Origin of the sequence: Propionibacterium freudenreichii subsp. freudenreichii (assembly GCF_000940845.1) — a bacterium.
GTDB classification, from domain to species: Bacteria; Actinomycetota; Actinomycetes; order Propionibacteriales; family Propionibacteriaceae; genus Propionibacterium; species Propionibacterium freudenreichii.
Map to the genome: position 1 here is coordinate 1,895,312 of NZ_CP010341.1, position 461,373 is coordinate 2,356,684.

The 461,373-nt window shown below is 67.8% G+C and carries 385 protein-coding genes, 6 tRNA genes, 3 rRNA genes, 11 pseudogenes, 2 riboswitches and 2 other annotated features (1 of these 409 running past the window's edge); of the genes and pseudogenes, 185 read left to right on the forward strand and 220 right to left on the reverse strand.

What is annotated here, in order from left to right; genetic code table 11:
• Positions 1–192 precede the first annotated feature (192 nt).
• Positions 193–1,185, forward strand: a complete 993-nt coding sequence (locus tag RM25_RS12330; protein ID WP_080774528.1) for a toll/interleukin-1 receptor domain-containing protein — start codon at positions 193–195, stop codon at positions 1,183–1,185.
• 1,353 nt (positions 1,186–2,538) lie between these two features.
• Here the strand turns inward: RM25_RS12330 and RM25_RS08295 are convergent.
• From RM25_RS08295 to RM25_RS08305, 3 genes are all read right to left on the reverse strand, one after another.
• Positions 2,539–3,318, reverse strand: a complete 780-nt coding sequence (locus RM25_RS08295; RefSeq protein WP_013161640.1) for a hypothetical protein — start codon at positions 3,316–3,318, stop codon at positions 2,539–2,541.
• A 162-nt stretch (positions 3,319–3,480) separates the two neighbouring features.
• Complete coding sequence (locus tag RM25_RS08300) at positions 3,481–4,140, reverse strand: response regulator (RefSeq protein ID WP_013161641.1); 660 nt, start codon at positions 4,138–4,140, stop codon at positions 3,481–3,483.
• Positions 4,137–5,261 carry a sensor histidine kinase gene (locus RM25_RS08305; protein ID WP_052809167.1) on the reverse strand — a complete coding sequence of 375 codons (1,125 nt, stop codon included), beginning with the start codon at positions 5,259–5,261 and terminating at the stop codon, positions 4,137–4,139. Before RM25_RS08305 ends, RM25_RS08300 begins: the two co-directional genes overlap by 4 nt.
• Before the next feature lie 213 nt (positions 5,262–5,474).
• Between RM25_RS08305 and RM25_RS08310 the strand changes: the two genes are divergently transcribed.
• Together RM25_RS08310 and RM25_RS12985 are read left to right on the forward strand one after the other, a co-directional pair.
• Positions 5,475–6,038: a hypothetical protein gene (locus tag RM25_RS08310; RefSeq protein ID WP_013161643.1), complete on the forward strand. Its 564-nt coding sequence runs from the start codon at positions 5,475–5,477 to the stop codon at positions 6,036–6,038.
• Positions 6,039–6,288: 250 nt separating this feature from the next.
• Positions 6,289–6,636 (forward strand): hypothetical protein, encoded by a 348-nt coding sequence (locus tag RM25_RS12985; RefSeq protein WP_230579893.1) that lies wholly within the window; start codon positions 6,289–6,291, stop codon positions 6,634–6,636.
• A gap of 2 nt (positions 6,637–6,638) precedes the next feature.
• Here the strand turns inward: RM25_RS12985 and RM25_RS13255 are convergent, their stop codons facing one another.
• Positions 6,639–6,761: a hypothetical protein gene (locus RM25_RS13255; protein WP_013161645.1), complete on the reverse strand. Its 123-nt coding sequence runs from the start codon at positions 6,759–6,761 to the stop codon at positions 6,639–6,641.
• Between the two features lie 26 nt (positions 6,762–6,787).
• Here RM25_RS13255 and RM25_RS13545 point away from each other — a divergent pair, with 26 nt between their 5' ends.
• Positions 6,788–7,132 carry a helix-turn-helix domain-containing protein gene (locus RM25_RS13545; RefSeq protein WP_080516130.1) on the forward strand — a complete coding sequence of 115 codons (345 nt, stop codon included), beginning with the start codon at positions 6,788–6,790 and terminating at the stop codon, positions 7,130–7,132.
• 404 nt (positions 7,133–7,536) lie between these two features.
• On the opposite strand, the gene RM25_RS08325 is transcribed toward RM25_RS13545, so the two are convergent.
• From RM25_RS08325 to RM25_RS08345, 5 genes are all read right to left on the reverse strand, one after another.
• Positions 7,537–7,956 (reverse strand): MerR family transcriptional regulator, encoded by a 420-nt coding sequence (locus tag RM25_RS08325; RefSeq protein WP_013161647.1) that lies wholly within the window; start codon positions 7,954–7,956, stop codon positions 7,537–7,539.
• A 1-nt stretch (position 7,957) separates the two neighbouring features.
• On the reverse strand, positions 7,958–9,055 hold the full coding sequence (locus RM25_RS08330) for a DnaJ C-terminal domain-containing protein (protein WP_013161648.1): 1,098 nt from the start codon (positions 9,053–9,055) through the stop codon (positions 7,958–7,960).
• Positions 9,052–9,621 carry a nucleotide exchange factor GrpE gene (grpE, locus tag RM25_RS08335; protein ID WP_013161649.1) on the reverse strand — a complete coding sequence of 190 codons (570 nt, stop codon included), beginning with the start codon at positions 9,619–9,621 and terminating at the stop codon, positions 9,052–9,054. Before grpE ends, RM25_RS08330 begins: the two co-directional genes overlap by 4 nt.
• Positions 9,622–9,781: 160 nt before the next feature.
• A complete protein-coding gene (gene dnaK / locus RM25_RS08340) occupies positions 9,782–11,611 on the reverse strand; it encodes a molecular chaperone DnaK (protein WP_013161650.1) in 1,830 nt (609 codons plus the stop codon).
• Positions 11,612–11,990: 379 nt separating this feature from the next.
• Complete coding sequence (locus RM25_RS08345; RefSeq protein WP_196485146.1) at positions 11,991–12,875, reverse strand: S1C family serine protease; 885 nt, start codon at positions 12,873–12,875, stop codon at positions 11,991–11,993.
• A 34-nt stretch (positions 12,876–12,909) separates the two neighbouring features.
• Between RM25_RS08345 and RM25_RS12990 the strand changes: the two genes are divergently transcribed.
• A complete protein-coding gene (locus tag RM25_RS12990) occupies positions 12,910–13,128 on the forward strand; it encodes a hypothetical protein (protein WP_013161653.1) in 219 nt (72 codons plus the stop codon).
• Between the two features lie 16 nt (positions 13,129–13,144).
• Here the strand turns inward: RM25_RS12990 and RM25_RS08355 are convergent, their stop codons facing one another.
• The 3 genes from RM25_RS08355 to RM25_RS08365 all read right to left on the reverse strand — a co-directional run bounded on the left by RM25_RS08355 (position 13,145) and on the right by RM25_RS08365 (position 15,450).
• Positions 13,145–13,666, reverse strand: a complete 522-nt coding sequence (locus RM25_RS08355) for a DUF308 domain-containing protein (protein WP_013161654.1) — start codon at positions 13,664–13,666, stop codon at positions 13,145–13,147.
• 222 nt (positions 13,667–13,888) lie between these two features.
• Complete coding sequence (locus RM25_RS08360) at positions 13,889–14,554, reverse strand: response regulator (RefSeq protein WP_013161655.1); 666 nt, start codon at positions 14,552–14,554, stop codon at positions 13,889–13,891.
• Positions 14,551–15,450, reverse strand: a complete 900-nt coding sequence (locus RM25_RS08365; RefSeq protein WP_157761762.1) for a sensor histidine kinase — start codon at positions 15,448–15,450, stop codon at positions 14,551–14,553. The genes RM25_RS08360 and RM25_RS08365 overlap by 4 nt, the downstream gene beginning before the upstream one ends.
• A 165-nt stretch (positions 15,451–15,615) precedes the next feature.
• Between RM25_RS08365 and RM25_RS08370 the strand changes: the two genes are divergently transcribed.
• Positions 15,616–16,617, forward strand: a complete 1,002-nt coding sequence (locus RM25_RS08370; protein WP_044636823.1) for an IS481-like element ISPfr17 family transposase — start codon at positions 15,616–15,618, stop codon at positions 16,615–16,617.
• Positions 16,618–16,696: 79 nt separating this feature from the next.
• Here RM25_RS08370 and RM25_RS08375 read toward each other — a convergent pair whose 3' ends face one another.
• Positions 16,697–17,464: an adenine nucleotide alpha hydrolase family protein gene (locus RM25_RS08375; protein ID WP_013161657.1), complete on the reverse strand. Its 768-nt coding sequence runs from the start codon at positions 17,462–17,464 to the stop codon at positions 16,697–16,699.
• Between the two features lie 366 nt (positions 17,465–17,830).
• Between RM25_RS08375 and clpB (RM25_RS08380) the strand changes: the two genes are divergently transcribed.
• Positions 17,831–20,413 carry an ATP-dependent chaperone ClpB gene (gene clpB / locus RM25_RS08380; protein ID WP_013161658.1) on the forward strand — a complete coding sequence of 861 codons (2,583 nt, stop codon included), beginning with the start codon at positions 17,831–17,833 and terminating at the stop codon, positions 20,411–20,413.
• A gap of 68 nt (positions 20,414–20,481) precedes the next feature.
• Here the strand turns inward: clpB (RM25_RS08380) and RM25_RS08385 are convergent, their stop codons facing one another.
• Entirely contained in the window at positions 20,482–21,216 is a 735-nt protein-coding gene (locus RM25_RS08385) for a hypothetical protein (RefSeq protein WP_013161659.1), read from the reverse strand.
• Positions 21,217–21,320: 104 nt separating this feature from the next.
• Positions 21,321–21,746: a thioredoxin gene (gene trxA, locus RM25_RS08390; RefSeq protein WP_013161660.1), complete on the reverse strand. Its 426-nt coding sequence runs from the start codon at positions 21,744–21,746 to the stop codon at positions 21,321–21,323.
• A gap of 422 nt (positions 21,747–22,168) precedes the next feature.
• On the opposite strand from trxA (RM25_RS08390), the pseudogene RM25_RS08395 reads away from it, so the two are divergent.
• Positions 22,169–23,499 (forward strand): annotated as a pseudogene (locus RM25_RS08395) (ISL3-like element ISPfr3 family transposase).
• A gap of 349 nt (positions 23,500–23,848) precedes the next feature.
• Here the strand turns inward: RM25_RS08395 and RM25_RS08400 are convergent.
• Positions 23,849–24,220, reverse strand: coding sequence for a hypothetical protein (locus RM25_RS08400; RefSeq protein ID WP_044636303.1), 372 nt, complete (start codon positions 24,218–24,220; stop codon positions 23,849–23,851).
• A gap of 196 nt (positions 24,221–24,416) precedes the next feature.
• Here RM25_RS08400 and RM25_RS12995 point away from each other — a divergent pair, with 196 nt between their 5' ends.
• Both RM25_RS12995 and RM25_RS08410 read left to right on the forward strand, forming a co-directional pair.
• Complete coding sequence (locus tag RM25_RS12995) at positions 24,417–26,582, forward strand: DNA-processing protein DprA (protein ID WP_197703702.1); 2,166 nt, start codon at positions 24,417–24,419, stop codon at positions 26,580–26,582.
• A 3-nt stretch (positions 26,583–26,585) separates the two neighbouring features.
• Entirely contained in the window at positions 26,586–28,055 is a 1,470-nt protein-coding gene (locus RM25_RS08410; RefSeq protein ID WP_044636304.1) for a PrgI family protein, read from the forward strand.
• Between the two features lie 3 nt (positions 28,056–28,058).
• Here RM25_RS08410 and RM25_RS08415 read toward each other — a convergent pair whose 3' ends face one another.
• Positions 28,059–29,753: a hypothetical protein gene (locus RM25_RS08415; protein ID WP_044636826.1), complete on the reverse strand. Its 1,695-nt coding sequence runs from the start codon at positions 29,751–29,753 to the stop codon at positions 28,059–28,061.
• Between the two features lie 136 nt (positions 29,754–29,889).
• Here RM25_RS08415 and RM25_RS08420 point away from each other — a divergent pair, with 136 nt between their 5' ends.
• Together RM25_RS08420 and RM25_RS08425 are read left to right on the forward strand one after the other, a co-directional pair.
• The gene (locus tag RM25_RS08420) at positions 29,890–30,717 is read left to right on the forward strand and encodes a hypothetical protein (protein ID WP_044636305.1); all 828 of its coding nucleotides are present in this window, start codon (positions 29,890–29,892) and stop codon (positions 30,715–30,717) included.
• On the forward strand, positions 30,714–32,213 hold the full coding sequence (locus RM25_RS08425; RefSeq protein WP_044636306.1) for a VirB4 family type IV secretion system protein: 1,500 nt from the start codon (positions 30,714–30,716) through the stop codon (positions 32,211–32,213). The genes RM25_RS08420 and RM25_RS08425 overlap by 4 nt, the downstream gene beginning before the upstream one ends.
• On the opposite strand, the gene RM25_RS08430 is transcribed toward RM25_RS08425, so the two are convergent.
• Positions 32,201–32,989 carry a helix-turn-helix domain-containing protein gene (locus tag RM25_RS08430; protein WP_311318736.1) on the reverse strand — a complete coding sequence of 263 codons (789 nt, stop codon included), beginning with the start codon at positions 32,987–32,989 and terminating at the stop codon, positions 32,201–32,203. The two genes, RM25_RS08425 and RM25_RS08430, sit on opposite strands and share 13 nt — an antisense overlap.
• Before the next feature lie 239 nt (positions 32,990–33,228).
• On the opposite strand from RM25_RS08430, the gene RM25_RS08435 reads away from it, so the two are divergent.
• From RM25_RS08435 to RM25_RS13260, 7 genes and pseudogenes are all read left to right on the forward strand, one after another.
• Positions 33,229–34,074 (forward strand): aldo/keto reductase, encoded by an 846-nt coding sequence (locus RM25_RS08435; protein ID WP_232004102.1) that lies wholly within the window; start codon positions 33,229–33,231, stop codon positions 34,072–34,074.
• A 224-nt stretch (positions 34,075–34,298) separates the two neighbouring features.
• Positions 34,299–34,850 (forward strand): hypothetical protein, encoded by a 552-nt coding sequence (locus RM25_RS08440; RefSeq protein ID WP_044636308.1) that lies wholly within the window; start codon positions 34,299–34,301, stop codon positions 34,848–34,850.
• Entirely contained in the window at positions 34,847–36,625 is a 1,779-nt protein-coding gene (locus tag RM25_RS08445; RefSeq protein ID WP_044636309.1) for a type IV secretory system conjugative DNA transfer family protein, read from the forward strand. The genes RM25_RS08440 and RM25_RS08445 overlap by 4 nt, the downstream gene beginning before the upstream one ends.
• A gap of 84 nt (positions 36,626–36,709) precedes the next feature.
• Positions 36,710–37,150, forward strand: a complete 441-nt coding sequence (locus RM25_RS08450; protein WP_044636310.1) for a single-stranded DNA-binding protein — start codon at positions 36,710–36,712, stop codon at positions 37,148–37,150.
• 19 nt (positions 37,151–37,169) lie between these two features.
• Positions 37,170–37,727, forward strand: coding sequence for a hypothetical protein (locus tag RM25_RS08455; protein ID WP_044636311.1), 558 nt, complete (start codon positions 37,170–37,172; stop codon positions 37,725–37,727).
• Positions 37,728–37,731: 4 nt separating this feature from the next.
• Positions 37,732–37,959: a hypothetical protein gene (locus RM25_RS08460; protein ID WP_044636312.1), complete on the forward strand. Its 228-nt coding sequence runs from the start codon at positions 37,732–37,734 to the stop codon at positions 37,957–37,959.
• A gap of 236 nt (positions 37,960–38,195) precedes the next feature.
• Positions 38,196–39,182, forward strand: a pseudogene (locus RM25_RS13260) (recombinase family protein); the annotation flags it as partial.
• A 613-nt stretch (positions 39,183–39,795) separates the two neighbouring features.
• On the opposite strand, the gene RM25_RS08475 reads toward RM25_RS13260, so the two are convergent.
• The 4 genes from RM25_RS08475 to RM25_RS08490 all read right to left on the reverse strand — a co-directional run bounded on the left by RM25_RS08475 (position 39,796) and on the right by RM25_RS08490 (position 42,822).
• A tRNA-Ala gene (locus tag RM25_RS08475) sits at positions 39,796–39,868 on the reverse strand.
• A 75-nt stretch (positions 39,869–39,943) separates the two neighbouring features.
• Positions 39,944–40,747 carry a hypothetical protein gene (locus tag RM25_RS08480; RefSeq protein ID WP_036941773.1) on the reverse strand — a complete coding sequence of 268 codons (804 nt, stop codon included), beginning with the start codon at positions 40,745–40,747 and terminating at the stop codon, positions 39,944–39,946.
• 74 nt (positions 40,748–40,821) lie between these two features.
• Positions 40,822–41,532 (reverse strand): GNAT family N-acetyltransferase, encoded by a 711-nt coding sequence (locus tag RM25_RS08485; protein ID WP_013161663.1) that lies wholly within the window; start codon positions 41,530–41,532, stop codon positions 40,822–40,824.
• 3 nt (positions 41,533–41,535) lie between these two features.
• Positions 41,536–42,822, reverse strand: coding sequence for a molybdopterin molybdotransferase MoeA (locus RM25_RS08490; protein WP_044636315.1), 1,287 nt, complete (start codon positions 42,820–42,822; stop codon positions 41,536–41,538).
• 14 nt (positions 42,823–42,836) lie between these two features.
• Here RM25_RS08490 and RM25_RS08495 point away from each other — a divergent pair, with 14 nt between their 5' ends.
• From RM25_RS08495 to mscL, 4 genes and pseudogenes are all read left to right on the forward strand, one after another.
• A complete protein-coding gene (locus RM25_RS08495) occupies positions 42,837–43,550 on the forward strand; it encodes a 5-formyltetrahydrofolate cyclo-ligase (protein ID WP_052809168.1) in 714 nt (237 codons plus the stop codon).
• 155 nt (positions 43,551–43,705) lie between these two features.
• Positions 43,706–44,014, forward strand: a pseudogene (locus tag RM25_RS13425) (FmdB family zinc ribbon protein); the annotation flags it as partial.
• Between the two features lie 204 nt (positions 44,015–44,218).
• On the forward strand, positions 44,219–44,854 hold the full coding sequence (locus RM25_RS11960; RefSeq protein WP_060759107.1) for an SAF domain-containing protein: 636 nt from the start codon (positions 44,219–44,221) through the stop codon (positions 44,852–44,854).
• A gap of 92 nt (positions 44,855–44,946) precedes the next feature.
• A pseudogene (gene mscL / locus RM25_RS08510) lies at positions 44,947–45,303 on the forward strand (large conductance mechanosensitive channel protein MscL); the annotation flags it as partial.
• 140 nt (positions 45,304–45,443) lie between these two features.
• Here the strand turns inward: mscL and RM25_RS08515 are convergent.
• Positions 45,444–45,740: a hypothetical protein gene (locus RM25_RS08515; protein WP_143828489.1), complete on the reverse strand. Its 297-nt coding sequence runs from the start codon at positions 45,738–45,740 to the stop codon at positions 45,444–45,446.
• Between the two features lie 106 nt (positions 45,741–45,846).
• Positions 45,847–47,220 carry a UTP--glucose-1-phosphate uridylyltransferase gene (locus RM25_RS08520; protein WP_036941782.1) on the reverse strand — a complete coding sequence of 458 codons (1,374 nt, stop codon included), beginning with the start codon at positions 47,218–47,220 and terminating at the stop codon, positions 45,847–45,849.
• Between the two features lie 402 nt (positions 47,221–47,622).
• On the opposite strand from RM25_RS08520, the gene RM25_RS08525 reads away from it, so the two are divergent.
• Positions 47,623–47,698: transfer RNA gene (locus RM25_RS08525), tRNA-Arg, on the forward strand.
• Between the two features lie 96 nt (positions 47,699–47,794).
• Positions 47,795–48,127 (forward strand): hypothetical protein, encoded by a 333-nt coding sequence (locus tag RM25_RS08530; RefSeq protein ID WP_013161672.1) that lies wholly within the window; start codon positions 47,795–47,797, stop codon positions 48,125–48,127.
• A 144-nt stretch (positions 48,128–48,271) separates the two neighbouring features.
• On the opposite strand, the gene RM25_RS08535 is transcribed toward RM25_RS08530, so the two are convergent.
• Positions 48,272–48,892: a hydrolase gene (locus tag RM25_RS08535; protein WP_013161673.1), complete on the reverse strand. Its 621-nt coding sequence runs from the start codon at positions 48,890–48,892 to the stop codon at positions 48,272–48,274.
• Complete coding sequence (locus RM25_RS08540; protein ID WP_044636316.1) at positions 48,889–49,698, reverse strand: alpha/beta hydrolase fold domain-containing protein; 810 nt, start codon at positions 49,696–49,698, stop codon at positions 48,889–48,891. Before RM25_RS08540 ends, RM25_RS08535 begins: the two co-directional genes overlap by 4 nt.
• A gap of 152 nt (positions 49,699–49,850) precedes the next feature.
• On the opposite strand from RM25_RS08540, the gene RM25_RS08545 reads away from it, so the two are divergent.
• A complete protein-coding gene (locus RM25_RS08545; RefSeq protein WP_044636317.1) occupies positions 49,851–50,210 on the forward strand; it encodes a hypothetical protein in 360 nt (119 codons plus the stop codon).
• 137 nt (positions 50,211–50,347) lie between these two features.
• Here the strand turns inward: RM25_RS08545 and trxA (RM25_RS08550) are convergent, their stop codons facing one another.
• Positions 50,348–50,683, reverse strand: coding sequence for a thioredoxin (trxA, locus tag RM25_RS08550; RefSeq protein WP_013161677.1), 336 nt, complete (start codon positions 50,681–50,683; stop codon positions 50,348–50,350).
• 115 nt (positions 50,684–50,798) lie between these two features.
• Complete coding sequence (locus RM25_RS08555) at positions 50,799–51,476, reverse strand: metal-dependent transcriptional regulator (protein ID WP_013161678.1); 678 nt, start codon at positions 51,474–51,476, stop codon at positions 50,799–50,801.
• 176 nt (positions 51,477–51,652) lie between these two features.
• Here RM25_RS08555 and serC point away from each other — a divergent pair, with 176 nt between their 5' ends.
• Positions 51,653–52,774 carry a phosphoserine transaminase gene (serC, locus tag RM25_RS08560; protein ID WP_013161679.1) on the forward strand — a complete coding sequence of 374 codons (1,122 nt, stop codon included), beginning with the start codon at positions 51,653–51,655 and terminating at the stop codon, positions 52,772–52,774.
• A 42-nt stretch (positions 52,775–52,816) separates the two neighbouring features.
• Here serC and RM25_RS08565 read toward each other — a convergent pair whose 3' ends face one another.
• Both RM25_RS08565 and RM25_RS08570 read right to left on the reverse strand, forming a co-directional pair.
• Complete coding sequence (locus RM25_RS08565; RefSeq protein WP_036941785.1) at positions 52,817–53,203, reverse strand: hypothetical protein; 387 nt, start codon at positions 53,201–53,203, stop codon at positions 52,817–52,819.
• A 161-nt stretch (positions 53,204–53,364) separates the two neighbouring features.
• On the reverse strand, positions 53,365–54,780 hold the full coding sequence (locus tag RM25_RS08570; protein WP_196488138.1) for an NCS2 family permease: 1,416 nt from the start codon (positions 54,778–54,780) through the stop codon (positions 53,365–53,367).
• A gap of 192 nt (positions 54,781–54,972) precedes the next feature.
• Between RM25_RS08570 and RM25_RS08575 the strand changes: the two genes are divergently transcribed.
• A complete protein-coding gene (locus tag RM25_RS08575) occupies positions 54,973–55,314 on the forward strand; it encodes a hypothetical protein (protein WP_013161682.1) in 342 nt (113 codons plus the stop codon).
• Between the two features lie 77 nt (positions 55,315–55,391).
• Here the strand turns inward: RM25_RS08575 and RM25_RS08580 are convergent, their stop codons facing one another.
• Positions 55,392–56,171: a DUF3027 domain-containing protein gene (locus RM25_RS08580; protein WP_013161683.1), complete on the reverse strand. Its 780-nt coding sequence runs from the start codon at positions 56,169–56,171 to the stop codon at positions 55,392–55,394.
• 3 nt (positions 56,172–56,174) lie between these two features.
• Positions 56,175–56,561, reverse strand: a complete 387-nt coding sequence (locus RM25_RS12620; RefSeq protein WP_013161684.1) for a cold-shock protein — start codon at positions 56,559–56,561, stop codon at positions 56,175–56,177.
• Between the two features lie 253 nt (positions 56,562–56,814).
• Here RM25_RS12620 and RM25_RS08590 point away from each other — a divergent pair, with 253 nt between their 5' ends.
• The 3 genes from RM25_RS08590 (at position 56,815) to RM25_RS08600 (ending at position 61,886) form a co-directional block, all read left to right on the forward strand.
• A complete protein-coding gene (locus RM25_RS08590) occupies positions 56,815–57,816 on the forward strand; it encodes a hypothetical protein (RefSeq protein ID WP_013161685.1) in 1,002 nt (333 codons plus the stop codon).
• Positions 57,813–60,134: a helicase-associated domain-containing protein gene (locus tag RM25_RS08595; protein WP_044636319.1), complete on the forward strand. Its 2,322-nt coding sequence runs from the start codon at positions 57,813–57,815 to the stop codon at positions 60,132–60,134. The genes RM25_RS08590 and RM25_RS08595 overlap by 4 nt, the downstream gene beginning before the upstream one ends.
• A gap of 72 nt (positions 60,135–60,206) precedes the next feature.
• The gene (locus RM25_RS08600) at positions 60,207–61,886 is read left to right on the forward strand and encodes a DNA repair helicase XPB (RefSeq protein ID WP_044636320.1); all 1,680 of its coding nucleotides are present in this window, start codon (positions 60,207–60,209) and stop codon (positions 61,884–61,886) included.
• Positions 61,887–62,048: 162 nt separating this feature from the next.
• Here the strand turns inward: RM25_RS08600 and RM25_RS13000 are convergent, their stop codons facing one another.
• The 11 genes from RM25_RS13000 to RM25_RS08660 form a co-directional block, all read right to left on the reverse strand.
• Positions 62,049–62,948 (reverse strand): S-layer homology domain-containing protein, encoded by a 900-nt coding sequence (locus RM25_RS13000; RefSeq protein ID WP_196482686.1) that lies wholly within the window; start codon positions 62,946–62,948, stop codon positions 62,049–62,051.
• Between the two features lie 24 nt (positions 62,949–62,972).
• Positions 62,973–63,926 (reverse strand): hypothetical protein, encoded by a 954-nt coding sequence (locus tag RM25_RS11970; protein ID WP_013161687.1) that lies wholly within the window; start codon positions 63,924–63,926, stop codon positions 62,973–62,975.
• Positions 63,927–64,323: 397 nt separating this feature from the next.
• Positions 64,324–65,706 (reverse strand): S-layer homology domain-containing protein, encoded by a 1,383-nt coding sequence (locus RM25_RS13005; RefSeq protein WP_013161689.1) that lies wholly within the window; start codon positions 65,704–65,706, stop codon positions 64,324–64,326.
• Positions 65,707–66,354: 648 nt separating this feature from the next.
• Complete coding sequence (locus RM25_RS11980; protein WP_052809171.1) at positions 66,355–67,890, reverse strand: S-layer homology domain-containing protein; 1,536 nt, start codon at positions 67,888–67,890, stop codon at positions 66,355–66,357.
• Positions 67,887–69,037 (reverse strand): IS3-like element ISPfr10 family transposase gene (locus RM25_RS08625; RefSeq protein ID WP_144406058.1). Its coding sequence is split into 2 segments (ribosomal slippage): positions 67,887–68,767 and positions 68,767–69,037, totalling 1,152 coding nucleotides; the frame shifts between segments, so codons are not numbered across the junction. Before RM25_RS08625 ends, RM25_RS11980 begins: the two co-directional genes overlap by 4 nt.
• A 797-nt stretch (positions 69,038–69,834) precedes the next feature.
• The gene (locus tag RM25_RS08635) at positions 69,835–70,395 is read right to left on the reverse strand and encodes an NUDIX hydrolase (protein WP_013161692.1); all 561 of its coding nucleotides are present in this window, start codon (positions 70,393–70,395) and stop codon (positions 69,835–69,837) included.
• A gap of 240 nt (positions 70,396–70,635) precedes the next feature.
• Positions 70,636–70,752 (reverse strand): 5S ribosomal RNA (gene rrf, locus RM25_RS08640).
• A gap of 142 nt (positions 70,753–70,894) precedes the next feature.
• Positions 70,895–74,022: ribosomal RNA gene (locus tag RM25_RS08645) — 23S ribosomal RNA — on the reverse strand.
• Between the two features lie 339 nt (positions 74,023–74,361).
• Positions 74,362–75,880: ribosomal RNA gene (locus RM25_RS08650) — 16S ribosomal RNA — on the reverse strand.
• The 16S, 23S and 5S rRNA genes sit together here, the layout of an rRNA operon.
• Positions 75,881–77,178: 1,298 nt before the next feature.
• Positions 77,179–78,801, reverse strand: a complete 1,623-nt coding sequence (groL, locus tag RM25_RS08655; RefSeq protein ID WP_013161693.1) for a chaperonin GroEL — start codon at positions 78,799–78,801, stop codon at positions 77,179–77,181.
• A gap of 343 nt (positions 78,802–79,144) precedes the next feature.
• The gene (locus RM25_RS08660) at positions 79,145–79,426 is read right to left on the reverse strand and encodes a DUF3263 domain-containing protein (protein WP_013161694.1); all 282 of its coding nucleotides are present in this window, start codon (positions 79,424–79,426) and stop codon (positions 79,145–79,147) included.
• 218 nt (positions 79,427–79,644) lie between these two features.
• On the opposite strand from RM25_RS08660, the gene manA reads away from it, so the two are divergent.
• The 3 genes from manA (at position 79,645) to RM25_RS08675 (ending at position 83,663) form a co-directional block, all read left to right on the forward strand.
• Positions 79,645–80,844: a mannose-6-phosphate isomerase, class I gene (manA, locus tag RM25_RS08665; protein WP_013161695.1), complete on the forward strand. Its 1,200-nt coding sequence runs from the start codon at positions 79,645–79,647 to the stop codon at positions 80,842–80,844.
• Positions 80,845–80,977: 133 nt separating this feature from the next.
• Positions 80,978–81,053, forward strand: a tRNA-Thr gene (locus RM25_RS08670).
• A gap of 279 nt (positions 81,054–81,332) precedes the next feature.
• Positions 81,333–83,663: an MMPL family transporter gene (locus tag RM25_RS08675; RefSeq protein WP_013161696.1), complete on the forward strand. Its 2,331-nt coding sequence runs from the start codon at positions 81,333–81,335 to the stop codon at positions 83,661–83,663.
• Between the two features lie 120 nt (positions 83,664–83,783).
• On the opposite strand, the gene RM25_RS08680 is transcribed toward RM25_RS08675, so the two are convergent.
• On the reverse strand, positions 83,784–85,925 hold the full coding sequence (locus tag RM25_RS08680) for a potassium channel family protein (RefSeq protein WP_013161697.1): 2,142 nt from the start codon (positions 85,923–85,925) through the stop codon (positions 83,784–83,786).
• Positions 85,926–85,931: 6 nt separating this feature from the next.
• Entirely contained in the window at positions 85,932–86,315 is a 384-nt protein-coding gene (locus RM25_RS08685) for a DUF6394 family protein (RefSeq protein ID WP_013161698.1), read from the reverse strand.
• Between the two features lie 84 nt (positions 86,316–86,399).
• Here RM25_RS08685 and RM25_RS08690 point away from each other — a divergent pair, with 84 nt between their 5' ends.
• The gene (locus RM25_RS08690) at positions 86,400–86,909 is read left to right on the forward strand and encodes an O-acetyl-ADP-ribose deacetylase (RefSeq protein WP_013161699.1); all 510 of its coding nucleotides are present in this window, start codon (positions 86,400–86,402) and stop codon (positions 86,907–86,909) included.
• 24 nt (positions 86,910–86,933) lie between these two features.
• On the opposite strand, the gene RM25_RS08695 is transcribed toward RM25_RS08690, so the two are convergent.
• The gene (locus RM25_RS08695) at positions 86,934–87,944 is read right to left on the reverse strand and encodes a DedA family protein (protein WP_144406059.1); all 1,011 of its coding nucleotides are present in this window, start codon (positions 87,942–87,944) and stop codon (positions 86,934–86,936) included.
• 72 nt (positions 87,945–88,016) lie between these two features.
• Positions 88,017–89,291, reverse strand: a complete 1,275-nt coding sequence (locus tag RM25_RS08700) for a M20 metallopeptidase family protein (protein WP_196485172.1) — start codon at positions 89,289–89,291, stop codon at positions 88,017–88,019.
• Positions 89,292–89,445: 154 nt separating this feature from the next.
• Here RM25_RS08700 and RM25_RS08705 point away from each other — a divergent pair, with 154 nt between their 5' ends.
• The 4 genes from RM25_RS08705 to RM25_RS08720 all read left to right on the forward strand — a co-directional run bounded on the left by RM25_RS08705 (position 89,446) and on the right by RM25_RS08720 (position 95,152).
• Positions 89,446–90,858 (forward strand): L-serine ammonia-lyase, encoded by a 1,413-nt coding sequence (locus tag RM25_RS08705; protein WP_013161702.1) that lies wholly within the window; start codon positions 89,446–89,448, stop codon positions 90,856–90,858.
• 227 nt (positions 90,859–91,085) lie between these two features.
• Positions 91,086–92,183 (forward strand): ABC transporter ATP-binding protein, encoded by a 1,098-nt coding sequence (locus RM25_RS08710; protein WP_013161703.1) that lies wholly within the window; start codon positions 91,086–91,088, stop codon positions 92,181–92,183.
• A gap of 285 nt (positions 92,184–92,468) precedes the next feature.
• Complete coding sequence (gene metB, locus RM25_RS08715; protein WP_044636321.1) at positions 92,469–93,656, forward strand: cystathionine gamma-synthase; 1,188 nt, start codon at positions 92,469–92,471, stop codon at positions 93,654–93,656.
• A 113-nt stretch (positions 93,657–93,769) separates the two neighbouring features.
• Positions 93,770–95,152, forward strand: a complete 1,383-nt coding sequence (locus tag RM25_RS08720) for a DUF4032 domain-containing protein (RefSeq protein ID WP_013161705.1) — start codon at positions 93,770–93,772, stop codon at positions 95,150–95,152.
• Between the two features lie 56 nt (positions 95,153–95,208).
• Here the strand turns inward: RM25_RS08720 and RM25_RS08725 are convergent, their stop codons facing one another.
• The 5 genes from RM25_RS08725 to RM25_RS08745 all read right to left on the reverse strand — a co-directional run bounded on the left by RM25_RS08725 (position 95,209) and on the right by RM25_RS08745 (position 100,602).
• Positions 95,209–95,610 (reverse strand): hypothetical protein, encoded by a 402-nt coding sequence (locus RM25_RS08725; RefSeq protein ID WP_013161706.1) that lies wholly within the window; start codon positions 95,608–95,610, stop codon positions 95,209–95,211.
• A 241-nt stretch (positions 95,611–95,851) separates the two neighbouring features.
• Positions 95,852–96,508, reverse strand: a complete 657-nt coding sequence (locus tag RM25_RS08730) for a LutC/YkgG family protein (protein ID WP_013161708.1) — start codon at positions 96,506–96,508, stop codon at positions 95,852–95,854.
• Positions 96,509–96,513: 5 nt separating this feature from the next.
• A complete protein-coding gene (locus RM25_RS08735) occupies positions 96,514–98,052 on the reverse strand; it encodes a lactate utilization protein B (RefSeq protein ID WP_036942067.1) in 1,539 nt (512 codons plus the stop codon).
• Positions 98,049–98,858, reverse strand: a complete 810-nt coding sequence (locus RM25_RS08740; RefSeq protein ID WP_013161710.1) for a (Fe-S)-binding protein — start codon at positions 98,856–98,858, stop codon at positions 98,049–98,051. The genes RM25_RS08735 and RM25_RS08740 overlap by 4 nt, the downstream gene beginning before the upstream one ends.
• 40 nt (positions 98,859–98,898) lie before the next feature.
• The gene (locus tag RM25_RS08745) at positions 98,899–100,602 is read right to left on the reverse strand and encodes an L-lactate permease (RefSeq protein ID WP_044636322.1); all 1,704 of its coding nucleotides are present in this window, start codon (positions 100,600–100,602) and stop codon (positions 98,899–98,901) included.
• Positions 100,603–101,037: 435 nt separating this feature from the next.
• Here RM25_RS08745 and RM25_RS08750 point away from each other — a divergent pair, with 435 nt between their 5' ends.
• The 7 genes from RM25_RS08750 (at position 101,038) to RM25_RS08780 (ending at position 110,765) form a co-directional block, all read left to right on the forward strand.
• Positions 101,038–102,108 (forward strand): FadR/GntR family transcriptional regulator, encoded by a 1,071-nt coding sequence (locus tag RM25_RS08750; RefSeq protein ID WP_013161712.1) that lies wholly within the window; start codon positions 101,038–101,040, stop codon positions 102,106–102,108.
• Positions 102,109–102,234: 126 nt separating this feature from the next.
• Positions 102,235–103,638 carry a cysteine--tRNA ligase gene (cysS, locus tag RM25_RS08755; RefSeq protein ID WP_013161713.1) on the forward strand — a complete coding sequence of 468 codons (1,404 nt, stop codon included), beginning with the start codon at positions 102,235–102,237 and terminating at the stop codon, positions 103,636–103,638.
• On the forward strand, positions 103,638–104,561 hold the full coding sequence (gene rlmB, locus RM25_RS08760) for a 23S rRNA (guanosine(2251)-2'-O)-methyltransferase RlmB (RefSeq protein WP_044636323.1): 924 nt from the start codon (positions 103,638–103,640) through the stop codon (positions 104,559–104,561). The genes cysS and rlmB overlap by 1 nt, the downstream gene beginning before the upstream one ends.
• A 212-nt stretch (positions 104,562–104,773) precedes the next feature.
• Positions 104,774–106,276 carry an amino acid permease gene (locus tag RM25_RS08765; RefSeq protein ID WP_080774531.1) on the forward strand — a complete coding sequence of 501 codons (1,503 nt, stop codon included), beginning with the start codon at positions 104,774–104,776 and terminating at the stop codon, positions 106,274–106,276.
• A 318-nt stretch (positions 106,277–106,594) separates the two neighbouring features.
• On the forward strand, positions 106,595–108,085 hold the full coding sequence (locus RM25_RS08770; protein WP_044636324.1) for an amino acid permease: 1,491 nt from the start codon (positions 106,595–106,597) through the stop codon (positions 108,083–108,085).
• Positions 108,086–108,095: 10 nt separating this feature from the next.
• Positions 108,096–109,097: an asparaginase gene (locus RM25_RS08775; protein WP_036942079.1), complete on the forward strand. Its 1,002-nt coding sequence runs from the start codon at positions 108,096–108,098 to the stop codon at positions 109,095–109,097.
• 219 nt (positions 109,098–109,316) lie between these two features.
• On the forward strand, positions 109,317–110,765 hold the full coding sequence (locus tag RM25_RS08780) for a glycine hydroxymethyltransferase (protein ID WP_044636325.1): 1,449 nt from the start codon (positions 109,317–109,319) through the stop codon (positions 110,763–110,765).
• 204 nt (positions 110,766–110,969) lie between these two features.
• Here the strand turns inward: RM25_RS08780 and ispF are convergent, their stop codons facing one another.
• From ispF to RM25_RS08810, 6 genes are all read right to left on the reverse strand, one after another.
• Positions 110,970–111,461, reverse strand: a complete 492-nt coding sequence (ispF, locus tag RM25_RS08785) for a 2-C-methyl-D-erythritol 2,4-cyclodiphosphate synthase (RefSeq protein ID WP_044636326.1) — start codon at positions 111,459–111,461, stop codon at positions 110,970–110,972.
• A gap of 5 nt (positions 111,462–111,466) precedes the next feature.
• Complete coding sequence (gene ispD / locus RM25_RS08790) at positions 111,467–112,177, reverse strand: 2-C-methyl-D-erythritol 4-phosphate cytidylyltransferase (RefSeq protein ID WP_196488142.1); 711 nt, start codon at positions 112,175–112,177, stop codon at positions 111,467–111,469.
• Between the two features lie 117 nt (positions 112,178–112,294).
• Positions 112,295–112,780 carry a CarD family transcriptional regulator gene (locus RM25_RS08795; RefSeq protein WP_013161722.1) on the reverse strand — a complete coding sequence of 162 codons (486 nt, stop codon included), beginning with the start codon at positions 112,778–112,780 and terminating at the stop codon, positions 112,295–112,297.
• 188 nt (positions 112,781–112,968) lie between these two features.
• Complete coding sequence (locus tag RM25_RS08800; RefSeq protein ID WP_026138135.1) at positions 112,969–114,294, reverse strand: ISL3-like element ISPfr2 family transposase; 1,326 nt, start codon at positions 114,292–114,294, stop codon at positions 112,969–112,971.
• Positions 114,295–114,388: 94 nt separating this feature from the next.
• The gene (locus tag RM25_RS08805; RefSeq protein ID WP_044636328.1) at positions 114,389–115,045 is read right to left on the reverse strand and encodes a response regulator transcription factor; all 657 of its coding nucleotides are present in this window, start codon (positions 115,043–115,045) and stop codon (positions 114,389–114,391) included.
• A 5-nt stretch (positions 115,046–115,050) separates the two neighbouring features.
• Complete coding sequence (locus RM25_RS08810; RefSeq protein ID WP_063493795.1) at positions 115,051–116,220, reverse strand: sensor histidine kinase; 1,170 nt, start codon at positions 116,218–116,220, stop codon at positions 115,051–115,053.
• A 312-nt stretch (positions 116,221–116,532) separates the two neighbouring features.
• Here RM25_RS08810 and phoU point away from each other — a divergent pair, with 312 nt between their 5' ends.
• Complete coding sequence (gene phoU / locus RM25_RS08815) at positions 116,533–117,210, forward strand: phosphate signaling complex protein PhoU (protein ID WP_013161725.1); 678 nt, start codon at positions 116,533–116,535, stop codon at positions 117,208–117,210.
• 199 nt (positions 117,211–117,409) lie between these two features.
• On the opposite strand, the gene RM25_RS08820 is transcribed toward phoU, so the two are convergent.
• Entirely contained in the window at positions 117,410–118,159 is a 750-nt protein-coding gene (locus RM25_RS08820) for a phosphoglyceromutase (protein ID WP_044636836.1), read from the reverse strand.
• Between the two features lie 330 nt (positions 118,160–118,489).
• Here RM25_RS08820 and RM25_RS11985 point away from each other — a divergent pair, with 330 nt between their 5' ends.
• Both RM25_RS11985 and RM25_RS08830 read left to right on the forward strand, forming a co-directional pair.
• Positions 118,490–119,221 (forward strand): TetR/AcrR family transcriptional regulator, encoded by a 732-nt coding sequence (locus tag RM25_RS11985; protein WP_013161727.1) that lies wholly within the window; start codon positions 118,490–118,492, stop codon positions 119,219–119,221.
• A 90-nt stretch (positions 119,222–119,311) separates the two neighbouring features.
• On the forward strand, positions 119,312–120,055 hold the full coding sequence (locus RM25_RS08830; protein ID WP_013161728.1) for an SDR family oxidoreductase: 744 nt from the start codon (positions 119,312–119,314) through the stop codon (positions 120,053–120,055).
• Between the two features lie 130 nt (positions 120,056–120,185).
• On the opposite strand, the gene RM25_RS08835 is transcribed toward RM25_RS08830, so the two are convergent.
• The 6 genes from RM25_RS08835 to RM25_RS08860 form a co-directional block, all read right to left on the reverse strand.
• The gene (locus RM25_RS08835) at positions 120,186–120,557 is read right to left on the reverse strand and encodes a biotin/lipoyl-containing protein (protein ID WP_013161729.1); all 372 of its coding nucleotides are present in this window, start codon (positions 120,555–120,557) and stop codon (positions 120,186–120,188) included.
• 16 nt (positions 120,558–120,573) lie between these two features.
• Positions 120,574–120,822 carry a hypothetical protein gene (locus RM25_RS08840; protein ID WP_013161730.1) on the reverse strand — a complete coding sequence of 83 codons (249 nt, stop codon included), beginning with the start codon at positions 120,820–120,822 and terminating at the stop codon, positions 120,574–120,576.
• A gap of 15 nt (positions 120,823–120,837) precedes the next feature.
• Positions 120,838–122,412, reverse strand: a complete 1,575-nt coding sequence (locus tag RM25_RS08845; protein ID WP_044636329.1) for an acyl-CoA carboxylase subunit beta — start codon at positions 122,410–122,412, stop codon at positions 120,838–120,840.
• Positions 122,413–122,427: 15 nt separating this feature from the next.
• Positions 122,428–123,945 (reverse strand): methylmalonyl-CoA carboxytransferase subunit 5S, encoded by a 1,518-nt coding sequence (locus RM25_RS08850; protein ID WP_044636330.1) that lies wholly within the window; start codon positions 123,943–123,945, stop codon positions 122,428–122,430.
• A 268-nt stretch (positions 123,946–124,213) separates the two neighbouring features.
• Positions 124,214–125,539: a glutamate-1-semialdehyde 2,1-aminomutase gene (gene hemL, locus RM25_RS08855; protein ID WP_044636331.1), complete on the reverse strand. Its 1,326-nt coding sequence runs from the start codon at positions 125,537–125,539 to the stop codon at positions 124,214–124,216.
• A 57-nt stretch (positions 125,540–125,596) separates the two neighbouring features.
• Positions 125,597–126,316 (reverse strand): TetR/AcrR family transcriptional regulator, encoded by a 720-nt coding sequence (locus tag RM25_RS08860; RefSeq protein WP_144406060.1) that lies wholly within the window; start codon positions 126,314–126,316, stop codon positions 125,597–125,599.
• 108 nt (positions 126,317–126,424) lie between these two features.
• On the opposite strand from RM25_RS08860, the gene RM25_RS08865 reads away from it, so the two are divergent.
• Positions 126,425–127,888: an MDR family MFS transporter gene (locus RM25_RS08865; RefSeq protein ID WP_013161735.1), complete on the forward strand. Its 1,464-nt coding sequence runs from the start codon at positions 126,425–126,427 to the stop codon at positions 127,886–127,888.
• Positions 127,889–127,916: 28 nt separating this feature from the next.
• Here RM25_RS08865 and hemB read toward each other — a convergent pair whose 3' ends face one another.
• The 8 genes and pseudogenes from hemB to RM25_RS08900 all read right to left on the reverse strand — a co-directional run bounded on the left by hemB (position 127,917) and on the right by RM25_RS08900 (position 136,880).
• Positions 127,917–128,915 (reverse strand): porphobilinogen synthase, encoded by a 999-nt coding sequence (hemB, locus tag RM25_RS08870; RefSeq protein WP_044636333.1) that lies wholly within the window; start codon positions 128,913–128,915, stop codon positions 127,917–127,919.
• Between the two features lie 122 nt (positions 128,916–129,037).
• Positions 129,038–130,096, reverse strand: a complete 1,059-nt coding sequence (hemH, locus tag RM25_RS08875; protein ID WP_044636334.1) for a ferrochelatase — start codon at positions 130,094–130,096, stop codon at positions 129,038–129,040.
• Complete coding sequence (hemG, locus tag RM25_RS08880; RefSeq protein ID WP_044636335.1) at positions 130,093–131,676, reverse strand: protoporphyrinogen oxidase; 1,584 nt, start codon at positions 131,674–131,676, stop codon at positions 130,093–130,095. The genes hemH and hemG overlap by 4 nt, the downstream gene beginning before the upstream one ends.
• A gap of 3 nt (positions 131,677–131,679) precedes the next feature.
• Positions 131,680–132,801, reverse strand: coding sequence for a TIGR04053 family radical SAM/SPASM domain-containing protein (locus RM25_RS08885; RefSeq protein WP_044636336.1), 1,122 nt, complete (start codon positions 132,799–132,801; stop codon positions 131,680–131,682).
• Position 132,802: 1 nt separating this feature from the next.
• Positions 132,803–133,873, reverse strand: a complete 1,071-nt coding sequence (gene hemE / locus RM25_RS13270) for a uroporphyrinogen decarboxylase (RefSeq protein WP_257009061.1) — start codon at positions 133,871–133,873, stop codon at positions 132,803–132,805.
• Positions 133,874–133,963: 90 nt separating this feature from the next.
• Positions 133,964–134,701, reverse strand: a pseudogene (locus tag RM25_RS13275) (uroporphyrinogen-III synthase); the annotation flags it as partial.
• Entirely contained in the window at positions 134,698–135,630 is a 933-nt protein-coding gene (gene hemC, locus RM25_RS08895; protein ID WP_044636337.1) for a hydroxymethylbilane synthase, read from the reverse strand. The pseudogene RM25_RS13275 and the gene hemC, both read right to left, overlap by 4 nt.
• Entirely contained in the window at positions 135,627–136,880 is a 1,254-nt protein-coding gene (locus RM25_RS08900) for a glutamyl-tRNA reductase (protein ID WP_044636338.1), read from the reverse strand. The genes hemC and RM25_RS08900 overlap by 4 nt, the downstream gene beginning before the upstream one ends.
• A 208-nt stretch (positions 136,881–137,088) precedes the next feature.
• Between RM25_RS08900 and asnB the strand changes: the two genes are divergently transcribed.
• Positions 137,089–138,999 (forward strand): asparagine synthase (glutamine-hydrolyzing), encoded by a 1,911-nt coding sequence (gene asnB, locus RM25_RS08905; protein ID WP_044636339.1) that lies wholly within the window; start codon positions 137,089–137,091, stop codon positions 138,997–138,999.
• A 132-nt stretch (positions 139,000–139,131) separates the two neighbouring features.
• Positions 139,132–140,973: a dihydroxy-acid dehydratase gene (gene ilvD / locus RM25_RS08910; protein ID WP_013161744.1), complete on the forward strand. Its 1,842-nt coding sequence runs from the start codon at positions 139,132–139,134 to the stop codon at positions 140,971–140,973.
• A gap of 327 nt (positions 140,974–141,300) precedes the next feature.
• On the opposite strand, the gene RM25_RS08915 is transcribed toward ilvD, so the two are convergent.
• From RM25_RS08915 to RM25_RS08940, 6 genes are all read right to left on the reverse strand, one after another.
• A complete protein-coding gene (locus tag RM25_RS08915) occupies positions 141,301–141,909 on the reverse strand; it encodes a LysE/ArgO family amino acid transporter (protein ID WP_044636340.1) in 609 nt (202 codons plus the stop codon).
• Positions 141,910–142,155: 246 nt separating this feature from the next.
• On the reverse strand, positions 142,156–143,079 hold the full coding sequence (gene iolE / locus RM25_RS08920) for a myo-inosose-2 dehydratase (RefSeq protein WP_044636341.1): 924 nt from the start codon (positions 143,077–143,079) through the stop codon (positions 142,156–142,158).
• Positions 143,080–143,253: 174 nt separating this feature from the next.
• Positions 143,254–143,601 carry a hypothetical protein gene (locus tag RM25_RS08925; protein WP_013161747.1) on the reverse strand — a complete coding sequence of 116 codons (348 nt, stop codon included), beginning with the start codon at positions 143,599–143,601 and terminating at the stop codon, positions 143,254–143,256.
• 143 nt (positions 143,602–143,744) lie between these two features.
• Entirely contained in the window at positions 143,745–144,734 is a 990-nt protein-coding gene (gene iolG, locus RM25_RS08930; RefSeq protein WP_013161748.1) for an inositol 2-dehydrogenase, read from the reverse strand.
• Positions 144,735–145,047: 313 nt separating this feature from the next.
• Positions 145,048–146,124, reverse strand: a complete 1,077-nt coding sequence (locus RM25_RS08935) for a transaldolase family protein (RefSeq protein ID WP_013161749.1) — start codon at positions 146,122–146,124, stop codon at positions 145,048–145,050.
• A gap of 193 nt (positions 146,125–146,317) precedes the next feature.
• Positions 146,318–147,070, reverse strand: a complete 753-nt coding sequence (locus RM25_RS08940) for a GntR family transcriptional regulator (protein WP_013161750.1) — start codon at positions 147,068–147,070, stop codon at positions 146,318–146,320.
• A gap of 273 nt (positions 147,071–147,343) precedes the next feature.
• On the opposite strand from RM25_RS08940, the gene iolC reads away from it, so the two are divergent.
• From iolC to RM25_RS08980, 8 genes are all read left to right on the forward strand, one after another.
• Complete coding sequence (iolC, locus tag RM25_RS08945) at positions 147,344–148,333, forward strand: 5-dehydro-2-deoxygluconokinase (RefSeq protein ID WP_013161751.1); 990 nt, start codon at positions 147,344–147,346, stop codon at positions 148,331–148,333.
• Between the two features lie 2 nt (positions 148,334–148,335).
• The gene (locus RM25_RS08950) at positions 148,336–149,205 is read left to right on the forward strand and encodes a Cgl0159 family (beta/alpha)8-fold protein (protein WP_013161752.1); all 870 of its coding nucleotides are present in this window, start codon (positions 148,336–148,338) and stop codon (positions 149,203–149,205) included.
• Positions 149,202–150,074, forward strand: coding sequence for a 5-deoxy-glucuronate isomerase (iolB, locus tag RM25_RS08955; protein WP_044636343.1), 873 nt, complete (start codon positions 149,202–149,204; stop codon positions 150,072–150,074). The genes RM25_RS08950 and iolB overlap by 4 nt, the downstream gene beginning before the upstream one ends.
• Positions 150,075–150,173: 99 nt before the next feature.
• Entirely contained in the window at positions 150,174–152,081 is a 1,908-nt protein-coding gene (gene iolD / locus RM25_RS08960; protein WP_044636344.1) for a 3D-(3,5/4)-trihydroxycyclohexane-1,2-dione acylhydrolase (decyclizing), read from the forward strand.
• A 265-nt stretch (positions 152,082–152,346) separates the two neighbouring features.
• A complete protein-coding gene (locus tag RM25_RS08965; protein WP_013161755.1) occupies positions 152,347–153,852 on the forward strand; it encodes a CoA-acylating methylmalonate-semialdehyde dehydrogenase in 1,506 nt (501 codons plus the stop codon).
• Positions 153,853–154,189: 337 nt separating this feature from the next.
• Positions 154,190–155,788 carry an MFS transporter gene (locus RM25_RS08970; protein WP_044636345.1) on the forward strand — a complete coding sequence of 533 codons (1,599 nt, stop codon included), beginning with the start codon at positions 154,190–154,192 and terminating at the stop codon, positions 155,786–155,788.
• 182 nt (positions 155,789–155,970) lie between these two features.
• Positions 155,971–157,263, forward strand: coding sequence for an MFS transporter (locus RM25_RS08975; protein ID WP_044636346.1), 1,293 nt, complete (start codon positions 155,971–155,973; stop codon positions 157,261–157,263).
• 125 nt (positions 157,264–157,388) lie between these two features.
• Positions 157,389–158,537, forward strand: a complete 1,149-nt coding sequence (locus tag RM25_RS08980; RefSeq protein ID WP_044636347.1) for a zinc-binding dehydrogenase — start codon at positions 157,389–157,391, stop codon at positions 158,535–158,537.
• Between the two features lie 299 nt (positions 158,538–158,836).
• On the opposite strand, the gene RM25_RS08985 is transcribed toward RM25_RS08980, so the two are convergent.
• The 4 genes from RM25_RS08985 to RM25_RS09000 all read right to left on the reverse strand — a co-directional run bounded on the left by RM25_RS08985 (position 158,837) and on the right by RM25_RS09000 (position 161,980).
• On the reverse strand, positions 158,837–159,112 hold the full coding sequence (locus RM25_RS08985) for a hypothetical protein (protein WP_013161759.1): 276 nt from the start codon (positions 159,110–159,112) through the stop codon (positions 158,837–158,839).
• A 253-nt stretch (positions 159,113–159,365) separates the two neighbouring features.
• Positions 159,366–160,388 carry a class II fructose-bisphosphate aldolase gene (gene fbaA / locus RM25_RS08990; RefSeq protein WP_013161760.1) on the reverse strand — a complete coding sequence of 341 codons (1,023 nt, stop codon included), beginning with the start codon at positions 160,386–160,388 and terminating at the stop codon, positions 159,366–159,368.
• A gap of 228 nt (positions 160,389–160,616) precedes the next feature.
• On the reverse strand, positions 160,617–161,252 hold the full coding sequence (locus RM25_RS08995; RefSeq protein WP_013161761.1) for a hypothetical protein: 636 nt from the start codon (positions 161,250–161,252) through the stop codon (positions 160,617–160,619).
• Positions 161,249–161,980 carry a TrmH family RNA methyltransferase gene (locus RM25_RS09000; protein ID WP_112317771.1) on the reverse strand — a complete coding sequence of 244 codons (732 nt, stop codon included), beginning with the start codon at positions 161,978–161,980 and terminating at the stop codon, positions 161,249–161,251. Before RM25_RS09000 ends, RM25_RS08995 begins: the two co-directional genes overlap by 4 nt.
• Before the next feature lie 69 nt (positions 161,981–162,049).
• Here RM25_RS09000 and RM25_RS09005 point away from each other — a divergent pair, with 69 nt between their 5' ends.
• The gene (locus RM25_RS09005) at positions 162,050–162,760 is read left to right on the forward strand and encodes a DedA family protein (RefSeq protein WP_230579906.1); all 711 of its coding nucleotides are present in this window, start codon (positions 162,050–162,052) and stop codon (positions 162,758–162,760) included.
• A 207-nt stretch (positions 162,761–162,967) separates the two neighbouring features.
• Here the strand turns inward: RM25_RS09005 and RM25_RS09010 are convergent, their stop codons facing one another.
• The 4 genes from RM25_RS09010 to RM25_RS09025 all read right to left on the reverse strand — a co-directional run bounded on the left by RM25_RS09010 (position 162,968) and on the right by RM25_RS09025 (position 166,359).
• Positions 162,968–163,837 carry a LemA family protein gene (locus tag RM25_RS09010; RefSeq protein WP_080774533.1) on the reverse strand — a complete coding sequence of 290 codons (870 nt, stop codon included), beginning with the start codon at positions 163,835–163,837 and terminating at the stop codon, positions 162,968–162,970.
• 269 nt (positions 163,838–164,106) lie between these two features.
• Positions 164,107–164,664 carry an orotate phosphoribosyltransferase gene (gene pyrE / locus RM25_RS09015; RefSeq protein ID WP_013161765.1) on the reverse strand — a complete coding sequence of 186 codons (558 nt, stop codon included), beginning with the start codon at positions 164,662–164,664 and terminating at the stop codon, positions 164,107–164,109.
• A 79-nt stretch (positions 164,665–164,743) separates the two neighbouring features.
• Entirely contained in the window at positions 164,744–165,352 is a 609-nt protein-coding gene (locus tag RM25_RS09020) for a class E sortase (protein WP_044636348.1), read from the reverse strand.
• Positions 165,353–165,555: 203 nt separating this feature from the next.
• On the reverse strand, positions 165,556–166,359 hold the full coding sequence (locus RM25_RS09025) for a spermidine synthase (RefSeq protein ID WP_044636839.1): 804 nt from the start codon (positions 166,357–166,359) through the stop codon (positions 165,556–165,558).
• A 373-nt stretch (positions 166,360–166,732) separates the two neighbouring features.
• On the opposite strand from RM25_RS09025, the gene RM25_RS09030 reads away from it, so the two are divergent.
• Positions 166,733–168,679: an OPT family oligopeptide transporter gene (locus RM25_RS09030; protein ID WP_196482670.1), complete on the forward strand. Its 1,947-nt coding sequence runs from the start codon at positions 166,733–166,735 to the stop codon at positions 168,677–168,679.
• A gap of 120 nt (positions 168,680–168,799) precedes the next feature.
• On the opposite strand, the gene clpB (RM25_RS09035) is transcribed toward RM25_RS09030, so the two are convergent.
• The 6 genes from clpB (RM25_RS09035) to RM25_RS09060 all read right to left on the reverse strand — a co-directional run bounded on the left by clpB (RM25_RS09035) (position 168,800) and on the right by RM25_RS09060 (position 178,843).
• The gene (clpB, locus tag RM25_RS09035; protein ID WP_044636349.1) at positions 168,800–171,400 is read right to left on the reverse strand and encodes an ATP-dependent chaperone ClpB; all 2,601 of its coding nucleotides are present in this window, start codon (positions 171,398–171,400) and stop codon (positions 168,800–168,802) included.
• Positions 171,401–171,757: 357 nt separating this feature from the next.
• Positions 171,758–173,125, reverse strand: coding sequence for an aspartate aminotransferase family protein (locus tag RM25_RS09040; protein WP_013161771.1), 1,368 nt, complete (start codon positions 173,123–173,125; stop codon positions 171,758–171,760).
• A gap of 141 nt (positions 173,126–173,266) precedes the next feature.
• Positions 173,267–174,922, reverse strand: a complete 1,656-nt coding sequence (locus tag RM25_RS09045) for an APC family permease (RefSeq protein ID WP_013161772.1) — start codon at positions 174,920–174,922, stop codon at positions 173,267–173,269.
• Between the two features lie 534 nt (positions 174,923–175,456).
• The gene (locus tag RM25_RS09050; protein WP_036942123.1) at positions 175,457–176,752 is read right to left on the reverse strand and encodes an adenylosuccinate synthase; all 1,296 of its coding nucleotides are present in this window, start codon (positions 176,750–176,752) and stop codon (positions 175,457–175,459) included.
• 184 nt (positions 176,753–176,936) lie between these two features.
• The gene (locus RM25_RS09055; protein ID WP_129931260.1) at positions 176,937–177,134 is read right to left on the reverse strand and encodes a hypothetical protein; all 198 of its coding nucleotides are present in this window, start codon (positions 177,132–177,134) and stop codon (positions 176,937–176,939) included.
• Positions 177,135–177,346: 212 nt separating this feature from the next.
• The gene (locus RM25_RS09060) at positions 177,347–178,843 is read right to left on the reverse strand and encodes an aldehyde dehydrogenase family protein (RefSeq protein WP_013161775.1); all 1,497 of its coding nucleotides are present in this window, start codon (positions 178,841–178,843) and stop codon (positions 177,347–177,349) included.
• Between the two features lie 418 nt (positions 178,844–179,261).
• Here RM25_RS09060 and RM25_RS09065 point away from each other — a divergent pair, with 418 nt between their 5' ends.
• Entirely contained in the window at positions 179,262–180,275 is a 1,014-nt protein-coding gene (locus tag RM25_RS09065) for a nucleoside hydrolase (protein ID WP_013161776.1), read from the forward strand.
• Between the two features lie 123 nt (positions 180,276–180,398).
• Here the strand turns inward: RM25_RS09065 and RM25_RS09070 are convergent, their stop codons facing one another.
• On the reverse strand, positions 180,399–181,079 hold the full coding sequence (locus tag RM25_RS09070) for a queuosine precursor transporter (RefSeq protein ID WP_080516134.1): 681 nt from the start codon (positions 181,077–181,079) through the stop codon (positions 180,399–180,401).
• A 277-nt stretch (positions 181,080–181,356) separates the two neighbouring features.
• Between RM25_RS09070 and RM25_RS09075 the strand changes: the two genes are divergently transcribed.
• The 6 genes from RM25_RS09075 to RM25_RS09105 all read left to right on the forward strand — a co-directional run bounded on the left by RM25_RS09075 (position 181,357) and on the right by RM25_RS09105 (position 187,721).
• Positions 181,357–181,911: a methylated-DNA--[protein]-cysteine S-methyltransferase gene (locus RM25_RS09075; RefSeq protein ID WP_036942127.1), complete on the forward strand. Its 555-nt coding sequence runs from the start codon at positions 181,357–181,359 to the stop codon at positions 181,909–181,911.
• Entirely contained in the window at positions 181,908–182,543 is a 636-nt protein-coding gene (locus RM25_RS09080) for a methylated-DNA--[protein]-cysteine S-methyltransferase (protein WP_080516135.1), read from the forward strand. The genes RM25_RS09075 and RM25_RS09080 overlap by 4 nt, the downstream gene beginning before the upstream one ends.
• 206 nt (positions 182,544–182,749) lie before the next feature.
• Positions 182,750–184,270, forward strand: coding sequence for a multicopper oxidase family protein (locus tag RM25_RS09085; protein ID WP_036942129.1), 1,521 nt, complete (start codon positions 182,750–182,752; stop codon positions 184,268–184,270).
• A 425-nt stretch (positions 184,271–184,695) separates the two neighbouring features.
• Positions 184,696–185,960, forward strand: a protein-coding gene (locus tag RM25_RS09095) for an IS3-like element ISPfr12 family transposase (protein WP_230579935.1) whose coding sequence is annotated in 2 segments (ribosomal slippage) — positions 184,696–184,999 and positions 184,999–185,960 — 1,266 coding nt in all. Because the reading frame shifts where the segments join, the coding sequence is not laid out codon by codon here.
• Positions 184,995–185,129 (forward strand) — a sequence feature (AL1L pseudoknot). It overlaps the preceding gene by 135 nt.
• Before the next feature lie 49 nt (positions 185,961–186,009).
• Positions 186,010–186,189 carry a hypothetical protein gene (locus tag RM25_RS09100; RefSeq protein WP_013161779.1) on the forward strand — a complete coding sequence of 60 codons (180 nt, stop codon included), beginning with the start codon at positions 186,010–186,012 and terminating at the stop codon, positions 186,187–186,189.
• Entirely contained in the window at positions 186,186–187,721 is a 1,536-nt protein-coding gene (locus RM25_RS09105) for a glycosyltransferase family 2 protein (protein ID WP_044636350.1), read from the forward strand. The genes RM25_RS09100 and RM25_RS09105 overlap by 4 nt, the downstream gene beginning before the upstream one ends.
• A gap of 117 nt (positions 187,722–187,838) precedes the next feature.
• Here RM25_RS09105 and RM25_RS09110 read toward each other — a convergent pair.
• From RM25_RS09110 to RM25_RS09120, 3 genes are all read right to left on the reverse strand, one after another.
• Positions 187,839–187,912 (reverse strand) — tRNA-Pro (locus RM25_RS09110).
• A gap of 150 nt (positions 187,913–188,062) precedes the next feature.
• Complete coding sequence (locus RM25_RS09115; RefSeq protein WP_165363489.1) at positions 188,063–188,968, reverse strand: metallophosphoesterase; 906 nt, start codon at positions 188,966–188,968, stop codon at positions 188,063–188,065.
• Between the two features lie 62 nt (positions 188,969–189,030).
• Positions 189,031–191,238, reverse strand: coding sequence for a transglycosylase domain-containing protein (locus tag RM25_RS09120; protein ID WP_013161782.1), 2,208 nt, complete (start codon positions 191,236–191,238; stop codon positions 189,031–189,033).
• Positions 191,239–191,431: 193 nt separating this feature from the next.
• On the opposite strand from RM25_RS09120, the pseudogene RM25_RS13430 reads away from it, so the two are divergent.
• From RM25_RS13430 to RM25_RS09150, 6 genes and pseudogenes are all read left to right on the forward strand, one after another.
• Positions 191,432–191,728, forward strand: a pseudogene (locus RM25_RS13430) (WhiB family transcriptional regulator); the annotation flags it as partial.
• A gap of 76 nt (positions 191,729–191,804) precedes the next feature.
• The gene (locus RM25_RS09130) at positions 191,805–191,996 is read left to right on the forward strand and encodes a Sp36 family protein (RefSeq protein WP_044636352.1); all 192 of its coding nucleotides are present in this window, start codon (positions 191,805–191,807) and stop codon (positions 191,994–191,996) included.
• Positions 191,993–192,448, forward strand: a complete 456-nt coding sequence (locus RM25_RS09135) for a RidA family protein (RefSeq protein WP_036942145.1) — start codon at positions 191,993–191,995, stop codon at positions 192,446–192,448. The genes RM25_RS09130 and RM25_RS09135 overlap by 4 nt, the downstream gene beginning before the upstream one ends.
• A 25-nt stretch (positions 192,449–192,473) precedes the next feature.
• Positions 192,474–193,208: an endonuclease III gene (gene nth / locus RM25_RS09140; RefSeq protein ID WP_044636841.1), complete on the forward strand. Its 735-nt coding sequence runs from the start codon at positions 192,474–192,476 to the stop codon at positions 193,206–193,208.
• Positions 193,209–193,293: 85 nt separating this feature from the next.
• The gene (locus RM25_RS09145) at positions 193,294–193,992 is read left to right on the forward strand and encodes an NUDIX hydrolase (protein ID WP_052809175.1); all 699 of its coding nucleotides are present in this window, start codon (positions 193,294–193,296) and stop codon (positions 193,990–193,992) included.
• 38 nt (positions 193,993–194,030) lie between these two features.
• Positions 194,031–194,384 (forward strand): RNA-binding S4 domain-containing protein, encoded by a 354-nt coding sequence (locus tag RM25_RS09150; RefSeq protein ID WP_013161788.1) that lies wholly within the window; start codon positions 194,031–194,033, stop codon positions 194,382–194,384.
• A 103-nt stretch (positions 194,385–194,487) separates the two neighbouring features.
• On the opposite strand, the gene ptsP is transcribed toward RM25_RS09150, so the two are convergent.
• A complete protein-coding gene (gene ptsP / locus RM25_RS09155) occupies positions 194,488–196,233 on the reverse strand; it encodes a phosphoenolpyruvate--protein phosphotransferase (RefSeq protein ID WP_257009020.1) in 1,746 nt (581 codons plus the stop codon).
• A gap of 238 nt (positions 196,234–196,471) precedes the next feature.
• Here ptsP and RM25_RS09160 point away from each other — a divergent pair, with 238 nt between their 5' ends.
• The 3 genes from RM25_RS09160 (at position 196,472) to RM25_RS09170 (ending at position 200,846) form a co-directional block, all read left to right on the forward strand.
• Entirely contained in the window at positions 196,472–196,738 is a 267-nt protein-coding gene (locus RM25_RS09160) for an HPr family phosphocarrier protein (RefSeq protein ID WP_013161790.1), read from the forward strand.
• Between the two features lie 113 nt (positions 196,739–196,851).
• Positions 196,852–199,497 carry a copper-transporting P-type ATPase gene (locus RM25_RS09165; protein ID WP_044636354.1) on the forward strand — a complete coding sequence of 882 codons (2,646 nt, stop codon included), beginning with the start codon at positions 196,852–196,854 and terminating at the stop codon, positions 199,495–199,497.
• Positions 199,498–199,628: 131 nt separating this feature from the next.
• A complete protein-coding gene (locus RM25_RS09170; protein WP_044636355.1) occupies positions 199,629–200,846 on the forward strand; it encodes a mannosyltransferase family protein in 1,218 nt (405 codons plus the stop codon).
• Positions 200,847–200,884: 38 nt separating this feature from the next.
• On the opposite strand, the gene RM25_RS09175 is transcribed toward RM25_RS09170, so the two are convergent.
• Positions 200,885–201,922 (reverse strand): hypothetical protein, encoded by a 1,038-nt coding sequence (locus RM25_RS09175; RefSeq protein ID WP_158487053.1) that lies wholly within the window; start codon positions 201,920–201,922, stop codon positions 200,885–200,887.
• A gap of 95 nt (positions 201,923–202,017) precedes the next feature.
• The gene (locus RM25_RS11990; protein WP_129931451.1) at positions 202,018–202,410 is read right to left on the reverse strand and encodes a hypothetical protein; all 393 of its coding nucleotides are present in this window, start codon (positions 202,408–202,410) and stop codon (positions 202,018–202,020) included.
• 221 nt (positions 202,411–202,631) lie between these two features.
• Here RM25_RS11990 and RM25_RS09180 point away from each other — a divergent pair.
• A pseudogene (locus RM25_RS09180) lies at positions 202,632–203,940 on the forward strand (ISL3-like element ISPfr8 family transposase).
• A 204-nt stretch (positions 203,941–204,144) separates the two neighbouring features.
• Here the strand turns inward: RM25_RS09180 and RM25_RS09185 are convergent.
• Positions 204,145–204,339 (reverse strand): hypothetical protein, encoded by a 195-nt coding sequence (locus RM25_RS09185; RefSeq protein WP_144406061.1) that lies wholly within the window; start codon positions 204,337–204,339, stop codon positions 204,145–204,147.
• 375 nt (positions 204,340–204,714) lie between these two features.
• Between RM25_RS09185 and RM25_RS09190 the strand changes: the two genes are divergently transcribed.
• The 9 genes from RM25_RS09190 (at position 204,715) to RM25_RS11995 (ending at position 216,497) form a co-directional block, all read left to right on the forward strand.
• Positions 204,715–206,451: a glycoside hydrolase family 2 protein gene (locus tag RM25_RS09190; protein WP_048735400.1), complete on the forward strand. Its 1,737-nt coding sequence runs from the start codon at positions 204,715–204,717 to the stop codon at positions 206,449–206,451.
• Between the two features lie 137 nt (positions 206,452–206,588).
• A complete protein-coding gene (trxA, locus tag RM25_RS09195; protein WP_013161797.1) occupies positions 206,589–207,017 on the forward strand; it encodes a thioredoxin in 429 nt (142 codons plus the stop codon).
• A gap of 170 nt (positions 207,018–207,187) precedes the next feature.
• Positions 207,188–207,904, forward strand: a complete 717-nt coding sequence (locus tag RM25_RS09200) for an FHA domain-containing protein (RefSeq protein ID WP_044636357.1) — start codon at positions 207,188–207,190, stop codon at positions 207,902–207,904.
• 2 nt (positions 207,905–207,906) lie between these two features.
• Positions 207,907–208,380, forward strand: coding sequence for an FHA domain-containing protein FhaB/FipA (locus tag RM25_RS09205; protein ID WP_013161799.1), 474 nt, complete (start codon positions 207,907–207,909; stop codon positions 208,378–208,380).
• 98 nt (positions 208,381–208,478) lie between these two features.
• The gene (locus tag RM25_RS09210) at positions 208,479–209,918 is read left to right on the forward strand and encodes a PP2C family protein-serine/threonine phosphatase (RefSeq protein WP_048735396.1); all 1,440 of its coding nucleotides are present in this window, start codon (positions 208,479–208,481) and stop codon (positions 209,916–209,918) included.
• Positions 209,915–211,303, forward strand: a complete 1,389-nt coding sequence (locus tag RM25_RS09215; RefSeq protein ID WP_036943234.1) for an FtsW/RodA/SpoVE family cell cycle protein — start codon at positions 209,915–209,917, stop codon at positions 211,301–211,303. Before RM25_RS09210 ends, RM25_RS09215 begins: the two co-directional genes overlap by 4 nt.
• Positions 211,300–212,724, forward strand: a complete 1,425-nt coding sequence (locus tag RM25_RS09220) for a peptidoglycan D,D-transpeptidase FtsI family protein (protein ID WP_013161802.1) — start codon at positions 211,300–211,302, stop codon at positions 212,722–212,724. The genes RM25_RS09215 and RM25_RS09220 overlap by 4 nt, the downstream gene beginning before the upstream one ends.
• A gap of 91 nt (positions 212,725–212,815) precedes the next feature.
• Positions 212,816–214,600, forward strand: a complete 1,785-nt coding sequence (gene pknB, locus RM25_RS09225; RefSeq protein ID WP_044636358.1) for a Stk1 family PASTA domain-containing Ser/Thr kinase — start codon at positions 212,816–212,818, stop codon at positions 214,598–214,600.
• Positions 214,601–214,724: 124 nt separating this feature from the next.
• Positions 214,725–216,497, forward strand: a complete 1,773-nt coding sequence (locus RM25_RS11995) for a serine/threonine-protein kinase (RefSeq protein WP_013161804.1) — start codon at positions 214,725–214,727, stop codon at positions 216,495–216,497.
• Between the two features lie 216 nt (positions 216,498–216,713).
• On the opposite strand, the gene galK is transcribed toward RM25_RS11995, so the two are convergent.
• The 4 genes from galK to RM25_RS09250 form a co-directional block, all read right to left on the reverse strand.
• A complete protein-coding gene (galK, locus tag RM25_RS09235) occupies positions 216,714–217,862 on the reverse strand; it encodes a galactokinase (protein ID WP_080774600.1) in 1,149 nt (382 codons plus the stop codon).
• A 189-nt stretch (positions 217,863–218,051) separates the two neighbouring features.
• Positions 218,052–218,624 (reverse strand): NifU family protein, encoded by a 573-nt coding sequence (locus RM25_RS09240; protein ID WP_013161806.1) that lies wholly within the window; start codon positions 218,622–218,624, stop codon positions 218,052–218,054.
• Between the two features lie 201 nt (positions 218,625–218,825).
• Positions 218,826–220,712 carry a ferrous iron transporter B gene (gene feoB, locus RM25_RS09245; RefSeq protein WP_036943342.1) on the reverse strand — a complete coding sequence of 629 codons (1,887 nt, stop codon included), beginning with the start codon at positions 220,710–220,712 and terminating at the stop codon, positions 218,826–218,828.
• A 256-nt stretch (positions 220,713–220,968) separates the two neighbouring features.
• Positions 220,969–221,259, reverse strand: a complete 291-nt coding sequence (locus tag RM25_RS09250; RefSeq protein WP_036943338.1) for a FeoA family protein — start codon at positions 221,257–221,259, stop codon at positions 220,969–220,971.
• Positions 221,260–221,691: 432 nt separating this feature from the next.
• Here RM25_RS09250 and RM25_RS09255 point away from each other — a divergent pair, with 432 nt between their 5' ends.
• Positions 221,692–222,291: a LytR C-terminal domain-containing protein gene (locus RM25_RS09255; RefSeq protein ID WP_080713614.1), complete on the forward strand. Its 600-nt coding sequence runs from the start codon at positions 221,692–221,694 to the stop codon at positions 222,289–222,291.
• Positions 222,292–222,372: 81 nt separating this feature from the next.
• Here the strand turns inward: RM25_RS09255 and RM25_RS09260 are convergent, their stop codons facing one another.
• From RM25_RS09260 to RM25_RS09280, 5 genes are all read right to left on the reverse strand, one after another.
• Positions 222,373–223,953, reverse strand: a complete 1,581-nt coding sequence (locus RM25_RS09260; protein ID WP_044636361.1) for a potassium/proton antiporter — start codon at positions 223,951–223,953, stop codon at positions 222,373–222,375.
• Between the two features lie 15 nt (positions 223,954–223,968).
• Positions 223,969–225,873, reverse strand: coding sequence for a hypothetical protein (locus RM25_RS12000; protein ID WP_052809177.1), 1,905 nt, complete (start codon positions 225,871–225,873; stop codon positions 223,969–223,971).
• 330 nt (positions 225,874–226,203) lie between these two features.
• Positions 226,204–226,291: transfer RNA gene (locus RM25_RS09270), tRNA-Ser, on the reverse strand.
• 57 nt (positions 226,292–226,348) lie between these two features.
• Positions 226,349–226,801, reverse strand: a complete 453-nt coding sequence (gene tadA / locus RM25_RS09275; RefSeq protein WP_414102691.1) for a tRNA adenosine(34) deaminase TadA — start codon at positions 226,799–226,801, stop codon at positions 226,349–226,351.
• A 50-nt stretch (positions 226,802–226,851) separates the two neighbouring features.
• A complete protein-coding gene (locus RM25_RS09280) occupies positions 226,852–227,580 on the reverse strand; it encodes a tRNA adenosine deaminase-associated protein (RefSeq protein WP_013161813.1) in 729 nt (242 codons plus the stop codon).
• A gap of 203 nt (positions 227,581–227,783) precedes the next feature.
• Here RM25_RS09280 and upp point away from each other — a divergent pair, with 203 nt between their 5' ends.
• The gene (gene upp, locus RM25_RS09285) at positions 227,784–228,410 is read left to right on the forward strand and encodes a uracil phosphoribosyltransferase (protein ID WP_171035519.1); all 627 of its coding nucleotides are present in this window, start codon (positions 227,784–227,786) and stop codon (positions 228,408–228,410) included.
• Here upp and RM25_RS09290 read toward each other — a convergent pair.
• The 4 genes from RM25_RS09290 to RM25_RS09310 all read right to left on the reverse strand — a co-directional run bounded on the left by RM25_RS09290 (position 228,353) and on the right by RM25_RS09310 (position 235,074).
• The gene (locus RM25_RS09290; protein WP_013161815.1) at positions 228,353–229,279 is read right to left on the reverse strand and encodes a class C sortase; all 927 of its coding nucleotides are present in this window, start codon (positions 229,277–229,279) and stop codon (positions 228,353–228,355) included. The genes upp and RM25_RS09290 overlap by 58 nt on opposite strands.
• Before the next feature lie 1,405 nt (positions 229,280–230,684).
• Positions 230,685–231,161 carry a SpaA isopeptide-forming pilin-related protein gene (locus tag RM25_RS09300; protein ID WP_041704255.1) on the reverse strand — a complete coding sequence of 159 codons (477 nt, stop codon included), beginning with the start codon at positions 231,159–231,161 and terminating at the stop codon, positions 230,685–230,687.
• Positions 231,050–232,183, reverse strand: a complete 1,134-nt coding sequence (locus RM25_RS09305; RefSeq protein WP_157761757.1) for a SpaH/EbpB family LPXTG-anchored major pilin — start codon at positions 232,181–232,183, stop codon at positions 231,050–231,052. The genes RM25_RS09300 and RM25_RS09305 overlap by 112 nt, the downstream gene beginning before the upstream one ends.
• Before the next feature lie 2 nt (positions 232,184–232,185).
• Entirely contained in the window at positions 232,186–235,074 is a 2,889-nt protein-coding gene (locus RM25_RS09310) for an MSCRAMM family protein (protein ID WP_144406062.1), read from the reverse strand.
• Positions 235,075–235,898: 824 nt separating this feature from the next.
• Here RM25_RS09310 and RM25_RS09315 point away from each other — a divergent pair.
• Positions 235,899–236,933, forward strand: a complete 1,035-nt coding sequence (locus RM25_RS09315) for an IS30 family transposase (RefSeq protein WP_044635816.1) — start codon at positions 235,899–235,901, stop codon at positions 236,931–236,933.
• Positions 236,934–237,225: 292 nt separating this feature from the next.
• Positions 237,226–239,109, forward strand: coding sequence for a translational GTPase TypA (typA, locus tag RM25_RS09320; protein ID WP_013161819.1), 1,884 nt, complete (start codon positions 237,226–237,228; stop codon positions 239,107–239,109).
• An 89-nt stretch (positions 239,110–239,198) separates the two neighbouring features.
• Here typA and ygfZ read toward each other — a convergent pair whose 3' ends face one another.
• From ygfZ to RM25_RS12780, 3 genes are all read right to left on the reverse strand, one after another.
• Positions 239,199–240,248: a CAF17-like 4Fe-4S cluster assembly/insertion protein YgfZ gene (ygfZ, locus tag RM25_RS09325; RefSeq protein ID WP_044636364.1), complete on the reverse strand. Its 1,050-nt coding sequence runs from the start codon at positions 240,246–240,248 to the stop codon at positions 239,199–239,201.
• A gap of 175 nt (positions 240,249–240,423) precedes the next feature.
• Positions 240,424–240,927, reverse strand: a complete 504-nt coding sequence (locus RM25_RS09330; protein WP_013161821.1) for a heme-binding beta-barrel domain-containing protein — start codon at positions 240,925–240,927, stop codon at positions 240,424–240,426.
• Positions 240,928–240,943: 16 nt separating this feature from the next.
• Entirely contained in the window at positions 240,944–241,105 is a 162-nt protein-coding gene (locus RM25_RS12780) for a hypothetical protein (RefSeq protein WP_013161822.1), read from the reverse strand.
• Between the two features lie 134 nt (positions 241,106–241,239).
• Between RM25_RS12780 and dtd the strand changes: the two genes are divergently transcribed.
• Together dtd and RM25_RS09340 are read left to right on the forward strand one after the other, a co-directional pair.
• Positions 241,240–241,671, forward strand: coding sequence for a D-aminoacyl-tRNA deacylase (dtd, locus tag RM25_RS09335; protein WP_013161824.1), 432 nt, complete (start codon positions 241,240–241,242; stop codon positions 241,669–241,671).
• Positions 241,672–241,835: 164 nt separating this feature from the next.
• The gene (locus tag RM25_RS09340) at positions 241,836–242,495 is read left to right on the forward strand and encodes a response regulator transcription factor (RefSeq protein ID WP_044636365.1); all 660 of its coding nucleotides are present in this window, start codon (positions 241,836–241,838) and stop codon (positions 242,493–242,495) included.
• A 175-nt stretch (positions 242,496–242,670) separates the two neighbouring features.
• Here the strand turns inward: RM25_RS09340 and RM25_RS09345 are convergent, their stop codons facing one another.
• A complete protein-coding gene (locus RM25_RS09345; protein ID WP_144406063.1) occupies positions 242,671–243,150 on the reverse strand; it encodes a hypothetical protein in 480 nt (159 codons plus the stop codon).
• Positions 243,151–243,803: 653 nt separating this feature from the next.
• Here RM25_RS09345 and RM25_RS09350 point away from each other — a divergent pair.
• From RM25_RS09350 to RM25_RS09360, 3 genes are all read left to right on the forward strand, one after another.
• Positions 243,804–244,883, forward strand: coding sequence for an inositol-3-phosphate synthase (locus RM25_RS09350; protein ID WP_044636367.1), 1,080 nt, complete (start codon positions 243,804–243,806; stop codon positions 244,881–244,883).
• Between the two features lie 272 nt (positions 244,884–245,155).
• Positions 245,156–246,100, forward strand: a complete 945-nt coding sequence (locus tag RM25_RS09355) for an NAD(P)-dependent oxidoreductase (protein WP_080774536.1) — start codon at positions 245,156–245,158, stop codon at positions 246,098–246,100.
• Positions 246,101–246,258: 158 nt separating this feature from the next.
• Positions 246,259–246,984 (forward strand): carboxymuconolactone decarboxylase family protein, encoded by a 726-nt coding sequence (locus tag RM25_RS09360; RefSeq protein ID WP_044636368.1) that lies wholly within the window; start codon positions 246,259–246,261, stop codon positions 246,982–246,984.
• A 31-nt stretch (positions 246,985–247,015) separates the two neighbouring features.
• On the opposite strand, the gene RM25_RS09365 is transcribed toward RM25_RS09360, so the two are convergent.
• On the reverse strand, positions 247,016–247,912 hold the full coding sequence (locus RM25_RS09365) for an NAD-dependent epimerase/dehydratase family protein (RefSeq protein WP_311318738.1): 897 nt from the start codon (positions 247,910–247,912) through the stop codon (positions 247,016–247,018).
• A 355-nt stretch (positions 247,913–248,267) separates the two neighbouring features.
• Between RM25_RS09365 and mshD the strand changes: the two genes are divergently transcribed.
• The 7 genes from mshD (at position 248,268) to pstB (ending at position 256,467) form a co-directional block, all read left to right on the forward strand.
• Positions 248,268–249,194, forward strand: coding sequence for a mycothiol synthase (gene mshD / locus RM25_RS09370; RefSeq protein ID WP_157761755.1), 927 nt, complete (start codon positions 248,268–248,270; stop codon positions 249,192–249,194).
• Positions 249,191–251,380 (forward strand): RNA degradosome polyphosphate kinase, encoded by a 2,190-nt coding sequence (locus RM25_RS09375; protein ID WP_044636370.1) that lies wholly within the window; start codon positions 249,191–249,193, stop codon positions 251,378–251,380. The genes mshD and RM25_RS09375 overlap by 4 nt, the downstream gene beginning before the upstream one ends.
• Positions 251,377–252,267 carry an NUDIX hydrolase gene (locus RM25_RS09380; protein WP_044636371.1) on the forward strand — a complete coding sequence of 297 codons (891 nt, stop codon included), beginning with the start codon at positions 251,377–251,379 and terminating at the stop codon, positions 252,265–252,267. The genes RM25_RS09375 and RM25_RS09380 overlap by 4 nt, the downstream gene beginning before the upstream one ends.
• A gap of 193 nt (positions 252,268–252,460) precedes the next feature.
• On the forward strand, positions 252,461–253,549 hold the full coding sequence (pstS, locus tag RM25_RS09385) for a phosphate ABC transporter substrate-binding protein PstS (RefSeq protein WP_044636372.1): 1,089 nt from the start codon (positions 252,461–252,463) through the stop codon (positions 253,547–253,549).
• Positions 253,546–254,526 carry a phosphate ABC transporter permease subunit PstC gene (gene pstC / locus RM25_RS09390; protein WP_171035516.1) on the forward strand — a complete coding sequence of 327 codons (981 nt, stop codon included), beginning with the start codon at positions 253,546–253,548 and terminating at the stop codon, positions 254,524–254,526. The genes pstS and pstC overlap by 4 nt, the downstream gene beginning before the upstream one ends.
• A complete protein-coding gene (gene pstA / locus RM25_RS09395; RefSeq protein ID WP_052809178.1) occupies positions 254,523–255,683 on the forward strand; it encodes a phosphate ABC transporter permease PstA in 1,161 nt (386 codons plus the stop codon). Before pstC ends, pstA begins: the two co-directional genes overlap by 4 nt.
• Before the next feature lie 4 nt (positions 255,684–255,687).
• Positions 255,688–256,467: a phosphate ABC transporter ATP-binding protein PstB gene (pstB, locus tag RM25_RS09400; protein WP_044636373.1), complete on the forward strand. Its 780-nt coding sequence runs from the start codon at positions 255,688–255,690 to the stop codon at positions 256,465–256,467.
• Here pstB and RM25_RS09405 read toward each other — a convergent pair whose 3' ends face one another.
• A complete protein-coding gene (locus RM25_RS09405; protein ID WP_044636374.1) occupies positions 256,468–256,899 on the reverse strand; it encodes an arsenate reductase ArsC in 432 nt (143 codons plus the stop codon).
• Positions 256,899–257,273, reverse strand: coding sequence for an ArsR/SmtB family transcription factor (locus tag RM25_RS09410; protein WP_044636845.1), 375 nt, complete (start codon positions 257,271–257,273; stop codon positions 256,899–256,901). The genes RM25_RS09405 and RM25_RS09410 overlap by 1 nt, the downstream gene beginning before the upstream one ends.
• Before the next feature lie 96 nt (positions 257,274–257,369).
• Between RM25_RS09410 and arsD the strand changes: the two genes are divergently transcribed.
• Positions 257,370–257,837 carry an arsenite efflux transporter metallochaperone ArsD gene (gene arsD, locus RM25_RS09415; protein WP_013161840.1) on the forward strand — a complete coding sequence of 156 codons (468 nt, stop codon included), beginning with the start codon at positions 257,370–257,372 and terminating at the stop codon, positions 257,835–257,837.
• Positions 257,834–259,609 (forward strand): arsenical pump-driving ATPase, encoded by a 1,776-nt coding sequence (gene arsA, locus RM25_RS09420; protein ID WP_311318737.1) that lies wholly within the window; start codon positions 257,834–257,836, stop codon positions 259,607–259,609. The genes arsD and arsA overlap by 4 nt, the downstream gene beginning before the upstream one ends.
• Positions 259,610–259,691: 82 nt before the next feature.
• Here arsA and RM25_RS09425 read toward each other — a convergent pair whose 3' ends face one another.
• From RM25_RS09425 to RM25_RS09465, 10 genes are all read right to left on the reverse strand, one after another.
• Positions 259,692–260,921, reverse strand: coding sequence for a glycoside hydrolase family 3 N-terminal domain-containing protein (locus RM25_RS09425; RefSeq protein ID WP_144406064.1), 1,230 nt, complete (start codon positions 260,919–260,921; stop codon positions 259,692–259,694).
• A gap of 53 nt (positions 260,922–260,974) precedes the next feature.
• Entirely contained in the window at positions 260,975–262,495 is a 1,521-nt protein-coding gene (locus RM25_RS09430; RefSeq protein WP_013161843.1) for a mycothione reductase, read from the reverse strand.
• A gap of 115 nt (positions 262,496–262,610) precedes the next feature.
• The gene (locus RM25_RS09435; protein ID WP_080516205.1) at positions 262,611–263,240 is read right to left on the reverse strand and encodes a histidine phosphatase family protein; all 630 of its coding nucleotides are present in this window, start codon (positions 263,238–263,240) and stop codon (positions 262,611–262,613) included.
• Between the two features lie 84 nt (positions 263,241–263,324).
• Positions 263,325–264,941 carry a bifunctional uroporphyrinogen-III C-methyltransferase/uroporphyrinogen-III synthase gene (locus RM25_RS09440; RefSeq protein ID WP_013161845.1) on the reverse strand — a complete coding sequence of 539 codons (1,617 nt, stop codon included), beginning with the start codon at positions 264,939–264,941 and terminating at the stop codon, positions 263,325–263,327.
• Positions 264,942–265,058: 117 nt separating this feature from the next.
• A complete protein-coding gene (locus RM25_RS12365; protein ID WP_013161846.1) occupies positions 265,059–265,160 on the reverse strand; it encodes a 30S ribosomal protein bS22 in 102 nt (33 codons plus the stop codon).
• Positions 265,161–265,429: 269 nt separating this feature from the next.
• Positions 265,430–266,290, reverse strand: a complete 861-nt coding sequence (gene proC / locus RM25_RS09445; RefSeq protein WP_044636375.1) for a pyrroline-5-carboxylate reductase — start codon at positions 266,288–266,290, stop codon at positions 265,430–265,432.
• A 3-nt stretch (positions 266,291–266,293) separates the two neighbouring features.
• Positions 266,294–267,328 (reverse strand): aspartate-semialdehyde dehydrogenase, encoded by a 1,035-nt coding sequence (locus tag RM25_RS09450; RefSeq protein WP_044636376.1) that lies wholly within the window; start codon positions 267,326–267,328, stop codon positions 266,294–266,296.
• Between the two features lie 91 nt (positions 267,329–267,419).
• Entirely contained in the window at positions 267,420–268,115 is a 696-nt protein-coding gene (locus RM25_RS09455) for a TMEM175 family protein (RefSeq protein ID WP_052809180.1), read from the reverse strand.
• A 158-nt stretch (positions 268,116–268,273) separates the two neighbouring features.
• Complete coding sequence (locus RM25_RS09460) at positions 268,274–269,116, reverse strand: CPBP family intramembrane glutamic endopeptidase (protein ID WP_421957927.1); 843 nt, start codon at positions 269,114–269,116, stop codon at positions 268,274–268,276.
• A gap of 37 nt (positions 269,117–269,153) precedes the next feature.
• Positions 269,154–270,005 carry a sugar phosphate isomerase/epimerase family protein gene (locus RM25_RS09465; protein ID WP_013161851.1) on the reverse strand — a complete coding sequence of 284 codons (852 nt, stop codon included), beginning with the start codon at positions 270,003–270,005 and terminating at the stop codon, positions 269,154–269,156.
• 236 nt (positions 270,006–270,241) lie between these two features.
• On the opposite strand from RM25_RS09465, the gene RM25_RS09470 reads away from it, so the two are divergent.
• From RM25_RS09470 to RM25_RS09515, 10 genes are all read left to right on the forward strand, one after another.
• A complete protein-coding gene (locus RM25_RS09470) occupies positions 270,242–270,880 on the forward strand; it encodes a VOC family protein (protein WP_013161852.1) in 639 nt (212 codons plus the stop codon).
• 115 nt (positions 270,881–270,995) lie between these two features.
• Complete coding sequence (gene radA / locus RM25_RS09475; RefSeq protein WP_044636377.1) at positions 270,996–272,390, forward strand: DNA repair protein RadA; 1,395 nt, start codon at positions 270,996–270,998, stop codon at positions 272,388–272,390.
• Between the two features lie 37 nt (positions 272,391–272,427).
• Positions 272,428–273,498, forward strand: a complete 1,071-nt coding sequence (gene disA / locus RM25_RS09480) for a DNA integrity scanning diadenylate cyclase DisA (protein WP_048733616.1) — start codon at positions 272,428–272,430, stop codon at positions 273,496–273,498.
• A 62-nt stretch (positions 273,499–273,560) separates the two neighbouring features.
• Positions 273,561–274,442 carry an HhH-GPD family protein gene (locus RM25_RS09485; RefSeq protein WP_375710171.1) on the forward strand — a complete coding sequence of 294 codons (882 nt, stop codon included), beginning with the start codon at positions 273,561–273,563 and terminating at the stop codon, positions 274,440–274,442.
• Between the two features lie 231 nt (positions 274,443–274,673).
• Positions 274,674–275,309 carry an ECF transporter S component gene (locus RM25_RS09490; protein ID WP_196485097.1) on the forward strand — a complete coding sequence of 212 codons (636 nt, stop codon included), beginning with the start codon at positions 274,674–274,676 and terminating at the stop codon, positions 275,307–275,309.
• A 25-nt stretch (positions 275,310–275,334) separates the two neighbouring features.
• Positions 275,335–277,005, forward strand: coding sequence for an ABC transporter ATP-binding protein (locus tag RM25_RS09495; protein ID WP_036943204.1), 1,671 nt, complete (start codon positions 275,335–275,337; stop codon positions 277,003–277,005).
• A complete protein-coding gene (locus RM25_RS09500) occupies positions 277,002–277,829 on the forward strand; it encodes an energy-coupling factor transporter transmembrane component T family protein (protein WP_080774538.1) in 828 nt (275 codons plus the stop codon). The genes RM25_RS09495 and RM25_RS09500 overlap by 4 nt, the downstream gene beginning before the upstream one ends.
• 10 nt (positions 277,830–277,839) lie before the next feature.
• Positions 277,840–278,421, forward strand: a complete 582-nt coding sequence (locus RM25_RS09505; RefSeq protein ID WP_044636380.1) for a nucleoside/nucleotide kinase family protein — start codon at positions 277,840–277,842, stop codon at positions 278,419–278,421.
• 153 nt (positions 278,422–278,574) lie between these two features.
• Positions 278,575–279,330 (forward strand): type I 3-dehydroquinate dehydratase, encoded by a 756-nt coding sequence (aroD, locus tag RM25_RS09510; RefSeq protein ID WP_044636381.1) that lies wholly within the window; start codon positions 278,575–278,577, stop codon positions 279,328–279,330.
• Positions 279,327–280,013 carry a DUF4328 domain-containing protein gene (locus RM25_RS09515; protein WP_044636382.1) on the forward strand — a complete coding sequence of 229 codons (687 nt, stop codon included), beginning with the start codon at positions 279,327–279,329 and terminating at the stop codon, positions 280,011–280,013. The genes aroD and RM25_RS09515 overlap by 4 nt, the downstream gene beginning before the upstream one ends.
• A gap of 150 nt (positions 280,014–280,163) precedes the next feature.
• On the opposite strand, the gene RM25_RS09520 is transcribed toward RM25_RS09515, so the two are convergent.
• Together RM25_RS09520 and RM25_RS09525 are read right to left on the reverse strand one after the other, a co-directional pair.
• The gene (locus tag RM25_RS09520; RefSeq protein WP_044636383.1) at positions 280,164–282,740 is read right to left on the reverse strand and encodes an ATP-dependent Clp protease ATP-binding subunit; all 2,577 of its coding nucleotides are present in this window, start codon (positions 282,738–282,740) and stop codon (positions 280,164–280,166) included.
• A gap of 863 nt (positions 282,741–283,603) precedes the next feature.
• On the reverse strand, positions 283,604–283,924 hold the full coding sequence (locus tag RM25_RS09525) for a histone-like nucleoid-structuring protein Lsr2 (RefSeq protein ID WP_013161863.1): 321 nt from the start codon (positions 283,922–283,924) through the stop codon (positions 283,604–283,606).
• A 355-nt stretch (positions 283,925–284,279) separates the two neighbouring features.
• On the opposite strand from RM25_RS09525, the gene RM25_RS12785 reads away from it, so the two are divergent.
• Entirely contained in the window at positions 284,280–284,453 is a 174-nt protein-coding gene (locus RM25_RS12785; protein WP_155405102.1) for a hypothetical protein, read from the forward strand.
• An 80-nt stretch (positions 284,454–284,533) separates the two neighbouring features.
• Here RM25_RS12785 and folK read toward each other — a convergent pair whose 3' ends face one another.
• From folK to dacB, 11 genes are all read right to left on the reverse strand, one after another.
• Positions 284,534–285,079, reverse strand: a complete 546-nt coding sequence (gene folK / locus RM25_RS09530; protein ID WP_044636384.1) for a 2-amino-4-hydroxy-6-hydroxymethyldihydropteridine diphosphokinase — start codon at positions 285,077–285,079, stop codon at positions 284,534–284,536.
• Positions 285,076–285,432, reverse strand: coding sequence for a dihydroneopterin aldolase (gene folB, locus RM25_RS09535; protein ID WP_036943198.1), 357 nt, complete (start codon positions 285,430–285,432; stop codon positions 285,076–285,078). Before folB ends, folK begins: the two co-directional genes overlap by 4 nt.
• A 164-nt stretch (positions 285,433–285,596) precedes the next feature.
• Positions 285,597–286,463, reverse strand: a complete 867-nt coding sequence (folP, locus tag RM25_RS09540) for a dihydropteroate synthase (RefSeq protein WP_013161866.1) — start codon at positions 286,461–286,463, stop codon at positions 285,597–285,599.
• Between the two features lie 103 nt (positions 286,464–286,566).
• Positions 286,567–287,034, reverse strand: a complete 468-nt coding sequence (locus RM25_RS09545; protein WP_080713610.1) for a GntR family transcriptional regulator — start codon at positions 287,032–287,034, stop codon at positions 286,567–286,569.
• A 10-nt stretch (positions 287,035–287,044) separates the two neighbouring features.
• Positions 287,045–287,620 (reverse strand): GTP cyclohydrolase I FolE, encoded by a 576-nt coding sequence (folE, locus tag RM25_RS09550; protein WP_255753335.1) that lies wholly within the window; start codon positions 287,618–287,620, stop codon positions 287,045–287,047.
• A 152-nt stretch (positions 287,621–287,772) separates the two neighbouring features.
• The gene (locus RM25_RS13370) at positions 287,773–290,250 is read right to left on the reverse strand and encodes an AAA family ATPase (protein ID WP_080774539.1); all 2,478 of its coding nucleotides are present in this window, start codon (positions 290,248–290,250) and stop codon (positions 287,773–287,775) included.
• A 71-nt stretch (positions 290,251–290,321) separates the two neighbouring features.
• Positions 290,322–290,873, reverse strand: a complete 552-nt coding sequence (hpt, locus tag RM25_RS09560) for a hypoxanthine phosphoribosyltransferase (RefSeq protein ID WP_013161870.1) — start codon at positions 290,871–290,873, stop codon at positions 290,322–290,324.
• A 166-nt stretch (positions 290,874–291,039) separates the two neighbouring features.
• Positions 291,040–292,029, reverse strand: a complete 990-nt coding sequence (gene tilS, locus RM25_RS09565; RefSeq protein WP_044636386.1) for a tRNA lysidine(34) synthetase TilS — start codon at positions 292,027–292,029, stop codon at positions 291,040–291,042.
• Positions 292,029–292,937 carry a zinc-dependent metalloprotease gene (locus RM25_RS09570; protein WP_052809181.1) on the reverse strand — a complete coding sequence of 303 codons (909 nt, stop codon included), beginning with the start codon at positions 292,935–292,937 and terminating at the stop codon, positions 292,029–292,031. The genes tilS and RM25_RS09570 overlap by 1 nt, the downstream gene beginning before the upstream one ends.
• Positions 292,889–293,119, reverse strand: coding sequence for a hypothetical protein (locus tag RM25_RS13290; protein ID WP_052809182.1), 231 nt, complete (start codon positions 293,117–293,119; stop codon positions 292,889–292,891). The genes RM25_RS09570 and RM25_RS13290 overlap by 49 nt, the downstream gene beginning before the upstream one ends.
• Positions 293,120–293,280: 161 nt before the next feature.
• Complete coding sequence (dacB, locus tag RM25_RS09575; RefSeq protein ID WP_044636387.1) at positions 293,281–294,651, reverse strand: D-alanyl-D-alanine carboxypeptidase/D-alanyl-D-alanine endopeptidase; 1,371 nt, start codon at positions 294,649–294,651, stop codon at positions 293,281–293,283.
• Positions 294,652–294,769: 118 nt separating this feature from the next.
• Here dacB and RM25_RS09580 point away from each other — a divergent pair, with 118 nt between their 5' ends.
• From RM25_RS09580 to RM25_RS09610, 7 genes are all read left to right on the forward strand, one after another.
• A complete protein-coding gene (locus RM25_RS09580) occupies positions 294,770–295,270 on the forward strand; it encodes an inorganic diphosphatase (protein WP_044636854.1) in 501 nt (166 codons plus the stop codon).
• A gap of 149 nt (positions 295,271–295,419) precedes the next feature.
• Positions 295,420–296,676, forward strand: a complete 1,257-nt coding sequence (locus tag RM25_RS09585; RefSeq protein ID WP_052809183.1) for a TRM11 family methyltransferase — start codon at positions 295,420–295,422, stop codon at positions 296,674–296,676.
• A gap of 1 nt (position 296,677) precedes the next feature.
• A complete protein-coding gene (locus RM25_RS09590) occupies positions 296,678–297,220 on the forward strand; it encodes a SixA phosphatase family protein (protein ID WP_013161876.1) in 543 nt (180 codons plus the stop codon).
• A gap of 3 nt (positions 297,221–297,223) precedes the next feature.
• Positions 297,224–298,126, forward strand: a complete 903-nt coding sequence (locus tag RM25_RS09595; protein ID WP_013161877.1) for a magnesium transporter CorA family protein — start codon at positions 297,224–297,226, stop codon at positions 298,124–298,126.
• A gap of 156 nt (positions 298,127–298,282) precedes the next feature.
• Positions 298,283–299,347, forward strand: a complete 1,065-nt coding sequence (locus RM25_RS09600; protein ID WP_013161878.1) for a hypothetical protein — start codon at positions 298,283–298,285, stop codon at positions 299,345–299,347.
• A gap of 161 nt (positions 299,348–299,508) precedes the next feature.
• The gene (locus RM25_RS09605) at positions 299,509–300,870 is read left to right on the forward strand and encodes an ammonium transporter (RefSeq protein ID WP_044636388.1); all 1,362 of its coding nucleotides are present in this window, start codon (positions 299,509–299,511) and stop codon (positions 300,868–300,870) included.
• Positions 300,867–301,205: a P-II family nitrogen regulator gene (locus RM25_RS09610; protein ID WP_013161880.1), complete on the forward strand. Its 339-nt coding sequence runs from the start codon at positions 300,867–300,869 to the stop codon at positions 301,203–301,205. The genes RM25_RS09605 and RM25_RS09610 overlap by 4 nt, the downstream gene beginning before the upstream one ends.
• A gap of 809 nt (positions 301,206–302,014) precedes the next feature.
• Here RM25_RS09610 and RM25_RS09615 read toward each other — a convergent pair.
• Together RM25_RS09615 and RM25_RS09620 are read right to left on the reverse strand one after the other, a co-directional pair.
• Positions 302,015–303,352, reverse strand: coding sequence for a flavin monoamine oxidase family protein (locus RM25_RS09615; RefSeq protein WP_052809184.1), 1,338 nt, complete (start codon positions 303,350–303,352; stop codon positions 302,015–302,017).
• Between the two features lie 193 nt (positions 303,353–303,545).
• Positions 303,546–304,997, reverse strand: coding sequence for an amino acid permease (locus tag RM25_RS09620; RefSeq protein WP_013161883.1), 1,452 nt, complete (start codon positions 304,995–304,997; stop codon positions 303,546–303,548).
• A gap of 263 nt (positions 304,998–305,260) precedes the next feature.
• Between RM25_RS09620 and RM25_RS09625 the strand changes: the two genes are divergently transcribed.
• Entirely contained in the window at positions 305,261–306,775 is a 1,515-nt protein-coding gene (locus RM25_RS09625) for an ABC transporter permease (RefSeq protein WP_013161884.1), read from the forward strand.
• The gene (locus RM25_RS09630; RefSeq protein ID WP_013161885.1) at positions 306,775–307,617 is read left to right on the forward strand and encodes an ABC transporter ATP-binding protein; all 843 of its coding nucleotides are present in this window, start codon (positions 306,775–306,777) and stop codon (positions 307,615–307,617) included. Before RM25_RS09625 ends, RM25_RS09630 begins: the two co-directional genes overlap by 1 nt.
• A gap of 162 nt (positions 307,618–307,779) precedes the next feature.
• Here RM25_RS09630 and RM25_RS09635 read toward each other — a convergent pair.
• From RM25_RS09635 to RM25_RS09670, 8 genes are all read right to left on the reverse strand, one after another.
• Positions 307,780–307,852 (reverse strand) — tRNA-Thr (locus RM25_RS09635).
• A gap of 72 nt (positions 307,853–307,924) precedes the next feature.
• Positions 307,925–308,974 carry a PSP1 domain-containing protein gene (locus RM25_RS09640; RefSeq protein ID WP_013161887.1) on the reverse strand — a complete coding sequence of 350 codons (1,050 nt, stop codon included), beginning with the start codon at positions 308,972–308,974 and terminating at the stop codon, positions 307,925–307,927.
• A 129-nt stretch (positions 308,975–309,103) separates the two neighbouring features.
• Entirely contained in the window at positions 309,104–310,816 is a 1,713-nt protein-coding gene (locus RM25_RS12010) for a DoxX family membrane protein (RefSeq protein WP_052809185.1), read from the reverse strand.
• Positions 310,817–310,963: 147 nt separating this feature from the next.
• Entirely contained in the window at positions 310,964–312,277 is a 1,314-nt protein-coding gene (locus tag RM25_RS09650; RefSeq protein WP_036940603.1) for a DNA polymerase III subunit delta', read from the reverse strand.
• A gap of 311 nt (positions 312,278–312,588) precedes the next feature.
• Entirely contained in the window at positions 312,589–313,227 is a 639-nt protein-coding gene (gene tmk / locus RM25_RS09655) for a dTMP kinase (protein ID WP_013161890.1), read from the reverse strand.
• Complete coding sequence (locus RM25_RS09660; protein WP_044636390.1) at positions 313,224–314,669, reverse strand: hypothetical protein; 1,446 nt, start codon at positions 314,667–314,669, stop codon at positions 313,224–313,226. Before RM25_RS09660 ends, tmk begins: the two co-directional genes overlap by 4 nt.
• A 43-nt stretch (positions 314,670–314,712) precedes the next feature.
• The gene (gene topA / locus RM25_RS09665; protein WP_044636391.1) at positions 314,713–317,508 is read right to left on the reverse strand and encodes a type I DNA topoisomerase; all 2,796 of its coding nucleotides are present in this window, start codon (positions 317,506–317,508) and stop codon (positions 314,713–314,715) included.
• Positions 317,509–317,915: 407 nt separating this feature from the next.
• Entirely contained in the window at positions 317,916–319,433 is a 1,518-nt protein-coding gene (locus RM25_RS09670) for a methyltransferase (protein WP_051733963.1), read from the reverse strand.
• Positions 319,434–319,682: 249 nt separating this feature from the next.
• Between RM25_RS09670 and RM25_RS09680 the strand changes: the two genes are divergently transcribed.
• Positions 319,683–322,145, forward strand: coding sequence for a DEAD/DEAH box helicase (locus tag RM25_RS09680; RefSeq protein WP_044636392.1), 2,463 nt, complete (start codon positions 319,683–319,685; stop codon positions 322,143–322,145).
• Here RM25_RS09680 and RM25_RS09685 read toward each other — a convergent pair.
• The 5 genes from RM25_RS09685 to RM25_RS13570 all read right to left on the reverse strand — a co-directional run bounded on the left by RM25_RS09685 (position 322,142) and on the right by RM25_RS13570 (position 328,459).
• Positions 322,142–323,146, reverse strand: a complete 1,005-nt coding sequence (locus tag RM25_RS09685) for a dimethyl sulfoxide reductase anchor subunit family protein (RefSeq protein ID WP_013161895.1) — start codon at positions 323,144–323,146, stop codon at positions 322,142–322,144. The two genes, RM25_RS09680 and RM25_RS09685, sit on opposite strands and share 4 nt — an antisense overlap.
• Positions 323,146–323,790, reverse strand: coding sequence for a DMSO/selenate family reductase complex B subunit (locus tag RM25_RS09690; protein ID WP_013161896.1), 645 nt, complete (start codon positions 323,788–323,790; stop codon positions 323,146–323,148). Before RM25_RS09690 ends, RM25_RS09685 begins: the two co-directional genes overlap by 1 nt.
• 13 nt (positions 323,791–323,803) lie before the next feature.
• A complete protein-coding gene (locus RM25_RS09695) occupies positions 323,804–326,425 on the reverse strand; it encodes a DMSO/selenate family reductase complex A subunit (RefSeq protein ID WP_230640177.1) in 2,622 nt (873 codons plus the stop codon).
• Between the two features lie 115 nt (positions 326,426–326,540).
• Positions 326,541–327,752, reverse strand: coding sequence for a 4Fe-4S dicluster domain-containing protein (locus RM25_RS09700; RefSeq protein ID WP_044636393.1), 1,212 nt, complete (start codon positions 327,750–327,752; stop codon positions 326,541–326,543).
• 215 nt (positions 327,753–327,967) lie between these two features.
• Positions 327,968–328,459: a TorD/DmsD family molecular chaperone gene (locus RM25_RS13570; RefSeq protein WP_052809186.1), complete on the reverse strand. Its 492-nt coding sequence runs from the start codon at positions 328,457–328,459 to the stop codon at positions 327,968–327,970.
• A 516-nt stretch (positions 328,460–328,975) separates the two neighbouring features.
• On the opposite strand from RM25_RS13570, the gene RM25_RS09710 reads away from it, so the two are divergent.
• On the forward strand, positions 328,976–329,212 hold the full coding sequence (locus tag RM25_RS09710) for a DUF6457 domain-containing protein (RefSeq protein ID WP_044636858.1): 237 nt from the start codon (positions 328,976–328,978) through the stop codon (positions 329,210–329,212).
• Between the two features lie 161 nt (positions 329,213–329,373).
• Here the strand turns inward: RM25_RS09710 and RM25_RS12790 are convergent, their stop codons facing one another.
• From RM25_RS12790 to RM25_RS09725, 3 genes are all read right to left on the reverse strand, one after another.
• On the reverse strand, positions 329,374–329,871 hold the full coding sequence (locus tag RM25_RS12790; protein WP_311317193.1) for an Rv3654c family TadE-like protein: 498 nt from the start codon (positions 329,869–329,871) through the stop codon (positions 329,374–329,376).
• Positions 329,868–330,326 carry a TadE family type IV pilus minor pilin gene (locus tag RM25_RS09720; protein WP_013161902.1) on the reverse strand — a complete coding sequence of 153 codons (459 nt, stop codon included), beginning with the start codon at positions 330,324–330,326 and terminating at the stop codon, positions 329,868–329,870. Before RM25_RS09720 ends, RM25_RS12790 begins: the two co-directional genes overlap by 4 nt.
• 130 nt (positions 330,327–330,456) lie before the next feature.
• Entirely contained in the window at positions 330,457–330,768 is a 312-nt protein-coding gene (locus RM25_RS09725) for a DUF4244 domain-containing protein (RefSeq protein WP_013161903.1), read from the reverse strand.
• Between the two features lie 158 nt (positions 330,769–330,926).
• On the opposite strand from RM25_RS09725, the gene RM25_RS09730 reads away from it, so the two are divergent.
• Entirely contained in the window at positions 330,927–331,532 is a 606-nt protein-coding gene (locus tag RM25_RS09730) for a pentapeptide repeat-containing protein (RefSeq protein ID WP_036940518.1), read from the forward strand.
• Between the two features lie 132 nt (positions 331,533–331,664).
• On the opposite strand, the gene RM25_RS09735 is transcribed toward RM25_RS09730, so the two are convergent.
• Genes RM25_RS09735 through ssd form a run of 4 tightly spaced genes read right to left on the reverse strand, consistent with a single transcriptional unit; the run spans position 331,665 to position 335,956 of the window.
• Positions 331,665–332,408, reverse strand: coding sequence for a type II secretion system F family protein (locus tag RM25_RS09735; RefSeq protein ID WP_044636395.1), 744 nt, complete (start codon positions 332,406–332,408; stop codon positions 331,665–331,667).
• The gene (locus tag RM25_RS09740; protein ID WP_013161906.1) at positions 332,405–333,202 is read right to left on the reverse strand and encodes a type II secretion system F family protein; all 798 of its coding nucleotides are present in this window, start codon (positions 333,200–333,202) and stop codon (positions 332,405–332,407) included. The genes RM25_RS09735 and RM25_RS09740 overlap by 4 nt, the downstream gene beginning before the upstream one ends.
• The gene (locus RM25_RS09745) at positions 333,199–334,350 is read right to left on the reverse strand and encodes a TadA family conjugal transfer-associated ATPase (protein ID WP_013161907.1); all 1,152 of its coding nucleotides are present in this window, start codon (positions 334,348–334,350) and stop codon (positions 333,199–333,201) included. The genes RM25_RS09740 and RM25_RS09745 overlap by 4 nt, the downstream gene beginning before the upstream one ends.
• Positions 334,337–335,956: a septum site-determining protein Ssd gene (ssd, locus tag RM25_RS12795; RefSeq protein ID WP_080774544.1), complete on the reverse strand. Its 1,620-nt coding sequence runs from the start codon at positions 335,954–335,956 to the stop codon at positions 334,337–334,339. Before ssd ends, RM25_RS09745 begins: the two co-directional genes overlap by 14 nt.
• Here ssd and RM25_RS09755 point away from each other — a divergent pair.
• From RM25_RS09755 to RM25_RS09770, 4 genes are all read left to right on the forward strand, one after another.
• Positions 335,955–336,704: a class I SAM-dependent methyltransferase gene (locus RM25_RS09755; RefSeq protein ID WP_013161909.1), complete on the forward strand. Its 750-nt coding sequence runs from the start codon at positions 335,955–335,957 to the stop codon at positions 336,702–336,704. The two genes, ssd and RM25_RS09755, sit on opposite strands and share 2 nt — an antisense overlap.
• Before the next feature lie 303 nt (positions 336,705–337,007).
• A complete protein-coding gene (nhaA, locus tag RM25_RS09760; RefSeq protein ID WP_052809187.1) occupies positions 337,008–338,231 on the forward strand; it encodes a Na+/H+ antiporter NhaA in 1,224 nt (407 codons plus the stop codon).
• A 334-nt stretch (positions 338,232–338,565) separates the two neighbouring features.
• Positions 338,566–339,039, forward strand: coding sequence for a phage holin family protein (locus RM25_RS09765; protein WP_013161911.1), 474 nt, complete (start codon positions 338,566–338,568; stop codon positions 339,037–339,039).
• Between the two features lie 115 nt (positions 339,040–339,154).
• Entirely contained in the window at positions 339,155–339,382 is a 228-nt protein-coding gene (locus RM25_RS09770; RefSeq protein WP_013161912.1) for a hypothetical protein, read from the forward strand.
• A gap of 115 nt (positions 339,383–339,497) precedes the next feature.
• Here RM25_RS09770 and RM25_RS12015 read toward each other — a convergent pair whose 3' ends face one another.
• The 4 genes from RM25_RS12015 to RM25_RS13295 form a co-directional block, all read right to left on the reverse strand.
• Positions 339,498–340,259 carry a hypothetical protein gene (locus tag RM25_RS12015; protein ID WP_013161913.1) on the reverse strand — a complete coding sequence of 254 codons (762 nt, stop codon included), beginning with the start codon at positions 340,257–340,259 and terminating at the stop codon, positions 339,498–339,500.
• Positions 340,260–340,425: 166 nt separating this feature from the next.
• Positions 340,426–342,981 (reverse strand): heavy metal translocating P-type ATPase, encoded by a 2,556-nt coding sequence (locus tag RM25_RS09780; protein WP_052809188.1) that lies wholly within the window; start codon positions 342,979–342,981, stop codon positions 340,426–340,428.
• Positions 342,982–343,090: 109 nt separating this feature from the next.
• A complete protein-coding gene (locus RM25_RS09785; RefSeq protein WP_013161915.1) occupies positions 343,091–343,303 on the reverse strand; it encodes a heavy-metal-associated domain-containing protein in 213 nt (70 codons plus the stop codon).
• A gap of 134 nt (positions 343,304–343,437) precedes the next feature.
• Positions 343,438–343,767 carry a metal-sensitive transcriptional regulator gene (locus tag RM25_RS13295; RefSeq protein WP_036940579.1) on the reverse strand — a complete coding sequence of 110 codons (330 nt, stop codon included), beginning with the start codon at positions 343,765–343,767 and terminating at the stop codon, positions 343,438–343,440.
• Positions 343,768–344,770: 1,003 nt separating this feature from the next.
• Between RM25_RS13295 and dnaB the strand changes: the two genes are divergently transcribed.
• Positions 344,771–346,111, forward strand: a complete 1,341-nt coding sequence (gene dnaB / locus RM25_RS09795) for a replicative DNA helicase (protein WP_370695567.1) — start codon at positions 344,771–344,773, stop codon at positions 346,109–346,111.
• Positions 346,112–346,239: 128 nt separating this feature from the next.
• Here the strand turns inward: dnaB and RM25_RS12020 are convergent, their stop codons facing one another.
• Positions 346,240–346,770 (reverse strand): MarR family winged helix-turn-helix transcriptional regulator, encoded by a 531-nt coding sequence (locus RM25_RS12020; protein WP_013161918.1) that lies wholly within the window; start codon positions 346,768–346,770, stop codon positions 346,240–346,242.
• A 104-nt stretch (positions 346,771–346,874) separates the two neighbouring features.
• Between RM25_RS12020 and RM25_RS09805 the strand changes: the two genes are divergently transcribed.
• Positions 346,875–348,320 (forward strand): DHA2 family efflux MFS transporter permease subunit, encoded by a 1,446-nt coding sequence (locus RM25_RS09805; RefSeq protein WP_158487057.1) that lies wholly within the window; start codon positions 346,875–346,877, stop codon positions 348,318–348,320.
• Between the two features lie 31 nt (positions 348,321–348,351).
• On the opposite strand, the gene RM25_RS09810 is transcribed toward RM25_RS09805, so the two are convergent.
• On the reverse strand, positions 348,352–349,464 hold the full coding sequence (locus tag RM25_RS09810) for an NADH:flavin oxidoreductase/NADH oxidase (protein ID WP_013161920.1): 1,113 nt from the start codon (positions 349,462–349,464) through the stop codon (positions 348,352–348,354).
• 154 nt (positions 349,465–349,618) lie between these two features.
• Here RM25_RS09810 and RM25_RS09815 point away from each other — a divergent pair, with 154 nt between their 5' ends.
• Positions 349,619–350,437: a class I SAM-dependent methyltransferase gene (locus RM25_RS09815; protein ID WP_044636398.1), complete on the forward strand. Its 819-nt coding sequence runs from the start codon at positions 349,619–349,621 to the stop codon at positions 350,435–350,437.
• An 82-nt stretch (positions 350,438–350,519) separates the two neighbouring features.
• On the opposite strand, the gene RM25_RS09820 is transcribed toward RM25_RS09815, so the two are convergent.
• Positions 350,520–351,089 (reverse strand): hypothetical protein, encoded by a 570-nt coding sequence (locus RM25_RS09820; RefSeq protein ID WP_013161922.1) that lies wholly within the window; start codon positions 351,087–351,089, stop codon positions 350,520–350,522.
• Positions 351,090–351,317: 228 nt separating this feature from the next.
• On the opposite strand from RM25_RS09820, the gene RM25_RS13300 reads away from it, so the two are divergent.
• The 3 genes from RM25_RS13300 to RM25_RS09835 all read left to right on the forward strand — a co-directional run bounded on the left by RM25_RS13300 (position 351,318) and on the right by RM25_RS09835 (position 353,361).
• Entirely contained in the window at positions 351,318–351,476 is a 159-nt protein-coding gene (locus RM25_RS13300) for a hypothetical protein (protein WP_013161923.1), read from the forward strand.
• 131 nt (positions 351,477–351,607) lie between these two features.
• A complete protein-coding gene (locus RM25_RS09830) occupies positions 351,608–351,940 on the forward strand; it encodes a ribbon-helix-helix protein, CopG family (protein ID WP_036940510.1) in 333 nt (110 codons plus the stop codon).
• A 188-nt stretch (positions 351,941–352,128) separates the two neighbouring features.
• A complete protein-coding gene (locus tag RM25_RS09835) occupies positions 352,129–353,361 on the forward strand; it encodes a DNA glycosylase AlkZ-like family protein (protein ID WP_013161925.1) in 1,233 nt (410 codons plus the stop codon).
• A gap of 126 nt (positions 353,362–353,487) precedes the next feature.
• Here the strand turns inward: RM25_RS09835 and thiC are convergent, their stop codons facing one another.
• The gene (thiC, locus tag RM25_RS09840; RefSeq protein ID WP_044636399.1) at positions 353,488–355,380 is read right to left on the reverse strand and encodes a phosphomethylpyrimidine synthase ThiC; all 1,893 of its coding nucleotides are present in this window, start codon (positions 355,378–355,380) and stop codon (positions 353,488–353,490) included.
• Positions 355,378–355,487, reverse strand: a riboswitch (TPP riboswitch). It overlaps the preceding gene by 3 nt.
• 230 nt (positions 355,488–355,717) lie before the next feature.
• Here thiC and RM25_RS09845 point away from each other — a divergent pair.
• Positions 355,718–357,397, forward strand: coding sequence for a sodium:solute symporter family protein (locus tag RM25_RS09845; RefSeq protein WP_036940506.1), 1,680 nt, complete (start codon positions 355,718–355,720; stop codon positions 357,395–357,397).
• Between the two features lie 21 nt (positions 357,398–357,418).
• Positions 357,419–357,844, forward strand: a complete 426-nt coding sequence (locus RM25_RS09850) for a hypothetical protein (RefSeq protein WP_196488111.1) — start codon at positions 357,419–357,421, stop codon at positions 357,842–357,844.
• A 104-nt stretch (positions 357,845–357,948) separates the two neighbouring features.
• Here the strand turns inward: RM25_RS09850 and RM25_RS09855 are convergent, their stop codons facing one another.
• Positions 357,949–358,626 carry a metal-dependent transcriptional regulator gene (locus RM25_RS09855; RefSeq protein WP_044636400.1) on the reverse strand — a complete coding sequence of 226 codons (678 nt, stop codon included), beginning with the start codon at positions 358,624–358,626 and terminating at the stop codon, positions 357,949–357,951.
• A 233-nt stretch (positions 358,627–358,859) separates the two neighbouring features.
• Here RM25_RS09855 and RM25_RS09860 point away from each other — a divergent pair, with 233 nt between their 5' ends.
• Positions 358,860–360,263 (forward strand): Nramp family divalent metal transporter, encoded by a 1,404-nt coding sequence (locus tag RM25_RS09860; protein WP_230579863.1) that lies wholly within the window; start codon positions 358,860–358,862, stop codon positions 360,261–360,263.
• Between the two features lie 208 nt (positions 360,264–360,471).
• Here the strand turns inward: RM25_RS09860 and RM25_RS12630 are convergent, their stop codons facing one another.
• Entirely contained in the window at positions 360,472–360,717 is a 246-nt protein-coding gene (locus RM25_RS12630; protein ID WP_138427950.1) for a hypothetical protein, read from the reverse strand.
• Between the two features lie 559 nt (positions 360,718–361,276).
• On the opposite strand from RM25_RS12630, the gene RM25_RS09865 reads away from it, so the two are divergent.
• Positions 361,277–362,113, forward strand: coding sequence for a hypothetical protein (locus RM25_RS09865; protein WP_048733661.1), 837 nt, complete (start codon positions 361,277–361,279; stop codon positions 362,111–362,113).
• A 21-nt stretch (positions 362,114–362,134) separates the two neighbouring features.
• On the opposite strand, the gene RM25_RS09870 is transcribed toward RM25_RS09865, so the two are convergent.
• From RM25_RS09870 to RM25_RS09900, 7 genes and pseudogenes are all read right to left on the reverse strand, one after another.
• Positions 362,135–362,998, reverse strand: coding sequence for a tetratricopeptide repeat protein (locus RM25_RS09870; protein ID WP_138427951.1), 864 nt, complete (start codon positions 362,996–362,998; stop codon positions 362,135–362,137).
• Positions 362,995–364,002, reverse strand: coding sequence for a vWA domain-containing protein (locus RM25_RS09875; RefSeq protein WP_048733664.1), 1,008 nt, complete (start codon positions 364,000–364,002; stop codon positions 362,995–362,997). Before RM25_RS09875 ends, RM25_RS09870 begins: the two co-directional genes overlap by 4 nt.
• Positions 363,999–365,009: a VWA domain-containing protein gene (locus RM25_RS09880; protein WP_048733666.1), complete on the reverse strand. Its 1,011-nt coding sequence runs from the start codon at positions 365,007–365,009 to the stop codon at positions 363,999–364,001. The genes RM25_RS09875 and RM25_RS09880 overlap by 4 nt, the downstream gene beginning before the upstream one ends.
• The gene (locus RM25_RS09885; protein WP_044636401.1) at positions 365,000–365,620 is read right to left on the reverse strand and encodes a hypothetical protein; all 621 of its coding nucleotides are present in this window, start codon (positions 365,618–365,620) and stop codon (positions 365,000–365,002) included. The genes RM25_RS09880 and RM25_RS09885 overlap by 10 nt, the downstream gene beginning before the upstream one ends.
• Entirely contained in the window at positions 365,604–366,665 is a 1,062-nt protein-coding gene (locus RM25_RS13010) for a DUF58 domain-containing protein (RefSeq protein ID WP_044636402.1), read from the reverse strand. Before RM25_RS13010 ends, RM25_RS09885 begins: the two co-directional genes overlap by 17 nt.
• A gap of 4 nt (positions 366,666–366,669) precedes the next feature.
• On the reverse strand, positions 366,670–366,972 hold the full coding sequence (locus RM25_RS09895) for a MoxR family ATPase (RefSeq protein WP_044636403.1): 303 nt from the start codon (positions 366,970–366,972) through the stop codon (positions 366,670–366,672).
• Positions 366,914–368,222: pseudogene (locus RM25_RS09900) on the reverse strand (ISL3-like element ISPfr8 family transposase). The gene RM25_RS09895 and the pseudogene RM25_RS09900 overlap by 59 nt, the downstream one beginning before the upstream one ends.
• Positions 368,223–368,496: 274 nt before the next feature.
• Here RM25_RS09900 and RM25_RS09905 point away from each other — a divergent pair.
• The gene (locus RM25_RS09905) at positions 368,497–369,663 is read left to right on the forward strand and encodes a DNA-methyltransferase (protein ID WP_048733857.1); all 1,167 of its coding nucleotides are present in this window, start codon (positions 368,497–368,499) and stop codon (positions 369,661–369,663) included.
• Here the strand turns inward: RM25_RS09905 and RM25_RS09910 are convergent.
• From RM25_RS09910 to RM25_RS13015, 3 genes are read right to left on the reverse strand one after another with little or no spacing between them, the layout of a single operon-like run.
• Complete coding sequence (locus RM25_RS09910; protein ID WP_044636404.1) at positions 369,634–371,034, reverse strand: McrC family protein; 1,401 nt, start codon at positions 371,032–371,034, stop codon at positions 369,634–369,636. The two genes, RM25_RS09905 and RM25_RS09910, sit on opposite strands and share 30 nt — an antisense overlap.
• Positions 371,031–372,002, reverse strand: a complete 972-nt coding sequence (locus RM25_RS09915; RefSeq protein WP_048733859.1) for an McrB family protein — start codon at positions 372,000–372,002, stop codon at positions 371,031–371,033. Before RM25_RS09915 ends, RM25_RS09910 begins: the two co-directional genes overlap by 4 nt.
• Positions 371,995–372,708, reverse strand: coding sequence for a hypothetical protein (locus RM25_RS13015; protein ID WP_196488151.1), 714 nt, complete (start codon positions 372,706–372,708; stop codon positions 371,995–371,997). The genes RM25_RS09915 and RM25_RS13015 overlap by 8 nt, the downstream gene beginning before the upstream one ends.
• Positions 372,709–372,896: 188 nt before the next feature.
• Here RM25_RS13015 and RM25_RS09925 point away from each other — a divergent pair, with 188 nt between their 5' ends.
• The 6 genes from RM25_RS09925 to RM25_RS09950 all read left to right on the forward strand — a co-directional run bounded on the left by RM25_RS09925 (position 372,897) and on the right by RM25_RS09950 (position 378,259).
• Positions 372,897–373,187 carry a type II toxin-antitoxin system death-on-curing family toxin gene (locus RM25_RS09925; RefSeq protein ID WP_413540869.1) on the forward strand — a complete coding sequence of 97 codons (291 nt, stop codon included), beginning with the start codon at positions 372,897–372,899 and terminating at the stop codon, positions 373,185–373,187.
• 58 nt (positions 373,188–373,245) lie between these two features.
• A protein-coding gene (locus RM25_RS09935; protein ID WP_413540870.1) for an IS3 family transposase occupies positions 373,246–374,492 on the forward strand; the annotation gives its coding sequence in 2 pieces (ribosomal slippage) (positions 373,246–373,561 and positions 373,561–374,492; 1,248 coding nt in all).
• A gap of 153 nt (positions 374,493–374,645) precedes the next feature.
• Complete coding sequence (locus RM25_RS09940) at positions 374,646–375,068, forward strand: DUF3841 domain-containing protein (protein ID WP_044636406.1); 423 nt, start codon at positions 374,646–374,648, stop codon at positions 375,066–375,068.
• Positions 375,069–375,173: 105 nt separating this feature from the next.
• Entirely contained in the window at positions 375,174–376,274 is a 1,101-nt protein-coding gene (locus tag RM25_RS09945) for a DUF4236 domain-containing protein (protein ID WP_144406066.1), read from the forward strand.
• A 615-nt stretch (positions 376,275–376,889) separates the two neighbouring features.
• Positions 376,890–377,144 carry an anion permease gene (locus RM25_RS13305; protein ID WP_257009063.1) on the forward strand — a complete coding sequence of 85 codons (255 nt, stop codon included), beginning with the start codon at positions 376,890–376,892 and terminating at the stop codon, positions 377,142–377,144.
• Positions 377,051–378,259 carry a DASS family sodium-coupled anion symporter gene (locus RM25_RS09950; RefSeq protein WP_257009027.1) on the forward strand — a complete coding sequence of 403 codons (1,209 nt, stop codon included), beginning with the start codon at positions 377,051–377,053 and terminating at the stop codon, positions 378,257–378,259. Before RM25_RS13305 ends, RM25_RS09950 begins: the two co-directional genes overlap by 94 nt.
• 156 nt (positions 378,260–378,415) lie before the next feature.
• On the opposite strand, the gene ribH is transcribed toward RM25_RS09950, so the two are convergent.
• From ribH to ribD, 4 genes are all read right to left on the reverse strand, one after another.
• Positions 378,416–378,883: a 6,7-dimethyl-8-ribityllumazine synthase gene (gene ribH / locus RM25_RS09955; RefSeq protein ID WP_036943453.1), complete on the reverse strand. Its 468-nt coding sequence runs from the start codon at positions 378,881–378,883 to the stop codon at positions 378,416–378,418.
• Positions 378,880–380,349 carry a 3,4-dihydroxy-2-butanone-4-phosphate synthase gene (gene ribB, locus RM25_RS12025; RefSeq protein WP_013161981.1) on the reverse strand — a complete coding sequence of 490 codons (1,470 nt, stop codon included), beginning with the start codon at positions 380,347–380,349 and terminating at the stop codon, positions 378,880–378,882. The genes ribH and ribB overlap by 4 nt, the downstream gene beginning before the upstream one ends.
• Positions 380,346–381,008: a riboflavin synthase gene (locus RM25_RS09965; protein ID WP_013161982.1), complete on the reverse strand. Its 663-nt coding sequence runs from the start codon at positions 381,006–381,008 to the stop codon at positions 380,346–380,348. Before RM25_RS09965 ends, ribB begins: the two co-directional genes overlap by 4 nt.
• A gap of 89 nt (positions 381,009–381,097) precedes the next feature.
• A complete protein-coding gene (ribD, locus tag RM25_RS09970; RefSeq protein WP_052809189.1) occupies positions 381,098–382,342 on the reverse strand; it encodes a bifunctional diaminohydroxyphosphoribosylaminopyrimidine deaminase/5-amino-6-(5-phosphoribosylamino)uracil reductase RibD in 1,245 nt (414 codons plus the stop codon).
• Between the two features lie 117 nt (positions 382,343–382,459).
• A riboswitch (FMN riboswitch) is annotated at positions 382,460–382,594 on the reverse strand.
• Between the two features lie 148 nt (positions 382,595–382,742).
• Here ribD and RM25_RS09975 point away from each other — a divergent pair.
• The 5 genes from RM25_RS09975 to RM25_RS12385 all read left to right on the forward strand — a co-directional run bounded on the left by RM25_RS09975 (position 382,743) and on the right by RM25_RS12385 (position 386,720).
• Positions 382,743–383,102 carry a hypothetical protein gene (locus RM25_RS09975; RefSeq protein WP_036943446.1) on the forward strand — a complete coding sequence of 120 codons (360 nt, stop codon included), beginning with the start codon at positions 382,743–382,745 and terminating at the stop codon, positions 383,100–383,102.
• 57 nt (positions 383,103–383,159) lie between these two features.
• Entirely contained in the window at positions 383,160–383,642 is a 483-nt protein-coding gene (locus tag RM25_RS12030; protein ID WP_048734264.1) for a PTS lactose/cellobiose transporter subunit IIA, read from the forward strand.
• A gap of 70 nt (positions 383,643–383,712) precedes the next feature.
• Positions 383,713–385,668: a 4-alpha-glucanotransferase gene (gene malQ, locus RM25_RS09985; RefSeq protein WP_048734267.1), complete on the forward strand. Its 1,956-nt coding sequence runs from the start codon at positions 383,713–383,715 to the stop codon at positions 385,666–385,668.
• A 132-nt stretch (positions 385,669–385,800) separates the two neighbouring features.
• Positions 385,801–385,980, forward strand: coding sequence for a type IV toxin-antitoxin system AbiEi family antitoxin domain-containing protein (locus tag RM25_RS09990; protein WP_013161987.1), 180 nt, complete (start codon positions 385,801–385,803; stop codon positions 385,978–385,980).
• Between the two features lie 356 nt (positions 385,981–386,336).
• Positions 386,337–386,720: an endonuclease domain-containing protein gene (locus RM25_RS12385; RefSeq protein WP_080516153.1), complete on the forward strand. Its 384-nt coding sequence runs from the start codon at positions 386,337–386,339 to the stop codon at positions 386,718–386,720.
• 207 nt (positions 386,721–386,927) lie between these two features.
• Here RM25_RS12385 and pntB read toward each other — a convergent pair whose 3' ends face one another.
• Entirely contained in the window at positions 386,928–388,340 is a 1,413-nt protein-coding gene (gene pntB / locus RM25_RS10000; protein ID WP_013161989.1) for a Re/Si-specific NAD(P)(+) transhydrogenase subunit beta, read from the reverse strand.
• 6 nt (positions 388,341–388,346) lie between these two features.
• On the reverse strand, positions 388,347–389,900 hold the full coding sequence (locus tag RM25_RS10005; protein WP_013161990.1) for a Re/Si-specific NAD(P)(+) transhydrogenase subunit alpha: 1,554 nt from the start codon (positions 389,898–389,900) through the stop codon (positions 388,347–388,349).
• An 868-nt stretch (positions 389,901–390,768) separates the two neighbouring features.
• On the opposite strand from RM25_RS10005, the gene RM25_RS10010 reads away from it, so the two are divergent.
• From RM25_RS10010 to RM25_RS10020, 3 genes are all read left to right on the forward strand, one after another.
• The gene (locus RM25_RS10010; protein ID WP_048735524.1) at positions 390,769–391,293 is read left to right on the forward strand and encodes a MarR family winged helix-turn-helix transcriptional regulator; all 525 of its coding nucleotides are present in this window, start codon (positions 390,769–390,771) and stop codon (positions 391,291–391,293) included.
• 217 nt (positions 391,294–391,510) lie between these two features.
• Complete coding sequence (locus tag RM25_RS10015) at positions 391,511–392,566, forward strand: daunorubicin resistance protein DrrA family ABC transporter ATP-binding protein (protein WP_044636410.1); 1,056 nt, start codon at positions 391,511–391,513, stop codon at positions 392,564–392,566.
• The gene (locus tag RM25_RS10020; protein ID WP_013161993.1) at positions 392,563–393,393 is read left to right on the forward strand and encodes an ABC transporter permease; all 831 of its coding nucleotides are present in this window, start codon (positions 392,563–392,565) and stop codon (positions 393,391–393,393) included. Before RM25_RS10015 ends, RM25_RS10020 begins: the two co-directional genes overlap by 4 nt.
• A 313-nt stretch (positions 393,394–393,706) precedes the next feature.
• Here the strand turns inward: RM25_RS10020 and RM25_RS10025 are convergent, their stop codons facing one another.
• The 4 genes from RM25_RS10025 to RM25_RS10040 are packed head-to-tail and all read right to left on the reverse strand — an operon-like array spanning position 393,707 to position 397,692.
• Positions 393,707–394,759 (reverse strand): sulfate/molybdate ABC transporter ATP-binding protein, encoded by a 1,053-nt coding sequence (locus tag RM25_RS10025; RefSeq protein WP_044636411.1) that lies wholly within the window; start codon positions 394,757–394,759, stop codon positions 393,707–393,709.
• A complete protein-coding gene (locus RM25_RS10030) occupies positions 394,756–395,544 on the reverse strand; it encodes a sulfate ABC transporter permease (protein WP_044636412.1) in 789 nt (262 codons plus the stop codon). Before RM25_RS10030 ends, RM25_RS10025 begins: the two co-directional genes overlap by 4 nt.
• Before the next feature lie 10 nt (positions 395,545–395,554).
• Positions 395,555–396,589, reverse strand: a complete 1,035-nt coding sequence (gene cysT / locus RM25_RS10035) for a sulfate ABC transporter permease subunit CysT (RefSeq protein WP_080774548.1) — start codon at positions 396,587–396,589, stop codon at positions 395,555–395,557.
• Entirely contained in the window at positions 396,586–397,692 is a 1,107-nt protein-coding gene (locus tag RM25_RS10040) for a sulfate ABC transporter substrate-binding protein (RefSeq protein ID WP_230954673.1), read from the reverse strand. The genes cysT and RM25_RS10040 overlap by 4 nt, the downstream gene beginning before the upstream one ends.
• Positions 397,693–398,479: 787 nt before the next feature.
• Between RM25_RS10040 and RM25_RS10045 the strand changes: the two genes are divergently transcribed.
• Genes RM25_RS10045 through RM25_RS10060 form a run of 4 tightly spaced genes read left to right on the forward strand, consistent with a single transcriptional unit; the run spans position 398,480 to position 403,477 of the window.
• Entirely contained in the window at positions 398,480–400,285 is a 1,806-nt protein-coding gene (locus RM25_RS10045) for a nitrite/sulfite reductase (RefSeq protein ID WP_230579943.1), read from the forward strand.
• Entirely contained in the window at positions 400,282–401,031 is a 750-nt protein-coding gene (locus RM25_RS10050; protein WP_044636414.1) for a phosphoadenylyl-sulfate reductase, read from the forward strand. Before RM25_RS10045 ends, RM25_RS10050 begins: the two co-directional genes overlap by 4 nt.
• Before the next feature lie 26 nt (positions 401,032–401,057).
• Entirely contained in the window at positions 401,058–402,125 is a 1,068-nt protein-coding gene (gene cysD, locus RM25_RS10055) for a sulfate adenylyltransferase subunit CysD (protein WP_144406067.1), read from the forward strand.
• A 2-nt stretch (positions 402,126–402,127) separates the two neighbouring features.
• On the forward strand, positions 402,128–403,477 hold the full coding sequence (locus RM25_RS10060) for a sulfate adenylyltransferase subunit 1 (RefSeq protein WP_013162001.1): 1,350 nt from the start codon (positions 402,128–402,130) through the stop codon (positions 403,475–403,477).
• Positions 403,478–403,809: 332 nt separating this feature from the next.
• On the opposite strand, the gene rpiB is transcribed toward RM25_RS10060, so the two are convergent.
• The 4 genes from rpiB to RM25_RS10080 form a co-directional block, all read right to left on the reverse strand.
• Positions 403,810–404,292 carry a ribose 5-phosphate isomerase B gene (gene rpiB, locus RM25_RS10065; protein WP_013162002.1) on the reverse strand — a complete coding sequence of 161 codons (483 nt, stop codon included), beginning with the start codon at positions 404,290–404,292 and terminating at the stop codon, positions 403,810–403,812.
• Positions 404,293–404,626: 334 nt separating this feature from the next.
• Complete coding sequence (locus RM25_RS10070; protein WP_044636415.1) at positions 404,627–405,307, reverse strand: class I SAM-dependent methyltransferase; 681 nt, start codon at positions 405,305–405,307, stop codon at positions 404,627–404,629.
• A gap of 10 nt (positions 405,308–405,317) precedes the next feature.
• The gene (locus RM25_RS10075) at positions 405,318–406,061 is read right to left on the reverse strand and encodes a VIT1/CCC1 transporter family protein (protein WP_044636875.1); all 744 of its coding nucleotides are present in this window, start codon (positions 406,059–406,061) and stop codon (positions 405,318–405,320) included.
• A gap of 209 nt (positions 406,062–406,270) precedes the next feature.
• Complete coding sequence (locus tag RM25_RS10080) at positions 406,271–407,272, reverse strand: IS481-like element ISPfr17 family transposase (protein WP_044636876.1); 1,002 nt, start codon at positions 407,270–407,272, stop codon at positions 406,271–406,273.
• Between the two features lie 552 nt (positions 407,273–407,824).
• On the opposite strand from RM25_RS10080, the gene RM25_RS10085 reads away from it, so the two are divergent.
• Positions 407,825–409,414, forward strand: a complete 1,590-nt coding sequence (locus RM25_RS10085; protein ID WP_158487059.1) for an FAD-dependent oxidoreductase — start codon at positions 407,825–407,827, stop codon at positions 409,412–409,414.
• Positions 409,415–409,464: 50 nt separating this feature from the next.
• Here the strand turns inward: RM25_RS10085 and RM25_RS10090 are convergent, their stop codons facing one another.
• The 3 genes from RM25_RS10090 to modA form a co-directional block, all read right to left on the reverse strand.
• Complete coding sequence (locus RM25_RS10090; protein ID WP_044636417.1) at positions 409,465–413,841, reverse strand: acyl-CoA dehydratase activase-related protein; 4,377 nt, start codon at positions 413,839–413,841, stop codon at positions 409,465–409,467.
• A gap of 192 nt (positions 413,842–414,033) precedes the next feature.
• Positions 414,034–416,118, reverse strand: a complete 2,085-nt coding sequence (locus RM25_RS10095) for an ABC transporter permease (RefSeq protein WP_044636418.1) — start codon at positions 416,116–416,118, stop codon at positions 414,034–414,036.
• A 32-nt stretch (positions 416,119–416,150) separates the two neighbouring features.
• Positions 416,151–416,927 (reverse strand): molybdate ABC transporter substrate-binding protein, encoded by a 777-nt coding sequence (modA, locus tag RM25_RS10100; protein WP_044636419.1) that lies wholly within the window; start codon positions 416,925–416,927, stop codon positions 416,151–416,153.
• 219 nt (positions 416,928–417,146) lie between these two features.
• Here modA and RM25_RS10105 point away from each other — a divergent pair, with 219 nt between their 5' ends.
• Positions 417,147–417,653 carry a MogA/MoaB family molybdenum cofactor biosynthesis protein gene (locus RM25_RS10105; RefSeq protein WP_044636420.1) on the forward strand — a complete coding sequence of 169 codons (507 nt, stop codon included), beginning with the start codon at positions 417,147–417,149 and terminating at the stop codon, positions 417,651–417,653.
• A gap of 372 nt (positions 417,654–418,025) precedes the next feature.
• Here the strand turns inward: RM25_RS10105 and mobA are convergent, their stop codons facing one another.
• Complete coding sequence (gene mobA / locus RM25_RS10110) at positions 418,026–418,658, reverse strand: molybdenum cofactor guanylyltransferase (protein WP_044636877.1); 633 nt, start codon at positions 418,656–418,658, stop codon at positions 418,026–418,028.
• A gap of 140 nt (positions 418,659–418,798) precedes the next feature.
• On the opposite strand from mobA, the gene RM25_RS13310 reads away from it, so the two are divergent.
• From RM25_RS13310 to moaC, 13 genes and pseudogenes are all read left to right on the forward strand, one after another.
• Complete coding sequence (locus tag RM25_RS13310) at positions 418,799–419,974, forward strand: radical SAM protein (RefSeq protein WP_052809190.1); 1,176 nt, start codon at positions 418,799–418,801, stop codon at positions 419,972–419,974.
• Between the two features lie 143 nt (positions 419,975–420,117).
• A complete protein-coding gene (locus RM25_RS10120) occupies positions 420,118–421,476 on the forward strand; it encodes a nitrate/nitrite transporter (RefSeq protein ID WP_172952148.1) in 1,359 nt (452 codons plus the stop codon).
• A 138-nt stretch (positions 421,477–421,614) separates the two neighbouring features.
• A pseudogene (locus RM25_RS10125) lies at positions 421,615–424,965 on the forward strand (nitrate reductase subunit alpha); the annotation flags it as partial.
• 93 nt (positions 424,966–425,058) lie between these two features.
• On the forward strand, positions 425,059–426,366 hold the full coding sequence (locus RM25_RS10130; RefSeq protein WP_044635864.1) for an ISL3-like element ISPfr1 family transposase: 1,308 nt from the start codon (positions 425,059–425,061) through the stop codon (positions 426,364–426,366).
• A gap of 7 nt (positions 426,367–426,373) precedes the next feature.
• Positions 426,374–426,760: pseudogene (locus RM25_RS10135) on the forward strand (molybdopterin dinucleotide binding domain-containing protein); the annotation flags it as partial.
• Entirely contained in the window at positions 426,760–428,271 is a 1,512-nt protein-coding gene (narH, locus tag RM25_RS10140) for a nitrate reductase subunit beta (protein WP_044636422.1), read from the forward strand. The pseudogene RM25_RS10135 and the gene narH, both read left to right, overlap by 1 nt.
• Positions 428,272–428,351: 80 nt before the next feature.
• Positions 428,352–428,903: pseudogene (narJ, locus tag RM25_RS10145) on the forward strand (nitrate reductase molybdenum cofactor assembly chaperone); the annotation flags it as partial.
• Positions 428,904–429,100: 197 nt separating this feature from the next.
• Positions 429,101–429,820, forward strand: a complete 720-nt coding sequence (gene narI / locus RM25_RS10150; protein WP_036943471.1) for a respiratory nitrate reductase subunit gamma — start codon at positions 429,101–429,103, stop codon at positions 429,818–429,820.
• A 128-nt stretch (positions 429,821–429,948) separates the two neighbouring features.
• Positions 429,949–431,064 (forward strand): MoaD/ThiS family protein, encoded by a 1,116-nt coding sequence (locus RM25_RS10155; RefSeq protein WP_055346827.1) that lies wholly within the window; start codon positions 429,949–429,951, stop codon positions 431,062–431,064.
• A 101-nt stretch (positions 431,065–431,165) separates the two neighbouring features.
• Positions 431,166–431,585, forward strand: coding sequence for a molybdenum cofactor biosynthesis protein MoaE (locus RM25_RS10160; RefSeq protein ID WP_013162009.1), 420 nt, complete (start codon positions 431,166–431,168; stop codon positions 431,583–431,585).
• Positions 431,585–432,460 (forward strand): HesA/MoeB/ThiF family protein, encoded by an 876-nt coding sequence (locus RM25_RS10165; protein WP_036943402.1) that lies wholly within the window; start codon positions 431,585–431,587, stop codon positions 432,458–432,460. The genes RM25_RS10160 and RM25_RS10165 overlap by 1 nt, the downstream gene beginning before the upstream one ends.
• Positions 432,457–433,983 (forward strand): molybdopterin molybdotransferase MoeA, encoded by a 1,527-nt coding sequence (locus RM25_RS10170; RefSeq protein WP_230954671.1) that lies wholly within the window; start codon positions 432,457–432,459, stop codon positions 433,981–433,983. Before RM25_RS10165 ends, RM25_RS10170 begins: the two co-directional genes overlap by 4 nt.
• On the forward strand, positions 433,976–434,524 hold the full coding sequence (gene moaC / locus RM25_RS10175) for a cyclic pyranopterin monophosphate synthase MoaC (protein ID WP_257009029.1): 549 nt from the start codon (positions 433,976–433,978) through the stop codon (positions 434,522–434,524). Before RM25_RS10170 ends, moaC begins: the two co-directional genes overlap by 8 nt.
• A gap of 54 nt (positions 434,525–434,578) precedes the next feature.
• On the opposite strand, the gene RM25_RS10180 is transcribed toward moaC, so the two are convergent.
• Positions 434,579–435,163 (reverse strand): MogA/MoaB family molybdenum cofactor biosynthesis protein, encoded by a 585-nt coding sequence (locus RM25_RS10180; protein ID WP_230954672.1) that lies wholly within the window; start codon positions 435,161–435,163, stop codon positions 434,579–434,581.
• Between the two features lie 3 nt (positions 435,164–435,166).
• Complete coding sequence (locus RM25_RS10185) at positions 435,167–435,616, reverse strand: HIT family protein (RefSeq protein WP_013162015.1); 450 nt, start codon at positions 435,614–435,616, stop codon at positions 435,167–435,169.
• A gap of 185 nt (positions 435,617–435,801) precedes the next feature.
• Between RM25_RS10185 and RM25_RS10195 the strand changes: the two genes are divergently transcribed.
• Positions 435,802–437,066, forward strand: a protein-coding gene (locus RM25_RS10195; RefSeq protein ID WP_230579935.1) for an IS3-like element ISPfr12 family transposase whose coding sequence is annotated in 2 segments (ribosomal slippage) — positions 435,802–436,105 and positions 436,105–437,066 — 1,266 coding nt in all. Because the reading frame shifts where the segments join, the coding sequence is not laid out codon by codon here.
• Positions 436,101–436,235: a sequence feature (AL1L pseudoknot), on the forward strand. It overlaps the preceding gene by 135 nt.
• A gap of 281 nt (positions 437,067–437,347) precedes the next feature.
• On the opposite strand, the gene RM25_RS10200 is transcribed toward RM25_RS10195, so the two are convergent.
• From RM25_RS10200 to RM25_RS10245, 10 genes are all read right to left on the reverse strand, one after another.
• Positions 437,348–438,124 (reverse strand): aspartate/glutamate racemase family protein, encoded by a 777-nt coding sequence (locus tag RM25_RS10200; protein ID WP_013162016.1) that lies wholly within the window; start codon positions 438,122–438,124, stop codon positions 437,348–437,350.
• Positions 438,121–439,374, reverse strand: coding sequence for an NAD(P)/FAD-dependent oxidoreductase (locus RM25_RS10205; protein ID WP_080774553.1), 1,254 nt, complete (start codon positions 439,372–439,374; stop codon positions 438,121–438,123). The genes RM25_RS10200 and RM25_RS10205 overlap by 4 nt, the downstream gene beginning before the upstream one ends.
• Complete coding sequence (locus RM25_RS10210) at positions 439,371–439,754, reverse strand: RidA family protein (RefSeq protein WP_013162018.1); 384 nt, start codon at positions 439,752–439,754, stop codon at positions 439,371–439,373. The genes RM25_RS10205 and RM25_RS10210 overlap by 4 nt, the downstream gene beginning before the upstream one ends.
• A 7-nt stretch (positions 439,755–439,761) precedes the next feature.
• Complete coding sequence (locus RM25_RS10215) at positions 439,762–440,565, reverse strand: amino acid ABC transporter ATP-binding protein (RefSeq protein WP_013162019.1); 804 nt, start codon at positions 440,563–440,565, stop codon at positions 439,762–439,764.
• 69 nt (positions 440,566–440,634) lie between these two features.
• Positions 440,635–441,495 carry a substrate-binding periplasmic protein gene (locus RM25_RS10220; protein WP_013162020.1) on the reverse strand — a complete coding sequence of 287 codons (861 nt, stop codon included), beginning with the start codon at positions 441,493–441,495 and terminating at the stop codon, positions 440,635–440,637.
• Between the two features lie 66 nt (positions 441,496–441,561).
• The gene (locus tag RM25_RS10225) at positions 441,562–442,218 is read right to left on the reverse strand and encodes an amino acid ABC transporter permease (RefSeq protein ID WP_044636424.1); all 657 of its coding nucleotides are present in this window, start codon (positions 442,216–442,218) and stop codon (positions 441,562–441,564) included.
• Entirely contained in the window at positions 442,215–442,853 is a 639-nt protein-coding gene (locus RM25_RS10230; RefSeq protein ID WP_013162022.1) for an amino acid ABC transporter permease, read from the reverse strand. Before RM25_RS10230 ends, RM25_RS10225 begins: the two co-directional genes overlap by 4 nt.
• A gap of 116 nt (positions 442,854–442,969) precedes the next feature.
• Positions 442,970–444,016: a zinc-binding dehydrogenase gene (locus RM25_RS10235; protein WP_013162023.1), complete on the reverse strand. Its 1,047-nt coding sequence runs from the start codon at positions 444,014–444,016 to the stop codon at positions 442,970–442,972.
• 3 nt (positions 444,017–444,019) lie between these two features.
• Complete coding sequence (locus tag RM25_RS10240) at positions 444,020–445,099, reverse strand: C-terminal binding protein (protein ID WP_013162024.1); 1,080 nt, start codon at positions 445,097–445,099, stop codon at positions 444,020–444,022.
• Positions 445,096–446,430, reverse strand: a complete 1,335-nt coding sequence (locus tag RM25_RS10245) for an aspartate aminotransferase family protein (RefSeq protein ID WP_013162025.1) — start codon at positions 446,428–446,430, stop codon at positions 445,096–445,098. The genes RM25_RS10240 and RM25_RS10245 overlap by 4 nt, the downstream gene beginning before the upstream one ends.
• A gap of 179 nt (positions 446,431–446,609) precedes the next feature.
• Between RM25_RS10245 and RM25_RS10250 the strand changes: the two genes are divergently transcribed.
• Entirely contained in the window at positions 446,610–448,106 is a 1,497-nt protein-coding gene (locus tag RM25_RS10250) for a PucR family transcriptional regulator (protein ID WP_044636425.1), read from the forward strand.
• Positions 448,107–448,608: 502 nt separating this feature from the next.
• Positions 448,609–448,737, forward strand: coding sequence for a hypothetical protein (locus RM25_RS13315; RefSeq protein ID WP_013162027.1), 129 nt, complete (start codon positions 448,609–448,611; stop codon positions 448,735–448,737).
• Between the two features lie 86 nt (positions 448,738–448,823).
• Here RM25_RS13315 and RM25_RS10255 read toward each other — a convergent pair whose 3' ends face one another.
• Positions 448,824–450,707 (reverse strand): hypothetical protein, encoded by a 1,884-nt coding sequence (locus RM25_RS10255; protein WP_044636426.1) that lies wholly within the window; start codon positions 450,705–450,707, stop codon positions 448,824–448,826.
• A 373-nt stretch (positions 450,708–451,080) separates the two neighbouring features.
• Between RM25_RS10255 and RM25_RS10260 the strand changes: the two genes are divergently transcribed.
• The 5 genes from RM25_RS10260 (at position 451,081) to RM25_RS10280 (ending at position 456,856) form a co-directional block, all read left to right on the forward strand.
• Positions 451,081–452,490, forward strand: a complete 1,410-nt coding sequence (locus RM25_RS10260; RefSeq protein WP_013162030.1) for a sensor histidine kinase — start codon at positions 451,081–451,083, stop codon at positions 452,488–452,490.
• A 33-nt stretch (positions 452,491–452,523) separates the two neighbouring features.
• Positions 452,524–453,186, forward strand: coding sequence for a response regulator (locus tag RM25_RS10265; RefSeq protein ID WP_013162031.1), 663 nt, complete (start codon positions 452,524–452,526; stop codon positions 453,184–453,186).
• A gap of 353 nt (positions 453,187–453,539) precedes the next feature.
• Positions 453,540–454,505 carry an RNA polymerase sigma factor gene (locus tag RM25_RS10270; protein WP_013162033.1) on the forward strand — a complete coding sequence of 322 codons (966 nt, stop codon included), beginning with the start codon at positions 453,540–453,542 and terminating at the stop codon, positions 454,503–454,505.
• A 420-nt stretch (positions 454,506–454,925) separates the two neighbouring features.
• Complete coding sequence (locus RM25_RS10275) at positions 454,926–456,266, forward strand: MFS transporter (RefSeq protein ID WP_060759140.1); 1,341 nt, start codon at positions 454,926–454,928, stop codon at positions 456,264–456,266.
• Positions 456,266–456,856 carry a MarC family protein gene (locus RM25_RS10280; protein WP_013162037.1) on the forward strand — a complete coding sequence of 197 codons (591 nt, stop codon included), beginning with the start codon at positions 456,266–456,268 and terminating at the stop codon, positions 456,854–456,856. Before RM25_RS10275 ends, RM25_RS10280 begins: the two co-directional genes overlap by 1 nt.
• Before the next feature lie 10 nt (positions 456,857–456,866).
• Here RM25_RS10280 and RM25_RS12040 read toward each other — a convergent pair whose 3' ends face one another.
• The 3 genes from RM25_RS12040 to RM25_RS12045 all read right to left on the reverse strand — a co-directional run.
• Complete coding sequence (locus tag RM25_RS12040) at positions 456,867–460,577, reverse strand: LysM peptidoglycan-binding domain-containing protein (RefSeq protein ID WP_080774554.1); 3,711 nt, start codon at positions 460,575–460,577, stop codon at positions 456,867–456,869.
• The gene (locus RM25_RS10290; RefSeq protein WP_044636429.1) at positions 460,574–460,972 is read right to left on the reverse strand and encodes a hypothetical protein; all 399 of its coding nucleotides are present in this window, start codon (positions 460,970–460,972) and stop codon (positions 460,574–460,576) included. The genes RM25_RS12040 and RM25_RS10290 overlap by 4 nt, the downstream gene beginning before the upstream one ends.
• 224 nt (positions 460,973–461,196) lie before the next feature.
• Positions 461,197–461,373, reverse strand: the final stretch of a protein-coding gene (locus tag RM25_RS12045; RefSeq protein ID WP_052809193.1) for a TadE/TadG family type IV pilus assembly protein. The gene runs 180 nt beyond the window's last position; the window shows 177 of its 357 coding nt (coding positions 181–357); the start codon falls outside the window, past its right edge — the gene reads right to left on this strand; the stop codon is at positions 461,197–461,199.

Genomic DNA, 461,373 nt, shown 5'->3' on the forward strand with positions numbered 1-461,373 from the left:
CTGACAAACTGGCCCCAAGCGGAAGCAGTTCAACAACTTCGGTCGGTCGCCACTATTCCCCCCATACCGCCCCTGCAAGGAAGAGCGCATAGAGCATGTGCCGGCAGGCGTTACCACCGTCTTGGCGACAAGGTGGACCGAGAATCCCTTCACGCGGCTCCATGGGAATGCGCAATCTGAGAGAATGGCCAAGTGAGCCAACAGTCCAGTCGGGTTGCACCCCGCGTCTTCATGTCGTACTCCCATGACGACAAAGAACACCGAGACTGGGTGTTGGCACTTGCAACGCGCCTGCGCGCCGATGGAGTAGATGTGTGTCTGGATCGTTGGGACGTCACGCTCGGCGGGAATTTGGCTCACTTCATGGAAAAGGCAGCTAATGCCTCGTACCGAGTAGTGGCTGTAATTTCTGCGAGCTATGCCAGAAAAGCTGACGAGCGCAAAGGTGGAACAGGCGTAGAAGCGCAGATGCTCTCCACCAGACTCTACGAATCAATGCACTCCGATCAAGTCATACCAATTATTCGTAATAATCCTACAGCCCCACCCCTTCTCCCCGCATTCCTAGGTGGGAGACTATGGCTTGATTTCAGAGATGACCAAGCCATGGAAGCGGCGTATGAACGCCTAATACGCGACATCCACAACGCCCCTGTGGATATCGTCCCCACCCTAGGGCCAAACCCTTTTGAGGGAAAGAGCGACATCGAAGCTAGGCTTGAGATCCGCAACTCTCCACTCCGCTGGCACAGCCCAGGACTCACAGGTGACGTAGAATTCATCTATTCCCAGAATAGTGGAATGTACACGATTGGCACAGGGTCGTGCCAATTCACCCTGGAACTTTCACCGCGAGGAACTTCCAGTGTGTACGCCTACCGTGACCCCCTTGACATCAAGCACGTCGCGATGATCGAGAAGGGTGAAAGTCGCCGCCCACTGTTAACCGATGTCTCCCAATTCGACACCAGCAGCCGCGCCGTTGGCGCTGGGATCGACGACGCTATCGTCCTCCACAACAAGAATGACTACTGGGCGATCGTCATAATCACAGCCATATTTGAACGACAGAAGCTAAATCCGGAGAAGGTCATTCAATTTCGGTATACCATTCAATCGAACAGAACGGCGAACCTTCATGATGCAGTGCCAGATAATCAATCTCAAGACGGTGGGAAACTCTGATCTAGCGACTTACGTCGTACATCTCCCGAGCAACAGACCACCATATGAACTTCACATAACGAGAGGTATTTTTGCGAACTACAGTTGGCATTCAGCTGAATCAACGGACCGCAATCTGCGTCATCGGTCGTCACCGTCTTAGCACGAATCCATCCCCGGCCAAGACCCGCGCTGACAACCCCTTCACCGAAAGACGACGCACCAGGCTATCACCGATTTGATTCGAGACCGCTTCGATCGCGAGGCGCAACCCTTATGACCAAGTGTGGTTCAGAAGGACGTTGTTTATGCGTTGCCAAACTCTGGATCGCCGATAGCTTACTCGTCGCGCTCAGCATATTGTCGATAGTGATCCCAAGGAATTACCGCGGTTGACCGGGTCGTTACAATTTCATAAGCCCGCACGGGGCCGGCTGAACTTCGACCCCGCCGATCCGACCGGAAGTCTCTGATTGTGGTGGCTCCGGCTCCATTGTCCCGGATTCGACGTTGACAAGACGCGAGCAGCTAATCATGGCGCAGTACGGATAGGTGTAGCAAGACCACCAACCACCATCGGAAGTGTGGCCGTTCTTCTTCACGTTCCGGTGCGTGCTGTGGCCGGAAACCGGACGATGCTTCGGTCCGAGCGGCTATCCGAGGCCCTGGGCCTCCACGTCGAGCCTCAGGGGAAATCCCGCGCATTCAACCGCCGCGTCATGGCCCGCAGATCAAGTCGGTGCATGTAGACGGCCCACCTCGCGACCCATGCACCATGGCGGTGGCTTGCGCCCGAATGGCCTAGCCTTCCTCACCCAGAACGGTGGTGGGAACGATCCGGGAGCCCCTCACACAGAAGCCGGATGTCCCACTTCGTCACACTCGCCCGGATCCCCATGCCTCGGGTGCAACATAGGTAATTGGAGCCAACCCGAGGCGTGAACGTGGGACTCGGGCCAGCGATGCCGCTGAGGCGCCGGGAGTACATCAGCGCGGATCAGAACGCACTGACTCTCTTTCAAGATCAGGTGATTCGTCGCCATCTGTCCTGCATCACTCCCCACGCAGTCCCCCTCATCGCCAACACATGACGACAACTTCTTGTGCCCCACAACGCCTAGCCGATGGCCATGAGGCAGACCACGGCAACCAGCAGGAGCAGGATGACAATCGTCACGGACACAACGAGTCCGGAACTTCCGGGTTGCCTGGTCCCACCATCCCGGAAGGGTGGACCCGTGGGCGATGAGTTCATCCCGGGCATCATTCCGAGATCCGGCCTGATCGGGCCCCGCTTGCCCTGATCCGTTTGCATGTCCCGATCCATCACAGCCCCCCTCCAAGAAAGAAGACCCCTGCTGACCTGCCGGCCGATCATGCCGCCGGTGACCCCGAGCCGCCGATGGTGCGGGGCCGTCTTCGCACTCTAGGAGCATTGGGCACGAAATTCGCGGGTTGGGAATCAGGCCCCAATAAATCCCGCTTCGAAAGGCGGGCATGCCGCACCACCATGTAAACGCCCACCGAGACCGCCGATAACCCCATACCGATGCCGAACCACCCGTTGTACCGGGAAGGATCCCCGCCCTCACCAGCAAAGGAGAGCAACGCAGTCTGTGTGATCACCAACAGCACGAGCGATGCCGCCAGGTTGCTGAGCTTGATGGCCTCCATCAGGGGATTACGTCGTCGACCTGACGACAACAGGCCGTGGACGGCCATCGCCAACTCCGTGAACGTGATCGTGGCGATGGCGATTGCCTGGACGCGGCTGTAATTGCCACTACTACTCGAGCCAAGCGCCAATGGAAGGCAGGAGACCGCAAAGGCAGCAGAGAACACGATGACCAGCACCCCAATCACCTGATATGCGCGCGGCAGCACGCAAGCGCTGGCTGAACCCGCTCCCCATGCAGCCCTGATCACCACGACCTTCATCGCGGCCAGGCCAAGTGTGAACAGGACATTTGCCGCCATGAAGGCGGAGAATCCCGTGAACAATACGACGCCCTTCGCGCCCGCCATCGCCAGGTGCCCCGGCACCGCGAGCACACTGAAGTAGAGATAGCGAAGATTGGCGTCACCCATTCCCCTGCGAATCTTCGCCAGGCCGTCGCGCACGGGGAGGTTCGACGGCGGATCTTCGGACTGCATGGCGCATCGCCTCCTGCTGGGGTGGACATCTGGCGGCCTGATCGACCACACACACCACCATCACAGCGGGGAGCCGCGGCCGCGTCCTCCCAACGCAGCTGGATCACTACTGCATCCGCCGTAGTACAGGCCAAATCCAACTGGCGCGCCGAACCGTCCTCCTCAGGGTCGGATACCGGCCTGGACGGCCAAGGAGACCAGCTGGGCCCTGTCCCGAGCGCCAACCTTTGCCATCGCTCGATTGACATGCGTCTTGGCGGTGAACGGTGAGATGAAGACGCGTCGACCAATCTCCGCATTGTCGAGGCCCTCGACCACCAGGCGAACGACCTCGAGCTCACGCGGCGTGAGGCCCTCGAACAGTTTCGCCTTGTCGGGGTCCGGCGGCACCGCATGGGGATCGCTGACGTGGCTGACCAGAGCGCCGATTGCATTGTCCGACAGGGCGTGGGCACCGGCTGCAACCCTTCGGATTCCCTCCGCCAACTCGTCGGGTCCAGCGCCCTTGCCAAGAAAGCCGTTCGCGCCGGCGCGCATGGCGGCAAGCACGTTCTCGTCCTGATCAAAAGTGGTCAGCACCAGAATGCGGGGGCCCTCGGGTCCACGGGCCTCGCGGATCCGGCGCACCGCTTCCACCCCGTCCATGCCGGGCATATTCAGGTCCATGAGAATCACGTCCACCTGCACGCTGTCCAGGCGCCGCACGGCCGTGAACCCATCACCCGCCTCGGCAACCACGTCCAACCCGGGATAGGCATCAATGATCACCCGTAATCCCTTGCGGATCATTTCCTGGTCATCCACCAGCATCACCGTGGTCATCGTGCCTCCCGACCGTCGGCAGGAATCGTGGCAACGATCCAGAAAAGACGATCGTCTGCGCGTGTCCGCAAACTACCGCCGACCGATTCCACTCGCTCCCGCATTCCAATCAACCCGTTTCCACCGCCCGGTCCCGGGGACGACGTGCTGCGACGCATGTTCGCCACCTCGATGAACACAAGGCCCTCCCCATTCTGGGATATCTCCAACGACACCGGGCCGACCCCATGCTTGTGTGCATTGGTCAGCGCCTCCTGCACCACCCGATAGACGGCGACACTGGACTGACCGGACAGCGCAATACCGAAACTCCCGAGGTTCGCATTCACGACCATGCCCGCCTGACGATAGGACTCCACCAGGTCGCCCACCACCGCGTGGCTCGGCGTCGCCTGCGGGCGCTCCCCCGCGTCGTCCACACGAAGGACGGCCAGGATCTGCTGGGTCTCCCGCAACACGGCCTGCACTGCCGCCCGGGCGGCGACCAGGTCACCACGCAGCGCCCGGGGATCGCTCAGATGAACCTCGGCGGCACCCAGGTGCATGTTAACCACCGCGATCTGATGGCCGACTCCGTCATGGAGGTCCCGGGCGATGCGCAGCCGCTCCTGGGCCACTCCCCGCTCGACGGCGGCCTGACGGCCCTGCTCGGCCTCCCTCATCCGCGCCTCGGCCTCGACGCGGTACCGGTAGTTTCCCCGCAGCGCGCTCGCGATGGCTGCGCAGACGGCTGCCGCAAACGCCGAGACGGACGAGCTGGTGTCGTAGCGCACGTCGATCGTGCCGGCCTCCCACCCCACCGCCACGAAATTGGCGACACCGATGACCACACCGACCACCCATGCGGACAGGCCGCGCAGCACGAACCAGAAGGCGGCAAGGCAGGCCATCGACCAGATGCCGGTCGCCTGACGGTCCACGAGGACCGCGATCATCGGGGCCAGGGCCACCAGCCCCAATCCCACGTAGCCCCACGAGCGCCCGAAGCGTCCCAGGAGGATTCCTGCGGTCATCGCCACGGCGGGCACGTACTGGATCACCGGCGCCCGACTGACCGCCACGGTGACCACCTCGACGCCCACTGCCACCATCAGGATGACCTGGACCGTGATCTGTGCCACGCGCGGAAGCGCGCGCCATCTGGGCCCGGTCGTGGCAATGGCCGGGCGTGCCGTGGATGTCATGGTTCCCATCCTCCCCGCATGGCAGCGATCACGCGTACTGCACATGGACTACTTCGATGGGTCCGCGGGGACGATGTGCGCACCCGGCGTGGCGTCGAAGCTTGATTCATGTCAGCCGAGCCAGCAGAACCGACCACGAGGGAGAACCCCATGACCGTCCAGAATGCGCCCGCAACAGATGAGTACACGGCCTATGAGTACGCCACCGTGCGCGTGCCCCACACCTTTGAGCCGCTGTTCCGTGACACCTACCCCGGCTTCGGCTGGACGGTGGAAAATCCCCGCGCGACGACTTCCGTCGCCTCCGTTCCCCTGGGCCGCACCCAGCGATCCGAGACCGTGACACTCCAGCTCAAGAGGGATCGCAACCTCAAGAATCGTGACATGGTGCGCGCGCTGCAGGAGGAGGCCGACACGGCCCTCACGACGATCATCTCGCTCGAGAGGTCCAAGACCTCACGAGCGATGGTCGTGGCCGTCACCATCGGCATCGTGGGATCGGCATTCCTGGCTGGTTCGGTCTTCGCGATGAATGCCGGACTGGCCGTGCTGTCCGTCGCGCTCGGGGCACTGGGCCTGTTCGGTTGGGTCGGCGGGGGCATCTCGTACCGCCAGGTGAAGCGCCGCCGGGCACGCCACGTGGACCCGCTCATCGAGAACGCGCTGGACACCCTGCATGAGGCCAGCCGCCGAGCAGCCCATCTCCTGCGATGAATGCTGATGCGTGCGTCGATACCGGGCCCAAACCGGATCCTTGCCCGTGACAGATGAAGGGGTCCCCGCACGACGCGGGGACCCCTTCATCTGCTTCTCACTGGTGGACCTCCGTAGAGAGTTTGAGAACCCCTGCCCACACCTGAAAACCCTGTCTTTGCGCAGGTCACGGGGCTTCTACGACCACGACCATCGCTCCTCGGAGCCTACCGTTTCCGACTCCAGGGGTCGAGTGGTGCGATCACTTGGGATGGCTCAAACCCTGCTACGGCCCGAGCAGGTCGACGATCTGGTGGCGCAGTACCGCGAGGGCGCGACGCTCGTGGAGTTGGCATCCGTGTTCGGAGTGAACCGCCGCACGGTCGCCACCCACCTCACCCGTCGGGAGGTCACCATCCGCCGCGGACGGTTCGATCCTTCCCGCATCCACGAAGCAGCCGACCTCTACCTCAGCGGGTTGACGCTGGTAGAGGTCGGCATGAGAGTCGGGGCGGGGCCTCAGGCGATCCGGCAAGCGCTCGCTTCGCACGGTGTCGTGATCCGGCCTGGCGGGCGTCGTGGTTCTCGCATCACAGCGCTCGCTGCCGTGGGCGGTTGAGCCTAGACGCGAAGAGCTGGCTCACGCGGGCTTGCCTCGACGAGCGAGTAGTGGCGCTGGTGGCGACGGATCGCGGCCTCGCGCAGGCGCGCGCGGATGAGCAGGACGACGCTCACGGGTCCCATGATGATGAACTTCAGTGCGTTCCAGCATGCCCAGAGGACGACGAGGTGGAGCCAGCCGGGGCCGTCAGCTCACACGTCGGCGTGTTCAGGAGATGGCTCGTCTGCTACGGGATACCCGCCTATCGGTTCTTGAAATCTCCAGACAGGTCGGTTGGCGAGATCGGGGTCATGCGTCTGAGCAGTTCAAGCGATTCGCGGGGATCACCCCTACTCAGTACCGTGTCGAGCAACGCAAGACGGCTGAGCGGCACTGCCTCTGGTGCGGTCAACCCGTTCCGAGTAAGGAAGTAGCAACTGGCGTCAAGGATCATCGTGCGCAACAGGATGCACACTTCAACAATGACGGGCAGTTTCAACAGTCACAGACGTGAGTAGGCAAGAGTACGGGTTTGCGGGATCAAGAGCACGACCGGCGACGTAACCAAGCAGGAACGACGCGGGCTCCCCACGACAGGGTCAGGTTCGTTGGGGTTCCTTACCCGACGCGAGCGTCACGTTTCCGACTCGCGCTGCCATCGGGACGCTGAACCGTCCACCAACTACCAACTCACGCGGCCGGAGGACGCTGCGAAGGCGGGCACATGAGGCTCTGTCGTGAGGTTGGCCGCCGGTGATACGGGCTCTGTGGTGAACGGCCCTGGGTTACTACGAATGAGGCCTTCGAGGCCGGTCGCACAGTTGAGTATCGAAGTTGTGAAATTCGGCCGGCAGGCACAACACGACATTGCACGTCACACGGAGTAGTGGCTGTGGCGCGCTGTGCCAGCCGGGCTGATTAGCGCTGCAGGCGCCGACGCCCCGTCATCGTCTGACGGCCGGGCCATGCCCTGCCATCGCTGCCCGTGGTGAACACTCGCCCACTGGGGGTGGGTACGGTCCGGTCCAAGACCTCCCACAGCTCGGTCACCATCTGATCCAAGCGTTGGCGGGTCTGCTCGATCTGGTCTTGCAACGCGAAGAGCTGTCGGACTTCGTCGAGGTCCATCCCGGCGCGCTGAACCAGGTTCCGCGCTTGGCGCAGCCGCACAAGGTCGTGCTGGTCGTAGCTCGCTTGGCCGGCGGCGCTGCGGCGTGGGCTCACGATGCCGGCGCGCTCGAAGGCTTCGAGCGTGCGGCGGTGCAGACCGGTCAGGAGCACCACCTGGCTGGTGGTGAACACCACACCGTCATGAACGCTGTTGTCGGTGGTGGTCATCTCAGTTCCTCCCAAGGATCGAAGCGCGGGGGTTGGTCTGGCCTACGGCGCGGGCGAAGTCGCGCATTGCCTGCCTGGCCCGGTCGTTGAGCGACGTCGGCATGACGACCTCGACGGTGACTAGCAGGTCGCCGGTTCCCGCCTTGGTGGTGACGCCCTTGCCTCGCACACGCAGGGTGCGCCGGTTCGGGGTGCATTCGGGGATACGCACCTTCACTCGTCCGCCTTCGAGGGTGGGCACCTCGATATCGGCGCCCAGGATGAGTTCGTCGACGGTGACCGGCACGGACAGGGTAAGATCTCGCCCCTTGCGGCCGAACAGTGGGTGCGGGGTGACATGAACGCGGACCAGCAGGTCGCCCGCCGGACCGCCGTTTAGGCCGGCCGAGCCCTTGCCCTTGATTCTGATGGTCTGGCCGTCGTCGACGCTTGCCGGGATGCGCACCTTCATGGTCTTGGCTTGGCGTACCCGCCCGGTGCCGTGGCAGGAGCCGCATACCTGTGGCGGGTTTCCCGAGGTGATGCCAGCGCCGCCGCAAGCTGTGCACGCCACCTCAGAGACCAGCTGCATCGAAACGGTGGTGCCCTTGACAGCTTCGAGGAAGCCGATGGTCACCTCCCCCTCGATGTCAGCGCCCTTCCGAGGGCCGCTGGGCCGCCGAGCACCGCTGAAGCCAGCACCGCCTTGGCCGAACAAGCCGCCCAGGATGTCCTCATAACCCGCACCTTGGCCAAAGAGGTCCTCGGCAGACCCACCAGTCGAATAGCTGTAGGTGTAGGGGCCACCGGCGGGGTTTCCATAGGCGTACTGGCCACCGGCTCCCGGAAATCCTGCGCCGCGGCCGTAGCGGAAGCCGCCATTGGCGACCATCTCGCGAATCTCGTCGTACTCTCGTCGCGAGTCGGGGTTGGACAGGACAGAGTTTGCCTCCGAGATTTCCTTGAACCGGGCCTCAGCAGCAGCGTCGCCGGGGTGCTGGTCGGGATGGTTCTGACGAGCGAGCTTACGGAAGGCCTTCTTGATGTCCTTGGCTGTAGCGTCCTTCGACACGCCCAGGACCTTGTAAAAGTCCTTGTCAACCCAATCCTGTGCGCTCATCGCTCCTCATCTCCGTGCGTACTGGACTCGGTGGCGGGCTGTTGTGTGTCCGGCTCGCTGACTGCGACGCGGGCAGGGCGGAGGACCTTGTCGTGAATGCGGTGACCTGGCTGCATCACTTGCGAGACACAAGTCTTGGTGGCGCCAGACATCGGCAGCTGCATCAATGCCTCATGCAGGGTGGGGTCGAATTGGTCTCCGACCTGGCCGTAACTGCTCAGGCCGTGCCGAGCAGCCACTGCGGAGATCTGGTCGGCAAGCATCTTGAAGGGGCCATCCAGCTCGCCGTGCTGGTCGGCCAGCTGGATCGCATCCAAGGCGGGCAGAAGGTCCGTGAGAATCTGTTCCTTTCCCGCGCGGCGCGCCAGGTCCCGGTCACGGTCGACTCGTCGCTTGTAATTGATGTACTCGGCTTGCAGCCGCTGCAGGTCCTCAGTACGTTCCGCCAAGCGGCTCTCCAGCTGCGCGACCTGATCACGCAACGCTTCGAGCTGCGCTTCAGGAGCAAGCACCTCGTCGGCCGCTGGCTGCGGAGTGGGCGTGGTGGTCACGTCGTCTGTGCTCATGCTTCCTCCTGTGGGTGATTGTCGTGGCAGCACCTGACAGGCAGGGCCACCGTGGATGGGCTCAGGACCACGCGAAGCGCTCGCAGCGCGGGCCGCTACGGGCCGATCGCGTGGTGATCGCCGGAATGGGTGGGGTCGCAAGGCGACCCCACCGGGCGCATCACTTGTCGTCGACGATCTCCGCGTCGACCACGTCATCGTCGGAGGATGTCTCCTGCTCACTCGGCGATGCCGGTCCCTGAGCCTGTGCCTGGCTTGCTGCATAGACCGCCTGCCCCATCACTGAGGTCTTTTCGTTCAGCTCCTCCATCAGAGCCTTCACCTGGTCATCGTTGCCGGTGCCCTTCAGGGCCTCCTTCAACTTGTCCAGGGCCTCCACGACGGGTGCCTTGACATCGTCGCCGATGGTCGCGGCGTTGTCGGCGAGTAGTTGCTCAGTGCGGAACGCCAGGGCATCGGCCTGATTTCGCATCTCGACGGCCTCACGACGCTTCTTGTCCTCCTCGGCGTGCGCCTCGGCGTCCTTCACCATCCGGTCGATGTCGTCCTTGCCAAGCGCCGAGCCGCCGGTGACGGTCATCGACTGCTCCTTGCCCGTGGCCTTGTCCTTGGCGGACACGTGCACGATGCCGTTGGCGTCGATGTCGAACGTGACCTCGACCTGCGGAACCCCGCGCGGGGCAGGCATCAGACCGGTCAGCTCGAAGTTGCCCAGCGGCTTGTTGTCGCGGGCGAACTCACGTTCACCCTGGTACACCTGCACCATGACCGACGGCTGGTTGTCCTCGGCCGTCGTGAAGATCTCGGACCGCTTGGTCGGAATCGTCGTGTTGCGCTCGATGATCTTCGTCATCACGCCGCCCTTGGTTTCGATCCCAAGGGACAGCGGGGTGACGTCGAGCAGCAGGACGTCCTTGACCTCGCCCTTGAGGACACCAGCCTGGAGCGCAGCGCCCATGGCCACGACCTCGTCAGGGTTTACACCCTTGTGTGGTTCCTTGCCCGACAACTCCTTGACCAGGTCGACGACGGCCGGCATACGGGTGGAACCGCCCACGAGAATGACCTCGTCGATCTTATCCAACGAGGTGTGGGCGTCCTTGATGACGGCCTGGAACGGAGTCTTGCAGCGGTCCAGCAGATCCTTCGTCATGCGCTGGAACTCGGCGCGCGTCAGCTTGGCGTCCAGGTGCAGCGGCCCTGCGGCGCCGGCCGTGATGTACGGCAAGTTGATCTGGGTCTCCTGCGCCGAGCTCAACTCGATCTTGGCGCGCTCGGCGGCCTCCTGCAGACGTTGCATGGCCATCTTGTCCGCGCTCAGGTCGATACCGTTGGCGTTCTTGAACTGCGTCACCAGCCAATCGACAATCCGCTGATCCCAGTCGTCGCCGCCCAGACGGTTGTCGCCGTTCGTGGCCTTGACTTCGAAGACACCGTCGGAGATGTCCAACAGCGAAACGTCGAACGTGCCACCGCCGAGGTCGAAGACGAGGACGCTCTGCTCCTTGTCGCCCTTGTCGAGGCCGTACGCCAACGCCGCCGCGGTGGGCTCGTTGATGATGCGGTCGACGGTCAGACCCGCAATTTCGCCGGCCTCCTTGGTGGCTTGTCGCTGAGCATCGTTGAAGTACGCCGGCACAGTGATGACCGCGTTCGTGACGGGCTCACCCAGGTAAGCTTCGGCGTCCCGCTTCAGCTTCTGCAGGACGCGGGCGCTAATCTCCTGCGGCGTGTACTTCTTGCCGTCGATGTTGACTGACCAATCGGTGCCCATATGGCGCTTGACCGAGCGGATGGTGCGATCGACGTTCGTGACGGCCTGGCGCTTGGCGACTTCGCCGACGAGTACCTCTCCACCCTTGGCGAACGCGACTACCGACGGCGTCGTGCGGGAGCCTTCGGCGTTGGGGATGACGGTGGGCTCGCTGCCTTCGAGGACGGCGACGCAAGAGTTGGTGGTGCCGAGATCGATACCGACTGAACGTGCCATGGTTGTTCTCCTCCTTTGTTGCGAACTATGAAAGATCATCGAGAAGCACTGGCGTGACCGGTGCGCTCTCACGTCATCTACTGTTCCCGACTTCGGGGTTCTAGTCGATGGGTGGCGACACCCAAAGTGGCCGAGATGATCCCCACTGCCTCACTATGCCTCCTTGGGCGAGTAAGCGGGGCGATCAGAGCCCTGAAGAAACCACGAACAGCGAAGCTGCTCCGCACGGGCAAGGACCGCGTCCGGAGGTGGAAGACTGCGGTTGGGTTGGAAGACGAGTTCGCCGCCGCCGGCCTTGAATGGCTGGGCATCAACGACCTTCGGGTCGTGAGCGAGCACCGACGCCGTGCCCGACGCGCGGGGTCGGAACCTCGCGGAGTCAGTCGCTGGCAAGCGTCGCGGACACCGTCAGCTCCCTGCCGTCGCGCACCACCAGCAGGTTCACCGATTTCCCGACGGGAAGTCCCCTCACATGCCCTACCAAGGACAATGCCGAGGTGGTTGCAACACCGTCGATGCTGATGATGTGGTCTCCGACCTGTAGACCTGACTTGTGGGCCGGGCTACCGACAACCACCGAGGCGACCATGGCACTTCGGATCTGCTGCGTCCCCCGTGCTGCGATGCCGTCTGCCACGGAGATCCCCAGCTGGGCGTGATGGGCTCTGCCGTCACGGATGAGCTGCTGGGCCACCATGGACACCTCGTCGGACGGAATCGCGAACCCGATGCCGATACTGCCGCTGCCAGGCCCCAATGTTGCGATGGATGAGTTGATGCCGATCAGTTCGCCACAGCCATTGACAAGAGCACCACCCGAATTGCCCGGGTTGATCGGTGCTGAGGTCTGGATCGCGTTGGTCACTGTCGCGACGCTGGGCCCTGTACCCTGCTCGGAGGCAGTCACTGGACGGTTGAGGGCGCTGACGATGCCGGTGGTCACAGTCCCTGACAGTCCCAGCGGATTGCCCACGGCCATCACCGGCTGCCCGGTGCGCACTTGGGCCGAATTGGCAATCGGGATCGGGGTGAGCTTCGTGTCCAGCAGCGTGAGCACGGCCAGATCAGTGATCGGATCACGACCGGCGATGGTGACCGGCTGGACGCTGTTGTCGGACAGGGTGACCGACACGTCGCTATCAGTGGCATCACCCACCACATGGGCATTCGTGACGATGTGGTGCTCGTCAACTGCCACCCCCGAGCCCTCGCCCACCGGGTGGCCGCCGCTGGAGACCTCCACGGACACCACGGACGGGCTCACCTTCTCAGCAAGTGTCGTCCAGGACGGATCGTCGATGCTGCACGAGGTAACAGAGCTGTTCCCCGAGGTCGGACTTGTCAGGGGGCTGTTGGACGCCACTGGTGCTGGCGTCTTCGGCGCGGTGGCACTACAGGAAGTGAGCGGAATCAGTGCGGTCATCGCAATGGCTGCTGCCACAGTCCGCGCGGGAAGGCTGTTTCTCATCATGGCGAGACTCCTAGAAGAGACCGAGTTGTGGTTGGACGGGTCGTAGGCGTTTGCTTGGTCGGTCAGCTGTTCTTGGCCGCACGCCACACGGCGATGGCCGCTGCAACTTGGGACATGCCGAGAACCAGCAGCGACATGCCGGCCCAGAGCCCGATGGTGATGATCGCAGCGGCGTGGTTGAAGATGAACCAGATGCCTGCCAAGACCAGCAACACGCCAGCCAGGACGTACAGCCAGCGACGCCGAGCAGTTTTCTCGGTCATCAGGCCCAAGCCACACATGATGGTCCATAGGCCAACGGCGGCAGCGATGAACGACAAGGTGAGACCAGGCAGGAGGACGATGAGTAGGGCTAGTGCGACGCCCAGGGCCCCCACTCCGCCTCGCAGCCAACGCAGGACGCCGTAACAGCGCCATGCGCCGATCATCGCCGAAATTGACTCGACGAGCAGAAAGGCGCCGCAGAACATCACCAGGGATTGCAGGGTTAGCCCTGGCCACCAGATGAGCATGAAACCGAGCAGGATCAGCAGTGCTGCACCAAACAGCTCGATCAGGGCCAGTGTGCGAAAAGTCTTGGACATGGAAAACCTCCGAGGGTCACTCAGGACAGGGATCGCGACAAGAAGGCCCGCGCAAAGCAGGCCAACCGCCGATGATGGTCAGCGAGGCCCGGCACATGGCCATGAACCCAGCACGTCCCATTCCAGCACTGACCACGGCCGATCACCATCGGTGCTAACACCCACAACGGACTGACCACATATGCACAAGCTGGGGATAGCTGCCGTGCCGCTGTGTCCGGTTCAGGGCTCGATGAGTCCGACGCGGATGGCGTAGCGGGTCAGTTCGAGGCGATCCTTCATCCCGAGCTTCTCCAGCAAGTTGGCGCGGTGCCGTTCGACGGTCTTGGGGCTGATGAACAGCATCTCGGCGATTTCTTTGCCGGAGTGGCCCTCGGCGATGAGCTTGAGGATCTCCTCTTCGCGGGGGGTCAGGAGCCGGTCGCCTTCGTTGGCTTGGCCGCGCTGGACGTACTCGCGGATGATGGTGGACATGGCACCTGGGTAGAGGAAAGGCTCGCCTCGCACGGCTGCGCGGCACGCGTGGAGCAGGTCCCGGTCTGCCATGGACTTGTGCACATAGCCGGCTGCACCGGCCTTGAGGGCCTCGAACAGGTACTGCTCGTTGTCATGCATACTCAGGATCAGCATTGGGGTAGGCAGCTTGCGCTGGGACACTTCGCGGGCAACTTGCAGCCCGGTCATGCGGGGCATGGTGATGTCGAGAATAGCGAGGTCGATGTCGCCGTGGTTGATGCGATCCAGTGCTTGGGCTCCATCAGCCGCTTCGGCTACGACGGTGAAGTCGGGTTGGGGGTCGAGCATCATTTTCATGCCTTGGCGCAGCAGAGTGTGGTCATCGGCCAGCAGCACGCGAGAGATTCGGGTTGTCGGCGTGTGCATGGTCATTCCTTTGGGAGAGTGTCGAGGTTGATGCGCAGTTCGATGCGTGTGCCACCGTCGGGATTGTCGGCGACGTTCAAGTTTGCGTTGATGGATCGCGCGCGATCTCGCATGCCCGCCATGCCGGTGCCGGGTATAGCCTCACCAAGGCCCTTGCCGTTGTCTGTTACGACCAGTTGGACGAGGTTCTCCCGGTGGGTGAGAGACAGGGTCACCACACTGGCACCGGAGTGTTTCGCACAGTTGGTCAGAGCTTCCTGAGCAACCCGGTAAACCACCAGCTGCGCAGCCCAGCCCAGGTCGGGGACGGGGTTGATCTCGCGGCGCACGGCCATACCGGTGGCCTCGGCGTGAGCTGTGGCCAAAGACGTGAGCGCACTGACCAGGCCGATGTCGGCCAACACGCTGGGGCGCAGGTGGGCGGCCAGTTGCCTGACGGTTTGCAGGCTGGTCCGAACGGCATCCTGCGCCATGGCAATCTTCTGCTGGCTATGCGGGTCATCTTGAGCGGACTGCAACAAGAGCAGTGCGTAAGTGAGGGTCTGTCCGACGTCATCATGGAGCTCACGGGATAAGCGAGCACGCTCCAACTCCTGACCCTCGATCAGAGCCGAAACCGTCGCACGACGTTGCGCGCGCAGGCGTTCGACGAGGGCATTGTGGGCCAGCACGATGCCGTCCAGCTCGGGCAGACCGGGCGCCGTCTCGATGCGGCGCCCCGCATCGAGGTTTGTCGTGGCCTCAACGTCTTGGGCGACGCGGATGAGTGGGGATAGCCCATGCTTGATGATGCGCCAACTGATGAGGGACAAGACAATCACTCCAGTGATGACCCAGGCGATCTGCCCGGGAGTGGGTGGATAACTCATCGTGATCGGGGTAGCGATCAGGATAGTGGTCATCACTACGAAGGCACCCACGCCCATGGCCCAGATACGTCTTTGTAAACTCACCGAATGCCCCTCTCTAGGTGTACTTCCCCGGGAGGTTGTGAACGGGTGAGGTAGCGAAGACCTCCGGGCAGGATGTGGGTTACCACACTCACTCTCCTGACCACGGAGGTCTTCGTGACTCACGCTAACGCACCCTTGACACCGGAAGGGCGTCGTCGTCTTGCTGTTCTCGTCGTGGAACAGGGCTGGTCGTTGCGGCGGGCGGCGGAACGGTTCCAGTGCTCGCCCGCGACGGTGAAGCGGTGGGCCGACAGGTACCGGGCAGGGCTGCCGTTGATCGACCGTAGTTCGAGGCCCACCTCGTCACCGAACCGGCTTTCGCGTAAGACGGAGCATCGGATCGTCGCGTTGCGGTTCACTCGCCGGTGGGGTCCGCACCGGATCGCGTATCACCTGCGGTTGCACCGTTCCACGGTCGGTCGGGTGCTCGCCCGATACAAGATGCCGAAGCTGATCAACATCGACCAGGCCACCGGGCTGCCGGTTCGCCGCCCGAAGCCGAAACGGTACGAGGTCGCCGCGCCGGGCCAGCTCGTGCACGTAGATATCAAGAAACAAGGCCGGATCCCCGACGGCGGCGGGTGGCGTGCCCACGGTCGCGGATCCATGCAGGACCGTCACGCGGGAGTGGCCCGCGACAAGGCAGCCCGTGCCGGGGCAGCCGGCTCTCGCGGCTACCGGTATCTGCACCACGCCGTGGACGACCACTCCCGGATCGCGTACTCAGAGATCCTTGACGACGAGCGCAAAGAGACCGCAGCGGGGTTCTGGACCCGCGCGAACGCGTTCTTCGCAGGCCTGGGCGTCACAGTCACCGCGGTGATGACCGACAACGGTTCCTGCTACCGGTCAGGCGCCTTCGCTGACGCGCTCGGCGACGAGGTGAAGCACAAGTGGACCCGGCCATACCGGCCGCAGACCAACGGCAAGGTCGAGCGGTTCAACCGGACCCTCGCCGTCGAGTGGGCCTACGCGAAGCCCTACGCCAGCGAAGCCGAGCGCGCCGCAGCCTACGAGACCTGGCTCCATCACTACAATCACCACAGACCCCACACCGGGATCGGCGGCCAGACTCCCTCAGCCCGCGTTCACAACGTCACGGGGAAGTACATCTAGGGGTGAGCCGCTTCCCGAGGCATCGCCACCTGCTCTGGGGACCTTGCCAAGCGCTGTATCGGGAGTCTGTTCGGTCAGTCTATCGGGTAGCGGATCCGTCAGCCTGACCGGCTTCGACGGTGTTGGCCACCACCGCAACCGGCGAGGTGGACAACCGGAGCAACAGCCGGTTCTCAGAGCGCTCTCGTTCGGTAGAGCGTCTGGCGTGTTGGCTGCCCACGACAGTCAGGCTCGCTTCCGATGCCTTCGCGAGCAACGCGTCAGTGAGCTCGTGGGCTGAGACCTCCACATCAAAGGTCTCGGGGAGGTCGCTACCTAGGACCCGGGTGAGGACCTGCACGGTCTGGAGACGCGCCCGGTCGGGGCCTTGTCCCTTGTCGTCGACAATGACCTTCAGCCGGGCCCCGGTGCGCCCCGCGACGGATACGGCGAAACGAATGCTGGCAGGGCTTGGGCGCTCGGCGTCGAGGCCTAACACAAGAGGGCGGTCCAAGGTGTTCCAGGTGGTGTAGGGGAGCACCACCACCGGACCGGCAGCCTCCTGGAGCACGGCTTCGGCCGCGGCGTCCACAATCGGGAGGACGGTCGAGCCCTGACCACGGGACGCCATGACGACCATGGCCGCGGTGCGACTCGCCTGAACCAATGCTGGGGCCAGCGTTGATTCGACACACATCAATGTGCCGCCTTCGCCCAACATTTCCCGCACATCGGGCGCCATCCCTTGGGTGTAAACAATGCCCAAGGGCCAGTGTCCGGCACGAGCGATGTCCCGGGCCCACACGGCGGCAGCGATCGAGGTCGAAGAACCGTCGACGCCGACCACGACATGGTCGGTGAAGTCCATGGTGATTTCCTCCTGCGATTCCTCGCGCGATGCGAACGGATGGACGAGGTGAGGGTCAGCCTCTGTTCCTTCCGGGCCATACAGTCCTTCCTGTCCATGCAGCAAGGATCGCCGACGAGGACGGCCCAAATCCATAGATCTGGACGCACATGGGCGTCGTCCCCCACTGCAGTGAGGGCCAACCCCCAAATCTGCCGAAGCGCTTGACCCGGAGCCGCACCGATGCCCACCATCGAAGTGCGTCAGGTTTTCCTGCTGGGTCTGCCGGTACAGCCGCTGACGGCCCGCCGAGAGCCCTGGCGCCACAGCCTGGCAGCGGCCCGCCCCGCGCGGGCGCAAACCAGTCCCGATCCGAAGGAGAAGCACATGGACACCGAGAAGCTCACCACGATGAGCCGGGACGCGGTCTCGGCCGCCGTCCGCAACGCATTGGCGGCCGGCAATCCCTCGGTCGAGCCCGCTCACCTACTGCATGCCTTGCTGATGGTCCCCGAGAACTCAGTGGGGCCACTACTGGAATCTGTTGGTGTCGACCCGGCCCAGATTGACCAGCGCGCCCAGGCTGCCATCAGCAAGCTGCCCTCCAGCCAAGGCAGCTCGGTAGCCCAACCGCAACTGTCCGGTTCCTTCGCGCGGGTACTCGCCGACGCGGAGATTCGCGCCGACAAGCTGGGCGACTCCTACGTCTCCACCGAGCACCTGCTCATTGCGCTGACGTCCATCCCGTCTGAGGCACAGACGATCCTGGTCGGTGCAGGGGCGACCACAGAGAAACTGGAAGAAGCCTTCGCAGGCGCACGGGGCGATCGCCGTGTCACCAGCCCCGAGGCCGAAGGCGGCGAGTCCGCCCTCAGCAAATACTCCGTCGACCTCACCGAGCGCGCCCGCGAGGGCAAGCTGGATCCGGTGATCGGCCGCGACCAGGAGATCCGCCGCGTTATGCAGGTCCTCGCCCGGCGCACCAAGAACAACCCAGTCCTCATTGGCGAGCCCGGCGTCGGCAAGACAGCCGTCGTCGAGGGCCTCGCGCAGCGCGTGATCGCCGGTGACGTGCCCGACTCGCTGAGGGGTCGCCGCGTCGTCAGCCTCGACCTCAGTTCCATGGTGGCCGGGGCCAAGTACCGCGGCGAATTCGAGGAACGACTCAAGGCCGTGCTGAAGGAGATCAAGGAGGCCGAAGGCCAGATCATCACCTTCATCGACGAGCTGCACACGGTCGTCGGCGCCGGCGCCAGTGGCGAAGGTGCCATGGATGCGGGCAACATGCTCAAGCCGATGCTGGCCCGCGGCGAGTTGCGCATGATTGGCGCCACGACGCTGGATGAGTACCGCGAGCGCATCGAGAAGGATCCGGCGCTGGAGCGTCGCTTCCAGCAGGTGTATGTGGGCGAGCCATCGGTGGAGGACACCATCGCCATCCTGCGCGGTTTGCGCGAGCGCTATGAGGCGCATCACAAGGTGCGCATTACCGATGGCGCTCTCGTTGCTGCCGCATCGCTGAGCCATCGCTACATCACCAACCGACGGCTGCCCGACAAGGCCATCGACTTGATCGATGAGGCTGCCAGCCGACTCCGCATGGAGATCGACTCCAGTCCTGAAGAGATCGATGCGCTGCGGCGACAAGTGGACCGGCTGAAGATGGAGCAGTTCGCCATCAAGAAGGAGACCGACGCTGCCAGCAAGGCGCGCCTGGCACGGCTGGAACAAGAACTGGCGGATGCTGAGGAGAAGCTGCGGCTCCTGGAGAGCCGCTGGGCTCAGGAGAAAGCCGCACTCAACCGAATCGGAGAGCTGAAGACCCAGATCGATCAGCTCCGGATCGAGGCAGAAAAGGCCCAGCGTGTCGGCGACCTGGCTACAGCAGCCGAGATTGCCTACGGGCGGATTCCGGCGCTGGAACGCGAATTGGAGCAGGCCAAGCAGGCAGAGAACGAAGAGAAGGCCAGTCGCATGGTCGCCGACGAAGTGACCACAGAGGACATTGCTGAGGTGGTCAGCGCCTGGACCGGCATCCCTGTCGGCAAGATGCTCCAAGGCGAATCCGACAAGCTCCTCCACATGGAGGAACACATCGGCAAGCGCCTCATCGGGCAGAAGCGAGCAGTCAAAGCCGTTGCCGATGCTGTCCGGCGCAGCCGCGCTGGCATCAGCGATCCGAACCGGCCCACCGGCAGCTTCCTTTTCCTGGGTCCCACCGGCGTCGGCAAGACCGAACTGGCCAAGAGCTTGGCCGACTTCCTGTTCGACGACGAGACCGCGATGATCCGCATCGACATGTCGGAGTACTCCGAGAAGCACTCGGTCAGCCGCCTCGTCGGTGCCCCCCCGGGCTACGTCGGCTACGAAGAGGGAGGCCAGCTCACCGAAGCCGTACGGCGCCGCCCGTACAGCGTGGTGCTGCTCGACGAGGTAGAGAAGGCACACCCAGACCTGTTCAACATCCTGTTGCAGGTGCTCGACGACGGCCGCCTGACCGACGGCCAGGGGCGCACCGTCGACTTCCGCAACACGATCTTGATCATGACCTCGAACCTGGGCAGCCAGTTCCTCGCCGACACGAGTCTGGACACCAAGGCCAAGCATGAGGCCGTGATGGGCGTGGTACGGAGCGCCTTCCGCCCAGAATTCCTGAACCGGCTGGACGAAATCGTGATGTTCGACCCGCTGACCTTGGAGGACCTGACCCACATCGTCGACGCCAACCTCCGCAAGATCAACGCCCGCCTCGCGGAGCGCCGAATCGTGATCGACGTCACTGACCGGGGCAAGGAATGGCTCGCCCGCAACGGCTTCGACCCCGTCTATGGCGCTCGACCGCTGCGCCGGCTGGTGCAGTCCACCATCGAGAACCAGCTCGCCATAAAGCTCCTCGCCGGCGAGATCATCGATGGTGCTGTGGTCACGTTCGACGTCGATCCCGACACCGACCAGCTGCGCATCGGCTGAGCCCAAAAGCGAGGCCGGGGTCTCCTCACTTGGGACCCCGGCCTCGTGCTGTCCTGCTGCGTTGAGCCTCAGCCACCGGTGCTGTCCGCTGCAACCGCCCTCAGTGCCCGTCGCAGCTGATCGATGCAGATCACCCGCTCGCTAACAAACAGTTCCCGGTCATCAGCCACCCGGCGGACGGTGACCTCCGTGCGCTGAATCTCCAAGATATGGGTGACTCCACGAGCCGCCAACTCCAAGTGTGAATCCTCGAACTCGCCAAGATCCACCGCTACCACCTGGTTTCGATGGGTCAGCACCAGACCCTGAATCGCACGCACCGCGCCCGATCCCGAGCCGCCGTCCAAGCTTCCATGGCCAGTCTTCGACAAGCTGAACCCCTCAAGACTCGCCGCCTCCTCCAGATAGGCCCGAGCCCGATCCCGGAAGTCCAGGGCATCACTGGCCAGCTCACGCATCTCATCTGATCCGTCGCAGGCAATCTCCTCCAGCTGCTGCGCGGACATCTCATCCAAAACCGCCTGAACCTCCAAGCGCTGCTCCGTGGTGAACTTCGCGCTATGCCCCGCAACATTGAACTCATCTGGCATCCGCCCATACATCGCCAACAGGTACCCGATCGCGCTCAGCGCTACAAAGGAAACAGTCCCGAGGCCGTCGCTGCCCTTGAACCACTCAAGAGCCGACGCGAAGGCCAGAGGCACGCTCGACACGCCCACAAGCAACAACCGTTGAGGCAAGGACCAAATCGCGTGGGCCCGCTCGGGCGTCCCGGTGGTCTTGGAATCTGGTCGACTCGCCATGGTAGAAGGCTACCGGCCCCACGGTGTTGTCGGCTCCACTGTCTGGGCACCCGATACTTATCCCGGCCCATTGCTCAAAAGGCCAGAGGACTTAACCTCACGGATCACGCCAGGTACGGCTCAATCCAGCGCTGCAAAGCCCCCCACGGCATGGCACCGGCCTGCTGCGCCACGACCTGCCCGTCCCGCAGCAGGACCAACGTCGGGATAGATTGAACACCAAACGCAGCCTGGGTGGCAGGCGACTGGTCCACGTTGACCTTCACGAGCTTCAACCGCCCCGCATACTGCACCGCTAGCTTCTCCAAGATCGGCGACAACTGCTTACACGGGCCGCACCACGGCGCCCACAGATCCACCAACACTGGCAGCCTCGACGAATCGCTGATACGGCCGAAATCCGTGTCCTCAGCCTCAACGATCCACGGCAACGATGCCCGACACTTGGCGCATCGCGGCAGACCGGCCGCCACCGCAGGGACCCGATTACGCGCTCCACAACCCGGGCAAGCGCTGATGCGAGAGTTCATACTTTCCTCCTCGGCTCACGTTCGGGGCCGGCCATGCACAGGCCGACTCCCACTTCAAGGATGCCCGCCCGCATCTCGTAAGACCATGGACCTCAGCACCGGTGCAGGGATACCCCACCGCAGTTGGGGGTCAACACCCAGCTGGGCATATCCCCTGGGCAACGACCCATTCCTTCCAGCGCGTGGAGACAAGGACGTCAGAGACTGGCACTTCTCGCAGACGCCGTTCCCCGTGTCAAGAACGTCCCACCGTACTGAGTTTCAGGAACCAGTGTCCTCCGATCGAGTTCGTCGGAATTGGGCTCTTCCCAGATGAGGGTGTAGCGCACGTCGCGCGGCGGGCCGGCGCGTCGGTGGCCGGATAGAGGTCGAGGTCTCCCGAGGATGAGAGCTCCTACACACTCAGCCCGAAAGACCTCGACGTGCACGACGCTACCGTCGGCGGGCGCGCTGATGCGTTCGCCAGCCCCGACCTGACTGCCTTCTGCCGCCTCGACGAACTCGGCCTCGTTGTCACCGGGCAGCGACTCGAGCCGGATCGTGCCGTATTGGCCTGCCAGGTGGTCGAGCCCGACCAGTGGTGCCGGCGCTGCGGCTGCGAAGGGAGACCACGTGACACCGTGGTCCGACGGCTTACCCACGAACCACTGGGCTGGCGGCCCACGACGCTGGAGGTCGTCGTGCGCCGTTACCGCTGCAGCGGCTGCGGGTATGTGTGGCGCCAGGACACCACCGCCGCGGCCGAGCCCCGGGCCAAGTTGTCTCGGCGCGCTCTGCGGTGGGCGCTGGAAGGGATCGTGGTCCAGCACCTGACCGTGGCTCGGGTCGCCGAGGGGCTCGGGGTGGCCTGGGACACCGCCAACGACGCCGTTCTGGCCGAGGGCAAGCGGGTGCTGATCGACGAGGAGCACCGCTTCGAGGGGGTGAAGGTCGTCGGGGTCGATGAGCACGTGTGGAGGCACACCCGTCGCGGCGACAGGTACGTCACCGTGATCATCGACCTCACCCCAGTGCGAGATGGCACCGGCCCGGCACGGCTGCTGGACATGGTCGAAGGACGCTCCAAGCAGGCGTTCAAGACCTGGCTGGCCGACCGCCCGCAGGAGTGGCGCGACGGCGTGGAGGTGGTCGCGATGGACGGCTTCACCGGGTTCAAGACCGCCGCCGTCGAGGAACTGCCCGACGTGGTGACCGTGCTAGATCCCTTCCACGTCACGCGCCTCGCTGGCGAGGCGCTCGATGAGTGCCGACGGCGAGTTCAGCAGGCCATCTGTGGGCACCGCGGCCGCAAGGGCGACCCGCTCTATGCCGCCCGCCGGACCCTGTCCACCGGCGCCGACCTGCTCAACGACAAGCAGAAGGACCGACTGGACACCCTGTTCGCCGACGACGCCCACGTCGAGGTCGAGGTCACCTGGAGCGTCTACCAGCGCATGATCGCCGCCTACCGCCACGAGAACCGGCGCCACGGCCGCGAGCTGATGGCCCGGCTCATCGACTCGATCAGCACCGGCGTCCCCAAGGCCCTGGTCGAGATCACCAAGCTCGGCAGGACGCTGAAGAAGCGCGCCGCCGACGTCCTGGCCTACTTCGACCGGCCCAGCACCTCCAACGGGCCCACCGAGGCGATCAACGGCAGGCTCGAGCACCTGCGCGGCTCGGCGCGGGGGTTCCGCAACCTGACCAACTACATCGCCAGATCCCTGCTCGAGACCGGCGGGTTCAGACCCGACTACACCCTGGATTCGGATGAGCCCTCAAACCCTTCTGCGCCGCGAACAGGTCGACGATCTGGTGTCGGAGTATCGGTCGGGAGCGACGCTTGTGGAGCTGGCGGCGCGGTTCCGCGTGAACCGCCGAACTGTGGCCGCCCATTTGGTTCGTCGGGAGGTTCCGATCCGACGCGGGAGCTTCGACCCTTCCCGCATCCATGAAGCAGCCGACCTCTACCTCAGCGGACTGACGCTGGCAGAGGTCGGCGTAAAGGTTGGGGCGGGGCCTCAGGCTGTCCGACGGGCTCTCGCATCGCATGGCATCGTGATCCGGCCTGGCGGTGGGCGCCGGTCGCGAGTCTCCTCGTCCCTGGCCGCAGTCGGCTAATTCTACGCGTGCAGAACCGAGACGCGAGTATCTGCGTCGGCGGACGCCTCGCGGCGCTGATGGCGACGGATCGCAGCCTCGTGCAGGCGCACACGGACGAGCAGAACAATGCTCACGGGTCCGATGATGACGAACTTGAGTGCGTTCCAGCACGCCCACAACACGATGAGGTGCAGCCAGCCGGGTCCGCCGTCGGCGACCGTGGCCGAGCAGGTGTAAGCGATCAGGAAGTACGGGAGAGCAACCAGCATCGCGGGCAGCCCCCACTTGAGTCCGCGTCGGGTGCGGATGGCTGCGAGCAGTCGGTTGCTCGGCATGTAGCGATGCAGGTAGTCGCGGGTGCGAACGCTGAGCGTCCAGATGAAGCGGAACATGACCGGCCTCTCGTCACACGTGTTTCTCCGTCGAGGAGGCAGAACGTGTGTGAGTGCCCGAAGGCCGTCCCGGAGGACCCGCAATATGAGGAGAACCTGCCTCATCCTCCACTTTACGCCGGGGTCGGCGTTCACGGAACCCTCCGGTTTCCGCGTCGCCGCGCGTACCTCTCTGTGCGAGCGAGAGGAGCCGACGATGGCGAACCTGAGCCAGGTAGCACAGGGCGAGCGCACGGCACGAATGGCGCTGTCGATGATCGTCGAACCAGACGACGCCGTGACAGGCCGTCTCCTGGGCGAGGTGGGAGCGGTTGAGGTGCTCCGGCTCGCCGAGCGTGACGATGGCGTGCCGGGCCTCGGCACCGTTGACGCACGGGTCTGGCGCGCCCAGTTCGAGCGTCCGGACGCTCAGACACACTCCCAGCGCATCGTCGAAGCCCAGCGCATGGGTATCGGAGTGTTGATCCCTGGCGACCAAGATTGGCCGTCCGCGCTCGACGATCTTGGTGATCGGCGACCATACGTCCTGTGGACTCGTGGCGCTTCCTCGTTCCTGGCGCGACCGCTCCGCGAGTTTGTCACGATCACCGGCGCCAGGGCCGCGACGTCCTACGGCGAGCACGTGGCCGGAGAACTGGCTTCCGACCTCGCCAACGCTGAGCGGGTCGTGGTTGCGGGCGGTGCGTACGGCATCGAAGGAGCTGCCCATCGAGCGGCCCTGGCATCCGGTGGCGACACGATCGCGGTCATGGCGAACGGCGTTGATCGCCCCTACCCGATGGGTCACCGCGAGCTACTTGAGCGAGTGGCGGACCTCGGCCTCATGGTCAGCGAGGTTCCACCCGGTGCCGTGCCTACGCGCCACCGCTTCCTCGCTCGGGCGCGGCTGATGGCCGCGCTCTCCGCAGCAACCGTCGTAGTTGAGGCTGGCGTCCGCTCTGGATCGATGGCCGTCGCACGGCGCGCGCACGAGCTCGGCCGCGCCGTAGGTGCTGTTCCCGGTCCGGTGAGCAGCGCAACGAGTGTTGGTCCGCATCAGCTCCTGCGAGACCGCATCGCTTCCTTGGTGGCGGCCCCGTTCGACTGGCTCGCCCAGGCGATGGGTGCCGCCGCCGGGTGGCTGTTCGACGCGGTCTGGTCGGTGTTCGACACCACCACGCTGGTGGATGTCACCAAGCCCGGCTACGTCGCCGTCTACAACCTGCTGTTCGGCATCGCGGTCTTCGTGATGCTGATCTTCTTCTGCCTCCAACTCATCACCGGCCTGATCCGCCGAGACCCCACCGCGCTCACCCGTGCCGCGCTCGGGCTGGCGAAGTCTGTCCTCGGTTCGTTCGTGGTCATCACGCTCACGGCGCTGTTGTTGGAAGTCGTCGATCAGCTGTGCATCGGGGTCGTGCAGGCTGCCGGGGAGACTACCGAATCGATGGGCGACAAGATCGCCCTCCTCGCAGCGGGACTGGTCGGCATCAACATCGCTGCGCCCGGGGTCGGGGGGATCATCACCATCTTCATGGCCGGCCTCGCCATCACCGCTGCCGCGATCGTGTGGCTCTCGCTGCTGGTGAGGAAGGCGCTGCTGCTGGTCGCGGTGGTGTTCGCTCCGCTCGCGTTCAGCGGTGCATCCTGGGACGCCTCGCGTGGGTGGATCGGGAAGTGGGCGATGTTCGTCGTCGCCCTGATCTGCTCCAAGCTCGTCCTGGTCGTCATGTTCCTCGTGGCGATCACCCAAGTTTCCGCACCCATCGACGCGGACTTGGCGTCGGTCAGTGATCCCATCGCGGGGATCGTGCTGATGGCGATGGCCGCGTTCGCCCCGTATCTGACCTACAAGTTCATCGCGTTCGTCGGGTTCGACATGTACCACGCGATCGGCTCCGAACAGGACGCCAAGAGCGCCCTCAACCGCCCGATCCCGGTTCCGCCCAAGCCGCAAGGCGGCGCAGACCCGAAGAAGGTTCTCGACGGCAGCAGTGGCGGAGGGAACGCAGGTGGAAGCTCTGGCGGAGGGGGTGGGAGCAGCGCGCCACCGCCGCCGAAGACCCCGGCGCCGACACCCGCGGCGAGCGGCGGAGGCGCGGCAGGCGGAGGCGGAGCAGCCGCTGCCGGTCCCGTGGCCGCAGGCATGGTGGTTGGGGCGAGTGTCGCCAAGGGCGCCGCCACCGCCGGCCCCAAGGCCGGGACGGCGCTGGGAGCCCAGGGCGAGCACGCCGCCGACGCAGCAGCCCAGACACCACCACCGCCCGCAGCATCAACGGCGGAACCGCCGCCGAGCCCCGCGCCGCGCCCGCCAGGCGCTGACCCGTCACCGCCACCGCCGAAGCAGCCCCCGCCGCCTGCCCCACGCCCACCGAAGGAGTAGACGATGAGCAGCACGAACAACGACCGGCAGACTGCGGGCGAGCTGGTGCCGGTGAAGTTCTCCCGCCTCACCCGACGCGGTGTCCTTCTCGGGCTGTCGCTGACCCAGCTCATCGCCCTCGCCATTGGTGGAGCGACGTTGATCGGCGCGTTCTATGCCGGCGGCGGGATGCTGCTGGCCTACACCGCACCGGTCTGGGTACTCGCCGCCGCACTGACCTGGATACCCATCGCGGGCCGACCGAACGTGGAATGGCTACCTATCGCCTGCTGGTGGCTGTGGCGCACCACCGGCGGGCAACTGCTGTACCGGCGCCGGATCGTGGTGCCTCGCCCCGTCGGGACGCTCGCTCTGCCTGGTGACATGGCGCGGCTGCGTGAGTACACCGACCCTGACACGGGCGCTGGGATGATCCACGACCCGCACGCCGCCACCCTGACGGTGGTGTGTGAGGTCACGCATCCCGCGTTCGTGCTCCTCGATCCTGGCGAGCAGGAACGCCGCGTCACATCCTGGGGCCGAGTCCTCGCGACCGTGTGCCGGTCCGGGCGCATCGCGACCCTGCAAGTTCTCGAACGCACCCTCCCAGACTCCGGCACCGGCCTGGCCGAATGGTGGGCCGCTCACGGCACCCCGGACGGGTCATGGGCCGCCGACACCTACGCCGAGTTGATTGAGCGTGCCGGTCCCGCCGGTGAGCGCCACGCCACCACGCTCTCGCTGTCGCTGGACATGCGAGCCAGTGCCCGGCAGATCAGAACCGCCGGTGGCGGGATACGCGGTGCAGCCGCCGTCCTGCGGCAAGAAATGAGCACCCTGGTCGCTGCGCTCCGCTCCGCCGACCTGTCACCCTCGGGATGGCTCACCGCAGGGCAGATCGCGGTCATGCTGCGCTCGGCCTACGACCCGGCGATCGCCGCGACACTGGAACGTCACGGCCGGCTCGGCCAGTCGCTCGCGACAGCGGGACCAGTTGCAGTCACCGAGACCTGGGGCCGGTTGCGCACCGACTCCGCTCACCATGCGGTGCTCTGGGTCAGCGAGTGGCCGCGGTCGCTGGTGTATCCGGGGTTCTTGTCGCCGGTGCTGCTGTCCACCGGCATCCAGCGCTCGTTCTCTCTGATCTGCACCCCGATGCGCTCCGACCAGGCCGCCCGCGACATCCGCAAGAAGAAGGTCGAGCACATCTCCGACCAAGCCCAGCGCGCGAAGATCGGCCAGATCGAAGACGCCTCCCAGACCGCCGAGTACCACGACGTGCTCCAGCAGGAAGCCGACCTCACCGCCGGGCACGGCATCCTGCGCTACTCCGGCCTCATCGCCGTCTCCGCACCCACTATCGAAGAACTCGACGCCGCAGTCGCCGCCATCGAACAGGCCGCGATCCAGGCCTCCTGCGAGACCCGACTCCTCGTCGGACAGCAAGCCGCCGCCTTCACCGCCGCAGCGCTCCCGCTCTGTCGCAGGGTGTAGAGGCTATGCGGACGGCAACTCAGCAGCAGAGGCAATGGCAGCCCGAGCTTCGGTGCGACCAGAAGCGCCATCTGCGATCACAGTCACCAGGGCATCGATGCTCTCGTGGTCGGCGTCAGCAGGGAACATCCACTGGACGTCACTTCGTTCTGTAGTGACGCCGATGGTTGGCCGCACTCGCTCTCCGTGATTCGTTCTCGGACGCACGTACTTCACCTCATCGAGTGGGTACGTGGTGCCGAGCTCGCCACGACGTAGAAGCGCCTTCGGTGTCGCGGTGACGATTCGACGGTCTGTCACCGCGACAAAGGTGCTGGACGTGAGCATTTCGGCCATCGCGCCGGCCCTTCCGGGGGCGAGCGCGTCCCAGGCCGTATCGACACGCTTGGCCAGGAGCACTGGCACCACTCCTGCGAGGTTGTGTGCGCCGGTCTCGTACGGGAATGCAATGCTGCGGAGTTGTTCACCGTCTTCCAGGAACCACCGAAGCACGTGCAGATAGGGATCAAGATCGAGCCCTTCGGGTGCGCACACTGTGGACGGCACTGCTGGCATCTCGACTGCTGGCTGGAGCATGTCGGCCAGGGGCTCGATGGCTTCGAGGAGCTGCTTGCACGTGAGCTGAGACGCCTTTGCATCTTTCCGCTTCTTCGTGAGAGGCACGGTAGCGCGACCGGGGAGCTCGGCGATGATCCGCAACTCACGCACGAGTGACTCGGTCAACGAGCGGATTTCGGAGAGCGACTCGTTGATCTCGGCGGGAGTGTTCCGGGCGATCCGGTCGAAGAGCTGCGCTTCGCTCTCGTCATTGGTGCTTCGTGTTCTGGCGAGGGCAGCCCGGACCGCCTGGTACTCCGCGTGGGTCTTCAGCGAGCTGAGCAACGCGTAGGTATCGAAGACGATTGCTTCGGCGTTGGATTCGAGGTACTGGCGGCGAGCGCGACCCTCCACCTTCCCGAGTTCCTGGACGTGGCCTGCCACGTTCTTTCGGTACAGCTTCAGTTGCTTGCGGATGTTGGGGCCGCTGGGAGCGATGGGCTCCCAGACAGAGTCTGTGATGGCGTCGAGTTCGCGGGTCTCCTTGACCGCCTCATCGACGGACTCGGCCAGTCCTTCAAGCTCCGCCCATTGCTCGTTTCGGATGGCTTTGAGCGTCTGCGTCGTGAGCTGGATGTTGGTACGAACGAGGCCGGATATCTCGCCGAGCTGCATTTGGAGCGCGATCATGGCGACGGCCGGGCCGATGGCTGCGATCGCTGTAGCGGCTGTCATCGAAGCGGGGATGAAACGCGCCTGGGCGACCAGTTCGCCGTTCTTGAAGATCGCCCCGAGCTTGGCGCCGTCCTTTGCTGCCATCTGTCCGCCGCTCTTCAGCAGGGACAGCGTGGCGTCGTTGACGCGGAAGAGGCCTTGCGCGCTCGATACAGCTTCCGCAACGTTTCCGACGATGGTGCCTGCGTTGCCGAGGGAGCCAAGGGCGGTGGAGAGCTGGGCGCGGTCAAAGGAAGGCACCATGTCGAGGCTGATGAGTTCAAGACCGTCGGGGACTTCGCCGAATACGACTGCGACACCTGGTGTCACCTCGACGAGGATCGTGGACGTTGCGAGTTCAAGCGCGTCGGACCTGATCTGACCATCTTCTTTGGCCTGCCCGCCAATAGCCTCGTCGCTACCGGACTCGCCGCGCGCGTCGTCCATGTGGGCTCTCCTTCTCGCCGGTGACTGCCTCGTGCCTCCCTCCGACGCCTCCATCAAGTATGTCACAGCCACCTCCGACAGCCCCGGGTGCTTCACAGCGCACCTCCTCATCACACGACTCCCGAGGAGGCCGACCATGCCCACGTTCTTCGATTCGACTGCTGACGCTGCTGAGGCGTCCGAGGCTTTGCGGGGGTTGGCTCATGCGAGCCGTGCGTTCGATCAGCCTGCGCAGATGTACGGGGTGATCGGCGATCTGTCGTCGGGGATGCGGTCGCTGCGGCAGGTGCTCGATCAGATCGCCGATGTTCACGAGCGCAAGGCCGCGCACGCGTTCAATGACGACGGCAACCACGAGGCCGGAGTGCGGGATGCGTTGGCTGCTGCGGAGGAGTTGCACCTGGCGGCGAGCCTCGTAGATCGGGCCTACGACCGGATCGCCGAGGGTTTCATCGCGGCCGGCCGGATCGCATGGCATCCTGACCCCGCCGTCGAGGAGGCCGCACCGTCCAGGTGGGTCAACGTGGTGTTCCTCCAGGGTGATGAGGCCGACAGGCCGTTGCGCATCCTCGGCGAGCTGGGGCATGTCGACGCGGTGGACTTCCTCGCGCAGTGGGACTACGGAGATGAGACCACGCAGGCTGCGCTGGAGAACGGGTACGTCTACGACGAGCCCGGCGATGCCACCAACGACCAGGTGGCGATCTCCGGCGACTACGCGCTGGTCGTCAACCCGCACCTCGGCTACGTCTCGCTGCTGCGCCGCTACACCGAACCCGGTGCCGAGGCTCAGGAAGCCGAGCAGGCCGGGCCGTCCCCGATGCGGGACGGCCCGGAGTTGCTGGTGTCGTACTCGTCGCCAGGCGCACCGAAGCGGACGGATGCTCCTTCGAAGCGGGAGGGGTCGTGGTTTGAGCCGGCGAAGATCGCTGCGGTGAAGCAGGCGCGAGGGCTGGGGCTGTGACCCAGGATTGGGAGCGGCTGCACACCGCCGTTCTGGTGGCACCGTCGAAGGAACGGCGGAAGCTCCGTAAGCAGCGCCGTCGGGCAGAGGCACGGCTCCATGCCGAGCAGCGCAAGTCCGCGCTTGCGGCCGCGAAGGCGAAGGCTGAGCAGGAGCGGGCCGAGCGGCGCGCCACGGTCTACCTGCCGAAGGCCGGCGAGGCGGGTGCCGCGCGGTTGCGGACGCCGGGCCGGTTTCATCTGACGCGGCATCAGGACACGTCGGCGACGTTGGCGGGTGCGTATCCGTTCGTCGCCGAGGGTGGTCTCGGTGCGGATGGGGTGTTCGTGGGGCAGGACCTGTATTCGGGTGGGAGTTTCGTCTACGACCCGTGGGTGCTGTACGCGCGCGGGATCATCACCGCACCGAACGTGGTGGTGGCCGGGATCGTCGGCTCGGGGAAGTCGAGCCTCGCGAAGTCGCTGCACACGAGGTCGTTGCCGTTCGGGCGGCGCGTGTATGTTCCCGGCGATCCGAAGGGCGAGCACACCGCGGTCGCCAACGCTGTCGGCGGACGCGCGATCGTGCTCGGCCACGGCCTCAACACCCGCCTGAACCCACTCGATGAAGGTCACCGGCCCAGCGGCCTGTCGGATGAGCAGTGGGCCTCCACGGTTGCGGCGCGGCGGCGTGACCTGATCGGCGCACTGGCCGAGACGGTGCTCGCGCGCGGGTTGTCGCCGTTGGAGCACACCGCGATCGACATCGCCCTGACCCAGACGGTGCGGGAGAACGACGTGCCGATCCTGCCGATGGTCGTCGATCACATTCTCGCCCCGAGCTCGGATGCCGACGGCCGGTTGGCCGAGGACGGCAGGCTCGTCGGTCACGCGCTGCGCCGTCTCGTCGCGGGCGACTTGGCCGGATTGTTCGATGGGCCTTCGACGGTCGCGTTTGATCCGTCGTTGCCGATGATCTCGCTCGATCTCTCGCGGGTCACCGAGAACTCGACCCTGATTTCGGTGTTGATGACGTGCTCGTCGGCGTGGATGGAGTCCGCGTTGCTCGATCCGAACGGTGGGCAGCGGTGGGTGATCTACGACGAGGCGTGGCGGCTCATGTCCCACCCGGCGCTGTTGCGGCGGATGGATGCGCACTGGCGACTCGCGCGGCATTACGGGATCGCGAACATGCTGATCTTCCACAAGCTCACCGATCTCGACAACGTGGGCGACCAGGGCTCCGCTATGCGTTCGCTGGCCAACTCGCTGCTGGCGAATGCAGAGACGAGGATCGTGTACCGGCAGGAGTCCGACCAGCTCGGGCCGACCGCGAAGGCTCTCGGGCTGACCGGGACCGAGCAGCAGCTCTTGCCGAACCTCGGCGTCGGACAAGGCCTGTGGCGGATCAAGGCCAGGAGCTTCGTCTGCCAACACCAACTCCACCCCGACGAACTCGCCCTATTCGACACCAGCAGCCGTGCAGCCGGGAGAAGCCCGCGAGTCTATGACATGTGAGCCGCTGGCTGCCGGTCGGCGACCCAGCTGCGCAGCATGTCTAGAGCGTCCGCGGACGGGGTGCCGGGCTCTGGCAGATAGGTCGTGATCGAAAGGCCTGGCGTGGATTGGATCGCGAGCACGTCATAGCCGATGGTCAACTCGCCGACGACAGGATGGTTCAGGCGTTTCGTGCCGCTGGTGTGCGTGCGGACGGTGTGCGCACCCCACCAGGTGCGGAACTGGTCGCTGTGCGTCGAGAGTTCCCCAACAAGGCTCATCAGGGCGCGGTCGGCGGGGTCGTGCCCGGCAAGCAGGCGCAAGGCCGAGACGGATTCGCGGGCGCTTTTCTCCCAGTCGGGGTAGAACTCCTGCGACCGCGGATCGAGGAACAGATACCTTGTGTGGTTCAACGGCGGAGCGTTCTCCGGGAACAGGTGCGGGAACAGGGCCCGACCCAGCGCGTTCGATGCGGCCGGGTCGCCGAGCCGGGTAAGGGAGATCGCGGGTACATCTCGCATCGCGTCCAGCATCCGCGCGATTCGCTCCGATACCCGTGGTGCAGGCTTGACGCGCCCTGGCCTGCGGGGGCCGGTCGCGGTGCGGGCGAGATCGAGCAGGTGCGTTGTCTCCACGTCGTCCAGGTGGAGGGCCCGGGCGAGGGCGTAGAGGACGGACTCGGAGACCCCGGCGAGGTTCCCACGCTCCATGCGCGTGTAGTACGCGGTGGAGACCCCAGCGAGTTGAGCGACCTCCTCGCGGCGCAGGCCCGGAACCCGGCGTTCTCCGCCGAAAATCGTCGCCCGGCCTGCTCTGGGGTCAGGCGGGCACGCAACGCGGTGAGGAACTGCTGCACCTCCCGCTTATTGTCCATACCCTCAAGGTTACGACCGCACGCTGTGGGGCTGGGAGTCATGGCCGGTATCTCCCAGCCCCTGGTGGCGTGGGTGATAACAGCAGTGTCTCCCGCACCCGGCCGCCTGGTGCCTAGCGTGGACGTATGGCTACTCCCACGATCACTTTGAATAATCGCGTCATGTTGCCCGCGCTCGGGTTCGGGGTCTTCCAGACCCCGCCCGATGAGACCGCGACCGCGGTGACGGAGGCGCTGCGCGTCGGCTACCGGCACATCGACACGGCCGCCGCCTATGGCAACGAGAACGGTGTCGGCGATGCGCTTCGCGCGTCGGGCCTTGCCCGTGATGAGGTGTTCGTGGAGACGAAGCTGTGGATCAGCGACTACGGCTACGACGCAGCCTTGCACGGGTTCGAGAAGTCCGCCGCGAAGCTCGGCGTCGACCAGATCGACCTGCTCCTGCTTCACCAACCCCTGACCGAGAGCTTCGACCGCACCCTTGACGCCTACCGCGCGTTGGAGCAGCTCTACGCCGACGGCAAGGTGCGTGCGATCGGGGTCTCCAACTTCATGCCCGACAAGCTCACCCGCCTCCTGACGGAGACGGACGTGGTACCTGCGGTGAACCAGATCGAGGTGCACCCCTACTTCCAACAGCACGAGCTGCAAGCCCTGCACGCCGAACACGGCATCCTCACCCAGGCATGGTCGCCGATCGGAGGTATCACGATCTACGGCGGCGGGCAGCAGAGCACCCTGGATAACGAAACCATCGGCGAGATCGCGCGGGTTCACGGGAAGTCCCCGGCACAGGTGATGCTGCGCTGGCATGCGCAGGAGAGCCGTTCGGCGATCCCGAAGTCGGTCAAGCCTCACCGGATCGCAGAGAACTTCGACATCTTCGACTTCGAGCTAAGCGCGGAAGAACTGGCGGCGATTGACGCCCTGGACACCGGGGTGCGCAGCGGCCCCGACCCGGACTCGATCACGATGGAGAACTACGGGATGCCCATCCCCGAAGCCTGATCCTTCGTCGGCGTTGGACTTGACGTTTGCAGGGTCGGGGTAGGCAGGCCAGAGACTGGGGCTCGGCCCCTGTTGTTTCGGCAGCGGTCTCGGAAAGCCAGCGCCGTCGGAGGTCCTGCGGCCTCTTAGGGCGCACCCCGTAGGGCGCGTGCACACCTGCCAGACATGAGCCTGCACCCAGACCATGACTCCAGCGACCTCACCCCACTCCGGGCTATCGGCCGATGAACCTCACCGGCCCGCGCCGATCCACCCCTACCGACGACGAGGCGACTGCTCCCGTCGAGCTGCCGCACGTCCTCGTCACCGTCGCCGAAGACGGCACACTCACCGCGATGGTAGATGGAGCACCGTTCCCGTCGCCGGACGGGACCGCGTGGACGCGGGCGACGTTCGGGCCGCTCATGGATGCGATCACCAAGGATCGCACCATCGCGGTCCGTGTCGAGGTGCGCGAGAGCGACGGTAGCGTCTTCACCGACATCCTCCGCACCCGCAAGCCTCGACGCGCAGTGGCACCGTCCGAGAACTCGGTGCCGGAAACTCGTCGGAGTCGTCACGCCCGACGGGTGCCGCGCTTGTCTGAGGTCACGGCTCACGGGTTCGTGCCTGGCGAGGATGTCGCCGTCGCGACGATCGTCTCCCATACCGACGCCACCGGAACCGGGGAGGCACGTGCGCTCATCGACCTCGACGACCTGCCCGCCGGAACATCGCACGAGGTGATCCTGTTCGGGCGTATCTCGGGCACGCTCGCGGTGCGGCGGCTGATATGAACCAGCGGCAGGCCGGGGGCATGGGCGACGAACTCACCAACGCCGCCCTCGTTGGCCTGGTCGGCATGTTCGGGATCGCTCTCGTCCTCCGTGCCGCTGGCAGCGTCGCCGCGTTCCTCACCGGCACACCGCAGCCCGACGTCGGCGCAGCGGCGGCGCTCGCCGTGCTGTTCAACCCCGGCGACCCGGCGACCGCGCTCGGTGCCGACGGACTCAACCCGGTGGTTTACTGGCTCGTCAGCGCGGCACTGCTCGGCGGACTCGCCGCCGGGATCGTTTGGGTCTGGATGGTCCTGCGCCGACACACGCGGAAGACAGAGACCGACCCGCACCGACTCGCCGGGATCGCGACCAGCCACGAGGTCAAGACCGTGGCATCCGCGAAAGCGCTGCTTCACCGCGCGGCCATGCTGCGGCCCTCATGGGAGTCGCCAGCACCACAAGATGTCGGCTACCTCCTGGGTGCCAGTCGCGGGACGAAGGTCTGGGCATCGGTCGAAGACTCGATCCTGCTGATCGGCCCGCCCCGCTCCGGCAAGGGCCTGCACGTCGTCATCAACGCGATCCTCGACGCACCCGGCGCGGTCGTCACCACCAGCACGCGGCCCGACAACCTCACCGCGACCCTCCGCGCCCGACGCCGCAAGGGCGGACCGGTCTCCGTATTCGACCCTCAACACCTCGCCGAAGGCATCCCCGCCGGGCTGCGCTGGTCACCCATTCGCGGCTGCGACGATCCGCTGACCGCGATGATCCGCGCCAACGGCCTCGCCTCCGCCACAGGACTCTCCGCGGGAGGGGTCGAGTCAGGCGGGTTCTGGGAAGGCAAAACCCGCACCGCACTCCAAAGCCTGCTGCACGCCGCAGCGCTCGACGGCCGCCCGCCCGCCGAGCTGTTCAGGTGGACCCTCGATCCCAGCGCCGCATCCGAGGCCGTCGCGATCCTCAACTCCCACCCGAACGCCGCGATGGGCTGGGACGACTCCCTGGCCGCGATGATCGACGCCGACCCCAAGACCCGCGACAGCATCTGGCAAGGTGTCTCCCTCGCGCTCGCCGCACTCGCCGACCCACGAGTGCTCGATGCGGTCACACCAGGCCCGCATGAGCACTTCGACCCCGAGACCTTCCTCACCGAACAAGGCACCCTCTACCTGCTCGCCACCGGTGCCGGTGCAGGAGCCTCCGCATCGCTGGTCGCGGCATTCGTCGAAGACCTCATCGAAACCGCCCGCAGGCTCGCCGCCCGCTCACCCGGAGCGCGACTCGACCCGCCAGTGCTGCTCGCGCTCGACGAGATCGGAAACCTCGCACCACTGCCGTCACTGCCGACGCTCATGGCCGAAGGCGGTGGCACCGGGATCACGACCATGCCGGTCTTGCAGTCCCTCGCACAGGCTCGCGACCGATGGAGTGAACACCAGGCCGGCGCGATCTGGGACGCCAGCATCGTCAAGATCATCCTCGGCGGCGCGTCGAACAGCCGCGACCTTCAAGACCTCTCCACCCTCATCGGTGAGCGTGACGAGTACACCGACAGCGTGACCCTCGGCGACCACGGCACCCGCTCGAACCAACGCTCGATCCGCCGCGTCCCGATCCTGCCTCCAGACCGCATCCGCACCCTGCCATTCGGCACCGGCATCACGATGCTGCGCTCCGCGCCACCCATCGTCACCGACCTGCGGGCCTGGCCGACACGGTCTGACGACGCGCAGCTCCGCAGCGATCGCGACGAACTCGAAGCGCTGCTGCGCCACCGCCCCGCCTCCTGACGACTGGCGCTTGGGCGCCAAAGCGCACCTGCCTGACAGAGCGACCCACACGCAGTTGGTCGCCCGAGTCAGGAGGAGGCCATCATGGCCATTCACACGCAGGAATCGCTGTCAGGCTTCATCGCGTCGGAGCCGTTGCTCACCGAGACGGCCAAGGGAGACGCCAGGTTCTTCGCCCGTATCGGCAAGGAGCATTTCCGCCGCGAGGACGACGGCTCTTTCACGCAGACCGAGACGACCTACCACCACTTGGTGATGTTCGGGCGTTCCGCTGAGCATGCGCACGCGAACTTCGCGCAGGGCGACAACTTCGTCGCCGAGGGCTACACGCGGCCGGTCAGCTACGAGCGCAACGGTCAGGCGATCGAGGGCGAGGAGTTCGTTGCCAAGAAGATCGGCCATGACGCCGCGCGAACCCGCTACGAGGTGGACCGCACGCCGCGCAATGGAGTCGGCCGGGACGCAGCGGCGTACGAGCCGACGCAGCGAGCAGCGACCGCGGCGCACGCCCCGGTCTCCATGTGAGTTCGGGAGCGACAGCACCATGAACGATCAGCATGAGATGGATGAGCCGGACGTCTTCGACGGGCCGCCCCGTGTCACCAACGCGGACATGCCCGAGCCGCCTCACCCCGTGAACTGGAACCTGCTGACGGCGCACGAGCTGGAGCAGGAATGGCTCGCGCTGAACCGGTGGGTTGATTGGCTGCGTCGCACCTACGGCCTCACCGTCGCGGTGGTGCCGCCGTTCTGGCATCACCACCCGGAGATGGTTTGGGAGCTGTCGGCGCTGCACCTGCATTGGCTCGGTGCCTACGACCCCGAGCAGAACGCCTCCGCGCCGCTCGGCTGGCACCGCGACTTCGCCGACGCACGAGAGCGCCTTCGCTATTGGGTCACCGCCTGCGGTACTCGTGGAGACCGAGACCGCCCGACCCGGCAAGCTGCTTGGCCTGGTGAGGACCCGGCGCCGACGATCCAGGACTTCACCTTCACCGACCGCGACACCGAATTCGTCGAGTTCGTCATCGCGCAAGTCCGCAAGCGCCAGGAGGCCGAAGACGAGTTCTACGCCAGCCTGGACGACGACGAAGCGCCGTAGACCGATGAGCCGCTACGCCAAGAAGACCGATCGACGCCCGTATGAGGAGCGGTCGTTCTCCGTACGTGCCATCCACCGCGAACGCGCCGACCTGCACAAGCTCGCCGAGGTTCTCATCCGGCTGACGTTGCAGGAGACCGGCGAGAGCCGCGCGGCCCGCGCGGCCGATCGGGTCCCCGACACCTACCGGGCGCCGACGAATGTCCTGGCCGCCCCAGAAGCCGCCCGGTAGAATCAACCGTGCAAGCCTCGCGATGCGGGGTGTTGTGGCCTAAACCTCGCCGCTCGGCGGGCAACACGCACCGAGACCATCGGGTCTCGCCCTACAGCCTTCATCGGCTGCTCTCACGATCAACACCCCTCCCACGAACAGTTGGGAGCGCGAGGGTCGAACCGCGTGAGAGTGAGCCCCCGATGACCACCATTGCCGATGATCCGGCTGTCAGCCTCATCGACCCGCCCAAGACAATGGCTGCCGCCGTGTCGTACCTGCGGGTCTCGACCCGCGAGCAGGCCGAGAAGGGCGGGACCGACGAGGGCTTCTCGATCCCGGCCCGGCGCGAAGCGACCCGGCGCAAGGCCGAACAGCTCGGTGCCGGCATCGTTGAGGAGTTCGTCGACGCGGGAGCCTCAGCCAAGTCGTCCGACCGGCCCGAGCTGATGCGGATGATCCAGTACGTCAAGGCCAACAAGGTCGCGTACTGCATCGTTCACAAGGTCGACCGGCTCGCCAGGAACCGCGCCGACGACGTGAGCATCCACCTCGCACTCCAACAGTGCGGGGTCATGCTTGTGTCCGCGTCGGAGAACATCGACGAGACCCCTTCCGGGATGCTGCTGCACGGCATCATGTCCACCATCGCCGAGTTCTACTCTCGGAACCTCGCCACCGAGGTCGCCAAGGGCATGACCCAGAAGGCCATCGGTGGCGGCACGAACGGGCGCGCGCCCATCGGCTATCTGAACGTCCGCAAGCGCGACGAGCTCGGGCGTGAAGTCCGCACCATCGAGCTCGATCCTGAGCGGGCGCCGATGATCGAGTGGGCGTTCAAGGCGTACGCCTCAGGTAACTGGAGCGTGAGCCAGCTCCACGACGAACTCACCTCGCGGGGGCTGCGCAGCCTGCCGACGCCGAAGCGGCCGGCGAAGCCGTTGGCGGTGTCTACCATCCATCGGCTCCTGACCAACCCGTACTACAAGGGCGATGTCATCTACCGAGGCACCCGCTACAAGGGCAACCACCCGGCGCTCGTGCCTGCCGAGGTCTGGTACCAGGTCCAGTCCGTGCTCACCGCGCACCAGTGCGCCGTCGAGGCGACCCAAGTCCACGGCCACTACCTCAAAGGCACCGTCCACTGCGGCCAGTGCGGGTCCCGGCTCATCGTCTCGAACGCGAAGAACCGGCACGGCAACGTCTACTGCTACTTCGTGTGCTCGGGTCGGCACTCCAAGCGCACCGACTGCACGCGCCAGGCGATGCTCATCGAAGACGTCGAGAAGCTCGTCGAGGACTACTACACCCGCGTCCAGTTCACGCCCGCCCAGCAAGACGCCCTCGCAGGGATGCTCCACCACGAGTTCGACCGACTCATGGCCGCCGAAACCGAAGCACTGGAACGACTCACCACCAACCGCGACCGGCTCGAAAGCGAGCAAGACCGCCTCATGCAAGCGCACTACGCCGACGCGATCCCGCTCTCCGTGCTCAAGCGCGAGCAAGACCGCATCGTCGCCGAACTCGATCAGGTGACCCGCCGTATCGACGCCCACTTCGGTGACTACGCCGACGCTCGCGCCCACCTCGACGACGCCCTCGGCCTGCTCGCCAACTGCGCTGACATCTACACTCGCTGCGACGACACCAACCGGCGGCTATGCAACCAGGCGTTCTTCACAAAGGTCTACATCGACGAGGACAACGAGCTGCGCGTCGAGCACAACCGGCCCTTCGAAATGCTCCTCGATCCGCAGGTCAACGCCAACGCGCTGACCTGGGCCGCAGACGTGAACAAGGCCCGAACCTCTGCCAACGTTTCCATTGGCAAGGGTTCGAGCCTTGTGCGTGCGGTGGAGCTAGGGGGATTCGAACCCCCGACCTTCTCATTGCGAACGAGACGCGCTACCAACTGCGCCATAGCCCCAGATCATCGAGCCCAACGAGCTCTTTGAGCGGGAACCATCCTAGCACCTCACGGCGACTGGACCCCACTCGATTCCTACTCCCCGACCGCCCTGGGCAGATCGCCCTCGTCGCCACCGTGATCATGGCGACCGTCCTGCGCGGCCCGGATGTCAGTTGTGTCGTCGACATCCTCGGGACGCTCGGCGGTCACCGGCATCTTCGGTTGCGCCGGCGGATCAGCCGTCATCGTCAGATCGATGGTGCGCACCGAACGCGGCACCAACGGCTTCGACACGTAGGTGGGCGGCGTGACCGCAATCGGCTCCCACAGGTCACCGATCGTGGAGTCCACCGGCAGGTTCAGCGGAATCGAGATCTCGGTGTTCTCATCATGCACATGGGTGAGGTCCACCTCACAGACGGTGACTGTGTCCTCGGCCCAGTCCTGATCGGCGGCTTCCAGCTGGTCGGCGATCATTGCGTTGACGGTGTGCACGCTGATGCGGCTGAGCACCACGAACACGGCCAGCACGCCCACACCCACCAGGGCAAGCCACCAAGGGGCGGGGGTGATCACCGAGACCACCACGCCGGCCACCATCACCAACAGGCTGCCCAGGAAACCGGTACGACGGCGCCGCATCGCAATCTGGGCGGCCCGACGCGTCTGGAACAACACCGAGTCGCGCTGCAGCGGCGTGGAGATCTGCAGGCTCGGATCGGTGGGCTCCGCGAAGTCATCCTGTCCGCCACGGCGCACCAGGTGCATCGGGCTGGCCAAGGCGTCGCGCGCCGCGCTCAACGTGGGGGAGATACTGACCTCTTTGTGCAACAGGAACCGCGGCACGAGATAGGCCAACCAACCGGCGACGATCGCCAGCCAGATAAGCCCAGTCATTCCCACGAGCCCAACGGTATGGGCAATGGGCCCGCGCCTCTCAACGCAACGCCGCAGGCACGCAAACTGCCTGCTCAATCCACAGCATCGCCGGCCGCTTTCGCCGGGTTCGTCGCGGCGTCCTGCACCCGCTGCTCCACCAGTGCACGCACCAGTCCCCCGGCCGGGCATTCCTCGCTGGTCATCACGAACACCAGGTGGTCGCGCCAGTCACCGTCAATGTGCAGGTAACGGGGCCGCAGGCCCTCCCGGCGATACCCGAGCTTGTCGACCACGCGCAGGCTGCGTTGGTTCTCCGGACGGATGCAGATCTCCAGGCGGTGCAACTCGAGCACCTCAAAGCAGTAGTCGGTGGCGATCGCCGCAGCCAGCGGCACCAGGCCGCGGCCCGCATGGCCCTCGTCGATCCAGTAGCCGATCGAGGCGAAACGGCCCGCCCCGTAGACGATGTCGGCAACCGTCAGCTGGCCGACGATCGGGGCGCGCCTCCTGCGACGTGCCTCCCCGCCGCCTGCCGCCCCGGGGTCCAGGGTCAGCAGCCACGACAACTGCGTGGCAGCACGTCCCCGGGCGCGCTGTTCGGCCACCATGCGCCCGAAGGTCAGCGACCGCGGCACGCCCTGCGGCGGCACCGTGGTGTCCCAGGGGCCGGTCCACTCACGGTTCCGGGCTCTCAGTTGACGCAATTCGGCCGCGTCCCGCCGTTCGATCGGACGCAGCGCGAGCGGGCCGAAGCGCAGTGTCAGGGGCCAACGGTGTGCCCGGGGCAGGTCCAGGTCGACCATGGTTCAGTCGCGATCGAGCAGCCAGCAGGTGACCACGGCGCCGGCGGCGATCGTGCCGAGCTCGGCCGGCAACACGATCAGGGCGTCGGCATCCACCAGGGTGGTGAGGCTGCCCTGGGCAAAGTCCAGGGGCGTCACCGACCATTGTTGGGCGTCGCGGGTGATCACACCGGCAACCACCTGCATCAGTCCCGCCTCGCCGGAGACGTCCATCGTCAACCGGCAGTCGGCGCTGGACAGCGCCATGTCACGCGCACCCATCAGGGTGCGGATCAAGGGGTGTGCGAACAGCTCGAAGGCCACATAGGCCGCCAATGGATCGGCCGGCAGCATGACCACCGGCACCTCGTCTTGGCCAATGATCCCGAAGCCCTGCAGGCCGCCGGGCTCCATGGCAACCTCGGCAAAATCGGTCTGCCCGAGGGATTTCAGGCTGCGCCCCACCAAGCTGTCCCGTCCGCCGGCCGTGCCACCGCAGATCACCATCAGATCGGCCCGGATGAGCTGGTCAGAGACCACTTCGGCCACGTCATCGGGCGTGGTTCCGGCCACGGATTCGCGCCACACCTGGGCGCCATCGGCCTTGGCTGCGGCCGCGACCATGTGCGACGCGGCGTCGCGGCGTCGTTCCGCCATGGAGGCGGGCGCGTCGTCGGCCAATTGCTCCCCCACGGCCAGCACGACGATCCGCGGGCGAGGGCGGCAGAAGACCTTGTCGAAGCCGGCGCCGGCGAGCAGGCCGATCGCCCGGGCGTCCAGCTGCTTGCCGGCATGGATCAGCACCTCGCCCATGGCTGCATCGATGCCGGTGGGACGGACGTGTTCTCCGGTCACCACCGGCGCCAGCAACGAGAGCTCCTGACCCTCGCGGCGCACCTGCGCCAGCGGCAGCACCGCATCGGCACCGGGCGGCATGGGCTGACCGGCATAGACGGGAACCGCCGAGCCGACCTTCTGCACATCGCCACGCACGCTCAGCTGCACACGCGTGCCCACTGCGGCGTCGCGCACATCGAGCGCAATCACCGCATAGCCGTCGCTCTCGGCCTCGGGCAACGGGGGCAGGTCACCGTCGGCCACGAGGTCCTCGCACAGCGACAGTCCCCAGGCGTCGAGCAGGCGCATGCCGAAGGGCATCAGCGGCTGCACCTTCGACAGCAGGAAGTCACGGTGCGCCGAAACCGACCGCAATCCATTGGCCTGCGGTGCGGGCGCACCGGGCAACGTGGGGTCGGGTTCTGGCTCCGGTTCGGCGGCGACCGGCGCCTGCTTGCGTCCAAAGAGGGCCATATTGCCTACGATAGGTGCATGTCTGGGCCCAACACCGCGGGACGCACCGCGCCCGATGCAGGCGGGCAGAGCACGCCCCCGCCGCGGGCGGGCCGAACGCGCCCCCCACCGAGGGCGGCCAGAACACAAAGGCGCAGCTGCGTCGCCTCGCGCGCCGCCGCCGGGCCGACCGCACTGCCGACGAACGCCGCGAGGCCACCCGTGAACTCACCGGGCGCGTGCTCGACCTGGCCCGTGGCCGCATTCCGAACGACGCGGTGATCGCCAGCTACCTGTCGCTGCCCGATGAGCCGGACACCCATCCCCTGGTCGATTCCTTCCTCGAGGCCGGCTACCGGGTGATGGTGCCCTATATGACCGGCGGACCGGCCGCCGACGACATCGACTGGGCCTGGTACACCACCGGCTCGGAGCTGTCCCCCGGCGTCCTGGGCATCGATCGACCCCGGGGCGAGCCGCTGGGCGCCCCTGCGCTCAGCCGGGCGAGCGTGGTGATCCTGCCGGGACTTGCCGGCGGACGCGACGGCTCACGCCTGGGCATGGGTGCCGGCTGGTACGACCGTGCGCTGGCACACACCCGCCCGGGCACCCTGCTGTGGCTGCTGTTGTTCGATGACGAGGTCACCGACACCCTGCCCCAGGAACCCCACGACCATGCCGTGGGCGTGATCATCACCCCCCATCACACGATCGTGACCGCCGACAACGGCAACCGCCCGGCCGTGTGAACGCACCCCGGCAGCCACCTGCCGACCCCGACGTCCGGCACGGCGCCGCCGTGGACCATCTCGGGAATAGCGCACCTGATTCGGGTGTTACGTGGATCGCACTTAGAATTGCCGGGGCCCCGCAGCAACGCGAGGCCATGAGGACGAGAGACGCGATGCCGACCTACGAATACACCTGCACCGATTGTGGACACGACCTGGAGGTCTTCCAGAAGTTCTCTGACGACCCGTTGACCGTCTGCCCCGACTGCAACGGCCACCTGCGCAAGGTCTTCAGCCCCGTGGGCGTAGTCTTCAAGGGATCGGGGTTCTACGCCACCGATAACCGCACCTCGGGAGCCTCGACGGCACCGGGCTCGTCGCTGCACGACACCGAAAGCGCCCACGGCGCCGATTCCTCGCAGGCTTCGGAGTCTGCCACCCACACGTCCGGGGACGCCTCGACCGGCAGCAGCACCGCCTCCGGAGCCACCACGAGTGGCTCGACGTCGACGTCCGGGTCCACGACGCCCACCGCATCGACTGCCGCAGCCGGCTCCGGCACGCAGGCCAAGGTGGCCTGACCGCACCAGCACCCCCGTTCCACAGTTCTGCCCGCCTTCCCTGCGGAGGGCGGGCAGAACTGTGGATAACCGCTTGACCACCCGGTGTGCACACACGGTGTGGGTGTGACTCCTCCCGCTTGGCTCAATTCCCTCGTTCGTGCCGTCCGCTGGCATCGCCGCGGCCTCGGCCTCATCGCAGCGGCCATCTGCGTGGTGGCCGTGCTCACCGCACTGGATCCCTCGGCCTCCTCCTCACACACCGTGGTGATCGCGAGTCGTCCGCTGGCCGCAGGCGTGGCCGTGGGCGCCGACGACGTCACCACCCTGCAGGTTCCAGCCGAGGTCGCCACCTCGGCCACACTGGCCGACCCCGGGGCTGCGATCGGCCAGGTGGTCGCCGTGCCCCGGCCGGCCGGCACGGTGCTCACCAGCTCAGATTTCGTGGGCAAGGGGCTGGTGGCCGACTCAGACGGGCTCACCCTGGTGCCGTTCCGCATTGAGGACAAGGGCGTGGCGGGTGTACTGGGCGTCGGCAACCAGATCAGCGTCGTGGGCGCCAACCCGGGCGCCGACACCCGGGTGATTGCCAGCCGGGTGCGGATCGCGGCCCTCCCCAGCCCGGGTTCCTCGGGCGCGCTGGATGACAGCTCATCGTCGAGCGGGGCGCTGGTCATCGTGGCGGCAGACTCCCGCACCGCACGGGAGCTGGCAGCCGCCGCCTCCGAATACACGCTGAGCGTGGTGTTGGAAAGCGATTGACCGGGCTCCCGCGAACCCGCCGACGATGCCCTCCAGGGGGTGCCGTAGCGTGAAGACCTCCACCGATCCCCTCGAGTGACATGGAGGACAATGTGAAGGGCTTCAAGAACTTCATCATGCGCGGCAGCCTCATCGATACCGCTGTCGCCTTCATCATCGGCGCCGCCTTCGGCGCGGTGGTCACCAGCTTCACCCAGATCGTGCTTGACCTGCTGGGCAAGCTCGGCGGCACCCCGAACTTCAGCAGTTGGGCTCCCGGAGGGGTGCACGTCGGCACCTTCCTCACTGCGCTGATCTCATTCCTCATCCTGGCGGCAGTGGTCTACTTCGCGATCGTGGTGCCGATCAACAAGATGCGTGAATTGCGCCATCCTGATGCCGAGAAGACCCAGACCGAGGCCGAGATCCTCACGGAGATCCGCGACCTGCTGGCACGCAATGAGGCACAGGGCATCGAGCGGGTCAACGACCTCGCGGCGTCCAACAGTCCTTCCCTGGAGGGCCGGACGCAGGCACGCCGTTCAAGCGACGGTTGAGGCATCGGCATCGACGGGGCTGCCAGCTGATCCACCCCACTCGCCTCTACGGATCAGCCAGCTGATCCGTAGTGCGGCGGCAGATCAGCCATGAGCCGGCGGGTCTCGGCATCAAGGGGTTGGGAGGCGTCGCGCACCCCTGCGTCGCGGCTGTCCAGGTTGAGCGCGACCACCACCTCGGACACCCAGGCATGGAAGCGTGCGAACCCGCCGGGAGCGGGGACGCCGATCGGCAGGGCCATGGGCCAGCCCTGCCCGTCATGATGGCGCTGGTCGCGCAGCGCAGCCAGTCGCTGCGGGGTCCAGCCATGGTCGCGCAGCACCGCCAGTAGCTGCCCCGGCTCACTCACCTCGGGACGTGCACCGCCGAGATAGTGCCCGGTCAACGCGAAACTGGCGCACTGCGCCAGATCCGGAGCGGATCCGTCAACGGTCGAGTCATCCGACGGGGCGGGACTAGTCACCCTGCAACAGCTCCCCGTCGGGCACCGTGCCGCCATCCGGGCCCAGGTCAACTGTCCCGCGCACACGCACGCCGGTACCGAAGTGCCAGTCGCCCTCGACGGTCAACGACGTGGCCTCCACCATCCCCAGCGGGGCGGGGATGCGCTCGTCGAAGTCGTCGACGAACTTGTAGTCAGCACCCAGGTCAACACCCGGAATGCGCTCGACCCGGGCGTGCAGCCGGCCGTCATCACCGATCGAGTAGACATCGGAGCGCAGCAACAGCAGCTCGTTGGTCTTCTTCACCGGCACGAAGCGATCACGACCCACCAGCAGCACGCGCGCGTCATCGAACACCTCCACCGCAGCACCCATGGCGCTCTCCACCTGGATCACGGCCGGGCTGCTCGGGTCGGTGGGGTCCACCGTCTTCTCATTGCGGATGAGGGGTAGGCCCATCACCCCGTGTCGCTCATCGAGCTTCTGCTTGAGGGCCACCAGGTCCCACCACAGGTTGTTGGCGTGGAAGTAGCGGTGCACATGCTCGTCGGTGAAGTACTTCATGTCCTCGGGTGCGGTCTGGGCCGTGTCCCGAAGGATCACCCGACCGTCGGACTTGCGGATCGCCAGGTGCCCGCCCTTCTTGTCGTTCACCGTGCGCACGCACACCTCGGAGCACCAGTCGCCGCCGGTGGACGCGAACCAACCGGCGATCCTCGCGTCGGGGGCCGCCCCCAGGTTGTCGGAGTTGGACACCGCCGCATAGCGATATCCCTTGTCGATCAGCGTGGACAGCAGGCCCGAGTCGTACAGCGCGGCGTAGATGTCACCATGGCCCGGCGGACACCACTCCAGCTCGGGGTCAGCGGGCCAGTCGACCGGAGAGAGGTCGTCGGCCCGCAGCTTGGGTTCCTTGCTCTGCAGGAAGTCCAGGGGCAGGCCATCCACCGCCAGGTCGGGATATTCGGCAAGGGCCGCCATCGTGTCGTCATGGGTACTGAAGGAGTCCATCAGCAGCAGCGGCAGCTTGACGCCCCATTGCTGGCGGGTGGCGCGCACCTGCTGCACCACGATGTCGAGGAAGCTCTTGCCGTCGCGCACCTGCAGCAGGGACTTTGCATGGGCCAGCCCCATCGACGTGCCGAGCCCCCCGTTGAGCTTGATGAACACCGTCTTCGACAAGGCGTCACGGGCCTGCTGGTCGGTAACCACCACATCGGCCAGGCTTGGGGGGTTCTCGATGGGCCGGATACTGCTCTCGGGGATGATGCCGGTGGCACCGGTTTCCAACTGCTTGTAGTAGTCGCTGAACACCTCGATGGCGGTGCGTCCGACGCCGGCGGACGCCATCTTGTCCCGCGCCTGCTGAAGACCTTGCTCGCTCATGGGCTCAGCCTAGCGAGCGGCTGCGGGTGGCACGGGAGCCGTCAACCAACGTCGGATCGGGTGCCACGCTGCACCACTGACCAACCCCGGACAGATAGGAAGGTGACGTTCCGTCGAGGAGCCGAAGCTGTCTGCCCACCCCCAGGAGACCTACAACGGCGAAACGTCACCTTCAACTACCATTTTAGAGCATCTTTCACTGGGTGTAGCACCTCAGGGTCCATCTCTGAGAGGAATTCTCAGATGGTTACGTAAACTCGTACGCCGATTCCGCCCCCGCCCACGCAAGTGGCGTGAAACCAGCCGAAAGACGCGTGATCTTGTTGCACACAACGTCGGCTGCCGCTGCAGCCAGCCGAGCGCTGGCAGCGTCGTCACCGCAGCGGCTAACCTAGGTGCTCTGGCCCCGTAGCTCAGGGGATAGAGCAGTGGTTTCCTAAACCATGTGTCGGAGGTTCGAATCCTCTCGGGGCCGCCAGCATCGTCGCCCGGCCCACTCCGGCGTTGTCACCTGCCCTGAATAGTGTGGAGTCACCACCCCATCAGGAAGACCCACCAGCAAGGAGACAGGGCAATGAACCGAGAAGACAAGGCCATCGGCTGGCACCTCAACCTGGCCATCCGGGTGAATCCGCCCCTGGCCGACGACAACGAGCTCCTCGACCTGATCGAACGGCTGGCGCGCCAACACACGGCGGCCAGCATCTCCCCTGACCACAAGACGATCACCATCGCCTCCACCGTCTATTCACCCGATGTCATGACCGCCATCGTGGGCGCGGTGCCGGCCGTGCTGGTTGCCCTGGAACAGGGTGGCTACGACGGCCGGGTGGTGCATGTGGACGCCATGGATGAGCAGGCCTTCATGGCCAAGCAGTCTGAGCTGACCGACCCGTCGGCGAGCTGAGCCATGCGTCCGCACGACCTGCGGACATGACAAGGCGGCGCCGCAGGCGCCGACCCCACACAGGGGATCGATCGTCCCGCGACGCCGCTCGATGCCACGGTGGTTGCGCGCTTCAGCCGTGCGCAGCACCACCCGGCGGGTGTCTCATTCCAGCTTCAGGAAGATGCCGGCCTCGATGAGGTCCTCGACGAATCCGCCCGCGGTATCGGTGCGGTTCCAGTCACGCTGCAGCTCGCAGGCGAGCTGGGCAATGCTGATCAGCTGTGCCCCGGCCTGCTCCACGCGGCGCAGGGCCGTCTGAAGGGCCTCCACCGAGGTGCCGCCCACGGCGTCCACCACCGGATAGACCTCATAGCCCTCACGGATCGCGTCGAGGGTGGGGAAGGTGAGGCAGGCCTCGGTCCACAGGGCCGCGATGATCAGCTTCTTGCGGCCGGTCGCCTCCACGGCCTTCTTGAAGTCGGCGTCCTCCCAGGCGTTGATCGCGGTGCGGTCATAGGAAGGCACCCCGGGCAGCAGCTCCTTGAGCTGGGGGATGGTGTCCTTGTTGCGGCCATTGGCCACGTTCACGGTGGACAGCACCACGGGCACCTTGTAGGTCTGAATGATCTTCGTGGTCACGGCGATGTTGTCGATCAACTTCGCCCGGTCCATCGAGTTGATCGAGTCCACCTGTGTGGGCTGGTAGTCGATCAACACGAACGCCGAGTTCTCCGGGGTCAGCAGTTCATCCGAGACAGGGTCGCGACGGGTTGCACTAGTCATGATTCAGGTCGTCCTTCATCCAATAGGTAGTGGTTGAGAAACTGCACTGTCTGGTCGTAGACGTCATCCAAGTAGCCCTTGGCATGACGTGAGCCACTGAGGAACTGGGCCACAACCGGCACATCGTTGCGCACCATTGCCTCAGTGAAAGTCAGCACCCCGCTGGTGGGGACGAACTCGTTCAGGGAGTTCGCCAGGTACACCGGGCCGGTCTTCGGCGAGACGCGGTGCACCGGCGTCCCCTCGGTCAGGCGGTCGGTGCGCTCGTGGAAGTAGTTCATGATGAACCACTTGTAGAAGGCGTCGTTGGCGCCGCCCTGGTTGATGCCCGAGCTCGCTCCGGCGAAGTTCTGCGGGTTGTCGGGGGCCGGGACGACGTCGGCATGCTTGGTCAGCCAGTCATCGATGTCGAGGATCCCCGACAGGGACACGGCCGGGATGCCGTACTTGATCGCCAGCTCGACGCTCATGTTCCCACCGGCCGACGAGCCGACGGCCCCGATGCGGTGACGATCGAAGGTCAGGTCGCTGGCCTGCAGCCACTGCCAGACATGGTCCATGTCCTCCAGCGGCGCCGGGTAGTAGCCATCGGGTACATCGTGGTACTCCGGCACGACCACCAGATAGCCCTCGGCGGCGAGGCGTGAGGCCCAATCGGCGTCCTTGTCCTTGCTCCCCCGGAACCATCCGCCGCCATGGATATCGATCACCGCCGCCCCATTGGCATGGTCGGGATCGTGGTACACATCAAGCTTCGATACGCCGTCAGAAGAATAGGCGATATCGGTGGTCGTGGAGATGCTCACTGGGAAAAGCCTCGCTTTGATGAACTGACAACCTGATGATCACAGAATACGCGCGACGACAAGGGGAAACGCCTTGAATCGGTGAGCTACTGTGCTGTTCACACCAACAACTCTGACAACCGCGCGGAGTTGCGATCAGCAAGGAGACACAGATGCTTGATGTCGAGGATTCGCTGCGCCGGGTGGCGACCACGGTCGACCACCATTACCAGCACATCGCCAACCGCCATGAGTTCATGCGTGCATGGGCGGTGCAGTTCGAGCTCGCCTATACCGACTTCCGGGTGATCCAGCTGGCCCTCCAGCTTGACGGCAAGGAGCACGAGCTGCTCGAGCGCTTCACCGCCACCTACGACGACGTCTACGAGTACGAGTACGCGTTCGCTGCTGGTGGACTCGAGGGATTCGATGCGAAGTTCTCCGGACGCCTCGACTCGTACAAGTCCGACGTCGACCTGCTGCTCGGCACCATCTCCGAGATCCAGTCCCTGGACCGCCATCCCCAGTCGTGAGAACGACTCTGGCTGGCACAGCGTGAGAACGACTCTGGACAGCACAGCGTGACGACGAAAGAACCGGTCACCACCTGCAGGTGGTGACCGGTTCTTTGTATGAGTCCTGGGAGCCGGTTGGGCGGCTCTGAGGGGGATCAGGCGTTGGCGGGCTCGAAGTCACGCACCTGCGAGATCAGCGCATCAAGCGCCTGCCGGTTCAGCAGTCCGGCATTGCGGTAGATCAGCTTGCCGTCCTTGAACGCCATCAGCGTCGGGATCGCCTGGATCTCCAGCGATGCGGCGAGCTGCTGCTGCGCCTCGGTATCGACCTTGCCGAAGGTGATGTCGTCATTGGCGTCACTGGCAGCGTCAAAGATGGGCGAGAAACGCTGACACGGGCCACACCAATCGGCCCAGAAGTCAACGAGCACAATGCCCTTCTGCAGGGCGGTCTGCTCGAAGTTGTCGGTGGTCAACTCAACGGTAGCCATAATGTCCTTTCAAAGTCCGGGTGCCCGCGCAATGCACCGGGCGACAATTGGGGAACGCCGCGGTGGGGTCGAAGTATTCCCCGTGATCCGGGGCTCCCCTTCGGCCCAGCGCTGACTAAAGGGCGCTCACACGCAGCGACGGCGCGTACTTCTCGGGCACGTGCAGGGCTTTTCCGCCCTCGCTCGCCACGACATAGTCCTCGCCGTCGCGCGACAGGTCAACGGTGGCACCGGGATGGATCCCGGCGGCATCGACCGCCTCGAGGAAGTCCATGTCACTTTGTGCGTACTCATCGATGAGCACGAAGCGTGCCTTGCCCAGGCCCTTCTGCTCGGCCTCGAGCAGGTCGACGCCGTAGTCCTCCAGCGAGGAGGCCTCCGGTGCATCGGGATGCGGGATCGGCGTGCCATAGGGGGTCGAGACGGGCGTGCCCAGCATCTCGCACAACCGGTTGGCCACTTCCTCGCTCATCACGTGTTCCCAGCGACAGGCCTCGTCGTGGGCCGAGGCATAGTCCATGCCCAGCCCATTGACGATGAAACACTCAGCCAACCGGTGACGGCGCATGACGGCGCGTCCCTCGTTGTAGCCGGTGTCGGACAGCTCGATGGTGCGACCGTGACTCAGGCCCAACAGGCCGTCACGTTCCATGCGTGCCACGGTCTGGGAGACCGTCGGGCCGGCCTGGTGCAGACGCTCCACGATCCGCGCCCGACGCGGCTCAACCCCTGACTCCAGAAGCTCATAAATGGTGCGCAGATACATCTGCGTGGTGTCGATGAGTTCACTCATTGCGCGCTCTCCGTCCTCCCGCCCACAGAACCTATGAGCACCCCGGTTACACCAATTATTCCCCGCCGCACCAAGCCGCGCTCGGGGCGGGCCATACCGGCGGGTCCCCCAACCGTGCCACACCGGCCCACTGGACCGTGCTGCAGCCGCTCCGCTGACAGTGAAACAATCCGCAGGTGACTGATCTGCGTATCCCCACCGACCTGCTCCCCCGCGACGGACGCTTCGGATCCGGCCCCGCCAAGGTTCGACCCGAGGCAATGGCCGCCCTGGCGCAGAGTCCGCTGATGGGCACCTCCCACCGCAAGCCGCCGGTGAAGTCGTTGGTCGCCCACATCCAGGAGCAACTGGCCGCGCTCTACTCCCTGCCCGACGACTACCGCGTGGTGCTCGGCGACGGCGGGGCCTCGCTGTTCTGGGACCTGGCCTGCGTCAGCCTGGTGCGACGCCACAGCTCGCACGGGGTCTACGGCGAGTTCAGCCGCAAGTGCGCCGCGGCCGTGTCACGCACCCCGTGGCTCGACAAGCCGACGATCGTCGAGGCCAACTACGGCTCCGGGGCCTTCCCCGCCACCGACGAGCATGCCGACCTGTATGCGTGGGCACAGAACGAGACCTCCACCGGGGTTGCCATGCCCGTGCAGCGCCCCGCCGGCATCGCCGACGACGCCCTGGTGATGATCGACGCCACCAGCGCGGCGGGCGGGCTCGCCGCCGACGTGCGGCAGGCGGACGCCCTCTACTTCGCACCGCAGAAGAACTTCAGCTCCGACGGTGGGCTGTGGCTCGCCCTGTGTTCCCCGGCCGCCCTGGAACGCGCCGCCGAGCTCACCGCGGCTCCCGATGGACGCTGGGTGCCCGATGTGTTGAACCTGACCCTCGCTGCCGACAACTCCGCCAAGCACCAGACCCTGAACACCCCGGCCATCGCCACCCTGGTGCTGCTGGGCAACCAGCTGGACTGGATGATGGACAACGGCGGCATGGACTTCGTGGCCGGCCGCACGACCGATTCGGCCCGGCGCCTCTACGACTGGGTCGAGGCCCACGAGGTCGCCCGTCCGTTCGTGGCAGACCCTGCGCTGCGCTCCAATGTGGTGGGCACCGTGGTCTTCGACGAGCGCGTCGACGCCCCGCAGCTGTGCAAGGTGCTGCGCGCCAACGGCATCGTCGACATTGAGCCCTACCGCAAGCTCGGCACCGACCAGATCCGCGTCGGCATGTTCGCCTCGGTTGATCCCGACGACGTCTCGGCGCTGCTCGCCTGCATCGATTGGGTGCTGGAGCGCATCATCTGAGCCCGACCGGCCGGGTGATTCCCCGGCCAGCGGGGCAGGACGCTATTCCGCCTGCTCGGGGGCGTTCTCGCGTCGTGAGCGGATGAAGACGAAGACCGCAGCGAGCGCCGCGAGCACGCCGGTGGCGATGAGCGCCATGAACGTCTTGGTGCGGCCCGGGCCCTTGCCGGACGACGTGGCGCCTGCCGTGGCGCTGGCGGTGGCCAGGGGCCGTGCAGTCGCCGTGGTTCCCACGGTGGCCGGCGAGGTGGCCGGCGATGACGTCGAGGGCACGGCCGTGGTGGTCGAGGCGACCCCGGGAGTGGCCCCGGCCGTGGGGGGCGTGGCGGCCAGCACCCCGACGACGAGCAGTAGGGCGGTCACCAGCACGGCGATCGGAACCCTGCCGAAACGCGCTGCTTGACCGGGCCGCCGGCTCTGCGCCGTCATCGCATCATCCTCACCATCCGTCGTCGCATCACTCCGCGACGGGCTGTCCACTGTCGATGACTCTAGGCCACGCACCCGCGATGGCGCCGCGCCCGCCACGATGGAACACCGGGCCCCCGCCAGTGCGGGAGCCCGGTGTCGTCCATCAGGAACGGGACCGATCAGGTGCCGGCGATCCACTTGGTGATCACGCCCTGGCCGAAGTAGATGACGAACAGCGCGCTCACCACCCACATCAACGCATGCACGTGACGGGCCTTGCCCTGGAACACCTTCAGCAGCACGAAGATCACGAAGCCTGCGCCGATACCGGCGGTGATCGAATAGGCGAAGGGCATGAACACGATGGTGAAGAACGCGGGAATCGCGTCCACCAGGTGGTTCCAATTGATCTCGGACACCTGCTGCATCATGAGGAAGCCGACCAGGACCAGCACCGGGGCCACGGCCTCGGCCGGCACCATATTGGTCAGGGGCGACAGGAACACGGCCAACAGGAACGCCAGGCCGGTGACCACCGAGGCAAAGCCGGTGCGGGCGCCCTCCGCAACGCCTGCGGTGGACTCGATATACGAGGTGTTCGACGAGGTGGACGCCAGGCCACCGGCGAGTGCGGCGATCGAGTCGACCAGCAGGATCTCGCGCAGTCGCGGCGGCTCGCCCTCGGAGTTGAGCAGCTGCCCCTCCGAGCCCACGGCCACCACGGTGCCGACGGTGTCGAAGAAGTCGGCCAGCAGCAGGGAGAACACCAGCATCACGGTGGTGAGGATGCTGGCCGCGGTGAAGTGGCCCTCACCGTTGGCGAAGGCACCGATGATGTCCACCCGGCCGAGCAGGCCCAGGTCGGGAAGCTTGAACGCCGCCAGTCCGGGCCAGCTGGGCACATTGAGCGCCCATCCCGCCGGGTTGGTGGTGTCGTCCGACAACGTGGCCGGCACCTTGACGACGGCCTGCACGATCATGGCGAGCACGGTGGTGGCGATGATGGCGATGAGCATCGAGCCGCGCTTCTTGCGCACGTACAGGAACAGCAGCACGAGCAGGCCGATCACGAAGATCAGCACCGGCCAGGTGCTCAGCGAGCCGTTGAGGCCCAGCTGTACCGGCGTCCCGGAACCGGGCGTGATCACATGGGCGTCGACCAGGCCCACGAAGGTGACGAACAGGCCGATGCCCACCGAGATCGCCACGCGCAATTCCTTGGGCACCGCCCGAAAAACCGCCTCGCGGAAGCCCGTCAGCACCAGGGCCGTGATGATGATGCCCTCCACGGCGATCATCCCCATGGCACGCGGCCATGTGGTGGTGGGGGCGATCACATAGGCGATCATGGCGTTGAGCCCGAGTCCGGCGGCCAGGCCGATCGGGAAGCGTCCGACGATGCCCATCAGGATCGTCATCAGGCCCGCAACGAGGGCCGTGGCAGCGGCCACCATCGCGATGGAATGGCCCACCGCCGCCTGGTCCACCACCTGGTGTGCGGCATCCAGGTACTTCGGCGCCCCGCTGACGAGCTCACCGCGTGAATCAACGGCGGTGCCGATGATCAGCGGGTTGAGGGCCAGGATGTACGCCATCGTGAAGAAGGTGACCAACCCGCCGCGCACTTCGCGTGAGGCGGATGAGCCGCGGGCCGTGATGGAGAACCACCGGTTGAAGGACGACAATTTTGCGCTGTCGTCGGCGCTTGCCACAGGGGTTTCCCCAGGGGATTGCGAGACCATGGGCGACACCCTATAGGCGTTTCACAGGTGCTCTAGCATGTGCTCATGGCCCCAGCATCGAATCCAGCGAATGGCACCGGATCCCACACGTCGGACGCCGAGATCTCCGACAAGGAGCGCTTCTTCGTGCAGGCACCCGTCGCTCCCCTGCGCGAGGACGGGCTCATCGCCTTCACCATCGGCACGGTGGTGTTCATCGTGTTGGCGATTGCGGCATATTTCTGGCGGGTACCGCTGGGCGACGCCGGCCTGGGCTGGTGGTTCTGGGTGGCAGTGAGCGGCGCGGTGATCGGGGTGCTGGCCATCAGCTACGGCATCCTGCGACGCCGGCGCATGGGCCAGACCCGCACCACCGCCTCGGATGCGGCCGCCAAGAAGCTGCCGTAGCAGCACAAGGGCCGCGCGGAATGATCCGCACGGCCCTTGGGACAGCCACTGGGGCGGGTCATCCGCCCCGGCATGAATCAGTCGAACAGCGACTGCTCGATGCTGATCGTGTCGTACACCGGCTCGGGCAGTTCGATGCCACGCTCGTCGGCCACCACATCGGAGTGTCCACCGCAGCCGTGGTCGACGCTGACGACCTTGCCGTCGCGCGGGGCGAAGGAGTTGGTGCACACCCCGAACTCCACCCCCAGCGATCCGGACAGCCGCTGGAAGTAGCCGCAGGTGAGGCAATAGGCCGGCGCATGTTCGGTTGAGGGATTGTCGGGACCCGCCGCACCCTCGATCCAGCGCTGCGCGGCCTCGCTGCGTCCCTCGTGCGACAGCACGCGCTCACGGCCCAGGCCGAGGTCCGCGACGATGGCACGGGTCTCCGACCATTCAGCCGGATCATCATCGGCAGCCATCTCGCCGCCGGTGAATCCCGGCTCGAGGCGGGGATCATTGTCGGGCGTGGGCAGCAGTGAACCCGGCGTCACATCGCCGGGGCGCACGCGCTGCGACCACGGAACCCATTGCGGGGTGGGTAGTGCACCCTCGCCGGGCAGTAACACCACCTCGTCGACGGTGGCGGTGCGGGCGCGCGGCGGACGCGTCAGCGTGACGGCCCAGTGCCAACCCACATAGCCCGGATGCGGGCAGGCGAAGAAGTGCGTGAGCACCCGGTCGCCCTCCATCCGGAAGCCGAGATGCTCACCCACGCCGAAGTCACCGGCCTGGTGTTCAGCGGCTGTCTGGGCAACCTCGATTGCCGCTGACAACACCGTGTCCGGTTTGAGAGCCGCTTTCACCGTGGCCATAGATCACTTCTCCAATTCATCGGCGACGCCGCGCAGCATGGCGGCGATCTTTGAGGCCTGACCCGAGCTGGGGTACCGGCGACGACGGTAGCCGTTCGACAACCCGTCGAGCATCTTGATCAAATCCTCCATCATCGCCGCCAGGTCCTCCGGCTTGCGACGGGTGGCCTTTGACAGCGACGGCGGCGGATCGATCAGCTCAACCGACAGCGCCTGCTCACCGCGCCGGCCATCGACGATGCCGAACTCAACCCGCTGACCCCGCTTGACGGAGGTCACCCCGTCGGGCAGCACATTGGCGCGGAAATAGACCTCTCCATCGCCCTCGTCCTTGGTGATGAATCCGAAACCCTTATCGGGGTCGAAGAAACGCACCCTGCCGCTTGGCATCTGCACCCTCACACTGCTCGGGGATCGCTGGGCGATCCGACGTATATCGTTCTGAACCGCTGTTGACGATCCGCGTGGCCCTGACCACTTCATCGGTGACCGGGAGTTCCCCCGGAGCCTTCCGGACGACCTGACCTGCCCGGACGACCGGCGCCGGGGCCGTCTTCCAAGCCTACCGGCGCCCGCAAGATCGTCCTAGTCGACCGGGACGACCATCCCCGGACGGATGGGCACCGACTCATACACTTGGGCCATGACCTCCCGGACGCGCGTGATGACCACTCTCACCACCGAGGACGCGCCCGCTGCCGTGCCCGACGGCTTCGCCGCGCCGGTGGCCGCACCCTTGGATGCCGGCAGCCCGACACCCCGGGTGGAAGTTGCCGCGGCGATCGCACCGCCCGCCACGGTGGAGGAACCCGCCGACCCCGGCCCCGCCCTGGACGCCGTGGAACCCGCCACCGAGGCCCCGCGCGACCCGACCACGCCCTTCGCGGCCGGCGATTCCCTGTTCCCCACCAGTACGGGCCACGACGATCCCCATCGGCCGATCCGACTTGATGCGGCTCTGGCGCCGGGTGGCGCCAACAACCCACCCGATCCCTCAACGATGGTCGCCGCACCACATGATGCCCCGCCGCCGAACCCGGCGGCACGTTTCGACTCGTCCCATGTCGCGGGCGGCACCGCCGGGGCGCAGCCCACCGGCCGCCCGGGTCAGGCGCAGGCCCCACAGGGCCAGTTCAGGCCCGGCCAGTTCCCGCCGCCGGGATTCCAGGGCGGCCAGCCGAGCCCCTACCACGCGCCCAACCATCCGCAGGGCCCCGCCGGCGCCCCCTATCCGGGGGCCCCTTATCCGGGAGCGCCCTATCCGGGACCACAGGGTTCGGCACCCCGCCCGCCCCAGCCGACCACCATGTCGAAGGCCCTCGGTTCGGGGGGCGTCCTCATGGTGAGCGCCCTTGCACTCGGCCTGTTCGTCGGAGCGCTGTCGCTGACCTGCCTGTTCGTGGCGTGGATCTGCGCGATGAGCATCCAGGTGGGCCGCAAGTGGCTGCAGTTCTGCTTCCTGGCGGGGTTCGGGCTGCTCGGCTTCAATTTCTTCCTGGCGATTTCGCAGCAGGTCTTCTCCCCCTTTGACATCACGCTGGGGCTGGCCCGCTGGGTCTGCCTGGCGATGATTCCCGCCACATTGTTCTGCGTCTGGCGCGGCCTCCATCATCCGGACGCCCCGTCGGGGGGAGCCTCCCGGTGAGCGCCTCGTCGCGTTCGCTTGCCGACGCGATCAGGGCCTTCGACGCCCAACAGTTGGCTGTCCTGTTGCGTGCCCGGCCCGATCTGACGCAGCCCCGCCCGCTCGACCTGTCCGAGTTGATCGAACGCCTTTCGGCCCGCGCGTCCACCCTGCGGGCCCTTGACCGCCTCGACGCCTGGCACTTGCTGGTGGCGCAGGCGGTTGCCGCCTGGGAGGGTGGCGGCGATCCGGTGGACGACAAGCAGCTGGCCGCAGCAATGGGCCTGCCGGACGATGTCGCCGCCGTGGACCGGGCCCTTGATGGGCTGCGACAACTGGGTCTGGCGTGGGGCAGCCCCGTGCACCTGACCCAGGCCGCGCGCGCGGCCTTCGGCGAGCACCCGGGCGGGCTCGCGGCGGTATCCCCCACCCCGCTTGCTCCGGCCACGATCGACGAGGCCCTCCGGGCGGTCGGCGAGGCGGGGCGCGCCGTGCTCGATCGGCTGGTCTGGGGGCCGCCGACGGGCACCGTGCAGCGCGCCGACCGGGCCGTCACTCGGGAATCGGCCGAATCCACCATGGATCTCCTCCTGGCGTGGGGGCTGTTGCGTCCGATCGGCCCCGATCAGGTGTTGCTGCCCCGTGAGGTGGCGCTGCGGCTGCGCGGCGGCCGGCTGGTGCGCCAACCCGTGCCCACGCAGGTGCCCGCCTGGCAGGCCCCCACCTCGGCCACCGGGGCTTCCCTGCCGGCAAGCCTGGTCGACCGGGCCGCCATCGGCTCGGCCCAGGAGCTCACCAGCCACGTGGTGGCGGTGCTCGACGACATTGCCGCCCGCACCCCACGGGCGCTGGCCACCGGCGGCGTACCGAAGCGCGAGATGGGCACCTTCACCCGCTTGGTCGACGATGCCCGGTTGGCCGAGTTCGTCATCGGAATCACGCGCGGCGCGGGACTGTTCACCACCCGCGGCGGCCTGCTGATGCCCACGACCGGCCTGGACGACTTCCTCGACCTCGACGCCTTCGCACGGTGGCTGCTGGTGCGTGACGCCTGGCGCTCCCTGACATGGTGGCCCGCGGACCTCGACGCCGCCGGGCGCGCACCGGCAGAGGAGATGACGGGCTCGTCGGCCAGCTCCCGGGCCGCCAGTCAACGGGCTGCCGGCCAGCGGCCCACCGGCCAGCCGGAGTCGGGGGCCCATGGCGACGCACCCACCCATCCGGGCCTGCCCACCTCGGCGGCATTGCGTGAGGCAGCGTGGGACGAGCTCGTCGCCGCCACCCGCGGTACTGCCGTTGTCGCCGACTCGCTGGCCGAGAGATTGTCGTGGCGCCATCCGGCGTGGTTGGGAGTCGATTGGCCCGGCGTCGCCCGCCAACTGGTCCGCGAGGCCGAATGGCTGGGCCTGATGGCCTTCGGTCGCACCACCGGCCTGCTCGATGCCACCCGGAGCACGCCCGATCCGGGCTTCACCGCCTACGGCGACCGCTTCGTGCTGCAATCCGATCTCACGGCGGTGGCCCCTGCGCCGCTCGACCATGACACGGCGGCGCTGATCGGCGTCATGGCCAACCGGGAGTCCCATGGCGCGGCTGCGACCTACCGCTTCACGCCTGCCTCGCTCGAGAGGGCGCTGGACGCCGGGTGGAGCGTACAGGACATCTCCGAATGGCTCACGACCCACAATGAATCGGGTGCCGACGCCGGGCTGCCCGCCCCGCTCACCTCATTGCTCGACGACGTGGCACGCCAACACGGCAAGGTGCGGGTGATGACCCTGGGCGCCGTGGTGCAGTTGGACGATCCCGCCACCGAGGCCTCCCTGCTCGCTGATCCACGGGCCGAGGACCTGGGCCTCATCGCCCTGGCACCGGGCGTGCTCGGCGCTGCCGCCGAACCGGCCGAGCTGGTGGCGTTCCTGCGTCAACGTGGCCTGGCGCCCGTCGCGCAGAGCAGCCAGGGCGTGCAGATCACCACTCCCCCGTCGAGGCGCGCCCCGGCACCGGCCCGTCCGGTCGCCCCACCACCGGTGGACGCCGATGCGCTCGCCGCGGCCCTGCTGCGACGCGAATCCACCGGCCTGTCGCCCGAGCAGATCGTGCAGGCCCTCACCCGGGCCTACCGCGACGACCTGTGGGTGGGGGTCGACTGGGCCGACGACAACGGCGCCACGCATTCCCACACGATGCGCGTCCTGTCCATGGGATCCGGGGTGGTCAACCTGGTGCGCCGCGCCGCCGGACGGCTCAGCCTGCCCGTGACGCGCATCATCGCAGTCGACATTCCGGCGTCCGCCGACGCCCCCTCCGATGCGGGGAAAGCCCCGTCGGACACGTGAGTCTGCCGCCCGGTGTCAGCCCGGGGCGGGCCCGGCGCTGACATTTGGCCACGGCGGGGATACTGGTGGGCGATGACTCACGACGGACCCCTGATTGTCCAATCCGACCGCACCCTCCTGCTCGAGGTCGACCACCCGCAGGCCGACGAATGCCGCGCGGCGATCGCGCCCTTCGCCGAGCTCGAGCGCGCCCCCGAACACGTCCACACCTACCGGCTCACGCCCCTGGGCCTGTGGAATGCCCGTGCTGCCGGCCACGATGCCGAGCAGGTGGTGCACGCCCTGCTGAGCTATTCGCGTTACCCGGTGCCCTCCGGGCTGTTGATGGACATTGCCGAGACGATGGAACGCTACGGCATCCTGCGCATCGACAAGGACCCGGCCCATGGCCTGGTGCTCACCTCCACCGACGCCGCCGTGATGACCCAGGTGCGACGCAGCGCCAAGACCAAGGGACTGCTCGGCGAGGCGGTCGATGACGCCACCGTGCTCATCCATCCCTCCGAGCGGGGGCACCTCAAGCAGGTGCTGCTGAAGCTGGGCTGGCCGGCCGAGGACGTGGCCGGCTATGTCGATGGCGAGGCGCACCAGATCGACCTTGACCTGGACGACTGGCAGTTGCGGCCCTATCAGGAATTGGCGGCCGAGTCGTTCTGGGAGGGCGGCTCGGGCGTCGTCGTGCTGCCGTGCGGCTCGGGCAAGACGATCGTCGGTGCGGCGGCGATGGCGAAGGCCCATGCCACCACGCTGATCCTGGTGACCAACACGGTGGCGGCCCGCCAGTGGCGCGACGAGTTGTTGGCCCGCACCACGCTGACCCCCGATGAGATCGGCGAATACTCGGGCGCCAAGAAGCAGATCCGTCCGGTGACGATCGCCACCTATCAGGTGATCACCACCAAGCGCGATGGCGTACACCCCCACCTGGAGCTGTTCAGCGCCCGTGACTGGGGCCTGGTGATCTATGACGAGGTGCACCTGTTGCCGGCACCGGTGTTCCGGATGACCGCGGACCTGCAGGCTCGACGCCGCCTCGGCCTCACCGCAACGCTGGTGCGCGAAGACGGCCACGAGGCCGATGTGTTCAGCCTGATCGGACCCAAGCGCTATGACGCCGCCTGGAAGCAGATGGAGGAGCAGGGCTGGATCGCGCCGGCGGACTGCGTCGAGGTGCGCGTGGACCTCAGCGAGGACGAGAAGATGGCCTATGCAATGTCCGAACCGACCGAGCGGCATCGCTTCGCGTCCACCGCGGCGTCGAAGATGCCGGTGATCTCGTCGCTGGTCAAGGCATATCGGGGAACTCCCACGCTGGTGATCGGCCAATATGTCGATCAGCTGGAGGAAGTGGCCCGTGAACTCGACTGCCCCATCATCACCGGATCGACGCCGAATCGGCAGCGCGAGAAGATCTTCGCTGATTTCCGTTCGGGAGACCTCGACCTCCTGGTGGTGAGCAAGGTCGCCAATTTCTCGGTGGACCTTCCCGTGGCACAGGTGGCCATTGAGATCTCCGGGACATTCGGGTCGCGCCAGGAAGAGGCACAGCGCCTCGGCCGCCTGTTGCGCCCCAAGCAGCGACTGAGCGGCCATGACGCCGATGGCGATAATACGGCGCATTTCTATTCGGTTGTGGCCCGCGACACGGTGGACGCCGATTTCGCCCAGCACCGGCAGCGGTTCCTGGCCGAGCAGGGCTATTCGTACCGCATCATCGATGGCGCCGAGGTGGGCACCGACGCCGCCCGCTGAGGCGGGTTGGCCGCACGACGCCCGATGACGCCGCACGGGGGCATGACCTGCTCCTGCGGGGCCCGAACAGACGAAGGTGGTGACCGGGAGGACTTCCCGGCCACCACCTTCTTGCCATGCTGGTTTCCTGTCGCGCTGGGTGGTTGCCCAGCGGTGTGGGTGTTACTTCGTGGGGTTCTCCATGCGATACAAGAACGCGGCCATCGCATCACGCGCAATCGCGGTCACCGGACGATAGGTGCCATCAGGCCAACCCGTCGACAGACCCTGCGACTGCATCCAGGCCATCTCCTTGTAGAACAACTGACTCGTCACCACATCAGAGAACGGCGAAGAACCGGGAGCCTGATAGGCCGGACTCCCGTTGTACCGGTACATGAACGCAGCCATCGCATCACGATTCACATTGTCCAACGGACGATAGGTGCCATCAGGCCAACCCGTCGCAATGCCCTTCGAACTCAACCAGCACATCTCCTTGTAATACATCGTCGAAGGAGTGATATCCCGGAACGGCGACACCGCAGGAGCCTGATAGCCGGTATCACCCGAGATCCGGTACATGAACGCCGCAAACGCATCACGATGGATACCATCCAACGGCATGTACAAACGCGAACCATCAGCCTGCACCCAACCAGTCGAATAACCAGACGTCCCCATCCAATTGATCTCAGTGAAGAACTGGTTGTTCAACGGCACATCCGCAAAGAACTGCGTCACGGCCTTGTCGGTCACTGTGAGCGTGACCACCGAGGATGTCTCGGACTTGTCGCCGCTCTTCACGACCACCTGGTACTGGGAACCGTTCAGTTCCTTGGTGGCCTGGCTCACAGACAGGGTGGCCTTCGTGGCACCGGCAACATCCTGCCACGTGCCGTCGTTGCCCTTGGCCTGCCACTGGTAGGTGAGGTTGTCACCCGCAGCGGTCACGGTGAAGCTGGCAGGTGAGCCCTCCTGCACCGTCACCGACTTCGGCTGTGCAGTGATCAGCTCTGCCGCCTCGGCGACGGTCAGAATCGCAGTCTTCGAGGTCTCCTGACCCTTGTTCTTGTCGGTCACGACCACCTGGTACTTCGAGCCGTCCTACTCGGCGGTCACCTTGGGGACCACCAGCGTGGCGCTCGTGGCACCTTCAACGTTCTGCCACTTGCCCTCTGCATCCTGCTTCTGCCACTGGAAGGTCAGGCCGGCACCGCCGTCGATGGTCTTCACGGTGAAGGTGGCATCGGTGCCAGGTGCTGCCGTCACAGGCTGCGGCTGGGCTGTGATCAGTTCGGCCGCGGCCTGAATGGTGAAGGACTGGCTGAACTGGGCGCTCTTGCCGGCCTTGTTGGTCAGCTTCACGGTCACCGTGTGGTTGCCAGCAGTCAGGCCCTCACCCAGCGACCAGCTAGCAGTCTTGTCGTCCTTGATCTCGGGTCCGTCATTCCATTCCTTGGCCCCATCAAGCTGCCACTGCGCAGTGTCGGTTGCGTCATCAGCGACGAAGGACGCTGTGGCACTGGCTCCGGCCACGGCCACCTTCAGGTTGGACAGCACTGGTCCGGGGTTCAGCTCATTGGCGGTCTTCGAGGGGCCGGCCTGGTTGAAGTAGCCATTCGTGTACGAGAAAGCCACGGTCTGGCCCGGCGTCACGTCGATGAAACCCAGCCCGACTCGGGTATCCACGAGCTTCCACGCGCCACTGGCACCGTCAACCGTGAAGTAGCGCCAACCCTTGAACAAATCGGAGCTCTTGGGATAGTCATTGATCGTCGTGGGGCCGGCTTCCAGCGGCCGCCACTCGTTCTGCGTGTAGCCCGCCGCGGGGAGCAGCTTGCTCGAGTTCACCGTGCCGACATCCACCGCGCACCTCTGCTGGATCGGGGTGCCGTCATGGTTGTCGACCACGACAGTGATGCTGTTTGCGGACTCAGCATCGGTGCAGGCACCGCCATGGGGGCCGGTGGCGGCGCTGGCGGGCTGCAACCCGGCAAACGCCGTGAGGGACAGGGTGGCGGCAGCTCCCGCTGCAACCACTCTCTTGCGAGTGAGCATGTGTTTCCTCTCATGTGGGGTGCAAAAACACAAATTTTGCGAAACTGTTGCGAAACGACAGGGTTCGCATGGTGATTCGAGCCCCGTGTGGATACGAAACGTCCGGCCGGGTCTGCTGGCCGCCATCGGTGGTGACCACCGGGCTCATGGCGATGCTCTGCAATCCAGCCGATTTGAGGCTAACACAGCCCTCTGACAGGAATACAGGCGCTCACTCGAATTCGGTGCGGATCCCCGCCGACCCATCGGGTCGATTTGTTGCGGGATTGTGCATGTCACGCCACCGAATTTGACAACTCACTGAGCACGACAACGCACGGGACACAACAACCCATGGGATGACGGTGTGGCGGTGGCAATCCTCCTGCCACCGCCACACCGTCATCGGGATCGTGGTTCAGTTCTTCATGCGGTAGATGAACGCGGCCATCGCGTCGCGTGCCACCGGGGTGACCGGACGGTAGGTGCCGTCGGGCCAGCCGGTGGAGATCCCCTTGTCAGACAGCCAGGCCATCTCCTTGTAGAACTGCTGGCCCGTGGTCACGTCACGGAACGGCGAGGTCGTGGGCGCCGTGAAGTCGGGGCTGGCGTTGAACCGGTAGAGGAAGGCGGCCATCGCGTCGCGATTCACGTCGTCGAGCGGACGGAAGGTGCCATCGTCATAGCCGGTGGCGATCCCCTTCGACTGGAGCCAGCAGATCTCCTTGTAGTACTCATCGCTGGGCGCCATGTCGCTGAACGGTGACGTGGTGGGTGCCGTGTAGTCGGGGCTGCCCGCCAGCCGGTACATGAACGCGGCGAAGGCGTCGCGGTGGATCGATTCCAGGGGACGGTATTCGTGTCCCCCGGCGACCTGCCAGCCGGTGGCATAGCCGGAGGTGCCCATCCAGTTGATCTGCGTGTAGTACATGTTGTCGCCGGGAACGTCGACGAAGTACTGACTCTGGGGATGTGCCCACACGTACAGCGTCACCACGTCGGAATCAGCGGTGCCATAGTCATTGGTCGCCTGCACCCGGTACTTGCCCTGGTCCATCGCCATCGTGGCGTTGGTGACGGTCAGGGTCGCCTGGTCTCCACCATCAACATTGACCCAGTGGCCCTGGCCATCCATACGCTGCCACTGGTAGGTGGGATCGGGGTAGCCGGTCGCCTTGGCGGTGAAGCTGGCGTCCTGGCCCACCGAGGTGGTCGGTGAGAAGGGCTGCTGGGTGATCGTCGGGGCACCGAACACCTTGAACTGGGTGCCATCGTGGCTCTCCCAGGTGTTGGTGTTGTTGTTGGCCAGGTCCCAGATGCGGATGTAGAGCGTGTGGACGCCGGGCGTCAGGTCCTTGATCGTCCAGGTGCGCAGATTGTCCGGTCCGCTGATGAAGGGCAGGTCGAACCAGGCACCGTTGTCGTCGAGCTTCCAGATGCCGCGCGATTGTGGGTCGTCGGTCTTGAAGCTCGCAGTGGTGCTGGTGGAGCCCGCCTTGACATCGGCCACCGTGACATCGGTGACGGCCGGTGGGGTGACGTCGGAGAAGGTGGGCCCGATGCCCGGCGCCTTCTGCTCGCCGGTCTTCACATATGACCAGCCCTCCACCGGGGCATGGGTGGAGTTGCTGATGTCTGACTGCGTCCAGTTGGCCCCGGCGATGCCGGTGTAGTGCAGCCATGTGTATCCGGTCTGCGCGCCGTGGGGGAACCCGTTGATGCTCGTGGGCGCGTCAGTGCCCCCGGTGGATGACGGATTGAACCCGGCACGGTAGAGCACCTGCAGCGCGCCCTGACCCATCCTGCTGGTCGACGGCCACCGGGACGGCCCCGTTGGACAGCTCGTAGGTGGTGCAGGGGCCGTCATGGCCCTTGACCGTGTCGGCGCCTGCCGACGCCGTGACGCCCAGTGAGCTGATCACCAGGGTGGCTGCGGCGGCCGTGGCCACCGTGATTCTGCGAACGGACAACTTGTTTCCCTTCCTGAGTGGATACCAAGCACGCGAACCAGCGGGGGGCTGTTTCAGCCGTCTGTGTGTGGACCACGACCCGGTGAAATCAAGTGACCCTTGGCAATCCCTCGCCCAGCACTGCGCTTCCGCGCGGCACCTGGGCGCTGATCACAGCCTCCGGTCGTGGGCAGGTTAACACAGCGCAATCACAGGACGTGATTATGCGCGGCGATTGTGGATAACACCGCGACAATGCAACATATGTTGATTTTCCTCGACGTGGCGCAAAACTCGACATCCAGTGACTGCGGACCACAACTCCCCCGGCCGCCCCACGCGCGCCGCGCTGGCCCCACGACACGGGCGGCGAAGAGACGCGAGCAGACACAAACCCGGTGGGCAAACAACACGGTAGGCCCGGAACATGTGTTCCGGGCCTACCGTGTTGTTCAGGCCGAAGACTCCTCGCTCACGAAGTGCCTTCAGTTTTCAGTTGTTCAGTTGCCCTGCAGGCGGTAGATGAAGGCAGCCATGGCGTCGCGCGCGACCGGGGTCACGGGACGGTAGGTGCCGTCTTCCCAACCAGTGGAGATGCCCTCATCGGACAGCCAGGCCATTTCCTTGTAGAACTGCTGGCTGGTGGCCACATCGTTGAACGGCGAGGTCGCCGGAGCGGTGTAGGCCGGGTTGCCCTTGAAGCGGTACATGAAGGCAGCCATGGCATCGCGGTTCACGTTGTCCAGGGGACGGAAGGTTCCGTCACCGTAACCGGTGGTGATACCGGTCGAGGCCAGCCAGGAGATCTCCTTGTAGAACTGGTTGGAGGTCGCCACATCGGAGAACGGCGAGGTAGCAGGTGGCGTGTAGGCCGGGCTACCGGCCAGACGGTACATGAACGCTGCCATCGCATCACGGTGGATCGAATCCAGCGGACGGTACTCCTTGGTGCCATCAGGCAGCACCCAACCAGTCGAAATACCCTCGCCGGCGAGCCACTCGATCTCCTTGAAGAACTCGTTGCCCTTGGGGACGTCCACGAAGGTCGCGGTCGCAACCGGCACCTCAGCAACAGTCAACTTCGCCGAGCTGGAGTACAAGGAGGCTTCCTTGCCCTGGGAATCGGCACCGGTGACGACCACGCGGTAGAGCGTGCCGTCCTGGTCCTCGGTCACCTGACGCACGGTGTAGCTCGACTTCGTGGCACCGGTGACGTCGGCCCACTCGCCGGTCACCTTGTCCTGGGACTGCCACTGGTAAGCAACCGCGGCGCCATCCACACCGGTTCCCGTGGTCTTCACGGTGAACACGGCATTGCCGCCGGGGGCAGCCGTCACATCAGTAGGCTGCTGGGCAATCGCCACCGGGCCAGCAACAACGGCCTGCTCGGTGGGCTTGCTGGTGGTCACCAGGCCGTCGGCATTGGTGACGCGGTAGGTCGCCGTGTCGATGCCCGAAGCGGCATTCGCCTGGCTCCACTTGTAGGTCCAAGCACTGGTTCCGTCCCACACGCCAGCCTTCGGCACTGCGGTCCAAGTGCCCTCTTCGTCGCCATTGTCGAGCTTGTACTCAACCTTGGTCGGCTGGTCAGTCGACGTTGCACTCGACTGAGCCGTCACGGAGAAGTCGAGGCCAACGGCGGTCGAACCCCTGGGGACGCTCTTGTCCAGGGATCCGGCGACCACCACAGGGGCGGCGGTCTTCCACGTCGACAGGTCAACGGCAGGTCCCTTGGCCGGCCCGCTACCGGTGTTGTCGCCATAGACCAGGCCGAGCACGGAGGCAGTCACCGAAGCAGGTGCAGCCTTCAGCTGGCTCCACTCCTTGGTACCGGGCTCACCGGTGAAGGCCAACCAGCCCTCGCCGTCCACTGCCTTGGCGGGCAGGCCCTGGACCGTCGTGGCCGGGAAGGCCGTTGTGTCGGCCGAGAAACCCGCATCCGTCAACAGCTGGCTGACATCGCGAGTGACGTCATCCTTACCGGACAGGTTCACTGCGCACTTGGTCTGGATGCCCTTGTGGGCCGCCCCCTTCATTCGGTCCGGTCGCTCTGTGAGTCGTCGGTTTCGATTTGATGGGTGCACTGCCGAGCGTACTCGGCCGGGGGTAGGTAGCCGAGCGATGAGTGCCGACGCTGATGGTTGTACTCGGTCTTCCAGTCGCCGATCACGACCTGAGCGTGCAGCAGTGAGTAGAAGCTGTTGATGTTGAGGCACTCGTCGCGGAGGCGGCTGTTGAACGATTCGACGTATCCGTTGTGCCAGGGCGAGCCGGGCGGAATGTAGAACAGGCCGGTGCGGGTACCCGCCCAGTCGGCCATCGCGTCGCTGATGAACTCGGGCCCGTTGTCGCTGCGGAGCACACCCGGTGCACCGCGGACGGCGACGAGCTCTTCGAGGTGGGCGGTGAGCCGGTCGGCGGTGATCGACCGCTCCACGAGCCCGCCGATGCATTCGCGGGTGTGCTCGTCGACGATGGAGCAGATCTTGATCGGGCAGCCCCGCTCGTCGGCGTCGAACTGGAAGTCCACCGCCCATACGAGGTTCGGTGCGACCGCCGCCGGGGCGTCGACGGTCGAGGATCCGACACGCTTGCGGCGTCGCCGCTGCGGGACGCGGAGGCCTTCGGCTCGCCAGAGGCGTTGGATCTTCTTGTGGTTGACCGCCCAGCCCTCACCCCGGGCGTCGTGATACGCCCGCCGGTACCCGTAGCGGGGATGCTTCTTCGCCCACGCGCGCAGCCAGTCTCGCAACGCGCGATCAGGGTCGGCGACCGTGTCGCCCTTGAGCGGGCGACGGTACGCGGACCTGCTCAGCCCGGCCAGACGGCACGCCATCCGCTCGCTCACCTGCAGTGTCCTGATCAGGTGCGAGACGGCGGCGCGGCGCCTGCCCGGGCCTAGAAGTTTCCCTCGGCCAGCTCCTTGAGCGCAGCCTTCTCCAGCTCCGCTTCGGCCAGCAACCGCTTGAGCGTGGCGTTCTGCTTCTCCAGCTCCCTGAGGCGCTTCGCGTCGTCGGCCTTCAGTCCGCCGTACTGGTTACGCCACCGGTAACACGTCTGCTCGGATATCCCAAGCTCCCGACACACCGCGGCGATGTCGCTGCCGTCGGCGAGCATCCTGTCGGCCTGCCCGAGCTTGCGGACGACCTGCTCCGGGGTGTGACGCTTCCTGCTGTTCGACATGATCTGACCAGTCTCCCTGCCCGCAACCACGGGCGACAGGACGACTCCCAGAACCACCGGACCTAAAAAACGGGGTCAGCCCACTTGGCCTTGTCGACGGAGGTGAAGTCAACCACCACTGACTTGGAGCCGGGCGCATCAGCTGAGGTGCAGTACCCCTCGTGAGTGGACGCCACCTCCTTGGCATTCGCAGGCGCCATGCCCGCAAACGTCGTCACAAACATGGCGGCCGCAGCACCTGTGGCCACCGCAATCCTACGAACAGACAACTTGTTTCCTTTCAAGCCTGGACAAGGGTGCACGGCCGACCTTCAAGAGCTCTGCCGGGATGTTCGAACACCCATGTCCTCTGGGAAAATTCATGGCCTTCGATGGGTTCCCTAGGATTGGCGACGCACTATGCCGAGGCAAGAGCATCATCAATCGAACTACCCGTCCAGCCGCTAGAACAGTAACAGAGCCACTGCTCCTTCGCGGTGACTACTGAGGACTGTTTCCCCTAGTCAGAGCCATCTTCAAAGAGGCTTCGAAGAGTCCTGTCAAGCACTTGGGGACTATTGGTGTTATCGGTGGCATAGAACGCTGTTATCCGTGCGGCGCGCCGCTCAAACGGCCCCCGAATCGGCCTTCACGCACAAATCACACAGTTATCGGGGCCCGTGATTCCGCTCGAAGACGAGCATGGTGCCTGCGTGTCGTCCACATGGTGGATAACCGAACAGCTCCATTCCCAGAGCCGGAACCCCCGGCCTGCCCGGCAGGTGTACCCGCCTCGGCCCGGCGTGTGGACCTCGGGGCTACTGGGACCGCTGCGCGTCGGTGAGGGGAACGGTCGACTCCTCGACAACGCCCATGTCAAAGTAGATGCCCGGCCGGTACTTCCACAGCTGCACGAGCTGCTTCGGCCACACCGTGACCGTCGCCAGTTCCTCTCGCGTGAACCACCGCGTGGCCTGGAGGGTGATCTTCTCCTCCTCCGTGTAGCCACTGGAGCTTGTCCGGAAGGGCTCGGTCCGCACGATATAGAACTGCTCGTGCTGGATCAGGACCTGATCCGAGTAACCATGGCGCACGGTGCGATCACCAATGGGCCCCTCGAGGTCCTTCTCGGTGATCACAAGGCCCGTCTCCTCCTGGAGTTCGCGCACGGCCGCCTGTTCATAGGTCTCGCCGGGCCCGACGCCACCACCCGGGGTGACCCACCAGACGACACCCGGCTTACCGGGATCGCTGTCCTCCTCGAGGAGGACCTTGTCGTCGGCAATCACCAGGACGCGACTGGCGGTGCGGTGCCGAATGGGTCGCTGCTCCGCAGGAACGGTCACGAAGCTGCGGGGATGCTCGTCTTCCAATGCCATGGGGCAAGGCTATCCGCATGGCCATGCTCGCTCGGTAGGCGAACCCCGCAGGAGGGTCCGGGGCACGTGAACGCTCCCAGGACGCAAAAAACCCGGGACAAGACCTCGTATGAGGTGTCCCGGGAAAACAAACAGTGGACGCAACGCTTGCACCGTGTTGACGGCACCGCATTGATTGCACGCTGAAGAGGTGCTGAATGTAGTAACTCCCTCCCACCATCGGGTGGGAGGGAGTTGAAAGTCCGGCGGCTTCCTAGTCTCCCACAGGCTCCCGCCTGCAGTACCATCGGCGTAGAAAGGCTTAACTTCCGGGTTCGGAATGGGACCGGGTGTTTCCCTCTCGCTATGGCCACCGAAACAACTATCGGCTTACTACGTGTACAACCCCCCACACCAACCCCAACAGGGCGGCATGAACAGGAGGTTCCCGACCGTATACCGGGAACGACACAGTGGACGCGAACAAAACTCTTCACAACAATCTACAAGAATTAAAGTGTGGGACAAGCCCTCGGCCACTTAGTATCGGTCAGCTCCACATGTCACCATGCTTCCACATCCGACCTATCACCCGGTGGTCTACCGGGGGCCTTACCACATTAACTGTGCAGGAACCCTCATCTTGAAGCGTGCTTCCCACTTAGATGCTTTCAGCGGTTATCACTCCCCAACGTAGCCAACCAGCCATGCTCCTGGTGGAACAACTGGCACACCAGAGGTTGGTCCGTCCCGGTCCTTGCGTACTAAGGACAGCCCTTCTCAAGATTCCTACGCGCGCAGCGGATAGGGACCGAACTGTCTCACGACGTTCTTAACCCAGCTCGCGTGCCGCTTTAATGGGCGAACAGCCCAACCCTTGGGACCGACTCCAGCCCCAGGATGCGACGAGCCGACATCGAGGTGCCAAACCATTCCGTCGCTGTGAGCGCTCGGGAAAGATCAGCCTGTTATCCCCGGGGTACCTTTTATCCGTTGAGTTCTGGCGATTCCACAATCCACCAGAAGATCACTAGTCCCGACTTTCGTCCCTGCTCGACATGTCTGTCTCACAGTCAAGCTCCCTTGTGCACTTACACTCAACACCTGATTACCAACCAGGCTGAGGGAACCTTTGGGCGCCTCCGTTACCTTTTGGGAGGCGACCGCCCCAGTCAAACTACCCATCAGGCACTGTCCCTGATCCGGATCACGGACCTAGGTTAGATAACCAGAACGACCAGAGTGGTATTTCAACAATGACTCCACAATCACTAGCGTGACCGCTTCAAAGTCTCCCACCTATCCTACACAAGTCGTACCGATCACCAATACCAAACTATAGTAAAGGTCCCGGGGTCTTTCCGTCCTGCTGCGCGTAACGAGCATCTTTACTCGTAATGCAATTTCGCCGAGTTCATGGTGGAGACAGCGCCCAAGTCGTTACTCCATTCGTGCAGGTCGGAACTTACCCGACAAGGAATTTCGCTACCTTAGGATGGTTATAGTTACCACCGCCGTTTACTGGGGCTTAAGTTCAGTGCCTCGCACAAAAGTGCTAACACGTCCCCTTAACCTTCCAGCACCGGGCAGGAGTCAGTCCGTATACATCGTCTTTCGACTTAGCACGGACCTGTGCTTTTAGTAAGCAGTCGCTTGGGCCTATTCTCTGCGACTATCGACGCACCGACAAGTAAACTGCCGTCACGCCTCCAGTCTCCCTTATTCCGAAGTTACGGGAGGATTTTGCCGAGTTCCTTCACCATGATTATCTCGATCGCCTTGGTATTCTCTACCTATCCACCAGTGTCGGTTTGGGGTACGGGCAGCTCGAGAACTCGCTCACGAAGATTTTCTAGGCAGCATAGGATCATCCGGATACGTACCACAAAAGTGGCACCACTCATCACCTCTCAGGCACACGTCCGACCGGATTTACCTGGCCAGACACCCTACAGGCTTAACACCGCAAACCAATACGGTGCCAGACTACCTTCCTGCGTCCCTCCGCAGCTTGCCTACTACAAGATCGGGTTACAGACTCAACGATCAGGGAACCGAAGCCCCCACGACCGCCTTGCATGCTTAGCATCACTCACCTCGGCAGGATCGTTCTCGCGCCGGTACGGGAATATCAACCCGTTGTCCATCGACTACGCCTGTCGGCCTCGCCTTAGGACCCGACTCACCCAGGGCAGATTAGCTTGACCCTGGAACCCTTGGATATTCGGCGGACGGGTTTCTCACCCGTCATACGCTACTCATGCCTGCATTCTCACTTGCGTGCACTCCACGACCGGGTCACCCCGCCGCTTCAACGCACACACAACGCTCCCCTACCCATCCACGCACCTGGACACCCCAAAGGATGCCGGATACACGCGTAGATGCCACAGCTTCGGCGGATGACTTGAGCCCCGCTAAATTGTCGGTGCAGAATCACTTGACCAGTGAGCTATTACGCACTCTTTCAAGGATGGCTGCTTCCAAGCCAACCTCCTGGTTGTCTCCGCAACTCCACGTCCTTTTCCACTTAGTCACCACTTAGGGGCCTTAGCTGATGATCTGGGCTGTTTCCCTCTCGACGACGAAGCTTATCCCCCGCCGTCTCACTGCCATGCTCTCACTTGTCGGCATTCGGAGTTTGGCTGATTTCGGTAAGCTGGTAAGCCCCCTAGACCATCCAGTGCTCTACCTCCGACAAGAAACACATGACGCTGCACCTAAATGCATTTCGGGGAGAACCAGCTATCACGGTGTTTGATTGGCCTTTCACCCCTATCCACAGCTCATCCCCCAGGTTTGCAACCCTGGTGGGTTCGGGCCTCCACGACGTCTTACCGTCGCTTCACCCTGGCCATGGATAGATCACACCGCTTCGGGTCTAGAGCATGCGACTCAAACGCCCTATTCGGACTCGCTTTCGCTACGGCTTCCCCACACGGGTTAACCTCGCCACACACCACTAACTCGCAGGCTCATTCTTCAAAAGGCACGCCGTCACCCACCACAAGGGCAGGCTCCGACGGATTGTATGCGATCGGTTTCAGGTACTATTTCACTCCCCTCCCGGGGTACTTTTCACCTTTCCCTCACGGTACTTGTCCGCTATCGGTCACCAAGGAGTATTTAGGCTTAACGGGTGGTCCCGCCAGATTCGTACGGAATTTCAGGGGTTCCGTACTACTTGGGAAAACATTAAGAGAGAGATCAACTTACGCATACAGGGGTATCACCATCTATGCCGCGCCTTCCCAGACGCTTCTGCTTCATCAATCCTTTATCACTCTCCGACCTCACGGCAGTTCAGTCAAAACGCTTCCCACAACCCCGCACATGCAACACCTGCCGGCTATCACACACATACGGTTTGGCCTCTTCCGCTTTCGCTCGCCACTACTCACGGAATCACGGTTGTTTTCTCTTCCTGTGGGTACTAAGATGTTTCACTTCCCCACGTTCCCTCCAACCGCCCTATACATTCAGGCGGCGGTCGCCAGTAGCTAAACTGGTCACCTTCGAGGTTTCCCCATTCGGACATCCCCGGATCAAAGCTCGTTTACCAGCTCCCCAGGGCTTATCGCAGGTTACAACGTCCTTCATCGGCTCTTGGTGCCTAGGCATCCACCGATCGCACTTAGTAGCTTGTCACACAAAACTCATAAAAAACTACAAAGATGCTCGCGTCCACTGTGAAGTTCTCAACATACGGGCGGACCCAACCAGCCACCCCCCAAACACGGGGAACAACCACCTGGCCACACCGAAAAACCAGCCACAAACATGGCCGATCCCTCAGGACCCAACAACGTGCCTCCCACGACCACCAACCAACCCCCACCCGCGTTCCACACCAACACCCCAACAGGGCACCAGCAGTACTAACAAACAGAAACCAGCCGACAATCTACGGTCAATGCTCCACAACCTCCACCACCAACGCCGCAGGACACAGCCCACGAAACGCACGATGGCGAAAAGGCTCCTTAGAAAGGAGGTGATCCAGCCGCACCTTCCGGTACGGCTACCTTGTTACGACTTAGTCCTAATCACCAGTCCCACCTTCGACGGCTCCCCCCAAAAGGTTGGGCCACCGGCTTCGGGTGTTACCGACTTTCATGACTTGACGGGCGGTGTGTACAAGCCCCGGGAACGTATTCACCGCAGCGTTGCTGATCTGCGATTACTAGCGACTCCGACTTCATGGGGTCGAGTTGCAGACCCCAATCCGAACTGAGACCGGCTTTCTGAGATTCGCTCACCCTCACAGGCTCGCAACTCTTTGTACCGGCCATTGTAGCATGCGTGAAGCCCTGGACATAAGGGGCATGATGACTTGACCTCATCCCCACCTTCCTCCGAGTTGGCCCCGGCGGTCTCCAATGAGTCCCCAGCCGAACTGCTGGCAACATTGGACGAGGGTTGCGCTCGTTGCGGGACTTAACCCAACATCTCACGACACGAGCTGACGACAGCCATGCACCACCTGTGTACCAGCCAAAAAGGCACGCCCATCTCTGAACGCTTCCAGTACATGTCAAACCCAGGTAAGGTTCTTCGCGTTGCATCGAATTAATCCGCATGCTCCGCCGCTTGTGCGGGGCCCCGTCAATTCCTTTGAGTTTTAGCCTTGCGGCCGTACTCCCCAGGCGGGGTACTTAATGCGTTAGCTACGGCACGGACCCCGTGGAAGGGACCCACACCTAGTACCCACCGTTTACGGCGTGGACTACCAGGGTATCTAAGCCTGTTTGCTCCCCACGCTTTCGCTTCTCAGCGTCAGGAAATGTCCAGAGAACCGCCTTCGCCACTGGTGTTCTTCCCGATATCTGCGCATTCCACCGCTCCACCGAGAGTTCCATTCTCCCCTACATTCCTCAAGTCAACCCGTATCGAAAGCAAGCCCAGAGTTAAGCCCTGGAATTTCACTTCCGACGTGATCAACCGCCTACAAGCTCTTTACGCCCAATAATTCCGGACAACGCTCGCACCCTACGTATCACCGCGGCTGCTGGCACGTAGTTAGCCGGTGCTTCTTCTCCCACTACCGTCACTTGCGCTTCGTCATGGATGAAAGCGGTTTACAACCCGAAGGCCGTCATCCCGCACGCGGCGTTGCTGCATCAGGCTTGCGCCCATTGTGCAATATTCCCCACTGCTGCCTCCCGTAGGAGTCTGGGCCGTATCTCAGTCCCAATGTGGCCGGTCACCCTCTCAGGCCGGCTACCCGTCGCTGCCTTGGTAGGCCATTACCCCACCAACAAGCTGATAGGCCGCGAGACGATCCCTGACCGCATAAAGCTTTCCAACCCGACCCATGCAGGCCAGGCTCATATTCGGGATTACCACCAGTTTCCTGGAGCTATACCGAAGTCAAGGGCACGTTCCTCACGTGTTACTCACCCGTTCGCCACTCGTGTACCCCCCGAAAGGGGCCTTACCGTCCGACTTGCATGTGTTAAGCACGCCGCCAGCGTTCGTCCTGAGCCAGGATCAAACTCTCCGTTGAAAAAATATCGGCACAACCACAACCCCACCCCAAAAGGACAGGACCACAGCAGAAACCGTCAACAAAAAGTAGAACCTGACCAAGCCCAAAAACTGGACTCAATCAAATAATACAAACTACAAAGGAATCCAAAACCATCAACAATCCCACCAAAGCAGGACCATCAACGATCACGGAAACAAAATAAAATCATTGACTATAAAAAGACACGCTGTTGAGTTCTCAAGAAACGGACACACACGAACCAACACCCAAAAACTTCCTTCAGGCACCAACTCGAGGTGACTTAACTATCGTAGAGCATTCACACCAACAAATCAAATCCGGTGAACCGTCTTTGTCGGGCTCAATTCTCAGGCTTTATGCACTTGGCACTCAGCCCTTGATTCAGGCCCTTTGTTGAGTTGTGAACCACCCTGCGGCAGCTCGGACAACATTACGTGCTCCTGCAGCAGATGTCAAATGAGAGGTCCCACCCCCTCCGAACGGCCCTGGGACGATCGCTCGCGGGGGCTCCCTTCCCGCGTCCACCCCCCCTACTGGCCGCTACCTGCTGTCTGCCCCTGCCTCTGCCCCCGCATGCGGTCTGCGGGAACAGAGCCACACCAGGGTGGCCCGGGGCGCGCGGCGACCCACAAGGGCGAGCGCGCTTCTGCCCGTCCCTGCTGGCATGGGGAGTGCGCGGCCCCTACCGGCTGTGGCGTCCCCTCCCTGGGGGAAGGTGCGCTGACTCCCTGCCCGGCACGTCCCCGCGCCGGTGGAGACCAACACGGGTGTCCCAGCGTGTTCTCTCCGGACACGTTGTGGCGTTGAGTGAGGGGCGAGCCCTGAGATGGTCGTAGCTGTCGCGCCGCGCGGTGGATCCGGCGGAGCACCGACTCAGGCGGTGATGCCGTCCACAACGCGGTGGTCAGTAACGCAGGGCCTCCTATAGGAGCAGGTGCAGGTGGAAGACGGTCGCCGAGGCACGACAGCCCCCGGACGGGACGCTCCCACGGACAAGACAGGGTCCCCGGGCACAGCCGGCCCCGGACACCTCCTCGCGGGATCCCCCACAACTAGCGGACCCCGAAGGCTAGGTCCTCTGACAAGACCGGCCCACGACAAAGCGGTGGGGCCGACTCCGAAGAGCCGACCCCACCGCTTGTCGTGCACCAACCACGCGTGCACTCGTCGTTCAGGTGATGCGATGTAGCCCGCATGTCGGGGGCGAGGGCGTTGTCACCATCTGGTGGGTATCCACCATCCGTGCAACCGACCTGTCACCTGTCCATGCAGCTACCTGCACATACCGTCTATCAGTACATGCCGCCCATCTCGTCACCAGCGCCGGCCGGAGCAGCAGGCTTCGGCTCGGGCTTGATGGCGATGACTGCCTCAGTGGTGAGGAACAGTCCGGCGATCGACGAGGCATTCACCAGCGCGGAGCGGGTGACCTTGGCCGGATCGATGACGCCGGCCTTCACCAGGTCCTCGTACTCGCCGGTAGCCGCGTTCAGGCCCTCGCCGGGCTTGAGGCCCTTCACCTTCTCTGCCACGACGCCGCCCTCGAGGCCGGCATTGGTGGCAATCTGCTTCAGCGGAGCCTCGGCAGAGGTGAAGACGATCTCGGCACCGATCTGCTCGTCAGCCGTGAGGCCCTCGAGCGTGGCGGCCTTGGCCGCCTGGATCAGGGCCACGCCGCCGCCGGGAAGGATGCCCTCTTCGACGGCAGCCTTGGCGTTGCGCACGGCATCCTCGATGCGGTGCTTCAGCTCGGAGGCCTCGACCTCGGTGGCTGCGCCGACCTTGATGACGGCCACGCCGCCGGCCAGCTTCGCCAGGCGCTCCTGCAGCTTCTCGCGGTCGTAATCGGAATCAGAGTTCTCGATTTCGTTGCGGATCTGCTTGATGCGGCCCTGGATCTGGTCCTTGTCGCCAGCGCCATCGACGATGGTGGTGGCGTCCTTGCTCACGGTGATGCTGCGGGCACGCCCGAGCATTTCCACGGGCAGGGTGTCGAGCGACAGGCCCACGGTCTCGGAAACGACCTGGCCACCGGTGAGGGTGGCGATGTCGCCGAGCATGGCCTTGCGACGGTCACCGAAGGCGGGGGCCTTGACGGCGACGCTCTTGAAGGTGCCACGGATCTTGTTGACGATCAGGCCGGCCAGGGCCTCACCATCGACGTCCTCGGCGATCACCAGGAGCGCCTTGCCCGTCTGCTGCACCTTCTCAAGGATGGGCAGCAGGTCCTTCAACGAGCTGACCTTGCCGTCGACGATCAGGATGTAGGGATCGTCGAGCACGGCTTCCATGCGCTCGGTGTCGGTGACGAAGTAGGGGCTGATGTAGCCCTTGTCGAAGTTCATGCCCTCGGTGAGCTCGAGCTCCAGGCCGAAGGTGTTCGAATCCTCGACGGTGATGACGCCTTCCTTGCCGACCTTGTCCATGGCCTCGGCGATCTGCTCGCCGACGGACTCATCGCCAGCGGAGATCGACGCGGTCTGGGCGATCTGCTCGCGCGTCTCGACGTCAATGGCCATCGCGCTCAGCTGCTTGCTGATGGCCTCGGTGGCCTTCTCAATGCCACGCTTCAGCTCGATGGGGTTGGCACCGGCCGTGACATTGCGCAGGCCCTCGCGGACCATTGCCTGTGCCAGGACCGTTGCGGTGGTGGTGCCGTCGCCGGCGACGTCGTCAGTCTTCTTGGCGACCTCCTTGACCAGCTCAGCGCCGATCTTGTGGTAGGGGTCAGCAAGCTCGATCTCCTTGGCGATCGAGACGCCGTCGTTGGTGATGGTGGGGGCGCCCCACGACTTCTCCAACACGACATTGCGACCCTTGGGGCCGAGCGTCACCTTGACCGCGTCTGCGAGGGTGTTCATGCCCTCTTCAAGGCCGCGGCGGGCCTCGCTGTCGAATTCAATAAGCTTTGCCATTGTTGGTGGGAATCCTCCCGCGCCGCAGACTGCCGGCGCTTCGTATGTTGGCGAGGGCCAACGGCCCCCGGGTACTTGTCGGAGGGGAATGATGGTGCCCGCGACGGACGACCGGTTTCCGGCCTCACCCTCGATTCCCTGCGTGGCACTCAGCCACGCCGAGTGCTAACACCATTTTTAGCACTCGACCGAAGCGAGTGCAAAGGTCTGACGTGGACTTGAGCCGCCCCGACTCAACCATGGATGGCCCCGCAGGCACTTCGGGGGACGCCCGAACGTCGGGACGAGGGCCCGTTGCACCGCCGTTGCGGCGTCGACAAGGGCAATCACTGCCCCGGGGGCGCTAGGCCTTGTGCAGCCGGTGCGCCGACCGCTCCCGTTGGCGCTGCTCACGCAGGCGACGCAGTCGCTTCACCAACAGCGGATCGTGGGCCAGGGCCTCGGGACGGTCGATCAGCGAGTTCAGGATCAGGTAATAGCGCGGGGTCGACAGGTCGAAGCGTTCCCGGATCTCCTGCTCCTTGGAGACGCGTGACTTCCACCAGGTCTTCTCGAAGTCGAGGATCGCGATGTCGCGCGGCGACAACTCGGGGCCGCTCTGCGCGTCGTGTGCTACCTGGGGCATACCCGCAGTCTAACGACTCACCGCCCATGGTCTGAAAGCCTGTGGAACCGGCGACACGGCCCGCGGCGGCGGCTGGGGATATTGCCCGGCCGGGGCCTCCAACTGACATGATGGACAGCGCCGGACCGGTGAGGGGTGCGGCCATCGCGGAGCACGACATCGCCACAGAAGGCCCGAAAGCAGGACCTGGAAACGCAGGACCTGAGAGAAGGAAGAGCATGCGATCTCTGACAGGCATCGTGAAGAACTACGCCTGGGGATCACCCACAGCCATTCCAGCCATCCTCGGCACCGTGCCCGATGAGACGCCGCAGGCCGAGTACTGGCTGGGCGCGCACGACTCCGCACCTGCCAAGGTGGACGGCACCACCCTGGACCGGCTACTGGCCGATGAACCGCAGTTGTTGGGCGGCCCGGTGAATGAGCGCTTCGGCGGCAAGCTGCCCTTCCTGATGAAGATCCTCGCCGCCGCCCAGCCACTGAGCCTGCAGGCACATCCCTCCGCGGAACAGGCCGAGGCCGGATTCGCCGCCGAGGAAGCACGCGGGGTGCCGGTGGACGACCCGAAGCGCACCTTCAAGGACACCTGGCCCAAGCCGGAGGTGCTGGTGGCGCTGAGCCCCTTCGAGGCGCTGGCCGGCTTCCGTGATCCCAAGCGCACCGTGGCCCTGTTCGACGAGCTGCAGCCGCGCGAACCCCTGGAATCGTTGATCGGCCCGCTGCGCCACCGCGGCGCCGAGGCGGGCCTGGCCGAGGTGTTCCTCGAATGCCTGTGTCCCGACGACGAGCACAAGGCCATGGTGAACGGGGTGCTCGCCGCGGCGCTGCCCCATGAGCACGACAAGTCGCCGCTCGGCGACTTCGCCCGCCTGGCACTGCGCCTCGACGAGTTCTACCCCAGCGACCCGGGCATCCTCGCGGCCCTGCTGCTGAACCACTTCACGCTGAAGCCGGGGCAGGGACTGCGGGTGCAGGCCGATGTGCTGCACGCCTACGTGCAGGGCACCGGAATCGAGATCATGGCAAGCTCCGACAACGTGGTGCGGGGCGGGCTGACCCACAAGCACATTGACGTGAAGGCCCTGGTGGACCTGCTGGACTTCAGCCCGAGCACGCCGCAGATCATCACCCCGACCCCCGTCGGTGGTGGCCTGGCCCGCTACCAGACGCCCGACGAGCAGTTCGCCCTGTGGCGCGCCGAATTGTCGCCCGACCGCACGGTGACCCTGCCCGCCCAGCAGATGTCGCGCATCCTGCTGGTGATCGAGGGCCATGTTGACGTGATGGACGCCCGGGGCCAGCACAAGGCCGAACTCGTGCAGGGCCAGTCGGCCTTCTTCGACGCCGGCGAGGACGTCACCCTCAAGGGAAGTTGCCTGGCATTCCTGGCGGCCCCCGGTCTCCACGAGGCGATCTAGTCCCCCGTCGCCGGTTCGCGCCGGACGCGGCTGGCGGGCAGAATGGCCCGGCAGGCACAATGGTGCCCGCAGCCTGGGCCCTGGCACGTTGGGCCCTTGCAGATCGGGTCAACGCAGGTTGACCAACCGGCACGCCTCCGTAGCTCAGCGGCCAGAGCATTCGCCTTGTAAGCGAAGGGTCGAGGGTTCGACTCCCTCCGGGGGCTCCATGTGGACCGGCTCGTCCCGGACAGGGGAATGGGGCGCCGGATCACCCACCAGACCCGACGCCCCAAGTTTTGGACTCCCGGCTTGTCCTTGCCGTCCATCCGGCCTTCCCCGGGAGCAGTTCCCATTGTGCGCAGCGTGATTGTGGTCACCGTCAGGCGTCGCTGTGGGTTGGCTGTCATTTCGACCCCCACCGGGGCTCCTTCCGCAGGCCGATGGGCGGCCCCTCGGGGCCGGAGCCATCACGAAACCCGGTGTTATCCTGAGCGGACCGTCCGGCTATGGCAGCCGCGCATTGGGAGACTCAGTTGTTCACTCGCATCGGCAGGGCCGTGTCCCGCCACCCACTGGCCTTCGTCCTCATCTGGGCGGTGGTGCTGGGCATCACAGGAAGCCTGGCGCTCACCGGATGGGGTGGCCAGAACCTGTTCTCCCGGCTGACCAGCAGCGAGACCAATGTGCCCGACACCGACTCACAGCACGTCGCCGACACCGTGGCCGAGGCCCGGGGATCGTCGACCACGGTGACGATCGTGGTGACCGGCGTCGACGTGCGGACGCACCGGGCGCAGGCTGGCGAGTTGGTCGCCACGCTGCGCGACAAGCTCGACGTCGAGCACGTGGCCTCCGTCACCGACGCCTTCTCGGTGCTGGCCCGGGTTCCCGGGACGGATCCGGCGCTGGCACAGGCCGATCCGGCCGCAGCACGTGCCGCGGCCGAGGCGACCGCCAGGGCACAGGCCTCGGCGCAGGCGATGCTGGCCGCCGACGGGAACGGGTTCACCGAGGTGATCACGCTGGATGCGGGGCTTGACGCCAAGCAGCAATCGGCAGCCCACGAGGCACTCGATGCCGCCCTGCCCGGCTATCTCGACGGGCTGCACGAGCAATTCCCCGGGGCCGAGGCCTATCAGGTGTCGACCCGCGCCATCGGCGACTCGATCATCGACCTGGTGCAGAAGGACCTGATCCGCGGGGAGAGCGTCGGGCTACCGGTGGCCCTGGTGCTGCTGGTGATCGTCTTCGGCGGACTGCTCGCCGCAGGGCTTCCGCTGGTCGGAGCGCTCACCTCCATCGGCGTCGGCATGGGTGGCCTGTGGCTCCTCACCCATGTGATGGGCATCGATTCGTTCATCCTCAATGTGATCTCGATCATCGGCCTGGCGCTGTCGATCGACTACGGGCTATTGGTGGTGAGCCGCTACCGCGAGGAACTCGCCGAACGCCTCGACGCCGACGCGGCAGTGGCCGCCGACCGACACCGGACGCACCAGCTGGTGCGCCAGTGCGTGGCCCGGTCGATCGAGACCGCCGGACGCACGGTGTCGTTCTCGGCGCTGACCATCGCCTTCTCGATCGGCGGGCTGCTGGTGATGCGTTCGTCCATCCTCAAGACGATCGCCCTGGGCGGCATCATCGTGACGGTGATCGCCGTGCTCAGCGCGGTGACGCTCATCCCGGCGATCATCACCCTGTTGGGCTCGCACATGGTGCGGCCCTCGGTGCTGGCACGGGTGCCCGGACTGCGCGGGTTGGTGCGGGCGGTGGGCGATGCGTCGAGTGACACCGGTGCCTTCCACAAGCTCGCCCACCGGGTGATCGCGCACCCGTGGATCATCATGGTGGTGGTGAGCGCCATCCTGGCGCTGATGGCCTCCCCGATCGGCACGCTGCGGCTGCGCACCGCGTTCACCGACTACATGCCGGCCAACTCGATGATCCGAACCGGCTACGACACCCTGCAGTCGCAGTATCCGGCGATGGCGACGCCGTCGATCACCCTGATTGCCGAGGCGCCACCGGAACGAACCGGCGCCCTGGTGTCACAGATCGAGGACCTTGCCCACGTCACCCGGGTGAGCCCCGGCGCGCTGGCGGACAAGCCCGGGCTGACGCGCATCGACGTGCGGGTCGACGCGTCCGACCAGGTGGGCCCCGAGGTGAGCGACATGGTGCGCACCCTGCGGGGCGAGGACCCCGGATACCGGATCTGGGTGGGCGGCGCGGCGGCCTCGCAGATCGACTTCAACCACTCACTGGCCCAGGGCGCACCGTGGTCAGCGTTGATCATCGTGGTCTCGGTGCTGGTGCTGCTGTTCCTCATGACCGGGTCATTGATCGTGCCCCTCAAGGCGCTGCTCATCAACAGCCTGTCGCTGGTGGCCTCCTTGGGAGTGACGGCCTGGCTGTTCGAGGGCGGCCACCTGGGACTGCCACAGGTGAACGGGCTGGAGACCTTCATCGTGGCGTGCATGCTGGCCTTCGGATTCGGGCTGGCGATGGACTACGAGGTGTTCCTGCTGGCGCGCATCAAGGAGTACTGGGAAGCCGGCCACGACAACAACGAGGCCGTGGCCCGTGGACTCCAACGGTCGGGACGCATCATCACCTCGGCGGCGGCGATCATCATCGCGGTGTTCCTCGGGTTCGTCTCGGGCGAGATGCTGGCCATCAAGGAGCTCGGCGTCGCACTGGCAATCATGGTGGCCACCGACGCCACCCTGGTGCGGCTGCTCCTGGTGCCCAGCACGATGACGGTGCTCGGCCACTGGAACTGGTGGGCGCCGCGGCCCCTGCGGAAGGTCTACGAGCGCTTCCAGCTGCACCACTGAGCCACTGGGACCCGACCCCGCCGGACTGCCGGGCCGCCCGGGCCTCGGACGGGCGCGCGGTCCGGGCCCAGGTCCCTGCGCAGGTCCGGGCCCAGATCCGTACGCAGATCCGTGCGCAGGTCAGTGGTGCTCGGACGCGGACGGCTCGGGACCGGTGCCCTTGTCGTCGCCGGTGGACGCCGTGCCATGCCCGGCGTCGGCCTCCGGCTGCCGTGCCGGATCATCCTTCGGGGGCGCGCCTGGAGTGTCCTGCGCGGGTGCGGCCGGGACACCGTTACCGGCGCTTGTCGGCCCGTCGCCACAGGGAACCGGTATCCCCTGCCCGGATCGCCCGCCCACGGCGTTGACGCGCCCGTCGGACCCGGACTGCGCTCCCCGGGCATCACGGCCCGGCCTGCCACCGGGCTTGCCCGACAGCGCCTTGGCAGCCTTCGCCTTGGCGGCCTTGGCGCGGGCCACGCGTTGCTTCGCCGCCAGGGCGCGGGCACCCTCCTGGGGAGGCACCGCATCATGGTCGTGCAGCTCCTCGGACTGGCGGCGTTGGCCGGTGATCCAGCGCCACACCACCCCGCCATTGCCCTCCTGCCCGGTCTGCACATAGCCCAGCGCATTCGCGTTCTGCAGCACCAGGGACACATTGCCGTGGCCCTGCGTCGAACCGGCGAACAGGATGCGGTCGTCGGGACGCAATTCCATCGTGAGTTCGGGACGTTCCATCGACTTGTTGCCGCGACGCACCATCAGCGCCGCCGCCTCGCTGCGCTGGGTGCGCTTGTCGGGATCGGTGAGCACATCGGCCAGGGTGACCCGGTGGCCGGAGGCCAGACGCTGCGACACGGCCGTGGCCTGTCCACGCCGGATGACGACGTCCCACAACTCCGGGATGCGCCCCCGGCCGAAGCGCGTGAGCCGATCAGACAGGACGGCGCATTCCTTCTCGCTGTACTGGTCGATGCGCTTGAGGTACTGCCCCAACAACGGGGTGGTGATGCGGGCCAGGAACTCCTGGGCGACGATATGGCTCGGGACCATGGACAGGTCGTCGAGGAAGGCGTCGAACAGGGGTGTGTTGGCGGTCTGGTTCTGCCGGGTGACGATGAAGATGCCGGGATTCAGCTCGCGGGCCGTCACCGCGATGGCCAGGTTCTTCGTGTCCGACGCATTGCCGGCCACGATGCCGTCGGCCGTCTTCACCCCCGCGGCGATGAGGCTCTCGGAATCGGTGCCGGTGCCGCGCACGTCGACGCCGCCCTGGTCGAAGTGGGCCTCGTCGATCACCGTCACCTCGATGCCGGTGGAGCGCAGCTCCTCGACCATGGCGTGGCCGAAACGCCCATAGCCGCACATGATCCAGTGCCCGCGGGGCGGTTGGCGCTGGTCGGGAACGGGCTCGCCGACCAGTCCGGTGAGGATCTCTCGCAGCCGGTAGCGCTCAGGGGCGATGATCGACGACGCCAGCTGCCGCGCAAAGCGCTCGAAGGGATTGATCACCAGGTCGCCACCGAAGACCCCCACATGCGTCTCGGTCTCCACATTGCGGATGCGGGCCAGCACCACCACCCGCGGGGCCAACAGGCGCGTGGTGACCGCGATCGCCTGGTTGGTGGAGTCGTCCTCGGTGAGCGCCAGCACCCCGCGACAATGCGGGGACACCAGGCCGGCATCGCGCATCACCGAGGGCTGGCTGGCGTCGGCCACGATGAGCGGCGGATCGGAGCGGAACTCCTCCAGGCGCATGCGCGCGAGGCGCTCCTCGTTGCGCTCCACCACCACGAAGCGCAGCCCGAGCCGATCGAGGCCATGGCACACCAGGGCCCCCGTCTCGCCGGCGCCCGCCACGATGTAGAAGGGCTCACGCAGCCCGTAGATGCGTCGGGTGAAGCGTGCCTGGCGCAGCGCATTCTGGAACGCCCGCTCCTGCACCAGGGCGAGGATGTTGACCAGCGAATATGACCAACCCACCACGGTCATGTAGATGGTCATGGTCATCCACATGCGTTGCGCCGCCGAATAGGGCTGCGGGATCTCGCCGAAGCCGATGGTGGCGCCGGTGTAGCTCACCACGTAGAAGGCGTTGAACAGGCCCATCGCCGGGGTGGGATTCCCTGCGTCGTCGACGCCGGGGATCAACCCCAGGCCGACCGTACAGATGGTGTAGATCACGATGAGCAGGATGAGCGGGAAGCGCATCCTGCGCATGATCAGGTAGAAGACGTCGGTGAGGCCACCGGGACGCTTCAACCGTGTGCTGCTGGCGGGCATGGGCGGCTAGCGACGAATCTGCACGATCTCGCTGATCATCAGGATCACCGAGACGAGGTTGGCCAGCAGGGCTCCACCCGACATCGACACGATCAGCGAGATGTGACCCGGCGTCATGGTGGTGGCCACGATCTGCGTGGCCCAGACCCAGATGACGGCGGCCACCACGAGCTGCAGGTCGGCCACCAGGCTGGTCGCCAGGTGCACGGCACCGAGCTGGGTGCGGTCGCCGAACTTCAGCACCGTGGTGATGAAGCTGACCACCAGCGCAGCCGCGAGCTCATAGCCGTTGTGCAGCGCTGGATCGTCGATGCGGCCATAGAAGAAACCCAGGTTCAGGGCAGCGGCAAGGGTGACGAAAAAGCCGAAGACGACCTTCTCCAGATTCATACTGCCTCCGTCGAAATCAATGATGACTCCTGTAGACGCTACCGCCCCGGCACTCGCGGCGCGGATCTGAAGCACACTGGGGGCATGGACATCGAGATCGTGCAGGGCGACATCACCCGGCTGCGGGTGGACGCCATCGTGAACGCCGCCAACTCATCGCTGCTGGGCGGGGGCGGCGTGGACGGGGCGATCCATCGCGCCGGCGGCCCGGCGATCCTGGCGGCCTGCCGCCAGTTGCGGGCGACGTCGCTGCCCGACGGACTGCCGGCGGGTCAGGCCGTGGCCACGACGGCCGGGAAGCTCCCGGCCACCTGGGTGATCCACACGGTGGGGCCGGTCTATTCGCGCACCGAGGACCGCTCGGCGCTGCTGGTGAGCTGCTACCGCCAGTGCCTGCGCGTGGCCGACGAGCTGGGCGTGCATTCGATCGCCTTCCCGACGATCTCCGCCGGCGTCTACGGCTGGCCGATGGACGATGCGACGCGCATCGCCGTGACCACACTGCGCCAGACGCGGACCTCGGTGGAACGGGCCCTGTTGGTGGCCTTCTCCGAGTCGGCCCGAGTTGCCTATGACAAGGCACTGCAGGGCTGAGGGTCGCGGCGCGCGGCCTGCGCCCTAGGCGTGCTCGTGCAGCGCCGTGCGGGCCTTCCGGGCCGAACCGATGATCGACCAGGCCACCACCAGCACCACCAACCCGATGGTCACATAGTTGGCGACCTTCGAATAGACGTTCAGCACGTCGGTGATGGGTGTGCCCACCACATAGCCGAGCACGCCGAACACGACGGTCCAGCAGGAACACACCACGACGTCGAGGACCACGAAGCGTCTCAGGCGCATGCCACTGGCACCTGCCAGCACGAACACGACGGCCATCAGCGGCAGCGGCACGGGCAGGTAGGCCAGCACGAAGGCGAGCCATCCGACCTTCCCGGCCCACTTCTCCAAGCGTTCGTAGCGGCGTCGCGCACGCTCCGACTTGCCGGCCCAGACCTCGATCATGCCGCGGCCCCACAGCTTGCCGGCCCACCAATAGATCCAGTCGAACTTGCAGCTCATGATCACCGCGGCGATCATCGGCCAGACCCATGAGATGGCGATGAGGTGACCGCCCAGGTCCCAGCTCACGGCGTAGTCGCCGGTGCGCACGACGGCACCCAGCATCGCGGTGCCGGTGCGGCTGCCGGTGAGTGCCACCAGCAGCGGGATGCGGTCGGGCGAGCCCATCAGCCAGGCGCGCAGCGGGAGCATGAGCATGCTGAACACGCCTAGGCCACCCAGCCAGGCCAGGCAGGCGATGTCGGAGCGCCCCGGCCTGTGCTTCCAGGGCATGGAATCGTCCTGCCACCATTCCGGCTCGTCCGACGTCGCGGACTGGTCGGCAACATGCGGTTGGCCGGAGCCGTTCGGTTGGTCAGGGCCGTGCGGTTGGCCGGGGCCATTCGGTTGGTCAGGGCCGTTCGGTTGGTCGGGGGCCATGGCGGTGACGGGCGCACCCTGTGCTTCTGCGGCCTCCGACTGCGGGGCACCGACGCGGGCGGGCAATGGCCCGGTTGCCCCGGCGTTCCCCGCGGGGCCCGATGCCTGCGGGGTATCGGCGGCGCGGTCCCTCTGCTCGTCACTCACCACTGCAGGTTACCCGGCATGCGCTCCCCCACCGTGCCCGTGGACAGCCCGCGCCGACGTCCCGTCGGGGACTCAGCCCTGATGGCCACCGGCCAGCCAGCGCAATGCATAGCTGGCGTGCAACTCGGCAGCGATGGGCAACGAGGCCTCGTTGATCGCAAAGGCATATGAGTGGTGCGGCTGCTCGAACTGGGGCGCTCCCCCACTGCCGACGCGGGCGTAGACGCCCGGCGCATGGTGCAGGAAGACGGCGAAGTCGTCGCCCATGGCCGCCTTGGGGGTATTGGTCTCGACCCGCTCGACACCCGGGATCTGCTGGGCGACCCGCGCCGCGAAGTGCGTGGCCCCGGGATCGTTGGACAACACATCGGCGAACACCTGCCGGCGCACCTCGGCGGTGGTCTGGTGGGCCGCGGCCACCGACACGGCGATGCGCTCGATGGAGGCGAGCACGTGCTCGCGCACCTGTTCGTCGAACGCCCGCACCGTGCCCTCGAGCCGCGCGGAGCTGGCGATGATGTTGTAGTTCTCCCCGGAGTTGAAGCGCCCGATGCCGACGACCACTTCGTCGAAGGGACTCAGCTCGCGCGCCACGATCTGCTGGATCTCGGTGACGATGCTTGCCCCGGCCACCAGTGCGTCATGGCTGAGCTGCGGGGTGGACACATGCCCACCGACGCCGGTGACGTCGATGGTGAACTGGTCGACGCTGGCCCACTGCGCGCCGGGCGTGGCGCTGACGACGCCGGTGGGCAGGCCGGAGAACAGGTGCAGCCCGAACACCTGGTCAAGGCCCTCCAGGGCGCCGGCCTCCTCGAAGATGCGGCCTCCGGCCCCGATCTCCTCGGCCTGTTGGAAGGCGAACTTGATGGTGCCGTCGAAGTCGGCACTGTGGCCGGCGAGCACGCGCGCCGCAGCCAGCAGGGCGGCGATGTGGCCATCATGTCCGCAGGCGTGGTTCACCTCGCTGGCGTTATTGGCCCACTCGGCTCCGCAGCCGTCACGCAGCGGCAGCGCGTCGATGTCGGCCCGCAACATGATGGTGGGGCCGGGGCCACGCCCCGGCAGGGTGGCGAGCAGGCCGGTCTCGCCCACCGGTTCCGCGGCGATGCCGAGCTCGTCGAGGCGCGCCTTGATGAAGGCCGCGGTGTTGAACTCATGCAGGCTCACCTCGGGGTGGGCGTGCAGGTGTCGCCGGTCGGCCACCATCTGGGGTGCCAGCGCGGAGATCTCGGCATGCAGCGCCTGCTCGTCGAAGGGCGCGGGCGCAGCGCCGGATGGATTGTGTTCGCGTGGATCAGGCGTCGACGCGTCGTCGCGGTGTGTCCCGGCCCGGCCAGAAGTCATGGTGGTCTCCTCGTCCCCAGTGTCCCACGGCCGGGCAGCTGCTCCCCGGCCACGACGGACCATCGCTCGTCCGAACAAGCGCCGGGCACGTCGCGGATGCGGCCATTCCGGCACGCATCTGGTGCGCCCGCCCCTCGGCGTGAACAATGGTCACATGGCAGTGAGCGTATTCGACATGTTCACCGTGGGCATCGGCCCCTCGAGCTCACACACGGTGGGTCCGATGCGGGCCGGGGTCGGCTTCCTCGAGAACCTGCAGGCCGACGGCCTGCTCGACCAGGTGCACCGGGTGCGCATCAAGCTGTTCGGCTCGCTGGGGGCCACCGGCCGTGGCCATGGCACCGACCGCGCCGTGCTCGCCGGACTGGCGGGGGAGCATCCCGACACCGTCGACCCGGAGCTACCGGCCCGGCTGATGGCACGTGCCGCGGCCGATCACACGCTGACGCTCGCGTCGACCAGCGAATCCGCAGCGCGCACCATCGTGTTCAACCCCATCACCGACCTGGTCATGGAGGGACGCCGCCGGCTGCGCTTCCACCCCAATGCCCTGTCGCTGACCGCCTATCGCGACGACGATGCCACCCAGGAACTGCACAACGAGGTCTGGTATTCGATCGGCGGCGGCTTCGTGGTGCGCGATGACGGCACCGGGGAGCCGCCGATGCCCCGCGACGAGACCCGGGTGCCCCATCCCTTCCGCAACGGCGCGGAACTGCTCAATATCTGCGCGGCCAGCGGCATGTCGATTCCGCAGGTGGTGCTGGCCAACGAGATGGCGCACGGCTACTCGAAGGACGAGGTGCGCGAGAAGCTGATGGGCCTGTGGACGGTGATGGACCAGTCGATCACCGACGGCTGTGGGGCCACCGGCGAGCTGCCCGGCGGGCTGGGCGTGCGCCGTAGGGCCCACAAGCTGCATTCCGACCTGATGAACCGCCGCCAGACCGGATATGACCCGCTGGCCGGCCTCGACTGGGTGTCGGCTTGGGCGATCGCGGTGAATGAGCAGAATGCCGTCGGCGGCAGGGTGGTGACCGCACCGACCAATGGTGCTGCCGGCATCGTGCCGGCCGTGCTCAAGCATGTGCTCACCTTCGCCAGCCCCGACGGGCTGCGTGACGACGAGCGGCTCGTCGCGAACTTCCTGCTCACCGCCGGGGCCATCGGCATGGTGTTCCAGCAGACCGCCTCGATCTCGGGGGCGGAGGTGGGCTGCCAGGGCGAGGTGGGGGTGGCCTGTTCGATGGCGGCCGCGAGCCTGGCACAGGTGGCGGGTGGCACTCCGCAGCAGGTGTGCAACGCCGCCGAGATCGGCATGGAGCACCACCTGGGACTGACCTGCGATCCGGTGCGTGGCCTGGTGCAGGTGCCCTGCATCGAACGCAACGCCGTGGGTGCCGTGACCGCCATCACCGCGGCCCGCCTGGCGTTGGCCGGCGACGGACGCCAGCTGGTGAGCCTCGATGAGGTGTGCGCCACGATGATGTCGACCGGTGCCGACATGAAGGACAAGTACAAGGAGACCTCGCGGGGCGGCCTGGCCGTCAACCTGGCGAACTGTTAGGCCCCCGTGCTGCCGGGTCCAACCTGCCGTAGCACTGCCAGGCACCGCATGCCGTGGGGTTGCTGGTCTCACGAGCAGGTTCGCCACCGCGTCGATGACAGAAATCCCGGAGCGTCCCCCAACGATGTGGGAGCTTGTGCCATCCTTGGGGACGGGAATCTTTCCCTGCCTTATCTACCAAGGATCGTCGGGCACGTACCTGCCCGTGGAAAGGAATGGCTGAATCAATGGCCACAGTGAGATACAAGGACGCCACGAGGGTCTACCCGGGCGCCGACCACGCAGCTGTCAATGATTTGAACCTCGAGATCGGGGATGGCGAGTTCATGGTGCTCGTCGGCCCGTCGGGCTGCGGCAAGTCAACCTCCCTGCGCATGCTGGCGGGGTTGGAGGAAGTCAATTCCGGTTCGGTGTGGATCGGTGACCGCGACGTCACCAACCTGCCCCCCAAGGACCGCGATATCGCCATGGTCTTCCAGAACTACGCCCTGTACCCGCACATGACCGTGGCGGAGAACATGGGCTTCGCCCTGAAGATGAAGGGCGTCGGCAAGGAGGAGCGCCAGAAGAGGGTGCTGGAGGCCGCCAAGCTGCTGGGCCTGGAGGAACTGCTCGGGCGCAAGCCCAAGAACCTGTCAGGTGGCCAGCGTCAGCGGGTTGCCATGGGACGCGCCATCGTGCGCGACCCGCAGGTGTTCCTCATGGACGAGCCGCTGTCGAACCTGGATGCGAAGCTGCGCGTGCAGACCCGCACCCAGATCGCCGCACTGCAGACCCGACTGGGCGTCACGACCGTCTATGTGACGCACGACCAGGTGGAAGCCATGACGATGGGCGACCGGGTGGCCGTGATGAATGAGGGCGTCCTGCAGCAGGTGGACCGCCCGCTGGCCCTCTACGACACCCCGAAGAACCTGTTCGTGGCCGGCTTCATCGGCTCCCCGGCGATGAACCTGATGCCGGGCACGATCGTCGCGGACGGCGTGCAGGTGACCGACCACGTGATTCCGGTGCCGCGCGAGGTTCTCGACAAGGCCAGCAGCAAGGACGTGGTGGTGGGTATCCGCCCCGAGTCCTTCGAGGTGTCGCCCTCGGGCGAGGGGATCGGCATGAAGATCAACGTGGTGGAGGAGACGGGCGCCGACTCGTACCTCTACGGAACGCTCCAGGACGATTCCGCCACGGCCAATCCCTCGGACGACCAGGAGGTGGTGGCCCGCGTGACCACCCGCACTCCCCCGGCCCGCGGAGAGATCGTGCGCCTGCATGTCGGACCGTCGAAGGTGCATGTCTTCGACAAGTCGACCACGGAGCGGATCTCCTGATCCGACGCAACCAACCCTGATCCGACGCAACCAACCCAGCGTGGCTGATCCAGCCCAACGCTGACTGACCAGAAGGGTCCGCCCCCACGTGGGGGCGGACCCTTCTGCCGTGCCGGGGCATGCCGCTCCCGACGCCCTGCTGCTGGCACCCTGCTCCTGGCACCCCGCTGCTGGCACCCTGCTTCTGGCGCCCTGCTTCTGGCACGGGGCAGCCGCCGACGCCCATGCGGCTAGGGTCATTTCATGGGCAGCTGCCCGCAGACCCGATCGGCCAGGAGGAAGCACATGAGCGACCAGTCCGGAAAGGACCCGTCCCCCGAACTCTCAGCACTCACCCGGGCGGTGCGTGCCGGGCTGGACACCGACACCCAGTTCGGATCGGTGGTGCCGGCGCTGTATCCCAGCACCAACTACCGCTTCCCCAGCATCGACGAGCGTCCGCCCTTCGACTACTCGCGCTCGGCCAATCCGACCCGGGCGATGTTGGCCAGGACCCTGGCGACCATGGAACACGGCGAGACCGCCACGGTCACCGGCTCCGGACTGGGCGCCATCACCGCGACCGTCGAGGCACTGACGGGCCCGCGGGGCCGCGTCGTGGCGCCCACCGACTGCTACGGCGGCACCTGGCGGTTGCTTGACCATCTGGCCACCAAGCAGCGCATCGACGTCGAGTTCGTCGACATGTGGGACCTCGACGAGGCCGCCCGTGCGCTGGCGACGCCGGCCGAGCTGGTGTTCGTGGAGACGCCGTCGAATCCGCTCATGCGCATCACCGACGTGGCCGCCGTGGCCCGGTTGGCGCACACGGCGGGCGCGACCGTGGTGGCCGACAACACCTTCTGCTCACCGTTGCTGCAGAATCCGCTCACCCTGGGCGCCGACGTGGTGGTGCATTCCACGACCAAGTTCATCAACGGCCACTCCGACGTGGTGGGCGGGGCCGTGATCTCCAAGACCGCCGAGACCGGTGAGCTGGTGGCCCACTGGGCCAATGCGCTGGGCCTCACCGGTGGCGCCTGGGATTCCTGGCTGACGCTGCGGGGGCTGCGCACGATCGACGCCCGCATGCGCGTGCACCAGGCCAATGCCGCCGCCGTGGTCGAACTGCTGAGCAACCACCCGGCCGTGCAGGCCGTGTACTACCCCGGCCTGGCCACGCATCCCGGGCACGACCTGGCCGCACGCCAGCAGTCCGGCTTCGGTTCCTTGCTGAGCTTCGAGCTGACCGGCGGCATCGACGCGGTGCGTCGCTTCACCGACGGGCTGCAAATCATCGACCTGGCCGAATCACTGGGCGGCACGGAGTCGCTGCTGGCCCATCCGGCCACCATGACCCATGCCGGCATGTCACCCGAGGCCCGAGCAGCCGCCGGCATCACCGACTCGCTGCTGCGGCTCAGCCTGGGCATTGAGCCGGTGGACGACCTGCTCAACGAGATCCGCTCGGCCCTCGACCGCGCCGTCGCCTGACCAACCTTCCCCACTCTGCGTGCCCCTCCCCGCCGGGGGTGGCCCGCAGGGAGGGGGCTGGCCCGTCGGGCGTCCGGGTGCCTGAACGCCCACAGGGGTGGCAGACTGGACGGGTGCCACGATTCCTGTCCGCCAAGCCTGATGCCAGGCTCATTCCGCTGCCGTGGAATGTGCCGCTGGCGAAGTGGCCCACCGAGCACCTCGTTGCCCTGCCACGCGGCATCTCGCGCCACGTCGTGCGCTTCATCACGGTGGGCGATGAGGTCTATGCGGCCAAGGAAGTGATCGAGCACCTGGCGATCCACGAGTACCGGCTGCTGCATGACCTCACCCGCCTGGGCACCCCGGCCGTCGAGGCGGTGGCGGTGGTGAGTGGGCGTCAGGACCTCGAGGGCAACCCGCTCGATTCAATACTGATCACCAAGCACCTTGAGTTCGCCCTGCCCTATCGCTCGCTGTTCACCCCGGGTGTGCGCCACGAGACGGTGATGCGCCTGCTCGACGCGATGGTGGTGTTGCTGGCGCGCCTGCACCTGCAGGGCTTCATGTGGGGAGATGTGTCCCTGTCGAACATCCTGTTCCGACGCGACGCAGGCTCATTTGCCGCGTACCTGGTGGACGCCGAGACCGGCGAACTGCATGACCGGCTCACCGACGGCCAGCGCGCCCACGACCTGGATATCGCCCGCACCAATGTGTTCGGCGACTTCTGTGACCTCCAGGCCGGCGGCATGCTCGACGAGTCCCTCGACCCGATGGTGCTGGTGGACACGATCGAATCCCGCTACCAGGAGCTGTGGAACGAGCTCACCGGGATGGAGGAGTTCTCCGGCTCGGAGCTGTACCGCATTGAGAGTCGCGTGCGCAGGCTGAATGCGCTGGGATTCGACGTGGCCGAACTCGATATCCGCACCAGCGCCGACGGACAGACCGTGACCCTGCAACCGAAGGTGGTCGACGCCGGGCACCATTCGCGCCGACTGTTGCGGCTCACCGGGCTGGACACCGAGGAGAACCAGGCCCGACGCCTGCTCAACGACCTGGACACCTTCCGGGCACGCACGAACCAACAGGACGTCGACGAGGCGGTGGTGGCCCACCAGTGGCTCACCGAGTTCTTCGAGCCCGTGGTCAATGCCGTGCCGCCGGAGCTGCAGGGCAAGCGCGACCCGGCGCAGATCTACCACGAGGTGCTGGACTACCGCTGGTACATGTCGGAGCGCGAGAAGCGCGAGGTGCCGCTGTCGGTGGCCACCCAGGGCTATATCCGCGACATCCTGCGCAACCTGCCCGATGAGGCGATGGTGCGTGATGCCATGGTGCAGGTGCAGGAGGGCGACAACCGCCAGCTGGCCAATCCCTATGATCCCTCGCTGGGCTACGCCGACGATGACGACCTGCCCCCGGTGCACGATCCCTGGGAGGACGCGGCCCAGGACGTCGACGTGTCACAGCTGAACCACTTCGACATCAACGAACTGCGCGCCCGGGGCTGACGCCCTGCTGAGGCCCTGCGCCGGGCAGCCGCGCACCGGTCGGTGCGGGCTCGTGCCTAGTCGGTGTCGTCGTCCTCATCGCGGTCGACCTCGCGGAAGACCACGGAGATGGCATTGATGTCGTCGGCACCGAGGCTGATCAGGCCGCCACGATCGGCGGCCCGCAGGGTGTACCCACCGGCCTGTTCCGAGGCTGCGTCCGGCTTGGGGGCAACCGGCTCCTCGGTGGGAACCTCCACGAAGAAGGGGTCGACCAGCTCATGCTCGGCACCCGCATCGAAGTCGATGCGGGTGCGTCCGCCCGTGCTCGTCGTGGCGTCATCACCGGACGCCTCGGGAGCCGCGGGGACCTTGTGCGTGCCCGGCACGACCGGACGCGGCACGGCGTCGCCCATCGCAGCCCTCACCTGATCGCCGATCAGATTGGCCTTGGGCCTGTGCTTGCGGATCTCTGCCATCGTGCGCACCTTTCGCTGGGACCGGCACCCAGCCTAGTGGGGAGCACCCATGAGGGGGCTGGGACGACGCCCGGTGGCAGCTGCGAGCGCCCCACCGGGCCCCGGCCCCGTCCGGGGAAGGGTGCGCGGAGGAGGAACAAAGCAAGGGCACAGACAAAACACACAAAAAGGCATGGAGAAAGGGTTGGGGCCACGACAAGATGTCGTGGCCCCAACCCCTGATGATTCAGCTCAGTGAGCCTCAGTCCTCAACAAGCACCACATAGAGCTTGCGGGGGCCGTGCACGCCGTCCACACGGGACAGCTCGATATCGGACGTTGCCGAACCGCCACTGATGAAGGTGAGCGGGTGACCGGCATGGACCGACGGCTTGAGCGCCTGGATCGACTCGGGGACATCCGAGACGACCTCGCTGGCCCGCACCACGCAGACGTGACGATCAGGCACCAGGCTCAGGGCGCGACGGCCCTGGTCCTCGGTGTGGTCGAGCACGATGGTGCCGGTGTCGGCGATGGCCGAGGCCGAAGCCGTGACCACTGCGTCGGTGCCGTCGAGTTCCTTGTTCGACAGCTGGGGCTCGTCATTGCTCACCGTGTAACCGGCAGCCTTGATGGCCTTCACCCAGGACTCGTCGAGGCCTGCGGGCACCACCACCGATTCCTCGGCGCCGGTGGCCTTCAGTCCTGCGACCACGGCCTCGGGGATTCCGGCTTCGCGGGTGCGCACAACCGTGGCCGAGTAGTCCTCGACCTTCTCCTGGAAGGTGCCCACGACGTCTTCCATCTCGATGCCGCCGCCATAGGTCCAGTTGACGGGCTGGTCCTTGACCGGGTCCTTCTCAGTGATGTCGATCGTGGCCCGACGAATGCGGGCGAGAATCTCTTGCTTCGCGTCCATTGCGATTACCTCTCGTCCTCAACGCGGTTCTGCTTCCACCAGTCGCGGAAGGTCTGGGTCGGAATCGGCTGCACATCGCGGTACTTGAGCCAGCGTTCGGCAACCGGCACCGGGATGGGCCCAAGGGGCTTGTTGCCGAGCACACGACCCGCGGCGCGGGTGGCGTACATGGTGGTCTCCCAATGCTTGTAGTCGCCAAGCACCCACTGGGCGGCCTTCATGATGCCCTGCTCACCGAGCACCTCCACGTCACCGTGACCGTGGTCGATCTTCTCGGCCTGTGCCACCTGGTTGCGCAGGTGGATGATCACGTCGACGAAGGAGATCTTCACCGGGCACACCTCGGAGCACGCATTGCACAGCGAGCATGCGTACGGCATGCCGCGGTCGACCGGATCGTCCAGGCCACGCAGCTGCGGGGTCAGGGAGATGCCGATGGGGCCGGGGTAGACCGAGCCGTAGGCGTGGCCGCCGGCGCGCTCGTAGACCGGGCAGACGTTGATGCACGAGGCACAACGGATGCAGCGCAGCACCTGGCGACCGATCGGGTCGGCAAGCACATTGGTGCGACCGTTGTCCATGAAGATGATGTGCTGTTCCTGCGGGCCATCATGGGGGGTGACGCCGCTCCACACGGAGTTGTACGGATTCATCCGCTCACCGGTGGCCGAACGGGGCAGCAGCTTCAGGAAGATCTCGAGATCGTCATAGGTCGGCAGGATCTTCTCGATGCCGACCAGCGAGATCAGGGTGTCGGGAAGGGTCAGGCACATGCGGCCATTGCCCTCGGACTCCACGATCACCATCGAGCCGGTGTCGGCCAGGATGAAGTTGGCACCGGAGACGGCAACCTTGGCGCGCAGGAACTTCTCACGCAGGTGCAGACGCGCGGCGTCGGCCAGGTCGGGAGGATTCGAGCTGACATCCTCGGGAGCCGGACGGCCGTAGTTCTTCATCTCGCGCAGGAAGATCTCGCGGACCTCCGCACGGTTGCGGTGGATCGCGGGCACCACGATGTGGCTGGGACGGTCGTGGCCGAGCTGGACGATCAGCTCCGCGAGGTCGGTCTCCCAGGCCGCGATGTTCTGCGACTCGAGGTACTCGTTGAGGTCGGTCTCCTGAGTGGTGATCGACTTGATCTTGACGACCTCATCGACGCCCTTGGACTTCGCGATGTCGCCGACGATCCGGTTGGCCTCGGCGGCGTCGCGGGCCCAGTGGACCTGCACGCCATGGGCGGTCAGGTTCTTCTCGGCCTGCTCCAGGTAGTAGTCGAGGTGCCGTCCCACGCGGTTCTTGATCTCGTAGGCGGCCTCACGCACGTCCTCCCAGTCCGGCGACTCAGCGACGCGGGTGGCGCGCTTGTTGCGGATGGTGGTCATCGCGTTGCGCATGTTCTTGCGCTGCACGGCAAGCTTCAGCTCACCCTTGACGGCCTTCGAGAACTTCGGCATGCCCAGGAAGGTGCCGGGGTGCTCGGGAGCCGGGGTCAGGCGTGCCACACCGTAGTTGCCCTCGGTGATTCGACGCAGTTCGGTGCTCATGACTCGTCCTCCTCCGTGTTGGCCAGGATCTCGGCAATGTGGATCGCCTTGACACCTGAGTTCTGGCGGGCCAGAACACCACCGATGTTCATGAGGCAGGAGTTGTCGCCCGCCACCACGTACTCGGCCCCGGTCTCACGCACATGACGGGCCTTGTCGTTGGCCATCGTCGCGCTCATGTCGGAGTTCTTGATGCAGAAGGTGCCGCCGAAACCGCAGCACTGCTCCTTGGCCGGCAGGTCGACCATCGTCATGCCGCGCACGTTCTTGAGCAGCTCGTAGGGACGATCACCCAGGTGCAGCAGGCGCAGGCCGTGGCAGCTGGGGTGATAGGTGACCAGGTGCGGGAAATAGGCGCCCACATCAGTGACACCCAGCACGTCGACCAGGAACTCGGTGATGTCGAAGCTGATCTTGCTGGTGTGCTCCGCATCGCGCTCAAGGCCCTTGTCGCCGGCGGCCCTGGCCAGCATCGGATGCTGGTCGCGGACGGCGGCGGTGCAGGAACCCGACGGGGACACGACGTAGTCGTAGTCGCCGAAGGCCTTCACATACGAGCGAACCATGCCCATCGACTCATCGAAGTAGCCGGTGTTGGTGGTGATCTGCGCGCAGCAGGTCTGTTCCTTCGGAAAGTGGACGCGGCAACCGAGCCGCTCCAGCAGCTTGGTGACTGCGACGCCGGTCTGCGGGAACATCACGTCGTTGATACACGTGACGAACACTGCGACGTCGAGTCCCGCGCCCGGGAGCCCCGGTGTCGCGGCCCGTCCGGTTATCCCGGACGAGTTGGTCGTGGTGGTCATTGCAAAACCTCCAAGGGGTTGTTTTCGGGAAGATTCAGATTCACTTGACCGACGCCGGCAGGATCCAACTCAGGATCGGCGTGGACATGAGGCCGGCCAGGATGCACATGAGGATGAGCAGGATGATCGAGTACTTGAACACCTTGCGCAGAATCGTGGACTCGCCACCGACCAGGCCGATTGCCGTGGCGGCGACCGTCAGCGACTGCGGCGAGATCATCTTGCCGACCACGCCACCGGCTGCGCCGGCGCCGACCAGCAGGTCCTTCATGCCATTGACGCCCAGGTGCGAACCGGCGCCCATCTGGTCACCGACACCGGACTGCAGGCCGGAGAACAGGATGTTGGCCGAGGTGTCAGAACCGGTGACATAGGTGCCGATCCAGCCCAGGATCGGGGCCAGGAACGGATAGACGGCACCAGCGCCGGCGATCCACAGGCCCAGGGCCAGCGTCTGGCCGGAGTCACCCATGACATAGGCCAGTGCGACGACCAGGCCGATCGTGGTCAGCGAGAACTTCATCTTCTTGAGGTTGACCCACAGTTCCTTGAACAGATCGGAGAACTTCACCCGGTAGATGATGCCCACCAGGATCGCGACGATGGCCAGCAGGAAGCCAGGCGTGGACATCCACTGCCAGGTGTAGGACTGGTGCGCCGACGGCGAGGAGCCATTGGCGGCCATCATCTGCGACAGGCCGGGCCATGCCATCTTGACGTCGCCCTTGAGCAGGAAGCTCTTGATCGGGCCCAGCGCGGCGAAGGCGAAGATCGCGATGACCAGCACGTAGGGAACCAGGGCCATCATGATGCGACCACCGGTGAGATCAGCGGAAGCGTCCTCGGTCTTCTCAATGGCGCCAGCCTCGAGGGTGGTGTCCATCGGGATGCCGATGCGCTCAGCAGCAGCGGCGCCGCCCTTGGGACTCCACACCTTCAGGAAGACCATGGCCAGGGCCACGGTGATGACGGCGGCGAAGATCTCGGTCAGGTTGTACAGGGCAGTACCGGCGACGATCCACTTGACGACGCCGAAGACGATGCCGACGAACAGACCGAAGGGCCAGCACTCCTTGATGCCCTTCTTGCCGTCCATGATCTGGAGCATGAGGAAGGGAACGACCAGGCAGAGGATGGCGCAGATGCGTGCGGTGACGGGGGCAATGTGCATCACGTCGAGGTTGGCCGTCTTGGCGGCCATCAGCACGGGCAGACCGACGGCACCGAAGGCCACGGGCACCGTATTGGCGACCAGAGCGGTGACGGCTGCGCGAAGCTTGCCGAAGCCGACCGCGATCAGCATGGCGGCGGCGATGGCCACGGGGGCGCCAAAGCCGGCGAGGGCCTCCAGCAGACCACCGAAGCAGAAGGCGATGAGGATGCCGAGCACGCGCGGATCGTCACTGATCATGAAGAACGTGCGGCGCAGGTCATCGAAGCGTCCGGAGATGACGGTGACCTGGTACATCCAGATGGCGGCCAGCAGGATCCAGCCGATGGGGAACAGGCCGTAGAGGAAACCCTGGACACTGGTGGAGAAGGCCATGCCGATCGGCATCTTGAACGCCGCGATGGCCACGACCAGTGCCAGGAACCACGACGCCAGTCCTGCCCAGTACGCCTTCCATCGCAGCGCGCCAAGGGTCACCAGCATGCAGGCAATGGGAATGAGCGCGACCAATGCCGACGCCCACTGATGCCCTAATGGGTTCGTGTTGGGTGTGAAGACTTGTAGCAGGACCACGGAGGACCCCCCGATCTGTGGTGAGAGAACTACTGCACCGAGATCTCGACTGTGAGACATCGGTTCATCTCTCGACACAATAGGTCCGACCAATTCGTCAGGTCAAGGCCGTTTGCCGCTTCTGACACAGAATGGCGACGCCAACGCGCAAACCGGTCTCGACCGCTGGTTGACGCCCCGTTCCGGGCGCGGAATTGGGGGGTGCGAAGTCTACCCTGTCAGACGCCCGCGGCCTCCAGCGGGTGGGGGTGATCGCGCTGCCGCCCGCGCTAACTCGTGCATCGGCCCGAGCGCTGCCGCGTGCATCGACCCGCTGTGGGCACGTCCTTGCACGAGCTCGGCGCGTCGTGCGACGGCGGTGAACATCGGTGCAGCATCGCGATCTCATCGGCCCAACAGTCGCCATCTTTTTTGAACATCGGTAACAATGGCTGCATGCAGGCATCCAGCGCGGGGGGCGTCACCACTCTCGAAGGCACAGAGCGATGCCAGGACTGCGCCATCATGCGCGCCCGCGGCATGTCGGGCTTCGACATCGCCCTGCACCACATCCAGTCCGAGATCCTGTCCGGCCACTATGTGGCGGGCATGCAGCTGCCCACCGAGCGCGAACTGGCCGCCAGCCTGGCCGTGGGACGTGGCGCGGTGCGCGAGGCACTGCGCGTGCTGCAGGCACAGGGCATCGTGGTCTCGGGAACCGGCCCGGGCAATGGCACCCGCATCCGCACCACGCCGGGCGACGCGCTGGGGCAGATGTTGCGCCTGCACCTGGCGCTGGAGAGCACCTCGGTGCCCGACCTGACCCAGACCCGCCTGGTGGTGGAACGCGCCGCCACCGAGATGGCCGCCCACCATGCCTCCGTGGGCGCGCTCAAGCGCGCGCGGGCGATCGTGGAACGCATGGAGCAGTGCCCCACCATCGACGAGTTCAATGACCTCGACACCGCCTTCCACATTGCCATCGTGGACGCGAGCGGCAACCACATGCTCACCATGATGTCGACCGCGATCCGCCAGACACTGGCCATCCCGATCCGCAGCGCGGAGGCGTCCCTGACGAACTGGGACGACTTCCGCGACGGCCTGGTGGCCCAGCACCGCGCGATCCTCGAGGCCGTGACCGACGGCGACGCCGAGCGCGCCGCCGAGCTCGCCGAGGGCCACATCCGCCATGCCTACGCCCAGTTGCTGCCCGACAAGCCGATCGCCGAGGCCACCGACGCGGTGGAATCCGCCGAGGCAGCGGTGGTGGCGCTACGACCCGGGGCCGCCATCCAGGACTCCGCCCACCACGGGCATTCCCATGGCCACTCCCCCGCGGCGCACACCGTGGTTGGCACGGATCCGGCCGATCCGGGTGCCGACGACGGCGCCGCACCGCGTCCGGCCGTGAAGGCACCGGCCAAGAAGGCCCGCGCAAAGGCGGTGGCCGCACGTCGCAGGCCCTCGCGCAGCCGGGGCGCCACCGATGTATCGGCGCAGCTGACCACGCCGAGCGCCGGCTGACGCCAGCCCCCGGGGAGCCGCCGGGGCCGTCCGTGGACCATGGCCCGGGCCGTACCGGGGCCATCCGTGGGCCGAGACGGTGTGCATGCCTCGAAGTGCAGGCACCGGCACGGTTAGACTGATCCCGTGTCATTTCACCTGTACGACGAATCCAGTGGCCAGGTCGTGCCCTTCGTTCCCCTGATCCCGGGGAAGGTCTCGATCTATCACTGTGGATTGACCGTGCAGAGCTCCCCGCATCTGGGGCACATGCGCAAGGAGGTCGTCTTCGACGTCCTGCGGCGCTGGTTCGACGCCAGCGGCTACCGGGTGCGCGTGGTGGCCAACATCACCGACATCAACGAGAAGATCTGGCAGAAGGCGGCCGAGGCCGGACTGGAATGGTTCGAGCTCGCCTACGCCGTGGAGCTCGAACTGCACCGCGCCTACGCGTCGCTGGGCTGCATCCCACCCAGCTACGAGCCCCGCGCCACCGGGCACATCACCGAGATGATCGAGCTGATCAACCGGCTGATCGAACGCGGACATGCCTATGCGGCCGACGATGGCTCGGGTGACGTCTACTTCGACGTGCGCAGCTGGCCCGAGTACGGCGAGCTGTCGCACCAGAAGATCGACGACATGGTGGCTGCCACCGACGCCGACCCGCGCGGCAAGCACGATCCGCGCGACTTCGCCCTGTGGAAGGGCTCCAAGCCCGACGAACCCGCCACCGCATCGTGGCCCAGCCCCTGGGGCAGGGGACGTCCCGGCTGGCACCTTGAGTGCTCGGCCATGAGCCTGAAGTACCTCGGCGAGGCCTTCGACATCCATGGTGGCGGCATCGACCTGCGCTTCCCCCACCACGAGAACGAACAGGCCCAGAGCCGCGCGGCCGGCTACGACTTCGCGCACTACTGGATGCACAACGCCTTCGTGACGATGGCCGGCGAGAAGATGAGCAAGTCATTGGGCAACGGGGCGACCGTTGCCGAGGTGACCAAGCACTATCCGGCCCGCGCGGTGCGCCTCTACCTGGCCCAACCCCACTACCGCTCGACCATCGAGTACTCCGACACCTCCCTGACCGAGGCGACCGCCCAGCTCGACCGCATCGATTCCTTCCTCAACCGGGCCCATGTGTCCGGCCAGGCGGCATTCGACACCGCCGACCTGCCCGATGCCTTCGTCGAGGCCATGGACAATGACCTCGGCACGCCCGCCGCCTTCGCGGTGCTCTACGACACCATCAAGGAAGGCAATCGCGCCTTCGACGCCAACGACCAGGGCGCGGCGACCAACTGCGTGGCGCAGGTGCGCGCCATGCTGCACGTGCTCGGGCTCGACCCCCATGAACCCCAGTGGGCCGATCAGGCCGGGGGCACCGACCTGGCCGTGACCGATGGATTGGTGAAACTGGTGCTCGATGAGCGACAGGCGGCCCGCGAACGCAAGGACTTCGCCGCCGCCGACCATATTCGTGACTCGCTGACCGAGCTGGGCATCCGACTCGAGGACGGCGCGAATGGCACGCGTTGGACGATCGCCTGATGGCCGGGCCGAAGAAGGGCACCGGCGGCAAGGGACGACGCAGGCTGACCGGTCGCGGACCCACGCCGAAGGCGGAGGACCGCACCTACCACAAGGCCTACCGCGCCAAGCAGGACCAGGGCCCGCGCAAGGGCACGCGTCCCTCACACGGGGCGAAGCCCTCGAGCACGGGGCGGGGTGCCGCACCCGACTGGGTGGTCGGCCGCAACCCGGTGCTGGAGGCACTGCAGGCGAACCTGCCGGTGCGACGCGCCTATGTCGCGGAGGGTTCCGAGCACGATGACCGGCTGCGCGAGATCTTCAAGTACGCCGCTGAGCACTCGCTGTCGCTGTTGCAGGTGCCGCGCCAGGAACTGGACAAGCTGACCGACGGCGCCGTGCACCAGGGCGTGGCACTGCAGCTTCCGCCCTATGAATATGCCGACATCGACGAGGTGGCCACCAAGGCCCTGGGTCGCGATGACAACCACGGGCTGTTGGTGGCCTGCGACGGCATCACCGACCCGCACAACCTGGGCGCGATCATCCGTTCGGCCGCGGCCTTCGGGGCCGACGGCGTGATCATCCCCGAGCGGCGCAGTGCGTCGCTGACGGCCAGCGCCTGGAAGGCGTCGGCCGGCGCGGCCGCTCGGCTGCGCGTGGCCAAGGTGACCAACCTCAACCGGGGGCTGGAACGGCTGGCGAAGGCCGGCTTCGTGGTCGCCGGCCTGGCCGGCGAGGCGGACACCGATATCGCCGGGATCCCGGGGGTCAATGGTCCCCTGGTGCTCGTGGTGGGCTCCGAGGGTGCCGGCCTGAGTCGCATGGTGCGGGAGCACTGCGATGTGCTCGTGTCGATTCCGATCACCAGCGAGGTGGAGAGCCTCAATGCCTCGGTGGCCACCGCCATCGCGCTGTACGAGGTGAGTCGGGCGCGCGGCTGAGGCCACGCGATTGCGTCGACGCGACGCCGGGCGATCCCCCGCTTATGCCGTGAGAAGACACCTCGCGGCGACCGTTCCACGATGACAGCAGAATTGCTGGTGGCGGTTGCATACTCGTCGTGGGATCCGCGGCATCCGCTCTGCCTGCCGGAAATCTTGCGGACATCGTCGTCCGTGGGCCCGGGTCCCGGTCATCGACGAAGGAGCCGACGATGAGCTCAGGTGAGCCCGATTCCACTGCGGTGGCACATGGCCAGAATGATCCTGCACCCACTGATCCCGCACCCACTGATCCCGCACATGGGGGCCATGCACACGTGGACAAGGCCGACGACGGCTACCACAAGGGGCTGAAGACCCGTCACATCCACATGATCGCCCTGGGTGGATCCATCGGCACCGGACTGTTCCTGGGCGCCGGCACCCGGCTGGCCAAGGGCGGCCCCTCCCTGGCGCTGTCCTATGCGATCTGCGGGGTCTTCGCGTTCATCATGGTGCGCGCGCTCGGCGAGCTGTCGGTGCGCCGTCCCTCATCGGGGGCCTTCGTGTCATACGCCCGCGAATTCATCGGCGAGAAGGGCGCCTACGCCACCGGCTGGCTGTTCTTCCTCAACTGGTCCACGGCCGTGATGGCCGACATCACCGCCGTCGCGCTGTACCTCCACTTCTGGGACTTCTCCGACCCGGTGCCGCAGTGGTTGCTGGCGCTCATCGCGCTGGCCCTGGTGTTCACGCTGAACATGTTCAGCGTGAAGTACTTCGGCGAGGCCGAGTTCTGGTTCGCCGCCATCAAGGTGGCGGCCATCGTGATCTTCATGCTGGTGGCCATCTGGGCCATCATCACCGGCCACGCGGTCGGGCCGGGACGGGCGGGCTTCGCGAACCTCACCGACAACGGCGGCTTCTTCCCGATGGGCCTCATGCCGATGATCTCCCTGTCGCTGGGCGTGATCTTCGCCTTCGGCGGCACCGAGATGGTCGGCGTCGCCGCCGGCGAGACGGCCGGCGCCGAGAAGGTGCTGCCCAAGGCGATCCACTCGATGATCCTGCGCATCTTCGTGTTCTACGTCGGCTCGGTGATCCTCATGACGCTGGTGCTGCCGTGGAGTGCCTATTCACAACATGAATCACCCTTCGTCACCTTCTTCGCGGCGATCGGCGTGCCGCACGCCGGCGACATCATGCAGGTGGTGGTGCTCACCGCGGCGCTGTCGTCGGTGAACGCCGGCCTGTATGCCACCGGCCGGGTGCTGCGGTCGATGGCGGTGGCCGGGGAGGCGCCCCGGTTCGCGGCCCGGATGAACAAGCACCATGTGCCCTATGGCGGCATCATGATCATTGCCGGGCTCGGCCTGATCGGCGTGCTCATCAACTATGTGTTCCCCTCGAATGCCTTCGAGATGGTCATGAACATGGCCGGTATCGGCATTGCCGGCACCTGGATCTCGATCCTCGTGTCGCACTGGATCTTCGTCCACAAGGCACGCAAGGGCGAGATGACCCGCCCGGAGTTCCGCCTGCGCGGCGCACCGGTGCTCAACGCGGTGACGATCATCTTCCTGGTCGGGGTGATCGTGGCCATGTGGTTCGATCCCACCGGAGGGCGTCCGACGCTGATGATCTTCGGGCTGGTGCTGATCGCCATGGTGGTCGGCTGGTTCATGGTGCGCAAGCGCATCAAGGGCGAACTGCTCGACTCGATCCTCGACACCTGAGACCCGATAGCACCCCAATCGCGGCATCGACCATCGGCGTCGCACACGGGGGCGGCCACGCCATCCCGAAGATCTTGCGGGCCACCGCGGGCCGGGGACCCCTGCCTGCGGCGAGCATGGGCCCACACACCAACATTTCGTGTCGCGAGGGCGATCACCATGATTTCTCCTGCGCCAACCCGATGATGCGCGTGAATGTGGGCCGGAGCATACTCATGTATGAGATTTTCGCGGAAGCAGCTTTCGACCCCGTCCCGGTGACCGTCACACGGTCCCGAGCCCGGCCGAACCACAGAATCGGTGACAAGGAGTTCGACGATGAGTTCATCCGAGCCCGTCAAGGCACGACCCGCAGCCCCCATGGTCGACAAGGCCGATGCCGGCTACCAGAAGGGCCTGAAGACCCGGCACATCCGGATGATTGCCATCGGCGGGTCAATCGGCACGGGTCTGTTCCTGGGCGCCGGCGGACGACTGGCCAAGGGCGGCCCGGCCCTGGCCATCTCGTATGCCATCTGTGGCATCTTCGCCTTCATCATGGTGCGGGCACTCGGTGAGCTGTCGGTGCACCGACCCTCATCGGGGGCCTTCGTGTCGTATGCCCGTGAGTTCATGGGCGAGAAGGGTGCCTACACCACCGGTTGGCTGTTCTTCCTGGACTGGTCGACCACCGTGATGGCCGACATCACCGCCGTGGCGCTCTACCTGCACTACTGGCGCTTCTTCGAGCCCATCCCCCAGTGGCTACTGGCGATGATCGCGCTGGCCGTGGTGTTCGCGCTGAACATGTTCAGCGTGAAGTACTTCGGCGAGGCCGAATTCTGGTTCGCCGCCATCAAGGTGGCCGCCATCGTCGCCTTCATGGCGGTGGCCATCTGGGCCATCATCACCGGCCACGCCGTGGCCAATGAGCACGCCGGATTCGCCAACCTGACCAACCACGGCGGCTTCTTCCCTATGGGCGTGGCGCCGATGCTCACCCTGTCGCTGGGCGTGATCTTCGCCTTCGGCGGCACCGAGATGGTCGGCGTCGCCGCCGGCGAGGCCAAGGATGCGGTGAAGATCCTGCCCAAGGCCGTCAACTCGATGATCGTGCGCATCTTCGTGTTCTACGTCGGCTCGGTCGTGCTGATGACGCTGGTGCTGCCCTGGAGTTCCTACTCGGCCAACGAGTCGCCCTTCGTCACCTTCTTCTCGGGCATCGGCGTGCCGCATGCCGGCGACATCATGCAGATCGTCGTGCTCACCGCCGCCCTGTCGTCGCTGAACGCCGGCCTGTACGCCACCGGACGCACGCTGCGCTCGATGGCGGTGGCCGGCGAGGCACCGAAGTTCGCGTCGAGGCTCAACAAGAGCCATGTGCCCTATGGCGGCATCATCATCACCGCCGGGCTCGGCCTGATCGGCGTGCTCATCAACTACGTCTACCCGACCAACGCCTTCGAGATCGTGATGAACCTGGCCGGCATCGGCATCGCCGGCACCTGGATCTCGATCCTCGTGTCGCACCTGATCTTCACCCGTCGGGCGGCCAAGGGCCTCATCGAGCGCCCCAGCTACCAGCTGCGCGGCGCTCCCTACACCAACATCGTGGCCATCCTGTTCTTCGTCGCCGTCATCGGATCCATGTGGTTCGATCCCGACGTGGGCCGCAAGACGATCCTGATGTTCGGTGGCGTGGTCGTGCTGATGGTGGCCGGCTGGTTCGCGGTGCGCAAGCGCATCCACGCCGAGTTGATGGATACGATCCTTGATGACGACGGCGTTGCCGCCCCCGGCACGGACGGCAACGCTGCTGGCACCAGCTGAGAGGCACACCATGAGAGTGCACATCCTGTACACCGGCGGGACGCTGGGGATGGTCAGCACCGAGCACGGCCTGGCGCCGGGCGCCGACCTCGAGAGCTGGCTGGACCGGCTGCTCACCGACACCGACCTGGCCGACACCATCACCATGACGAGCTTCGACCACCTCATCGACTCGTCCAATGCCACACCGGATGACTGGGCGCTGATGGTCTCGCAGCTGTGGGCCGCCCGTGACCGGGCCGACGCCTTCATCGTGCTGCACGGCACCGACACCATGGCCTATGCCGCCTCGGCGCTCAGCTTCGCGCTCACCGGCTTCGGCAAGCCGGTGGTGCTCACCGGCGCCCAGTACCCGCTCGGCGTCGTCGGCTCGGACGCGGCACCCAATGTGACCGGCGCGCTGCGGGCCGCGGTGTCGGGGCGCTTCGAGGGAGTGGCGCTGTTCTTCGGCCACAAGCTGCTCAGCGGCAACCGCGCCACCAAGACATCGTCGTGGGCCTTCCAGGGCTTCGACTCCCCCAGCGTGCCCGAGCTGGCGCGCACCGGGGCACCCTGGCAATGGATCCCGCAGCTGCCGGCCGGCAGCGGATGGGACGATCCGCAGCCCTATGCCCGCCACGATGTGCCGGTGGTCGACCTGGCCCCCGGCATCACTGCCGCGCGCCTGGCAGCTGCCCTCGACCCCGCACCCGAGGCGGTGATCCTGCGTGCCTTCGGCGTCGGCAACATGCCCAGCGAGGAGCCGGGCCTGGCCCAGGTGCTGGATGCAACCGTGGCCTCCGGGGTGCCGCTGGTGGTCACCTCGCAGTGCTACCAGGCCGACGTGCTGTTGGGGCACTACGACGCCGGCTACGCGCTGTTGCAGGCCGGCGCGGTGGGATCGGGCGATATGACGCTGGAGGCCACCTACGCCAAGCTGATCTTCCTGCTCAGCCAACAGCTGGCCCCCGCCGAGGTCTCCCGCTTCATGTCGACCAATATCGCCGGGGAACTGACCGAACCACAGGCCTGAGCCGGTTCGTGGCCGGCCCGGCGCCACCGGAGCCCGGGGGTCGCCCCCGGCGGCAGGAACATGGTGATCGGCGCGGACGGCCCGGCACCGGCCGCCGCGCGACTCACGGTAGATTTGGCCCCATCCGGGCAATTTCGCGCGAAAGGGCCCGGAACGCTTCGACCACCGTCACTCGCAGCCAGCCACTGGCGCAACGCCCACCGGCACTAGGAGTCATTCGTGTCCGATATTGATCTCAACGAGCAAGCCACCATCGCCTACCGCGCGATGCTGAATGTCATCGGTGCGACCGAACCCACCGTGGCCCAGGCGATTCGCCAGGAGCTCGCCGACCAGCGCACTTCGCTGAAGCTCATCGCCTCGGAGAACTATGCGTCGCTCGCCACGCTGCTGTCGATGGGCAACTGGTTCTCGGACAAGTACGCCGAGGGCACCATCGGCCACCGCTTCTATGCCGGCTGCCAGAACGTCGACACCGTGGAGGCCGAGGCCGCCAGGAACGCCGAGGAACTGTTCGGCGCCGATCACGCCTATGTGCAGCCGCACTCGGGCATCGACGCGAACCTGGTGGCCTACTGGACGATCCTGACCCATCGGGTCGAGACCCCCGATCTGGAGGCCAAGGGCGTCCGCTCGGTCAACGACCTGTCGGAGGACGACTGGGAGACCCTGCGCCACCAGTTCGGTGACCAGCGCATGATGGGCATGAGCCTGGACGCCGGCGGACACCTCACCCATGGCTTCCGCCCCAACATCTCCGGACGCATGTTCCACCAGCACAGCTACGGCACCGATCCGACCACGGGACTCATCGACTATGACGTGATGCGTGCCCAGGTGCGCGAGTTCAAGCCACTGATCCTGGTGGGCGGCTACTCCGCCTACCCGCGCCGGGTGAACTTCGCGAAGATGCGCGAGATCGCCAACGAGGTTGGCGCCACCCTCATGGTGGACATGGCGCATTTCGCCGGGCTGGTGGCCGGCAAGCTGTTCACCGGCGACGAGGACCCGGTGGCACATGCCCAGGTGGTGACCACCACCACCCACAAGTCGCTGCGCGGGCCGCGCGGTGGCATGGTGCTCGTGGAGCATGAGTTCGCCGACGATGTCGACCGTGGCTGCCCGATGGTGCTGGGTGGCCCGCTCGCCAACATGATGGCCGCCAAGGCGGTGGCCCTGGCCGAGGCCAAGCAGCCCTCGTTCCGCGAGTACGCACGCAATGTGGCGGGAAATGCCAAGACCCTGGCAGAGGGCCTCATGAAGCGTGGTGCCACGCTAGTGACCGGTGGCACCGACAACCACATCGTGTTGCTGGACGTTGGCTCGAGCTTCGGACTCACCGGGCGCCAGGCCGAGTCGGCGCTCATCGAGGCGGGCATCGTGACCAACCGCAACTCGATCCCGGCCGACCCCAATGGTTCCTGGTACACCTCGGGCATCCGACTGGGCACCCCGGCGCTGACCAGCCGTGGCTTCGGCACCGACGAGTTCGACCGCGTCGCCTCGCTGATCTGCGAGGTGCTGTCGGGCACGAGCGTCGCCACCACCACGAAGGGCACCCCGTCGAAGGCCAAGTACACGATCACCGACGGTCTGGCCGCCCGCGTGCATGCCGAGACCGAAGAACTGCTGGACGCCAACCCGCTCTACCCGGGACTCGACCTGTGAGGCGCTGACCCGCGAGCCATGGCCATGAGGGCCCGTACACCTGCCACGGCAGGATGTGCGGGCCCTCATGGGTGTCTGGGTCCCGCGGACGCGCGTAGTGGTGTCGTGCGGGTGCGGCGAAGGCGTCCGGTGCCGGCATGATGGCCCACGGGCAGGGCCGACCCGGGCGCCCCGGGGATGCCGCGAGCGGCAGCCTGCAGGGGCTCAGCCGGCGGCGGTGATCAGAGCAGTCGCCACGGCGGCGACACCCTCGCCACGGCCGGTGAACCCGAGTCCGTCGGTGGTGGTGGCGCTGACCCCCACCGGCGCACCCAGCGCCTGCGAGAGCACGGCGGCTGCCTCCTCGCGACGCGAGGCCATCCGGGGACGCTGGCCGATCACCTGCACGGCGGCATTGGCCGGCGCCCAGCCCGCCGCGCGGAGGCGCCGGGCGGTCTCGACGACGAAGGCAACACCGCTCGCACCAGCCCACTGGGGGTCGGCCGTGCCGAAGTTGGAACCCATGTCCCCCAGTCCCGCAGCGGACAACAGGGCGTCGCACAGCGCATGCGCCGCCACGTCACCGTCGGAGTGTCCGCTGAGGCCGGCCGGCTCATCGGGGAAGAACAGGCCTGCACAGTGCATGGGCACGCCGGCCACCAGGGCATGCACATCGGTTCCGATGCCGGTGCGGATCGACGTCGCGCCGGGAGGCATCGGGCTCACGCCAGGCCCGCCTGCAGCAGCGCTTCGGCGAACAGGAAGTCATGGGGACGGGTGATTTTCATCGACAACACCGAACCCTCGACCAGGGCCACCTCGGAGCCCTGCGCCTCGCACACCGAGGCATCATCGGTGAACAGCGTGTCGGCCGGTAGGTGGTCGTAGGCATCGATGAGGGTGGCCCCGTCGAAGCCCTGGGGCGTCTGCACGGCGCGCAGCCCGGAGCGGTCGACCACACGGCTGCCATGGGGTTCCACGGCCCTGACCGAGTCGATCAGCGAGATCACCGGGATGACGGTGGACGAACCACCGCGCACCGCCGCGATCACGCGGGAGACCACCTCGGCGGGCACCAGCGGACGCGCCGCGTCATGCACCAGGATCACCGGCGGCACCCCCTCGAGCACACGCAGGCCATTGCGCACCGAGTCGGTGCGCGTGGCACCGCCATCGGTAAAGGTGATGGGTACGTCGATTCCGGCCAGGGTGGCACGCATCTGCTCGCGGAACTCAGGGCGGGAGACGACCACGACGCGGTCCACTCCCCCGGCGACGAGCCGATCGATGCTGTGGCGCAACAGGGGCACCCCGGACAGCTTGCGCAATGCCTTGGGGCCATGGCCGCCGGCGCTGGAATTGCCAAGACGAACGCCGGAGCCAGCAGCCACCACGATGGCGACCACCGGCTCCGGCGTGTCATGTTCTGTCACTCGACGGTTCGAGGGCAGGGCCCCACCGTCGGACATACGGGATTCTTCGGACATGTCAATGTTCGTGCGGTCCGGGCGTCGATCACGAGCCGATCGTGCCGCGCGCACCGGCGCGGATCAGGAAGCGAGCACCTCGTCGAGCATGACCTCGGCGCGCTCTTCCTCGACCTTCTCAGCAAGCGCGAGCTCACTGACCAGGATCTGACGGGCCTTGGCCAGCATGCGCTTCTCGCCGGCCGACAGGCCCCGCTCCTTCTCGCGGCGCCACAGGTCGCGGACGACCTCGGAGACCTTCATGACATCACCGGAGTGAAGCTTCTCAAGATTGGCCTTGTAGCGACGCGACCAGTTCGTCGGCTCTTCCGTATGGGGCGCACGCAGCACGCTGAAGACCTTCTCGAGGCCCTCCTCGTCGACCACGTCACGCACACCGACCAGGTCGAGGTTGCATGCAGGCACCCTCACCACCAGGTCAGTCTGACCGAGGATTCTCAGCACAAGGTAAAGCGTGTCCTCACCCTTGATCTTGCGGGTCTCGGTGTCCTCGATGACGGCCGCGCCATGGTTGGGGTAGACGACGGTCTCGCCGACAGTGAAAGTCATATATGCACCTCTCCTCCTTCTTATTCTACCACAGGCATTGCAAGGAAAGGCCATTGCCCCGGGATTTCGCCCGTCGCGAATCATCCGAAAGGCGTCGGACAATTCATGTTGTCATTTCAGAAAACTGAAGGGGAGTTCAGTTAGCCCATGAATTTGTAACCGAGTCCGCGCACCGTCACCAATGCGGCTCATCCCAATCGGGGGTGTAGGAGTTGGGGTCTGAAGCCGCCGGTCTCGAGCAGGCTTCGGGCGATGTAGTTGGTCAGGTTGCGGAACCCGAGTGCGGAGCCGCGCAGGTGTTCGAGCCGTCCGTTGAGCGCCTCGGTCGGCCCGTTGCTGGTGCCGGGTCGTTCGAAGTAGGCGAGCACGTCAGCGGCTCGCTTCTTCAGGGTCCGGCCCAGGGTGGTGAGCTCGGTGAGCACCTTGGGGACGCCGGCGCTGAGGTCGGTGATCAGCTTCTCCATGAGCTCGCGGCCACGTTGCCGGTCCTCGTGGCGATAGGCGGCGATCATGCGCTGGTAGACACCCCAGGTCGCCTCGACCTCGACGTGAGCGTCATCAACGAACAGCGCGCGTAGCCTGTCGCTCTGCTTGTCGGTGAGCAGGTCCGCGCCGGTGTGCAGCGTGCGCCGCGACTTGTAGAGCGGGTCGTCCCTGAACCCACGGTGCCCGTGGATCGCGAGTTGGACCCGGCGCCGGCACCTGTCGAGGGCGTCACCGGCCAGGCGCACGACGTGGAAGGGATCCATCACCGTGACCGCGTCCGGGATCTCCTCTGCAGCGGCGGTCTTGAACCCGGTGAAGCCGTCCATCGCGACCACCTCGACCGCGTCACGGAAGGCGTCGTCGCGGTCGGCGAGCCAGGTCTTGAACGCCGCCTTCGACCGGCCCTCGACCATGTCCAGCAGCCTTGCTGGGCCGGCGCCATCGCGGACCGGGGTGAGGTCGATGATCACGGTGACGTACTTGTCGCCACGCCTGGTGTGGCGCCAGACGTGCTCATCGACGCCAATGACCTTCACGCCCTCAAACCGCGTGGGGTCGTTGATCAGCAGCCGCTTGCCTTCAGCCAGGACCGCGTTGTTGGCGGTGTCCCACGCGACCCCGAGTCCCTCGGCGACACGGGCGACGGTGAGGTGTGCGACCACGATCCCTTCCAGCGCCCACCGCAGCCCGGTGCGCGAGAGCTTCGCGCGTGGCTCCGCCGCGGCGCTGGTGTCTTGGCGCCACACGTGTCCGCAGTCGGCACAGCGGTAGCGGCGCACTACAACTTCCAGCACGGTCGGTCGCCAGCCCAGCGGCTCGTGGGCCAACCGCCGGATCACGGTGTCACGAGCAGCGCCTTCGCTGCCGCACCGTCGGCACCACTGATCTGGTTCCACCACGCGGCACGCGAGGACCGCACGATCCGGTTCAAGTCGTTGTCCGGTCACGCTCAGACCGAGGCCGTCGAGTCGAGCGAAGGCGGTCAGGTCAGGGCGGCCGAAGCCGGCCGGCGGGGTAGCGTCGGACACGTCGAGGTCTTTCGGATGGATGGCGTAGGAACCTCCATCGTCGGGAGACCTCGACGTCTATCTGCGGACCGACGCGCCCGGCCGACCTACACCCTCATCTGAGAAGACCCACCAATGCCGTCGGATGTGACGGATCGAGCTCGATCTTGGCGCGCAGGCGCTTGACGTGCACATCAAGGGTCTTCGTATCCCCCACGTAATCAGATCCCCAGACCCGATCAATCAGTTGCTCCCGCGACATGACACGGCCGGAATTGCGCAACAGCAGCTCGAGCAGCTCGAATTCCTTCAGGGCCAGGCGCACCGGCTCGTCACGCACGGCCACCTCGTGGCGCTCCACGTCCATGCGCACATCGCCACTCTCGAGCACATCGGGCACCAGTTCCTCGGCACGCCCGCGGCGCAGCACGGCGCGGATGCGGGCCACCAGCTCACGCTGGCTGAACGGCTTGGTCACATAGTCGTCGGCGCCCAGCTCGAGGCCCACCACCTTGTCAACCTCGGAATCGCGGGCGGTCACCATGATCACCGGCACATCGCTGCGCTGCCGCAGCGCCTTGCACACCTCAATACCGGGTAACCCCGGCATCATGAGGTCAAGAAGCACCAGGTCGGCCCCATTGCGATCGAATTCGGCCAGGCCCTGCTCGCCGTCCGGCGCCGCCGCGACGGCGAACCCCTCCCGGTCAAGCATGAACGACATGGCGTCCCGATAGGACTCCTCGTCCTCAATGATCAGAATGCGACTCACAGTGCCTATTCTCCTCGCTCGCGACCGGCGGCGGATTGATCCTGGGGAACCGGGTCCGCCACCGGCCCGAGGTCCTCGGGCAGGCGGACGGTGAAAGTGGATCCCTGGCCCGGACGGCTCCACAGGCTGATCGAGCCACCATGGGCCGCCACGACGTGCTTCACAATCGACAGCCCCAGCCCGGTGCCACCATCGGCCCGGCTGCGCGCATAATCCACCCGATAGAAGCGCTCAAAGATCCGCTCCTGTTCCTCGGGGGCAATTCCGATTCCATTGTCGGTGACGGCGATCTCAACCCAGTGGTCGTCGGCCTGGGCGACGCGCCGCACCGTCACCGCGACGCGCGCACCACGATCGGAATAGGAGATCGCATTCGCCACCAGATTGGTGATGGCATTGGTCAGCTGGTCGAGGTCGCCGATCACCGTGAGCCCCTTGTCCCCGGTGACCGAGAACGAGACCTCATGGCCCACCAGCGCATCGTGGGTGCGGGAGGCCGCCTGGGCGACCACCTCATCCACCGACACCACATGGGCGCCCAGCAGCGGATCATCGGACTGCAGGCGCGACAGCTCGATGATCTGGCCCACCAGTTCGCCCAGACGCTTGCTCTCCACGCCCATCCGCCCCGCAAAGTGGCGCACCGCCTCGGGATCGTCGGCGGCCGCCTGCAGGGTCTCGGCCAGCACCTGCATCGCACCCACCGGCGTCTTGAGCTCGTGGCTCACATTGGCCACCAGGTCACGCTTGGATTCATCGGCGCGAAGCACGGCACTGTGGTCCTCGACGATCGCCAGCACGGCGTCGCGTTCCATGGGATGCACCCGGGCGGTGAGGATGCGTGCCGGACCGGCCAGGTCGGAGCCCAGTCGCACGTCATGCACCGACGCCTTGCCGCTCTCACGGGCCCGACGCACCTGGTCGAGCACCTGGTGGATGCCGATGCGCCCCCCACGCACCAGGCCGAGGGTGCGGGCCGGCTCGTTGGCACAGACCACCTCGTCATGGGGCCCCACCACCACCGCGGGGGGACGCAGGGCGTCAACGACGACGGCCACCTCGGGATCGACCACCGGCGGGCGTTCATGCATGCGCCGGCGCGCATTGAGGCCCCAGCTGATGACCGCGGCGAGGCCGGCACCGAGGAGTGCACCCAGCACAAGGCTGAGCAACACGGCGGGGACAAGGCTCACGGGGCCGATTGTAGGGGAGCTGCCGGCCGTCGCCGACCGCCCACGGGGTCGGTGCCGCACCGCCGCGCCTGCGCCGGGCGGCGGGGGCCCCATGTCGTTCACCAGTTGTTCACATGGGCGTCACGCATCCATGACCACCGCGACGCGCAGGCCCGTTAGCATCCTTGTCGAGGACTGTGCTGATCACCAGCCGCCGCGGTGGGTGACCGGCAGCGGTTCGATCAGTCACGGGACACCAGCGCCCCGGCGGGGCAACGAACCACGGGACGCGGAGCGCCCCAGCAGGGAGAACGAATGCGCGAGTACTACCACTCAGAGCTGGACGAGGTGGTCCACCAACTGGTCACGATGTCGGATTCGGTGCAGATTGCCGTGCGTGACGCCACCACCGCCCTGCTCGACGCGAATGTGTCGGTGGCCGAGCGGGTGATCGCCGGCGACCTGCGCATCGACGCGATGCACGACGAGCTGGAGCAGCGCTGCTTCACGCTGCTGGCGCGCCAGGCGCCGGTGGCGGGCGAACTGCGCACCATCGTGGCCGCCACGCAGGTGGTGGCCGACATCGGACGCACCGGGGACCTGGCCAAGCACATCGCCGAGATCGCCCGCATGCGCTACCCCGACCATGCCGTACCCGAGCCGCTCGTGGACAGCTTCCGCAGGATGTCGGACGTCGCCCAGGAGATGGTGGGCAAGGCCGGACGCACCCTGCTCGACCGCAACCTGGAGGAGGCCCACGAACTCGTCGACGATGACGACGAGATGGACAACCTGCGCAGCTCCCAGTTCCGCCAGATCGTCTCGGAGGAGTGGAGCCACGGCGTCGACAAGGCCGTGGAGAAGGCCGTGGATGCCGCGCTGCTGGGGCGCTACTACGAGCGGATCGCCGACCACGCGGTGGCGATGGGCCGGCGGATCATCTACATCATCACCGGCGAGGCGCCCGAGGGCGACGACTGGCCGACCACCTGAGCCAACCTGCCTGGCGCCGGGACGACACCGTTTGCGACGACGCCTTTTGGGCCGGCGCACGGGAAGAACCACCCGGCTCGACCCACACAGCACGACCCATACAGCAGGAACGAGGGGGCCGCGCACCATCTGGTGCGCGGCCCCCTCGGGTCTTCAGCCGGCGATCCGGGTCACCCGGACCCCGGCCCGGAAGGCCTGGCTACTTCTTGCCCTGGCTGGCGACGGCCTTCTGTCCGGCGGCTGCCGCCTCCGGGTCAAGATAGCGGCCACCGGGCACCAGCGGCTTCATGTCATCGTCGAGCTCGTAGAACAGCGGAATGCCGGTCGGGATGTTGAGGCCCGAGATGGTCTGGTCATCGATGTTGTCGAGGTGCTTGACCAGCGCACGCAGCGAATTGCCGTGGGCGGCCACCAGCACCGTCTTGCCGGCCTTCAGGTCGGGCACGATCGACGACTCCCAGTAGGGAAGCATGCGCTCGACGACGCCCTTGAGGCACTCATGCAGCGGACGCTCGTCAGCCGGGATGTCGGCGTAGCGCGGGTCGTTGAACTGGCTGAACTTGCTGTCGGGCTCGATGGCCGGCGGCGGCACGTCGTAGCTGCGACGCCAGGCCATGAACTGCTCCTCGCCGTACTGGTCGCGGATCTCGGACTTGTTGAGGCCCTGCAGGGCGCCGTAGTGGCGCTCGTTGAGGCGCCAGCTGCGCTTCACCGGAATCCAGAGGCGATCGGCCTTGTCAAGGGCCAGGTACGAGGTGTGGATGGCGCGGCGCAACAGCGAGGTGTGCACGATGTCGGGCAGCAGTCCCTCCTGGGCCAGCAGCTCGCCACCATGGGATGCCTCCCGCACGCCCTTCTCGTTGAGGTCGACGTCGACCCAGCCGGTGAACAGGTTTTTCGCGTTCCATTCGCTCTCGCCATGGCGGAGCAGGATCAACTTCGAGGTCATGTGCACGATTCTATAGAACCGTCCCTCGGACGCACGGCCCCATCGTGACGCAGAAGTGACTAGCCTGAGGAAATAGATAAGGACCGATCCGGTCCCAAACTCGCCAGTGGTGGGCCGGGAACGGATCGGACGTCACGCTGACGGGGCCCGCCCATAGGGCATCATGAGCCCCACAGTGCCACGCTGCTGGGGGCCTGCACCGTCCCGGCCGAAGGGGGCCCTTCCGGGGTCCCTTGACCGGCCGGATGGGGGTGCCCCCGGGGAAGGCGTGGCGACAATCGGCACGTGAAGGCTTGAACAAGAAGACCTGAAGAAGAAGGGTGCACACCGATGTCCCAGGGGGACACGACCACCGCAGGTGCCAGGGTTCCGGGCGCGCATGACGCCGCCGTGGGACGCCCACGCGATCCCCTGGTCGAGCCGCGGGCCCTGTCGGCTGCCCTCGATGTCTACGGGCGCCATGGCTGGTCGGGCTTCACGATGGGTCGGGTGACCGCCCTGTCGCGCGTCGGCAAGTCGTCGATCTACCGGCGCTGGCCCGGCCGCGAGGAGCTCCTGGCGGCAGCCTTCGACCGCGTGGCGGTGTTGTTCGAGCTCGATGACCGCCAGCTGCGTCGCCTGCCGTTCGTGGAGCGCCTGCTCACCATGACCCAGCACCGCCTCTACACCTATTCCACGCCCACCGGGCCGGCCATCATCCGCCTGCAGGTGGAACACCACGCCGAGCCCGACACCGTCGGCAAGATCTGGAACCGCACCATCCCGCAGTCGCTGGTGGGCCTGCAACGCCTGCTTGCCGAGGGACGCGAACGCCAGCTGCTGCGTCCCGAGGCATCGCCGAAGTACCTCGCCGACGCGCTGGAGGGCAGCATGGTGATGCACGCGCTGGGGGTGCACTCCCCCACCGACGCCTCCGGGTCGAACCTTGAGGCCCAGGCCTATGCGATCGTCAGCCAGGTGCTGGGCCTGTGGCTCACCCAGGACGGCTCGCAGCTGCGTCCCGAGATGGTGCCGATCGCGCCGTTGATCGACACGCGCCGCGCCCCGTTACCCGAGGAATGATCCGGTGGCGCCGCCTGCCCGTGACGCCTTCGCACTGGGGACGTCCGGTCGACCCATGACACCCGGCCCACTCGTGACACGATGGGTGACATGACAGAAACACTCGGGACAGCAGTGGTCACTGGCGCGTCCAGTGGCATCGGAGCGGCCACCGCACGCCGCCTGGCGATGGACGGCTTCCTCGTCTATTGCGTGGCGCGGCGCACCGACCGCATCAACGCATTGGCCGAGGAGATCGGCGGTGTCGCCATCACCTGTGACGTCACCGACCAGGCTCAGGTGGACGCCATGGCAGCCCAGCTGCCGGCGCAGCTGGATGTGCTCTTCAACGACGCCGGCGGAGCCTTCGGCCAGGAGAACGTGGAGGACGCCAACCTCGACGAGTGGAACAAGATGTACCAGCTCAACGTGTTGGGCACCGCCCGGGTGACCAAGGCCCTGCTCCCCCGGATCGAGGCCGGCCAGGGAACCCTGGTGTTCCTCACCTCCACCGCCGCCGAGTACCCCTATGTGGGCGGGGCGGGCTACTGCGGGGCCAAGGCCGCCGAACGCAATATCGCCGGTGCGATGCGCCTGGAGCTGGGCGGACGACCCATCCGCGTGCTGGAGATCTCACCGGGCATGGTGAAGACCGACGAGTTCAGCCTCACCCGCTTCGCCGGTGACAAGGCCGAGGCCGACGCGGTCTACGCCGGCGTCGCCGAACCCCTAGTGGCCGAGGACATCGCCGACTGCGTGGCCTGGGCCGTCACCCGCCCGGCACACGTGAACATTGATCGCATGGTGGTGCGTCCGCGTGCCCAGGTGAGCAATTACAAGGTCTACCGCCACTGACACCCGCGAGGCGCTCTGCCTGCCGGGGCGGGTGCGTCCCGGTGACGAGCGAGCGGACATGGACAAGCAGGTGGCCCGGAACCTCATGGTTCCGGGCCACCTGCTTGTTGTGATGCGTGCTTGTTGTGCGTCAGCCGATCTTGATGAGACCCTGACCGCCCTGCACGGCGTCACGCTCCTTGACAAGGACCTTCTCGACCTTGCCGTCGGTGGGAGCGTTGATCTCGGTCTCCATCTTCATGGCCTCGAGAACGAGCACGGTCTGACCAGCCTTGACCGTGTCACCCTCCTTCACGAGGATCTTGGAGACGGTGCCGGCCAGCGGAGCGGGAATCTCGCCCTCTCCGGCCTTACCGGCGCCTGCGCCACCTGCTGCGCGCGGTGCCGGCGCGCCGCCGGTGCCGCCGCCGAACAGGATGGTGCCCATCGGGTTTTCGTGTGACTTGTCGACGTCAACGTCAACGTCATACGCAGTGCCGTTGACTGTTACCTTCAGTTTCATGTGAGTTACTCCCGGATCAACGAATGGAATGGTTCTGCAGAGCCCGACGACCCTCGCGGACCCAGTTCGGGCTCGGGGCGAAATGGACGACCTCAGCCGATCCATCGTTGCCGAGATAGGCCGCAACGGCGGCCGAAATGGCCGTCAGTACGTCCTCGGTGACACCCTGGGTATCGCTCTGGAGTGAACCCAACTCAGACTCCAATGACGCGACGCGCTTGTTGAGCGTGGCGATCATCAGGTCCTTCTCTTCCTCATCAGCCATAATTTCTCTCCTCGCTCAGCAGGGGAAGTTTCCATGCTTCTTCGCCGGGCGGGTCTGACGCTTGGTGGCGTAGATCTCCAGGGCGGAAGCAATCTTTCGACGGGTATCAGCCGGGTCAATCACGTCGTCGACCTGACCGCGGGCGGCGGCCACGTACGGCGTGTTGAACGCGTTCTGGTACTCCTCGATCTTCTCGGCGCGCATGGCGTCGGGATCGTCGGCAGCCTTGATCTCCTTGCGGAAGATCACATTTGCCGCACCCTCGGCGCCCATCACCGCAATCTCGGCGCTGGGCCAGGCGTACACGGCGTCGGCACCAAGGTCACGGTTGCACATGGCCAGGTAGGAGCCGCCGTAGGCCTTGCGGAGCACCACGGTGATCTTCGGCACGGTGGCCTCGGAATAGGCGTACAGCATCTTCGCGCCATGGCGAATGATGCCGCCGTACTCCTGCTGCACGCCGGGCAGGAAGCCCGGCACGTCGACCAGCTGCACCAGCGGGATGTTGAACGAATCGCAGAAATTCACGAATTCGGCGGCCTTGTCAGAGGCGTTGATGTCGAGGCAACCCGACATCACCGACGGCTGATTGGCCACGATGCCCACCGAACGACCATTGACCCGGGCGAAGGCGGTCACGAGGTTGGTGGCATAGCCGGCCTTGACCTCGAGGTAGTCACCCCAGTCGACGATCTTGGCAATGACATCGCGCACGTCATAGCCCTTCTTGCCGTCAATCGGAACGATGTCGCGCAGCTCGGTATTGGGGCTGACGTCATTGTTCGGGTTGACGAAGGAGGCTTCCTCAGTGTTGTTCTGCGGAAGGAAGCTCAGCAGCTTCTTGGCAATGAGCTCCGCGGCGTCGTCGTCCTCGGCCACGAAGTGGATATTGCCCGAGATGGCCATATGGGCCTCAGCGCCACCGAGTTCGTCAGCGGTGACATCCTCGCCGGTGACCGACTTGATGACCTGGGGGCCCGTGATGAACATATGGGCCTTCTTGGTCATGATGATGAAGTCAGTCAGTGCCGGCGAATACGAGGCGCCACCGGCACAGGGGCCGGCAATGATGGCGATCTGCGGCACGACGCCCGACAGCTTCACGTTGGCGAAGAACATCTTGCCGTAACCGCTCAGCGAGTCGATGCCCTCCTGGATCCGGGCGCCGCCCGAATCGTAGAAGAACAGGAAGGGCGTGCCGGTGAGCAGCGCCTGTTCCATCGTCTCGACGACCTTCGTGGACTGCGTCTCGCCAGCCGAACCACCCATGACCGTGAAGTCCTGGGACGCGGCGTGCACGGGACGACCAAGGATGGTGCCACGGCCGGTGACCACGCCATCTGCCGGGACGACGGCCTTGTCCATGCCGAACAACGTGGTGCGGTGCTTGCGGAAAGCGCCGACCTCGTCGAACGAATGGGGATCGAGCAGGTTGTTCAGGCGCTCACGAGCGGTCTGCTTACCCTGGGAATGTTGCTTCTCGACGCGACGTTCGCCGCCACCGGCTTCGATCACCTGGCGCTGCTCTGCGAGCTGCTCCACGCGACCTTCCATGGTGCTGGCGAGCTTCAAATTGTTGTTTTCAGCCATGATTGGCAATCATCCTCACGCCTGCTGAACGGTGACTTCGCGGACGGTTCCGCCCACGTTCACGTTGTAGGTGACGGGACCGGCCACGGCGAGCGACTTCTCGTCGCCCTCGGCCTCGGCCTTCAGCTGGGCATCGGTGAGAGCCACGCTGTGCGGGCCCTCGGCGCGATGCTCGAAGAAGACCGGAGCGACCTGCGGGAACAGTGCATAGGTGAGCACGTCCTCGTCGGTGCCGTTGAAGCCCTTGAGCGTCGCGGCCTCCTTGGACTGCTTCTCCCACTCGGGGGGCAGCAGATCGGCCGGGCGCTGGGTGATCGGCTTCTTGCCGGACTGCTCCTCGGCCAACTTGACCACCTTCGGATCGCGATCGGCCGGGCTGGCGCCGTAGTAGCCGAGCATGATGTCGGCGAACTCGCCGGTCATCCTCTTGTACTCGCCCATCATCACGTTGAACACGGCCTGCGTGCCGACGATCTGGCTGGACGGGGTGACCAGGGGCGGGAAGCCGGCGGCCTTGCGGACGCGCGGAACCTCGGCCATGACCTCGTCCATCTTGTCCTCGGCGCCCTGGGCGCGCAGCTGCGACTCCATGTTGGAGAGCATGCCGCCGGGGATCTGCGACTTGAAGATCGAGGTGTCGACAAGCGTCTTCGACTCGAACTTCTTGTACTTCGGGCGGATGGCCTTGAAGTGATCGCGGATCTTGTGCAGGCGATCGTAGTCAAGGTTGGTGGTGTACCCGGTGCCCTCGAGCATCTCGGCGACCGACTCGGTGGGGTTGTGGCCCGGGCCGAGCGACATGGACGAGATGGCGGTGTCGACGACGTCGACGCCGGCCTCGATGGCCTTCATGAGGGAGACCTCGGTGACACCCGTGGTGGAGTGGCAGTGCAGGTTGATCTGCGTCTTCTGGCCGTAGGTGTCCTTGATGGCCTTGATGATGTCGTAGGCCGGCTGCGGCTTGAGCAGGGCGGCCATGTCCTTCAGGGCGATGGAATCAGCACCCATGTCAAGCAGCTGACCAGCAAGCTTGACATAGCCCTCAACGGTGTGGACCGGGCTGATCGTGTAGCAAATGGTGCCCTGCGCGTGCTTGCCGGCCTTCTTGACGGCAGCCATGGCGTGCGCCATGTTGCGGGGATCATTCATGGCGTCGAAGACACGGAACACGTCCATGCCGTTCTCAGCGGACTTGTCGACGAAGCGATCGACGACCTCGTCGTTGTAGTGGCGGTAACCCAGCAGGTTCTGGCCACGCAGCAGCATCTGGAGACGGCTGTTGGGCATCAGCTTGCGGAACGTGCGCAGACGCTCCCAAGGATCCTCGTTGAGGAAGCGGATACACGAGTCATACGTGGCACCACCCCAACACTCCACTGACCAGTACCCGGCAGCATCAATGTCTGCACAGGCGCCGACCATGTCTTCCATTGCCATTCGTGTGGCCATCAGGCTCTGATGGGCATCGCGCAGCACGAGCTCGGTGATACCAACCTCGCGCGGCTCGGAAACCTCAATTTCTCGCGGACTCATGGCGCCATCCTCCCACGTTCTGCGGCGATTCGGGCAAGGGGGTGGGGGCACTAAACGCAGATCACAGGAATCTAACAGCGTTCATCCGAGGCACCCCAGACGACCTACCAAAAAACCTTCGGCGCCGCCGGAAAATGACAGGCAATCTCGCATTACGAACACGCCGTGATCACCATTTGAACAGTTTCGGACATGGCAGTGGGCGCGTCCGGCGAACAAGCCGGAAACGCGCCCACTCCGCAATTGCCACCGCCTGGCGAGACACCGATCAGCGGCGCACATCCTCCAACGAGGAAAGGCCCTGGGCGGCCGCCTGTGCAGCCTTGTGCAGGCCGGCGTCGATGACCTCAAGGTCGTCGTCATCCAGGGCGGTGGAGCAGAACCAGGCCTCGAAGCCGCTGGGGGCCAGCCACAGGCCGGCATCGAGTGCCGCGTGGAAGAAGCGCGAGAACGCCTTGGTGTCCTGCTTGGACGCCGAGGCGAAGTCAGTCACCGGGGCGTCGGTGAGGAAGACGCTGAACAGGTTGGAGACCTTGTTGATCCGGTGGGGCACCCCGGCGGACTCCAGCGCCGCATCGGCCATCGCCGAGACCCGGTCGGCGGTGGCGTCCAGTCGGGAGTAGGCGGCGTCGTCCATGAGGGCAAGCGTGGCCAGCCCCGCCGCGCAGGCAGCCGGGTTACCCGACAGGGTGCCCGCCTGGTAGACGGGCCCCTCGGGGGCCAGGTAGTCCATCAGCTGCGCCGAACCACCCACGGCCGCCAGTGGCATGCCGCCACCGATCACCTTGCCGAAGGTGAACAGGTCGGGAGTCCACCCCTCCTTCGCCCCCTGCAGTCCCCAGGCGCCGGTGGGGCTCAGCCGGAAACCGGTGAGCACCTCGTCCTGGATGAGAAGGGCGCCGTGGGCGTGGGCGATGTCATGCAGGCGACGGTTGAAGCCCTCGGGCGGCACGATGACGCCCATGTTCGCCGGGACGCCCTCGGTGACGATGGCCGCCACCTGGTCGCCACGCTCGGCGAACAGCTCCTCGACCATGTCGATGCGCCCATAGGGCAGGGCGACCGTGTCGCCGGCGACCTCCTTGGGCACGCCGGGCGAATCGGGCAGGCCCAGGCTTGCCACCCCGGAGCCGGCCGACACCAGGAAGGAATCGGAATGGCCGTGGTAGCAGCCGACGAACTTGACCAGCAGCGGTCGCTTCGTGATGCCGCGCGCCAGTCGGGCCGCGGTCATCACGGCCTCGGTGCCCGAACAGGTGAAGCGCACCTTGTCGATGGCGCCGCCCATGCGGGCGACGACGGCCTGGGCGAGCCGCAGCTCCACCTCACTGGGCGCGCCGAACGAGGTGGAATCGGCAACGGCCTGCAGCACGGCGGCCACCACCTCGGGGTGGGCGTGGCCGGCGATCATCGGCCCCCAGCTGCACACCAGGTCGACATAGCGCTTGTCGTCGACGTCGACGATGTGGGAACCCAGCGCCCGCTTCACGAAGCGTGGCGTGCCCCCGACACTGCGGTAGGCGCGCACCGGCGAGGAGACGCCCCCGGGCATGACCTTGAGGGCTTCTGCGAACAATTCGTCACTGACACTCATGGGTTCTTCCTTGTCGGGCCGGGCATTCCGGCAGCGGGATGGCCTTGCCCCTCGATTCTAGGGTCTGCCCGCAGCGGGGCCGGCCCGACGACCGGTCGCCCAGGCGCGGGCCGGATCCGGGGCGCCTCCGGTGTGATCCGGGCCCCCGGCTCCCCCAGCGTCCCCGGCGCGCGTCGTCCCCGTGGCCAGCGGCAGGAAGACCGTGTCCACGATGTCCACGATGTCCTCGTCCGGCACGCTCTGGAAGGTCATGAAGAACTGCAGGCGCACCAGGTCCATCGGCAGCGCCAGCACGCGTCGGGGCAGCGGCGCGGCGACCTCACCGCGAGCGATGGCACGCTCCACGAGCAGCGCCATCGTGTCCACCCGATCGCCCAGCAAATGGGCACGCAACTCCTGGGGCGTGGTGTTCGTCTCATCGAAGTAGGCCCCCAGCAACACGCTGATCAGGGCCGGCGCATCGTCGCCGAGGCGATTCGCGCCGCGCAGCACGGCCAGCACATCGCCACGCAGCGATCCGGTGTCGGGAACCGTTGCCGGGTCATTGAAGTAGCGCTGCGACAGCACGGCCAGCACCAGCGACTCCTTGTTGGGCCAGCGCCGGTAGAGGGCGGCCTTGCCGGTGTGGGCGCGCTCGGCCACTGCCTCGAAGGTGAGTCCGGCGTAGCCGGCACCGGCGAGTTCGCGCCATCCGGCGTCCAGGATCGCCTTCTCCAGCGCCGGGCCGCGCCGCCTGGTCTCCCGGGGGATCGTCCCCTGCCCGTCCGCGTCCGCCACGACTCCCCCCATCCCGAAAACCAACCCCGAAAAGTACTCATTGTGATCGCTTGCGTCCACTATCTTACGCGCCTATGTTGTGTACGCATTCGTTCTCTATTGGAGGTCATGGTGGTGAATCCACACGATGGTGCGGCCACGACGCAGTCGACTGGCAGGTTGCTGGTCGCGCTGGTGGTCGGCGGGATCACGGCGATCATGGACACGACGATCGTCGCCATCGGCATGCACACCCTCACCGAGGCGCTGCACGCACCGGTCTCGACGCTGCAATGGGTGAGCACCGGCTACCTGCTGGCGCTCGCGGTGGCGATCCCCTTCGTCAGTTGGGCCCAGACCCGGTTCGGGGGCAAGCGGCTGTGGCTGTTCGCGCTCGGACTGTTCACGGTGAGCTCCGCCCTGTGCGCGCTGAGCTGGAGCGCCGCCTCGCTCATCGCCTTCCGGGTGCTGCAGGGCTTCGGGGGCGGCATCATGTTCCCGCTCATGCAGACCCTGGTGATGCAACACGTCGACCGACGTGGGATGACCCGGGCCATGGCCAATGTGAGCCTGCCGATCGCCCTGGGGCCGATCATCGGGCCCGTACTCGGCGGCGTCGTGCTCAACTGGCTGTCCTGGCACTGGCTGTTCCTGATCAATGTGCCGATCGGCGTTGTGGGGTGGGTACTCGCCATGGCGTTCATCACCGATGACCGTCCGCGCCCGGCAGCAGGCCACCCACGACTCGACCTGGTCGGCGCGGTGCTGTTGTCGCTGGCCCTGGCCGGCATGCTCTACGGCCTGTCCAATGCCTACGACGTGGGCGGCTTCCATCGCGCCGACGTGCTGGTTCCGGCATTGGTGGGCCTGGCGCTGCTGGCCGGATTCGTCGCCTGGGCGCGCCGACGCGGCAGCCGGGCCCTGATCGACGTGCGCCTGTTGGCGGTGCGCTCGGTGCGCGTCTCCTCGGTCACCCTGACGCTGGTGGGCGCCACCCTGTTCTCGGCCAACTTCCTGTTGCCGCTGTACTTCCAGTCGTTGCGCGGCTACGACGCCCTCAACGCCGCGCTGCTGTTGATCCCGCAGGGCATCGGTTCCCTGCTGTCGCGGTTCATCGTGAGCTCCCTGGTCGCCCGCTTCGGCCCGCGCCTCACCGCGGTGGCAGGCCTGCTGATCAGCGCCGCCGCGACCGTCCCCTTCGCCCTGGCAGGCACCGACACCGGGCTGTGGCTGCTCGGCACGGTGCTGTTCGTGCGGGGCTTCGGCATGGGCGTGGTGCTCATCCCGATCATGACCGGGGCCTATGTGGACATCGCCCGTGAGCACATGCCACATGCCTCGGCGATCACCCGCATCGTGCAACAGCTGGGTGGCGCCTTCGGCACGGCCCTGGTGGCGGTGGCGCTCACCTCACGAGCGAGCACCGCGCGTCCCCGGGACGGGTTCGATGCGGCCTTCTGGTGGACGATCGCCATGACCCTGGCGGCTGCCGTCGCCGCGCTGTTCCTCGCGCCGGACGAACGACCCACGGCCGAGCGCACGGACGCCACCCCGGCGAGCCGACAACCGGCCATCGTGGCTGCCGGCGACTAGACCGCCGCCACGCGCCGGCGGCGTCGAATCAGGAACGCACCTCGTTGAGCCAGATGGCGACCTCGGTGGCCCAGTAGGTGACGATCGTGGAGGCGCCGGCGCGCTTGACGCTGGTGAGTGCTTCCATGATGCAGCGCTTGCGGTCCAGGGCGCCCGCCTTGGCGGCGAACTCGATCATCGAGTACTCCCCCGACACCACATAGGCGGCCACCGGCACATTGGAGATGGCCCGGGCCGCCGCCAACACGTCGAGATAGGCCATGGCCGGCTTCACCATCACGAAGTCAGCACCCTGCTCGAGATCGAGCTCGATCTCGCGCAGGGACTCGATGGCGTTGGCCGGATCTTGCTGGTAGGCGCGTCGGTCGCCCTTCAGCTGGCTGTCGACGGCCTCGCGGAAGGGCCCGAAAAAGCCCGAGGCGTACTTGGCCGAATAGGCCATCAACACGGTGTCGGTATGGCCGGCATCGTCCAGGGCCTTGCGGATCACAGCGATCTGGCCGTCCATCATGCCCGAGGGACCCAGCATGGCCGCGCCGGCGTCGGCCAGCACGACACTCATCTTCGCGTACAGGGGCAGGGTGGCGTCGTTGTCGACGGTGCCGTCGGGTGCGAGCACGCCGCAGTGTCCGTGGTCGGTGAACTCGTCGAGGCAGACATCGGCGATCACCGGCAGTTCCGGCTCGGCCTCGACGGCCCAGCGCACCGCGTTGGCGAGGATGCCGTGCGGGTTCCATGCCTGGGAGCCGATCGGATCGCGCTCCAGCGGGGTGCCGAACAGCATCACCGCACCAACGCCGGCATCGGCCGCGTCGTGCACGGCCTTCTGCAGCGATTCCTTGGTGTGCTGCCACACGCCGGGCATGGTGGCGATCTCGCGGGGCTCAGTGAGCCCCTCCACGGCGAACATCGGCAGCACGAGGTCGGCCGGGTCGAGCCGCGTCTCGGCGACCATGCGGCGGATGGCGGGCGTGCGGCGCAGGCGGCGGGGCCGCTGGACGATCGGATCGATGGAGATATCAGCCATTATCTGTCCTTGTCAGAGGGTGAATGTGCCCGACTGGGCGAGCCCGGGTGCTTGAGGGGAAGGGCGCTTGAAGGGAAGGGTGCTTGGGAAGATGGCGTGGGCGGGACTGCCCGCGGGACGCGTCACCGTGGACCCGCGGCGAAACCGGGGATCGTCGGCCTGCCGGCGATCCGGGCATTGGGACAGCAATCCGGCGTGCACCAATGGCGCGCGGCAGGGGCGTCGGGGCCGGTGCCCGGCTTGGTGGACAAGGCAGCGACGATCAGGTCGGCCAGCCCCTCGATGAAGACCGGCAGGGTGCCGACGGTGGCCACCCGGGTGAAGGCCATGGAGTGCTCGGCGGCCGTCGCGGCGGCCTCGGTGTCGAGGTCCCAGACCACCTCCATGTGATCGGTGAGGAATCCGATCGGTGAACAGATCACGTCGCGGACCCCCTCGCCGGCCAGGCGGGTGATCACGTCATTGATGTCAGGCTCCAGCCACGGCGTGCGTGGGCTCCCGGACCGCGATTGGTAGGCCAGCTCCCAGGAGGGACGCAGGCCAAGGGCGGCCAGCTCGGCCATCACCGCGTCGATCAGCGCCAAGTGTTGCGGGATGTAGGCGTTGCCGTGCGGACCCGAGGTCTCGGCCATGGCGGTGGGGATGGAGTGGGTGGTGAACACCAGGTGGGCGTCGGGATGATCGGCCAAGGCCGCGCGCAACAGCTGTACCTGGGCGGTGACCAACGCCGGCAGGTCGGCATAGGGGTCGAGCTTGACCACCTGCAGGGCGGGGCGTCCCTCGTCGTCGATCCGGGTGCCGGCAAGCAGCTCCTCGCGATAGGCACGGCATCCGGAGTAGGACGCGTAGGGCGTGGGCACCAGCGTCAGCACCCGACGGATGCCACGGGACTGCAGGTCGGCCAGGGCCTGGTCCATGTAGGGCATCGAGTGGCGGTTGGCGTTGGCGATCGGCACGTCGATGCCCCGTGCCACCAGCGCCTCCCCGAGGGCCGCGGCCAGGGCGCGGTGCTGGGCGTTCACCGGACTGACGCCGCCGAAGCGCGCGTAGTGGTGCTCCACCTCGGCCAGCCGGTCGGGCGGGATGTGCCCGCCGCTGACCCGTTGCAGGAAATCGGGCACCTCCGCCATCGATTCGGGACCGCCGAAACCAGCGACCAGTAGGGCGTCGAAGCTCGTCATCGGGTCTCCGTCCGGTCGGTGGCGGCGTTGCCGGTGGGTGCGCTCGGGGTAGCGGCCAGTGCGGCGTCGATCACCTCGTCGGCGCTGTGCCGGGCGTCGCTGATGCAGTCGGGCAGCCCGACGCCGTGCAGGGCACTCCCGGCAACCGCCCAGGTGGGACGCTGCTCGGCCAGCGTGGAATCGACCACCGCAGCGCGCTCCAGGTGTCCCACGGTGTACTTGGGCATCACCTTGTGCCAGCGGGTGATCTGGGTGAGGCCGGGCTCGCCGTGCACGCCCAGCAGGGGGCGCACATGGTCGATCACCGCGCTGAGCAGCTCGTCGTCGGGGGCGTCGGTGAGCGGGCCGCGCTTGTCGGGGACGAAGACGCGCATCAGCACCGAACCGTCGGGGGCGCGGCCGGCGAACTTGATGGAGCTGGCGGTCAGGCCACTGACCGGGCCGGCGTCGGCCTCGAGCCAACCCTGCGAATCAGGGGCGACGTCGAAGGCGCTGACCGGCCAGGCCAGCGAGACGATCGTCGTGGAGGCCAGGGGGATCTGCGCCAGGGCACGGGCGGCGGCCGGCAGCTGGGGTCGCAGCAACCGCGCCGAGCTGGCCACTCCCCCGGCAAGTACCACCGCATCGGCGGGCAGCACCCGCCCATCGGACAGGTGCACCCCGTCGCGGCCCAGCAGGTCGACGCTGGTGTTCACCAGCAGCTCGACGCCACCGGCACGCAGCTGGTCGACCAGGGCATCGATCAGCTGGCCGAGGCCCCCGCGCAACGTGCGGAAGGGGGATGCGGCCGGGCCGCGTGTCCCCGCTGAGTTGTTCTGGCCTGTGCTGTTCTGGTGCGAGCTGTTCTGCTGCGCGTTGTTCTGGGCCGCCCGCTGCCGGGCCGCGCGCCGGCTGGCGCGTCCGCCGGCAAGGGAGGCGACCATCAGGGAGCGGTGGTCGCGCTCGTTGTCACGCAGGCTCGGCAGCACGGCGTCGAGGCTCAGCTCGTCGATACCGGCACCGTAGATGCCGCCGACCATCGGATCGGCGAAGCGACGCACGATGCCATCACCCAGGCGTTGGCGCAGGAAGGCGCCGATCGCCACGTCATGGTCGGGCAGGCGGCGCGGGATCACCAGGTCGAGCCCGGCGCGGATCTTGTCGGGCCATGACAGCACGGTGGTGGTGACGAAGGGCCACATGCGGGTCGGCAGCACCATGCCCATGCCGGCCGGCATCGGACGCAGCTTGCCGCGCGACAGCAGGCTCACACGGCGTCCCCCACCCGGTGCGATCACCTGGTCGGACAGGCCCAGCTCCTCGATCAACTTCAGTGCGGCGGGCCGGTAGGCGACGAACGAGTCGGGCCCCTGCTCCACCAGGAAGCCGTCGCGCCGGTCGGTGACGACCTTGCCGCCGAAGTGGTCATCGGACTCCACAACGCTGACCCGCGCGCCGCGGGCCATGCCCTGCCAGGCAGCGGCCAGGCCGGTGATGCCGCCGCCGACCACCACCAGGTGGCAGTGCGAGGCATCAGGGCCGGGCGCGTCGGTGCCGGAAACGGTCGGGGTGGGGGTGGTCACACGATCGGTGGTGCTCATTGGTCAGGCAACACTCAGATCGTGTTCGCGCATCTTCTCAGGCACATAGGGGCACAGCGGGTCGGAGGCGAGCGGGTCGCCGGTCCAGGCATAGGCACGGGCCCGCGAGCCGCCGCACCAACGGTCGAATTCGCAGACACCGCAGCGTCCCTTGAACTCCTCGGGACGGCGCAGCTGGCGCATCAGCTCGGTGTCGCGGTAGAGCTCCACGATGCTGCGGTCCTTGACATTGCCCACCGACAGCGGCAGGAAGCCCGAGGGCATGACCTCGCCCAGGTGCGAGATGAACACGATGCCGTTCCCGTCGCGGATGCCGAAGCCACGGGCCGCCGGGCTGTTCTCCACGTCCTCGCGGGTCTTGCCGGCATGCATCATGGCCTGCGCATTGATGCGGCGGTACTGCATGGCCTCGGTGGTCTTGATGCGGAACGGCGAGGTGCGTCCGATCCTGCCCCACTTGATGAGGGTGCGCTCGGCGTCACCGGGGGTGAGCTCGCGCAGCTGGGCACCGCGTCCCACCGAGATGAGGAAGAACAGGCTCCACTGCATGACGTCGTAGTTCTTGAGCAGTTCGTAGACATCGTCGAGGTCCTTGGCGGTCTCGTCGGTGACCAGGGTGTTGATCTGCACGGGCACACCGGCCGCGTTCGCGTCGGCCAGCGCGGTCATGGTGGCGTCGAAGGTGCCCGGCACCTGGCGGATGCCGTCGTGGTGGGCGGCCGTGGAGCCGTCGAGGCTCAACGAGATGGCCTGCACGTCCAGCGCCTTGAGGTCCTTGAGTCGCTGGGCCGACAGCAGCGGGGTGACGGCCGGGGCCAGCGAGACGCCGAGCCCGCGCTGGTTCGCGGCGGCGATGAGCTGGTCGAGGTCGCCGCGACGCATCGGGTCGCCGCCGGTGAAGATCACATGGGGTGCCGGGGAGCCGAAGCCGGCGAACTCGTCGAGCACGCCGAGTGCCTCGTCGGTGGTCAGCTCGCCGGGTGCCGGATCGGGCTGGGCCGTCGCGCGACAATGCCGGCACGCCAGGCCACAGGCAGTGGTCAGCTCCCAGTAGATGATCATCGGTGCGCGGTCGTAGGCCCAGTTGACGGGCTTGACGGAACCGATTCCGGCGGGATGTGACATATCAGTGTCCTTTCGCAGCTGCGGGCGCCTCATGGACCAGGTCGACGATGTGCGCCAGCACATCGGGGTTGGTGTCCTTGGGCACGCCATGTGCCAGATTGACGATGTGGGCGGGCGCGGCGCGTCCGGCGGCCAGCACTGCTGCCACCGCGGCGTCAACCGCCTCGGGCGGGCCGGCCAGCACGGCCGGGTCGATGTTGCCCTGCAGCGGGGTGCGTCCGCCGAGCAGCTCGTTGGCGGCGTCCAGCGTCAGGTCGGCACCCACGCCCATGACGTCGGCTCCGGCGTCGCGCATCGCCACCAGCAGGTGGCCGGTGCCGGTGCCGAAGTGGATGCGGGGCACGCCGAGCTCGCCCAGGGCACGCAGAACGCGTCCGGATGCGGGCTGCACGTGCACCAGGTAGTCGGCCAGCGACAACTCGCCGACCCAGGAGTCGAACAGCTGCACGGCACTGGCGCCGGCCAGCACCTGGGCGCGCAGGAAGGCGATGTCGACCTCGGCCACCCATTCGAGCAGCGCCTCCCACGCCTGCGGATCGTCATGCATGAGCGCATGGGTGCGCGGATGGGTGCGATTGGGGCGGCCCTCCACCAGATAGGACGCCACCGTGAACGGGGCGCCGGCGAAGCCGATCAGTGGCACATCGGGCAGCTGGGCGGTCACCCGTCCGATCGCCTCGCGGATCGGGGCCAGGGCCTCGTCGGTGAGCGTCGGCAGCGCGGCGATGTCGTCACGGCTGCGCACCGGATGGGCCAGCACGGGACCCACGCCCGGTTCGATCTCGACGTCGACGCCGGCCAGCTTGAGCGGCACCATGATGTCGGAATAGAAGATCGCCGCATCCACGCCGTAGCGACGCACCGGCTGCAGGGTGAGCTCGGCGGCCAGGGCCGGGTCCAGGCACGATTCCAGCATCGTGGTGCCCTCGCGGGCGGCCCGGTACTCGGGCAGCGATCGCCCGGCCTGGCGCATGAACCACACCGGGGTGCGGGCCGGACGGTCGCCACGGCAGGCGCTCAGCAGCGCACTGTCGGCGATGGCGCCGGAGTGGCTGGGATGGTCGGCGGGCAGCGCTTCGGGGTAGATCTCCTGCGACAGTGCCCGGCCGCCGAGCAGGCGGGCGGCCAGGGCGGCCACCTCCTGCGGATGGGCCGAGGGACAGGCCTGCACGGTGAATCCGGCCTCGCGGGCGGCGGCGCTGGTGGTGGGTCCGGCGGTGATCACCGCAGTGGACGCCGGAATCGGCGTGCCCCCGGTGAACTCGGCCAGGGCCTGCACGGCACTGGGTGAACGCAGCACGACGGCGCTGAACGCACCGGACGCCAACAGCTCGGCGCTCTCGGGGCGCCGGGCCACCGGATGGGTCTGGTAGATGGCCGAGCGCAGCACGTGCCAGCCGGCACGTTCCAGCGCCTCGGGGAGCTCCTTGCGGGCGATGGTGCTGCCCGGGATCAGTGCCACCGGCGGCAGGCCGGCGTTGTCGGGGTCCCCGGTGATGCGGGGCAGTTCCCGGCCGTTGACCAGCCGGGCCAGCTCGGCGGCATTGGGTGCCATCTGTGCGACCCCGGCGAGCTTGGCAGGCAGCGAATCGCGGGTTGCGGGCCCGGTGCAGAACACGCGCATGCCGCGGTCGACCGCGCCGACGGCCGCATTCTCCAGCGCCGCGACGCCCACCTGCTGCGCCCAGTGCTGCCAGGTGCGCGGCGAGGTGATCAGCAGGATCACCTGGGCCCCGCTCGATTGCAGGAAGCCCGTCATCCGGTGGGCCGGCGCGGAATCGTCGGCGGCACGCACCTCGAGCCAGGGATCGATCGTCGAGGCAAGGCCGAAGCGATCGAGCGCGATGGCGTCCCGCTCATTGCCGTCGGGACGGATGAGCAGGAGGGGGCGGACTGTCATGGGCGCTCCAGAAGCTGTTCGGCGACACTTTCCCCAAGCGCCCGGGCGTCGTCGGTCGGGTCACCCCGGCGCAGGCCGATGGTGCGGGCGACATGGGCATGGGCGACGCCCATGTGATCGGTGAGGTCGGCCATCAGCGTCAGGGAATAGCCCTGCAGCACGCTGTGGGCTCCGATGGCGGTGGTGCAGGTGGCCTGCACGCCGGTGAGCACCTGGCGCTCGGCGGCCACCTGGATGCGCGTGTCGTGGTCGTTGATCTGCGCGACGGTGGCGGCCAACGGATCATCGGTGCGCATCTCGACGGCGAGGGCGCCCTGCGCCGGGGCGGGCACGATCACCTTCGGGTCGATCAGCTCGGTGATCTCGTCGTGCAGGCCGAGCCGCTCCAGGCCGGCGGCGGCGAGCACGGCGGCGTCGACGCGTCCCTCGCGCACCTTGCGGATGCGGGTATCGACATTGCCCCTGATGGGCACGATCTCCAGGTCGTCGCGGTAGCGCAGCAGCGCGCTGGCGCGCCGCGGGCTGGACGTGCCGACCTTCGATCCGGCCGGCAGCTCGTCGAGGCCCAGTGCGTCGCGGCTCACCAGGGCGTCGAAGGCGGCGGCGCGCTGCGGCACGGCCACCACCGACAGCCCGGGCATGGGCGCGAAGGGCAGGTCCTTGAAGGAATGCACGGCGATGTCGACTTCGCCGTCGAGCAGCACATCACGCAGGCGGGCGACGAAGGCCCCCGGGCGCGGCGGCGCCGACAGCGGGATCGACAGGTCGTCGCCGTCGGTGCGCACGATCACCAGTTCGGTGGGCAGCCCGGTGACCTGTTCAATGAGGGCGGCTGTCATGGCGCTCTGCGAGCGCGCCAGCCGCGAACCCCGAGTGCCGATCTTCAGCACGCGGCGATCACCCGAGGCGCCCTGCGGGGTCTGGCTCACGCTTCCACCTCGACACCGAACAGCACGTCCAGGGCGGTCCTGCAGTCCTCGAGCTTGCCCTCCTCGGCAAGCTGCGAGAAGCGCACCGTGGGGGTGTGCATCATGACGCCGATGGCGTGGCGCAGCGACCGTTCGACGGCCTGCACCACCTCGGGTGACTCGTTCTCGCGCACGCGTGCCAGTTCATCGTCGACGAGCACCTTCGCATGCTGGCGCAGCGCCGTGACGAGCGGATCGGCGACCCTGGCGCGTTCCTTGGACAGATGGGCGGCGACACCCTGGGTGACCACGCGTTGTGCCTCCTCGATCACGGCGGACTGCAGCTGTGCGGTGCGCGAGCTGACATCGTCGAGTCGCACCAGGTGCACGCCGGGCAGTTCGGCGGCGGCCTCGTCGACATCGCCGCCCAGCGAGAGGTCGATCACCGACAGTTGCCGGTCGGCGTTGCGCGCCAGTTCCGGGCGTGCGGCCGACAGCGTGGTGCCACTGAGCACCACCCCGTTGCCCGAGCAGGTGATCACCAGGTCGGCCGATTGCAGTGCCCGGTCCAGGCCATCGGACGACACCGGCGTCACCGGATGGTGTGCGGCGAATTCCTCGGCGCGTCCCGATGCCGACCAGCACTCGATCTCGCCGACCCGTCGGTCGGTGAGCTCGGCGACCACCACACGGGCGAATGATCCGGTGCCCATCAGCAGCACGCGCGCGCCCCGCAGGCCGCCACGCCCCATGGCCAGGTCGAGTCCGACGCCGGCGGCGGAGCGTCCCACCGCACCCAGCGAGGTGGACGAGGCGACCGTGCGCGAGACGCGCAGGCAGTCGTGGAAGAGCCGGTGCAGGCGCGCGGTGCACTGGCCCCGGTCGGAGGCCAGCTCATAGGCACGGCGCAACTGGCCGGCCACCTGCTTGTCGCCGACCACGGCGGAACACAGTCCGGCGCCCACCTCGAACAGGTGGCAGATGGCGGTGTCGTCGCTGCGCACCTCCAGTCCGGCCAGCGCACGGGGATCGACATCGGGGGCGAGCTCGCGGATTCCGGCCTTGGCCAGCCCGAGCAGACGGTCGGGGTCCACGGCATCGGTGGCATCGACGATCAGCTCATAGCGGTTGCACGTGGACAGCAGGGCGGCCCCGGCGATGCCGGGTTCGCGTCCCATGACCGTGAGGGCCAGCTCGTCAGCCGGCGCCAGCGAGGCAAGGGCTGTCAGTGGCGCCGTAAGATAGTCGACGCCGACGAGATGGATACGCACCCCCGCATGCTAACCCGCAATTCGCCGAGAACGGCTGTCTCCAAACACGCTCGTCGGTTGGCTATGCTCCCGCGGGCGGGCAGCCACGAGCGCCGGGACGCGTTGCACCGCCGATTTCAGGCGTGCGACGTGCGTCGGACGTTTCACCCGATCGGCAATACTGAACGGGTACGCCGTTGATGAACAATCTTCAGGAAGTTGGGCCCCCATGTGCGGTTACATGAGCTTCATCTCCACCGAAAGCCTGCGCGACGAGCGCGTTGACCAGGTGCGCGAGGGGATGAAGCAGTGCCGGCACCGGGGCCCCGATGACACCAACATCTGGCACGACGAGCACACCTGCTTCGGCTTCAACCGGTTGTCGATCATCGACATCGACAACTCGGGGCAGCCGCTGAAGTGGGGCCCGCCCGAGACCCCCGACCGCTACTGGATGGTGTTCAACGGCGAGGTCTACAACTACCTCGAGCTGCGCGAACGCCTGGCCGCCGAGGATGGCGCCGTGTTCCACACCGAGGGTGACGGCGAGTCGATCGTGGCCGGCTACCACTACCACGGGGCCGAGTGGGTCAACGAGCTGCGCGGCATGTTCTCGTTCGTAATCTGGGACTCCCAGGAGGACGTCGCCTTCGGTGCCCGCGACCCGTTCGGCATCAAGCCCATGTACATGGCGAAGGTCGACGACGGCTATGTCTTCGGCTCGGAGGCCAAGTCGCTGCGCGCACTCACCGGCACCGCACAGGTGAACGTGCCCGAGCTGCAGCACTACCTGGTGCTGCAGTACGTGCCCGAGCCGGCCAGCATGGACCAGGACCTGTCCAAGATCGAGTCGGGCTGCTCGTTCACCCTGACGAACGGCGAGCTCACCCAGACCCGCTATTTCCATCCTGACTTCCAGTCGATCCCGGTGAACAACACCCGCGAGCAGCGCGACCTCTACGACCGCATCCTCGAGGTGCTCGACGACTCGGTGGCCAAGCACATGCGTGCCGACGTCACGGTGGGCGCCTTCCTGTCGGGCGGCATCGACTCCACCGCGATCGCCGCGCTGGCCAAGCGCTACAACCCCGACCTGCTCACCTTCACCACCGGCTTCAAGGTGGACGGCTATTCGGAGGTCGACGTGGCCGACGAATCGGCCCGGGCGATCGGCGTGGAGCACATCACCCGCTGGGTCACCGAGGAGGAGATGACCAAGACCCTGCCGTTGATCGTCTGGTACCTGGACGATCCGGTGGCCGATCCGGCCCTGGTGCCGCTCTACTTCGTGGCCAATGAGGCCCGCAAGCGGGTGAAGGTGGTGCTGTCGGGCGAGGGTGCCGACGAGCTGTTCGGTGGCTACACGATCTACCACGAGCCCCTGAGCCTGCGTCCGCTGGAACGACTCCCCCACCTGCTGCGCCGCGGCCTGGCCGCGGTGGGACGCGCCCTGCCCGACGGGATGCGCGGCAAGGACATGCTGCGCCGCGGCACCCTCGACATGGAGGACCGCTACTACGGCAATGCGCGCATCTTCCGCGAGGAGCAGCTGCCCGGCCTGCTGCGCACCTACGACCCCAATATCTCGTTCCACGATGTCACCGACCCGATCTACGCCCAGTCGAAGGGCTGGGATCCGGTGCAGCGGATGCAGGACATCGACCTGTTCACCTGGCTGCGCGGCGACATCCTGGTGAAGGCCGACAAGATGACGATGGCCAATTCGCTCGAACTGCGCGTGCCCTTCCTCGACAAGGAGGTGTTCGAGGTGGCCCGCCACATTCCCCTCAGCGAGAAGCTGGCGGACGGCACCACCAAGTACGCCCTGCGCAAGGCCCTCGAGCGGGTCGTTCCGCCCCATGTGCTGCACCGCCGCAAGCTCGGCTTCCCGGTGCCCACCCGTGTGTACCTGCGCGGCGATTCGTACGCCTGGGCGCGCGACATCATCCTCAACTCGCCCACCGACGAGTACATCAACCCGCAGGCCGTCATGAAGCTGCTCGACGAGCACCGCGACGGCGTGGCCGACCACTCGCGCCAGATCTGGACCGTGCTGGTGTTCATGCTGTGGTTCGACATCTTCGTGGCCGGCACGGTCACGCCCGAGGTTCCGCACCCGCAATACCCCGTGCGCCTCTAGCCGCGCACCGGCAGCGCCGGCCGGGCGGGCCCGACCCGCTCGGCCTGCCGCCGAGGGGTCGAGCCGTGGGACCGTCCGTGGCGCCTTGCGGGCCGCAATACATTGGGGCCTGCATTACGCGAAAGGACTCCCATGCCGAAACTGCGCTCAAAAACCACCTACGAGGGACGCCCCATGGCGGGCGCCCGTGCCCTGTGGCTTGCCACGGGTATGACCGAGAACGACTTCGGCAAGCCGATCGTGGCGATTGCGAACAGCTATACCGACTTCGTGCCCGGCCATGTGGGCCTCAAGAACGTCGGATCCATCGTCAAGAAGGCCATTGAGGCCGCCGGTGGCGTGGCCAAGGAGTTCAACACCATCGCCGTCGACGACGGCATCGCGATGGGCCATGGCGGCATGCTCTATTCCCTGCCCAGCCGCGAGGTGATCGCCGACTCGGTGGAATACATGTGCAATGCCCACCAGGCCGACGCGCTGGTGTGCATCTCGAACTGCGACAAGATCACCCCCGGCATGATGCTGGCCGCGCTGCGGCTCAACATCCCCACCGTGTTCGTCTCCGGCGGCGGCATGGAGTCGGGTCGTCCCGTCAAGCGCGACGACGGCACCGACACCACCCGCCTCGACCTGATCGACGCGATGACCGCCTCGGCCGACCCGTCGGTGTCCGACGACGAACTGAAGCGCATCGAGATGTCGGCCTGCCCCACGTGTGGCTCGTGTTCAGGCATGTTCACCGCCAATTCGATGAACTGCCTCACCGAGGCGATCGGCCTGTCACTGCCCGGAAATGGCACGACGCTGGCCACCTATGCCGCCCGCAAGCCGCTGTTCGAGCAGGCCGGCGCGCTGGTGGTGGAGCTGGCCAAGCGCTACTACGACGGCGACGACGAGTCGGTGCTGCCGCGCGCGATCGCCACGCGCGATGCCTTCGCGAATGCGATGACGATGGACATCGCAATGGGCGGATCGACCAATACGATCCTCCACCTGCTGGCCGCCGCCCAGGAGGGCGAGGTCGACTTCACCCAGGAGGACATCGACGAGCTGTCCCGCCGGGTGCCCTGCATCTGCAAGGTGGCCCCGAACAGCTCGCAGTACTTCCTGGAGGATGTGCACCGTGCCGGTGGCATCCCGGCGATCCTGGGCGAGCTCAACCGCGCCGGGCTGCTCCACGACGAGGTGCATTCGGTGCACCATGCGTCGCTGCAGGGCTTCCTGGACGATTGGGACGTGCGCGGCGGCAAGGCGAAGCCCGAGGCCTTCGAGCTGTACAAGGCGGCCCCCGGTGGTGTGCGCACCACCGAGATGTTCACCTCCACCAAGACCTATGACGAGCTCGACACCGATGAGGTGAACGGCTGCATCCGCTCGGTGGAGCATGCCTACACCACCGACGGTGGCCTGGCCGTGCTGCACGGCAACATCGCCGTGGACGGCTGCGTCGTCAAGACCGCCGGCGTGCCCGAGAACCAGTACGTCTTCCGTGGTCCGGCCGCGATCACCGAGAGCCAGGAGGAGGCCGTCGAGGCCATCCTGAGCAAGCGGATCAAGGCCGGCGACGTGGTGGTCGTGCGCTACGAGGGCCCCAAGGGCGGCCCGGGCATGCAGGAGATGCTCTACCCCACCAGCTACCTGAAGGGCGTAGGGCTCGGCCCCAAGTGCGCGTTGATCACCGATGGTCGCTTCTCCGGCGGCTCCTCGGGCCTGTCGATCGGGCACATGAGCCCCGAGGCGGCCTCGGGTGGCAACATCGGCCTGGTCGAGAACGGCGACATCATCTCGATCGACATCCCGAACCGCACGATCAACGTCGAGGTGAGTGACGATGAACTCGCCAGGCGCCGTGCAGTGCGTGAGGCCAAGGGTTGGGTGCCCGAGAACCGCGTGCGTCCGGTGAGCAATGCGCTGAAGGTGTTCGCGCTGCTGGCGCAGAGTGCTGACAAGGGTGCTGCACGTCGGCAGTTGTGATGCTCTCCACGTGACGGACCTTGTGTCCGCACAATGGCTCGGCACGGGTGTGGGCCGTCGAGACGCTTGTCCTGAAAATCTTACGGACTGCGCCGCCTCGACGGCCCGCACCCTTTTCGTGTGACGGAACAGATCCCTGCGGGGATACCTGATCGGCCCGGGGAGGGGTCTGCGAGACACCCGACCGGCTCCGGGGAGGGGTCTGCGAGACGCTTGTCCTGAGAAGCTTACGGACTGCGCCGCCTCGCAGACCCCTCCCCTTTTGCGGCAGAAACACTTCCCGCGGGCCACATACGCCGCCCCGCAGGCCCCTACCCTCTTGTCGAATCAGCCGAGGAGGAGCCTGGCGGCGATGGCGAGCATCATCACGCCGATGGCGGCGTCGATCACGCGCCACACCGAGGGCTTCGACAGCGGGCGGGACAGGGCGCGGGCACCGAGGCCGAGGGCGGCGAACCACAGCGCCGAGCCGAGCATGGCCCCGCCGGCGAAGGCCCAGCGGGTGAGCCCGGGATGTTGGTTGGCCAAGCCGCCGAGCATCACCATCGTGTCCAGGTAGACGTGCGGGTTGAGCCAGGTGAGTGCCAGCGTGGTGCCCACGATCGGACGCAGGGCCCCGGCGTCCGGGCCCTGACCGGTGAGCGCGTCGTCGGACTGGGGACGCAGGGCGGAGCGGAAGCTGCGCCAGGCGAACCAGCACAGGTAGGCGGCACCGGCCCAGGTGAATGCGGTGATCACCCAGGGCGCCGACGTCACCAGGGTACCCATGCCGAGCGTGCCGACGCTGATCAACGCCATGTCGCTGGCAATGCACAGCGCCACGATCACCCCGATGTGCTGGCGGCGGATGCCCTGGCGCAACACCCACGCGTTCTGGGCGCCGATGGCGGCGATCAGCCCGAGCGATGTCGCCAGGCCCGTGGCAAGGGTGAGCACACGGTGAATCTAGGGCCCCGCGGCGGTGCGGGGCGGGCGGGTCCCGTCTGGTGGTCGTCGCCGGGGCCGTCCTCCCGCCAGCACCTCTCCGGGAGCGCAACCGCGGACCACGGGCGCACGCCGTCCCCGAACGCGCCACAGCGGCTCCCCCGGTCGGTCGGGGAAGCCGCTGTGACAGCTCGGTACGGGGGTCGTCGCCCGGCGCCCGGGCTGTGGGGCCCCAGCGAGCGGGGTCGGGCAACCGGGTCAGGCGAACAGTTCCTTCTCGATGTAGTCGCGGGCCATCCTGCCGTACATCAGCGGCTTGGCGATCTCGGGGTCCTGCTCGGCCTCCACCAGGATCCAGCCCTGGTAGCCGTGGTCGATCAGGTAGCGGTAGACCGTCGGGAAGTCGATGATGCCGTCACCGGGCACGGTGAACATGCCGGCCAGGAAGGAGTCGAGGAAGGAGCGCTCGGCGGCCTTGGACTCGGCCAGCTTGCGCGGACGCACGTCCTTGAAGTGCACGTGCTTGATGCGGTCGATGTTCTGCTCGAGGATCGCCATCACCGAGCCGTCGCCGACGTAGGCGTGGCCGGTGTCGAACAGCAACGAGACCTTGCTCGGATCGGTCATGTCCATGAGTCGCTTGGTCTCGTCGGCTGTCATCACCACGGTGCCCAGGTGGTGGTGGTAGACGAGCTCCATGTTGTGCCTGTGGGCGATGTCGCCGAGCACTTCCAGGCCCCTGGCGAGCTGGGTCCACTCGGCCTCGCTCATCACCGGCTTGTTGGAGAAGATCGATACATCGCGGATGCCCTGCACCGAACCGGTCTGCTCGGAGACCACCACGCGCGGGGCGTTGACATATTCGAGGTTGGCGCAGGTCTGCTCGAAGTCCTTCGCCACGGCATCCACGCCGTCGCGCACGATGAACGACGAGAACCACTGGGCGGCGATCTTCTCGTCGCGGGCGTCGATCTCCTTCTTCAGCACCTCGGGGCTGGGGAAGAAGCCGGCGCACTCGGTGCCGGCGAAGCCGAGCGTCACGAGGTCGTCGAGCAGGATCTCGAGCGTGTTCCACTCCCCCACCTCGGGGATGTCATCGTTGCGCCAGCTGATCGGGTGCATGCCCCAGGTGAGGCCGTTGGGGTCCTTGATCGCGGTGTCTGGGGACAGCTTCTTTGCCATCGGTTCCTCCTGAGTGGGCGGATCACGCGATGGTGGATCCGCGGCTTGTTTCGGTCGTGGGACGTTCGTTGTCTCGCTGGCGGCGGCGAGGGGCCCGCCGTCAGGACTCGTACCGATCATAACCTAATTTGTCCTGACAAAGCTATGTCAGGTTGAAAGGACCCCTCCTGGGTTTCAGGGCATCAGGATGGGCACCGAGCCCACGGTGACGGCCGCCACCACGGCCAGCACCAGCCAGGGCAGGGAGGCGTGCCGGGCCGGCGAGTACGCCGTGCGGTGACGGGTGAAGAAGCAGACCGCCATGCCCACCAGCGAGCTGATCACGCCCACCAGGGCGACCTCGGTGAGGCCGCTGCGACAGCCCGCCACGCCGGAGCAGTAGTGCTCCAGGGCCGGGCTCCAGCTGATGAGGCTGAACAGGGCGAACAGCCAGAAGGCGCCCCAGACCACGATGAACGACTGCCCGAACAGCCTGGTGAAGAAGGCCAGTGAGGGCCGTTGTGGCCGGTCGGGTTCGTTCATGGATCCTCCAGAGATGCCGGGACGCCGTTGGGACGCCATTGGCGCCGGAACAGCAGGGTTCCGACGCCAATGGCCGTATTGGTCGCTGATGACCAGTGTTGCCGGCCTGGCCCGATCAGGCCAATGGTGCCGGCATGGCCCGGTCAGGCCAGGGTGACCGGCTTGCCGCTGCGCGCCGAGTCGGTGGCAGCCTCGGCCAGGCGCAGCGCCTTGATGGCATCGTCGATGCCCGTCGGCGGCTTCGTGCCGTTCTCGACGGCCTCGATGAAGGCCGACAGCTCGAGGCGGTAGGCGTCGGCGTAGCGCTCCAGGAAGAAGTCCAGGTAGGGATCCTGGGCGTCGGTCTGGGTGGCCGACGAGAAGCGCACCGTGGTGGGACGGATGTTGTCGGCAAACAGGGCACCCTCGTCGCCGGCAGCCTCCAGTCGCTGGTCGTAGCCCGAGGCGCAGTGCCGGTTGTTGATGATGGTGGCCACCGCACCGGAGGCAGCCTTCAGGGTGACCACGGCGGCGTCGAAGTCGCCGGCCGCGCCGATGGCGGGATCCAGCACCTGGCCGGCCGCGAAGACCTCGGTGATGTCGCCCAGGAAGAAGCGCGCCATGTCGAAGTCATGGATGGTCATATCGCGGAAGATGCCGCCGGAGACCTTGATGTACTCGATCGGCGGGGCCGCCGGATCGCGACTGATGATGGTCAGCTGCTCCAGGCGCCCGACCTTGCCGTCACCGACGGCCTTGTGGATCGCGGCGAACGAGGGGTCGAAGCGACGGTTGAAGCCGAACATCACCGGCGTGGTGATGGCGTCCAGCTCGGACTCGACGGCGGTGACGTCAGCCATGTCGAGGGCGATCGGCTTCTCGCAGAGCACGGCCTTGCCGGCCTTCGCGGCGGCGAGCAGGTGCGGAATGTGCAGCGGGGTGGGTGAACCGATGATCACCGCGTCGATGTTCGGGTCGGTGAAGATGTCGTCGGTCTGCTTGGCGGCACGGGCGCCGTAGAGCGCGGCCAGCTTCTCGGCGGCATCGCCGACCGGGTCACAGACGAGTTCCAATGTGGCGTCCGGATGGGAGGCAATGGTCTTGGCGTGGACGTGGCCGATTCGGCCAGCGCCGATGACGGCGATTCTCAGCATCGTTGCTGCCTTTCCCGCACAAGCGGAATGAAGTGGATGAAATCGAACGGGTAGACCTCTGTGGAGGGGAGACCTTGGCGGACGACGGGACGGCGTGCCCCGTCGTGCGGGCAGCCATCCGGGTGGATGACTGCCGGTGCGGTCCGCAGGATGGCCGGGGCCGATGGGCGGAGCCGGCACCACGGCTCCGCCCCTGCGGTTCCTGCTGTGAAGTTGTGGGTCAAGCTGTGTTCTCGATCAAGCGGTGTTCTTGGTCAAGCTGTGCTGTTGTGCGTCATGGAGTTGTGTGCCGGGTGCCCCGACAGGCGCCGGATCACGGCTGGGGCATGATCACATTGCGCACGAGCTCGTCGAGGTCGGCGTCGGCCTGCAGGAAGCCACGCAGCGTGCGGCGGGTGGCGCCGAAGGCGTCGAACTCGGCCGGCGTGAGGCCGTCGGGCTCGTAGGCGCGCACGAACTCGGGGATCGACTGCAGCGTCTTCATGATCTCGGGGGCCACCGGCTCGTCGATGCGGTTGACCGGCTTGTAGTCCGACTTGTTGATGATCTCCTGCCAGGCGAACGGCGGTGAGACGACCAGGTCGCCACCCACCAGCTCCGACCAGTGCATGACATTGCGGAAGGCGGCCGACAGCACCCGGGCGCGCAGTCCGCGGGCCTGGAACTCGTGGTAGGCCCGCTTCAGGGCTGCAACGCCGCCCCATTCGAGGTGGCCGGGATCGAGGAACAGGCCGTCGCGCTTGGCGACGATCTTGATCCAGTCGTCCAGGCGTCCACCCATGAGGGTGACCACGGGGCCCATCGTGGAGGTGTCCTTGCCCTCGGCCTCGCGGCGCTTCAGGCCGCGCTCGATGGCCTCGCCGGCGGTGATTGCCTGCGGCACGGTGAACGAGACGGTGACATTGACCGAGACGCCGCGATAGGTGGCGTCCTCGATCGCTGCGATGCCGACCTCGGTGGCCGGGATCTTCACGATGATGTTCTTGGTGAGCTTGCTGAATTCCTCGGCCTGGTCGGCCAGAGCCTTGGCGCTGCGGGCGAGGCGGGGATCGGTCTGGATCGACAGTCGGCCGTCGCGTCCGTTCTCACGCTCGAAGATGGGCTCGAGCAGTGCGGCAGCCTCCAGCGAGAGCTCCTTGACGGCCTGCCAGCCGATCTCGGACTCGGAGGCCTGCGGCATCTCCTCGGCGATCTCGGCGATGCGCGGCAGCCACTTGTCCTTGCGCTTGGTGATGCAGGTGTAGGCGATCGACGGGTTGCAGGTGGCGCCCACGCCGCCGAAGGAGATCGACTGGCGCAGCTCATCGGGATCGGCCGAGTCGTTCCACAGCGCGGTGGGGGTATTGCGGGCAGCCTCGAGCAGGGGCCCGGGCGTGTATTCGATGCTCATGGTTTCCTTCCTCAGTGTGGTCGCCGGTGCCATCCGCGTCGTCTTCGACGGTGGGGCGAACCAACGAGGTCCATTGAACCTTCGACCCGCATGTCATGTCAACTATTTGTCAGGACAACATGAGGAAGCTCACCTGATGCAAGGAACCAGCCACGCAGACGGGCCCTCCCCGGGCCCTGCGCACCGGATGCGGTCAGCGGGTGAACAGCGTCGAATCGAAGCTGTAGCGCGAGGCGCGGTAGGCATGGCGACCCACCTCCACCACCTCGCCCTTGTCGTCGTAGGTGGTGCGCGTCATGGTCAGCAGCGCTGCGCCACGGGGTTCCAGCAGCACCTCGGCGTCGGCCTTGGTGGCATTGCGCGCACCGATGGACTGATGGGCCGTCGACAGGTGGATCTCGCGCTTGCGTAGCAGGTCGTAGAGGCCGCCGGTCTCCAGTTCCTCACTGGTGGGGGCGATGCGGGCCGGCACCAGGTTCGTCAGCAGCGCGATCGGCTCACCGTCGGCATTGCGCAGCCGCCGGATCGACACGATCTCGGTGCCGGTCGGCACCGACAGCCATTCGGCCTCGTCCTCCGTGGCGCCGCGGGTGACATAGTCCAGCACGCGCGTGGTGGGGTGGTGTCCCGCCTGGGCGAGGTCGGCATTGAGGCTGGTCAGTTCCACCGGACGATGCACCTGGGTGGGTGCCACCGCAGTGCCCACGCCCCGACGGCGCACCACCAATCCCCCGTCCACGAGGCGCTGCAACGCCTTGCGGGCAGTGGGACGCGAGACCGCCAGCCGCTTGGCCATCGACAGCTCGTCCTCAAGCCTGGTGCCCGGCTCGAGCGCGCCATCGAGGATGAGCTTGCTGATGGGCTCGGAGATCTGGAAATACAATGGCACGGGGCTGGAACGGTCAAGGCTGACCTTGGGCACATAGACGTCTGTGCGAGCGGCCATGGGTGGGGCTCCCCTCGATCCAATACATGTGTCGCGCCGGGAGCGCGACATCGGGTGGTTGCACGTGGGTGCCACGACGGTCGTCCATGACCGTGATGACACGCCAACAATACGCCATGAGCGTCAGTTGATACTTTGTCATGACAAATAGTTGACCTCGCCAGACCTTCGTGCGACAGTTGTTCCACGACGCATCCGGGCCCCGATCGACCACCGATCCCGCGGCCGGAACATCGCTCAAGTTGTCACCCAAAGACGGGAAGGATCAACGCCGTGGCCACCTCCAGAACCCCCTCCGTGGAAGTCCTCACGATCGGACGCATCGGAGTGGACATCTATCCGCTCGAGATCGGTCGTGGCCTGGAGGACGTGGAAACCTTCGGCAAGTTCCTGGGCGGCAGCCCCACGAACGTGGCCGTGGCCGCCGCCCGCTACAAGCACTCCTCCGCAGTGATCACCGGCGTCGGCGACGACGGCTTCGGTCGCTTCCTGCGCCAGGAGATGCGCCGCCTGGGCGTCTACGACGACTTCGTGGTGACCTCGGAGAGCCTCAAGACCCCGGTCACCTTCTGTGAGATCTTCCCGCCCGACAACTTCCCGCTGTACTTCTACCGCCAGCCTTCGGCCCCCGACCTGCAGCTGCGCCCCGACGACCTGCCCCTGGAGGCGGTCAAGGACTCGGCGATCTTCTGGATCTCGGTCACCGGCCTGAGCGAGGAGCCCTCGCGCAGCACCCACCACGTGGCGCTGGACGCCCGCGATCGCCGCGGCATCACGATTGCCGACCTCGACTACCGCTCGCAGTTCTGGAGCAGCCCGCAGGCCGCCCACGAACAGGTGGCCCGCATCCTGCCCAAGGTGAGCGTGGCCATCGGCAACCGCGAGGAGTGCGAGGTCGCGGTCGGTGAGACCGATCCCGAGCGTGCCGCGGACGCCCTGCTGGACGCCGGCGTCGAGCTGGCGATCGTCAAGCAGGGCCTGCAGGGCACGCTGGCGAAGACCCGCAACGAGCGCGTCGAGATGCCCATCACCCCGGTGGAGACGAAGAACGGCCTGGGCGCCGGCGATGCCTTCGGCGGCGCCGTGTGCCACGGACTGCTTGAGGGCTGGCCCCTGGAGAAGATCATCTTCGCCGCATCCACCGCCGGAGCCATCGTGAGCTCGCGCATCGAATGCTCCACCGCGATGCCCACCGAGCCCGAGCTGCTGGCCGTGATGCGCGACAACCATGACTCCGTGGCGCCCGAACTGGAAGAGGTCTGAGGATGTCCTTGCTGTCCCGGATCGTCGACGTGCGCATGCACCATCCCGAGCGCATCGCCGAGCGCCTGACTGATCGTCCCCGCGGCACGATGCCCGCCGGCGACGAGAAGCTGATGATCATCGCCTGCGACCACCCCGCCCGCGGCGCGCTGTCGGCTGGTGGCAGCCCCACGGCGATGGCCTCGCGCGAGGAGATACTGCAGCGCTGCGTCACCGCGCTGTCGCGTCCCGGCGTCAATGGCTTCCTCGGCACGGCCGACATCATCGAGGACCTGGCCCTGCTGGGCGCCCTGGACGGCAAGCTCGTCTTCGGGTCGATGAACCGCGGCGGCCTGGCCGGCGCCTCCTTCGAGATGGACGACCGACGCACCGGCTACGACGCCCGCGGCGTGGTGGCCTCGCACCTCGACGGCGGCAAGATGCTGCTGCGCATCAACTATTCCGACGACGCCACCGCCGCCACGCTGGCCTGGTGCGCCAAGGCCGTCGACGAGCTCGCCGAGGCCAGGGTGATGGCCATGGTGGAGCCGTTCGTGTCCCGCTGGGACGACGGGCGCGTGGTCAACGAGCTGTCACCCGAGGCCGTGATGACCTCCATGACGATCGCCTCGGGCCTGGGCCGCACGTCGGCGTACACCTGGCTGAAGCTGCCCGCGGTGGACAACATGGAACAGGTGATGGAGGCCTCGAGCCTGCCGGCGCTCATCCTCGGTGGCGCGGTGAACTCCGATCCGGCGAAGGCCCGCGAGTCCTGGCGCAGGGCGTTGGCCCTGCCCACTGTCAAGGGACTGGTGATCGGACGGTCCCTCCTCTTCCCGCCCGGCGACGATGTTGCGGCGGCTGTCGACGAAACGGTAGGTCTGCTTGCATGAGTGACAACAACGAAGACATCTACGTAGCGGCCAACTCCTCCGGCCACGGCGACTTCTCGGTGGACATCTCCCCCGAGCGCGCCGGTTGGGGATTCTCGGGCCTCAAGGTGCTCAACCTCGCCCCCGGCGAGAAGCAGGAACTGGCCACCGGACCCGACGAGATCCTGGTGCTGCCGCTGTCGGGTTCCTGCGATGTCACGGTGGACGGCAAGGACTACCACCTCGACGGACGCAGCGGCGTCTTCGCCGAGATCACTGACTTCCTCTATGTGGGCCGCAACGAGGCGCCGACCATCACCTCGAAGGACGGTGGCCGTTTCGCGCTGCCCAGCGCGCGGGCCTCACGGGCCCTGCCGACGCAGTACTACGGCCGTGACAAGGTGCGCGTCGACCTGCGCGGTGCCGGTGACTGCTCGCGCCAGGTGAACAACTATGCGCTGGCCAATGGCGTGGAGACCTCCCACCTGCTGTGCTGCGAGGTGCTGACCCCCGGCGGCAACTGGTCGTCATATCCGGCGCACAAGCACGACGAGACCACTGCCGACGAGCGTGAGCTCGAGGAGATCTACTACTTCGAGATCGCCCAGGGCCCCACCGGCGAGGGCTTTGCCTTCCACCGCACCTATGGCACCCCCGATCGTCCGATCGAGCTGACCAAGGAGGTGCACTCCGGCGATGTCGTGCTCATCCCGCACGGATATCATGGGCCCACCGTGGCCGCTCCCGGTTACGACCTCCACTACCTCAATGTGATGGCCGGACCTGCCGAGGACCTGGTGTGGATGTCCACCGATGATCCGCACTACCACTGGATTCGTGACACCTGGGAACACGAGGCGATCGATCCCCGGCTTCCGATGGCGCACTGACCACCGCATTCCCCCGTCTCCAAGAACACCGGGGCCCTCCCCGTTACTGAAAGCACTGGGCTCCCGCCCCAGGTCACTGACACTGAAAGAAGGCACGACGTGAGCAACGAGGCATACTCCGCGACGATCCGGCTCACCACGGCTCAGGCGACGATCCGTTTCCTGACCAACCAGTACTCGGAGCGTGATGGCGTCGAACAGCGGCTCATCGCGGGCGCATTCGGCATCTTCGGCCACGGCAATGTCGCCGGCATCGGCCAGGCGCTGTTGCAGAACGAGATCGACCGTGACGAGGGCGAGGGCGCGATGCCCTACATCATGCCCCGCAACGAGCAGGGCCAGGTGCATGCCGCCGTGGCCTACGCCCGCACCAAGAACCGCCTGCAGACGATGATGTGCACCGCCTCGATCGGACCGGGCTCGCTCAACATGGTGACCGGCGCCGCGCTGGCCACCACCAATCGCATCCCCGTGCTGCTCTTCCCCTCCGACCAGTTCGCCAACCGCATCCCCGACCCGGTGCTGCAGCAGCTGGAGGACCCCACCACCCTGGACGTGACGGTCAATGACTGCTTCCGTCCGGTGTCGCGCTTCTTCGACCGCATCAACCGTCCCGAGCAGCTGATCCCCTCGCTGCTCAATGCGATGCGGGTGCTCACCGACCCGGCCGAGACCGGCGCGGTGACCGTTGCCATGCCCCAGGACGTGCAGGCCGAGGCCTTCGACTGGCCGGTGGAGTTTTTCCGCAAGCGCGTGTGGCATGTGCGCCGTCCGGTGCCCGAGCCCGCCGCGCTCGACCGCGCCGTGGCGCTGATCCGGGCCGCCAAGCGTCCGTTGGTGATCAGCGGCGGCGGCACCATCTACTCCGAGGCCCCCCAGGAGCTGCGCGAGCTGGCGACCAATACCGGCATCCCGGTGGCCGACACCCAGGCCGGCAAGGGCGCCATCAGCTTCGAGAACCCCGCCTCGGTGGGCGGTGTGGGATCGACCGGCTGCGACGCCGCCAACCACCTGGCCGACAAGGCCGACCTCATCATCGGCATCGGCACCCGCTATTCCGATTTCACCACGGCCTCGAAGACCCAGTTCAAGAACCCCGACGTGAAGTTCGTCAACGTGAACGTGCGCTCCTTCGACGCCGCCAAGGAATCGGCCGAGATGGTGGTGGCCGATGCCCGCGAGACGCTGCTGGCGCTGATCGACCGGCTGGCCGACTACCACGTGGATGATGCCTACACCGACGAGATCCATGCCGAGCGCAAGGCCTGGTTCGAGGTCACGCAGCGTTGCTACCACCTGGACCACCAGCCGCTGCCCGCCCAGACGGAGGTCTTCGGCGCGCTCAACGAGCTGATGGGCCCCGAGGACATCGTGATCAACGCGGCCGGCTCGATGCCCGGCGACCTCCAGGCACTGTGGCAGGCCAAGACGCCCACGCAGTACCACGTGGAGTACGCGTTCTCGACCATGGGCTATGAGATTCCGGCGGCCATGGGCGTCAAGCTCGCCCGCCCGGAGTCCGAGGTGGTCTCGATCGTCGGTGACGGCACCTACCAGATGCTGCCCGCCGAGCTGGCGACGGTGACCCAGGAGCACATCAAGGTGATCTACGTGCTGCTGGACAACTACGGCTACAGCTCGATCGGCTCGCTGTCGGAGTCGCACGGCTCCCAGCGCTTCGGCACGAAGTACCGCGAGCGCGGCGAGGGAAGCCACCTGGACGACACCGAGCACGTGGTCGGCGTGGACATCGCGGCGAATGCCCGCTCGTGGGGCATCGAGGTGCTCGAGGTGCACACGATCGAGGAGTTCCGGGCTGCCTATGAGCAGGCCCACGCCTCCGATCGCGCGACGATGATCCACATCGAGACCGACCTGTACGGCCCCAACCCGCCCGGCTCGAGCTGGTGGGACGTGGTGGTCTCGGAGACCTCGCGCCTGGAGTCCACGCAGCAGGCCCGCGCGCAGTACGAACAGGATCGGCGCCCCCAGCGCCACTACCTGTAGGACCACCGGCCCCCGCGGCCGGATTGTGAGCACGTCAGCCCTCATCGGCTGATCGTGGTGGCCATGACGGCTGCCACCGGCTCATGGCGACGATCGCAAGGTCGTCGCGAACTGCAGGCTGGGACCCAACCGTCGCAGCCTGCGGGAGGAAGCAACACCGGGCGCGCAACCCGGGGCAATGGAGACCCCCGCGCGCCCTTTTCCGCAGGACCCCGTCCCGGGGCTCCGGGAAGCAGAATGCAGAAGAAGAATGAAAGGAACAGCCATGAGTGAAGCCACCAGTCTGTGGATTGACGGCAAGTCCGTGCAGGGGCACGGCGACCTCATCGATATCGACGATCCCGCCACCGGCAAGGCCATCGGCCAGCTGCGTCTGGCGAACTCCGATGACCTCGACACCGCGATCGCGTCGGCCAAGAAGGCCCAGGCCGAGTGGGCCAATGCCTCACTGGCCACGCGCGTCTCGGTGATGTTCAAGATGCGTCAGCTCATCCTGGATCGCCAGGACGAGCTGGCCGACATCATCGTGGCCGAGGGTGGCAAGACCCACGGCGACGCACTGGGCGAGATCGCCCGTGGCCGCGAGACCATCGACTTCGCCTGTGGCATCAATGCCGCGCTCAAGGGCGAGTTCACCTACAACGCCTCGCGCGGCGTCGACGTGCACACGGTGCGCCAGCCCGTGGGCATCGTGGCCGGCATCGCGCCGTTCAACTTCCCGGTGATGGTGCCGATGTGGATGCACCCGATCGCCCTGGCGACCGGCAATGCCTTCATCCTCAAGCCGGCCAGCCCGGTGCCGACGGCCTCGCTGTTCATCGCGGAGCTGTACAAGGAGGCCGGCCTTCCCGACGGCCTGTTCAACGTGGTGCCGGGCAACCGCCAGATCGTCTCGGCGATCTGCGAGCATCCCGGCGTCGACGCCATCTCGTTCGTCGGTTCCAGCCCGGTGGCCCACATCGTGCAGAACACCGGCGTGGAGCACGGCAAGCGCGTGCAGGCACTGGGCGGGGCCAACAACCACGCCATCGTCATGCCTGACGCCGACGTGGAGTTCGCCGCGCAGCACATCTCGTCGGGCGCCTTCGGTGCCGCCGGCGAGCGCTGCATGGCACTGCCGGTGATCGTGACCGTCGGTGGCGTGGAGGACAAGCTGATCCCCGCCCTCAAGGCACGCGCCACCAAGATCGTCACCGATGCGGGCACCAACCCGGATGCCGAGATGGGTCCGGTGATCACCCGCGCCGCGCAGGAGCGGATCACCTCCTGGATCGACGAGGCCGAGAAGGCGGGCGCCAAGGTGGTGCTCGACGGGCGTGGCTACACCCCGGACAACCCCGCGGAGAAGGACGGCTTCTGGCTTGCCCCGACCATCCTCGACGATGTGCCGACCAACCTGCCGATCTACTGCGAGGAGACCTTCGGGCCCGTGCTGGCGATCGTGCATGCCGACACCTACGAGGAGGCCATCGAGCTGGTCAACTCCGCTCCGTTCGGCAATGGCTCGGCCATCTTCACCTCGTCGGGTGAGGCGGCCCGCGAGTTCTCGCTGGACGCACAGGCCGGCATGATCGGCATCAACGTGCCGATCCCGGTGCCGGTTGCCTACTACTCCTTCGGCGGTTGGAAGGAGTCGCTGCTGGGCGACACCCACATCCACGGCCCGGAGGGCGTGAAGTTCTACACCAAGGGCAAGGTGATCACCAGCCGCTGGCCCAGCCAGGGTGACCACGTCGGCCATGTGGGAATGAACTTCCCGACCAACGCATAACCAGCACCACGCAACACCAGCAAGAAGGCAACACCAGCATCACCGCAACACCACGTCAGGCCCCCACTGAGTTCGTTCGGTGGGGGCCTGACGTGTCTCCGGCAGGCTTGACGTCGCTGTGCGATGACACCACACTCAACCCGGGGCGCCGAACGCGTCCCCGAGTCCGCCTCCGGCCAACCTGGGAGAGAGAAGACCTCTGGATCAATTTTTGTCCGGATGTAATGACAATTCGGGCTTCAGGACTATAAAGTGCTTGCTGTGGTCGGGCACCAGTGCTGATGCCCGATCGAACGGCTCTGCCAACGAGGGCGGGCCGCAGGCGCAAGGAGTCTCGATGAGCGAGAACACGGCGTCGGTGGGGACGTACACACCGACGAAGATCAAGGAGCTGGTGGCCGAGATACCGGCCTCCGGCAAGAAGCGGTCGCTGGGGGCGATCGCGGCAGTAGCAACACTTGGTTCACTACTCTTCGGCTATGACACCGGTGTGATCGCCGGTGCACTGCCCTATATGTACCTTCCCTCCGAGGCCGGCGGCCTCGCCCTGAAGACCTGGGAGGAGGGCCTGGTCGGCGCCCTGTTGTGCATCGGCGCAGCCGTCGGCGCGAGCGTGGGCGGACGCCTCTCCGACAAGTACGGACGCCGCCACAACATCATCATGCTGGCGATCGTCTTCTTCATCGGCGCCATCGGCTGCACCCTGTCACTGAATGTGTGGATGCTGTTCGCCTTCCGCCTGGTGCTCGGCTTCGCCGTGGGCGGCGCGTCCGCCACCGTGCCGGTCTTCCTGTCGGAGACCGCACCAAAGCGCATCCGCGGCATCCTGGTGGCCGTCGACCAGTTCATGATCGTCGGTGGCCAGCTGCTCGCGTACTCGATGAACGCGGTGCTGGCGCAGTACCACGGTGGCCCCGAGGCCATCGTCTCGAATGACCCGTCGGGCACCTACGCCTCGGGCAGCACCCAGGTGTGGGACGTGCTGCAGAACATCGTCGGCCTGACGGTCTCCGGCGGCAACGGCATGACCTGGCGCTACATGCTCGTGCTGGCATCCATCCCGGCCATTGCCCTGTTCTTCGGCATCCGTGCCATGCCCGAGTCAGCCCGTTGGTACGCCTCGCACATGCGCATCCCCGAGGCCATCGGTGCCCTCAAGCGCGTCCGTGAGGACGGCAAGGACGATGTGGCCCATGAGATCGACGAGATGGTCGAGGTGCACCGCGCCGAGGCCAAGCAGGAACGCTGGAACTTCTCCCAGATCTGGTCGACCAAGTGGACGCGACGCCTGTTGCTCATCGGCATGGGCCTGGGCATCGCCGACCAGCTGACCGGCATCAACACGGCCATGTACTACATGCCGAAGGTGCTGCACGCGGCCGGCTTCTCGATGACCGACTCGATCAGCCTCAACGTGGTCTCCGGTGCCGTGTCACTGATCGGCTCCGGCGTCGGGTTCTGGTTGATCGCCAAGTTCGCCCGCCGCCATGTGGGCATCTACCAGTCGGCGATGATCGTGTTCTTCCTCACCTCGCTGGCCGCGGTGTTCTTCTTCTTCATCCAGCCGCACCAGCAGGCCGACGGCGCCATCGTCGGCGCCCCGAGCTTCGCCCCCATGCTCGTGCTGATCCTGGTCTGCCTGTTCGTCTTCGCCAAGCAGTCCGGCACGGTGAACTGGGTGTTGTTCTCGGAGATCTTCCCGATGAAGATCCGCGGCACCGCGCTGGGCATCGCCGTGGGCACGCTGTGGATCGTCAACGCGATCGTCGCCTGGGTGTTCCCGATGATGATGAAGGGCTTCGGCGGTGCGCTGACCTACATCATCTTCGCGGCATTCAATGTGTGCACGCTGTTCTTCTACCTGAAGATCGTCCCCGAGACGAAGTACCACAGCCTCGAGGAACTCGAGCTGAAGTTCCAGAAGGACTACAGCTGAGTGTTGCCCCGCGCGGAGCCGGTCGTGTGATCTGTCAGGATCCCGCGGCCGGCTCCCTGCTTTCATGACAGTCTTGGCACAGTCGCAGCCCTGACGCGGTCGCAGGGTTCGCACGGTCGCAGCCCTGACACGGTTGCAGGGTTGGCACAGTCGAGGTCGGCATCTTCCCGAGGAGGCATCTGATGGGCTCAGGCCAGGTGCGCGTGGCACGCATTCGCGTGACGATCGCGCTCGCCGGCGCACTGACCGGTGCCGTCTACGGTGGCCTGTGCGCCACCCTGGTGGCGGCTCCCCGGGGCGCCGTGCTGCGGGTGGCCACGGTCTCGGGCGCAGCGCTGCTCGGCGTCTTCGTGGCCTATCTGAGTGCCCGCCTGGTCGGCCGACGGCTCCAGGGAGTGGCCGCGGCGCTGCTCGTGGTGGCCGGTGGCGTGCTGACGCCGCTCGCCGCCCCCATCCACTGGCCCGGCCTGCTCGGCCCGGCCCTGGCCGGGCTGGGTGCCGGCGTACTCACGATCGTCGCTCCCCTGCTGGCCCGGGAGCTGGCCGCCAACTCGCGGCACCAGGTGGCGGGCAGCACCGGCTTCGGGCTGCCCCTGGGGCTGGGCACCACCCAGCTCGTGGCGGTGGCCGCGGTGGCCGTCGAACTGCCGGTCGAGCGACTGGTGTGGCCCACCATCGGGGCCCTGGCACTGCTGGTGGGCATCCTGCTGGCCACCCTGCCCGAGTCACCGGTGTGGCTGGCGACGCATCGCACGATGGAGCGCAGCTATGCGGCCATGGTGCGACTGTTCGGCACCCTGGAGGCCAGCATCGAACTCGACTGGGTGCTGATGGCCCGCGACATGGCCGCCGAGGAACGCCGCCTGCGGTGGCGCGACCTCAGGCTGCCCGGCATGAAGCGCACCGTGACGGCCGGCGCCGTGCTCGCCCTGGTGCGCGAGGCGCCCCTCGGCCTGGCGGCACTGGTGCTGGTGCCCGCGGTGGCGGGCGAACTCGCCTCGCCCCGGGCCGCCACCGTCGCACTGTTGGTGCTGGGCCTCACGGCGACGGGCGTCGGGGTGACCACCGCGCTGCACCGCTTCCGCGGATTCGGCTTTGCCCGCCTGATCGCCGGCCTGGCGCTGGCACTGGTGGGACTGTCCCTGATGACCCTGGCCACCCATGTCCACGACGGCGGGGCGCTCGTGCTGGTGCTGGTCGCCACCCTGGCGTTGGCGGTGGCGCAGTTCGTGTTGGTGACCCCGGCGGCGCGGGGATCGGTGGAGCCACTGGTGCCCCCATGGCTCGTGCGGGCCCACACCACCTCGACCCATGTGCTGGCCGCGGCGGCCCGGGTGATCTGCCTCACCGCGCCGGCCGCCCTGCTGGCGACCAGGGGTCCCGCCACGACGGCCATGGTGGCCACGTTGGTGGAGATCGTCGTGCTCATCGTGCTCACGGCCGCCCTGCCGCAGGCCCTGCACCGCACGGCCTAGGCCCGGGGATGCGTCCCGCAATTGTGTTTATGTCCTGACAATTGGCGTCCGTCTTGATAGCGTGGGGGCACGCGGGCAATCAATGCTGAGTGCCCCTGATTCCCTTGAGACAGAAAGCCGTGGACATGACCCAGTCCCTCACCACCTTCGAGATCCCGGCCACAATGCGCGCAGCGGTGCTTCGCGAGCCCGGTGCGGGCCTGAAGGTCGAGACCATCCGTACGCCGCACCCGAAGGAGGGCGAGATCCTGCTGAAGGTCGCGGCCTGCGGACTGTGCCACTCCGACCTGCACGTGATCAGCGGCGCCATCGCCTTCCCCACCCCGGCGGTGCTCGGCCATGAGGTGGCCGGCACCATCGTCGAGCTCGGCCCGGGCAATGAGTTCACCGGCCTGCAGGTGGGCCAGCAGGCCGCCGGCGCCTTCCTCATGCCGTGCGGCAAGTGCGCCGAGTGTGCGCGCGGCCATGACGAGCTGTGCCTCAACTTCTTCAACATGAACCGCCTCAAGGGCGAGCTGTACGACGGCGAGACGCGCCTGTTCACCACCGACGGCGAGCCCCTGGCGATGTATTCGATGGGTGGGCTGGCCGAGTACGCGGTGATCCCCTCCACCGCCGTGGCGCCGGTGCCGGCCAACATCGACACGGTGCCCTCGGCCATCCTCGGCTGCGCGGCACTGACCGGCTACGGCGCGGTGCGTCGTGGTGCCGACCTGCGCTACGGCGAGACCGTCGCCGTGGTGGCCGTCGGCGGGGTGGGTACCAACATCGTGCAGGTCGCCCACGCCATGGGCGCCCGCCAGGTGATCGCCATCGACGTCTCCGACGAGAAGCTGGCCCCGATGGCCGGTTATGGCGCCACCGCCACCATCAACTCCACCACCCACGATCCCCGCGAAGAGGTGCTCAAGCTCACCGGTGGCCGTGGCGTGGACGTCGCCTTCGAGGCGCTCGGCATCCCCGCAACCTGGCAGACCGCGCTCGACGTGATCGCCGACGGTGGCCGCATGGTGCCGATCGGACTGGGCGGCGGCGTGCAGACCGCCGGCGTGGAGATCAACCGCACGGTGCGTCGCAGCCAGTCGATCCTGGGCTCCTACGGCGCCCGCACCCGCCAGGACCTGCCTGCGGTGATCGACATGGCCTCGCGCGGCATCATCGACTACAAGGACGTGGTGAGCCGCCGGTTCACCCTGGAGCAGGCCAACGAGGGCTACGAGCTGCTGGCCCATGGCGGCATCCAGGGCCGTGGCGTGGTGGACATGTCACTGTGATGTGCCCGCTCTGAGCGGCGTGGTCGGCCACCGGTTGGTCGACCATGCCGTGGGCACGCACGCCGGGCATCCAACACGCTGTGTATCCGATACCCCGTGCGTCCAACACGCTGGGCATCCAACAACTGGGCATCCGAGCTGATCGCCCGGACGCACCGGAGGCCTGGCACCATGGCCCCCGGACAGAAAGAAGCGCCGGTCCCCGATGACCGGCGCTTCTTCTATGGGTTCACGTGGGCGTCGTTGACACGCTCCCCCTGGGAGAACTGCGGGCCGTGGCCCGCTGCTGTCCCGCTGACTCAGAGAGTCCTTGCAGCCGCGATGTTCACGCCGGCGTAGACGCCGACCATGGATGCGGCAACCATCAGCACACCGCCGCCGGCAAGCAGCAGGGTGTTGGTGGTGAGCACGCCGATCACCATGAGGGCGATCACGGCAATGGCCACGGCACCCAGCGCAACCGACAACGTGATGGCGTTGACGTCGGCAGCCTCGGCGGAACGGATCGCGGCCGAGCTGCTCGTGGTGGTGGGGGTGGTGGTCCTGAGCTGGTTGTTCTGAAGTGTGTCGTTCATGTCGACGCCTTTCTGTAAGCAGGCGCGCGAACGCCACATCAGCAGCGTCACGCACGCCAATGTGTGTTTCGGGACTTTGTCAGGTCGTGTTTAATGACCGGACAAAGTCCAGTGTACGGGAGAAACGTCAGGAACCCAAATGGCGTCCTCCCCGCAGGACGGACCGGGGCCGCGCCGGATGGTGTATCCGACGCGGCCCCGGGTTCACGGTCGTCCGACGGCCCCTGGGGGCCTCCGTGCGATCAGCGGGTGATCAGTCCTTGTGGGTGCCCAGCGAACCGAGCTCCTTGCAGGCCTCCACCACGCGGTCGGCCATGCCGTTCTCGGCCTTCTTGCCCCACGAGCGCGGGTCGTACATCTTCTTGTTGCCGACCTCGCCGTCGATCTTCAGCACACCCTCGTACTGGGTGAACATGTGATCGACCACGGGGCGGGTGAAGGCGTACTGCGTGTCGGTGTCAACGTTCATCTTGATGACGCCGTAGGACACCGCATCGGCGATCTCCTGGGGGCTCGAGCCCGAGCCACCGTGGAAGACCAGGTCGAAGGGCTTGTCGATGCCGTACTTCTTGCCACAGGCGTCCTGGATCTCCTTGAGGATCTCGGGGCGCAGCTTCACGTGGCCGGGCTTGTAGGCGCCGTGCACATTGCCGAAGGTGAGTGCGGTGATGTAGCGACCCTGCTCGCCGGTGCCCAGGGCCTCCAGCGTGCGCATGCCGTCCTCGACGGTGGTGTAGAGCTTGTCGTTGATCTCACCGGTGACGCCGTCCTCCTCGCCACCCACGGCGCCCACCTCGATCTCGAGGATGATGTGGGCCTTCGAGGTGCGCGTGAGGAGCTCCTTGGCGATCTCGAGGTTCTCACCCAGGTCGATGGCCGAGCCGTCCCACATGTGGGAGTTGAACAGCGGATCCTCGCCGCGGTCGACGCGCTCCTGGCTGATCGCGATGAGCGGGTTGACGTAGGTGTCGAGCTTCTCCTTCTGGCAGTGGTCGGTGTGCAGGGCGATGTTCACCGAATAGTGCTTGGCCACCACGCGCGCGTACTCCGCGAGCGCCACGGCACCGGTGACCATGTTCTTCACCTTCTGGCCCGACGCATACTCCGCGCCGCCGGTGGACACCTGGATGATGCCGTCGGACTGCGCTTCCGCGAAGCCCTGGATGGCAGCGTTGAGGGTCTGCGACGAGGTGATGTTGATCGCCGGGTAGGCGAAGCCGCCCTTCTTGGCACGGTCGATCATGTCCGCGTAGACCTCGGGACTTGCGATAGGCATGTGTGCTTCTTTCTGGCTCGACGCCGGTTCAGTCTGCGCATCCGGGTGGTGGAACGCGCGATCGGGGGGACCCTCGTTGTGTTCTTCCAACAGCTGGGATGCCTGCCGACGCGGCGGGCACCAGCGCAATTCTCTCAGGATCGGAGCAGTTCCGAAAGCCCTGAGCTCAATCAAATTGTAAGAACATTCCAACAAATTCGGGTACGGCGGGCGCAGGTGCGTCCGGGATCACCAGACCTGCTCGCAGCGGCTCATGTCGAGGTGCAGCCGGCGTCCCGAATATGCCCACAGGCCCGAGTCGATCGTGCCGGGCATCAACGTGAGCAGGGCGAAGGGCACCGTCCAGTAGCTGCCGTCGGCGCGCACCACCTGCAGTTCGGGTCCGGGCACCGCCCGTCTGCTTGCGCCGCGCACGGCCGAGACATCGGACCAGGCCAGGAACTCGACGCGATCGGCGTGGGTGAGCAGCAGGCCGTCGCGACGCATCGTCACCGCCGCCCCCACCTGCATGCGCCCCAGTGCGCGGGTGAGGTCGTGGCGCGTCATCGCGATGCGTGCCACCTGCACCCAACCCGACACCAGCGGCCACAGCAGCAACAACGCCATCGCCAGGGCCGACGGCCTGAGCGCCAGGATCCCGGCCGGATGCAGCTGCCACTTGAACATGGTGAGCGCCACCAGCAGCCAGCCGACCCCGAAGATCGAGCCGATCACCGCGAAGATGACGGCACGCCTGGTGGACTTCTTGAACGCGGCGTGGCGCAGCTGCAGTCGGTCGGGGCTGAGCAACAGCGCGAAGCCCCGGTCGCTGACCGGGCGTGGATTCGCCGGACGCTGGGTGGCCGTGGGCTGCATGGCGCTCATCCTATAGAGCCGGGCTTTGCGTGGGCTGGCAACGACGACGCATCGGACACCGCCGTGGTGACCCCCTCGTCACGCGGCCCACCCGCATGGGCGAGCGCCCAGTGGTACATCGCGATGGCGGCGGCGGCACCGGCGTTCATCGACCGGGTGGATCCGTACTGGGTGATCGCCACCAGGCGTTCGCAGGCGGCGGCGAGCTCGTCGGTGAGGCCCTGCCCCTCGCTGCCGAAGACCAGGCAGCAACGCAGCGGGAGCTCGGTGGTCTCCAGGCGCACCGCCCCGGGCAGGTTGTCGACGCCCACCATGGTCAGCTCGTGCTCGGCGCAGTAGGACACCAGCGAGGCGACATCGGGCTGGTGGTGCACGTGCAGGTAGCGGTCGGTCACCATGGCGCCGCGTCGGTTCCAGCGATGGCGTCCCAGGATGTGCACCCCCGACACGTTGAACGCATTGCCGGTGCGCACGATCGAGCCGATGTTGAAGTCGTGCTCCCAGTTCTGGATGGCGATCTGCAGGCTGTGGCGTCGGGTGTCGAGGTCGGCCACGATCGCCTCCACCGTCCAGTAGCGGTAGCGGTCGAGCACATTGCGGTGGTCGCCGTCGGCCAGCAGCTCGGGGTCGAAGCGCGGATCGTCGGGCCAGGGTTGGGGAGCCGGGCCGACGCCCACCGTCGGGGCGGTGGGGTCCACCGGCGGCTTGGCAGTGCCACCGTCCCGGGCCTCGGACAGGGTTGCGTCAGACTGCGGTGCAGGGCTGTCAGCTGGGTGATCCACGCCGCCCAACGCTACCCTTGCCGGGTGCTCCCACTGTCTTTGTTGCCCGCGCTGGTGCCCATGCTGCCGAGCTGGATGGACCCGGCGACCATCATCCACGCACTGGGGAACGGGGCCCTGTGGGGGGTGTGCGCCATCCTGTTCATCGAGTGCGCGATCTTCCCGATCCTGCCCGGTGACTCCCTGCTGTTCACGGTGGGCATGTTCATCGCCATGGTGCCCCCGTCGATCACCTTCGGCGACATGGGCAAGCCGATGGTCTACGTGGTGGCCTGCCTCATCATGACCGTCTTCGCGGTGGGCGGGAACATGGCCGGCTATTACATCGGCAAGTTCGTCTCGGGCTGGTTGTTCAAACCCCGCGACGGCTGGGTGGGCAAGATCTTCAGCCAGAAGCACCTGGACGACACCCACAAGTTCTTCGCCCGTTACGGCTCCAAGGCCCTCGTGCTGGGACGCTTCGTACCCTTCGTCCGCACCTTCGTGACGATGGTCGCCGGCGCGGCCGGGATGACCTTCCGCCACTTCATCCTGTGGACGGCGGTGGGCGGCGTGCTGTGGGTGTGGGGCGTCACCGCACTGGGCTATTTCCTGGGCAATGTGGCCTTCATCGGCGACAACATCGACCTGGTGCTGGTGGCCATCGTGCTCATCTCGGTGATCCCGATGGTGGTCGAATACCTGTTGGAGAAGCGTCGCGGACGCATGGAAGCGGCGGCCGGCGCCGACGCCTGATCGGGGGTCATCCCCCGCGCCATGGGGCCCGTCGGGCGCGTGCCACCACGGAGTGAGGGATCGCGGCGCAACAGATCGCAAGGCAACGGATAGGGGCGGATGAAGCACCGTGGATGGTGCTTCATCCGCCCCTATCGCTGTCCCCGGACACGGTCACTACTGACAGGCACAGCTCCGCAGACCGGGTGGGTGCCCGGCGACCGGCGGCTAGCCGTTCTGGCCGGATGCTCCGGAGCCCGAACCACCCTGCGAGTCATCGTCCGGGAGCGTCGGCTGCTGGCCCGTTGTCGGCTGCTGACGCGGCGGCTGCGGCGGCACATATCCCTGGTTCTGCTCGGTGGGAACCGCCTGGGGCTGTCCGCTGCCGGGCTGCGCCGGCGGCGTGACCAACGGCTGGCCGGGCGCGTCCTGGCCCAGCGCCGGCTGCGGGGCCGACTGCTGGTTCCCGGGAGCCGGCGTGCCGGCCTGCTGGCCATCGCGCTGCACACCCGAGCCATAGCCCATCTGTGAGAAGTCCACCTGGGGCGCCTCGCGCATCGAGGGGTCGTCCACCTGGAAGTAGGCAGCCTTGGTGAAGTGGAACATCGAGGCGCTGATGTTCGACGGGAAGCTCTCCACCTTCGTGTTGTAGTCGCCGACCACCGCGTTGTAGTAGCGCCGCGAGTTGGCGATGCGGTCCTCGGTGGCGGCCAACTGCTCCGACAGCTGGCGGAAGCCGGCGTCGGCCTTCAGGTCGGGATAGGCCTCGGCCAGCGCATTGATGCTGCCCAGGGCCTGGGTGAGCTGGGCCTCCACCTGGCCACGCTGGGCGCTCGCCGCACCGTTGGTATCCATCTGGCGCGCCTGGTTGCGCAGCGAAATGATGTCGGACAACGTGTTGTGCTCGTGGGTGGCGTAGCCCTTGACCGATTCGACCAGGTTGGGAATCAGGTCATAGCGACGGTTGAGTTCCACGTCGACCTGGCGCCAGGCCTCCTGCAGCTTGTTGCGCAGCCCCACCAGCGAGTTGTACGGGGCGATGAACATGCCCCCCACGATCGCCAGCAGGACGACGATGATCACGATGATGGCAATCACAGCTTCGCGCCTTTCCTTGGGGTCAGGCCCCGTGAGGAGCCCTCGCCCCGTGACGTAGCGGGCCCCGACTCGGATGAGCCGATGCGCTTCATGTCCACACTAATGGAGCCACCGGGCCACGAAGACAGTCCGGCCGGCAGCAATACGGCCAACCGCTGCCCGGCCGGGGCGCACCTGCCGCGCCGGGGACGCCCGATGGACGCGCCCGTGGGTCCCGCGGGCCCTGACGGCGCCGCTCCCCACGGTGTGACTTCGTGCGGTCCGACTCCCTACAGCCCCAGGTCCTCGGCGTCATAGGCGTGGCGGTAGTCCAGGCCGGCGTCCGCCATGGCCCGGGCCACCACGCCCCCGGAGCGGTCGACGATGTCGATGACGCCCACCACGATGGCGCCGGCCTCCTTGATGGCCTCCACCGCGGTCAGGGCGGACCCGCCGGTCGTGCTGGTGTCCTCGACCACCACGACGCGACGCCCGGTGATGTCAGGGCCCTCGATGCGCTTGTTCAGGCCGTGGGTCTTGGCCTCCTTGCGCACGACGAAGGCATCCACCGGCGAACCGGCAGCGGCCGCTGCGTGCAACATCGCCGCACCCACCGGATCGGCACCCATCGTGAGCCCGCCGACGGCGTCGAAGTCCCAGTCCTTCACCAGGTCGAGCATCACCCGACCAACCAGCGGGGCGTCCACTCCCGACAGCGTCACGCGACGCATGTCGATGTAGTACTCGGCCTCCTTGCCGCTGGAGAGCACGACGTGCCCGGGCACCACGGCTTCGTTGATGATGTGCTGGCGCAGGGCTTCGCGGTCGCTGCTGGCTTGATCGGTCATGGTGCTGAGAATATCGGGCCGGCCGCGGGCACGGCACCCGCACGCCCGGTTGGCCCGGGCACCCCGGCAACGGTGGCGCCTAGTGCACCAACGTGGCGAACAACACCGAACGATCCGCGGTCGGCACGAGGTCCTGGTCGGCGGTGATCGTCAACAACGAATCGGTGGGGACCTGGCCGGCATGGCCCGGCACCGCGTCGAGCACCCAGCTGTCGTCGGCATGCACGGTGAGATCGCGCGGCGCCACCTCCACCGCGTAGCGGAAGGAACCCGAGCAGCTGTCCACCGTGATCACATCGCCCTTGTTGAGTTCCAGCAGCCGCTCCAGCGGCGCGCCATGGGTGATGCGGTAGCCCGCCAGCGCAAAGTTGCCGGCCTGCCCCGGCTGGCCCGTGGTGGCGTACCACCCGACCCCGGAGCCGAGCGCCTTGTTGTCCGTGCCGCGCGCGATGGGCTCATGCACGCCGATGGCGTCGATGGTGAGCACCCCGATCACGGCATCGGTGGCCTGGCTGTCGCAGGACGCCGGGAACGATGCCAGCGCCCGGGCCGCCCTGTTGTGCGCCGAGCGGGTGGAGCCCCAGACCTGCCATGCGGCAGCCGCGCCGAGCACCAGCACGAGCGCCACGACGCCCACCACCACCAGGGTGAACACGGAAGGGCGGCGAGCGCGGCGGGCTGACGACATGGATTCAGCCTAGAGGTCCCCGCCGGTGGGACGCGGTTATCCGCCCGTCACGCGCTGCGGGCAGGGTGTGATCCCATTCGCTGTGCCCATGTTCGAGTTTCACTCGCTGTGCCCATGTTCGAACTTCATTCGCTGTGCCCATGTTCGAGTTTCACTCGCTGTGCCCATGTTCGAACTTCATTCGCTGGGCCCATGTTCGAACTTCATTCGAAGTGCGTCCGGGCGTCCCAACTCACGGGGCTGCCCTGGGGCGCGGCGTCGTCGAAGGGCTCGGGCGCGCCACGCCAACGGTCAAGCTCCTCGCCGAAGATCCAGCGGTAGGGGAAGGCGTCCCCGCGCCCGCGGCTCATCAGGGCCGACATCGGCAGCTCCAGGTGCGAGCACAGGATCACCACATTGCCCATGCGTCGCCCCTTGAACACGCCCGGCTCTGCACACACCGACAGTTCACTGAAAGAGCGGTTCGCCCCGACCAGCACCCGGTGCGTCCACGTGAACGGGGCCGTGTCGGTGACATTGATCGCCAGCAGGCCGCCGTCGCGCAACACGCGGTCGTATTCGCCGAACGCCTGGCCGGTCACCAGCTCGCCGGGCACCGACAGGTGGGCGAACGCGTCCACGATGATCATGTCGGCATAGTCCGCCGGCATCACGGCCAGCCCGGTGCGTCCGTCCTGGGGACGCACCTTGATGCCCGAGCGCTGCGGCAGCGGGAGTTCACGGCGCACCTCCTCGGTGAGGCGCTCATCGGGCTCGAGCACGATCTGCGGCGACGTCGGACGGGTGAAGGCCACATAGCGGGCCAACGACATGCCCGCACCACCCACATGGATCACCCGCGGCCGCTCACCGGCGGGCACCCACACGTCGATGGCCTCACTGATGCGCTGCATATAGGGGAACTCGAGGTGCGTCGGATCATTCGGGTCGACGAAGGAATGCTCCACTCCCCCGCCGCTGACCACGAATGCGCCCGGCACGAACTTGTCGGGCTGCACATGCAGCACGTCGTGGTCCGACGGGGTGGCGTCACCGCCCCCGACGGCCCCGTCCGGCCCGGACGCGCCGCTGACGACTTCCCCATGAGCAGCCGATGCCCGGCCCTGGTGCTTGTGTGCCATGACCCCATTGTGGCCTGCCGGGCTCCGGCCCCCGCACCGAACACGTGGCCCGGCGCAGGACACATGCCCCGGCGCAGATCATCGGCCCCGCAGCGAACGTCGACCCCCGAACAGGAATAGGGTCATGGGACGACAACACAGGCGCCGTCGCCCAGCAGCGCTGCCGCCGACGGCGGGAGGGGCGCGACCGGTCCCAAGAGCCGCAGGAGAACGAATGGCTGGCAACACCACCACGCACGCATCCGGAGGAATCCGGGAGTTGACGGTCCGGGCCGTCGTCCTGGGCGGCATCATCACCCTGATCTTCACCGCCGCCAACGTCTACCTGGGCCTCAAGGTCGGCCTGACCTTCGCCACCTCCATCCCGGCGGCCGTGATCTCGATGGCCATCCTGCGGCGCTTCCAGAACCACACCGTGGTCGAGAACAACATCGTGCAGACCATCGCGTCCGCCGCCGGCACGCTGTCGGCCATCATCTTCGTGCTGCCCGGCCTGGTGATGATCGGCTGGTGGACGGGCTTCCCCTACTGGACGACGGCCGCAGTCTGCGCCATCGGCGGAACGCTCGGCGTCATGTACTCCATCCCGCTGCGTCGCGCCCTGGTGACCGGCTCCGACCTGCCCTACCCCGAGGGCGTCGCCGGGGCCGAGGTGCTCAAGGTCGGGGATTCCTCGCAGAGTGCCGCCTCGCAGCGCAGCGGCCTGCGCGCCATCTTCACCGGGGCGATCGGGGCCGGCGGCTTCTCGCTGCTCGGCGCCCTCAAGGTGGTGGCCACCAAGGTCTCCACCGTGCTCCACATCGGAAGCGGCGGCACGATCCTGGGCACGAGCCTCTCGCTGGCCCTGCTGGGCGTGGGACACCTGGTGGGAATCACGGTCGGCATCGCCATGCTCGTCGGCGTGGCCATCTCGTACGGCGTGTTGCTGCCGATGCTGAGCCGCGGCGCCCCGGCGCCCCTGGCGGCCTCGGTTCCCGACATCTTCGCCACCGATGTGCGCTTCATCGGCGCCGGCACCATTGCCGTGGCCGCCGTCTGGACCCTGCTGAAGATCATCGCCCCGATCACCTCCGGCATCCGCGAGGCGATCCGCTCCACGCGCCGCCGCCACTCCGGGGAGAAGGTGGACATCACCGAGCACGACATCCCGATCAACATCGTCGCCATCGTGGTGGTGGCGTCCATGGTGCCGATCGGCATGCTGCTGTGGGGGTTCACCCGCGGCACGGTGCTCGATGGCAGCGCGGGGAGCCTCATCGCGGTGAGCCTGGTCTTCGTGCTGCTCGTCGGGCTGATCGTGGCCTCCGTCTGCGGATACATGGCCGGCCTCATCGGCGCGTCCAACAGCCCCATCTCCGGCGTCGGCATCCTCGTCGCCATCGCCGCGGCAGTGCTGCTGAGCGCCACCTACGGCCAGCATGATGGCACGCACGGCACCGCACTGGTGGCATACACCCTTTTCACCGCAGCCGTCGTGTTCTCCGTGGGCACCATCGCCAATGACAACCTGCAGGACCTGAAGACCGGCCAGCTGGTGGGCGCCACACCGTGGAAGCAGCAGGTGGCCCTCATCATCGGCGTGGTCTTCGGCTCGCTGGTCATTCCCCCGGTGCTCGAGCTCATGCAGTCGGCGTTCGGATTCCTGGGCACCCCCGGTGCCGGTGACAATGCGCTGGCCGCGCCGCAGGCAGCCCTCATCTCCTCGCTGGTGCAGGGCGTCTTCGGCGACTCGCTCAATTGGGGACTCATCGGCATGGGCGCGCTCATCGGCGTCGGGGTGATCATCGTCGACGAGATCCTCGGACGCACCACCCACAAGCTGCACCTTCCGCCACTGGCCGTCGGCATGGGCATGTACCTTCCGATCACGCTCACCGTGATGATCCCGGTCGGCGCCATCATCGGCCGCTTCTTCGACCGCTGGGCAGAGCGACGGGGAGCCCACGCCGCCCACATCAAGCGTTCCGGCATCCTGCTGGCCACCGGGCTGATCGTCGGCGAGAGCCTGTTCGGCGTGGTCTTCGCGGCGATCGTGGGCGCCACCGGCAAGGACGAGCCACTGGCCATCGTCGGCGACGGCTTCGCCACCTGGGCGACCGTGCTGGGGATCATCGTGTTCGTCGCCTTCTCGGCGTACAGCTACTGGTCCACCGCCCACCATGCCGCACGCGACGCGGCCGACACCGACGCCGTCACAACGTCATAGCGGGCACCGCGTCCAGCAAGCACATATGAGGCCGCCCACCCCGGAATCCCGGGATGGGCGGCCTCATGCTGTCAGTCGTCAAGTGGTCAGGCAGACCCAGTGATCACGCGGACCCAGTGCTCACGCAGACACAGGGGCCTCGCCCTTCACGTCCACGCCGTCACCGGCCTGGTTCATGTCAACGCTCACCTTCTGGTCGTCACTGATGGTGCCGGCCAGCATGGCGCGGGCCAGCTGGTCCTCCACCGTGGTCTGGATCAACCGACGCAACGGACGGGCGCCGTACACCGGGTCATAGCCGGTGCGGGCGAGCCATTCGCGCGCGGCAGCCGACACGTCAATGCTGATGCGACGCTCCGCCAGGCGACGATTGAGCTTGTCCAGGCTGATGTCGACGATCTTGTCGAGGTCCTCGCGACTCAGCTCGTCGAACAGCACGATCTCATCGAGCCGGTTGAGGAACTCGGGACGGAAGTGGTCCTTGACCACGGCCATCACCTGGTTGCGACGCTCCTCGGGCGACATGCTCGGATCGGCCATGAACTGCGAGCCGAGGTTGCTGGTCATGATGAGGATCACATTGCGGAAATCCACCGTGCGTCCCTGGCCGTCGGTCAGGCGACCATCGTCAAGCACCTGCAACAGGATGTTGAACACATCGGGGTGGGCCTTCTCGATCTCGTCGAGCAGCACCACCGAGTACGGACGACGCCGCACGGCCTCGGTCAGCTGGCCACCCTCCTCGTAGCCGACATAGCCCGGAGGGGCACCGACCAGGCGCGAGACGGAGTGCTTCTCCATGTACTCGCTCATGTCGATGCGCACCATCGCGGTCTCGTCGTCGAACAGGAAGTCGGCCAGGGCCTTGGCCAGCTCGGTCTTGCCGACGCCGGTGGGGCCCAGGAACATGAACGAACCGGTCGGACGATTCGGGTCGGAGATGCCGGCGCGCGAACGACGCACCGCATCAGAGACCGCCTTGACGGCGGCCTGCTGGCCCACCAACCGCTTGCCGATGCGGTTCTCCATGTCGAGCAGCTTCTCGCTCTCGCCCTCGAGCATCTTGCCCACGGGCACGCCGGTCCATGCCGACACGACCTCGGCGATGTCGTCGCTGGTGACCTCCTCGGAGACCATCGACTTGCCCTGCGAATCCTCCTCGGCCGCAGCTGCCTCGTCGAGCTGCTTGTTGAGCTCGGGGATCTCGCCGTAGAGGATCTCGCTGGCCTTGGCCAGGTCGCCGTCACGGGTGTGCTTGTCGGCCTCGGTGCGCAGCGCGTCGATGCGGGTCTTCAGCTCGCCGACCTTGTTGAGGCCCTCCTTCTCGGCGGCCCACCGGGCCTCGAGGCCCCGCAGCTGCTCCTTGGCGTCGGCGAGGTCGGAGTTGATCCGGGCCAGGCGTGCCTTGGAACCGGGGTCCTCCTCCTTCTCGACGGCGAACTGCTCCATGGTCAGGCGATCCACCTGACGGCGCAGCGTGTCGATCTCCTCGGGGCTCGAGTCGATCTCCATGCGCAGGCGGCTGGCGGCCTCGTCCACCAGGTCAATGGCCTTGTCAGGCAGCTGTCGACCGGTGATGTAGCGATGTGACAGCTGTGCGGCGGCAACCAGCGCGGAGTCGGTGATGCGCACCTTGTGGTGGGCCTCATAGCGCTCGCGCAGCCCACGCAGGATGGCCACCGTGTCCTCCACGGACGGCTCACCGACATAGACCTGCTGGAAACGACGCTCCAGGGCCGGGTCCTTCTCGATGTGCTCGCGGTATTCGTCCAGCGTGGTCGCGCCGATCAGGCGCAACTCACCGCGCGCCAGCAGCGGCTTCAACATGTTCGAGGCGTCCATCGAACCCTCGGACGCGCCGGCACCCACCACGGTGTGCAGCTCGTCGATGAAGGTGATGATCTGGCCCTCGGCGCTCTTGATCTCGTTGAGCACGGCCTTGAGGCGTTCCTCGAACTCGCCGCGGTACTTTGCCCCGGCGACCATCGACGCCAGGTCGAGCGACACCAGTCGGCGTCCCTTCAGCGAATCGGGCACATCGCCCTTGACGATGCGCTGGGCCAGGCCCTCGACGACGGCGGTCTTGCCGACGCCAGCCTCGCCGATGAGCACCGGGTTGTTCTTGGTGCGACGGCTCAGCACCTGCGCCACGCGACGGATCTCGGAGTCGCGGCCGATCACCGGATCGAGCTTGCCGTCCTTGGCACGCTGGGTGAGGTCGATCGAGTACTTGTCGAGTGCGGATTCCCCGCCCTCCGATTCGGCGCTGGTGATGCGCTTGTCACCACGCGAGTCGTTGAATGCCTTCTCCAGGGCCGCCGTGGTGACGCCGTTCGACGCGAGGATGTTCTTCGCGTCCGAATCGACCTCGGCCAGGGCGATGAGCAGGTGTTCGGTGCTGACGAACTGGTCACCCAGCTTGTCGGCACGCGTCTCGGCATCGGCCAGCACCCTGGCCAGCGCGCCGGACAGTTGTGGTTGTGCCACCGAGGAGCCCGAGCTGCTCGGCAGCTTGTCGATGGCTGCCGAGGCGGCGCCGTCGACGCGTGCGGCATCGGCACCCACTGCCTTCAGCAGCGGCGCCACAGAGCTCTCGGGCACCATGAGCATCGCGTGCAGCAGGTGCACGGGCTCGGCGGTCGGATTGCCCTTGGTGAGGGCCAGCCTGACCGCAGCCGTGACGGCGTCGCGGCTCATCGTTGTCAGTTTTTCTGTGTCCATAAGTCCTTCTTCGCAATTCCCCGGCTCCGCGGCCCCCGGGCCTCAGCGACCCGGACCTCGTTCCACGGGCCAGAGCCCTCATTGAGTCCACCTGACTCAACTTTAACGCGTTTGCGGTTATTCCGAAGCCGAACCCCCGATTTGGGCGGGTTGCGGTTGAGTCCCGATGGCTCAAGGACGCTCCTGCGGGCGGACGAGGCACCCCCCGACACCTGCAAACAGCAGGATGCCCCGCGCGAGCGAACTCGTGCGGGGCATCTGTGCGGGCCGCTCACTGCGGGGACCGACCCACATCCTGTGCGCCGGGGACCGGCCGGCAACCACCCGTGGATCGGGTGCCCGCAGGCCGGTGGGCGACTACTTGGTGATGGCGGCGGCCATCTCGTCGAAGACCTCGATGTAGCGGTCGACATCGGCGTCCTGATGGGTCACCGACAGCGTCCACTCCTCCTCGCGGCCGGGCGTCATGTAGATGCCGCGGTTCATGTTCCACAGCCACGCCAGCTCCGACAGCTCGACGTCCTGGTTCTCCTTGAACGAGGGGTAGTCGATGATCTTGGTGGGCGAGAAGGTGACGCAACCCTTGGCGCCGATGCCCACCGAGTAGCCGGGCAGGCCGTACTTGTCGATCACGTTCTGGCAGCCGGCGAGCAGGCGCTCGTTGAGGTGGTTGAGGTGCTCATAGGCCGAGGGCACCAGCACCTTCTCGAGCGAGGCGCGCGCCGCCGCCATCGACAGCGGGTTACCCGAGTAGGTGCCCACCTGGTAGACGGTGTGGTCCTCGACCACGCGCATGACCTCCTCGGTGCCACCCACGGCACCGGCCGGCAGGCCGCCGCCCAGCGCCTTGGCCAGCGTCACCAGGTCGGGCTTGACCCCGAAGCGCTCGGTGGCACCGCCGGCAGCGATCGTCAGGCCGGTCTTCACCTCGTCGAAGATGAGTACGATGCCGTGCTTGCGGGTGATCTCGCGCACCGCCTCGAGGTAACCCGGCTCGGGCAGCACCACGCCCAGGTTCATCATGACGGCTTCCATGATCACGCAGGCCGGCTTGCGTCCCTCGGCCTCCAGCTCGACGATGCGCTTCTCCATCGTCTCGGCGTCATTGAAGTGCACCGGGATGGTCAGGTCGACGATGGCCTGCGGGATGCCGCCGCCGTAGGCCAACGACGCCGGGTGCTCGCGGGGGCCGATCTTGTCGTATTCGACGCCGATGCTCACCATTACCGCGTCGTGGTGGCCGTGGTACGACCCGAAGATCTTCATGATGGTGTCGCGGCCGGTGTAGGCGCGGGCGATGCGGATGGCGTCCATCGTGGACTCGGAGCCCGAGTTGGTGAACCGCCACTTGGCCAGCCCCCACCGCTCGGCGAGCTCGGAGGCGACGATCGAGGAGTCCTCGGTGGCCATGCCGAAGTGGGTGCCCAGCGGGAAGCGGGCGGCGACGGCCTCGCCGATCGCGGGATTGGCGTGCCCCTGCACCATCGAGCCGTAGCCGTTGTGGAAGTCGATGTACTCATTGCCGTCGACGTCGATGATCGTCTGCTGGTGGCCGCGGTCGATGTAGATCGGCCACGGATCGCGCAGCTGGTAGCTCGACGAGACGCCGCCGGCGAGGTGCTGGCTGGCGCTGGCGTACATGGCCTTGGACGCCGTGGTGTTCGCATTGAGTTGGGCGCCCTCGGCCTCGGTGAGCTCGGCGACGCGCTGCCTGTTGATAGGCATGTTTCTCCTTCATCCCCGCCGGCCTGGCGCTGGGGTTGGTGTGAACGAAGGATCCGACCGGCCTGGCGTCGGATATGCATGGGATCGTCGGCCCGCCCGCTCGCCGGGTGTCATGCCGGCTGGCGTGGCGGGCGCCGCGACTCAGACCACCGCGACCCTGTCCGGCACGCCGGAATCGGGCCCCAGTTCGACTGAGGCTACCCCAGCGGCGAGCCCGGCAGGCACGGCCAGCGGACCCTCGACGAAGGAGCTGGTGGTGCCGCCCCAGACCTGCTTGGGCAGCGTCTCACCGCGGAAGAATGCGGGGTTGACCAGTTGCTGGATCACCATCAGCACGGCGCCGACGGCGAGCGTCCCCATGCCCACCACGGCCACTGCGCCGATGCCGAACAGGGTGACATTGTTGCCGGCGTCGTCCACCAGGTAGTCGGGCTTGGCGTACTGCACCAGGGCGAAGCCGAACATGGCCATGAGGGACAGGCCGCCGAACATCGGCAGCACCCCGCGCATCATGAGGTTGCGCGGCGAGCTGGTCAGGGTGCGGCGGTACAGCCACACGCAGGCGAAGCCGGTCATGCCGTAGTAGAGCGCGATGAGCAGGCCGATGGCACCGATCAGGGCCAGCAGGATCGAGGGGCTGATGGCGGTCATGCCCAGGAAGAAGGCGATGGACAGCACGCCCATGCCCAGCGTCGACCAGGTGGGGGTGAGGAACTTCGGGGCGATGGTGGCGAACTTCTTCGGCATCGCGCCGTGGGTGGCCATCGACAGGGCGGTGCGGGCCGTCGGCAGGATCGTGGTCTGGGTGGACAGGGCCGACGAGGTGAGGATCGAGATCGACAGCAGGCCCATGCCCAGGTGGCCGATGAACGAGTCGCCGTACAGGGCGGGTCCGATGGCGGCGAAGACATCCGCGGCGTTGGTGGGATTGCCCAGCCCGATGCCATCGGTGCCGACCCCGGCGAAGGCGACGGCGGCGTAGGTGACCACCAGGTAGGTGATCAGCAGCAGCACGGTGGACAGCAGGGCGGCGCGGCCGGGCGTGCGGCCCGGGTCGTCGGTCTCCTCATTGGAGGCCACTGCCGAATCCCAGCCCCAGTAGATGAACACCGCGATGAGCAGCGCCGAGGCGAGCGTGCCGGCCGACATGCCGGTGGGCAGCAGCCAGCTGAGCGAGGGCCGTACCGCGGTGGACACCGCATGGTGGGCGAAGACGCGGAACAGCGCGGTGCCGGCGAAGACGAGCAGCGTCAGCAGCTCGATGCCGAGCAGCACGTATTGGATCTTTGCGGAGAACTCGATGCCGCGGTAGCAGATCCAGGCCATGATCGCGATCCAGGCGACGCCGGCGATCGTCGAGGCGAGCGTGCTGGACGACAGGGTGTTGTGCAGGCCCACCTGGTTGGCGAGCTCGAAGGAATAGGAGCCGGCAATCGCGGCCAGGTTCGCCATCACGATCACATCGGAGGCGATGATCATCCAGCCGCCCATCCAGCCCGAGCGGGGGCCGAAGGCCCGCGAGCTCCAGGTGAAGGTGGTGCCGCAGTCGGGCTCGGCGGAGTTCAGTTCCTTGTAGGCCATGGCGATACAGAACATCGGCAGGAAGGCCAGCAGGATGATGGCCGGGGCCTTGAGGCCGGCACCGGCGGCCACGACCAGGCCGAGGCTGGCGGCCAGCGAATAGGCCGGAGCCACCGAGGCGGTGCCCACCACGACCGAGCCCAACAGCCCCAGCGCGCCGGAGCGCAGCCCTTTCTGTTTCGCGGTTCCGGACTCGGCAACGGCGTTCACGCTCATATCGACCTCCTGTGCGGAGCCAGGGCTGACGGATGGCCAGCCGATGTTTCGTATCGATCAACTCGATGGCTATGACGGTAGGAATCAGTTGTTTCAGGGCTGTTTCAGCCCAGTCACGTCTTTGCGACAGTTCCCACCAGGGGGCTGGGAAGTGAGGAAACAGTAGCCGTGCCGGGGCGCCGCGAACAGGTGTCCAGCACACTGCGATGGGGCGTTATCGCCCGATAGCGGTGCGATCACGCTCAGCGGGGCCCGGGTGTTCGCCCACGGCGCACGGTCGATAACGCCCACCCGGGGGTCAGATGGTGGACCCCGGGTGTGGCGGGGCCGCGGGAATTGGCGTTATCGGGTGCTGTGCCGTCCCGGAATGCGGACAATCGGGCGGTCCACGACATGACAGATCTGCCCGGTGCGCCCTCGGGGAGGGTGCACCGGGCAGATCCGGATGGCGTTGGGCCCACCTGCGGTGGGCCGTCTGGTGTTGGGCCTGGCGGTGTTGGGCTTGCAGGCGCCGGGCCTGCCGGCGCCGGCGACTCAGACCAGTTCGTTGATGATGATCGTCTGCTCGCGGCTCGGGCCGACGCCGATGCCACTGATACGGCAGTGCACCCGCTGCTCGAGGAAGTGCACATAGTCCTTGCAGGTGGCGGGCAGCTCGTCGAAGCTGCGCACATCGGAGATGTCCTGGGTCCAACCGGGCAGGTATTCGTAGACCGGCGTGGCCTTGGCCAGCGCCACCTCGGTCATCGGCCACACGTCGGTGCGTTCGCCGTCCACCTCGTAGCCGGTGCACACGGGGATCTTCTCCCAGCCGGTGAGAACGTCGAGCTTGGTGAGGAAGATGTCGGTGAAGCCGTTGATCTTGGCGGCCTCCTCCACCACGAGGGTGTCAAACCAGCCACAGCGGCGCGGACGCCCGGTGGTGGCACCGAATTCGCCGCCGTCGGCACGCAGCTTGTCGCCGTCGGCGTCGAACAGCTCGGTCGGGAAGGGCCCCTCGCCCACACGGGTGGTGTAGGCCTTGGCGATGCCGATCACCCGGTCGATCTTCGTGGGTCCCACGCCGGTGCCGGTCAATGCGCCGCCGACGGTGGGGTTGGAGCTGGTGACATAGGGGTAGGTGCCGTGGTCGATGTCGAGGTGGTGCGCCTGCGCGCCCTCGAACAACACGACCTTGCCGGCGTCCAGCTCGTCGTTCAGCTTGCGGCCGGTGTCGATGATGTAGGGACGCAGCGCCTCGGCATGGGCGAGCAGCTCATCGACGACCTCGTCGGGCTCGATGGGGCGACGGTTGTAGATCTTGACCAGCAGCTGGTTCTTCTGGTCGAGGCTGGCCACCACCTTCTCGCGCAGCGAGTCGGGCGAGAGCAGGTCCTGCAGGCGCAGGCCGATGCGGTTCACCTTGTCGGAATAGGCCGGGCCGATGCCACGCCCGGTGGTGCCGATCTTGCGCGAACCGGCGAACCGCTCGATCACGCGGTCGAGGGTGCGGTGGTAGGAGGTGATGATGTGCGCATTGGCGCTCAGCAGCGGGTGTGCCACGTGCACATTGCGCTTGGCCAGCTCGTCGAGCTCCTCGGCGAGCACGTCGAGGTCGACCACCACGCCGTTGCCGATGACACAGGTGCAGTTCTTGTTGAGGATTCCGGATGGGAGCAGGTGCAGCACGAACTTGTCGCCATTGGCCACCACGGTGTGTCCGGCGTTGTTGCCGCCGGAGTAACGCACGCAGTAGTCAACCTGCTCGCCGATCTGGTCCGTCGCCTTGCCCTTGCCCTCGTCGCCCCACTGGGCGCCGACCACGACGATGCCTGGCATGAATCCCCTCATTTCGGGTCGCTGCCCCGACTGTTCGCGGGGGCAGAGAACAAGCCCGTTGCGAATGGCAAGCGGGCTCTTACGACCTGAGTCTAACTGTTCACCTGCCCCGGGCACGGCGATGGTCGCCCTCCCGGACATCCACCCGGACGACGGGGCCCGGGATCGCGGCCGGGGATCGGGGCCCGTGATCGGCTCAGCGCCGTTGGGCCCGCTGCCTGCGCAGCAGGGAGAGTGCGGCCAGCCCGGCCAGCACGATCACGATGATCGCCGACACCGGGCGTGGGCCGCCCACCCCGGTGCCCAGGGCCTCGACCAGCTGGTAGACGCCCACCGCGAGCAGCACCACCACGACCACCCACTGCACGCCTGCCATGTTCCTGACGGGTCCCATGAACCAGCTCTCCCCCATGTCGTGATGATCCGGTCGTGATGATCCGGGGCGCGATGCCCCGGTCGTGATGCCCCGGTCCTGATCTGTGTGGCCCAAGCTATGGGAGTGGCGCCGCCGGCGACAAGGCCGCCGCACGCAGCGGACCGGCCACCGTCGGGTGACGATGGCCGGTCCGCGTCATGGCGGGGCCGGTGGTGGCACCGCGGCCGGGATCAGTCGCCCAGGTTGTAGGGCAGGCCGACCGGCTGGCCCGACAGGTTCACCAGGATGTTCTTCGTCTGCTGGTAGGCATCCAGGATCATCTTGTGCGTCTCGCGCCCGATACCGGAATTCTTGTAGCCACCGAAGGGGGCGCCGGCCGGGAACGCGTTGTACTGGTTCACCCAGATGCGCCCGGTGCGCACCCGGGTGGCCACGCGGATGGCCCGCTCGAGGCTCTTCGAGAACACGCCACCGCCCAGGCCGTAGATCGAGTCATTGGCCATGCGCACCACGTCGTCCTCGTCCTTGAAGGGGATCACCACGCCGACGGGTCCGAAGATCTCCTCGCGAGCCACGCGCATGTCGTTGTCGCCCACCAGCAGCGTCGGCTCCATGAACACGCCCTTGCCCAGGTCTCCGGTGGTGACGCGCTGGCCACCGACCGCCAGGCTGGCTCCCTCCTGCTTGCCGAGGTCGACGTATTCCAGGATCTTGTCGAGCTGGCGCTCGTCGATCTGGGCACCCATCTGGGTGCTCGGGTCGAGCGGATCGCCGATCTTCACGTTCTCGAACGAGTTCGTGAGCCTGGCCATGAAGTCGTCCATCACCGATTGCTGCACGAAGATGCGCGAACCCGCCGAGCAGACCTGGCCCTGGTTGAACAGGATGCCCATCTCGACGCCGTTCAGCGCCACATCGGGGTCGGCGTCGTCGAAGAACACCGAGGCGGACTTGCCGCCGAGTTCGAGGGTGGCCGGGATGATCTTCTCGGCGGCGGCGAGCGCGATCCGGCGTCCCACCTCGGTGGATCCGGTGAAGGCGAGCTTGTCGACATCGGCGTGCTGCAGGTATTCGCCGGACTTGCCACCCGAACCGGTGATCACATTGAACACGCCGGTCGGCAGGATGCCGGCCTCGTCAACCAGGCGGGCCAGTTCCAGCACCGACAGCGAGGTGGCGCTGGAGGGCTTGAACACCACCGTGTTGCCCGACACCAGTGCGGGGGCGAGCTTCCAGGCGGCCATCAGGAACGGGAAGTTCCACGGCACGATCTGGCCGATGACGCCCAGCGGTTCGCGCAGGATGATGTTCAGCGTGTTCTGGTCGATCATGGTGGCCGCGCCCTCGTCGGCACGCATCACGCCGGCGAAATAGCGGAAGTGGTCAACCGACAGCGGGATGTCGGCGTTGCTCGTCTCGCGGATGGGCTTGCCGTTGTCCATCGATTCCACGGTGGCCAGGAAGTCCAGGTTGTCCTGGATGAGGTCGGCGATGTCGAGCATCGCCCGGGAGCGCGCCTGCACCGGGGTCTCGGCCCAGCCCAGGAACGCCGCACGGGCGGCGCGTACCGCGTCATCCACGTCACGCTGCGTGGCGTCGGGGATGGTGGCCAGCGCGCTGCCGTTGGCCGGGTTGAAGGCATTGATGGTGGCGCCGTCCGACGCCTGGCGCCACTCGCCACCGATGTACATGCCATAGGTGTCGGGTAGCTGGTAGTTGCTTGCCATGGGTGTTCTCCCTCGTTGGAGTCCCGACGGCCCCTTGCCGGTGGTCCATCCGGGCGGGGATGGCGACCGTGGGGCCGGCGGGTTGACGGCATCGTCGTGGGGTCCGAACCCGGTGGACCCGGGCCCGGGGATCGCGCGGGCGATCATCAGATTCGGCGCGGGCCCGCAATGGCCGGCCCCCGTGAATCGGCCGCATCGCTGCGGCGGCACGTGGATGCGCCCGGCCATCGTCCCTGACCAGGGCCCCGGGGAGCCCCGGCCCATGCCCGCCGGAATGCGGGCGCGGGTGAGACGGTGCGCGTACGACGCGTCCCATAGAGTTTGGAGAAACGGTAGCGCGCCCGCCCAAGCGGTGACCGGTGGCTGATCGCCGGACCGCCGGCCACGGGGCGCGCACAGTGAGCACGGGAGGCAACGGATGCGGATCATCGCCGATGTGGACACGGGGATCGATGACGCCTTGGCGCTGGTGGCGGTGGCCGCCCATGTCGACGCCGAGCTCGTGGGGGTGACCACCACCACGGGCAACACCACCTCGCACCTGGCGGCGCGGAACTCGGCGGCGGTGCTGTCGCTGGTGGGACGCGATGACGTGCCGGTGCTGGTCGGCAGCTCGAAGCCGCTGGAGGTGCCGGTGGCCACCACCCCGGAGACCCACGGTGAGTTCGGCCTGGGATATTCGACCGCCCCCGAGGCCATCACGGGCCCGTTCAGCGAGCACGGCATCGAGGAGCTGTGGCTGCCGGAGTTGCGCGAACACCCAGGCCAGACCACCCTGCTGGTCACCGGGCCGCTGACCAACCTGGCCATCGCACTGCGCGCCGAGCCGGAACTACCCCGGCTTGCCCGTCGGGTGGTGATCATGGGCGGAGCCTTCAACTACCCGGGCAACACCACCCCGAGTGCCGAGTGGAACGCATGGTGCGACCCGCATGCGGCCGCCGAGGTCTATGCCGCCTTCTCGGGGCTCGAGGCCGACCGGCTCCCCATCGTCGCCGGACTGAACGTCACCGAGACGGTGGAGCTGACCCCCGCCGACCTCGACGAGCTGGCCATCGGGGCCGGCGCACGGCCCCCACACCTGACTGCCCGGTCGGCACGCGACGTCGGCCCGGCGGACACCGGCGTGCCCCTGGTGAACCTGGTGACCGATGCGCTGCGCTTCTACTTCGAGTTCCATGCCGACCACGGCTACGGGTACCTGGCGCAGGTGCACGACCTGCTGGCCGCCCAGATCGCCCTGGGTGAGGTGGATCCGACGATGAGCCCGCAGTGGGTGGGCGTCGAGAAGGAATCCGCCCTGACGCGGGGCACCACGGTCGCCGACTTCCGGCAGTTGCTGCACCGCCCGGCCAATGCCCGCGTGGTCACCGCCGTGGACGCCCGCGCGAGCGTGGAGGCCTTCAAGGCGTCGGTGGCGCGACTGATCTGAGGCGGGTGGGCAGCGCGGGATCGCCGCGTTGCCGCGCCGCCGGGTCGCCGGGTTGCCGCGCCGCCCATGGCGCCCGAACGGGTGCCCAGGGGTCAGGCAAGTGCCCCCGAGTCCGACGCGTGGCTACGCGTGCGGGCGCTCGTCGGCGCGGGCGGCAAGCGCCTGCTGATAGGTGGGTTCGTGGGCCTTGATCACCCGGATCACCCGGGCGGTCACGGGCATCAGCAGGTACTGCAGGGCCACCTTGTACACGAATCCGACCACCGTGTAGTTCGCCCACTGGCCCAGCGTGGTGAGGCCGATCACCGGCGCGGCGATGGTGCAGAACAGGATGGTGTCGATCAGCTCACCCAGCCCGGTCGAGCTGGCCAGGCGGGCATACAGGCCCTTCTCCTGGTGGCGCTTCTTGCCGATCCACATGATGAGGGAGTTGACGCTCTGCCCTCCGGCGAAGCCGACCATGCCGGCCAGCACCACCTGCCAGACCGGACCCAGCGCCAGCTCGAGGGCCGATTGCTTGGCATTGGAGTAGTCGTCTCCCAGCCCGGGCAGCACGATGATGATCCAGTAGATGCCGGCGCTCACCGCATTGACGATGAAGCCCATGATGATGGCCCGCCGCGCGGCCACCGGGCCGTAGATCTCGGTGATGGCGTCGCCCAGGATGTAGCTGAACGGGAAGATGAAGAAGGCGCCGTCGGTGATGATGGGGCCGAACTGCACGCCCTTCGATGCGCCGATGCCCGACAGCACGATCACCACGCACATGATGGCCAGCATGAAGGGGAAGATCGACGATCCCATCTGGGCGTAGGCGGGACGCCGCCCTGCGGGACCTGCTGGCGCTGCGGGATCGCTGGAAGGACTCACGGCCCCAAGTTTAGGCGGCGCGGGGGCCGTCGCCGACCATGCCCGGAGGTCGTGCACAGGGCAGGCCAACGGGGGGTCGGCACGTCCCTGCGGCGCCGGGACGCATGCTGCGCTGGTGCGTCCGGGCAGACGTGCGGCGCCCCGCCGCCTCTGGGACCACGTGCGACGCCCCGCCGCGTCCGGCGCTGGTGCACCCGGGAAGAATGGACACATGATCACACCCCCCGATCTGCGCCACTGCCGCCTCGGGACCAGCTTCGGCCAGCTCGTGGCCGTGGCGCGCTCGTCCGGCGGCACGCAGGGCCTGAGCGCACTGTTCGGCGTCGACCCGGGGGAGGAACTGGGAGTTGGCCAACTGGGCGAGCAGGTCACGCCCGGCTCCGACCCGCTGCTGGCCTCGGTGGCCACGCAGTTGGACGAGTACTTCGCCGGGGAGCGCCGCGGGTTCACCGTGCCGCTGTCGCCGGCGGGCAGCGACTTCGAGCGCCATGTGTGGACGATGGTCGCCCGGGTGCCCTACGGCACCACGGCCAGCTATGGCGAGATCGCCGAGCAGCTGGGCAACCGGGGACTCGCCCGCGGGGTGGCCACCGCCATCGCACGCAGCCCGATCAGCGTGATCGTGCCCTGCCACCGCGTGGTGCGCAGCGATGGGAGCCTGTCGGGAAGCGCCCGGGGCATTGAACGGCGCCGGGCACTCCTTGAACTTGAATCACATGCCCTTGACTCGCAGGGCTCGGCGGATGCGACGAGAATGGCACCATGACCGCCTCATCCCCCAGTGTCTCCCCCGCACCCGGCGCGCCCGACCAGCTCGGTGCACACGACCAGCCCGGGGCATCCACCGCAGCAGGCGCATCCCACCGGGCGGGCGTTGCCGCGTCCCGCCGGTTCACCCGGGTGGCCACCCCACTGGGCGAGATGATCCTGGTCAGCGATGGCGTCGCGGGTGGCCAGGCCCTGTGTGGCGCCTATTTCACCGGGCAGCGCCACCAGCCGACGTCCGACCAGCTGGGCACCGAATGTGACGCCGGCACCGACCCCTTCCTGCAGGCGGCCGCCGACCAGCTCGGCGAATACTTCGCCGGCACACGCCGCGAGTTCGACCTTCCCGTGGCCGCCCGGGGCACCGACTTCGAGCAGCGGGTCTGGGCCCTGTTGCGCCGGGTCGGGTTCGGCACCACCACCAGCTATGGGCAGTTGGCCGAGCAATTGGGCAACCGACACCTGGCCCAGGGCGTCGGCCAGGCCGTGGGACACAATCCGGTGAGCATCGTGGTGCCCTGCCACCGCGTGCTGGGGGCCGATGGCCGCCTCACCGGCTATGCCGGCGGCGTCGAACGCAAGCAGGCCCTGCTCAGCCTGGAGCAGTCCGCCCTCGGGACGCGCCTGTTCTAGCCTCCAGGGCTCCCGGTCCCCACGAGCCCAGCCCCCAGCCCCCAGCCCCCACGCATGCTGCCCCCGCGTACACCCGGGACACGACGCCGACCTTCATACAATCGCGATGTGATCGCGACCCCGCCTCAATGGCCCGGCGCCATCATGGGTGGTGCGGGCGCCAAGCCCCCCGCCGGGTGCGCGGGGCCGTCCGGGGAGGAATGACGATGAAGGCAACTCGACGCAGCGTGCTGGCGGGATCCATGGCAGTGGCGGGCAGCTGGTTGCTGGCCGCCTGCTCGGCGAACAGCCCGTCCAACTCGGTCTCGCAGGCCTTCGCCACCCCCAGCGCACTCACCCCGAGCCCCGGCCAGCACGTGGTCACCAGGACCATCACCGCCTCGGCCTTCACCGCCGACCTGGGTGGGGTCAATGTCAACACCTGGGGCTACGGCAACACCCTGCCCGGCCCCGAACTGCGCGCCAGCGCCGGCGACCTGCTGCGCATCACCCTGGACAACCAGTTGCCGGCCCCCACCACGATCCACTGGCATGGCATCCAGATCCGCAACGCCGCCGACGGCGTGCCGGGCCTCACCCAGGACGCCGTCACCCAGGGCACCAAGTTCCTGTACGAGTTCGTGGCCCCCGATCCGGGCACCTATTTCTTCCACTCCCACCAGGGCGTGCAGCTCGACCGCGGCCTGTACGCGCCGCTCATCATCGATGACCCCGCCGAGCCCGGTGGCTACGACCAGGAATGGGTGGTCACCCTGGACGACTGGGTGGACGGCACCGGCCGCACCCCCGACCAGGTCTTCGCCGACCTGAAGTCCAGCGGTGGCGACGACTCCTCGTCGTCGTCGAGCCAGGGCATGGGCGGCATGGGCGGCATGGGCGGCATGCACGGTTCCGGCATGGGCGGCATGAACGGTTCCAGCGGCTCCATGATGGGCGACTCGCCCTTCGGCTCGGTGGGCGACGTCGCCTACCCGCACTACCTGATCAACGGGGCAATCCCCGCCGCACCGCGCACCTTCAGCGCCAAGCCCGGCCAGCGGGTGCGCATCCGGCTGATCAATGCCGCCTCCGACACCCTGTTCAAGGTGGCGCTGGGTGGCCACACGATGAGCATCACCCACACGGATGGCTATCCCGTGCAGCCCCACGACACCAGGGCGCTGTACATCGGCATGGGCGAGCGCTACGACGTGCTCGTGACACTGGCCGACGGCGTGTTCCCGCTGGTGGCCCAACCCTTCGGCAAGCAGGGCCAGGCCCTGGCGCTGGTGCGCACCGGCGCCGGCGACGCCCCGTCCGCAGATGTGCACCCCACCGAGCTGGACGCCGACGCCACCCGGGCCGGCGAGCTGACCCCCACCGACGCGGCACGCCTGCCCGCGCACGACGTGGACGCCCATGCCGACGTGAAGCTGGCCGGCACGATGAGTCCCTATGTGTGGACGATCAATGGTGATGTCTTCGGCAAGAACACGCCCATCGGGGTCAGCGAGGGCCAGCGGGTGCAGCTCGACGTGACGAACTCGTCGATGATGAGCCATCCCCTGCACCTGCACGGCCACACCTTCGCGCTGCCCAATGGCGTGCGCAAGGACACCGTCGTGGTGCCGCCGATGACGTCGACGAGCCTGCAACTGCAGGCCAGCAATCCCGGCGCCTGGGCCATGCACTGCCACAACATCTACCATGCCGAGGCCGGCATGATGATTGCGCTGAATTACCGCTGAGGTGGCCCCGCGCCCGATGTGCACCCTCGTATGGTGCACACGTGCATTTTCCCGGCGCCGGAGCCACCAATGACACCGGGATCACCGACAAATGTCGATCACGATCATTCAGGTACCCGGTTTTCTAAGCCATTTGTGAAATTTTGTTACCTTGCCCGATCAGTGACCTAACATCGGGTCCACAAGTGAAGATAGTCCGTTTGTGCTGATGGGGACTCCCCGTCGGCACCGCATCACACTGCCACCACCCCGAAGGCGCGTCCCAACACGGTGACGCCCCGTCGCAGCGCTCTATCAGAACCCGGTTCTGCTCATGGGTGGGGGGATTTATCTCCGCCCCCTCCTCCAGCCCTGCGACAGGCCCGGTCCCCTGAAGCGCCCTGAGTTTGTTGGAGACTCCTGACCTTGGAAACGAGGATGGGGTTATGCCGAAGGAACTGGCGAATGGGAAGCCGACGACGCGTCGCTACTCGGTCGAGGAGAAGGCCGCCGCGGTGCGGATGGTGAGGACGCTGCGCGCGGAGCTGGGCGTCACGCAGGGGACGGTGCAGCGGGTCGCGACGCAGCTCGGTTACGGGGTCGAGTCCGTGCGGATGTGGGTCAAGCAGGCCGACGTCGACGACGGTGTCGTCCCCGGTGTGAGCTCGGCGGAGGAGCAGCGGGTGAAAGAGCTCGAGCAAGAGAATCGGGAGCTGCGCCGGGCCAACGAGGTGCTGAAACGGGCGGCGTCTTTCTTCGGGGCGGAGCTCGACCGCCACTACCGGAAGTAGTCGCGTTCATCGACGCGAACAAGGACGACGTCGTGGACGGTCGCCGGCTCGGAGTCGAGCTCATCTGCAGACTGTTGCAGGTGGCTCCGAGCAGCTACTACGCCGCCAAGACCCGTGCGCCCTCTGCCCGTGCGCTGCGTGACGAGGAACTGATCCCGCAGCTGGTCGAGATCTGGGAGGCCAACTACCGCGTCTACGGGGTCCGCAAGCTCTGGAAGGCTGCCCGGCGTGGGGGCATCATGATCGGCCGCGACCAGACTGCGAGGCTGATGCGCGTCGCAGGGATCGAAGGTGCGAGGCGGTCGAAGCGGGTGAAGACCACGCGGCCGGACCCGGCGTCGTCGCGGCACCCGGACCTGGTCAAGCGGGAGTTCACCGCGACGGCACCGAACCGGCTCTGGGTGACCGATCTGACATTCGTGCCCACCTGGGCTGGCGTCGCCTACGTCTGCTTCATCATCGACGCGTTCTCCCGGATGATCGTGGGGTGGCGGGTCGCGTCACATATGCGCACCGAGATGGTCCTCGACGCGATCGAGATGGCGCGCTGGTCCCGAGGCGCCCACCATGAGGATCTGCGGTGTCACAGCGACGCGGGCTGTCAATTCACATCGATTCGCTACGGCGAACGCCTCGCAGAGATCGGTGCGACACCCTCGATCGGGACCGTCGGCGATTCGTATGACAACGCCCTGGCCGAGACGGTGAACGGCTACTACAAGGCCGAGTTGGTTCGCGGGCCCACCCGCTCGGGACCGTGGAAGACGGTCGAGGATCTCGAGCTCGCGACGCTCGGCTGGGTGCACTGGCACAACACGCAGCGCCTCCACGGATACCTCGGAGACGTCCCACCCGCCGAGTTCGAGAACGCGTTCTATGCTGTCCCCAACGACAGCAATCTGCTGATCGGAATCAAATAGCGCGAGTCTCCATCAGACCCAGGGCGCTTCACCCATTTCGGAGGTAGCAATGTACGAAAACGGAACGAATCCCACGGTTGCCACGGGGGCAATCTCAACGGTGGCGTTGAGCACCGGAACCTGGATCGGCATCGCGGTGGGCGTGGCTCTCCTGCTCGCCATCGCGGTGTTCATCGGCATCCAGGTGGGACGCCGCGCCGCACGCAAGGGCACTGGCGACCAGGCATGACCAAGTCTCCCGCTCTCTACCGCGTGATCCTGCTCGTCTGGGCAGCCCTCTTCGGGCTGGCCCTGCTCACCACAGCCGGCTCCCTGAGCCGTGAGATCACGCAACGGCCCGTTGCCGGGGTACTCGCCCTGGTCACCCTGCTGTTCATCGGATACTTCTGGCTGAACGGCATCAAGGACGTGCTCTACACCGCCTGGTACTACCTAGTGATGCGCGGACGCATCCGCCCGGTACGACGCCGCGAACTGCACCGTCACCCACCGCGCGTGGTGATGGTGTACTGCACCCGCAATGACTTCAACGCGAACTCGCTGGCCGCCAGCATGAAACAGCGGTACACAAACGTGCACACCGTCATCCTCGACGATTCCGACAAGCCCGAATACCTAACAATGATAGATATCTTCGCGGCCACCCATGATGTGCAGGTGGTACGCCGTGAAAACCATGTCGGATTCAAGGCAGGAAACCTCAACAACTACCTTACGGGAGCCGACTACGACTATTTCGTGATCCTCGACAGCGACGAGATCATCCCGCCGCGGTTCATCCGCCGCATGCTCGACTACTTCGCGTCCGACCAGTCGATCGGCATCGTGCAGGCCACCCACGTGGCCACGCGCAACGTCACCCGCTTCCAACAGAAGTTCTCGCTGGGGGTGGACTCGCACTGGCCGGTCTACCAGTCGGTGAAGAACCGCTACGGGTTCCTGTCGCTGCTCGGCCATGGCGCCATGGTGAGCAAGCAGGCCTTCGACGCCGCCGGGGGCTTCCCGCTGATGGTGGCCGAGGACCTGTGCTTCTCGCTGGCCGTGCGCGAGCACGGGTACACCACCGTGTTCGCACCCGACGTGACCTGCCAGGAGGAGTTCCCGGTGGACTACCTGGCGTTCCGCAAGCGCCACAGCAAGTGGACGCAGGGGAACATGGAGTTCATCCGCAAGAACACCCGTCCGATCATGACCTCACGCCAGCTGCACTGGTACGAGAAGCTCGACATCGTGCTGTTCACCTATGCCCTGCCGCTGACCGCGGTGTTCTCGGTGTTCGTGGTGATCAACGTCGTCGTGCTGCCGATGATGCATGCCTCCTTCCAGTTCCCGCTGTGGATGCTGATCCCCACGGTGGCGTTCCTGGTGGCCCCCATGGTCAACGACGTGGTCTTCCACTGGGCGAGGATGGCCCACACGAAGCTGCTGAGCTACTCGGGCGGCTCGATGATGCTCTACGGGTCGATGTACTTCACCAGCCTGCGGTCGTCGCTGAAGTCGATGTTCGGCAACTCGGTGTTCCTGGTGACGCCGAAGGACTCCACGGCGATCTCGTTCCGCGAGGCGTTGCGTTCCACCCGCAGTGAGCTCATCTTCGCCGGCGTGCTGGCGGTGATCTCGCTGGTGTTCACCCGCTCGGTGTTCCCGGTGTTCCTGCTCGTGCTGCCGGCGATGGTGGCGCCCTATCTGATGGTGCGACACCAACCGACGCGCGCCGAGCTCCATGAGCGCCAGCGGGGCAAGGTGTTGCAGGCGGCCTGAGCGCCGCAGCGTCACCAGTGGCCTGAAGGCCACGGGGTTGCCAGTGGCCTGAAGGCCACGAGGCTCCCCACAGAACAGTGAAGGCCCGGTGGATATCCACCGGGCCTTCACCATCTGTCGGGGTGACAGGATTTGAACCTGCGACCTCTTCGTCCCGAACGAAGCGCGCTACCAAGCTGCGCCACACCCCGAAGCTGACAGTCATGCCCGACATGTCGGAGCACAGCTGCAAAGCCGTCGATCAGTCTAACCCAAAGGCCCCCCGCGCCACCAATTGCCCGCGCTGACCCGGGTTCCCCGTGTCGCCCGCAGCTGCCCCACGCAGGGCCTGCCGACGCGCGTCATTCCCGGGTGTCGCTGGCCACCAGGGTGAGCAGGGCCGCCTCCGGGCGGCAGAACAGCCGGTAGGGCGCATAGGGCGAGGTGCCCATGCCGGCCGACACGTACATCCAGGCGGCCGCCCCGTCATGTTCCCAGCGGCTCAGCCCCTTGGCATGGCCCGGATCGATGTCGCAGTTGGTGACGATCGGCTGGCCGGTCGGCAGGCACACCTGGCCACCGTGCGTGTGCCCGGCCAGGATCAGCGGGAAGCCGTCGTCGACCATCGCATTGAGCACGCGCTGATAGGGGGCGTGCGTGACGCCCAGCGAGACGTCGGCCCCGGTGTCCAGGGGCCCGGCCACCGCGTCGTAGTGGTCACGCCCCACATGGGCGTCCCCGGTCCCACGCAGCTGCACGCGGCGACCGGCAACTGACAGGGTGGTGTCGACGTCGTCGAGGTAGGTCCAGCCGTGCGAGGCCAGCTGGTCGCGCAACTCGCCGGTCGGCAGGGCCAGGGCGGGATCGTCGGCGTGGTGGCGTTGGTGCCGGCCGGTGGCACCGCGCCACAGATAGCCCAATGGATTGCGGAAGTGCGGCTTGACGAAGTCATTCGAGCCGAAGACGAACACCCCGGGCAGGCGCAGCAGCGGGCCGAGCGCGGCCATCATGGGGGCGATGGCGCTGGCTTCGGACACATGGTCACCGGTGCTCACCACGAGATCGGGCTCCAGGGCCGCGAGGCCGGCCAGGAAGCGCAGGGCATCGTCCTGGCGCGCCAGCAGGTGCAGGTCGGAGATGTGCAGCACGCGGATCGGCGCGCTGCCCGGCGCCAGGATCGGGATCCGATGGCGGCGGATGAGGAAGGCATGTGCCTCCACCAGGCCGCCTGCCAGCATCGAGGCCCCGAACCCGAGCCCGGCACCCATCAGGGACTTCAGCGCCGATGTGTGGTGGGTCACGGCCGACCCGGTGGGTGATGGTTTCTGCGTCATGAGCGTCCTGTGTAGGCGGCGGGCATCGAAGTGGTGGTCGGGGTGTAGGGCGCGAACTGGGTGGCGGGCGTCTTCGGCAGCTGCGCCGACATCATCGCCTTCCAGATACCACCGGACTCGGTGGTGGAGTTGCCCGACAGGACGGCGCCGCTGCCGGTGCGCAGTCCGGTGAGGGTCTGCTGGCGACCGGTCCAGTAGGTGTTGCCCGGATCAACCGAGATCATCGCCACGCCCTCGAGCTCGGGGGTGTAGGCGTTGAACCACACGGCCGACTCGGTCTCGGTGCTACCTGCGGTACCGGTCTTGCCGGCCTGGTCGTAGTTGCCGGGCACCTTGCTGGCCACGCCGGTGCCACCGGTCTTCAGCACCTGTTGCATCACCAGGTTGACGCCGTCGGCCACCGTCGGGTCGATCACCTGCTTGCAGTTGCCCGGGGGCACCGGCAGGCTGTTCCCGTCAGCGGTCTTGGCGGACGCCAGGATCACGGGGTCGCAGTGGATGCCCCGGTTGGCGAAGGTGGCATAGGCCTCGGCCATCGAGATCGGCGTCACGTTCAGGGCGCCCAGCGTGAACGAGGGCACGTTCTGGTAGTTCTCCATGGGCGTGTTCGAGTCGGCCAGCTGCATGCCCACCGTCTCGGCCATCTTGATCGACGAGCAGATGCCCGCGTCACGCTCCAGGGCCACGAAGTAGTTGTTCACCGAGGCCCCCATGCCGGTGAGCATGTTCATGTTGCCGGTCTTCCACGAGTTCGACACGGTCCAGCCCTGGCCGTCACCCGACTTGAAGACGAAGTTGCCGTCGCAGTTCTTGAAGGTGGTGCCCTCCCAGTTCTTCGTGGCCGGCGCGTTGTAGTAGGTCTGCGAGGGGATGAAGCCCTCACTGATCGCCGCCGCGGCCACGAAGGCCTTGAAGGTGGAGCCTGCCTGGTAGCCCTCGGCGCCACCCATGTCCTGGCCCACCGCGTAGTTGTAGTAGGTCTCGCCGGCATCGGTGTTGGTGCCCATCACCGGCTTGCTCTGGGCCATGGCCTTGATGAGGCCGGTCTTGGGATCGGTCATCACCGCCACGGAGACCACCGGGTCGGTCGGCTTGACCAGGGCGGTGATCGCCGACTGGGCCGCGTCCTGGGCGTCCGGCTCGACGACGGTCTGGATCTTGAGCCCGCCGCGGTACAGGGCGCGCTTGCGGGCATCACGGTCGGCACCCAGCGAACTCATCTGGTCCGACAGCAGCACGTTCTCGGTGTACTGGCAGATGAACGGATACTTCGACGAGGCGCAGCCCGAATAGTTCTCGGTGACCTTCGACTGGTCGAATCCGGTGTCCTTGGCCTGCTGCACCTGGTCGGAGGTCAGCTGGGGTAATCCGGTGAACCAGGTGCCCTCCTGGTCCCACTTGAGCATCTGCTCCAACACCACATTGCGACGGGCGATGGCCGCGTCGGGATGGTTCACGGGGTCGGTGTCGCTGGGGCTCTGCACCAGGCCGGCGAGCATCGCGGACTGCTCGAGGTCGAGGTCCTTGGCGTCCACCCCGAAGTAGTGCTTGGCGGCCGCCTGCACGCCATAGGCACCGTCGCCGTAGTAGGCGATGTTGAGGTAGTTCTCCAGGATGGCGTCCTTGGCGGCCTTCAGGCTGCCCTTCTGCTTGGTGAGCTCCTGTTCCAGGGCCACTGCGTAGCGCATCTCCAGGATCTTGCGGCTCATCGTGGGGGCCTGGGCCTCCTGCTCGGCCTTCGTGTCGCCATTGTCCTGGGCGATCTGGATGCGCACCTGCTTCACATACTGCTGGGTGAGCGTGGAACCACCACCACTGTTGCCGACCACCTGGCCCAGGGCGGCGCGCAGGATGCCCTGGGCGTCCACCGCACCGTGGTCGTAGAAGCGATGGTCCTCGATGGCCATCTGCGCCTTCTGCATCTGCGGGGAGATCTGGTCTAGGCCCACCGGCTCGCGGTTCTGGTCGAAGAAGCTCGCCAGCACGTCGCCATTGGCCAACAGGATCTGCGAGTTTTCTGCCTGGTGCGGAATCGTCAGCTGGGTGGTCACGTTGTTCAGGCTGCTCGACGCCGACCCCGCGGCGTCGCTCGCCAGCGCGGCAAAGGGGATGCCCATGCCGGCAATGAACACGCCGCAGGTGACGCTGAGCACGGCCAGAATCACGAACGAATACAGCCGAGAATCACCCTGCCGAGAACTCATGCTTGCCAGCCTAACCGGCAACCGGGACAATGGACGCGTTGCACCAGCTGTGAGTCGCCCATGGCTGGCTCCGGACGAGCACCGTTGCAGTCCGGGGATCTCAACGGATGAGAGCAACGAGGGGGTTCACTGAGTGTAGGTCTCAGGTGTATTTTTGGCGGATTCAGGTATCGCGCGAAAAGGGGGGCGCCCGATGGCTGTTACTGATGTTGAGGACTGGCCGCTGCAGGCAAGATGCCGAGGCATGAACGATGCCCTGTTCCCGGAGGGTCGGGACCAGAAGCGGGCGAAGACCGTGTGCATGGGTTGTCCCGTGCGCGCACAGTGCCTTGCCGAAGCACTCGACCACCGCATTGAGTGGGGCGTGTGGGGCGGCATGACCGAGCGGGAGCGGCGCCAGCTGTTGCGCCAGCGTCCCGAGGTGAAATCGTGGGCAGCAGTGCTCACGCAGCAATCCGACGCACAGTCCTCACGACTACGCGCCGCAACCCATCCGGCTCGACGACGCTTCGGACTGCCGCTTGAGCCCATCCACGATCCGCGCCAGGGCGCGGGAGAGGCTACCCATGAGCAATGACGGAGCACGCCCCGAGGGGCACCAGGTGCGATGGGAATATCTCACCGCACCGATCCTCAGCCACGTGAGCCAACAGATCCTCAACAATTTCGGAGCTGACGGCTGGGAGCTCGTCCAGGTGGTTCCGGGACCGAACGCCGATTCGTTGGTCGGATATTTCAAGCGGGAGGCCAGGCCATGAGCAAGCCCAGTGACAAGTTGAAGGCCCTGGGCATCTCCTTGCCCGACGTGGCCACGCCGGTGGGCTCCTACCTGCCGGCGCTGCGTGTGGGTGATCTGGTGTACACCTCGGGCCAGCTCCCCCTGCACGATGGTCGCCTGACCACCGGGCTGGTGGGTGGTCCGATCGACGAGAAGGCCGCCACGGCCGCGGCGCGCGTGGCCTGCCTCAATGCGTTGGCGGCAGTGGCCGACATCGCCGGGGGCATCGATGCGATCACCGGGATCGTCCGCGTGATGGTGTTCGTGGCCAGCTCCGACGGGTTCACCGAACAGGCCGCGGTGGCCAATGGGGCATCCGACCTGCTGGCCGAGATCTTCGACGAGCAGGGACGTCATGTGCGCAGCGCGGTCGGTGTGGCGGTGCTGCCCAAGAACGCCTGCGTCGAGGTGGAGTTGGTCGCGAGCCTGTGACACGGCCATGGCCAGTGGGAACACGATGAACGAACACAACGCATCGACGGGCGCCGGGAAATCTGCCGCCGGGTCTGACCGCGAAACCGGTAAGGTGGCCGCGGCCCACGAGATCTTCCAGATCCTGCACCAGACCTATCCCGACGCCCGCTGCGCGCTGACCTTCCACGACCCCTTCGAGCTGCTGGTGGCCACGGTGTTGTCGGCCCAGACCACCGACAAGGGCGTTAATAAGGTGACCCCGATCCTGTTCGACCGCTACCCCGACGCTGCCGCACTGGGTGCCGCCTCGCTGCCCGAGGTGGAGCGGATCATCCGGCCCACCGGCTTCTTCCACAACAAGGCAACGGCCATCGTGGGCATCGGGCAGGCGCTCACCGAGAACTTCCACGGGGTGGTCCCCCGCGAGATCGATCAGCTCACGTCGCTGCCCGGCGTGGGACGCAAGACCGCCCAGGTGGTGCGCGGCCATGCCTTCGGCATTCCCGGTGTCACCACCGATACCCATGTGTTGCGGGTGAGCAAACGGCTGGGATTTACCAACTCGACCAAGCCACTCGTCGTGGAGCGCGATGTGAGTGCCCTGTTCGACGAATCGGTGTGGACACTGCTGTCGGACACCCTGATCTTCCACGGCCGGGCGCGCTGCCACGCCAAGAAGGCGGCCTGCGGAGCCTGCCCGGTGGCCGGACTGTGCCCCAGCTTCGGCATCGGAGCCACCGATCCCGACGAGGCCGAAAGGCTCGTGCGCTCGCCGTGACCGCAGGTGAGGCATTCCACCGGGCACGGACCGTTGTGCGCCCGACACGATGCGTGCCGCAGGCACGCCCTGAGAAGAGAGAACGATGACCACCGGCCAGACCAATCCCCCCACGATCCCTTCCCCCCTGGCCGTTCCCTCGTCGTTGCGGGGGCTGCAGACGGCGCTGACCAGCCCCGACCCCGCGGCCCTGTCGCGCCTGCAGCACCCCCAGCCCGACGACAGCAGTTCGGCAGTGCTGATCCTGCTGTCCGACGGACCCGATCCCTCCGTGCTGTTCACGGTGCGCGCCCGCAACCTGCGCCATCATTCGGGGCAGATCTCCTTCCCCGGCGGCCATGCGGAGGCCTACGACGACAACCTGATCGACACCGCCCTGCGCGAGGCGCGCGAGGAGGTCGGCCTTGATCGGGCCGAGGTCAACATCCTGGGCACCCTGCCGTCGGCGGAGATCCCGGTGAGCCACTCCGTGGTGGCACCGGTGGTCGGCTGGTGGCGTCCCGATAACAGCCTGGTGGCCAGCCCCAGCGAGGTGGCCAGCATCCAGCGCTGGCCGGTGAGCAAGCTGGCCGACCCCAGCCATCGGGTGAACGCCCAACTGCGCCCCGACAGCATCATCGGGCCGGCCTGGCAGTTCGACGACCTCTTCCTGTGGGGCTTCACCGGGCTGGTCACCGACATCCTGTTGCGCCTGGGTGGGTGGGAGAAGCCCTGGCACCACGACCGCGTCGTGCCGGTGCCCCAGCGCTTCCGCTCCGAGGTGTTCGACCCGGACGCGCCCTGAGTGCATCGGCCATACTGGAAGGCACCGGGAGGCGAACGATGACCCGAATCGATGTCTGGCTGTGGAGCGTGCGCCTGTTCAAGACGCGCTCCATGGCCACCCAGGCCGTCAAGGGCGGCCACATCCGCTACAACGACGCGCCCGTCAAGCCGTCCCAACAGGTGAGCCCCGGGGACATCATCACCGTGCGCCGGCCCGGCTGGGACCGTCGCTTCGAGGTGTTGACCCTGCTCAACAAGCGCGTCGGGGCCAAGGTGGCCGTGACGGCCTACCGTGACCTGTCACCGGCCAAGCCCGCCTGGCTGTCCGCGCCGGTCGCCCGACGCGATCCCGGCACCGGACGGCCCACCAAGAAGGAACGCCGCGAGATCGAGAAGTTGCGCGGCTACTGAGCCGTTGCCCCGGTCCAGGCGCCCCGCTTCCTGACCAGGCCGTGGCGCCCTCTTGCTTGGACGCCCCCGTCGCGCCCCATCCCGTGAGCAGGGCCGTCGCGCCCTACTTCTTCAGCAGGGCCGTGGCCCTGGCCTTCGCAGCCACGGCATCGGGTGCCTGGACGGCGGCCTCGGCGGCCTGTCGGCATTGTTCGATCGTCACATCGCCGAGTTGCACGCCCACGGCGGGCAGTGCGGTGGCGGCCATCGACAGCGAGGTGATGCCCAACCCGGCCAGCACGCAGGCCAGCAACGGATCGGCGGCGGCCTCGCCGCACACCCCCACCGGCTTGTGGCGCTTGATCCCGGCATGGCCGGCCATCTGGATCAGTGAGAGCACCGCCGGCTGCCAGGGATCGTTCAGGTCGACCAGCTTGGACGACAACCGATCCGAGGCCATCGCGTACTGCGTCAGGTCGTTGGTGCCGATACTGAAGAACTCCACCTCGGCCAGCACCTGCTCGGCCTTCAGGGCCACCGCCGGCACCTCCACCATGACGCCCGGCCACAGCCCGCGATCGCGGCACTTCGCCGCGAAGCTGCGGGCCTCGCCCACGGTGGCCACCATCGGAGCCATCACCCACACATCGACGTCAATGCCCTTGCGTGCCTCGGCGATGGCATCCAATTGGTGGATGAGCAGCCCGGGGTTGTCGGCGGCCAACCGCAGTCCGCGCACCCCGAGCGCCGGATTCGCCTCGGCGTCGAAATTGGCGAAGGCCAGCGGCTTGTCGGAGCCGGCGTCCAGCGTGCGGATCACCACATGGGTGCGTCCGCCACGCCCGGCATAGGGCTCGAGCACCGAACGGTAGATCTCGGCCTGCTCGGCCACCGACGGTTCCTCGGGGGCGCTGAGGAAGGCCAGCTCGGTGCGGAACAGCCCGATGCCCTCCGACTCGCCCGCGGCCGCCTTGCCGGCGGCATTGCCGTCACCCACATTGGCCAGCAGCTGCACCGCGTAGTCGTCGCTCGTGCGCCCCGGGCCCCGCCATTCGCGAACCCGGTTGAAATAGGCGTTCGACTCGGCCACCGCGGCCATGGCCTGCTCCGGGTCGGGGTTGGCGACCACGGTGCCCGCGGCCCCGTCGACCAGCACCGTGGTGTCGTTCTTGATCTCGCGCAGCGCCACGCCGGTACCGACGATGCAGGGGATGCCCAGCTGGCGGGCAATGATCGCGGTGTGGCTCGTCTTGCCGCCGGCCTCGGTGACCAGGCCCACGGTCAGCTCGGGGTCCAGCCCCGCGGTGTCGGCCGGGGCGAGGTCCTCGGCGAACAGCACCACCGGGCTCTTGGGACGCGGCACGCCCGGCTCCGGTTCCCCGCGCAGCTCGGCCACCAGGCGATCGCGGATATCACGCAGGTCGGTGGTGCGCTCGGCGTAGAGCCCGCCCAGCCGATCGAACTGTGCCACCAGGTTGTCCGTGGCCTGCACCACGGCCCATTCGGCTGAATCGCCATGCTTGATGAGCTTCTTCACCGCCCGGGTGAGGCCACGATCGGCAACCAGCTGGGCGGTGGCATTGAGCACCTCCCGGGCATGCCCGGTGACGTGTTCGGCCTTGTCAAGCAGCACATTCTGCACGGCGACCACCGCATCGGCGAAGGCATTGACGGCCTGGTCCTGCTCGGATTCGGCGATGGTGCCGCCGCTGGGCAGCTGTGGACGCGGCTGCACGCGGTTCACCGGCGCATAGGCCACCCCGGCCACCACGCCGGTGCCAGTGACCACGAGTGCGGCGCCCGACGACGCAGCCGATGGGACAGTGCTTGCTGAAGCCGGGCTTGCTGGAGCCGGATTTGCTGGAGACATTGGGGCGCTCCCCCTTCAACGCTGAATGGTCGATTACCCAGTGTTCCACGTGCGACGCCCCGGCGAACCGCGTCTGCCAAATCCGCGTCGACAGTGCTGTGAAGCCCCTCGCAGGGCCCGCGAGTGTGTGAGTATTAAGGGTGAACGAGGGCCCATCACGGGGCCTGCGGGGACGCGCCCGTCCCCGTCGTCGATCAGCCCGGAGCCAGCGCCCCGTGGCGGATATGAGGAGAAGAACATGGCCAGCAAGCAAGCAGTCGTCGGCTCCGCAATCGGTCTGCACGCGCGTCCTGCCGCGATCATCGCCGACAAGGCCGGCGAATACGACGACGACATCCTGCTGTCGAAGGTCGGCAGCACCGAGGAACCCGTCGATGCGGCCTCCCCGCTGATGATCATGACCCTGGGCGCCAAGAAGGGCGACACGGTGAACATCGAGTCCGATGACGCCACCGCCGTGGACGAATTGGCGACGCTCATCGCATCGGACCTCGACAAGGAGTGACCCTGCGCGGTCGCCGGCCCAAGCCGGCCGCGACCGCTCCCGGGAACGCCCCACGCACGGTAACGCCTTGATCCTGATACCCCCCGGGGGTATACATCAGGTGAGGAGTTTCTATGAGTGAAGCGTCACATCCCACGATCACGCCGGGCACGGGCTCCGGCGTGGTCTACACCTGCCCGATGCACCCGGAGGTGCGTGAGGGCTCGCCGGGGCGTTGTCCGATCTGTGGCATGAACCTGGTGCCCGCCGACGAGCAGGGCGGTTCGCCCGCCCCGCAGGCGCACGCGGTCTACACCTGCCCCATGCACCCCCAGATCCGCGAGGCCACGCCGGGACGCTGCCCGATCTGCGGCATGAACCTGGTGCCCGCCGACGAGGTGGCTGGCGCATCAGATGGTCACGCCCCGATGCAGATGGACCACTCCGCTGGCCCGTCGCACCCCGCTGATTCGTCGTCCACGCAGGGCAACCACCCGATGGCGATGACCACCGATCATGCGACGCCTGCCGCAACCATGGCATCCGGCACGACGCCGAAGCATGACCACACCACCCCTGGTCACGACATGCAGGGCCACGACATGCACGGCCACGACATGCAGGGTCACGGGACACCCGCGCCGGGCGCGCCGTCGGATCAGGCCGACGCCTCCGGCGTCACCTGGTACACCTGCCCGATGCACCCCGAGGTGCGTGTCGACCATCCCGGGGCCTGCCCCATCTGCGGCATGGCACTGGAACCCGTGGTGACCACCGCCAGGACCGGCACCAACCCCGAACTCACCGACATGCGCCGCCGTTTCTGGGCGGGCGTGGTGATCACCGTGCCGATCCTGGTGCTGTCGATGGTCCGCCCGCTGTTCGGTGGCTTCATGGACGCCGTGGGCGACCAGCTTGCCGCCTGGCTCGAGCTGGTGCTCGCCACCCCCGTGGTGTTGTGGGCCGGCTGGCCCTTCTTCGTGCGCGGCGCGATCTCATGGCGCACCGGCAAGCTCAACATGTTCACGCTCATCTCGATGGGCACCGGCGTGGCCTATGTCTACTCGTTGATCGCCACGATCGCGCCCGGCGTGTTCCCGCAGACGATGCGCACCGCCCAGGGCACCGTGGAGCCGTACTTCGAGGCGGCCGCGATGATCACCGTGCTGGTGCTGCTGGGACAGGTGATCGAACTCAGCGCCAGGGCCCGCACCTCCGGATCGATCCGCGCCCTGCTCGACCTGGCCCCCAAGAAGGCCCGGCTGGTGATGCCCGACGGCACCGAGCATGAGGTCGCCGTCGACACGCTGCAGGTCGGTGACCGGGTGCGTGTGCATCCCGGCGAGAAGGTTCCGGTCGATGGCGTGGTCACCGACGGCGCCTCCCACATCGATGAGTCGATGGTCACCGGGGAGCCGATGCCCGTGGCCCGCCACGTGGGCGACCGGGTGATCGGCGGAACCCTGAACACCCAGGGCAGCCTGGTGGTGAAGGCCGACAAGCTCGGCCATGATTCGGTGTTGTCCGGCATCATCGCGCTGGTCTCCAGCGCGCAGCGTTCCCGTGCCCCCATCCAGGGGCTGGTGGACAAGGTGGCGGCCTGGTTCGTCCCGATCGTGCTCGGCCTGGCCGTGATCGCCTTCATCGTGTGGATGCTCGTCGGGCCCGCACCCCGCCTGCCCCATGCGATCGTCGTGGCGGTCTCGGTGCTCATCATCGCCTGCCCCTGTGCCCTGGGGCTGGCCACCCCGATGGCGGTCATGGTGGGCGTGGGACGCGCCGCCACTGCCGGCGTGCTCATCCGCGACGCCGAGGCGCTCGAGGAACTGTCCAAGGTGAACACCTTGGTGGTCGACAAGACCGGCACGCTCACGATGGGGCATCCCACCGTGACGCAGGTGGAGACCACCGCCGATCACGACCAGTCCGAGGTGCTGCGCCTGGCGGCCGGCGCCGAGAAGGGTTCGGAGCATCCCCTGGCGCGTGCCGTGTTGGAGGCCGCCGCCACCCGCACGTTGACCGTCCCCGATGTGTCGGACTTCCACGCCACGAGCGGCGCGGGCATCAACGGCACCGTCGAGGGGCACCATGTGTGCATCGGCAACGAGGAGCACGCCCGCCCCAACGAGGAGCTCACGGCCGCCGCCGCGAGCATGCGGACGCGCGGTGCGACCGCGGTGTTCGTGAGCGTCGATGACAAGCCGGCCGCCGTGCTGGCCATCGAGGATCCGCTCAAGCCCACCAGCCGCAAGGCGCTGGCAGCGCTCGTGGATGCCGGGGTGCATCCGGTGATGGTCACCGGTGACGCCGAGGCAACCGCCCGTGCGGTGGCCGATGAGTTGGGCATCGATGAGGTGCATGCCGGGGTGATGCCCGACGGCAAGGTGCAGGTGATCAACCAGCTGAAGGCGGCCGGTGGCGTGGTGGCGATGGCCGGCGACGGCATCAATGACGCCCCCGCGCTTGCTGCCGCAGACGTCGGCATCGCCATGGGTGGCGGCACTGACGTGGCCATCGAGAGCGCCGGCATCACGTTGATCGGCGGCGACCTCGACGGGATCGTGCGCGCCTGCCACATCTCGAATGCCACGATGCGCACCATCCGGCAGAACCTGCTGTTCGCGCTGGTCTACAACACCGCCGGCATTCCCCTGGCCGCCGGCGTGCTGTACCCCGCGTTCGGATGGCTGCTCTCGCCGATGTTCTCGGCCGCTGCCATGGCGCTCAGTTCGGTGAGCGTGATCGGCAACTCGCTGCGCCTGCGCGCCGTCCGCTTGTGACCCCGGCCCGGTTATGACCCCGGCGCCCGCGGTGATCGGTTGACCACTGAACTGACGATCGGCCCGCCCATCCCTGCCACCCACGGTGACATGATGGGCGGGCCCTTTGTCGCCCACCGGAAGTTCCAGCCATGACAGCGTCGACGCCCACACCGGCCACCACGGCCCCCGGCGCCGCACATCCGACGGGCGGATGGCGTCGCGACCTGCGCATCGCCGGCACCTGGTGGGTGGCCTCCCGGGCCGTCTACCTGCTGGCGGCGCTCATCCTGGGCTGGACCGGACATGCCACGCCCCGCCAGACCGGATTGCCGTGGCCCGTCGACGCCTATCAGCGCTTCGACGCCGGGCACCTGATGCGCATCGCCTCGGAGGGCTATTTCGCCTTCGACAGTGGCCATCCCGCCCACGATGAGGCCTTCTTCCCCGGCTTTCCCCTGCTCACCCGGGCGCTTGCGTCGTTGTGGGGCGGGGCGCATCCGTCGATCGCCGCGGCCGTCGTGGCGGGCACGATCGTCTCCTGGCTGGCAGCGTTGGCGGCCGGGGTGCTGCTCGTGCGCATCACCCGGGAGTACCTCACCTCCGGTGAGTTCGCGGGCGGACGGGTGCGTCCCCATGCAGCGGCCGGGGTCTTCCTGCTGGGGCCCTATTCGGTGTTCCTGATGGCCCCCTACACCGAGGGCCTGTTCACCACCTGCGCCCTGGCCTGCTGGTACCTGGCGATGCACCGCCGGTGGAACTGGTCGCTCGTCGCGGCGACGGCGGCGGGACTGGTGCGCGTCAATGGCGTGTTCCTGTTGCCGATGCTGCTGGTGATGATGCTGCGACAGGGCTGGCCGCACCCGAACCGGTCATGGTGGCGCGTGCTCACCCTGGCCATCCCGCTGTGCGCCCCGCTGGGCTACCTGGGCTATCTGTGGGCCCGCACCGGCGATCCCCTCTACTGGCTGCACGTGCAGGCCGAGGGTTGGGGACGTGGCTCGGCACCGATCTGGGACGTGGTGGTCAACAGCGTCCGGCACATCGTCTCGGCCGAATGGTTCATCGGCTACCAGCAGGTGTTGGAGTTCGTCTTCCTGGCAATCTTCCTCGCCACGCTGTGGTGGTGTTGGCGACTGCGGCGCTATGAGTGGCTGGTGTTCGTGGCGATCACGCTGGTGAGCCTGTGCCGCGGCCCGGTGCTGCTGTCGCTGCCGCGCAATGGCCTGGACTGCTTCCCGGTGATGTTGGCCATGGCCGCCGCACTGTCCACCCGACGCCGCTGGTTGCGCTGGGCGACGCTCGTGTTGATGGCGGCCACGGCCGCCATCAACACCCTGACGCTGCTGGCCGATGAATGGACCGGCTAGCGCCGCACTGCCAATGGACCGGCTGGCGCCGCACGGCATCATCGCTCGGCTGGTTTCAACGGCGCCACCACCGGATAGAAGTCGTGAATGGCATAGCGGCCACAGGAGATGACATCCATCGTTCCGGCAGGGGATGCGTCCGGAAACGAGAAGGGATAGGAATCGGCGTCGGTGATGAAGAAGGTCACCTGTGCGTTGACGGCGTCATGGCGATTCGCGAGCCACGATCCCGCATGGAGCTGGTCATCGACCTGGACGATCTGGCGTGGATCGGCCGCATATGCCTTGGGGGCCCGCATCGTCCAGAACAGTCCGGCACCCGTGCGTCCGGAAGCATCAACCCAATCCGTGACACAGCGCAGATCGGCGTCGACGACCGAAACCGTCGCATTGATCCTCGGCATGGTGAGTGCGCACACCACGCCGAGGAATATGGCCGCACCCACAACACCCGCCGCCCGGAGAGTCCCGATAGATTCCCGCGCCGGCAACCAGGCAAGAATCCGGCGCGATATTCCTCGTGCCGCGAATTCAACCCCCGGCAGGACAGTGAGTGCCAGAAAGGGCAGGAACGCCCAGGGTTGTAGATAGCGAGTGGCCTCACTGCCCATCACAATCACCGCCACCGCCACGATGAAGGGGCCCAGGCAGGCACTCAGGGCAATGAAGGAATGCACGACCTTCCCCCGACGCACCACGGCGAGGGCAATGACGATCGAGGCAATCCACATTCCAAGGGTTATGCACAATGACGCAATGCCGGCGCGAGTGGCGAGGGTGTCCGAGACCTGCCTCGCGTGGTAGGCCAACGATGCACCGATGTCCCGCAGATGCCAGTAGTCCTCCGTCGTGGCCACGATCGAGTGGGCGAAGGGGATGCGCAATGCCATGCCCAGGGCCGTTCCCACACACAACACGAGGCCAGCCCGGCACAACGCCCGTGACGACAACTGACTGCACACCCGCAGGACGAGCAGCACGGCGCCCGCCGGAAGGACGAACCACAAGGCATACAGGGGATTCGTCATCGTGCAGAAGGCGACGACGCCCGCCGTGGCCAGGGTGGCGCCCATCACGTGCCGACCGGCGCCACCCGACCGCATGGTATTCACCCGGCGCAATAATCCCAGGGTTACCACCGCGCCGATCACGGTGCCCGAGTAATAGGTGGTCATTGCCAGGTCCGACGCCAGGAGATATCCCCGGCGTTCCGCACCGTCCAGAAGTGCCAGCAGGCACACGCCGGAAAATGCCGCCAACGAGCGCCGCACAGGCCATTCACCGGGGCGCCTTGCTCCGGCGACAAATCGAATTGCAGCGTACAGGGCCAGGAGTTCACTGCCGCATTAGCCATCAGGGTGGCCCGCACACCCATCCCGAACAATGCGAGCAGGAAATACACGGCGGTCTCCGGAATGAACAACACCGGCGACATCGCCCAGTCCTGGGGCTGGCCGGCGGCCAGTGACCTGGCCATCAGCACCGTCACCAGGGAATCGGCATTGACGAAGAGCATCAATTCAAGGGCCTCGGCCAGATGGGCCACCACCAGGCCCGCCAGCACCGCCGCAACGGCATATCCCGAGGCCTCGCGCCACCCGGCCGGAATCCTCCCGACAAGGCCGTCGCGGCTGGCGCCAGCATTCAGCACAGATCAGTTCCCCGGCTCTTCGCGATCCGGGGTGTAGCGGGGGGTTGAGTCTGGCTGGCGTGTCGGGGTGGGTGTGAGGGTCGGGGTCTTCCGATGATGGGAGTTCCTACGCTGCCCATCTGAAAGACCCCGACGTGTCCCACGCTACCTTTGCTGCCCCCGATCTGACCACGTTCGCCCGCCTGGATGACCTCGGCCTCGTGGTGGTGGGCCAGAGAGTCCTCCCGGATCGCTGCGAGGTGGCCTGCCGGGTGGTGGACGATGACCGGTGGTGTCGCGAGTGTGGGTGCGAAGGGATCCCCCGCGACACCGTGGTCCGTCGCCTCGCCCACGAGCCCTCGGGCTGGAGACCGGTGACACTGGTGGTGCGAGTGCGTCGCTACCGCTGTTCGGGGTGTGGGCGTGTGTGGAGGCAGGACACCACTGGGGCGGCCCAGCCGCGCTCGAAACTGTCCCGGGGCGGACTGCGTTGGGCCCGTGGCGGGCATCGTCGTCCAACACCTCACCGTCGCCCGGGTCGCTGAGGGTCTGGGCGTGTCCTGGGACTGCGCCAACACCTCCGTCCTGGAGGAGGGACGCAGGGTCCTCATCAACGATGAGCATCGCTTCGAGGGTGTGACCACGATCGGGGTGGACGAGCACGTGTGGCGGCACACGCGCAGGGGCGACAAGTTCGTCACCGTGATCATCGACCTCACCCCGCTGCGCGAGGGAAGGGGTCCTGCCAGGTTGTTGGACATGGTGGAGGGCCGCTCCAAGAAGGCCTTCAAGGAGTGGCTCAGCCAGCAAGACCCTGCGTGGCGCGACCGGATTGAGGTGGTCGCCATGGACGGCTTCACCGGGTTCAAGACCGCAGCGAAGGAAGAACTCCCCGACGCGGTGGAGGTCATGGATCCCTTCCACGTCGTCCAGCTCGCCGGCGATGCCCTGGACCACTGCCGCCAGCGCGTCCAGCAAGACACCACCGGACATCGAGGCCGGTCCGGGGATCCCCTGTACGGGGTGCGCAAGACCCTGCACACCGGGATGGATCTCCTCACAGACAAGCAACGCACCCGCCTGGAGGGCGTCTTCGCCCAGGACGCTCACGTCGGGGTGGAAGCCACCTGGGGCATCTACCAGAAGATCGTGGCCGCCTACCGCGATCCCGACCCCAAGGCCGGGCGAGCCCAGCTGGCCCACGTCATCGAGGTCATCAGCCGCGGCGTTCCCGCCGCCCTCGCTGAGATCATCACCCTGGGGCGCACCCTCAAGCGGCGCGCCACAGACGTCCTGGCCTACTTCGAGCGCCCCCACACCTCCAACGGCCCGACAGAAGCCCTCAATGGCCGACTGGAACACCTGCGCGGCTCAGCCTTGGGCTTCCGAAACCTGACGAACTACATTGCCCGCAGTCTCCTCGAGGCCGGAGGATTCAGACCCCAACTACACCCTCAATCGTGAAGAGCCAGTTCCCCTTCATCGCTGCGTGCCGCGCTGACCCGCCAATCGGCAACGCAAGGGGGAACTCCGCGGGAAAGACAATAGGGCACGAGGGCTCGCGTCCGAACCATTCCCGACGTCAGGCGCCGGCCTGCCGGGCGATCGACATCCCCTACCGGCGGGCCGGCCGGGGCGGGCCGTCAGCTCACCGGCCGGCCCCGCAGGTCACTGCTTGCCCTTCGGCGATGACGCGTCGCCGTCCACGACCGTGGGCGTGCTCGGTTGCACCACCACCAGGGTGGGCCGCTGCACCCCTGCCGCCTGCGCCTCGGCGGGTGAGACGAATGTCATGCCGCCCAGTGCGATCGCCGCGGCCGAGCCGAGCGCCACGAAACGGCGACGCCACGGATGCCTGTTCACCGACACTTCCTGTGGTCCATTCATCGTGTTCATGGCCCCAGAATTGGCGCGGAGCCTGTGCGTGTCTTGTGAGGCCCGTTCCCCGGGGATGTGACTTCCGGTGGTGCCCCGCAGGGCGCTCGCTACAGTCGTGGCAAGGCCCATCAGCACCCCCATCGAACCCCTGCCAGCCCAGTTCCCGCCGACCCGACGCGAAGGAGTCCCATGGCCACCCCCCGGGGCTCACGCCCACCCGGTGATTCAATCCGGGGCTCCCGCCCACCAGCCGACCCCATCCGGGGCTCCCGCCCACCAGCCGACCCCATCCGGGGCTCCCGCCCACCAGCCGACCCCATCCGGGGCTCCCGCCCACCGGCCGACCACCCCCGCCCCACGATGGTGCGTCCGCACTGGGCACTGCTGGAGGGCCGGGCCGGATTCGCCCACGACGACCAGGACGTCGGCCTGCGCCAGGGATGGTTCCGCGAGGGCCGCGACGCACAGGCCTTCGACCGCACGATCAGGCTGCCGTTCCCACCCGAGTCGCGCGCCTCGGGCATCGGCGACACCGGCTTCCATCCGGTGGTCTGGTACCGCATCGCCATTCCCGCCGGCATGCTGGAATCGCTGGGCCATGGCCCCGGCCGGCGGCTGCTGGTGCACTTCGGCGCCGTCGACCATGACGCCATCGTCTGGGTGGACGGCACGGAGGCCGGCAGCCACCAGGGCGGCCAGAGCGCCTTCACCCTGGACATCACCGACTGCCTCGGCCCCGGACCCGACCACCACATCGTGGTGCGCGCCCACGACGACCCCACCGACCGCAGCCAGCTGCGGGGCAAGCAGGACTGGCAACCCCGCCCGCACGCCATCTGGTACGAACGCTCCACCGGCATCTGGCGCCCGGTCTGGCTGGAATCGGTGCCAGACACCCACATCAGCCAGCTCAGTTGGCGGGTGTCGCTGCGCGAGGGCACCGCCATCGCACTGATCGAGCTCAACCACGCGCCGCGCCGCGGTGTGCCCGTGACGGTGACCCTGGGGCTCGGCGGCAAGCCCATCGCCGCCACCCGTGCCACCCTGCGCGAACGCGCCGGACGGATCCGGGTGAGCATCCCCCACGCCCGCCGCTGGGCATGGTCGCCCGCCAACCCCCAACTGCTCGACGCCACCATCAGCGCCGGCGACGACCGTGTGACGAGCTACGTGGGAATGCGCGACGTCAGCGTCGGCACGCGCCGATTGGAGATCAACGGCCAACCGACCTACCTGCGCCAGGTACTGGAGCAGTGCTACTGGCCCGACAGCCTCTACACGCCGCCGGACGTGCAGGCCCTGGACGACGAGCTCGCCCTGATCGCCGGCCTCGGCTTCAACGGCCTGCGCATCCACCAGCAGACCCCCGATCCCCGCCTGCTGTACCGCGCCGACCGGGCCGGGCTGCTGGTCTTCGCCGAGATCGGCAATGCAATGGAGTACACCCCGCTCGCGGCCCGCCGGTTGCGCCGCGAATGGAGCGACACGGTGCTGGCCACCCGCAGCCACCCGAGCATCGTGTGCTGGGTGCCGATCAACGAGTCGTGGGGCGTGCCGGGGATCGCCCACGACGCCGAACAGGCCGCCTTCGCCACGGCGATGGCCACGCTCACCCGCCACCTCGACCCGACCCGGCCAGCCCTATCCAACGACGGCTGGCAGCACGTCGACTCCGACCTGCTCACCCTCCACGACTACACGGCCCGCGCCGTGGTGCTGCGTCGCCGCTATCGCCACAAGGGCGTCCAACGACTGCGCACCCGCGACCAGGTGGGCCCGGCGGCTCGTTTCATCGTGCTGGGCGACGAACAACGCACCCAGCTACCGATGCTGCTCGACGAATGTGGCGGCGTGCGCTTCGCCCCCGGCGCGGCCCGCCGCGGTGGCGGCTGGGGCTATTCGTCGGTGCGCACCGCGCGGGGCTTCCGTCGTCGCCTCGCCGCGATCATGACCGCCATCCGGTCAAGCGATGCGCTGGGCGGGTTCTGCTGGACCCAGCTCACCGACACCGCCCAGGAGGTCAACGGGCTGTGCGACGAACAGCGTCGTCCCAAGCTCGACCCTGAGCAGCTGCGCGCGATCTTCGGACCGCGGTAGTACGGCTCGTTTCGCGCGCAGCGCTAGCCTCGATGACTGGAGTTGGCCCCGTCAGCCCGCCAGGGCAGGTTCGCGGGCCACCGTGCGCCGGGGACACCTGCGCCAACCAGAGGACCATGCGCTCATAGGAGGACACATTGGCAACGCTGACGGTGACCGAGCAGAACTTCACCGAGACCATCGAGGGCAACCAGATCGTGTTGCTCGACTTCTGGGCGTCGTGGTGTGGCCCTTGCATGCAGTTCGGGCCGATCTATGACCAGGTGAGCGAGGACCATCCCGACATCGTCTTCGGCAAGATCGACACCGAGGACCAGCAGTCGCTGGCCGGGGCGGCGAACATCACGTCAATCCCCACGCTGATGGCGCTCAAGGACCAGACGATCGTCTTCAGTCAGGCCGGCGCGCTGCCCAGGGCCGCCCTCGAGGAACTCATCGAGCAGATCGAGAAGCTCGACGTGAAGGCGGCGCTGGAGGCCGAAAGGGCCCAGCGCGAGGCCTCCGGGGACAGCACCGGCGACGACAACCCTCAGCCAGACATTGAGGCGAACTCCACGCGGGAGTAGGGGTGGGGGCGCGCATTGATCGGCGTTCACTGGCAGAATCAACCAGTGAGCGTGTGATCCGATCAGCGCTTTGAGACGCCGGGCAGGCTCCCGATAGGGATCCGGTGACTGCGTCGTGACAGGCCGTGCGCACTAGGATCGTGCACTGATGCCAGATGGGAGGGGCACACGTGGGGCTGTTTGACAGGGTTGAGAAGAAGCTCGAAAGCACCGTCAACGGCGTCTTTGCGCGCGCCTTCAAGGGTGATGTGCAACCCGTTGAGATCGCCTCCCGCCTGCAGCGTGAGCTCGATTCCGAGGCAAAGCTGCTGTCGCGCGACAAGCGCCTGGTGCCCAATGACTTCCAGGTGCACCTGTCCACCCATGACTACGACCGGCTGGCGCCCTATTCGCGCACCCTGAACGCCGAGATCGTGCCCGACCTGCGTGAACACGCCTCCGACCGGGGATATGTCTTCGACGGGCCCATCCACATCGAATATGTGCTCGATGACTCGCTGCCCACCGGCCGCTTCGAGGTCACCAGTGCCTCGGTGGCCACCGTCGCCGAGAACGGCGGGGCGGCATCGTCGACGATGATCCGCCGGGCACCGCTGGTGCTCGAGGTGAACGGGGTGCGCCATCCGCTGATGCCGCCGGGATTCACCATCGGACGCGGCACCGAGGCCGACCTGCGCATCAACGATCCGGGCGTGTCACGCAAGCACGCGCGCATCAATGTGTCGGAGAACGCCGACGGCGAGTTGCTCATCAGCATCGACGACCTGGGCTCCACCAACGGTGTCATCGTCAACGGACAGCGCGTCACCCACAGTCCCCTGGAAGACGGCAGCCGCATCGAAATGGGCTCCACGCGGATGCTCGTCCACTCGCCTGTGGGGACCTGACCTTGACCGGCATCCTGCTGGCCACCATCAAGGTGGCCTATCTCGTGCTGATGTGGCTGTTCATCCTGTTCGTGGCCAACACCATCCGCGGCGACCTGATCGGCCGCACCGTCACGAATGGCGGAATCGTTGCCGCCGGCCTGAAGCAGGCTGCCCGCAAGCGTCGTGAGAAGCCCAAGCGCCGCGAGCTGCAACACCTCGTGGTGGTGGCCGGCAACCAGACCGGCACCCGCGTCGACCTGCCCGGGGCCCTGGTGCTCGGCAGGGCCACCGACTCGGGCTTCGACCTCGATGACGACTATGCGTCGAGCCACCATGCGCGCCTGTACCCCCAGGACGACGGCCGTTGGGTCATCGAGGACCTGCAGTCGACCAACGGCACCTATGTGAACGGCGTGCGCATCGTGCAGCCCACGCTGGTCGGGGCCAAGGACGTCATCCGCATCGGGCGCACCCAGCTGAAGCTGGAGCGCTGAGCGTGACTGATCCAGCTCATCGCCCCCCGGCGACGGCGCATCCCCAGGATTCCGCCCACTCCACCGCGACACCGGACCCCGGTGCCGCATCCGGTGGATTGAGCCTCGACTACCGGGCGCACTCCGAGACCGGCCCGGTGCGACGCAACAACCAGGACTCGGCCTATGTGTCACCGACCATGCTGGTGGTCGCCGACGGCATGGGCGGGGCCGCTGCCGGCGACCTGGCCAGCTCGGTGGCCATCGCGGAACTGAAGCGCTCCGACGCGCCCAGGCCGCCCGACGAGATGCTCGAGGTGCTGGCCGGCGCCATGAATCGCGCCAACGACCGGCTGGCCGATCTCATCGCCTGGGACCACCAGCTCGACGGCATGGGCACCACGGTGTGCGGGGCCATGTACGGCCAGGGTGTGCTGCAGATGGTGCACATCGGCGATTCGCGCGCCTACCTGCTGCGCGACGGCGACCTGGCGCGCCTGACCCATGACGACTCGTGGGTGCAGTCGCTGGTGGACGACGGCAAGATCACCGAGGCCGAGGCGGCCGTGCACCCGCACCGCTCGCTGCTGCTCAAGGTGCTCAACGGCCAGCCGACCCACGATCCCGATTACCCGACGCTGGCGCTGCGTGCCGGCGATCGGCTCCTGTTCTGCTCCGACGGGCTGTGTGGGCTGGTCGATGACCAGCGGATGCGCGAGCTGATGCTGGGCCATCCGCTCGACCGGGCCGTCACCTCACTGGTCGACGCCGCCCACCGCGCCGGCGGCTACGACAACATCACCCTGATCCTGGCCGATGTCGTCCCCTTCGACCCGACGCTGCAGGCAGCCCCGCCGCAGACCCTGGGCGCGGCAGAGCACGTGGACATCCCCAAGGTGGCCCCCGCCGGGGTCCCCGGCGACAACGGCCCCACCGCGATCGTGCCGGCGGTCGACGCCGCCGGCGTCCCGGAACCCGGCGACCAGGCCGTCCCACCGGACGCTGCGGCTCCGGTGACAGGTGCCTCGGGGACCAGCGCCCCGATGGCAGGCACCGACACCGATGAGCGCATCCGCTACACGCCGATGACGCGCCGGCGTCGCCGCAAGTGGCCGTGGATCACCGCCATCGCGGTGGCCCTGGTGCTCATCGGCGGCGGCCTGTTCGGGGCCTACCACTATGTGACCACGCAGTTCTACATCGCCCCGGCCGGCGGCCAGGTGGCGATCTACAAGGGACTTCCCGACTCGGTGGTGGGCGTGCGGCTCGGCACCCTGGCCGAGCAGCACTCCACCCAGATCTCCGACCTCCCCAGCTACTACGCCGACCAGGTGCGCGGCCGCAGCATCCATGCGGGCTCGCTCGACCAGGCACGCAACCAGGCGAACTACCTCGATGAGGTGGCCTCCACCTGCGTGGCGACGCGTCAGGCGCGCAGTTCCGCCTCGGCCGCCGGCTCACCGCAGCCCTCCGCCGCCGTATCGGCGAGCGCGTCGGCAAGTGCCTCGGGCGGCGCCGGGTCCATCGGGGCACCGGTCAACACCGGGGATTGCCCATGAGCACCGAGACCCCGGTGGTTGTCTACCGCAAGCGCCGCGGCACCGAGCTGGCGCTGATCATCGTTGCCTCCCTGTTCGGCATCGGCGGGTTCGTGATCACCACCATCAACATGCATGGTGGCCTGCCGGCGGGCCTGATCGGCGTCTCCCTGGGTTGGCTGGCGCTGTGCGTGATCGCCCACCTGGCGGTGCGCATCCGCGCCCCCTACGCCGACCCGGTGATCCTGCCCTGCGTGATCGCGCTGAACGGCCTGGGCCTGGCGATGATCTACCGGCTCGACCAGGACCCCCCGGCGTCCACCCTGGTGAACGGCCAGTTGATGTGGACCGCGCTGGGCGTGCTGCTGTTCGTGGGCGTGCTGTTCGCCGTTCGCGACTACCGCAACCTGCAGCGCTACCCCTATGTGCTGTTCCTGCTGGGCCTGGTGCTGCTGCTGATGCCGCTGGTGCCCGGCCTGGCCTCAAAGGCCAATGCGCTCAACGGTTCCCAGATCTGGGTGAGCGTGGCCGGCATGAGCTTCCAGCCCGCCGAGGTCGCCAAGATCGTGCTGACCCTGGCCTTCGCGTCCTATCTGGCCGATCATCGTGACCTGCTGCAGCTGGCCGGCTTGACGATCGGACGCGTCCGCATCCCGCGTGGGCGCGACCTGCTGCCGATCATGGTGATGTGGGCCGCTGCGGTGGCGGTGATCGTCTTCGAGAACGACTACGGCACGGCCCTGCTGTTCTTCGGGCTGTTCGTGATGATGCTCTACGTGGCCACCAGCCAGATCCGCTGGGTGGTGATCGGGGGCGTGCTGTTCCTGATCGCCGCCGTGTTCGCGTTCAACTTCGTCGGCCACGTGCAGGTGCGCTTCGATTCCTGGCTGCATCCGTTCAGCGATCCCGAGCAGAACGGCCAGGTGATCTCGGCCCAGTACGGCATGGCATGGGGTGGCCTGTTCGGACGCGGCTGGGGACTGGGACGTCCCTCGCTGGTGCCGCTGGCGCAGAGCGACTTCATCGCCTCGGCGATCGGCGAGGAGCTGGGCCTCACCGGGCTGATGGCGCTGATCCTCATCTACGGGCTCATCGTGGCGCGCGGCCTGCGTGCGGCGCTGACCTCGTCGGACGTCTTCGGCAAGCTGCTCGCCGGCGGGCTCAGCTTCACCTTCGCGCTGCAGGTGTTCGCCATCATCGGCGGCGTCACCCGCCTGCTGCCGCTGACCGGACTCACCACGCCCTTCCTGTCGCAGGGCGGCACCTCGCTGGTGGCCAACTGGGTGATCGTGGCCGCCCTGATGCAGATCTCCCACGCCGGCAGGCGCCCGGCCGCGGCCGCGAGCAACCCCGATCCCGACATGGAATCGGCCCCCACCGCCATGATCGGAAGGGTGGAGCCATGAACAAGTCACTGCGTGGGGTGAGCCTGATCGCCGCCATCATGTTCCTGGCGTTGCTGGTGAATGCCACCTTCAACTACGGCTTCCGCTCCAAGGGCCTCAACGACGACCCGAGCAACCGGCGCGTCACCGATTCGCAGTTCAACACCGACCGCGGTTCGATCCTGGCGAGCAATACGCCGATCGCCCAGAGCGTGGCGGTGAGCGGCAACCGCTTCAGCACCCAGCGCACCTATTCCAATGGCGCGCTGTACGCCCCGGTGACCGGCTTCTACTCCTATATCTACGGACGCACCGGGCTGGAGCAGAGCTACAACTCGCAGCTGTCGGGCCAGGACGATTCCCAGTTCTTCAGCCGCATGATCGACGAGGCCACCGGCAAGAATCCGCAGGGTGCCACCGTGCAGACCACCATCAACCCCGCCGTGCAGCAGGCCGCCTCGGACGCGCTGGGTGGACGCACCGGTGCCGTGGTGGCCTATGACTACACCACCGGCGCCATCCTGGGCTGGGTCACCTCCCCCAGCTACGATCCCTCGCAGCTGTCCAGCGTCGACCTGCCGGCCACCCAGACCGCATGGCAGAACCTGGTCGGCGACCCGTCGAACCCGATGAGCGACCGCGCCACCCAGCAGATCTATCCGCCGGGATCGACCTTCAAGCTCGTGGTGGCCTCGGCCGCACTGGAGAACGGCAAGAGCGCCGCCTCCACCGTGTCGTCGCCGGTGACGCTGCCGCTGCCCAACACCAACCGCGTGCTGCCCAATGCAGTGAACTGCGGTGGCTCCACGTCAACCATTGACCATGCGCTGACGGTGTCGTGCAACACCGCCTTCGCCAACCTCGGCATGGAGCTGGGCGCCGACAAGATCCGCGCCCAGGCCGACAAGTTCGGCTTCGAGTCGCCGTTCACCGGCGACTTCACCTCGGCCACCAGCACCTTCCCCGCCCAGCTCGACGCCTCGCAGCTCGCGATGAGCTCGATCGGCCAGTACGACGTCTCGGCCACTCCCCTGCAGATGGCGGTGGTGGCCGGCGCGCTGGCCAACGACGGCAACCTCATGCAGCCCTATGTGGTCAGCGAGGTGCGCGACCGCAACCTCAATGTGCTCACCAAGCACGATCCGCAGTCCCGCGGCAATGCGGTGAGCAAGGAGACCGCGGCGTCGATGCAGAACATGATGGTGCACGTGGTGCAGTCCGGCACCGGCACCGCCACCCAGATCGCCGGCCAGACGATCGGTGGCAAGACCGGCACCGCCGAGAACCTGCCGGGGGCCTCGGACTATTCGTGGTTCGCCGGCTTCGACAAGGAGCACCACGTCGCCCTGTCGGTGTTCCTGGCCAACCCGAACCAGGCCGGATCGGCCACCGGGAATGCCACCGTGGCCGCCAAGCGCGTCTTCCAGGCGGTGCAGTCGTGAGATATTCACAGGTATTGCCTGCGCTGCGAGGGCAAAGGCCCGCCCCGCACCCGACGACTGCCCGACCCACTGCCCCGAAAGGAGCATCCGCATGACCGACTCACCCATCGTGCTCGGCGATCGCTATGAGTTGCGCAGCGTCATCGGACGCGGCGGCATGGCCGAGGTGTGGCAGGCCCGTGACCTGCGCCTGGGCCGCGAGGTGGCCGTCAAGCGCCTGCGCGCCGACCTGGCCACCGATCCCACCTTCCAGACCCGCTTCCAGCGTGAGGCCCAATCGGCCGCCGGCCTGAACCATCCCAATATCGTGTCGGTCTACGACACCGGCAGCCAGGAGGACTCCGCCACCGGCGTGATGCGCCCCTACATCGTCATGGAGCTCGTGAGCGGCCACACGCTGCGCGAGATCCTGCACGAGGGACGCACCATCGTGCCCGCGAAGGCACTCGAATACACCGCCGGCGTGCTCGACGCGCTGAGTTTCTCGCACAAGCACGGCATCATCCATCGCGACATCAAGCCCGCCAATGTGATGATCACCCCGTCGGGCCAGGTCAAGGTGATGGACTTCGGCATCGCCCGGGCCGTCGCCGACACCTCCGCGACGATGACCCAGACCGCCGCCGTGATCGGCACGGCGCAATACCTGTCGCCCGAGCAGGCCCGCGGCGAGACCGTCGATTCGCGCTCCGACATCTATTCGGCCGGCTGCCTGCTCTACGAGCTGCTCACCGGGCGTCCCCCGTTCATCGGCGATTCACCGGTGGCCGTGGCGTACCAGCATGTGCGCGAGCAGCCGGTGCCGCCCAGCCGGCTCGATCCGGAGGTCACCCCCGACATCGACGCGATCGTGTTGAAGTCGCTGGAGAAGGACCCCAACGACCGCTACCAGACCGCCGCCGAGATGCGTGACGACATCCTGCGCGTGCTCAACGGCGAGGCGGCCACTGGCGCCACCGCCGTGGTGCCGGCACCCTTCGCGATGCCGTCGGCCACCGACGCCACCACCGTGCTGCCCTCGGCCTCCCAGCCGCTCAGCGCACCGACCACGCCACCGCGTCGGGCCGTCGAGGCCCCGCGTGCGCCCAAGAAAAAGAAGAAGCGCCGGGTCAGTGCGCCCACCGCGCTGTTGATCGGCCTCCTGGTGATCCTGCTCACCGTGATGGGCGTGGTGCTGTTCCGGATGAACTCCGATTCGAACAAGGCCACCCCCGATACGACGGTGCCGGCGGTGATCGGGTTCTCCGAGGACCAGGCCACCTCGACCATCCGCAATGCCAAGCTCGACCCGAAGGTGGAGCACCAGTCCGGCCCGGCCGACACCAAGGGACGCGTGGTCGCCACCGACCCGGGTGCCAGCACCACGGTGGCCGTGGGGTCCACGGTGACGGTGAAGATCAATGACGGCCCGGCGGCCACCAGGCTGCCCGATGTGCGCGGCAAGACGGAGGACGTGGCCCGCCAGATGCTCACCTCGGCCGGGTTCACCGCCATCGCCACGAAGGACGCCAGCGAGTCCCAGGAGGGCACCGAGAGCGCCGCCGGCACCATCGTGGCCACCGACCCCAGCGCCGGCGCCACCGTCGATCCCGCCAGCCCGATCACCCTGTACCGCGCCACCGGACGCTCGTCGGTGCCCGATGTGAGCAGCCTAGGGGTGAGCGCCGATGCCGCGATCAAGTTGTTGTCGCAGGCCGGATTCCACAATGTGAAGTCCACCCCCGTCGCGCAGTGCCAGAGCGGCATCGTGTGCGAGCAGACACCGACTGCCGGCACGTCGTATCTGCGCACCGACCAGGTGAACATCCTGGTGGGCCAGATCGTCTCGCCCAGCCCCTCGCCGTCACTGACCCCCTCGCCGTCACGTTCGAGTTAGCCGACGGCGCTAGGGTCATGGTTCCCACCGGAATTTCCCGGCGGACGCGCACGGGCACCACTGGCAGGGTCCACCTGCCACGTCCCGATGGATTCCACACAGCGATTTGCGGGAGAATGACAACGTGAGCAACGACGATGCCACCGGCCGCCCGCCGGTCCGCCCGGGCGACCAGCCGTCCCCCGACGCAGGTGACCAGCCGGCCTCCGGCGCGGGTGTCCAGCCGGCCTCCGACGGGCAGGGCGCCGACGCCACACCGGCGAGCGGCACGCGTCCCGACCTCCCGGCCACTGACGCCCCCGCAGCCGCCTCCGGCACCACCGCTGGCCAGCCCCGGCCCACCGAGCCCTCGACCACCGGTCCTGCTGCCGCCAGCCCTGGCGCCGGCGGTCCTGTGACCAGCGGCAAGGGTGCCGACGACACGGGCACCGACGACATCGCCCATGAGACGCCGATCGCCACGCTCCAGGACGGCCGCTACCGTCTCGTCGAGCGGGTGGGAGCCGGCTCGATCGGGCAGGTGTGGCGCGCCTACGACGCCACGCTGCAGCGCGAGGTGGCCGTCAAGACCGTCAACCTGGCCATGAGCGCCGATCCGGCGACCGGCGCCCGCTTCCGCCGCGAGGCCGTCGCCACCGCGGGGCTGGACCATCCCAATGTGGTGCAGATCTACGACTCGGGCGTCGACGGGCACACCGCGTTCATCGTCATGGAGTTCCTGCACGGGCCCAACCTGCAGACCGTGGTCAACCAGGAGGGGCCCATCCCCTATGCCGTGGCCGTGCCGCTGCTGGCGCAGGTGGCCGCCGGGTTGGGTGCTGCCCACGCGATCGGCGTGACGCACCGCGACGTGAAGCCGGCCAATGTGGTGCTGGCCACCAAGTCGCTGCACTCGACGCCCAAGATCGTCGACTTCGGGATCGCCCGGCTGAACGACCAGCAGGGCACCTCGCTGACCAGCACGATGACCGCCATCGGCTCGGCGGCCTATATGTCACCCGAGCAGGCCTCCGGCAACCGGGTGAGCCAGGCCTCCGACATGTATTCGTTCGGCTGCCTCATCACCACCGTGCTCACCGGACGTCCGCCCTTCCCGGGCGAGTCACCCATCGCGGTGGCGCGTGCCCAGGTGTACGACACGCCGACGCCACTGCGCCAGCTGCGCGCCGACACCCCCGAGGCGCTCGAGACGCTGGTGACCGCGCTGTTGTCGAAGGACCCGGCCGGGCGTCCCAATGCGCGCCAGACCGAGCAGGCGCTGCGTGCCATCGACAGCAACGCCGCCGACGCCCAGAAGGTCGTCACCTCGCTGATCCCCGTGACGCCGGCCACCAATGGCAATGCGCCCACCGTGGCGATTGCCGGTGCGGCTCCGGCGCCGACCACCCCGAGCGAACGCACCACGCTGATCGACGCCACGAACACCACGGCTCCCGCCACGGGTGCCCCGGCGGGGGCAAGCACCGACGACGCCATCTCCACGAGTTCGACGCGTCCGGTGGTGCGTCGTCCGGCCGATGCATCCGATGCCGCCGCGGCGAACAAGCAACGCCAACGCAGCCAGCGCGTCCGCAGGATCTTGCTGGCGCTGATCATCATCGTGATCCTCATCGGTGCGGTCTGGTTCGCCTTCGCCGAGCGCGGCCGCGACACCGCGCCGGCCCCGAGCACCACCGTCACCATGACCACGACGCCAAGCCCGAGCGCCACGGCGAGCTACAGCAACACCAGCGAGCCCACGTACAGCCAGACCTATGCTCCGGCCACCACCTATGCCCCCTCGGCGACCACCCAGCCGACGCAACCGGCGGCGACGGTCACCGAGACCCAGCCTGCGGCGACCGTGACCACGACGGCCAGTCCCCAGGCGCAGACCTCGCCCGCTGCGGGCAATTGAAGTGCTGGGGGCGCTGCGTCCCCAAGCACGCTGGGTTGATCCGAAGTTGATGGGCCGGCGTTGATTGCCCGGGCATGACTGCCACGCGGGCTGGCCTACTGGTCAGGGCTTGCCTGCTGAAAGGGCCTGCCTGCTGGTCAGGATTGGCCACGTGTCAGGCCCCACGGGCGGCCGCCGGGCCCATCGGCCCGGGCGCACCCGCGGGAGGGCCCGTCCCTAGAGGTCGCGCGCTGCGGGGCTGCCGGCCTCGCCGACGAAGCCCTGCGGGGTGGCATATCCGGCACGGTCGTAGGCGTCGCTGACGGCGTGCAGCAGCTCATCGCCCCTGCCCCGTGGCATGACGGCCAGCACGCAGCCGCCGAAGCCGCCACCCACCAGTCGGGCGCCCCAGGCGCCGGCGGCCAGCGCGGTGTCCACGGCCAGGTCGACCTCGGGCACGCTCACCTCCAGGTCGTCGCGCATCGAGTAGTGGGCGGTGGTCATGGCCTGCGCAACGGCCCGCCAGTCGCCGGCCTCCAGGTCGTCGGCCATGCGCACGCCGCGGGCGTTCTCGGTGACCACATGGCGCAGCCGCTTGGCCAGTGTGGGGTCGTTCAGCCGACGGATGGCCTCGGGCAGGCCGGCCTCGTCGATGCGGCGCAGGTAGTCCACGCCGAGCATCCGGGCGATCTGCTCGCATTCGGCACGGCGATTGCCGTAATGGCCCGCTGACAAGGAGTGACGCGTGCCGGTGTCAATGATGTAGACCTCAACGCCGGCGTCCTGCGGCAGATAGGGCACCGGACGCAGCACGTCGGTGAGGAAGTCGATGAGCAGGGCATGTCCCCTGCTCCCGCGCAGCGCCGAGGTCTGGTCGACCCCGCCGGTGGGTGCCAGCGCGATCTCGTTCTCAGCGGTCTGGCAGGCGACGGCGAGTTGCTTGCGTCCGGCATCATCGGCCAGCAGGCCGAGGCCGAACAGGTCCGACGCAGCGGCGGCCGCCGAGCACTCGAGCGCCGCCGAGCTCGACAGTCCCGCCCCGATCAACAGCGTGGATCCGATCACCATGTCGACGCCACGCACCGGATGCCCGGCCTGGCGCAATGCCCACAGCACGCCGGCCGCATAGGCGCCCCAGCCCCCGGGCCGTTCGGCATCCACGGCGGACAGCTCCACGTCCACATCGCCCTCGATGTTGAGGGAGACCAGGCGGATGCGCTCGTCGTCGCGGGCCCGGGCCGCCACGAAGGTGCGCGCGTCAAGCGGCACGGGCAGGCAGAAGCCACGGTTGTAGTCGGTGTGCTCGCCCATCAGGTTGAAGCGACCCGGCGCAGACCAGACACCGGTGGGACGTGCATTGAAGTGCTGCGGGAAGATCTCCGCCATGCCCTGGGCGTCCACGTCAGCGGCACCCCCGGATATGACACGAGCTGATGGGACGCGAACCGATGGGACGCGAGCTGATGGGACACCGGGCAGGGTGACTGTGCTGGGTCGTCATGGGCTCTACTTTCTCACATGGCTCCGGGCCATCCGCAGCTTCCGGGGCGTCCGGACCAGCCGAGAATAGTTGACTCAGCCGTTGATCGATCGCACGTCGACCAATCCGGGCACCCGGCGACGCAGCTGGTGCTCCAGCCTCTGGTGCATGGTGATCACGGCTGCGGGGCACCCGCGGCAGGCCCCCGACATCTTCACGGTGACCACGCCGTCCTGTACCCCGGCCAGGGCGATGTGACCACCGTGGGCGCGGGCGATATCGCCGATCGGGCCCTCGATGAGTTCGTCGGCGCACACGCCCAGGGCGTCATCACCGCTGAGGACGCGCGCATCCGCGGCGCCCACCCAGGCATCGGTGTGCCCCAGCGCCCGCATCAGGGCGCGGCGCACCACCGGTCCCAGTTCGGCCCAGTCGCTCCCCGGGGCCAGGGTCACCAACAGGGTGTCGGGGCCCACGACCACGCGCGACACGCGATCGGCCAGCAGATCGTCGAGTCCGGGCGCGGAGGCCAGGGTGCCGGCGAAAGGAAGGATGTGGTGCGAGACCACCCACCGCAGGGTGGCGGGATCGTCGGTGGCCTCGGGGTGCAGCGCAATGACCCCGGGAGGCGTGGCCGAACTCGGGTCGCGCAGTGGTGGACAGTCCATCCGCCCGCCGGCCGGGCCTGCCTGACGTGAGCCGGCGTCGGGGCGTGGGGCGGGTGACTGCCCCGCGCGCGCCATCAGCTGCTCAAGACCGGAGGATGGCCCCGCAGCCACCCCGACAGACACGGGACCACCCCGTCCACGGCCCGTGGGGACCCTGGAAGCGGGGTGGTGCCGGTGCGAGAACATTGTGCGAACCTTCATCTAGGTGACCAACAGCGTGATCGTGTGGCCGATGAAGGCCATCACCCACGCCAGGACGAACATGTATCCGAACGCAATCGAGGGCCACTTCCATCCCCCGGATTCCCGCTTCATGATCGCCACCGTCGACAGGCACTGCAGGGCGAAGGCGAAGAACAGGATCAGTGCCACGGTGGTGGCGGGGGTGAAGACCTTCTGGCCCTCGCTGGGACCCTGGGTGTAGGTCCAGCCCTCCAACTGGCTGGCCACGTCATCGGTGGCCTCGGGGTCACTGGACGCCGCCATCTGGCCCAGCGACGAGACGGCAACCTCGCGGGCGGCCAACGAGCCCATCAGCGCCACGTCAATGCGCCAGTCGAAGCCGAGCGGCTCGAAGACGGGCTCGACGAAGCGGCCCACATGGCCGGCCACCGAGTTCTCCATGGTGTAGGCGCTGACCGCCACGGCATCGCCCGGATCGACGCCGGCCGCCGACAGCTGCTCGTCAGAGCGCATCGGGAAGGTCGTCAGGGCCCAGATCACGATCGTGGCAGCCATGATGATGGTGCCGGCCTTGCGCAGGAACGCCTTGGTGGGCTCCCACATGGCGATGCCCACGGAGCGCGGGGTGGGCACGCGGTAGGGCGGCATCTCCATGTAGAACGGCAGCACGGCGCCGGAGCGGTCGGTGATCTTCTTGACCACCCAGGCGGCGGTCATGGCGGCCACGCCACCCAGCAGGTACAGCAGGAACATCGTGATGCCCTGCCAGCTGACCGGTCCGAGCTTCGCCTCGCTGGGCACGAGCATGCCGACGAGCAGCAGGTAGACGGGCAGCCGGGCCGAGCAGGTGGCCAGCGGCACGCCGAGCATCGTGGCGATGCGGTCCTTCGACGACGGGATGGTGCGGGTGGCCATCACGCCGGGGATGGCGCAGGCGAACGACGAGAGCACCGCCACGAAGGCGCGTCCCTCAAGGCCTGCCTTGCTCATCACCTTGTCCATCAGGAAGGCGGCGCGGGACATATAGCCCACCGCGTCGAGCAACGCGAGGATCAGGTACATCAGCAGGATCTGGGGCACGAAGGTGAGCACCGAGCCGACGCCGCCCAGGATGCCGTCACCGAGCAGGCCGCCGAGCACCGGATTGGAGATGTGCTCGTCGACCAACCCGCCCAGGTAGCCGAAGAAGGTGTCGATCGCGTCCTGCAGCGGGGCCGCCCAGGTGAACAGCGCCTGGAAGAACAGGAACATCACCGCGAAGAAGATGATGGTGCCCCACACCGGGTGCAGCAGCACCTTGTCGATCTTCTCGGTGCGCGAGTCGGGGTTGGGACCCTCGTAGCCGGCGCTGGCCAGGATCGAGTCCACCCACCCGGCGAGCTCTGCCGGATCGGCCGGCGGGTCGATCGGCGGACGCGACCAGTCCTGCCATTCGGTGAGCGTCTTGCGCAGCTCGGGGATGCCGATGCCACGGTTGGCCACGACGGCGACCACCGGGATGCCCAGTGCCTTCGACAGGCCCTCGATGTCGAGCACGCCACCGCGACGGCGCAGTTCATCGGTCATCGTGACGGCCAGGGCCGTCGGCTTGTGGCGCGGCAGTACCTCGCTGAGCAGCAACAGCGACCGACGCAGCGCGGTGGAATCGGCCACCACGAGCAGGGCGTCGGGTTCCCCCACGCCCTCGAGCTTGCCGTTGAGCATGTCGGAGACGACCTGCTCGTCGGGCGAGATGGGCGTCAGCGAGTACGAGCCGGGCAGGTCCTCGATGTTGTAGGTGTGGTCGTGCACCTTCATCACGCCGCGGGTGCGCGAGACGGTGACGCCGGGATAGTTGCCGGTCTTGGCATGAAGGCCGGTCAACCGGTTGAACACTGACGTCTTGCCACCATTCGGCGAACCGATGAGGGCAATCTGCGCAGTGCCACTCGGTGCCGGGGCACCTGGTGTTGAGTGACGAGAGGCGTCAACGACCGAAGACATGAAAATGGGCTCCCAATGACGGGTTGAGGCGGATGCGGACGGCGCGGATCCGGGCAGGACGGCACCGCCGACTGGCGTTCGGACGGTTTCGTCCGAGGTGGGATTGCGGCCCATCGACTCGGGGTCGGGCCGCTCAAGGAGGCGGCCCACTGCTGGAGGCAATGGGCCGCGGGGTGAATCAGGCGACGATGGCTTCGGCGTCGGCAACGACCTGGGCGGCATCATCGGGGATGCGCACGTAGATCATGTCGGCCTGGGCCTCGCGCAGGCACATCTGGGCGTCGCAGACGCGGAACACCATGGGACCGCTGAGCGGCGCCTGGCGAATCAGGCAGACCTCGCGGCCGCAGTCGAAGCCGAGCAGCTGGAGGCGATGGGTGATCGACTCGTCAGCCTCTTCGTCGAGGCGACAGATCACGCCGACGTCGCCGGCATGCAGATTGCTCAGCGGCACGATCTTGGAACCCACGGTCTCGAAGGACGCGACGGCTTGCGTGGTCTCGGCGGTGAACTCATCGGGAACGACTCTGGCTGACATATCGAAGCTCCTCAGTACCGGGCTCCATCACCCGGCTCAAGTGGCGACCTGGCCGGCGTGAGGGGGTTTATTCCCGATCCGTGCAACCAAGCTGTTCACATCTAGCTTACTTAGGCATGCCTAAGCTAACACAGCGGAAGGGGTGACACCAGCGGGGGGTCCATTTATTCCATCAGGTGGTCATCGTTTTCCTGACGACCCGGGTTTGCGTCACCATCGCGCATCGGTGGACCAGGCCCGGCGACCCCTGCGCAGCCGCCCGGACGCCCCATTCACAGGCCCCGGACATGGCGCACCTAAGAAGGTGCACAGAAGGTGCTGAGAACCCTCTTAGATACCCCGGTTCGGACAGGACGCGGCCATATGATCGACGACAGTAGGACACGACCCACCCCGGTGCGCCTGAGTCCCCCACCCCTGAGCAGAAAGAGGTACCCGGTGCACAAATGGCGCACCCCGTTGATCCTGACCGTTGTCACCTGCATCGTGGTTCTGGGCGGCTGGTGGGGATGGCGGGCGTTCATGCATCCGGAAGCGAATGTGCCGCCGTGCGTCTCCCAGTCCGCCAGCCAGCTGAGCACCAGCCAGGTGCAGCTGCGCGTGATCAATGCGGGCACCGTGCGTGGACGGGCCAATGAGGTTGCCGGCATCATGCGCGCCCAGGGCTTCGTGGTCGCCTCCACCGGGAATGCCAGTCCCTCGCCGTCATCGCAGGCCACGCCGGCGCCGGGCGTCACCGTGCCGGTGACCATCGTCGGCACCAGCACCGAGGACCCCGAGGTGCAGCTCGTGGCAGGCTTCTTCCCCGGGGCCACCGTGACCGCCGACGGACGCCCCGACCATCGCGTCGACGTGATCGTCTCCGACACCTCGGCCATGCCGTTGCAGAGCGCCGAGCGCACCGTGCCGATCCCCAATGGCGTGATCTGCCTGCCCGCCGGCGCGGCCAGCACCGGCAACTGATCAACGCCCTGCCGTTCCCTCGCGACACCCTGCCAACCCGGCCGCACCCCCCACCCTGCCAGCCGGGCGACGACGGGGCAGCTACTGGGCGGTGCCGGCCTGCTTGTCGGCCTGGGCCTGCAGCCGTCGTGCCTGTGCATGGGCCCGCCGTTGGGCCCGCGTCCAGCGACGACCGCCGCGATGCCACATCGCCAGGCGTCCCCCACGCCCCAGGTCGGTGAGGCGGCGTTCCACCTTGTCGCGAACATTGGCCGGCGTCACCACCAGCACCTCGTCGCCCTTGAGCAGCGTGGTGTGGCCATCGGGTGAGAAGGATTCGTCACCGCGGATGATGAGCGCCACGATCGCATTGGGCGGCAGCCGCAGTTCGCGCACGGCCACCCCAGCCAGCTTCGAACCGGCGGGGATGTTCACCTGCAACAGGTCGGCGCGGCGTTCCTCGAACGGCGCCACCTCGATGTCCACGTCGGTGGCGGCATAGGGGTTCTCCAGCCCCAGCCCGCGGGCGACGATCGGCAACGAGGGCGCCTGGACGAGCGTCGAGACGATCACGAAGATCACGATGATGTCGAACAGCTCGTCGGCCTTGGGCATCTGGGAGGCAAGCGGCACGGTGGCGAGGATGATCGGCACGGCCCCGCGCAGGCCGGCCCAGCTGAGGAAGGTCTGTTCGCGCCAGGGCACGTGGAACCAGACCACCGAGACGAAGACCGCGGCCGGGCGCGCGAACAGGCTGATCACCGCCACCAGCAGCAGCCCGATCAGCACATCGTGCAAGGTGATCCTGGACGGCTCGATGAGCAGCCCGAGCATCACGAACAGGCCGATCTGGGCCACCCAGCCGATGCCCTCCGCGAAGGAGCGGGTGGCGTGGCGGTGTGGCAGTTGTGCGTTGCCGAGGATCATCGCGCAGACGAACACGGCGGCGAAGGCCGAGCCGTGGGCCAGCTCGCCGAGCCCATAGGTGAACACGATCCAGGCCATCGTCGCCAGTGGGTACAGGCCTGAGGCGGGCAGGGAGAGGCGCTTCATGATCTGCACGCCGAGCCAGCCCATCACGATGCCGAGCAGGACGCCGGAGGCCAACTCGAGCACCACGGTGCCGGCCAGCCCGATCACACCGCCGGCGGGCTGCACGCCGATCGCATAGTTGGTGCCGGCGATCACCAGCAACACGGTGGGGGCGTCGTTGAAGCCGGACTCCGCCTCGAGCGCGGCGCGCACGGTGGGCGGCAGGGGCACCGCGCGCAATACCGCGAACACCGCAGCGGCATCGGTGGGCGCCACGACGGCGCCGAACAGGAAGGCCACGGATCGGGGCAGGCCGAGCACGAAGTACCCGAACAGGCCCACCACGGCAATGGTGACCAGCGATCCGACCGTGGCCAGCATGAGCCCCATGCCCAGCACGGGCTTCACCGACGACCACTTGGTGGTGAGGCCGCCCTCGGCCAGGATCAGCACCAGGGCGGCGAAGCCGAGGTTGTGCGCCATGGTGGCGTCGCTGAAGTCAATGCCCAGCCCACTGGAGCCCAGGCCGATGCCCACGAACAGGAAGAGCAGCAGCGCGGGTACGCCGGCACGGGAGCCGAGGCGCGCGGCCGCCACGGCCACCAATGCCACGGCGGAGCCCAATAAGAGCGTCAGGTCAAAAGCTGACATGGGCCCCCTCCGGAATTACTTGGACTTCTCGTCGAGCTGGGCCTTGATCTGGGCCAGGTATTCGGGGGTCAGGGCACGCATCGGCTCTGTGGGCCAGTCGGCCATCGGCACGCCCTCGGTGTGACGGGCCTGTGGGCGGGCGTAGCGGGGCACGTAGTGCTCGCCGCCCTCGTCGGGGTCATCGAAGCCGGCAAGCCAGGCGGCGGTCTCGGGATCGAGCACGCCGACGGTCTTGTCCTGCGCGGTCTTGTTCCCCACGGTGGCCTGCATCGACGTGGGGGCCGTCCCGTCCTGGTGGACATCGGGTGCCGACGCCGGGGCGGCGTCGTGCCCGGATGGGATGCGCGGTGTTGTCTCGGGGCCGGCCGGGGCCGTGTCGTGGCGCGGGGCGGCGAAGTGCCACTGGCCCAGCGCCCTTTCGATGACATCGGCCATTGCCGGGTCAAGCGGCGCCAGCTTGGCGCCCTTGGGCACCAGTGCCGCCGAGGCGTAGCCATTGGGCTGCTTGGGGGCGGCGTCGGTGGGCATCACCCACAACGTGGGGTGCTTTCCGGGCTGCACTCCGGCGTCGACGATCTGGTCGGCGTCCAGTGCCCACGGCGAATGCCCCTGGTTCGAGATGCCTGCCTCGCTGACCCGCACCACGAAGCGCAGGTGGCGCAGCATGACGAATCCCACCACGAGCTCGGCCAGCGCAAGCACCAGCCACAGGGATGCCTGCAGGGAGGTGCTGAAGCGCCACCACAGGAAGGCGATGCCGATCAGCACCACGCCGACGACGAAGGAGAAGATGGCCAGCGGCAGCGAACGACGCACGCGCGTGGTCGATTCCAACCCCACGAAGTCATCACTGGAGGCGTCGGCTTCCGGGGCGTCGGCGGCAGCCGCCAGCACGGGCGCCACAAGCTCTGGTCGCTGGCTGGACGCATCGTCGGGTGCCGGTTGCGTTGCGGGCTCCTCCGCCTCCGGGACGTCCGCGCCGGCCTCGTCGGAGGCGGCGGGTCCATCGTCGGATGCGGCATCCGCCATGGCGGAATCGTCGGGCGTCGGCTCGCTCCCGGCGGCCTCGCCATCCGTATCCGCAGCTTTCGTATCCGCAGCTTCCGCGTCCGCACCATCCTCGTCCGCAGCTTCCGTATCTGCAGCCTCCGGTGACTGGGCCTGCGATGTCACGGAGTCGACGGCGTCGGGGGCCTGCTCGAGTTCGGGCTCATCGTCCTGCGGCTCGAGTTCGGAATCCTGGTCGGCCGCGGCAAGTTTGGGTTCCGGCGAGGCAGCGTCGAGCGCGGGCTCCCCAGCGGGCGCGGGCAGCTCAGCCTGCGTGGCCGGTTCGGCCGGCTCGGGTGTGCCGGCGGGCTGGCTGTCCTCGGGCTGGGCGCTGTCCGGTTGGGCGTCGCCGCTCCGGGCGTCGTCAGACGGCTCATCGAGCTCGGGCTCCTGAGGGGCGGCGTCCAGCTCGGCCTCGGGCCCGGGGCCCTCAAGTTCAGGTGCTCCGGCCTGCGACGACTGGTCGTCGATCGCGGCCATCTGCGTCAGGGTCGATGCGGCATCGTTCTGGTCGGGCTGGGGGTGGTCGGCGTCCTCGGAGATCGCCTGGGCGATGACGGCCCGGGAGCCGTCGTCCCCCGTCGTCGCTTCCCCGGTGGCGTCTTCACCGTGGTCACCGTCGGGGACGTCACTGGTCGCAGCTGCGGAGTCGGTGGCCGGGGATACGTCCGTATCCGGCACGGAACCCGCGGGGATGTGGTCTGGATCGCCGGCAGCGATGTGGTCGGGATTGCCGGCAGCGTTGCCGGGGCCCTTGGCGGGCTGATCGGCGCCCCCCTCGCTGACCGCCGGGGAAACGGCGTCGTCGGCGCGCACCTCAGCGTCAGGGGTCGCCTGCGCTGCGGCCTTCTTCCTGGACTTCCTGCCGAACATCTGCCCTCCTTCCGACGACTCATCAACCGATTGCGCCCCCCGAGGGGAAACGCATGGGACACGCCATCATGGTGGGTGGACGGCCCGCGCGCCTCGCCAGCGGGCAGGCAGTATTGTGTGCCGCCGGCTCAACGCCCGACCAGACTACCGGATTGCGACCTACGCCCGCGGCGGCTCTGAAACGCGCAGACACGCCGACCAGTGACCTCACTGATGCGCTATGAGGCCCGCACAGGCCTCCCACAAGGCCGGGAACGTGCCCGTCCTGCCGAACGACCGGGCTCCGGAAACAGCAGAAACCCCCGGCATGATGCTCCCGGGGGTTCCCTGTGGCGGTGACGGAGGGATTTGAACCCTCGGTGGCTTGCACCACACTCGCTTTCGAGGCGAGCTCTTTCGGCCGCTCAGACACGTCACCGCGGAACAGCTTACAAGTGCAATCGCTCCCTGCGCCACTCAGCGCCGATCCCCGCGCTCAGCGACGCGTCGCGAAGAAATCGGTCAGCACGCGCTGGCAGTCGTCGGCCATGATGCCGCCGACCACCTCGACACGGTGGTTGAGGCGCGGATCGCGCACCACATCCCACAGCGAGGCAATCGCGCCCGCCTTGGGGTCGAAGGCGCCGAAGACCAGGCGCCTGATGCGGGCATTCACCAGCGCACCGGCACACATCGTGCAGGGCTCGAGGGTGACCACCAGGGTGCAGTCGTCCAGGCGCCACGCGCCACGACGCGCACACGCGGCACGGATGGCCAGCACCTCGGCATGTGCGGTGGCGTCGCCGTCCTGCTCGCGACGGTTCCCACCCTCGCCGAGCAGCACACCGTTCCCATCAAGCACCACGGCACCCACCGGCACATCGCCCGCTGCGCCCGCCCCACGGGCGAGCGCCAGGGCACACGCCATGTCGGCGTCCCACCTGCTCACCGACGTCGCCTCATCGGCGTCGGCCACCCCGGGCGCGCAGCGTCACCCGCTCAGGGGCCATCGTCGCCGAGGGCCTTGTCGAACGGCTCGGTGAACTTCATGTCCTCCACCACGCGTCCGACCAGCTCGCCGGAATCCTCGTCGAAGTCCTCGGCGATGGACTCCATCTCGAAATCGCTGACGCCCTGGTCGGCAAGGATGTCCAGATCGCCAACCGGCTCGGAATCGTCGTCGGGATCGGGCACCTCCAGCCCGAGGAAGTCGATCACGTCACGGGCGATCGGCCAGTCGTTGGAGGCCACGGCGTCATTCAGCAGCACCTGGATCTGGTTGCCGCGCACCCGGCACAGCACGAAGAACTCGCCATTGATGCTCACGGCACCGACGGCGCCCACGTCTCCGGGCATCCGGCGCAGCTGGGCGACCAGTTCGTCGAGGTCGTTGGCGCAGATATCGGGCAGCTCGGTGACGGTCGGTTCCCCGCCCTCGCGGTAGAGGGCTACGACGAAGTCGATCTCGTCCGAGGTGGCGTCGTCATAGTCATCATCGTCGTCATCATCATCGTCGCTGTCGTCATCGTCGTCGTCATCATCGCTGTCGTCGTCGAGATCGTCGTCGTAGTCGTCGGTCACGACGCTGGCGTCCAGCTCGTTGTCGTCGTCGTCGAGGCTGTCCAGGTCATCGGCGGTGCCCGCACGATCGGCACTGGTGTCGTCAACATCGGCATGGTCGACATCGGTCACGTCGATGTCCTTGTCATTCTTCTTGTCCCCGGTCACGGCAGCCCCCTTTACCTCGCGATGGACCCCAATATCCCATGCCGGACCAAAGCGCGCACCCCCCGGGTTGTACAGCGTCCAATGGGTGGCCGCGTCACGGTGCGACGAACGGCCGGCGTGGGGGCCAGCGCCATCCGCGTGCGTCGTCGGCGCGCGCACGATCCGGCGGATGTGGGAGGCTGGCGGTTGTGGAATTGCGCGTCGTGAATCATCCTCTGGTGGCCCATAAGCTCACGCACCTGCGCGAGGCGAGCACACCGAGTCCCACCTTCCGGCTGCTCGTTGCCGAACTGGTGACGCTGCTCGCCTATGAGGCCACCCGTGATGTGCTCCTCACCGATGTTGAGGTGGACACCCCGGTGGCACGGGCCAAGGGCAGTGCCCTGGCCAAGCCGAAGCCGCTCGTGGTGCCGATCCTGCGCGCCGGCCTGGGCATGCTCGAGGGCATGACGCGGCTGGTCCCCACCGCCGAGGTGGGCTTCGTCGGCATGGCCCGCGACGAGACCACGCTGCAGCCCACCACCTATGCCGAGCGACTGCCCCACGACTTATCGGGACGCCAGTGCTTCGTGCTGGATCCGATGCTGGCAACCGGCGGATCACTGGCCGGCTGCGTGAGCTTCCTGGCCGATCGCGGCGCAGACGACATCACCTGCATCTGCATCCTGGCGGCCCCCGAGGGCATCAAGCGGGTGCGCGAACTCACCGAGGACCGCGGCATCGACTGCACCCTCGTGGTGGCTGCCGTCGACGACCACCTCAACGAGCACGGCTACATCATTCCCGGCCTGGGCGATGCCGGTGACCGCCTGTACGGGCTGGCCGAATAGCGACGTCGCACGATCGTGCGGCCCAATGTGTACACGAACGCCACGGCGGCCAGCCCCACCGGGATGACCCACCACGGGAATCCCAACCCGACGCCCGGCGAGCCGGGACCGGTCTGGTCAATGATGTCGACGCGCTCGGCGTGCACCAGCAGGCGATGGCTGTTGACGCCGATGGGCGTGCAGGTGACCAGCGTCACCAGGTCGTGCCCGGGCGCGGGACGCAGCGTGGCCACCTGGGAGGGTTCCACCACCTCACTGCCGATGATCCGGTAGTGCAGTTGGCGTCCGATGGTGGTCAACGAGAACAGGTCGCCGGGCTGCAGCCTGTCCAGGTGGGTGAACAGCTCGGCCTCCGCCAGGCCGGCGTGGGCGGTGAGCACCGCATGGGTGTCGGTACCGCCCACCGGCAGCGACGAGCCGTACAGGTGGCCGACGCCCTTGCGCAGCGCCGCCTCGGTGGCACCGTGGTAGATCGGCAGGCTCTGGTTGATGCGGGGAATCGTGAGAGTTGACATCACGCCGTCGGCTTCGGCGTTGAGCTGGGCCAGGTAGAGCCTGGCGGGCTCGTCGAGCACCATCGGCTCGACGCCAGCCGTGTTGGTGAACGGGTCGATGATCAACCCACCGGGCAGCGACGCGTTGTAGTCCTCGGCAGATTTCAGCAGGGCAGCGCGCTGTTCGGGGCTCATGCGGCCGACGGCCTCGGCATAGGAGTGCATGGCGTCGCGCTCGGCGCGCGCCGAGAACCATGAGGCCGCCGAGGGATAGCACATCACGAGCACGCCCAGCAGCACCAGGCCGGCGATCAGCACGCGATCCCAGCCCGCAGGGCGGGTGGTGGGCCGACGGGCCTGGCGAGCGGCGTTCATCGTGGGGGTCTCCGTTTCGGGGCCGGGCCTGCCCGGCGCCTGGGGAAACCGGACTCGACGATGCGGTCATCGATGAAGCTGGTTTCCATGATGTCAAACGCCCGTGGCGCTGAGGGCACCGCCCCGTTCCCTGCGCGGAAACGCCGGGATGGAGCGAAAGGACCCCTCCATCCCGGCGCCATCACCGGTCATGGCCTCAGCAGGGGGTTGTCGTGGCCATGCCGCCCGCGTCGTCGCCCGGCACTCGCCTCGTGGCCGGAATGACGACTGGACCTGTGGCATCCGGCGCAGACTGCGAGCCGGATGTGCTCGCGGGCACCGAACTGTTCGCTGCGACGCCCAGCTCGTGCGAGTTCCCCCGGATGGGACGAGGCCAACCACCCACGCCGATCGGCACGACGCTGGCCAACGGGCCTTGTGCGGTGCGCCAGGAGGAGCGCTCCGCGACGGTGGGTCGGATGCCATTGCGTCGTGCATTCGAATGGTTGTCCTCGGCCATTCCATGGCTCCTTCTGCGCGGGGGTTCACAGAACTGTGGGGACCACAGGTTCACTACAAACAATAAGAAGCGGAGCGGCACTTGGCAATGGCGATCGGCACATCAACCGGGTGCCACGGGCGGCATCCCGCGGGGATTGTGCACCGTCAGATACTTTCGTGACACGCGATATTCGCAGCACCTTCGGCAAATCACTCACCATGCGATAACGCATTGCCTGCCATCAACCATCATGGGCCGATCGCTGTCGACATCGATCCGCCCCCGGGGATCATTGGCCGCGACACAGAAAGCCGTCCCGCCGCCGGGACACCGTGGATTACCGACCCCTGTAAATCAATCATCCGAGCCGCACACCGGACCCGCACAATCCGGCCTCACCCGCCGTCAGGACAGGGCGCCGGCGGGCGCATACACCGGTGCCGGAGCCTCCACCGGGACGCAGCCAGCCATATTTCTCGGATGCCCCGCGGCACGGCACCGCCAATCGCCTGCCATGTACGGACAATTCGGGACCCTATTGCATTATGCACGCATGCATTGTGCAATGGTGCAGGCCGGACGAGGGGACGTGGGTCAGGCCCGGACCTCCACATGTTTGCGCACATCACTCTGGATCTGCACCCGCGAAAATGGTCGACACGCATGCGGACGTATCGGTGTGCCGGCATTACTTCTTCGCGGCCATCCCCGTCAGGCGCGATGAGAAATTGCCCTGCGCTGCCAGGCGCCATGGGCCGAGGAATGTATTCTGTGCGCCAGCACCATTGGCAGGGTCGCCACCCCTCGACATCACACCCGACTCGTGGGCCGAAATGACACGACGCCGGAACGGGGAGCGAAACCCCATCCCGGCGTCGTATGAGCCAGCGGTTCAGCCCACGGGGAGCCGGCCGACAACGACGATCAGGCCAGTTGCCTGCTGCGTCGATGCGAGCGCACCAGCACCACGGTGGCCACGCCGATGATCGCCAGGCCCACGATGATGAACACCAGGGTTCCGGTGCCACCGGTCATCGGCAGCTGGAAGCCGACGTTGTGCTTCACATTGGTGACGGAGACCTGGTTCGTCAGCTGGTCCACCACCACCTGCACGGGCTCGGCCTGCAGCTCGTAGCCGTCGGGCGCCTTGATCTCACCCAGCCAGTACTCGTTGTAGCCCGGTTCACCGGATGCCACCTGGGCGTTGTTGGCGAAGTCCGAATAGCGCAGTGAGGCGATGATGGCCTTGCCCTGGTCATCGGTGGTCCAGGAGTCGACGCCGTCGATGGTCAGCCAGTTGGTGCCGGCCTTGGCGTCGGCGGCGTGGGATACACGCGGAACTGGGCGCCTGCCAGCATGGTGGTGCCGGCGTCCTTCTTGGTGATCTCGATGTTGCCCCACTTGGTCACCGGGGGATCGGCCACCGAGACACCGCTCTGGGGATCGCCCGGATCAACCGACATCGAGGGAAACAGCCTGGCGTCGTTGAGGATGATGCCGTCACCGATGTCACCCGCCACCTTGGTGGAGACGTCGACCTGCACCTGCACCGAGTTGTCTGCGCTCTTGGCCTGCCACAGCTTCGCGAGGCCCGCCGGGGTGAAGGTGACCGCCAGTGCCGTGGTGCCCTGGGCCGGCGTGATCACATAGTCCTCAGGCGCCAGCGCAACCTGCCCCTTGCTCAGCTTGACGGTGGCCGAGACGTAGTCCAGACGAGAGTCGAATGCGTCGGTGATCACATACCTGTCGGTCGCGCCGGTGCTGGGGATGTCGCCCAGGATCGTCCAGTTCACCGGGTCACCGAGCACCTTGGCCGCGGCGTCGTCGACGGTCTTGGTGATCGACGACTTGGCGTTCTTCGGGTAGACGTGCACCGTGTACAGCCACGCATTGAGGTCCGTGGGATGGGTGAGCGGCAGGGTCACCACGAAGTCGGGTGAGGGGGTGAGGCCGCTCGCCAGCTGCTCGGGGGTGAGCTTCTCCTGCACCAGGTAGCCACCCAGCGGCAGGCCGGTGAAGCTGGCCAGGCCAGCGGCGTTGGTCGTCTGGGAGCTGCCGGCCACGTTCTGCGTGGCGGTTCGCGCCTGGTCGACGGTCATCGCCGCCAACGCGTCCCATCCCGCCTGGGTGGTCAGGTCGATGCCGGGGATCTGCTTGACCACGAACTCGATACCACCCAGCGGGTCGCCGGTCACATTGGCCTGCTCCAGGCCGTTGCCCGGCGTCGGCGTGCCGGTGGGATTCACCCGCTTGTTGACGTTCAGGGTTCCGGTGGCGCCCGGGTCGATCGTGGCCGGATTACCCACGTCGGCCGCAGAGGCCCGGCTGGCGCCGAACATCGCCAGGGATGCCATGACCATCGCCACGACGCCGGCACCGAATCTGCGCCACCACCGCGTTCTTCTCGTCAGTGTCGTTGTCATTCTCATCTCATTTCCTTGTCGGACAGCGGGTCACCGGGACTCGCTGCGGCGGGGTGGGACAGCCGGGAGCGCATTGCCCCGGCAGCCGACGCGGTGGCGATGATCGCCAGGCCGGCAAGTACATAGGTCAGTGGCGAGGTGCTGCCGCCCGCCCAGGGCAGCTGGACGGCACGCTCGTCGCGCACATGGAGGGTGAATCCGTCGGCGGATGCCCAGGTGAGCTCCTGCCGGGGGGTGTCGATCCTGCCCAGCGGCAGGGCGGTGGTGCCGGAGACCACGGTGAACGGCACAGCGGCGGGCAGCAGGGCATGGCCGGGCAGCGACCTGGTCTCCACCAGCCAGAAGTTCCCGGTGGGCAGGCCGGTGACGTCGAAGCGTCCCACGCCTGCGGTGGGGTTCACGACGACGCCGGGCACCAAGCCACCGGGACGACCGCCGTCATCGAGGCGGATCTCGTAGTCGGCGCCATCCATGGGCGTCGGCTCGGCTGCCCCCGGATGGGCATAGCCGGATTTCTGCAGGTGGAAGACCAGCGGGTCGTTGGCGATGGCGACTGAGGGCGCCAGGTGGGTGGCGGTGACGGTCAGCTCGGTGGATCCCTGGGCGAGTGCATGGCCCGAGGGGGCCTCGGTCTCGACGAGTCGATGGCTGCCCCATGGTTGGTTGGTCACCACGAAGCGTCCCGGAGTCGGGTCGGTGTCGGCGCCGGCGTAGCCCGGCTGGCCGGTGTTGTCGACGACCGCCAGTTGCGCTCCCCCGGGTGCGGTCAGCTGCCACCCGGAGCCGGCGAGCAGGTCAGAGGACTGGCTGGTCTTGGTCCAGGTGAGCGTGCCGGGCTGCACGCTGTTGTGCAGCTGGCAGGTGACCTGCTGGCCGGCAGCCAGGGACCACTGGTAGGCCTCGCCCAGCTCCGGACGGGCCGGATCGACCGGCTCGCGGCGAAGCGTCTGGGCCGTTCCGCCCAGGGGCGTGCAGGTAATGCCCGTGAGCTCATATCCGGGCTGGGGCGCCTCGTCGAGCAGGTAGGTCTGGGCACCCAGGGAACGGGTCTGCCCGGAGGTGAAGTCGGTCCAGGCGGCGTTCGGATTGGCCATGAAGGCTTGCCTGCTGATGGCCCGGAGTGTCCAGGCGGTGGGATCGGTGGGTGCCCCGTAGTGCGGCTGCGGGAAGTCCTTGGTCGTGGTGAGCTTGCCGAGGTTGGGCACGTTGGTGAACTGGCAGGACGCGGCCGTACCCGCCAGCACGTACACGGTGGCGACCGGCCCCGTGCCGCTGCTGGTGTCGCTCGTCGTGCCGGTGCACTGCCAGGTGGTGAGGTAGCCAATCGGATCGCCGCTGGGCATGGTCTGGGTGAGGGTGACGGCCTGGGTGCTGAGCACCATGAGTGGACCGGCGGTCTGCGGCTGCACGCCGGTGGCGGTGCCGGAGGTGGTGAGGCTCGTGGCGGTGGCGTCGCCCTTGTGCACCGCGACGCTGAACTGGTCGGTGGGCAGGTTGCGTCCCTGCGGCAGGTTCTCGGTGACCGTGAGCGTGGGAGGCAGTGAGCAGCTGGCAAGGTCGCTGAGGCGCGAGCCCGGGGCGGAGCCACCGACGGAGGTGGCCACCGTGCCGAGCAGTTGCCAGCTGACCGGGTCGTAGCGGTAGACGGAGGTGGCGTCGCTGACGAACAGCGTGCCGTCGGCGCTGGTGGCCATGCCGGTGAGGCCGGTACCGGAGGCCCCCGCGGGCACCGGGATCTCCACGGCGCGGTTGGCGATCGGCATCAGTGAGTTGGCCGGCACCGTGATGAGTTGCACCTTGATCGAGCGTCCGCCGGGCATGGTCGGGTTCACCTTGGGCTGTGTGGACGCCAGGATGTACATGTTCCCGGCGGCGTCGAAGGCGATGTCGCCCTCCAGGCCGCGGCTGCCGGCGAAGTAGTCGGACTCCGGATTGCCGGTGGTCGCGTCGGAGGCGAAGTCGGGCAGGGGGATCGTCCCGATGGTGCGCCAGGCACCGTTGAGGCCGCCCGGCTTGTAGCTCGACAACCTGAAGGACATGGCCCCGCCCACGGTGCCGCTGGCCTCGAACGAGCCGAAGTAGAGCTGGCCGACGTCCGCACCGGTCGGCACGACGGCGCCAGCGGCCAGCGGCCGCTTCCCGCCGGGGCCATAGGTGGCGCGGGTCTGCGCCGACCACTTGTTGAGGACGAGCTGGGCATTCTGGTCGTAGTTGAACGACCGCGCGACGTCCAGGCCCTGCAGGGACGCAATCCCGTAGTTGGTGTCCGCAGCCGTGCTGTTACCGCGTTCCAGTGAATAGGCCGTCGTCCCGCCGGCGCCGATGCCGAAGGGCCCCATCCCCCACCTCGTCGGGTCGGTGCCGCTGCCCCACTGACGCGTGTTGGACGTCCACAACCCGGAGTTTCCGGCGGCGAATCCCGGGGCGTTGACCGGGGTGGTGACGGCGTTGGTTGAACTGACCTGCTTGATGGTGCCGTCCTCCGCCGCCGTGTAGACGTACCCGGGGGTGCAGTCGAAGGCGCCGGTCGCGCGCGTGTCGGCTGCGGGCGCTGGCGACGCAGTGGGCGCGCCGGTGGTCGCCGGCCCCGGCGCGCGGCCAGCCTCCGAGGGCTCCCGATCAGGTGTCGCACCGGGCGCTGCCGTGGGTAGGCCGCCGGTCGGCGCCGGCGTCACCGATGCGGCTGATGCCGGTGCCGGCGTTGGCGCGGGCGATGCCTGCGCGGCACCACCGTCCACCGCGACACCGGCGAACAGCACCGCCGAGACCAATCCGGCCACCCGGACCGCCATGCGACCACGACGGCGCCGTGAGCCGCCGGGGTCCCCGTCACGCAGGCGAGCCCGCGGGGCGGCGCCGGGGGTGGCGTCCGATCTGCGATGGTGAGCCATCATCGATCCTTCGGTCGGTGCAAGGTTCGTCGTTGACTCTACAAACCGGAATCAGCCCCGGGACCACCGCCCCCCGATTAGGGGAATCACCGGTTCCGCGCCATCGATCCCTCATGGAAGCCCCCACACCGGCGGCCGTCGAGAACACCGCACCACGCCATCGGTAATCCAGCACTGCGTGATATCGAATGCATCGGATAACCAGATTCCCCCTCGCGGAAATTCCATTTCCGGGCAGCATGCACCCCGAGAAGTGAACACCGTCATCGCGCACCGCACCGGCGATCTGCGCCCGGACCCCGCCGTCCACGAACCCACCACTTTGCACTGAGTGCAGTTCTCTCGTCGGGGTCACAACCCCCGGAAAAATACCGGCGTTTCCTGCGGGCAGGCACCGGTTTCCGCTTGTTGTGGGGCCCATGGCAACGAGCTCTTGCGCGAGACCCGGGGCTCCACCTGAGAACCGGATGCCCCCAGCCACTCCTGCGCCCGGCTGGGTGCACGCCACGCCTGACATCACGCTAAGAGAATCCCAGCATCGCCATGACGCCCCGCCCGCCGAATGCCCGCACCGCGCCAGCCGCCATGCCAAGCCCCGCACAATCCACGGCGCGGGCCGCCATTGCCTTGTCACAATAACCCACCAGAATGCGCGACGAATCACCACGCCACTTCTCCTGATAGGCTCGCAGCATCCATGACAGAAACAAGGCCCATGACATTGCCCGCCCGCGGGACGATAACCGCGCACCAACGAGGTGGTGGTGTCATAGCGTCGAAGCAACACTCCCGGTCGGCGGGGGTCTGATCGGTGGAGTGTGCGGATGGCGCGGGTGGGGTTGTCGTTCAGTGACAGGTCGGAGATCTCGACGGCCTCGAAAGCGGGCTGGTCGGTGCGGAGGATCGCCCGTCACCTGGGGCGTTGCCCGTCGGTGATCTTGCGGGAGCTTCACCGGAACTCGACGAAGACCCGCGGCTACCAGGCCGTGACCGCAGACGTCAGAGCGCAGCGTCGGCGGGCTCGCCCGCAGCAGCGGAAGGTCGCGGGGGATCCGGTGCTGCAGGCGAGGGTGGAGGCGGATCTGGCCGCGTCGTGGACGCCGAACGAGATAGCGGGCCGGTTGCGTCTGGAGGCGACAGACCCGACCGTTGAACGCATGGCGAACTCTGCTGACGCACGCGGCCGAACCGTCTCCGGTGAGGCTATCTACCAGTACATCTACGCAATCCCGAAGGGTGAGCTCGCCCGCAAGGGCATCTTCCTGCAGTCCAAGCGGACCAAGCGCCGACCACGTACGACCGGGCGGACGCGCGGTGGCCCAATCGTAGGTATGGTCCCGATCGCGGAGCGAGGTGAGGACGCCGCCCAGCGTCGGGTGCCGGGGCACTGGGAGGGTGACCTGATCATCGGGAAGAACGGCACCTCGTGCGCGGCGACGCTGGTGGAGCGGATGAGCGGGTTCACCGGGCTGCTGGCCCTGTCCTCGAAACACGCCGAGCCAACCGCTGACGCGGTCATCGAGTTTTTCAACGACTTGCCCGAGATGATGAAGGCATCGTTGGCGTGGGACCAGGGCAGCGAGATGGCCCAGCACGCGAAGGTCTCCCTGGCCACGGCGATGCCGGTCTACTTCGCCGATCCCCACTCGCCCTGGCAGAGGCCCAGCAACGAGAACACGAACCGGCTCTACCGGGAGTATCTGCCCAAGGGCACGGTGATCCCCGATCACCAGCCCTACCTCACCACCATCGCCGAGGAGATCAACAATCGACCCCGCCGCCGACTGGGCTATCTCACGCCCACCGAGGCATTCGCTCGACTGCTCGCCGGCGAGCCCCATGTTGCTTCGACGCCTTGACATCGCCGGTGACTATGCGCGGATAATCCACCCGCCGGAGCCAGTGTGCGCACCACGGTGCGACCCCGACCCCCGACGCCGGTTGGCCCCACCCGGGCCCGCGATGCCCATCGGACACCCCGGCCACGCGTGCCCGCGGGCGTTCACGCGCGCGAGCGGATCACAGGTCACCGCGCACATCGCATAGAATTGTCAGGTTGCGGTTTGCCTCAGCGAGCCGTCGTCACGCACAGAATCGTCCCTGGGCCCCGCACAAGCGCCCCAGCCACCAAGCCATTCAGTTCGGAGTTTTATGACCGTCAAGCGCCGCAAGGATCTGCGCAATCTCGCCATCGTCGCCCACGTCGACCATGGCAAAACCACCCTCGTGGACGCCATGCTGTGGCAGTCCGGCGCCTTCCGAGCGGGCAGCGACGTCGAGACCCGGGTAATGGACTCGATGGACCTGGAGCGCGAGAAGGGCATCACCATCCTGGCCAAGAACACGGCCGTCAAGCACACCATGACCGACGGGCGCACGCTCACCCTGAACATCATGGACACCCCCGGCCACGCCGACTTCGGTGGCGAGGTGGAGCGCGCCCTGGAAATGGTCGATGGCGTGCTGCTGCTCGTGGACGCGTCCGAGGGCCCGCTGCCCCAGACGCGTTTCGTGCTGCGCAAGGCAATGGCCAAGAAGCTGCCGATCGTGGTGGTGATCAACAAGGTTGACCGTCCTGATGCACGCATCGACGAGGTGATCAACGAGACCTACGAGCTGTTCATGGACCTGCTCGATGACGCCGACGGCAATGGCCTGGACTTCCCGATCCTCTACGCTTCGGCGAAGGCCGGCAAGGCGTCGCTGACCAAGCCCGCCGACGGCCAGCTTCCCGACAGCCCCGATCTGCAGCCGCTGTTCGACGTGATCGAGAGCTCGATCCCCGCCCCCGAGTACCACGAGGGCGCACCCCTGCAGGCCCACGTGACCAACCTCGACTCGTCGCCCTACCTCGGCCGCCTGGCCCTGTGTCGGGTGATGGAGGGAACCATCAAGCGCGGCGAGATGGTGGCCTGGTGCCGCCGCGACGGCTCGATCCAGAACGTGAAGCTCTCGGAGCTACTCATCACCGATGCGCTGGAACGCGTGAGCGTTGAGAGCGCCGGCCCGGGCGACATCATCGCCATCGCCGGCATTCCCGAGATCACCATCGGTGAGACGATCGCCGATGTCAACGACCCCAAGCCTCTGCCGCTGATCCACGTGGACGAGCCCTCGCTGTCAATGACCATCGGCATCAACACCTCGCCGTTGGCCGGCAAGTCGGGCAAGCTGCTCACCGCTCGCCTGGTGAAGGGCCGTCTCGACCAGGAGCTCATCGGCAATGTGTCGATCAAGGTGCTCAACACCGAACGTCCCGATACCTGGGAGGTGCAGGGACGCGGCGAGCTGCAGATGGCCGTGCTGGTGGAGATGATGCGCCGCGAGGGCTTCGAGCTCACGGTCGGGCGTCCTGCCGTGGTGACGCACCACGACGAGAACGGTCGCCTGATGGAGCCCACGGAGCGCCTCACGATCGATGTGCCCGAGGAATTCCTCGGCGTCGTCACCGAGATGATGGGCGTGCGCAAGGGCACGATGCAGGAGATGGTGAACCACGGCTCCGGCTGGGTGCGCATGGAATATGTGCTGCCCTCACGCGGTCTGATCGCCTTCCACACCGAGTTCCTCACCGCCACCCACGGCACCGGGATCTCGAACCACGTCTTCGAGGGCTACGCCCCCTGGGCCGGCTCCATGCGCCAGCGTCCCACCGGCTCGCTGGTGGCCGACCGCACCGGCGTGGTGTCCAGCTATGCGCTGTTCAACCTGCAGGAGCGCGGCCAGCTGTTCATCGGACCCGGCGACGAGGTGTACGAGGGCATGGTGGTCGGCGAGAACGCCCGCCCCGACGACATGGACGTGAATCCCACCAAGGAGAAGCACCTGACCAATGTGCGCTCCGCCACCGGCGACGAGCTGGAGCGCCTCATCCCGCCGCGCCGGATGAGCCTCGAGCATTCGCTGGAGTACTGCGCCGGCGACGAGTGCCTCGAGGTGACGCCCGACGTCGTGCGCGTGCGCAAGGTGGTGCTGGACGCCCGCGACCGTGCCAAGGTGCGCACCAAGGAGAAGTCGGCTGACGCCAACGTCTGATCGATCAACCACCACAGAGGCCCCCGTCATCGTTCGATGACGGGGGCCTCTGTGGCTTTCGGGGTGGCTTCCGGGCCGCCCTCCGGGCCTCAGATGAGGCGTCGCCGCAGACCGGGCTCGGGCTTGACGTGCAGGCCGATGTCGGGATCGACGATCGGCTCCTGGTTGGCGGCGATGTCATCCACGCTCAGGGTGGCCTCCACCGGCACCGCGCGACGCACCAGGCCGAGCGCGATCGGGCCCTCCTCGAAGTGCTGGGCCGAACTGCCGACCACGCCCACCGGTTCGCCGTCCAACAGGATCGGATCGCCCGGCGCGGGAAGCCGGTTCATCGAGCCGTCGAGCAGCAGGCGCACGAGGCGGCGTGGCGGACGTCCCACGTTGTGCACGCGGGCCACCGTCTCCTGGCCGGTGTAGCAGCCCTTGTCGAGCTCGGTGGCATACAGGCCCAGCTCGTTGGGCAGGGTCTTGTCGTCGGTGTCGATGCCGATGCGCGGCACGCCGGCCGCGACCCGGGCAGCCTCCCAGGCCCACACGCCTGCCAGGCGCGGATTATCGGGCGAGGGAACATCATCGGCGGCAACGATCACGAGCTGGCCATGGCCCAGCGGGGCGTCCACGGCCGGGGCCAGCGCCGCCGGCAGGTCGGCGGGATCGATCCCCTCCCCCACCCACAACACGCGGGCGTCGTCGCGTGGCGACACCTGCACCTTCAAGCGGAAGGGCATCGAGTCCAGGAACTCGGCCAGTCCCACGCCCTGCATGTCCGGGCCCGTGGGGACGCCGGTTGCCGGGGCCGGTTCGGCCGGATCGTCCGGCGACGCGCTGGACGCCGGATCGGTGATCACCCACAGCCGCTCTCCGTCGTCGACGGCCTGCAGCCCGTAGCGCACCTGGCCGGTGGGCGACAGGATCAGCGCATTGAGGCCCTGACCGGGGGGCAGCCCGTCGAAACGGCCCGTGCTCAGGGAATGGAGCCAACCCAGCCGGTCGTCGCCGGTGACAGTGAGCACCTGACGATTGGTCAGCGCCACGATCGCCTGACCGGCGGCAATGGCGCGTTCCTCGGCGAAGGGATCGCCGCGGTGCCACAGCAGTCCGGCGTCGGGACCCTCGGGAACCAGCACCACGCCGCTCATGATTCGCTCCCACCCGAGCAGCCACGGCCGCTCACAGATTGGTTCTCACCCGAGCGACCACGGCCGCTCACCAGTTCTCCTCCACCCGAGCGGCCACGGCCGCTCACGAGTTGTCCTCCACCCGAGCGGCCACGGCCGCTCACGAGTTGTCCTCCACCCGAGCGGCCACGGCCGCTCACAGGCTCTTCCTCGCCAGGCGACCCCACATGTACGGCTGCAGCGGCACGTCCTTGGCCGCCCGATCGAAGGTCCACAACAGGTCGCCCTCCACATTGCCGTAGAGGCGCTCCCCGCCGGTGTATTCGAGCTCGGAGTTCTTCGTGCGCGCCACCACATCGGTGACGAGCTCGATCTTGGCGCCGTCGATCTTGCCGGTCCACACCTCGCTCCACCCGTTCGGGTGGCACATCACCACGTCGACGCTCTTGTCGTTGATGGGACGCCAGAAACCGGTCTCCATGCTGATCGGCGACACGGGGTTGCCGTTCTTGTCGGCCACATAGGTCTGGCTGAAGTAGTGCAGATAGGGCTGTCCGTTGGTGGAGAACTCGATCTGCTGGCCGAATTCAAAGTCGCCACTGTCGGGCCAGGTGCCGTGGCCATTGCCCTGCCAGCGTCCGATCAGCCAGGCCAACGGCATGAGCGCAGGATTCAGATCGGTGGGGATCTCGAAGGGCATGGTCAGCTACTCCTCATCAGACGCCTGTTTTCCTGATCAGATGCCGCGTGGGCCGGCGCCGGCGTCCGCGGGGTTCGGTGCCACGCAGCCATCGCAGGGCCACGATCAGCATGGCAACCGCCCCTGCCAGGATCGCGACGGTTGCCACGATGAGCAGGATCAGGTCAAGGGTTGCCACGCACCCAATTCTAGGGGAGCGTCACAACGAGCGGCCGTCGCCGATCCCGGGGCCGGGTGCCCGTGGCACCATTCAGGCGTGAGAGTGCCCGTGGCACCATTCAGGTAGGAGAGTGCCTGTGGCAGCATTCAGGCATGAGAGTCGTGTTGCAAAGGGCGAGCCGCGCGCAGGTGTCGATTGATGGGCAGGTTGTCGGCCAACTTCCCGCACCCGGGCTGGTGGCGCTGGTGGGCGTCACGCACGGCGACGACGCCGCCACCGCCGACAAATTGGCCGCCAAGACCTGGAACCTGCGCATCCTGGAAGATGAGAAGTCAGCCAGCGACGTCAACGCGCCGATCCTGGCCATCAGCCAGTTCACGCTGTACGCCGACACGCACAAGGGGCGTCGTCCCAGCTGGGGCGCGGCAGCACCCGGGCCGGTGAGTGAGCCCATCGTGGATGCCTATGTGGCCGCGCTGCGCAAGCTCGGCGCCCACGTGGAAACCGGTCATTTCGGGGCCGATATGCAGGTGGAGCTGGTCAATGACGGCCCGGTCACGATCATTCTCGATTCCGAGCACTGAGCTGGTTGGGTGCACCCATCCGCGACGACCGGCGCACCATTCAACACCATGGGTGAGCGGGCGATCGGCCCGATAACGTCGATGAAACGCCTGATCGGGCCACCCGGGTGCCAACTATTGTTCAAGAACGGACCGGATGGGCCGATCTCGGGAGGGCGTTGTCCATGAGCGATGCATTGTTCGTCTCGCCCACGACCGACCCCAAACCCCTGCCCGGCGCCCTGACGCTGTTGCCCCACACCATCGACCAGGTGCAGGGCGGCGACAAGGCGATCCTGCAGATCCCCGACACCGATGCGGTGATCATCGACGGGCGCGGCGATCTGGGCGCCACCCGGGTGACCACCCGCCTCATCGTCAACTCGGGGGCCGCCAAGCCCACCTTGTTGCTCATCCCGTTGCAGGGCCTGTCGGTGCTCACGGCCGAGTGGGGCGTCACCGATTTCATCGTGGAGGACTCCGAGCCGGCCGAGTGGGAGGCGCGCCTGCAGCTGATGCTCACCGCGCAGGGACATGCCACCATCACCGGCGGCTCCATCGTGGTGGACGAGGCCGCCTATGCGGCGTCGGTGAACGGGCGCCCGCTCGACCTCACCTACACCGAGTTCGAACTGCTCAAGTACCTGGTGCACCATCCCGGCCGCGTGCTCACCCGCGAGGACCTGCTCAAGAAGGTATGGGGCTACGACTACTACGGCGGCACCCGCACCGTGGACGTGCACATCCGACGCCTGCGCGCCAAGCTCGGGCCCGAATACGACTCGTATATCGGCACCGTGCGCAACGTGGGTTACCGGTTCAACCCCCAGCAGCGCAAGGACTGACCACCCCCGGCAGGTGACCCCGATGATGGCCATTCCGTCATCGTCCAGCGGGGCGACAGAGCCTCAGGAAGAACAACCACCCGGCACCGCACGCCACTGGGCATCACACTCACCCACCCTCTCGAGAGCCTCGCGTTCACCTGCCGGTCACCCCGTCAAACCGATCGGCGATTCCTCACCGCGGACCCACGGGAGTGACCCCCGACGAGGCGGTGCAATTCGCCTCAACGTCCTTGTGGAGCAGGCCCGCATCACCAAGCTCCAGGGAGCTGACGATGTTGTCGAAGTATTCGCGCGTATTCGCATCGCTGGCCACCTGATACATGTGCATCGCATGGAGTCCCCGCAGCTGTGTCACCACCTTGTCCGCGTGCGACGTGGGATCTTGCAGATAGTAGTTCTCCCATGCGCAGAACCACGCGCTATCGGCATCAGACATCCCGACGCCCGGTTGCGCCCTGCCCGGCGACCGGCCCGGAACAGTCGGATGATCCATTTCCTGATATCTCGGACTCGGAATCGGAAAGCCGTCCGGCCAACTCAGCGAGGCGGCTTCACGGGAGAACTCCTCACCCACCGCCACCCCGTCCAGGTTGCCGGACTTCTGGCCGGTCGAGCAGCCCGTCAGCACAAGCGCACACCCCAGCGCTGCCACGAGGACGCTTCCCACCCGGCACCGCACGCCACTGCTCATCACATTCACCCACCCTCTCGAGAGACCCTTGCCCGCTTGCTTGTCACCCGATTGAACCGATCGGCGTCCTCATCGTGGACCCACGCGAGGGACCCCCGACGAGGCGCTGCCATCCGCCTCGACGTCCTTGTGGAGCAGGCCCGGGTCGCCGAGTTCCAGATGCGGCCGCTCCTGCACCATGGCGTCGCGCCGTGCCAACCCGCACGGGCCTGCAACACCTGCGCAACCAACCCCGCCGCCGTGGCGGGTGCACCATTCCACGCAAAGCGTCAGCCCCCTGCGCCACCACTGTCAATGGCTCGGGAGCATTTGTCATCAAAGTGTGACATTTCATCGATTGGGGCCGAACCGGCCTCCGTGCCCTGCCACGCCACTCCCGATGCCGATTAACACGCGTTGATCAGTTTTTCCCGATACTTTCAGCCAGCCCCACCCGGGATATCACTTCCCCGCGACACACCATTCCCCTAGTGTGTCTTCCTGATAACCAATCAGCGGCCGGGCGCATGGTTGCGCACGATAATCGTCCAATCATCAGGACAATTGCCGGCCACCACATTCCGCCGGGGACGATGAATGTCCTGACAGGTGGTCATTAGATCAAAGGGGAACACATGAGTTCAATTCGGGTTGCAGTTGTCGGAATCGGCAACTGTGCGTCGTCGCTCATCCAGGGCGTCACCTTCTACCACGACGCACGGGCCGACGAGACGGTGCCGGGTCTGATGCACGTGCAGTTCGGCAGCTACCACGTCAGCGACATCGAATTCGTGGCGGCCTTCGACGTCGATGCCGCCAAGGTGGGCCTCGACCTGGCCGACGCCATCGACGCGTCCGACAACTGCACCATCAAGATCAGCGACGTGGCACCCACCGGCGTGACGGTGAGCCGCGGCGTGACGCTGGACGGGCTGGGCAAGTACTACCGCGAGACCATCGAGGAGTCCGCCGAGGAACCGGTGGACGTGGTGCGCACACTCAAGGACGTGCACGCCGACGTGCTGGTGAGCTATCTGCCGGTCGGCTCGGAGGAAGCCGACAAGTACTACGCGCAATGTGCCCTGGACGCCGGGTGCGCCTTCGTCAACTGCCTACCGGTGTTCATCGCGTCCGACCCGCAATGGGCCCAGAAGTTCGTGGACGCGGGCCTGCCGATCGTGGGCGACGACGTCAAGAGCCAGATCGGCGCAACCATCACCCATCGCGTGATGGCAAGGCTGTTCGAGGAGCGCGGCATCCAGATCGACCGCACCTATCAGCTCAACGTGGGCGGCAACATGGACTTCAAGAACATGCTCGAGCGCGAGCGGCTGATGTCGAAGAAGATCTCCAAGACGCAGGCGGTGACCAGCAATGTGGAGCACCACTTCGAGGAGCGCGACATCCACGTGGGCCCCTCGGACTACGTCGACTGGCTCGATGATCGCAAGTGGGCCTTCGTGCGCCTTGAGGGACGCAACTTCGGGGGCGCCCCGGTGAGCCTCGAATACAAGCTCGAGGTGTGGGACTCCCCCAATTCCGCCGGCGTGGTGATCGATGCCATCCGCGCCGCGAAGATCGGACTCGATCGGGGCATCGGTGGCCCGCTGCTGTCACCGTCGAGCTTCTTCATGAAGTCGCCGCCCGAACAGCGCCACGACGAGGCCGCCCTCGACTCGGTGGAGGCGTTTATCCGGGGCGAGCTGGCGCTCTAGGTATCCGGGGCGAGCTTCGCCCCAGGCATCCGGGGCGAGCTTCGCTCCGGGCCCCCGGGGCGCCCACGCTCCACACCGGCGCCGGTTGCCCACGGCCCCTCCGCGAGGGCAACCGGCCACGCCGAGGGACGTTTTCCTCCGGCACCGCCGGATTTGCACCCGGGCAACCGCTGCCACCGCCGTTCGTCACTGGCAGATTCGATAGAATCGAACTGTGCGTGACGTTAGTCTCGAAGCGGAGGCATCTGTTTCGTTGACGTGAAAATGCCCCGTTGTTCAACCCGAAATCAGAATACAAAGATCACACTGTTGATCGACAGTTTCGATTCCAATTACCAACGAAGGCTGTGAGAGCGATGAGAGTAGCAGTAATCGGCGTCGGTGACATGGGCGCAGAAATGATCCCACACCTGGTGGAAACAGATTTCGAGATCGTTGCCTACGACAAGCTGCCCGAGCGCCTGCAGCTGGCGAAGGATGCCGGGGCCAAGGTGGCCGGTTCGGTGGCTGAGGCCGCCACCGGTGCCGACGTCGTGATCCAGCTGACCATGTCGGATGACATCCCCGATGTGTTGCTGGGCGAACAGGGCGCGCTGGCCGTCGTGAAGCCGGGCGCCATCGTGGTGGTCACCTCGACCACCACCCCGCAGATGCTCAACCGGGTGATCGAGGCCGCGCCAGCCGGCGTGGAGGTCGTCGACGCCCCGATCGTGGGTGGCGTGCGCTACGCCCGCGAGAAGTCGGTCACCTTCCTGCTGGGCGGCAGCGAGCAGGTTGCCTCCAAGCTCGATCCGGTGCTGTCGGTGATGGGCATCATCCGCTATGTCGGCAAGTCCGGAAACGGCGTGGCCTACAAGCTGATCACCAATGTGGCGATCATGGCGGCCGAGGCCGGCCTGCGCGAGGCCCTCGACCTGGCCGACGAGCTCGACATGGACTACGAGCTCTCACTCGACCTCATGTCGGTGGGACCGATGGCAGCCGTGGTGAGCCGCACTCGACACCAGCAACCCGCGTCCGCTGCGTCGCTCCGCCGAGGACGACGACACCCTGCTCTCGGCGGTCAGCGATCCCGAGCGTGTCCTGCCGATCTCCGTGGCCGGGCGGGGACGCCTGTGGGAGGCCGTGCATGCCAAGGAGGGCTTCGATCCCGACTTCGTCGACCTGACGCGCAAGACGACGGCCCGCAACAACTGATCGACCACCAGAACCGGTGACCGCAAGCCGGGGAGACGCCACACCGGCGCTCCCCGGCTTCGTCGCATATGGCCCGCCCCTCCCGTGTGGGGCGCCCTCACTATCGTGGGAGCAGCGGCGACCCACCCCGGTTCCGGGCGCGGGGCCGGCCACCATCCAACCCGGGAAGGGCCACACCATGGCACACAAGCAGACAGCAGGACGCGACAACCTGGGCGAGCTGGCACCCACCTTCGCCGCCCTCAACGATGACGTGCTGTTCGGGCAGGTGTGGTCGCGCGAGGGCCAGATGCCGGCCCGCCAACGCAGCCTCATCACCTGCGCCAGCCTCATGTCGCAGGGGCTCTTCCCCCAGTTGGAGGCGCACCTGCGCATCGCGAAGGCCAACGGCGTCGCCAAGCAGGAACTGGTGGAGACCTTCACCCAACTGGCCTTCTATGCGGGCTGGCCCAAGGCATGGTCGGCCTTCGGGCTGCTCAAGGACATCTACGCCGACGTGCCCGACGACACCCCCGATGCCGGGCTGTTCCCGCTGGGCTCCCCCACTGATGGCCCCAACTTCACCGGACATGCCTGGCTGCACATGCTCACCGGACCGGACAATCCCCTGTCAGCCGGCAATGTGACCTTCGCCGCCGGGTGCTACAACCGCTGGCACACCCATCCGGCCGGCCAATTGCTGCTGGTGACGGCCGGCCACGGCTGGGAGCAACAGCAGGGCAAGCCCGCCCGCGAGCTGCACGCCGGCGACGTGGTCGAGTGCCCTGCCGGCGTGCAGCACTGGCACGGTGCCGCCCGGGACTCCACCCTCACCCACGTGGCCGTGACCCCGGTGCCTGCCGGCCAGGCCGCCGTGGAATGGCTCGAGTTCCCCAGCCGCAGCGATTACGAGCAGCTCGACTGATCCGACGGTGACCCGGAGTGATCCGACGTCGTCAGGCCTGCCCCGCTGCCCGGGCGCGCTCGCGTTCGAGCACCGCGGGGAGCCGGGCGGCCCATTCCAGTGAGTGCCTCACGCCGTCGGAAATGCTCAATTCCGCATTCCACCCCAGAAGTCGTTCTGCCTTCCCGGTGAGGGTCGCGCAGCCGACGACGTCACCAAGTCGTGCCGGGGCGGTCCCCATGTCCAGCCGCACACCCATCGCGTCACCAAAGGCATCGACCAGCTCGAACACGGTGGTCCCCCTGCCACTGCCGAGGTTGATGACGTCAAAGCCGGGCACCTGCGCCTGCAACATCACCGAATCAAAGCATTCGAGCGCGGCAATGTGGGCCCGGGCGAGATCCCAGACGTGCACATAGTCGCGCAGCCCCGAACCGTCACGAGTGGGCCAGTCAGTGCCCGTCACGGTGAACGTCCCACCGCCCTGGTAGGCCTCGATCATCTTGCCCAGCGCATGGGTCGGCCGCTCGTCCTGCAGGCCGCTGCGCATCTTCGGGTCTGCGCCGATCGGGTTGAAGTACCGCAGCGCAACCACCTCCATCGCACCGGTGGCCGCGAGGTCGCGGAGCATCCTCTCGAGCATCCACTTGGACGCGGAGTAGGGGCTGTGCGGAACCACTGCGCTCGACTCGTCAACCAGCTGGCCGTCCCCACCCTCATACATGGACCCGGTGGAGCTGAGGATGAATCGGCGAACACCATGCCCGCACAGCTCCCGCAACAGGACGAGGGTCTTGGAAACGTTGTTCTCGTAGTAGTCCAGGGGCGCGGAAACGGATTCGGGCACGACGATCTTCGCGGCACAGTGGATCACCGCATCAATATCGGGATGCTCGGACAGGATCCGTCGGATCAGTGGAACGTCGGCAATATCCCCCTCATAGTTCAGATATGGCGCGGCGAATTACCTCAGGCCCTTGCTGTAGTCATCCAGAATGACCGGGGTGATGTCATTATCTGCGCAACAGGCCGCGACGGATGACCCGATATAGCCTGCGCCACCGGTAATGAGAATCTTCATGCAGTGCCCCTCAGTTGGAGGTCGCAATCCTGCGACCGCGGGGCGCCAGCCTATGAAGGCATCGGCATGCGAGCAGGGGCCCGGGAGGATTCACTGCTATCGGTGCGCGCCGCCGGACCCCGCCGGGCCACGGGGACGAAGGGGGACGAATGGGTGCCCACCACTCGGCGAGATCGGCGACACCGGCCGGGCCAGCTTCTAGGCTTGGGGTATGAACCCCGTGGTGACTGGTCCGATTATCCGTCTCAGCGCCGACGACCGCGATCACATCGCCGACCTGGTGCGGGCCTGCACCGAGCACGACGGAGTATCGCCCCTCAACGAGTCCGGCTGGTTCGGGCTGCAGGGGCTCACGGCGTCGCACACGCACTGGATTGCCCGCGACGGCAAACAGGTGGTGGGCTACGCGCAGGCCGACGCCCGCGAGCACACCGTGCAGCTGATGGTGGCGCCCCCGGCACGGCGCCAGGGCATCGCCACGACCCTGGCCAAGGCGGCCTGGCAGCTGCACCCGGCCATGTGGTGGTCGTTCGGCGACTGCCCCGGTGCGCGCGAACTGGCCACCCAGTTGGGCCTGCGCGAGGTGCGCAAGCTGTTGAAGATGAGCCTGCCGATGCCCGCCGACCAGCCCCACGACGCACACCTGCCCGAGGGACTGCGCCTCGATCACTTCCGCGATGACGACCTCGACCAGCTCGTGGCGGTGAACCACGCCGCCTTCGCCCACCATCCCGAGCAGGGCGCGATGACCGCCGAGGACGCCCGCAACCGGATGGCCCAGGACTGGTTCGACCCAGCCGGACTGCTGGTCGCCCGCGACGAGGCCGGCACCCTGGTCGGCTTCCACTGGACCAAGGTGGCCGACGAGGACGGTCGTCCGCGCGGCGAGGTCTATGTGCTGGGCGTCGACCCGGACTTCGAGGGCAAGGGCGTGGGACGCGCCCTGTTGGATGCCGGTATCCTGCATATGCGCGAGCTCGGCGTCGAGGCCATCGACCTCTATGTGGAAGGCGCCAACGAACGCGTGGTGCACATGTATGAACGAGCAGGTTTCTCCGTGGTCTCCACCGATGTCGGCTATGCACCTGCCAAGCCGGCCCGCCACCAGGACCACGGGCGCCAGTCCTCACCCCAGGAGCGCGACGCATGAGCAATGCCCCAGGCCCCGGCGACCGGGACGCAACCAGCGCTGACCAGAGCGCCGACGAACAGCTTCCCCCCGACCGGTATTCAGAACGTGAGCTGAGCTGGCTGGCGTTCAACGAGCGCGTGCTCGACCAGGCCCGCGACCGGCTGCGCGTGCCACTGCTGGAACGCGCGAAGTTCCTGGCCATCTTCAGTTCCAACCTCGACGAGTTCTTCATGGTGCGAGTGGCCGGCCTGAAGCGACGCATCGAAGCCGGCGTGGCCGTGCGCTCCATCGCCGGCATGATGCCCCGGGAGCTGCGCGACGCAATCCTCACCCGCGCCCACGAGCTGGTCACCGAGCAGTCGCGGGTCTTCCACGAGGAGGTGCTGCCCGAACTCACCGAGCAGCACGTCGAACTGGTGCGTTGGAACCAGCTCACCGACGCCGAACACGACCGGATGAACGAGCTGTTCACCGAACGCATCTACCCGGTGCTCACCCCGCTGGCGGTCGACCCCTCGCACCCCTTCCCCTATATCTCCGGGCTGTCACTCAACATCGCCGTGCTATTGCTCAACCCCGACACCGAGGCCCGCCAGTTCGCCCGCATCAAGGTGCCCTCGATCCTCGACCGCTTCATCAAGCTGGGCGACACCCGCTTCGTGCCCCTCGAGGAAGTGATCCTGGCCCACCTGTCGGAGCTGTTCACCGGCATGAAGGTGCTGCAGTCCACGACCTTCCGGGTCACCCGCAATGAGGACGTCGAGGTCGAGGAGGACGACGCCGAGAACCTGCTCTACGCCCTGGAGAAGGAACTGCTGCGGCGCAAGGTGGGCCGCTCCCCGGTGCGCCTCGAGGTGGAGGACACCATCGAGGACGACCTGCTGGAGCTGCTTGCCGACGAGCTCGACGTGAGCCCCAAGGAGATCTTCAAGCTGCCGGCACCGCTCGACCTGACGGCCCTGTTCCGGCTCACCGACGTTGATCGCGACGACCTGAAGTACTCGAACTTCCTGCCCAAGACGCACCCCGACCTCGCACCCGTGGAGACCTCCAGCGAGGCCGACCTGTTCAAGGCGATCCGGCGTCACGACGTGTTGCTGCACCATCCCTATGACTCCTTCGCCACCAGTGTGCAGCGCTTGGTGGAACAGGCCGCCGCCGACCCCCATGTGCTGGCGATCAAGCAGACCCTCTACCGCACCAGCGGCGACTCCCCCATCATCGACGCCCTCATCGAGGCCGCCGAGGCCGGCAAGCAGGTGCTGGCACTGGTTGAGATCAAGGCCCGCTTCGATGAGCAGAACAACATCGCCTGGGCCCGCAAGCTCGAACGCCATGGCGTGCACGTGGTGTACGGCATGGTCGGCCTGAAGACCCACTGCAAGCTGATCCTGGTGGTGCGCGATGAGGCCGAGGGGCTGCGCAGCTATGTGCACATCGGCACCGGCAACTACAACCCCAAGACGGCCCGCCAGTACGAGGACATGGGCCTGCTCACCTGCAACCCGATCGTCGCCGACGACGTGGCCAGATTGTTCAACCATCTGTCGGGCATGACCCAGGAGACGCACTACCGGCGCCTGCTGGTGGCGCCGCAGGGTGTGCGCACCGGCCTGATCGCCGCCATCGACCGTGAGATCGCGAACAAGAAGGCGGGCCTGCCGGCACGCATCCGCATCAAGGTGAACTCGATCGTCGATGAGCGCATCATCGACGCGCTCTACCGCGCCAGCCGTGCCGGCGTCGAGGTGGACCTGTGGGTGCGCGGCATCTGCGGTGTGCGCCCCGGCGTCCCCGGCCTGAGCGAGAACATCCGGCTGATCTCGATCCTGGGCCGCTTCCTGGAACATTCGCGGCTGTTCTGGTTCGAGAACGCCGGCAACCCCTCGGTGGGCATCGGCTCCGCTGACCTGATGCACCGCAACCTCGACCGGCGCGTCGAGGCGATCGTGCTGATCACCCACGCCAACCACATCGCCGAGATCGGCCAGCTGTTCGACCTGGCATTCGACCCGGGCACCGTGAACTGGAAACTCGACGACCGCAGCTGGCATCCCGATACCACCAACGCCGCCGGCGAGCCGAAGCTCGACCTGCAGGAGCACCTGATCGACGTGGTCAGCCACCGCAGGCACGCCCCCAGCGACGGACCGTCACGGCGCACCCTGTTCTTCCAGCGTCCGGGGGTGCTCCCCAGGCCATGACCGCCAAGCCCGCAGTCGTCGCAGCCGGTGCCGTGGTCTTCCGGGGCTCCGGCGAACAACGGCGCGTACTCGTGGAACACCGCCCCCACTACAACGATTGGACGTTACCGAAGGGCAAGCCGCATGGCGACGAGCAGCTGCCGGTCACCGCGGTGCGCGAGGTGGAGGAGGAGACCGGGATCCACGTACGGCTGGGCCTCCCGCTCCCCTCGTTGCGCTACGACGTGAGTGCCGGACCCAAGCAGGTGCACTTCTGGCTTGGCCACGAGAACCGCCCCGAGCATCCACATCGCGATGACGAGACCGATCGGATCGCCTGGCCGATGCTGCCCGAGGCCGCCGAGCTGCTGACCTATCCCGATGAAGTGGAACTGCTGGCCCGGGCCGTCCCGCTGGCCGACCGGGCCCTGGGCACGCTGGTGATCACCCGCCACGCCAAGGCGCGTCCCCGCAAGAGCTGGCAGGGCGACGACTGGCTGCGTCCGCTGGCGGCCCGCGGCGCGCGCCAGTCCGACCGGTTGGTGGCGCTGCTGGACGCCTTCGGGGTGCGCCGCGTGCTGTCAAGCACCTCCACCCGCTGCCTGCAGACCGTCGAGCCCTTCGCGAAGGCCATCGGCTCCCAGATCCATCCGGTGCACCTGCTCAGCGAGGAGGCGGCGCTGGGACGCGACGAGGAGATCGCCGACCTCATGTGGCAGCTGCGCGTGCAGGTGGCGCAGAGCCCCGAGGACCCACTGGTGGTCTGTGGCCACCGCCCCGTGCTGGGCGCCATGCAGGCGGGGCTGCACATTCCCATCCAGCACCTCACCACCGCCCAGTCCTTGGTGTTGCACATCGGCGATGAGGCCGAACCGGTGGCCGTGGAGTCCTATCCCTCACCCCTGTGAAGCGCGGGTGCGCGCCCCGCTGACGCGGCATTGCGGGCGTCGTTATCGCAGCGGTCGGACATGTTTACCGGCTGTTTACCTTGCCGGACCATTGCGGCCACCTTGGCCCTCTACCGTCGATTCATGGCGGGCAGGATTGCTCCCCTCGGCCGTGATGGCCGATTCCAGATCGATGAAGGAAACCCGCGTGCCAATGAACCACGTGTCACTCAAGAGCAGGATCCTCGTCGCCGCCCTGGCAGCCGGCATGCTCGGCCTCAGCGCATGCAGCAGCGAGGGACCCGCCAGTTCCGCGTCCAGCAGCGGCGGACTGTCCGGCGAGATCGTCGGCTCGGGAGCAACCTCCCAGGAATCCGCCCAGACCACCTGGCGCTCGGCGTTCACCAAGAAGCAGGCCGGCATCAAGGTCAGCTACAACGGTGGCGGCTCGGGCAAGGGCGCCAGCGACTTCACCAGCGGCGCCGTGGCCTTCGCCGGCTCCGACGATGCGCTGTCCCTGGACGCCATGAAGGCCGGTTCCTTCGCCGGCTGCGCCGAATCGTCCAATGCGCTCAACCTGCCGATCTACGTCTCACCGATCGCCATGGTCTACAACGTCGACGGCGTGAAGAACCTCAAGCTGGACGCGACCACCGCCGCGTCGATCTTCTCGGGCAAGATCACCAAGTGGAATGATCCGGCCATCGCCGCCCTCAACTCCGGCGGGACGCTGCCCGACACCGCCATCACCGTGGTGCACCGCTCCGACAAGTCGGGCACCACCGAGAACTTCACCGACACGCTGTCGCAGAACGCGTCGAACGTGTGGACCGAGAAGCCCAGCCAGACCTGGCCCGCCGCCTACTCGGGCGAGTCGGCCGAGGGCACCTCCGGTGTGGTGGCCGCCGTGAAGAACGGCACCGGCACCATCGGCTACGCCGACATGTCGCAGGCCTCCGGACTGTCCGTGGTCTCCTACGGCAAGGACGGCAACTTCGTGCAGCCCACCGGCGACGAGGCCGCCAAGGTGGTCTCCGGCTCGCCAGCACGCACCGGTGGCCCGGCCAACGACCAGGCGATCGCGCTCGACCGCACCCAGGCCGGCTATCCCTTCGTGCTGGTGAGCTATGCGCTGGTCTGCGAGCAGTACAAGGACTCCCACACCGCCGAGCTCGTGAAGAGCTATCTGAGCTATGTGGTCAGCTCTGAGGGGCAGGCCGACGCCGAGAAGTCCGCCGGCAGCGCACCGTTGGCGAGCGCCTTGGCCGGCAAGGTGCAGGGCTCGATCGATTCGATTAAATGAGCACGACCACCTCGCTGAGGCAGGCACCCGGTGAACGCCCGGTGCCTGCCGACGAACTCGCCGCCCTGACCACCCGTGGTCGTCGGGGCGGCGACACGGTGTTCTCCGGACTGTCGAAGGGCGCCGGCCTAGTGATCGTGGTGATCCTGGCTTCGGTGGCGATCTTCCTCATCTGGCAGGCGCTGCCCGCGTTCACCGGCAAGGCCCTGCCCTTCGGCAACACCCTGAAGTACGTGGGTCCCTTCCTGTTCGGCACCGTCTACTCGTCGGTGCTGGCGCTGATCTTCGCCGTGCCGCTGGGCATCGGGATCGCCCTGTTCATCGCGCACTATGCCCCGCGCCAGCTGGCGTCCGGGCTGGGCTATGTGATCGACCTGCTGGCGGCGGTGCCGTCGGTGGTCTACGGCCTGTGGGGCATCAACACCCTTGCCAAGTTCATGCAGCCGGTGCACCTGTGGCTCACCGAGCACCTGTCGTTCATCCCGCTGTTCAGTGGTCGGGTGTCGGGCACCGGACGCACCATGCTCACTACCGCCGTGGTGCTGGCCGTGATGGTCCTGCCGATCATCACCGCCATGTGCCGCGAGGTCTTCCTGCAGGTGCCGAAGAACCAGATCGAGGCCTCCCTGGCCCTGGGCGCCACCCGCTGCGAGATGGTGCGCCAGGTGGTGCTGCCCTATTCGCAGTCGGGCATCATCTCGGCCGCCATGCTGGCCCTGGGACGCGCCCTGGGCGAGACGATGGCGGTGGCGATGGTGCTGTCGGGCTCGCGCCTGGTGAACTTCAGCATCGTCACCTCGCAGAACTCGCGCACGATCGCGGCGAACATCGCCTCGACCTTCCCCGAGGCAAATGCGCTGGAACTCAACCAGCTGATCGCCACCGGGCTGCTGCTTTTCGTGATCACCTTCGCGGTGAACGCCATCTCCCGTTGGGTGATCCACCGCCGCGCCGATTTCTCGGGAGCAAACGGATGAGCACTGACGAATTGATCGAATCCGATCCGACCCACGACGGCACCGGCGACGCGTCCGCCCGCCGTCTGGGCGCGCGACGGGCCAGCTCGCAACGCGAGAGTGATGCGGTGCAGTTCAGCGATTCGTTGACCGCCGGGCACCTGCCGCCGTTCACGGCCATCGGCCTGCTGGTGGTGTGCGTCGTGGGCGTGTTCCTGGTGAGCCAGCTGGCCCACAGCTTCTCGGTCCTGTCGTGGGTGGTCATCTCGGTGGTCGCCTACCTGGTGCTGCACTATGTGGTGTCGCGATCGGTGGAGGGACGCCGCCGCGCCTTCGACCGCTTCGCCCGCGACCTGGTGACGCTGGCCTTCCTGCTGGCCCTGGTGCCGCTGGTCTCGCTGATCTGGGAGACCGTGTCACAGGGTGCGGCACGGTTCGACTGGCAGTTCTTCACCAAGAGCATGTACGGCGTGATCGGCGGCGACGGCGGTGCCGGCCATGCCGTGCAGGGCACCCTCATCGTGACGGCCATCGCCACCCTCATCTCCGTGCCCATCGGCCTGCTGACCGCGGTGTACCTGGTGGAATACGGCCGCGGCAAGCTCGCCAACGCGATCACGCTGCTCGTGGACGTGATGACCGGCATCCCCTCGATCGTGGCCGGCCTGTTCGCCTATGCGCTGTTCGTGCTGGTGGTCGGGGTGGCCAATGCCACCATGGGCATCACCGGCGCCGTCGCCCTGTGCGTGCTGATGATCCCCTACATCGTGCGCTCCAGCGAGGAGATGCTGCAGCTGGTGCCCAGGTCGCTGCGCGAGGCCAGCTATGCGCTGGGCGTGCCGAAGTGGCGCACCATCCTCAAGGTGGTGATCCCCACCGCGCTGTCGGGCATCGTGTCGGGCATCGTGCTGGGCATCGCCCGTGTGATCGGCGAGACTGCACCGCTGCTCATCACGGCGGGCTTCGTCGACTGGAAGAACCCCGACCCTGTGAACGGCGCCATGGCGACGCTGCCGGTGTTCGTGTACAAGCAGTACATGACCCCCGGCGTGCCCCAGGCGCCCTACTATGCGCGCGCCTGGACCGGTGCGCTCACCCTCATTCTCATCGTCATGGTGCTCAACCTGCTCGGGCGACTCATCGCCGCCAGGTTTGCGCCCCACACCAGTAGGAAGTGACGTCATGGCAAAGCGCATCGAATTGAAGAAGCTGAGTATTTTCTACGGCGATTTCAAGGCCGTGGAGGACGTCGACATGATGATCGAGCCGCGTTCGGTGACGGCGTTCATCGGGCCCTCGGGCTGTGGCAAGTCCACCGTGCTGCGTTCCCTGGACCGCATGCTCGACGTGACGCCCGGGGCCAAGGTCGAGGGCGAGGTGCTGCTCGACGGCGTCGACCTGTACGGCAAGCACATCGACCCGGTGCGGGTGCGTCGCCAGGTGGGCATGGTGTTCCAGCAGCCCAACCCCTTCCCCACGATGACCATCCGCGGCAATGTGCTCGCCGGGCTGGCGCTCAACAAGCGTCGACTGTCGAAGTCGGAGGCCGACGAGGTGGTGGAGACCTCCCTGCGCGGCTCGAACCTGTGGGAGGAGGTCAAGGACCGCCTCGATCGCCCGGGCTCAAGCCTGTCGGGCGGCCAGCAGCAGCGCCTGTGCATCGCCCGCGCGATTTCCGTGAAGCCCGAGGTGTTGCTGATGGACGAGCCCTGCTCGGCCCTCGACCCGATCTCGACGCTGGCGATCGAGGACCTCATCCAGCAGCTGAAGGAGGACTACACGGTGGTGATCGTCACCCACAACATGCAGCAGGCCGCGCGGGTGAGCGAGCGCACCGGGTTCTTCAACATCGCCGGCACTGGCAAGCCCGGCCACCTCATCGAGTACAACGACACCGAGACGATCTTCTCCAACCCCGACGAGGCCCAGACCGAGGACTACATCACCGGTCGCTTCGGCTGATCACCGGTCGGTTGGGTGGATGCCCAGCTCATCCAGCAGGCCGATGACCCTCTTCCGGATCTCATCGCGGATGGGTCGCACCTCGGCGAGCGACAGCCCGGCCGGATCGTCCAGTGCCCAATTCACGTAGCGCGTGCCCGGATAGTAGGGGCAGCTGTCCCCACATCCCATGGTGACGACCACATCAGATTCCTGTACTGCGTCAGCAGTGAGCACCTTGGGACGAGTCCCCAGCAGGTCGATGCCGATTTCGTCCATGGCGGCCACGACCTGGGAGTTGATCTCGCTGGCCGGCGCAGTTCCTGCGGAACGTACCTCCGCCCGATCACCCGCCAGGCAGCGCGTCAGCGCCGCAGCCATCTGGGAACGGCCGGCGTTGTGTACGCACACAAACATGATGGACGGCACGCGTCGGGCCCCGGTGGCCGACATCAGCAGCAGTCTGTCGCGTCGCAGGTCCCTGGACCAACGGCGCCCAAGCCATCCATGAAGGCGCGCACGGCATCGAGTCCATGCGCAGTCGCGGTGTAGTGGGCCCACTTGCCCCGCATCTCCCGCGAGATGAGGCCCGCCTTGAGCAGCCGGGTCAGGTGATACGACAGCGTTGGCTGCGTGATCCCGAGGTCAGCGGGCATGTGGCATACGCACACCGACGAGCAGCAATTGGCGCTGATGTGATGCATCAGGCGCACCCGCACCGGATCAGACAAGGCCTTGAAGACCTCCGCCACACGGTCGGCCCGTTCCGCAGACAACGCCTCGCTCGTTGAACGAGGAGTCCCGGTTGCCGTGAGTTCAGTCGCCATGGCCGCCAGACTACCCGTCACATTGACAGTTGTCTATATGAGTGCTTGGGTTTCATATCGGAAGGTTTCTATCTATCCGACCGAAGGATGAACCGGATGATCTCCGTATTTGAAGGACCCCTGTGCTGCAACACCGGCGTGTGCGGCACCGACCCTGACCAAGCACTGGTCAACTTCACCGCCGATCTGGACTGGCTGCGTCGCCAGGGCGTCACCGTGCAGCGGGCCAACCTGGCCCAGGACCCGGCAGCCTTCGCCGGTTCCCCGGTGGCCCGCGCCTTCATGCAGGTGGCCGGGGCCGATGGCCTCCCCCTCGTGGTGGTCGATGGCGTGGCCGTCTCGACCAATCGCTATCCCTCGCGGGAGGAGCTGGCGGTCTTCGCGGGACTCGCCAGCGCTGCCGGCTGCTGTTCGGGTGACGCAGCCGGAGCCAATGCCCCGGGGTGCTGCGGCAGCAACAACGATTCGACGGGGCCCAGCACCGAGGGCTCGTCCTGCTGCGGCGGATCTGCCCCGCAGGCGCTCCCCCTGGAGAACACGTCCGGCTCGGCGGTGCAGCTGTGACGCACCTGCTGGAAGAGATGCCCCGCTTCCTGTTCCTCACCGGCAAGGGCGGCGTGGGTAAGACATCAGTGGCGTGTGCCAGCGCGGTGGCGTTGGCATCGGCCGGCCGGAAGGTGCTCCTCGTGTCCACCGATCCGGCGTCCAATGTTGCGCAGGTCTTCGGTCAGGAGATCGGCAACCACATCACTGCCATCTCTGCCCTGCCGGGGCTGGATGCGCTCGAGATCGATCCACAGGCAGCTGCGGAGGAGTATCGAGCGCGCGCCTTGGCGCCCGTGCGGGACTTTCTTAGTGCCAAGGACCTGGCCTCGGCAACCGAACAACTGTCCGGCTCATGCACCACCGAAATCGCCGCATTCAATGAGTTCACTGACCTGCTCACCGCTCACGGCCCCGGCGCAGGCTACGACCATGTCGTCTTCGACACCGCGCCCACCGGCCACACCGTGCGCCTGCTCAAGTTGCCGGGCGAGTGGTCGCAGTTCCTGTCCGACGGTCTGGGCGACCCCTCCTGCCTCGGTCCGATGTCGGGATTGGAGAAGACACGCGACAGCTATGCGGAAGCCCTGGGCGCGCTGGCCGACCCCGGACGGACCCGGCTGGCCCTGGTGGCACGTGCCCAGGAGAGTTCCCTGCACGAGGCATCCCGCACCTTCGACGAGTTGCTCGAGGCGGGGATTGCGGCAACCCACCTGGTGATCAACGGGCTGTTGCCGGGCGCCCACAGCGACGACCCGCTCGCACGATCCATTTCCCACCAGGAATCCGAGGCCATCGGCTCCGCACCCGCGAGGCTACGTGCACTCGTGACTGACACCCTGGAGTTGCGCCACGGCGACATGGTGGGGGTCGACGCTCTACGGATCCTGCTGTCATCGACAGCGCAGACCGAGGACTCCGACGTTGACGTCGACCAGCCCCGCAGACCCTCGGTGGCGGGCCCCCAGCTTTCGGAACTGATCGCGGAGCTCTCGCAACGCGACCACGGCCTGGTGATGGTGATGGGCAAGGGCGGAGTCGGGAAGACGACCCTTGCCTCTGCCCTCGCCATGGGCCTTGCGGATCGGGGAAAGGATGTGTTGCTCACCACCACCGATCCTGCCGCACACCTCGACTGGACCATCGCCGGACAGGCACCCTTTGACGTGACCAGCATTGATCCTGAGGTTGCCACCCGCCACTACCGTGACCATGTGATGGCCACCAAGGGCGCCTCCCTGGACGAACAGGGCCGCGCAAACCTGGCGGAGGACCTGCGCTCGCCCTGCACCGAGGAAGTGGCAGTCTTCCAGTCGTTTGCACAGGCTGTCGAACAGTCGGACCACCGCTTTGTCGTGATGGATACCGCGCCCACGGGGCACACCCTGCTCCTGATGGACGCCACCGGTTCGTATCACCGTGAGGTGGCCCGCAACAGCCCCGAGCTGGCGTCGACGACGCCCCTGACGCGCCTACGTGATCCCGGGCACACGGCGGTGATCATTGCCACACTGCCGGAAACCACCCCCGTGTTGGAGGCCAGCGGCCTTCAGGACGACTTGGAGCGGGCAGGTATTCGTCCCTGGGCCTGGGTGATCAATCGTTCGTTGAGCGCCACGGACACCGAAGACCCCTTCCTGCAACGCCGCATCGAAGCCGAGACCGCGCCGATCGCCGCAGCGCGAAGCAACTGCCCGCGAACTGCCCAGGTGGCCTATCTCGCGTCACCGCCGGTAGGGCTGGATGCGCTTCGCGCCGTGGCACGGCACACGGTCGGGAGCATGGCTGGGTAGTCCCATTGGGCCCGGACCGTGGGCTTGCACCTGCTGCTGTGCAGGGGCGAGCCCGTGGTCAGCCCATACAGGGCACCCGGGCTCAGGCGCCGCACTGCCCCAGACCGGCGTCGGCCCTGAGCTGGAGCACCCGGGCGGCCTTCGCCACGGTCTGCTCCGCGAAGTCCGGGTCGGCCGCCACGGCGGCCTGCGTGTCGGCAACCATGGCCGGCACGCTCGCCGGGTCGACGTCCAGCGCGAGGTCACCGCCGGCGCGCAGGAACAGGGTGCCGCGCTGGGCCACCGGATAGTCGGCCAGGGCCACGGCCGCGCCCAGGTCGTCGGAGATGATCACCCGCGAATATCCCAGCTGCTCGCGCAACAGGCCGCTGACCACCCGCGAGGAGAACGCGGCCGGTCCGGCAGGGTCGATGCGGTCGTAGACCACCGAGCTGACCATCACCGAATCCGCTCCGGCGAGCACATCGGCGAAGGTGTTCAGTTCGTCGGAATCAGGTGTGGTGACGGCGTCATGGGCCGCGCCGAAATCGGTATTGGCGCTCACATTCCCCAGGCCCGGGAAGTGCTTCACCGCGCCCACCACCCCGCCGGCGTGCACGCCGGCCAACACGGCCGTCACATTGGTGGCCACGTCCGCGCGCGTGGCGCCGTAGCCGCGGTCGAGCTGGCCGATCGGTGCGTTCGCACCGCGATTGGCCCTCGGCACCAGGTCGGCGCTGGGCGCCAGGTTGTAGTGCACCCCGCCGCGGCGCAGCTGGGCCCCCCAGCCGGTCCACCGTTGGGTCAGGGCGTCGGTGGGGAGGGTGGATTGCTGCCTGGCCGAGGGCATCTGGTCCAGGCCCGGGCCGGTGAGGCGTTGCACCTGGCCGCCCTCCTGGTCGGTGGCGATCAGCAGCCCGGGACGTGCGGCGCCCAGGGCGTCGGTCAGCTGGCTGGTCGCCTGCAGGCTGCCCGGGTCACCCATCAGGATCACCGAGCCCACCGGCTGGTTCGCCAGCTGCCCGGCACCGGCCGCGGGCGTGGTGGCGGTGACCGATCCCATGTAGAGCAGTTCGACGCGCGCCTGCGGGTCCATCGCCCGCGCGGCATCAAGGCATGCGCGTGGCGGCAGGCTGCTGGCACCCGACGCGGCACTCGCCGACGGGCTCGTCGCGCCCGATGCGTCGTCGCGGGCGGACGTCGACCCTCCCGCGCCTCCCGGGGAGGCCGAGCAGGCCGTCACCAGGGCAAGCGCCATGCCGAACACCGCGAGCCGGGACGCCCGGCGCAGGCGGGGACGGTGGGATCGATGGGGATTTCGGGGGGTCACCACAATGCTCTCCACTGTGCTCTCTGCTGTGCTCTCCACAGGGGCCGGCAGCCGGCTCAGCCTTCCCCGGTGCGACGCCGGTGCTCACTGTCGTCGTCGCCGTCGTGGCGCATGGCCCGGTCGAGCGAGATGAGGGCGTTCTCGACCACCTCGGCCAGCTCGGGATGGGCCCAGTACTGGCCCCGGGCCATCTCGATGGCGCTGATTCCGAAGCTGATCGCGGTGGTGCACAGCTGCCCCAGCTCGGGGGCCTCCGGCCCCACCACGTGGGCGGCGAGCAGCTTGCCGGTGGCGGGGTCGCCCACCAGCTTCACGAAGCTGTCGTCGTCGACCATCGCCCAGCCGTAGGCGACCGTCGAATAGGGCTGGATGATGCTCACATAGTGCGTGCCGGCCGCGTCCAGCTCGTCGGTGGTCGGCCCCACCGAGTACATCGGCGGGTCGGAGAAGATCGCCTGGGGCACCGCGTCGCGCCGCGTGGCGATCATGGCGTCGGGATGCACCAGGTTGTGCTGCACCGTGCGGGCCTCGGCATTGGCCACGTGCTTGAGCAGGTGGTGGCTCGTCACATCGCCGAGCGCCCAGATGCCGGGCTGGCTGGTGCGCTGCTGGTCGTCGACCACCACGAAGCCCTGGTCGTCGAGCGTGACGCCGGCCCTGCCCACCTCCAGCAGGTCGCCGTTGGGCTCACGTCCCACGGCGACCATCAGCGCGTCCACCGCATAGTCGTAGTCGATGCCGTCGGAATCGCTGGTCGACACGATGAGCCCGCCGGTCTCGGAGGCCTCCACATTGCTCAACGACTGGTTGAGCCGCACCGAGAAGCGTTCGGCGGCGAGCTTCGTGGCGGCCTCCCCCAGGTCGCGGTCGAGCTTGCGCAGCAGGCGCGCGCCGTGGTGCACCAGCGTCACCTTCGACCCGAAGGCCGAGAAGATGTGGCCGAACTCGAGCGCCTCGACGCCCCCGCCGACGATCATCAGGTGCTTGGGCAGCGTCTTGATGCGCAGCAGGGTGTCGTTGGTGTGGATGAGGCCGGCCAGGTCGGGATCGTTCAGCCCGGGCACGTCCAGGGTGCGCGGACGCGAGCCGGCGGCCAGCACGAACTGGTCGGCGGTGATCACCCGGTCGCCCACCTGCAGGTGCTTGGCGTCGATGAAGGCGGCCGCCTCACGGAAGACGGTGACATTCTCGTTCGACTCGCGATAGGCCAGCCCGTCGGTGGAGATCGCATTGGTGCGCCCGAAGACGCGCTGTTGGATGCCGGCGAAGTCGACCGCACCGCGGCTCAGCTCGACGCCGAGCCTGGCCGCACGGTCGGGCGAGGCCGCGAAGTCGGCCGGCACCACCATCATCTTGGTGGGGATGCACCCGACGTTCAGGCAAGTGCCGCCGAACCATTCGCCCTCGCCCACGCCCTGGTCGACGATCGCGACCGACCAGTCATTGAATTCGTGGTTGACGATGGTGTTGCCCGAACCCGAGCCGATGATGCACAGGTCGAAGTGATCCGACGCCCCGCCGCCGGAATGCCGGCCCGCCCCAGAAAGCCCAGTTCCCCCAGAAGACTCAGTTGCCATGCCCCAATCCTCCCACGCGCGCCGAAGGGCGGCATGCGGCACGGCCCACGCGTTGACGCCACCCGCGTCCGGCGCCACCGGCCGGGCGGGGCCGGGATCCGTGGTGGCCGGCTGGTCAGTTGCCGGAGCTGAAGGCGGCGTTCCCGTCGGAACCCAGCAGGTGGGCGGCCGGCTCGGAGTAGGTGATGTCGATGCACTCGTCGCCCAGGAAGTGGAACGAGGTGACCGAGGCCAGCGTGCTGGTGCGCGTCCACGGGAAGTGGAACAGCCGACGCCCCTCGAACGACAGGCGCGCGATCCAGATCGGCGACTGGTGGCTCACCACGAAGGCCTGGCCGCCGGGGCCGGCGGCGCGTGCGGAGTCGATGATCGCGGTGCGCATGCGTTGCGCGATGTGCTCATAGGATTCGCCCCAGCTGGGGGTGAACGGATTGCGCAGCAGCTTCCAATTGCGCGGATCGACCAGCGCGGTCTTGTACCGGCCGAACTTCATGCCGGCGAACTTGTTGCCCGCCTCGATGAGGTTCGGGTCGTAGTGCACCTGCAGCCCGGGATGCTCGGCCGCCACCGGCGCCATCGTCTCGCGGGCCCGCAGCAGCGGGCTGGTGCGCAGGTGCGTCAGCGGCACATCGGCGAATTCGGCGGCCACCACCTGCGCCATCCGGGAGCCGTTGTCCGACAGGTGGTAGCCGGGCAGGCGCTCGTAGAGCACGGCCTGCGGATTGTGCACCTCACCATGGCGCATCACGTGCACGATGGTCTGCTGGTCACCCACTGGTTCTCCGATCCTTCCGCCCACTCGCCCGGGCCCGTGGGCCGCGGCGGGGCCCTATGACTTGTTCGTGCGGCGACGACGTCGCTGCGAGGGACGCTTCACGGGCTTGCCGGCCTCGACGAGTGCCTTGGCGCGGCGTCGCGCCCCGTAGGCCAGGGAATCGGCCAGTTCGATCTGGCCGGGCGCGTCGGAGATCACGGCGACGTCCAGGCCGTGCTCCTCGCAGGTGACGGCGGTGGCCGGGCCGATCGCGGCCACCATGGTGGCGGCGTGCGGTTTGCCGGCAATGCCGATCAGATTGCGCACCGTGGTGCTCGAGGTGAACACCACCGCATCGAAATCGCCCGACTTGATGGCCTCGCGGATCGGGGCCGGCGGCGGCGAGGCGCGCACCGTGCGGTAGGCGGTCACGTCGTCGACCTCCCAGCCCAACTCGGCCAGGCCCTCCGACAACGGCTCCGTGGCGATCTCGGCGCGCGGCACGAGCACGGAGTTCATCGGATCGACGATGTCGTCGTAGGCAGGAAATTCTGCGGCCAAACCGGCCACGGTGTGCACATCAGTGGGCGCCAGGTCGGGAATCAGGCCCCACGTCGAAAGATATTCGCGGGTTCCGTCGCCCACTGCGGCGATCTGCAGGCCCGACAGCGAGCGGGCATCGAGTCCGTACTCGGCCACCTTCGCCGCCACGGCACGCACCGCATTGACGCTGGTGAAGATCACCCACTGGTAGTGCCCGTCGACCAGGCCACGGATGGCGCGGTCGAGCTGGGCGGCGTTGCGCGGCGGCTCCACGTCGATGGTGGGCACCTCGGTGCAGTGGGCGCCGTGCAGGCTGAGGCGCTCGATGAGTTCCTCATTGCGATCGCGGGTGAGGGGCACGAGCACCTGCCAGCCGAACAACGGCTTCGACTCGTACCAGTTCATGCCCTCGGGGCGGTGGGAGGCCTTGCCGAAGACGATCGAGACCCGGTCATCGCCGGGTTCAATGGGGCTCTTCTTGCCCATCAGGGTGCCGATGGTCGACATCTCGGAGTGCTGGCGCAGGGTGCCACCGTGGAAGGTGATGAGCACGTCCTCGTCGGGGGTGCGTGCGGCCTCGACGGCCGCCCGGGCCACCATGGCGGCCTGCGAGGAATAGCAGCCGACCGCCAGCGAACCCGCAGCCGGGATCTCAGCGGTCTTGGCGCGATAGGGCAGGGAGATGAGTTGCACCGACTGCCCGGGAAAGCTGACCCCGGCCAGGGTGGTCACCGAGGTGAGCGAGGGCACGCCCGGCACGATGTCAAGCATCAGGTCGGCGTCGATGTAGGCGCTGACCTCGTCGGCGATATTGCCCTCGAGCAGGGGATCGCCACGCACGAAGCGGGCGACCGACTGGTCGTCGCCGGCGGCCTCGACCACGAATCGGGCCACATCGGGAAGGTCGCCGACAAAACGCGTCGCGTCCTTGTCGGGCACCTCGACGCCGGCCTCGTCGAGCATCTCGCGAAGCTCCGGCGTGGTCACCAGCATGGTGGCGCTGCTGAGCGCCCGCAGGCCGGCACGGGTCAACTGATCAGCCGACGAGAGCCCGCTACCGACAAAGACCACACGCCCATGGCACAACCTGCCTGCCACATCGTCCGGCCCCGCATTGTCGGGGGCTTCGACATCGACTCGCTGACTCATTGACGGCTCGCCTTTACCGAATCAAGGGGGAAGCCGAACGTGACCAATGTGGATGGGGGTGTCAGAGCCAGTGGCTGGCATCCGCCGAATTCACCTTGGGCGTTCGGCCGGGTGCACTTACTTGCCTTGGCGGCGGCGCTGGATGCGCGTCTTCTTCAGAAGCTTACGGTGCTTCTTCTTCGCCATCCTCTTGCGACGCTTCTTGATAACCGAACCCACAGTGGACCTTTCGTGTTTCGGACCTACGCCCGATGAATCTCGACCTACCGAACCTGCGTCCGGTGGGCCTATGACCTGGAAAACCTTCGGCGCCCCGCTCAGCGCACGGCGACTCGGCTACAAGGAACCAATAACACCAGCTGTTGCGTTGGCAATCCGCACCAGGGGCGCAGACCGGACTCCGACGAACAACGAAAGTCTACCCTGAGTGTCCAGACCGGGTGAAATCTCCACGTGGCAGCCCCACGTCCACCCGCGGAGGAAAACGACTATCGGGCGTCGGCCTGCTCGGCGGCGGCCGCCAATTCCGCGCTGCGTCGGGCGCACGCCTCCACCGCATCCTGCACGGCGGAGCGCAGGCCGTGATCGTCGAGCTCGCGCAATGCCGCGGCGGTGGTGCCACCCGGCGAGGTGACCGCCTCGCGCAGCTGCGTCACCGAATCGTTGCCCTCGTCGAGCAGCCGCGCCGAGCCCAGCAGCGTCTGGGTTGCCAGCTCGGTGGCCAGGCCACGCGGCAGGCCCTGGGTGACGCCGGCCTCGATGAGTGCCTCCACGAAGGCGAAGACATAGGCCGGACCCGACCCGGAGATGGCGGTGAGCGGGTCCTGCAGCTGCTCGGGGATCGCCACGGCCCTGCCCACGGCGGACATCAGCGTGATCGCCGCCTGCACGTCGTGCTCGGTGGCCGTACGGCCGCCGGAGACGCCTGCCATGCCCGCCCCGACGCTGGCCGGGGTGTTGGGCATGACGCGCACCACGTGGACGGCCGGCGGCAGGTGTGCCGACAACAGGTCGGTGCTCAGCCCGGCACACAGGCTGATCATCACATTGTCGGGCCCCAGTTCGGGGCTGATCTCGTCGAGCAACGCCAACGCGTCGGCCGGCTTGACGCCGATCACGATCGTGGACGCCCACGCGGCGGCCTGACGGTTGTCGGCGAATGCCTGCACGCCCAGCTCAGCGGCCAGCTTCTCGCGATGGGCCGGGGTGTGGGTGGTGACGGCGATGCCCGCGGCGTCACGGCCGGCCCGCACCAGGCCGGCAACGATCGTGCCGCCCATGGTGCCGGCCCCGAGAAAGGCCAGCCGATGGACGCGGTCAACGCTCGCTGCCGGGGTGCGGAGGGCCATGGCTCAGGCCACCTTGCAGAACAGCTCGGCGATCTGGATCGCGTTCAGCGCCGCGCCCTTGCGCAGGTTGTCGCTGGTCACGAACATCGCCAGGCCCGTGGGGGTGTCCAGCGACTGGTCCATGCGGATGCGTCCCACCAGGCTCGGGTCGACGCCGGCGGCGTCACGCGAGGTGGGCACCTCGGCGAGCTCGACGCCCGGAGCTGCGGACAGGATGGCCCGCGCCTCGTCGACGCTGACCTCCTGCTCGAACTCGGCATTCACCGACAGGCCATGGCTGGTGAACACCGGCACGCGCACACAGGTGCCGGCCACCTTGAGCCCGGGGATGTGCAGGATCTTGCGCGACTCATTACGCAGCTTCTGCTCCTCGTCGGTCTCCAAGGAGTCGTCGTCGGCCAGGTTGCCGGCGAAGGGCACCGCATTGAAGGCGATCGGCTTCACATAGGGGGCGGTATCGGCCGGATAGGGCACCGCGTGGCCGTCGAAGGTGAGCCCGTGCGGGTCGTCGGCCATGGCGGTACGCGTCTGGTCCTCCAGGGCGCGCACACCCGACAGGCCCGACCCGGAGGTGGCCTGGTAGGTGGCGACCACAAGGCGCTTGAGGCCCCAGCGATCGTGCAGCGGCTTCAGCACCGGCATCGCGGCCATCGTTGTGCAGTTCGGGTTGGCGATGATTCCCTTGGGCAGGTTCTTGGTGTCCTCGGGGTTGACCTCGCTGACCACCAGCGGCACGTCGGGGTCCATCCGCCAGCCCGACGAATTGTCGACCACCACGGCGCCGGCCGCGGCCACCTTCGGCGCGTACTCCCTCGACGCGGTCTTGCCCGCGGAGAAGATCGCCAGGTCAAGGCCCGAGAAATCGGCCGTGGCCATGTCCTCCACCGCGATCTGCTTATCGCCCCAGGGCAGATGGCGACCTGCGCTGCGCGACGACGCAAAATAGCGGATTTCATCGACGGGGAAGTTGCGCTCGGCAAGAAGCGTGCGCATCACACCGCCGACCTGACCGGTTGCTCCAAAGACACCTACTCGCATGCCCCAGAGCCTACTTCCTTGCCCTAAACAGGTCGCAGCGTCTCGCCCGATCGGTGGCTCCGCGGCCAGGCGGGATCCCCGCTGGCGATCGTCAGGCCGGCGGACCGGATTCCGATCCGGGGCCGGGGGCGTCCTTCAGCGCCTGCCGCCGGGCGTCGCGCAGCATCTTGCGCCGGCTGCGCCGATAGCTGTGCGCCGAGCCCGCGTAGGCCAGCGCGTGGAAGATCACGCCACCGATCAGCAACGCGGCACCGAGCTGGATGCTCCAGAAATTCGCGGCCAGCGCCAAGGCGTAGATCAGCACCGAGATTCCGGCGCTGCGCGACATCCAACCGAAATAGCCGTCGAAGACCGGCGAGGAATACAGCTTCGGGTGGCGGTGCAGGTAGAAGTACAGCACCATGAACGCCGCCGAGATCGCCATGGCATTCACGTCGTAGATACCGAAGGCCGCGGCCATATCGGTGCCATTTCCGGTGGCGATGGCGGTGGACAGCAGCGAGGTGGCGTAGTTGAGCAACGAGCAGACGAAGATCAGCACCAGGTTGAGGATGTTGAGCCAGATCGAGGTGGTCTTCACCGAGGCGAACAGGTCGTGGTGGAACAGCCACACCACGCCCATATAGGTGAACGTCAGCACATAGGCGAACATGATCGGCCACTGCCCCAGGATCGCCTCGAAGAGATGGCCCTCCTGGTAGTCGGGGACGACGAACTCCAACACGAGGATGGTCAGCAGGATCGCAAAGACGCCATCGCTGAAGGCCTGCACCCGTTCAGCCCGCATCGCGTTCCCTCCTCCGATCGTCCCGCGCGAGCCCTGCATCGAGCGTGCCCACGCGTGTGCTGTCCCCCTCGATTGTGCTCCCGATGTGACATGGCAGGACGTCGCGGTCACCACAACCTGGCAGTCGCTACAACGCCGCAGTCACCACACCGCGGTCATTACAACCAGGTCCACACGTTCTTCAGCAGGGCATAGCCCACGAAGCTGAACACATCGAGCAGGGTGTGCGCCACGATGAGCGGCCACAGGCGCCTGGTGCGCTGCCAGTACCAGCCGAAGGCCAGGCCCATCACCACATTGCCGATGAAGCCGGCGAAGCCCTGGTAGAGGTGATAGCTGCCCCGGATCAGCGCCGAGGTGACGATCGCCGCCCAGGCGTTCCAGCCGGCCTGGCGCCACCGGGTGATCAGGTAGCCGATCATCACGATCTCTTCGAGCCCGGCATTGGCTGCCGCAGCCACCACGTAGAAGGCTATGGCGGCCAGCGAGGCCCCCGATCCGGCGGTGTTGATGGTGGTATTGAGACCGAGCTGGCGACCAAGCAGATAGCAGCCGAGGCCGGGGATCCCGACCGCGGCGGTGGCGCCGACGCCTACCAGCACGTCGCGGCGCACCCGCAGGCCGTCCAGCCCGATCGCCCGCCACACCGACGGACCGGGCCGACGCACCGATGCCAGCAGGTAGATCGCCATGACCACCGGCACGATGAGGAAGAAGTCGTCGGCCAGCTTGTAGGCCACGTCGAGCCACGGCCGATCGGGGGTGACGGCGCCGTTGATGGTGGTGGTCTGCTCGTTGAGCTTCGAGCCCACGGTGAGGCTGTTCACAAGGGACAACACCGAGTAGACGGCCGACTTACCCAGGCACAGCGACAGCAGGCCACAGGTCTCCAGACCGAGCCGGGCACGCCGGCGGGCCGGACGGGCGCCGTTGCCCGACGAGGGCACGGGGGCCGGCAGCGCCCCATCAGCCAACAGCGCTCCGGCAGCCGACACCCCCACGCCGATGGGCGGGGATGGCGGTGGTGGGGCCGCCATCTCAGGACGTCGGGGAGGCGCCGGGACGGGCCGCGTCGAGCTGGCCCAGGTGCAGGCGGGTGTTGTCGGCCACCTCGCGCAGCTCACGCACCCGTTCGGCGTGGTTGTCGGCCTTGCGGGTGTTCACCTCGAGCACGATGCGGCCGTCGAAGGGGCTGTCATTGAGGTATTGCAGCAGGCCCCACACGTTCTGGGTGCCCTCGCCGGGGAACAGGTGCTCGTCGCGGCGCAGGCCGACGCCGTCGGTCAGGTGCACGTGGCGCAGCCGCGGACCCCACGTCCTGGCGAGCTCAAGGGCGTCCAACTGCGAGGTGGCCGCATGCGAGACGTCCAGGGTGAGCGCGTCATAGTCGAGGTCGGTGGGATCCCAGCTGGGCAGATAGGCCTGGAAGGCACGCCCGGGGGTGCGCCATGGGTACATGTTCTCCACCGCGATGGTGACTCCGGTGTGCTCCGAGATGTCGCGCACCCCGGCCACGAACCCGGCGGCGTATTCACGCTGCCAGCGCAGCGGCGGGTGCAGCACCACCACATCGGAGCCGAGCGCCAGGGCGGCCTCGCAGGAGTGGCGCACCTTGTCCCACGGATCGGGGCCCCACACGTTCTGGGTGAGCAACAGGCAGGGTGCGTGCACCGACACCACGGGCATGCCCGATTGGGCGGCCAGACGCGCCAGGTACGGCACATCGGCACTGGCCGCGTCGAGGCCCACCATCACCTCGACGCCGTCGTACCCGGCTTCCGCGGCAATGTCGAATGCCTCCGCGGTGTGCTCGGGGTAACAGCTCGAGGTGGACAGGGAAACGGACAGACGCTTGCTTCCGGACGCGTCGGGAAGGGGCTTACTGACCACACCTCCACGGTAGAACACCGATCCAACCCGGTGTGCGGCGACGTTCGGATCGCAAGTGGACCCCGTCGCCGGGGAGCACTGCGACGTCCCCGCCCCGGCCGCTCGTCGGCACCCATGTCGGGACCCCTGGGGCACCGCGCAACGATGCCGGGCGCAGGTCCGGGCGACACAGCCGATGACGCGGCGGGAGGGTACCCGGTTTCGCGATCGGGCGCCGGGCTTGACACAATGAGGCCATGCATGTCGACCATCTGACGTTCGCCGCCGGTCCCGAAGGTCTTGAGGTCGCCGCCAAACACCTGGGCGAGCTCCTGGGCGAAGAGTTCAAGGACGGCGGATTTCATCCTCGGTTCGGTACGCGCAACAACATCCTGCCCCTGCTCAAGGACCGCTACCTCGAGGTGGCCGAGGTGCTTGACCACCCCGTCGCCGAGAAGGCCGTCTACGGCCAGGCCGTTCGGGCCCGCTCCGAACAGGGTGGTGGCTGGCTCGGCTGGGTGATCTCAGTGGACGACCTGGCACCCTTCGAGGAACGCCTCGACCGCGGCGCCGTGCCCGGTTCGCGCCATTTCCCCGACGGCCGGGAGCTCAAGTGGGAGCAGATCGGCGCCAAAGGCCTGATGAGCGACCCCCAGCTGCCCTATTTCGTGAAGTGGGAGAGCCCGGCAGACGTGCTGCCGTCAGCGCTGCCCGGCGACATCGCCCTGGCCTCGTTGGAGATCGCCGGCTCGCGCCAGCGCATCGAGGACTGGATGGGCGAGGCCCTGCCCGATGTGTTCGACGGCGTGAACATCGAGTTCACCTCGCCGAACGCGCATCCGGGCATCAACGCCGCGATCTTCTCCACCCCCGAAAGGGGACTCGTGCGTATCTGACGCACCCATGAACGAGCCATTCCCTGGGTCAGTGTCGCCCCTCGGGATGGTTCCCTATCCTCCGCATCCGGGCCGGTGCGGCAGAAGTGTCACTGGTGCCGTCTAGCGTTGACGCGTGGCCAAGAAACAGCAGGACTCCTATCAGTGCACCGAATGCGGTTGGACCGGCGTGCGCTGGGTCGGGCGCTGCCCGCAGTGCCAGGCCTGGGGCTCGGTGGTGGAACGTGGCGCCTCGGTGTCGACCAGCACGGCCGTGCGGACGTCGGCACCCACCACGCACGCCCTGCCGATCGCCCAGGTGTCGGCGCAGGCCTCCGATCGCCATCTCACCGGGATCGGTGAGCTCGACCGCGTGCTCGGTGGCGGCCTGGTGCCCGGCGTCGTCGTGTTGTTGGCGGGCGAGCCGGGCGTCGGCAAGTCGACCCTGCTGCTCGAGGTGGCGGCGCAATGGGCGCGAGCCGGGCACCGCACGCTGTATGTCACCGGTGAGGAATCGGCCTCGCAGGTGAGGTTGCGGGCCACCCGCACCGACGCGCTGGCCGACGAGCTCTACTTGGCCGCCGAGAACGACCTGGGCACCGTGCTGGGTCACGTCGAGGAGGTGGAGCCGAGCCTGATGGTGCTCGACTCGATCCAGACCGTCAGCGCCGGCAGCGGCGATGGCGTCAGTGGGGGCGTCGCACAGGTGCGCGAGGTGACCACGGCCCTGGTGCGGGTGGCCAAGGCCCGCGGGATGGCCGTGATCATCGTGGGACATGTGACCAAGGACGGCGGCATCGCCGGCCCGCGCACCCTGGAGCACCTGGTTGACGTGGTGCTCAACTTCGAGGGCGACCGGCACTCCGGCTTCCGCATGGTGCGTGCCACGAAGAACCGCTACGGCCCGGCTGACGAGGTGGGGTGCTTCGAGATGGGTGAGGGCGGCATCGTCGAGGTGCCCGATCCGTCCGGGCTGTTCACCACCCGCCACGACGAGCCGGTGCCCGGCACCTGCGTGACCGTCACCATGGAGGGTCGCCGTCCGCTGCTGGCCGAGGTGCAGGGCCTGGTGGCCCCGGTGCCCAATGAGACGCCGGCACGGCGCGTCACCAACGGCGTCGACTTCTCGCGCGTGGCGATGATCCTGGCCGTACTGCAACGCAAGGCACGCCTGCCGATGAGCCGCCGCGATGTCTATGTGAGCACGGTCGGGGGCGCCCGCATCACCGACCCGAGTGCCGACCTGGCCGTGGCGGTCGCGGTCGCCTCGGCCTCACTCAACCGGAACTTCCCCCGGCGGGTGCTGGCGATGGGCGAGGTGGGGCTCGCCGGCGACCTGCGCCGCGTGCCCGCGCTGGAACGCCGCGTCGCCGAGGCCGACCGGCTGGGCTTCGAGCTGGCCATCGTGCCCACCAACTCCCGCGACAACAGCCGCGGAGCGCCCACGCTGCACAACCTGAAGGTAGTGGAGGTGCCCAGCGTGGCCGACGCGCTGGGCGTGCTCGACCTGCGCCGCGCAGAGCGGCGCTGACCAGTGCCAGCTCGCGCGGGGACCGTAGGATACGGGTGTGGCTTCAATAGGTGACGCCAAGGGGCGTGTGGCCGAGCAGTTCCGGCAGTACCGGTCGCTGCTCGCTCCCGGCACGCCCTTGCGCGAGGGCCTGGAACGCATCGTCAACGGCCGCACCGGTGCCCTGGTGGTGCTGGGTGACAATGCGATCGTGCAGCAGATCAGCACCGGCGGCTTCGTGATCAACACCGACTTCACGCCCACCGCGCTGCGCGAATTGTCGAAGATGGACGGCGGCATCGTGCTCTCGTCCGGCCTCGACCGCATCCTGCGCGCGGGCGTGCACTTCGTGCCCAGCGGCTCCATCGAGACGATCGAAACGGGCACCCGCCACCGCACCGCCGACCGCATCGCCCAGCAGGCACATGTTCCCGTGGCCACCGTCTCGGCGTCGATGTCGACGATCGCGCTGTTCCTCGAGGGCATGCGCTTCCCCATCGAGCCGAGCCACCAGATCATGGGCCGTGCCGATCAGGCACTGGCCACCCTGTCGCGCTACCGCGACAGGCTCACCGACGACACCCGCTACCTCACCGGCCTGGAGATCGCCGACCTGGTGACGCTGCGCGACCTGGTGCGGGTGTGCCAGCGCGTCGAGATGGCCCGTCGACTGGCCAAGGAGCTCGAGGGCTATGTCGAGTCATTGGGCATCGACGGGCGGCTGCTGCAGCTGCAGTTGTTCGAGTTGACCGCCGGCGTCGACGAGACAGCCACCCTGTTGGAGAACGACTACAGCATCGAGGAACGTCCCGGAAAGCCCTCCCTGGAGGAGCTCGAGGAGTTGCCGACCGGCGACCTGCTCGATCCGGAGTCGGTGTCATCGGCGATCGGCTTCGGCGCGATGCCGCTGGACACCCACCTGAGGCCCAAGGGATTCCGCTTGGTGCACCAGGCGGCGCAACTCGACACAGTGCTGACCCGCCGCATGCTCGACCAGGTGGATTCGATCCAGGAGCTGTTCGACCTGTCGGTGGAGGACCTGATGCGCGTGGATGGCATGGACGCCAAGCACGCCCGTGCCCTGCGCGATGGCCTGGCGCGGTTGGCTGAGCTGGGCACCCAGTCGTGATGTGGCAGTCCTGACGTGGTGGGCCTGATCGCCCGACGAACACCGGGGGCGGGGTGCCGCACGTGATGGAACCCGGGCAACGCCGCGCGGTGGTCCGCACCGTCAACCAGTGGTACGCCCATGCTGCCCGCGACCTTCCGTGGCGGCGTGTGGGAACCAGCCCCTGGGCGATCATGGTCAGTGAGTTCATGGCCCAGCAGACACCGGTGGCCCGCGTGGTCGGACCCTGGCGCGAGTGGCTGGACCGTTGGCCCACACCCGATGCGCTGGCCGCCGAGCCGAGCTCCGCGGCCGTCGCTGCCTGGGGCAGGCTCGGTTATCCGCGCAGGGCGCTGCGCCTGCATGCCGCCGCCACCGCCATCCGCGACCACTTCGGCGGCGAGGTGCCCCACAGCGTCGAGGAACTGCGTCAGTTGCCCGGCGTCGGCGACTACACCGCCGGCGCCATTGCCAGCTTCGCCTTCGGGGCCCGTGCCCTGGTGCTCGACACGAATGTGCGCCGCGTGCTCACCCGCCTTGACGCCGCCCGGCAGTTCCCCGCGAACTCCACCACCGCCGCCGAACGCCGCCTGGCGATGGACTGGCTGCCCGACGACGCACCCACCGCGTCCCGTTGGGCGCAGGCCTCGATGGAACTGGGCGCGCTGGTGTGCACCGCCGCCAACCCGGCCTGCGATGACTGCCCCGTGCGCGCCGACTGCGCGTGGCTGGCGGCCGGGCGTCCGGCCCACGACGGCCCACCGCGACGCACCCAGGCCTATGCCGGCACCGACCGGCAGGCCCGCGGCACCCTGCTGGGTGCCCTGCGCACCACGCCGCAGGGCTTCGAGGTGAGCGTGCTGTTGCAGCACTGGCCCGCTGACCCCGCGCAGGCGAGCCGTGCGTTGGACGGATTGTTGTCCGACGGGCTGGCACACCGCGAGGGCACCCGCGTGACGCTGTGAGCCGCCGTCCCGGAGCATCCCACGCCGTGGTGGGCCGTCCACCACGAGCACCCGGGGGCCGTCGTTATCGCACTTCCCTATACTGATGGCCGAACACGGGAGTCCGGCAGCGGGCTGAGAGGAAGGCGCGAGTCTTCGACCGTCACACCTGATCCGGATCATGCCGGCGCAGGAAGGCCTCTTGCGGGTTCCACCCGCACCGTGCCCCAACCCACGAAAGGGCACATTTTCATGTCACCAAGCAAGACCACCCCAGCGACGAGCGACCAGACGCGTCCGCTCGAGGTGGGCACCCGCCACTGGCGTGTCGTCGACATCGTCGTGGCCGCCGTCCTCGGCGTCGCGTGCGGACTGATCTTCTGGATCTGGAACTCCATCGGCTACGCCTGGTATTCGGCCATGGGAGCACTGCTACCCGGCCTGGGTGGCATCGCAGCCGGCATCTGGTACCTCGGCGGCACCCTGGGTGCCCAGGTGATCCGCAAGCCCGGCGCGGCCATCTTCGTCGAGCTCGTGGCAGCCATCGTGTCGGCCCTGATCGGCAACGCATGGGGCATCGAGACACTCACATCGGGCCTGTTCCAGGGCATCGGTGCCGAGATCATCTTCCTGATCTTCCGCTACCGCGCCTGGTCGCTGCCCGTCACCCTGCTGGCCGGCGCCTTCGCCGGCTTCGGCGCCTGGGCCAATGAGCTGTTCATCGGTTCCACCCCCAATATCGCCAAGAGCTTCGGCTACAACGCCGTCTACCTGGTCAGCAACCTGGTATCCGGCGCCGTCCTGGCCGGCCTGCTCGCATGGCTGCTCACCAAGGCGCTCGCCAGGACCGGCGTGCTGTCACGGTTCGCCTCGGGCCGCGAAGCCTGAGCGCGCCCTGAACGCCACCAGCATCGTGCCCACCCCCAGCACGGACCTCGCCCCGGGCGTCGTCGCCAGTGACTGGGGGTGGCGCTATGCGGGCCGCCAACGATGGGCCGCCCGCCACCTTGACTTCACCATCGAACCCGGCGAACGCGTGCTCCTCCTGGGCGCCAGCGGTGCCGGGAAGTCGACATTGCTGGGTGCCCTGACCGGGGTGCTCGGCGGCGACGACGAGGGCGAGGAGGCCGGCAGCCTGCTGGTGGGTGGCAAGCACCCCACCCGGATGCGCGGACATGTGGGCCTGGTGATGCAGGACCCCACCTCGCAGATGATCCTGCAGCGCATCGGCGACGATGCCGCCTTCGGGTGCGAAAACCTGGCAGTGCCCCGCGAACAGATCTGGCCCCGCGTGCGGGCCGCCCTCGACGCGGTGGACCTGCGCCTGCCCCTCGACCGCTCCACCACGGCGCTGTCGGGTGGCCAGCAGCAACGGCTGGCGATCGCCGGCGCCCTGGCCATGATGGGTGGGCCGGGCGCGCCGGGCATGCTCTGCCTCGACGAGCCCACCGCGAACCTCGACCCCGAGGGTGTCACGACGGTGCACGACGCGATCGCCTCGGTGGTCACCGACCGGCACACCACCCTGGTGGTGGTCGAGCACCGCGTGGACATCTGGACCGACCTGGTCGACCGCGTGATCGTCGTGTCGGCCGATGCTGGCCTGCTGGCCGACGGCGCGCCCCGGGAGGTCTTCGCCGCACAACGCGAGGTGCTCACCCGGGCGGGCGTCTGGGTGCCCGGCGCACCACGGGGCGTCGAACCACGCACGCCGCCGGCACCCGGCGAGCCCCTGCTCACCACACACGACCTCACCATCGGCCACGGCAGGGCGCATCCGGTGCGCACGATGGAACCAACGCAGGTTCCCGCCGGCCTGTCCACCACCATCGTGGGCCCCAATGGGGCCGGCAAGACGACGCTGGCACTCACCCTGGCGGGGCTGCTCGAACCGCTCGCCGGCAGCGTCGAGGCGGCGCCATCGCTGCGTCCGACCTCCGCCAGGTTCCTGACCCGTGCCATGCACCGGCACTTCGATCCGGCGCGTCCGATCACCTGGGCAAGCCGCGACCTGCTGACCCGCATCGGCACGGTCTTCCAGAATCCCGAGCACCAGTTCGTCACCGGCTCGGTGCGCGAGGAACTGGCGGTCGGGCTCAAGGCGCTGGGCCGAGGGGCCCGTGACATCGATTCCAGGGTGGACGCGCTGTTGGCCCGGCTGCACCTGGAGTCGCTGGCCGACGCCAATCCCTTCACCCTGTCGGGTGGCGAGAAGCGGCGGCTGTCGGTCGGCACCGTGCTGGCCGCCGAGCCCCGGGTGATCGTGCTCGACGAGCCGACCTTCGGCCAGGACCGCGCCACGTGGATCGACCTCGTGCAGCTGGTGCAGGACGTGTTGGAGCAGGGACGCACCGTGATCTCGGTGACCCACGACCGCGACTACCTCGAGGTGCTGGGCGAGAACGAACTGCGACTCGACATTGCGTCGCCGCACCCGGCGTCGGCCAGCTCGCCCGCGGGTGGTCGGCCGGCTGGCCATGCGCCCGGCGAGCGTCGGCCCAAGGACCGTCAGCCCAGTGCCGATCAGCCCAGCGGCGAGCGACCCAGTGCCGACCAGCCCAGCGACCATCGGATGGCACCATGACCGCACTCCCCCACGCCCCACTGACCGGCACCGACCAGTCCGGGGCGTCCGGCGCCGACTGGTCGGGAGCGCTGGCCCGGCTCAACCCGGTGACGCGCCTGCTACTCACCGTGCTGGTGGCCATCCCCGTGTTGATCAGCCTCGACTGGCTGAGCGCCACGGTGATCTTCGTCGGCGAGCTGGTGGTGTTCCTCGCCTGTGGCGTGCGGGCGCGGATGCTGGCACGGCGAATGATCCCGCTGCTCATCGTCGCGCCGCTGGCGGCCATCAGCATGGCCCTGTACGGCAAGCCCGGCGGCGATGTGTACTTCCAGTGGTGGCTCGTGGTGATCTCGCAACGGTCGTTGACGATGGCGATTGCCGTGGTGCTGCGCATCTTTGCGCTCGGCCTTGCCGCGCTGGTGCTGATGGGTGGCCTCGACCTCACCGCCACCGCCGACGGGCTGGCGCAGATCTGCCACCTGCCGGCGCGCTTCGTGCTGGGCACGTTGGCCGGCATGCGCATGATCAACCTGTTCGCCGCCGATTGGCGCACCATGGCCCAGGCGCGCAGGGCACGCGGCCTGGGCGACGCCGGACGGCTGCGCCGCTTCGCGACGATGGCCTTCGCACTGTTGGTGTTCGCGATCCGGCGCGGCACGAAGCTCGCCACGGCCATGGAGGCCCGTGGCTTCGACGCCAGCACCGCCGCACACCGCACCTGGGCGCGTCCCTCGCGCATGGGACGGGCCGACGCCGTCGGCTGGTTGGTGGCCGTGGTGATGGTGGCGCTGGCCCTGGCGGTGTCGATCAGGCTGGGCACCTTCACCCCGGTCACCCGCTGAGGGGGCGTCCATGGCCACGGATATGACGCTGCCCGACGACCTCGACCGGCTGGTGGATCGCCTGGTGCGTGACGCGCGGGGACGCCGGCCAGTCATGGTGCTCGACGGCGGATCGGGCGCGGGCAAGACCCGGCTGGCGACGCGCCTGGTGGGCGCGCTGGGGGAACGCGGGATGCACGGCGTGCAGCTGGTGAGCATGGACAGCTTCTACCCGGGCTGGGATGGCCTGCAGGCCGCCAGCACGATGCTGCCCGAGGTGTTGCGCGTGCACGATCCGGGCTATTGGCGCTGGGACTGGCAGGCCGGGCGACGCACCGACCGGGTGGGCCTCGATGGCGACGCGCCGATCCTGGTGGAGGGCTGCGGCGCCCTCACCGCGTTCAGTGCCGGGGTGGGCACCACGGCGATGTGGTTCGTGATGGACGCGGCACGCCGCAAGCAGCGCGCGCTGGGACGCGACGGCGAGCTGTATGCACCCCATTGGGACCGCTGGGCGGCCCAGGAGCGTCAACACTGGCGCCGGGACCGTCCCCGCGAGCTGGCCGACGTCGTCCTGCACGACGCCGGGCAGGTGGACGCCGGGGCCGTCTGATCCTGGACCGACGCCTGCTCCCGGGATAGGTGTGGATTTAGCACCGTAGACGGTGCTAAATCCACACCTATCTTCTTTCCCAGGGGCTGCCCAGCCCCTGTGGCGCGGGACCGGGCGCGACGCCATCGATGCCCGCGGCCCTAGGCTGGCCCCATGGCAGTCCTCGAACTGGCGGGCCTCACCCTGGGCGGTCCACACACGGCAATCATCGTGCCCCTCACCGGCGCAGACCCCGGAGCGGTGCAGGCGCAGGCCGAGATGGCCTCGCAACCCGCGGTTGACCTGGTCGAATGGCGGGTGGACGCCTTCGCGCCGGGCGCCGATGACGCCCTGCTCGCCGACACCGCACGCCACATCCGCACCACCACCGGCAAGCCATTGCTGGCCACCGTGCGCACGGGCAGCGAGGGCGGTCACTTCACCGGATCACCCGAGGACTACGCACGCCTGGTGGCCACCCTGGCCGGCCTCGACGACGTCGACGCGGTGGACGTGGAGTACCGCCATCCCGCCGCCCCCGAGACGATCGCGTCCGCCCATCGGGCCGGCACCGCGGTGATCGGCTCCTTCCACGACTTCGCCGGCACGCCCTCCCTCGACGCAATGGTCGCCCACCTGGAGGCCATGGAGCAGGCCGGCGCGCAGCTGTGCAAGCTCGCCGTGATGCCCCACAACCCGGAGGACACCGCCCGCCTGCTGTTGGCCACCGCCACCCGCTCGCGCGACGCCCACACCCCCCTGCTGACCATCGCGATGGGACGCCTGGGGCTGGCCAGCCGGCTGTGCGGGCACGACTTCGGCTCCTGCGCCAGCTTCGCGGCCCTCGACGACCACGGCTCGGCCCCCGGCCAGCTGCCCCTGGATGACCTCGCGCAGGCGTTGTCGATCGTGCGGCACGCCGAGCGATGAGCATCCCGACACCCCCACAGGGCTGGCGCTCCCAGGCCCGCCTGCTGCCCATGCTGCTGTGGCTGAACATGGCCGTGCAGCTGTTGGCCGGCGCGATGTGCCTGCTACTGGCCACCCGGGTGGACACCCCCACTGACTCCGTCGACGACCCGGGCCTGCGCATGTTCGACGCCTGGCAGCTGCTGACCACCGCCACCGGGCTGGTCTTCATGCTCACCGCCATCGTCTGGCTGGTCTGGCAACGCGGCACCGCCCGCATGGCGCTGCGCTGGGCCCCGGAGCTGTCACAGCCGGCCTGGCAGCTGTTCAACTGGGTGATCCCGCTGATCAACCTGTGGCGTCCGCTGGTCGACCTGCGGGCGCTGCACCGGGTGTTCACCATCGTGCGCAAGGACGAGATGGCCGCCGACGGCATCCGCGGATCCATCGAACTGGCGCAGGTGCGCCTCGACGACTTCCGCGCCGCCACCACGCGCTGGTGGGCCTGCTGGATCACCTTCGCCACCGCGCAACTGGTGGCCGCCTGGATCGTGGCCGGCGCCTCGGGCACGACGGGGGCCCGCGCCGGATTCATCGCCAGCGGCATCGCCGACCTGCTGGCGCTGCCCGCCGCATTCCTGGCCACCCGGGTGGCGTCGGAGCTCACCGGCCGGGTGGCGGACGCCGCCGGCCTGCGGGCCTGAGCACGCCGGTCCCGGTGCACGCAGTCACCTGAACCAGTGTTACCCGCCACATTCCCGACATGACGCAGGAGGGGCCGCACATCCTGTGGGATGTGCGGCCCCTCCTGACTCTGCTTCTGCGTTTCCTACGAAGCGCTGGGCGCCGTGCCCTTATGAAGCGCTGGGCGCTTGCGGCTCAGCCGGACCGGCGTCTCCGCCAGTGCTTCCCGCACCTGTCAGCTGTGCGAACTCCGAGTCGGTCACCTCGTCGTGCTTCGGCATCCCCTTGAAGGTGAACGCCTCCGTCGACTTCTTGGTGGCACCCTCAGCCACGTCGACCAGCACGATCGAACCGGCCTTGAGGTCGCCGTAGAGGATCTTCTCCGAGATCGGGTCCTCGATGTCGCGCTGGATCGCACGACGCAGGGGACGAGCACCGAGCACCGGGTCGAAGCCGCGCTTGCCCACCAGTTCACGAGCAGCGGGCGTCAGCTCGATACCCATGTCGCGGTCGCCAAGGCGATTCTCGATCTGGCCAACCATGAGGTCGACGATGTGCAGGATGTCGTCCTGCGACAGCTGGTGGAACACCACCACTTCGTCAACGCGGTTGAGGAACTCGGGGCGGAAGTGCTGCTTCAGCTCCTCGCTCACCTTCGACTTCATCTGCTCGTAGCTGTTCTCGGTGTCGCCGGTCTTCGAGAACCCGAGGTTGACGCCACGACTGATGTCGCGCGAACCAAGGTTCGTGGTCATGACGATCACGGTGTTCTTGAAGTCGACCACACGACCCTGGGCGTCGGTCAGGCGACCTTCATCCAGAATCTGCAGCAGCGAGTTGAAGATATCGGGGTGTGCCTTCTCGATCTCGTCGAACAGGATCACGCTGAACGGCTTGCGGCGCACCTTCTCGGTGAGCTGGCCACCCTCTTCGTAGCCGACGTATCCGGGCGGCGAGCCGAACATACGGCTGGCCGTGTGCTTCTCGGAGTACTCCGACATGTCCAGGGTGATCAGCGCATCCTCGTCGCCGAACAGGAACTCGGTGAGCGCCTTGGTGAGCTCGGTCTTGCCGACGCCGGACGGGCCGGCGAAGATGAACGAGCCACTGGGACGGTTCGGGTCCTTCAGGCCGGCACGAGTACGCCGGATCGAACGGGAGATGGCCTTGACGGCCTCGTCCTGCCCGATGTAGCGCTTGTGGATCTCGTCCTCCATGTTGAGCAGGCGCTGCGACTCCTCCTCGGTGAGGCGTGCCACCGGCACACCCGTCGAGCTGGACAGCACCTCGGCGATCTCCTCCTCGCCCACGACGGCGGGCGTATCGGACTCGCCTTCGCGCCAGGCAGTCTCCTTCTCGGCACGCGCGGCGGTGAGCTTGCGCTCGTCGTCACGCAGCTTGGCAGCGGCCTCGAAGTCCTGATGGTCGATCGCGGCCTCCTTCTCTGCACGGTTGGCGGCGATCTTGTCGTCGAACTCGCGCAGGTCCGGCGGCGCAGTCATGCGCGCGATGCGCATGCGTGCACCGGCCTCGTCGATCAGGTCGATGGCCTTGTCAGGCAGGAACCGATCCTGGATGTAGCGGTCGGCCAGGTTGGCGCCCGCGCTCAGGGCCTCGTCGGTGATGGTGACGCGGTGGTGGGCCTCGTAACGATCACGCAGCCCCTTGAGGATCTCGATCGTCAGCTGCACCGAGGGCTCATCCACCTGGATGGGCTGGAAACGACGCTCAAGGGCGGCGTCCTTCTCGATGTGCTTGCGATATTCATCCAGCGTGGTGGCACCGATGGTCTGCAGCTCGCCACGAGCAAGCATCGGCTTGAGGATGCTTGCCGCGTCGATGGCGCCCTCGGCGGCACCGGCACCCACCAGGGTGTGCAGCTCGTCGATGAACAGCATCACGTCGCCACGGGTCTTGATCTCCTTGAGCACCTTCTTGAAGCGCTCTTCGAAGTCGCCACGGTAACGGGAGCCGGCAACCAGCGCACCCAGGTCAAGGGTGTAGATCTGCTTGTCACGCAGGGTTTCGGGAACATCTCCGCGCACGATCGCCTGGGCCAGGCCCTCGACCACGGCAGTCTTGCCGACGCCGGGTTCGCCGATCAGCACGGGGTTGTTCTTCGTGCGACGGCTCAGCACCGTCATCACGCGCTCGACTTCCTTCTGACGACCGATCACGGGGTCGAGCTTGTTATCGCGGGCAGCCTGGGTGAGATTGCGTCCGAACTGGTCAAGCGCACCATTGTTCGTGCTGGTGCCGGGGCCCATTTCGGGAGCGCCAGCGGTAGCCGGCTGGCCACCGCCTTCTTCCTGGTAGCCCGAGAGCAACTGCAGCACGGTGGTGCGGACGCGATTGAGGTCAGCCCCAAGCTTGATGAGCACCTGGGCAGCCACGCCTTCACCCTCGCGGATGAGGCCCAGCAGAATGTGCTCGGTGCCGATATATGAATGGTTCATCTGCAACGCCTCGCGCAGCGAGTACTCAAGCACCTTCTTGGCGCGGGGCGTGAACGGAATGTGACCGGTGGGCGGGGTGGAGCCCTGGCCGATGATCTCGATGACCTGTTCGCGAACAGCCTCCAGCGAGATGCCCATCTGCTCCAGAGCCTTCGCCGCGACGCCTTCACCTTCGTGGATGAGGCCCAACAGGATGTGCTCGGTGCCGATGTAGTTGTGATTCAGCATCTTCGCTTCGTCCTGGGCCAGCACGATGACGCGGCGCGCGCGGTCGGTAAAGCGTTCAAACATTGGTCTCCTTCAGCGGGCCTGCCGGCCCTCCAAGAGTGCCGGACCCCTCAACCCGGTTGGGCTGAGTCTCCCGGACTCATGTTTCAATTCTACAAACCCTCAGGTAATCGGATCTGTTCCCGTCGTTCGCCGCTGCTCAACCTGAGCGACGTACGCTCATGTTGCAAACCTACTGCCTGGATCCACGGTGGTGGACGACCTGCCCAGCGTGCCGGACGGCTCGTGGTGGACAACCCGGCGCCGTGGCGCGTCGTCAACAGCCCGACGCCCCCGGCGCTTCGTAGGCAACGCCGTTCTCAAGCAACACCATTCTCAAGCAACGCCGTTCTCAAGCAACACTGTGCCACGTGGCACAGTGGGTCGCTCCCTGTCCCGCAAACCACTGTCCCGCAAACCACTGTCCGACAAACCGCTGTCCCGACACCGCACACCAACCGTGGCAGCCGGCCCCCGGTGGGGATCAGCCCTCGCGGGATCGATCGGCGCCCCGGGGATGGGGCTGGTGGAATGACGGCTGGCGCCCGATAACGACTGGACGACTTGCCACGTATCAACACCGCGGGGCCCCGGGATGTTCCCCGGCGTTCCCCCGGTATTCCCGCGCGACGCCCGCAGGGCTGCCGCGGGGTGCGCGGGGGTCCGAGTAACGGAGCCAGGGACAGCACAGCGGGGCCGGCGCGGACATTGTCCACACCGACCCCGCTGCACACGCTCCTGGACTGGGCCAGTGGGCGAACTCGGCCCGTTGCGCTCAGCCCTGCTGACCTGCCGCCACTCCCTGATGGGGGCGGACAGCGTGCGCCAGCGTCCCGGGTTCCCGAGCAGCTGCGACCTTGTTACCTAGCGCGCTGATACGTGGTGCGCTACTTGGTGGCCTCTTCGTACTCGGCGCGGATCGCATTGGGGATGCGGCCACGCAGCGGCACCTGGCGGCCGGTTGACTTGGCCCACTCGCGGATCTTCGCGGCGTCGGACGGGCCCTGCTTGCGGGCGGCGGCACCGCGACGACCGGTGACGCGGCGGCCGTGGCCAACCCAGACGGCGAGCTCGTCGCGCATCTTCTGTGCGTTCGCGTTGGACAGGTCGATCTCGTAATTCACGCCGTCGAGACCGAAATTGATCGTCTGGTCGGCGTCTCCGCCATCGACGTCATCGATGAGAACGACCTTCACGTTACGTGCCATGTCAAAACCCTTTCGTAGGCCCAGGATGAGCAGCACAACTAAAATCTGCTCCAAGATTTAATCACTGATAAGTAGTTTACAGAGCATCGCGTCGACATCAACCCCGGGGCACCCCAAACCGCTGACCACAGATGTGATATCGGTGCATGATCACGTTCACAGATGTGCAATGGATTGCACCAAATATGCGATACGGCCCCGGGACTGCTATGGAGGATGGGGGCAATCGCTGCCGCACACCCCTGCAATGGATGCTCCCGGCATTGGACGGACCCCCACAATGGGAGCACCCGGGCGCGGCGAACGGCCGGGGGGGTTGTGATCCGGCCCGCCTCGGGCAGCGGCGCCACCCGAAGTGTTCGCTATCGGCGCGATCTATCGCTGCGGCTATCGGCCCCGGCTATCTGATCCCGCCAGCTATCCGGCATCCCTGGGCTATCCGGCACCCCTGGGCTATCCGGCTCCGGCGGGCAATCCGGCCCGCGCCGGTTATCCCGCTCCCGGCAATCCGATGCGGCCCGGAATCTGATCCCCACCCGGAAAAGACCCCTATTCGGGGACGCGGCGGCATCGCGGCAGCCCATCGACCGGGAAGGCCGCGCAGGCGAATCAGGGCTTCAGCAGGCCGGCGTCGAGCTTGTGCACGCCGCCGACGTCCATGCGGGCCACCAGGTCGGCGATCGGACCCTGCGGCAGCGTCGCCTTCGGGTCGATGTCGAGCCAGGGAACCAACACGAAGGCCCGTTCATGGGCGCGCGGATGCGGCAACTCCAGCCGCTGGGTGGCCGAGGTGCGCTTGCCCACCACGATGAGGTCGACGTCCAGGGTGCGCGGGCCGTGCGGATTGTCGGGATCGCGATGGCGCGCATAGGCCTGCTCGATCACATTGGCCCGGTCGAGCAGGTCGCGGGGTTCCATCGTCGACTCGGCCAGCACCACGGTGTTGTAGAAATCGGGCTGATTGGTATTGCCCACCGGCTTGGTGAGATACACCGGCGCCACATCAACCATGATGAGCTGGGGGGTGGCGGCCAGCATGTCCACCGCGCACTGCAGGATATCGAGGCTGTCGCCCTGATTGGAACCGAGGCTGAATACCACCCTGTTGAGCGGCTTCAGGTCGCCCAGGGTGTCGGAATCAATGAATGCGTTCATGGCGTCCTCCTGTTCACGGTGACCGTGACATCGTTGAAAGGCACGGGGATGGGTGCGTGCGGCTTGTGCACCGTGACATCCACCTCACGCACGCGCGGCAGCTCCACCACCGCATCGGCAATGCGCGCAGCCAATGTCTCGATGAGATTGACGGCCTGTGAACGGATCAGGTCGCTCACCAACTCGGCGACCTCGGCATAATTCACCGCCTCGGACAGCTCGTCGGTGCCCGGCTCAGGGGCCACCAGCCGCAGATCGACGCTGAACGGCTGCCCCTCCCGGCGCTCTGATTCAAGAACGCCGTGGTGTCCCATTGCGGTGATTCCACTCAGGGACACCACCACAAATCCCATTTCCGGCTCTACTGACATCGTTGCTCCTCAAGGTCGGATGACGACTCCTGCGCTATGCAGGGGGTGGCACGCTGTTCTGATTCCAAGCTATCCGATGCCACAATGCCCCGACCACGCGGGATCGCCTTCGCCGAGCGATGGTTCCCGACGCGGCAATCCGGCCGTCACAGCATCAGGTGCTCGGTGACCGCGATCGCGTCGGCCTGGCTGAGCACCTCATGGGTACGCACGCCCCACACCCCGCGCTGGGCGCACCAGGCCGAGACGGCGGCGGTCGCGGCGTCCCGGTCGCGGGCCTCGCGTCCGTTGAGCAGCACGCCCAGGAAGCGCTTGCGGCTGGCGCCCACCAGCACGCGGTGGCCGAGCGCCACGAAGACATCGAGGTGGCGCAGCAGTTGCCAGTCCTGCTCGCCCATCTTGGCGAAGCCCAGGCCGGGATCGGCGATCAGGTGGTCGTGGCTGATGCCGGCCTGTTCCGCGAGCGCCAGCCGCGCGGCCAATTCGTCGCGCACCTCGGTGACCACGTCGTGGTAGCGGGCCCGTTGGTTCATCTCCTGCCCGAAGCCGCGCCAGTGCTGGCAGATGTAGTCGACGTCCAGGCCGGCCACGGTGGCGAACATGGCGTCGTCGGCAAGCCCCCCGGATACGTCGTTGATGATGGCCGCGCCGGCCTCCACGGAGGCCCTGGCCACGCTGGCGCGCATCGTGTCGACGCTCAGCGGGATGTCACGCGTGCGGGGATCGGCGGCCAGGCCGCCCACCACGGGAATCACCCGCGACAATTCCTCGTCCTCGCTCACCCGGGTGGCGCCCGGGCGGGTGGACTCGCCGCCGATGTCGAGCAGCTCGGCCCCCTGCCGCACCAGCTCGACGCCGTGGGCGATGGCGGCGTCGGCATGCAGGTACAGGCCCCCGTCGCTGAAGGAGTCGGGGGTCACGTTGACGATGCCCATCACCCGCGTGTGGCCGTCACCGGGACGATCCGCCCGATCGGCCACCTGATGATCGTCCTGACTACCCCCGAGACTCATAGCTGCAGCCTAGTGAGAACCATGCCGGCGCGGGCTGCGGGCGGACTCGCCGCCCATGGGCCGCCGGGCCCGGGGTTCACCACAGGGGCCACCAGGCCCTGCCCTACCAGAGACGGGCCACCAGGCCCAAGGCCTGGTCGCGGGACAGCCCGGCGTCGCGGGCACGGGCGATCAGGGTCCGCGCCGCCTCGGCCACCCGGGTGGGCTCCGCATCGGCCAGGCCGGCGATCGTGGTGCCATTGCGTCCGCCGGTGACCACGGTGCCCTCCGCCTCGAGTTGACGGTAGGCCTTGGCCACGGTGTTCACCGCCACGCCCAGCTCACCGGCCAGGGCGCGCACCGCGGGCAGTCGCGTGCCGGCCGGGAGCGATCCCTGCACGGCACCGCGGCGGAGCTGCTCGATGATCTGTTCGAACACCGGGGTCGGCGACGCGGCATCGATGTGCACGAGCGGACCTGTCGGCCTGCCCCCACGACCGGACGCGTCCTGCGGGGCCGTCCGGCGCGGTGCGCCGTCGGGCCGCTCGGCATGGTCCGGCCCGTCCCCCGGCTCCCTCGCAGCGCTCGGCATGGGAAGCTGCTCAGCGGTTGCGCACGATGAGGCTCATGGCCTCGGAGCGGGTGGCCGGGTCACGCAGCACGCCACGCACGGCGCTGGTGACGGTGGTGCTGCCGGGCTTGCGCACCCCGCGCATCGTCATGCACTGGTGCTCGCACTCCAGCACCACGAGCACGCCGCGCGCGCCCAGCTGGTCGACCAGGGCATTGGCCATCTGCGTGGTGAGGCGCTCCTGCACCTGGGGACGCCGGGCGTACAGGTCAACCAGGCGCGCCAGCTTCGACAGGCCGGTCACGCGGCCGTCCTTGGCGGGGATGTAGCAGACATGGGCCCGTCCGTGGAAGGGCAGCAGGTGGTGTTCGCACATGGAGTGCACGTCAATATCGCGCACCAGCACCATCTCGTCATGGCTGATGTCGAAGGTGCGCGCCAGCACCTTGTCGGGTTCCTTGCCCAGGCCCGAGAAGATCTCGCCGTAGGCACGCGCGATGCGGGCCGGCGTCTCCACCAGGCCCTCGCGGTCGGGGTCCTCGCCGATGCCGATGAGCACCTCGCGCATGGCCGCCTCGATGCGCTTCCCGTCGAAGCCGGGGGGCAGTTCGAGGCCGGGCTGCTCGTAGGCCGAATTGTCGATGGCGTGGTCGGTGGCGTCAGTTTCGCGGGTCTCGTCGGACCGGCCGGCGCGCGTGGATTCGGACAAGGGATCTCCCTTTCTGGACGGCATTCCCATCCTAGGGGGACGTTGCGGCGCTATCGGCCCGGGCCGGCGGGGTTCGCCCATGCGAGGAATTCTGCGGCCGAGATCACCGGCTTGCCCAGGTCGAGTGCCTTGCGGGCCTTGCCCGAACGCGACGCGGTGTCGGCTGCCACCAGCACATCGCAGCGGGTCCTGGTGACCGAGGGCACCGCGACCAGTTCGTGCTCGGCGGCGAGCTGTTCCATGTCGCTGCGCGAGATGGTCGTCCCCCGGGCGTCGATCACCGAGCCGGTGAAGCAGACCCGTGCGCCGGGCACGAAGACCTGCTCGGCGCTGTCGGCGGGACGGCGCATCGCGTCGGTGATGATGGTGACGCCCCACTGGCGCTCCAGCTGCTCGAGCTCGGCGAGCGCCCCATCGTCGACCACGGTGCGTGACGCCGCGGCACGCAGCCGGGCGGCCAGGAAGGCGGCCCGGTCGGCCTCGGAGGCCATGTCGGGGGCGTCCACGACGAAGGATCGTTGCGCGCCGTCGCGCACCAACAGGACGGCGGGCTGCTCGGCCCCGTCGCCGTGGCGGACGGGGCCACCATCGGCCGCGCCGGCCCGCGAGAAGGTCTCGATGTCCGCCCAGGGATCCGTGGTCGGGGCTGCCGTACGGGGCCCCGACCCCTCCGGGAACTCGCGTCCGGTGCCCCGACGGGCAAGCACCAGTTCACGCAGCCGGCGGGCGCGCTGCAGGGTGGGCAGCTCGTCCAGCTCGCGCGCCTCGTCGGGGCTGAGCAATGACTCGGCCTCGCCACCGATCGGCATCGGGGACACGATGCCGCCACGCTTCAGCTCGTAGTCGAGGTAATCGAGGGTCTGGTCGATGTCGACGCCGATGAGCCCATATCCGTCCAGGCAGCGCTCGATGGCCGGCCAGGCCTCCCCCAGCATCGGGGCGAAGCGCACATCGGAGGCGGACAGGGCGTTGTCACGGGCCGATTCGCCCATGTCGCGGTCGGGATTCACCAGCGTGACCAGCTCGCGACCGTCGTCGGTGACCACCGCCAGCTCGAGCGGACGCGGCCGCCACATGCGTCCCTCGTCGCCCACGAAGGTGACCGTCAGGAAGGCCAGGCCACGCCGGGGCACCGACGTGCGGGCCGACGCCAGGAAGCGCCGGATGCGCTGATCCGCCTTGAGGTCCTTCGGCAACACCGGGCGCGCGAGCACCAGGCCGGCCAGGCTCGTGCACCGCGAGAGCGCCACATAGAGCTGGCCCTCGGCGAAGGTGCCGCCGCTGAGGTCGACGATGGCATGGTCCAGCGTCTGGCCCTGGCTCTTGTGGATGGTGATCGCCCAGGCCAGGCGGAAGGGCAGCTGCGTGAAGCTGCCGACCACCTCATGGCGCAGTCGGCCACCCTCCACGACCGGCCGGGTGATGTCCCAGGCGTGGGGCCCGGCCTCCTCGTGGCGACCGTCGGGCAGCGCGATGGTGACCACCGGCTCGTCGTGGTCGTAGCGCACTGCGGCGATGCGTCCGATCGTGCCGTTGACCCACCGCGGCCGGTCATGGGAACCCTCACCGTGGGTGGCCTGGGCGTTGGTGAGCATCATCACCTGGGCACCCACTGCGAAGGTGACGACCTCGTCGGCAGGGGCGTCGAAGCCCGTGGCGTCTCCGGTGACGGTGGCCCGGTAGCTGTACTGCCTGCCGCCGAGACGCGCGAGCTGGCGGTTGTTGCGGGCCGCGGCGATGCGGTTGGTGGTGGCCAGGGTGAGCCAGAACTCGTCGATCGGCGGCTCGAACCCGGGGTCGGTGCGCTGGTTCAGCTCGGCGCGCGCAGCGGCCAGCAGCCTGCCGTCGCGCACGGCGTTGAGCAGGTGCACCAGCCGTGCGTCGCCGATCTGGCGGAACACGGTGGTGAGCTCCACGGTGGGGAAGTCGTCGCGGCGGTAGGCGTGCGCCGAGAAGAACCAGGGCGACTCGTAGGTGGTTGAGAAGTACTCCCGCTCGCCCTCGGTGACCACCGGTGGCAGCTGGTAGAGATCGCCCACCAGCACCAGTTGGACGCCGCCGAGGGGCTGCCCGGGGTGGGGTCCGAAGCGTTCCAGCGCCGCCACGAGGCAGTCGAACAGGTCGGACCGCACCATCGAGACCTCGTCGATGATCAGGGTGTCCAGCGACTTGAGCGTGCGGGCGAAGCGGCCCGGGTAGTAGTCGCCCGAGGCCACCTGTTCCGTCGTGGTGGCGGTGTTGAACGAGAAGAGCCGATGGATCGTGTAGCCGTCGACGTTGAGCGCGGCGATGCCGGTGGGCGCCGCCACCACCACGGTGCGCTCGTTCGATTCCATGAACAACCGGATGAGGGTCGACTTGCCCGAGCCGGCCTTGCCGGTGAGGAAGAGGTTCTCGCCGCGCGCCAGGCGCGTCAGGGCGTCGCGGAACTCTGCAGTGAGGACGAGGCCGTCGTCACGCGCATGCTGCTCGTCGCCCACATGCCCGTCGTCGTGCACATGCCCGTCGTCCACGCGTGGTGTTGTCATGGCGCCCCCTGGTGGTCATCCAATCATCCACGAGCCACCAGTGGGCCCCGCAGGGACAGGAGGGATCGGCGTCAGCGGTAGACGTGCGTCGCCAGCGTGGCGACGTCGCGCAGGTTGCGGTAGAGCCCGTTGTAGTCGAGGCCGTAGCCGACGACGAACTCATTGGGCAGGTCGAAGCCGACGTACTTCACGTCGACGGGGGCGTCCACGGCCTCCGGCTTGCGGAACATGGCGGCGATCTCGAGGCTGCGCGGGCCGCGGCTGGTCAGGTTCTGCACCAGGTAGCTCAGCGTCAGGCCGGTGTCGATGATGTCCTCGACGATGAGCACATCGCGGTCGTGGATGTCGGTGCTGAGGTCCTTGAGGATGCGCACCACACCGGAGCTCTGGGTGCCGGCGCCGTACGACGAGATCGCCATCCAATCCACGGTGACAAGGCTCTTCATGGCGCGGCTCAGGTCGGACATCACCATCATGGCGCCGTTGAGCACTCCGACGAGCAGGAGGTCCTGACCGGCGTGGTCGGCGTCGATCTGGGCGGCCAGCTCCTCCACCCGGGCGGCCAGCTTGTCGGCCGGGATGAGTACATGTTCGAGATCATTGCTGATGTCCGTGGCGTACACGGGGCACAGCCTATTGCACTGGGCTGTTGCACTGGGCTGTTGCGCCGTGCCGTGGCGCTGGACTGTTGCGCAGGGGCGCTGCCCGGGGCAGGGGCAGCGTCGGCGGCCCGGGCTTGTCCCCGGCCGTGGACAAGCCGACGGGCGGGACACAGCGGCCACGCCACCCTCAGTGGTCGAGGAACAACACGCCGGCCCGGCGCACCACGCGATGGCCCCCGGGCAGGTCGACGCCCTTCTGGCCCCGCCACGCCACCACCAGCTCCAGCACCGCGGCGGTGCGCTCGAAGTCGAGGCCGACGATGCCCACGGTGGCCAGCCAGCGGCGCACCAGTCGACCCTGCAGGGCCGCGGGTTGGTCGGCGAGCCGGGCGCAATCCAGGCCGCCGTCACCCATGATCCGCGTCAGCGCCGAGGAGGTGAGGGCGTCCAGATAGTCGGCGTCCTGCATGGCAAGGGTGGCGGTGCGGGCGAGCGCCTCGATGAACCCCTCGCCCAGCTCGGCGGTGAGCACCGGCAGCACCCGATGGCGCAGCCGCGAGCGGGTGAAGCGGTCGTCGCGGTTCTGTGGATCGTGCCAGGGCGCCAGCCCCCACTCGACGCAGGCCCGTTCGGTGTCGGCCCGCCGCACGCCGAGCAGCGGACGCCAGAACTGCGGGGCACTGCCGAAGCGCGCCGGCATGCCGGCCAACGACCGGGTGCCCGAGCCGCGGACCAGGCCCAGCAACACCGTCTCGGCCTGGTCATCCAGGGTGTGGCCCAGCAGCACAAGGTCGGGACGACGCCCGCCCGCGGCGTCCGGCGCGGCCAGCGCCTCGTAGCGGGCCCGACGCGCCGCCGCCTCGGGACCCTCGCCGCTGTGCGGCACCTGCACCGCCACCGTCCGGGCGGGAAGGCCCAGGCCCCGCACCGCATCGACGGCCGCGTGGGCCACCTCACGGGAGCCGGGCTGCAGCTGGTGGTCAACCACCAGCGCCTCGGCCAGCAGCGCCGGATCACGCCGGGCGTACACCGCGACGGCGGCCGCCAGGGCCAGGGAATCGGGGCCGCCCGAACAGGCCACCCGCACCCGGCTCCCCTGCTCGGACGCGCGTTGCAGGCCATCGCTGACGGCCGCCACCAGGGCGAGGCCGGCCCGACCCAGGGCTCGGGTTGCCATCAGCGGTGGACGTCGACGCCCATCCGGGCGAGCCAGGCGTCGGGTTGGCGGATCTCGTGCAGGGAGGGCATCTCGGCGGCGCTGGTGAACACCCGGTTGAGCAGCTCGATGCCCTCGTCGTCGTTGTCGGCGGCGTCGATGACGGCATGGCAGAAGGCCGCACCCTCGCGGTACTGGGCCAGCTTGGCGCCCATGCCCAGCGCGCGCAGCATGATCATCTGTGGCCCGCCGCGCCCCCGGCGGGCGTCGAAGCGGGCCCGGATGGTGGCCAGGCTGGCAATCACCTCGGGGCCGGCCCGGTCCATCATCACGTCGGCATGGCCCTCGAGCAGCGACATGACCCCACTCACCTGCTCCAGCACCGCAGCGGCCGAGGGAGTGGTGAGCATCTCGGCCATCGTGAGCGCGACGTCGTCGTCGGAGTCACGGTGGTGCTTGAGCATCGCGAAATGGTCCAGCGCGCCGTGCACGGCCGATTCGTGGTCGGCATCGGCCTCGATGAGCGCCCGGACGCGGCCGAGCATCCACGCGGTGAGCCAGCCGGCTGCCTGGAACTGGGCGCGATGGGTCTGCTCGTGCAGCGCCACCCACAGCCGGAAGTCACCCGGATCGACGCCCAGGCGGCGTTCGGTGGACATGATCGACGGCGCCACCAGCAACAATCGCGGCGGCGACCCCAACGGGTTGAACTGGCCCAGCACATGGCCCGACAGCAGCCCGATCATCTTGCCGACGGCCCCGCCCCGCACGATGCCCGGGATCAGGCCGGGGCCACGGGGACGCACCTCCACGCCGATGCCCTGCCAGATCTGGCGCATCATGTCGGTGTTCGCCCGGGCGAAGCCGGCGCGATCGACGATCAGGGCCTCGCCACGGGCGGGTGGCTGCAGGTGGGACGCGTCGGCCACGATCTGGGGGCACGCTCGGCGCTGGCGCGCAGCTGTTCCACGGCCTGCCGACGCTCGGCCAGGCTCACCGGCGGGCCGATCGGCGCGCTCGACGTTGCCACGCGCAGGGTGGTGTCCCAGTCGACCCAGGGCAGCGCCGCACCGGATTGCGGAGGCTCTTCCGGAGTCGACTGCACGCCCATACGTCGAACCTATCAAGCGCCACCCACACGCAGCCCCGCCATGCAGCGGTGACAGTGAACTCAAAGCTGGCCCCGAGGAAACGTCACGGACGACGCATCCGGCCGCCGCGGACGTCAGTCCCGGCCCACCTCAGGCAGCGCAAGCGCAGTCCCCGTGGACGTCAGGCAGCGCAAGCGCAGCCTGAGAGCGCCCCGGCCATCTGGTCGAGATAGGGACGCACCTCCGCGCCCACGCCGTTGCCCACCAGGGCGAAGGCCACCATGCCGCCATCCGCGGTGGGCGTGTACCCCACCAGCGCGCTGGCCGTGTCGAGCGTGCCGGTCTTGGCGCGCACCCGTCCACCGCCCGCCGAGGACGCGGAGTCGATGAAGCGCGTCTCCAGGCTGCCCGTGGCGGCGGCGACCGGCAGTCCGGCCAGCAGATTGCGCAGGTCGTCGCGGCCGGCGGCCAGGGTGATCACCTGCGTCAGGGCCGACGCCGTGAGGCGGTCATGCACGCTGAGCCCCGATCCGTCGTGCAACGAGTCGACGCCGCTCCACAGGCCCAGGTGCGTCATCTCCTGCTGCAGGGCCTGGACGCCGCCGTCGAAGCTGCCCGGCTGTCCGTAGGCGATCGCCAGGTGCCGGAACAGCACCTCGGCGATCGTGTTGTCGGAGTGGCGCAGGCATTCCTGCACGATCTGCGACAGCGGCAGCGAATCCACCGCCGCCAGCTGCGTCGCACCGGACTGGGAGACATGGGCGGTGGGCGTGCCGGTGACGCTGATGCCGTTGGCGCCCAGCTGGCGGGCGAAGGTGGTGGCCGCCGTGGCCGCCGGCGTGGTGGAGCCGCCGCCCTCATCGACCATCAACGCCGAGATGTCGTTCACATAGGCCATGTCGCCCGGTTCCCAGTCGGGATGGCGCGTCGCACCGCTGAACAGGGAATCGTCGTAGCCCAGGGTGACGCTCGTGGTGCCCGCCGCCTTCAGCGCGTCGGCCGTGCGCTGGGCCAGGTCCTGGGTGGTGGCCGGCTGCGGGGACCCATAGGCATATGACGTCGGGGTGCTGGCCAGCAGCACGTCGCCGCCCCCGACCAGGGTGATCGAGCCGCCGGGCTGGCGCATCACGCGGGTGGAGAAGGTGTGGGTGGGCCCCAGCTTGTCGATCACCGAGCTGGTGGTCATCAGCTTCATCGAGGACGCCGGGATCACCGCATCATCGCCCCTCGTGGCATCGAGCACTTGGCCATTCGACAGGTCGCGGGCGACCACCGAATAGCCATTGCGCACGCCCACCCGGTTGAGGGCCGCGGCCACCTTGTCGGCGGACAGGGCCGCGTAGGAGGCCGGCACCGGGGCGTCACCGATGACGCCATTGCCGTTGAGGTTCGTGGCGGGGGTGGCGAACACGCCGGCCGGCACGGTCGAGGCACCCCCCGAGACCAGGGCACCGGAGGCATGCAGCCCCACCGACCCGGCGATGACCAGCACCAACACCACCCCGAAGGCGACAATCCAGCGCGTCAGCGGGCGTCGCGTCGCGGACTTCATACAGCCGGCTCCCAACAAGGTAATGTCATCGACAAGTTTCCTCATCATAAGGACTCACACTGTGACCGATGAATTTCGCATTGCAACGGGGCTTCCGCAGTACGACCTGACCTTCGACATGACCGTCGAGATCCCGCGGGGCACCAAGAACAAGTACGAGATGGATCACAACACCGGCCGTATCCGCCTGGACCGGACGTTGTTCACCTCCACTCAGTACCCCTATGACTATGGGTTCATCGAGGGCACCCTCGGCGAGGACGGCGACCCCCTTGACTCCATGGTCATCCTGACCGAGCCGACCTTCCCGGGTTGCCTGGTGCGCTGCCGCGCCATCGCGATGTTCCGGATGCGCGACGAGGCCGGCCCCGACGACAAGGTGCTGTGCATCCCCACCGCCGACGTGCGTCGCGATTACATGGACGACATCGATGACGTCCCCCAGATGGTGATGCTCGAGATCGAGCACTTCTTCACCGTCTACAAGGACCTGGAGCCCGGAAAGAGCGTCGAGGGCGCCTCCTGGACGGGCCGCACCGACGCCGAGGCCGAGATCCGCGCCTCCTTCGAGCGCGCCAAGGGCACCTCATACGAGCACCTGAAGGTTGACCTGCAGTAGGACGAACGCGGGATCTGTGATCCCAGCGGGATTCTCGTGGTCGCGCCCGGGCATGTGCTGCACAGCCGTGCCCGGGCGCGACTGTGTTCCGGCCCGTGGGACAAGCGGGGCCCCCGGGACAGGTAGGGCCCACGGGACAAGCGGACACCATGACAAGCGGACACCGTGACAAGATGTGCGACGTGTCCGCCTACCTGATGCTGCTCGCGCCCTCGGCCAACCACGTCTATGCCGCCGAGACGGCCACCCTGGCCGCCGCCGAGCTGGCCGTGACGAGCCCCGACCTCGGCGCCGCCGTGGAGCGCCGCGTGGCAGGCGTCGACTACCTGGCCTTCGAGGCCGATGACCTCGATCCGCGCAAGATCGCCGCCCAGTCGAGTGTGCTCGCGCTCTTCGAGCGCGCATCCGAGCAGGCCGCGCTCTTCGGAAGTGAACCCGCGGCGGACGTGCCCACCACGTCCCCCTCCGAGGTGCTGCTGCGGCCCATCGAGCTGCCGCGCTCCGACGTGCTGGACGACGACCTGGTGACCATCCCCAAGTACCGCGGCAAGACCAACGAGCTGTTCACCCGCCTGTTGCTGCACGTGACGCTGAGCCAGGTGACCACCCGTCGGGGAACGGCTGCCGCCGGCCGCGACGCCCCCACCGGCCATGACCAGACGCGCCGCCAGTTCGACGTGCTCGATCCCCTTGCCGGACGCGGCACCACCCTGCTGACCGCCTGGACGGCCGGACATAATGCCTACGGGGTGGAGCTCGACACATCGGCGTTCGAGCAGTTCGCTGGCTTCCTCAAGACCTATCTGCGTCGCAAGCGCCTCAAGCACACCGCCGAGGTGACCACGGTGCGTCGCGACGGGCGGATGATGGGCCAGCGCCTGGATGCCACGGCCCGTCCCGGTGAGCAGACCCGGGGCCACCGGGCCGTCCCCGATGCTCCGCAGCTGGCGATGACCATGTTCACCGGCGACACCCGCGACGCGGCGGTGCTGTTCGGCAAGCGCAAGTTCGACGCCATCGTCACCGACGCGCCCTACGGCGTGGTGCACGGCGCCACCGATGTGCGCAGGGCCCCCCGAGAGAACCGCGCCCCCCGAGAAAATGGGAAGCGCGGCTCCGCAGGGCACCCGACGGGCCATCGCCCGGGCGGCGACCGCGACCGCTCCCCCGCCACCCTGTTGGCCGACGCCATCCCGGTCTGGGCTGGCCAGTTGCGCGCCGGCGGCGCCCTGGGGCTGTCGTGGAACACCTATGGCCTCAGCCGCGAGGACCTGGCCGCGATCTGCACCGACGCCGGGCTGGAGGTGCGTGACGACGGCCCCTGGCTGCAGTTCGCCCACCGCGTGGATTCGTCGATCAAGCGGGATCTGATGGTGGCCGTGAAGCCCGCCCGGCTAGTCTCGTGACATGACCAGCAAGCTGTACCTCATGCGTCATGCCCAGGCTGAATCGTTCGGGCCGTCCGGCGATATGAGCCGTGGGCTCACCGACCTCGGACGTGACCAGGCGCACCATGCCGGCGAGCTGTTGGCCGCCGCCGGCATCCAACTGGCAATGGTCTCCGCAGCGCAACGGGCCCGCGAGACCTTCGCCGCCATGGCGCTCAGCGACCCCGAGGGGCGTCCGGTGCGCGCCGAATACATGAAGGCGCTCTATGACGCCTCGCCGGCCACGCTGTTGCAGCGCATCGGCGAGACCCCCGACGAGGTCAGTGCCCTGCTCGTGCTCGCCCATGCCCCGGGTATCCCGTCGCTGGCCGCCAACCTCACCTGGGCCGCCTCGCACCGCGAGGCCGACCTGATGCAGTGCGCCTTCCCGGCCGCGACGCTCGTCGCCTTCGACGTGGACGGCCCCTGGTCACAGCTGACGGACTTCGATCCCTACGACTACACCGACGCCGCCCGGCCGCGCGTCAGCCCGGTGCGTCCGGCGGACCTGCCCACCGGCTGACCGATGAAGACCGTCTTCGGCGAGGGCCAATTCCGCTGGTACGCAACGGCCACCAGCGACACCGGGGGCCTCAAGCGGCTCGCCAGCCAGTTCAACATCGACCAGGAGATCCTGACCTACGCGCAGGACCCCCACGAACGTGCCCACGTCGAATACGACGCCGACACCGGGACCTTCCTGCTCATCTTCAACGTGGCGCACCGCGAGAAGATCGAGAACCACTACGACGCCAGCCCGATGACCTTCATCGTCAAGGACCACGAGCTGTTCACGATCAACGATGAGCACACCAGCTATGTGAACGACCTGATCGCCGGCTTCGTGAAGGCCCATCCCGAGGTCACGCCCATCGAGCTGCTGTTCAATGCCCTGTTCCTGGTCTCCGACGCCTTCTTCCCGCTGGTGCAGGACGTCGACGCGGAATGGCGCCACTACACGAGCAGCCTGCGCGAGCGCACCACCAAGTCAAAGCTGTTGGAGCTGTCCGACCTGGGCATCGGGCTGATCTACCTGGTGGCCGCGGCGAAGCAGAACGCCGTGGTGATCCGCCAGATCAAGGTGCAACAGCCCTATCACCGCCTGTCGGATTCGGCCCGCGAGCAGCTTGACGACGCCGAGATCGAGGCGAACCAGCTGGTGGAGATGACCGAGATGTCGTCGCAGATCATCGGCCAGTTGTCCGACACCTACAACAATGTGTTGAACAACAACCTGAACGACATCATGCGCTTCATGACGGTCTGGTCGCTGCTGTTGGCGATCCCGACGATCGTCACCGGCTTCTTCGGGATGAACGTTGCGCTGCCGCTGGAGAACGCGCCGCACGCCTGGCTGATCGTCACCGGCATCGCCGCCGTGCTCTGGTTGGCGATGGGCCTCATGCTGCGCCACAGCATGCGCAAGTGAAACCACATGCTGCACCCCTAGGATGTTGCGGTAGCTTCCGGGCCGCCCACCGCGGCCCACGCTGCTATCCGTAGAGTCCGGGCCGCCTACTGCGGCCCACGTTGCTATCCGTAGTCCGGGCCGCCCACGCGTCCCGCTGGTCGAGGGGAGGGACCCGTGGCTGACAGCGCACGCCATGACGCGCGTCGCCGCGCCCGCGAGCAGCGACGACGCAAGCTGCGCCACGACCTCCACGGACTGGTCAGTTCCTCCCCCATCGCGGGACGCACCCGTGCGTCCGCCGGCCTGCTGTGGCGGGCCCCCGTCTGGCTGATCACCCTGTTGATGGCCGTGGTGCTGGTGGGCGTGATCACCTTCGGCTCGTTCCGCAGCACCGGACGTCCCGCCCAGCCGGCGATCACCGTCAGCCCCTCGGCAAGCCCCACCCCGAGCGTCTCCCAGACCCCGGTGGTGGCGCCTCAGACGATGGCGCCGACCGGTGAGGACCTGGCCGACCTGCAGGCGCAGGTGGCCGCCATCGAGAACCGCTACGGCGTGCGCGTCGGGCTGGCCGTGTCGGGCATCGCCCCGGTGGGCGCCCAACTTGACGCCACCTGGACGGCCGGCAGCGCCACCAGCGGGCCGGCGCTGGGCACCATCGACCTGCCCATCGCGCTGGCGGTGCTCAACCTGAACCCGGTGCCCTCCAACATCACCTACCTGCTGGCCAAGAGCATCAGCGGGTCGAGCCTGTCGGGAGACGAGGCGCTCTACAGCTTCCTGGGCAACGGCGAGGAGGCCGCCACCAGGACCAATGCGGTCCTGCGCGCCTACGGCGACCAGAACACCACGGTGGCCACCAGCACGGCCCGTCAGGACGTGCCGGCATTCAGCCAGACCGACTGGCCGGTGGCCCCACAGGCGCAGATGGCCGGACAGCTGTGGTGCTCGTCGGACGCCTGGTATGCCGTCTCACGCATGCACTATTTCGACGATGACCACGCCTACGGCTTCGGTTCGGTGGTGGGCAGCTACCTGCGCACCTCCGATGGCGTGGACGACAACGGCAATCCGGTGGTGCGCCAGATGGCGATCATCCCCAACGCCAATGGCGACCGGATCGGCGTCGGCCTGGTGGTCAATGGCGCCAGGGACAAGCTCGACGATGTGAAGGCCGCCGCCGATGCGGTGGCCGGGCGCGTCTACTTCGGGGCGGTCGGCTTCGACGGCGGACACTGCTGAGGGCACCGGTGCGTCCTCCGGGACGCGCAGCAAGCACACAGCGCGCGGGCGTGCGCGTCCACAGCCCGGCGAAACGTGGCTGTTACATCGCCCCGAGATCGGTTACCAGCCCGTAACACGGACAACACTGTGACGAAACGCGGCCGGGAAAAACTATTTTCATGATCGCATTGGAAATCAGCGCAGGCGACACGGCCTGGGTACTCATCAGTGCGGCGTTGGTGCTCTTCATGACGCCAATGCTCGCGTTCTTCTATGGCGGCATGGTCAGGGCCAAGGGCGTCCTGAACATGATGATGATGTCCATCATCGCGATGGGCATCGTCGGCGTGCTGTGGGTGTTGTTCGGCTTCTCGGAGGCGTTCGGCAACTCGTGGCACGGCCTCATCGGCAATCCCTTCCAGTATGCCGGATTGAAGGGGCTGGCCACGGCCCAGTTCGGCACCATCCCGGCCTTCGCCTTCGTCGGCTTCCAGGCCGCGTTCGCCATCCTGGCCGTCGCGCTCATCTCGGGCGCGGTGGCAGACCGGATGAAGTTCGGCGCCTGGTGCCTGTTTGCGGCCTTCTGGAGCGTGCTGGTCTACTTCCCGGCCGCCCACTGGGTGTTCGCGTTTGACGGCTATGCCGCCGACAAGGGCGGTTGGATCGCCAACTCGCTGAAGGTCTTCGACTTCGCCGGTGGCACCGCCATCCACATCAATGCCGGCGCGGCAGCGCTGGCCCTGGCCATCGTGCTGGGCACCCGCAAGGGCTTCGGCACCCGCCCGATGCGTCCGCACAACCTCACCCTGGTGATGCTCGGCGCGGCCGGCCTGTGGTTCGGCTGGTTCGGTTTCAACGCCGGTTCGGCACTCGGCGCCAATGGCACCGCCTCCCTTGCCTGGACGAACACCCTGGCCGCCACCTGCGCCGCCATGAGCGCCTGGGCCCTGACCGAGCGCATCCGCGACGGACACGCCACCAGCCTTGGTGCCGCCTCCGGCGTGGTGGCCGGCCTGGTGGCCATCACCCCCGCCTGCGCCACGGTGAGCCCACTGGACGCCCTGGCGATCGGCGTCCTGGCCGGCGTCGGCTGCTGCTACGCAGTGGGCTTGAAGTACAAGCTCGGCTACGACGACTCGCTCGACGTGGTGGGCGTGCACCTGGTGGGTGGCATCATCGGCACCCTGGCGGTCGGCCTGTTCTGCAAGGCGGACCTCACCAACGGCATCAACGGCCTGTTCTACGGCGGCGGATTCGAGCAGCTCGGACGCCAGGCCCTCGGCGCGGTAGCCATGTTCGCCTTCTCGTTCATCGTCAGCTCGCTCATCGCGCTGGTGATCAAGAAGACCATCGGCATCCGCGTCAGCAATGAGGTGGAGTACGGCGGCATGGACATCTCGCAGCACGCCGAGATCGGCTACGACCTGAGCATCATCGGCTACTCGTCGACCAAGAGCGTGCGCCGCACGATCATCGTGCCGCCCGACGCCTCGAGCCTCACCGACAAGCCCGCCCGCACCCAGGAAGAGGCCTCCGCATGAAGCTCATCACCGCAATCATCCAGCCCGATGTGCTGGAGGACGTCGAGATCGCCCTGGCCCAGGCCGGTGCCTCCGGAATGACCGTCTCCGAAGTGAGCGGCTACGGCCGCCAGCGCGGGCACACCGAGGTCTACCGCGGAGCCGAGTACACGATCGACTTCATCGCCAAGGTGCGCATCGAGATCCTGGCCGCCGAGGCCGAGGTGGAGGGCATCATCTCGATCATCTGCGAGTCGGCCCGCACCGGCAATGTCGGCGACGGCAAGGTCTGGTCGTCCACCGTGGAGGACGTGGTGCGCATCAGGACCGGCGAGCGCGGGGCCGAGGCCCTGTGATGACCACCGTCACCCGCGTGCGCCGGGCATTGCACACATAAACCCCCGATCGTTTCCTTGCGATCACATGAGCAGTTGGCCCGTCCTGATTGATCAGGACGGGCCAACTGTGTGTGTGGGACGGGTTCGGGCTCACGCAGCGCCACGGCCTCACGCAGCGCCGCAGCATCAGCCGACACGGAATCAGCCGGCCCGAACTCCCCGCACCCGGAAATCACCACTGAGTGGGCAGTTGTGCGGCGTCATTGCCGCACAGGTGTCCACCTAAGGACGTCCACCCGAAAGGCAACCGTGCCCATTCAAGGGGCGAACCAGCTGGAGCTGGTGACGGACCGAGCCGGCGACACGGGCACCCGGCAGGGCCACGCCGACGCGCGATCCAAAGATGGGGAGGACCTCTGCAGGGTAGACGACGTAAAGGTCCTCCCCATCCCGCGTCGACCAGGCGCCGACGGCCCTATCGGGGCACTGAGTGGATGGTTTCGACGCGTCTGATCACCACAACCCTCCACTGGGTGGAGAACTGGAGGAGAGAACCCGTGGACAGGGGGACGCCGTCGGCCGCACTCGGCCCGAACTCACCGCACCCGGAAATCACCACTGGGTGGGCAGTCGTGCGGCGTCATTGCCGCACAGGTGTCCACTTAAGGACGTCCACCCAGGGATGCCCACCCGGACAGCAACCGTGTCCGCCCGGGGAGTGCCCCCAAGGAAACCGGTGAACAGGGGCCGGGCGCGGCCCGACACAGCGACCCACGATGGGCCCCACGGACGGCCGGGGCCGACGGGTCCTGCCCGCCAGCAGCGCCCTACTGCCCGTGCAGATGCATGACCACCTGGGCGGCGGTGTCGGTGCCGGAACGCACCGCACCCTCCATGTAGCCATTGAACTTGCTGGCGTATTCGGCGCCGGCGAAGTGGACGCGTCCGAAGCGCGCACCCAGCTGCTGGCCGGTCACGCTCCACAGTCCGGGCGCGAAATGGGCGCCATGGGAGCCCTTCGTGAACGGATCGGCACCCCAGTCGTGGTCGAGGTATTCCAGCGGCGTGGCGGCCTGCTCGCCGAAGACGGTGACCAGCGCGTCACGGAAGACCCGCTCGCGCATGCTGGCGGAGAACTTGGTGAGGGTGGCCGCCTCGGCCCCCTCGAAGAAGCCCATCAGGATGCCGCGCTCACTGGCCGGATCGGAGGTGTCGAAGGTGACGCGCACCGGACCGTCGTCGGCGGCCATCTGGCCCGACAGGCCGGCGTCGCGCCACCAGGGGCGTTCGAACAGCATGTGGCACTTGATGATCGCCCCGGCCGGGGTCTTCTGCACGGTCTCGTAGCGCCAGGGGTCCAGCTGCGGCGCCCACACGAGGTCCTTGGCCAGCCACGGCGGCACCGACAGCACGGCGGTGCGGGCCCGGATCTGCTCGCCCTCGGAGGTGACCACGACCACCGCGTCGTCCTCCTGGTCGATGGTGACCACCGGAGTGGACAACCGCACCCTGCCCTCGAGCTGGGCGGCCATCCGTTCGGCCAGCTGGAGCACGCCGTCCACCAGGCGCACCTGGCCGATGTCGCCATTGGTGGCGATCAGGTTCTCCATGTCGACGCCGGCACGCACATGGGTGAGCACATCGCCCAGCGTCGTGTCGGACAGCGGGCCGTGCACCACGGCGCGCAGGGCCCCGCGCAGGTCGCGCTGCGCCGAGGGGGTGCGCAGGTTGGCGGTGAGCCAGCGTTCCATCGGCTGGTCGAGCCAGGCGGTGTTGGCCCCCGCCCAAGCCGGATCACTGACGGTGCGCTCGGCCAGCCGGCGCAGCCGCAGCACGCCCTGGCCCAGGTCGGCGGCGGCGAAGGGAGTGCGGTGGGAATGCTCGTCGGGTGACTGCTCCACGGCCCGCACATCGCCCTGCTGCACCACCAGCAGCTTGCCGGGGTTGGCCGGCATGGTTGCGGCAGCGGCCTCGTCGATCAGCTCGAGCATGCGGTCGTGGTTGGGGAACACCCACTGCCCGCCCTGCTCCACCAGCTCGCCGCTGGAGAAGCGCGCATTGTCGACGCGCCCCCCGATGCGGTCGCGGGCCTCCAACACCATGACGTCATGGCCGCGCCGGACCAGCTGCGTTGCGACGGTGAGCCCGCCGAAACCGGCTCCCACTATCAGGCAATCAAGCACGAAGCTTCCCCCACTCGATGCGTCCAGGCCTCCATGGCCTCCTTGCTGACTCTACAGAGCCGACGCGTTACCGCCGAGCTCGGGGTGACACGAACACAGGCGGCGGACCCGGCCACGCACTGCGTGCCGAACCCGCCGCCTGTTATCGCCCGGAGGATGGAACCGGGTGTCGAACTCAGCCCTTCTCGGCCCGCAACTCCTGGGTGATCGTGTCGTCCAGGTGGGCACGCCCACGCACGGCGAACCAGCCGATCGCCAGGATGACGAACCAGATCGGCGTCACCACAAGGGCCTTCAGTGTGTCGGGCTGCTGGGTGAGCACCCAGATCACGAACGCGAAGAAGGCCAGCACCACCCAGCACATCACGCGTCCGCCCGGCATGGCGTAGGTGGTGGAGGCGTGCAGATCGGGCCTCTTGGCGCGGTAGCGCAGGTAGCTCACCAGGATGAGGCCCCACACGAAGATGAACAGCACCGACGAGACGGTGGTCACCAGGGTGAAGGCCTCGATCACCGAGTTCGACATGGTGAGCAGCAGGCTGGAGCTGACCAGCACGACGGTGACGAACAGGCCGCTGGCCGGCACCCCGTGGCGGGTGAGCCTGCCGAAGGCGTTGGGGGCCATGCCCTTGTGCGACAGGCCGTAGAGCATCCGTGAGGTGGAGTAGATGCCCGAGTTGGCGCTCGAGGCGGCCGAGGTGAGCACCACGAAGTTCATCACGGTGGCCGCGGCGCCGAAGCCGACCAGGCCGAACAGGTTGACGAACGGCGACACCGCCGGGTTCACCTGGCTCCAGGGCGTGACGCACATGATGGCGGCCAGCGCCACGACGTAGAACATGAGCACCCGCACCGGCACCGCGTTGATGGCCTTCGGCAGCGTCTTGAGCGGGTTCTTCGTCTCGGCGGCGGTGGTGCCCACCAGCTCGATGCCCACATAGGCGAAGACGGCGATCTGGAAGCCGGCCAGGAAGCCGTTCATGCCCTTGGGGAAGACGCCACCGTCATTCCACAGGTTGGCCAGCGAGGCCTTGACGCCGTCGGGGGCGGTGAAGCCGATGACCACCAACACCACGGCCAACACGATGAGCCCCAGGATCGCGACGATCTTGATCAGCGCGAACCAGAACTCCAATTCGCCGAAGAGGCGCACGGTGAGCAGGTTGAGCACGAACAGCAGGGCCAGCGTGGCCACCGACAGGATGATCGACCAGGTCTCGTTCTTCAACCAGAAATCCCAATAACTGGTGAAGGCGATCACATCCGCCATGCCGGTGACCACCCAGCACAGCCAATATGTCCAGCCGGCGAAGAACCCCGCCCAGGGACCCAGCAGGTCGGCGGCAAAGTCCTGGAAGCTCTTGTAATTCAGGTTCGACAGGAGCAGCTCGCCCATCGCCCGCATCACGAAATAGAGCATGACGCCGATGATCAGGTACACCAGCATGATGCTGGGCCCCGCGGTGTGGATGGTCTTGCCGGAACCCATGAACAGGCCAGTGCCGATGGCGCCGCCAATGGCGATCAGCTGGACGTGCCGGTTACCCAGGGCTCGGTGCAGGTGTTGATCGTCATTGTCCTGATCGCCATGGTGGCGATCCGACACGACGGCGTTGGTTTCACTCATGGGATCAACCTTCCCGGATGGATTCGGGGCCAGGCCTGTCTGCCCCCGACCCGGCGCACATTACATGTCACCCCAACCCCCGCAGGGGGAATCCGAAAAATAGTGGCAACTGTCACAAAGTTGTCACCTGTGGGAGTAATCCGCCGGCGTGCAATCACGCCGTGACAACGCATGCCATACACGGATCACAGCGACCTTGCAGCCGTGCAACAGCTGGTGGGACGAGGCTGCTTGGCGTCCCCCAGAAGAAAGGAAACACGCGCATGCTCATGACCTTTGCGCGCCGCGAACTAGGCAGGCGGCGACGCCAGACGATCATCGTCGCACTGGGCCTTGCCATTGCGGTGGCACTACTGATGGTGGTCCATTCCGTGTCGTCGGGTGTGAGCCGGGCGCAGTCCGAGGTGCTGTCCTCCGTGTACGGAGTGGGCACCGACATCACGGTGACCCAGAAATCGACCCAACAGCCCGGGCAGGGCTTCGACATGGCCCCCGGCGCGCAGGACGCCAACGGCAACACCTCGGTGTCGTCGACCACCGTGCGCACCACGCGGGGCACCGAGGCCTTCGACGCCTCGCAGCTGGCCACCGTGCAGGGCGTGCAGGGCGTGGCCGGCGCCACCGCCGTGCTGAACCTCGAGCAGACCACCTTCGACGGCCAGATCGGCTCGTCGGGCAGCGCATCATCCAGTTCATCGGGCAGCTCGTCATCGGCCAGTGCCTCGCCCTCGGCGTCGGCCAGCTCGGGAACCAGCCGCGGCGCGATGGGTGGTGGCCGGATGAACCTCAACCAGACCACCATCACCGGCGTTGAACCCGGCGCGACGCTCGGGCCCCTGTCGACATTGAGCGTCAGCAGTGGACGCGCGCTGGCCACCAGCGACGACGGCAACGACGTCGCCCTGGTGTCGAGCGACTATGCGAGCCAGCACAATGTGGCGGTCGGCGGCACCATCTCGGTGGCCAACAAGGACGTGAGCGTGGTCGGCATCGTCACGTCGAGCTCGTCGAGCAGCATCTCGGAGGTGTACCTGCCGCTGAAGACGGCGCAGGCGCTGTCGGACAACACCGACAAGATCAGCGAGATCCTGGTGCAGGCCTCCGACTCGAACCAGGTGTCCACGGTCGCCTCAGCGCTCACCAAGGCGCTGCCGTCGGCCACCGTGTCGACCCAGGAGGCGCTGGCCCAGTCGGTGAGCGGTTCGCTCGGCTCGGCGTCGAAGCTGATCAGCTCGCTGGGCACCTGGCTGTCGATCGGCGTGGTGGTGGTGGCCTTCGGCCTGGCCGTGCTGTTCACGGTGAGCGGGGTGAACCAGCGCACGCGTGACTTCGGCACCCTGAAGGCGCTGGGTTGGTCGCGGCGACGCATCGTGGGCCAGGTGGCCACCGAGTCGTTGCTGCGGGCAGGCATCGGGGGCGCGGCAGGCATCGTGCTCGGCCTGGTCGCCACCCTGGTGATCAACGCCATGGGCATCACCCTGTCGGGCTCGACCGGCGGCTTCTCGATGGGAGGTGGCCGCGGCGCACCCGGCGGGCAGCCCTCCGGGATGCCGAGCATGGCCGGCGGACAGGCCGGTGGCGCACCCGCAGGCGGGGGCGGTGGCATGGCCGAGCGGGCGTCCAATGCCGTGAACGTGGTGTTGCACAGCCCGGTGAGTATCCAGATGATCGCGATCGGCCTGGCGGCGGCGCTCGTCGGCGGCCTGCTGGCCGGCGTGATCGGAGGCTGGCGTGCAGGCGGAATGCGTCCGGCCGAAGCCCTGAGGAGCGTGGAGTGATGTACACCCTGACTGATGTGACCAAGACCTATGCCGGCAAGCATCCGGTGACCGCGCTCGACCGCGTGACGATCACCATCCCCGACGGCCAGATGGTGGCCATCGAGGGGCCCACCGGCGGTGGCAAGTCGACGATGCTGCAGATGTTGGGCGCGCTCGACGTGCCCACCAGCGGCACGGTGACACTCGACGACGTGGAGTTGTCCGACGCCGGCGAGCGACGGCTGCAGGAGGTGCGCGCCGAACGCGTCGGCATCGTCTTCCAGAACTTCAACCTGATCGCCACCCTGTCGGCGCTGGAGAACGTGCAGACGGCCCTGGTGCCGCTGGGCGTGGGCGCCGAGGAACGCCTGGAACGTTCGCGGGCGGCGCTCGACCAGGTGGCGATGGGCGATCGGGCCGACCACCTGCCCAGCGAGTTGTCCGGGGGCCAGCAACAGCGGGTTGCGATTGCCCGGGCGCTGGTGAAGCGTCCCCGGGTGTTGCTGGCCGACGAGCCCACCGGAAACCTGGATGGCCCCATGCGCGACGAGATCCTGGCGCTGCTGCATTCCAGCTGGCACGCAATGGGTCTGACGGTGATCATGGTCACCCACGACTCGCGGGTGGCGGCCAGCGCGCAGCGTCGGCTGCGCATCGCCCACGGACGGCTCAGCGAGATCGGGGACGGGCGTCGGGCCGGCGCGGACGAGCCGGACGGGGCCCGGGGAGATCCCGGTGGGGCACGGCGCTCCCCCGCTCCGGCCCAGGACCACCCGGACGACGCGCTCGAGGACGCGACGCCGGGCGCATCGCACCAGCCCACGGCACCGGGGACGTACGAGGAGCGTCCGCTGGGCTGAGCTGAGCCGAGCTGGTGACGATGGAGGGGCCCCGACCGGTGACGACCGCCCGGGGCCCTGTCGTCGTTCACCGTGGCGGCGGCTCGCCGCGACCGGTCCCGGCGGGCAGCGCCCCGGCATGGCGAAACCCCCGGTCGGGATCCCGACCGGGGGTTTCTTCGGAGCCGTCTACGAGAGTCGAACTCGTGACCTACGCTTTACGAGAGCGTCGCTCTACCGACTGAGCTAAGACGGCCTGCCGCTTGCGCAGCGCGTTCACTATACCGACCATCGCGGAATTCGGGCGAATCCTGCGTCGGCGAAGCGACTATTGCGCCGTTCCGGCGTCGCTGGCAGCGGTCGGACGCGAGGGGCCGGCACCGTCGTCACTCCCGGCCGGACCACCCGTCCCGGACGCATCTGCCGATCCGGTGGGTCCGCCCGTGCCGGACGTCTTACCCGCACCCGTCCCGTCGACCAGCGGAGCCGCCCCGGCAGCGCCGGGCACATTGGGCACCGCCGCGTCGGCACGGCGCCGCTTGGTACGCGGTTTCTTCTTCTTGCGGGGCGTCGCCGCAGCGCACTGGCAGGCGCTGGCCTGCGCCAGCGGACAGCTGGACTGTTCGCCGTCGCGCGTGCGCACCAGCAGGGCATCATTGGGCACTTGATGGCCGATCACCGTGCCCTCACCGGCCGGCGTCATCACCGTGGTGCCCACCTTCGGCGCCCGGGCATGGAAGTCCTCGTAGGCCTGCTGTTCGTAGCGCAGGCAACACATCGCATGGCCGCACACCCCGCAGCGCTGCACGGCACTGACCAGCATGCCCTGCTCGCGTGCCAGGCGCAGCGACACCGGGTCGAGCGTCAACATCGACGAGCAACACAGCGGACGCCCGCAGGGCCCCACTCCCCCGGTGAGCCGCGCAGCATCGCGTGCCCCCACCTGACGCAGGTCAATGCGGCTGCGCAGCGCACGCACCAGGTCGCCCAACAGCGCCCGGAAGTCCACCCGCTCGGGCGATTGGTAGTAGAACACCGTCAAGCGGTCGTAGTCGGACGACTGGTCAAGGAAGTCGACGGCCAGCAGCTTCATGGCCAACCCGTGGCGTTCGATCAGCAGGCGCGCCACCTCGGCGGCATCGGCCCGCACCTGCCGGTTGGCCTCGTCGCGCGCCAGGTCGGCGGGGGTCGCCGCCCCGGCACACACCGGCACCGCGTCGGGCAGGTCGACGTCGCCACGCCAGACCACCCGGGCCACCTCGCGGCCGTCCTCGGTGGGGTACAGCACCTGATCGCCGATGGCGTGCTCGTGGCCGCCGGCCGCCAGGTAGTGCAGCTGGCCGTGCGGCTGGAACTCCACCGCCAGGACGCTCGCCATGGCCCGAACACTATCCCGGGCGCCCGGCCGAATTCACCCCCGGCTCCGGACATGACGGGGCCCGGCGTCCCCATCGGGGAGCACCGGGCCGGGTCACGATGACGTTGCGGGGCAACGCCGGTCAGGAACTCAGAATTCGGCTTCCTGCTTGCGGCGCACGCGCGAGCGGCGGATGCCGCCGTCCAGCGACCAGCCGCCGGCTCCCACCAGCAGGAACACGAGTCCGATGCCGGCGAGCAGCAGTTCGATGTCACCGGAGAAGCCGGCCGTGCCCGCCACGAAGGGGTTGAAATCGCCCCAGCGGTAGAAGGCGATCGTCAGGCCCGCCAACACCGTGGTGAGCGCCCCGGCCACCCTGGCGCCGAAGCCGAAGACGAACATCACCGCCATCACCAGTAGCAACACCGACAGCCCCCAGGTGACCATGCCAGCGCGGGGGATGCCGATGCTCACCAGGGCATCGACGACGGGCTGGCGCTCGGTGAGCATCTGGTAGCCGTAGACGCCGATGATCACGGCAGTGACCAGGCGCATCAGGAACAGGCCGAGCGCCGGCGCGAACTTGTCGGTGCTGGGACCCTGCGGCTTCTCGATCACCAACGGCTCCTGGGGCTGTTGGGCCACCGTGCCGAGACGACGCTCGCGTGCCGCCCGTTCGCGGGCACGCTGGGCGGCCTCCTCCTGCTTGACCCGGGCGGCCTCCTCCTGCTTGACCCGGGCGGCCTCCTCGCGGGCCTTGCGCTCACGGTCGGCCGCGGCGGTGTCGATCACGGGCTTCTGGGTTGCGGTGTCGGCCATGTCGCGCGCGCTGCTGTTGTGGCTCAGGTCGGCGCCGAACACCGTGGACGCGGCGACCACGGGCATGTTCGGCATCGACGACACGCTCGCGGCAGCGCTGGATGCCTCGTTGGTCACCTGCTGGCTGCGCTCGGTGGAGCTGTCAGAGGTGGTGCGCAGGAACGACGAGGTCGCCGATCCGGCGGGCACGGCGGCCTCACCGGACGCGGCACCCTGACCGGTCGCAGCGGCGGAACCCGGGGCACCGTCGCGTGCGGCGAGCTCGGCCGCCGTCATGAAGCCGGGGCGGGGACCCGCATCGGGTGCGCTGAAATCGGGGACGCCACGACCGCCGACGGGGGCCGGCGGTGCCGGCACGGTGCCGGCCATCGACGTGGGGAACTGGCGTGCCGGCGGCTGCGCGGCACCATCTGCCGACACGGGCTGGGTTCCGGTGGCACCGGAACCGGGGGCCTGCGGCGCGGCGGGTGCGGGCGTTCCTGCGCCCGGGACCGGCGTTGCGGGCTGGGCGGGCGTCGGCTGGGCCGGGCCCGCCGGGTTCTGGCTCGCGGGGTTCTGGCCCGCCGGAGTCTGGCCTGCGGGGCTCTGGGCAGCGGGCGCCTGGTTCGACACGAAGGGAACCGCCTTCGTCTGACCGATGCCCGTGGCCTCGGCGGCCTGGGTCGGCGAGGGCGCGGGGACCGCACCGAAGCCGGGATGGAAGCCGGGCGCCTGGTGGTCGGTGGCCGCCGGGGCGGCCTGCGCGGCCTGCGCGGCCTGCGCTGCGGCATCGGGCTGTCCGGCCGCGTCGGTGGACGCGGGCCTGGGGCCGGGCTGGGCACCCGGCTGGGTCAGGGGAGCCGTCGCATCAGCTGCCGACGGCGCTGCGGGCGCAACCGGCTGCGCGTCCGTCGCGGGCTGACCTGCGGGCGTGGAGGTTCCCGTGGCGTCCGGCACGGGAGCGGCACCGCCCTGGCCAGCAGCCGGCTCGGGCGCCGGCTGTGCGGCGTCGGTGGGTTCGCTCACGCTGTCGTAGAGGTTGTCTTTCTTGTCCCTCGTCGTCACAGGTTGATCCTCTCGTGCTGGTGCAGTCCGAGCTGTCAGACAAAATGGTCAGACTGCTTCACAGCCCATCTTTCCCGCCCGAGGCCGCCCCGGCCGCCGGTGACACGCCCCCGGACACGATCCGTGCCCCCACAGCCGCAGCCCGCGTCAGGATTGCGTCGCGGTGCCCAGTTGCAACAACAGGGCCTCCATGGCGAGCAACGGGTTCACATTGGTCTCCAACGCCTGGCGGCACTCGAGGATCGCGTCAATGCTGTGCAGCGTCTGCTCCGGCGTGGTGGCAACGGCGGCACGTGCCACATCGGCGCGCATCTCGGCGTTGATCAGCCCCACCGTGTGGGTCGGCGGCTCATCGAGCGCCCCCTCGACCACGCCACTGGCCGAATGCAGGCCCGAGGGGTCCACGGCACCGGTCTGCACGGCCAGCACATCGCGGTACCAGGTGGTCAGCTCGGTGAGGCTGCGGTCCAGCGCGTCACGACGCACCCGCTTGGCGCGGGCCTTCTGCTGGTCCTCCAGGTCGCGCAGCGCCGCAGCCGCATGGCGGGGACGCGCACCCTTCGTGCCGAAGCCGAGTGCCTCGGACAGCCGCGCCCGGTCGGCCTCGTCGAGCCTGCCGGTGATGCGATCCGCCTCCGCATCGGCGGCCTTCACCAGGTCGTCGGCCACCGTCAGGCAGGCCCCCACGCTGGTCAGCCGCGAGGGCACCAGCAGCACGGCATGGCGCGCATTGCGCACCTTCTCGTCACGCGCCAGCGCCCGGGCCCGGCCGATATGGCCCTGGGCCGCCTTGGCCGCATATTCGGCCATGGCTCGGTCAATGTGGTCGCGTTCCACCAACAGCCGCACCACATCGGAGTTCGGCGGCGTCCGCAGCGCCACCTGGCGGGTGCGCGAGCGGATCGTGACGATCACATCGTCGGGAGTGGGCGCGCACAACACCCACACGGTCCTGGCGGGTGGCTCCTCGAGGCTCTTCAGCAGGGCATCGGCGCCCCGGTCGGTGATGCGGTCGGCGTCCTCCACGACGATCACCTGGTGGCGACCCATCGTGGGGCTCATGGACGCCTTGCGCACCAGGTCACGCACCTCATCGACGCCGATCGACAGCATCTCGGTGCGCACCAGGGTGACATCGGGATGGGCCCCTGACAAGGCAGTACGGCAGTCGTTGCACTCGCCGCAACCCCCGAAGCGGCACTGCAGCGCCGCCGCGAAGGCCCGCGCGGCATTCGAGCGACCCGAGCCGGGAGGGCCGGTGACCAGCCAGGCATGGGTCATGGCGTGCCCCGGTGCCGCGCCGTCCACGGCTGCCGCGTCACCCGACGCGGAACGGACCCGGGCGGCCTCGGCGGCCTCGGCGCCGATCACGGCGCGACGCAGCACGCGCACCGCCTGCTGCTGGCCCACCAGGTCGGACCACACCCCGACCAGCGGATGGGCCGGGTCGAAGGGCAGCATCTGGCCGCGCGCCACGGCCGCAGCGGCCCGGACGCGCGCCTCGGCGTCGGAGATCTCCTGGCCTGCCATTGCGCCCCCTGAACTGTTGGATCCCTGTACTGCTGATCATTGACCGGTCATTGCCCCGACCTGCGCCCACCCCGCCCTACTAGCCCCGCCCTACTAGCCCCGACCTGCTGAGCTGGACTGCCGAACTCGGGGTTCCCCTCGATAGTGCCACCTGCCCTGACAGGAATCGGCACCCGCAGGCGGCGGCGTCCGCAATCCGGGGCGACGATCCACCCCACGGGCCCGGCCCACCCGGGCGCAACTCAGCCGATCAGCTGCACACCCAGGCCCCGCAGTCGCTCGCGCACCCGGCCGGCCGCCCATTCGCGTCCCTGCCGCCCGGGCAGCACCAGGTAGCGCTCGGGATCGGCGTTGGCCAGGTCGAGGAAGCCCTGGCGCACGCGACGATGGAACTCCACGCCGGCCTGTTCCAGGCGGTCCTTGTGCTCCTTCATGCCCACCGCCTCGTCGGGATCGAGGTCGAGCAGCACGGTGAGGTCGGGGCGCAGGCCCCGGGTGGCCCAGTCGGCGATGTCGGCCACCTCGCGCAGCTCCAGCACCCGGCCCGCCCCCTGATAGGCCAGCATCGAGTCGAGATAGCGGTCACAGACCACCACCTTGCCCGCGGCCAGCGCCGGCACCACCACCTCATGGAGGTGTTGGGCCTTGTCAGCGGCATAGAGCAGCGCCTCGGCCCGCGGGGCGACGTCGCCGCTCGCCGGGTCGAGCAACAGCTCACGAATGTTGTCGCCAAGGGGCGTACCGCCCGGCTCACGGGTGACCAGGTGCGACACCCCCGCGTCGGCCAGCGCGTCGGCCAGCAGCTCGACCTGCGTCGACTTGCCGACGCCGTCGCCGCCCTCGAAGACGACGAACCATCCCGGATAGCGCCGTGTGCTCATCGGTGGTCCCCCGACGCGGACGGCTTGTTGGACGAGAAGGTCAGCGCGAGCAGCTTGGCCCGCCAGGTGGGCCAGTGGTCCACCAGGTAGCGACGCTCCGCGCCGGTCACCTGCAGCCCGCGCTCCACGGCCCGGCCGGCCGCATAGGCCTGGGCGGGACTCAGCTCGGCGATCTCGTCGTCGGACAGGAGGCCCTCCGGCGGGCGGGCGGCACTGAGCGCCGCCACCACCTTGCCGAGCAACCGCACCATGTGCTTGCGCCGCCCGAACAGGACCCCGGCCACCTCGGTGAGCTGGAGCGCCTGCTCACCGACCGTGAGGGCACGCATCCATTCCTTGCGGGTGATCGACTGCGAGCCGCCACCGCGCGCCTGGTCACGGCCCATCAGGTCACCTCCCACCAGGTCGCCGCGGATCAGCGCGTCGATATGCCCGATCAGGCGCAGCCGGTCACCGCCCAGCCGCTCCCCCAGCACGGCACGGGCGGCGGTGGCGCCGTCCACCGTCAACGGCGGCGTGCGGGTGGCCGCCTCCAGGGCGTCCAAGAGGTCCAGGTAGTCGTCATGGGCGAGCACATGGCCATCGGGATCGGGGCCCAGGGCGTCCAGCCGGCGCAATTGCTCGTCACGCCAGGCCGGTTGCAGCAGGCCCGACAGGGCCTCGAGCTCGTCGCGCAGGCCGGCCAGTGCGACCACCAGCGCGGTGGCGTCGCCCACCTCGCCGCTGCGCAGTGCCAGGTCGTTGGTGATCACCTCGCGCGCCCGTCGGGCCAGCACCCATCCGACGAAGGCATCGAGGCTGCCGCCGGCCGGGCGCTCACCGGGCAGGGCATCGTCGCGGCTTGCCGCCACCGCCTGCTCGAACAGATGGGGCAGCGCGTCGACACGCTGCGCGCCGATGGCCTCGAAACGCTCGATGATGAAGGCGCGACGCTGCGGGTCCAGCCCGGCGACGTCGATCGCCACCTGGCGGAAGCGGCCGGCGGCCACGCCCCGGCGACGCACCACGATCCGGTCTGAGGTCAGCGTGGCCACCACTGTGCCGTGGTCGTCGATCACCGCGTAGCGCACCCGCATCCGGGTGGCGACCACCACGGGACGCAGGGCATTGCGTCCACGGAAGGGGCGGGTCAGGTCGGCCACCTCGTCGGGCAGCTCGGCCTCCACGCCCACCGGGTCGTCGCGTTCGGCCGGCAGCCACGGCGTCCAGTCCGGACCCCAGACGAACCACTCGCCGTGGTCACCATAGCTCTGCTGGGCCACCTTCACCCCGGCGCGCTGCAGGCGCTCGTCGGCGGTGTCCATGAGGGTCACCGTGGCGGGCGGCAGGTGCTCCGGGTCGCGGGGCACCACCCGGTCGAGCGCCAGGCCGATGTCGGTGAGCAACGGCGATTCCACATGCCAGGGCAGCTGGAAGTACCAGGTGGCCCGCTTCTTCGACATGCTCGCTCCTTGTCGCCCGCGACGCCGGGTGCGCCGGCGCAGGTCAGTTCGTCGACGTGGTGGCTGACTTCTTCGCCGCCGGCTTCTTCGCGGCCGGCTTGGCGGTGGACGCCGAGGACGTAGCCTTCTTGGCCGCTGGCTTCTTCGCTGCCGGCTTCTTGGCAGCTGCCGTCTTCTTGGCCGGAGCCTTCTTCGCCGTCGCCTTGCGGGTGGTGCGCTTCTTCGGCGCCGGACCCTTGGCCCGCTTCTCGGCCAACAACTCTGCGGCGCGGTCGAGCGTGATCGCCTCCACCGAATCAGCCTTGCGCAGGGTCGCGTTGTACTCACCATCGGTGACATAGGGGCCGAAACGGCCGTCCTTCACCACCACCGGCTTGCCCGAATTCGGGTCCTCGCCCAGCTCACGCAAGGGGGCCGCCGCCTGCCGCCCACGCCTCTTCGGTTGGGCGAACAATTCGGCCGCCTGCTCCATCGTCGTGGTGAAGATCGACTCCTCACTGGGCAGTGAGCGCGTGTCGGAACCCTTCTTCAGGTAGGGGCCATAGCGTCCGTTCTGGGCGGTCACCTGCTCCTCGCCCTCACCACCGACCACGCGCGGCAGCGACAACAGCTTCAGCGCGTCGTCAAGGGTCACCGTGGCCGGATCCATCGTGCGGAACAGGCTGGCCGTGCGCGGCTTGACCTTCGACTTCTTCGCTGCGGGCGCATCGTCGTCGTCGGGCAGCACCTCGGTGACATAGGGGCCGAAACGCCCCGCCTTCACCACGATCGCCAGGTGCGTGGTGGGGTCGAGCCCGAGCTCACGCTCATCGCCGCCGGTGTGCGCCAGCAGCTCGCGGGCCGCCTCGACGGTCAGCTCGTCGGGAGCCATGTCCTCGGGCACATTGGCGCGGTGCTCCTCCTCGTCCTGCACATAGGTGCCGTAGCGGCCCACGCGCACGTCGATGCCGGAGTCGAGGTCGCCCAGGTGGAAGGTGGACAGCGCCCGGGCGTCGATGTCGCCCAGCGAGTTCGTGAGCTCGTGGAGGCCCTCGTGGGCGTCGGCATTGTTGTTGCCGAAGTAGAACGACTGCAACACCGCCAGCCGGTCGGCGTCGCCCTTGGCGATCTCGTCGAGGTGGTCCTCCAGCGCCGCGGTGAAGTCATAGTCGACCAGCTCGGAGAAATGCTCCTCGAGCAGCCGGGTGACGGCGAACGCCAGCCAAGTGGGCACCAGCGCCGAGCCGCGCTTGAACACATAGTCGCGGCTGGTGATGGTGCGGATGATCGACGCATAGGTCGACGGACGACCGATGTCGAGCTCCTCGAGCTTGGCCACCAGGCTCGGCTCGGTGAAGCGCGCCGGCGGCTTCGTCTCGTGGCCCTCGGGATTGATCGCGGCGGCATCGAGCTTCTGCTCGGCGGCCAGCTGCGGCAGCCTCGCCTGGGCCTGTTCGGGCTTGTCGCTCGACTCCACATAGGCCTTCAGGAAGCCCTGGAAGGTGATCGTGCGGCCCGAGGCGGTGAACTGTGCGGTGCGCACTGGCTGGGGCGTCACGCCCTCCAATGCGACCCGCTGGGTGGGCGTGGCCTCGATGCGCACGGTCATCTGCTGACCGGTGGCGTCGGCCATCTGCGACGCGACGGTGCGCTGCCAGACCAGCTCGTAGAGCTTGAACTGGTCGCCGCGCAGGCCCGTCTGGGCCGGCGTGCGGAAGTGCTCACCGGAGGGACGAATCGCCTCGTGGGCCTCCTGGGCGTTCTTCACCTTCGAGTTGTAGATGCGGGGACGCTCGGGCACGTAGTCGGCGCCGTAGAGCTGGGTGATCGCGTCCCGTGCGGCGGTGATCGCCTGGCCCGACAGCGTCACCGAGTCGGTACGCATATAGGTGATGTAGCCGTCCTCGTACAGCTCCTGGGCCACGCGCATGGTGCGATCGGTGGTGAAGCCGAGCTTGCGACCGGCCTCCTGCTGCAGCGTGGTGGTGCGGAAGGGCGCCGCGGGGCGACGCGTGTACGGCTTGGCCTCGACGGCGGTCACCACGAACGGCGCGGTGGCAAGGGCCGACGACAGGGCATCGGTGGCCGGCTTGTCGAGCACGGCGACGTCGGACTTGGCGTGGCCCAGCGAGTCGAAGCTGGAACCCTGCGCGATGCGCTGGCCGTCCAGGCTCACCAGGCGGGCGGGGAACTGGCGGGGCGTGGCGGAGGCGCCGGCGTCGAGGATCGCCTCGATGTCCCAGTAGGACGCGGCCCGGAAGGCCATCCGGTCACGCTCACGGTCGACGATCAGGCGGGTGGCAACCGACTGCACGCGTCCGGCCGACAGGCGGGGCATGACCTTCTTCCACAGCACCGGACTCACCTCGTAGCCGTAGAGGCGGTCGAGGATGCGGCGGGTCTCCTGTGCCTCCACGAGGTCCTCGTCGAGGGTGCGCGGATGCTTGACGGCCTCCTGGATGGCGGCCGGGGTGATCTCGTGGAAGACCATGCGCTTCACCGGGATCTTCGGCTTCAGCTCCTGCAGCAGGTGCCACGCGATGGCCTCGCCCTCGCGGTCACCGTCAGTGGCCAGGTAGAGCTCGTCGGCGTTCTTCAGCTCGGCCTTGAGCTGCTTGATCGTGGACTTCTTGTCGGCGCTCACCACGTAGATGGGTGCGAAGTCGTCGTCCACGTTGACGCCGGTGCGCGCCCAGCTCTGGCCCTTGTACTTGGCGGGCACCTCGGCGGCGCTGGTCGGCAGGTCGCGCACATGGCCACGGCTCGACTCCACGACATAGCCGGGGCCCAGGTAGCCGGCGATCTTCGTCGCCTTGGTGGGCGACTCGACGATGACGAGTCTGCGCGGAGTAGTTGCCACGGTGTTCCTTCAGGTTTGGTTCGTGCGTGTGGTGCGTGCCCCATGAGGCTGCGGGCACGAGGTCTTGGGTCTCGTGGGGCCTGGTCGTTGCGGTGTTGCTGACAAGCGGGTGCTGCCGGATCTGGGGTTGGCGGACCTGGCAACGGGCCGGACGCCCAAGATGCTAGCGCCTGACCCCGGCCGGGGTTGACGGGCACCTGCTCCCGGCACCTGCTCCCCCGTTCCCCACAGCGCCTGTGCGGTGCGGGGAGGCGCTGTCGGGTTCGTTACTGCACAACAGTGCCCTATATCTACAGTGCACGCCCGAACAAGGGACACCGGGGGTGTCTCATCGGTACCCGCTGTGTGCAGGGCGGTGTGGGGCCGACGGTGGGAGGGCGCCCCATGGCCCTCCGTCCCGGGGGCCGTCAGGCGATGAAGCCCTGCTCGATCGCCTCCCGCAGGCGGGGCAGGATGGCGGCCTCGAGTTCGTCGACCGGCTGGTCGAGCAACCCGGCCACCGCCCCGATCAGCACGCCGAGGGGAAGCTCGCCGTCGCAGGCGCCGATCACTCCACCCACCGCGGCGTCCACGGCCAGCGCCCGGCACAGCCCGGCGGTCTGGCGCAGCACCACATGGCTGGGATCGGCCGCCCCGGGACGCCCGGTGGCCTCCTGCACCACGGAGGGGTCCACGGTGAAGGTGCGTGCGAGCAGTTCGTCGTCGTCCAGCCCGGCCACGTCGCGTGCGGTCCAGCCGGCTGACAGGGCGGCGCCGACGGGCTGGGCGATCGTGTAGGGCCAGCTCTCCATGTGCACGCTGGGTTCGGCGGAGCCCGACTTGCGCACCATGATCCAGCCCAGGCCGACGCCCGTGATGCCCTGGGCGTCGAAGTAGTTGAGCCATTCGGCGTAGCGGTCGAGCCAGATCGGATCGCCCGACAGGCCGGCGTCGGTGAGCCACATCTCTATATAGGAATAGACGTCGAGGTGCTCGCGCTCCACCACCCACAGGTCGCATCCGGTGCCACGCACCCATTCGGCCAGCCGGTCCTCCCAGCTCGCCTCGCGCGTGTCGGCCCAGTTGGCCAGCACCTGCAGCAGGCCGCCGTCGGCCAGGTGGCTCGCGCCCTCGCGCACCACGTGCCGCACCAGGCCATCGCCGGCGAAGCCGCCCTCGCGGTAGACGAGGCGGTCGGCGGCGTCGGTGGGCGGGCTCATCACATAGGGCGGATTGGTGACGATCAGGTCGAAGCTGTCGTGGGCCACCGGCTCGTAGAAGCTGCCCGCGCGCACGTCGAGGTCGAGCCCGTTGAGGGCCAGCGTGAGGCGGGCCATGTCCAGGGCGCGGGGATTGATGTCGGTGAGGGTCACCGTGTCGGCGTGGCGGGCCAGGTGCAGGCTCTGCACCCCGCAACCGGCGCCGAGGTCGAGCGCCGAGCCCACCCGGTCGGGCACCGTGAGCTGGGCCAGCGAGGTGGACGCCGGGCTGACGCCGAGCACGTAGTTGGGACGGGTGCGGGTGACCATCGAGTCCATCCCGGGGATCGGGTCGGCCGCCACCCAGCCGCTCCATTCGCCGGCGGCGTCGGTGAACCCATAGGGACGCACGTCGATGTCGGCGTGGATGCCCTCGCGTCCGATCGCACCCAGCACGCCGGCCTCGATGAGCGCCGGCACGTCGAGGAAGGCCGCCAGTCGCGAGCGCGGCACGATCTGTTGCAGCGGGAAGAGCCGGATCAGGTCGGCCTGGGCGTCGGTGGCGTCGCCCAGCCGGTCGAGCGCGGGCATCGTCTGATTGCGCGTCAGGCCCTCCTGGCCGGCCTCGCCCAGACGTTCCAGCACCGCGTCCACGTTGTACTTCGCCCCGCGCAGGGCGTCAGTGAAGGCGTTGATGCTGTCGGGACGCAGGAAATCGTCGCTCACTGCGTGTTGGCGCATCGTCATGGCGCCCAGCCTACGGCTCACGGCGTGCCCGGGGGTACGCCCACTACCCCACGTGGACGCCCCGGGTGGCGTGCCTCCCGGGCATGCCACCAGAAGTGTCAGTGGGGCGCGGCACAATTGAGGGGAGCCGTGCTGGCGGGCGCCGTGCCCGCCCGGGCTGCGTCGCGGGAGAACGGCGCTGGACCAGAGCGCTGCTGCACAAGAGTGGTGCTGGACAATGCGTGGCCGCGGCCACCGGGGAGGACGAACGTGGCGATTCCGCAGTGGCTGGCGGGCGACCCGTGCGTGTTGCACGTGGACCATCGCGACGCCCTGCCCGGAACCACTGCCGAGTGGCCCGAGTGGCTGTCGGCGGACTGCGTCGCCACGATCCGCGCGGCCGGGGTGCCGCTGCCCTGGCGCCACCAGCGTGAGGCGGCCGAGTTGGCCCACGCCGGACGCCACGTGGCGCTGAGCACGCCCACCGCGTCGGGCAAGACGCTGGCCTATCTGCTGCCGCTCATGGCGGCGACCGCACCGGGTGCCGCCGCGGAGGGGTTCGAGTGGGCCGATGCGGCGCAGGGCGATCGGCGGGGTCCGTCGACCAACCGTGGGCTGGCCGCTGCACTGGTGGCCGACCACGGGCTGTCGGCGGATCGCCTCGATCCGGGACTGTCCGGTGGAGGCCTGGCCGGTGCTGGCCTGTCCGGTGAGGCGATGGTGGGATCGCGGGAACGGGCCACCACGGTCTCGCGGGCACGCTCGGCGCTGGGCCTCAAGCAGGGCGCCACGGCCCTGTACCTGGCGCCGACCAAGGCGCTGGCGCACGACCAGATGCGCGCGGCCCGCACCTTCGGCCCGAAGGGCTGGCAGGCGGGCTGCCTGGACGGCGACTCCGACGCGGCCGAGCGTCGCTTTGCCCGGGAACAGGCCGACCTGGTGCTGACCAATCCCGACATGGTGCACCATGCCCTGCTGCCCGGGCATGCCCGCTGGGCGCGGCTGCTGTCGGGCCTGCGCTATGTGGTGATCGACGAGGCCCACCGCTACCGCGGCGTCTTCGGGGCCCAGGTGGGTGGGGTGATCCGTCGGCTGCGACGGCTGTGCCATGCCTACGGCTCCGATCCGGTGTTCATTCTCGCGTCGGCCACGGCCAGCCATGCCGGGGAGTCCGGTGCGGCGCTGATCGGGGAGCCGGAGCCGATCGCGGAGGTCAACGACGACGCCTCGCCGCATCCGGCGCGCGACGTGGTGCTGTGGCGTCCCGAGTCGAGCGCCTACGACGACGCAGCGAAGATCCTGGCCGGACTGGTCGACCAGGGACGCCAGACGATCGCCTTCGTGGCCAGCCGCGCGCAGTGCGAGCTGATGGCGGTGCGCGCCAAGGAGAAGTCGCGCAGCGGGCGGGCGATTGCGTCCTACCGGTCGGGATACCTGGCGATGGACCGGCGCCAGATCGAGGCCGGACTGCAGTCGGGCCGGCTGTTCGGGGTGTCGGCCACCAATGCGCTGGAACTCGGCGTCGACGTGGCCGGCATGGACGCGGTGGTCATCTGTGGCTTCCCCGGCACCCTGGCGTCGTTGTGGCAACAGGCCGGACGGGCCGGGCGCGCCGACCGCGATGCGCTCGTGGTGGTGGTGCAGCGCGAGGACCCGCTGGACGCCTATCTATTCGCCCATCCCGAGTTGATCTTCTCGGCGCCGATCGAGCGCACCGTGTTGTTCCCCGACAATCCGCATGTGCTGGGGCCCCAGCTGGCCGCGGCAGCCCAGGAGGCCCCGCTGACGCCGGCCGATGCGCGCTGGTTCGGCCCGACGATGGCGGGATTGTGCGAGCAGTTGTGTGCGGCCGGGCTGCTGCGTCGGCGGGCCACCGGCTGGTACTGGCCGCGTCCCGAGCGGGCGGTGGACGCGATTGACCTGCGCGGCACCGGCGGCAAACCGCTGGACATCATCGAGGAGGATTCCGGGCGCGTGATCGGCCAGGTGGACATGGCCGCCGCCGACCACAGCGTCTACCCGGGGGCGGTCTACCTGCACCAGGGCGAGCAGTTCCTGGTGGACGCCTATCATCCCGAGCGCCGCGAAGCGTTGGTGAACCGGCGCCGGCCGGGCTATTTCACCCAGCCGCGCACGATCATCGAGGCGCGCATCCTGCACGAGGACGCCCACAAGCCGCTCGGCCGCACCACCGTGTGCACCGGCGACATCGACCTGACCACCCAGGTGACCGGCTACCTGCGGCGCGACGAGGTGACCACCCAGGTGTGGGACGAGAATCCGCTGGAGCTTCCGGTGCAGCGGATGGGCACCAAGGCGGTGTGGTGGACGGTGCCCGAGGACGTGGCCGCCGAGGTGGGGCTGTCGGCGATCAAGCTGGCGAATGCGGCCCACGCGATGGAGCACACGGCCATCGGGTTGCTGCCCGGCTTCGCGCCGTGCGACCGCTGGGACATCGGCGGGGTGTCGATGATGGTGCACCCCGACACCGAGCTGTGCACGATCATCGTGCACGACGGCCAGGCCGGCGGCTCGGGTTTCGCCCGGGCCGGCTACGAGTGTGCCGAGGCCTGGTTGGCGGCGACGCTGCAGCGGCTGCAGACCTGCTCGTGCCTCGCCGGCTGCCCGGCGTGCATCGTGTCGCCCAAGTGTGGCAACGGCAACCAGCACCTCGACAAGGACGCGGCGACGCGCCTGCTCGCCGCCCTGTTGGAGGGCCCGGCGCAGCGCTAGATGCCCACCCGGTACATCGCCGCATAGTGGAAGAAGCGGCCGATGACCTCGGCGACGAAGGCGCCGGCCAGGCAGGTGGCCATGAGGGCCGCCAGGCCCCACGACCGGTCGACGGGCGCGCGATCTGCGACGCGGAAGACGAACAGCCCCAGCACGATGGCGGCCAGGCCGAGCAGGGTGAGCCGCACCGCAAACAGTGGGCCGCTGAACACGCCCGCAGCAAGCTGGGCCTGGGCGTTGCCGCCGGTCAGCCCGGACACGTACAGCGTGTACGAGATGAGCACGGCTGCTGCGGCGACGGCGGCCACCAGTGCCAGCCAGCGCACCACCGAGGTGCTGATCGCCCATTCGCCGGCGGTGGCAGGTGCGTTGATGGCGCGGATACGTCCCCGGATGCGGGCCGTGGGCCCACCGTGGGCCGGGTTCGCTGCGGGCGTCGCCACGTCATGGGCCGCGTGCCGCGCCCTGAGCGCCGCCGTGGCCATGAGCGCACAGCCCACGGCCAGCGGCCCCAGCACCGCCGTGGTGCCGAAGAACTGGAAGGGGACGGCCCAGTTGTGCCAGGCGGGGATCGTCGGCACCGAGTAGTAGATCTGGGCCATCGACCACACCAGGGCGATGCCGAACAGCGCCGTCAGCGCCGCAACCACCTGGCGCAGCCGGAAGCCGGCCACCTCGAACCACTCCAGCAAGGCGTAGGCGAAGCCCAGTCCGGCGAAGCCGATTCCGAAGATGATCTCGCGCGACAGCCACGACGTGCGCCAGTGCCGGATCACATTGAGCGTGTGGGTGATGTCGTGCATGTGGAACATCGACGCCACCAGCCCGAGCACCATCACCGGACCGATCGCATAGACCACCGGTTCGATGATGCGTTGCGCCACGGCGCGACCATGGCGGGCCGACACCACCAGCTGCATCACGCCCAGGCACAGGAAGGTGCCCACGCACATCTGTCCGATGACCGTGAAGAGCACCAGTGGCAGGTGATGGACGTCCATCAGATCTCCTTGGGATTCGCGATGTGCCCATCGGCCTGGTCCCACTTCTGCGCGTCACGATGGGGCTTGATCACCAGACGCGGATGGGTGATGGCGGGATCGGGCAACGGCGCGATGCCGGCCTCGTCGCCGTGGGCGGCCCGCAGCGCGTCGATCGGACCCCACTCCAGGGCGCGCGACGGGCAGGCCGCCACGCACGCCGGGTCCTGACCCGATTGGCGGTAGTCGTAACACAGGTCGCACTTGGTCATGTGGCCCGCCTCGGCGTTGAACTGCGGGGCACCGTAGGCGCAGGCCCACTCGCAGTAACGGCAGCCGACGCACTTCGACTGGTCGACGAACACCGTGCCGTCGTCGCGCTGGGTCATCGCCGTGGTGGGGCACACCTGCACGCACAGCGGGTCCTCGCAGTGGTTGCAGGAGATCGACGTGTAGTAGGTGAACACATTGGGCGTCACCGTGTGGTCGGCCTCGTTGGTCTGCCAGCTGCCGCCCGAGTACTCCACGACGCGCCGCCAGGTGACGCCCACGGGCAGGTCGTGCTTGTCCTTGCAGGCAACCTGGCAGGCCTTGCAGCCGGTGCACAGGGTTTGGTCGAAGAAGAAGCCGTAGTCGGCGCCGGGCCGGGTCAGGTCATCAGCCATTGCTCAGTCCCCCTCAGGCCTTGACCACATTGGCGATGGTGGTGTGCACCGCATTGCCCCGCGCCAACGGCGAGGGGTGCAGCGATGTCAGGGAATTCACCGAGCCGGCAGTGTCCACGGGACGCTCGGGATTCGCCCCGGGCGGCGGCTTCACCTCGTCGGCGGACTTCGGGGCGTACCAGGCGCCCTGCGGCACGGAGATGACGCCGGGCATGATGCGTTCGGTCACCTTGGCCTCCAGGCGGATGGTGCCGCGGTCGTTGTAGAGGAACACCTGGTCGCCGTCGGCGATCCCGCGGTTGCGGGCATCGAGGATGTTGATCCATGCCTGCTGGCGGTGCGCCTCCTTCATCCAGTCGACATTGCCGTAGGTGGAATGGGTGCGTGCCTTGTAGTGGTGGCCGATCACCTGGAACGGATATTCGCGTGACGCGCGTGCGGCGAGCGCACCCTCCCAGGTGTCGACGAATTCCGGCAGGGGGTGCAGGGAATCACCGGGCAATTTGTCACGAAAGACGCCGTACTCCCATTTCTCGGACATCCGGGCGAGGCGCTGGGAATAGATTTCGATTTTCCCTGAGGGCGTCTCCAGCGCATGCGCCACGGGATCGGCGCGGAAGTCGGCCAGGGCGATGACCGGACCCATGTCCTTGCGGAAGATGCCCCTCTGCTTCCAGTCGTCATAGTCGGGCAGGTCGGGGACCTTCGCCCGCGTGGCGTCGATGGTTGCACGCAGCCAGTCCTCGCGGCTGCGACCCTGGGTGAAGGCCTGCTCCGTGCCGAGGCGACGGGCCAGCTGGGTGCAGATCCAGTAGATGTCGTGACACTCGTAGAGCGGTTCGATGGCCTGCTGGGAGATGATTCCGTATGCCATCGGGCCACCATTCGAGCCGGGATGGATATCGGCCTCCTCGGCCGCAGACGTTCCGGGAAGAATATAATCCGAATAGCGGCATGATGTGGTGTACTGGATATCACAATTGACGATCAGCTCACACTTGGAGTCGTCACGCAGGATCTCGACCGATTTGTTGTTGTCGCCCGTCTGGTTGACGATCGAATTTCCGCCGTACTGCCACACCATCTTGATGGGAACATCGAGCTTGATGTTCGTGGGGTTCCCGTTGTCGTCAACGGGAACCTTCGCCTCACGGGCCATCGACGCCGGCTTCTCGCACACCCCGGCATTGAAGGTGTCCATCTGCTCGCCGTGGTCGATGGCGTCGAGCCATGCGAACACGGGGATGATCTTCTTCGACGGGTTCGTGGTGCCCTTGTTGAACGGCGTGACGAACGAGATCGACCGGGCGCTCTCCCGGGCCCCGGTGCCGCCGCCGGAGACACCGATATTGCCAGTGACGGCCGCCAACAGGAAGATCGCCCGGGCGGTGTTCTCGCCGTTGGCCTGGCGCTGCGGGCCCCATCCCTGCGTGATGGCGCATGGTTTGGCCAGGGCGATCTCCCGGGCCAATCGACGGATCTGGTCGGCGGGCACCCCGGTGATCGAGGCCGCCCATTCCGGGGTCTTTTCGACGCCGTCGGCGCCGCGTCCGGCCAGGTATGCCCGATAGGACGCGTTGGCCGGCGCGCCGTCGGGCATGTGGGCGTCGTCGAATCCGATGCAGTAGGTGTCGAGGAAGCCCTGGTCGTGCAGGTTCTCGGCGACCATCACGTGGATCATGCCGGCCACCAGCGCCGCATCGGTGCCCGGGCGGATGGGGATCCACTCATCGGCCAGGTCGACGGCGGTCTCGGAATAGCGCGGGTCGATCACGATGGTGCGCACGGCGTGTTCCTTGCGCATCTGCTGGGTGACGAACAACTGTCCCCCGCCCGACATGCGCGTCTCGATCGGGTTGTTGCCGAACAACACCTGCAGGTGCGAGGTGGCCACGTCGTCGAACGAGTTGCCGTCCACCCACGAGCCGTAGAAATAGGGGTAGGCGGCGGTGATCTCGGTGGTGGAGTAGTCGGAGTAGTGGTCGAGGTAGCCGCCCCAGGTGTTCATGAGCCGCGCGAATGCCGAGACGTCCGCGTCGCATGACTTGGAGATCGTGGATCCCAGCGTTCCGGTGCCGTAGTTGATGTAGATGGCCTCGTTGCCGTAGTCGGCCTTGATCTGGGTCATCTTGGCGGCGATCTCGTCGAGCGCCTGGTCCCAGGAGATCTCCTGCCACTGTTCGTCGCCGCGCTTGGTGCCGGGCTTGCGCTTCAGCGGCTTCTTGAGGCGGTCGGGGTTGTAGATGCGATGGCGGATGGAGCGTCCGCGCACGCAGGCCCGCACGCGTTGGCTGCCGATCTGGTCGGTGCCGGTGTTGTCGGGCAGCACCCGCACGACGGTGCCGTCCTTCACCTGCAGGCGCAACGGGCAGCGCGATCCGCAGTTCACCGTGCACGCCGACCACACGGTGCGATCGGCGTCGGCGATGCCCTCGGTGGCGGCGTGTGCCGTCGAGCCGTGGGGCATCCCCAGGTTGGTGACGGTGCTGGCCAGCGCGGCGGTTCCCCCGACGGCGGCCGACCACTTGAGGAAGGTGCGCCGGGTGGGCGACGGGTGATGCTGGGTGTGCTGTGGGTCCGCTGTCGTGGTGCCGGCGGCGGAGCCTGCGCCAGCCATCGAATCAGTGCCAGTCATCGGGTCTGTGCCATCCATTGGGCTTGTGCCATCCATTGGATCAGTGCCAGCCATGAAGTCCCCATCCCTCGAGATATGCCGGGTGGCGCGAGGCTATCAGCTGTGAAATTGCTGTCTATTGGCGGGGACGGTGGGCGCCGTTATCCGCGCCGGCCGCCCTCGCCAGAGCGGGTGGCATCGCCGATCCGAAGGCATGGGTGCTGCGGAAATGACAGGTGGGGCAGAGCGTGCCCTGCGACGCCGGGTGGCGCGTGCCGCACCGCGCGCAGCGGGCGGTGGCGACCCGTGCAATGGCGCGGTGGGGCCGTTCGGCCAGCTGTTCCATCGGAATGTGGGGGACGTCGTCGGTGGCGGATGCGCGTGACGGGGTGCGCTTCTGCCGGCTGACGGGACGCTGCGATCCACCATCCATCCGTGATCCGGTCTGCGGCGGCGATGCCTCGTCCCGGGGCGTCTGCGGCGCGGGGTGCGCGGCCGGTGTGGTCAGGACGCCGGCCGGGCACAGCCGCAGGCATGACATCTCTCCGCGGCACTTTTCGGCCAGGTGGATGAGCAGGGTCGTCCCATCGTCGTCGCCGTCGGCAAGGCCGAGGGCCCCGTGGGGACAGGACATGACGCACACCCCGCAGGCCACGCAGCCCTCGGCGCGCAGCACGGGGGCCGGGCTGGGTGTCGGGGCGATGTCGTGCAGCCGGGTCAGGTCGGCCCGGCCCTGTTCGGAGAGCTGGCGCAGTGCATCGTGGACGCGTTCGGGCTCCGCGCGGGACAGGTCGAGGCGGGCGCGCCCGGCCAGTGCCACGCCCAGCACCATGCGTCGCGGGACCGGCACGTTGCCCAGGCGCAGGGTGCCTGCCGACGGCGCCCTGCCGGGTGTCCGCAGCGAGGGGCGTCGGAGGTGACGTGGGCGTCGCCGTGGGTGGTCCGGGCCCGGACGGTCCGCAGCAGGGTTCGATGCCGGGTGGCGGACCTCGACGTCCTTCAGCGCTGCTGGCCAGCGCTGCACCGTCTCGTCCCGGGAAATCTGCTGGTCAGGGAGAATCTGCTCGTCGGAGGGGGCCTGCTCGTCGGAGGGCTCGTGGCAGCTGCAGGTTTCGATGGCGATGTGCGCCACGCCCATTGCCAGGAGTTGTGCCGGCAGTCCGATGCCGGCCGAGGCCACACCGTCGGGGACCTGCACCGTCAGGGTGTCCGGGGCGACGGCTGGAACCGGCGCGTCGGCGCAGGTGAGCACCACCTCGTCGGGCAGGTCGTGGGCCGCCAGCCACCGCAACAGGGACCGCGTGGCGTCAGCCGGGGTGACGTCGGTGTCCGTGCGGTGGGATGGCATGGCCCCATGATGCCGGACGCCCGATCCGGGCCACGATGCGCCCCATGGCAACCGCCCGGGCCGGATGGCATCGTGCGGGGTGGTGCATCGCCCGGAACCATCCGCCGGGCGGGTTGTCCAACTGGCGGGGCCATCCCCCGGGCGAGGCCATCCACCTGGCAGGGTCACCCACCCGGTGGTCATTCATCGCGCCGGCTGCGCACGTTGCCGGGCCGCTACGGGCGCTCGAACGGCAGGTCGAGCAGTTCGGCGTAGCTGTCCAGGGCTCCGATCGAGAGCAGCACGACGCCCTTCATGAAGTGCGTCTGTGCGTGCTGGGTGGCCAGGTCGAGCATCTGTGGTGCCCAGGCAAGCAGGTGGTCGCGCAGGAAATCGGTGCCGTGCGTCATCAGCTTTTCCGCGCGCGCCGCGTCATCGCCGTAGAGCGCGTCGATCACCTGCAGGGTCAGCTGGGCCATGAAGTCGAATTCCAGGCCGATGTGGTCGTCGGGTTCCTGGTTGAGCTTCGGGGCCTGCAGCGACAGCGCCTGGTAGGCGGCACGCACTTCGAGCGTCGCCTCGCCGAAGACGAGCCCGTCGACGCCCCGGTGCACCGATTCATAGGGCGCCACCCGGGCTGCCGCGGTGTCCCCGTAGAGCAGGTCGTGGTCGCGTCGAATCTCCTCAGGGGTCTCGCCGGCACGCGCTGATTCCCGGATCTGTTCCATGCCTGCCCCGGTGGCGGCGCGTCCGGCATCCGTGCCACCGTGCCACCGTGTGCGGGTCGATGCGTCCGCTGTGCCGGCCTCACCGACAGCTGCCGCACCGGCCGGCGCCGGGTTTGAAGGCCCGGGGTTCGAAGGTCCTGCACTCGAAGACCCCGAGTTGGGAAGCCCGGCACTGGGAAGCCCAGCGTTGGAAGGGCCTGCGTTGGAAGGGCCTGCGTTGGAAGGGCCTGCGTTGGAAGGGCCTGCGGCAGAATCCTTGCCCTCGGGTTCGAGTGCGGCCAATGGCCAGTCCTCGATGAGGTCGCGGAATCCGCGCAGGGCGGTTTCGTCGGGGGCCTCGCGGTGCAGCCGCCCCAGGGCGGCGAAGGCCGCCGCCAGCGAATCGAGTGTTGCAGCGTCGAGCACGGTGCCCTCCAAGGTCGAAGATTCATGCTATCCAAGGCCGTGGAAGGATGACGCACACATCTTCGGCCGATAGGAGAAACCGTGGCCCACCACAAGGACGACCCCGAGACGATGGCCCGCATGCGGACCTGGCTGGCCGCCGTCGCCGGCGAATTGGGCCTTGACGACGGGCTCCCGGCCGAAGCGGAGAAGCCGGTGCTGGACCTCATCTCGCAGGTGGCACACGGCCCCTCCCGCCCCGGCGCCCCACTCACCGCCTTCCTGGTGGGCGTGGCAGTCGGTCGCGGTGATTCCCTCGAGGACCAGACGGCGGCCATCAGCAGGCTCGTGGCCCGTTTCGGGGCCTGAGCGGCTCCGTCCCGGGCCCCCACCAGTTTTCCTTCCGGACCTGCCCGATTCCCCTTCCGGACCTGACCGATTCCCCTTCCGGACCTGACCCACTCCCCGTGCCGGCTCCTCCGTCCAGGCCTGATCGTCGTGGCGGGTCGGCCTCGCCGACCGACCGGTGATCAACGCTGCACTTCCCCTGCCGTGGAGGTCTCCCTGACCTTGCTGGGGGCTCCGGGCAACGAGGGTGTCAGGGGCATCGCGATGGTGACCTCCACGACATATTCGCCGATGCCCCGGGTGGGGGTGCAGTCGGTGAGCTCGGCACCATTGCTGGTGGCGATGCGACGCGCCTCGGAGCAGGCGTCGCCATTGACCTGCAGCGCGTGGGCCCCGGCCAGCGATGCCATGTCCGCCGCCGATCGGGCGCGGTGGATGCTGCCCACCCAGCCGGCGAAGACGACCGTCCAGTACGCCACCACACAGGTGACCAGCACGATGATGAGGGCGAGCACCGACCCCGATCCGCGCTCGTCGCTGCGCCCCGGGACACGGGGCCCAACCCCATGGCGTTCGACCGGGTGGCGGTGCGCTGTGCGGCGCGCCCATCGGGCACCTGGCCCGCGAGTCACCAGTGCCCCTCGCCGGTGACCCCCGATCGGGCTCACGGCGCGGCTCACGAGCCGGCCTCCACGCCGGCCTCCCGGGTCACCCGCGATGAGCCGGAGACGGTGACCGGCCCCACCTTGCCCCAGCTCAACTCGGCCTTCACCGTGACCACCACGTCGGACCCGGAGGACCTGATGTCGATCTCGGCGTCCCGGGGAACCCCGGCACGGGCGCGCTGCACGGCAGCCTGGTCGCCCCGGGCCGTCTGCCGGGCGATCTGGGCCGCCGAATCACCACAACGGATCTGCACCCCGATGACGGCAACGACCCAGCAGAAGATGCCGGCCAGAAGCGCGACGGACAGGATGCCCACCGCCAGTTCGGCGGTGACCATCCCCCGGTCACGCGTACGTCCGAAGCGGGTGCGCCGGACTGCGTCTCCGGGCCGGGGGTTCCGGTGCGGGTATTCGCTTGCCGGGGCCTGCGCTGCGTGCATCACGGCGCGACGCCCTGCCCTTGTGCCCATGACTCCTCCTCACCACTGTTGCTGTGCCTGCCAACCTTGCTGTGCCCGGGCTCCTGGTGCGGGGCGGGTGGGATACGGCCCACCGTCGTATCCCACCCGCCCCGCCATCACCGAACCAGCCTCGCGTCCATCACTCGATCTTGGCTCCGGCCTTGCCGATCAGGTCCGTCACGAACTTGAGCATCTTGGAGAAGAATTCGTTGTCGGTGAAGACCCTGAGCAGGCACAGGGCCAGGGCGACCGCTGCCAGGATGCCGACGGCGTATTCGGCGGTGGCCATGCCCCGCTCCGCCAGGATGAGGCTGCGCCCACGGGCCCGATCGCATGCCAGGGCCAGGCGGCCCTTCGGCTTGAGCGGTGCCGGGGCGGGCACGGTGTAGAAATTGCCGTCCTGATGGACATCGGGTGTGGCGACCATGGTGGTGGATGACTGGGATGTCATTGCCATTCCTTTCTCGATGTCAGCCGCACGTGCGGTGACACCAGGACTGTGTGCGCCCCCGGTGGCAGTTGCTCAGCAGGACAACACCGGCCGCGACAATGCCAACACCTCGCCGGGCGGCAGGCCGACACCGGCGCCATGCCCGTACCCTTGGCGCGGTGACGGCGATTCAAGAGCTCCTGCACCCCGATGGCAATGCACTCAGTGACCAGACCCTCTCCGGATCGGCACCCGGTGTGCTGATCACCGAGGCCGACCTGCAGGACTGCCACTTCGAGGCCGTGAACCTCGAGGGCGCCACGCTCAAGAGCTCGGCGTTGGAGGATTGCGACTTCCACGAGTGCAACCTGGCCAACGCGCAGCTGGTGGGCACCGTGTTCACCCGGTGTCGCTTCGTCGACTGCAAGCTCGTGGGGGCCGATTGGTCCCGGGCCGGCCTGTCGCTGTTGCCGCCGGTGACGATCACCTTCGAGCGCTGCATCCTCGACTACGCCTCGTTGTCGCGGGTGAACTTCTCGCGTGCCCGCTTCATTGACTGCTCGATGCGTGACACCGACTTCACCGACGCGAACCTGTCCAAGGCGACCTTGGGCAACTGCGAGCTGACCGGGGCACGCTTCCACGGCACGGACCTGCGCCAGGCCGACCTGCGTGGCTCGCGCGGATACTTCTTCGATCCCCGCGACAACCAGACCCGCGGCCTGAAGCTGTCGGCGCTCGAGGCACCCGGCCTGCTCGCCGCATTCGGCATCCGGGTCGACTGACCGGGACACGGGCCCGCGTCGGGCCCGCAGCGAAGCCACAGCCCGCTCCCACTTCAGCCGCTCCCACTTCAGCGACGCCACGGCCCGCTGCCACCGGGCTGTCCCGCCGCGCGGGGACGCGGCGTCGTCGGTTCATCCCAGGTAGCGCGAGGCGATTCCCACGAAGATGGGCACGACCCCGGCCAGGATGAAGGCAGGCAGGAAGCACGCCATCATCGGCCCCACGGACTTGACTGCCATCGTGCGGGCCTTCTTGTTCAGATGGTCGCGGTGGGCCTCGCGGGTCCTGGTGGCATGCAGGTGAATCGTGTCAGCCACCGCCTCACCGGTGCGGGCGCTGCGTGCCAGGTCGCGGGCCGTGCTGCCCCAGACCGGATCGTCGGCCAGGCTCTGCCAGGCCTCGGCCTCGCTGAAGCCCACGCGCAGGTGCGCGTCCACCTCACGCAGCACCGAGGCGGAGGGTTCAGGGGCCAGCGCCGCCACCTCGCCGGCTGCCCGCCGCAGGGGTGATCCGGCTTCCTGTGCGGCCGCAATCAGGTCCAGCACCTCGGGTTGCTGGCCCAGCAGCGCCTCGCGTCGGGCCCGGGTGGCCCCACTCTCCAACCGCGCCAGCACGTAGTAGGCGGCGACGGCTCCTGCGGCACCGACGGCCAGGCCCCAGGGCATGGGGACCAGCAGCGCGGACACCAGCGCGACGGCCACCGACCCGATGATCCGCTGACGCTGCCCGAGGCCCTGCGTGGGGACCTCCTCGACGCTGCCCACCAGCGCATCGGGCGCGCCGAGGCGGCGCAGCCGGGAGTCCTCGTCGCCGCCGAACAGGCAGTACCCGGCGACGAGCAGGGCGAGCCCTGCGACCACGGCCGGGCTGATCATCGGTGCTCCTGGGCTCGCGTTGCCAACAGTTCGGTCCACACCAGTCCGGCGCACACCAGCACCACCGCACCGACCAGGCACGCCTTGCCGATCATGGTGGTGGTGAGGAATGCCACCGGGTCGCCGCCGGAGACGAATCCCATGCCGATACCCAGCAGTGGCAGCGCCGTCAGCAACCGTCCGGTGGCACGCGGCACCGCGAGCTCGGCGGCGATATCGGCACGCAGGCGGGCATCACCATCGACCGTCTGCGACACCCGGGTGGCCGCCGGGGCCAGCGGACTGCCGGACCGCTCACACAGCTTCCAGGCCCGTCCCAGGGCGGCCAGCCCCGAGCAACCCGGGAGGTCACCGGCCGCCATCAGCGTGCGGGGCACGTCGGCACCCACCTGCTGGGCTGCCCGGCATCCCGCCAACACCTCGCATTCCTCGGCGGCCACGGCGAGCGCCTGGGCCGGTGTCTGCCCGATGCGCAGTTGTGCCGACATCACGCGGCAGGCGTGGGCCACCTCCTGCGACCTCTTGATGGCTGATCGCTCGGCGCGGTGCATGCGCAGTTCCCAGGCGAGGGTGGCACCCAGCACGCAGGCGATGAGCCCCCACGCCACATAGTGGGGCACGAAGGCCAGGCAGGCTCCCAGCAGGCCCAGCACGGCCAGGACGCCTAGCACGATGCCAGGCCACCGGGGCAGCGGCCTGGCATCAAGATCAAGGCCGGCGAGCCTCTTCTCCTGCCGTGCCGGCACCAACAGCCACACGGCCGCGGCCAGCGCCACGAAGATGGCGACGTTCATGGCGTCACCCCCGCCAGGGCGGCGAGCTCACCCCAGGCCGGCGCCGGGACGGACCCGGCTCCCGGGGCCCCGCGCAGCGCCTCGGCGATGGAGACCCGGCCGTCGTCGTTGACGCTCACCACGCCGATCTGCGCAACGCCGCGACGCCCATCGCGTCCGCGCCGCAGGTGGATGACGGCGTCGAGCGCGGAGGCCATCTGGGCATGGCACGCCTCGCGACCCATGCCACCCAGGGCAGCCAGGGCCTCCAGGCGGGCAGGCACGTCGGTGACGGAGTTGGCGTGCACCGTGCCGCATCCGCCCTCGTGGCCGGTGTTCATGGCGGTGAGCAGATCGCACAGCTCGGGACCGCGGACCTCGCCGACCACCAGGCGATCGGGGCGCATCCGCAGTGCCTGCTTGACCAGGTCGGTCATCGCCACAGATCCGACGCCCTCGGCGTTCGCGGGGCGACATTCCATGCGCACCACGTGGTCGTGGGTCGGATTCAACTCGCGTGAGTCCTCGACGATCACGATCCGCTCACTGTCGGGCACCAATCCGAGCAGCATGCCCAGGATGGTGGTCTTCCCTGTGCCGGTACCCCCGGTGACCAGGTAGGCGGCGCGGTTGGCCACCAGCCCCTGCAGCACGTCGGCGATGCGCGCGTCGATGCTGCCGTCTGTGGTGAGCTGATCGAGGGTCATCCGGCGCCGGGCCGGCACGCGCAGCGAGATACAGGTGCCCGGCTCTGCCAGGCAGGCCAGCACGGTGTGCAGCCGGGTGCCGTCGGGCAGCCGGGCGTCCACCCAGGGTGCGGCGTCGTCGAGCCGGCGACCCGCGGAGGCCGCCAGGCGGGTGGCCAATCGGCGCACCTCGTCGTCGCTGTCAAAGCACACCTGGGTCCTCTCCAGGCCGCGTCCCCGGTCGATGAACACCTGGTCGGCGCCGTTGACGAGCACATCGGTGACGTCAGGCAGGTTGAGCAGCGGCTCAAGGGGACCGGCTCCGACGCTGGTGCGCCGCAACGCGTCGGTGGCGGACAACACAGCGGCATCGGAGACGACGAAGCCGAGCCGGTCAAGCCCCACGGCCACGTCCTGGGGTCCCCAGTCGCTGCCGCGCCCGGCCAGCCAGCCGCGCAGCAGTTCAAGGTCATCGTCGCGCACGGGACTCCCCCTCGATCCTGCCGAGCACGGCGTCGAGCAGGGCGTCGACCTGCTTGGCGAACCTGCCGGCCCGCTGGCGTCCGGGCGGCTCGCCCACCTGTGCCCCGCTCACCAGCCGACGATCGGTGCAGATGCTGCCGGCCAGCGGCAGCGCCAGGCAGTCGGCCACCGCCCTCGGGTCGAGCCCCATGCCGGGCCCGGTGCGCACCACCACCTGCGCGTCGCCCCAACTGTGTTGAAGGGTCCGTGCGCGGGCAGCCATCACGGCGCGCACATGACCGGCCACGACGACCACGCGCGTCGCATTCTCGGCACCCGGCCAGTTCTGGGGGTTGGGATCGTCGAGCACCACCACGTCGAGATTGCGGCACATCGAGTCGAGCACTGCCCGCACCGCGGCCGCACCCGGAAGCTGCGGACCGGCGTGGTCTGCGCCGGGGCGACCCATCGACAACACCGGAAAGCCGCCAACCCGGGGCAGCCGGGCGGCGATGTCGTTCACCGTGCCCGACACCGAGGTCAGGTCGTCCCAGCGCCATCCGGGCTCGCGTTCGGCGCCGAACATGAGGTCGAGGCCCCCGCCGCAGGGGTCGAGGTCGATCAGGGCCGATCGGGCGTTCCGGGCGGAGCATCGCTGGGCCAGTGCCGCGGCCAGGGTAGTGGCCCCCACCCCACCGCTGCCGCCCATCACGTCGATGACCGTGGCCCTGCCGCCGGGGCCGGGGTCTGCCTGTCCCAGCACGGCGGGCAGGCAACCTGCCTGGTCGGGAAGCACCAGCACGGCCGCGCTGAGGGGTACCGACCACGCCGTCACCTCCGCGGCGTCGGCGGCCATCAGGTGCACGGCGGTGCGGGGAGCCAGCCCGAGCCCGGCGACGACCGGCGCCATCTCGACGCCGACCAACACCGTGGACGCGCGCGCCCACCACCGTCGGATGTCGTCGGGCTCGCGCACGAAGCGCGGATCGGTGCCGCACGATGCGGCGGCCGACATGACGATGTCCATGAGCCGACGGTCCTGGCAGACGACCAACGGGAACGGCCCCTCCCCACCGGGCATCCCCCGACGGGAGCTTCCGGCTCCGCGGGTGGATCGCCCGGGGACCATCGCTCCGAGTCGTTGGCGCTCCAGATCGGGGTTGTCGCCCGCCGGGTGCGTGCCACCCCGCAGGAGGCGGGGGCCTCGCCGGACCGGGCCCTGCGGCACGACGGGGCGATGTCCCATCGTGCCGGGCGTCGCACCGTGTCCCGCCGCGCTGTATTCCATCGCGGTGGGCTCCACCCCGTTGGCCGCCACGGGGAGGACGGCCGGGTCGTGCGACGGCCTACCCCACGGCTTGGGGTTGGGCAGATCCTTGGGCGATCGCATGCGCCTGGGCTCGCGGCGGGAGTCGTTCATACCTATGAGCGTGTGCGTGGACACCACGAAATATCGCGCCACCTCCACGTTGTGGATAACCAATCCCCGGAACAGCGGCACCTGTGGACAAGCGCGTCCGGGCCGGCGCGCGCCCACAATTCCAGCAAGAACCACGAGCAGCCGGCAGCGACAGACCGCTTGAACCTCGACCGAAGGGAGACCACCACGCTCATAGGATGGGTACATGTCTTCCGGTGCCCCTCGATTCCCCGACGCTGCGCTGGAATGGCTGGTCGGCGAGCGCACCGACCGCCATGTGCTCACACTTGGCCCCGGAGCGGGGCTGCCCCGCAAGCTGGCCCGCCGCGGACAGCATGTGTGGTGCATCGTCGACGATGACCACGACCTCAACCCGAGGCCTGATCTCCCCGAGCTGCAGTATGTGGTGGCGCGCCCCGAGTCCCTGCCCTTCGAGCCGTGCCAGTTCGACGTGGTGCTCGCCCACCAGATACTGCACAAGTTGGCGCCGGGGCTGGTGCTTGGCGAGTTCGCCCGCGTCCTGAAGCCGGGGGGATGGGTGGGCGCCTCCTACCTGGTGCGTGACGATTCCGTGCCGTGGGTGCGACGCCTGGTGGCCGTGATGCGCACCGTGGATCCCAATGCGATGAGCGCCGATGTGGGGGCCAGCGCCATTCAGACGCTGATCTCGAGCAAGTACTTCCCGCGCCATGAGCAGCGGGACTTCCGCATCTGGGTGCCGGTGACGCGCCAGGAACTGATCGCGATGGCCGCCAGCCAGCCGCGCGTCGCGGCACTACCGGAGCTCGGGCGTGACCGCCTGCTCACCGCGGTGGGCGCAATCTACGACGGGGCGTCGGCAGGATCAGAGCTGCGGTTGCCCTACCAGCTGTCGTGCTACCGCGCCTACGTCGACCACGACGAGCTGACCACGCCCATCGTGCTCAGCGATGATGCGCTCATCATTCCGCTCTAGCGGAAGGATCATCGGCACAGCATCCGCTGTAGCGGAAGGATCATTGGCACCGTATTCCGCTCTAGCGGCACGCACCTCGTGCACTGCGCCCACTCCCGGCGGGACGCTCAACGCCATCACATCCCGTGACTGCTGGAGGGACCATCAGCTCGGCACTCCGCCCGCGGGCAGGACCCGCCGCGTCCGGGGACCCTTCCCCCACCGTCTAAACTGATCCACGGTGTGTCGGGAAGTCTGGTCGACGAACAAGAGCTGACGCCGACCCTGTCGGCGGGCTGAGTCGTCCAGCACGAAAGCGAATCGATGCCCACATCACCCACTCGGAACACCCACTGGTGGCCGCGCCTGCGCGCGCCGCGTCGCCACTCCCACGCCAACGCCCTGCACCTCGCGGATGCCCTGCGCACCTCGACGGTGGGCGGCCTCATCATGCTGGCCGCCGCCGCGGTCGCCATCGTCTGGGCATGCCTGTCGCAGTCCAGCTACCACGGCTTCACCCAATTCCAGCTGGGTTCGCACACGCTCGCCGGCTGGGTGAGCGACGGCCTGCTCACGGTGTTCTTCTTCGTGGCGGGGCTGGAACTGAAGCGGGAGTTCACCGAGGGGAGCCTGCGTCGTCCGGTCGACGCCGTGGTGCCCATCGTCGCCGCCGCGGCCGGGATGATCGTGCCGGCCGGCTGCTACCTGCTCGTCAACGTGTTGGGGCACGGTGAGCTGCGTGGCTGGACCATTCCGATGGCCACCGATATCGCCTTCGCCCTGGCGGTGCTGGCGATCGCCGGAAAATCGATGCCCCCCTCACTGCGGGCCTTCCTGCTCACCCTGGCGGTGGTCGACGACCTCGGCTCGATCCTGGTGATCGCCGTGGTGTTCACCGACACGATCTCGTGGGGTTGGCTGGCCGGCTCACTGGCCGCGATGGCCCTGTGGTGGCTGGGCCAACGCCGCCACATCGACAACGGCTGGCTCTACCTCCCACTGGGCGCGCTCGCCTGGTGGTGCATGCTCAATTCCGGCATCCATCCCACCTTGGCCGGCGTCGCCGTCGGGCTGCTCACGCGCAACACCGCCGAGGGCATGGACGAGCCCCTCGACCGCTGGAAGGCCACCGTCGAACCGTGGTCGGCCGGACTCGTGGTGCCACTGTTCGCCCTTGTCAGCGCCGGAGTGCATGTGGACGCCAGCCTGCTGCGCGCCATCTGGACCCAGCCGGTGGCACTCGGCATCCTGGCGGGCCTGGTGGTGGGCAAGCCGCTCGGCATCCTGGCCGGCACGATGCTGACGGTGCGTCATTCACCGGCCGAGCTGGGACGTGGACTCGGCGGACGCGATGTGGTGGCCGCCGGGCAACTCGGCGGCGTCGGCCTGACCATCTCGCTGCTCATGTGCGAGCTGTGCTTCGCCGACAACGCCCAGTTGCTCGATGAGGCGAAGGCCGCGGTGCTGCTGGCCAGCGTGATCTCGGCGGTCCTGGCCTCGGTGCTGCTGCGGCGCAGGGTGCGGGCCCACCGAGCGGCGGACGCCTGACGGTCGCGCGTCACCCCACCCGACACCGGGCCCACTGCGCCCTCGCCCCCGTCAGCCGTCGCGCCCATCAGGCATCGCCCCGTCAACCATCGGCCCATCAACGACCACACCTGCCACTGCCACGGCTGCCCCGGCCACCGTCGAGCCGGCGTCGGCACGGCATCACCGGGAAAGCCCACAACAATTCGTTGCCGCCGCAACCTGCAGATGTTGGGCATCGGCCTGCGCGAAACCACCCCCATTGTCACCACGGCAATGGCCGGGTGATTCACTGAAGTACCGCGAAACCACTAGTCTCTATCTAGCCGGTACCTGTGATTACGGAGGAATGAGCATGTCAGATCGTCCACGCCTGGGTGACCAGATCGCCACCATCAAGGGCGCTATCCCCAAGATGATCGCGGGTATCAAGGAGCTGGCGAAGGCCGAGCTCGTGCCGTCCGCAAAGCACGCGGGCATTGGCGGCGGGCTCTTCGGCGGCGCCGGAGCCTCGGCGTTCTTCGCCTTCAAGTGCCTGCTGTGGGCCGCCACCTTCGGTGTGGCGAACTTCTACCACTACGTGGCCGGGCGTGACTGGTTCACCGCCCTGGCCCTTGCCTTCGTCACCTTCGCGGTGATCGCGCTGGTGCTGGCCGCCGTCATGGGACTGATCGGCTGGCTGCAGGTGAAGAAGGTCAAGATGCCCACGGCCACCATCGAGGAGACCAAGGCGAGCATCTCGGCGCTCAGCTCGTCGGTGACCGCCGGCCTCGACGACGTGAAGGCCGAGGACGAGGCCCGCAAGAACCCCCTCGCCCAGGTTCACTGATTCCGGCTACCCAATTTTCTGATGTGGGCCCCGCACTGGTCGCGACGACCGGAGCGGGGCCCACATCATTGCGTGCCAACCCCGGCCGCACCTGATCGACCTGAAAGAAGAGACGATGCATGACCTCATCGACCACGTGATGAGTAACCCCCTGCTGGCTCTCGGCACCATCGTGGCCGCCTTCGGGCTCGTCGTGGGCGTCCTCGGCGCAATCATCGGCGCGGTACGCCTGGCCCTGAAACGCGGCTTCTATGCCGGCCCGGCACGGGCACTGCTGATTGCGGGCTTCGTCCTCTTCGTCCCCGGCGTGGTGCTCATGGGCGCCTACGCCATCCTCAAGTAGCGGCCCGGGCAACGCCCTGCGCCGCGGCGTCACCATGCTCCGCGCACGACCCACTGGGGCAGTCCGCGCCGGGACTCCCCCGGTCAGGCTCCGCCCGGCCCGAACCCCGTCGCGGTCAGACCTTGACGGCGCGCAGCAGCGCGGCAACCCGTTCGCCGGGGAACACATAACCGGTCTCGGCCACCACGGCCGAGGGCTTCTGCTCCTCGCCCCACGCCACGCCGGCGGCCATCACGGCCACGGCGATGCAGGCGTCCTGCACGCCGGGCACCAGCCACTCGGGCTCGGCCTGCGGATTCACCAGGTCGGCGAACTCGGACTTGTCGTCGCGCAGCGCCGCACGCAGCACGAGCATGCCGTAGGCGCGGGCCGCGATCGTCGGATCGGACTCCTGCTCGGCCACCAGCCGCTGGGCGAGGAAATCGACGATCACCGCCGGCATCTGCTCGGGCGCCACACCGGCACCACGCTCCGCCAGCCAGTCGGGCACGAGCACCGGCTGGTCGGCGTCGATGGCACCGCGCAGGCGCGTGCCGACGTCGGTGAGCATGCCGCATCCCAGCGACACCGCCCCCACGAACTGTGACAGATAGGTGACCCCGTAGTTGAGCCAGTTGCTCTCATCGGTGTCGCCGATCTTGTGGCCCGCCTCGATGGCGCGAGAATCGGCAAGCAGCACGTCGCGGGTCAGCTGCCAGGCGTCGGGCCAGCTGAGGGTGACGCTGAAGGCCTGACGGCGCACCTTGCCCTCGGCATCGGGACGCGGTTCGGGCACCGGCTCGGCGTCGGGGTCACCCCACCACGCGCCGGTGATCGGGTACTTGATCGACGGTCCGCCGACGCCATGTTGGTTGGCCATGCCCTGCTGGTTGCTCACGTCTCGCCCTTTCACCACGACGCCGGTCCGGGCGTCACGCGCAGATTACCGGATGCCCACGCCGGCCCGCCCGATGGTGGCCTCCACATGACGACACCGGGGGACGGGCCACGTACTTGAAGTGGTCCATCCCCCGGTGTCAGGGGTGCCCTGCCGCCTGCTCGGGCTAGCTGCGCGCTACCTCGGGAGTCGGACGAAAGCGGCGCAACCGCAGCGAATTCGTCACGACGAATACCGAGCTGAATGCCATCGCAGCGCCGGCGATCATGGGGTTGAGAAGGCCGAATGCCGCAATCGGAATGGCGCAGACGTTGTAGAAGAAGGCCCAGAACAGGTTGCCCCGGATGGTGCCGAGCGTGGCCCGGGCCAGGCGGATGGCGTCCACGGCAAGCACCAGGTCGTGGCGCATCAGCGTGAGGTCACTGGCGGCGATCGCCGCGTCGGTGCCCGAGCCCATGGAGATGCCGAGGTCAGCCCCGGCCAGGGCGGCGGCATCGTTCACGCCGTCGCCGATCATCGCCACGCGGTGCTCCTGACGACCCTGTTGCCCGGAGGCCTGACGGCCCGAGCCATCGGAGCCACCCTCCAGTCCCGGGACACCCTGACCGGCGTCACCCGACTGCAGCCGGGTGACCACCTCGAGCTTCTGCTGCGGCAACACCTGGGCGTGCACCTCGTCGATGCCCACCTGGGCGGCAATGTGACGCGCGGCGCGCTCGTTGTCGCCGGTGAGCATCACGGTGCGCAGGCCCATCCGGTGGAACAGCTCGATGGCGCGCTGCGAGGTGTCGGCGATCTCGTCGCTGACCGTCACCAGGCCCCGCACTGCGGCCTGCCAGGCGACGAAGACGACGGTGGCGCCCTCGTCGGCGGCGCTGTGTGCCGCGGCGACCAGCTCGGCGGGGACCACCAGCTCCTCGCGTTCCATCAGCGCGGCATTGCCGGCCAGCGAGGCCTGCCCCGCCACGGTGGCGCGCACGCCGAGTCCGGGGATGATCTGGAAGTCGTCGGCGGCCTCCGGCTCGACGCCCGCCTGTTCGGCGAAGGCGACGATGGCCTCGGCGATGGGATGCTCCGAGCCGGCCTCGAGCGTGGCGACGCGCCGCAGCACGGCGTCGGTACCGACGTCCTTGCGTCCATCGGTTGCAGGGGCGACCACCACGTGCTGCACGGCCATCTCGCCCTTGGTGAGGGTGCCGGTCTTGTCCATCACGACGGTGTCGATCGTCTTGGCGCGTTCCAGGGCCTCGGGTCCGCGGATCACGATGCCCAGCTGTGCGCCGCGTCCGGTGCCGGCCAGCAGTGCGGTGGGCGTGGCGAGCCCGAGCGCGCAGGGGCAACTGATGATCAGCACCGATACGGCGGCGGTGATCGCGAAGCTGATGCCCGCACCGGCGATCAGCCAGGCCACCAGGGCCACGAGCGCCAGCACGATGACCACCGGCACGAAGACGCCGGCGATGCGGTCGGCGAGGCGCTGGGCGTTCGACTTGCTGGTCTGGGCCTGCTCCACGAGCGTCGCGATCTGGGACAGCTGCGTGTCGGAGCCCACCGCGGTGGCGCGCACCACCAGGCGGCTGTTGGTGTTGAGCGTGGCGCCCACCACGCGGTCGCCCGGGCCGACCTCGACGGGCACCGACTCGCCGGTGATCACGCGGGTGTCGATGGCGGCCTCACCGGCGGTGACCACGCCGTCGGAGGCGATCTTCTCGCCGGGACGCACGACGAACTGCTGGCCCACCGCGAGCGCCTCGATGGGCTCGGTGTGCTCGGTGCCGTCGTCGTCGAGCAGGCGGACGCGCTTGGCGCCGAGCTTCAGCAGCTCCCGCAGTGCAGAGCCGGCCTCGCGGCGCGAGCGGGCCTCGATGAGGCGACCCAACAGGATGAAGGTGATGGTGCCGCACGCGGCCTCGAAGTAGACGCTGCCCAGGGCGTCGTGGTGCGACAGGGCGAAGGAGAACTCGTGGCGCATGCCGATCATGCCGGCGCTGCCGAAGACCAGGCAGTAGACGCTCCACAGGTAGGCGGAGATGGTGCCGACGCTGATCAGCGTGTCCATCGACGCCGAGCCATGCTTGAGGTTGGTCCAGGTGGCCTTGTGGAAGCCCCAACCACACCAGAACAGCACGGGCGTGGCGGCCACCAGGCTTGCCCACTGCCAGCCCGGGAACTGCAGCGGGGTGACCATCGCCACGACCATCACGGGCACGGAGATGATCGCCGCCACGATCAGGCGTCGCCTGATGGAATCGGCATGCGCACTGGCCAGCTCGTCGGAGTCGGTGTCAGGCGTGGGAAGGGACGCGTCGTAGCCGGCGTCGCGCACCACCTCGATGAGGGCTTCGGGGCGCGTGGCGGCCGGCGCCGTCACATGCGCCTTGTTGGTGGCGTAGTTGACCGCCGCCTCCACGCCGTCGACCTTGTTGAGCCTCTTCTGGATGCGCGAGGCGCACGACGCACAGGTCATGCCGGTGACGTCGAGGTCGATGCTCACCAGGTCGCGGGCATCGTCGGGAATGGTGATGGTGTCGTCGAGCACGACCGTGTTGCCGGCCGAATCATCAGCTACCAGGCCCGGGGCGCCAGGGCGCCCACCAGCCACCAGGTCCGGGGCGCCAGAGCGCCCACCAGCCACCAGGTCCGGGGCGCCAGAGCGCCCACCAGTTGCCGCGTCGGGCGGCGTGGAAGTGCCGCCTGCTTGCTCATGCGCACTGTTGGTCATCGGATTCCCTTCAACGGGGTGGGGGGCGTGGAGGCACCCGTCGGCACGCGAAACGTGGCCCCACGGTCGGTGGGCCACGGCGCGTCGGGCCGGGCAGGTCAGTTCCGCGTCAGGCGGGCTGCACCTGGTAGTCCTCGCCGGCCTCGGTGACGGCGGCCTTGATCGCGTCGAAGTCGATGGGCTCGGCGCTCGTGATGGCCATCGAGCCGTCGTCGAGCTTCACCTTCACCTTGCGGACGCCCGGCAGCGCCGAGACCTCTTCGGTGACGTGGTTGACGCAGTGTCCGCAGGTCATTCCGGTGACGACGTACTTGCTCTTCATGGTGGTACTTCCTTCTTCTGAGGGGTTGTTGATGTGCTGTCCGCTGAGGGACCGTGTCTGATTCGACCCGGCGCGACTCAGCGGGGCGTGATTCGCAGATGGGGGGTCGCGGCGCGATGGCCGGACCCGATTGGCTACGACCTGACCAGCCGGGCGATGGCGTCGGAGGCCTCGGCCAGCTTGATCTCGGCCTCGTCGCCGCCCTCGCGGGCAGCGCGCACCACGCAGGTGCTCATGTGCTCGTCGAGCATCGCCAGCGCCACGGATTGCAGCGCCTTCGAGGTGGCCGATATCTGGGTGAGAATGTCGATGCAGTACTTCTCGTCGAGCACCATCTTCTGCAGCCCGCGCACCTGGCCCTCAATGCGCCGCAGGCGCTTGAGGTAGTTCTCCTTGTTATCCAGATAGCCGTGGTGGTGATTGCATTCGCCATCGCAGCCACAATCGCCATGCGCATCATCCACGGTGGCGGTTGGTGCCGGCGTGCTTTCCGGATCGGCTGCCAGCGGCAGGTCGGTGACCCCGCGAGCCTTCGTTGCTTCACTCACGGACGTCAGATTAATACCCCCGGGGGGTATTGGCAAGCGCTCAGGACGATACCCCCACAGGGTATGCCCATCAGGCCCATCCACGGAAGGCCGGACGCCCCCGGTGCGGGCATCGCCGGCACCCGGACCCGGGGCGCGCCGCCGCACTGCCACGTCACTGCCATGCCCCGCCGACCCGTGCCGGGGCGCTCCGACTCCGGGGCCGCGGACCCGGTACCCGACCCCACCAATCCCGCCCATCCGTCCGGCCCACGGACCCGGGATCAGCACAAAACCGAGATATCCACATTCGCTGTGCATAAGTGCCATCCGACAATCCCCACACCGCGATCCCTTCCTTTCCGGTCGTCGACCGATCCCCCACGCGGACGCGGATGCTCCCCGCCCCGCCGGAAACGTCAGTTCCGCGCTTTCCCCGCGTGGAAGTGCCGCCGCGGGGCTGTGCGCCCGGCACCCGTCCACGAGTTTTCCGGGCAGTATCCCGTCGTCCACATGCGCTCAGGCGGGTCGTCCACAACGGTCCACATGCCGTCCACAGGGCCTGTGGAAAACCACCCTTGCCGCAGGTTTTCGGGGCGGCTACCGTTGGGCCTCGCACGCCACAACCACAGCCGCACGCACACGCCGCGACCAGGTCGTCCCCACCGTCCAGCACCCCGCCCGCCGGGGTCCGCACGGGGCAACGACATGGGCCAACCACACGGGCACCACGACCGGAAAACACCGCGCTGACAGGGCACAGGACCACGCCGGGGCACCCGATCGGCCCGTGCGCGGCCAAAAACTGTGGGTGGCGGCGGGCACAATGCTTGCCGGGCAGTCACCACCGCCCGCGCAGGACCATCGGGACCACAAGACATGTGCCCGACGAGCCGTTCGGACCAACCGTTCGGAGAGGGAGCGAATGAGCGCCATAGAGATGGATCGTCCGCCACTGGCCGGCGACCTTGATCGCACTCCGCCACAGGACGTGGGTGCCGAGCAGAGCGTGCTCGGGGCCATGCTCATGAGCAAGGACGCCATTGCCGACGTGATCGAGGAGGTGCGCCCCCAGGACTTCTACCGTCCGGCGCACGAGACGATCTACGAGGCGATCATCGACCTGTACGGACGCGGCGAACCCGCCGATGCCGTCACCGTGGCCGCCGAGCTCGACAAGCGTGGCGAACTGGAGCGGGTGGGTGGACGTGTCGGCCTGGTCGACCTGATGCAGTCCATCTCGATCGCCGCCAACGCCGGCTACTACGCCCAGATCGTGCACGACAAGGCCACGCTGCGCCGGCTGGTTGACGCGTCGATGAAGATCGCCCAGCTCGGCTACCAGGGCGCCGGCGACGTGCCCGACATCGTGGACGCCGCCCAGCAGACCATCTACGAGGTGAGCGAGGGCAAGACCAGCGAGGACTACAAGTCGCTGAAGGAGCTGCTCGAGCCCACCATCGACGAGATGGAGGCGATCGAATCGCACACCGGCGTGATGTCGGGGGTGCCCACCGGGTTCATCGACCTGGACGAGCTCACCAATGGCCTGCACGGCGGCCAGATGATCATCGTGGCCGCGCGGCCCGCCGTCGGGAAGTCGACACTGGCGTTGGACTTCGCCCGTTCAGCGGCGGTGAGCAACAAGCTGCCATGTGCCTACTTCAGCCTGGAGATGAGCCAGACCGAATTGGTGATGCGCCTGCTGAGTGCCGAGGCGACCGTGCCGCTGAACCACATTCGCAACGGCAAGCTCAACGACGAGGAATGGGACCAGATCGTGCGCAAGGCCGGTCAGGTGCAGGAGGCGCCGCTGTTCATCGACGACTCCCCCAACCTGACGATGATGGAGATCCGGGCCAAGGCCCGTCGCCTCAAGCAGCGCAATGACCTGAAGCTGATCATCATCGACTACCTGCAGCTGATGAGTTCGGGACGCAAGGTGGAAAGCCGCCAGCTGGAGGTCAGTGAGTTCAGCCGCCAGATCAAGCTGTTGGCCAAGGAACTGTCGATCCCGGTGGTGGCGCTCTGCCAGCTCAACCGTGGCCCCGAGCAGCGCAATGACAAGAAGCCGATGCTGTCCGACCTGCGTGAGTCCGGATCGCTGGAGCAGGACGCCGACATGGTGATCCTGCTGCACCGCGAGGACGTCTACGACCGCGACAGCCCGCGCGCCGGCGAGGCCGACTTCATCGTGGCCAAGCACCGCAACGGCCCCACCGCCACCATCACCACCGCATTCCAGGGCCATTACAGCCGCTTCGTGGATATGCAGCGCTGAGTCCCCGAGTCCGCACCATCTGATCGATTACTGGCGGCCACCGGGCCGGGCTGCTGGGCGCACCAGGCGTGCACCCGAATGAGGCTCCCGACCCGACCGGGCACTGGACTGCGCAATCGGGCCTGCAGTCAGGGCTCGCGTTCCGCGGGTGCGTCATCCAGCAGTTCCAACACGTGGAGGGCCCCGGCCACATTCACCGAAGGGGGCAGGAGCTCGCTCAGCAGGTGGGCCCATTCCGCCCGGACGCGGGCAGTGGCGCGGCGCGCGTCGTCGGTGACGAATAGCCGCGTGACGCGCGCGTCGTCCCGATCTGCAGCGCGGGTGATCAGGCCCTTGCGCTCCAGGGATCGCAATCCGGCGCTGGCATTGCTGCTGCGCACCATCAGGTCGCGCGCCAACACCCCCGGGCTGGTGCCGGGATGGTCGTCTACGTAGCGCAGGAACAGGGCTTCCAGCGGGCTCACCGGGGTGATGAGCGGGTCCCGGAAGCGATGTGCCTCGATGCGGCGTGCCACCCGCACGATGCGATCGGCCAGTTCGCCGAGCTGCTTGTCGCGGGGTCGATCGTCCGGGGACGGCGTCACCGCGTGCTCGCCGCGTACATGCTCCGCGGGTGCATCGTCGTCGTGTACGCCCTCGCCCCGTGCCGGCTGGTCCATGGCGTCAGTCTGCTCGGGAAACGTGTACGATGCAATAGGTATGTTTTAATAAGTATCTGGGATCCGTCGGTATCTCCACGTCGATCCCCCGAGAAAGGCACCCCTTGACCACCTCATCAACCCAGACCCCGACGCGCCTTTTTCTGGTGCTGCTGGGCCCGCTGCTCGCCGGGTTCATCGGCCTGTTCAGTGAAGCCGCACTCAACATCGCCCTGCCCGACCTGATGCATGTCTTCGCCATCAGCACCACCACGGCGCAATGGCTCACCACCGGATATCTGCTGATGGTCGGCATGCTGCTGCCGCTGTCCAGCCTGCTGGTGCGCTGGTTCACCACCCGTCAGTTGGTGTTCACCGCCCTGGCCTTCTTCGCCGTCGGCGCCACGGTCAGCGCACTGGCACCGGGCTTCGGCATGCTCGTGGCCGGACGCCTCATCCAGGGCGCCGCCACCGGCATCCTCATCCCCCTCATCGTCTCCACCGCCGTGGCCGCCTATCCGCCCGAACGCCGCGGCAGCGCCATGGGACTCGTCGGCCTGGTGCTCATGTTCGCCCCGGCGATCAGCCCCACCGTGTCGGGGCTCGTGGTGCAGACGATCGGTTGGCAGTGGATCTTCTGGCTGATGCTTCCGCTGGTGGCGCTGTCATTGGGCGTCTCGACGACGTTCCTGCGCAATGTGCAGCCCATCACCCGTCCGCATATCGACGCTGCCTCCATCGGCCTGTCAACCATCGGCCTGGGACTCTTCGTGTTCGCCATGAGTTCCGCGGGCTCCTTTGGTATCACCAACCCGCTGGGGTGGGGCAGCTTCGTGGTGGGCATCGTCGCACTCGCCGTGTTCGTGCACCGTCAGCTGCATCTGCCCCAGCCGATCCTTGACGTGAGGGTGTTCGCCCGTCGGAACTTCGCGGTGGCCTCGGCGCTGATCCTGGCCAACAACGCCCTGCTGATGTGCGCGATCTTCCTGATCCCGATGTACCTCGAGCAGGGACGGTCGGTGGCCGTGTTCACCGCCGGCCTCATCATGTTGCCGGCCGGCGTGGTCAACGGCCTGGTGTCGGTGTGGGCCGGACGCGCCACCGACACCCACCGTCCGTGGGTGATCGCCCGGGCGGGCTTCGCCATCGCCACCGTGGCCGCAGCCGCCTTCCTGCTGTTGGGCACCGACAGCCCACTGTGGATGCTCGTCGCCTTCCACTGCCTGCTCATGGTGGGTGTGCCGCTGGCCATGACACCCACCCAGACGCACGGACTCAATGCCCTGCCGGACCGTCTGGGCGCCGACGGTTCCACCGCCATCAGCACCCTGCAGCAGGTGGGCGGTGCCCTGGGTACCGCCTTTGCCGCCGGTCTGCTGAGCGCCGGGCGCGGCGCCGCCGAGCAGTCGGGGGTCTCCTCGTCGGCTGCGACCATCGCCGGGGTCCATGAGGGCTTGCTGTTCTCCGTCGCGCTCGGACTGGTCGGCCTGGGGCTGGGGCTGGCCTTCAAGCGGGGCACGCAGGCAGACGAGCCGGTCGTCGAGCCTGAGCTGACGGCCGCACTCGCCTGACATCCGCGGCGTGGGAACAGGGGTGGCCGGCCTACAGGTAGGCGCGCCAGAACTGGTCGGCCACCGGGTTGTCCTCCAGCGGGACGCCGAGTTCCACCGCCGCCTGCGCCGCCCAGTGCGGATTGCGCAGTGCGGCGCGTCCGATGCTCACGGCGTCGGCCTGGTCGGTGGCCAGGATCGTCTCGGCCTGGGTGGCGTCGGTGATCATGCCAACGCTCGACACGACGGCATCGGTGTCGACCAGCGCGTCCTTGATGGCCGTGGCCAGCGACACCTGGTAGCCCGGGCCCATCGGGATCGGGCCGCCATTGAGGCCACCCGAGGAGACGTCGATCCAGTTGAGGCCGTGGTCGGCCACCAGCTCGTGCATCACGGCGGCCGCGGTCTCCAGGTCGAGGCCGCGCTCCGTCCAGTCGGTGGCGCTGAGGCGCAGGCCCAGCGGCTTGGTGGCCGGCCACACCGAACGCACCGCGTCGACGATCTCGCGCATGAGCCGCGAACGCCCCGGCAGGTCGCCGCCGTATTCGTCGGTGCGGGTGTTGGTGAGCGGCGACAGGGCCTGGTGCATCAGGTAGCCGTGGGCACCGTGCAGCTGGATGGAGTCATAGCCGGCGGCGTCGGCACGCCGGGCCGCCTCACGGAATGCGTCGACGACCTGCTTCAGACCGGCCGCGTCGAGCGCCTGCGGCGCGTCCAGCCCGGGGAAGACCGGCTGGTCGGTGATGCCCACGGTCTGCCAGCCGCCCTGGTCCGCGGGCACGGTGCCGCCGGGCTGGTCGGGCAGCCACGGATAGGTGGACGCCTTGCCGCCGGCATGGCTCAGCTGGGTGGCGATGGCCGCGCCCTGGGAGTGGACGAAGTCGACGATGCGGGCATGCACCTGCTGCTGCTCGTCGTTCCACAGGCCGATGTCGCGCGGCGAGATCCGGCCGCGCGGTTCCACGGCCGTCGCCTCGGTGGTCACCAGGCCGAAGCCCCCGGCCGCCAGCGAGCCGTAGTGCTGCAGGTGCCAGTCGAGCGGCACGCCGTCGTGCGCGTCGACGATGTACTGGCACATCGGCGACACGATCGCGCGATTGCGCAGGGTCAGGCCGTCGCCGGCGGGCGCGGAGATGGTCAGTGGCGAGAAGAGCGAAGATGTCACGAGGGCTGCCTCTGCTGGTCGGGAACTGTCTGATTGGCGGCCCCACCCGCTGACGCGGCCGGGGCTCATCGTCCAGCATTCCATCCCGCCGGCACCATGGGCATGACAATGGGCAGCGCCACGCCGCGCTGACAAGCGGAGTTAGCCTGCGACCATGCGCGCCACGCCCACTGAACATACCCACTACACGCACGGTTACGCCCCCAGCGTGCTCGCCTCGCACCGGGCGCGCACCGCGCGGAACTCGGCGGGATATTTATTGCCGTTGCTGCGTGGGGGCATGAGCCTGCTGGACGTCGGCAGCGGGGCCGGCACCATCACGGCGGACCTTGCCGCGTTGGTCGCGCCCGGGCACGTGACCGCCCTGGAGGTCACCGACGAGGCCGTCGCGGTCACCCGGGCCGGGCTGGCGGCCGCCGGGGCCGGCACCGTGGAGGTGCGGCGCGGCGACGTGGCAGACCTGCCCTTCGACGACGACAGCTTTGACGTGGTGCACGCCCACCAGGTGCTGCAGCATGTGGGCGATCCGGTGGTCGCGCTGCGCGAGATGATGCGCGTGGCCCGTCCCGGCGGCGTGGTGGCCGTGCGCGATTCCGACTACGCCGGATTCACCTGGTGGCCCGAGTTGGCCGGCCTGACCCGGTGGCTGGAGCTGTACCGGGCTGCGGCACGGGCCAATGGCGGCGAGCCCGATGCCGGACGACGCCTGCTGGCCTGGGCCCATGGCGCCGGTGCCACCGAGGTGACGGCATCGTCATCCACGTGGTGCTACGCCGACGATGCCGCCCGTCAGCTGTGGGGTGGCACGTGGGCGCAGCGCATCCTCGACTCGTCGATCGCCGAGCAGCTGACGTCGTCGGGCATGGCGACGCGCGACGAGCTGGAGCAGATCTCGCAGGCCTGGCGGCACTGGGCGGCCGATCCCGACGGCTGGTTCAGCCTGCTGCACGGGGAGATCCTGATCCACGTGTGAGCCGGCCTCGCCGCCGCCGCTGATCGGTGGTGAACACGAGATAGGTGCGGATGAAGCACGGTAGACGGTGCTTTTGTCGCACCTATTCCCGGCCGCCGTTGTCCGGACGTCGGATCGGCTTGGCACCCATCGCCCAATAGCTGGCAGCACGCTTGGCGGTGCGCATCGGCACCACCAGCAGCAGCTCGCCATCGCTGTGGATCACGCGCGGGGCGGTGGACGGAAAGATCTGGTTGAGCACGAACGTCGCGGCAGCCGGCCACTGGGCGTAGTCCCGGGAGGGCACGCTGCGTTGCCACAGGTCCCAGTCGTCGAAGTCGACGTGCTTGAGTGCCGAGCGCAGGGCGGTGAGCGCCACCATGTTGGCGATGGTGCTCTCGGCGAGCACCTGCCCGGCGAGCAGGCGTCCGGCGACGGCGGTGGCGGCACGGCGCTCATCGAGCTCGGGAAGCTGGCTCGACACGCTGGTACGACGATCGGCAACTGCCTGCACCTGACGACGCGTCTCCGCGTCGAGCGCCACGCATTCGGCGGCGCTGATGCGCACCGCGCGCACCAGCAGCTCCGTGTCACCCATGATCATCAGCGGCGAATAGTCGTCGAGCTGCAGGTCGTCGACGATGCCGGGCGCAGGTTCCCATTCGGGCAACATCCGGCGTTCCTCCCCATGCCACGGACCCCGGGGAAAGCCCCTCTGGTCCTGGCCATGACCCCGATCTGATCCATCGTGCCACGCACGCTGAGATCCCGATGACGGCAACGGTGGCCGAGTGAGTGCACCACTGCGATCAATGCGGCATCACGGTCCACTTCGACAACCCGCCGGCCGTTGGTGTGATTGGCCCTTAGGGATCACCCTAAACGGTAGTACCCTTTATGGATGGGCATCGAGCTCACCGACAGCGCCGCCGAACACGGATACACCAAGCAAGATGCGATCCATGCGATGGAGACACCGTTGGCGTTCGTCATGGCCTTCCCGCCAACCCGCCCGGGTCATGCCAGACCGCCGGCGGCCTGGGTCGGGCCGGCGCGCTGAGGAAGGACCATTGAGGTGTTCGCTGACGTGGACGACCGCCACCGGAACCTGGTCATGTTCCATTGCATGGACGTGAGGCAGACCACCCGTGAGCGACTCATCGCTCTGGGTTGCGATCTAGAGGGGAGAGCATGATGGAAGCACAGGACAGGGACTACCGCGAAGCCATCGAGCAGATCGACGCCGACGAAGGCCGCGGATGGGACTCCCCGGACGTCCTCGTCGGCGATCAGGCAGTGGAAGCCAGCCGTGCACTGCTCGCCCGCGTTGGACACCCAAGCCTTGGACATGGCAATGCCACCGGACGTGGACGCTCACCCAAACGGCAGGTGCGACTGCCCGAAGAACTCAACGATCGTCTCGACCGGTTCACGGCCGCCCACAACACCAATGCCTCACAGATCATGCGCCGCGCGTTGGAGGACTATCTCGACCGTGTCGATGGTGACGGGCGAGCCGCCTGACCCCGCAGCAGGAACCCCTTCCCGGGACGGGACACATGGCTGGCCTCCGACACATGGATGGCCTCCATGATCCTTCCCACGGCCATGCCCTGATCGATGACACGGTTCCCCTCCGGCAGTCGCAGGGGAAACCGTGTCAACCCGCAGCCCCTCCGTCGGCGACAGACCGGCGGCACTAACGTGAAGATGTGCCTCGAGTTCCCCCGCCGCCAGCGCTGCCCACGTCCATCTCGCTGCTGCGCATTGTCGCCCAGGGACTCGTGCCGGCCACGTCGGCGCCGACGCCCCATGAGGCGGTGCGCCGCCAGCTGGCCATGCAAGGCCAACTGTTCGGATCGTCCCTGGACGCGATCGCCGCCCGCACCCGCCAGACCAGCACCGACGGAGTGCGCGCCGCATTCAACCACCGCGAGCTGATGCGCTCGTGGCCGATGCGCGGCACCATCCACGTGACCACGGCCGAGGACCACCACTGGCTGCGGGTGGCACTGGACAACCGGCGGGCCGCGTTCAAGCACCGCGCCGAGACCGAGTTCGGCGTCGACGAGAAGCTACTGAAGCAGGCCGCCGACATCGCCTTCGAACTGATCGGCGAATATGGCGCCGTCTCGCGTCGCACGCTGGTCAACGAGTGGGCGCGCCGCGGCGTCGTGCCCGCCGATCCGCATGCCGCCGGCGCCGGCCACCTGCGCCGTTCCCTGATCATCTGGCTGCATGCCGACGGACTGCTCGTGCAGGGCCCCCTGCAGGGCAATGAGCCGCTGCTCGTGGACGCCCGCACGCTTCCCGACGCCACCACCGGCCCCGGCCACTCCGGCCGCGGTAGCAAGGCCCCCACCGGCAACCCGGCCGCGCTGGCCGAGATCGCCCGCCGCTACGCCACCAGCCACGGGCCGGTGACCGCCGCCGACCTGGCGCGGTGGAGCGGTCTGTCGAAGACCGTGGCGCTGCGTGCCCTGCGCGACGCGGTGTCGGCCGCCGACAGCCCCGGGGCGTCTGCCTTCGACGGCTCGCACATGGTGCCCCTGTTGCGCATGTCGGGCGCGCAATTGCTGCGGATGGCCCACGCCGTCGCGGGGGGACGCCAACCGGCCGAGGCCCCTGCCGGCGAGTTCGTGCTGCGCGCCGACCTGGCCGACCTGCTGGCCCAGTCGTTGCCCGCCGCCCGACGCACCATGCTGCTGCCCGCCTTCGACGAGCTGCACATCGGCTACCAGGATCGCAGCTGCCTCACCGACGCGGCCGGCGAGACCCTGCTGAGTCCCTCGAAGAACGGCATGTTCCGCCCGATGCTGGTCGATCGTGGACGCGTGGTGGCGGCCCTGGCCGACGGCCAGCTCGTCTGGGCCGACGGGCAACCCGCCAGCAAGCGCTTGGAGCGGGCCACACAGCTGGCGATCAACCGCGCCGCCCGCGACTGACACGTCACCACACGTCACCACACGTCACCACACGTCACCGCACGTCACCGCACGGTGTTGGCCGGGACCGGCTCGTCCCCGGTCCCGGCCAACACCGTCGTGCAACGGTTCAATGAGGCGCCGAACTCACTCCCGCTCGGCGCGTCCCGCCTGGTCGGCAGCAACATAGACATGTCCGCCGGCAGCCAGGAACTCACTGCTCTTGGCAGCCATCGCGGCGGCCAGGCCCTGCGGCGTGGCAATCACCCCGCCGCCATCGACCCCAGTCCCCTGCGCCGCCGTGGGCGCCGCGGCTGCCACCGGGGCTGACATCGGGGCCGGCATCCCCAGCGTCGTCGAGCCGTTCACGATGGCGGCCTGCTCCAGCGCCCCACCGAACCGGCTGCGGATGTTCTGCGAGATGGCCATCGAGCAGAACTTCGGCCCGCACATCGAGCAGAAGTGGGCCAGCTTCGCGCCCTCGGCCGGCAACGTCTCGTCGTGCAGGCCGCGGGCCGTGTCGGGGTCGAAGGCCAGGTCGAACTGGTCGTTCCAGCGGAACTCGAAGCGCGCCTTGCTGATGGCGTCGTCGCGATCCCGCGCACCGGGATGGTGCTTGGCCACGTCGGCGGCGTGCGCGGCGATCTTGTAGGTGATCACGCCGGTCTTGACGTCGTCGCGGTCGGGTAGTCCCAAGTGCTCCTTGGGGGTGACATAACACAGCATGGCGGTGCCCCACCGGGCGATCTCGGTGGCGCCGATGGCCGAGGTGATGTGGTCGTAGCCGGGGGCCGCATCGGTGACCAGCGGTCCGAGCGTGTAGAACGGCGCCCCCTGGCACAGCTGCTGTTCCAGCTCGACGTTCATCTTCACCGTGTCGAAGGGCACGTGGCCGGGCCCCTCGATCATCACCTGCACGTCCTTGGCCCAGGCACGTCGGGTGAGCTCGGCCAGCGTCAGCAGTTCGGCGAACTGGGCCTCGTCGTTGGCGTCGGCCAGCGAGCCCGGACGCAGGCCGTCGCCCAGCGAGAAGCAGACGTCGTAGGCGCGCAGGATGTCGCACAGCTCGTCGAAGTGGGTGTAGAGGAAGTTCTCCTCGTGGTGGGCCAGGCACCATTCCGCCAGGATCGACCCCCCGCGCGAGACGATGCCGGTGACGCGGTTGGCGGTGAGCGGCACATAGCGCAGCAGCACCCCGGCATGCACGGTCATGTAGTCGACGCCCTGCTCGCACTGCTCGATCACCGTGTCGCGGTAGATCTCCCAACTGAGCTTCGACGCGTCCTCGTTGACCTTCTCCAGCGCCTGGTAGATCGGCACGGTGCCGATCGGCACGGGCGAATTGCGCAGGATCCATTCGCGGGTGGTGTGGATGTCGGCGCCGGTGGACAGGTCCATCACGGTGTCGGCGCCCCAGGTGGTGGCCCATGTGAGCTTGGCGACTTCCTCGTCGATGGACGAGGTGGTGGCCGAATTGCCCATATTGGCGTTGATCTTCACCAGGAAGCGCGAGCCGATCACCATCGGCTCTGCCTCGGGATGGTTGACGTTGAGCGGCATCACCGCACGGCCAGCCGCCAACTCGCTGCGCACCAACTCGGGATCGCAGTCCTCACGGGCGGCCGCGAAGGCCATCTCGGGAGTGATGATGCCGGCCCTGGCATAGGACATCTGGGTGATCGCCCCACCGTCGCGCGACCGCAGTGGCGTCTGTGTGCGCCCCTGCCATTCACGCGACGAGGCCCCGCGCTTGGCGGCCCGGCGGCCGTCGTCGGCCAGATTTCTTCCACGTCCGGAATAGACGGTGGTATCGCCTCGGGCATCAATCCAAGGCTGGCGCATCGGTGGCAGCCCCTGGGTGGAATCACAATCCGGACCCTGGGTGCAATAGTCGGTGAATGGTGCATTGGCGCCGCCGCCGGGGGTGTCCTGGAGCTTTATCTCCTGATAGGGGACCTCCAGCGTGAAATCTCCGAATTTCACGGCACGCGTGGCGCGGACGCGGTTGGCGGGAGCGTTGTTTGGTGTGGATGAATCCATGATGAGTCTTCTTTTCCCTTCGCCGGCATTACCCGGACAGGTGCAATCGGTGCTCGAGCAGACCAGCTCGATCTCAGCCCGTTCTGAGGGCGCCCGTGATGACGCGCCACACGCTACACCGGCCGGGCCCCGAGATGCGCATCCACAGCTGCCCATCCACCGCGGAGGGTCGGAATGTGGGATCACCTCGCGAGAGCCGGCCACGGGACGATACTCACAATGTTCACGTCACCATCGTCGCTGACGCCTGGTGGGGTGACAGATAAGGCGCCCCGAGGCCGTGCATCGTCTGCACCGCCACACCCGCGGGGCGAAATGCTCGACGGAAGGCACCCCCATGCTGGCCCTGGACACGGCCTCAGCGATCCGGCTCGACCTGTCACCGGTCGATTACCTGATGCTGCTCATCTATTTCTCGACAGTGCTCATGATCGGTTTCGCCGCCCGCCGCAGGGTGCACTCGTCGATGGACTTCTTCCTGTCGGGACGCTCAATGCCGGCCTGGATCACCGGGCTGGCGTTCGTCTCGGCGAACCTCGGCGCCACGGAGATCCTGGGCATGGCCGCGAACGGCGCCCAGATCGGCATGGCAACGCTGCACTACTACCTGATCGGCGCGGTACCGGCCATGGTGTTCCTCGGCTTGGTGATGATGCCGTTCTATTACGGTTCGAAGGTGCGCAGCGTGCCCGAGTTCATGTTGCGCCGCTTCGGCAAGGGCGCGCACCTGGTGAACTCCATCTCATTCGCCGCCTCGAATGTGCTGATCGCTGGTATCAACCTGTATGCGATGGCGCTGATCATCGAGGCCATGCTTGGCTGGCCCGAATGGCTGGCCGTGGTGATCTCGGCCCTGTTCGTGCTGATCTACATCGTGCTGGGCGGTCTGTCGTCGGCCATCTACAACGAGGTGATGCAGTTCTTCGTGATCATCGCCGCCCTGGTGCCGCTGACCGTCGTCGGCATGCACCGCGTGGGCGGATGGGGTGGCCTGACGCAGGCATTGGCCAACACCACCGGTGGCAAGCTCATGACACATGCATGGAAGGGCACCGGGATCGGTGATGTGACGAATCCGATCGGCGCGAACTGGCTGGCCATCGTCATGGGCCTGGGCTTCGTGCTGGCGTTCGGATACTGGACCACCAACTTCACCGAGGTGCAGCGTGCCTTCTCGGCCAAGAACATGTCGGCCGCACGACGCACCCCGCTGATCGGCGCCTTCCCGAAGCTGTTTATCCCCTTCATCGTGGTAATTCCCGGCATGATCGCGGCGGCCACCGTGGGCAATCTGTTCGCTGACGGCACGATCACCTACAACGAAGCCATCCCCAAGTTGATGCAGATGTACCTTCCGCAGGGTGTGCTCGGCGTGGCGGTCACCGGCATGATGGCGTCGTTCATGGCCGGCATGGCCGCCAATGTTTCGAGCTTCAACACGGTATTCACCTATGATATCTGGGAACGCTATATCAAGCCGAACATGCCTGATCGATATTATTTGAGCGCTGGCCGAGTGGTCACCACGGTGGGCGTATTGATTGGTGTGGGAACTGCATTCCTGGCCGCCCAATTCGGCAACATCATGACGTATATGCAAACGCTCTTCTCCTTCTTCAATGCGCCGCTGTTCGCAGTGTTCATCGTGGGCATCTTCTGGAAGCGGGCGAGTCCGGCCGGCGGCCTGTGGGGATACATCGCGGGCATCATCGCCCCGATGGTGGTGTGGATCGGATACCTGAACCATTGGTCGTGGTTCGACTACGCCACCGGTACCGCCGAGACCTTGTACGGGGCCATCTGGTCGTTCGTCACCGCCGTGGTGGTGACGGTGGCCGTCTCGGTGGTCACCAAGCCGAAGCCGATCGCCCAGCTCGACGGGCTGGTGCGCGGTGTGGGCATCATCAACCTGAAGGCCGACAACCACGCCGGCGACGATGCCTGGTACCGCTCGCCGGCAGTGCTCGGCTTCACGGCCCTTGTGCTGTGCGTGCTCCTCTACATCCCGTTCGTGTGATCCCCGGAAAGGTCATCTCCCATGTCTGATACTGACAACAGCCGGGGCAGCTCGGCGAACAAGGAACCATGGACCGGCGCGCAGCCGGCCGAGCCGCTGACCACCGGTGACCTGCCTGCGGTGCAGCTGACCAAGGAAGAACGCGACGATGCCATCCGAGACACGCGACGCTTTGACCTGCGTCGCTTCCTGGGCGGGCTGTTCGTGGTCTACGGCGTGCTCGTCACCGGAATGGGCATTGCCCGCCCCGACGACGACAAGGCCCTCACCGGGGGCATCCCGATCAATCTGTACACCGGCATCACGATGCTCATCGTGGGGCTGGCGTTCCTGCTGTGGGACCACCTTCGCCCCGTTCCGGAGGACGACATCCTGCACAGCGCCGAGAAGTCGAAGGCGCAGTCGCTTCAGGGTGAGGACTTGCCCGCCTCCGATACGGCGCGCTGAGAGCCATCAGGCCTCCATCAGGCGATTCGGGGCGTCATCGCGGCCATCCGCGGCGGCGCCCCGAATTCGTATGCGCCGCCCGCGCCAATGGACCGCGCCAATGGCTACGTCTGCGGTTCCACCCAGATGGTCCGCGCCAGCCGGGCCGAGATGGTGATCGGCTCGCGGCCGGGCAGCGACATCACCACATCGGCCGAATAGGGCTCACCCGGCAACCGGGTGAGTGAGGTGCCCAGGGTGATGTGCCTGTCGCTGAGGAAGCGCAGGAACTGCGGATCGGTGTCCTTCACCCGCGCCACCCGCGCCGCCACGCCGGGGGCGAGGTCGGTCAACCGGGTGGTTCCGGTGTCGGCCAAGGTGCCGTCGGCGGCCGGAATCGGATCACCGTGCGGATCATGGGTGGGATGGCCCAAGTGTGCGTCGATGCGGTCGACCAGCGTGTTCGACACCGCATGTTCCAGCGCATCGGCCTCGCCATGCACCTCGTCCCACGGGTAGCCGAGCACGGCGGTGAGGAAGGTCTCCAGCAGGCGGTGGCGACGCACCATGCCCACCGCCACCCGGCGTCCCTTGGGCGTCAGGTGGATGGCGCCGTAGCGCTCGTGGCGCACGGTGCCGGCCTCGTCGAGGCGCTTGACCATCTCCGAGACCGCCGAATTGCTCTGGTCGAGGGCCTTCGCCAGCCGGCTGACGGTCACCGGATCGTCGTCGTGCTCGCCGAGCCCCCAGATCACCTTCAGGCACTGTTCCTGCGCTGAGGTGGGATGGAAGTCGGTGGTCACGGCGTCATTATGTCACGCCGCGAGTGAATTCTCCTGTGTGGGGAACTTGTGATTTCGGATACCCGAACTCTAGACTGAGGCCCAGTTGAACACTGGGTTCAGACGACCTTGGGTCGTCCGGACACCGGGTTCGGCGACGCCGCCTCCGCAACCGGGCCGACCCGGCGCAGGAGCATCCGGGCACGACCGGCAGTGGGGTTCGAGACAGTGGAAGACGACGAATGTCGAGTGCGATGACCGAATCAGAAGAGCGTCCCGACCAGGCCCCCGAGCGAGGACGACCCAGCCGCATCCATGGCTTGGTGCGTCCCACCAACGGGCTGTCGCTGGAAGAGATCAACGGCACCATCAAGACGCCCCCGCCCGGCACCGGGTTCTGGCGTTCGCTGGCAAGCTTCTCGGGGCCCGGCGCCCTGGTGGCCGTCGGCTACATGGACCCCGGCAACTGGGTCACCTCCATCGGCGGCGGCTCCCAGTTCGGCTACGGGCTGTTGTCGGTGATCCTCATCTCGAGCCTGATCGCCATGCTGTTGCAGTACATGGCACTGAAGCTCGGCATCGTCACCGGCATGGACCTGGCGCAGGCCACGCGCGCCCACGTCGGCAGGCGGCTGGGCATCGTGCTGTGGATCATCACCGAGCTGGCGATCATGGCCACCGACATCGCCGAGGTGATCGGCGCGGCGATCGCCCTGCACCTGCTGTTCGGCATCAACATGATCGTCGGCGTGCTGCTCACCGTGCTCGACGTGTTCCTGCTGCTGTTCCTCATGCAGGTGGGCTTCCGCAAGATCGAAGCGATCGTGGCCACGCTGATCCTCACGATCATGATCGTGTTCATCTACGAGGTGTACCTGGCCGGGCCCAATATGCCCAAGGTCTTCGAAGGATTCATCCCCACCAGCGACATCCTGCGGCCCGCCGAACTCACCATGGCACTGGGCATCGTCGGCGCCACCGTGATGCCCCACAACCTCTACCTGCACTCGGCCCTGGTGCAGTCGCGTGACTACGACCGTGCCGACGACGCGTCCAAGGCGCACGCGGTGAAGTTCGCCACCTGGGACTCGAATGTGCAGCTCAGTGCGGCATTCATCGTGAACTGCCTGCTGTTGCTGCTGGGTGCGGCGCTGTTCTTCGGCGCCACCCAGGACCTGTCCACGTTCGGCTCGCTGTATTCCGCGTTGAAGGACCCGACGCTGGCCGGCTCGATCGCCAGCCCGATCCTCAGCACCCTGTTCGCCGTCGCGCTGCTGGCGTCGGGCCAGAACTCCACCATCACCGGCACCCTGAGTGGCCAGGTGGTGATGGAGGGCTTCATCCGCATGCGCGTGCCGCTGTGGGTGCGACGCGTGATCACCCGGCTGATCGCGGTGATTCCGGTGGTGGCATTCACGATCATCTTCGGCGGCTCGGAGCACATGCTCGACGTGCTGCTGGTTGACACCCAGGTGTTCCTGTCGATCGCGCTGCCGCTGTCGATGGTGCCGCTGGTGTGGTTCACCAGCTCGAAGCGCATCATGGGCAAGCGCTTTGCCAACCCCCGGTGGGTTGCGGTGCTGGGCTGGCTGGCCACCGGCGTGCTGACGATCCTCAACATCAACCTGGTGATCCAGACGGTGACCTCGCTGTTCTGAGGGTTCGCGTTGGGTGGGGGCACCTGTCCGCCTGCATGCTGATCGCCGGACGGGACGTGTCCGGGCGCGCCGTCCCATGGTCACGACACGCCATTCGGTCGTTGGGTGGACAGTTGTGCGGCGTCATTACCGCACAGGTGACCATTTAGTGGCCGCTTCAGCCCAGGACGAGAAGATAGGGGCGGACAAGGGGCCGGCAACCGGTGGTTCAGGCGCCCTTGCGCGCCCCATGGATCGCGGCGGACAGCACTCCGGCGACGACCACGGCCATGAGCGCCGGGACGCCCTCGCCCTTCATGCGGAAGCCGCGGCGACGTCGATGCGTGCCAGGCTCAGGGGAAGTGCCACGCGCAGAAGAATGGGTGTCCTGCGGATCGGGTCCCGTCAGACCGGCTGGGTCGCCATGGGACCCGCCGGCTGCACGCTCGTGGACGCTGGGTTGCTGCTTGGCCATCGTGTCCCCCGGATCATCGCGGTCAGTTCCCCGGCACCAGCTGGATGCCGCCGGCGCCGCGAGCAAGTACAGCACATCGGGCGCGCCGCATCGGGTACACGCTCACCGCAGCACACAGGCGCACCGCGCCATCTCGACCCACGCCGGCCCCATCACGCCGGTCCCATCGCACAGGCACCTGCCATGCCTGACATCAGGACCGGGACCCGGCACCATCGGTCCCGGTCGGGGTCCCCACCCCGATTCCCGGGGACTCCTCCCAACCCAGATTTCCGGGGCGTCCCCACAGCCGGTCGGGCAACCGACTGTTAGCCTGTGAACGCCCACAGCTCGGGGAATCCGGTGCAATTCCGGAACTGACCCGCAACCGTGACAGGGACGTCCCCGGGCCCTCACCCCGTGGCCGCCGCTGGAGCCGGAGTACCGATCCGTGGCAAACCGTCAGATATCCGTCGAGGTCCACGGACAGGTCACCGGCACCCCGTGCCCGGCCAGCGCGCGCACCTCACCGAGAGGTACGAGCCCATCGCCATCACGGGCTCGCCGAGAGGCACACGCGATGCTCACCCGAACCGGTTCCGCCCACGCGGCACGCACCCCCACCGACGCCATCGGCCCGGTCACCGACGCGGCCCGCACCGTGACCTCACGCAACGCCCCGATGCCACGCAGCACCACGGCCCCACGCAGCACAGGGGCGAGCACCGTCCACCGGACAGCCGCCGCACTCGTCGCGCTCGCCATGATGCTCCTCGGATTGGGCACCACCCTCCCCGCACGTGCCGACGGCGGCCACGCAACGCCCGCATCCACACCAGCACCCACCAGCATCGGCGACTGCCTCGGCTCGGGACGCGTCTGGCTGTTCGTCAGCTACCAGGACGCCGTCGTGTCGAACCAGTGCGTCGGCAACCCCTCATCGGGCACCGAGGCACTGGGCGTCGGCGGGGTCAGCGTGCGCAAGGGCAAGGGCGGACTCATCTGTTCGCTCGCCGACACGCCCGCCGGCTGCACCACCGGCAACCGCGACTACTGGACCTACTTCCACGCCACCGACGCCACCGGATGGGCCAGCTACGACTACTCGCAGCTCGGCGCCGATTCCTTCCAGCCAACTGCCGGGTCCATCGAGGCCTGGTGCTACACCCGCGATGCCGACTCTGACCAGTCCCACTGCACGCCACCGGCGTTGCGTGTGACGCGCGCCGACGGTTCGGTGGCCAATCCGCAGGGGGCGACGCCGGCGGTCACCACCCTGGCATCGGTGTCATCGGGCGGACAGTCCCCCGTGGCGACGATCGCCGCGGGCGGCCTCGTGGTGGCGATGATCGGCGTCGCCGTGGTCGTGAGGCGACGTCGCGGCAAGCCCGCGCGGGCCCGTCGCCGAACCAGCTGATCGCCGACTCCCGCGCCGGGGTCACCAGCTCCTGCGGGTCGGCTGTGTCGTCGGATTCGCCCCGTTGTCACCCTGTTGCTGGTTGGCGACCTGCGCCTCCTGCTCACGGCGCTGCAGCTGCTCCTGCTGGGTGGCCTCGTCGGGCGCGCTGGACGCGCTGGACTGCTGCAAGCGGTCGATCTTCGACTGCACGCGCTGCTCGGTCTGCTCCTGCTGACCCCGGGCGGTGCTTGCGTCGCCCTGGTCCTGCCCGGACGCACTCGACGAGGGTGCCGACGACCCCGAGGGCTGCACGGATGGGCTGGCCGATGCCGGCGAGGACGACGCGGACGCCTGCGACGACCCCGACGGCTGTGCGCCGGACGAGGATCCCGGGCTGGGCTGCTGGGAACAGTTCAGCGCCACCACGATCTGCTTGGCCCGGTTCAGCGATTCCTGGGCCTGGTCGGTGTGGCCGCCGTCGCGCTGCATGTCGCCCAGCGCCTCCCACGACCACGCCAGGTTGAGCCCGACCATGCACTTGTCGGCCGGCGGGGCAAGCGTCAGGGCCTTCGAGAAATCAGTGCCGGCGGCCACGAAGTCACCGAGCCGGTAGTCGGCCGTGCCAGCGTTGAAATGGCCGATCCAGGGGTTGAACGGGTTGAGCACCGTCGTGCGGGCAAAGCCCGAGCGCGCCGCGACATAGTCCTTGTGGTCGTAATGGTCCATGGCACGGGACTCGTCAACCATGAGCCCGCCGATGCGCAACGCCGCCAGGCCCAACACGACGACCACCAGCCAACACGCCACCACCAACGTCCGGCGGCGACGCCGGCCCTTCGGGGTGGGTCCGCCCTTCTGTGCAGTGCCAGTCCTTCGCGCAGTGCCACCCGTACGCGCGCTCATGCCCGCTCCCCCCGTCCAGCGTGAGGCCCGGGCGCGCGGTCCGCCATTTGCGCGCGCACCCGGCGGTAGCGACCCACCGCGCTCCAGGTCTCGACGCCCAACAGCCCGGCCAGCACCAACGCGAACACCCAGTAGACCTCCACGGTGCGTCCAGGTTCGGTGTGCGCGGCGGAGGCACTGGCCGCCAACCCCGTGGCGGGCAGCGGGCCTGGCGCGGTGCGATGGTCGTAGTGGCCGCCGGTCTGCGCCGCAATCGCCTGCAGGGTCGCCTCGTCGAGGTGCGAGACGGCCCGCGAGCCCTGATAGCTCACATAGTCGCCCGAGCCCGGGTAGATCTGCATCGGCGCCCCGGCACTGGTGCCATAGCCGAGCACGAGCGCATCATCCAGGTCGCCGGCCAGCGACGCGAAGGAGCGCGGAGGTTGGTCGATCGTCTGCTCCCCGTCGCCGCAGTAGACGAACAGTCGCTGCGCGCCGGGACGCTCGGCCCGGGACGCATCGAGCAGTTGCCGGGCCTGGTCGACGCCCACGGAGATGTCGCTCCCGGTGCCGCGCGGGTTCTCACGCCATCCGATCGCGGCGGCGTAGCTGGCCACCGCCTGGCCATCGGTGGTGAAGGGCACCTCCACGCGGGCGTCGTTGTCCATGGCGATCACCGCGAAGCGGGCACCCGGATGGTCGGAGACCAGCTGGGCCACGTCGGAGGCGACGCCCGCGATGCGCGGCTGGTTGCCGTCGTAGTCCTCGGCGCCCATGGACGTGGTGCGGTCGATGAGCACCACCACGTCGGCGCCCGCCGGGGCCGGCTTCGGCGGGCTGGTGCGCCCGATCACCGGGTGCACCCCGATGAGCACCACGAGCAGGCAGATCGCCAGGCGCACCCAGCGGTGGGCCACCCGGGCCTCCCGCGCAGGTGCCCCACGATCGGCGCGCACGAGCGCCACGGTGACGCCGGTCAGGGCCAGGCCGGCGACGATCACCCACCAGATCGGTTGGAAGCTCATCGGCGTCCTCCCCGCGCACCGCGCGCGACCCCGGGACGGCGCACCTCGCTGATCGTCACGATCGCCAGCCCCAGGCACACCAGTCCGGCGCCGAATCCGGGCCGGTCGAACGACCTGTTGGTGGTGTGGGACAGGATCGCGGCACGCTGCTGCGCCTCGACCGCCTGGGCGATCACCTGGGTGTTGGCGGGTTGGCCGGCCTGCACGGTCAGCACCTCGCCGCCGGTGGTGTGGGCGGCGTTGCGCAGGGTGGTGAGTGCTTCCGCGTCGTCATTGTCGGGCGCCACCACGAAGACCATCACCTGCTTGTCGCGGGCAGCTTCCGCGGCCTGCTGGATCGAGTAGATCGCATTGCCCGACACCAGTCCGTCGGTGGCGAGCACGATCGTGCGCGATCGCGGCTGGTCGAGTTGGTCGAAGCGCCGCACGCAGCTGGTGAGCCCGTCGCCCACCAGCGACGATCCGGAATCGCCGACGCGGGTGCCGGCAATGGGATTGCGCTCGAGGTCGGCCACCTGCCTGCCCGCGTCGGTCAGCCGGGCCTGCACGAAGCCGGCGTCGCTGGTCAGCGGGAACAGGGTGACCGCGCCCGAGTCGAAGGCGACCAGCCCGATGCGCTCGCTGTCGAGGCGTTGGCTGAGGCGCTGGTAGGTGTCGACGACCGGCACATCGATGCCCTCCATGGACGGTGACACGTCCAGACAGAGCATCACATCGCGGTTGCGCATGAGTTCGTCGTCATTGGACACCCGGATCACCCGGGCGGCGAGCAACCCGGTGCCCAGTGCGGCCAGCGCCAGCCCGACCAGTCCGATGCGGGCCCAGCGCGCCCGGGCCGCCGCCAGTTGCCGGAAGCGCGGCAGGGCGCGCAGCCGTTCGGCGTGCGCAAGCCACAGGGCGCTCTCGTCCTGGCCGCGACGCCGTGAGCGCCCCAGCAGCCGCAGGAGGCCCACGCCGACCAGCGCCACCAGCACCGCGGCGCCGAGCCACCACCACATCACGCCCATTGCACGACCACCTCGCGCGCCTGGTGGATGGCCTCATCGGCGCCGGGGACCGTGGCCCGTTCGGGGGAGCTTGCCTGCTCACGCGGAGTCCCACCGGTGGACGCGTCCTCCGACGGCATCGCCGGGCCGGGGGCCGAAAAGCTCGCGGCATAGCCGGACGCCACGAACTGCGCCGCCGGCTCCAGCGCCGGGTTGTCCAGGGCGGCCCGTTCCAGCTCGGCCAGGGTCTGGAAGTCAGCGTCGCCACCGCTGGCGATGCCGACGAAGCGGCGCACGATCGCCGACAGCTGCTGGTGCACGGCCCTGTCGTCCAGGGCACCGGCGCAGTAGTCGGTCTCCACGTGGTCGATCTGTTGCAGCGTCCGTGCGCGCAGCCTGTCCAGGCTGTCCGGGGTGCGTGACGCGTCCTCCCGGGCCCACCGGCGGGCCAGTCGGCGCAGTGCCCAGCCGCCGACGACGGCCACCACTGCCAGGGTGAGCGCCACCAGGTACAGCCATCCGCTGTGGCGCACCGGCGGATTGATGTCGAGCGGAAGCATCCGGACCAGGGCCGCCCGGGGGCCCACCACCGCCGGGTCGGCCAGCACCAGCAGCTCAGCGAGTGGATACATGGCGCATCCTCTCCAACACCGACAGCACCTGGGTGATCACCACGTCATCCGGGGAGATCTCGGCATGCGGCACGCCGATCTGCTCCAGCGCGCGGGCCCGTTCGGCGTGGCGACGTTCGGTCTGCCGGGCGAACTCGCGGGCCAGTACGGCGTCGTGCCCCACGAAGGAGGGCAACCCGAGGCCACTGTCGACGTCACGCAGTTCCCGACCGGCACGCGCCGCGGCTTCGGGATCGAGTTCACCGATCGCGATGTGCACCAGCTGGTGCTGCGCGGCGAGGCGTCGCATGGACGCCAGGGCGGCATGGCCCGGCATGACGTCGGCGGTGACCAGGAACATGACGGTGCGACGCCGGGTGGCGGCGATCATCGTGCGCACCAGTTCGTCGAAGCGGGCCGGCGGCGACTCCGGCGTGCTCGATTCCTGCACGGCCACGAGCATGCGTTCCAGCTCGGTCTCGCGCAGCGTGGGGCGGGGGAGGAAGGGGCCATCGGCGCCCATCGACGCGATGCTGGCGTAGTCGCCGTGGCCCACCGCGAGCCATCCAAGCAGCCCGGCCACGGTGATGGCCACGTCAGCGACCGACTCGCTGACCATGGGCACAGGAGCGACCGACTCGCTGACCATGGGCACAGGAGCGACTGACTCGCTGGTCCCCGACCTCGTGGTGGCCTTCTCCCGGCTGTCGTTCCCGGGTGCGGCCACAGCGCGAGCCGACGCTCCGGTCCACGCGTGCGCCCCCTCCCCCGGCAGGCGGGTCGGGGCGATGGCGGCCGTGCCGGCCATCTCGCGTCCGATGTCGACCACCACCATGATCGTGTGCTTGCGGTCGCCCACATAGCGCTTCACCAGCACCTCGTCGCCGCGCGCGGTGGCGTTCCAGTCGATGTCCTTCACGTCGTCACCGGGCACATAGGCGCGCAGGTCGGCGAAGTCGAGGCTGCGTCCGGCATGGATCGACGCGTAGGCGCCATCGAGCAGCCCGGCCACCCGGCGTTGGGCGGGGATGGTCAGGCTGGTCTTGATGCGGGTGAGCAGTGCCATGGCGTCAGGGCGTGGGCACGGCGTCGAACACGGCGTCGATGATGGTCTCGGGGTGCACCTGCTCGGCGATCGCCTCGAAGGTGAGCACGATGCGGTGGCGCAGCACGGGATGGCGCATCGCCTTGATGTCCTCGGGCAGCACATGGTCGCGTCCGGCCAGCAGCGCACCGGCCTTGGCCGCCTCGAGGAAGGCCAGTGAGCCACGCGGGCTCGACCCGTAATCGATATAGCGGGCGATATCCGGCTCTTCACGATTGAGGGTGTAGTTGGGGTCTGAATCCTCCGGCCTCGAGGAGACTGCGGGCAATGTAGTTCGTCAGGTTTCGGAAGCCCAAGGCTGAGCCGCGCAGGTGTTCCAGTCGGCCATTGAGGGCTTCTGTCGGGCCGTTGGAGGTGTGGGGGCGCTCGAAGTAGGCCAGGACGTCTGTGGCGCGCCGCTTGAGGGTGCGCCCCAGGGTGATGATCTCAGCGAGGGCGGCGGGAACGCCGCGGCTGATGACCTCGATGACGTGGGCCAGCTGGGCTCGCCCGGCCTTGGGGTCGGGATCGCGGTAGGCGGCCACGATCTTCTGGTAGATGCCCCAGGTGGCTTCCACCCCGACGTGAGCGTCCTGGGCGAAGACGCCCTCCAGGCGGGTGCGTTGCTTGTCTGTGAGGAGATCCATCCCGGTGTGCAGGGTCTTGCGCACCCCGTACAGGGGATCCCCGGACCGGCCTCGATGTCCGGTGGTGTCTTGCTGGACGCGCTGGCGGCAGTGGTCCAGGGCATCGCCGGCGAGCTGGACGACGTGGAAGGGATCCATGACCTCCACCGCGTCGGGGAGTTCTTCCTTCGCTGCGGTCTTGAACCCGGTGAAGCCGTCCATGGCGACCACCTCAATCCGGTCGCGCCACGCAGGGTCTTGCTGGCTGAGCCACTCCTTGAAGGCCTTCTTGGAGCGGCCCTCCACCATGTCCAACAACCTGGCAGGACCCCTTCCCTCGCGCAGCGGGGTGAGGTCGATGATCACGGTGACGAACTTGTCGCCCCTGCGCGTGTGCCGCCACACGTGCTCGTCCACCCCGATCGTGGTCACACCCTCGAAGCGATGCTCATCGTTGATGAGGACCCTGCGTCCCTCCTCCAGGACGGAGGTGTTGGCGCAGTCCCAGGACACGCCCAGACCCTCAGCGACCCGGGCGACGGTGAGGTGTTGGACGACGATGCCCGCCACGGGCCCAACGCAGTCCGCCCCGGGACAGTTTCGAGCGCGGCTGGGCCGCCCCAGTGGTGTCCTGCCTCCACACACGCCCACACCCCGAACAGCGGTAGCGACGCACTCGCACCACCAGTGTCACCGGTCTCCAGCCCGAGGGCTCGTGGGCGAGGCGACGGACCACGGTGTCGCGGGGGATCCCTTCGCACCCACACTCGCGACACCACCGGTCATCGTCCACCACCCGGCAGGCCACCTCGCAGCGATCCGGGAGGACTCTCTGGCCCACCACCACGAGGCCGAGGTCATCCAGGCGGGCGAACGTGGTCAGATCGGGGGCAGCAAAGGTAGCGTGGGACACGTCGGGGTCTTTCAGATGGGCAGCGTAGGAACTCCCATCATCGGAAGACCCCGACCCTCACACCCACCCCGACACGCCAGCCAGACTCAACCCCCCGCTACACCCCGGATCGCGAAGAGCCCGTTGAGTGTCAGAGGCTCGTGGTAGCTACTAGAACGGGTTACGGTGCGAAGGGCGTAGCCATAGTCAGGTGTCGATCGGCGACAGGTCCGGTTTGGGCAGGTCTCTGGCGACGAGACCAGCGGAAGCTCAGAAGAAGGAGAAGTAGGTGTCCATGATTCAGCGGGCCGAGGACGGGCAGCCCGGCCGGCGCCGTAACCTTTCGGTGGTCGGGATCAGCGGTCTGGAAGAGTGGGAGAAGCACCTCGACCCGCCGAAGCGGCTGATCATCACCGGGGATGCCCGAGACACCGGCGTCGACGACAACTCGATCGATCTTGTCGTCACTTCACCGCCCTACTGGCGGAAACGTGACTACGGGCATCCCGATCAGATCGGTCAGGAGGCCACTCCGCAGGCATATGTCGAGTCGATGATGCAGTGCCTGGACGAGTGGAGGCGTGTGCTGCGCCCCACGGGGTCGGTCTTCCTGAACATCGGTGACACTTACCATCACCGATCCCTCATGGGTATCCCCGGCTTGGTTGAGTTCGGGGCTGTACAGCGCGGATGGCTGATCCGTAACCGCATCATCTGGACCAAGGACGGGGGGATGCCCGAGCCTGCGAGGAACCGGCTGGCCAACCGACACGAGTATGTGATCCACTTGGCGCTGAAACCGAACTATTACTACGATCTGCTCGGTTATTCGGAGGAGATGGGGAACGGTGCTAATCCGGGGGATGTGTGGCACATCAACCCCGAGCGCAACATGGGTCGCCATCTCGCGCCATTCCCGCAAGAGCTCGTCCGCAGGGCTGTGATGTTGGGCTGCCCTCCCCAAGTCTGCGCGACTTGCGGGAAGCCTCGGGTGCGGGTTGTGGAGCGCACCGACCAGCTCGACATGAGCCGGCCGCAGGCCAGACGTGCCGCCGAGCTCGCCAAAGAGCATGGCCTGACGGCTGAGCACATTCGCGCTATCCAGGCGACCGGGGTCTCCGATGTGGGCAAGGCAACTAAGTTCCAGAGCGGCACCGGACGGAACTCCGTGAGGGTCCAACGGCTCGCGGCTGAGGCCAAAGCTGCCCTGGGCGGATACTTCCGGGAGTTCACCTTCGCCAAGAAGGAGACCGTGGGCTGGACAGACTGCGGCCATGGCACTCCCATTCGTGGGTGCGTCCTAGACCCGTTCGTGGGAACTGGGACAACACTGACCGCTGCCAACAACATGGGCTGTGACGCGATCGGTGTCGACCTGATGCCCGTCGCACCGGAACCAAGTCTTCATCCGGCGAGGAAGCACGGGCGCCGATCACGCGGAGATGAGCTCCCGGATCTGTGACGCCATCGTCTGCATCTCCTCGTCCAAGTCCTCCGCGTCGAGATCGACACGGTACTGAAGGGCGAGCGTCGTCCCGACACGCCCCTCCACGAAGAGACCCGGCTGGGATTCTTGTGTTCGGGGATGAATCGTCATGACCATGGGACTGCGGTAGCGATGGCCGTACGTCATCACCTGCTCGAGTTCTGAGCGCTCCATGTAGTCGTGTACCTTGGTGCATTTGACGTCTGCGATGAGCGGATATGTGCCGTCCTCGTGCTGGAAGACAATATCGGGCGTCATGTTCTCGGATCGCTTGGTGATAGGGATGGCCGAATCCGGTAGACATTCATGCTGCTTGTCGGTTAGTTCTTGGTAGATCATCTTGCGGCCGGGGTCCTTATTTCCGTCCAAGACTGCAAGGCCCGGCACATTTGCGAAGGCTTCTTGGAGAGAGAGGCGGACGAACTCTTCGAACAGGGCTTCCGTATTCACGAGGAGTGTCGACATGATGGGATTCCCGGGCCGGTCCTCGACGCGAGCGTCGCGAGAGTTGAGGGTGATGCCCCGGTCGGTGAGGATCGCGAAAGCCAGGTCGAGGGCTGGCCGGTAGTAGGCGCGGGGTTCTGGCAGCGGCGTGAGGCCGCGGACCTGTGGATCTTCCAGGAAGGAACGCCGGTCGGTGATCGGAACCTCTTTCAGAATCTGGAGCGCCGCGCCAGTACGGCGAATCCGCGTGCCGCGCTGCTCTTCGAACTGCGCGCTGTACTGCGCTTGCGCCGCGTACCTCTGGTGAAGAGCCAGCAGGGTTGCCTTCAAGCACCGGTTGGGTGGGTTGTCAATTGAACGCTCGAACCAGGAAAACTGGGCATGATGGGTGATCCCGCGACTGGCGAATCGGAGCATGGTGTCTGTGGCGTCAAGGTGTCCGTGTAGGTATGAGCCGCTCTCCACTGTGCGGTGGTAGCGGCGCAGGAGCCCATTCGAGGTGATGATGTCGAATGCATCCAGTAACGCATCAGCCATCACATCCACGAGCCACTCGCCAGTGTCGTCTGACGGCTCGTAGCGGCGCAACGCCGGGATGGCGATCGGAGTGCGCCCGCACATGTTCACGATGTGGGTGAGGTTCCTGATGGGGAATCGTGGCCGGACCTGGAGAGTGATCCGCTCAGTCAGGGGAATGAGCCCAGAGCAACCCCTTGCTCTTAGCCGAAGATGCCCGTGCTTGAAGTCGATGACGACATACTTCTCCTGTATCCCGTCAATGATATTGAGGCGGCCGTCAGGCCCAAGTACCTCATCGGGGTCGATGTTGATCTCGTCGTACTCGTAGCAGGGGATGATAATACGGCCGGGCTGATCCAGCCGAGGAACCGGGCTGATGGTCATGTCGCGTCGGATTCCGTCTGCGAGCCGCTAGCACCTCCAGCATCTGTCAGGCCGACGACCTGGTTCCAGCCATTGACGATCTTGTCACGGGCTTGCTGGTCGTACTTGAATGCCCTGTCCACGTGGTACTGAAGCTGATACTCCCAGACGTTCCTGAGGGTCTCCGCATCCACTACGTCGGAGAAGTATGCATGCCCGATGGCGGCTGCCGGAGTCTGACGGGCCAACTTGTTGATATCCCAGAACCATGCCAGCAGTCTTCTTCGCATCGCATCGTCGTTGAAGTGGTTATTCTGGAGGATCGCGTCGAGAAGATCACGCCTTGGAGGCATGTTGATCTTCGCGAATCGCCTCTCGAAGGCGGCGTCCACCTCATCGACGCCACGGTCAAGCGGGTTCATCGTGGCGATAATGTCGATGTTTGGAGGTATCGAGGTCTTTTCCCCCGACGGGAGGGTGAACTCTTGGTCTCTCTTGGATCGCTCCACATATGTCAGGGCCTCGCCGAACACCCGGCCAACATCCGCACGGCTGAGTTCATCGATTACTAGCACATAGGGATGTTTCCGGTCGGCCCTGGCCTTGTTTACGAGTTCGAGAAACACGCCAGGTCGAAGTTCGAACCCAGTGCCGTTCTTTTTGGGCCGGTAACCCTCCATGAAGTCCTCGAACTGGTACGAAGCATGGAACTGGATGTCGGCCCGCCTGGTGGTGTCGCCGGAGGTGAGGACATCGGCGGCCCGTCCGGCGAGCCACGATTTCCCTGTTCCGGGAGGTCCGGTGAGGATCACTCCGCCGAATCGTGCCACGAGCCGGGTGATCTCCACGATTTGTGGATCGTCGGCCTCCAGAAGTGGGGCGTCGGGTGCGCTGGAACCGTGGGACTCGGAGGCGTGGTGCCGATAGCCGATGTCGAGGTCGTCGGCGCTCAGCGACCTCACATCCCTCACTAGGTCCACATCAGTCATCAGGCTCACCATCTCCACTGTCAGCGTCCGATACCTCTTCCGGCTGCGTGAACGGCTCAAACCACGTCGCCGGCGGCGAATCAGGTGCCGCGTCATCGAACAGGATGCCGAAGTCGGCTCCTTGGTCGAAAGCGAACTCGTGCTTGAATGCCGAGATCAGCTCGCTGAGGCCACCATCACCGGCGAACACGAACCCGTCGTTACGCAGATAGAACGCAGCGAGGGCCCATGCGGGCACTCGCTTCCCGTACAGCAGCTTCGCGAGCGCCTGAGTCGCGTGGTCAACGGGAAGCACGTACTTTCCATCATCGACCATGAATCCTGCAGTGGTGCGAATCGAGCTGGGCGCGTAACTGCCGGCGAGGTTCTTGTTGTACCAGTAGCCGCTTTCGCTCTTCTTCTTCGTGGAGGAGAATGGTCGGTAGTTCGGCTTGTTCGGCGGCCCGCCGGGCATGTCGAGGAGACGGGCCACCTCGTGCCAGTCCGGCCGGACTTCTTCCCCTGGATTCATCGAGGCGGCGAGTCGGCGAACCTCGAGATAGGCCGGGAACAGCTCGTGGATGCGCCGCTCCTTCAGCGTGGTGATGCCGTCCTTGACGACGGGAATGGCCACCACGTGCATCGTCGGGACATTGGGATCGGGCACTGCTTCTGCTGACCTCTGATGCTCATCGCCTGTCGGCAGTTCTTCCTCCGAGACGCTCACCTTTGGCACCATACCGAACGACCTCGGGCGGTATGGCGTTCACGCCACCTTTTTCCATCATCCCTGCCACCCTTGGACCACCGGGGCAGGGGTGTGGGCGACAGGGACGGCGTGTGGTGTGGGACCCTCGGGATGAGAGAGGACCTAGATGTAGTTGGTCATGACGTTGTCGACGCCGGTGTGGAGGCGTGAGGCCGGGGGCTGCTCCATTTGCAGTGTTCGATGACCACGAGGCGTTCCCCACGTTGGCGGCGAAGGCCGCCCGTCTGGCGTTCGGTGTCGCGGAGGCCCAGGCGTTCGAGGACGGCAACAAGCGGTTGGCTCTGGAGTCGGCCCTGCTGTTCTTGGAGATCAACGGAGCAGTGCTCGACATGAGTCAGGACCATGCCGCACACCTCATATGGTCGGTGGCGACAAAAGACGTCAGTCTGGATCAACTGATCATCGAGTTCAGTTCCTGCATCACGATCGGCGCTTGACCCCTGATCTTGGACACGCTGATTCCAGCACGGCGCTGGGGAAGCGAGAATTCAAGGGATGGCAAGGAAGAACTACACGGACGAGTTCCGGCAGCGGGCGGTGGACTTGTACGAGTCCACGCCCGGCGGGACGTTGAAGGGCATCGCAGCGGACCTGGGTATCTCCCGCGGCGCGCTGCGGGAGTGGGTCGAGAAGCATGGCTCGGGCACGACGACCGCCGACAGCATGTCGCCGCCCACGTCGGGTCGGTCAGAGTCCCAGGCAGCGCGGATCGCGCGGCTCGAGGCCGAGCTGGCCCAGTCGAGGGCGGAGAAGCTGAAGCTCGAGACGGAGCGGGACATCCTCCGTCAGGCGGCGAAGTATTTCGCCGGGGAGACGAACTGGTGAACCGCTTCCAGTTCGTCGAGGACCACAAGGACGCCTACGGCGTGAAGCGGTTGTGCGAGGTCATCGAGATCGCGAGGTCGTCGTTCTACGCCTGGCTCGCGGCGGCCCCGGGACGGGCGGCGAGAGCGGCCGAGGACGCGGCCCTCGCCGCGCGGATCCGGGTGCTGCAGGACCCCGCCCAGGGCGGCGACCGCGCCTACGGGGCACCGCGGATCACCGCCGACCTCAACGACGGCGTCACCGCTGCCGAGCGGGTGAACCACAAGCGGGTCGCCCGGGTGATGCGCGCGCATCAGCTCGCGGGGATCCGGCTACGCCGGCGGGTGAAGACCACGATCCCGGACCAGTCCGGACGCCGCTTCCCCGACCTGATCGGGAGGGATTTCTCCATCGGCGAGCCGAACCGCCGGTATGTCGGCGATATCACCTACCTTCCCATCGCCGACGGGTCGAACCTGTACCTCGCGACCTGCATCGACCTCGGCTCCCGGAAGCTCGCGGGTTGGCAGATCGCAGACCACATGCGCACCGAACTCGTCGAGGATGCACTCCGCGCCGCGGCCCGCGACCGCGGGACGCTGGCCGGCGCGATCTTCCACAGCGACCACGGCAGCGTCTACACCTCGAAGGCCTACGCAACCCTCTGCGAGCACCTGGGCGTGACCCAGTCCATGGGTGCGGTGGGCACGAGCGCCGACAACTCCCTTGCGGAGAGCGTCAACGCGACGCTCAAACGCGAGCTCCTCGAAGGCGCTTCAGCGTTCCCCGACCAGGCCACCGCCTACCGGGCCGTGTTCCGGTGGGCGAACCGCTACAACACCCGACGGCGCCACTCCGCGATCGGCCACATCAGCCCGAGCACCTACGAAGCCGCCTACGCGGCGACCGCGTCCGCTACCCTCACGGAAGCGGCATAACCCCGAACCGACACCGTGTCCACGATCGCGGGTCAAGGCCCCGCTACCCTCACGGAAGCGGCATAACCGAACCGACACCGTGTCCACGATCGCGGGTCAAGGCCCGAGATCCAGCTGCACGGAACGCTCCCCTCACCGATCACCCTGTGGTCGATGCAGCATCGCAGCGTGTGGCAGATACTGAAATCGGGCAAGGTCTACCGGCCACGCGAGGAACACTGTTGGCCCGCCGTGGAGGAGGGACCCACCGCCGCCCCCCAAGACCTGCGTGCGCAATTTGCCCGCGCCTATGACTGGATGGCCGAACGGATCGACCACCGCGATCCCCGTCCCGACCCCTCGCTGCGTTGGCCGGTGTGGGCCTACTGGTCGCTGGGCCCGTCCGGGATGGGCAAGCCCGACCTGCGGAGCCTGCGGCAGCTCGAACCCGGCGTCATGCTCGAATTGCGCGTGGACGCAGCGCGGGTCCTCCTGTCCGACATGGACGGCTGGCATGGTCCCTTGAACGACTCGTTCTGGGGGCCCGGGGAGCCACCCTTCGACGAGGACCGCCCGACCAGTTCCCTGAGCCATTGATCGCACGGTGCTCCCTTTGTACGAGCACCCGGCCGACAGGTCGGGCGGCCAGGCTCTCCCCGAGGGGGATATCCCCAAGGCGTTGCCCGATGAGAAGATGCCGCCATGGGCTTTTCAATGAGGATGAGCAAGGGCGTGCGGGTGCGGGCCTCCAGTCGCGGCCTTCGGGTCAGCGTTGGCCCACGGGCTGCGCGCGTCCATTTCGGCACGGGCCGCGCCGGCATCTCGACCGGCGCCGGACCATTGACGGTCTACGCGCCGCTCGGCGGCGGCGGGCGCGGCACCTCGACCTCGTCGGCATCGCGCCAGCTGCGGGGAGCCACGAATGGCCTGCAGGGGTCATCGAAGGCTGAGCAGATCCGCGCGCTTGCCGAAGCGATCCAGAAGATCCTGTCCCTGCACCGCGAAGACTTCACCGTGGCCACCCACCCGCAGATTCCCCGGCCCGCCGTCCCGTCAGCCGACACCTTGGCGCAGAAGTACGAGACACAGGTCGTCTCGCAGTTCAACATCCTGCAACGACGCCAGCGACGCGAGGCCCGGGCGCAGATTCCCCAGCTGGTCGAGACGGAGCGCCAGCAGCTCATCGCGCAAGCCGAGGCGGACCGCCAGGAACTGCAGCAGGCGTGGGACAGCTTCTGGACCGGATTGGTGGCCAATGATCCCGCGACGGTGATGGCCGCCCTGGGGGCAGCGTTCGAGGACAATGAGGCAGCTGCGGCCGCCGTGGGCGTCCACGGGGACGAGTTGTCCCTGACGGTCGAAGTGCCCGGCATCGACGTCGTGCCGACCCGCATGCCCGGCACGACCGCCGCAGGGAACCCGTCGTTGAAGAAGGCCACCAAGACCGAGCTCAATGACCTCTACCTGTTGATGGTCAGCGGCTATGTGTTGGTGACCGTCAAGGAGGCCCTCGCCACGGCCCCGGCGATCGGGAGCGTGCACATCGTCGCGTTCCGCCAGACGCGGCCCGACGCCTACGGGCATGTGTCCGCCGAGGCGGTGCTGGCCGCGTCGTTCACGCGTGGCTCGCTGACCGGCATCCAGTGGCAGACCGCCAACGCGATCCAGATCCTCAACGATGCGTCCACGGAACTGGTGTGCATCCAGCAGGGCGCCGCCCGTGAACTGAAGCCGATTGACCCCGGAGCCAATCCCGAGATTGCCGAGTTGCTTGCTGCGGTCGACGTCGAGACGAACTCGTAGGCCGCTGCGGGGTCCTGCGCATCGGGTGGCCCCGGAGAGATCGCCCTGCCCGGGTGCCAGGACCCACTGAATGGTCAACTGTGCGGCAATGACGCCGCACAACTGTCCACTTAGTCGATGTTTCGCGCCTGGACGACGACCTCGGCGGGATCCACGTCCGGGCCGCATCCGCGCTGCACCCGGGCCCCGGATCAGGCTCCCGAGGCCCTGATCGTCCACTAAATGGTCAACTGTGCGGCAATGACGCCGCACAACTGCCCACTGAGTCGATGTTTCACGCCTGGACGACGACCTCGGCGGTGCCCCGCCCCCAGCCGCACCGAGCCACCAGCCACCCCACCCCGCAAGGCCCATCACGCCGGTAGGGAAATCGTTCACCACCCACGGCATTTCGCGGAAATTCTCCAATGGTTGGCGGTAACGTGTGTGTCGTAGTCGCGTTAACCCACACATCCTCTGCCCAAGGAGGACCCGACGATGACCACCCACGACAACAACTCAACAGCGTCCACAATTCCGGAAAAGCCAACGAAGACGCCGCCCCTTGCGCCGGTGCGCGTCAAGATATTCTTTGATTGGAAACGCGCACTCATCCCGGTGATTATCGGTCTGGGAATGCTCCTCATCCCCACTCCGGGCGGCCTCGAGCCGCGCGCCTGGCACATGCTGGCCCTGTTCGTGGCCACGATCGTCGCCATCATCGCCAAGGTGATGCCGATGGGCGCGGTCTGCCTGGTGGCGCGACCATCTCGGGGCTGTTCGGGCTCACCCCGGTGGTGCCCGGCAAGGGCGACGTCGGCATGCTCTCCGGCTTCGCCAACTCCACCATCTGGCTCATCGGCATCGCCATGCTGCTCTCCCGGGCCGTGATCAAGACCGGTCTGGGACGACGCGTCGCGCTGTTCTTCATCTCCGTGTTCGGCAAGAAGATGATCGGCGTCGCCTACGGATTCGCGCTCGCCGACCTCGTGTTGGGGCCCGGAATCCCCTCGGCATCTGCCCGCGGCGGCGGCATCATGTACCCCATCATGCAGTCGGTGGCGACCGCCTACGGGTCCGAACCCGGGCCGACGGCCCGCAAGGCAGGATCGTTCCTGGCCATCGCCATCTCGCAGATCGACACCATCGTCTGCGCCATGTTCCTCACCGCCATGGCCGGCAACCCGATCATGGCCTCGCTGGCCGGCGACCTGGGCGTGCACATGAGTTGGACGTCGTGGTTCGTCGGCGCGATCGTGCCGGGCCTGGTGGCACTCATCGCACTTCCCTATTTCCTCTACAAGATCTATCCGCCGGAAATCAAGGACTCCCCCGAAATCGCGGCCTTCGCCCGCGGTGATCTCAAGGACATGGGCCCGATGTCACGCGCCGAAAAGGTGCTGACGGCCGATTTCGTATTGCTCCTGCTGCTGTGGATCGTCGGCGATATGGCATTCGGAATCAATGCCACCGTGTCGGCATTCATCGGCCTGGCGATTTTGATGGTCACCTCCATCATGACCTGGGAGGACATCATCAAGGAGAAGGCCGCCTGGAACACCATCTTCTGGTTCGCCGTGCTGGTGATGATGGCCGGCGCGCTCAACACCTACGGCGTCGTGGGGTGGATCGCCAAGGGCATCGCCCGCGGCGTGGGCGGCATCGGCTGGCACATGGGCCTGGTAGTGCTGATCCTCGTGTTCTTCTACACCCGCTATTTCTTCGCCTCGGCGGTCGCCCACATCTCCGCGATGTACGCGGCCTTCCTGGCCACGGCGCTTGCCCTCGGGGCGCCGCCCATGCTCGCGGCCATGTCGCTGGCCTATACGGCCCTGCTCAGCATGGGGCTCACCCAGTACTCCGGCGGCCCCGGCCCGGCCCTGTTCGGCTCGGGCTACAACTCCACCGGACGCTGGTGGGGCGTCAGCTTCCTGTGCTCCATCCCCTCGCTGCTCATCTGGTTCGTGGTCGGCGGCGCATGGTTCAAGGTGATCGGCTGGTGGTGACCGGCCCCCGGTGACCGACCCCGCCGGCGGACGAACATCGCCACAGTGGGCAGTTGTGCGGCGTCATTCCCGCACAACTGCCCACCCAGTGCCGCTAATGGCTCCGACCGGGAAAGTCCGGTCGCTCACCCGTCATGTCCCGCGAGGCCGCAGCCCTCACAACTCGCGCAGCGCCAACACCGTCGCGATCGCGGCCTCAGCGGCCTGGGCACCCTTGTCCTCGGTGGATCCGGGCAGTCCGGCACGCGCCAGCGCCTGGGCCTCGTCGTCGCAGGTGAGCACGCCGAAGCCCACCGGCACGCGCGTCTGCAGGGCCACCTCGGTGAGCCCCGACGTCGCCGCCTGGCACACATAGTCGAAGTGTGGCGTGCCCCCGCGAATCACCACGCCGAGCGCCACCACGGCGTCGGCGCCTGCCGAGGCCGCCTTCATCGCGGCCACCGGCAACTCGAACGAACCGGGCACCCGCACCACCTGCGGGTCCGCCACCCCCGCCGCCGCCAACGCCCGCAACGCGCCGCCCAGCAGGCCCTCCATCACCGTGGTGTGCCAGCTGGCCGCCACCACGACGATGCGCATGCCACTTCCATCCACCGACAACGCCGGTGCGCCAACCCCACTCATGAGGCCCTCCTTTCTGAGACCGGGCTCCCGCCCGCATGCCTCTCTGAGACCGGGCCTTGGCCCGCATGCCTTCCCAAGACCGGGCCATCGCCCGCGTCCACCACACCCAGCATCGACTCCACGTCCATCAGGTGGCCCATCTTGGCCACCTTCGTGCGCAGGTAGTCGATGTTCTGCGCCGTGACGCCCACCACCAGCGGCACCACCTGATCGACGCCGATCCCCTGGCCGGCAAGCGCCTGCACCTTGTCGGGATTGTTCGTGAGCAGGCGCACCTGCCGCACGCCCAGGTCGCGCAGGATCGCCGCCGCGGCACCGTATTCGCGCAGGTCGGGATCCCAACCACGCGCCACATTCGCCTCCACCGTGTCGGCGCCGCCCTCCTGCAGGGCATAGGCGGCGATCTTCTCCGCCAGCCCGATGCCGCGCCCCTCATGGCCGCCCAGGTAGACCAGCACGCCGCCCTGCGCCGCGATGAGTTCCAGCGCACGATCAAGCTGTGCCCCGCAGTCGCACTTGCGCGACCCGAAGACGTCGCCGGTCACGCACTCGGAATGCACCCGCACCAGCGGCGCCCCCTGCTGTGGCACGGTCTGTTGCAACGCGCCCTGCACCGGCTGCTGGGACGCGCCCTGTGCCGTCTGCTGTGGCGCCCTCTGCTGCGACGTTCCCCGCGCCGGCCCATCCAGCGCCTCGGCGACGGCGCCCGCGCTCAGCGCCAGGTGTTCGGCACCGGTGCGCAGGTCGCGATAGGCCACCACGGTGAAGTCACCATGGCGCGTGGGCAGGTGCGCCTGCGCCACCCGCGTCACCCGATCGGGGTTCCACTCCCCCACCGCACGCGGCGACGAGAACGGCGCAGCGCCCCGGGCGTCCAACTCGGCAATCAGCGCCTCGATGGTCACCAGCACCAGGCCCTGTTCAGCGGCGAACGGCTCGGCATCGGCCATCCGCATCATCGAACCGTCGTCGTGCACCAGCTCCGAGATCACGCCCACCGGCGCCAATCCGGCCAGCGCGCACAACTCCACCGATGCCTCGGTGTGCCCGCCGCGCTCGCGCACCCCGCCGGCCACCGCACGCAGCGGCAACATGTGCCCCGGACGCACCAGGTCGGCCGGCGTCGCGGCCGGATCGGCCAGCACGTTCGCGGTGCGTGACCGGTCATGACCCGAAATCCCCGTGGTCACACCGGACGCAGCGTCCACGCTCAACGTGTACGCAGTGTGCAGTGTGTCCTGGGAGCGCGGCACCATCAGCGGAAGCCCCAGGTGATCGGCACGCTCACCGGTCATCGGCGCACACAGATATCCGGACGTGTGGCGCACCATCCACCCCACCGTCGCGGGCGTCGCCAGCTCGGCCGACAACACCGCGTCCACCTCGTTCTCGCGGCTCTGCGAGTCGGCCACCAGCACCGGCCGGCCGGCACGCAACTGCTCCAGCGCCTCAGCGATCGTGTTCATGCCTGCACCCCTGCTTCCTGCAACGCGCCCGCGGCGACCCCGTCGGCCACCGAACCCACCAGGCCGGCCGCCTGCAACTGGCGCTCCACATAGCGCGCCACCGGATCGACCTCGATATTCACCACATCGCCCACCTCAAGCCCGCCCAGGGTGGTCATCCGCAGGGTCTCGGGGATCAGCGCGACCCCCAGCGACGCCGGCCCCACGTGGGTGACGGTCAGCGAGACCCCGTCGAGCGCCACCGCCCCCTTCTCGGCGATGAGCGGACCCAGCGCATCGGGCACCCCGAACTCCAGCTCCACCCAGCCGTCGGCGTCGGTGCGCTCGAGCAGCGTCGCCAGGCCGTCGACATGCCCCTGCACCTGGTGGCCGTCCAGACGCGCGTCGGCACGCATTGCCCGCTCAAGGTTCACCTGCGAGCCCTGCGACAACCGCCCCAGGGACGTGCGACGCAGCGTCTCGGGCATCAGGTCGACCACGAAGCTGTCGTCGCCGGGCAGGTCGACCACGGTGAGGCAGGTGCCGTTGACCGCGATCGAGCAGCCGGGCGTGGCGTCGCTGACGGCCAGTGGCCCGCGGATCGCGAGCCGGGCACCGCCTCCCTCGGCGGGTGCGCTGGTGTCGATGGTGCCGATCTCTTCGATGATTCCGGTGAACATGGTGATCCTGTCTGTGTGAGCGAAACTGTTGGTGGTTGAAAACGGGATGGGTCGAGAACTTGCGGTTGACAAGGGCTTATGACGCCGACTCAGCCCGGTGGACGCGGACGGGCGACCACCAGCAGGTCGTCCCCCAGCCGGTGCACGTCAACGATGTGGAAGCGCAGCGCCGAGGTGATGGTGCTGATGCCCAGACCCGATACCGCCTGGGCGCCGGCACCCAGCAGGGCCGGGGCGATGTAGGCGTGCAGTTCGTCGGCCAGGCCGGCGGCCAGGAATGCCGACGCGATGGTGGGTCCGCCCTCGATGAGCACCTCGCGGACGCCGCGCGAGGACAATTCGCGCAACACCTCGGCGGGGTCATGGGTGCGCAATGCCAGCAGGGCACCGCCGGGACCGCGCACCGCAGCGTCGTCGGGAACCGGGCGGGTACCCATCACCACGCGCAGGGGTTGGTGGTCGGCCAGCGAGCCATCGGGCAGCCGGGCGGTGAGTGCCGGATCGTCGGCCAGCAGCGTGCCGGTGCCCACCACGATCGCGCCCACCCGGGCGCGCGTCCCGTGGGCGTGGTCGCGGGCGGCGGGGCCGGTGATCCAGCGGCTGGTGCCGTCGGCAGCGGCGACCCGGCCGTCGAGGGTGGCTGCCATCTTCACGAGCACCTGCGGACGCGCCCCCACCTCGCCGGGCAGCGGCGCCACCTGGCGGGCCAGCCAGTCGCCGAGGGCCTCGCGGCCGGACGCCTCCGCCACGCCGCCGATCACCTCGACGCCGCGTTCGCGCAACACCTGGGTGCCGCCCGCTGCCACCGGGTTGGGGTCGGGCACCGAGAAGACCACCCGGGTGATCCCGGCGTCGGCCAGGGCCACGGCGCAGGGGCCGGTGCGTCCCCAGTGGGCGCACGGCTCCAGCGAGACCACGGCGGTGGCGCCGCGCACATCGCTCCCCGCTGCTCGCGCGGCCGCCAGTGCGGCGGCCTCCGCATGGGCGGTGCCGGCGCCGCGATGCCAGCCCTCGGCGATCACCCCGCCATCGGGGGCCAGCAGGACGCAACCGACGCGCGGATTCGGGTCGTCGGCCGGCCCGCGGGCCGACAGTTCGAAGGCCCGACGCAGCGCCGCCAGTTCGCGGGGCAGTACCCGGCTGTCGGGCAGCGCCCGTTCGGTGGAGAGGGCCCATTCGGTGGAGAGTTCGCCGTCGTCGGGCAGGCCGGGGCCCGACGCCGCGACGCGATCAGGTCCTGCACCAAAAGGGGACGATGCCGGGGTGAACGGCGACTGTGCGCTACGGCGCACGCCGGCGCGTCCACTGCCATTGCCGGGACGATGAGCGCCCATGAAGCCCTCCCAAGGACAGGCCTCGGGGCTTGTTGTGCAACCACCCAGGAAGGGGCGCACCCAACGCCGGATGCGCCTGCAGCCCACCAATGGACCGCCCGACGCCTCGCGGCGTCACGTGAACTTCTCCCATCCGGACTTTCACCGTCGGTCCTGGAGTTTCACCAGATCAACCGTCGCCCTGCTTGCGCAGCGTGACGGGTCGTGGACTATCACCACCGGTTCGGAATTACACCGACCCCGAAGCACGTGTTTGCTTATTGCCCCAGACGTTAGCACCCCGCCCGGACGCCGGCGCAAGCAACCGTCCGACGATCCCCACATGGGCTCGCGCGCGGGAGGTCGTCGATGGCCCAGTCCTGCCTGCGGGCCGCTGCGTCGACGGCGATAGCGTTGCCGCATGGCGCTCTTCGGGATCGGCAGGAAACACCACGGCCAACGGCACTATGCGGCCAGGCCTGCCGACACCTTCGCCGCCGTCCTCGCGGCCACCGCACGCGACGACAGTGGCTTCACGCAGAAGGACCACGACGCCGCGCACCATGTGGTGGAGCTCACCTCGAAGGGCAGCCGACTCACCTACGGCGACCGGTTCACCGTCAGCTTCGCCCCCGCCACGGGCGGCACCCTGGTGAAGGTGGAGGGCGCAGGTGCCACCGAATTCGCCGCCACCAGCTCCGCCCGCATGCAGAAGGAGTTCGACCGCCTGTTCAGCGAGGTCTACGCCGAGCTGCGCCGCGACAAGAAGTTCATCGGCTGAGCGTCGCGCCACCGCTCGCCGGGTACCGACGCACGGCCCCCGACTAGGCTGAATGCCATGGGCGACAACACAGAAGACCGGTCCGTCGACGCGTCGGCAAGCCCGACGAACGCATCCGCGTCGACGCCCGATGCGGGCAACTACCGCGACCTGCCAGATGACCTCCCGCCGGCTGATCTGGTGGCGCTCAACGATCCCTCCGGCACGCCCTCGACGCTCGCCTTCCGCATGATCGCCCTGGCCGGCGAAGCACGCAGCCTGGCCATGCGCGCCATCGCCGCGGCCGAGAGCGGCGGCTTCGTCGACGCCGAATCGCTCATCGAGCAGGCCCATGGCAGCTATGACCGCGCCCACCAAGTGCAGAAGGCCCTCACCGAGGCGCACCGACGCGACATTCAGCCCGCCGTCGACCTGCTCTTGGTGCACGCCCACGACCACCTGGTGATGGCGCAGATGGCGCTGGACAACGCCGAGATCATCACCCGCCTGTACCGCCGCATCACCGCCCTGGAAGCCGAGCCGCGCCTGACGCGCGAGTGAGCCGGATCGCCGGGCAGCTGAGCCGATCACGGCGCGATCGTCGTCGAGCATTTCCGCATACGCTGGAAGGGTGTCCACGCACAGGAAGCCCGGCACCCCGGCGTCCCCGGATGGCGCCCGGGGCCAACAGCCCGACCATCCCCGTTTCATCCGGCCGGCCCCCGACGACCCTGTCCAACGCGCCGCGCTCCTGCGCCGACTGATGCCGCTGGGCGTCAACGGCACCTACATCGACGCCGCCGGCCGGGAGATCCGCGTGCCCACCGCCACCCTCGAACTGGTCAGTGCCGCCTTCGAGGACTCACTGCCCCGCGGCATCGGTCCGGCGCTGGTGTGCACGCCGGGGCGCTACCACCCCGAGCTGTTCGGCACGCTCGTGCCCGAGGACGGCGGCCCGGTGCAGGCCCACGGCATCGTCGACGCGCCGGGCTATCACGTGCTGTACACCGTGAGGGGCGTCCGACGGCTGGTCATCGCCACCCCCGAGCACTTGCGTGAACCGCAACGCTCATGGGGCTGGCAGGTGCAGCTCTATGCCGCCCGCTCCCGCGATTCATGGGGCATCGGCGACTTCCGCGACCTCGGCCAGATCTGTCGCATCGCCGCCCAGCAGGGCGCCCAGTGCGTGCAGGTGTCGCCGGTGCATGCCATCGCGCCGGTCTCCCATCCCAAGGACTCGCCCTATTCGCCGGCGAGCCGCCATTTCCTCAACCTGCTGCACATCGCACCCGGCTTCGCGCCGGGGGCGGAGCGGGTGAACCTGTCCGACCTGTCGGCACGGGGGCGCGCCCTCAACGATGAGCGGCTGATCGACCGCACCGCCGTGTGGGCCCTCAAGCGGGAGGCGCTGGAACGCATCTGGCAGGCGGTGCGCGACGAGCCCAACATCGAGTTCCGTGAGTTCCGCCGCCACCGCGGACGGGCACTCACCCGGTTCGCCACCTGGTCGGCCATCGCCGAGGACCTCGACAGCCCCGACTGGCCCGACTGGCCCACCGAACTGCACAACCCCGAGGGCGTCGACGTGGCCCGCTACGCCCACGAACATGCCGACCGCGTGAATTTCTTCAGCTGGTGCCAGTGGGTGGCCGACTGGCAATACGGACGCGCCTGCACCGAGGGCGTCGATGTGATTGCTGACCTGGCAGTGGGCTTCGATCGCGGCAGTGAGGATGCCTGGGCCTTCCATGGCCAGCTGTGCTTCGACTTCGAGATCGGTGCCCCACCCGACGAGCACAATCAGGACGGCCAGCGCTGGGGACTTCCTCCGTTCAGCCCGCAGATGGAGGAACGCACCGACTTCGCCGCCTTCCGTGACATGGTGGCCCGCGGCCTGGCCCACACCCACGCGCTGCGCATCGACCACGTGATGCAGCTGTGGCGGCTGTTCTGGATTCCCCGCGACGCCGACCCCGCCGATGGTGCCTATGTGCACTATCCGGTGCATGCGCTGCTCGCGATCCTGCGCCTGGAGGCGATGCGCACCAACGCCTGGATCGTCGGTGAGGACATGGGTACGGTGGCTCCCGGAATGCGCGAGACGATGCACGGCATCGGCATGCTGTCGAACTGTTCGGCGGTGCGCACGCCCATCGCGGACTTCCCCGAGTTGGCGCTGGGGACGTCGTCCACGCACGACCAGGTGACGATCGCCGGGCTGCTCACCGGCGCCGATGCCGCCGAACTGCGACGCATCGGCAAGCGTTCCGACTGGGCGCAGATCGAGCGCAGCCGCCGCAAGCTGGCCGAGATGGCCCATATTGACCCCGCCAAGCCGGCGCACCGCATCAGCAACGCCGACATCCATGCCGCCGTGGTGGCGCGCTACCGGTTGCTGGCCCAGTCGCCCAGCCGCGTGGTGCTTGCCAGCCTCGACGACGCCGCCGCGGTGCGCGAGCGTCCCAATGTGCCCGGCACCATTGACGAATACCCCAACTGGCGTCTTGCGCTGCCCGAACCCATCGACACCCTGTTGAACGCCCCCCTCGCCCGCGATGTGGTAGCGGTGATGCGCGAGACGCGATGAGGGTTGGGGATAGGCCACTAAGTGGATGGTCTTGGCGATTAGACGCATCCAAACCATCCACTTAGTGGTCTGAATCATCCACAGGTCCACCGCCCTCCGACAATCCGAACGATCCGCAACCACACTGGGGGCATGAAGAAGCGCATCGAACCCGGCACCGACCTGCTCGTGCTTGCTGCCCGTCAGGGCGGTTGCCTCACGTGGACCCAGTGCGCAGCTCACGGGCTCACTCGGTCCGCCATCAATCGCCTGTTGGCAGCCTCTTGGACGCGCACGGCGAGCGGCATCTACTGCATCCACCCACCGGATTAGCATGGACGGGGCTGCTCGCGGTTGGGCCCGGGGCAGTTGTCGGCTCCCACGCAGCGGCTTTCCTGGACGGGTTGATCGCGCAGACACCCCAAGACGTCGTCATATGGTCCCCTGTCCGGAGCTTTCGTAAAGCACCCCATTCTGTGACGTTCCGCCGAGGGAACCGCCGTGGGCACGGATCCCCACCGCGGACCTGGCCTGAGGAGAGCGCACTTGATGCGGCCAAGGACTGCGACGCAGATGGGTACGTCGCACTCATTGCCGCTGCGCTCAGCTCCGGACGGGTCAATTCGACGCAGCTACTGGACGCGGCCCGGGCGCGTTCGCGGCAAAGGCACCGTCAGCTGATCCTCGACATGTGCATGACATTGCCGGGCGTCGAAAGCGCGCTTGAAAGCCGCTACGTCCGCAACGTCGTCAGGGATCACGGGCTGCCCGAAGGCGAGCGTCAGGTGTGGTTGGGACGCACGCGGGTCGATTGCCTGATTCCCGAATACGGCCTCATCATCGAACTCGATGGCCGCGCCCACCATGAGCACCGACGCTTCCGTGACATGGGCCGCGATAATGCCAACCTCGTCGACCGCGGGCTCGTGACCCTGCGCTACGGCTGGCACGACGTGGCAACACGCCCTTGCAGCGTCGCCCGGCAGTTGGCATCGATCCTGCACCGAAGGGGGTGGGACGGCAGCCCCCGCCCCTGTAAGCGTTGTCGCCAGCCCGGGCCCCAGCTCCACTAAGTGGATGGTTACGGTCATTAGACGCATCAAAGCCATCCACTTAGTGACACTTCGACCCCCCGCACGCTAAAGGGCCCGACCCCCACCCCGGGGATCGGACCCTTTTGGCATTCTCAGTGATGGTGCCGCGAACGGCCCATCGTCATTGCAAGTGCTGCTTCAACCCAGCCGCGCGCGGCAGCTCAAGGCCGCACGACGGCCGGGCACCTACTTGGCGTCGGCCGTGGCAGGTAGCGCGGCATTGATCGCGTCGACCGAGGCCTTCGCGTCGCCGAACAGCATCGAGGTGTTGTCCTTGAAGAACAGCGGGTTCTGCACGCCGGCATAGCCAGCGCTCATGCTGCGCTTGAACACCACAACCTGCTTGGCCTCCCACACGTGCAGCACGGGCATGCCCGAGATGGGCGAGCCGGGCTCCATGGCAGCGGGGTTCACGGTGTCATTGGCACCGATCACGAGCACCACGTCGGTGTCCTTGAAGTCGTCGTTGATCTCGTCCATTTCCATGACGATGTCGTAGGGCACATGGGCCTCTGCGAGCAGCACGTTCATGTGGCCGGGCAGGCGGCCGGCAACCGGGTGGATGCCGAAGCGCACCTCGGTGCCATTGGCCTGCAGCTTCTTGACGAGCTCGGCGACGGGGTACTGCGCCTGGGCGACGGCCATGCCGTAACCGGGGGTGATGATGACGCTCTCGGCGTCCTTCAGCATCTCGGCCACCTGCGCGGCGTCAACCTCATGGATGTCGCCCTGCGGGCCGGCGTCGGCGGTCGCGGTCTCCTGACCGAAGCCACCGAGGATCACCGACACGAAGTTGCGGTTCATGGCCTTGCACATGATGTACGACAGGATGGCGCCGGAAGCACCAACCAGGGCACCCGTGACGATCAGCACCTCGAGGCCGAGGCTGAAGCCGCTGAACGCGGCAGCCCAACCGGAGTAGCTGTTCAGCATCGAGATGACCACCGGCATGTCGGCACCACCGATGGCGGCCACCAGGTGGAAGCCGAGGGCCAGCGAGAGCACCGTCAGCAGGATGAGCGGCAGCCAGCCGCCGCCGTTCGCGAACCAGACGCCGAAGGCGATGATGGCGATGAGGCCACCCAGGTTGAGCCAGTTACGGCCCGGCAGGGTGAGCGGCGCCGACTTCATCTTGCCCGACAGCTTGCCCCAGGCGACGATCGATCCGGTGAAGGTGACAGCGCCGATGAACACGCCGATCCACATCTCATACATGTGGAAGGCGTCCGCATCGGGATGCTCGATGTAGGTGTTGATGCCGATCAGCACGGCGGCCAGGCCGACGAAGCTGTGCAGCTGGGCGACCAGCTCGGGCATGCCGGTCATTTCGACCTTGGCAGCCTTCCACAGGCCGATGGCGGCACCGATGATCATGGCGACCACCAGCAGCACCCAGGCGATTGCCTTGGTGTCGCCGTTGATCATGGAGACGACGGCAGCGATCAGCGCCAGGGCCATGCCCAGGATGCCGAACGCATTACCGCGCTTGGACGACTCGTGCTTGGACAACCCGGCCAGGGCCAGGATGAAGAGGATGCCCGAGACGATGAACGTCGAATTGATGAAGTTGTTGATGTAATCAGTTTCGAGGAGCACCATCGCCGATCAGTCCTTCCTGAACATGTTGAGCATGCGGCGGGTGACTGAGAATCCACCGAAGATGTTGATCGATGCGATGAGCACACCGAGGGCGGCGATGATCATGATCGCCGGATTGTCCTTCGGCAGCTGCAGCATGGCGCCCACGATGATGATGCCCGAGATGGCGTTGGTCACACTCATCAGTGGCGTGTGCAGGGCATGCGAGACGTTCCAGACCACGTAGTAGCCCACGACGCCGGCCAGTGCGAACACGCTGAACAGCGTGACGAACGAGGTCGGTGCGATCGTCAGCAGCGCGATGAGCACCACTGCGGTGGCCCCCACGATGCCGAACAGGAAGTACCAGGGCTTCGGGGGCTTGGGCTTGGCGGGTTCGGCTGCCGGCTTGGCGGCGGCCGCGGGCGCCGGGGTCGGGGCTGCGGAGACCTGGATCGGCGGCGGCGGGAAGGTGATCTCGCCGTCCTTCGTCACGGTCATGTTGCGCAGCACTTCGTCGTCGAAGTCGTCGACGAACTTGCCATCCTTGTCGGGGGTGGCCAGCCGGACGAGGTTCACCAGGTTGGTGCCGTACAGCTGCGATGCCTGGGTGGGCAGGCGGCTGGGCATGTCGGTGTAACCGATGATGGTCACGCCGTTGTCGGTGGTGTACTTCTCGCCGGGCTTGGTGAGCTCACAGTTGCCGCCGCCCAGCGCTGCCAGGTCGACGATCACGGAGCCGGACTTCATCGACTTCACCATGTCGGCGGTGATGAGCTTGGGGCTCGGCTTGCCGGGGATGGCCGCGGTGGTGATGATGACGTCGACCTTCTTGGCCTGCTCGGCGTACAGGTCAGCGGCGCGCTTGTTGTAGTCGTCGCTGGTCTCCTTGGCGTAGCCGTCGGAGCTGACGCCCTGCTCGGCCTCCTCGGGAGCCTTCACGTTGAGGAAGGTGGCGCCCATCGACTCCACCTGCTCGGCGGTCTCGGGACGCACGTCGGTGGCGAACACCTCGGCGCCCATCGAGTTGGCGGCGCCCAGCGCCGCCAACCCGGCGACGCCGGTGCCGATCACGAAGACCTTTGCCGGTGCCACCTTGCCTGCCGCGGTCACCTGGCCACCGAAGGTGCGTCCATAGGCGTAGGCCGCCTCGACCACAGCGCGGTAACCGGAGATGTTCGCAGTGGAGCTCAGTGCGTCCATCGACTGGGCACGGCTGATGCGGGGCACCATGTCCATGCTCATGCCGGTGACGCCGGCCTTCTGCAGGGCCTCGATGAGGCCGGGATTCTCTCGCGGATGGAGGAATGTGGCGAGCGTGGCGCCGCGGTGCATGGCACCCAGCTCCTCGACGCTCGGTTCGTTTACTGCCAGAACAATGTCACTGTCCCAGACGGTTTTCGAGTCGCCGAGCGATGCGCCCGCGGCCTCGTACTCCTCGTCCGGCAGTGAAGCCTGCTGGCCAGCACCGTGTTCAACCACCACCTCGTAACCCAGCTTGATCAGCTGGGGAACGGTCTTGGGGGTGGCAGCTACACGGCGTTCGCCGGGCAGGGACTCCCGTGGAATGCCAATTCTCATAGGGCTGAGGTTACCTGTCCCGGCGCGCGGACTTCACATCGAGGGTCCTCATGGTCGGGAGGATTCCCACAAAGCCATCGCCATGGCACGCGCACAGGCGTGTCACAGGGGTGGATGATCCCCCCTGGACGCCTCCGGGCGGGGCTCGTGGCGGTGATCGGAAGCCTTGGACGCGCCCGCGCAGGTTCGGGTCACGGCCGTGAAGGGGCTGGTCAGCAGCACTTTCGTGGCGACGCCGACTGGCTGCCCCGGAGGCTCCCCGGAAGAAATACGAAGGACCCTGTTGACTTCTGAAGGGTCCTGCGTATTGTATGTGAAGGAACCTTCGCAAAAGGCTTGGTTCAGGAGGGAGGACGCCATGGCAGCCAGGAACACCGCAGGCAGCTGGAACGGCGGGTCCGCAGGACGCGGCAACGCGGGGAACGGCGGCCACAACCGGCGCCACCGGGGTCGACCGCGCAACGACCACGGCGTCCCGAGGAATGCCTCCCGGAACCATCGTTCCGAAGGCTACGACCCCCGGGGCAACGACGTGCGGGGGAACGACTGGTGGAACGACGACCCCGACCGGTCCAATGCCTCGGCGCAGCCCTTTGGGACGGATCGTGCAGATCGTCCCGATTGGGCGGATCGTCCAGACAGGCCTGATCGGCCGGACCGTCCAGACAGGCCGGTTCGTCCGGATCGTCCAGACAGGCCAGATCGTCCAAATCGTCCAGACAGGCCAGATCGTCCCACCGGGTCGGACCTCTCCGGGCGCGCCGACCCCTCGCACGATTCCGACGACGGCGCATCCAGGGGGCAGTCGGGCAGCCAGCCCGATGTCGCCACGAATGTCACCGGCCGACTGGTCTACCTGTTCGCGCTGATGCGCCAGAGCGAGGCCCAGCTGCGTCGCGACCGCGGCGGACGCGGCGTGATGGAGGGCCAGGGTCGCGTGCTGCACATGCTGGCGCTGCACTCACCGATCGCCCAGAAGGAGCTGTCGTACCTGCTGGGCATCAGGCCGCAGTCGCTGGGTGAGCTGCTGGGCAAGCTCGAGGAATCCGGCCAGATCGCCCGGCATCCCGACCCCGACGACCGACGCGCCCAGGTGGTGGAGATCACCGCCCGGGGACGCGCCGCCGACTCCGACCGCCCCGCCGCGCCCGGTGATCCCTTCGCCGTGCTCGACCCCGACCAACAGCGGGAGTTCGTCACCCTGCTCGACCAGGTGATCGACGGCCTGGAGGCATCGATCCCCGGCGGCATCGACCGCCACCTGCAGACGATGCGCCGGGTCTGGGTGGACAACGACGGCTGGGATCCCGAGGCCGGACCCTCGTCCGGCCCCTACCAGGGACGCGGCCCGGGCTTCGGATGGCCGGGCGGACGAGGCCGCCGCCGGAACTGACCCACACAGCGCGACCAGCACCCGCTCCGGCCGCCCCATAGTCCACGACCGGATCACCCTTCGGTCGCCCGCGATGCCCCATCGAAGGGCCGCATGTCTCCCGCCGGGGAGCGTGCCCGCCCCAATGGCGTCCGCACCCCCTATCCCTCGAGCCTGAGCCCTCAGGCCCCTTCCCGGGGTTCCCCTGCCCCAAAACACCCAATTCCCAGGAGAAACCATGACTGAAACACTCGCCGTCGAGGCGCACGGACTGGTCAAGCAGTTCGGCTCGAACCGCGCCGTCGACGGAGTCGACCTGGCCATCGACCAGGGCGCCATCTACGGCGTGCTCGGCCCCAACGGTGCCGGCAAGACCACCACCATCTCGATGCTCACCACACTGCTACGTCCCGACGCCGGCAGCGCCACGATCTTCGGCCACGACGTGGAACGCCAAGCCGGCATCGTGCGCCAGCTGATCGGCGTCACCGGCCAGTACGCGTCGGTGGACGAAACCCTCACCGCCACCGAGAACCTGATGATCTTCGGGCGGTTGTTGGGCCTGTCACGGCGCCAGGCCCGCACCAAGGCCACCGAACTGCTCGAACAATTCGGCCTCACCGACGCCGCCGCGCGTCCGCTCAAGAACTTCTCGGGAGGCATGCGCCGACGCCTCGACCTGGCATCGTCGCTCATCGCCCAGCCGCCGCTGATCTTCCTCGACGAACCCACCACCGGGCTCGACCCGCGCACCCGCGGGCAGATGTGGGACACCATCCGCTCGCTGGTGGCCGGCGGCTCTACCGTGCTGCTGACCACCCAATACCTCGACGAGGCCGACCAACTGGCCAACCGCGTCGCCGTGATCGATCGTGGCCGGGTGGTGGCCGAGGACACCCCCGACGACCTCAAGCGCTCGGTGGGTTCGGCCTCGCTGATCATCACCCTGCGCGAGCCGGCCGACGCCGCCCCCACGACGGCGGTGATCGAGCGCGTGCTCGGGGTGGCCGCCTCGCGCAGCCCCGAATCGGGCCGCCTCACCATGCCGCTGACCGATCCCGACCATGTGACCGACCTGCTCAACGCGCTGCGCGCCGACAGCATCGGCCTGGTCGAGCTGAGCGTGCAGAAGCCGACCCTCGACGAGGTCTTCCTCACCCTGACCGGCCACGACACCCACAGCGCCAATCCCACCAATGGCGCTTCCGACAGCGCCGATACCACCGAATCCCCACTCACCGACGCCTCCGCGACGTCCACCAACTCTTCCGCCCGGGAGGCGAATGCAGCATGACCACACTTGTTGAGAACCCCACCGTCACCACGTCGCCGGTTGCCACCGGCCTGCACAACCGCGCAGACCTGGCCCAGACCGTGCGCAATTCACTGACCATGGCCTACCGCGGCCTGCTCAAGATCCGGCACAACCCCGAACAGCTCGTGGACGTGCTGGTGCAGCCGATCCTGTTCACCCTGATGTTCGCCTATCTGTTCGGCGGCGCGATCGCCGGCAATGTGGCGTCGTACCTGCCCGCCCTGATCCCCGGGATCCTGGTGCAGACCGTGATCACCACCTCGATGGTCACCGGCACCCAGCTACGCGAGGACATGGACAAGGGAGTGTTCGATCGCTTCCGTTCCCTGCCGATCGCCCGCATCGCACCTCTGGCCGGCGCGCTGCTGGCCGACACCATCCGCTATGCCATCGCGACCACGCTCACCTTCGCGATGGGCTATCTTCTGGGCCTGCGCCCGGCCGGCGGACTGGGCCGCGTGGTGGTCGCCGGGCTGCTCGTGATGGCCTGCGCCTGGGCGATCAGCTGGATCTTCGCGCTGCTCGGCGTCGTGGCCCGCACCGCGGCCAGCGTGCAGGGATTCGGCATGATCGTGCTGTTCCCGCTCACCTTCCTGTCCAACGCCTATGTGCCGGTGGACACGCTGCCGGCCGCCCTGAAGTGGTTCGCCAACGTCAACCCGCTGTCGCACCTGATCACCGCGGTGCGCGAGCTCATCAACCAGTCGACGATCAGCGGCGAGTTCTGGCTGACGCTGCTCGGCGCCGCCGTCATCGTGGCGATCTTCGCGCCGCTCACCGTGCGGGCCTATATGCGCCGCGCCTGAGGACGCTGCGCCCGCCGGTCGATCGGCGGGCGCCATCCCCTCCGGGGGCTATGAGCCCTCGACGGGGCCACTGGCGGAACCGGCCCGATCGGGCCTTAAGTGGCGGGTTTCGATGCGTCTAATCACCACAACCATCCACTGAGTGACGAACCCGGCCAGACCGGACGCCACGAACATGCCATCCGGGCCAGGACGCGTCCGGCAAGAAACCCCACTAACTGGACACCTGTGCGGCGTCATTCCCGCACAACTGCCCACTCAGTGAGGGTTCGGGTTACTGCACCCGGCTTCGGCCAGCCCCTTGGCCCAATCCTCAGGCCGCAAACGTCTCGGCCCCGGACGCTCCAACCTCCTGCTCATCGGCGTCGGTCAGTGGCGTCTCGAGGTCCTCCCCGGGAACGACGGCCGGCACGGTGCGCGCGCCCAGCAGCGGCTCGAGCCACACCGCGTCGCCCTCCAGGATGCCGCTGGTCTTGTGCACGGTGCGGGTGAGCTGCACCGTCACCTCCGGCTGGCCCGGCTCGGTGGGACGCACCGTGAGGCGCACCTCGAAGCCGATGCGCTGCACCCGCTCGAGGATGCCGGGGATGGCACCGGGACGCGGCTCGGCGTGCACCCGGATGTCATGGGGACGGATCAGCTGGCCGTCCAGGGTGGTGGTGTCGCCGAGGAAGCCCATCACGAAGCGGTTGGCGGGCTCGTCGTACAGCTCCTCGGGCGCGCCGATCTGCTCGATGCGTCCGCGGTTGATCACCACCACCGACTGCGCCAGCTCCAGCGCCTCCTCCTGGTCGTGGGTGACGAACACGGTGGTCACCTGCATCTGCTCGTGCAGGCGGGCCAACCATTCGCGCAGCTCCTTGCGCACCTTGGCGTCCAGGGCGCCGAAGGGCTCGTCGAGCAGCAGCACCTTGGGACGCACCGCCAGGGCCCGGGCCAGCGCCATCCGCTGGCGTTGGCCGCCCGACAGCTGCGCGGGCAGGCGGTCGGCGAACTGGCTCAGGTGCACCAGCCCCAGCAACTCATCGACGCGCTCGGCGATCTCGTCCTTGGGGCGCTTGCGCACGGTCAGGCCGAAGCCGACGTTCTTGGCCACGCTCATGTGCTTGAACGCCGCATAGTGCTGGAAGACGAAGCCGATGTCGCGCTTGCGGGCGGGCACCGTGGTGGTGTCGGTGCCCCCGATCACCACCGTGCCGGTGTCGGCCTTCTCGAGCCCGGCGATGATGCGCAGCAGCGTCGACTTGCCGCCGCCGGACGGCCCGAGCAGCGCGGTGATCTCGCCGGTGGGAATGGTCAGGTTGATGTCAGTCAGGGCCGCGAAGTCGCCGAACGACTTGTTGAGGCCCTCGATTTCGATGCTCATTTTGCGGTCTCCTTGGGACGAAGGATCGAGACGACGATGATCGAGATCACGGTCGCCAGGGTGAGCAGCAGGGCCACCGTGTAGGCCGTCTGCTGGTCGAAGTTCTGATAGGTCTCCTCCACGGCGAGCGTGGCGGTCTGGGTGAGCTGCGAGACATTGCCCGAGACCACCTTCACGGCGCCGAACTCGCCCAGCGAGCGGGCCAGCGACAGCACGACGCCATAGACGACGGCCCACTTGATGCCGGGCAGGGTGATGCGCCAGAACGCCTGCCAGCCGCTGGCGCCCAGCGAGTTGGCGGCCTGTTCCTGGTCGTCGCCGATCTCCTGCAGCACCGGGACGAGCTCGCGGATCATCAGTGGCAGTGACACGAAGACGGTGGCGAGCACCATGCCGGGGGTGGCGAAGATGATGCGGTAGCCGGCATGGAACAGGGCCCCGCCCAGGGCGGCGTCCTTGGCGTACACAAGGGTGAGCGCCAGGCCGACGACCACCGGCGACACCGACATCGGCAGGTCGACGAGCAGCGACAGGATGCGTCGTCCGGGGAAGCGGTAGCGCACCAGCAGCAGCGAGATGCCCACACCGAACACCAGGTTGATCACCACCGCGATGCCGGCGACGATCGCGGTGAGGCGCAGCGCCGAGGTCACCTGGGGGCTCGACAGGGTCTGTGCCACCACGCCGAAGCCCGACGAGAAGGTGTTGCGCACCACCAGGGCCACCGGCCAGGCGACCAGCAGCGTCAGATAGGCGATGGCGAACAGTCGTAGGCCCCATTTCACGGGGCGGGGTTCACGAATCACGACGGGCCGCCTTCCTGCGGATCACATCGAGCCCGAAGATCGCGAGGGCCGCGATGATGAGCATTCCGGTGGCCAGCGCCGACGCGGAGACCAGGTCGCCATTCTCGATATGGCTGAGCACGCGCACGCTGACCACCTCGGTGCGGTTGGGCAGGTTGCCCGACAGCAGCACCAGCGAGCCGTACTCGGAGATGCCGCGGGCGAAGGACAGCGCGGCACCCGAGGTGATGGCCGGCACCAGGGACGGCAGCACCACCTTGACGAAGATCGTCGGCTGGCTGGCGCCGAGCAGGCCGGCCGCCTCCTCGACGTCGGTGTCCAGTTCCTCGAGCACCGGCTGCACCGCCCGCACCACGAAGGGCAGGGTGACGAAGGCGAGCGCGAACACCACCGCCCAGCGGGTGTTGGCGATGTCGATGCCCAGCGGCGAGCCGTCGCCGTACAGCGACAGCAGCACCAGGCCGGCGACCACGGTGGGCAGCGCGAAGGGGATGTCGATCACCACGTCGAGCACCGAGCGTCCCCAGAAGCGGTCGCGCACCAGCACCCAGGCGATCAGCGTGCCCACCACCACGTTCAGGGCGGTGACCAGCAGCGAGATGCCGGAGGTGAGCAGGATGGCGTTGAGGGTCTGCTTGTTGGTCAGCGCCGCGACGAACGGTCCGACGCCTCCGCTGGCGGCCGTGCCGACCACTGCGGCGAGCGGGATGAGCACCAGCAGGCTGAACCACAGCACCGCCACGCCCAGGCCGATGCCCGACGAGCCGGTGAGGGCGCGACGCCCCGACTTCGATTCCCCTCCGTTGCCCTTCCCGCCGCCGGAGCGGCGCAGGCGGGAGCGCAGGGCGTCCCAGACGGCACCCAGCAGGGCGCGCGAGGCGGGTGTCTCGCCGGCGTCGGTGCGTGCGGGACGCGTGGCGCGGGCGGGGATCTCCGTGGCCCCGGCGATGCCGGTGACCCCCGAGATCACGGTGTCGGAGGCCGGCAGGCCGAGGCCCAGCTGACCCACACTGTGTTGGCTCATGAGCTGGCCACCTTGCTGAGGAGTTTGGTGATCAGGCCACCGTCTGCGAAGAACTTCTTGTTGACCTTTGACCAGCCGCCGAAGTCCTTGTCGATCGTCAGCAGGCGGTCCGGCGTCGGATAGGGATTGCCCGGGTCATTGGCGCCCACCACCTGGGCGGGCACCGCACCGGCGAGCGGACGGAAACCGAAGCCGGCGAGCACGCCCTGACCCCGCTCGGAGTGGGCGAAGTCCAGCCAGGACGCCGCCGAGGCGCTCTGGGCATTGGTGAGCACGGCGCCCGGGTTCTCGATGGTCAGGGTGTCGTCGGGAACGATGTAGTCGAACACGCCGGGGTTCTTGTGCCGGGCCAGGATGGCCTCGTTCTCATAGGAGATGAGCACATCGGCATTGCCCGAGGTGAACGCGGTGGTGGCGTCGCGGCCGCTGCCGGGCAGCGAGACGGTGTTGCCGAGCACCTTGCCCAGGAAGTCCTCGGCCTGGTCGTCGTGCTTGCCGTCGGCGCCGATGTGGGCCCAGGCGGCCAGGATGTTCCAGCGCGCCGACCCCGATGAGCTCGGATTGGGGGTGACCACCTTCACGTCGGGGCGGGCCAGGTCGTCCCAGCCGGTGATGCCCAGCGGATTGCCGGGACGCACCACCAGCACCACCACCGACTTGGTGACGATGCCGTTGTGGGCGCCCTTCTTCCAGTCCTGGGAGACCAGGCCCTTGTCGACCAGGCGGGTCATGTCCGACGACAGCGAGAAGTGCACGAAGTCGGCGGGCAGTCCGTTGGCGACATTGCGGCTCTGCTCACCCGACGCACCGAAGGAGGTCTGCACCTTCACCCCGGAGCCGCCCGGGGTGGTGCCCCATTCTGCGGCCAGGCCGAGGTCGGCCTCCGAGAGCACGGCGAAGCCGACGATGGTCAGCTGGCCGGCGCGCGTGCCGGCCGAGGCGATGTTGGAGCAGCCCGCGAGCGCCGAGGCGCCGAGTGCGGAGGCACCCACCACGGCGCTGACGCCGAGCAGGAAGCGCCGCCGGCTCACCGGACGGGGTCCGGGGCTACCGGATGCGTGCGCAGCACCCCGGGGCACTGCGGTGGGGAATCGTGAGGTCATTGATCGGGGGTCTCTCGTTGGTGGTGGCCGGATGGTCAGCCGCCATCACCCGCAGCCGGAAGCCGCGCAGCCCGATCAAGTGGTGGGAAACCCAGTGGTGGGTCCGGAGCTGGTTCCTGTCGTATCCCAGAGCATGGGATCGTGCGACATGGGGATGTTGGTCACATGGTTGCGCCACTCCCCGGGGGCCCTCGGCCTCGCCTGATCGGGTGCGCCAACCGGTTTGGACGGGGTCAGCGGCACACGGGGCACAGACAACAACACAGCGCGCGGCGCATCGACGGCGCCTGCCTCTGCCGTGTGATCATGACCGGAACTATAGGTCACACAATGGGTGGTTCTTGCAATCCAGGAGACACATTGGTGCCAATTCGCCCCCGCCGACACCGGGTGGCCCCTCACCTCTGGCCCACCCTTGACGCGGGTATTCCCCCTAGTCACAGCCATGTTCGTGACGTCCGGACGGCCGTTTCGACAATGCCTCGAATTAACCCGGATTTCACTCGGCGGCCGTCTCACACCCGGATACCCGGCCATTGTGGACACCGTGATTGCCGGCCTTGAATGCTCTGCTATTGTGGCGCCATGCTTACCGGAACCCATCCCACGATGCGTCGGGCCGTTGCCCTGCGCAGTGGGCTCGTGGCTTCCGATGTGTGTTGTCGGCTCGCCTGATCGCGCGCCCAGCACTTTCTCTCTCCCCTTTTCGCCGGGCTCGTGTGCCTGACGACTCCTGTGTATTGGTGTGCGCTGGCATACGTGGCTCCTGATCAAGGACATCAATCCGATGACAGCATCGAAACCCTCCCCCCGTTCCCGCAAGGACGCCGCCGCCACGGCGAAGGCAAGCACCGACCAGGCAGCCGCCGGTCCCGCGCAGTCGCCCGCCACGACCCCCGCGCCCCCGGCACGCAAGCCGTCGCTGAAGAAGGCCAACAAGCGTCCCGAGGGCCAGTGGGCCGTCGACGGCCAAGAGCCGCTCAACGCCAACGAGGTGGTCAAGGCCGCCGATGACGGGCTCCACGTGCGTCCCCGCATCATCGACATCTACTCCAAGACCGGCTTCGATTCGATCCCCGAGGACGACCTGCAGACGCGTTTCCGCTGGTGGGGCCTGTACACGCAGCGCAAGCCGGGCCTGGACGGCACCGCCAACGCCACGATGAGCGACACCGAGCGTTCCGACAAGTACTTCCTGCAGCGCATCCGCATCGACGGCATGCCGCTGAGCATCCAGCGGCTGCGCGTGCTGGCGTCGATCTCCACCGACTTCGGACGCGACACCGCCGACATCACCGACCGGCAGAACCTGCAGGTGCACTGGATCGACGTGGCCGACCTGCCCGAGATCTGGCGTCGGCTCGAATCGGTGGGCCTCAACACCGTGCACACCGCCGGTGACGCGCCCCGCGCCTTCACCGCCTCCCCGGTGGCCGGCGTCTCGGCCAACGAGATCGTCGATCCCACCCCGGTGATCGCCGAGATCCGCGAGAAGTGGATCGGCACCGAGGAGGTGTCGAACCTGCCGCGCAAGTTCAAGACCTGCTTCACCGGCGATCCGAGCCTGGACGTGGCCCACGAGCTCAACGACATCTCGTTCGTCGGCGTGCGCCATCCCGAGCTCGGCCCCGGCTTCGACATCTGGGCCGGCGGCGGTCTGTCCGCCAACCCGCACCTGGCCGAACGGCTGGGCGCCTTCGTGACCGCCGACGAGGCGGCCGACGTGTGGCACGCGATGATCCTGGTGTTCCGCGACTACGGCTTCCGTCGCCTGCGCAACAAGGCCCGCATGAAGTTCCTGGTGGAGGCCTGGGGCGTCGAGAAGCTGCGTGACGTGCTGGAGCGCGAATACCTCGGCCACAAGCTGGCCGACGGCCCCGCCCCCGAGGCACCCACCGAGCCGGGCGACCACATCGGCGTGCACGACCAGAAGAACGGCCGCAAGTACGTCGGCTTCGCCCCCACCGTGGGACGCCTGTCGGGCACCATCCTGGCCAAGGTCGCCGACGCCGCCGAGAAGGCCGGCTCCGACGACGTGCGCTTCACGCCCTACCAGAAGCTGCTCGTGCTCGACGTGGAACCCGACCGCGTCGACCAGCTCGTGGCCGACATGGAGGAGCTGGGCCTCACCGCCCATCCCAAGCCGTTCCGCCGCAACACGATGGCCTGCACCGGCATCGAGTTCTGCAAGCAGGCGTTCACCGAGACCAAGGCGCCGGCCGCGCGCATGGTCGACGACCTGGACACCCGCCTGGCCGATGTGACGCTCCCGGGCCCGATCACGCTGAACATGAACGGATGCCCGCATTCCTGCGCCCGCATCCAGGTGGCCGACATCGGTCTGAAGGGCCAGCTGACCCGCACCCCCGAGGGCGAGACGCAGCAGACCTACCAGGTGCACCTGGGCGGCGGACTCGTCTCGTCGAACCGCGACGATCCGGGGCTGGGCCGCACCGTGCGTGGACTCAAGGTCACCCCCGATGACCTCACTGACTATGTCGAGCGCCTCACGCGTCGCTTCCTGGAGCAGCGCGCGGACGACGAGAGCTTTGCCCAATGGGCACACCGAGCCGAGGAGGACAGCCTTCGATGAGCACCCAAACACAGGCCACACCCACACCAGTGAGCCACGGCCCCGGACGCGAGCGTTCGGTCGCCGAGCTGAAGGCACTGGTGGAGCAGGCGAACATCGCACTCGCCGACGCCACGGCCGAGCAGATCGCCACCTGGGCCGACGAGACCTTCGGCAAGTCGCTGGTGGTCGCCTGCTCGATGGCCGGCGACACCGTGCTGCCGCACCTGGTGTCGCAGCATGCGCCGGGCGTCGACGTGCTGTTCCTCAACACCGGCTACCACTTCGCCGAGACCATCGGCACCCGTGATGCCCTCATCGGCTCCATCAACGCCAACATCTTCGATGTGACGCCGGTGCAGACCGTCGCCGAGCAGGACGCCGAGTACGGCGAGAAGCTCTACGAACGCAATCCCACCCTGTGCTGCCAGCTGCGCAAGGTGGAGCCGATCAACCGCGAGTTGGCCGGCTACGAGGCCTGGGTCACCGGGATCCGGCGCGAGGACAACGCGAACCGCGCGCATGCCGGCGTCGTCGAATGGGATGAGACCCATCAGATGGTGAAGGTGAACCCGCTGGCCGCCTGGAGCTTCGACGACGTGCTCGAGTACGCGTCGATCCACCAGGTGCCGATCAACCTGCTGCTCACCGCCGGCTACCCGTCCATTGGTTGCGAGCCCTGCACGCAACCGGTTGCCGAGGGTGAGGACCCCCGATCCGGCCGCTGGGCCGGCATCGCCAAGACCGAGTGCGGACTGCACCTGTGACCGCCACAGAAAGAGAGTCATCAACCGTGAACAACCCGCCGTTGGAATCATCGCTCGTCGACACGGCGACCACCGATTCCTTCATCCCCTCGGGCACCGGAGCGTCCATCTTCGGCCAGCCCACAAGCTCCCGCGAGAACCCCCGCGGGGCGACGTCCGCCGGCCAGCCGGCCGGCCACCAGGCCTCGCATGACACCTCGGGCGCGCTCAGCCACCTGGCCGCGCTGGAGGCCGAATCGATCCACATCTTCCGCGAGACCGTCGGCGAGCTGGAGCACCCCGTGCTGCTGTTCAGCGGCGGCAAGGACTCCGTGGTGATGCTGCACCTGGCCGCCAAGGCGTTCTGGCCCGGACGCGTGCCCTTCCCGCTGCTGCACGTTGACACCGGCCACAACTTCCCCGAGGTGCTCGCCTACCGCGACTTCACCGCCGAGCGGATGGGGTTGCGCCTGATCGTGGCCAAGGTGCAGGACTACATCGACGACGGACGGCTCCAGGAGCGTCCCGACGGCACCCGCAATCCGCTGCAGACCCAGCCCCTGCTCGACGCCATCGCCGAGGGCGGTTTCGACGCCGTTTTCGGTGGCGGACGCCGCGACGAAGAGAAGGCGCGCGCCAAGGAACGCATCGTGAGCCTGCGCGACGAGTTCGGCCAATGGGACCCGCGCAACCAGCGCCCCGAACTGTGGAATCTCTACAACCCGCGTCACCAGCCCGGCGAGCATGTGCGGGTGTTCCCGCTGTCGAACTGGACCGAGCTGGACGTGTGGAACTACATCGCCGACCAGCACATCGAGCTGCCCAGCCTGTACTACGCCCACGACCGTGAGGTGTTCGAGCACAACGGCATGCTGCTGCCTGTGTCGCCGGTGACCACGCCGGGCGCCGACGAGCCGGTGACCACGCGCCATGTGCGCTACCGCACCATCGGCGACATGTCCTGCACCGGCGCCGTGCTGTCCGACGCCGAGACCATCAACGACGTGCTCGTCGAGGTGGCCACCACCCACATCACCGAACGTGGCGCGACAAGGGCGGACGATCGTCTGTCGGAGGCCGCCATGGAGGACCGCAAGAAGGAAGGCTACTTCTAAAGATGAGCACTCTCACTGACACCACAGTCAATCCCGAGGCGGCCCTGACGCAGCGCACGCTGCTGCACCTGGCCACGGCCGGATCGGTGGACGACGGCAAGTCGACCCTGGTCGGGCGCCTGATGTACGACTCGAAGGCGGTGCTGGCCGACCAGCTGGAGGCCGTCGAGCGGGTGAGCCACGACAAGGGGCTCGGCACCGTCGACCTGGCGCTGCTCACCGACGGCCTGCGGGCCGAGCGCGAACAGGGCATCACCATCGACGTCGCCTACCGCTATTTCTCCTCGGCCGAGCGCAGCTACATCCTGGCCGACTGCCCCGGACACGTGCAGTACACGCGCAATACGGTGACCGGTTCGTCCACCGCCGATGTGCTCGTGCTGCTGGTTGACGTGCGCAAGGGCGTGCTGCAGCAGACGCGGCGCCACCTGGCCGTGGGTGCCCTGCTGCGGGTGCCGCATGTGATCGTTGCGGTGAACAAGATCGACCTGGTCGATTTCGACGAGGCGGCCTATGCACCGGTGGAGAAGCAGATCCGCGAGGTGGCCCATGAGGTGGGCCTCGACGACATCACGGTGATCCCGACCAGCGCGCTCACCGGTGCCAACATCGTGGACCGTTCCGACGACCTGCCCTGGTACACGGGGCCGAGCCTGTTGGAGCTGCTCGACAACCTGGATCCGGTGCCCGATGCGGTGGAGGGCTTCCGCCTGCCGGTGCAGCTGGTGCTGCGTCCGCAGGGTGGCGCCATCGACCCGAAGTACGTGGAGTACCGCGGGTATGCCGGCGAGATCTCGGCCGGACGCGTGCACGTGGGTGATCCGGTGGTGGTGTTGCCGTCCGGGCTGCGCTCAACGGTGGCCGGCATCGACCTGGCCGGCGAGCAGCTCGACGAGGCGGTGGCGGGCCAGTCGGTGTCGTTGCGCCTTGCCGACGAGATCGACGCACCGCGCGGCTCGCTCATCTCCTCGGTGGCCGACGCCCCCGAGCCGGTGAAGCAGTTGGAGGCCACGGTTGCCTGGATGGCCGAGAAGCCGCTGCACCCGGGCGCGCGCGTGCTGCTCAAGCACGGCACGTCGACGGTGAAGGCGATCGTCAGCCAGATCGTCGGCAAGCTTGACCTCGACGAGATGGCGCCGGTGACCACCGACACGCTGGAGCTCAACGACATCGGACGCGTCAGCATCAGGCTGGCCGCTCCGGTGATGGCCGAGAGCTACCTGGAAACCCGCCATGGGGGCGCATTCGTGCTCATCGACCCGCAGTCCGGATGGACGCTGGCTGCGGGGATGGTGCGCGGCCACGAGGTGTTCGGGGACTCCTTGGAGCCCGAACCCGACTGGCAGATCTGAGGTTTGGCCTGGCGGGGCCGAAACCTCGGTGAGGGAAGAGAGACTGTGGCCCGGACGATGATTTCGTCCTGGCCACAGTGCTGTCCGGCTGCGTGGTTCCGCAGGTGTGGGCCTGCATGTGTGGGCCTGCGCGTGGGGGCCTGCATATGGGGACCGCAGGTGTGGACAGCGTGGGGGTTGTTGGCCTGCCATGGCCGGGGTGACTCGGCCGCGGCAGGCCCTGATCATGTGTGGCGGCTACGGGTGACGGGGTGAGCCGTCGCGTCTGGAGCTGCGGCGACGGGTTCAGCCGTCGCGTCCGGAGCTGCCGGCGACGGGTCCGGCCGTCGCGCTTACAGCTGATCGTGCTCGTCAAGGTCGTCGGCGGTGATGTCCTGGCCGTCCTCGAGCGCGGTGATCTCACCGACCCGGCGGGCGTGGCGTCCACCCTCGAAGTCGGTGGCAAGCCACACGTCGACGATCTCCTCGGCCAGGCCGTCGGCGACCACGCGTCCGCCCAGGGCAAGCGCGTTGGCGTCGTTGTGGGCGCGCGACATGCGGGCGGCGTAGACGTCGGAGGTGATGGCGCAGCGGATGCCGTGCACCTTGTTGGCCGAGATGCCGATGCCCACGCCGGTGCCGCAGACCACGATGGCCGTGGCGGCCTCGCCGTCGGCGACCTTGCGGGCGGCGGCCGCCCCATAGATCGGGTAGTCGACGCTCTCAGTGCTGTGCGTGCCGACGTCGATCACCTCATGGCCCTTGCCCTGCAGGTATTCCTTGAGGTGTTCCTTGAGATCGAAACCGGCATGGTCGCTGCCCATCGCGATGCGCATTGTGCCTCCTGTGTGGCCCCGACGTTGGGGCTGCGAGCAGTGCGGGCGCGGTCAATGCCGGGCCCATGTCCATTGTGCGTCGTCGCGGGGCACCCGCACATACGCCCGCAGCGATCGGACATCCCCCAGTTGCCCCGGACCCAGTTACCCCGGACAAGGGGCCGCGTGGTAGATCCGGGCGCGCCGCGCGGCACATCTGGGCACGCTTATCTGGTCACTAACTGGGCAGTTGTGCGGCACGTGGTCACTCTCCTGGTCACTAACTGGACACCAGTGCGGGAATGACGCCGCACAACTGTCCGCTTAGCGGAGGTTCCGGCCCATCGATCCGGGATCAGGCGCGGCGGGCGGCGGGCGCGTCCCACACGGCAACCCAGCGCCACAGGGGCACCCGCCACCAGTGGGCACCGGGCAGGTTCCCCTCGATGAGCTCCCGGCTCTGCGTCCAGTTCAGGTCGGGTTCGGCGGTGAGCGTGTCGGGACGCCACCGGGTCTTGCCCAGGCCCAGCACGAGGTTGGCCGCCATGTCGCGGATCTCCAGGGGCCCGAAGGGGACGGGGCTGCGCGCGGTGTCGATCACCACCAGGCGTCCACCCGGCCGCAGCACGCGACGCATCTCCACCAGCCCCAGGTCCTCATTGAGGTGATGCAGCACCCCGACGCTCACCACGGCGTCGAAGCTGGCGTCGGGGAAGGGGAGCTGTTGGGCGTCGGCAAGCATGAAGTGCACGCCGGGCGCGTCGGGCGCCAGCACCTTGGCGTCGGCGTCGATGCCCACCACCTCGTGGCGAAGATCCTTGTCATCGAACGATTCCGGTGCCGGCTGGGGCTGCTTCAACCCGTCGCGACGTTCCCCCACGGGCACCGTGTCGCCGGTGGCCAGGTAGCGGGCCAGCGTGCCCTCGCCGCAGCCGACGTCGAGCACGACGCGATGCCCGTCGAGCAGTTCGGCGATGCGCGGGTAGTAGTGGGAGTTGTGGTTCCAGTGGCGGGCAAAGGGGTGTTGGTCAGCCATGTCGCCCGCCTCAGAGATGGGAGCCCAGCAGGGCGCCGATCACATAGGTGATGCAGATGGCCACCATGCCGCCGCCGATATTGCGGACGGTCGCGGCGCGCGTGGGGGAACCGCCCAGCTTGGCGCTCACCACGCCGGTGACGGCCAGCGCAAGTGCGGACGCGAGCACCGTGGCGAGCACGCGGGCGGATGGGGCCACCAGGGTGATCAGCAGCAGCGGCACCACGGCACCGATCGCGAAGCTCAGCATGGATGCGAAGGCAGCGGCCCACGGGTTGAGCAGCTCATCAGGGTCGATGTCGAGCTCCACCTCGGCGTGCGCGGCCAGCGCGTCGTGGTCGGTCAGCTCGACGGCCACCTGCCGGGCGAGGTCGTGGGAGATCCCCTTGGACTCATAGGCAGTGGTGAGTTGGTCGAGCTTGCCGTCGGGATCACGCTCCAGGGCGGCTCGTTCCTTGGCCAGACCCGAGCGCTGCGCGTCACGCTGGGTGCTCACCGAGACGTATTCGCCGGCGGCCATGCTCATGGATCCCGACACGAGACCCGCGACGCCGGCCACGAGGATCGCCCGGTTGTCGGCGCTGGCACCTGCCACGCCCAACACCAGACCTGCGGTGGACACCACGCCATCGTTGGCGCCCAGGACGCCGGCACGCAGCCAGTTCAGCCGTTCCGGAGAGGCTTCCTCTGACCCGTCGTCGTGCTTGTCCGGCCTGTTGCGGCCTGCAGGTTTCGATGGCCTCACGGCATCCACGTAGGTGATCCTCTCGTCCGGGGTGACGATGCGTCGCCTCCACAGGCGGCGCACTGACTACTCACCAAGTCAACCACCGGACGCGACGCCGGCATTCCCGTGCGCTGGCGGCGGGCAGCCCCCGCGGACGCCACGTCGGCGCGGCATTCGCGGGCGCGCACGCCCGCGTGGGTGGGCCGAGGCCTGGCGGCGTCCGGCAAGAAACCCCGCTAGATGTACTTCCCCGTGACGTTGTGAACGCGGGCTGAGGGAGTCTGGCCGCCGATCCCGGTGTGGGGTCTGTGGTGATTGTAGTGATGGAGCCAGGTCTCGTAGGCTGCGGCGCGCTCGGCTTCGCTGGCGTAGGGCTTCGCGTAGGCCCACTCGACGGCGAGGGTTCGGTTGAACCGCTCGACCTTGCCGTTGGTCTGCGGCCGGTATGGCCGGGTCCACTTGTGCTTCACCTCGTCGCCGAGCGCGTCAGCGAAGGCGCCTGACCGGTAGCAGGAACCGTTGTCGGTCATCACCGCGGTGACTGTGACGCCCAGGCCTGCGAAGAACGCGTTCGCGCGGGTCCAGAACCCCGCTGCGGTCTCTTTGCGCTCGTCGTCAAGGATCTCTGAGTACGCGATCCGGGAGTGGTCGTCCACGGCGTGGTGCAGATACCGGTAGCCGCGAGAGCCGGCTGCCCCGGCACGGGCTGCCTTGTCGCGGGCCACTCCCGCGTGACGGTCCTGCATGGATCCGCGACCGTGGGCACGCCACCCGCCGCCGTCGGGGATCCGGCCTTGTTTCTTGATATCTACGTGCACGAGCTCGCCCGGCGCGGCGACCTCGTACCGTTTCGGCTTCGGGCGGCGAACCGGCAGCCCGGTGGCCTGGTCGATGTTGATCAGCTTCGGCATCTTGTATCGGGCGAGCACCCGACCGACCGTGGAACGGTGCAACCGCAGGTGATACGCGATCCGGTGCGGACCCCACCGGCGAGTGAACCGCAACGCGACGATCCGATGCTCCGTCTTACGCGGAAGCCGGTTCGGTGACGAGGTGGGCCTCGAACTACGGTCGATCAACGGCAGCCCTGCCCGGTACCTGTCGGCCCACCGCTTCACCGTCGCGGGCGAGCACTGGAACCGTTCCGCCGCCCGCCGCAACGACCAGCCCTGTTCCACGACGAGAACAGCAAGACGACGACGCCCTTCCGGTGTCAAGGGTGCGTTAGCGTGAGTCACGAAGACCTCCGTGGTCAGGAGAGTGAGTGTGGTAACCCACATCCTGCCCGGAGGTCTTCGCTACCTCACCCGTTCACAACCTCCCGGGGAAGTACAGCTAGATGGGCACCTGTGCGGCGTCATTGCCGCACAACTGCCCACTTAGGGGACGAGTCCAGCACCGGCAACCGCTCGGCCCGGGGACGCCGCCAGGACACGGGTGATCCAGCCTCATGGCCACACCCACGAAGACAGGGTCGACAAAAGCACCGTCTACGGTGCTTTATCCGCACCTATCCCGCTAACCCCCCGCGCCCAGGGTCGTTAGGTGGCCACTTGTGCGGCGTCATTGCCGCACAACTGCCCACCCAGTGACCGGATCGGGGCGGCGGGCCCGCACGTGAGAGCGACGACAGGCGGGCGTGACGAGGAACGCCGGTCACGTGGGGCGAGGTCACGCGAACCGCAGGTTACGGGGGTGAGGGTCACAGGGGTGTCGCCGCACGCCCCCGGCCCGGCGCCCGTGGCATGCTGAGGGGGATTCATTGATCCATGGGCGCCAGGAGAGTTGACATGTCGACAAGCACGCGATTGGGCCGGCAACTGGAAGCTCCCGCACCCACATGGAACAAGTCCGCCGCCGTGGTGGTCGTCGGTGGTGGGGCCGCCGGATTGAGCGCCGCCCTCCCGTTGGCCGCCGCCCGCATCCCGGTGGTGCTGGTCTGCCGGTCGACGCTGCTCGACACCGCCACGGCCCGGTCGACGAGCCGCGGCATCGGCTGGCGCAATCCCCCGACGCGCGAACAGTTGGCGTCCGCAGGTGACGGCCTGGCCGACCCGACCGCCGCCGGACGCCTCATCGAGCAGGCCCCCGAGCTCCTCGACTGGCTGGACGCCCTGGCCCACCAGATCTCCAGCGTCGAACAAGACCCCCGCCAGCCACTGGGCATGACCATGCAGCGAACCCTGGCATCGGTGGCGCGCGTGCAGGAACTGCTGCCCGCCGGCACCCTGGCCATCGACACGCACAGCCGCGCCGTCGACGTGCTCACCGACGAGGACGGTCATGTGGCCGGACTGCGCGTGTCACGCGGCGATGGCACCATCGGCGACTACCGCGCCGGCACCGTGGTGCTCGCCACCGGTGGCGCCGCCCGCCTGTGGACGCACACCACTGCCCCCGCCCTCGCCAACGGCGACGGCCTGGCGATGGCCCTGCGCGCAGGGGCCGCACTGCGCGACCTCGAGTTCGTCTCCTTCGCCCCCACCGCCCTGAACGCCCCCCCAGAGGAACGACTGCCGGGCGAGGCCGCCGCCGAGATGGGCCCCACGCTGCGTCAGGCCGGCGCAGAACTGGTGGACGCCGCCGGCTCCACGATCGTTCCGCTGGACGAGAGCCAGCACCTGCCCGACCACGAGCTGGCGATCCGGCTGGCCGACTGGATGGCCGCCTATCCCGGGGCAACGGCATTCCTCGACGCCCGCGGCATCGGCGATCAGGCCTGGCAATTGGCCCCGCACGTGGTGATGGCGCAGGCCTGCCGTGAGCATGGCATCAACCCGGCGCGCCAGGTGATCCCGGTGCGCCCTGCCGCCCAGGCCTTCGTGGGTGGCATCGCGATCAATGAGGTCGGCGCCACCACGGTGCCGGGGCTCTATGCGGCCGGCGAGGTGGCATCGTCGGGCGCCAACGGGGCGTCCGGGCCCGCCGATGGCCTGCTGATCGACGCCCTGGTGGGCGGCACCGCCGTGGGACGCCACCTGGCGCAGGCCGAGCTGCCCGAGGCCGCCGACTCCACCGACCGCGCGCTGCGGGGCTTCCTGCCCACCGATGCCCTGGCCGGCGTGCGCACGAGCGCCGACGAGGCGCTGGGCCTGCGTCGCGAACACGAGAAGCTGCGCACCACCAGCGACTTCCTGGCCCGCCTGCCCCATGAGGAGGACTTCGGCGAGGACGAGCTCACCGGCACCAACCTGCAGGCGGTTGCCGCAGCCCTGGCGCAGGCGGCGATCGCCCGCCCCGAGAGCCGCGGCTGGCATCGTCGCATCGACCACGCCGGTGCCAGCGACAAGTGGGCCAAGCATGTGGTGGTGAGCCTGGCTGACGATGGCACCCTGCAGGTGACCACCGCCGCTCTGGACAAGCCGGTGACCACGCGCTGAGGAGTCCAGGCCCGCATCAACAATTCAATGCGGGAGAACACCCGGGCCGCTCAGGCGCGCGCATTCACCGCATTTCCGTCGCCACGGGTGGCACCCAGCACTGAGGGCAGGTCGAGCGGCGAATCGGTGTCGAAGTCATTGCTCCAGCCCGCCAGCCCGGAATCCTCCGCATTCTTGTAGGCGGTGGCAATCATCAGCTTGATGCGGTTGAGCTGGTTCACCTCCGAGGCCCCGGGGTCGTAGTCGATCGAGGTGATGTTGGCCATCGGATAGCGCTCGCGCAGCGTCTTGAACATGCCGCGTCCCACCACGTGATTGGGAAGGCAGGCAAACGGCTGGGCGCAGATCACATTCGGCGTGCCGTGCTCGATGAGGTGCATCATCTCGGCCACCAACAGCCAGCCCTCACCAGCCTGGGTGCCCAGCGAGATCACCTGCTGCGCGCGCTGCGCCATCGTATGGATCGACTCAGGTACATCGAACTTGCCGTGCGTGGCGGCCAAGGCCGCATTCGCGGTGCCCGACATCTGCTCGATGAACCACAGCGCCATCTTCTTGACGTGACGCGAGGTGCGTCCCAACCCGAAGTTCTCCCAGCGCCAATCGCCGGTCTCCATCGACTGCAGGAAGAATCCCATCAGCCCGGGCAGCACGGCCTCGCAACCTTCGTCCTCGATCACGTCCACCAGGTTGTTGTTGGCGTCGGGCTGGAACTTCACCAGGATCTCGCCCACCACGCCCACGCGCGGCTTGCGCGGAATATCCAGCAGCGGCAACTCATCGAATTCGTGCACCATCTGGCGACACAGCCACTTGAAGCTGAGCTTGCGTCCCTCGATGGCCGAATAGCGCGGCGTGGTCATGAATTCACACACCAGCGCATTCCAGCGCTGATAGAGCGCCATTGCCGACCCTTCGTCGCGTTCATAGGGACGCACCCGCAGCAGCACATTCTGCAACAGGTCGGTGAGGATCAGGCCCTGCAATGCCGCATTCACGATGGTGGGGGTCATCTTGAAACCGGGGTTCGATTCCAGGCCCTGCGCCGAGATCGCCAGCACCGGCACCTGCGAGAAGCCGGCCGCAGCCAGCCCGCGGCGCAACATGCCGACATAGTTCGTGGCGCGGCACATGCCTCCGGTCTGGGTGATCGCCACCACCGACTTCTCGGGATCGCCACCACCATCGATGAACTTGTTGATGAGCTGCCCGATCACCATGATCGCCGGGAAGCAGGCGTCATTGTTCACATACTTCAGGCCGCATTCCATGTCCTCGCGGCTGGCATGCTCCAGCAGTTCCATCGTGTAGCCGTGGCGCTTGAACAGCGGGGCCAGCACGCGGAAGTGGATCGGCGCCATCTGGGGCAGGTAGACGGTGTGGGTGGCCTTCATCTGCTTGGTGAACGCGGGCGTGGTGGCCGCCGGCACAGTGATCGGCTCGGAGGTGTCCACCTCGCTGGACACCGGACGCTCCGCGGCAGCCGCCTGCAGCGAGCGCAGCCGGATCTTCGCGGCACCCAGATTGGAGATCTCGTCGATCTTCAGCACGGTGTACACGTCGTCGCCCTGCTCGAGGATGTCCTGCACCTGGTCGGTGGTCACGGCGTCGACGCCGCAGCCGAACGAGTTGAGTTGCACCAGGTTGAGGTCGGGTTCGGAGCGCACTTGGCCGGCCGCCTCGTAGAGGCGCGTGTGGTAGACCCACTGGTCACGGGCACGCAGCGGACGCGAGAAGCCGGTGGTGGTCATGCCATTGGTCAGCGCGTCCTCGCTGAGCACCACCATGCCCAGCTGGGCGATGGTGTCGGGAATGCCGTGGTGGATCTCGGGATCGACATGGTAGGGACGTCCCGCCAGCACGATGCCGCGCATCTTGTGCTCGCGCATGTACTGCAACGCCCGGTCGCCCTCGGCCCTGATGTCGGCATGGGTGTGGGCCAGCTCGGCATATCCGGCAGTGACGGCCCGCTTGGCCTCGTCACGGGTGACATTCCAGTCGGCGAACTCCTCCACGAGCCGCTCGGCGAGCTTGTCGGGATCGTTCAGGTTGAGGAAGGGGTCCATGAAGCGCACGCCGGGCTCACGCAGCCGGTCGATGTTCTTCTCCAGCACCTGCGGGTAGAACGCCACGATGGGGCAGTTGAAGTTGTTGTCGGCCTCGTCGAACTGCTTGAGCTCGTAGCTCACGCAGGGCATCCAGATGGTCTTGACGCCGCGGTCGAGCAGCCACTCGATGTGCCCGTGGGCCAGCTTGGCCGGGTAGCAGACGTTCTCGGAGGCGATCGACTCCATGCCGGCCTCGAACAGGTCGTGGTTGGAGCGTCCCGACAGCATCACCTTGAAGCCCAGCTCGGTGAGCACGGTGAACCACAGCGGATAGTCCTCGTACATGCCCAGCGCGCGCGGGATGCCGATCTCGCCACGGGTGGCCTTCGCGTCGGTCAGGCGCCGGTAGCCGAAGATGCGCTTGTACTTGTAGTCGTACAGGTTCGGGATCTGCGACTTGCGGGGACGCGCCTCCAGCGACGCGCCGCGCTCGCACCGGTTGCCCGACACCTGGCGTCCACCATCGTCGAACAGGGTGATGGTGAGCTTGCAATGGTTCTGGCACAGCTGGCAGACGCGCTGGCTCGATTCCACGCTGAACGCGTCGAGGTCGCGGCTCATCATGGCCGACACCTCGCCGTCGACGGCATGTGACCTGGCCGTGAGTGCGGCACCGTAGGCGCCCATCAGGCCGGCGATGTTGGGACGCGTCACCTGCACGCCGGTGAGCAGCTCGAAGGCCCGCAACACCGCGTCGTTGAGGAAGGTGCCGCCCTGGGCCACCACATGGTCGCCCAGCTCGCCGGTGTCGCGCAGCTTCATCACCTTGTACAGGGCGTTGCGCACCACCGAATAGGACAGCCCGGCGGAGATGTCGCCCATGCCGGCGCCTTCCTTCTGGGCCTGCTTCACCGAGGAGTTCATGAACACGGTGCAGCGGCTGCCCAGGTCGACCGGCGCGTCGGCAGCCAAGCCCTCCCTGGCGAACTCGCGTACGTCGGTGCCCATCGTCTGGGCGAAGGTCTGCAGGAAAGAGCCGCAGCCCGACGAGCAGGCCTCGTTGACGGCGATCGAGTCGACGACGCCGTTGCGAATGCGCAGGAACTTCATGTCCTGGCCGCCGATGTCGATCACCGAGGTGACCTCGGGACAGACGACCTTCGCGGCCCGGAAGTGGGCCATCGTCTCGATCTCACCCTCATCGGCGTGGATGGCGGTCTTCACCAGGTCCTCGCCGTAGCCGGTGACGCAGGCGCGCGCCAGGTTGGCGCCCGCCGGGAGCGCGCCGAGCACGGTGCGGGCGATGCCGACCGCGGCGGCCACCGGGTCGCCCTGGTTGGAGCCGTAGCTGGAGTGCACGATGGTGCCCTCATCGTCGATCACCACCGACTTGATGGTGGTGGAGCCGGCGTCGATGCCCAGGTAGAGGTGGCCCTTCGCGTCGGCCATCTCGCCCTGGGGGACGGTGGCCCTGGAGTGGCGCTCGATGAATTCGGCGCGTTCGGCGTCGTCGAGCAGCAGCGGACGCATGGTCTTCGACGCCACCGACACCTCATTGGCGCTGTCGAGTTCGGCGGCCAGGTGCGGCAACGACAGGGTGGGGCCGCCGGCCAGGAAGGCGGCGCCGATCGCGACGTAGAGCTGGGCGTCGTCGGGGGTGATGTAGTCGTTCACATGGTCGCCGAGCACGCGGCGGAAGGCGGCCCGCAGCTCGGGCAGGAAGTGCAGCGGACCGCCCAGGAAGATCACCTTGCCGCGGATGGGACGCCCGCAGGCGAGCCCGGCAACGGTCTGGGTGGCCACGGCCTGGAACACCGAGGCGGCGATGTCGGAGTGTGCGGCGCCCTGGTTGAGCAGCGGCTGCACGTCGGTCTTGGCGAATACGCCGCAGCGCGAGGCGATCGGGTAGAGGTGGTCGAACCGGGCCGCGAGCTCGTTGAGCCCGGGCGCATCGGTGTGCATCAGGGTGGCCATCTGATCGATGAAGGCCCCGGTGCCGCCGGCGCAGGAGCCGTTCATGCGCTGTTCGGGCGTGGGGTGCAGATAGGTGATCTTGGCGTCCTCGCCGCCCAGCTCGATCACCACGTCGGCCTCGGGGTTGAGGCGTTCGATGGCGGCGGTGGCGGCGATCACCTCCTGCTGGAAGTCGACGCCCATCATGCGGGCGACGCCCAGGCCACCCGAGCCGGTCATTGCCACCTTGAGCACGTCGTCGGGGAAGCGGTTGCGGATGTCGAGCAGCAGTCGCTTCATCTCGCCGCGTACGTCGGCGTTGTGGCGCCGGTAGTCGCTGAACACGATGCGCCCGCCGTCCATGACCACCGCTTTGACCGTGGTTGACCCCACGTCGAGGCCAAGACGCAGCGCATCGTCGCTCATAGGACACCCCTTTTGACGGGTCGTCTCCGCCCCCGCCGTCCAATTAGAATGCTCGTTCTGTTTTCCATGGTAATCGTTATCCGCACCGTCGGCGAGGGCGGGCCGGGACTCGGGTGTGGCGCCGGGTTGAGCCCTGCGAGAACCCGGGTGCGGGGCGGAGGCGGGTTGCCGGGCGGACGCCGCGACGGCGACTCAGGGGCCGACGGGCGCCGGCGCGGGAACCAGCCGCACCTGGGTGGCCTTCACCGAGCACCACAGCCGCTGGCCGACCGCCAGCTGCAGCTCGGCCCAGGCGGCCGGGGTGATGCGGGCCGAGATCACCGGACCGTCGTCGAGCGCGACACGCACGGTGACAAGGCCTGATGCCGCATCGACCGCTTGCACGACGCCGGGCAGCAATGAGCGCGGGGAGCCCTGCTGGGGCACGCGGAACAACGAGACGGCCTCGGGCGCGAACACCAGCGACACCGGCGAACCCGGGGCCGGGAACCCGGCGCCGGGGGCCGTGCTGGCGGAAGGCATGCTGTCGGGAGGCATGCTGTCGGAAAGCGGGGTGTCGGGGGCCAGCGCGTCTGGAGGCAGCGCGCCCGGGAACAGCTCGCCTGGGGACAGAGTGCCGGGGAACAGGCTGTCGGGGTCGATGCGGGCCGCGGCCAGCCGGCGCGAGCCGATCGCGATGCCGGGCAGGGCGTCGGCACCCACGATCAGGGCGCCCGAGACGATGTTGAGGCCGGCCAGGCGGGCGGTGAAGTCGGTGGTCGGGGCGGCCAACAGCCGTGCCGGCTCGCCCTGCTCGGCCACCCGTCCATGCTCGAGCACCACCAGCCACGACGCCAGGCGCACCGCCTCCACCACGTCGTGGGTGATCAGCACGGTGGTGGTGCCGCGGTGGGCCAGCCGGTCGGCCAGCACCTGCGTCACCCGGGCGCGGGCCTGCACGTCGAGGGCCGAGGTGGGTTCGTCGAGGATCAGCAGCCGCGGGTCGAACACCAGCGCGCGGGCCAGCGAGACGCGGGCGGCCTGGCCTCCCGACAGCTCGTCGCCGCGCCGGAAGGCCAACTGATCTGCCCCGACCGCGGCCAACTGGGCGTGGGCGGCGCGTCGGGCCGCCGCACGCGGGACGCCCCGGGCGCGCAGCGGGTAGGCAACATTGGCCAGCACGCTCAGGTGGGCGAACACCTGTGGGTCCTGGCGCACCATCGCCACCCCGCGGCGGCGCGCCGGGGTGAAGGTGGTGGCGGTGTCGTGCACCTGCGGCCCGATCGACGCCGTGCCGCTGTCGAGCGCCAACGCCCCGGCCAGCACCTGGGCCAGCGTCGACTTGCCGGCGCCGTTGCGTCCCATCACGGCCACCACGCGCCCGGCCGGGATGTCGAGCGACACCTGCCAGTCGCGGGCCGTGACCGCACCGTCGACATGCACCGGCACGGCGGCGGCGCGCTGTTGCCCGGCCGGGTCCGGCACATCGGTGGGCGTGGGCGACGCGGGCTCATCCTCGGCGGCCGGGCGGCGCCGACGCCCGGGCCACTCGGTGAGGGCGACGATCACGGCGGCGGCCACGATGAGCACCACACCCAGCGTCAGTGCGGTGCCGGAGTCGGCCTCGCGGGCGAGGTAGATCTCCAGGGGCATGGTGCGCGTGACGCCCTGCAGCGAGCCGGCGAAGGTGAGGGTGGCGCCGAACTCGCCCAGGCAGCGGGCCAGCGCCAGGGCGGTGCCGCGGGCCAATCCGGTCGCCACGGTGGGCAGGGTGATGGTGAAAAGCACCCTGCTGGGGCCGGCGCCCAGGCCGGCAGCGGTCTGTTCGAGGCCCTGGGTGCGCGAACGCAGCGCCGCCTCCAGGGTGATCACCAGGAACGGCAGGGAGACGAACACCTGGGCCATCACCACGGCGATCGTGGAGAAGGCGATGTGCACCCCGGCGGCCTCCAGGCCGGCGCCGAGGACGCCCTTGCGTCCGAAGGTCACCAGCAGCGCCAGGCCTGCCACCACCGGCGGCAACGACAGGGGCAGGGCGACGAGCACGCGGGCCACGCGCACCCCACGCCACCGGCGCGACAGGGCGACGGCCGCGGGAACCCCGAGCACCAGGTCGATCACGATGGCGGCCGCGCAGGTGCGCACGCTCAGCCACAGGGCGTCGCGGGCACTGTCGCTGGTGATCACCCGGCCGAAGCTGGCCCAGGGCACCTTGGCGCCCATGAACAGCAGCGGCACCACCAGGTAGGCCAGGGCCACGCCGGCCAGTGCCACCAGCCACCAGGGTGCTGGGGACACCCGTGGTGCGCGGCGGCGGGGCCGGGCGTCGTTCACTGGCCGGGAGTGGAGAAGCCGTGGGCGTCGAGCACCTGGCGTCCGGCCGGCGAGGTCACCAGGGCGACGAACCGCCCGGCGAGGTCCTGCTGGCGCGAGGCGGTCACCGTGGCGATCGGGTAGTCGTTGACCACCTTGTCGGCATCGGCGATGGGAATCGTGTCCACGGCGTCGCCCGAGGCCATCGCATCGGTGCGGTAGACGATGCCGGCGTCGGCCTGGCCGGTGGACACCTTGGCGCGCACATCGGTCACCTTGTCCTCCTCACTGACCGGATGCAGCGTGACGCCGAGCAGCCCGGTGAGCTGGGTGGTCGCCGCGCCGCAGGGCACGGCCGGGGCGCAGATCACCAGCTTGGCGCTGTCGAGCGAGGAATCGAGTCCGGTGACATGGGCCGGGTTGCCGGCCGGCGTGATCAGGGTGAGCACATTGGACGCGAAGGTGGTGGGTTGGCCCACCAGCTTCTTGTCGCTGGCCTTGGCCATGGTGGAGGTGTTCGCGGTGGCCAGCACATCGGCCGGCGCCCCGTTGTCGAGCTGGTCGACCAGGGTCTGTGAGCCGGCGTAGCTGAACGTCACCTTCACTCCCGGGTGCGACGCCTCGAACTGCTTGCCCAGCTCGTCGTAGCTCTCGGTCAGCGACGCCGCCGCATAGACGGTGAGCGTGGCGTTCTGGCTGGACGAGGCTCCCCCCGAGCCCTTGGACGAGCCGCAGGCGGCCAGCGTCAACGACAGCAGGCAGGCGGTGACAAGGGCGAATGGGCGGGTTCTCATGGGCGCTCCGGGGTCGTGAGAGGGGGACGGGTGGCCGGCGCGAGTCCGCGGCGACCACGCGTCAAGTTACCAAGGGCGACGGTCCGGTGGGCGGGGCGGGGTAATTGCGCGGGCGGCCCGGCGATACGCACCCGGTGCCGCCTGCGGGCTCGAATAGTGTGGTGCCATCCCCACCAGAGCCGCCACTGCCCTGGCGCCCACCCCGAGCGAGGAGCCCTCATGCCGCACAGCGACTACGACCTGGCAGGCATTCGTGCAGCGATCATCACCACCAACAACCGCGTGCTGGCCGGCGAACGTCCCGACCGCGGCGGCCAGCTGGCCGTCGAACAGCTCGCTGCGGCGGGCCTGCAGACGTCCGAGCCGGTGGTGATCCCCGAGGAGCACCATGCGGTGGCCGAGCAGCTGCGCGACAGCCTCGATGAGGGGAACCGGTTGGTGATCGTGCTGGGCGGCACCGGCTTCGGCATCCGCCATGAGAGCCCCGAGGTGGTGCGCGAGGCGATCGAGGTGGAGATTCCCGGCATCGCCGAGCAGATCCGCGCCCATGGGCTGACCAACACGCCGCTGTCACCGCTGTCGCGTGAAGTGGTGGGCGTGACGGCCCGCGACAAGACGGGCGCCCTGGTGGTGGCGTCCCCCAGCTCGAAGGGCGGGGTCGCCGACACGCTGTCGGTACTGATCCCCCTGTTGAAGGACATCTTCGGCCAGCTCGACGAGATCTGAGCCCCCACAAGCCGCCGGACGCAGGATAGGTGCGGATTAAGCACCATCTACGGTGCTTTTCTCGACCCTGTCTTCGTGTTGCGGGCGGGAGGCCGGACGGCCCATGTCCCGGCGGCGCGCGGGTGCCGGGTGATTTCGTGGCGGATTCGTCGCTCAGTGGATAGCTGTGCGGGAATGACGCCGCACAGGTGCCCACTTAACGGCCGGAACCGGGTCAGGGCGGGGCCGGACCGGAAGCGTCATTCAGGGAGGACTTTTGCAGGGTAGACGACGTAAAAGTCCTCCCTATCCCTGATGCCCGGCACCCTCTGCCGCCGCCGCAGCATCCACCGCGGCACGCCCCACGCGTCGCCCGCCACGTCACCCCGCGCCCTACACCAGGCGCCCACGCCACCAGTCGAGGTCATCGGGGGTGTCGATGTCGCGGCACAGGTCCGCCGGGCTCGGCAACTCCACCAGGTTGAGGACGCGCAGGGTGCGCGCAACACCGCGATTGCGCACCTGCCCGGCGTCGGCCAGCAGCCTGCGCAACGGACCGGCCCGGTAGACGGCCTGCAGGTATTGACGGAACGGTGCGGGCTCGCCACCACGGGCCACCACGCCATCCGCATCAGGGCGGGCCGACAGCGCGGCAACAAGCAGCGGCGCCAGGTCGACGATTCCGGGGCTGTCGACCGCCGTCACCAGCACCAGGGCGTGAGAGCCGGCCAACGCGGCCAAACCGGCAGCCAACCCGGCCACCGGACCCCCATCGGGCGGGTCCTCCAGGGTGCGCCGCACCCCCGGGGGCACCTCCACGTCGCGGGGCGCCACCACCACCGCATCACCATCGACCGCGGGCACCAATCCCGACAGCACGATGTCGAGCAGCCGACGCTGCCCCAGCCGCAGGTCGGCCTTCGACACCCCACCAAGGCGTTGCCCACCACCGCCGGCCAGGATCACCGCGCCCACCCGGCCGCGCCGGCCGGCATCGGGACGTGCACCTGAGGGGGTGGCTGCCATGGCCCGATCATCGCGCATCACGCGCCCGAACATGCCGGGCATGCCCGATCAGCCGAATATTGCGGGGTGATGCCGTCAAAAAACACAGCCACCCGCCCCGCAGCCCCTCGCACGCCGTCACCCGCTTGTACTCTGAAACGGTGCCCGCCACCCCCCTGCCCAGCGCCGATGGTGCGCTGCGCGACCGCCACGGCCGGACCGCCCACGACCTGCGCGTCTCCCTGACCGATCGGTGCAACCTGCGGTGCAGCTATTGCATGCCGCCCGAGGGCCTGGCCTGGCTGCCCACCGACCAAATGCTCACCGACGCCGAGGTGACGCGCCTGTGCACACTGGCCGTCACCCACCTGGGCATCCACAAGATCCGCTTCACCGGCGGCGAACCGCTGCTGCGCAAGGGCCTGGAGTCGATCGTCGCCGCCTGCGCCGGCCTGCGCACCGACCGGGGCAGCTCCCCCGAACTCGCGCTCACCACCAATGCACTCGGCCTGGCCCACCGCGCCCGGGCCCTGGCCGACGCCGGACTCGACCGGGTGAACGTCTCGCTGGACACCCTGGACCGCGAACACTTCGCCCGCATCACCCACCGTGATCGCCTGCCCGACGTGCTGGCCGGCATCCGCGCCGCACAGGACGCCGGACTGACACCGGTCAAGGTGAATGCCGTTGTCACCCGCGCCATCAACGCCCCCGACCTGCCCGAGCTGTTCGACTTCTGCCTCGACAATTCCCTGCAACTGCGGGTGATCGAACAGATGCCGATCGGCCCCGAGGGCTCCTGGGACCGCGCCTCCATGGTCTCGCGCGCCGAGATCCTGGAACTGCTAGCCACCCGCCACCAGCTCGCCGAGCTCAGTTCCCCGCCGACGACCGGGACGTTGCCAGATGGAGCGTTGCCAGATGGGATGCCACCCAGCACCGTCCAGCCCGAGCACTCCGCACCGTCCACCAGCGCGCCGCACACCGCCGAACCCACCGTCGCCGAACCCACCACCGCCCCCCTCGACCCGCACGCACCGGCCCAGCTGTGGCAGGTCGACGGACGCGCCGACACCACGGTGGGCATCATCGCCTCGGTCTCGGCCCCCTTCTGCCAGGCCTGCGACCGCACGCGACTCACCAGCGACGGCCAGGTGCGCTCCTGTCTGTTCTCCACCACCGAGACCGACCTGCGTGCCCTGCTGCGCAGCGGGGCCACAGACGCCCAGCTTGCCGACGCCTGGCGCACCGCCATGTGGGCCAAGCCACGCGCCCACGGCCTCGACGAGCCCTGGTTCGCCGTGCCGTCGCGCACCATGAGCCGCATCGGAGGTTGATCCCGGTGCACACACCGGGCACCCCCAGGCCCTAGAATTAGTCGCGATAAATCCGTCGAAAATCCTGTCGCTGCCGGCACCGCGCGATCGTCGAGCACGTGGGTTGCGCCGCCCACCCCATGCAGCGTCGCGAGAGGAACGACATGGCCACCACGCCTGCGGGAGCCCCGTCCTCACCGGGTGCCGCGCTGCACACGTCCGGACGGGTGCTCACCAACTGGAACCCCGAGGACGCCGCCACGTGGAGCCCCCGCATCGCGTGGCGCACGCTGGCGATCAGCACCTATTCGATGATCCTGGCGTTCTGCGTCTGGTTCCTGGTGAGCGCCATCGCGCCGAAGCTCAACTCCATCGGCTTCGGGCTGACGACCGGCCAGCTCTACTGGCTGGCCGCCATGCCGGGCCTGTCCTGCGGCCTCATCCGGCTCGTCTACATGTTCCTGCCGCCCATCATGGGCACCCGCAAGCTCGTCGGCTGGAGCTCGCTGCTCTACCTCATTCCGATGTTCGGCTGGTTCTTCGCGGTGCAGAACCCCCACACCAGCTTCTGGGTGCTCATGGTGCTGGCCTTCACCTGCGGCATCGGCGGCGGCACCTTCTCGGGCTATATGCCCAGCACCGGATACTTCTTCCCCAAGCGTCTGCAGGGCACCGCGCTGGGGCTGCAGGCCGGCATCGGCAACCTGGGCATGTCGATCATCCAGCTGGTGGGTCCGATCCTCATGGGCTTCAGCCTGTTCGGCATCACCTGGCTGGCCCCCGAGCACACCGCCAGCGGAAACCTGTGGGTGCACAACGCGGCGATCTTCTTCGTGCCGTGGACGATCGTCGCCGCCATCCTGGCGTTCACGCTGCTCAAGGACGTGCCGGTGAAGGCCAGCTTCCGCCAGCAGATCGACATCTTCAGCAACCCCGACACCTGGCTCATGACGCTCATGTACGTGATGACCTTCGGCCTGTTCTCGGGATTCAGCGCCCAGTTCGGGCTGCTCATCAACTCCACCTACGGCGAGACGAGCCGCTTCGCCGGCATGGCCGCGCTGCCGCAGGGCGTCACCTACGCCTTCCTCGGCCCGCTCATCGGCTCACTGGTGCGCGCCGGCTGGGGACCGCTGTGCGACCGCTTCGGCGGCGCCATCTGGACGTTCACCTCCGGCGTCGGCCTGGTGGTCACGCTCGGGTGGGCGGCCCTGTTCCTCAACCCCAGCGATCCCGGCCAGTTCCCCGGCTTCCTGTGGGCGATGCTGATCATGTTCTTCTTCGCCGGCATCGGCAACGCCGGCACCTTCAAGCAGATGCCGATGATCATGCCCAAGCGCCAGGCCGGCGGCGCCATCGGTTTCACCGCCGCCATCGGCAGCTTCGGCCCCTTCTTCATCGGCATCGCACTGTCCGCCATGAACGCCGCCGTGTGGTTCTGGATCTGTGCCGCATTCTGTGCGCTCTGCTCGGTGATCTGCTGGATTCGCTACGCCCGTCCGCGGGCGCCGTTCCCCGGCTGATCGCGCCGTCCCCACCCCTCTTGGAGGTCACCAATGTCCACCAGCCAGCGCCAGCACGACCCGCACGAGAAGCCCGCGCACGAGCATGAGCAGCACAAGGCCGCCGACGGGAGCGGCTCCGGCTCCCCGCTGCTGCGCATGGGCAGCTGGCTGCGACGCGGCAAGGCCTCGCGCGACACCCGCCAGCTGTTCCTGGCCGGCGGACGCGACGCCGACGCCTTCTACCGGCAGCGCTGGAGCTACGACAAGGTGGTGCGCTCCACCCATGGCGTGAACTGCACCGGCTCCTGCTCGTGGAAGGTGTACGTCAAGGACGGCATCATCAGCTGGGAGACCCAGGAGACCGACTACCCCACCACCGGCCCCGACCTGCCCGAGTACGAGCCCCGCGGCTGCCCCCGCGGCGCAGCCTTCAGCTGGTACGAGTACTCGCCCAACCGCGTGAAGCACCCCTATGTGCGCTCGGCGCTGCTCGACCCCTACCGCGAGGCCCGCGAACGCCTGGGCGACCCGGTGCTGGCCTGGGCGTCGATCACCGACGACCCCGCCATCTCGCGCAGCTACAAGTCGGCGCGCGGGCACGGCGGCATGGTGCGCGTCAGCTGGGAGGAGGCCACCGAGATCATCGCCGCGTCCTATGTGCACACCATCAAGGCCTACGGGCCCGACCGCATCGCCGGGTTCTCGGTGATCCCGGCGATGAGCATGATCTCCTACGCCGCCGGATCGCGCTTCCACGAGCTGCTGGGCGCGCCGATGCTGAGCTTCTACGACTGGTACGCCGACCTGCCGCCGGCCAGCCCGCAGGTGTTCGGCGACCAGACCGACGTGCCCGAATCGGGCGACTGGTTCAACGCGCAGTACCTGATCATGTGGGGCTCCAATGTGCCGCTCACCCGCACACCCGACGCGCACTTCATGACCGAGGCGCGCTACCACGGCCAGAAGGTCGTGGCGGTGAGCCCCGACTTCGCCGACAACACCAAGTTCGCCGACGACTGGCTGCGCGTGGCCCCCGGCACGGACGCCGCGCTGGCCCAGGCCATGGGCCATGTGATCCTGTCCGAGTTCCATGTCAGGCGCCGCGAGCCGTTCTTCCTCGATTACATGCGCCGCTATTCCGACGCGCCCTTCCTCATTGAGCTGGACGACGCCGCCACCGACGCCCCCGCCTCAGGCAGCCCCGCCACCAACGCGGCCACACAGGTCGTCCCCGGCAAGTTCCTGACCGCCGACAAGATGCCGGCCGGCACCACCGAACGCACCGACAACCAGGCGTTCCGCCCGCTGGTGCTCGACGCCGACGGCACCGTGAAGGACCCCGGCGGCACGCTCGCCGACCACTTCGGCGACCAGGGCGCCGGGCACTGGAACCTCACCCTCGACGGCGTCGCCCCGGTGCTGTCGCTGATGGACACCGACGACTGGACGCCGGTGGAGGTGACCCTGCCGCGCTTCGACCTGCCCACCCAGCCCGGCCAGGCCAGCCTCGGCGGCGGCACCGTGCGCCGCGGCGTGCCGGCGCGTCGGATCAATGGCCGCCTGGTGACCACCGTCTTCGACCTGCTGCTGGCCCAGTACGCCGTGGGACGCGAGGGCCTGCCCGGCCAGTGGCCCACCGGCTACGACGACGCCTCCACGCCGGGCACCCCCGCCTGGCAGGAGGAACTCACCGGCGTCGCCAGCGGTGCCGCCATCAAGATCGGCCGCGAATTCGCCCTCAATGCCCTGGAGTCGAAGGGCCGGTCGATGATCCTCATGGGCGCCGGCGTCAACCACTACTTCCACGCCGACCTCATCTACCGCACCTTCCTGGCGCTCACCACGATGTGCGCCACCCAGGGCGTCAACGGCGGTGGCTGGGCCCATTACGTGGGCCAGGAGAAGGTGCGTCCGGTCACCGGGTTCTCGAACTACGCGTTCGCCCTCGACTGGCAGCGCCCGGCCCGGCAGATGATCGCCACCGGCTGGTTCTACCTCACCACCGACCAGTGGCGCTACGACGGGGCACGCGCCGACGCGATGGCCAACCCGCTGGGAGGGGCGTCGTTCGCCGGCAAGACGACGGCCGACTGCCTGGTGGAATCGGCCCAGCGCGGCTGGATGCCCAGCTACCCCACCTTCGACCGTTCGCCCCTCGAGTTGGGACGCCAGGCCCACGAGGCCGGCATGGCGCCGGGTGACTATGTGTCCGGCGAACTACGCGCCGGGCGCCTGCACTTCGCCGCCGAGGATCCCGACGCACCCGAGAACATGCCCCGCGTGCTGGCCAATTGGCGCACTAACCTGCTCGGCTCGTCGGCCAAGGGCACCGAGTTCTTCCTGCGCCACATGCTGGGCGCCGACAACGACGTGCAGGCCAGCGAGCTCGACGCCGACCATCGTCCCGCCTCGATGACCTGGCGCGACGAGGCACCCGCCGGCAAGCTCGACCTGATGTGGACCGCCGACTTCCGCAACACCTCCACCACCCTGCACTCCGACGTGGTGCTGCCGGCGGCCACCTGGTACGAGAAGCACGACCTGTCGAGCACCGACATGCATCCCTTCGTGCACTCGTTCAACGCGGCGGTCGACCCGCCGTGGGAGGCCCGCACCGACTTCCAGACCTTCCAGGAGCTGGCGCATCTCATCTCACGCATGGCGGCCACCCACCTGGGCACCCAGACCGACGCGCTGGCGGTGGCGCTCACCCACGATTCGCCCGACGAGCTGGCCACCCCCGGTGGCGTCGTGGACGCCGAGCGGGGCTGGGTGCCGGGCGTCACCATGCCCAGGATCGTGGCTGTGGAGCGCGACTACACCCAGATCGGCAACAAGTTCGACACGCTCGGCCCGCTGCTGGCCAGCGCCGGCATGACCACCAAGACGGTCGCCTTCCATCCCGACCGCGAGCTCGACGAGCTCGGCGAGCTGAACGGACGCGCCGACCAGGGCCGCGGCGCCGGGGCCGGCAGGCCCCTGGTCGACACCGACATCAAGGCCGCCGACGCCGTGCTCAAGCTGTCGGGCACCACCAACGGACGCCTCGCCACCCAGGGCTTCCGCACCCTGGAGGCGCGCACCGGCACCCAGTTGGCCGACCTGGCCGCCGCCGACGAGGACAAGCGGATCAGCTTCGCCGACACCGCCGTGCAGCCGCGCTCGGTGATCACCTCACCGGAATGGTCGGGTTCGGAACATGGCGGACGACGCTATTCGGCATTCGTGCAGAATGTGGAACGCAACAAGCCGTGGCATACGCTCACCGGGCGTCCGCAATTCTATCTCGACCATGATTGGATGATCGACCTGGGCGAAGCCCTGCCGATATTCCGTCCACCGCTGGACATGGCCCATATCTATGGTGGGCAGGCGCTCGGCGAGGCACGTAGCACCGCCACGGGGGAAACCCAGGTGGCCGTGCGATATCTCACCCCGCACAACAAATGGGCCATCCATTCCCAGTACTACGACAATCCCTATATGCGGCTCTTCACGAACGAGGGTGTAGCGGGTTGAGCGTGTCGGTGGCCGGGTAGGGGTCGAGGTCTCCCTGAGGATGGAAGTTCTCACACTCGCCATCTGCCGGAAGACCTCGACGTGTCACACCCTACTTTCACTACACCTTGCCTGACCACGTTCTGCGGTCTCGACGAGCTCGGCCTGGAGGCTGTCGGGCAGCGTCTGGACCCGGATCGGGCGGTGATCGAGTGCCGTGTCGTGGAGCCGGACCGGTGGTGCCGCGAGTGTGGATGCGAGGGCGCCCCGCGCGACACGGTGATCCGTCGGCTCGCGCATGAGCCATTCGGGCATCGGCCCACGACCCTGCTGATCCGGGTCCGGCGCTACAAATGCTGCGGGTGTGGGCGGGTCTGGCGGCAAGACACCACGGCCGCCGCGCCGGTACGGGCGAAGATCTCCCGCGGTGGGTTGGCGTGGGGGCTGGCGGGCTTGGTCCTCGATCATCTCTCGGTCACGCGTGTCGCGGCAGGGCTGGGGGTGTCCTGGTCCGCCGCGAACGACGCGATCCTCGCCGAGGGCCGCCGGCGGCTGATCGATGACCCGGCGCGGTTCGAGGGCGTGACCACGATCGGCGTCGACGAGCACGTGTGGCGACACACCCGCCACGGCGACACGTACGTGACCGTGATCATCGACCTGACCCCGGTGCGCGACAAGACCGGCCCGGCACGGCTGCTGGACATGGTCGCCGGACGCTCGAAAGCCGTGTTCAAGACCTGGCTCGCCGCCAGACCGAAGCCCTGGCGAGAGGGGATCGAGGTCGTCGCCATGGACGGATTCACCGGGTTCAAGACCGCCGCCGCCGAAGAACTGCCCGACGCGGCCCCGGTCATGGATCCGTTCCACGTGATCCGGCTCGCCGGTGACGCGCTGGAGAACTGCCGACGCCGGGTACAGCACGACGTCTTCGGCCGGCGGGGCATGAAGGGCGATCCGCTCTACCAGGCCAGACGGACCCTGCTCACCGGTGCCGGTCTGCTCACCGACAAGCAGCAGGCGCGGCTAGATGCCCTGTTCGCCGACGACAGGCACGTCGAGGTCGAAGCGACGTGGGGCATCTACCAAGACATGATCACCGCCTACCGGGACAAGGACCGCGGCCTGGGCAGATTCTTCCTCGCGCACACGATCGACAAGATCAGCGCCAGCGTCCCGGAGCAGCTCGTCGAGATCCGCAAACTCGCCCGCACCCTCACACAGCGCGCTTCGGACGTGCTCGGCTACTTCGACCGCCCCGGCACCAGCAACGGCCCCACCGAAGCGATCAACGGCCGACTCGAACACCTCCGCGGCACGGCCCTCGGCTTCCGCAACCTCAGCCACTACATCGCTCGGTCGCTGCTCGAAGCCGGCGGATTCAGACCCGCGCTACACCCTCGTTCGTGAAGAGCCCTATATGCTCACGCTGGGCCGGGGCGGGCAGACCATCTGGATGAGCCCCGCCGACGCGGAGCGCATCGGCGTGCGCGACAACGAATGGGTCGAGGCGCACAACCGCAACGGGGTGGTGTCGGCGCGGGCGATCGTCTCGCACCGCATTCCGGCCGGCACGGTGTTCATGCACCACGCCCAGGAACGCACGATGAACACCCCGCTCAACGAGAGCACCGGAAAGCGCGGCGGAATCCATAATTCGCTGACCCGCATCATGATCAAGCCGACGCATTTGATCGGCGGATATGCCCAGTTGTCATATTCGTTCAATTACTACGGCCCCACCGGAAACCAGCGCGACGAGGTCACCCTCATTCGCCGCCGCGGCCAGGAGGTGCAGTTCTGATGAAGGTCATGGCGCAGATCGCAATGATCATGAACCTCGACAAGTGCATCGGGTGCCACACCTGCTCGGTCACCTGCAAGCAGGTGTGGACCAACCGCGAGGGCATGGAATACGCCTGGTTCAACAATGTGGAGACCCGTCCCGGCGTGGGCTATCCGCGCACCTGGGAGGACCAGGACCGCTGGAAGGGCGGGTGGCGTCGCACGAAGTCCGGCGCGCTGGTGCCGCGTCAGGGCGGCCGGGCCAGGACGCTGGCGAACATCTTCGCCAATCCCACGCTGCCCGACGTCAATGACTACTACGAGCCGTGGACCTACGAATACGACAAGCTGCTCACCGCCCCGGCCGGGGAGCGCAACATCCCGGTGGCGCGCGCCACGTCGTCCACCGATGGGCGCCATATCGACACCATCGAGTGGGGGCCCAACTGGGACGACGACCTGGGCGGCTCGATGGAGACCCTCGACTCCGACCCCGTGCTGAAGGCGATGAACCTGCAGGTGGCCAAGACCATCGAGGACTCGTTCATGTTCTACCTGCCGCGCATCTGCGAGCACTGCCTCAACCCCACCTGCGTGTCGGCCTGCCCCTCGGGCGCCATGTACAAGCGCGCCGAGGACGGCATCGTGCTGGTTGACCAGGACCGCTGCCGTGGTTGGCGGATGTGCGTGTCGGGCTGCCCGTACAAGAAGGTCTATTTCAACCACAAGACCGGCAAGGCCGAGAAGTGCACGCTGTGCTATCCGCGTCTGGAGGCCGGCATGCCCACGGTGTGCTCCGAAACCTGCGTGGGGCGGCTGCGCTACCTCGGCGTGCTGCTCTACGACGCCGACCGGGTGTCGTGGGCCGCGTCGCAGGCCGACGAACACGACCTCTACCGTGCCCAGCGCGAGATCCTGCTCGACCCCCACGATCCCGAGGTGGTGGCCCGGGCGCAGGCCGACGGCGTGCCCCACTCGTGGATCGACGCCGCGCAGGCGTCGCCGGTGTGGGACCTCATCTCCACCTATGGCGTGGCGCTGCCCCTGCATCCGGAATTCCGCACGATGCCGATGGTCTGGTACGTGCCGCCGCTGAGCCCGGTGGTCGACGCGGTCACCGCCAGTGGCAGCGACGGCGAGGACCACAAGGTGCTGCTGTCGGCCATCTCGCAGATGCGCATTCCGCTCGACTACCTGGCCGGGCTGTTCACGGCCGGCGATCCCGCCCCCGTGGAGCTGTCGCTGCGCCGGTTGGCAGCGATGCGCTCCTATATGCGCGATGTGTTCATGGACAACCCGCCCGACGAGTCGATCGCGGCGGCGGTGGGCATGAGCGGCGAGCAGGTGCAGGCGATGTACCGGCTGCTGTCGATTGCCAAGTACGACGACCGCTTCGTGATTCCCACCACGCATCCCGAGATGCCGCGCGGCATCACCGAGCTCGAGGGCTGCCCGGTGGGATATGACGCCCGCGCCTTCCCCGGCGGGCACACCCCCGGCGGCCCGACCCTGCCGTTGGAGGTGATCTGATGGGCGAGTTCGTGGGCCTTCCCAGCGTGCCGGTGGCCGACACCGTGACGCTTGACGACGCCCCGCGCCGCATCGCGCGGATGGCCTGTTCGCTGCTGCTCGACTATCCCGACGAGGCGCTCGCCACCACCCTGGGTGCGGTGCGCGCCGAAGTGGGGGCGCTGCCGGCCCCGGTGCGCGAGGAGATCGACGCCTTCTGCGCGGCCGCCGAGCAGTTGGGCGTCCGGGCGCTGCAGGAACACTATGTGGAGGTGTTCGACCAGCGGCGACGCTGCGCGCTGTCCCTGACCTATTTCACCCACGGCGACACCCGTGGCCGCGGGCAGGCGCTGTTGGCGTTCCGTGAGGCGATGCGCCGGGCCGGTTTCAGCCAGGTCCGCGAGGAGCTGCCCGACTACCTGCCGATCGTGCTCGAGCTGTGCGCGCTGGACGACACCGGCACCGGCGAGGCGCTGTTGGCCGCCAACCGGGAGGGGCTGGAGGTGATCCGCACGGCACTGCGGTCGGCGCACTCGCCCTATGCCCACCTGCTGGAGGCCATCGTGCGCACCCTGCCCGCCGCCAGCGACGAGACCATGGCCGCCTATCGCCGCCTCATCGCCCAGGGCCCGCCCACCGAGTTGGTGGGCGTGGGGCGTCCCACCCTGCATGAGCCCCTCGAGCCCAACACCCGAGAGCCCGGGCCCCACGAACACGGCCCCCACGAACCCGGCCCCCACGAACCCGGCCCCCACGAGCCCAACACCCACGAACCCGGGCTCCACGCGTCCAATCCGCACGCACCCAACCCGCACGCGCCCAGCCCCCACGGAAGAGGGAAGTGAGCACCATGTCACTGGTTGAAATGTTGTTGTGGGTGGCCCTGCCCTATGTGTCGATCGTGCTGCTGGTCACCGGATTGGTGTGGCGCTACCGCACCGACCAGTTCGGTTGGACCAGCCGGTCCAGCGAGTGGAATGAGTCGGCGCTGCTGCGGTGGAGTTCGCCGATGTTCCACCTGGGCATCCTGTGCGTGGCCGCCGGCCATGTGGTGGGGCTGGCGATCCCCGAGTCGTGGACGGGCGCGCTGGGCGTGTCCGAGCAGATGTACCACCTGGGCGCCACCGTGCTCGGGTCCCTGGCGGCGCTGGCCACCCTGATCGGCCTGGGCGGACTGCTCTACCGGCGCATCGTGGTGAAGTCGGTGCGACTGGCCACCACGCGCATGGACATCGTCACCTATGTGCTGATGTGCATTCCGATCATCCTGGGCACGATCGCCACCGTGAGCACGCAGGTGCTGGGCGATCCGGGCTACAACTACCGCGAGACGATCTCGGTGTGGTTCCGCTCGATCCCCACCTTCAACCCGCAACCCGAGTTGATGGCCACCGTGCCGTTGGCGTTCCAGCTGCACATCGTGGCGGGCATGCTGTTGTTCTGCGTGTGGCCGTTCACGCGCCTGGTGCACGTGCTGTCAGCACCGATCGGCTATCCGACGCGTCCCTATGTGGTCTACCGCTCCCGCAAGGGCGAGGTGGCCGCCACCCCGAAGCCGCGCGGCTGGTGACCGTGCAGGCGGCCGGCACTGCGTCCACCACGGGCACTGCGGCTCCAATGGGCACTGCGTCCAAAGTCGGCGCTGCGTCTCCAGTGGGCACGGTGTCCAAAGCCGGCACCGCGTCCAGGACCGGCACTGTGTCCAAGACCGGCGCTGCGTCCACTGACAACGCTGCGTCCACAGCGCACACCGGCGACATGGCGTCCACCACGCTCCAACTGGACACCATCACGCACCTGACCGGCGCGCAGTACACGCTGCTGGCACGCATCGGCGCGCATGCCTCGCCGGTCACCGTCACCGAGCTGGCCCACGAGCTGGGCCGCCACGTCAGCTCGGTGCGCGAGACGCTCGACGCGCTGCTGCGGATCGGGCTGGTCACCTCGCAGCGGCTCCCGGCGTCGGGACGCGGACGCCCGGCCCTGGGCTATTCGGCACACGTGCCCGCCGGGCCCGTGGGTGCACCCCAGCTGTTCGACCAGGTCTGCGCAGCCTTCCTCGACTACCTGCGCGCCAACGTCCCCGATCCGCTGCGCGCCGCCCGCCGGGTAGGCTGCGACTGGGGCGGACGTGCCCTGACGCTGATGAAGGTGCCCGACCACCACGATTTCTCGCTGCCCGAATCGCAGTTCCCGCTGGCCGACCACCTCGAGAAGATCCGGATGTTCCTCAACATCTTCGGGTTCGGGGTGCATGTCCACCCGCAGCAGGCGACCACCCTGGTGCTCACCGCCATCCCGTTCGGCCAGCCCGTGGGCCGTCCAGCAGGTGGCGACGGCGACGAACCCGGCACCCCGGAGCCCGATCCCCTGGCGCTGGAGTTGCGTCGCGGCATGGTCGAGCGTGCACTTGAGCTCACTGCCTGCGACGATGTGGTCGCACGCTATCTACCCGGACCCGGCATGGAGGCCGAGCTGGTGCTGACACGCACCACCGGGCAGCACGATTCCCAATCCCCCGAACAGAGCGAGAAGCCCATGACGCACATCCGCTACTTCGCCGCCGCCGCCGAAGCTGCCGGCACCGATTCCGAGCAGATCGGCCTCGACGAGATCGGCGCGCAGGAGATCAGCGTCGACAAGCACCCCACCACGCTGGGCGAGCTCGTCGACCACCTTGCCGGACGCCACGCCGGGCTCGCCAAGGTGCTCCGGGTGTCGAGTTTCCTGGTGAACGAGCGCCCCGCCGACCGTGATGCGCCGCTGCCCGCGGGTGCGGTGGTCGACGTGCTGCCGCCCTTCGCCGGCGGCTGATCGGCACGCGCACCGTCCACCCCGCGCACCATCCACCCCGGGCACCGACGCCAACTCCGGGCCTGCCCCGCACGGCCACATCCGCATCCTGGGAGGAATCCATGACTGACATCCGCACCGGCATCACCTCCGAACCGCTCGATGCGGCCGCGATCACGCAGGCCGCGGCAGACCCCCGCTGCGGGGCGCTGGTGACCTTCGCGGGGGTGGTGCGCAACCACGACGCCGGCACGCAGGTGCAGGCCATCGACTACTCGGCGCACCCCAGCGCCGAACGGGTGTTGGCACGCATTGCCGCCGGCATCGGCGAGCGTGACGGACTGGGCCGCATCGAGGCCTGGCACCGCATCGGACACCTCGAGGTGGGCGATACGGCGATGGTGGTGGTCGTGGCCGCCCCACACCGCGGACCCGCCTTCGCCGCGGTCACCGACCTGGTCGACCAGGTGAAGGCCGAGCTGCCGGTGTGGAAGAACCAACAGCTTGCCGACGGCACGCACAGCTGGTCGGGAATCGCCTGATGGGCGTGCGAATCCCCTTGTCAACCCCGGTTGAGGATGTGGACGCCGACGATCCGCGCCTGGCCCGGCATCGTCGCAACTGGTTGGTGGCGGGCATCGGACCCGCCGGCCAGGCCCGCATGCGGGCGGCCCGCGTGCTCGTGGTGGGCGCGGGCGGACTGGGCTCACCGGTGCTGCTGTACCTCGCCGCGGCCGGCGTCGGCACGCTGGGTGTGTGCGACTCCGATGTGGTGGAGGTGACCAACCTGGCCCGCCAGCTGCTGCACGGCGAGGCCGATGTGGGCATGGCCAAGCCCGAGTCGGCGGCGCGACGGCTCGGCGCGCTGGACGCCTCGGTGCGCGTCGAACAATTCGGCAATGTCACCCGCGATTTCCTCGACGCCCATGGCGCCGAGTGGGACCTCGTGATCGACTGCACCGACAACTTCGCGGCCAAGTACCTGGTGGCCGATTGGTGTGCCGACAGCGGCGTGCCGTTGGTGTGGGGCACCGTGGTGTCGATGGGCTTCCAGGTGTCGGTGTTCTGGTCGCGGCCGCCGGCGGGGGTGCCGGCCACCACCCTGCGCATGGTCTACCCACACGTGCCGCCGCCGGGCACGACGCCCGCGAGCCCGCAGGTGGGCGTGCTGGGTTCGGTGGTGGGGCAGGCCGGCACCGCCATGGCCACCGAGGCCACCAAGCTCATCACCGGGGTGGGCGAGCCCTTGATCGGGCGCGCACTCGTGGCGGACGCGGCGCGCAACCGCTACAGCGTGCTGACCTTCGCCGCCGGCCCCGATGGGTCTGATAGTTCGGCCGACAGATCCGGCAGACCCGACAGATTCGACGGGCCCGACAGCTCTGCCCGCCATGATGCGACGGGAGACACACCATGAGCACTTCCCCGGGCAGCTCCGCGCCGGACCATGGGCCACGGGCCGGGGGCGAGTCCTTGAGGGCCAATGAGCCATTGGCCGGCCACGAGCCACTGACCGTCGAGGGACCGCTGACGGCCCACAAGCCGCTGACCGGCCATGAACCACTGACTGTCAACGAACACCGCGCGCTGGTCGACGCGCTGGCCGCGCCCCTCGCGCCGCTGACGCTGCCACTGCTCGGCGACGATCCCGCCACACAGCCCACGGGAGTCGGGTCCCGCTCGTCCGCCCAGACCGGGGGCACCGCCGAACCACGCCCTGACAAGGGGTTTCCTGCCCCCGGGCGTCCGGCGCGCGATTGCCTCGGCGCCGTGTTGGCCCGCGATATGGACGCGCGACTGGCGGTTCCGCCCTTCACCAATTCGGCCATGGACGGCTTCGCGGTGCGCTTCGCCGATGTGACGCCCGGCACGCCCCTTCCGGTGGCCGGCGACATCCCGGCCGGCGACACCTCGCCCCATGAGCTGGTGGCGGGCACGGCCTGGCGCATCATGACCGGGGCACCGCTGCCCGCCGGCGCCGACACCGTGGTGAAGGTGGAGCACACCGATCACGCACCGGGCGTCCGCCGGCCACCGGCATCGGTGACGATCACCGAGCTCCCTCGGCGCGGCGCGAACATCCGGCAGGCTGGCGAGGACGTGGCGGTGGGCACACCGGTGCTGGCCGCCGGCACCCTGCTCGACGCGACGGCGCTCGCCGCGGCCGCCTCGGTGGGATATCGCGAGCTGGCCGTGCACCCCCGTCCGCGGGTTGGGATCGTCACCACGGGCGCCGAGTTGGTGGGAGCCGGTGACGAGCTCGCCGCCGGCCAGGTGCCCGACTCCAACAGCGTGCTGCTGCGGGGACTGGTGCGCGGGGCCGGAGCCGATGTGGCAGCCGTGGTGCGCACCGACGACGACCCACAGCACCTGCGGGAGGCGCTGGCCGGCTGGCACGACGTCGACCTGGTGCTCACCGCGGGCGGCATCTCGGCCGGCGCCTACGAGGTGGTGCGCCAGGTGCTCGAGCCGATGGGCGTACGCTTCCACCACGTGGCCCAGCAACCCGGTGGCCCGCAGGGCGTCGGGACGCTCGGGGTCGCGACGGGGCGGGTGCCGGTGTTGTGCCTGCCGGGCAACCCGGTGAGCGTGTTCGTTTCGTTCCATGTGTACGCCACAGGGCTGATTGCGGTGCTGGCCGGACGCGCCACGACGACAGCACCTCGCACGGTCGACGTGAGCGCCGGCGAGGGATGGTCGTCACCACCGGCCAAGACCCAGTTCATCCCGCTGCGGCTTGCGTCCGACGGCACGGTGCACCCGATCCATCGGTTGGGTTCGGGCTCGCACCTGGTGGCGTCCCTGCCGCTGGCCGACGGCTTGGGCGTGGTGCCGGCCGGTGTCGGCCGGGTGGCGCCCGGCGACCGGCTGCAGTTTATTGACACCCGCGCAGGCACGCCGCTGTCCGCGCGACGATCCAGCGAGGACTTCCATGAGTGATCAGCACGCCGGCAATCAACGGCCCGACGACCGGACGGCGGGCGAGCTGCCGCATCTGCGTGCCGATGGCCTTCCGCACCTGCGTGCTGACGGCACCGCGTACATGGTGGACGTGACGGGCAAGCAGCCCACCGTGCGGGAGGCGACTGCCGTCGCACGGGTTGACTGCTCGCCTGCGATCATGGCGGCCCTGCAGCAGGGCACCGTACCCAAGGGCGATGTGCTGGCCGTGGCGCGGATCGCGGGCATCCAGGCGGCGAAGCACACGCCCGACCTGCTGCCCCTGGCCCATGTGATCGGGGTGCACGGCGCCAGCGTCAATCTGGAACTCGCCCACGACCATGTGGACATTTCGGCCACTGTGCGCACGGCTGACCGCACCGGCGTCGAGATGGAGGCGCTGACCGCCGTCACGGTGGCCGCCCTGGCCGTGGTCGACATGGTGAAGGGCGTCGACCGCATGGTCGAGATCCGTGGCGCGAAGGTGGTGCACAAGGCCGGCGGACGCTCCGGCGACTGGACACGTCCCGGCGACGACTAGTTAGGGTGCCGCACTTGTCCCGGACGGCGCATCGGCTCCGCAGGGCACACCGGTTCAGCGGCTGGGGTGATCTCCTCCGTCGAGCTGGTCAATCAGGTGCGCCACCAGCGGCCCGAGCACCGCGATGGCGTCGTGCACTCCCCCGGTGGACCCGGGTGCGTTCACCACCACCGCCGAATCCATGCCGTGGCCGGTGATGCCCACCAGCCCGCGACTCAGCAGGGCGGTGGCCACGTGTTCCTCGCCGCGGCGCCGGATGGCGTCGGCCACGCCGTCCAAGCGGGCGACCAACAGCGGCTCGGTCGCCTCCGGCGTCAGGTCGCGCGGCGAGATGCCGGTGCCGCCGGTGGTGAGCACCACCCGGGCGCCCTCCGAGATCGCGCGGGCAATCGCGTCCTGCACCGAGTCGATGCCGTCGGGCACCACCCGGGCTGATTGGCACTGCACCGCGAACCCGGCCAGCAGCTCCACCGCCAGGGGCCCGGAGATGTCCTCGGCCTCACCCGAGGCGCAACGGTCGGAGACGGTGATCACCGCCCCGGGCACCGGGGTGGGCGCGACGTCGTCCGACGATGTGGTGCCAGTACCCCGCGCCACGCCTCCGGTGCCCCGGGCCGGGGGTTCGTCATGGTGGGCCATCGTTCAGGCCAGCGCCGCGGAATCCATGGCCGGCGGCACGTGGGCACCGAAGCCCAGGTCGCGCAGGGCTGCGCGCACCCGCTCGGTGGCGGCGTCCAATTCGTCGCCCGGCACGTCGTCTCGGGCGTTGGAGAAGCTCAGCTCGGCCTCGCCCCATGCCGGCAGCACGTGCATGTGCAGGTGCTCGATCTCGAAGCCGCCGATCAGCAGGGCGGCGCGCGGCGAGTCGAATGCCTGCTCGCAGGCTTGGCCGATCACCTTGGCCACGTTCATCAGGTGGTCGAGCAGGGCGTCATCGGCGGCGGTGAACTTCGGCACCTCCGCGCGCGGCACCACCAGCATGTGGCCGTCGGTGATCGGGGCGATGGTGGCGAACACGACGCAGGTGTCGTCGGCCCAGGCGAAGCGCCCGGGAATGTCGCCATTGATGATCTTGGTGAATAGCGTGCTCATGGCCTCATCGTGGCACGTCGGCCCTGCTTGCGGGGCGCGTCCCCACCCGCTTGCCGTCCCCGGCCGTTCCGACGCCATGAGTCGGCACATAGGTGACACGTCCAGCCCCAAACCCGCCGGGCAAGCCCGTTTGAAGCGCCCTGAGTTTGTTGGAGACTCCTGACCTTGGAAACGAGGATGGGGTTATGCCGAAGGAACTGGCGAATGGGAAGCCGACGACGCGTCGCTACTCGGTCGAGGAGAAGGCCGCCGCGGTGCGGATGGTGAGGACGCTGCGCGCGGAGCTGGGCGTCACGCAGGGGACGGTGCAGCGGGTCGCGACGCAGCTCGGTTACGGGGTCGAGTCCGTGCGGATGTGGGTCAAGCAGGCCGACGTCGACGACGGTGTCGTCCCCGGTGTGAGCTCGGCGGAGGAGCAGCGGGTGAAAGAGCTCGAGCAAGAGAATCGGGAGCTGCGCCGGGCCAACGAGGTGCTGAAACGGGCGGCGTCTTTCTTCGGGGCGGAGCTCGACCGCCACTACCGGAAGTAGTCGCGTTCATCGACGCGAACAAGGACGACGTCGTGGACGGTCGCCGGCTCGGAGTCGAGCTCATCTGCAGACTGTTGCAGGTGGCTCCGAGCAGCTACTACGCCGCCAAGACCCGTGCGCCCTCTGCCCGTGCGCTGCGTGACGAGGAACTGATCCCGCAGCTGGTCGAGATCTGGGAGGCCAACTACCGCGTCTACGGGGTCCGCAAGCTCTGGAAGGCTGCCCGGCGTGGGGGCATCATGATCGGCCGCGACCAGACTGCGAGGCTGATGCGCGTCGCAGGGATCGAAGGTGCGAGGCGGTCGAAGCGGGTGAAGACCACGCGGCCGGACCCGGCGTCGTCGCGGCACCCGGACCTGGTCAAGCGGGAGTTCACCGCGACGGCACCGAACCGGCTCTGGGTGACCGATCTGACATTCGTGCCCACCTGGGCTGGCGTCGCCTACGTCTGCTTCATCATCGACGCGTTCTCCCGGATGATCGTGGGGTGGCGGGTCGCGTCACATATGCGCACCGAGATGGTCCTCGACGCGATCGAGATGGCGCGCTGGTCCCGAGGCGCCCACCATGAGGATCTGCGGTGTCACAGCGACGCGGGCTGTCAATTCACATCGATTCGCTACGGCGAACGCCTCGCAGAGATCGGTGCGACACCCTCGATCGGGACCGTCGGCGATTCGTATGACAACGCCCTGGCCGAGACGGTGAACGGCTACTACAAGGCCGAGTTGGTTCGCGGGCCCACCCGCTCGGGACCGTGGAAGACGGTCGAGGATCTCGAGCTCGCGACGCTCGGCTGGGTGCACTGGCACAACACGCAGCGCCTCCACGGATACCTCGGAGACGTCCCACCCGCCGAGTTCGAGAACGCGTTCTATGCTGTCCCCAACGACAGCAATCTGCTGATCGGAATCAAATAGCGCGAGTCTCCATCAGACCCAGGGCGCTTCAGTTGGTCCAACCCAAGCCCCGTCAGCTCGGCCCGGGACCCTTGGTCCGGCCCAAACCCCGCTAGGTGGACACCTGTGCGGCGTCATTCCCGCACAACTGCCCACTCAGCGGCCAGATGGCGGCGGAACCAGCCCGATCGGGCCCTAAGTGGAAGGTTTCGATGCGTCTAATCACCACAACCATCCACCTAGTGACGAACCAGGACGAACCCGGGGGGGACGAGCCGGCCCGCTCGAACCCAACCCCACCCCTACACCCACCCGCCATATGGCCTCTGGGCGACGGCCCCATTGAGCCAGCGGATGAGGGTGGTGAAGTCGAACACCGGCACGCCCACCGCCGCCTGGATGGCCGCGGCATAGGGCGGCATGTCGCTGCACTCCAGCAGGATCACGCCCACCTCGGGGTCGCGGCACGCCTCCTCGGCGGCCGACACCAGCTCGTGCTCCACCTGGTTGTTGTCGAAGCTGCCGCGGTGCTGGTTGATGGCCGAGAACTGCGGCTCGTACTGGAAGCCGCAGAACACCAGGTCGGAGGTGTCGGTGACCCCGCAGGCCTCGAGGATCTCGGGGTCCAGCGAATCGGAATCGGCGGTGAGCACGGCGATCTTGCGTCCGGGCAGCACCGTGCGAATCCACGGGATCTGCACCAGCGACGACAACGCCGCCGGCACCCCCAGCTTCGGGGCGATCTTGGCCTGGTAACGGCCGAAGAAGCCGCAGGCCGAGCTGATCGCCCGCACGCCACGCTGCTCCAGCTCACGGCAGGCCTCCAGCACGGGCTTGCTGAGGTCCTTGTGCTCGGGGCCGAACAGGGCGGGGATGTCGATGCCACGCACCGGCTGCAGCAGCACGGGGAACTCCCAGGTGCTGGCGTTCACCACATTGCCCGGCACCATCGGATACCAGACGTCCTCGATGTAGATGATGCCCACGTGGTAGCCGGCGATGTTCTGGCCCGGCGCCATCGACACCTTGCCGATCGGCTGGCCGGGGGCCAGGTATCCATAGGGGCTCGTCGCGTTCATGCGGCGGCCCTCTGGAAGCGTCGCATCGAGAAGGCGCCGTAGTCGGCGGGCGCGACGCCGTCGATGAGGGCATGCAGCACGCGCGCGGTGGGCGGCGCATAGGTGAGCCCGAGCATCGCATGCCCGGTGGCCACGAAGGTGTTGACATAGCCGGGTAGGTGGCCGACGATCGGCACGCCGTCGGCCGACATGGGACGCAGCCCGGCCCAGCCCGGTTCCACGTCGTCGAGGGGCACGTGCGGATAGGCCTGCCGCAGGTCGTTCATCAATCCGTTGAAGACGCTCTGCGGGATCTTCGGGTGCGTCTGGCCGATGATCATGCCACTCGACACGCGCAGCCCCCAGGCCAGCGGGGTGACGGCGATGTGGGTGTCATCGGTGATGATCGACGTGCGCGGACGCAGCTCGGCCCGGTTGATGTTGACGTCCACCGAGTAGCCGCCGCCGGAGTACACCGGCACCGACACCCCGAGCTTCTTGCCCAGCTCCCTGGTGGCGACGCCCGCCGCCAGGATCACGTGGTCGGCCGGGAACTCGGTCTTGTCACAGATCACCGAGACGACGCGGTCGCCCGAGCGTCGGAATCCGGTGACCGGGCTGTGCTCCACCAGGTTCACCCCGCCGTCGACCAGGGCCCCCACAAGGGCCTTCATCAGCGACGCCGGCTCCACCTGCACATCATCGGGGGCGTAGTAGCCGTAGAGGATGTCAGGCGACAGGGTGGGGTCCACCCGGTGCACCGCCTCGGGGCCGTCGAGCACCCGGATGCGGTCGCGCAGCCGGTCGAAGCCGTCGAACACGGCCAGGCCGGCCTCGAAGGCCTCGCGATGGGTGAAGGTGTGCAGCGAGCCCTGTTCGTGCATCTCGAACTTCAGCCCGTCGGCCAGGTATTCGCCGTAGCCGTCGGACACCATGCGGGTCATGATGTCCTGCGCCAGGGTGCCCTTGACGAACTCCGACTTGCGCGTGGCCAGGGCCATGCGCAGCAGGAACGACAGGTATCCCGGCTGCACGTGGGGACGCACCGACACGGCGCCGGTGCCGGTGAGCACGGCCTTGGCGGCCACCGGGATGGTGCCGGGCGCCGGCACCGGGAATGACAGCACGCTGGTGACCAGCGCCGCATTGCCGTGCGAGGGCCCCTTGCCGTAGCCGTCGGCCTCCAACACGGTGACGTCGTGGCCGGCCTTCATCAACTCATAGGCCGCGGCCAGGCCGATCACGCCGGCACCCACAATGACTGTTCTCATGACTCGTCCCCACTCACATATGCTGTAGCGATCATTTCAATGCGATATCCGGGCAATTCGGCACCCACCGTGGCACGCGGCGGGAAGGGCCCCGGAATCATCTGTTTGTAGGTGGCATCAAAGCCGTCATAGTCGGCGCCGATGTCATTGAGGAATACCTGCACCTGCAACAGGTCGGACAATCCTGAGCCGGCGGCCGTCAGGATCTTTTCGAGGGTCTGGATCGACAGGCGCGTCTGCTCCTCGATCGTGGATCCCCGCACCTCGCCGGTGTCCAGGTCGTGCGGGGTCGCCCCCGAGGTGAACAGCAGGTTGCCCACCACCTTGCCGTGGCTGTACGACGCCACGGACTCGCCGATCGATATCATCTTGGGTGTCATGATCTTCCTATCTGTTGATAACCGCTGACAGGAATTCGGCGGTACGTTCCTTCTCGGGATGTGACATGACCTTTTCGGGGTCGCCCTCCTCGAGGATCGCCCCGTCCTCCATCACCACCAGGTGGTCGCCGATGGTGCGGGCGAAATTCATTTCGTGGGTCACCACCATCATCGTCATTCCGGTGGCGGCCACTTCCTTCATCACATTCAGCACGCCGTGGGCCAATTCCGGGTCGAGGGCGCTGGTGGGCTCGTCGAAGAGCATGGCGCTGGGCTCCAGGGCGAGCGCCCGGGCGATGGCCACCCGCTGCTGCTGTCCGCCCGACAGCTTGGCCGGGTAGGAGTCGGCCTTGTCGGCCAGGCCCACCTTGTCGAGCAGTTCGCGGCCCTTGTCGCGCGCCGCCTCGGGGCTGCGCTTCAGCACGCGACGCTGGGGCAGCACGATGTTGTCGAGCACGGTCATGTGCGGGAACAGGTTGAACGACTGGAACACCATGCCCACCCGGCGGCGCAGCTCCAGCAGCTCCTTGCGGGAATGGTTGATGCCGCCCTGCATGTACTGGCCGTCGACGATCATGTTGCCGTGGTCGGGTTCCTCCAGCAGGTTCACGCAACGCAGCAGGGTGCTCTTCCCGGCGCCACTGGGGCCGATGATCGAACACACCTCCCCCTGCTTGACGCGCAGCGAGACGCCCTTGAGCACCTCGTGGTCGCCGTACGACTTGCGGATGCCGCCCAGTTCGATGGCGTAGTCGCCGGGCATCCGCACTGCCGGCGCGGCCGCTGGTGCGGCTGCTACATGCTGTGTCATGACTTCCCCTTGCGTTAGTCAGTTACGTCAGTTGGTCAGTTGCGTTCGTCAGTTGCCCCGCTGCACCGCTCAGCTCTGCACCAGGTAGTCGCCGTCGAGCTTGGTGAGGCTCGTGTCGACGTTGTGGTCGGTGAAGATCTGGTCGAGCTTGCCGTTGCCGCGCAGGGTGGCGATGTCGTCGTCAAGCGCCTTGCCCAGGTCGGCGTTGTCCTTCGTGTACGGAATGCCCACCTGTGCGGGCTTCACCGACGCGCCCACCTGGTCGTCCGGATTGGCGGTGGCCACCTGGAGTCCGGCGTCCTTGTTCTGGTCCGCCTGGAACTGCGCGGCAGGCACCGAGTCGATGCCCACGTCGATGCGTCCGGCCTTGAGGTCGGCGAACATCTCGACGTTCGACTTGTAGATCTTGAGCTTGTCGCCCATGAGCTTCTTCATGTCGTTCACCCACAGGTAGCCATCCACCGTGCCGACGTTGTGGGTGATCACGGTGGGGATGTCCTTCACGCCGTCCTTCGACACCAGGCCCATGCCGTCGACGTACATCGCCTTGCTGAGGCCCACCACCTCGGCACGGCTGGTGGTGCGGTAGTAGTCGCCGATCGCCACGTCGGCACGCTTGGACTGCACGGCCGGGATGGCGCCGCTGTAGTCAACCTGCAGGAAGTTCGTCGACAGGCACTCCATGGCGGCGATCTGGTTGATCACGTCCACGTCGATGCCCGACTGGGTGTTGTCCTTCTTCGAGACGAAGGGGGCGAAGTCGGGGGCCGAGATGGTCAGCTTCTTCGAGCTGACGGTGTTGAAGGTGTGGGCCGGCTTGCAGTCGGACGCCACCTTCGCGCCGGAACCCGACGAGCCCGAACAGCCCGACAGCACCAGGGCGGTGGCGAGCGCACCAACACAGGCAATCCTGGACAATGAAACAGACATGGTTATCTCCTTGCTGGAACGAATGGACATCCTTGCTGGAACATGTTGACAACGACAGGCATCGTGCTATTCACGCAGGCTGAGGCGACGCTCAACCCGGTTGGCCACCCAGGTGGCCGGAATGGTGATGATGGCGTAGATGATTCCGGCGAGCCCGAATATCTCCAGCGCCCGGAATGACGATGAACTGATGGAATATGCCTGGGCGGTGAGTTCGCTGACGGTAATGGAATATGCCAGCGAGGTGGCCTGGAATATCTGGATGGCCAGCCCCATCAACGACGGGATCGCCACGCGCATCCCCTGGGGCACCACCACGAAGCGCAGCACGTCGGCGGTGGGCATCGCCAGCGCCAGGCCGGCCTCCCGGGTGCCCTCGCCCACCGAGACCAGCCCGCCGCGGATGTATTCGCCGGTGTAGCCGCCGGTGGTGAAGGCCAGGGCGATCACGGCGCACACCATGGCGGTGGGCGACCAGTGGATGGCCGGCAGGCCGAAGTAGACCACGTAGAGCATCACCAGGGCCGGCACGCCGCGTCCGACCTCCACCACGCCGATGCACAGCCAGCGCAGCGGGGCCAGTCGCGAGCCCATGCCGATGGCGAGCAGCAGCCCGAAGGGCATGCCGATCACCAGGGCCAGTCCGGTGAGTTCCAGCGAGACCACCAGCCCGCCGAGCATCTGCGGGAGGTTGGCCCACCAGAAGCTGAATGTGTCGCTCATCGTGCGCTCGCCTCCTGCTTGTGGGCTTCGATCCGCCGCGCCAACAGGCCCAGTGGCACCGAGATCACGAGGTAGATGAGCGCCGCCTCGAAGAACAGCAGCACGCCCTCCTTCGAGATCTTGGCGTAGCTGTTGGCCGTGTAGACCATCTCGGTGACGCCGATCACCGAGGCGATCGACGAGTCCTTGATGAGGCCGATCGAGTAGGTGGTGAGGCCGGGCTGCATGGCCCGCATCGCCTGGGGTGCCACCACCCGGGTGAACGACGTCCAGCCGCCCAGGCCCAGGGCGTTGGCGGCCTCGAACTGGCCCTTGCGCACCGCCAGCATCCCGCCGCGGAAGATCTCCGCCAGGTAGCCGGCGGTGATGATGCCCAGGCCGATGATGGCCGCCGGGATCGGGTCGAGCATGATGCCCAGGTTGGGGAGCCCGAAGTAGATCATCAGCAGCCAGACGATCGGCGGGATGCCGCGCGCCAGGTCGACGATGAAGCCGGAGATACCCCGCACCACCATGAGGCGCGCCCGCCGGGCAAACATCAACGGAATTGCGAGGACAAATCCGAGTCCGAATGCGCCGAGCGTGACGAGCGCCGTATATGGAACGGCCGCGATAATTGCGGTGAACCCTTCCATGGCATCTCCCACCCGGTAGTCTGGCCAACTTCAACTGATATGGTGACACTAACTTCGCGATGTTTCATTGGTATTTCATTGAATCGATATGAACTCGATATGCGGTTACGAATGCGTTACGCGCCCACCGTCAGCAGGCACTTGATCGACTCGCGGCGGTCCATCAGCTCGTAGGCCCGGCCCACCCGATCCAGCGGCAGGGTGGCGGTGAACACCCGGCCGGGGTGCGAGCGGCCGGCCAGCACCTCGTCCATGAGCAGCGGCATGTACACCCGGGCGGGGCACATGCCGCCGGTCAGCGTGATGTTGTGCATGAACAGCCGTGCCGGGTCGATGCTCACCTGGTGCGGCAGGCCCACGTATGACACGGTGCCGCCGTCGCGCACCACGCCGAAGGCGGTGTCGAACGAGCCCTGGGTGCCGACGCACTCCACCACGTGCGAGACCATCGCGCCGTGGGTGATGTCGGCCACCTGCTGCACCGCATCGGCGCCACGGACGCTGATGAACCGGTCGGCGCCCACCGTCAGGGCCAGCTGGCGGCGGTCGGGGTGGGCACTGCCGAGCACGATCACCTCGTCGGCGCCGGCGCGGCGCGCCGCCATCACGGCGCTCAGGCCCACCGCCCCGTCGCCGATCACCACCACCGAGGAATAGGCGTCCAACCCGGCCTTGACCACGGCGTGGGTGCCGGTCGGATAGACGTCCGACAGGGTGAGCAGGTCGGCAAGCATCGACTCGTCGGGTTCGTCACCGTCGCCGATCCTCACCAGGGTCGAGTCGGCGAAGGGCACCCGCACCAGTTCGCCCTGCCCGGCGTCGAGCACCTCGCGGCCCCAGAATCCGCCGTGGGTGCAGCTGGAGGTGAGCCCGGCACGGCAGTATTCACACTGCCCGTCGGAGTAGCGGAACGGCGCCACCACCCAGTCGCCGACGCGCACCTGGTCGGTGAGGGAGCCGGTGTCCACCACCTGGCCGAGGAATTCGTGGCCGATCCGGGCTCCGGGCGCCACCGAGGCCATGCCGCGGTAGGTCCACAGGTCGGATCCGCAGACGGCTGCGGCGCGTACCGCCACGAGCGCGTCCATCGGGTCGGTGATCCGTGGCTCGGCGACCTCGCGCACTGCCACGTCGTGGGGTCCGTTGAAGACGACTGCATGCATGGGCTATCCGATCTCGAGTTCGGTGTTCACCAGGTTGGCGGGACGCTTGCCCGCCACGAGGCGCTGCACCAGTTGTTCCAGGGCGATGCGCTTGCCGTCGGCCAGCGATTCGGTGGAGATGAAGGCGGCGTGCGGGGTGATCACCACGTTGTCGAGCCCGAACAGCTCGGACCGTTCGTGGTCCTCGTCCTCGATCACGTCGATCGCGGCCCCGGCGATGCGTCGGTCACGCAGCGCGTCCACCAGGGCGGGCTCGTCGACCACGGCGCCACGGGCCGTGTTCACCAGGAAGGCGCTCGGCTTCATGAGCGCCAGTTCGCGGACGCCGATCAGGTGGTGGGTCGCCGCCATGAGCGGGGTGTGCAGCGAGACGATGTCGCTGACCGCCAGCAACTCATCGAGCGTGTCCACCTTCTCGACGCCCCACTCGGCAAGGTATTCGGCGCTCTTGGTGGGCGCGAACACCACGATGCGCAGGCCCATTGCCTGCAGCATCGGCACCATGAGCTTCGGGATCGAGCCGAAGTAGACCAGTCCGATGGTGTTCCCGGTGATGCGGTGCGGCAGGCCGCCCAGCATCGGGTCCCAGCTGCCGGCCCGCACCGAGCGGTCGAGGAAGCTGATCTTGCGCACCAGGTCGATGATCATGCCCACCGTGTGCAGCGCCACGTCGGGTGAGCAGAATCCGGGGGCGTTCGTCACGGCCACCCCGTGGGCGGTGGCGGCATCGGGGTCGATGTTCGACGAGCCGATCGCCTGCACCGCCGCGATCTTCAGGTGGGGAAGTTGGTCGAGCACCGGATTGGTGACCTCGAAGTACTCCACCACCACGCCCTCGGCGTCGCCGACGGCCTTCACGAAGGTGTCGGGCCGGTTGTCGCCGGGCTTGGCGTCCACCAGGTCGATGCGGTCGGTCATGCCCCACTGCTCGAGCAGCGCGTGCTCGTAGTCGAGGTCACCGTCGATGTTGAAGTAGACCACCCGGGGGGTGCCGGTGGTCGGCTCGGCGACGCCCGGCGCCGTGGCTGCCGAGCTGGTGGCCCGCGCGGGGGCGGGCCGTCGGGCGTCCATCAGCTCGCTCATGCCGCCACCGCCTGCTTCGTGGTGGCGCCGGAGGTGTGCCGGGGCGCTTCCCGTGCCGAGACGGTGGTCAGGGCCTGGTGCAGGATGTCGAGGCCCTCGTCGATGAGCTCGGTGGTGGTGTTGAGGGGCGTGGCGAAGCGCATGCCGTTGTGGCGCACCCCGCACGACAGGGTCATCAGGCCCTTGTCGAGGCAGATGGCCCGCACCTCCTCCAGCAGGTCACCGCCGGGGCGCCCGTCGACGTGGTTGAGCTCGATGGCGCGCATCAGGCCCAGGCCGCGGGCGTCGGTGACGATCGGGAACTCGTCCTTCAGCTCGTCGAGGCGGCCGGCCAGGTAGGAGCCGACGGCGTTGACGTTGTCGAGCAGGTGGGTCTCGGCGTAGACGTCGAGCACGGCGAGCCCGGCGGATGCCACCACCGGGTTGCCGCCGAAGGTGCCGCCATGGCGTCCCGGACCCCAGGCGGCCATGATCTCGGGGGTGGACACCACGCCGCTGGCCGGCAGTCCACCGGCCATTGCCTTGCCGATGGTCATGATGTCGGGCACCACGTCGAAGTTCTCGGAGGCGAACATGCGCCCGGTGCGTCCGTAGCCGGCCTGGATCTCGTCGAAGATCAGCAGGATGCCGTTGTCGGTGCACAGCTGGCGCAGCGCCTTGACGAACCTGGTGGGCGGCACCACATAGCCGCCCTCGCCCTGCACCGGCTCCATGAGCACGGCGGCCACCGAATGGGGGTCGCGCACATAGGCGAACAGGTCGGTGAGCTGGCGCAGCGCCCAGTCGGCGATCTGGTCGTCGGTGTAGCCCTCGGGTGACTGGTCGGCGCTGGGATAGGTCACCAGGTCGATGCCGGGAACCAGCGGGTCGTAGCCGGCGCGGTAGTGGGCGCTCGAGGCGGTCACCGAGGTGGCGGCGATCGTGCGTCCGTGGAAGGAGCCCTTGAAGGCGATGATGCCCGGACGCCCGGTGTACGCCTTGGCCAGCTTGAGGGCGCCGTCGGTGGCCTCGGCGCCGCCGTTGGAGAAGAAGGTGCTGCCCAGTTCGCCCGGTGCGATCTCGGCGATCCGCTTGGCCCACTTGAGGGTGGACTCGTAGTTCACCACGTTGAACGAACAGGTGAGCAGTTTGCCGACCTGCTCGCGGATGGCCTCCACCACGCGCGGATGGCAATGGCCCAGCGCGTTCACGGCGATGCCCTGCACCCAGTCGAGGTAGCGCCGTCCGCTCACGTCCCACACATAGGAACCCTCGCCGTGGTCGATCACCAGGTTGGTGGCCTTCGACAGCGCAGGGCTGAGGTACTGCTTGTAGTCCTCGTAGGTGATCACATCGTCCTCCTCGGGTCGTCGCTGCGGATTCCGTGGCCCGTCGGTTCGTGGCCTGTTCAACCGGGGATCCGTACTGTTTGGCGCCAGCCTAGGAACGGTCCACGGCCCGTCCATGGGCCGTCTCGTACACTTTCTGGACGCGCATGGTCCCGTATGTACCGCGCGCGTAGCCTGCTGCCATGGCGATCACGGTGCGCGACCTGCTGGCGGCCCCCGAACTGCGCCTCGTGCTGCGCGAGCCCGGCGGCGAGGGTGCCCTGGACCGTGCCGTGCGGTGGATCCACCAGAGCGAGCTGCCCGATTCCACCGGTTTCACCGAGCCGGGCGAGGTGCTCATCACCACCGGGGCGGTGTTGCCGCAGGGCGCCGAGGCCGATTCGGACCACGGTCGTCGCCTGTACGCCGACTATGTGCAACGGCTGCGCGACACCTCGGTGGTGGCGCTGGGCTTCGGCCTGGGCCCGCAGCACGAAACGGTGCCCGGATCACTGCTCACCGCCGCCCACCAGGCCGGCCTGCCGCTGTTCGAGATCCCCTGGGCGATTCCCTTCTCGGCGGTGGTGAAGGCGGTCTCGCAGGCGCAGGCCAGTGCCGAGCAGGCGAACCTGTTGCGCACCAACCGGGCGCAGCGACGCCTCATCGGGGCGGTCGGACGGGCCGATGCGGCCCATGCGCTGGTGTCCACCACGGCCCAGATCATCGACGGCTGGTCGGCGCTCACCGACACCAGCGGGCATGTGATCACGCGCGCCGGGGCGGTGCCCCTGGAACGCCTGGCCGAGCTGGCCACCGTGCACCAGGGGGCCGGGCGCGCATCGAGCTTCGCGACCGGGGCGATGGTGCAGAACATCGACGGCGTGCAGGGCCGGCGCATCGGCCTGCTCATGGCCGGACGACGCCGCGACCTCGACTCGATCGAACAGTCGGCCTGCCTGCTCGCCGCCCAGTTGTTGGGGGTGCAATTGGCGTTGTCACAGCAACATCACGACGCCATGGCCGGGGTGCGCAACCTGCTGCTCGCCGAGGTGCTGGCCGGACGCACCCTGGCCGCGCAGCATTCCGACGACGTCGTATGGCCCCAGGTGCCGGCCGACCCGGTGCTGCTGGCCTGCGTGGCGGGCGACCCACGGGTGCTGGCCGAGATCCCGCTGGCCGACCTGCGGGTGGTGTGGGGCATCGTCGAGGAGCGGTTGTGGATCGTACTGGCGCCGGCGCAGCGCCAACGCCTGGCGGAGCGCCTGCGGCGTCGGGCCCTGTCGTTCTCGATCTCAGCGCCGTGCGGATGGGGGGACCTGGCCGAGGTGAAGCACGCCACGCTGGCCGGCTTGTTGGGTGAGGGCAGTGCGGGGCAGGCGTCGCTGCTCGACCTGTTGCCGCCGCGTCAGGCGTCGGCCTTCGCCACGGCGACGCTGGGTCCGCTGGCCACCGCCGAGTTCAGTGACCTGCTGGCCACCCTGGGCGTGTGGCTCGACCAGAACGGTTCGGTGGAGCGTGCCGCCGAGCAGCTGGGCGTGCACCGCCACACCGTGCGACGCCGGGTGCAGCGCGCCGCCACCCTGGTGGGTCCCAGCGTCGAGACCCCGCAGGGACGCCACGAGCTGTGGTTCGCCTGCGAGGTGTTGCGACGCGCCCGGGGCGGTGCCGACGCCTCTGGTCCGCGACCCGCCACCGGATGATGGGGTCGACAAAAGCACCGTCCACGGTGCTTTATCCGCACCTATCCTGCTGGTCCCCATGCCCACGGCCGTTAAGTGGGCACCTGTGCGGCGTCATTCCCGCACAACTGCCCACTCAGCGATCAGATGGCGGCGGGACCAGCCTGATCGGGCCTTAAGTGGAGGGTTTCGATGCGTCTAATCACCACAACCATCCACTGAGTGACGAACCAGGACGAACCGGACGCCACACACATGCCGCGGGCCGCCAGGCCGCGTCCGGCAAGGAACCCCACTAATTGGGCACCTGTGCGGCGTCATTCCCGCACAACTGCCCACTCAGCCGCCATCGCAACCGCTTCCGGCGTCACGGGCCGCCCATCCGACCCGCTCCAGCACTGACCGCCGCGGCCGACTACTCCCGCACCGGCCTCCCACCCCCGCGCTGGCTACGCTGAGGAGTCGGGCCCGCCCCACGCGGCCGGGCCCGACCACCACGCACCCGTGAACGCCAGGAGATCCGATGAGACGTGCAGCCCTGATCATTGCCGCAATCGCCGCCACCGCCGCGGGGGCCGTGCTGATCCACCGCCGCAACGCCCGGGCGCGCGATGCCGAGCTGTGGAGCCGGGCAGCGGACCCGATCGCCTGATCCACCACCGGACGCACCCGTCCACGCGCCCGGGGGCCCGTGCAACCCGGATCCAGCCCCTGATCGGGTTCAACCCATGACCGGCTTCAGCCCATGATCGGCAGGTCCTCGCGACTGCCGGCCTCCCAATCAAGCAGCAACAGGTGCTCGTCGCCACGCACCGGGATCGCCTGCGGAAAGCGCTCGGCACTCACCTGGCGACTCTTGTACCGCGCGTACTCGGGGGGCACCCGCCGACTGCCGACGCGCAGCCCCTCCTGCCAGGTGAGCTGCGCCTTGCCGTAGGGCGGCCGCAGGCTCAGCCGGTCGCCGGTCAGCGCCACGCGATGTTGCTTGAGCTGGTCGACGAAGGCCCCGATCGAACGGAACTCCCGCTCGTCGCCCAGCACCACCGCATATCCGGTGTGCACGCCACGCTGCACCACCTCGAACTCACTGGCGAGGTCCAAGGTGCTGGTCGCCACGATGCCCACATAGCTGCCGTCGCGGCTGCCGGCCACCCACGTCGGCCCCACCCGGGTGACGTCGAAGTCGACGAAGGGGAAGTGGATGTGCGTGTACAGGTTGCGGTTGCCCTCCAGGTGCCCGCGACGCCCCGACAGGTCGTACTGCACCAGCAACAGGTTGTCGCGCTGGGCGATGTCGGGGTTCACGCCGTTGCCCACCCAGCCACCGCCGGCCCAGCCATCGGACGCGCGACCATTGGACGCGCCACCGGGAACCCCGTCGCCGACCGTGCGGAAGGCGGGATGGTTGCCGAACACGGCGATGCCGCCGGGCAGGCACGCCTGCCACAGGGCCTGCTGGTCGCCGAAGCCGCCGGGGTGATAGCTCTGCGCGCTGCTCAACAGGTAGGCGGGAGTGCGGAAGGTCTGCACATTGCCGCGCTGCAGCGCCATCCCGTCGGTCACCGGACGCAGCGCCCTCAGCAGCGGCGAGCGCAGGGACGCCGGCACCGCATCCAGTTGCGTCATTGACGCCAGGAAGCGGTTGGTGGACTGCTTGGCGCTCATCCGCACGGCGCGGGTGGCCGACACCACCTCGCGGTTGGTGAATGCCTGCATCGCCCACCAGAAGCGGGCCAGCGCGGCAGGTGAGGTGCGGGGGAAGTTGGGGTCGGCGGCCAACACCTCGGGAACCTCGTCCACGTCGAGGCCCTGGGAGGTGAGCACCCGCATGGTGGCATCGCTGGCGGCGATCTCACGCAACGCCAGCGGCACCTTGTAGCGGTGGCGGCACACGAAGATCGCGCCCAGCTGGTCGGTATCGATCAGCGGCAGGGCCGGGCCGTAGGCGGCATCCACGATCACCTGCGCCGCCGAGTGCTCGGGGTGCATGCGCACCATCGCGCTGGCGCTGGCCGACGCCGCCACGAAGCGTCCATCGAAGCGGTGCAGCGCCAGATCGGCCAGCAGCAGGTCGAGCACCATGCTGGCCCTGATCACCAGTTTCTCGTCGCGGGCGTAGTCGATCAGCAGGGTCAGCGCGGCCACGTCAATGGCGTAGCAGTCGCCCGAGAGCCATTCACTGAAGCCATAGCGGAATCGATCGCTGAGCCAGCGCACCACCCGCGTGGCCCCGTGGCCCAGCAGTTCCCCGCCGCGGCGACGCTCGTCGGTGAACGTGTTATCGACAAACTCCTGGCCGGCCAGGTATTCGCATACCGCGAAGCTGATCTGGTGGCTCTCGGTCCAGGTGCACATGGCGTCGCTGCCGGGATGGTCGACGTCGTAACGGAAGCCGAGGATGGCGGCGCGCACGCGGTCGCGCTGCTGGTCATCGAACTGCCCGCGACACTCGAACCATGTCTTGAGTAGGAGCAACAGCCGATGATCGGCCCGGTCGACGCGCTGATCGACGTCGCGGCACAGCCTTTCCACGTAGTGCTCGTCGCAGCCGGCCATGCCGTAGCCGGGCCACTCGGCTGCGCGGTGGGTGGGGACCTTTGTGGGAATGTCGTGCAGCGACATACGCCTCCTAGGGGGGATCGAAGGTGTTTGAGTTGGTGGAAAAAACGATACGAACCGCCCCCCGGCCACAAATCGGCGCCCCGGCGATGAGTGCGGCAGGGGCCTCATTTAGGATCGCGAGACCTGCACTGGTGCAGCAGCGTGAAATGGGCGCTTTCCGGCACGAACCGGCGACGCAAACCGTTATCGCCGCAACGGTCGCCTGCCCTGTGGGTCGCTGACGGTCCACTCGCGACATCGTCCATGCGGGACGCCCACGCCCGGGGGCCTGCCCTGTGGGTCGCTGCCTCCCCGGAGGGCCCACCCAGCCGCCCGCGGGCACGCCCACCGCAGGGCTCCCGGCCGCGTCGGGGCGCATCTAGGCTGGTGAATCATGACTTCTACCCGCCTGCCGTGGCCCACGATGCCCGGCGGCTGGGACCGCGAGGGTCCCGAGCCGGTGTCGCGTTGGGACGTGATGCTCACCGCCGCCCTCATGGTGGGCACCAGCTTCTGGGGCGACCTGATGGCCAACCACCAGGGCCACTATGTGGCGTCCGTGCTCACCTCGCTGGCGATCACCGCGCCGGTGGTGCTGCGGCGTCGGCGTCCCCTGCTCATGCTGGCGATCGTGTCGGTGGCAAGCCTCGTGCAGTGCGTCACCGTGTCGGGACCCACCGCCTCACTGCTGGCCGTGCCGGTGGTCGCCTATTCGGTGGCCAAGTGGGTCAGCGGCCACGACTCGCGCCTGGTGCTGCTCAGCGGCCTGATCGGTGCCGTCATCGGCCCGCTGCGCTGGATCGGGTCGGTGAACTTCGTCGACGGCTATGCCGGACGCGTCCGCATGCTCGTGCTGCTGTTCGTGATGTGCTTCGCGGCCGTGCTGGTGCCCTATCTCATCGGACGCCGGGTGCGCGAGAACGACATCACGGGCCAGGAGCGGGCGCGCGCCGCCGAGCAGCGCTACCAGGCCGAGCTGGCCACCCGCGAGGAGCGGGCGCGGGCCACCGAGGCCCGGGTGCGCAATGACATCGCGCGCGAGCTGCACGATGTGGTGGCCCACTCGCTGAGCGTGATCATCGTGCAGGCCGAGGGGGGCAAGGCGCTGGCGCGCAAGAACCCGCCCGCGGCCGCCGAGACCCTCGACACCATCGCCGAGACCGGACGCGAGGCACTCACCGAGATGCGCCGCATGGTGGGCGTGCTGCGCGCCGGGCCGGGCGGCACCGAATATGCACCGCAGCCCGGCCTGGGCGACATCGCCGAGATGGTGCAACGCGCCGGCGACCGGGTGAGCCTGCAGGTCACCGGGGCCCAGCCCGCAGTGCCCGCCACCGTGGGGCTGGCCGCCTACCGGGTGGTGCAGGAGGCGTTGACCAACTTCTTCAAGCATGCCGGCCCGCAGGCCACCTGCCGGGTGCAGATCAACTACGGCGCGGCCGATATCGACATCGAGGTGGCCGACAACGGCATGGGTTCCAAGGCCCCCAATGACGGGGCCGGCAATGGGCTGAAGGGCATGCAGGAGCGCGTCGGGGCCGTCGGCGGAAAGCTGAATGCCCGCGCCCGGCGCACCGGTGGGTTCCAGGTGAAGGCGCTGTTGCCGATCGCCGCGAAGCCCCCGAAGGTCGCCACGTCAGAGCCCGCCAGTGCCCCGGCGCAGGCCGATGGCGGGGAGCCGGCCGACGGCGGGGTGCCGGCTGCGCAGCCCGCCGATCCCGCGCCGGAAGGTCGCGTCGATCGCGGAGCGCCGCATCAGGCGTCCCCTCAGGGGCCCGGGCACCACGACGGGCCGGTAGCGTGAGGCGACAAGGTGACGCGATGACGAGGAGAACGCATGTCTGATCCGATCACGGTCTTTCTGGCGGACGATCAGGAGCTGGTCCGCAGCGGGTTCCGCATGCTCATCGACGCCGAGGACGACATGGAGGTGGTCGGCGAGGGCGTCGACGGGGCCGATACCGTGCGCCAGATCGCCACGCTGCGTCCCGATGTGGTGCTGATGGACATCCGCATGCCGGGCATGGATGGCGTGGAGGCCACCAAGCAGGTGGTGGCGCTGGACAATGGCACGAAGGTGCTGGTGCTCACCACCTTTGACCTCGACGAATATGTGTTCGCCGCACTCAAGGCCGGCGCCTCCGGCTTCCTGCTGAAGGACACCCGCCCGGCCGACCTGCTCAGCGCGATCCGTGCGGTGGCCGCCGGTGATTCGGTGGTGGCTCCCAGTGCGACGCGCCGGCTGCTCGACCATGTGGCGCCCACCCTGCCCGACCACGTGGGCGAGCCCGACGAGCGCCTCGACGTGCTCACCGACCGCGAGCGCGAGGTGCTGGTGGAGGTGGCCAAGGGCGCCACGAACGCCGAGATCGCCACGAACCTGTTCATGGCCGAGGGCACCGTGAAGACCCACATCGGACGCCTGCTGGCGAAGTTGCATTGCCGTGACCGCGTGGGCCTGGTGCTGTTCGCCTATGAGACGGGACTGGCGCCCGCCTGAGGTGGGGCGGTTCGGCGTCGGCCATCCCCCCAGATATCGCCCTGCCGCCGGGCCCCGGCATCCTGCGGCCCACATGCTGCGATCCGCCGCCCTGTGGACACCGTTAGGTGGACAGTTGTGCGGCAATGACGCCGCACAGTTGACCACTTAGCGCCCGATCCGGGACCGCGGCCGCGTCGGCGTCCGGGTCGGCACGCTCCCCTCCGGCGCCGACCACCACCCCCGGCCGACCCCGTCCGGCCAACACGCGACACGAACGGGCAACACGCACCCCGTGCGGGCAACACCCGCGCGTGCTCGGACAACACCGGCGCACACACCTGCTCGGGAGGCTGTTGGGCAAGGAGGTCACCATGACCACGCACCCGCAGTTCACCCGCCCCGTCGACGCAGAGGCCGCACCCCTGCATGCAGCGCGCACCTCGAGCACCGACATCGCCGTCGACAGCGCTCGTCCGGCCGGCATCGCCGCCCACACCAGCCCCACCGGACACACCGCGGCCATCGGTCAGCTGGCCGAGGTCCGTCAACAGCGGGGCACGCCCACCCATGACGGAGCCATGATCCTCCAGCGCGCCGCTCAGCCAACCCGGCCGGGCACACGACGCGCGGCCCGTCCCACCGAGGCACCCCTGACCCGCATCAGCGCGGGCACGCGGGTCTCCAGCGCCGACCCGGTGGTCGACGCGCTGCGCACCGAGTGGCAGGGATGGCGCGACCAGCCCCTCCCCGACGCATGGCGCTGCGCCTGCCCCGAGCTGGCGCAGGTGCCCAGCTTCCGGCAAGCACTCGAGGTGGCCTGCCTCGACGATGTCGCCGCCTTCCTGGTGATCGCCTGCCAGGGCGGGGGACGCCGCGCCGGCCGCCTGCTCGTCCAGGCACTCTTGCCACGACTGGCCGCGCAGGCCTCCCGTGACCGCCGCCACGAGGTGGGCGACTATGTCTCAACGCTGTGGGAGCTGCTGCACGACTTCCCCATCGAGCGTCGCACCCATGCTGTGGCCACCAACCTGGTGCTCGACACCCGCAAGCGCCTGCACCGTGCCGCGGGACGGGAGGTGCCCTGTTCGCAACCTCCCGAGCCACCCACCCCACCAGCCAGCAGCAGCCGGGAACGCGCCGCGGTGATCATCGACCTGGCGGCCCGTCGCGGACTCATCACCGCACCCAGTGCCGAGGTGCTGCGCAGCGTCTACCTGTACGGCCTGTCGGGACGCGAGGCCGCCGGACGACATGAGATGTCCGAGGACATGGTGCGCTACCGGTGCAGCTCGTCGGTGAAGCGCCTGCGCCGGCACATGAGCGATCTGGCGGGTTGAGCGGCCCGACACGCCAAGAACTTCAGAAGAATCTCAACCGGTTCTTGAGACTCCGCCACGCGTACCGGGCGCCAGATCCTGAGAGCGGGTCCAAAACTGAGAGCCAATTCTCACGTTCTGTTCATGTGTGTGTAGCATCGGACCAAGGTTGAGGGCTGATGCAGCACTCATTTCCCCGCACACAGCAGTCGCCGGGGGAATCGAGCAGAGCCGACCCACAACCGTCGTGAGGGTCCCCGGACCTTCACCCATAGACGCCCAGGGGGCTGTTGGGGGTGACCAGCAGCCCCTTGGTGCTTTTCTCCTCCATGTCGTGCATCCCCTCGCCGACTGATGCCCCGCGTGCGCCGGCGGCAGCGCGATACGATTCGGATGCTCTCAGCGCCGACCCGTGCAAACCAATCGTTCGAAGGGGAGTACGTGGAATTCACCCAACGACTGCGCCGACTGTGGCGCCATCGTGCGTTCCGACGCCTCACGCTGGTGAGGCTGTTCTCCCAGACCGGCGACGGCACCGTGCAGATCGGCATGGCGTCCTATCTGCTGTTCAGCCCGCAGAGCGCCACCAGCGCCTGGGCCGTGGCGGGGGTGCTGGCGCTCACGATGCTCCCCTACTCGCTGGTCGGGCCGTTCGTCTCGTTGGCGCTCGACCGCTTCCCGCGGCAGCGCATCTCACTGCTCGTCGACACGGTGCGGGCCATCTGCTCGGTGGTGCTGGCGATGATGATCGCCAACCACCTCACCGGTGCCGGCAGCCAGGTGGCACTGATGCTCCTGCTGCTGGTGATGCTGAGCCTCAACCGCTTCTCACTGGCCGGCCTGTCGGCCGGGCTTGCCTACACGGTGGACGACGATGAATACCTCGATGCCAGTTCGATCATGCCGATGATCGGGCCGGTGGGCATGATCATCGGCGGTGGTTCGGGCGGGGCCATCCGGCTGTTCGCCGCCGACCCGCTGGGCATTGACGGCGCCAATGCGCTGATCTTCGGGGTGGGCGCCCTGTTCTTCTGCCTGTCGGTGGCCACGTTGTGGCGCATCCCGAGGGCCGGGCTGGGCCCCGACACCCCCGACCACCACGGCTCGGCACGCGAGGTGGCCGCCGGGCTGGTCGACGGCTTCCGTCACCTGATGGCACACCGTCCGGCATGGTTGGCGATGGCCACCGAGGTGGTCGTGCGACTCGGCTACGGCCTGCTCATGGCGTTCGTGATCGTGATCTACCGCCACCATTTCTTCCCGAATGCCGACCAGCTCAACCTGGCGATCTTCGGCATCGGCATCTGGTTCCTGGTCAGCGGGGTGGGCTTCGCCCTGTCCGGAGTGATCTCGGTGCCGATCGCCAACCACCTGGGCGTGCGCTACTGCATCATCGCGATGCTGGTGGTGATGGGCGTCTCGCAGGCCGTGGTGGGCACGGTGTTCTGGGCGCCGGCGCTGGTGGCCAACGGCTTCATCATCGGCCTGGCCGGCCAGTCACTGAAGGTGCAGGTGGACACCGTGGTGCAGGCCCACATCGCCGACTCGCACCGCGGCCGGGTGTTCACCATCTACGACGTGGTCTACAACGTCGCCACCGTGCTCGGTGCCGTGATCGGCGCGCTGCTGCTCGCCCCCGACGGGGTAAGCCCCGCCCTGACGATCGGCGCCGGCGTGTTCTACCTGCTTGCCGCGCTGGCGTTCACCATCGGATCCCATTCGCTGGGCAATGCCACCTTCAACAAGGGCACCCGCGCGGTCTCGCCGGTTGAGGTGCCCTGATGGGCCACATCCTGTCGTCGGCGTTCACGCTGTTCCTGGTGATGGACCCGTTGGGCAATATCCCGCTGTTCCTCACGGCGTTGCGCCATGTGCCGGCGTCACGACGCCAGAAGGTGCTCGCCCGCGAGTTGTTGATCGCCCTGGTGATCATGGTGATCTTCCTGCTTGCCGGACGCGGCCTGCTCGCCGTGCTGCACGTCACCCAGCCCGCGCTTGCGACGGCCGGGGGCCTGATCCTGCTGCTCATCGCGGTGCGGATGATGTTCCCCACCCCCGAGGCCTCGCTACGGGAACGCACCTTCGAGGAGCCGCTGATCGTGCCGCTGGCGGTGCCCTACACGGCCGGGCCCTCGGTGCTTGCCATCGAGGTGATCATGATCAACCAGACGCCCGACGCCATGCCGGCGCTGCTCGCGGCGGTTGGCTTCGCCTGGTTGCCCACTGCGCTGATCCTGTTCTTCGCCGGATACCTGCACCACTGGTTGGGCGAGCGGTTCCTCACCGCCATCGAACGCCTGATGGGCATGATCCTGATCATCGTGGCCACGCAGATGCTCATGGGCGGCGTGAAGGAGTTCTTCGGCTTCTGAGGCGTCCGGCTCATGCCAGCCGTGCGCGGGCCTGGCCCTCCATCACCTCCTGCAACAGTTCGACGGTCTCGTCCTGCAGGTCGACGCCCAACAGCCGTGCATGGCGGGTGATGTGCAACACGAGCCGCTCCACCTCGAACCGGTTGCCGGCCAGGTGCTCGGAGCGCAACCGCAGGCGCAGCAACATCTCGTCCTCCGGGGCGGCGCTCAATGCCCGTGCCGCAGCCCACCGGGCGAGGTCGACGTTCCCGGCGGCCAGGCCGCGTTCCCCCAGGGTGACCCCGATGTCGCGGATGGTGCACACCATGTCGGTGCGCAGTTCCTCGGCCCAACGCCATTCGCCGGGTGCCGCGTCGGCCAGTGGCGCGCCACGCACCATCGACAGGGCGGCCACCAGGGCCTCATCGCCGGCCTTGTTGACGCCCACCGAGATCAGCAGCTGCAGCTGCTCCCAGTCGGAACTGACGCCGGGATGCAGCGCGATGTGGCCGGTGTAGGCATCGGGCAGATAGGGCTCGCCGGCCTCGTCGGCCCCCAACCAGGCACGCAGCCGCGACATGTTCGAGCGTCGGGTGGTGTCGGCGATGAGCAGGTCGCGTGTCATGCGCACGGCGTTCGATCCGGGATGGTGCAGGATCCATGCGCAGTATTCCTGGCACTGGCGCACGGCCCGGCTGGGCTGGCGTCCCCGGGTGTTGACCAGCTCAACCGGCCCCAGGATCTTGAGGAAGGGTGCATCTATCGGCGGCGCAAGCACGGTGGACTCCTCCGGTAATGAGGTGGCGGGAACGGTGGGTAGGGCGACGAGCGGCACATCCGCGCCGGCGGGTGGGCCGGCATGGGGGTCGCCGTCACCGTCGAAGCGCCACCACCACGCCTCCTCGTAGTCGGTGTCGTCCGCGGCGTCGAGCAGCTCGACGATGGCCCGGCGTGCCGGCGGCATCACCAGGTCGGGGGTGAACTCGGTGCCCCGCCAGCGGGCCCGGTCTTCGCCCAGTACGAGCGGGCACTCGTGCGCGTCGTCGTGGCAGACCACCGCGATTCCCAGGCGCCGCAGCGCCTCCGGACTCTCGGTGCATGGGTCGTGCAGGAAGAACACGGCGGGCAACCAGGCGTCGCGCAGCTCCGGGTCCAGGCGCAGGACGTCGGCGTCGCGATCGGGGGGCAGGTTTCCGCTGCGGTGGGCGACCAGGGCCGCCAACCGCGCCGCCAGGTCGTCCTCGCTGGCCGCGACGAGCAGGTTCGGTGCTTCGAGGCGTTCCAGCCAGCCACAGTCGGGTGGCACATGCACTTCGGCGACGGCCTGGTTGGCCGACAGCTGCACCGCCATGGCGGCGAACAGGCCGGTCACCAGTTCGGTGTCGGGGGAGCTGACCGCCAGCACCCCCAGGGATGCGAGGTCCAGGCGCACCGGGTCGTCCCCGGCGACGCCCAGCTGCACGGCCCCGCCGCCTGCGTCCTGCGGGATCAACCCACCGGGGCCCAGGTCGTCAGGGGCCGGGTCGTCAGGGTCCATGTCTTCAGGGCCCATGTCGTCTGGGCCCGGGCCACCGGCCTCGATGTCGCCACGGTGCGGGACACCATCAAGGCCCCCAGTGGCCGGATCAATCACCGAAGGGTCGCCACGGTCGCCAGTGCTGAGGCGTCCGACCGGCTCGTCCGGCCATGATCGATCAAGGGACGAGCTCCGGGCCCCGGGGCGGGAGATCTCGAGGACATCGGCCACATCGTCCGCGCCGGGCGCGCCGGGCGCGCCGTGCATGCCCCGCACCGACCCGGGCGACGCCGAGACCGCGGCAAGGGCCGCTCCGGCGCGGGCGCTGTCTGCACCCACGGCGTGGCGGCGGCGTCCCAGCGGACGCGCATTGAGCTGCCAGCGACGCCGCAGTCCCAGCACGCCCAGTACGGCAGCGGCGGAGGCCGCCCCGATCGGGCCCACCAACGAGAGCACCTGATTGCGCACATCGCGCTGGCTGCTCAACACCGCTCCGTCGCGCGCGGCCTGCTGAGCGGGTTCCTCACCGGTCGCCGATTCCGCCACTCCCGTCCAGCGCGCGATGTCCGAGGCGCCGGCCTCGTCTGATGACGCCTCGCGCGCGGAGGTCTCCTCGCCGGAAGACCCCTGCGATGCGGCGTCGTGCCCCTCGCCGGCGGATTCGCTCGCAGGCCCGTGCGCGCGTGCCGTGCCGGAACTCGCGTCGGCCACGGCATGGTCCCGGGATTCCTGCTCCCCGGCCGCTGGGTCGGCATCTGCTCCCACGCCACCGGCCCGGGCCACCTCGTCCGGCGCTGCTGCGTGGGCGTCGCCGCCTGCGTTTCCGGGCACCACGGCCCGAGCCCCGGTCCCTGTCCCGTCAACCAGTTGGAAGTCGGCACGCTGGGGGCCGGCCGGCTGTGAACCGGCCGTTGTGGCGGGCCCCTGCCCCGGTGCCACCGCGGGCAGCACCAGGCGCTGTCCGGGGTGGATCAGGTCGGGTTGTGGCACCTCCCCCGCGTTCGCGGCGGCCAACAGGGGCCACTGCGCACCGCCACCCAGATGGGTCTCAGCCAGCTGCCACAGCGTGTCGCCCGGGGCGACGACAACATCGCCGCCGCCATGGCCGGCACCCGATGGATCCGGCGACGCGGGTGGCTCAGCGGGCACTGCCGCTTCCCCGTTCCCGCCCGCATCCGGCTGTCCGGCTTCGTCGGCCTGCCCCGTTCCGGTCGCTGGCCCAGCATCATCTGACAACCCGGCATCATCTGACAACCCAGCATCATCCGAGAACCCGGCGCCTTCCGGCGACCCTGGATCATCCGGCGACCCTGCATCGAGGGATGGCTCCGCCGACTCGTCCACACCGTCGTCGTCCGTCACGATGGCCGAACCATCCGGACCGCCGTCGGACAGGACGGCCACGCCGTCCGGATCGTCCTCGTCAGACGGGGCGTGCGCCCCGAACTCCTCATTGAGCAGCTGGACGGTCGAGTTGGCGACGGCCCCTTCGGATGCGTGCGATCCCTCGGGAACCGCCGTGTCCTGCAGGGCGTCGGGCACCGTCGCGCCGGGAATCTCGATCATCACGCCCACGGGCAGGGCGTCCACGGCGGAAAGCCCCAGCGTGGCGTTCGCCCCGACGATGTCGCGCCACTGTTCCCCGGCGCCGTAGTAGTGCTCGGCCAGGGTCCACAGGTCGTCACCGGAGACGATCTGGTGCCACTGGGAATCGGCCCGAGGGCTTGTTGCTGCCGAGTCGGTACGGGAATCCCGTGACGGTGCTTCCTGCGCATCTGCTGCGGCCAGGGGCGTCGCAGCCGCCGGCCCCTCCCCCGCTACTGACTCCGCAGACACTGCGGCCGACGTGGACGACACCGAGGCACAGGGCGCGGAGTTCGTCGCAGCCGATTGCACGCCGATCAGCCCGGCGATGGAGGCGACGAGCACGGCGGCGGCCGGACCGAACAGCCGTGATCCCGGAAGGCGCACCGAGATGCGGCCATGGCTCACCGCCGACAGTGCCTCGGCCACCACCGAGCCGGTGAGCATTGCCCACGCGACCCAGCCGAGCACGGTGAGGGCCAACAACACCAGGGAGCCGTCGTCGGGACGCGAGAGGATGCCCGACCACTCGATGCTGAACAGCAGGTCTCCGCGGCCCCAGTGCACCAGGGCGATGGCCCCGCCGGGGACCAACGCGAGCAGCACGAGCAGGGACGTGACACTCGACAGGACTCTTCTCATGGCCTTCGCTCCTTGTAGGTGTCCAGCCGCGACACGGCATGGCCGGTGGCTTCCAGGGTCCCGGGCATCGCCAGCACGAGGTCCGAGAACGCGACCCGGCAGGTGACGTCGACGCCGATCTCGCCGGAGCGGCCCGCCGCCAGGGAGAAGGCCGAACCGTCGACCTGCACCTCGGGGTCGACACAGTGGCTGGACACGGCGTCAAGGTCGGCGGCGATGGCCGATCGGGCGGCCTGGACGGCCTTGTCGTGGGTTGCGGCAAGGCTCGCTGCCCGGGCACCGGCCGCGGCGGCGTCGTGCACCTGGGCACGCACCGACCAGATGCGCCACCCGGCAGTCATCAGGGCGATGAACAGGACGATTCCGGGCACGATCACCACCACTTCGATGCTCACCGCTCCCCGCTCGCCGTGCCGGCTCTCCCGCCGACCTGCCTTCCGACCTACCCACTCGCGCGGGCCGGCCCACCTGCGGCGTCCCGAGCTCTCCGGGGACGCGGCTTCGTGCACGGCCCTGCCGCCGACGTGTCGGCCGGTCCGGCCCAGCGTGTTCACGGTGTGGTCAACCCCTCCTGCTGTTTGCTTGCCCGGGTGCTTCCCGGCCGTACTCGTCCCGGGCCCTACTGCTCCTTCGCGCGGGTGGCCGTCACCGTGACGTCACCCAGCCCGACGTCGAGTGGCAACGGAACGGTCGCCTCGACCGTCACCGAGATCTCCGTGTCACTCACAAGGGAGTGTGTGCGCACCGCCTCCAGTTGACCGGTCATGTCGGCAACGACCTTCTCTGCGGCATCCGA

Excerpts from the sequence above, each read along its gene's own strand:
- RM25_RS09410 (WP_044636845.1), bottom strand. The coding sequence starts at position 257,273 with ATGGCGACTGAACTCACGGCAACCGGGACTCCTCGTTCAACGAGCGAG.
- RM25_RS09755 (WP_013161909.1), top strand. The coding sequence starts at position 335,955 with ATGTCTTCCGGTGCCCCTCGATTCCCCGACGCTGCGCTGGAATGGCTG.
- RM25_RS09630 (WP_013161885.1), top strand. The coding sequence starts at position 306,775 with ATGTACACCCTGACTGATGTGACCAAGACCTATGCCGGCAAGCATCCG.
- RM25_RS08840 (WP_013161730.1), bottom strand. The coding sequence starts at position 120,822 with ATGGCTGATGAGGAAGAGAAGGACCTGATGATCGCCACGCTCAACAAG.
- dacB (WP_044636387.1), bottom strand. The coding sequence starts at position 294,651 with ATGAAGTCCGCGACGCGACGCCCGCTGACGCGCTGGATTGTCGCCTTC.
- RM25_RS09690 (WP_013161896.1), bottom strand. The coding sequence starts at position 323,790 with ATGGCTGATGACCTGACCCGGCCCGGCGCCGACTACGGCTTCTTCTTC.
- RM25_RS09215 (WP_036943234.1), top strand. The coding sequence starts at position 209,915 with ATGAGCACCGAGACCCCGGTGGTTGTCTACCGCAAGCGCCGCGGCACC.
- RM25_RS08520 (WP_036941782.1), bottom strand. The coding sequence starts at position 47,220 with ATGAGCGAGCAAGGTCTTCAGCAGGCGCGGGACAAGATGGCGTCCGCC.
- ygfZ (WP_044636364.1), bottom strand. The coding sequence starts at position 240,248 with ATGAGCGGCGTGGTGCTGGTTCCCGAGGGTCCCGACGCCGGACTGCTG.
- RM25_RS08925 (WP_013161747.1), bottom strand. The coding sequence starts at position 143,601 with ATGAACGAACCCGACCGGCCACAACGGCCCTCACTGGCCTTCTTCACC.
- RM25_RS08570 (WP_196488138.1), bottom strand. The coding sequence starts at position 54,780 with ATGGCGTACATCCTGGCCCTCAACCCGCTGATCATCGGCACCGCCGTT.
- RM25_RS09670 (WP_051733963.1), bottom strand. The coding sequence starts at position 319,433 with ATGACGATGCGCCAACACGCAGTGAGCGACGATTTCCTGCGTCCCGAC.
- RM25_RS10260 (WP_013162030.1), top strand. The coding sequence starts at position 451,081 with ATGACTTCTACCCGCCTGCCGTGGCCCACGATGCCCGGCGGCTGGGAC.
- RM25_RS08830 (WP_013161728.1), top strand. The coding sequence starts at position 119,312 with ATGACAGAAACACTCGGGACAGCAGTGGTCACTGGCGCGTCCAGTGGC.
- RM25_RS09135 (WP_036942145.1), top strand. The coding sequence starts at position 191,993 with ATGAGCAAGCCCAGTGACAAGTTGAAGGCCCTGGGCATCTCCTTGCCC.
- RM25_RS08845 (WP_044636329.1), bottom strand. The coding sequence starts at position 122,412 with ATGGCTGAAAACAACAATTTGAAGCTCGCCAGCACCATGGAAGGTCGC.
- RM25_RS08530 (WP_013161672.1), top strand. The coding sequence starts at position 47,795 with ATGAACCGAGAAGACAAGGCCATCGGCTGGCACCTCAACCTGGCCATC.
- RM25_RS08555 (WP_013161678.1), bottom strand. The coding sequence starts at position 51,476 with ATGAGTGAACTCATCGACACCACGCAGATGTATCTGCGCACCATTTAT.
- nhaA (WP_052809187.1), top strand. The coding sequence starts at position 337,008 with ATGCCCACATCACCCACTCGGAACACCCACTGGTGGCCGCGCCTGCGC.
- RM25_RS09700 (WP_044636393.1), bottom strand. The coding sequence starts at position 327,752 with ATGCCATCCCACCGCACGGACACCGACGTCACCCCGGCTGACGCCACG.
- RM25_RS10045 (WP_230579943.1), top strand. The coding sequence starts at position 398,480 with ATGACAGCATCGAAACCCTCCCCCCGTTCCCGCAAGGACGCCGCCGCC.
- dtd (WP_013161824.1), top strand. The coding sequence starts at position 241,240 with ATGAGAGTCGTGTTGCAAAGGGCGAGCCGCGCGCAGGTGTCGATTGAT.
- RM25_RS09580 (WP_044636854.1), top strand. The coding sequence starts at position 294,770 with ATGACCGTCGAGATCCCGCGGGGCACCAAGAACAAGTACGAGATGGAT.
- clpB (WP_013161658.1), top strand. The coding sequence starts at position 17,831 with ATGGACACCGAGAAGCTCACCACGATGAGCCGGGACGCGGTCTCGGCC.
- RM25_RS09720 (WP_013161902.1), bottom strand. The coding sequence starts at position 330,326 with ATGGGCACAAGGGCAGGGCGTCGCGCCGTGATGCACGCAGCGCAGGCC.
- RM25_RS09065 (WP_013161776.1), top strand. The coding sequence starts at position 179,262 with ATGCGGATCATCGCCGATGTGGACACGGGGATCGATGACGCCTTGGCG.
- hemB (WP_044636333.1), bottom strand. The coding sequence starts at position 128,915 with ATGGCTGATATCTCCATCGATCCGATCGTCCAGCGGCCCCGCCGCCTG.
- RM25_RS09965 (WP_013161982.1), bottom strand. The coding sequence starts at position 381,008 with ATGTTCACCGGAATCATCGAAGAGATCGGCACCATCGACACCAGCGCA.
- rlmB (WP_044636323.1), top strand. The coding sequence starts at position 103,638 with ATGGCCGGGCCGAAGAAGGGCACCGGCGGCAAGGGACGACGCAGGCTG.
- RM25_RS08490 (WP_044636315.1), bottom strand. The coding sequence starts at position 42,822 with ATGGCCCTCTTTGGACGCAAGCAGGCGCCGGTCGCCGCCGAACCGGAG.
- RM25_RS09880 (WP_048733666.1), bottom strand. The coding sequence starts at position 365,009 with ATGGGCGTGATGTGGTGGTGGCTCGGCGCCGCGGTGCTGGTGGCGCTG.
- RM25_RS08965 (WP_013161755.1), top strand. The coding sequence starts at position 152,347 with ATGAGTGAAGCCACCAGTCTGTGGATTGACGGCAAGTCCGTGCAGGGG.
- RM25_RS09430 (WP_013161843.1), bottom strand. The coding sequence starts at position 262,495 with ATGGCAACTGAGTCTTCTGGGGGAACTGGGCTTTCTGGGGCGGGCCGG.
- RM25_RS13370 (WP_080774539.1), bottom strand. The coding sequence starts at position 290,250 with ATGACAACACCACGCGTGGACGACGGGCATGTGCACGACGACGGGCAT.
- RM25_RS08835 (WP_013161729.1), bottom strand. The coding sequence starts at position 120,557 with ATGAAACTGAAGGTAACAGTCAACGGCACTGCGTATGACGTTGACGTT.
- RM25_RS09685 (WP_013161895.1), bottom strand. The coding sequence starts at position 323,146 with ATGGACGTCCATCACCTGCCACTGGTGCTCTTCACGGTCATCGGACAG.
- RM25_RS10165 (WP_036943402.1), top strand. The coding sequence starts at position 431,585 with ATGGGCGTGCGAATCCCCTTGTCAACCCCGGTTGAGGATGTGGACGCC.
- RM25_RS10010 (WP_048735524.1), top strand. The coding sequence starts at position 390,769 with ATGCGCCAGAGCGAGGCCCAGCTGCGTCGCGACCGCGGCGGACGCGGC.
- RM25_RS08730 (WP_013161708.1), bottom strand. The coding sequence starts at position 96,508 with ATGGACGCGAAGCAAGAGATTCTCGCCCGCATTCGTCGGGCCACGATC.
- RM25_RS08420 (WP_044636305.1), top strand. The coding sequence starts at position 29,890 with ATGCCCACGTTCTTCGATTCGACTGCTGACGCTGCTGAGGCGTCCGAG.
- RM25_RS10025 (WP_044636411.1), bottom strand. The coding sequence starts at position 394,759 with ATGAGCATCGAAATCGAGGGCCTCAACAAGTCGTTCGGCGACTTCGCG.
- RM25_RS09330 (WP_013161821.1), bottom strand. The coding sequence starts at position 240,927 with ATGCCCTTCGAGATCCCCACCGATCTGAATCCTGCGCTCATGCCGTTG.
- rpiB (WP_013162002.1), bottom strand. The coding sequence starts at position 404,292 with ATGCGCATCGCGATGGGCAGCGACCATGCCGGTTTCGATCTCAAGGAA.
- RM25_RS08795 (WP_013161722.1), bottom strand. The coding sequence starts at position 112,780 with ATGACTTTCACTGTCGGCGAGACCGTCGTCTACCCCAACCATGGCGCG.
- RM25_RS09625 (WP_013161884.1), top strand. The coding sequence starts at position 305,261 with ATGCTCATGACCTTTGCGCGCCGCGAACTAGGCAGGCGGCGACGCCAG.
- RM25_RS09865 (WP_048733661.1), top strand. The coding sequence starts at position 361,277 with ATGCTCACCCGAACCGGTTCCGCCCACGCGGCACGCACCCCCACCGAC.
- RM25_RS08440 (WP_044636308.1), top strand. The coding sequence starts at position 34,299 with ATGAACCTCACCGGCCCGCGCCGATCCACCCCTACCGACGACGAGGCG.
- RM25_RS08445 (WP_044636309.1), top strand. The coding sequence starts at position 34,847 with ATGAACCAGCGGCAGGCCGGGGGCATGGGCGACGAACTCACCAACGCC.
- RM25_RS09435 (WP_080516205.1), bottom strand. The coding sequence starts at position 263,240 with ATGCGCCATGGTGAGGTGCACAATCCGCAGGCCGTGCTCTACGAGCGC.
- narI (WP_036943471.1), top strand. The coding sequence starts at position 429,101 with ATGTCACTGGTTGAAATGTTGTTGTGGGTGGCCCTGCCCTATGTGTCG.
- RM25_RS08330 (WP_013161648.1), bottom strand. The coding sequence starts at position 9,055 with ATGAGCGCACAGGATTGGGTTGACAAGGACTTTTACAAGGTCCTGGGC.
- ribB (WP_013161981.1), bottom strand. The coding sequence starts at position 380,349 with ATGAACACGATCGCTGAGGCGCTGGAGCAGTTGCGTGCCGGCCGGCCG.
- RM25_RS10270 (WP_013162033.1), top strand. The coding sequence starts at position 453,540 with ATGACCACGCACCCGCAGTTCACCCGCCCCGTCGACGCAGAGGCCGCA.
- RM25_RS12020 (WP_013161918.1), bottom strand. The coding sequence starts at position 346,770 with ATGGACCAGCCGGCACGGGGCGAGGGCGTACACGACGACGATGCACCC.
- RM25_RS09770 (WP_013161912.1), top strand. The coding sequence starts at position 339,155 with ATGCATGACCTCATCGACCACGTGATGAGTAACCCCCTGCTGGCTCTC.
- moaC (WP_257009029.1), top strand. The coding sequence starts at position 433,976 with ATGAGTGATCAGCACGCCGGCAATCAACGGCCCGACGACCGGACGGCG.
- RM25_RS08770 (WP_044636324.1), top strand. The coding sequence starts at position 106,595 with ATGAGTTCATCCGAGCCCGTCAAGGCACGACCCGCAGCCCCCATGGTC.
- RM25_RS09640 (WP_013161887.1), bottom strand. The coding sequence starts at position 308,974 with ATGGCGAGCGTCCTGGCGGTGGAGTTCCAGCCGCACGGCCAGCTGCAC.
- RM25_RS13545 (WP_080516130.1), top strand. The coding sequence starts at position 6,788 with ATGCCCAGAGGACGACGAGGTGGAGCCAGCCGGGGCCGTCAGCTCACA.
- RM25_RS09380 (WP_044636371.1), top strand. The coding sequence starts at position 251,377 with ATGACCGCCAAGCCCGCAGTCGTCGCAGCCGGTGCCGTGGTCTTCCGG.
- RM25_RS08680 (WP_013161697.1), bottom strand. The coding sequence starts at position 85,925 with ATGCCCGCCAGCAGCACACGGTTGAAGCGTCCCGGTGGCCTCACCGAC.
- RM25_RS09440 (WP_013161845.1), bottom strand. The coding sequence starts at position 264,941 with ATGAGTCAGCGAGTCGATGTCGAAGCCCCCGACAATGCGGGGCCGGAC.
- RM25_RS08950 (WP_013161752.1), top strand. The coding sequence starts at position 148,336 with ATGTCCTTGCTGTCCCGGATCGTCGACGTGCGCATGCACCATCCCGAG.
- RM25_RS10185 (WP_013162015.1), bottom strand. The coding sequence starts at position 435,616 with ATGAGCACGCTATTCACCAAGATCATCAATGGCGACATTCCCGGGCGC.
- RM25_RS09520 (WP_044636383.1), bottom strand. The coding sequence starts at position 282,740 with ATGTTTGAACGCTTTACCGACCGCGCGCGCCGCGTCATCGTGCTGGCC.
- RM25_RS09290 (WP_013161815.1), bottom strand. The coding sequence starts at position 229,279 with ATGAACGCCGCTCGCCAGGCCCGTCGGCCCACCACCCGCCCTGCGGGC.
- RM25_RS09910 (WP_044636404.1), bottom strand. The coding sequence starts at position 371,034 with ATGACCATCAGCCCGGTTCCTCGGCTGGATCAGCCCGGCCGTATTATC.
- RM25_RS12040 (WP_080774554.1), bottom strand. The coding sequence starts at position 460,577 with ATGAGAAGAGTCCTGTCGAGTGTCACGTCCCTGCTCGTGCTGCTCGCG.
- RM25_RS09515 (WP_044636382.1), top strand. The coding sequence starts at position 279,327 with ATGAGCATCCCGACACCCCCACAGGGCTGGCGCTCCCAGGCCCGCCTG.
- RM25_RS09945 (WP_144406066.1), top strand. The coding sequence starts at position 375,174 with ATGGGCTTTTCAATGAGGATGAGCAAGGGCGTGCGGGTGCGGGCCTCC.
- RM25_RS09305 (WP_157761757.1), bottom strand. The coding sequence starts at position 232,183 with ATGACAACGACACTGACGAGAAGAACGCGGTGGTGGCGCAGATTCGGT.
- dnaB (WP_370695567.1), top strand. The coding sequence starts at position 344,771 with ATGGATCGTCCGCCACTGGCCGGCGACCTTGATCGCACTCCGCCACAG.
- RM25_RS10255 (WP_044636426.1), bottom strand. The coding sequence starts at position 450,707 with ATGTCGCTGCACGACATTCCCACAAAGGTCCCCACCCACCGCGCAGCC.
- RM25_RS10105 (WP_044636420.1), top strand. The coding sequence starts at position 417,147 with ATGCCGCACAGCGACTACGACCTGGCAGGCATTCGTGCAGCGATCATC.
- RM25_RS09260 (WP_044636361.1), bottom strand. The coding sequence starts at position 223,953 with ATGTCAGCTTTTGACCTGACGCTCTTATTGGGCTCCGCCGTGGCATTG.
- RM25_RS08400 (WP_044636303.1), bottom strand. The coding sequence starts at position 24,220 with ATGTTCCGCTTCATCTGGACGCTCAGCGTTCGCACCCGCGACTACCTG.
- arsD (WP_013161840.1), top strand. The coding sequence starts at position 257,370 with ATGATCTCCGTATTTGAAGGACCCCTGTGCTGCAACACCGGCGTGTGC.
- RM25_RS08365 (WP_157761762.1), bottom strand. The coding sequence starts at position 15,450 with ATGACCACTATCCTGATCGCTACCCCGATCACGATGAGTTATCCACCC.
- RM25_RS08820 (WP_044636836.1), bottom strand. The coding sequence starts at position 118,159 with ATGACCTCGAAGTTGATCCTGCTCCGCCATGGCGAGAGCGAATGGAAC.
- RM25_RS10120 (WP_172952148.1), top strand. The coding sequence starts at position 420,118 with ATGGCCACCACGCCTGCGGGAGCCCCGTCCTCACCGGGTGCCGCGCTG.
- RM25_RS10090 (WP_044636417.1), bottom strand. The coding sequence starts at position 413,841 with ATGAGCGACGATGCGCTGCGTCTTGGCCTCGACGTGGGGTCAACCACG.
- RM25_RS08360 (WP_013161655.1), bottom strand. The coding sequence starts at position 14,554 with ATGACCATGCACACGCCGACAACCCGAATCTCTCGCGTGCTGCTGGCC.
- folB (WP_036943198.1), bottom strand. The coding sequence starts at position 285,432 with ATGGGATTTGTGGTGGTGTCCCTGAGTGGAATCACCGCAATGGGACAC.
- proC (WP_044636375.1), bottom strand. The coding sequence starts at position 266,290 with ATGGCCCTCCGCACCCCGGCAGCGAGCGTTGACCGCGTCCATCGGCTG.
- RM25_RS12995 (WP_197703702.1), top strand. The coding sequence starts at position 24,417 with ATGGCGAACCTGAGCCAGGTAGCACAGGGCGAGCGCACGGCACGAATG.
- RM25_RS09590 (WP_013161876.1), top strand. The coding sequence starts at position 296,678 with ATGACCAGCAAGCTGTACCTCATGCGTCATGCCCAGGCTGAATCGTTC.
- RM25_RS09585 (WP_052809183.1), top strand. The coding sequence starts at position 295,420 with ATGACAAGCGGACACCGTGACAAGATGTGCGACGTGTCCGCCTACCTG.
- RM25_RS10085 (WP_158487059.1), top strand. The coding sequence starts at position 407,825 with ATGTCGACAAGCACGCGATTGGGCCGGCAACTGGAAGCTCCCGCACCC.
- RM25_RS09165 (WP_044636354.1), top strand. The coding sequence starts at position 196,852 with ATGAGTGAAGCGTCACATCCCACGATCACGCCGGGCACGGGCTCCGGC.
- phoU (WP_013161725.1), top strand. The coding sequence starts at position 116,533 with ATGCGCGAGTACTACCACTCAGAGCTGGACGAGGTGGTCCACCAACTG.
- grpE (WP_013161649.1), bottom strand. The coding sequence starts at position 9,621 with ATGAGCACAGACGACGTGACCACCACGCCCACTCCGCAGCCAGCGGCC.
- RM25_RS09650 (WP_036940603.1), bottom strand. The coding sequence starts at position 312,277 with ATGCTGCCCTTCGACCCGGCCCATCCGCTGGTCGGGGTGTGGTCCGAC.
- RM25_RS09990 (WP_013161987.1), top strand. The coding sequence starts at position 385,801 with ATGAAGAAGCGCATCGAACCCGGCACCGACCTGCTCGTGCTTGCTGCC.
- RM25_RS09885 (WP_044636401.1), bottom strand. The coding sequence starts at position 365,620 with ATGTATCCACTCGCTGAGCTGCTGGTGCTGGCCGACCCGGCGGTGGTG.
- RM25_RS09905 (WP_048733857.1), top strand. The coding sequence starts at position 368,497 with ATGATTCAGCGGGCCGAGGACGGGCAGCCCGGCCGGCGCCGTAACCTT.
- RM25_RS08545 (WP_044636317.1), top strand. The coding sequence starts at position 49,851 with ATGCTTGATGTCGAGGATTCGCTGCGCCGGGTGGCGACCACGGTCGAC.
- RM25_RS10220 (WP_013162020.1), bottom strand. The coding sequence starts at position 441,495 with ATGTCTGTTTCATTGTCCAGGATTGCCTGTGTTGGTGCGCTCGCCACC.
- RM25_RS08600 (WP_044636320.1), top strand. The coding sequence starts at position 60,207 with ATGACTCACGACGGACCCCTGATTGTCCAATCCGACCGCACCCTCCTG.
- cysT (WP_080774548.1), bottom strand. The coding sequence starts at position 396,589 with ATGAGCCAACACAGTGTGGGTCAGCTGGGCCTCGGCCTGCCGGCCTCC.
- ispF (WP_044636326.1), bottom strand. The coding sequence starts at position 111,461 with ATGCCTCCCGGCGCGACGTCGATCCGCACCGGCATCGGAACCGATGTG.
- RM25_RS09830 (WP_036940510.1), top strand. The coding sequence starts at position 351,608 with ATGATGGAAGCACAGGACAGGGACTACCGCGAAGCCATCGAGCAGATC.
- RM25_RS09170 (WP_044636355.1), top strand. The coding sequence starts at position 199,629 with ATGACAGCGTCGACGCCCACACCGGCCACCACGGCCCCCGGCGCCGCA.
- RM25_RS09115 (WP_165363489.1), bottom strand. The coding sequence starts at position 188,968 with ATGGGTGCCGGGCTCGGGTTCGGGGCCTCGATGCTGGCAGGCGGCCTG.
- RM25_RS08480 (WP_036941773.1), bottom strand. The coding sequence starts at position 40,747 with ATGACTGGGCTTATCTGGCTGGCGATCGTCGCCGGTTGGTTGGCCTAT.
- RM25_RS09150 (WP_013161788.1), top strand. The coding sequence starts at position 194,031 with ATGACCCGAATCGATGTCTGGCTGTGGAGCGTGCGCCTGTTCAAGACG.
- iolB (WP_044636343.1), top strand. The coding sequence starts at position 149,202 with ATGAGTGACAACAACGAAGACATCTACGTAGCGGCCAACTCCTCCGGC.
- RM25_RS13005 (WP_013161689.1), bottom strand. The coding sequence starts at position 65,706 with ATGGGTCAGGGCGCGCTGCAGGTGCTCTACCGTGCCGGGTTCAATCCG.
- RM25_RS08415 (WP_044636826.1), bottom strand. The coding sequence starts at position 29,753 with ATGGACGACGCGCGCGGCGAGTCCGGTAGCGACGAGGCTATTGGCGGG.
- RM25_RS09450 (WP_044636376.1), bottom strand. The coding sequence starts at position 267,328 with ATGCGAGTAGGTGTCTTTGGAGCAACCGGTCAGGTCGGCGGTGTGATG.
- RM25_RS09620 (WP_013161883.1), bottom strand. The coding sequence starts at position 304,997 with ATGAGTGAAACCAACGCCGTCGTGTCGGATCGCCACCATGGCGATCAG.
- RM25_RS08410 (WP_044636304.1), top strand. The coding sequence starts at position 26,586 with ATGAGCAGCACGAACAACGACCGGCAGACTGCGGGCGAGCTGGTGCCG.
- RM25_RS09740 (WP_013161906.1), bottom strand. The coding sequence starts at position 333,202 with ATGAACGTCGCCATCTTCGTGGCGCTGGCCGCGGCCGTGTGGCTGTTG.
- pntB (WP_013161989.1), bottom strand. The coding sequence starts at position 388,340 with ATGGTGCTCCTCGAAACTGATTACATCAACAACTTCATCAATTCGACG.
- RM25_RS09915 (WP_048733859.1), bottom strand. The coding sequence starts at position 372,002 with ATGACTGATGTGGACCTAGTGAGGGATGTGAGGTCGCTGAGCGCCGAC.
- RM25_RS10215 (WP_013162019.1), bottom strand. The coding sequence starts at position 440,565 with ATGACACAGCATGTAGCAGCCGCACCAGCGGCCGCGCCGGCAGTGCGG.
- RM25_RS10040 (WP_230954673.1), bottom strand. The coding sequence starts at position 397,692 with ATGACCTCACGATTCCCCACCGCAGTGCCCCGGGGTGCTGCGCACGCA.
- asnB (WP_044636339.1), top strand. The coding sequence starts at position 137,089 with ATGTGCGGTTACATGAGCTTCATCTCCACCGAAAGCCTGCGCGACGAG.
- pstB (WP_044636373.1), top strand. The coding sequence starts at position 255,688 with ATGGCAAAGCGCATCGAATTGAAGAAGCTGAGTATTTTCTACGGCGAT.
- RM25_RS08765 (WP_080774531.1), top strand. The coding sequence starts at position 104,774 with ATGAGCTCAGGTGAGCCCGATTCCACTGCGGTGGCACATGGCCAGAAT.
- RM25_RS09695 (WP_230640177.1), bottom strand. The coding sequence starts at position 326,425 with ATGACTGGCACTGATTCGATGGCTGGCGCAGGCTCCGCCGCCGGCACC.
- galK (WP_080774600.1), bottom strand. The coding sequence starts at position 217,862 with ATGGCGGAGATCTTCCCGCAGCACTTCAATGCACGTCCCACCGGTGTC.
- RM25_RS12030 (WP_048734264.1), top strand. The coding sequence starts at position 383,160 with ATGGGCGACAACACAGAAGACCGGTCCGTCGACGCGTCGGCAAGCCCG.
- thiC (WP_044636399.1), bottom strand. The coding sequence starts at position 355,380 with ATGGATTCATCCACACCAAACAACGCTCCCGCCAACCGCGTCCGCGCC.
- RM25_RS08675 (WP_013161696.1), top strand. The coding sequence starts at position 81,333 with ATGGCAGCCGCGCATTGGGAGACTCAGTTGTTCACTCGCATCGGCAGG.
- RM25_RS09360 (WP_044636368.1), top strand. The coding sequence starts at position 246,259 with ATGGCACACAAGCAGACAGCAGGACGCGACAACCTGGGCGAGCTGGCA.
- RM25_RS11970 (WP_013161687.1), bottom strand. The coding sequence starts at position 63,926 with ATGCTCACTCGCAAGAGAGTGGTTGCAGCGGGAGCTGCCGCCACCCTG.
- metB (WP_044636321.1), top strand. The coding sequence starts at position 92,469 with ATGAGCGACCAGTCCGGAAAGGACCCGTCCCCCGAACTCTCAGCACTC.
- RM25_RS09085 (WP_036942129.1), top strand. The coding sequence starts at position 182,750 with ATGAAGGCAACTCGACGCAGCGTGCTGGCGGGATCCATGGCAGTGGCG.
- RM25_RS10225 (WP_044636424.1), bottom strand. The coding sequence starts at position 442,218 with ATGAGCGACACATTCAGCTTCTGGTGGGCCAACCTCCCGCAGATGCTC.
- RM25_RS08980 (WP_044636347.1), top strand. The coding sequence starts at position 157,389 with ATGACCCAGTCCCTCACCACCTTCGAGATCCCGGCCACAATGCGCGCA.
- RM25_RS13290 (WP_052809182.1), bottom strand. The coding sequence starts at position 293,119 with ATGGGCGTGCAGTCGACTCCGGAAGAGCCTCCGCAATCCGGTGCGGCG.
- tmk (WP_013161890.1), bottom strand. The coding sequence starts at position 313,227 with ATGAGCACACGGCGCTATCCGGGATGGTTCGTCGTCTTCGAGGGCGGC.
- RM25_RS08690 (WP_013161699.1), top strand. The coding sequence starts at position 86,400 with ATGGACATCGAGATCGTGCAGGGCGACATCACCCGGCTGCGGGTGGAC.
- RM25_RS10160 (WP_013162009.1), top strand. The coding sequence starts at position 431,166 with ATGACTGACATCCGCACCGGCATCACCTCCGAACCGCTCGATGCGGCC.
- RM25_RS08740 (WP_013161710.1), bottom strand. The coding sequence starts at position 98,858 with ATGACCACCACGACCAACTCGTCCGGGATAACCGGACGGGCCGCGACA.
- RM25_RS10060 (WP_013162001.1), top strand. The coding sequence starts at position 402,128 with ATGAGCACTCTCACTGACACCACAGTCAATCCCGAGGCGGCCCTGACG.
- RM25_RS08940 (WP_013161750.1), bottom strand. The coding sequence starts at position 147,070 with ATGGCCGCTCGCACAGACGTCTATGTGCCCAAGGTCAGCCTTGACCGT.
- hemH (WP_044636334.1), bottom strand. The coding sequence starts at position 130,096 with ATGACGAGCTTCGACGCCCTACTGGTCGCTGGTTTCGGCGGTCCCGAA.
- RM25_RS13570 (WP_052809186.1), bottom strand. The coding sequence starts at position 328,459 with ATGGAACAGATCCGGGAATCAGCGCGTGCCGGCGAGACCCCTGAGGAG.
- RM25_RS08575 (WP_013161682.1), top strand. The coding sequence starts at position 54,973 with ATGGCCCCAGCATCGAATCCAGCGAATGGCACCGGATCCCACACGTCG.
- ribH (WP_036943453.1), bottom strand. The coding sequence starts at position 378,883 with ATGAGTGGGGTTGGCGCACCGGCGTTGTCGGTGGATGGAAGTGGCATG.
- RM25_RS08865 (WP_013161735.1), top strand. The coding sequence starts at position 126,425 with ATGGTGGTGAATCCACACGATGGTGCGGCCACGACGCAGTCGACTGGC.
- RM25_RS09075 (WP_036942127.1), top strand. The coding sequence starts at position 181,357 with ATGATCACACCCCCCGATCTGCGCCACTGCCGCCTCGGGACCAGCTTC.
- ribD (WP_052809189.1), bottom strand. The coding sequence starts at position 382,342 with ATGGGCGCTCATCGTCCCGGCAATGGCAGTGGACGCGCCGGCGTGCGC.
- folK (WP_044636384.1), bottom strand. The coding sequence starts at position 285,079 with ATGAACGCATTCATTGATTCCGACACCCTGGGCGACCTGAAGCCGCTC.
- RM25_RS08565 (WP_036941785.1), bottom strand. The coding sequence starts at position 53,203 with ATGACGGCGCAGAGCCGGCGGCCCGGTCAAGCAGCGCGTTTCGGCAGG.
- RM25_RS10005 (WP_013161990.1), bottom strand. The coding sequence starts at position 389,900 with ATGAGAATTGGCATTCCACGGGAGTCCCTGCCCGGCGAACGCCGTGTA.
- RM25_RS10170 (WP_230954671.1), top strand. The coding sequence starts at position 432,457 with ATGAGCACTTCCCCGGGCAGCTCCGCGCCGGACCATGGGCCACGGGCC.
- RM25_RS10240 (WP_013162024.1), bottom strand. The coding sequence starts at position 445,099 with ATGAGCGAGCTGATGGACGCCCGACGGCCCGCCCCCGCGCGGGCCACC.
- RM25_RS09120 (WP_013161782.1), bottom strand. The coding sequence starts at position 191,238 with ATGAGTTCTCGGCAGGGTGATTCTCGGCTGTATTCGTTCGTGATTCTG.
- RM25_RS10070 (WP_044636415.1), bottom strand. The coding sequence starts at position 405,307 with ATGGCTGACCAACACCCCTTTGCCCGCCACTGGAACCACAACTCCCAC.
- ssd (WP_080774544.1), bottom strand. The coding sequence starts at position 335,956 with ATGTACCCATCCTATGAGCGTGGTGGTCTCCCTTCGGTCGAGGTTCAA.
- RM25_RS09610 (WP_013161880.1), top strand. The coding sequence starts at position 300,867 with ATGAAGCTCATCACCGCAATCATCCAGCCCGATGTGCTGGAGGACGTC.
- RM25_RS09605 (WP_044636388.1), top strand. The coding sequence starts at position 299,509 with ATGATCGCATTGGAAATCAGCGCAGGCGACACGGCCTGGGTACTCATC.
- RM25_RS13315 (WP_013162027.1), top strand. The coding sequence starts at position 448,609 with ATGAGACGTGCAGCCCTGATCATTGCCGCAATCGCCGCCACCGCCGCG.
- RM25_RS09160 (WP_013161790.1), top strand. The coding sequence starts at position 196,472 with ATGGCCAGCAAGCAAGCAGTCGTCGGCTCCGCAATCGGTCTGCACGCG.
- RM25_RS08710 (WP_013161703.1), top strand. The coding sequence starts at position 91,086 with ATGGCCACAGTGAGATACAAGGACGCCACGAGGGTCTACCCGGGCGCC.
- RM25_RS10205 (WP_080774553.1), bottom strand. The coding sequence starts at position 439,374 with ATGAGAACAGTCATTGTGGGTGCCGGCGTGATCGGCCTGGCCGCGGCC.
- hemL (WP_044636331.1), bottom strand. The coding sequence starts at position 125,539 with ATGAGTGTCAGTGACGAATTGTTCGCAGAAGCCCTCAAGGTCATGCCC.
- RM25_RS08450 (WP_044636310.1), top strand. The coding sequence starts at position 36,710 with ATGGCCATTCACACGCAGGAATCGCTGTCAGGCTTCATCGCGTCGGAG.
- RM25_RS09505 (WP_044636380.1), top strand. The coding sequence starts at position 277,840 with ATGGCCACGGATATGACGCTGCCCGACGACCTCGACCGGCTGGTGGAT.
- RM25_RS10235 (WP_013162023.1), bottom strand. The coding sequence starts at position 444,016 with ATGCATGCAGTCGTCTTCAACGGACCCCACGACGTGGCAGTGCGCGAG.
- iolG (WP_013161748.1), bottom strand. The coding sequence starts at position 144,734 with ATGCTGAGAATCGCCGTCATCGGCGCTGGCCGAATCGGCCACGTCCAC.
- RM25_RS09785 (WP_013161915.1), bottom strand. The coding sequence starts at position 343,303 with ATGAAGAGCAAGTACGTCGTCACCGGAATGACCTGCGGACACTGCGTC.
- pstS (WP_044636372.1), top strand. The coding sequence starts at position 252,461 with ATGAACCACGTGTCACTCAAGAGCAGGATCCTCGTCGCCGCCCTGGCA.
- RM25_RS09100 (WP_013161779.1), top strand. The coding sequence starts at position 186,010 with ATGTACGAAAACGGAACGAATCCCACGGTTGCCACGGGGGCAATCTCA.
- RM25_RS09660 (WP_044636390.1), bottom strand. The coding sequence starts at position 314,669 with ATGTCGAAGAAGCGGGCCACCTGGTACTTCCAGCTGCCCTGGCATGTG.
- RM25_RS09310 (WP_144406062.1), bottom strand. The coding sequence starts at position 235,074 with ATGGCTCACCATCGCAGATCGGACGCCACCCCCGGCGCCGCCCCGCGG.
- RM25_RS13300 (WP_013161923.1), top strand. The coding sequence starts at position 351,318 with ATGGGCATCGAGCTCACCGACAGCGCCGCCGAACACGGATACACCAAG.
- RM25_RS13010 (WP_044636402.1), bottom strand. The coding sequence starts at position 366,665 with ATGGCACTGCTCACCCGCATCAAGACCAGCCTGACCATCCCCGCCCAA.
- manA (WP_013161695.1), top strand. The coding sequence starts at position 79,645 with ATGCGATCTCTGACAGGCATCGTGAAGAACTACGCCTGGGGATCACCC.
- trxA (WP_013161660.1), bottom strand. The coding sequence starts at position 21,746 with ATGAACTCTCGCATCAGCGCTTGCCCGGGTTGTGGAGCGCGTAATCGG.
- RM25_RS09405 (WP_044636374.1), bottom strand. The coding sequence starts at position 256,899 with ATGTCGGCCACCGGGGCCCGACGCGTGCCGTCCATCATGTTTGTGTGC.
- pyrE (WP_013161765.1), bottom strand. The coding sequence starts at position 164,664 with ATGACCGATCAAGCCAGCAGCGACCGCGAAGCCCTGCGCCAGCACATC.
- RM25_RS08725 (WP_013161706.1), bottom strand. The coding sequence starts at position 95,610 with ATGGCAGAGATCCGCAAGCACAGGCCCAAGGCCAATCTGATCGGCGAT.
- RM25_RS12990 (WP_013161653.1), top strand. The coding sequence starts at position 12,910 with ATGCTGCACGAGGTAACAGAGCTGTTCCCCGAGGTCGGACTTGTCAGG.
- RM25_RS09455 (WP_052809180.1), bottom strand. The coding sequence starts at position 268,115 with ATGCGGGCTGAACGGGTGCAGGCCTTCAGCGATGGCGTCTTTGCGATC.
- RM25_RS09070 (WP_080516134.1), bottom strand. The coding sequence starts at position 181,079 with ATGGGATCGTCGATCTTCCCCTTCATGCTGGCCATCATGTGCGTGGTG.
- RM25_RS08580 (WP_013161683.1), bottom strand. The coding sequence starts at position 56,171 with ATGGCCACGGTGAAAGCGGCTCTCAAACCGGACACGGTGTTGTCAGCG.
- RM25_RS09050 (WP_036942123.1), bottom strand. The coding sequence starts at position 176,752 with ATGAGGGGATTCATGCCAGGCATCGTCGTGGTCGGCGCCCAGTGGGGC.
- RM25_RS09850 (WP_196488111.1), top strand. The coding sequence starts at position 357,419 with ATGTCTGATACTGACAACAGCCGGGGCAGCTCGGCGAACAAGGAACCA.
- RM25_RS09875 (WP_048733664.1), bottom strand. The coding sequence starts at position 364,002 with ATGAGCTTCCAACCGATCTGGTGGGTGATCGTCGCCGGCCTGGCCCTG.
- RM25_RS13255 (WP_013161645.1), bottom strand. The coding sequence starts at position 6,761 with ATGGGACCCGTGAGCGTCGTCCTGCTCATCCGCGCGCGCCTGCGCGAG.
- dnaK (WP_013161650.1), bottom strand. The coding sequence starts at position 11,611 with ATGGCACGTTCAGTCGGTATCGATCTCGGCACCACCAACTCTTGCGTC.
- RM25_RS10265 (WP_013162031.1), top strand. The coding sequence starts at position 452,524 with ATGTCTGATCCGATCACGGTCTTTCTGGCGGACGATCAGGAGCTGGTC.
- RM25_RS13305 (WP_257009063.1), top strand. The coding sequence starts at position 376,890 with ATGCTCCTCATCCCCACTCCGGGCGGCCTCGAGCCGCGCGCCTGGCAC.
- RM25_RS08775 (WP_036942079.1), top strand. The coding sequence starts at position 108,096 with ATGAGAGTGCACATCCTGTACACCGGCGGGACGCTGGGGATGGTCAGC.
- RM25_RS09220 (WP_013161802.1), top strand. The coding sequence starts at position 211,300 with ATGAACAAGTCACTGCGTGGGGTGAGCCTGATCGCCGCCATCATGTTC.
- RM25_RS11980 (WP_052809171.1), bottom strand. The coding sequence starts at position 67,890 with ATGAAGGGGGCGGCCCACAAGGGCATCCAGACCAAGTGCGCAGTGAAC.
- pstC (WP_171035516.1), top strand. The coding sequence starts at position 253,546 with ATGAGCACGACCACCTCGCTGAGGCAGGCACCCGGTGAACGCCCGGTG.
- RM25_RS10015 (WP_044636410.1), top strand. The coding sequence starts at position 391,511 with ATGACTGAAACACTCGCCGTCGAGGCGCACGGACTGGTCAAGCAGTTC.
- pstA (WP_052809178.1), top strand. The coding sequence starts at position 254,523 with ATGAGCACTGACGAATTGATCGAATCCGATCCGACCCACGACGGCACC.
- RM25_RS12620 (WP_013161684.1), bottom strand. The coding sequence starts at position 56,561 with ATGCCAAGCGGCAGGGTGCGTTTCTTCGACCCCGATAAGGGTTTCGGA.
- RM25_RS08355 (WP_013161654.1), bottom strand. The coding sequence starts at position 13,666 with ATGTCCAAGACTTTTCGCACACTGGCCCTGATCGAGCTGTTTGGTGCA.
- RM25_RS08660 (WP_013161694.1), bottom strand. The coding sequence starts at position 79,426 with ATGCCCCAGGTAGCACACGACGCGCAGAGCGGCCCCGAGTTGTCGCCG.
- modA (WP_044636419.1), bottom strand. The coding sequence starts at position 416,927 with ATGAGAACCCGCCCATTCGCCCTTGTCACCGCCTGCCTGCTGTCGTTG.
- pknB (WP_044636358.1), top strand. The coding sequence starts at position 212,816 with ATGACCGACTCACCCATCGTGCTCGGCGATCGCTATGAGTTGCGCAGC.
- RM25_RS09255 (WP_080713614.1), top strand. The coding sequence starts at position 221,692 with ATGATCGACGACAGTAGGACACGACCCACCCCGGTGCGCCTGAGTCCC.
- RM25_RS09735 (WP_044636395.1), bottom strand. The coding sequence starts at position 332,408 with ATGATCAGCCCGGCCGTGGTCGCAGGGCTCGCCCTGCTCGTCGCCGGG.
- RM25_RS12630 (WP_138427950.1), bottom strand. The coding sequence starts at position 360,717 with ATGGCCAAGCAGCAACCCAGCGTCCACGAGCGTGCAGCCGGCGGGTCC.
- RM25_RS09045 (WP_013161772.1), bottom strand. The coding sequence starts at position 174,922 with ATGAGCGTGAACGCCGTTGCCGAGTCCGGAACCGCGAAACAGAAAGGG.
- RM25_RS09055 (WP_129931260.1), bottom strand. The coding sequence starts at position 177,134 with ATGGGACCCGTCAGGAACATGGCAGGCGTGCAGTGGGTGGTCGTGGTG.
- RM25_RS10020 (WP_013161993.1), top strand. The coding sequence starts at position 392,563 with ATGACCACACTTGTTGAGAACCCCACCGTCACCACGTCGCCGGTTGCC.
- RM25_RS09975 (WP_036943446.1), top strand. The coding sequence starts at position 382,743 with ATGGCGCTCTTCGGGATCGGCAGGAAACACCACGGCCAACGGCACTAT.
- narH (WP_044636422.1), top strand. The coding sequence starts at position 426,760 with ATGAAGGTCATGGCGCAGATCGCAATGATCATGAACCTCGACAAGTGC.
- RM25_RS09860 (WP_230579863.1), top strand. The coding sequence starts at position 358,860 with ATGACCGAATCAGAAGAGCGTCCCGACCAGGCCCCCGAGCGAGGACGA.
- RM25_RS08750 (WP_013161712.1), top strand. The coding sequence starts at position 101,038 with ATGCAGGCATCCAGCGCGGGGGGCGTCACCACTCTCGAAGGCACAGAG.
- RM25_RS09780 (WP_052809188.1), bottom strand. The coding sequence starts at position 342,981 with ATGACCAACAGTGCGCATGAGCAAGCAGGCGGCACTTCCACGCCGCCC.
- folP (WP_013161866.1), bottom strand. The coding sequence starts at position 286,463 with ATGAGTCTCGGGGGTAGTCAGGACGATCATCAGGTGGCCGATCGGGCG.
- RM25_RS08985 (WP_013161759.1), bottom strand. The coding sequence starts at position 159,112 with ATGAACGACACACTTCAGAACAACCAGCTCAGGACCACCACCCCCACC.
- RM25_RS09350 (WP_044636367.1), top strand. The coding sequence starts at position 243,804 with ATGAGTTCAATTCGGGTTGCAGTTGTCGGAATCGGCAACTGTGCGTCG.
- clpB (WP_044636349.1), bottom strand. The coding sequence starts at position 171,400 with ATGGACACAGAAAAACTGACAACGATGAGCCGCGACGCCGTCACGGCT.
- RM25_RS08590 (WP_013161685.1), top strand. The coding sequence starts at position 56,815 with ATGACCTCCCGGACGCGCGTGATGACCACTCTCACCACCGAGGACGCG.
- RM25_RS09595 (WP_013161877.1), top strand. The coding sequence starts at position 297,224 with ATGAAGACCGTCTTCGGCGAGGGCCAATTCCGCTGGTACGCAACGGCC.
- RM25_RS12000 (WP_052809177.1), bottom strand. The coding sequence starts at position 225,873 with ATGTTCGGCAGGAAGTCCAGGAAGAAGGCCGCAGCGCAGGCGACCCCT.
- RM25_RS08700 (WP_196485172.1), bottom strand. The coding sequence starts at position 89,291 with ATGACTTCTGGCCGGGCCGGGACACACCGCGACGACGCGTCGACGCCT.
- ilvD (WP_013161744.1), top strand. The coding sequence starts at position 139,132 with ATGCCGAAACTGCGCTCAAAAACCACCTACGAGGGACGCCCCATGGCG.
- RM25_RS08295 (WP_013161640.1), bottom strand. The coding sequence starts at position 3,318 with ATGCAGTCCGAAGATCCGCCGTCGAACCTCCCCGTGCGCGACGGCCTG.
- RM25_RS09375 (WP_044636370.1), top strand. The coding sequence starts at position 249,191 with ATGAGCAATGCCCCAGGCCCCGGCGACCGGGACGCAACCAGCGCTGAC.
- RM25_RS10280 (WP_013162037.1), top strand. The coding sequence starts at position 456,266 with ATGGGCCACATCCTGTCGTCGGCGTTCACGCTGTTCCTGGTGATGGAC.
- RM25_RS09545 (WP_080713610.1), bottom strand. The coding sequence starts at position 287,034 with ATGCCGAGCGCTGCGAGGGAGCCGGGGGACGGGCCGGACCATGCCGAG.
- RM25_RS08735 (WP_036942067.1), bottom strand. The coding sequence starts at position 98,052 with ATGAGCACCGAACTGCGTCGAATCACCGAGGGCAACTACGGTGTGGCA.
- aroD (WP_044636381.1), top strand. The coding sequence starts at position 278,575 with ATGGCAGTCCTCGAACTGGCGGGCCTCACCCTGGGCGGTCCACACACG.
- RM25_RS09820 (WP_013161922.1), bottom strand. The coding sequence starts at position 351,089 with ATGTTGCCCGAATGGGAACCTGCGCCCGGCATCGTCGACGACCTGCAG.
- RM25_RS08705 (WP_013161702.1), top strand. The coding sequence starts at position 89,446 with ATGGCAGTGAGCGTATTCGACATGTTCACCGTGGGCATCGGCCCCTCG.
- RM25_RS08460 (WP_044636312.1), top strand. The coding sequence starts at position 37,732 with ATGAGCCGCTACGCCAAGAAGACCGATCGACGCCCGTATGAGGAGCGG.
- RM25_RS09130 (WP_044636352.1), top strand. The coding sequence starts at position 191,805 with ATGAGCAATGACGGAGCACGCCCCGAGGGGCACCAGGTGCGATGGGAA.
- fbaA (WP_013161760.1), bottom strand. The coding sequence starts at position 160,388 with ATGCCTATCGCAAGTCCCGAGGTCTACGCGGACATGATCGACCGTGCC.
- RM25_RS09525 (WP_013161863.1), bottom strand. The coding sequence starts at position 283,924 with ATGGCACGTAACGTGAAGGTCGTTCTCATCGATGACGTCGATGGCGGA.
- RM25_RS10210 (WP_013162018.1), bottom strand. The coding sequence starts at position 439,754 with ATGACACCCAAGATGATATCGATCGGCGAGTCCGTGGCGTCGTACAGC.
- RM25_RS08850 (WP_044636330.1), bottom strand. The coding sequence starts at position 123,945 with ATGAGTCCGCGAGAAATTGAGGTTTCCGAGCCGCGCGAGGTTGGTATC.
- RM25_RS08995 (WP_013161761.1), bottom strand. The coding sequence starts at position 161,252 with ATGAGCGCCATGCAGCCCACGGCCACCCAGCGTCCGGCGAATCCACGC.
- RM25_RS09765 (WP_013161911.1), top strand. The coding sequence starts at position 338,566 with ATGTCAGATCGTCCACGCCTGGGTGACCAGATCGCCACCATCAAGGGC.
- RM25_RS09105 (WP_044636350.1), top strand. The coding sequence starts at position 186,186 with ATGACCAAGTCTCCCGCTCTCTACCGCGTGATCCTGCTCGTCTGGGCA.
- RM25_RS09020 (WP_044636348.1), bottom strand. The coding sequence starts at position 165,352 with ATGTCGTCAGCCCGCCGCGCTCGCCGCCCTTCCGTGTTCACCCTGGTG.
- RM25_RS10180 (WP_230954672.1), bottom strand. The coding sequence starts at position 435,163 with ATGGCCCACCATGACGAACCCCCGGCCCGGGGCACCGGAGGCGTGGCG.
- RM25_RS08485 (WP_013161663.1), bottom strand. The coding sequence starts at position 41,532 with ATGGTCGACCTGGACCTGCCCCGGGCACACCGTTGGCCCCTGACACTG.
- RM25_RS09490 (WP_196485097.1), top strand. The coding sequence starts at position 274,674 with ATGTCACCAAGCAAGACCACCCCAGCGACGAGCGACCAGACGCGTCCG.
- RM25_RS09340 (WP_044636365.1), top strand. The coding sequence starts at position 241,836 with ATGAGCGATGCATTGTTCGTCTCGCCCACGACCGACCCCAAACCCCTG.
- hemG (WP_044636335.1), bottom strand. The coding sequence starts at position 131,676 with ATGAGCACCACCGATCGTGTGACCACCCCCACCCCGACCGTTTCCGGC.
- tilS (WP_044636386.1), bottom strand. The coding sequence starts at position 292,029 with ATGGCAACCCGAGCCCTGGGTCGGGCCGGCCTCGCCCTGGTGGCGGCC.
- RM25_RS09060 (WP_013161775.1), bottom strand. The coding sequence starts at position 178,843 with ATGGCAAGCAACTACCAGCTACCCGACACCTATGGCATGTACATCGGT.
- RM25_RS08310 (WP_013161643.1), top strand. The coding sequence starts at position 5,475 with ATGACCGTCCAGAATGCGCCCGCAACAGATGAGTACACGGCCTATGAG.
- RM25_RS09725 (WP_013161903.1), bottom strand. The coding sequence starts at position 330,768 with ATGACATCCCAGTCATCCACCACCATGGTCGCCACACCCGATGTCCAT.
- RM25_RS08535 (WP_013161673.1), bottom strand. The coding sequence starts at position 48,892 with ATGACTAGTGCAACCCGTCGCGACCCTGTCTCGGATGAACTGCTGACC.
- RM25_RS09940 (WP_044636406.1), top strand. The coding sequence starts at position 374,646 with ATGCAGCATCGCAGCGTGTGGCAGATACTGAAATCGGGCAAGGTCTAC.
- RM25_RS08385 (WP_013161659.1), bottom strand. The coding sequence starts at position 21,216 with ATGGCGAGTCGACCAGATTCCAAGACCACCGGGACGCCCGAGCGGGCC.
- RM25_RS10230 (WP_013162022.1), bottom strand. The coding sequence starts at position 442,853 with ATGGAAGGGTTCACCGCAATTATCGCGGCCGTTCCATATACGGCGCTC.
- nth (WP_044636841.1), top strand. The coding sequence starts at position 192,474 with ATGAACGAACACAACGCATCGACGGGCGCCGGGAAATCTGCCGCCGGG.
- RM25_RS09870 (WP_138427951.1), bottom strand. The coding sequence starts at position 362,998 with ATGAGCGCGCGTACGGGTGGCACTGCGCGAAGGACTGGCACTGCACAG.
- groL (WP_013161693.1), bottom strand. The coding sequence starts at position 78,801 with ATGGCAAAGCTTATTGAATTCGACAGCGAGGCCCGCCGCGGCCTTGAA.
- trxA (WP_013161677.1), bottom strand. The coding sequence starts at position 50,683 with ATGGCTACCGTTGAGTTGACCACCGACAACTTCGAGCAGACCGCCCTG.
- RM25_RS08970 (WP_044636345.1), top strand. The coding sequence starts at position 154,190 with ATGAGCGAGAACACGGCGTCGGTGGGGACGTACACACCGACGAAGATC.
- RM25_RS08885 (WP_044636336.1), bottom strand. The coding sequence starts at position 132,801 with ATGTCACATCCCGCCGGAATCGGTTCCGTCAAGCCCGTCAACTGGGCC.
- RM25_RS08635 (WP_013161692.1), bottom strand. The coding sequence starts at position 70,395 with ATGGCATTGGAAGACGAGCATCCCCGCAGCTTCGTGACCGTTCCTGCG.
- RM25_RS09815 (WP_044636398.1), top strand. The coding sequence starts at position 349,619 with ATGCGCGCCACGCCCACTGAACATACCCACTACACGCACGGTTACGCC.
- RM25_RS12985 (WP_230579893.1), top strand. The coding sequence starts at position 6,289 with ATGGCTCAAACCCTGCTACGGCCCGAGCAGGTCGACGATCTGGTGGCG.
- RM25_RS09500 (WP_080774538.1), top strand. The coding sequence starts at position 277,002 with ATGACCGCACTCCCCCACGCCCCACTGACCGGCACCGACCAGTCCGGG.
- RM25_RS09145 (WP_052809175.1), top strand. The coding sequence starts at position 193,294 with ATGACCACCGGCCAGACCAATCCCCCCACGATCCCTTCCCCCCTGGCC.
- RM25_RS09240 (WP_013161806.1), bottom strand. The coding sequence starts at position 218,624 with ATGGACTGTCCACCACTGCGCGACCCGAGTTCGGCCACGCCTCCCGGG.
- RM25_RS09040 (WP_013161771.1), bottom strand. The coding sequence starts at position 173,125 with ATGCCTATCAACAGGCAGCGCGTCGCCGAGCTCACCGAGGCCGAGGGC.
- RM25_RS08935 (WP_013161749.1), bottom strand. The coding sequence starts at position 146,124 with ATGAGCATCGAATACACGCCCGGGCCCCTGCTCGAGGCTGCCCGCAAT.
- RM25_RS10200 (WP_013162016.1), bottom strand. The coding sequence starts at position 438,124 with ATGAACGCGACGAGCCCCTATGGATACCTGGCCCCCGGCCAGCCGATC.
- typA (WP_013161819.1), top strand. The coding sequence starts at position 237,226 with ATGACCGTCAAGCGCCGCAAGGATCTGCGCAATCTCGCCATCGTCGCC.
- RM25_RS09315 (WP_044635816.1), top strand. The coding sequence starts at position 235,899 with ATGGCGCGGGTGGGGTTGTCGTTCAGTGACAGGTCGGAGATCTCGACG.
- RM25_RS08685 (WP_013161698.1), bottom strand. The coding sequence starts at position 86,315 with ATGAATCTGGAGAAGGTCGTCTTCGGCTTTTTCGTCACCCTTGCCGCT.
- iolE (WP_044636341.1), bottom strand. The coding sequence starts at position 143,079 with ATGGCAAAGAAGCTGTCCCCAGACACCGCGATCAAGGACCCCAACGGC.
- RM25_RS09470 (WP_013161852.1), top strand. The coding sequence starts at position 270,242 with ATGCATGTCGACCATCTGACGTTCGCCGCCGGTCCCGAAGGTCTTGAG.
- RM25_RS09845 (WP_036940506.1), top strand. The coding sequence starts at position 355,718 with ATGCTGGCCCTGGACACGGCCTCAGCGATCCGGCTCGACCTGTCACCG.
- RM25_RS10050 (WP_044636414.1), top strand. The coding sequence starts at position 400,282 with ATGAGCACCCAAACACAGGCCACACCCACACCAGTGAGCCACGGCCCC.
- RM25_RS09710 (WP_044636858.1), top strand. The coding sequence starts at position 328,976 with ATGGCCCGCATGCGGACCTGGCTGGCCGCCGTCGCCGGCGAATTGGGC.
- mobA (WP_044636877.1), bottom strand. The coding sequence starts at position 418,658 with ATGGCAGCCACCCCCTCAGGTGCACGTCCCGATGCCGGCCGGCGCGGC.
- RM25_RS08325 (WP_013161647.1), bottom strand. The coding sequence starts at position 7,956 with ATGACCACCACCGACAACAGCGTTCATGACGGTGTGGTGTTCACCACC.
- ptsP (WP_257009020.1), bottom strand. The coding sequence starts at position 196,233 with ATGTCTCCAGCAAATCCGGCTCCAGCAAGCCCGGCTTCAGCAAGCACT.
- RM25_RS12385 (WP_080516153.1), top strand. The coding sequence starts at position 386,337 with ATGTGCATGACATTGCCGGGCGTCGAAAGCGCGCTTGAAAGCCGCTAC.
- RM25_RS08435 (WP_232004102.1), top strand. The coding sequence starts at position 33,229 with ATGTTGCCCGCGCTCGGGTTCGGGGTCTTCCAGACCCCGCCCGATGAG.
- RM25_RS08375 (WP_013161657.1), bottom strand. The coding sequence starts at position 17,464 with ATGGACTTCACCGACCATGTCGTGGTCGGCGTCGACGGTTCTTCGACC.
- RM25_RS10250 (WP_044636425.1), top strand. The coding sequence starts at position 446,610 with ATGGCGATCACGGTGCGCGACCTGCTGGCGGCCCCCGAACTGCGCCTC.
- RM25_RS08300 (WP_013161641.1), bottom strand. The coding sequence starts at position 4,140 with ATGACCACGGTGATGCTGGTGGATGACCAGGAAATGATCCGCAAGGGA.
- RM25_RS09080 (WP_080516135.1), top strand. The coding sequence starts at position 181,908 with ATGACCGCCTCATCCCCCAGTGTCTCCCCCGCACCCGGCGCGCCCGAC.
- RM25_RS08975 (WP_044636346.1), top strand. The coding sequence starts at position 155,971 with ATGGGCTCAGGCCAGGTGCGCGTGGCACGCATTCGCGTGACGATCGCG.
- RM25_RS11985 (WP_013161727.1), top strand. The coding sequence starts at position 118,490 with ATGTCCCAGGGGGACACGACCACCGCAGGTGCCAGGGTTCCGGGCGCG.
- RM25_RS08455 (WP_044636311.1), top strand. The coding sequence starts at position 37,170 with ATGAACGATCAGCATGAGATGGATGAGCCGGACGTCTTCGACGGGCCG.
- RM25_RS09190 (WP_048735400.1), top strand. The coding sequence starts at position 204,715 with ATGGTGCGTCCGCACTGGGCACTGCTGGAGGGCCGGGCCGGATTCGCC.